The sequence below is a fragment of the Amycolatopsis sp. PSD-21 genome (genome assembly GCF_055561455.1).
This window is the reverse complement of the sequence record NZ_CM145712.1, coordinates 5,374,763-5,836,135: the sequence shown is the minus strand read 5'-3', so window position 1 is coordinate 5,836,135 and position 461,373 is coordinate 5,374,763. Positions and strand designations below refer to the sequence as shown.

At 69.5% G+C, this 461,373-nt stretch carries 376 protein-coding genes, 2 tRNA genes, 3 rRNA genes, 2 pseudogenes and 1 riboswitch (1 of these 384 running past the window's edge); of the genes and pseudogenes, 235 read left to right on the top strand and 148 right to left on the bottom strand.

Annotation, left to right across the window (positions count from 1 at the left end):
* On the top strand, positions 1–1,062 hold the 3' portion of the coding sequence (locus ACZ1DY_RS27205; RefSeq protein WP_465481298.1) for a DUF5005 domain-containing protein. Its footprint begins 18 nt before the window's first position; only the last 1,062 of its 1,080 coding nucleotides appear in the window; the start codon falls outside the window, past its left edge; its stop codon occupies positions 1,060–1,062.
* Entirely contained in the window at positions 1,059–1,601 is a 543-nt protein-coding gene (locus ACZ1DY_RS27200) for a hypothetical protein (protein ID WP_465481297.1), read from the top strand. The genes ACZ1DY_RS27205 and ACZ1DY_RS27200 overlap by 4 nt, the downstream gene beginning before the upstream one ends.
* Here ACZ1DY_RS27200 and ACZ1DY_RS27195 read toward each other — a convergent pair whose 3' ends face one another.
* From ACZ1DY_RS27195 to ACZ1DY_RS27155, 9 genes are all read right to left on the bottom strand, one after another.
* Positions 1,602–2,174, bottom strand: coding sequence for a hypothetical protein (locus ACZ1DY_RS27195; protein ID WP_465481296.1), 573 nt, complete (start codon positions 2,172–2,174; stop codon positions 1,602–1,604).
* A gap of 307 nt (positions 2,175–2,481) precedes the next feature.
* Complete coding sequence (locus ACZ1DY_RS27190; protein WP_465481295.1) at positions 2,482–3,894, bottom strand: beta-N-acetylhexosaminidase; 1,413 nt, start codon at positions 3,892–3,894, stop codon at positions 2,482–2,484.
* A gap of 1 nt (position 3,895) precedes the next feature.
* Complete coding sequence (locus tag ACZ1DY_RS27185) at positions 3,896–4,762, bottom strand: carbohydrate ABC transporter permease (RefSeq protein WP_126734061.1); 867 nt, start codon at positions 4,760–4,762, stop codon at positions 3,896–3,898.
* A complete protein-coding gene (locus ACZ1DY_RS27180; protein ID WP_034321570.1) occupies positions 4,753–5,712 on the bottom strand; it encodes a carbohydrate ABC transporter permease in 960 nt (319 codons plus the stop codon). Before ACZ1DY_RS27180 ends, ACZ1DY_RS27185 begins: the two co-directional genes overlap by 10 nt.
* Complete coding sequence (locus ACZ1DY_RS27175) at positions 5,713–6,996, bottom strand: extracellular solute-binding protein (RefSeq protein ID WP_465481294.1); 1,284 nt, start codon at positions 6,994–6,996, stop codon at positions 5,713–5,715. It abuts the gene before it with no gap.
* Between the two features lie 11 nt (positions 6,997–7,007).
* Entirely contained in the window at positions 7,008–8,138 is a 1,131-nt protein-coding gene (locus ACZ1DY_RS27170; protein WP_465481293.1) for a lactonase family protein, read from the bottom strand.
* A gap of 27 nt (positions 8,139–8,165) precedes the next feature.
* Positions 8,166–9,554, bottom strand: coding sequence for a GntP family permease (locus ACZ1DY_RS27165; protein ID WP_192741657.1), 1,389 nt, complete (start codon positions 9,552–9,554; stop codon positions 8,166–8,168).
* On the bottom strand, positions 9,551–11,146 hold the full coding sequence (locus ACZ1DY_RS27160) for an N-acyl-D-amino-acid deacylase family protein (RefSeq protein ID WP_465481292.1): 1,596 nt from the start codon (positions 11,144–11,146) through the stop codon (positions 9,551–9,553). Before ACZ1DY_RS27160 ends, ACZ1DY_RS27165 begins: the two co-directional genes overlap by 4 nt.
* Positions 11,147–11,179: 33 nt before the next feature.
* Positions 11,180–12,484 (bottom strand): amino acid deaminase, encoded by a 1,305-nt coding sequence (locus ACZ1DY_RS27155; protein WP_465481291.1) that lies wholly within the window; start codon positions 12,482–12,484, stop codon positions 11,180–11,182.
* Positions 12,485–12,634: 150 nt separating this feature from the next.
* Between ACZ1DY_RS27155 and ACZ1DY_RS27150 the strand changes: the two genes are divergently transcribed.
* Genes ACZ1DY_RS27150 through ACZ1DY_RS27140 form a run of 3 tightly spaced genes read left to right on the top strand, consistent with a single transcriptional unit; the run spans position 12,635 to position 14,717 of the window.
* Positions 12,635–13,576: a sugar kinase gene (locus tag ACZ1DY_RS27150; protein WP_257489946.1), complete on the top strand. Its 942-nt coding sequence runs from the start codon at positions 12,635–12,637 to the stop codon at positions 13,574–13,576.
* Positions 13,573–14,337 carry an IclR family transcriptional regulator gene (locus tag ACZ1DY_RS27145; RefSeq protein ID WP_192741661.1) on the top strand — a complete coding sequence of 255 codons (765 nt, stop codon included), beginning with the start codon at positions 13,573–13,575 and terminating at the stop codon, positions 14,335–14,337. Before ACZ1DY_RS27150 ends, ACZ1DY_RS27145 begins: the two co-directional genes overlap by 4 nt.
* Positions 14,334–14,717, top strand: coding sequence for a RidA family protein (locus ACZ1DY_RS27140; protein ID WP_034321592.1), 384 nt, complete (start codon positions 14,334–14,336; stop codon positions 14,715–14,717). Before ACZ1DY_RS27145 ends, ACZ1DY_RS27140 begins: the two co-directional genes overlap by 4 nt.
* 251 nt (positions 14,718–14,968) lie before the next feature.
* On the opposite strand, the gene ACZ1DY_RS27135 is transcribed toward ACZ1DY_RS27140, so the two are convergent.
* The 3 genes from ACZ1DY_RS27135 to ACZ1DY_RS27125 all read right to left on the bottom strand — a co-directional run bounded on the left by ACZ1DY_RS27135 (position 14,969) and on the right by ACZ1DY_RS27125 (position 17,062).
* Entirely contained in the window at positions 14,969–15,964 is a 996-nt protein-coding gene (locus ACZ1DY_RS27135; protein ID WP_465481290.1) for a 1-aminocyclopropane-1-carboxylate deaminase, read from the bottom strand.
* Complete coding sequence (locus ACZ1DY_RS27130) at positions 15,961–16,608, bottom strand: GntR family transcriptional regulator (RefSeq protein ID WP_465481289.1); 648 nt, start codon at positions 16,606–16,608, stop codon at positions 15,961–15,963. The genes ACZ1DY_RS27135 and ACZ1DY_RS27130 overlap by 4 nt, the downstream gene beginning before the upstream one ends.
* Before the next feature lie 94 nt (positions 16,609–16,702).
* Entirely contained in the window at positions 16,703–17,062 is a 360-nt protein-coding gene (locus tag ACZ1DY_RS27125; protein WP_005163289.1) for a DUF1844 domain-containing protein, read from the bottom strand.
* A gap of 268 nt (positions 17,063–17,330) precedes the next feature.
* On the opposite strand from ACZ1DY_RS27125, the gene infC reads away from it, so the two are divergent.
* From infC to ACZ1DY_RS27090, 7 genes are all read left to right on the top strand, one after another.
* Positions 17,331–17,906, top strand: a complete 576-nt coding sequence (infC, locus tag ACZ1DY_RS27120; RefSeq protein WP_063273553.1) for a translation initiation factor IF-3 — start codon at positions 17,331–17,333, stop codon at positions 17,904–17,906.
* Positions 17,907–17,976: 70 nt separating this feature from the next.
* Positions 17,977–18,171 carry a 50S ribosomal protein L35 gene (gene rpmI / locus ACZ1DY_RS27115; protein ID WP_007028043.1) on the top strand — a complete coding sequence of 65 codons (195 nt, stop codon included), beginning with the start codon at positions 17,977–17,979 and terminating at the stop codon, positions 18,169–18,171.
* A 63-nt stretch (positions 18,172–18,234) separates the two neighbouring features.
* Positions 18,235–18,612, top strand: coding sequence for a 50S ribosomal protein L20 (gene rplT, locus ACZ1DY_RS27110; RefSeq protein ID WP_005163284.1), 378 nt, complete (start codon positions 18,235–18,237; stop codon positions 18,610–18,612).
* Complete coding sequence (locus ACZ1DY_RS27105; protein WP_465485719.1) at positions 18,609–19,442, top strand: TrmH family RNA methyltransferase; 834 nt, start codon at positions 18,609–18,611, stop codon at positions 19,440–19,442. Before rplT ends, ACZ1DY_RS27105 begins: the two co-directional genes overlap by 4 nt.
* Positions 19,443–19,678: 236 nt before the next feature.
* Positions 19,679–20,743 (top strand): phenylalanine--tRNA ligase subunit alpha, encoded by a 1,065-nt coding sequence (pheS, locus tag ACZ1DY_RS27100; RefSeq protein WP_126734051.1) that lies wholly within the window; start codon positions 19,679–19,681, stop codon positions 20,741–20,743.
* Positions 20,744–23,311 (top strand): phenylalanine--tRNA ligase subunit beta, encoded by a 2,568-nt coding sequence (gene pheT, locus ACZ1DY_RS27095; RefSeq protein ID WP_465481288.1) that lies wholly within the window; start codon positions 20,744–20,746, stop codon positions 23,309–23,311.
* An 89-nt stretch (positions 23,312–23,400) separates the two neighbouring features.
* Complete coding sequence (locus ACZ1DY_RS27090) at positions 23,401–26,787, top strand: tetratricopeptide repeat protein (protein WP_465481287.1); 3,387 nt, start codon at positions 23,401–23,403, stop codon at positions 26,785–26,787.
* On the opposite strand, the gene ACZ1DY_RS27085 is transcribed toward ACZ1DY_RS27090, so the two are convergent.
* Complete coding sequence (locus tag ACZ1DY_RS27085) at positions 26,768–27,460, bottom strand: DNA alkylation repair protein (protein WP_257485861.1); 693 nt, start codon at positions 27,458–27,460, stop codon at positions 26,768–26,770. The two genes, ACZ1DY_RS27090 and ACZ1DY_RS27085, sit on opposite strands and share 20 nt — an antisense overlap.
* A 185-nt stretch (positions 27,461–27,645) precedes the next feature.
* Here ACZ1DY_RS27085 and ACZ1DY_RS27080 point away from each other — a divergent pair, with 185 nt between their 5' ends.
* The gene (locus ACZ1DY_RS27080) at positions 27,646–29,232 is read left to right on the top strand and encodes an alpha/beta hydrolase (RefSeq protein WP_465481286.1); all 1,587 of its coding nucleotides are present in this window, start codon (positions 27,646–27,648) and stop codon (positions 29,230–29,232) included.
* Positions 29,233–29,533: 301 nt separating this feature from the next.
* Here ACZ1DY_RS27080 and ACZ1DY_RS27075 read toward each other — a convergent pair whose 3' ends face one another.
* Positions 29,534–29,983, bottom strand: coding sequence for a DUF6294 family protein (locus tag ACZ1DY_RS27075; RefSeq protein WP_465481285.1), 450 nt, complete (start codon positions 29,981–29,983; stop codon positions 29,534–29,536).
* Between the two features lie 215 nt (positions 29,984–30,198).
* Here ACZ1DY_RS27075 and ACZ1DY_RS27070 point away from each other — a divergent pair, with 215 nt between their 5' ends.
* Complete coding sequence (locus ACZ1DY_RS27070) at positions 30,199–30,693, top strand: helix-turn-helix domain containing protein (RefSeq protein ID WP_126734045.1); 495 nt, start codon at positions 30,199–30,201, stop codon at positions 30,691–30,693.
* A gap of 42 nt (positions 30,694–30,735) precedes the next feature.
* On the opposite strand, the gene ACZ1DY_RS27065 is transcribed toward ACZ1DY_RS27070, so the two are convergent.
* The gene (locus ACZ1DY_RS27065) at positions 30,736–31,701 is read right to left on the bottom strand and encodes a helix-turn-helix transcriptional regulator (protein ID WP_465481284.1); all 966 of its coding nucleotides are present in this window, start codon (positions 31,699–31,701) and stop codon (positions 30,736–30,738) included.
* Positions 31,702–31,791: 90 nt separating this feature from the next.
* On the opposite strand from ACZ1DY_RS27065, the gene argC reads away from it, so the two are divergent.
* The 8 genes from argC to argH all read left to right on the top strand — a co-directional run bounded on the left by argC (position 31,792) and on the right by argH (position 39,408).
* On the top strand, positions 31,792–32,820 hold the full coding sequence (argC, locus tag ACZ1DY_RS27060) for an N-acetyl-gamma-glutamyl-phosphate reductase (RefSeq protein ID WP_465481283.1): 1,029 nt from the start codon (positions 31,792–31,794) through the stop codon (positions 32,818–32,820).
* Positions 32,817–33,977 (top strand): bifunctional glutamate N-acetyltransferase/amino-acid acetyltransferase ArgJ, encoded by a 1,161-nt coding sequence (gene argJ, locus ACZ1DY_RS27055; protein WP_126734042.1) that lies wholly within the window; start codon positions 32,817–32,819, stop codon positions 33,975–33,977. Before argC ends, argJ begins: the two co-directional genes overlap by 4 nt.
* Positions 33,974–34,894 carry an acetylglutamate kinase gene (gene argB, locus ACZ1DY_RS27050; protein ID WP_034321637.1) on the top strand — a complete coding sequence of 307 codons (921 nt, stop codon included), beginning with the start codon at positions 33,974–33,976 and terminating at the stop codon, positions 34,892–34,894. Before argJ ends, argB begins: the two co-directional genes overlap by 4 nt.
* Positions 34,891–36,084, top strand: coding sequence for an acetylornithine transaminase (locus ACZ1DY_RS27045; RefSeq protein WP_465481282.1), 1,194 nt, complete (start codon positions 34,891–34,893; stop codon positions 36,082–36,084). The genes argB and ACZ1DY_RS27045 overlap by 4 nt, the downstream gene beginning before the upstream one ends.
* 16 nt (positions 36,085–36,100) lie before the next feature.
* Positions 36,101–37,027, top strand: coding sequence for an ornithine carbamoyltransferase (gene argF / locus ACZ1DY_RS27040; protein WP_126734040.1), 927 nt, complete (start codon positions 36,101–36,103; stop codon positions 37,025–37,027).
* Positions 37,028–37,100: 73 nt separating this feature from the next.
* The gene (locus ACZ1DY_RS27035; protein ID WP_034321647.1) at positions 37,101–37,622 is read left to right on the top strand and encodes an arginine repressor; all 522 of its coding nucleotides are present in this window, start codon (positions 37,101–37,103) and stop codon (positions 37,620–37,622) included.
* Entirely contained in the window at positions 37,612–37,965 is a 354-nt protein-coding gene (locus tag ACZ1DY_RS27030; RefSeq protein WP_126734039.1) for an adenine nucleotide alpha hydrolase family protein, read from the top strand. Before ACZ1DY_RS27035 ends, ACZ1DY_RS27030 begins: the two co-directional genes overlap by 11 nt.
* Before the next feature lie 27 nt (positions 37,966–37,992).
* A complete protein-coding gene (gene argH, locus ACZ1DY_RS27025) occupies positions 37,993–39,408 on the top strand; it encodes an argininosuccinate lyase (RefSeq protein WP_465481281.1) in 1,416 nt (471 codons plus the stop codon).
* Between the two features lie 60 nt (positions 39,409–39,468).
* On the opposite strand, the gene ACZ1DY_RS27020 is transcribed toward argH, so the two are convergent.
* From ACZ1DY_RS27020 to ACZ1DY_RS27010, 3 genes are read right to left on the bottom strand one after another with little or no spacing between them, the layout of a single operon-like run.
* The gene (locus ACZ1DY_RS27020) at positions 39,469–40,107 is read right to left on the bottom strand and encodes a TetR/AcrR family transcriptional regulator (protein ID WP_465481280.1); all 639 of its coding nucleotides are present in this window, start codon (positions 40,105–40,107) and stop codon (positions 39,469–39,471) included.
* Positions 40,107–40,778 carry a DUF4166 domain-containing protein gene (locus ACZ1DY_RS27015; RefSeq protein ID WP_465481279.1) on the bottom strand — a complete coding sequence of 224 codons (672 nt, stop codon included), beginning with the start codon at positions 40,776–40,778 and terminating at the stop codon, positions 40,107–40,109. The genes ACZ1DY_RS27020 and ACZ1DY_RS27015 overlap by 1 nt, the downstream gene beginning before the upstream one ends.
* On the bottom strand, positions 40,775–41,350 hold the full coding sequence (locus ACZ1DY_RS27010; protein WP_257485870.1) for an SRPBCC family protein: 576 nt from the start codon (positions 41,348–41,350) through the stop codon (positions 40,775–40,777). The genes ACZ1DY_RS27015 and ACZ1DY_RS27010 overlap by 4 nt, the downstream gene beginning before the upstream one ends.
* Before the next feature lie 121 nt (positions 41,351–41,471).
* On the opposite strand from ACZ1DY_RS27010, the gene ACZ1DY_RS27005 reads away from it, so the two are divergent.
* From ACZ1DY_RS27005 to ACZ1DY_RS26945, 13 genes are all read left to right on the top strand, one after another.
* Positions 41,472–42,107, top strand: coding sequence for a DNA-3-methyladenine glycosylase (locus tag ACZ1DY_RS27005; RefSeq protein ID WP_465485718.1), 636 nt, complete (start codon positions 41,472–41,474; stop codon positions 42,105–42,107).
* Between the two features lie 32 nt (positions 42,108–42,139).
* Complete coding sequence (tyrS, locus tag ACZ1DY_RS27000) at positions 42,140–43,414, top strand: tyrosine--tRNA ligase (RefSeq protein WP_126734033.1); 1,275 nt, start codon at positions 42,140–42,142, stop codon at positions 43,412–43,414.
* Between the two features lie 363 nt (positions 43,415–43,777).
* Positions 43,778–45,296 (top strand): 16S ribosomal RNA (locus tag ACZ1DY_RS26995).
* 324 nt (positions 45,297–45,620) lie between these two features.
* Positions 45,621–48,756: ribosomal RNA gene (locus tag ACZ1DY_RS26990) — 23S ribosomal RNA — on the top strand.
* 80 nt (positions 48,757–48,836) lie between these two features.
* Positions 48,837–48,953: ribosomal RNA gene (rrf, locus tag ACZ1DY_RS26985) — 5S ribosomal RNA — on the top strand.
* The 16S, 23S and 5S rRNA genes sit together here, the layout of an rRNA operon.
* Before the next feature lie 163 nt (positions 48,954–49,116).
* A complete protein-coding gene (locus ACZ1DY_RS26980; protein ID WP_465481278.1) occupies positions 49,117–51,003 on the top strand; it encodes a tetratricopeptide repeat protein in 1,887 nt (628 codons plus the stop codon).
* Entirely contained in the window at positions 50,996–51,985 is a 990-nt protein-coding gene (locus tag ACZ1DY_RS26975) for an HAD-IIA family hydrolase (protein WP_465481277.1), read from the top strand. The genes ACZ1DY_RS26980 and ACZ1DY_RS26975 overlap by 8 nt, the downstream gene beginning before the upstream one ends.
* A 58-nt stretch (positions 51,986–52,043) precedes the next feature.
* Positions 52,044–52,250 (top strand): hypothetical protein, encoded by a 207-nt coding sequence (locus ACZ1DY_RS26970; protein ID WP_371878933.1) that lies wholly within the window; start codon positions 52,044–52,046, stop codon positions 52,248–52,250.
* Between the two features lie 4 nt (positions 52,251–52,254).
* A complete protein-coding gene (locus tag ACZ1DY_RS26965; RefSeq protein ID WP_465481276.1) occupies positions 52,255–53,070 on the top strand; it encodes a TlyA family RNA methyltransferase in 816 nt (271 codons plus the stop codon).
* Positions 53,067–53,978: an NAD kinase gene (locus ACZ1DY_RS26960; protein ID WP_072026471.1), complete on the top strand. Its 912-nt coding sequence runs from the start codon at positions 53,067–53,069 to the stop codon at positions 53,976–53,978. Before ACZ1DY_RS26965 ends, ACZ1DY_RS26960 begins: the two co-directional genes overlap by 4 nt.
* 104 nt (positions 53,979–54,082) lie before the next feature.
* On the top strand, positions 54,083–55,879 hold the full coding sequence (gene recN / locus ACZ1DY_RS26955) for a DNA repair protein RecN (RefSeq protein WP_257485874.1): 1,797 nt from the start codon (positions 54,083–54,085) through the stop codon (positions 55,877–55,879).
* Between the two features lie 261 nt (positions 55,880–56,140).
* Positions 56,141–57,325, top strand: a complete 1,185-nt coding sequence (gene steA, locus ACZ1DY_RS26950; protein WP_126736744.1) for a putative cytokinetic ring protein SteA — start codon at positions 56,141–56,143, stop codon at positions 57,323–57,325.
* Entirely contained in the window at positions 57,322–58,269 is a 948-nt protein-coding gene (locus tag ACZ1DY_RS26945) for a copper transporter (RefSeq protein WP_257485876.1), read from the top strand. Before steA ends, ACZ1DY_RS26945 begins: the two co-directional genes overlap by 4 nt.
* 48 nt (positions 58,270–58,317) lie before the next feature.
* Here the strand turns inward: ACZ1DY_RS26945 and ACZ1DY_RS26940 are convergent, their stop codons facing one another.
* Complete coding sequence (locus ACZ1DY_RS26940; RefSeq protein ID WP_400568006.1) at positions 58,318–59,028, bottom strand: aspartate/glutamate racemase family protein; 711 nt, start codon at positions 59,026–59,028, stop codon at positions 58,318–58,320.
* Positions 59,028–60,470, bottom strand: coding sequence for an NCS1 family nucleobase:cation symporter-1 (locus ACZ1DY_RS26935; RefSeq protein ID WP_465481275.1), 1,443 nt, complete (start codon positions 60,468–60,470; stop codon positions 59,028–59,030). Before ACZ1DY_RS26935 ends, ACZ1DY_RS26940 begins: the two co-directional genes overlap by 1 nt.
* Positions 60,471–60,619: 149 nt before the next feature.
* Here ACZ1DY_RS26935 and ACZ1DY_RS26930 point away from each other — a divergent pair, with 149 nt between their 5' ends.
* Together ACZ1DY_RS26930 and ACZ1DY_RS26925 are read left to right on the top strand one after the other, a co-directional pair.
* The gene (locus tag ACZ1DY_RS26930; protein ID WP_465481274.1) at positions 60,620–61,297 is read left to right on the top strand and encodes a GntR family transcriptional regulator; all 678 of its coding nucleotides are present in this window, start codon (positions 60,620–60,622) and stop codon (positions 61,295–61,297) included.
* A 24-nt stretch (positions 61,298–61,321) separates the two neighbouring features.
* Positions 61,322–62,257 carry an aminoglycoside phosphotransferase family protein gene (locus tag ACZ1DY_RS26925; RefSeq protein ID WP_465481273.1) on the top strand — a complete coding sequence of 312 codons (936 nt, stop codon included), beginning with the start codon at positions 61,322–61,324 and terminating at the stop codon, positions 62,255–62,257.
* On the opposite strand, the gene aroA is transcribed toward ACZ1DY_RS26925, so the two are convergent.
* The gene (gene aroA / locus ACZ1DY_RS26920; protein ID WP_465481272.1) at positions 62,254–63,540 is read right to left on the bottom strand and encodes a 3-phosphoshikimate 1-carboxyvinyltransferase; all 1,287 of its coding nucleotides are present in this window, start codon (positions 63,538–63,540) and stop codon (positions 62,254–62,256) included. The two genes, ACZ1DY_RS26925 and aroA, sit on opposite strands and share 4 nt — an antisense overlap.
* A gap of 88 nt (positions 63,541–63,628) precedes the next feature.
* Between aroA and ACZ1DY_RS26915 the strand changes: the two genes are divergently transcribed.
* A complete protein-coding gene (locus ACZ1DY_RS26915) occupies positions 63,629–65,329 on the top strand; it encodes a CTP synthase (RefSeq protein WP_257485881.1) in 1,701 nt (566 codons plus the stop codon).
* Positions 65,326–65,952: an NUDIX domain-containing protein gene (locus tag ACZ1DY_RS26910; protein ID WP_034322287.1), complete on the top strand. Its 627-nt coding sequence runs from the start codon at positions 65,326–65,328 to the stop codon at positions 65,950–65,952. Before ACZ1DY_RS26915 ends, ACZ1DY_RS26910 begins: the two co-directional genes overlap by 4 nt.
* 293 nt (positions 65,953–66,245) lie before the next feature.
* Here ACZ1DY_RS26910 and ACZ1DY_RS26905 read toward each other — a convergent pair whose 3' ends face one another.
* Positions 66,246–66,731 (bottom strand): DUF1707 domain-containing protein, encoded by a 486-nt coding sequence (locus ACZ1DY_RS26905; RefSeq protein WP_465481271.1) that lies wholly within the window; start codon positions 66,729–66,731, stop codon positions 66,246–66,248.
* A 117-nt stretch (positions 66,732–66,848) separates the two neighbouring features.
* On the opposite strand from ACZ1DY_RS26905, the gene xerD reads away from it, so the two are divergent.
* The 7 genes from xerD (at position 66,849) to ACZ1DY_RS26870 (ending at position 73,596) form a co-directional block, all read left to right on the top strand.
* Complete coding sequence (gene xerD, locus ACZ1DY_RS26900) at positions 66,849–67,751, top strand: site-specific tyrosine recombinase XerD (RefSeq protein ID WP_126736808.1); 903 nt, start codon at positions 66,849–66,851, stop codon at positions 67,749–67,751.
* A gap of 92 nt (positions 67,752–67,843) precedes the next feature.
* Positions 67,844–68,860 carry a ParA family protein gene (locus ACZ1DY_RS26895; RefSeq protein WP_126736754.1) on the top strand — a complete coding sequence of 339 codons (1,017 nt, stop codon included), beginning with the start codon at positions 67,844–67,846 and terminating at the stop codon, positions 68,858–68,860.
* The gene (locus ACZ1DY_RS26890) at positions 68,857–69,270 is read left to right on the top strand and encodes a cobyrinic acid a,c-diamide synthase (protein ID WP_465481270.1); all 414 of its coding nucleotides are present in this window, start codon (positions 68,857–68,859) and stop codon (positions 69,268–69,270) included. The genes ACZ1DY_RS26895 and ACZ1DY_RS26890 overlap by 4 nt, the downstream gene beginning before the upstream one ends.
* Complete coding sequence (locus ACZ1DY_RS26885) at positions 69,270–70,205, top strand: segregation and condensation protein A (protein ID WP_465481269.1); 936 nt, start codon at positions 69,270–69,272, stop codon at positions 70,203–70,205. Before ACZ1DY_RS26890 ends, ACZ1DY_RS26885 begins: the two co-directional genes overlap by 1 nt.
* Positions 70,202–70,888 (top strand): SMC-Scp complex subunit ScpB, encoded by a 687-nt coding sequence (gene scpB, locus ACZ1DY_RS26880; RefSeq protein WP_257485884.1) that lies wholly within the window; start codon positions 70,202–70,204, stop codon positions 70,886–70,888. Before ACZ1DY_RS26885 ends, scpB begins: the two co-directional genes overlap by 4 nt.
* The gene (locus ACZ1DY_RS26875; RefSeq protein ID WP_005153474.1) at positions 70,878–71,630 is read left to right on the top strand and encodes a pseudouridine synthase; all 753 of its coding nucleotides are present in this window, start codon (positions 70,878–70,880) and stop codon (positions 71,628–71,630) included. Before scpB ends, ACZ1DY_RS26875 begins: the two co-directional genes overlap by 11 nt.
* Before the next feature lie 97 nt (positions 71,631–71,727).
* Positions 71,728–73,596, top strand: coding sequence for a Xaa-Pro dipeptidyl-peptidase (locus ACZ1DY_RS26870; protein ID WP_465485717.1), 1,869 nt, complete (start codon positions 71,728–71,730; stop codon positions 73,594–73,596).
* Positions 73,597–73,661: 65 nt separating this feature from the next.
* Here ACZ1DY_RS26870 and ACZ1DY_RS26865 read toward each other — a convergent pair whose 3' ends face one another.
* Genes ACZ1DY_RS26865 through ACZ1DY_RS26855 form a run of 3 tightly spaced genes read right to left on the bottom strand, consistent with a single transcriptional unit; the run spans position 73,662 to position 75,755 of the window.
* On the bottom strand, positions 73,662–74,858 hold the full coding sequence (locus ACZ1DY_RS26865) for a cation:proton antiporter (protein ID WP_126736757.1): 1,197 nt from the start codon (positions 74,856–74,858) through the stop codon (positions 73,662–73,664).
* Between the two features lie 6 nt (positions 74,859–74,864).
* Positions 74,865–75,347, bottom strand: coding sequence for a cation:proton antiporter regulatory subunit (locus ACZ1DY_RS26860; protein ID WP_126736758.1), 483 nt, complete (start codon positions 75,345–75,347; stop codon positions 74,865–74,867).
* A gap of 15 nt (positions 75,348–75,362) precedes the next feature.
* Positions 75,363–75,755, bottom strand: a complete 393-nt coding sequence (locus ACZ1DY_RS26855; protein ID WP_465481268.1) for a DUF4267 domain-containing protein — start codon at positions 75,753–75,755, stop codon at positions 75,363–75,365.
* Between the two features lie 91 nt (positions 75,756–75,846).
* On the opposite strand from ACZ1DY_RS26855, the gene ACZ1DY_RS26850 reads away from it, so the two are divergent.
* The 7 genes from ACZ1DY_RS26850 to ACZ1DY_RS26820 all read left to right on the top strand — a co-directional run bounded on the left by ACZ1DY_RS26850 (position 75,847) and on the right by ACZ1DY_RS26820 (position 85,919).
* Positions 75,847–76,425 carry a TetR/AcrR family transcriptional regulator gene (locus ACZ1DY_RS26850; protein WP_257485886.1) on the top strand — a complete coding sequence of 193 codons (579 nt, stop codon included), beginning with the start codon at positions 75,847–75,849 and terminating at the stop codon, positions 76,423–76,425.
* A gap of 92 nt (positions 76,426–76,517) precedes the next feature.
* A complete protein-coding gene (gene cmk / locus ACZ1DY_RS26845) occupies positions 76,518–77,222 on the top strand; it encodes a (d)CMP kinase (protein WP_465485716.1) in 705 nt (234 codons plus the stop codon).
* On the top strand, positions 77,219–77,887 hold the full coding sequence (locus ACZ1DY_RS26840) for a lysophospholipid acyltransferase family protein (RefSeq protein WP_126736761.1): 669 nt from the start codon (positions 77,219–77,221) through the stop codon (positions 77,885–77,887). Before cmk ends, ACZ1DY_RS26840 begins: the two co-directional genes overlap by 4 nt.
* A gap of 4 nt (positions 77,888–77,891) precedes the next feature.
* The gene (gene der / locus ACZ1DY_RS26835) at positions 77,892–79,412 is read left to right on the top strand and encodes a ribosome biogenesis GTPase Der (RefSeq protein ID WP_091599524.1); all 1,521 of its coding nucleotides are present in this window, start codon (positions 77,892–77,894) and stop codon (positions 79,410–79,412) included.
* Positions 79,413–79,658: 246 nt separating this feature from the next.
* Complete coding sequence (locus tag ACZ1DY_RS26830; protein WP_465481267.1) at positions 79,659–83,561, top strand: Pls/PosA family non-ribosomal peptide synthetase; 3,903 nt, start codon at positions 79,659–79,661, stop codon at positions 83,559–83,561.
* A gap of 20 nt (positions 83,562–83,581) precedes the next feature.
* Positions 83,582–84,988, top strand: a complete 1,407-nt coding sequence (locus tag ACZ1DY_RS26825) for a M1 family metallopeptidase (protein ID WP_465481266.1) — start codon at positions 83,582–83,584, stop codon at positions 84,986–84,988.
* Positions 84,989–85,301: 313 nt separating this feature from the next.
* Positions 85,302–85,919, top strand: a complete 618-nt coding sequence (locus ACZ1DY_RS26820; protein WP_465481265.1) for a hypothetical protein — start codon at positions 85,302–85,304, stop codon at positions 85,917–85,919.
* A 184-nt stretch (positions 85,920–86,103) separates the two neighbouring features.
* Here ACZ1DY_RS26820 and ACZ1DY_RS26815 read toward each other — a convergent pair whose 3' ends face one another.
* Genes ACZ1DY_RS26815 through ACZ1DY_RS26775 form a run of 9 tightly spaced genes read right to left on the bottom strand, consistent with a single transcriptional unit; the run spans position 86,104 to position 95,038 of the window.
* Complete coding sequence (locus ACZ1DY_RS26815) at positions 86,104–87,291, bottom strand: acyltransferase domain-containing protein (protein ID WP_257485890.1); 1,188 nt, start codon at positions 87,289–87,291, stop codon at positions 86,104–86,106.
* Between the two features lie 19 nt (positions 87,292–87,310).
* Positions 87,311–88,927 (bottom strand): (2,3-dihydroxybenzoyl)adenylate synthase, encoded by a 1,617-nt coding sequence (locus ACZ1DY_RS26810; RefSeq protein WP_465481264.1) that lies wholly within the window; start codon positions 88,925–88,927, stop codon positions 87,311–87,313.
* Between the two features lie 7 nt (positions 88,928–88,934).
* Positions 88,935–89,192 (bottom strand): acyl carrier protein, encoded by a 258-nt coding sequence (locus tag ACZ1DY_RS26805; protein ID WP_257485892.1) that lies wholly within the window; start codon positions 89,190–89,192, stop codon positions 88,935–88,937.
* Between the two features lie 41 nt (positions 89,193–89,233).
* Positions 89,234–90,160 carry a beta-ketoacyl synthase N-terminal-like domain-containing protein gene (locus ACZ1DY_RS26800; protein WP_465481263.1) on the bottom strand — a complete coding sequence of 309 codons (927 nt, stop codon included), beginning with the start codon at positions 90,158–90,160 and terminating at the stop codon, positions 89,234–89,236.
* Positions 90,157–91,284, bottom strand: a complete 1,128-nt coding sequence (locus ACZ1DY_RS26795; RefSeq protein ID WP_257485894.1) for a beta-ketoacyl synthase N-terminal-like domain-containing protein — start codon at positions 91,282–91,284, stop codon at positions 90,157–90,159. The genes ACZ1DY_RS26800 and ACZ1DY_RS26795 overlap by 4 nt, the downstream gene beginning before the upstream one ends.
* Positions 91,285–91,309: 25 nt before the next feature.
* Positions 91,310–92,452, bottom strand: coding sequence for an N-methyl-L-tryptophan oxidase (gene solA, locus ACZ1DY_RS26790; RefSeq protein WP_257485895.1), 1,143 nt, complete (start codon positions 92,450–92,452; stop codon positions 91,310–91,312).
* Complete coding sequence (locus ACZ1DY_RS26785) at positions 92,445–93,506, bottom strand: LLM class flavin-dependent oxidoreductase (RefSeq protein WP_257485896.1); 1,062 nt, start codon at positions 93,504–93,506, stop codon at positions 92,445–92,447. The genes solA and ACZ1DY_RS26785 overlap by 8 nt, the downstream gene beginning before the upstream one ends.
* Before the next feature lie 31 nt (positions 93,507–93,537).
* Positions 93,538–93,735, bottom strand: a complete 198-nt coding sequence (locus tag ACZ1DY_RS26780; RefSeq protein ID WP_257485897.1) for a tautomerase family protein — start codon at positions 93,733–93,735, stop codon at positions 93,538–93,540.
* Between the two features lie 37 nt (positions 93,736–93,772).
* A complete protein-coding gene (locus tag ACZ1DY_RS26775; protein WP_465481262.1) occupies positions 93,773–95,038 on the bottom strand; it encodes a DegT/DnrJ/EryC1/StrS family aminotransferase in 1,266 nt (421 codons plus the stop codon).
* A gap of 277 nt (positions 95,039–95,315) precedes the next feature.
* On the opposite strand from ACZ1DY_RS26775, the gene ACZ1DY_RS26770 reads away from it, so the two are divergent.
* Complete coding sequence (locus ACZ1DY_RS26770; protein ID WP_465481261.1) at positions 95,316–96,311, top strand: ABC transporter substrate-binding protein; 996 nt, start codon at positions 95,316–95,318, stop codon at positions 96,309–96,311.
* Positions 96,312–96,319: 8 nt separating this feature from the next.
* On the opposite strand, the gene ACZ1DY_RS26765 is transcribed toward ACZ1DY_RS26770, so the two are convergent.
* From ACZ1DY_RS26765 to ACZ1DY_RS26755, 3 genes are read right to left on the bottom strand one after another with little or no spacing between them, the layout of a single operon-like run.
* Positions 96,320–97,981, bottom strand: coding sequence for an MFS transporter (locus tag ACZ1DY_RS26765; RefSeq protein ID WP_465481260.1), 1,662 nt, complete (start codon positions 97,979–97,981; stop codon positions 96,320–96,322).
* The gene (locus ACZ1DY_RS26760) at positions 97,978–98,184 is read right to left on the bottom strand and encodes a hypothetical protein (RefSeq protein ID WP_465481259.1); all 207 of its coding nucleotides are present in this window, start codon (positions 98,182–98,184) and stop codon (positions 97,978–97,980) included. Before ACZ1DY_RS26760 ends, ACZ1DY_RS26765 begins: the two co-directional genes overlap by 4 nt.
* Positions 98,181–99,515, bottom strand: coding sequence for an amidase (locus tag ACZ1DY_RS26755; protein ID WP_465485715.1), 1,335 nt, complete (start codon positions 99,513–99,515; stop codon positions 98,181–98,183). Before ACZ1DY_RS26755 ends, ACZ1DY_RS26760 begins: the two co-directional genes overlap by 4 nt.
* Before the next feature lie 408 nt (positions 99,516–99,923).
* Between ACZ1DY_RS26755 and ACZ1DY_RS26750 the strand changes: the two genes are divergently transcribed.
* The 5 genes from ACZ1DY_RS26750 to asnB all read left to right on the top strand — a co-directional run bounded on the left by ACZ1DY_RS26750 (position 99,924) and on the right by asnB (position 104,754).
* Positions 99,924–100,949: a pyridoxal-phosphate dependent enzyme gene (locus ACZ1DY_RS26750; protein WP_465481258.1), complete on the top strand. Its 1,026-nt coding sequence runs from the start codon at positions 99,924–99,926 to the stop codon at positions 100,947–100,949.
* A 1-nt stretch (position 100,950) separates the two neighbouring features.
* On the top strand, positions 100,951–101,544 hold the full coding sequence (gene epsC, locus ACZ1DY_RS26745) for a serine O-acetyltransferase EpsC (protein ID WP_457953272.1): 594 nt from the start codon (positions 100,951–100,953) through the stop codon (positions 101,542–101,544).
* Complete coding sequence (locus tag ACZ1DY_RS26740; protein WP_257485905.1) at positions 101,501–102,079, top strand: cupin domain-containing protein; 579 nt, start codon at positions 101,501–101,503, stop codon at positions 102,077–102,079. The genes epsC and ACZ1DY_RS26740 overlap by 44 nt, the downstream gene beginning before the upstream one ends.
* A 198-nt stretch (positions 102,080–102,277) precedes the next feature.
* Complete coding sequence (locus ACZ1DY_RS26735; protein WP_257485906.1) at positions 102,278–102,889, top strand: DsbA family protein; 612 nt, start codon at positions 102,278–102,280, stop codon at positions 102,887–102,889.
* A gap of 23 nt (positions 102,890–102,912) precedes the next feature.
* A complete protein-coding gene (asnB, locus tag ACZ1DY_RS26730) occupies positions 102,913–104,754 on the top strand; it encodes an asparagine synthase (glutamine-hydrolyzing) (protein ID WP_465481257.1) in 1,842 nt (613 codons plus the stop codon).
* A 14-nt stretch (positions 104,755–104,768) separates the two neighbouring features.
* On the opposite strand, the gene ACZ1DY_RS26725 is transcribed toward asnB, so the two are convergent.
* The 3 genes from ACZ1DY_RS26725 to ACZ1DY_RS26715 form a co-directional block, all read right to left on the bottom strand.
* The gene (locus ACZ1DY_RS26725; protein WP_465481256.1) at positions 104,769–105,500 is read right to left on the bottom strand and encodes a FadR/GntR family transcriptional regulator; all 732 of its coding nucleotides are present in this window, start codon (positions 105,498–105,500) and stop codon (positions 104,769–104,771) included.
* A 129-nt stretch (positions 105,501–105,629) separates the two neighbouring features.
* Positions 105,630–106,370, bottom strand: coding sequence for a metal-dependent transcriptional regulator (locus tag ACZ1DY_RS26720; protein WP_257485909.1), 741 nt, complete (start codon positions 106,368–106,370; stop codon positions 105,630–105,632).
* A 35-nt stretch (positions 106,371–106,405) separates the two neighbouring features.
* Entirely contained in the window at positions 106,406–106,795 is a 390-nt protein-coding gene (locus ACZ1DY_RS26715) for a MerR family transcriptional regulator (RefSeq protein WP_037348190.1), read from the bottom strand.
* A gap of 67 nt (positions 106,796–106,862) precedes the next feature.
* Here ACZ1DY_RS26715 and ACZ1DY_RS26710 point away from each other — a divergent pair, with 67 nt between their 5' ends.
* The 5 genes from ACZ1DY_RS26710 (at position 106,863) to ACZ1DY_RS26690 (ending at position 115,824) form a co-directional block, all read left to right on the top strand.
* Complete coding sequence (locus ACZ1DY_RS26710) at positions 106,863–109,424, top strand: PEP/pyruvate-binding domain-containing protein (protein WP_465481255.1); 2,562 nt, start codon at positions 106,863–106,865, stop codon at positions 109,422–109,424.
* Positions 109,421–110,092, top strand: a complete 672-nt coding sequence (locus ACZ1DY_RS26705; protein ID WP_257485911.1) for a tyrosine-protein phosphatase — start codon at positions 109,421–109,423, stop codon at positions 110,090–110,092. The genes ACZ1DY_RS26710 and ACZ1DY_RS26705 overlap by 4 nt, the downstream gene beginning before the upstream one ends.
* Before the next feature lie 135 nt (positions 110,093–110,227).
* A complete protein-coding gene (locus ACZ1DY_RS26700; protein WP_465481254.1) occupies positions 110,228–112,507 on the top strand; it encodes a glycosyl hydrolase family 95 catalytic domain-containing protein in 2,280 nt (759 codons plus the stop codon).
* A 2-nt stretch (positions 112,508–112,509) separates the two neighbouring features.
* Positions 112,510–114,801 (top strand): glycosyl hydrolase family 95 catalytic domain-containing protein, encoded by a 2,292-nt coding sequence (locus ACZ1DY_RS26695; protein ID WP_465481253.1) that lies wholly within the window; start codon positions 112,510–112,512, stop codon positions 114,799–114,801.
* Positions 114,802–114,861: 60 nt separating this feature from the next.
* Positions 114,862–115,824, top strand: a complete 963-nt coding sequence (locus tag ACZ1DY_RS26690; protein ID WP_465481252.1) for a peptidylprolyl isomerase — start codon at positions 114,862–114,864, stop codon at positions 115,822–115,824.
* 58 nt (positions 115,825–115,882) lie between these two features.
* Here the strand turns inward: ACZ1DY_RS26690 and ACZ1DY_RS26685 are convergent, their stop codons facing one another.
* Positions 115,883–116,257 (bottom strand): hypothetical protein, encoded by a 375-nt coding sequence (locus ACZ1DY_RS26685; RefSeq protein WP_465481251.1) that lies wholly within the window; start codon positions 116,255–116,257, stop codon positions 115,883–115,885.
* A gap of 92 nt (positions 116,258–116,349) precedes the next feature.
* On the opposite strand from ACZ1DY_RS26685, the gene ACZ1DY_RS26680 reads away from it, so the two are divergent.
* The gene (locus ACZ1DY_RS26680) at positions 116,350–117,237 is read left to right on the top strand and encodes an 8-oxoguanine DNA glycosylase OGG fold protein (RefSeq protein ID WP_465481250.1); all 888 of its coding nucleotides are present in this window, start codon (positions 116,350–116,352) and stop codon (positions 117,235–117,237) included.
* Positions 117,238–117,263: 26 nt separating this feature from the next.
* On the opposite strand, the gene ACZ1DY_RS26675 is transcribed toward ACZ1DY_RS26680, so the two are convergent.
* The 3 genes from ACZ1DY_RS26675 to ACZ1DY_RS26665 all read right to left on the bottom strand — a co-directional run bounded on the left by ACZ1DY_RS26675 (position 117,264) and on the right by ACZ1DY_RS26665 (position 119,940).
* Positions 117,264–118,715 carry an amidase gene (locus tag ACZ1DY_RS26675; RefSeq protein WP_465481249.1) on the bottom strand — a complete coding sequence of 484 codons (1,452 nt, stop codon included), beginning with the start codon at positions 118,713–118,715 and terminating at the stop codon, positions 117,264–117,266.
* A 203-nt stretch (positions 118,716–118,918) separates the two neighbouring features.
* Positions 118,919–119,470, bottom strand: coding sequence for an AAA family ATPase (locus ACZ1DY_RS26670; RefSeq protein WP_465481248.1), 552 nt, complete (start codon positions 119,468–119,470; stop codon positions 118,919–118,921).
* Between the two features lie 8 nt (positions 119,471–119,478).
* Positions 119,479–119,940: a hypothetical protein gene (locus tag ACZ1DY_RS26665; RefSeq protein ID WP_192741710.1), complete on the bottom strand. Its 462-nt coding sequence runs from the start codon at positions 119,938–119,940 to the stop codon at positions 119,479–119,481.
* A gap of 64 nt (positions 119,941–120,004) precedes the next feature.
* Between ACZ1DY_RS26665 and ACZ1DY_RS26660 the strand changes: the two genes are divergently transcribed.
* Positions 120,005–120,562: an HIT family protein gene (locus ACZ1DY_RS26660; protein ID WP_465481247.1), complete on the top strand. Its 558-nt coding sequence runs from the start codon at positions 120,005–120,007 to the stop codon at positions 120,560–120,562.
* 73 nt (positions 120,563–120,635) lie between these two features.
* On the opposite strand, the gene ACZ1DY_RS26655 is transcribed toward ACZ1DY_RS26660, so the two are convergent.
* Together ACZ1DY_RS26655 and ACZ1DY_RS26650 are read right to left on the bottom strand one after the other, a co-directional pair.
* Complete coding sequence (locus ACZ1DY_RS26655; protein ID WP_126736772.1) at positions 120,636–121,460, bottom strand: NAD-dependent epimerase/dehydratase family protein; 825 nt, start codon at positions 121,458–121,460, stop codon at positions 120,636–120,638.
* 35 nt (positions 121,461–121,495) lie between these two features.
* A complete protein-coding gene (locus ACZ1DY_RS26650; protein WP_126736773.1) occupies positions 121,496–122,308 on the bottom strand; it encodes an IclR family transcriptional regulator in 813 nt (270 codons plus the stop codon).
* 154 nt (positions 122,309–122,462) lie between these two features.
* Here ACZ1DY_RS26650 and ACZ1DY_RS26645 point away from each other — a divergent pair, with 154 nt between their 5' ends.
* The 8 genes from ACZ1DY_RS26645 (at position 122,463) to ACZ1DY_RS26610 (ending at position 133,601) form a co-directional block, all read left to right on the top strand.
* Entirely contained in the window at positions 122,463–123,974 is a 1,512-nt protein-coding gene (locus ACZ1DY_RS26645) for a sodium:solute symporter family protein (RefSeq protein ID WP_257485920.1), read from the top strand.
* 46 nt (positions 123,975–124,020) lie between these two features.
* Entirely contained in the window at positions 124,021–124,965 is a 945-nt protein-coding gene (locus ACZ1DY_RS26640) for a 5-dehydro-4-deoxyglucarate dehydratase (protein ID WP_465481246.1), read from the top strand.
* A 2-nt stretch (positions 124,966–124,967) separates the two neighbouring features.
* A complete protein-coding gene (locus ACZ1DY_RS26635; protein ID WP_257485922.1) occupies positions 124,968–126,224 on the top strand; it encodes a glucarate dehydratase family protein in 1,257 nt (418 codons plus the stop codon).
* Between the two features lie 4 nt (positions 126,225–126,228).
* Complete coding sequence (locus tag ACZ1DY_RS26630; RefSeq protein ID WP_465481245.1) at positions 126,229–127,374, top strand: hypothetical protein; 1,146 nt, start codon at positions 126,229–126,231, stop codon at positions 127,372–127,374.
* Between the two features lie 13 nt (positions 127,375–127,387).
* Positions 127,388–128,848: an aldehyde dehydrogenase (NADP(+)) gene (locus ACZ1DY_RS26625; RefSeq protein WP_465481244.1), complete on the top strand. Its 1,461-nt coding sequence runs from the start codon at positions 127,388–127,390 to the stop codon at positions 128,846–128,848.
* Positions 128,849–128,954: 106 nt separating this feature from the next.
* On the top strand, positions 128,955–131,297 hold the full coding sequence (locus ACZ1DY_RS26620) for a polysaccharide lyase 8 family protein (RefSeq protein ID WP_465481243.1): 2,343 nt from the start codon (positions 128,955–128,957) through the stop codon (positions 131,295–131,297).
* A 288-nt stretch (positions 131,298–131,585) separates the two neighbouring features.
* A complete protein-coding gene (locus tag ACZ1DY_RS26615; RefSeq protein WP_465481242.1) occupies positions 131,586–132,734 on the top strand; it encodes an epoxide hydrolase family protein in 1,149 nt (382 codons plus the stop codon).
* Positions 132,735–132,803: 69 nt separating this feature from the next.
* A complete protein-coding gene (locus tag ACZ1DY_RS26610; RefSeq protein ID WP_465481241.1) occupies positions 132,804–133,601 on the top strand; it encodes an alpha/beta fold hydrolase in 798 nt (265 codons plus the stop codon).
* Here the strand turns inward: ACZ1DY_RS26610 and ACZ1DY_RS26605 are convergent.
* Complete coding sequence (locus tag ACZ1DY_RS26605) at positions 133,594–136,299, bottom strand: AfsR/SARP family transcriptional regulator (RefSeq protein ID WP_465481240.1); 2,706 nt, start codon at positions 136,297–136,299, stop codon at positions 133,594–133,596. The genes ACZ1DY_RS26610 and ACZ1DY_RS26605 overlap by 8 nt on opposite strands.
* Before the next feature lie 124 nt (positions 136,300–136,423).
* Between ACZ1DY_RS26605 and ACZ1DY_RS26600 the strand changes: the two genes are divergently transcribed.
* The 4 genes from ACZ1DY_RS26600 (at position 136,424) to ACZ1DY_RS26585 (ending at position 143,032) form a co-directional block, all read left to right on the top strand.
* Positions 136,424–136,912: a hypothetical protein gene (locus ACZ1DY_RS26600; RefSeq protein ID WP_257485929.1), complete on the top strand. Its 489-nt coding sequence runs from the start codon at positions 136,424–136,426 to the stop codon at positions 136,910–136,912.
* Positions 136,913–137,374: 462 nt separating this feature from the next.
* Positions 137,375–139,489 (top strand): EAL domain-containing protein, encoded by a 2,115-nt coding sequence (locus ACZ1DY_RS26595; protein WP_465481239.1) that lies wholly within the window; start codon positions 137,375–137,377, stop codon positions 139,487–139,489.
* Positions 139,490–139,700: 211 nt separating this feature from the next.
* The gene (locus tag ACZ1DY_RS26590) at positions 139,701–141,278 is read left to right on the top strand and encodes a substrate-binding and VWA domain-containing protein (protein WP_465481238.1); all 1,578 of its coding nucleotides are present in this window, start codon (positions 139,701–139,703) and stop codon (positions 141,276–141,278) included.
* An 8-nt stretch (positions 141,279–141,286) separates the two neighbouring features.
* Positions 141,287–143,032 (top strand): hypothetical protein, encoded by a 1,746-nt coding sequence (locus ACZ1DY_RS26585; RefSeq protein WP_465481237.1) that lies wholly within the window; start codon positions 141,287–141,289, stop codon positions 143,030–143,032.
* Here the strand turns inward: ACZ1DY_RS26585 and ACZ1DY_RS26580 are convergent.
* Positions 143,026–143,730, bottom strand: a complete 705-nt coding sequence (locus tag ACZ1DY_RS26580; RefSeq protein WP_465481236.1) for a class I SAM-dependent methyltransferase — start codon at positions 143,728–143,730, stop codon at positions 143,026–143,028. The two genes, ACZ1DY_RS26585 and ACZ1DY_RS26580, sit on opposite strands and share 7 nt — an antisense overlap.
* Before the next feature lie 40 nt (positions 143,731–143,770).
* On the opposite strand from ACZ1DY_RS26580, the gene ACZ1DY_RS26575 reads away from it, so the two are divergent.
* Positions 143,771–147,700 carry an alpha-(1->3)-arabinofuranosyltransferase gene (locus tag ACZ1DY_RS26575; protein WP_465481235.1) on the top strand — a complete coding sequence of 1,310 codons (3,930 nt, stop codon included), beginning with the start codon at positions 143,771–143,773 and terminating at the stop codon, positions 147,698–147,700.
* 149 nt (positions 147,701–147,849) lie between these two features.
* The gene (locus ACZ1DY_RS26570; RefSeq protein WP_465481234.1) at positions 147,850–148,755 is read left to right on the top strand and encodes a hypothetical protein; all 906 of its coding nucleotides are present in this window, start codon (positions 147,850–147,852) and stop codon (positions 148,753–148,755) included.
* A gap of 5 nt (positions 148,756–148,760) precedes the next feature.
* On the opposite strand, the gene ACZ1DY_RS26565 is transcribed toward ACZ1DY_RS26570, so the two are convergent.
* Positions 148,761–149,960: a lipopolysaccharide biosynthesis protein gene (locus ACZ1DY_RS26565; protein ID WP_465481233.1), complete on the bottom strand. Its 1,200-nt coding sequence runs from the start codon at positions 149,958–149,960 to the stop codon at positions 148,761–148,763.
* Positions 149,961–150,029: 69 nt separating this feature from the next.
* Here ACZ1DY_RS26565 and ACZ1DY_RS26560 point away from each other — a divergent pair, with 69 nt between their 5' ends.
* Together ACZ1DY_RS26560 and ACZ1DY_RS26555 are read left to right on the top strand one after the other, a co-directional pair.
* Positions 150,030–151,721, top strand: coding sequence for an MmpA family trehalose lipid delivery protein (locus ACZ1DY_RS26560; protein ID WP_465481232.1), 1,692 nt, complete (start codon positions 150,030–150,032; stop codon positions 151,719–151,721).
* 3 nt (positions 151,722–151,724) lie between these two features.
* Positions 151,725–151,904: a DUF2613 domain-containing protein gene (locus ACZ1DY_RS26555; protein WP_126736791.1), complete on the top strand. Its 180-nt coding sequence runs from the start codon at positions 151,725–151,727 to the stop codon at positions 151,902–151,904.
* A gap of 925 nt (positions 151,905–152,829) precedes the next feature.
* Here ACZ1DY_RS26555 and ACZ1DY_RS26550 read toward each other — a convergent pair.
* On the bottom strand, positions 152,830–154,062 hold the full coding sequence (locus ACZ1DY_RS26550; RefSeq protein WP_465485714.1) for a glycosyltransferase family 4 protein: 1,233 nt from the start codon (positions 154,060–154,062) through the stop codon (positions 152,830–152,832).
* Between the two features lie 163 nt (positions 154,063–154,225).
* Between ACZ1DY_RS26550 and ACZ1DY_RS26545 the strand changes: the two genes are divergently transcribed.
* Positions 154,226–154,924 carry a class I SAM-dependent methyltransferase gene (locus ACZ1DY_RS26545; protein ID WP_257489950.1) on the top strand — a complete coding sequence of 233 codons (699 nt, stop codon included), beginning with the start codon at positions 154,226–154,228 and terminating at the stop codon, positions 154,922–154,924.
* On the opposite strand, the gene pgfA is transcribed toward ACZ1DY_RS26545, so the two are convergent.
* Positions 154,918–155,952 carry a cell envelope lipid trafficking protein PgfA gene (pgfA, locus tag ACZ1DY_RS26540; protein WP_465481231.1) on the bottom strand — a complete coding sequence of 345 codons (1,035 nt, stop codon included), beginning with the start codon at positions 155,950–155,952 and terminating at the stop codon, positions 154,918–154,920. The two genes, ACZ1DY_RS26545 and pgfA, sit on opposite strands and share 7 nt — an antisense overlap.
* A gap of 224 nt (positions 155,953–156,176) precedes the next feature.
* Here pgfA and ACZ1DY_RS26535 point away from each other — a divergent pair, with 224 nt between their 5' ends.
* Positions 156,177–156,560: a hypothetical protein gene (locus ACZ1DY_RS26535; protein WP_465481230.1), complete on the top strand. Its 384-nt coding sequence runs from the start codon at positions 156,177–156,179 to the stop codon at positions 156,558–156,560.
* Here ACZ1DY_RS26535 and ACZ1DY_RS26530 read toward each other — a convergent pair.
* Positions 156,557–157,729, bottom strand: coding sequence for a PucR family transcriptional regulator (locus ACZ1DY_RS26530; protein WP_257485939.1), 1,173 nt, complete (start codon positions 157,727–157,729; stop codon positions 156,557–156,559). The two genes, ACZ1DY_RS26535 and ACZ1DY_RS26530, sit on opposite strands and share 4 nt — an antisense overlap.
* 60 nt (positions 157,730–157,789) lie before the next feature.
* Positions 157,790–158,227 (bottom strand): MarR family winged helix-turn-helix transcriptional regulator, encoded by a 438-nt coding sequence (locus tag ACZ1DY_RS26525; protein ID WP_465481229.1) that lies wholly within the window; start codon positions 158,225–158,227, stop codon positions 157,790–157,792.
* A 37-nt stretch (positions 158,228–158,264) separates the two neighbouring features.
* Here ACZ1DY_RS26525 and ACZ1DY_RS26520 point away from each other — a divergent pair, with 37 nt between their 5' ends.
* On the top strand, positions 158,265–158,786 hold the full coding sequence (locus tag ACZ1DY_RS26520) for a hypothetical protein (protein WP_465481228.1): 522 nt from the start codon (positions 158,265–158,267) through the stop codon (positions 158,784–158,786).
* Here ACZ1DY_RS26520 and ACZ1DY_RS26515 read toward each other — a convergent pair.
* The 3 genes from ACZ1DY_RS26515 to ACZ1DY_RS26505 all read right to left on the bottom strand — a co-directional run bounded on the left by ACZ1DY_RS26515 (position 158,776) and on the right by ACZ1DY_RS26505 (position 160,980).
* Entirely contained in the window at positions 158,776–159,555 is a 780-nt protein-coding gene (locus tag ACZ1DY_RS26515) for an SH3 domain-containing protein (protein WP_126736796.1), read from the bottom strand. The genes ACZ1DY_RS26520 and ACZ1DY_RS26515 overlap by 11 nt on opposite strands.
* A gap of 95 nt (positions 159,556–159,650) precedes the next feature.
* Positions 159,651–160,340 carry a sigma-70 family RNA polymerase sigma factor gene (locus tag ACZ1DY_RS26510; RefSeq protein WP_257485942.1) on the bottom strand — a complete coding sequence of 230 codons (690 nt, stop codon included), beginning with the start codon at positions 160,338–160,340 and terminating at the stop codon, positions 159,651–159,653.
* Between the two features lie 136 nt (positions 160,341–160,476).
* Positions 160,477–160,980, bottom strand: a complete 504-nt coding sequence (locus tag ACZ1DY_RS26505) for a hypothetical protein (protein ID WP_257485943.1) — start codon at positions 160,978–160,980, stop codon at positions 160,477–160,479.
* Positions 160,981–161,155: 175 nt separating this feature from the next.
* On the opposite strand from ACZ1DY_RS26505, the gene ACZ1DY_RS26500 reads away from it, so the two are divergent.
* The 3 genes from ACZ1DY_RS26500 (at position 161,156) to ACZ1DY_RS26490 (ending at position 163,697) form a co-directional block, all read left to right on the top strand.
* Positions 161,156–162,187, top strand: a complete 1,032-nt coding sequence (locus ACZ1DY_RS26500; RefSeq protein WP_465481227.1) for a hypothetical protein — start codon at positions 161,156–161,158, stop codon at positions 162,185–162,187.
* Positions 162,188–162,339: 152 nt separating this feature from the next.
* Complete coding sequence (locus ACZ1DY_RS26495; protein WP_465485713.1) at positions 162,340–162,816, top strand: glycine-rich domain-containing protein; 477 nt, start codon at positions 162,340–162,342, stop codon at positions 162,814–162,816.
* A gap of 203 nt (positions 162,817–163,019) precedes the next feature.
* Complete coding sequence (locus tag ACZ1DY_RS26490; RefSeq protein ID WP_465481226.1) at positions 163,020–163,697, top strand: hypothetical protein; 678 nt, start codon at positions 163,020–163,022, stop codon at positions 163,695–163,697.
* Here ACZ1DY_RS26490 and ACZ1DY_RS26485 read toward each other — a convergent pair.
* On the bottom strand, positions 163,687–164,556 hold the full coding sequence (locus tag ACZ1DY_RS26485) for an alpha/beta fold hydrolase (protein ID WP_465481225.1): 870 nt from the start codon (positions 164,554–164,556) through the stop codon (positions 163,687–163,689). The genes ACZ1DY_RS26490 and ACZ1DY_RS26485 overlap by 11 nt on opposite strands.
* A 118-nt stretch (positions 164,557–164,674) precedes the next feature.
* On the opposite strand from ACZ1DY_RS26485, the gene ACZ1DY_RS26480 reads away from it, so the two are divergent.
* The gene (locus tag ACZ1DY_RS26480) at positions 164,675–167,758 is read left to right on the top strand and encodes a BTAD domain-containing putative transcriptional regulator (RefSeq protein ID WP_465481224.1); all 3,084 of its coding nucleotides are present in this window, start codon (positions 164,675–164,677) and stop codon (positions 167,756–167,758) included.
* A gap of 1 nt (position 167,759) precedes the next feature.
* On the opposite strand, the gene ACZ1DY_RS26475 is transcribed toward ACZ1DY_RS26480, so the two are convergent.
* From ACZ1DY_RS26475 to ACZ1DY_RS26465, 3 genes are read right to left on the bottom strand one after another with little or no spacing between them, the layout of a single operon-like run.
* Positions 167,760–168,050, bottom strand: coding sequence for a hypothetical protein (locus tag ACZ1DY_RS26475; protein WP_125684924.1), 291 nt, complete (start codon positions 168,048–168,050; stop codon positions 167,760–167,762).
* On the bottom strand, positions 168,047–171,442 hold the full coding sequence (locus ACZ1DY_RS26470) for a TM0106 family RecB-like putative nuclease (protein ID WP_465481223.1): 3,396 nt from the start codon (positions 171,440–171,442) through the stop codon (positions 168,047–168,049). The genes ACZ1DY_RS26475 and ACZ1DY_RS26470 overlap by 4 nt, the downstream gene beginning before the upstream one ends.
* A gap of 52 nt (positions 171,443–171,494) precedes the next feature.
* Positions 171,495–172,205 (bottom strand): GntR family transcriptional regulator, encoded by a 711-nt coding sequence (locus tag ACZ1DY_RS26465; RefSeq protein WP_465481222.1) that lies wholly within the window; start codon positions 172,203–172,205, stop codon positions 171,495–171,497.
* 122 nt (positions 172,206–172,327) lie between these two features.
* On the opposite strand from ACZ1DY_RS26465, the gene ACZ1DY_RS26460 reads away from it, so the two are divergent.
* Both ACZ1DY_RS26460 and ACZ1DY_RS26455 read left to right on the top strand, forming a co-directional pair.
* Positions 172,328–173,242 carry a glycoside hydrolase family 16 protein gene (locus ACZ1DY_RS26460; RefSeq protein WP_465481221.1) on the top strand — a complete coding sequence of 305 codons (915 nt, stop codon included), beginning with the start codon at positions 172,328–172,330 and terminating at the stop codon, positions 173,240–173,242.
* A 9-nt stretch (positions 173,243–173,251) separates the two neighbouring features.
* Positions 173,252–174,115, top strand: a complete 864-nt coding sequence (locus ACZ1DY_RS26455) for a sigma-70 family RNA polymerase sigma factor (protein WP_465481220.1) — start codon at positions 173,252–173,254, stop codon at positions 174,113–174,115.
* Positions 174,116–174,578: 463 nt separating this feature from the next.
* On the opposite strand, the gene ACZ1DY_RS26450 is transcribed toward ACZ1DY_RS26455, so the two are convergent.
* Both ACZ1DY_RS26450 and ACZ1DY_RS26445 read right to left on the bottom strand, forming a co-directional pair.
* Positions 174,579–175,823 carry an HNH endonuclease signature motif containing protein gene (locus ACZ1DY_RS26450; protein WP_465481219.1) on the bottom strand — a complete coding sequence of 415 codons (1,245 nt, stop codon included), beginning with the start codon at positions 175,821–175,823 and terminating at the stop codon, positions 174,579–174,581.
* Between the two features lie 138 nt (positions 175,824–175,961).
* Positions 175,962–176,492, bottom strand: a complete 531-nt coding sequence (locus ACZ1DY_RS26445; RefSeq protein ID WP_465481218.1) for a GNAT family N-acetyltransferase — start codon at positions 176,490–176,492, stop codon at positions 175,962–175,964.
* Positions 176,493–176,549: 57 nt separating this feature from the next.
* On the opposite strand from ACZ1DY_RS26445, the pseudogene ACZ1DY_RS26440 reads away from it, so the two are divergent.
* Positions 176,550–177,325 (top strand): annotated as a pseudogene (locus ACZ1DY_RS26440) (cyclase family protein).
* Complete coding sequence (locus ACZ1DY_RS26435) at positions 177,322–178,929, top strand: thiamine pyrophosphate-binding protein (RefSeq protein ID WP_465481217.1); 1,608 nt, start codon at positions 177,322–177,324, stop codon at positions 178,927–178,929. The pseudogene ACZ1DY_RS26440 and the gene ACZ1DY_RS26435 overlap by 4 nt, the downstream one beginning before the upstream one ends.
* 5 nt (positions 178,930–178,934) lie before the next feature.
* Here the strand turns inward: ACZ1DY_RS26435 and ACZ1DY_RS26430 are convergent, their stop codons facing one another.
* Genes ACZ1DY_RS26430 through ACZ1DY_RS26420 form a run of 3 tightly spaced genes read right to left on the bottom strand, consistent with a single transcriptional unit; the run spans position 178,935 to position 182,853 of the window.
* The gene (locus ACZ1DY_RS26430; protein WP_465481216.1) at positions 178,935–180,197 is read right to left on the bottom strand and encodes a class I SAM-dependent methyltransferase; all 1,263 of its coding nucleotides are present in this window, start codon (positions 180,195–180,197) and stop codon (positions 178,935–178,937) included.
* A gap of 26 nt (positions 180,198–180,223) precedes the next feature.
* The gene (locus ACZ1DY_RS26425) at positions 180,224–181,606 is read right to left on the bottom strand and encodes an FAD-binding oxidoreductase (protein ID WP_465481215.1); all 1,383 of its coding nucleotides are present in this window, start codon (positions 181,604–181,606) and stop codon (positions 180,224–180,226) included.
* Between the two features lie 38 nt (positions 181,607–181,644).
* Positions 181,645–182,853, bottom strand: coding sequence for an SGNH/GDSL hydrolase family protein (locus ACZ1DY_RS26420; RefSeq protein WP_465481214.1), 1,209 nt, complete (start codon positions 182,851–182,853; stop codon positions 181,645–181,647).
* Between the two features lie 113 nt (positions 182,854–182,966).
* Between ACZ1DY_RS26420 and ACZ1DY_RS26415 the strand changes: the two genes are divergently transcribed.
* The 4 genes from ACZ1DY_RS26415 to ACZ1DY_RS26400 all read left to right on the top strand — a co-directional run bounded on the left by ACZ1DY_RS26415 (position 182,967) and on the right by ACZ1DY_RS26400 (position 188,187).
* Entirely contained in the window at positions 182,967–183,338 is a 372-nt protein-coding gene (locus ACZ1DY_RS26415; RefSeq protein ID WP_192741754.1) for an MmcQ/YjbR family DNA-binding protein, read from the top strand.
* A 120-nt stretch (positions 183,339–183,458) separates the two neighbouring features.
* On the top strand, positions 183,459–184,625 hold the full coding sequence (locus ACZ1DY_RS26410; protein WP_465481213.1) for a sensor histidine kinase: 1,167 nt from the start codon (positions 183,459–183,461) through the stop codon (positions 184,623–184,625).
* Positions 184,622–185,284 (top strand): response regulator, encoded by a 663-nt coding sequence (locus ACZ1DY_RS26405; protein ID WP_257485956.1) that lies wholly within the window; start codon positions 184,622–184,624, stop codon positions 185,282–185,284. The genes ACZ1DY_RS26410 and ACZ1DY_RS26405 overlap by 4 nt, the downstream gene beginning before the upstream one ends.
* A complete protein-coding gene (locus ACZ1DY_RS26400) occupies positions 185,284–188,187 on the top strand; it encodes an AfsR/SARP family transcriptional regulator (protein WP_465481212.1) in 2,904 nt (967 codons plus the stop codon). Before ACZ1DY_RS26405 ends, ACZ1DY_RS26400 begins: the two co-directional genes overlap by 1 nt.
* Here the strand turns inward: ACZ1DY_RS26400 and ACZ1DY_RS26395 are convergent.
* On the bottom strand, positions 188,159–188,599 hold the full coding sequence (locus ACZ1DY_RS26395) for a hypothetical protein (protein WP_465481211.1): 441 nt from the start codon (positions 188,597–188,599) through the stop codon (positions 188,159–188,161). The genes ACZ1DY_RS26400 and ACZ1DY_RS26395 overlap by 29 nt on opposite strands.
* Positions 188,600–188,741: 142 nt before the next feature.
* Here ACZ1DY_RS26395 and ACZ1DY_RS26390 point away from each other — a divergent pair.
* The 4 genes and pseudogenes from ACZ1DY_RS26390 to ACZ1DY_RS26375 all read left to right on the top strand — a co-directional run.
* A pseudogene (locus tag ACZ1DY_RS26390) lies at positions 188,742–188,939 on the top strand (hypothetical protein); the annotation flags it as partial.
* Positions 188,940–189,016: 77 nt separating this feature from the next.
* Positions 189,017–189,850 carry a class I SAM-dependent methyltransferase gene (locus ACZ1DY_RS26385; protein ID WP_465481210.1) on the top strand — a complete coding sequence of 278 codons (834 nt, stop codon included), beginning with the start codon at positions 189,017–189,019 and terminating at the stop codon, positions 189,848–189,850.
* Positions 189,850–190,461 carry a TetR/AcrR family transcriptional regulator gene (locus tag ACZ1DY_RS26380; RefSeq protein WP_465481209.1) on the top strand — a complete coding sequence of 204 codons (612 nt, stop codon included), beginning with the start codon at positions 189,850–189,852 and terminating at the stop codon, positions 190,459–190,461. Before ACZ1DY_RS26385 ends, ACZ1DY_RS26380 begins: the two co-directional genes overlap by 1 nt.
* A gap of 90 nt (positions 190,462–190,551) precedes the next feature.
* Positions 190,552–191,013, top strand: a complete 462-nt coding sequence (locus ACZ1DY_RS26375; RefSeq protein WP_126737643.1) for an ATP-binding protein — start codon at positions 190,552–190,554, stop codon at positions 191,011–191,013.
* A gap of 6 nt (positions 191,014–191,019) precedes the next feature.
* Here the strand turns inward: ACZ1DY_RS26375 and ACZ1DY_RS26370 are convergent, their stop codons facing one another.
* The 3 genes from ACZ1DY_RS26370 to ACZ1DY_RS26360 all read right to left on the bottom strand — a co-directional run bounded on the left by ACZ1DY_RS26370 (position 191,020) and on the right by ACZ1DY_RS26360 (position 193,067).
* Positions 191,020–192,084 carry an MFS transporter gene (locus tag ACZ1DY_RS26370; protein WP_465485712.1) on the bottom strand — a complete coding sequence of 355 codons (1,065 nt, stop codon included), beginning with the start codon at positions 192,082–192,084 and terminating at the stop codon, positions 191,020–191,022.
* Positions 192,085–192,116: 32 nt separating this feature from the next.
* Positions 192,117–192,374, bottom strand: a complete 258-nt coding sequence (locus ACZ1DY_RS26365; protein WP_465485836.1) for a hypothetical protein — start codon at positions 192,372–192,374, stop codon at positions 192,117–192,119.
* 84 nt (positions 192,375–192,458) lie between these two features.
* Positions 192,459–193,067, bottom strand: a complete 609-nt coding sequence (locus ACZ1DY_RS26360) for a TetR/AcrR family transcriptional regulator (RefSeq protein ID WP_126737641.1) — start codon at positions 193,065–193,067, stop codon at positions 192,459–192,461.
* Between the two features lie 88 nt (positions 193,068–193,155).
* Between ACZ1DY_RS26360 and ACZ1DY_RS26355 the strand changes: the two genes are divergently transcribed.
* Positions 193,156–194,205: an NAD(P)-dependent alcohol dehydrogenase gene (locus ACZ1DY_RS26355; RefSeq protein ID WP_378341914.1), complete on the top strand. Its 1,050-nt coding sequence runs from the start codon at positions 193,156–193,158 to the stop codon at positions 194,203–194,205.
* A 225-nt stretch (positions 194,206–194,430) separates the two neighbouring features.
* On the opposite strand, the gene ACZ1DY_RS26350 is transcribed toward ACZ1DY_RS26355, so the two are convergent.
* Entirely contained in the window at positions 194,431–195,300 is an 870-nt protein-coding gene (locus tag ACZ1DY_RS26350) for a lysostaphin resistance A-like protein (protein ID WP_465481208.1), read from the bottom strand.
* Between the two features lie 52 nt (positions 195,301–195,352).
* Entirely contained in the window at positions 195,353–195,922 is a 570-nt protein-coding gene (locus ACZ1DY_RS26345; RefSeq protein ID WP_257485965.1) for a TetR/AcrR family transcriptional regulator, read from the bottom strand.
* Between the two features lie 74 nt (positions 195,923–195,996).
* On the opposite strand from ACZ1DY_RS26345, the gene ACZ1DY_RS26340 reads away from it, so the two are divergent.
* Positions 195,997–197,736 (top strand): ABC transporter ATP-binding protein, encoded by a 1,740-nt coding sequence (locus tag ACZ1DY_RS26340; RefSeq protein ID WP_465481207.1) that lies wholly within the window; start codon positions 195,997–195,999, stop codon positions 197,734–197,736.
* 4 nt (positions 197,737–197,740) lie between these two features.
* Here ACZ1DY_RS26340 and ACZ1DY_RS26335 read toward each other — a convergent pair whose 3' ends face one another.
* Positions 197,741–198,496, bottom strand: coding sequence for a zf-HC2 domain-containing protein (locus ACZ1DY_RS26335; protein WP_257485967.1), 756 nt, complete (start codon positions 198,494–198,496; stop codon positions 197,741–197,743).
* Positions 198,497–198,562: 66 nt separating this feature from the next.
* Here ACZ1DY_RS26335 and ACZ1DY_RS26330 point away from each other — a divergent pair, with 66 nt between their 5' ends.
* From ACZ1DY_RS26330 to ACZ1DY_RS26305, 6 genes are all read left to right on the top strand, one after another.
* Entirely contained in the window at positions 198,563–199,243 is a 681-nt protein-coding gene (locus tag ACZ1DY_RS26330) for a TetR/AcrR family transcriptional regulator (RefSeq protein ID WP_257485968.1), read from the top strand.
* Positions 199,244–199,298: 55 nt separating this feature from the next.
* On the top strand, positions 199,299–199,979 hold the full coding sequence (locus ACZ1DY_RS26325) for a GNAT family N-acetyltransferase (protein ID WP_257485969.1): 681 nt from the start codon (positions 199,299–199,301) through the stop codon (positions 199,977–199,979).
* A 70-nt stretch (positions 199,980–200,049) separates the two neighbouring features.
* A complete protein-coding gene (gene tdh, locus ACZ1DY_RS26320; RefSeq protein WP_126737634.1) occupies positions 200,050–201,081 on the top strand; it encodes an L-threonine 3-dehydrogenase in 1,032 nt (343 codons plus the stop codon).
* Positions 201,081–202,262: a glycine C-acetyltransferase gene (locus tag ACZ1DY_RS26315; RefSeq protein ID WP_465481206.1), complete on the top strand. Its 1,182-nt coding sequence runs from the start codon at positions 201,081–201,083 to the stop codon at positions 202,260–202,262. The genes tdh and ACZ1DY_RS26315 overlap by 1 nt, the downstream gene beginning before the upstream one ends.
* Positions 202,259–203,173 carry a LysR family transcriptional regulator gene (locus ACZ1DY_RS26310; protein WP_465481205.1) on the top strand — a complete coding sequence of 305 codons (915 nt, stop codon included), beginning with the start codon at positions 202,259–202,261 and terminating at the stop codon, positions 203,171–203,173. The genes ACZ1DY_RS26315 and ACZ1DY_RS26310 overlap by 4 nt, the downstream gene beginning before the upstream one ends.
* A 39-nt stretch (positions 203,174–203,212) precedes the next feature.
* Entirely contained in the window at positions 203,213–204,211 is a 999-nt protein-coding gene (locus ACZ1DY_RS26305; protein WP_465481204.1) for a TerC/Alx family metal homeostasis membrane protein, read from the top strand.
* Here ACZ1DY_RS26305 and ACZ1DY_RS26300 read toward each other — a convergent pair.
* Entirely contained in the window at positions 204,208–204,771 is a 564-nt protein-coding gene (locus tag ACZ1DY_RS26300) for a TetR/AcrR family transcriptional regulator (protein WP_465481203.1), read from the bottom strand. The two genes, ACZ1DY_RS26305 and ACZ1DY_RS26300, sit on opposite strands and share 4 nt — an antisense overlap.
* An 81-nt stretch (positions 204,772–204,852) precedes the next feature.
* Here ACZ1DY_RS26300 and ACZ1DY_RS26295 point away from each other — a divergent pair, with 81 nt between their 5' ends.
* Together ACZ1DY_RS26295 and ACZ1DY_RS26290 are read left to right on the top strand one after the other, a co-directional pair.
* The gene (locus ACZ1DY_RS26295) at positions 204,853–205,905 is read left to right on the top strand and encodes an FAD-dependent oxidoreductase (RefSeq protein WP_465481202.1); all 1,053 of its coding nucleotides are present in this window, start codon (positions 204,853–204,855) and stop codon (positions 205,903–205,905) included.
* A gap of 56 nt (positions 205,906–205,961) precedes the next feature.
* The gene (locus ACZ1DY_RS26290; RefSeq protein WP_465481201.1) at positions 205,962–207,194 is read left to right on the top strand and encodes an HNH endonuclease signature motif containing protein; all 1,233 of its coding nucleotides are present in this window, start codon (positions 205,962–205,964) and stop codon (positions 207,192–207,194) included.
* 1,108 nt (positions 207,195–208,302) lie between these two features.
* Here ACZ1DY_RS26290 and ACZ1DY_RS26285 read toward each other — a convergent pair.
* The 3 genes from ACZ1DY_RS26285 to ACZ1DY_RS26275 all read right to left on the bottom strand — a co-directional run bounded on the left by ACZ1DY_RS26285 (position 208,303) and on the right by ACZ1DY_RS26275 (position 211,431).
* Positions 208,303–209,646 carry an MFS transporter gene (locus ACZ1DY_RS26285; RefSeq protein WP_465481200.1) on the bottom strand — a complete coding sequence of 448 codons (1,344 nt, stop codon included), beginning with the start codon at positions 209,644–209,646 and terminating at the stop codon, positions 208,303–208,305.
* Positions 209,647–209,710: 64 nt separating this feature from the next.
* On the bottom strand, positions 209,711–210,487 hold the full coding sequence (locus ACZ1DY_RS26280; RefSeq protein ID WP_257485975.1) for an alpha/beta fold hydrolase: 777 nt from the start codon (positions 210,485–210,487) through the stop codon (positions 209,711–209,713).
* The gene (locus tag ACZ1DY_RS26275) at positions 210,484–211,431 is read right to left on the bottom strand and encodes a LysR family transcriptional regulator (protein WP_465481199.1); all 948 of its coding nucleotides are present in this window, start codon (positions 211,429–211,431) and stop codon (positions 210,484–210,486) included. Before ACZ1DY_RS26275 ends, ACZ1DY_RS26280 begins: the two co-directional genes overlap by 4 nt.
* A gap of 86 nt (positions 211,432–211,517) precedes the next feature.
* Here ACZ1DY_RS26275 and ACZ1DY_RS26270 point away from each other — a divergent pair, with 86 nt between their 5' ends.
* The 4 genes from ACZ1DY_RS26270 to ACZ1DY_RS26255 are packed head-to-tail and all read left to right on the top strand — an operon-like array spanning position 211,518 to position 215,408.
* Positions 211,518–212,666: an acyl-CoA dehydrogenase family protein gene (locus ACZ1DY_RS26270; RefSeq protein WP_465481198.1), complete on the top strand. Its 1,149-nt coding sequence runs from the start codon at positions 211,518–211,520 to the stop codon at positions 212,664–212,666.
* A 17-nt stretch (positions 212,667–212,683) separates the two neighbouring features.
* Positions 212,684–213,838, top strand: coding sequence for a CaiB/BaiF CoA transferase family protein (locus ACZ1DY_RS26265; protein ID WP_465481197.1), 1,155 nt, complete (start codon positions 212,684–212,686; stop codon positions 213,836–213,838).
* A complete protein-coding gene (locus ACZ1DY_RS26260) occupies positions 213,835–214,608 on the top strand; it encodes an HTD2 family dehydratase (RefSeq protein ID WP_465481196.1) in 774 nt (257 codons plus the stop codon). The genes ACZ1DY_RS26265 and ACZ1DY_RS26260 overlap by 4 nt, the downstream gene beginning before the upstream one ends.
* Positions 214,605–215,408 carry an HpcH/HpaI aldolase/citrate lyase family protein gene (locus ACZ1DY_RS26255; RefSeq protein WP_465481195.1) on the top strand — a complete coding sequence of 268 codons (804 nt, stop codon included), beginning with the start codon at positions 214,605–214,607 and terminating at the stop codon, positions 215,406–215,408. Before ACZ1DY_RS26260 ends, ACZ1DY_RS26255 begins: the two co-directional genes overlap by 4 nt.
* On the opposite strand, the gene ACZ1DY_RS26250 is transcribed toward ACZ1DY_RS26255, so the two are convergent.
* Positions 215,402–216,034, bottom strand: coding sequence for a TetR/AcrR family transcriptional regulator (locus tag ACZ1DY_RS26250; protein WP_465481194.1), 633 nt, complete (start codon positions 216,032–216,034; stop codon positions 215,402–215,404). The two genes, ACZ1DY_RS26255 and ACZ1DY_RS26250, sit on opposite strands and share 7 nt — an antisense overlap.
* 48 nt (positions 216,035–216,082) lie before the next feature.
* On the opposite strand from ACZ1DY_RS26250, the gene ACZ1DY_RS26245 reads away from it, so the two are divergent.
* Genes ACZ1DY_RS26245 through ACZ1DY_RS26235 form a run of 3 tightly spaced genes read left to right on the top strand, consistent with a single transcriptional unit; the run spans position 216,083 to position 219,341 of the window.
* On the top strand, positions 216,083–217,018 hold the full coding sequence (locus ACZ1DY_RS26245; RefSeq protein ID WP_465481193.1) for a patatin-like phospholipase family protein: 936 nt from the start codon (positions 216,083–216,085) through the stop codon (positions 217,016–217,018).
* Complete coding sequence (locus ACZ1DY_RS26240; RefSeq protein WP_465481192.1) at positions 217,015–217,863, top strand: SDR family oxidoreductase; 849 nt, start codon at positions 217,015–217,017, stop codon at positions 217,861–217,863. The genes ACZ1DY_RS26245 and ACZ1DY_RS26240 overlap by 4 nt, the downstream gene beginning before the upstream one ends.
* Positions 217,860–219,341 carry a flavin-containing monooxygenase gene (locus ACZ1DY_RS26235; RefSeq protein WP_465481191.1) on the top strand — a complete coding sequence of 494 codons (1,482 nt, stop codon included), beginning with the start codon at positions 217,860–217,862 and terminating at the stop codon, positions 219,339–219,341. Before ACZ1DY_RS26240 ends, ACZ1DY_RS26235 begins: the two co-directional genes overlap by 4 nt.
* Before the next feature lie 47 nt (positions 219,342–219,388).
* Here the strand turns inward: ACZ1DY_RS26235 and ACZ1DY_RS26230 are convergent, their stop codons facing one another.
* Together ACZ1DY_RS26230 and ACZ1DY_RS26225 are read right to left on the bottom strand one after the other, a co-directional pair.
* Entirely contained in the window at positions 219,389–220,141 is a 753-nt protein-coding gene (locus tag ACZ1DY_RS26230) for a hypothetical protein (RefSeq protein ID WP_465481190.1), read from the bottom strand.
* Between the two features lie 4 nt (positions 220,142–220,145).
* Positions 220,146–220,736 (bottom strand): papain-like cysteine protease family protein, encoded by a 591-nt coding sequence (locus ACZ1DY_RS26225; protein ID WP_126734369.1) that lies wholly within the window; start codon positions 220,734–220,736, stop codon positions 220,146–220,148.
* A gap of 386 nt (positions 220,737–221,122) precedes the next feature.
* Here ACZ1DY_RS26225 and ACZ1DY_RS26220 point away from each other — a divergent pair, with 386 nt between their 5' ends.
* The 5 genes from ACZ1DY_RS26220 (at position 221,123) to ACZ1DY_RS26200 (ending at position 228,792) form a co-directional block, all read left to right on the top strand.
* A complete protein-coding gene (locus ACZ1DY_RS26220) occupies positions 221,123–223,939 on the top strand; it encodes a LuxR C-terminal-related transcriptional regulator (protein WP_465481189.1) in 2,817 nt (938 codons plus the stop codon).
* A 159-nt stretch (positions 223,940–224,098) separates the two neighbouring features.
* Positions 224,099–225,556 carry a trypsin-like serine protease gene (locus ACZ1DY_RS26215; protein WP_465481188.1) on the top strand — a complete coding sequence of 486 codons (1,458 nt, stop codon included), beginning with the start codon at positions 224,099–224,101 and terminating at the stop codon, positions 225,554–225,556.
* 27 nt (positions 225,557–225,583) lie between these two features.
* Entirely contained in the window at positions 225,584–227,122 is a 1,539-nt protein-coding gene (locus ACZ1DY_RS26210; protein WP_465481187.1) for a S8 family serine peptidase, read from the top strand.
* A gap of 498 nt (positions 227,123–227,620) precedes the next feature.
* A complete protein-coding gene (locus ACZ1DY_RS26205; protein WP_465481186.1) occupies positions 227,621–227,929 on the top strand; it encodes a hypothetical protein in 309 nt (102 codons plus the stop codon).
* Positions 227,926–228,792, top strand: coding sequence for an alpha/beta fold hydrolase (locus tag ACZ1DY_RS26200; RefSeq protein WP_465481185.1), 867 nt, complete (start codon positions 227,926–227,928; stop codon positions 228,790–228,792). Before ACZ1DY_RS26205 ends, ACZ1DY_RS26200 begins: the two co-directional genes overlap by 4 nt.
* Here the strand turns inward: ACZ1DY_RS26200 and ACZ1DY_RS26195 are convergent.
* Positions 228,767–229,693, bottom strand: coding sequence for a hypothetical protein (locus ACZ1DY_RS26195; protein WP_465481184.1), 927 nt, complete (start codon positions 229,691–229,693; stop codon positions 228,767–228,769). The two genes, ACZ1DY_RS26200 and ACZ1DY_RS26195, sit on opposite strands and share 26 nt — an antisense overlap.
* Positions 229,694–229,931: 238 nt before the next feature.
* On the opposite strand from ACZ1DY_RS26195, the gene ACZ1DY_RS26190 reads away from it, so the two are divergent.
* Positions 229,932–236,309 (top strand): DUF7927 domain-containing protein, encoded by a 6,378-nt coding sequence (locus tag ACZ1DY_RS26190; protein WP_465481183.1) that lies wholly within the window; start codon positions 229,932–229,934, stop codon positions 236,307–236,309.
* 463 nt (positions 236,310–236,772) lie between these two features.
* On the opposite strand, the gene ACZ1DY_RS26185 is transcribed toward ACZ1DY_RS26190, so the two are convergent.
* Entirely contained in the window at positions 236,773–237,186 is a 414-nt protein-coding gene (locus tag ACZ1DY_RS26185; protein WP_257485992.1) for a RidA family protein, read from the bottom strand.
* Positions 237,187–237,292: 106 nt separating this feature from the next.
* Here ACZ1DY_RS26185 and ACZ1DY_RS26180 point away from each other — a divergent pair, with 106 nt between their 5' ends.
* Positions 237,293–237,943 (top strand): maleylpyruvate isomerase family mycothiol-dependent enzyme, encoded by a 651-nt coding sequence (locus ACZ1DY_RS26180; RefSeq protein ID WP_465481182.1) that lies wholly within the window; start codon positions 237,293–237,295, stop codon positions 237,941–237,943.
* Here the strand turns inward: ACZ1DY_RS26180 and ACZ1DY_RS26175 are convergent.
* Positions 237,934–238,263 (bottom strand): rhodanese-like domain-containing protein, encoded by a 330-nt coding sequence (locus tag ACZ1DY_RS26175; protein ID WP_125682618.1) that lies wholly within the window; start codon positions 238,261–238,263, stop codon positions 237,934–237,936. The two genes, ACZ1DY_RS26180 and ACZ1DY_RS26175, sit on opposite strands and share 10 nt — an antisense overlap.
* Before the next feature lie 81 nt (positions 238,264–238,344).
* Here ACZ1DY_RS26175 and ACZ1DY_RS26170 point away from each other — a divergent pair, with 81 nt between their 5' ends.
* From ACZ1DY_RS26170 to ACZ1DY_RS26155, 4 genes are all read left to right on the top strand, one after another.
* Positions 238,345–238,920 carry a TetR/AcrR family transcriptional regulator gene (locus ACZ1DY_RS26170; RefSeq protein WP_465485711.1) on the top strand — a complete coding sequence of 192 codons (576 nt, stop codon included), beginning with the start codon at positions 238,345–238,347 and terminating at the stop codon, positions 238,918–238,920.
* Between the two features lie 30 nt (positions 238,921–238,950).
* Positions 238,951–239,337 (top strand): hypothetical protein, encoded by a 387-nt coding sequence (locus tag ACZ1DY_RS26165; RefSeq protein WP_257485994.1) that lies wholly within the window; start codon positions 238,951–238,953, stop codon positions 239,335–239,337.
* 55 nt (positions 239,338–239,392) lie between these two features.
* Positions 239,393–241,663, top strand: coding sequence for a protein translocase subunit SecD (secD, locus tag ACZ1DY_RS26160; RefSeq protein ID WP_257485995.1), 2,271 nt, complete (start codon positions 239,393–239,395; stop codon positions 241,661–241,663).
* A 91-nt stretch (positions 241,664–241,754) separates the two neighbouring features.
* Positions 241,755–242,942 carry a cation:proton antiporter gene (locus ACZ1DY_RS26155; protein ID WP_465481181.1) on the top strand — a complete coding sequence of 396 codons (1,188 nt, stop codon included), beginning with the start codon at positions 241,755–241,757 and terminating at the stop codon, positions 242,940–242,942.
* A gap of 131 nt (positions 242,943–243,073) precedes the next feature.
* Here ACZ1DY_RS26155 and ACZ1DY_RS26150 read toward each other — a convergent pair whose 3' ends face one another.
* Both ACZ1DY_RS26150 and ACZ1DY_RS26145 read right to left on the bottom strand, forming a co-directional pair.
* The gene (locus tag ACZ1DY_RS26150) at positions 243,074–243,388 is read right to left on the bottom strand and encodes a hypothetical protein (RefSeq protein WP_257485997.1); all 315 of its coding nucleotides are present in this window, start codon (positions 243,386–243,388) and stop codon (positions 243,074–243,076) included.
* Positions 243,389–243,471: 83 nt separating this feature from the next.
* On the bottom strand, positions 243,472–244,782 hold the full coding sequence (locus ACZ1DY_RS26145) for a hypothetical protein (protein WP_465481180.1): 1,311 nt from the start codon (positions 244,780–244,782) through the stop codon (positions 243,472–243,474).
* Between the two features lie 161 nt (positions 244,783–244,943).
* Between ACZ1DY_RS26145 and ACZ1DY_RS26140 the strand changes: the two genes are divergently transcribed.
* A complete protein-coding gene (locus ACZ1DY_RS26140; RefSeq protein ID WP_034316722.1) occupies positions 244,944–245,927 on the top strand; it encodes a LysR family transcriptional regulator in 984 nt (327 codons plus the stop codon).
* A 134-nt stretch (positions 245,928–246,061) separates the two neighbouring features.
* On the top strand, positions 246,062–247,387 hold the full coding sequence (locus tag ACZ1DY_RS26135; protein ID WP_465481179.1) for an alpha-lytic protease prodomain-containing protein: 1,326 nt from the start codon (positions 246,062–246,064) through the stop codon (positions 247,385–247,387).
* 195 nt (positions 247,388–247,582) lie between these two features.
* Here the strand turns inward: ACZ1DY_RS26135 and ACZ1DY_RS26130 are convergent, their stop codons facing one another.
* Together ACZ1DY_RS26130 and ACZ1DY_RS26125 are read right to left on the bottom strand one after the other, a co-directional pair.
* Entirely contained in the window at positions 247,583–247,897 is a 315-nt protein-coding gene (locus ACZ1DY_RS26130) for a DMT family transporter (protein ID WP_063277207.1), read from the bottom strand.
* Positions 247,898–247,908: 11 nt separating this feature from the next.
* Positions 247,909–247,977: riboswitch (guanidine-III (ykkC-III) riboswitch) on the bottom strand.
* Positions 247,978–248,056: 79 nt separating this feature from the next.
* Complete coding sequence (locus ACZ1DY_RS26125; protein WP_465481178.1) at positions 248,057–249,268, bottom strand: MFS transporter; 1,212 nt, start codon at positions 249,266–249,268, stop codon at positions 248,057–248,059.
* Between the two features lie 81 nt (positions 249,269–249,349).
* On the opposite strand from ACZ1DY_RS26125, the gene ACZ1DY_RS26120 reads away from it, so the two are divergent.
* Positions 249,350–250,252: a LysR family transcriptional regulator gene (locus tag ACZ1DY_RS26120; RefSeq protein WP_465481177.1), complete on the top strand. Its 903-nt coding sequence runs from the start codon at positions 249,350–249,352 to the stop codon at positions 250,250–250,252.
* A gap of 2 nt (positions 250,253–250,254) precedes the next feature.
* Here ACZ1DY_RS26120 and ACZ1DY_RS26115 read toward each other — a convergent pair whose 3' ends face one another.
* Entirely contained in the window at positions 250,255–250,836 is a 582-nt protein-coding gene (locus ACZ1DY_RS26115) for a TetR/AcrR family transcriptional regulator (RefSeq protein ID WP_257486002.1), read from the bottom strand.
* A gap of 59 nt (positions 250,837–250,895) precedes the next feature.
* Between ACZ1DY_RS26115 and ACZ1DY_RS26110 the strand changes: the two genes are divergently transcribed.
* Entirely contained in the window at positions 250,896–251,441 is a 546-nt protein-coding gene (locus ACZ1DY_RS26110) for an SRPBCC family protein (RefSeq protein ID WP_465481176.1), read from the top strand.
* Here the strand turns inward: ACZ1DY_RS26110 and mptB are convergent.
* The gene (gene mptB, locus ACZ1DY_RS26105) at positions 251,345–252,784 is read right to left on the bottom strand and encodes a polyprenol phosphomannose-dependent alpha 1,6 mannosyltransferase MptB (RefSeq protein ID WP_465481175.1); all 1,440 of its coding nucleotides are present in this window, start codon (positions 252,782–252,784) and stop codon (positions 251,345–251,347) included. The two genes, ACZ1DY_RS26110 and mptB, sit on opposite strands and share 97 nt — an antisense overlap.
* A gap of 111 nt (positions 252,785–252,895) precedes the next feature.
* Between mptB and ACZ1DY_RS26100 the strand changes: the two genes are divergently transcribed.
* Together ACZ1DY_RS26100 and ACZ1DY_RS26095 are read left to right on the top strand one after the other, a co-directional pair.
* Entirely contained in the window at positions 252,896–253,531 is a 636-nt protein-coding gene (locus ACZ1DY_RS26100; RefSeq protein WP_465481174.1) for a DUF4230 domain-containing protein, read from the top strand.
* Positions 253,532–253,627: 96 nt separating this feature from the next.
* Positions 253,628–254,137 carry an SRPBCC family protein gene (locus ACZ1DY_RS26095; protein WP_465481173.1) on the top strand — a complete coding sequence of 170 codons (510 nt, stop codon included), beginning with the start codon at positions 253,628–253,630 and terminating at the stop codon, positions 254,135–254,137.
* A 225-nt stretch (positions 254,138–254,362) separates the two neighbouring features.
* Here the strand turns inward: ACZ1DY_RS26095 and ACZ1DY_RS26090 are convergent, their stop codons facing one another.
* Positions 254,363–255,610 (bottom strand): cation:proton antiporter, encoded by a 1,248-nt coding sequence (locus tag ACZ1DY_RS26090; RefSeq protein WP_465481172.1) that lies wholly within the window; start codon positions 255,608–255,610, stop codon positions 254,363–254,365.
* A 44-nt stretch (positions 255,611–255,654) separates the two neighbouring features.
* Complete coding sequence (locus tag ACZ1DY_RS26085; protein WP_257486007.1) at positions 255,655–256,857, bottom strand: sigma-54-dependent transcriptional regulator family protein; 1,203 nt, start codon at positions 256,855–256,857, stop codon at positions 255,655–255,657.
* Positions 256,858–257,015: 158 nt separating this feature from the next.
* Between ACZ1DY_RS26085 and ACZ1DY_RS26080 the strand changes: the two genes are divergently transcribed.
* On the top strand, positions 257,016–258,833 hold the full coding sequence (locus ACZ1DY_RS26080) for a flavin-containing monooxygenase (RefSeq protein ID WP_465481171.1): 1,818 nt from the start codon (positions 257,016–257,018) through the stop codon (positions 258,831–258,833).
* Between the two features lie 129 nt (positions 258,834–258,962).
* Here ACZ1DY_RS26080 and ACZ1DY_RS26075 read toward each other — a convergent pair whose 3' ends face one another.
* Positions 258,963–259,910: a helix-turn-helix transcriptional regulator gene (locus ACZ1DY_RS26075; protein WP_465481170.1), complete on the bottom strand. Its 948-nt coding sequence runs from the start codon at positions 259,908–259,910 to the stop codon at positions 258,963–258,965.
* 92 nt (positions 259,911–260,002) lie between these two features.
* Between ACZ1DY_RS26075 and ACZ1DY_RS26070 the strand changes: the two genes are divergently transcribed.
* From ACZ1DY_RS26070 to ACZ1DY_RS26055, 4 genes are all read left to right on the top strand, one after another.
* Positions 260,003–260,566, top strand: a complete 564-nt coding sequence (locus ACZ1DY_RS26070) for a DinB family protein (protein WP_465481169.1) — start codon at positions 260,003–260,005, stop codon at positions 260,564–260,566.
* A gap of 303 nt (positions 260,567–260,869) precedes the next feature.
* Positions 260,870–262,906: an acyltransferase family protein gene (locus ACZ1DY_RS26065; protein ID WP_465481168.1), complete on the top strand. Its 2,037-nt coding sequence runs from the start codon at positions 260,870–260,872 to the stop codon at positions 262,904–262,906.
* 118 nt (positions 262,907–263,024) lie between these two features.
* On the top strand, positions 263,025–263,780 hold the full coding sequence (locus tag ACZ1DY_RS26060) for a carbon-nitrogen hydrolase family protein (RefSeq protein ID WP_465481167.1): 756 nt from the start codon (positions 263,025–263,027) through the stop codon (positions 263,778–263,780).
* Positions 263,777–265,468 (top strand): flavin monoamine oxidase family protein, encoded by a 1,692-nt coding sequence (locus ACZ1DY_RS26055; protein WP_465481166.1) that lies wholly within the window; start codon positions 263,777–263,779, stop codon positions 265,466–265,468. Before ACZ1DY_RS26060 ends, ACZ1DY_RS26055 begins: the two co-directional genes overlap by 4 nt.
* On the opposite strand, the gene ACZ1DY_RS26050 is transcribed toward ACZ1DY_RS26055, so the two are convergent.
* The 4 genes from ACZ1DY_RS26050 to ACZ1DY_RS26035 form a co-directional block, all read right to left on the bottom strand.
* Positions 265,432–265,932 (bottom strand): VanZ family protein, encoded by a 501-nt coding sequence (locus ACZ1DY_RS26050; protein WP_465481165.1) that lies wholly within the window; start codon positions 265,930–265,932, stop codon positions 265,432–265,434. The two genes, ACZ1DY_RS26055 and ACZ1DY_RS26050, sit on opposite strands and share 37 nt — an antisense overlap.
* Positions 265,933–265,944: 12 nt before the next feature.
* Positions 265,945–266,493: a cysteine hydrolase family protein gene (locus tag ACZ1DY_RS26045; protein ID WP_257486014.1), complete on the bottom strand. Its 549-nt coding sequence runs from the start codon at positions 266,491–266,493 to the stop codon at positions 265,945–265,947.
* Positions 266,494–266,503: 10 nt separating this feature from the next.
* On the bottom strand, positions 266,504–267,493 hold the full coding sequence (locus ACZ1DY_RS26040; protein ID WP_465481164.1) for a TolB family protein: 990 nt from the start codon (positions 267,491–267,493) through the stop codon (positions 266,504–266,506).
* Positions 267,494–267,740: 247 nt separating this feature from the next.
* Positions 267,741–268,604 (bottom strand): alkaline phosphatase family protein, encoded by an 864-nt coding sequence (locus ACZ1DY_RS26035; RefSeq protein WP_126734340.1) that lies wholly within the window; start codon positions 268,602–268,604, stop codon positions 267,741–267,743.
* A 343-nt stretch (positions 268,605–268,947) separates the two neighbouring features.
* Between ACZ1DY_RS26035 and ACZ1DY_RS26030 the strand changes: the two genes are divergently transcribed.
* Positions 268,948–269,574 carry a helix-turn-helix domain-containing protein gene (locus tag ACZ1DY_RS26030; protein WP_465481163.1) on the top strand — a complete coding sequence of 209 codons (627 nt, stop codon included), beginning with the start codon at positions 268,948–268,950 and terminating at the stop codon, positions 269,572–269,574.
* A gap of 125 nt (positions 269,575–269,699) precedes the next feature.
* Here ACZ1DY_RS26030 and ACZ1DY_RS26025 read toward each other — a convergent pair whose 3' ends face one another.
* From ACZ1DY_RS26025 to ACZ1DY_RS26015, 3 genes are all read right to left on the bottom strand, one after another.
* Entirely contained in the window at positions 269,700–269,969 is a 270-nt protein-coding gene (locus tag ACZ1DY_RS26025; RefSeq protein WP_257486017.1) for a hypothetical protein, read from the bottom strand.
* A 159-nt stretch (positions 269,970–270,128) separates the two neighbouring features.
* A complete protein-coding gene (gene glpK / locus ACZ1DY_RS26020) occupies positions 270,129–272,081 on the bottom strand; it encodes a glycerol kinase GlpK (RefSeq protein WP_465481162.1) in 1,953 nt (650 codons plus the stop codon).
* A gap of 13 nt (positions 272,082–272,094) precedes the next feature.
* Positions 272,095–272,862, bottom strand: coding sequence for an IclR family transcriptional regulator (locus ACZ1DY_RS26015; RefSeq protein ID WP_465481161.1), 768 nt, complete (start codon positions 272,860–272,862; stop codon positions 272,095–272,097).
* Between the two features lie 151 nt (positions 272,863–273,013).
* Between ACZ1DY_RS26015 and ACZ1DY_RS26010 the strand changes: the two genes are divergently transcribed.
* The 3 genes from ACZ1DY_RS26010 to glpD all read left to right on the top strand — a co-directional run bounded on the left by ACZ1DY_RS26010 (position 273,014) and on the right by glpD (position 277,150).
* Positions 273,014–273,835 (top strand): MIP/aquaporin family protein, encoded by an 822-nt coding sequence (locus ACZ1DY_RS26010; protein ID WP_016335196.1) that lies wholly within the window; start codon positions 273,014–273,016, stop codon positions 273,833–273,835.
* A 79-nt stretch (positions 273,836–273,914) separates the two neighbouring features.
* Entirely contained in the window at positions 273,915–275,432 is a 1,518-nt protein-coding gene (gene glpK / locus ACZ1DY_RS26005; RefSeq protein WP_126734335.1) for a glycerol kinase GlpK, read from the top strand.
* A 5-nt stretch (positions 275,433–275,437) separates the two neighbouring features.
* Positions 275,438–277,150: a glycerol-3-phosphate dehydrogenase gene (gene glpD, locus ACZ1DY_RS26000; RefSeq protein WP_465481160.1), complete on the top strand. Its 1,713-nt coding sequence runs from the start codon at positions 275,438–275,440 to the stop codon at positions 277,148–277,150.
* A gap of 69 nt (positions 277,151–277,219) precedes the next feature.
* Here the strand turns inward: glpD and ACZ1DY_RS25995 are convergent, their stop codons facing one another.
* Entirely contained in the window at positions 277,220–277,951 is a 732-nt protein-coding gene (locus ACZ1DY_RS25995) for an SDR family oxidoreductase (RefSeq protein WP_465481159.1), read from the bottom strand.
* A gap of 114 nt (positions 277,952–278,065) precedes the next feature.
* Between ACZ1DY_RS25995 and ACZ1DY_RS25990 the strand changes: the two genes are divergently transcribed.
* Positions 278,066–278,542, top strand: a complete 477-nt coding sequence (locus ACZ1DY_RS25990) for an RrF2 family transcriptional regulator (RefSeq protein ID WP_257489955.1) — start codon at positions 278,066–278,068, stop codon at positions 278,540–278,542.
* A 128-nt stretch (positions 278,543–278,670) separates the two neighbouring features.
* Here ACZ1DY_RS25990 and ACZ1DY_RS25985 read toward each other — a convergent pair whose 3' ends face one another.
* The gene (locus tag ACZ1DY_RS25985; RefSeq protein WP_465481158.1) at positions 278,671–279,957 is read right to left on the bottom strand and encodes an MFS transporter; all 1,287 of its coding nucleotides are present in this window, start codon (positions 279,955–279,957) and stop codon (positions 278,671–278,673) included.
* A gap of 67 nt (positions 279,958–280,024) precedes the next feature.
* Here ACZ1DY_RS25985 and ACZ1DY_RS25980 point away from each other — a divergent pair, with 67 nt between their 5' ends.
* On the top strand, positions 280,025–280,975 hold the full coding sequence (locus tag ACZ1DY_RS25980) for an AsnC family transcriptional regulator (protein WP_465481157.1): 951 nt from the start codon (positions 280,025–280,027) through the stop codon (positions 280,973–280,975).
* Here the strand turns inward: ACZ1DY_RS25980 and ACZ1DY_RS25975 are convergent.
* Positions 280,965–281,771: an NmrA family NAD(P)-binding protein gene (locus tag ACZ1DY_RS25975; RefSeq protein WP_465481156.1), complete on the bottom strand. Its 807-nt coding sequence runs from the start codon at positions 281,769–281,771 to the stop codon at positions 280,965–280,967. The genes ACZ1DY_RS25980 and ACZ1DY_RS25975 overlap by 11 nt on opposite strands.
* A 141-nt stretch (positions 281,772–281,912) precedes the next feature.
* Here ACZ1DY_RS25975 and ACZ1DY_RS25970 point away from each other — a divergent pair, with 141 nt between their 5' ends.
* From ACZ1DY_RS25970 to ACZ1DY_RS25955, 4 genes are all read left to right on the top strand, one after another.
* Positions 281,913–282,128, top strand: a complete 216-nt coding sequence (locus ACZ1DY_RS25970; protein ID WP_465481155.1) for a hypothetical protein — start codon at positions 281,913–281,915, stop codon at positions 282,126–282,128.
* 167 nt (positions 282,129–282,295) lie between these two features.
* Positions 282,296–284,872, top strand: a complete 2,577-nt coding sequence (locus ACZ1DY_RS25965; RefSeq protein WP_465485710.1) for a glycoside hydrolase family 3 protein — start codon at positions 282,296–282,298, stop codon at positions 284,870–284,872.
* Positions 284,873–285,079: 207 nt separating this feature from the next.
* Positions 285,080–286,285: an MFS transporter gene (locus ACZ1DY_RS25960; RefSeq protein ID WP_465481154.1), complete on the top strand. Its 1,206-nt coding sequence runs from the start codon at positions 285,080–285,082 to the stop codon at positions 286,283–286,285.
* A 92-nt stretch (positions 286,286–286,377) separates the two neighbouring features.
* The gene (locus ACZ1DY_RS25955; RefSeq protein WP_465481153.1) at positions 286,378–286,842 is read left to right on the top strand and encodes a TetR/AcrR family transcriptional regulator; all 465 of its coding nucleotides are present in this window, start codon (positions 286,378–286,380) and stop codon (positions 286,840–286,842) included.
* 144 nt (positions 286,843–286,986) lie between these two features.
* On the opposite strand, the gene ACZ1DY_RS25950 is transcribed toward ACZ1DY_RS25955, so the two are convergent.
* Positions 286,987–287,952, bottom strand: coding sequence for an aldo/keto reductase (locus ACZ1DY_RS25950; protein ID WP_465481152.1), 966 nt, complete (start codon positions 287,950–287,952; stop codon positions 286,987–286,989).
* A 2-nt stretch (positions 287,953–287,954) separates the two neighbouring features.
* Complete coding sequence (locus ACZ1DY_RS25945) at positions 287,955–288,755, bottom strand: SDR family oxidoreductase (protein WP_465481151.1); 801 nt, start codon at positions 288,753–288,755, stop codon at positions 287,955–287,957.
* A 302-nt stretch (positions 288,756–289,057) separates the two neighbouring features.
* Here ACZ1DY_RS25945 and ACZ1DY_RS25940 point away from each other — a divergent pair, with 302 nt between their 5' ends.
* Genes ACZ1DY_RS25940 through ACZ1DY_RS25920 form a run of 5 tightly spaced genes read left to right on the top strand, consistent with a single transcriptional unit; the run spans position 289,058 to position 301,595 of the window.
* The gene (locus ACZ1DY_RS25940; protein ID WP_465481150.1) at positions 289,058–295,342 is read left to right on the top strand and encodes an SDR family NAD(P)-dependent oxidoreductase; all 6,285 of its coding nucleotides are present in this window, start codon (positions 289,058–289,060) and stop codon (positions 295,340–295,342) included.
* Positions 295,339–299,361: a beta-ketoacyl synthase N-terminal-like domain-containing protein gene (locus ACZ1DY_RS25935; protein WP_465485709.1), complete on the top strand. Its 4,023-nt coding sequence runs from the start codon at positions 295,339–295,341 to the stop codon at positions 299,359–299,361. Before ACZ1DY_RS25940 ends, ACZ1DY_RS25935 begins: the two co-directional genes overlap by 4 nt.
* A gap of 17 nt (positions 299,362–299,378) precedes the next feature.
* On the top strand, positions 299,379–299,678 hold the full coding sequence (locus tag ACZ1DY_RS25930) for a phosphopantetheine-binding protein (RefSeq protein ID WP_126734326.1): 300 nt from the start codon (positions 299,379–299,381) through the stop codon (positions 299,676–299,678).
* A 4-nt stretch (positions 299,679–299,682) separates the two neighbouring features.
* The gene (locus ACZ1DY_RS25925) at positions 299,683–300,468 is read left to right on the top strand and encodes an alpha/beta fold hydrolase (protein WP_465481149.1); all 786 of its coding nucleotides are present in this window, start codon (positions 299,683–299,685) and stop codon (positions 300,466–300,468) included.
* Positions 300,465–301,595, top strand: coding sequence for a glycosyltransferase (locus ACZ1DY_RS25920; RefSeq protein WP_465481148.1), 1,131 nt, complete (start codon positions 300,465–300,467; stop codon positions 301,593–301,595). Before ACZ1DY_RS25925 ends, ACZ1DY_RS25920 begins: the two co-directional genes overlap by 4 nt.
* A gap of 358 nt (positions 301,596–301,953) precedes the next feature.
* On the opposite strand, the gene ACZ1DY_RS25915 is transcribed toward ACZ1DY_RS25920, so the two are convergent.
* Together ACZ1DY_RS25915 and ACZ1DY_RS25910 are read right to left on the bottom strand one after the other, a co-directional pair.
* On the bottom strand, positions 301,954–302,805 hold the full coding sequence (locus tag ACZ1DY_RS25915; RefSeq protein ID WP_126734323.1) for an ABC transporter permease: 852 nt from the start codon (positions 302,803–302,805) through the stop codon (positions 301,954–301,956).
* Complete coding sequence (locus ACZ1DY_RS25910; RefSeq protein WP_465481147.1) at positions 302,802–303,746, bottom strand: ATP-binding cassette domain-containing protein; 945 nt, start codon at positions 303,744–303,746, stop codon at positions 302,802–302,804. The genes ACZ1DY_RS25915 and ACZ1DY_RS25910 overlap by 4 nt, the downstream gene beginning before the upstream one ends.
* Before the next feature lie 238 nt (positions 303,747–303,984).
* Between ACZ1DY_RS25910 and ACZ1DY_RS25905 the strand changes: the two genes are divergently transcribed.
* From ACZ1DY_RS25905 to ACZ1DY_RS25855, 11 genes are read left to right on the top strand one after another with little or no spacing between them, the layout of a single operon-like run.
* On the top strand, positions 303,985–304,764 hold the full coding sequence (locus tag ACZ1DY_RS25905) for a hypothetical protein (protein WP_465481146.1): 780 nt from the start codon (positions 303,985–303,987) through the stop codon (positions 304,762–304,764).
* A 2-nt stretch (positions 304,765–304,766) separates the two neighbouring features.
* Positions 304,767–305,570, top strand: coding sequence for an MlaE family ABC transporter permease (locus ACZ1DY_RS25900; RefSeq protein WP_125796979.1), 804 nt, complete (start codon positions 304,767–304,769; stop codon positions 305,568–305,570).
* A gap of 4 nt (positions 305,571–305,574) precedes the next feature.
* Positions 305,575–306,414, top strand: a complete 840-nt coding sequence (locus tag ACZ1DY_RS25895) for an MlaE family ABC transporter permease (protein WP_034315131.1) — start codon at positions 305,575–305,577, stop codon at positions 306,412–306,414.
* Positions 306,411–307,634, top strand: a complete 1,224-nt coding sequence (locus ACZ1DY_RS25890) for an MCE family protein (protein ID WP_126734320.1) — start codon at positions 306,411–306,413, stop codon at positions 307,632–307,634. Before ACZ1DY_RS25895 ends, ACZ1DY_RS25890 begins: the two co-directional genes overlap by 4 nt.
* Positions 307,631–308,644 carry an MCE family protein gene (locus tag ACZ1DY_RS25885; protein WP_126734319.1) on the top strand — a complete coding sequence of 338 codons (1,014 nt, stop codon included), beginning with the start codon at positions 307,631–307,633 and terminating at the stop codon, positions 308,642–308,644. Before ACZ1DY_RS25890 ends, ACZ1DY_RS25885 begins: the two co-directional genes overlap by 4 nt.
* Positions 308,641–309,651, top strand: a complete 1,011-nt coding sequence (locus ACZ1DY_RS25880; protein WP_257486031.1) for an MCE family protein — start codon at positions 308,641–308,643, stop codon at positions 309,649–309,651. The genes ACZ1DY_RS25885 and ACZ1DY_RS25880 overlap by 4 nt, the downstream gene beginning before the upstream one ends.
* Positions 309,651–310,655: an MCE family protein gene (locus ACZ1DY_RS25875; protein ID WP_257486032.1), complete on the top strand. Its 1,005-nt coding sequence runs from the start codon at positions 309,651–309,653 to the stop codon at positions 310,653–310,655. The genes ACZ1DY_RS25880 and ACZ1DY_RS25875 overlap by 1 nt, the downstream gene beginning before the upstream one ends.
* The gene (locus tag ACZ1DY_RS25870; RefSeq protein ID WP_465481145.1) at positions 310,652–311,629 is read left to right on the top strand and encodes an MCE family protein; all 978 of its coding nucleotides are present in this window, start codon (positions 310,652–310,654) and stop codon (positions 311,627–311,629) included. The genes ACZ1DY_RS25875 and ACZ1DY_RS25870 overlap by 4 nt, the downstream gene beginning before the upstream one ends.
* The gene (locus tag ACZ1DY_RS25865; protein WP_257486034.1) at positions 311,629–312,729 is read left to right on the top strand and encodes an MCE family protein; all 1,101 of its coding nucleotides are present in this window, start codon (positions 311,629–311,631) and stop codon (positions 312,727–312,729) included. Before ACZ1DY_RS25870 ends, ACZ1DY_RS25865 begins: the two co-directional genes overlap by 1 nt.
* Before the next feature lie 5 nt (positions 312,730–312,734).
* Entirely contained in the window at positions 312,735–313,238 is a 504-nt protein-coding gene (locus tag ACZ1DY_RS25860) for a hypothetical protein (RefSeq protein ID WP_126734315.1), read from the top strand.
* Positions 313,239–313,249: 11 nt separating this feature from the next.
* The gene (locus ACZ1DY_RS25855) at positions 313,250–313,891 is read left to right on the top strand and encodes a hypothetical protein (RefSeq protein WP_257486035.1); all 642 of its coding nucleotides are present in this window, start codon (positions 313,250–313,252) and stop codon (positions 313,889–313,891) included.
* Positions 313,892–314,339: 448 nt separating this feature from the next.
* Here the strand turns inward: ACZ1DY_RS25855 and ACZ1DY_RS25850 are convergent, their stop codons facing one another.
* From ACZ1DY_RS25850 to ACZ1DY_RS25835, 4 genes are all read right to left on the bottom strand, one after another.
* Positions 314,340–315,584, bottom strand: coding sequence for a PucR family transcriptional regulator (locus tag ACZ1DY_RS25850; RefSeq protein ID WP_126734313.1), 1,245 nt, complete (start codon positions 315,582–315,584; stop codon positions 314,340–314,342).
* 35 nt (positions 315,585–315,619) lie between these two features.
* On the bottom strand, positions 315,620–316,810 hold the full coding sequence (locus ACZ1DY_RS25845; protein ID WP_185927192.1) for a PucR-like N-terminal domain-containing protein: 1,191 nt from the start codon (positions 316,808–316,810) through the stop codon (positions 315,620–315,622).
* 338 nt (positions 316,811–317,148) lie between these two features.
* Positions 317,149–318,138 (bottom strand): alpha/beta fold hydrolase, encoded by a 990-nt coding sequence (locus ACZ1DY_RS25840; RefSeq protein WP_257486036.1) that lies wholly within the window; start codon positions 318,136–318,138, stop codon positions 317,149–317,151.
* Positions 318,139–318,476: 338 nt separating this feature from the next.
* A complete protein-coding gene (locus ACZ1DY_RS25835) occupies positions 318,477–319,697 on the bottom strand; it encodes a PucR-like N-terminal domain-containing protein (protein ID WP_465481144.1) in 1,221 nt (406 codons plus the stop codon).
* Positions 319,698–320,010: 313 nt separating this feature from the next.
* On the opposite strand from ACZ1DY_RS25835, the gene ACZ1DY_RS25830 reads away from it, so the two are divergent.
* Entirely contained in the window at positions 320,011–321,207 is a 1,197-nt protein-coding gene (locus ACZ1DY_RS25830; RefSeq protein ID WP_465481143.1) for a PucR-like N-terminal domain-containing protein, read from the top strand.
* Here the strand turns inward: ACZ1DY_RS25830 and ACZ1DY_RS25825 are convergent.
* The 3 genes from ACZ1DY_RS25825 to ACZ1DY_RS25815 form a co-directional block, all read right to left on the bottom strand.
* Complete coding sequence (locus tag ACZ1DY_RS25825) at positions 321,147–321,686, bottom strand: GtrA family protein (protein WP_465481142.1); 540 nt, start codon at positions 321,684–321,686, stop codon at positions 321,147–321,149. The genes ACZ1DY_RS25830 and ACZ1DY_RS25825 overlap by 61 nt on opposite strands.
* A gap of 7 nt (positions 321,687–321,693) precedes the next feature.
* Positions 321,694–322,908 carry a lipase family protein gene (locus ACZ1DY_RS25820; RefSeq protein ID WP_126734308.1) on the bottom strand — a complete coding sequence of 405 codons (1,215 nt, stop codon included), beginning with the start codon at positions 322,906–322,908 and terminating at the stop codon, positions 321,694–321,696.
* A 155-nt stretch (positions 322,909–323,063) separates the two neighbouring features.
* Positions 323,064–323,636 carry a hypothetical protein gene (locus ACZ1DY_RS25815; protein WP_126734307.1) on the bottom strand — a complete coding sequence of 191 codons (573 nt, stop codon included), beginning with the start codon at positions 323,634–323,636 and terminating at the stop codon, positions 323,064–323,066.
* Between ACZ1DY_RS25815 and ACZ1DY_RS25810 the strand changes: the two genes are divergently transcribed.
* The 8 genes from ACZ1DY_RS25810 (at position 323,626) to ACZ1DY_RS25775 (ending at position 333,035) form a co-directional block, all read left to right on the top strand.
* Positions 323,626–323,874, top strand: a complete 249-nt coding sequence (locus tag ACZ1DY_RS25810) for a hypothetical protein (protein WP_465481141.1) — start codon at positions 323,626–323,628, stop codon at positions 323,872–323,874. The genes ACZ1DY_RS25815 and ACZ1DY_RS25810 overlap by 11 nt on opposite strands.
* 249 nt (positions 323,875–324,123) lie before the next feature.
* Entirely contained in the window at positions 324,124–325,353 is a 1,230-nt protein-coding gene (locus tag ACZ1DY_RS25805) for a DUF6801 domain-containing protein (protein ID WP_192741856.1), read from the top strand.
* Between the two features lie 73 nt (positions 325,354–325,426).
* The gene (locus ACZ1DY_RS25800; protein ID WP_465481140.1) at positions 325,427–326,548 is read left to right on the top strand and encodes a DUF6801 domain-containing protein; all 1,122 of its coding nucleotides are present in this window, start codon (positions 325,427–325,429) and stop codon (positions 326,546–326,548) included.
* A 221-nt stretch (positions 326,549–326,769) separates the two neighbouring features.
* Positions 326,770–328,986: a heavy metal translocating P-type ATPase gene (locus ACZ1DY_RS25795; protein ID WP_257486042.1), complete on the top strand. Its 2,217-nt coding sequence runs from the start codon at positions 326,770–326,772 to the stop codon at positions 328,984–328,986.
* A gap of 49 nt (positions 328,987–329,035) precedes the next feature.
* Positions 329,036–330,919: a serine/threonine-protein kinase gene (locus ACZ1DY_RS25790; RefSeq protein ID WP_465481139.1), complete on the top strand. Its 1,884-nt coding sequence runs from the start codon at positions 329,036–329,038 to the stop codon at positions 330,917–330,919.
* 9 nt (positions 330,920–330,928) lie between these two features.
* On the top strand, positions 330,929–332,773 hold the full coding sequence (locus tag ACZ1DY_RS25785; RefSeq protein ID WP_465481138.1) for a serine/threonine-protein kinase: 1,845 nt from the start codon (positions 330,929–330,931) through the stop codon (positions 332,771–332,773).
* 80 nt (positions 332,774–332,853) lie between these two features.
* Positions 332,854–332,928, top strand: a tRNA-Val gene (locus ACZ1DY_RS25780).
* 35 nt (positions 332,929–332,963) lie between these two features.
* A tRNA-Val gene (locus ACZ1DY_RS25775) sits at positions 332,964–333,035 on the top strand.
* A 184-nt stretch (positions 333,036–333,219) separates the two neighbouring features.
* Here ACZ1DY_RS25775 and ACZ1DY_RS25770 read toward each other — a convergent pair.
* On the bottom strand, positions 333,220–333,825 hold the full coding sequence (locus tag ACZ1DY_RS25770; RefSeq protein WP_465481137.1) for a TetR/AcrR family transcriptional regulator: 606 nt from the start codon (positions 333,823–333,825) through the stop codon (positions 333,220–333,222).
* Between the two features lie 88 nt (positions 333,826–333,913).
* On the opposite strand from ACZ1DY_RS25770, the gene ACZ1DY_RS25765 reads away from it, so the two are divergent.
* On the top strand, positions 333,914–334,333 hold the full coding sequence (locus ACZ1DY_RS25765) for a VOC family protein (protein ID WP_465481136.1): 420 nt from the start codon (positions 333,914–333,916) through the stop codon (positions 334,331–334,333).
* Here ACZ1DY_RS25765 and ACZ1DY_RS25760 read toward each other — a convergent pair.
* Genes ACZ1DY_RS25760 through ACZ1DY_RS25745 form a run of 4 tightly spaced genes read right to left on the bottom strand, consistent with a single transcriptional unit; the run spans position 334,308 to position 342,401 of the window.
* Entirely contained in the window at positions 334,308–335,798 is a 1,491-nt protein-coding gene (locus ACZ1DY_RS25760) for an MFS transporter (RefSeq protein WP_465481135.1), read from the bottom strand. The genes ACZ1DY_RS25765 and ACZ1DY_RS25760 overlap by 26 nt on opposite strands.
* Positions 335,795–339,991 (bottom strand): beta-ketoacyl synthase N-terminal-like domain-containing protein, encoded by a 4,197-nt coding sequence (locus tag ACZ1DY_RS25755; RefSeq protein ID WP_465481134.1) that lies wholly within the window; start codon positions 339,989–339,991, stop codon positions 335,795–335,797. The genes ACZ1DY_RS25760 and ACZ1DY_RS25755 overlap by 4 nt, the downstream gene beginning before the upstream one ends.
* Positions 339,988–341,703, bottom strand: a complete 1,716-nt coding sequence (locus tag ACZ1DY_RS25750; protein WP_257486049.1) for a fatty acyl-AMP ligase — start codon at positions 341,701–341,703, stop codon at positions 339,988–339,990. The genes ACZ1DY_RS25755 and ACZ1DY_RS25750 overlap by 4 nt, the downstream gene beginning before the upstream one ends.
* Positions 341,704–341,741: 38 nt before the next feature.
* Positions 341,742–342,401: a hypothetical protein gene (locus ACZ1DY_RS25745; protein ID WP_465481133.1), complete on the bottom strand. Its 660-nt coding sequence runs from the start codon at positions 342,399–342,401 to the stop codon at positions 341,742–341,744.
* Between the two features lie 446 nt (positions 342,402–342,847).
* Between ACZ1DY_RS25745 and ACZ1DY_RS25740 the strand changes: the two genes are divergently transcribed.
* From ACZ1DY_RS25740 to ACZ1DY_RS25720, 5 genes are read left to right on the top strand one after another with little or no spacing between them, the layout of a single operon-like run.
* Entirely contained in the window at positions 342,848–343,894 is a 1,047-nt protein-coding gene (locus ACZ1DY_RS25740) for an alpha/beta hydrolase (RefSeq protein ID WP_465481132.1), read from the top strand.
* A complete protein-coding gene (locus ACZ1DY_RS25735; RefSeq protein WP_465481131.1) occupies positions 343,891–344,724 on the top strand; it encodes an SDR family NAD(P)-dependent oxidoreductase in 834 nt (277 codons plus the stop codon). The genes ACZ1DY_RS25740 and ACZ1DY_RS25735 overlap by 4 nt, the downstream gene beginning before the upstream one ends.
* Positions 344,721–345,947, top strand: coding sequence for a glycosyltransferase (locus ACZ1DY_RS25730; protein ID WP_465481130.1), 1,227 nt, complete (start codon positions 344,721–344,723; stop codon positions 345,945–345,947). The genes ACZ1DY_RS25735 and ACZ1DY_RS25730 overlap by 4 nt, the downstream gene beginning before the upstream one ends.
* Positions 345,948–345,975: 28 nt before the next feature.
* On the top strand, positions 345,976–346,350 hold the full coding sequence (locus ACZ1DY_RS25725) for a hypothetical protein (RefSeq protein WP_126734294.1): 375 nt from the start codon (positions 345,976–345,978) through the stop codon (positions 346,348–346,350).
* Positions 346,347–346,787 carry a MarR family winged helix-turn-helix transcriptional regulator gene (locus ACZ1DY_RS25720; RefSeq protein ID WP_257486055.1) on the top strand — a complete coding sequence of 147 codons (441 nt, stop codon included), beginning with the start codon at positions 346,347–346,349 and terminating at the stop codon, positions 346,785–346,787. The genes ACZ1DY_RS25725 and ACZ1DY_RS25720 overlap by 4 nt, the downstream gene beginning before the upstream one ends.
* Here ACZ1DY_RS25720 and ACZ1DY_RS25715 read toward each other — a convergent pair.
* Positions 346,744–347,196 carry an SRPBCC family protein gene (locus ACZ1DY_RS25715; protein ID WP_465481129.1) on the bottom strand — a complete coding sequence of 151 codons (453 nt, stop codon included), beginning with the start codon at positions 347,194–347,196 and terminating at the stop codon, positions 346,744–346,746. The genes ACZ1DY_RS25720 and ACZ1DY_RS25715 overlap by 44 nt on opposite strands.
* A gap of 252 nt (positions 347,197–347,448) precedes the next feature.
* Here ACZ1DY_RS25715 and ACZ1DY_RS25710 point away from each other — a divergent pair, with 252 nt between their 5' ends.
* The 5 genes from ACZ1DY_RS25710 to ACZ1DY_RS25690 all read left to right on the top strand — a co-directional run bounded on the left by ACZ1DY_RS25710 (position 347,449) and on the right by ACZ1DY_RS25690 (position 352,831).
* Entirely contained in the window at positions 347,449–348,252 is an 804-nt protein-coding gene (locus tag ACZ1DY_RS25710; protein WP_465481128.1) for an LLM class flavin-dependent oxidoreductase, read from the top strand.
* Positions 348,253–348,411: 159 nt separating this feature from the next.
* The gene (locus ACZ1DY_RS25705; protein WP_465481127.1) at positions 348,412–349,395 is read left to right on the top strand and encodes a TerC/Alx family metal homeostasis membrane protein; all 984 of its coding nucleotides are present in this window, start codon (positions 348,412–348,414) and stop codon (positions 349,393–349,395) included.
* A gap of 255 nt (positions 349,396–349,650) precedes the next feature.
* A complete protein-coding gene (locus ACZ1DY_RS25700) occupies positions 349,651–350,877 on the top strand; it encodes a PP2C family protein-serine/threonine phosphatase (protein WP_465481126.1) in 1,227 nt (408 codons plus the stop codon).
* Positions 350,874–352,397, top strand: coding sequence for a sensor histidine kinase (locus ACZ1DY_RS25695; protein ID WP_257486060.1), 1,524 nt, complete (start codon positions 350,874–350,876; stop codon positions 352,395–352,397). The genes ACZ1DY_RS25700 and ACZ1DY_RS25695 overlap by 4 nt, the downstream gene beginning before the upstream one ends.
* Positions 352,394–352,831 (top strand): response regulator, encoded by a 438-nt coding sequence (locus ACZ1DY_RS25690; protein WP_126734288.1) that lies wholly within the window; start codon positions 352,394–352,396, stop codon positions 352,829–352,831. The genes ACZ1DY_RS25695 and ACZ1DY_RS25690 overlap by 4 nt, the downstream gene beginning before the upstream one ends.
* Before the next feature lies 1 nt (position 352,832).
* Here ACZ1DY_RS25690 and ACZ1DY_RS25685 read toward each other — a convergent pair whose 3' ends face one another.
* A complete protein-coding gene (locus ACZ1DY_RS25685; RefSeq protein ID WP_257486061.1) occupies positions 352,833–353,474 on the bottom strand; it encodes a hypothetical protein in 642 nt (213 codons plus the stop codon).
* Between ACZ1DY_RS25685 and ACZ1DY_RS25680 the strand changes: the two genes are divergently transcribed.
* The 3 genes from ACZ1DY_RS25680 to ACZ1DY_RS25670 all read left to right on the top strand — a co-directional run bounded on the left by ACZ1DY_RS25680 (position 353,464) and on the right by ACZ1DY_RS25670 (position 356,245).
* Complete coding sequence (locus ACZ1DY_RS25680; RefSeq protein WP_257486062.1) at positions 353,464–353,631, top strand: hypothetical protein; 168 nt, start codon at positions 353,464–353,466, stop codon at positions 353,629–353,631. The two genes, ACZ1DY_RS25685 and ACZ1DY_RS25680, sit on opposite strands and share 11 nt — an antisense overlap.
* Positions 353,632–353,801: 170 nt before the next feature.
* Positions 353,802–354,581, top strand: coding sequence for a hypothetical protein (locus ACZ1DY_RS25675; protein WP_257486063.1), 780 nt, complete (start codon positions 353,802–353,804; stop codon positions 354,579–354,581).
* Positions 354,578–356,245, top strand: coding sequence for a serine/threonine-protein kinase (locus ACZ1DY_RS25670; protein ID WP_465481125.1), 1,668 nt, complete (start codon positions 354,578–354,580; stop codon positions 356,243–356,245). The genes ACZ1DY_RS25675 and ACZ1DY_RS25670 overlap by 4 nt, the downstream gene beginning before the upstream one ends.
* Positions 356,246–356,288: 43 nt before the next feature.
* Here ACZ1DY_RS25670 and ACZ1DY_RS25665 read toward each other — a convergent pair whose 3' ends face one another.
* Positions 356,289–357,098 (bottom strand): DUF2382 domain-containing protein, encoded by an 810-nt coding sequence (locus ACZ1DY_RS25665; protein WP_465481124.1) that lies wholly within the window; start codon positions 357,096–357,098, stop codon positions 356,289–356,291.
* 370 nt (positions 357,099–357,468) lie between these two features.
* Here ACZ1DY_RS25665 and ACZ1DY_RS25660 point away from each other — a divergent pair, with 370 nt between their 5' ends.
* Complete coding sequence (locus ACZ1DY_RS25660) at positions 357,469–359,070, top strand: ABC-F family ATP-binding cassette domain-containing protein (RefSeq protein WP_257486066.1); 1,602 nt, start codon at positions 357,469–357,471, stop codon at positions 359,068–359,070.
* Between the two features lie 4 nt (positions 359,071–359,074).
* Here the strand turns inward: ACZ1DY_RS25660 and ACZ1DY_RS25655 are convergent, their stop codons facing one another.
* The 3 genes from ACZ1DY_RS25655 to ACZ1DY_RS25645 form a co-directional block, all read right to left on the bottom strand.
* On the bottom strand, positions 359,075–359,896 hold the full coding sequence (locus tag ACZ1DY_RS25655; RefSeq protein WP_465481123.1) for a class I SAM-dependent methyltransferase: 822 nt from the start codon (positions 359,894–359,896) through the stop codon (positions 359,075–359,077).
* 365 nt (positions 359,897–360,261) lie between these two features.
* The gene (locus ACZ1DY_RS25650; RefSeq protein WP_465481122.1) at positions 360,262–361,275 is read right to left on the bottom strand and encodes a YdcF family protein; all 1,014 of its coding nucleotides are present in this window, start codon (positions 361,273–361,275) and stop codon (positions 360,262–360,264) included.
* A 123-nt stretch (positions 361,276–361,398) separates the two neighbouring features.
* Entirely contained in the window at positions 361,399–363,018 is a 1,620-nt protein-coding gene (locus ACZ1DY_RS25645; protein ID WP_465481121.1) for an ABC-F family ATP-binding cassette domain-containing protein, read from the bottom strand.
* Between the two features lie 63 nt (positions 363,019–363,081).
* Here ACZ1DY_RS25645 and ACZ1DY_RS25640 point away from each other — a divergent pair, with 63 nt between their 5' ends.
* Both ACZ1DY_RS25640 and yidC read left to right on the top strand, forming a co-directional pair.
* Positions 363,082–363,390 (top strand): DUF6412 domain-containing protein, encoded by a 309-nt coding sequence (locus tag ACZ1DY_RS25640; RefSeq protein ID WP_465481120.1) that lies wholly within the window; start codon positions 363,082–363,084, stop codon positions 363,388–363,390.
* A 67-nt stretch (positions 363,391–363,457) separates the two neighbouring features.
* Positions 363,458–364,240 carry a membrane protein insertase YidC gene (gene yidC / locus ACZ1DY_RS25635; RefSeq protein ID WP_465481119.1) on the top strand — a complete coding sequence of 261 codons (783 nt, stop codon included), beginning with the start codon at positions 363,458–363,460 and terminating at the stop codon, positions 364,238–364,240.
* Here the strand turns inward: yidC and ACZ1DY_RS25630 are convergent.
* Together ACZ1DY_RS25630 and ACZ1DY_RS25625 are read right to left on the bottom strand one after the other, a co-directional pair.
* On the bottom strand, positions 364,230–364,880 hold the full coding sequence (locus ACZ1DY_RS25630; RefSeq protein WP_465481118.1) for a GOLPH3/VPS74 family protein: 651 nt from the start codon (positions 364,878–364,880) through the stop codon (positions 364,230–364,232). The two genes, yidC and ACZ1DY_RS25630, sit on opposite strands and share 11 nt — an antisense overlap.
* A 115-nt stretch (positions 364,881–364,995) precedes the next feature.
* A complete protein-coding gene (locus tag ACZ1DY_RS25625; protein ID WP_465481117.1) occupies positions 364,996–367,344 on the bottom strand; it encodes an excinuclease ABC subunit UvrA in 2,349 nt (782 codons plus the stop codon).
* A 56-nt stretch (positions 367,345–367,400) separates the two neighbouring features.
* On the opposite strand from ACZ1DY_RS25625, the gene ACZ1DY_RS25620 reads away from it, so the two are divergent.
* Entirely contained in the window at positions 367,401–368,366 is a 966-nt protein-coding gene (locus ACZ1DY_RS25620; RefSeq protein WP_257486073.1) for a helix-turn-helix transcriptional regulator, read from the top strand.
* Between the two features lie 323 nt (positions 368,367–368,689).
* Here ACZ1DY_RS25620 and ACZ1DY_RS25615 read toward each other — a convergent pair whose 3' ends face one another.
* Positions 368,690–369,154, bottom strand: a complete 465-nt coding sequence (locus tag ACZ1DY_RS25615; protein ID WP_038512105.1) for an Lrp/AsnC family transcriptional regulator — start codon at positions 369,152–369,154, stop codon at positions 368,690–368,692.
* Positions 369,155–369,317: 163 nt separating this feature from the next.
* On the opposite strand from ACZ1DY_RS25615, the gene ACZ1DY_RS25610 reads away from it, so the two are divergent.
* Positions 369,318–372,767 (top strand): indolepyruvate ferredoxin oxidoreductase family protein, encoded by a 3,450-nt coding sequence (locus tag ACZ1DY_RS25610; protein ID WP_465481116.1) that lies wholly within the window; start codon positions 369,318–369,320, stop codon positions 372,765–372,767.
* Between the two features lie 13 nt (positions 372,768–372,780).
* Here ACZ1DY_RS25610 and ACZ1DY_RS25605 read toward each other — a convergent pair whose 3' ends face one another.
* Entirely contained in the window at positions 372,781–373,752 is a 972-nt protein-coding gene (locus ACZ1DY_RS25605) for a hypothetical protein (protein ID WP_465481115.1), read from the bottom strand.
* A gap of 104 nt (positions 373,753–373,856) precedes the next feature.
* Here ACZ1DY_RS25605 and ACZ1DY_RS25600 point away from each other — a divergent pair, with 104 nt between their 5' ends.
* The 3 genes from ACZ1DY_RS25600 (at position 373,857) to ACZ1DY_RS25590 (ending at position 381,294) form a co-directional block, all read left to right on the top strand.
* Positions 373,857–374,762: an aminoglycoside phosphotransferase family protein gene (locus ACZ1DY_RS25600; RefSeq protein ID WP_465481114.1), complete on the top strand. Its 906-nt coding sequence runs from the start codon at positions 373,857–373,859 to the stop codon at positions 374,760–374,762.
* Between the two features lie 611 nt (positions 374,763–375,373).
* Entirely contained in the window at positions 375,374–378,691 is a 3,318-nt protein-coding gene (locus tag ACZ1DY_RS25595) for a fibronectin type III domain-containing protein (protein ID WP_465481113.1), read from the top strand.
* A gap of 179 nt (positions 378,692–378,870) precedes the next feature.
* Positions 378,871–381,294, top strand: coding sequence for a glucan 1,4-alpha-glucosidase (locus ACZ1DY_RS25590; protein ID WP_465481112.1), 2,424 nt, complete (start codon positions 378,871–378,873; stop codon positions 381,292–381,294).
* A gap of 230 nt (positions 381,295–381,524) precedes the next feature.
* On the opposite strand, the gene ACZ1DY_RS25585 is transcribed toward ACZ1DY_RS25590, so the two are convergent.
* A complete protein-coding gene (locus tag ACZ1DY_RS25585) occupies positions 381,525–382,703 on the bottom strand; it encodes a phospholipase D-like domain-containing protein (protein WP_465481111.1) in 1,179 nt (392 codons plus the stop codon).
* 224 nt (positions 382,704–382,927) lie between these two features.
* Between ACZ1DY_RS25585 and ACZ1DY_RS25580 the strand changes: the two genes are divergently transcribed.
* The gene (locus ACZ1DY_RS25580) at positions 382,928–384,514 is read left to right on the top strand and encodes a helix-turn-helix domain-containing protein (protein WP_465481110.1); all 1,587 of its coding nucleotides are present in this window, start codon (positions 382,928–382,930) and stop codon (positions 384,512–384,514) included.
* A 4-nt stretch (positions 384,515–384,518) separates the two neighbouring features.
* Here ACZ1DY_RS25580 and ACZ1DY_RS25575 read toward each other — a convergent pair whose 3' ends face one another.
* Complete coding sequence (locus ACZ1DY_RS25575; RefSeq protein WP_465481109.1) at positions 384,519–385,154, bottom strand: DUF1345 domain-containing protein; 636 nt, start codon at positions 385,152–385,154, stop codon at positions 384,519–384,521.
* A gap of 182 nt (positions 385,155–385,336) precedes the next feature.
* Between ACZ1DY_RS25575 and ACZ1DY_RS25570 the strand changes: the two genes are divergently transcribed.
* Together ACZ1DY_RS25570 and ACZ1DY_RS25565 are read left to right on the top strand one after the other, a co-directional pair.
* A complete protein-coding gene (locus ACZ1DY_RS25570) occupies positions 385,337–386,554 on the top strand; it encodes a hypothetical protein (protein ID WP_465481108.1) in 1,218 nt (405 codons plus the stop codon).
* Positions 386,551–386,973, top strand: coding sequence for a hypothetical protein (locus tag ACZ1DY_RS25565; RefSeq protein ID WP_465481107.1), 423 nt, complete (start codon positions 386,551–386,553; stop codon positions 386,971–386,973). Before ACZ1DY_RS25570 ends, ACZ1DY_RS25565 begins: the two co-directional genes overlap by 4 nt.
* Here ACZ1DY_RS25565 and ACZ1DY_RS25560 read toward each other — a convergent pair.
* Positions 386,955–387,353 (bottom strand): winged helix-turn-helix transcriptional regulator, encoded by a 399-nt coding sequence (locus ACZ1DY_RS25560; RefSeq protein ID WP_465481106.1) that lies wholly within the window; start codon positions 387,351–387,353, stop codon positions 386,955–386,957. The two genes, ACZ1DY_RS25565 and ACZ1DY_RS25560, sit on opposite strands and share 19 nt — an antisense overlap.
* A 98-nt stretch (positions 387,354–387,451) precedes the next feature.
* On the opposite strand from ACZ1DY_RS25560, the gene ACZ1DY_RS25555 reads away from it, so the two are divergent.
* Both ACZ1DY_RS25555 and bluB read left to right on the top strand, forming a co-directional pair.
* Positions 387,452–388,285, top strand: a complete 834-nt coding sequence (locus tag ACZ1DY_RS25555; protein WP_465481105.1) for an alpha/beta fold hydrolase — start codon at positions 387,452–387,454, stop codon at positions 388,283–388,285.
* 21 nt (positions 388,286–388,306) lie between these two features.
* A complete protein-coding gene (gene bluB, locus ACZ1DY_RS25550; protein ID WP_257486085.1) occupies positions 388,307–388,954 on the top strand; it encodes a 5,6-dimethylbenzimidazole synthase in 648 nt (215 codons plus the stop codon).
* 413 nt (positions 388,955–389,367) lie between these two features.
* Here the strand turns inward: bluB and ACZ1DY_RS25545 are convergent, their stop codons facing one another.
* The 3 genes from ACZ1DY_RS25545 to ACZ1DY_RS25535 all read right to left on the bottom strand — a co-directional run bounded on the left by ACZ1DY_RS25545 (position 389,368) and on the right by ACZ1DY_RS25535 (position 391,680).
* Positions 389,368–390,369, bottom strand: coding sequence for a HEAT repeat domain-containing protein (locus ACZ1DY_RS25545; protein WP_465481104.1), 1,002 nt, complete (start codon positions 390,367–390,369; stop codon positions 389,368–389,370).
* Positions 390,363–391,025 carry a HEAT repeat domain-containing protein gene (locus ACZ1DY_RS25540; RefSeq protein WP_465481103.1) on the bottom strand — a complete coding sequence of 221 codons (663 nt, stop codon included), beginning with the start codon at positions 391,023–391,025 and terminating at the stop codon, positions 390,363–390,365. The genes ACZ1DY_RS25545 and ACZ1DY_RS25540 overlap by 7 nt, the downstream gene beginning before the upstream one ends.
* A 154-nt stretch (positions 391,026–391,179) precedes the next feature.
* Positions 391,180–391,680, bottom strand: coding sequence for a MarR family winged helix-turn-helix transcriptional regulator (locus ACZ1DY_RS25535; protein ID WP_126734265.1), 501 nt, complete (start codon positions 391,678–391,680; stop codon positions 391,180–391,182).
* A gap of 196 nt (positions 391,681–391,876) precedes the next feature.
* Between ACZ1DY_RS25535 and ACZ1DY_RS25530 the strand changes: the two genes are divergently transcribed.
* The 9 genes from ACZ1DY_RS25530 to ACZ1DY_RS25490 are packed head-to-tail and all read left to right on the top strand — an operon-like array spanning position 391,877 to position 402,245.
* Positions 391,877–392,923 (top strand): 2,5-dihydroxypyridine 5,6-dioxygenase NicX family protein, encoded by a 1,047-nt coding sequence (locus ACZ1DY_RS25530; RefSeq protein WP_016335108.1) that lies wholly within the window; start codon positions 391,877–391,879, stop codon positions 392,921–392,923.
* Positions 392,920–393,717, top strand: a complete 798-nt coding sequence (locus tag ACZ1DY_RS25525; RefSeq protein WP_465481102.1) for a maleate cis-trans isomerase family protein — start codon at positions 392,920–392,922, stop codon at positions 393,715–393,717. The genes ACZ1DY_RS25530 and ACZ1DY_RS25525 overlap by 4 nt, the downstream gene beginning before the upstream one ends.
* Positions 393,695–394,966: an FAD-dependent monooxygenase gene (locus ACZ1DY_RS25520; protein WP_465481101.1), complete on the top strand. Its 1,272-nt coding sequence runs from the start codon at positions 393,695–393,697 to the stop codon at positions 394,964–394,966. The genes ACZ1DY_RS25525 and ACZ1DY_RS25520 overlap by 23 nt, the downstream gene beginning before the upstream one ends.
* Before the next feature lie 34 nt (positions 394,967–395,000).
* Positions 395,001–396,389, top strand: coding sequence for an MFS transporter (locus ACZ1DY_RS25515; protein ID WP_257486090.1), 1,389 nt, complete (start codon positions 395,001–395,003; stop codon positions 396,387–396,389).
* The gene (locus ACZ1DY_RS25510) at positions 396,386–397,252 is read left to right on the top strand and encodes an FAD binding domain-containing protein (protein ID WP_126734261.1); all 867 of its coding nucleotides are present in this window, start codon (positions 396,386–396,388) and stop codon (positions 397,250–397,252) included. The genes ACZ1DY_RS25515 and ACZ1DY_RS25510 overlap by 4 nt, the downstream gene beginning before the upstream one ends.
* Positions 397,249–399,654, top strand: a complete 2,406-nt coding sequence (locus tag ACZ1DY_RS25505) for a xanthine dehydrogenase family protein molybdopterin-binding subunit (RefSeq protein ID WP_465481100.1) — start codon at positions 397,249–397,251, stop codon at positions 399,652–399,654. Before ACZ1DY_RS25510 ends, ACZ1DY_RS25505 begins: the two co-directional genes overlap by 4 nt.
* On the top strand, positions 399,651–400,151 hold the full coding sequence (locus ACZ1DY_RS25500) for a (2Fe-2S)-binding protein (RefSeq protein WP_192741901.1): 501 nt from the start codon (positions 399,651–399,653) through the stop codon (positions 400,149–400,151). The genes ACZ1DY_RS25505 and ACZ1DY_RS25500 overlap by 4 nt, the downstream gene beginning before the upstream one ends.
* The gene (locus tag ACZ1DY_RS25495; protein ID WP_257486092.1) at positions 400,148–400,789 is read left to right on the top strand and encodes an SRPBCC family protein; all 642 of its coding nucleotides are present in this window, start codon (positions 400,148–400,150) and stop codon (positions 400,787–400,789) included. Before ACZ1DY_RS25500 ends, ACZ1DY_RS25495 begins: the two co-directional genes overlap by 4 nt.
* The gene (locus ACZ1DY_RS25490) at positions 400,776–402,245 is read left to right on the top strand and encodes an isochorismatase family protein (RefSeq protein WP_465481099.1); all 1,470 of its coding nucleotides are present in this window, start codon (positions 400,776–400,778) and stop codon (positions 402,243–402,245) included. The genes ACZ1DY_RS25495 and ACZ1DY_RS25490 overlap by 14 nt, the downstream gene beginning before the upstream one ends.
* Before the next feature lie 507 nt (positions 402,246–402,752).
* Here the strand turns inward: ACZ1DY_RS25490 and ACZ1DY_RS25485 are convergent.
* Positions 402,753–403,529, bottom strand: a complete 777-nt coding sequence (locus ACZ1DY_RS25485; RefSeq protein ID WP_465481098.1) for a TSUP family transporter — start codon at positions 403,527–403,529, stop codon at positions 402,753–402,755.
* Positions 403,530–403,687: 158 nt separating this feature from the next.
* Here ACZ1DY_RS25485 and ald point away from each other — a divergent pair, with 158 nt between their 5' ends.
* The 5 genes from ald (at position 403,688) to ACZ1DY_RS25460 (ending at position 409,739) form a co-directional block, all read left to right on the top strand.
* Complete coding sequence (gene ald / locus ACZ1DY_RS25480) at positions 403,688–404,803, top strand: alanine dehydrogenase (RefSeq protein ID WP_465481097.1); 1,116 nt, start codon at positions 403,688–403,690, stop codon at positions 404,801–404,803.
* 65 nt (positions 404,804–404,868) lie between these two features.
* Entirely contained in the window at positions 404,869–406,332 is a 1,464-nt protein-coding gene (gene pdxR, locus ACZ1DY_RS25475) for a MocR-like pyridoxine biosynthesis transcription factor PdxR (protein ID WP_126734255.1), read from the top strand.
* Positions 406,333–406,432: 100 nt separating this feature from the next.
* Positions 406,433–408,091: an amidohydrolase gene (locus ACZ1DY_RS25470; protein ID WP_465481096.1), complete on the top strand. Its 1,659-nt coding sequence runs from the start codon at positions 406,433–406,435 to the stop codon at positions 408,089–408,091.
* Positions 408,088–408,300, top strand: coding sequence for a DUF3311 domain-containing protein (locus ACZ1DY_RS25465; RefSeq protein WP_257486098.1), 213 nt, complete (start codon positions 408,088–408,090; stop codon positions 408,298–408,300). Before ACZ1DY_RS25470 ends, ACZ1DY_RS25465 begins: the two co-directional genes overlap by 4 nt.
* The gene (locus ACZ1DY_RS25460; RefSeq protein ID WP_465481095.1) at positions 408,300–409,739 is read left to right on the top strand and encodes a sodium:solute symporter family protein; all 1,440 of its coding nucleotides are present in this window, start codon (positions 408,300–408,302) and stop codon (positions 409,737–409,739) included. The genes ACZ1DY_RS25465 and ACZ1DY_RS25460 overlap by 1 nt, the downstream gene beginning before the upstream one ends.
* 159 nt (positions 409,740–409,898) lie before the next feature.
* Here the strand turns inward: ACZ1DY_RS25460 and ACZ1DY_RS25455 are convergent, their stop codons facing one another.
* Both ACZ1DY_RS25455 and ACZ1DY_RS25450 read right to left on the bottom strand, forming a co-directional pair.
* Complete coding sequence (locus ACZ1DY_RS25455; protein ID WP_465481094.1) at positions 409,899–411,128, bottom strand: polysaccharide pyruvyl transferase family protein; 1,230 nt, start codon at positions 411,126–411,128, stop codon at positions 409,899–409,901.
* Positions 411,125–411,730, bottom strand: a complete 606-nt coding sequence (locus ACZ1DY_RS25450; RefSeq protein ID WP_257486101.1) for an OmpA family protein — start codon at positions 411,728–411,730, stop codon at positions 411,125–411,127. The genes ACZ1DY_RS25455 and ACZ1DY_RS25450 overlap by 4 nt, the downstream gene beginning before the upstream one ends.
* A gap of 330 nt (positions 411,731–412,060) precedes the next feature.
* Between ACZ1DY_RS25450 and ACZ1DY_RS25445 the strand changes: the two genes are divergently transcribed.
* Positions 412,061–412,438: an Rv0909 family putative TA system antitoxin gene (locus ACZ1DY_RS25445; protein ID WP_465481093.1), complete on the top strand. Its 378-nt coding sequence runs from the start codon at positions 412,061–412,063 to the stop codon at positions 412,436–412,438.
* Positions 412,439–412,473: 35 nt separating this feature from the next.
* On the opposite strand, the gene ACZ1DY_RS25440 is transcribed toward ACZ1DY_RS25445, so the two are convergent.
* Genes ACZ1DY_RS25440 through ACZ1DY_RS25430 form a run of 3 tightly spaced genes read right to left on the bottom strand, consistent with a single transcriptional unit; the run spans position 412,474 to position 415,901 of the window.
* Positions 412,474–414,162, bottom strand: coding sequence for a cobaltochelatase CobT-related protein (locus ACZ1DY_RS25440; RefSeq protein ID WP_465481092.1), 1,689 nt, complete (start codon positions 414,160–414,162; stop codon positions 412,474–412,476).
* Positions 414,159–415,091, bottom strand: coding sequence for an AAA family ATPase (locus ACZ1DY_RS25435; RefSeq protein WP_257486104.1), 933 nt, complete (start codon positions 415,089–415,091; stop codon positions 414,159–414,161). The genes ACZ1DY_RS25440 and ACZ1DY_RS25435 overlap by 4 nt, the downstream gene beginning before the upstream one ends.
* 9 nt (positions 415,092–415,100) lie before the next feature.
* Positions 415,101–415,901, bottom strand: a complete 801-nt coding sequence (locus ACZ1DY_RS25430; protein ID WP_126734248.1) for an IclR family transcriptional regulator — start codon at positions 415,899–415,901, stop codon at positions 415,101–415,103.
* A 143-nt stretch (positions 415,902–416,044) separates the two neighbouring features.
* Here ACZ1DY_RS25430 and xsc point away from each other — a divergent pair, with 143 nt between their 5' ends.
* From xsc to ACZ1DY_RS25415, 3 genes are all read left to right on the top strand, one after another.
* Positions 416,045–417,853, top strand: a complete 1,809-nt coding sequence (gene xsc, locus ACZ1DY_RS25425) for a sulfoacetaldehyde acetyltransferase (RefSeq protein ID WP_126734247.1) — start codon at positions 416,045–416,047, stop codon at positions 417,851–417,853.
* A 465-nt stretch (positions 417,854–418,318) separates the two neighbouring features.
* On the top strand, positions 418,319–419,683 hold the full coding sequence (locus ACZ1DY_RS25420) for an aspartate aminotransferase family protein (protein ID WP_126734246.1): 1,365 nt from the start codon (positions 418,319–418,321) through the stop codon (positions 419,681–419,683).
* Between the two features lie 67 nt (positions 419,684–419,750).
* The gene (locus ACZ1DY_RS25415) at positions 419,751–420,743 is read left to right on the top strand and encodes a phosphotransacetylase (RefSeq protein WP_465481091.1); all 993 of its coding nucleotides are present in this window, start codon (positions 419,751–419,753) and stop codon (positions 420,741–420,743) included.
* Here ACZ1DY_RS25415 and ACZ1DY_RS25410 read toward each other — a convergent pair.
* Positions 420,721–421,716 (bottom strand): YeiH family protein, encoded by a 996-nt coding sequence (locus tag ACZ1DY_RS25410; protein WP_257486107.1) that lies wholly within the window; start codon positions 421,714–421,716, stop codon positions 420,721–420,723. The genes ACZ1DY_RS25415 and ACZ1DY_RS25410 overlap by 23 nt on opposite strands.
* A gap of 72 nt (positions 421,717–421,788) precedes the next feature.
* Between ACZ1DY_RS25410 and ACZ1DY_RS25405 the strand changes: the two genes are divergently transcribed.
* Positions 421,789–422,676 carry a LysR family transcriptional regulator gene (locus ACZ1DY_RS25405; protein ID WP_465481090.1) on the top strand — a complete coding sequence of 296 codons (888 nt, stop codon included), beginning with the start codon at positions 421,789–421,791 and terminating at the stop codon, positions 422,674–422,676.
* A gap of 194 nt (positions 422,677–422,870) precedes the next feature.
* Entirely contained in the window at positions 422,871–424,253 is a 1,383-nt protein-coding gene (locus ACZ1DY_RS25400) for an amino acid permease (RefSeq protein ID WP_465485708.1), read from the top strand.
* A 65-nt stretch (positions 424,254–424,318) separates the two neighbouring features.
* Here ACZ1DY_RS25400 and ACZ1DY_RS25395 read toward each other — a convergent pair whose 3' ends face one another.
* Together ACZ1DY_RS25395 and ACZ1DY_RS25390 are read right to left on the bottom strand one after the other, a co-directional pair.
* Positions 424,319–425,227 carry an RNA polymerase sigma-70 factor gene (locus tag ACZ1DY_RS25395; protein ID WP_457953618.1) on the bottom strand — a complete coding sequence of 303 codons (909 nt, stop codon included), beginning with the start codon at positions 425,225–425,227 and terminating at the stop codon, positions 424,319–424,321.
* Between the two features lie 72 nt (positions 425,228–425,299).
* The gene (locus ACZ1DY_RS25390) at positions 425,300–426,184 is read right to left on the bottom strand and encodes an alpha/beta fold hydrolase (RefSeq protein WP_465481089.1); all 885 of its coding nucleotides are present in this window, start codon (positions 426,182–426,184) and stop codon (positions 425,300–425,302) included.
* 61 nt (positions 426,185–426,245) lie between these two features.
* On the opposite strand from ACZ1DY_RS25390, the gene ACZ1DY_RS25385 reads away from it, so the two are divergent.
* Both ACZ1DY_RS25385 and ACZ1DY_RS25380 read left to right on the top strand, forming a co-directional pair.
* A complete protein-coding gene (locus ACZ1DY_RS25385) occupies positions 426,246–426,878 on the top strand; it encodes a winged helix-turn-helix transcriptional regulator (protein WP_465481088.1) in 633 nt (210 codons plus the stop codon).
* 7 nt (positions 426,879–426,885) lie between these two features.
* A complete protein-coding gene (locus tag ACZ1DY_RS25380; protein WP_126734239.1) occupies positions 426,886–428,121 on the top strand; it encodes an acetyl-CoA hydrolase/transferase family protein in 1,236 nt (411 codons plus the stop codon).
* A 300-nt stretch (positions 428,122–428,421) separates the two neighbouring features.
* Here the strand turns inward: ACZ1DY_RS25380 and ACZ1DY_RS25375 are convergent, their stop codons facing one another.
* The 4 genes from ACZ1DY_RS25375 to ACZ1DY_RS25360 form a co-directional block, all read right to left on the bottom strand.
* A complete protein-coding gene (locus ACZ1DY_RS25375; protein ID WP_465481087.1) occupies positions 428,422–429,156 on the bottom strand; it encodes a MerR family transcriptional regulator in 735 nt (244 codons plus the stop codon).
* A 56-nt stretch (positions 429,157–429,212) separates the two neighbouring features.
* Entirely contained in the window at positions 429,213–429,998 is a 786-nt protein-coding gene (locus tag ACZ1DY_RS25370; protein WP_465481086.1) for an alpha/beta fold hydrolase, read from the bottom strand.
* A gap of 82 nt (positions 429,999–430,080) precedes the next feature.
* The gene (locus ACZ1DY_RS25365) at positions 430,081–431,241 is read right to left on the bottom strand and encodes a cytochrome P450 (RefSeq protein ID WP_465481085.1); all 1,161 of its coding nucleotides are present in this window, start codon (positions 431,239–431,241) and stop codon (positions 430,081–430,083) included.
* Complete coding sequence (locus ACZ1DY_RS25360; protein ID WP_257486115.1) at positions 431,238–431,768, bottom strand: MarR family transcriptional regulator; 531 nt, start codon at positions 431,766–431,768, stop codon at positions 431,238–431,240. Before ACZ1DY_RS25360 ends, ACZ1DY_RS25365 begins: the two co-directional genes overlap by 4 nt.
* Before the next feature lie 113 nt (positions 431,769–431,881).
* On the opposite strand from ACZ1DY_RS25360, the gene ACZ1DY_RS25355 reads away from it, so the two are divergent.
* Positions 431,882–432,682 carry an SAM-dependent methyltransferase gene (locus tag ACZ1DY_RS25355; protein WP_465481084.1) on the top strand — a complete coding sequence of 267 codons (801 nt, stop codon included), beginning with the start codon at positions 431,882–431,884 and terminating at the stop codon, positions 432,680–432,682.
* 84 nt (positions 432,683–432,766) lie between these two features.
* Here the strand turns inward: ACZ1DY_RS25355 and ACZ1DY_RS25350 are convergent, their stop codons facing one another.
* Positions 432,767–433,201 carry a hypothetical protein gene (locus ACZ1DY_RS25350; RefSeq protein WP_126734233.1) on the bottom strand — a complete coding sequence of 145 codons (435 nt, stop codon included), beginning with the start codon at positions 433,199–433,201 and terminating at the stop codon, positions 432,767–432,769.
* A 181-nt stretch (positions 433,202–433,382) separates the two neighbouring features.
* Between ACZ1DY_RS25350 and ACZ1DY_RS25345 the strand changes: the two genes are divergently transcribed.
* Complete coding sequence (locus ACZ1DY_RS25345) at positions 433,383–434,333, top strand: DMT family transporter (RefSeq protein WP_465481083.1); 951 nt, start codon at positions 433,383–433,385, stop codon at positions 434,331–434,333.
* Between the two features lie 13 nt (positions 434,334–434,346).
* On the opposite strand, the gene ACZ1DY_RS25340 is transcribed toward ACZ1DY_RS25345, so the two are convergent.
* On the bottom strand, positions 434,347–435,342 hold the full coding sequence (locus ACZ1DY_RS25340) for a LacI family DNA-binding transcriptional regulator (RefSeq protein ID WP_465481082.1): 996 nt from the start codon (positions 435,340–435,342) through the stop codon (positions 434,347–434,349).
* A gap of 94 nt (positions 435,343–435,436) precedes the next feature.
* On the opposite strand from ACZ1DY_RS25340, the gene ACZ1DY_RS25335 reads away from it, so the two are divergent.
* From ACZ1DY_RS25335 to ACZ1DY_RS25295, 9 genes are all read left to right on the top strand, one after another.
* Entirely contained in the window at positions 435,437–436,303 is an 867-nt protein-coding gene (locus ACZ1DY_RS25335) for a phytanoyl-CoA dioxygenase family protein (RefSeq protein WP_465481081.1), read from the top strand.
* Between the two features lie 486 nt (positions 436,304–436,789).
* A complete protein-coding gene (locus ACZ1DY_RS25330) occupies positions 436,790–440,215 on the top strand; it encodes a beta-ketoacyl synthase N-terminal-like domain-containing protein (RefSeq protein ID WP_465481080.1) in 3,426 nt (1,141 codons plus the stop codon).
* Positions 440,212–443,667 (top strand): acyl carrier protein, encoded by a 3,456-nt coding sequence (locus ACZ1DY_RS25325; RefSeq protein WP_465481079.1) that lies wholly within the window; start codon positions 440,212–440,214, stop codon positions 443,665–443,667. The genes ACZ1DY_RS25330 and ACZ1DY_RS25325 overlap by 4 nt, the downstream gene beginning before the upstream one ends.
* Before the next feature lie 13 nt (positions 443,668–443,680).
* Positions 443,681–449,008: a type I polyketide synthase gene (locus ACZ1DY_RS25320; RefSeq protein ID WP_465481078.1), complete on the top strand. Its 5,328-nt coding sequence runs from the start codon at positions 443,681–443,683 to the stop codon at positions 449,006–449,008.
* A gap of 109 nt (positions 449,009–449,117) precedes the next feature.
* Positions 449,118–452,153: a non-ribosomal peptide synthetase gene (locus tag ACZ1DY_RS25315; RefSeq protein ID WP_465481077.1), complete on the top strand. Its 3,036-nt coding sequence runs from the start codon at positions 449,118–449,120 to the stop codon at positions 452,151–452,153.
* Positions 452,150–457,576 (top strand): amino acid adenylation domain-containing protein, encoded by a 5,427-nt coding sequence (locus ACZ1DY_RS25310; protein ID WP_465481076.1) that lies wholly within the window; start codon positions 452,150–452,152, stop codon positions 457,574–457,576. The genes ACZ1DY_RS25315 and ACZ1DY_RS25310 overlap by 4 nt, the downstream gene beginning before the upstream one ends.
* Positions 457,573–458,844, top strand: a complete 1,272-nt coding sequence (locus tag ACZ1DY_RS25305) for an ATP-grasp domain-containing protein (protein WP_465481075.1) — start codon at positions 457,573–457,575, stop codon at positions 458,842–458,844. Before ACZ1DY_RS25310 ends, ACZ1DY_RS25305 begins: the two co-directional genes overlap by 4 nt.
* Positions 458,841–460,118: an ATP-grasp domain-containing protein gene (locus tag ACZ1DY_RS25300; RefSeq protein WP_465481074.1), complete on the top strand. Its 1,278-nt coding sequence runs from the start codon at positions 458,841–458,843 to the stop codon at positions 460,116–460,118. The genes ACZ1DY_RS25305 and ACZ1DY_RS25300 overlap by 4 nt, the downstream gene beginning before the upstream one ends.
* Entirely contained in the window at positions 460,115–461,050 is a 936-nt protein-coding gene (locus ACZ1DY_RS25295) for a TauD/TfdA family dioxygenase (RefSeq protein ID WP_465481073.1), read from the top strand. The genes ACZ1DY_RS25300 and ACZ1DY_RS25295 overlap by 4 nt, the downstream gene beginning before the upstream one ends.
* Positions 461,051–461,373: the final 323 nt, after the last annotated feature.

The window sequence follows — 461,373 nt, the reverse complement described above, 5'->3', positions numbered from 1 at the left end:
ATTCTCGTACCGGCCGCGCTGCTGTTCAGCGCCGTGGTGGCGAGCAGCGGGATCGCGTCCGCACCGCCACCGCCGGTGGCTCCCGTCGCCGGGCTGAATGAGCTCTGGAACGAGTACGGAGATCAGGGCGGACACTGGACCGGCGGGGATCGCACGGTGTCGGTGCCGCTGCCCGACGGCCGCACCGCGTGGCTGTTCTCGGACACGTTCCTCGGCACGGTGAATCCCGACCACAGCCGCCCCCGGGACAGCCCGATCACCCGCAACACCCTGGTCGTCCAGCGGCCCGACGGCACGCTGGGGGAGACGCTGCACGGCGGCACCGCGGACGAGCCGGAGGCGCTGATCGGGCTCGCGGGTTCCGGTGAGCACTACTGGGTCGGCGACGGCGTCGTCCAAGGCGACGTCCTGCGGGTGCTCTACAACCGATACCGGACGACGGGTCCGGGCAGCCTCGACTTCCGGGGCACCGGGACGTCTCTGGCCACCTTCCGGCTGCCCGCCCTGACGCCGTCCGAGCTGCTGGTGATCCCGGTGAGCGAGAAGGTCGCGTGGGGATCGGAGCTGCTCGAAGACGGCGGATACACCTACATCTACGGTGCCGAACAAGGCCATCTGAGGCTCGCCAGGGTGTCCGCCGGGGGCCTTCGCGGGCCTTGGCAGTTCTGGACCGGCGCCGGTTGGTCGTCCCGCGAGGAGGACTCGGTCCGGATGCTGCGCGGGGTCGGGACGGCGTTTTCGGTGAACCGTGTCGGCGGCGAATACGTGCTGATCACCATGGACACCAGTCCCGGCTTCAGTCCGGTGATGCTCGCCTACACCGCGAGTTCGCCGACCGGCCCGTTCCGTGATCCTGTCGTGCTCCACCGGGCACCCGAAGCCAGTGACCGGCGCATCGTCTACGACGCGACGGCGCATCCGCAGTTGAGCCGCCCCGGGAAGCTCACGGTGTCGTACAACGTGAACAGCCTGGATCACGCCGACAACATCGCGGACGCGCGGATCTATCGGCCCCGGTTCGTCGAGGTCACCTGGCCGCCTGCCCTACGCTTCATCGAGTGATCGAGATACTCGACGACCTCGACGTCCTCACCCGGCTGGATCTCGACCCGCGCGGCCTGAGCCTCGCCGGTGCCCGCCTCGGGTCGAAGGCCGCCAATACCGTCGTCGGGGACAGCGTCATCGAGGTCACGCTCTCGCCGATCGTCCACCGCGCGATCGCCGGAAGCGGCCGGGTCACGGAGTACTACGGCGCGGACGGTGAGCCCCTCTCTCGGGAAAACGTGGTCGAGAACGCCGTCGAAACCGAGGGAGTCGTTCACTTTTCCGGCAAGTTCAGCTACCGGATCGTCGGCGGGACGGTCGTCGGCTTCGCGATGTACGGCGGCGAACGCGGTCTTCTCGCCCATTTCGGGTACCTGCGTTCCCGTGACGAGTTCCTCGATGTGTTCGGCACACCCGATCTCGTCGAGGAGAGCTTCGATTGCGGCGAGCTGATGGGGTACCGGCATCACTACCGGGCTTCCGAGAAGAAGGTCTTCTGGGACAGCTGGAACGACCACGTGGGCTCGCTGAATCTCGGTGACTTCGGCGCTCGCTGATCACTCGAGCGCGCGGCCTCCCGGCGCTTCGATGCTCAGGGGGACCGGCGAGTCACCGGTGAGCTGGTTCAGCCGGCTCATGGTCCGGTCCAGCTGCTCCGCCAGCCGCGGGATCGTGCTCGACGGCAGGTACGCCTCCGCGCCGGCGTCGAGCAGGCGGCGCACCGGGCCCTCGTACTTGACGCCGAGCTCGGCGTCCTCGATCTCCGTGATCACGATCCTGGCCTTCGGATACAGCGCGCGGAAGTTGCCGATCAACTGCGGGCTGCCCGGCGGGACCAGCAGGACGTCGACGGTCGGGGGAGCCGAACGCAGGTCCAGCACGAGATAGCCGGGGCCGAGCCGCTCGGATAGCGCATCCCTGGCCGTCGATGACAGCTTCATGGCGGTGGCCACCACCGTGATGTCGTCGGAGTCCGCCGAACGCATCGGTTCTTCGCGGACGGCGGCGGAAATCGTCCCGATGGTTTCGCCGTTCCGGGTGATGAGCACGTTCTCGCCGGGACGAAGGGTGTCGATGAGCGCTACGAGTTCTTCAGGAAGCTGGGAGGCGTCGACCCACTGATCACTCATCACCCCATGATGGCCTGCTTCCCCGCGCGTGGTGCAAGGCAGGCCGCGGTTGATCTTCAGGCCCGCCCGTAAGGGCCTCCTCGAGGGACTCTGGATCTCTCAAGAAGATTGGTGATCCCCACGTGCGTCACACAAGCATCAGGAGTCACAACGGCTGCGCGTGAAGGACCCCTTCCTTCGGCTCAGCCGAGGAAACTCGACCTTCACATCTTCCCCGAATACATGAAGGCCCCCTTCACCGCGCTAGGCGCAATGAAGGGGGCCTTCACGTACTTCGGCGGGCAAGTACACCGGTCGTGAGCGGCGATCACCGCTGCCGCGGCCGCCCCGGAACTCCGGGCCGCGTCTGCCAGGGATGCGGCCCGTCGAGTGGCCGGTATTCGACGCCCAGTGCGTCCAACCGGGGCAGGTGGTGGTCCCGCAAACGCGGCAGGAACTCGGCGTAATCCCGCCCGTCCGGCTCGCTCCACGCCACCTCCGCGAAGGCGCACAGGCGCGGGAACGCGACGTAGTCCACCCGGCGCACGGTGTCGAGATGCTCCGACCACACCTGCGCCTGCGCCCCGAGAATCGACTTCCCCTCGGGGAAATCGGCGGGCACCGGCTCGTAGCCGTAGAAGCTCTCCAGCGTGCTCAGGTACCCGACCGGGATCGGTTCGTCCGGGTGATCGGACTGCCGATGGTCCAGGTACACGTGCTCCTCGGGACACATGACGACGTCGTGCCCGGCGGCCGCCGCGCGGGCGCCGGCCGCTTCGCTCTGCCACGAGCCGATGACCATCGGCGGCAGGTCGCCCGCTTCGAGCACTTCGTCCCAGCCGAGCGGACGACGCCCCCGATCGACCAGGTGCCGCGCGATCTCACGGACGAAGCGGCCGTGCTCCTCGGTCGCACCGGGGACCTCGTCACCGCCGAGCGCGATGACCTCGGACGGGAAGATCTCCAGTACGTGGTCGAAGACGCGTTTGAAGAAGTCCACAGTGGACTGCTCGGTGTTCAGCAAGGACGTGCTGATACCCCAGCTCGTCCACACCTCCCACGGCGCGTCGGTTTCCGGGCCGAGCTCGGGATACGCGGTGATCGCGGCCCGTGCGTGCCCGGGGATGTCGACCTCGGGGACCACCGTCACCGAACGTGCGGCGGCGTACGCGACGATCTCGCGGAGATCGTCGGCCGAGTAGAACCCGCCGTGCGGCCGCCCGTCCCGTTCCGGACCGTCGTGCCGTCCGACCATGGACGATTTCCGCCAGCCGCCGACCTCGGTCAGCCTGGGGAACTCGGGGATCTCGATCCGCCAGCCCTGGTCGTCGGTCAGGTGCAGGTTGAGCACGTTGAGCTTGTGCGCGGCGATCAGGTCGACGAACCGCAGCACCTCGGCCTTGGTCCGGAAGTGCCTCGCCACGTCCAGTAAGCAGCCTCGCCAGCCGAACCGCGGGTGGTCCGTGACGACGCCGCAGGGGATCGTCTGCTGTCCACTGTGGATCGGAGCGGCCCGGAACGCGTACGGCCCGATCAGCTGCCGGAGCGTCTGGCGACCGTAGAACTCGCCCGCCGCGTCGGCCGCGTGCAGGGTCACGCCGGATGGATCGATCTCCAGCCGGTAACCCTCGGCGGGCAGCAGCTCGTCGCGGCGCACGTCCACTTCGGACGGTACTGGGCATTGTCCCGGCAAGGGTTCCACCGAGACGGGACGGGGGAGCAACGTTTCGAAGCCAGGCATGTCAACCCTTCACCGCGCCGCCCATGACGGACACGAGTCGTCGTTGCACGAGAATGAAGAACACCAGCACCGGGATGGTCATCAGCGTCGAACCCGCCATCACCGCGCCCCAGTCGGTGTCCTCCGGTTTGAAGAACACCAGGATCGCGAGTGGGAGCGTCTGGTTCTCAGTGTTGGAGATGATGAACGTCTTCGCGAACAGGAAGTCGTTCCACGCGTGGATGAACGCCAGCACGCTGATCGCCACCAGCCCGGGCGCGACCAGCGGGAAGAGGATCTGCCAGGTGAACCGCATGCGGCTCGCCCCGTCGATCTTCGAGGCTTCTTCCAGCTCCTGCGGCACCGCGGCGACGAAACCGCGCAGCATCCAGATCGCGAAGGGCAGGCTGAACGCCAGGTGCACGAGGATCAGCGAGCCGAGGTGGTTGGTGCCGAACGCCGGCGCGACGTCGCCGACCGACCGCATCAGGAAGAACAGTGGGATGGTCAGCGCCTCGACCGGCACCATCTGCGCCACCAGCACCATCACCAGCAGCACGGTCCGGCCCTTGAAATTGAACCGTGTCAGCGCGACCGCCGAAAGGAACGAGAGCAGCAGCGACAACGCCACCACCACGACGGCGACGATCACGCTGTTCAGGAAGAACATCGCGAAGCCTTCGCCGCTCAGCACCCGTTCGAAGTGTTCGAGCGTCGGCGTGAGCGTCCAGGGCCGGGGGTTCTCCGCCTGGATCTGCCCGGTGGGTTTGAAGGCCGACAACACCATCCAGTACACCGGGAAGGCGACCATCCCCGCGATCACCACGCAGATGATCTCGGCGATCAGCCTCCCGGGTTTGTGGACCCGGCGGCCCGCGGTCACACCCATCCCGCGCTCCGGCGTTGCGACCGGACGTACAGCCCGGTGATGGACAGCAGCAGCAAGGTCATCACGACTCCGAGCGCCGCGCCGAGACCGTATTCCTGTCCGGCGAAGGCCTGTTGATAGGCGAAGACGTTGAGCACGAGGTTGCGCCCGGCCACGCCGCCGCCGTTGGTCATCACGTAGATCTGCGTGAAGATCTTGAAGTCCCAGATGATCGACTGGATGGTGGCGATGGTCAGCAGCGGCCGCACCATCGGCAGCGTGATCGACCACGTGGTGCGCCAGGTCGACGCTCCGTCGAGGTACGCGGCCTCGACGACCTCCTCCGGCACTCCCTTGAGCCCCGCGTACATCGTCACCATGACGAACGGGAACGAGCACCAGATGACCTCCGCGGCCACCAGCCCGAACGTGCTGTAGGTGTCGAAGGTCCAGGAGTGGTTCGCCATCCCGGTGAAGCCGATGCCCGAAAGCACCTCGTTGACCAGGCCGAAGTCCGCGTCGAACAGGAACAGCCAGACGTACGAGCCCGCCATCGCCGGCGTCGCCCACGCGGCGAGCGCCGCCAGGAACAGCGGGACGCGCGCCCACGCGCGGACCCGGGTCGCCAGCACGGCGAGCCCCGTCCCGAGCGCCAGGCTGCCGACGACGCAGACCGCGGTGAAGCCGAGGGTCTTGGCCAGCACCTCCCAGAACTGCAGGTTCTCCAGCAGTTCGACGTAGTTGCCGAAGCCGAGGAACACCAGCGGGGCGTTGCCGACCGCCTGCGGCTGGCCGTAGTCGTAGAACGAGATCAGGACGAGCTGGTAGATCGGATAGACCAGCATCGCCAGCAGCAGGATGCCGCCGGGGGCCAGGTAGAGCAGGGCGGCCCGCCCGTCCCGGCGACGGCGGGGCGACCGCCGTGCCGGGACGGCCGGAGCCGTGGTGCGGGGGATCTCCTTCGTGACCACTTAGCCGAACGCCTTGTTCATCTCGGCGGCCGCGGCGGTGAGCGCCGTCGCGGTATCCTTGCCGCCGGTCGCGATCTGCTGGATCGCGGTGGGCAGGACGTTCTGCGCGTCGATCTTCGACCACGCCGCGGTGGCGGGGACGAACTTCGTGCCCGCGGTGAGCGTGTCGACGAACGGCTTGACCGACGGGTCGCTCGCGGCGAGCTTCTGCTGGACGCTGCCGAGGGTGGGCAGGTTGCCCATGGCGACGTACATCTTCTCCTGGTACTTCGCGCCACCGAGGAGCTGGGTGAACTCGACCGCGAGGCTCTTGCGCTTGGTCGCGTTGAACACGCCGAGCAGGTTGCCGCCCGCGAACGCCGGGGCGATCTTGCCGGCCTCGGTGCCCGGGATCGGGATGATCGCGTACTTGCCCTTCACCTGGCCCGCCTCGACGGCCTTGCGGTTGAAGTCACCACCGATGGACATCCCGGCCTTGCCGCCGGCGAACGCCGTGATGCTCTGCGTGCCGGTGAGGTTGGCGCACTGCTCGGGCGGGCAGATGTCCGCCTTCAGCAGGTTCGCGTACACCGTGACGCCGGCCTTGGCCTGCTCGGAGTCCACAGTGGACTTCCACTTGTCGCCGTCCTGCTTGGCGATCTCGCCGCCGTGCGCCCACAGGAACGGCAGCATCGCGTAGGTGTACTTGCCGCCGACCGAGATGCCGTACAGCTCCGGCTTCTTGGCGCGGATCGTCTTCGCGGTCTCGGTCAGTTCCGCCAGCGTCGTGGGCGGCTTGAGGCCGAGCTCGGCGAAGAGGTCGGTGCGGTAGTACAACGCGCGGATACCGGTGAACCATGGAAGCCCGTAGGTCTTGCCGCCGGACTTCGCGGTCTCCAGTACCGCGGGCAGGATGTCGGCGCCTTCCTTCCACGACGAGAGATCGCCGGTCAGGTCGGCCAGCGCGCCGGTGGCGGCGTAGCTGGAGACGTCGGTGTTGCCGAACTCGGCGACGTCCGGCGCGCTCGCCGGATCGTTGAAGGCGCCGGAGAACTTGTCCGCACGGCCCTCCACCGGGATCCACTGGACGTCGACCTCGACCCCCGAGTGCGCCGCCTTGAACTCGGTGATCGCCTCCTTGACCGCCGCCTCCTTGGGCGCGCGGTTGGCCTCGTCGAACAGCCAGACCCGGATCGTGCCGGTCTTCTCGTCACCGCCGCTCGCGGCTGGGGTGTTCTGGGCCGGCGCGCAGCCCGCCACGAGGCCGACGGCCGCGAGGCCCGCGATGAGGACGCGAGTTCTCATGGGTTTTCTCCTTAGGCGAAAAAGACGGAATTGACCTGGGGGAGCGCCAGTTTCCCGGCGACGGCCCCCGGAAGGCCGGTACCGGGATCGCGCGGCAGCCAGCTGAGCGTGCCGGACTTGTCGCACGAGACGTAGAACCAGCGCTCGGTCGGGTCGAGGGTGAAGTGACGCGGGTAGACACCGCCGACGGGCGCGTTGTTCAGCAGCTTCAAGGACTTCCCGTCCTCGCTGACGCCGAATGACGCGATCGTGTCGGAGCCGCGCACGGAGGCATACACGAACTTCCCGTCCTTGGACGTGGTGATCTCGCCCGGGTACTGCGCGCCGGGCGTGCCCGCCGGAACGGCCGGGACGACCTGCCCGGCGGTCAGTTTCCCGGTGGCCGGGTTCCACGCCGCGACGGTGACCTCGGCCCGCAGCTCGCCGAGGATGTACGCGTACTTGCCGCTCGGGTGGAACGCCAGGTGCCGCGGCCCGGCGCCGGACGGGAGCTTCAGCTGCTGGTTCAGCTTGAGCTTCCCGGTGGCGACGTCGAGTTTGTAGACATAGACAGAATCCGCACCGAGGTCGACGGCGAGCACCCACTTTCCAGTGGGGTCGTTGACGACCTGGTGCGCGTGCGCCTGCCGCTCGGCGCCCTTGTGCTGGGCCAGATCGACGACGTCGCCGAGCTTCCCGCCCGCGAGGATCGGGAGGACGACGACGCTGCCGCTGCTGTAGTTCGCGGCCAGCACGTACTTCTGGCTCGAGTGGACGCTCAGATGGGTCGGGTGCTGGCCCTTGGCCGACTTCTTGTTGAGCAGCTTGGGTTTCGCCGGATCGGCCAGGCTGAACGAGGAGATCTGGCCGTTCTCGTCCTCGTTCGTCACGTAGAGCGTCTTGCGATCGGCGCTGATGTCGAACCAGGAAGCGTTGCTGACTCCCGGGATCGTCCGGTCGACGACGAGCGCGTTGCTCGCCGCGTCCCGGTGAGCGACATCGAGTCCGTGCCCGGAACTGGTGTAGCTGCTGACGTAGATGGCCCCGGTTCCCTTCGGTCCGCAGGATTGTTCGGAAGCGTTCGCGAGGTGGGAACCGAGAACGGTGGTCAGTCCAGCCGCTCCGACGGCGCCGAGGAAGGTGCGTCGATCCAGTCCGGTCATCGTGATCTCTCCCAGTCGTCAGGTGGTTTAAACCACTGCCATGAGCAATGCTGCCACGCCGAAACCGGAAACGGAAAGGACGGTTTCCAATACGGTCCAGGTTTTCAGGGTCTGCGGCACGGTCATGTTGAAATACCGCGAGATGATCCAGAAACCGCCGTCGTTCACGTGGGAGGCGATGATCGAACCCGCCGAGATCGCGACGACCAGCAGGGCGAGCTGCATCTGCGAATAGCCCAGCGTCGCCACCGTCGGCGCGACGATACCGCTCGTGGTCACGATCGCGACCGTCGCCGAACCCTGCGCGATGCGCATGCCGCAGCTGATCACGTACGCCGCCAGGATGACCGGGAGGCCGGCGTTGTCCAGCGAGCCCGCGACGGCCTTGCCGATCCCCGTCGCGGCCAGCACGGCGCCGAAGAACGCGCCCGCGCCGACCACCAGCAGGATCATCGCGACCGGGCGCAGCGACTTCGCCGAAAGCTCGCTCAGATCCTTGCCCGTCAGGCCCCGGCGCAGGCCCAGCAGCCACGACGCCAGCAGCACCGAGATCGTCAGCGCGACCGCCGGGGTGCCGATGAACGCGGCGACACCGGAGAGCGCGGATTCCTTGGGAAGCCAGATACTGCCGAACGTCCCGGCGAGGATCAGCACCAGCGGGACGGCGATGATCGCCAGCACCAGACCCAGCGACGGCGGGTTCGTCTCCTTTTCGCCTTCCTCCTCGGCGACCAGGAATTCCGCGGGAACCTCCACGTCGACGCGCTTGCCGATCCACGTCGAATAGAGCACACCGCCGACGAGGAACGCGGGGATACCGCACACCAGCCCCATCAGGATGATCCAGCCGAGTTCCACGTGCAGCAGACCGGCCGCGGCCACCGGGCCGGGATGCGGCGGGAGGAACGCGTGCGTGATCGAAAGCCCGGCGAGCAACGGCAGCGCGTACAGCACGAGCGATCGGCCGCCCTGTTTGGCGGCGACGTAGACCAGCGGCGCCAGCACGAAGATGCCGATGTCGAAGAAGACCGGGATGCCGAAGACGAAACCCGCGAGACCCATCGCCAGCGGGGCCCGCTTCTCACCGATGGCCCGCAGCAGCGCGCCGGTGAGCACCTTCGCCCCGCCCGAACGCTCCAAAATGGACCCGAGGATGGTGCCGAGTCCGATGATCGCGGCGATATGGCCGAGGATCCCGCCGAAACCCTTTTCCAGCAGGGAATCCGACGCCTTCTGCGCGGAGCCGACGATCTGGACCACCGGCAGGCCCGCGGCCAGCGCGGTCAGCAGGCCGACCACGATCAGCGCGATGAAGGGCTCGAGTTTGACTTTGATGATGAGGAACAACAACACCGCGATCGAGACGGCGGCGAGGGTCAGGAGACCTCCCGTCGTGTGTTGGAGCCAGTCGATCATCGGGCACTCCCGGGGTTCCGCAGTGAATGGCCGGCGAGGGCGCCGGTCGGTTGACCATCGTCGATGGCGGCGACACCGTTGACGAAGACATAGGGGATACCGGCGGCCTGCTGCCGCGGCTCGTCGAACGTGGCGGTGTCGGCGACGGTTTCCGGGTCGAACAGCACGAGGTCCGCCGCGTATCCGGCGCGGACGAGACCCCGGTCGGTCAGCCGCAGGCGCTGTGCCGCGCGGCCGGTGAGGTGGGCGACGCATTCGGCGAGGTCGAGGACGCCGAGTTCGCGGACGTAGCGCGCGAGGTAGCGCGGGAACGTGCCCCAGGCGCGGGGATGCGGCCGCGCCCCGACGAGCAGCCCGTCGCTGCCGCCGGTGTGCGTGCGGTGCCGCATGATCGCCTGGACGTTCTCCTCGTGCCCGACGTGCATCAGGCAGGACGTGCCGAGTTTTTCCGAGAGCAGGACGTCGAAGTACAGCTCCGCGGCCGGTTTCCCGGCACGCAGCGCCGAAGCGGCGACCGAATGCCCGACGAGGTGGGCGTTCTCGTCCCGGCGGACACCGTTGATCTCGATGGCGTCCCAGTCGATCGGCACGCCGTGCGCGCCGTCGGAGCCGGTCTCCTCGATCTCGGCGCGGATCCGCTCGCGGGTGTCCACATCGGACAACCGGGCGAGCGTGGCGTCGAGGCCGCCTTCCGTGGCCCAGCTCGGCAGCAGCGCGGAAAGGTAGGTGGCGCCGGGAAGATAGGGATAGGTGTCCAGCGTGATGTCGCAGCCGTCGTCGAGCGCCCGGTCGAGCAGCTCCAGCAGATCCGGCGCTTTGCCCTTGTTCACCGAGAAGTTCATGGTGGCGTGCGCGAGGTGCAGCGGGCAGCCCGAGCGGCGGGAGACGTCGACCATCTCGCCGAACGCCTCGAGCGCGCCCTTGCCGTAGCTGCGGTGGTGCGGGCTGTAGAAGCCACCGCGCTCGCCGACGACCCGGCAGAGCTCGACGAGTTCTTCGGTGGTCGCGTACATGCCCGGTGTGTAGGTGAGCCCGGACGACATACCCATCGCGCCCTCGGCCAGCCCGGTCGCGATGAGTTCCTTCATCGCGTTCATCTCGGCTTCGGTCGCGGGCCGGTCTTCCCAGCCGACGGTGAGCATGCGGACGGTGCCCTGCGGCACCAGATAGGCCGCGTTGACCGCGACCCCCGTGTCCAGCCGGTCGAGGTATTCGCCGACCGAGCGCCAGTTCCAGTCGAAACCGGCCGGATCGTCGTTCCACCCGGCGAGCTGCTGGCGCAGCGCCGCGAGGACCTCGTCGTTCACGGGCGCGTAGGAGAGCCCGTCCTGCCCGAGCACCTCGGTCGTGACGCCCTGGGAGAGCTTCGCGAGGTGATCCGGATTGGCGAGCAGCTGAAGATCGGAATGCGAATGCATGTCGATGAACCCGGGCGCGAGCACGAGTCCTTCGGCGTCGATGGTGCGGCGGCCCGCGAGCGAGCCGGGTTCGGCGACACTGGCGACGCGGCCGTCGGTGATGCCCACGTCGTGCCTGGTGAGCGGATCCCCGGTGCCGTCGGCGACCAGTGCGGAGCGGACAACGATGTCCATGGCGATTCTTCCTCTGCGGCGGTGGAGGACGGATCAGAAATGGGTGCGGACGAAATCGAGCACGGTCTCGCCGTCGGGGCCGACGACCGGGATCAGGGGCCATTTGTCGAAAACGGTGCACGGATGCGACAGGCCGAGGGCGACCCAGTCGCCGACCTCGACCGGCGACGAGGCGGGCAGCGTGAGAAAGGCGTGCTGGTCGTTCATCTTCTGGATGGAATGACCTTCGAGCGCGGACGGTGGTCCGTCGCCCTTGCGGATCAGGCGCGGCTCGGGCATGCCCTCGTCGAACGAAGCGTCCCGTTTGCCGATGGTGAGCAGCGCGAGTTCGTCCGTCGGCTTCGACGTCACCTGAGCCCAGGCGCGCAGCGCGGACCGGAACGAGGCGACGCCGCCGATGCGCGGGTGTTCGCCCAGCGGCGAGATCACCCGGTAGAAGCCGTCGTCGTGGGTCACGTAGGCGCCGCTGCGCAGGATCGGCAGGACGTCCAGGCCGCCCCAGTCCTTGGTGAGTTCGTCGGCGACGCGGTCGAAGTACGCGCTGCCGCCGCCGGTGACGATGATCTGGCCGGCGTCGTCGAGCAGGCCCTTGGCGTGGAAGGCGAAGACGAGTTCGCGCAGACCGTCCACATAGGAGCTGATCAGCTGGAGCGACTTCTCGTCGGTGTGGTGGGAAAGCGCGCCTTCGTAACCGCCGGATCCGCGCAGCCGCAGAGCGGGGCTCGCGTGCGCGGCCTCGGCGACGGCGAGCGCGGTCTCCGTGTCGCGGACACCGGTGCGGCCGCCCTCGGCGCCGAGTTCGACCAGCACGTCCACCTTGCGGCGGGCGCCACGCAGGGCTTCGGTCATCAGCTCGACGCCGCGGACCGAGTCGACCCAGCAGACGAACTCGAAGTCGTCGTCGGCGTCGAGCTCCGCGGCCAGCCACTTCAACCCGGACGGGTCGAGCAGCTGGTTCGCCAGCAGGATCCGGGAGACCCCGAACGCGCGGTAGATCCGCAGGTGGCCGGCGTTCGCGCAGGTGATGCCCCACGAGCCGTGCCGCAGCTGCCGCTCGAACAGCTGCGGCGCCATCGTCGTCTTACCGTGCGGGGCCAGCGCGACCCCGCGCTCGGCGCACCAGGCCGCCATCGTGCGGAGGTTGTGTTCGACGGCCTCTTCGTCGAGAACGACGAACGGGCCGAGGAAGCCGTCGTCGAACAGCTTCGCGCCGCGGGCGGCGGCCTCGCCGATCGTGAGACCGGACAGCGAGGGCGCGACCGAGCGGAAGCGCCAGTCGACGCGCTCCTCCCGGACGGCCGCGACCGCGGCGGAATCGATGGTGCCGGCTTCGAACATGAGGTTCACCTCGGTTGCGTATGTTGCAACGGACGTTGCGCATATTGCGTGGGATAGGTGTAGCATCCGGTCCGCTGGAGGTCAACGGCGTGACGACTAGGAGACGCGAAGGTGACAAGCGCGCCCCACGTTCTGTGCATCGGGGAGTCGATGGCCTTGTTCGTGCCGGCCGAATCCGGGCCGCCCGACGAGGTACGCAAGTGGGTGCGGAGCATCGGCGGGGCCGAATCGAACGTCGCCTGCCATCTCCCCGCGCTGGGTTTCACCAGCGCCTGGGTGAGCGCCGTCGGCGACGATCCGTTCGGCCGCGCGCTGGTGCGCGAGATCGGCGCGGCGGGGGTGGACGTCAGCGCGGTCGTGGTCGATCCGACGCGCCCGACCGGGCTCTACATCAAGGAGAGCGGAGCGGACGGCAGCCCCGTGCGCTACTACCGCAAGGGCTCCGCCGCGTCCGGAATGGACGCCGGGCTCCTGGGGAAACTCGACCTCGACGGGGTGCGCGTCATCCACCTGTCCGGGATCACGCCCGCGCTGTCGGACGGCTGCCTCGACCTGGTGCGGGCGCTGATGGAACGACCGCGGGGCGACACGCTGGTGTCGTTCGACGTGAACTTCCGGCCCGCGCTGTGGACCGGACGCGACCCGTCGGTGCTGGCCGGGCTGGCCGCCCGCGCCGACATCGTGCTGGCGGGCGAGGACGAGGCCGAGCGCGTGTGGGGGACCGGTGACCCGGCACGGCTGCGCGCCGCCGTGCCCGGACCGAAGACGCTGGTCGTCAAGCACGGGGCACGCGGAGTCACGCTGATCGAAGGCGACGAAGCACCGCTGTTCTCGCCCGCGCTCCAGGTCGACGTCGTGGAGCCGGTCGGCGCCGGTGACGCGTTCGCGGCCGGTTTCCTCGCCGCGACCCTGCGCGGCGACGACCCTGCTACGCGGCTGCGACGCGGTCATCTGCAGGCCGCGGCCACCCTGCTGACCCACGACGACGTGGGGCAGCCGCTGCCCGCGTCCGTCGTCGAAACACTCCTCGGGGCGGATGAGGCAGCATGGGCGGCGGCGAAGCTGACGGACAAGGGATTGGTGGGCGGATGAGCCAGAGCCTGGACAGGGCGCTCACGCTGCTGAGCGGGCTCGCCCGCGAGCCGAAGACGCTGGACCAGCTCGCCGAGGAGATCGGCGTGCACAAGTCGACCGTGCTGCGGCTGCTGCGCACCCTGGAGGCGCACCACTTCGTGCGCCGGGAGGGACAGCGGTACTACCGGCTGGGCAGCGCGCTCTTCGATCTCGCACAGCAGGCGCTCGAGGATCGCGACGTCCGCCGCACCGCGCAGTCCGCGCTCGCCGGGCTCAACGCGCGCACCGGGCACACCGTGCACCTCGCGTCCTATGAGGACGGAGAGGTGGTCTACATCGACAAGTTCGAGGGCAGGCATTCGGTGCGGATGTACTCCCGCATCGGTAAACGCGCGCCGCTGCACTGCACCGCCGTCGGCAAGGTGCTCGTCGCGGCCATGACGCCGGAGAAGCAGGCGGACGTGGTCTCACGGATCGACTTCTTCGTCCGCACCCCGAACACGATCACCACGCCCGAGGCCTACGAGAAGGAACTCGCGCTCGTCGCCGACCGCGGCTACGCGGTGGACAACGCCGAGCACGAGGACTTCATCCACTGCGTCGCCGCGCCCGTCCGCGGCCCGGGCGGCGTGGTGCTCGCCGCCGCGTCGGTGTCGGTGCCGAAGGTGCTGCTGGACTACGACGGCCTGATGGGGCTCGTGCCCGAGCTGCTGGCCGCCGCCGAGGAAGCTTCCGTCCACAGTGGATGGACGGGGAACCGAAAGGGGAAGTTGGAATGAGCAAGACCGCGATCAGCACGGAGAACGCGCCGAAGCCGGTGGCCGCGTTCTCGCAGGCGGTCCGCAAGGGCAACATCCTGCAGGTGGCCGGCCAGGTCGCCTTCGACCCGGCCACCGGCGCCATCGTCGGCGAGACCGTCGGTGAGCAGACCGAGCAGACCTTCAAGAACATCGAGGCGGTGCTGGAGGCCGCCGGTTCGAGCCTGGCCGACGCGATGATGGTGCGCGTGTACCTGACCGACGTCGACCACTTCGGCGCGTTCAACGAGGTCTACAACAAGCTGATCGGCGAGGCCCCGCACCCGGCCCGCACCACGGTGTACGTCGGCCTGCCCGCCGGGCTTCTGGTGGAGATCGACGTCCTGGCCGTCACGGACTGACCCGGCGCCTCGTGAGTGGTAAGGACGGTTCTAACCGTCCTTACCACTCACGAGACCAGACCCACTCGGCACCGGGGTGCTGCTGGGTGCTGGGCTTGGCCGGGGGTTGCGAAAGCCACTTTCGCAACCTTCAACGTTGCGAAAGTGGCTTTCGCAACGTCGGCCGTGGCCGGGCCCGGGATCATCAGCGACCGGAAGCCAGTAGGTACCCCAGACACCCTCGGCTGGAACGTCCTTACCACTCACGAGGGCTAGAGCACGCTCGTGTAGCCGTTCAGCGCGGGCTGCCCGCCCAGGTGCGCGAAGAGCACGTTCGAGTCCCGCGAGATCTCACCGCGCGCGACGAGGTCGATCAGTCCCGCCATGGACTTGCCCTCGTACACCGGGTCGGTGAGCACTCCCTCCAGCCGCGCCAGCGTCCGGATCGCGTCCAAAGTGGACTCGTCCGGGATGCCGTAGATCCCGGCGTGGTAGCGCTCGTCCAGTTCGACCTCGCCGATCTCGCCGGCGCCGATCAGTTCGGCGGTCGCCCGGGCGATGCGGGTGACCTGATCGCGGGTCTCGGCCGGTTTCGCCGAGCCGTCGATGCCGAGGATCCGGCGCGGCTTACCGGAAAGCGCGGCCCCGGCGACCATCCCGGCCTGCGTGCTGCCGGTCACCGAGCAGACGATCACGGTGTCGAAGAAGACGCCGAGTTCCGCCTCCTGCGCTTCGAGTTCGACCATCCAGTTCGCGAAACCGAGCCCGCCGAGACGGTGGTCCGAGCCGCCCGCCGGGATTGCGTACGGCTTCCCGCCGCCGGCTTCGATCTCCTTGACCGCGTTCTCCCAGCTCTCCTTGAAGCCGACGCCGAACCCGGCCTCGACCATCCGGATGTCCGCGCCGAGGATGCGCGAGAGCTGGATGTTGCCGACCTTGTCGTACATCGGGTCGTTCCAGTCGACCCAGCTCTCCTGCACCAGCACGGCCTTGAGCCCGGCCCGCGCGGCGGCCGCGGCGACCTGGCGGGTGTGGTTCGACTGCACGCCGCCGATCGAGATCAGCGTGTCCGCGCCCTGGGCCAGCGCGTCGGCGACCAGGTATTCGAGCTTGCGGGTCTTGTTGCCGCCGAACGCGATCCCGGAGTTGACGTCCTCGCGTTTCGCCCAGACCTTCGCGCCGCCGAGATGAGCGGTGAGCCGCTCCAGCGGATGGACGGGGGAGGGACCGAACAGCAGCGGGTAGCGGGGGAAATCGGCGAGGGTCATGGCGTCTCCAGGAGGTCTTCGAGCTCGGTCCAGATCGTGGCGGTGATCGCGCAGGCCGCGTCGACGTCGCCCGCTTCGATGGCGTCGGCCAGTTCCGTGTGGCGCTGGACCGACCGGTGGGCGGGCAGGGAGCCGAAGCGGGCGTATTCGAGACGTCGCAGCAGGGGCGTGTAGCGGGCCAGCGTCGCGGCGATCGCCCGGTTGCGCGCGGCGGCCACCGGGACGTCGTGGAGTTCGTCGTCGGCGGCGATCGCGGCCGCGATGTCCCCGGCGGCGATCGCGTCGGCGAACCGGGCGTTGGCCGCGCGCATCGCGGCGACCTCGGCCGGGCCCATCCGCGGGGCACCCGCCCGGACGGCGAACTCGTGCAGCGTGCGGACCAGCTGCAAGGCGTCGCGGACGTCGTCGGGAACGAACCCGGCCACGCGCGTGTAGCTCTGCGGCTTCGACTCGACGAGGCCGTCCTCGACGAGCCGCAGCAGCGCCTGGCGTACCGGCGCCCGGGAAAGCCCCAGCTGATCGGCGAGCTCGCCGTCGCGCAGGTTCGTCCCCGGCGGCAGTGTCCCGTCGATGATCGCCCGGCGGATGCTCTCGTAGGCCTCGTCCCTGAGGAGAGACCTCGATACTTTCGCTAACCCACTCACATCTGAAATGTTAGTTGACGTCGAAGCGGAAGTACATGAAGGCCCCCTTCCTGTACTCAGGCGCAAGGAAGGGGGCCTTCATGTACTTCGGGGGCTAGTAGACCGGTCCCGTGTACTTCTCGCCCGGTCCTTGACCGGGCGCGTCCGGTACGGCCGAAGCCTCGCGGAACGCCTTCTGCAGCGACTGGAGACCGTCGCGCAACGGGCCCGCGTGCAGGCCGAGGTACTCTGCCGAAGCGGTGACCAGCCCGGCGAGGGCGGTGATCAGGCGGCGGGCCTCGTCGAGGTCGCGGTGCGGTGAGCTGGCCGGGTCCTCGTCCGCGAGGCCGAGGCGTTCGGCGCCGGCGGAGAGCAGCATGACGGCCGCCCTGCTGATCACCTCGACGCTCGGGATGTCCTCCAGGTCGCGGACGTCCGGGGAATACGGGGGCTGCTGAACGGGTTCATCTGACACGTCTGGTACCCTTCCACGAGCGACCAGCCCCCGAGCGATCGGGGGCGGCAAGTGGAGCCCCGCTCCCACCCGTGTCACCGCCGTAACACCAGGTGTCCGGGTCCGGTCTCGCCAAGACGATTTCGGGCGTCGAGGCGGTGTGTTCGGTTCTGGAGATCGAACACGATCGGAAAGAGTGGGCCCCGCGTACCGCACGGTACCGGGGCCTTAGGTATGTGGGCACCAGGTCGAAACGGTAGAAGAATTTACCTCGAACCAGGGAGGCCCCATCAGCTCCGAGACACGCATCAACGACCGAATCCGGGTTCCGGAGGTCCGCCTCGTCGGGCCGGCCGGTGAACAGGTCGGCATCGTCCGGATCGAAGATGCGCTGCGGCTGGCACAGGAGAACGATCTCGATCTCGTCGAGGTCGCCCCGCAGGCACGCCCGCCCGTATGCAAGCTCATGGACTTCGGCAAGTTCAAGTACGAGAGCGCGCAGAAGGCCCGCGAGTCCCGCCGCAACCAGCAGCTCACCGTCATCAAAGAGCAGAAGCTGCGGCCGAAGATCGACCAGCACGACTACGAGACCAAGAAGGGTCACGTGTCGCGCTTCCTTGCGGCAGGCAACAAGGTCAAGGTCACGATCATGTTCCGCGGTCGCGAGCAGTCCCGGCCGGAACTCGGGTTCCGTCTGCTGCAGAAGCTCGCCGACGAGGTGACCGAGCTCGGCTTCGTCGAGTCGTCGCCGAAGCAGGACGGTCGCAACATGATCATGGTGTTGGCCCCGCACAAGAACGTGAAGCCGCAGAAGGCCGCGAAGGCAGCCAAGGACGAAACGTCCGAGCCGCCCGCCGACGCGTAGCGCCGACCAGCACATGTCAGCGGCACACCGGGCAAAACCGGTGTGCCGCCGCACGGAAGAGGACAACGTAATGCCGAAGATGAAGACGCACAGCGGGACGTCCAAGCGTGTCCGCGTCACGGGTTCGGGCAAGCTGCGCCGCCAGAAGGCCGGCCGCCGCCACCTGATGGAGAAGAAGTCCAACAGGCTCACCCGTCGCCTCGAAGGCACGACCGAGATCGCCAAGAACGACGTCGGCCGCGTCAAGCGCCTTCTCGGCCGCTGACACCCCGCACTTTGTAAACGCCGGGCGCGCCAGCGCGCCCCCAGATCGACAGGATGGACCCCAGTGGCACGCGTCAAGAGGGCTGTCAACGCCCAGAAGAAGCGTCGCGCGACTCTCGAGCTCGCCAGCGGCTACCGCGGCCAGCGTTCGCGGCTGTACCGCAAGGCGAAGGAGCAGACGCTTCACTCGCTGAACTACGCCTACCGGGACCGTCGTGCCCGCAAGGGTGACTTCCGCCAGCTGTGGATCACCCGCATCAACGCGGCGGCCCGCGCCAACGGCGTCACCTACAACCGGTTCATCCAGGGCCTCAAGGCCGCGGGTGTCGAGGTCGACCGCAAGATCCTCGCGGACCTCGCCGTCAACGACGCCGCCGCCTTCACCGCGCTGGCCGAGCTGGCCAAGGCGAACGTCAACACCGAAGAGAAGAAGTCGGCCTGACCGGCCACAGCGCTCTTCCACGACCCGGGGCGGCTCCGTTCACCGAACGGACGCCCCGGGTCGTTGCTGCGCGCAAGCTCACCCGCCGGGCCGAGCGCGAGAAGACCGGCCGGTTCCTGGCCGAAGGCGCGAACGCGGTGGAAGCCGCGCTCGAACACGGCGGCAAGGTCTACGAGCTGTTCGTGACCGAACGCGCCGCCGCGCAGCACGAGCGTCTGCTCGTCGCCGCGCGTGAGGCGGGCGTCCCCGTCTCGCCGATCACCGATCGCGCCGCCGACGGGCTGTCCGAGACCGTGACGCCGCAAGGCATCGTCGCGGTCTGCGCGCTCGTCGACCGTCCACAAGAGACCGTCCTGAAGCCGGGCGCGAAGCTCGTCGTCGTCCTCGTCGACGTCGCGGACCCCGGTAACGCGGGCACCGTGATCAGGGTCGCGGACGCCGCCGGCGCCGACGCGGTCGTCCTCGCCGGCGACAGCGTCGACCCGCACAACGGCAAATGCGTCCGCGCGGCCGCCGGCAGCCTGTTCCACCCCGCCATCACCCGGATCCGGGACGTCGACGCGGCCTTGAAGGCCTGCTCCGCCGCCGGACTCCGCACCTTCGGCGCGCACGGCTACGCCGACACCGAGCTCGATCAGGTGACCTTCGACGAGCCCACCGCGTGGGTCTTCGGCAACGAGGCGCACGGACTGCCACAGGGCGTCCTGGAGACGGTCGATCTCGCGGTCAAGATCCCGATGTACGGCCGGGCGGAAAGCCTGAACCTCGCGACGGCCGCCGCGATCTGCGTGTACACGAATGCGATGGCCTCGCGGGCCCTCACCACGTAGAGTCGTGGGCAGCACGCCGTCGCAGCACGACACCAAGGGAGCTCTCATGGAACGCAGTGTTCGTTCCAGCACCTTGTTTACGGCGTAGAGCGCGTTTTTCGCACTTCCGAGTGACGGTGTGCCCAGCCCGAGGGTGATCGGGGGCCGCCGTTCGCTGTCCCATAGAATTCAGCAGCTGCTAAACCCATGTGTGCGCTCGCGTGCACCGGACCAGTCCCAGCGGACGCCGAGGAGTTATGTCCGAAGCCAACGACAAGCAGGACCCCCAGGCGGGAACGCTCGCGCCGGAAACGTTGACGGCCGCCGTCAAACAGGCCGAGACCGATTTCGCCGCCGCGGCGGATCTCGACGCGCTGGCCGCGGTCAAACCCGCCCACCTCGGGGACCAGTCTCCGCTGCTGCTCGCCCGCCGCGAGATCGGCGCACTGCCGAAGCAGGAGAAGGCCGAGGCCGGCAAGCGGGTCAACGAAGCGCGCCAGGGCATCCAGGCCGCCTTCGACGCGCGCCGGGCCGTGCTCCAGGCCGAACGTGACGAGAAGGTGCTCCGCGAGGAGGCCGTCGACGTCACGCTCCCGTGGGATCGCGTGCCCCGTGGCGCCCGGCACCCGATCGCGACCCTGTCGGACCGGATCGCCGACGCGTTCGTCGCGATGGGCTACGAGGTCGCCGACGGACCGGAACTCGAAGCCGAGTGGTTCAACTTCGACGCGCTGAACTTCGGCAAGGACCACCCCGCGCGCCAGCTGCAGGACACGTTCTACCTCGGCGAGGAGGACTCCGGCCTGGTGCTGCGGACGCACACCTCGCCGGTGCAGGCCCGAACGCTGCTGCACCGCGACCTTCCCGTGTACGTCGTCTGCCCCGGCCGCACCTACCGGACCGACGAGCTGGACGCCACGCACACCCCGGTGTTCTCCCAGGTCGAAGGCCTCGCGGTGGACAAGGGCCTGACGATGGCGCACCTCAAGGGCACCCTCGACGCCTTCGCCCGCGCGATGTTCGGCGGTAACTCGAAGACCCGTCTGCGCCCGCACTTCTTCCCGTTCACCGAACCGTCGGCCGAGGTCGACGTCTGGTTCGAGGAGAAGAAGGGCGGCCCCGGCTGGGTCGAATGGGGTGGCTGCGGCATGGTCAACCCCAACGTCCTGCGTGCCTGCGGCGTCGACCCCGAGGTCTACTCGGGCTTCGCCTTCGGCATGGGTATCGAGCGCACCCTGCAGTTCCGCAACGGAATCCCGGACATGCGCGACATGGTGGAGGGCGACATCAGGTTCACCCTGCCCTTCGGAACGGAGGCCTGAGTGAAGGTCCCAGCCAGCTGGCTGACCGAACACCTCGACGTCGACGAGGAGGTCACGGCCCAGGATCTGGCCGACGCCTTCGTGCGCATCGGCATCGAGGTCGACGACGTCCGGAAGCTCGAACCGGTCACCGGCCCGCTCGTGGTCGGCCGGGTCGCCGAGATCGAGGAGCTCACCGAGTTCAAGAAGCCGGTCCGGTTCTGCCGGGTCGACGTCGGCGAATCGGACGACGACACCGACAAGCCCGACGAGAACCTCGACGAAGACGAGGACGACGACGAAGGTCCTTTCGAGGACGAGGGCCCCACGGGGATCAAGACCCGCGGGATCATCTGCGGTGCCTCGAACTTCGCCGAGGGCGACCTGGTCGTCGTCGCGCTGCCCGGCACCGTGCTGCCCGGCGGTTTCGAGATCGGGTCGCGCAAGACCTACGGCCGCCTCAGCGACGGCATGATCTGCTCCGCGAGCGAGCTCGGTATCGGCGACGAACACTCCGGCATCCTGGTGCTGCCGCCGAGCACGGCCAGCCCCGGCGAGGACGCGAACAAGCTGCTCGGCCTCGAAGACACCGTCCTCGAGGTGACGCCGACCCCGGACCGCGGGTACACCCTGTCGGTCCGCGGCCTGGCCCGCGAGCTGTCCAACGCGCTCGACGTCCCGTTCGGCGACCCGGCGTCCATCGAGGTCCCCGAGGCCGAGAGTGACGCCTGGCCGGTGCACCTCGAAGACACCGAGGGCTGCAAGCGGTTCGTGCTGCGCCGGGTCAAGAACCTCGACGCGACCGCGCCGACGCCGTGGTGGATGCGCCGCCGCCTGATGCTGGCGGGTATCCGCTCGATCTCGCTCGCGGTCGACGTGACCAACTACGTCATGCTCGAACTCGGGCATCCGCTGCACGCCTTCGCGACCGGTTCGGTCAAGGGCGATCTGGTGGTGCGCAAGGCGAAGCCGGGCGAGAAACTGACCACTTTGGACGATGTCGAGCGCACGCTCGACGCGGACGACGTGGTGATCGCCGACGACAGCGGCGTCATCTCGCTGGCGGGCACGATGGGTGGCGCGTCGACCGAGATCACGCCGGAGAGCACCGACGTGCTGCTCGAAGCGGCGCACTGGGACCCGTCGTCGATCAGCCGGACGGCCCGCCGTCACAAGCTGTTCTCCGAGGCGGCCAAACGGTTCGAGCGCTACACCGACCCGCAGCTGTGCGCGGTGGCCGTCGAGCTCGCCGCGCGCCTGTTGCGTCAGTACGGCGAGGGTTCGATCCTGCCCGGCCGCACCGACGAGGGCGGCGTCGAGCCGAACCCGCCGGTCACCATGCCGATCAGCCTCCCCGACCAGGTGGCAGGGGTGCGTTACGAGCGTGGTGTCACCGTCAAGCGGCTCTCGCAGATCGGCTGCAAGGTCAACGTGGGCACCTCCGAGGACGGCACCGCGCTGGTGACCGCCGTCCCGCCGAGCTGGCGCGGTGACCTGGTGCAGCCCGCCGACCTGGTCGAGGAGGTGCTCCGGCTGGAGGGCTACGACAGCATCCCGTCGGTGCTGCCCGAAGCCCCGGCCGGCCGCGGTCTCACCGACACGCAGCGTCGTCGCCGGTCGGTCGCGCGTGCGCTGGCGGAGAACGGCTACGTCGAGGTGCTGCCCTTCCCGTTCATCTCGGACTCGGTCTGGGACGCGTTCGGGTTGCCCGAGGACGACGTCCGCCGCAGCACCGTGAAGGTCCGCAACCCGCTGGAGTCGGACAAGGACCGGATGGCGAGCACCTTGCTGCCGGGGCTGCTGGAGATCCTGCAGCGCAACATTTCCCGTGGTTTCAAGGACGTCTCGCTATTCCACATCGGACAGGTCGTGCTGCCCGGGCCGAACCCGATCCCGATGCCTTCGCTCGGGGTGGACCGGCGCCCGACCGACGAGGAGCTCGCGGTGCTGGAGGCGGCGGTCCCGCCGCAGCCGCAGCACGTCGCCGTCGTGCTCGCGGGCCAGCGTGCCCGGGCAGGCTGGTGGGGTGCGGGCGAGCAGGCGAACTGGGCCGACGCGGTGCAGGCCGCGCGGCTGGTGGCGCAGGCCGCCGGTGTCGAGCTGACCACGGCCGCGGCGGATCAGCCGCCGTGGCACCCCGGCCGCTGCGCACAGCTGCGGGTGGGGCAGTGGCCCATCGGTTACGCCGGTGAGCTGCACCCGAAGGTCGTCGAGGCGCTCGGGCTGCCGCCGCGCACCGTCGCGATGGAACTCGACCTGGACGCGATCCCGATCCCGGACGGCCGTCCGGCTCCGCAGATCTCGGCGTACCCGCCGGTGCTGCTCGACGTCGCCCTCGTAGCCGAGGCGAGCGTCCCGTCGGCCGACCTGGCCGAGGCGTTGCGCGAAGGCGCGGGCGAACTGCTCGAAGACATCACGCTGTTCGACTCGTACCAGGGTGAGCAGCTGGGCGAGGGCAAGCGCTCGGTGGCGTACAAGCTGCGGTTCCGCGCAGCGGATCGCACGCTGACCGTCGACGAGGCCACCAAAGCCCGCGACGCCGCCGTCGCGGTCGCGGGTGAACGCTTCGGTGCGAGCCTGCGCGCCTGACCTGTAGTCCTGTGAAGGCCCCGTTTCCCTCGACTCAGCCGAGGGAAACGGGGCCTTCACGCGCTCCAGGTGTGGCAAAGTGAGGACCTGTGTCACGTCCAGACGGTCGGTCCAGTATCCAAGACATCGCGCGCGCCCGGTTGAGCGACGGTTTCGTCGGCAGGGTCGGGGAACGCGAGGACTTCCGGGTCAATCTGGGGCTGCCGGGGGACGACCGGCGCCGCCGGTACCTGTTCTCGGTGCACGGTCTCGCGGGGGTCGGCAAGTCCTTCCTTCTCGATCAGCTTCGCGGTATCGCCGAGGAAACCCGTGCCGCCGTCGGTTTCGCCGACGACCGGCAGCAGGATCTGCCCGCGACCTTGGTCAAACTGGCGAAGGACCTCGCTCGCGGCGGGTACGAGATGCGCCGCTTCGAGAAACGCTACGAGTCCTATCTCAAGGCGAGGGAACGGCTTCACCGCGATCCGCAGGCTCCGGCCGCCGGGCGCGAACTAGTGACGAAGACCGTGGTCAAGGCCGGGCTCGGGGTCGCGAAAACCCTTCCGGGCGGGAGTATCGCCGCCGACGCCATCGACGCGGACGCGACGGCGAAACAGCTGGAGCAGCTCCAGGTCTACCTCGCCGCGAAGTTCAAGCGGAAGGCCGATGTCCAGCTTCTCCTGGAACCGGCGGAGGAGCTGACCAAACCGTTCGTCGAGGATCTGTGGCGTATTCCGGAGAACCGGCAGATCGCGCTGTTCTTCGACACCTTCGAGCGCACCGCGCCGGTGCTGGAGACGTGGCTGCTCGACCTGTTCGGCGGGCTGTACGGCGATCTCCCGCAGAACCTGGTGTTCACCGTCGCGGGCCAGCTCCCGCTGGACGAGGCGAAATGGAATCGGCACGCGCCGCTGGTGCGCGAGATCGAACTCCGGCCGTTCACCGAGCCGGAGGCACGCCGCCTGCTCGCCGAACACGGGATCACCGAGGAGAAGGTCGTCGAGATCGTGCTCCGGCTGACGGACGGCCTGCCCGTGCTGGTCGCCATGCTGGCTCGCGGGAACCCCGCCGAGGCCGACGCCGTCGGCGACCCGAGCGACGACGCGGTCAAGCGGTTCCTGCACTGGGTTCCCGAAAAGGCCAGGAAGGACATCGCGGCCACGGCGTCCCTGCCACGATTCCTGGACGAAGACGTCATCGGCGTGCTGACCGGCAAGGAGAGCGCGGGCGAGATCTTCCGCTGGCTGCGGGAACTGCCGTTCGTCGGGCGCCGTGAGCTCCCGGTGCGCTATCACCCGGTCGTCCGCGGCCCGATGGTGCGCATGGAACGCGGCCGATCGCCCGCCGAGTTCGCCGAACGTCACCTCAAGCTCAGCGAGTACTACGAAAGCCGGTGCGCCGAACTCGGCCTGAGCCACCACCGCGACGCCTGGAGCGACGAGCGCTGGCAGAAGAGGAAGCTCGAACAGACCTATCACCGGCTTTGTGGTGCTCCGGCCGACGCCCTGCCGGACGCGCTGCTCGGCGCGGCCGAGATGATCACCAGCGGCACCGCGCCCGCACGAGCTTGGGCGCGCATGATGGAGCAGGCGGGTGCCGACGCGGACGCGCCCTCGGTGCTGGGCTGGGGCCAACGGCTGACCGCCGCGATCGGCGACGGCGACGGCCCGCGGGAGATCCCGGTGCTCGACCTGCTCGCCGGCGCCGGCGAACTCGACGCCGCGCGGCTATCGACGGTGATCCGGCGGCGCGCCTGGGCTCACGAAGCACAGGACGACATCGCCGCGGCGACACGGGATCTCGACCGGGCTCTCGATCTGAACCCCGCCGATCCTTACCCGTGGAGCGATCGGGGCAACCTGTTCCGCAACGAGGGTGACTGGGACCGGGCGCTGTCGGATCTGAACCGGGCGATCGAGCTCGACCCCGGCTACGCCTATTCATGGCGCGGACGTGGTTCCGCCCGCGCCGAACTCGGCGACCTCGACGGTGCGATGGCGGATCTCGACGAGGCCGTCCGGCTCCAGCCCGATCACAGGTGGGCCTACTCCATCCGGAGCGAGGTGCACTTCAAACGCGGCGACATCCGGAAGGCGATCGACGAGATCGACATCGCGATCCGGCTCGACCCCGACTACGCCTGGGCCGTCCACTACCGGGCCACGCTGTTCGCCGAGCTGGGAGACGACGCCGAAGCGCTCGCCGGTCACCGCGCGGCCGCCACCCTCCGCCCCAAAGACGTCTACTACCTGACCGAGCTGGCGTTGTTCCTGGAGCGGACGGAAGACGGGGACGCCGCGTCGGCGGCCTTCGACGCGATCGTCGCGGCGGATCCCGGCAGCGCCAGGGCACACGCGCTCCGGGCCGCGTTCCACCACCGCGGTGAGCGGTACCGGCTCGCCGTCGACGGTTTCACCGCCGCACTGCGGATCGACCCGGACTACGAGTGGGCGTACTACATGCGCGGCCAGGCGCACCACGGTCTGGACGAGCACCGCACGGCACTCGCCGACTTCGAACGGGCCATCGAGCTGGCCCCCGACGACGCCGAGAACCATCTTCAGCGTGGGGTGATGCTCAGCAGGCTCAAGGACAACAGCGCCGCGGTGAACTCCTTGAGCCGCGCCATCGAACTCGACCCCGGCAACGAATGGGCACACACCTGGCGTGCGCTGGCCCATCAGCGCTCCGGTGATTCCCCGGCGGCCCTCGCCGACATCGACGTCGCCGTCGCGGCGAATCCGGAGATGGCCTTCTTCCACACCACCCGCGGTGACATCCTCGGCGACCTCGACCGGCATGACGAAGCCCGGGCGGCACTGGACGAAGGAGTACGGCTGGGACAGGACGGCGGGTACGCCCTGTACCGGCGCGCCCGGCACCGCCTTCTTTTCGGTGATCAGGAAGGCGCGTTGGCCGATGCGGAAAGCGCGCTGGAAGCAGGGCATGACGAGAGCGCCCGTGCCCTTCGCGCGGAGATCCGCCGCCGGGCCGGTGAGTACGGGGAGGCCATCCGGGAGCTGCGCGAACTGGTCGCCTCGGACCCGGAGGACACCGAATACCGCGAAAACCTCGGGGAGGCCTTGCTGTTCGCGGGGGAGACCGACGAGGCGGAGGCGCTTCTGGCTCCGCTGGCACCGGAATTCGGCTGGGCGCACAACCTCCTCACGCTAGTCTGGCTGAAGACCGGGCGAACGGAGGAAGCCCGCCGCGCGCTGAACGAAGGCCTCGACAAGGCCAACGCCCGGATCGCGACCGGCGTCTTCGACTGGGACGTCCAGCTCCAGCCGCTGTTCTACCTCCTCGTGCTCGGGCGCGAGGACGAAATGACCCGTGATCTCAAGGCACTTCTCGAGAAGGGCGCGCCCCAGGAAACGCGCTTGGAGCTGCTTCACGATCTCAAGGAGCTCCGAGTGCTGATGCCCGAACTCGGCGGGGTGATCGAGGATCTCATCGCCCTCGTCCCCAGGCCGGTGCTCAACCTCCGAGATGCTTGAGCGCCTCCCTTCTGGACAAAGTGGACAGTGCCGGATGCGCGGTGACGAAGGCGCGCACCCAGTCCGGCTCGGTCTTCGCGTACTCGCGCAGGGCCCAGCCGATCCCTTTGCGCAGGAAGAAGTCCTTGTCGTCGATGTTGGCTTCGACGGCACGGGTGAGCAGGTCGGTGTCCGTTCCGCCCTTGGCGCCGATCTGGCAGATGACCGAAGTGCGGCGACGCCACCTGTCCTCGTCGTAGGCCCAGGTCAGCATCAGCGTGGTCACCGTCTCCGGCTCCGCCCGCAGGATCGGCCCGACCCGGCGGATCGCGACTTCGTCCACGTAGTCCCACCAGGCGCCCGTCACGATCATCTCCTCGTAGAGACCGAGCAGATCGCCGTCCTGCCAGCGGGCGTAGGCACGATGGCCGGACAGGGCGATCGCCGCGTAGCGCTCTTCACGGAATTCCGCTTCGCGCCACAAGGTGAGAACGGCCGTCGAAAAACTCACTCGATCGGGTAGCGGATGCTCGGCGTAAACCCGCTTCAGCAAGGCCGTCCGAGGCGGGGACGCCACCCCGAGGAACGGCATCTCCGACTTCATGTACGCCCGCATCGCCGGAGCCTTCTCCGGATCGGCCAGCCCGGCCAAACCGTTGCGAACCGCCGAAACCAGGCTTTTCACCTCGTCCACGCGTTCTCCTTTCCCCAGTGGGCGCCGCGAGCGTACGACAGGGGACCGACAAGACGGATATGCCCGGATCGAGGCGCGGATACCGACTAAAGAGGGATGGCGGTCAACGTGTCGGTCAGCGAGATTGAAGCCGGTTCTCGGTAGCTTCGGCCCGACCGGGTCGAACGCGGACGAAAAGGAACACAGTGAAGAAATTCGTTGCCGCCCTGGCGGTCGCGGGGATCGGCGCCGGCACGATGGCGCTCGCTCCCTCCGCCACGGCCGCCTCGGCGTCGGACTTCGATCCGAAGCCCATCTCCTGGGGAGCCTGCACGCGCCCGAGCCTGGTCAAGGCCGGCGCGGAATGCGGTTTCCTCGAGGTCCCGTTGGACTACGCGAAACCCGGCGGCGAGAAGATCTCGATCGCCGTCTCGCGTGTGAAGCACAAGGCCGCCAAGTCGCAAGGCGTCATGCTGGTCAACCCGGGCGGACCGGGCGGCTCCGGCCTCGGCCTCTCGACCCTCGGCAGGGCCGTCCCCAAGAAGGCGGGGGAGGAGTACGACTGGATCGGCTTCGACCCGCGCGGCGTGGGGGAGAGCAAGCCGTCGCTGACCTGCGACGGCAACTACGCCTCCTACAACCGCCCGCAATACGTGCCGACCACGCGCGCCATCGAGACGGCGTGGCGTGAGAAGGCGAAGGGCTACGCGAAGGCGTGCGCCAAGAACGGCGCGATCCTCGACCACATCAAGACCATCGATGTGGCGAAGGACGTCGACAGCCTGCGCAAGGCGCTGGGCGAGAAGCAGATCAACTACTACGGCTTCTCCTACGGCACCTACCTCGGGCAGGTCTACAGCACGCTGTTCCCGCAGAACGTGCGGCGGATGGTGTTCGACGGCACCGTCGACCCCCGCGACGTCTGGTACAAGGCGAACCTGAACCAGGACATCGCCTTCGACAAGAACATCAAGACCTACTTCGGCTGGATCGCGAAGTACGACGACGTCTACCACCTCGGCAAGACCGCGGCCGCGGTCGAGAAGCTGTGGTACGCCGAGCAGAAGAAGCTGTACGACAAGCCCGCGGGCGGTGTCATCGGCGGGTCCGAGTGGACGGACATCTTCCTTCAGGCCGGCTACTACGTGTTCGGCTGGGAAGACATCGCGAACGCGTTCGCCGGCTGGGTGCACAAGGGTGACTGGCAGACCCTGAAGGGCCTGTACGACAGCTCCAACCCGCCTGGCCAGGACAACGGCTACGCGGTGTACGTGGCCGTGCAGTGCACCGACGTGGCGTGGCCGCAGAGCTGGCCCCGCTGGAAGTTCGACAACTGGGTCACGCACTTCCGGGCGCCGTTCGAAACCTGGGGCAACGCCTGGTTCAACGCGCCGTGCCTCGACTGGCCCGCGAAGCCGGGCAAGCCGGTGGAGATCGACGGGAGCAAGGTCCCCGGCATCCTGCTGATCAGCGAGGAGAACGACGCCGCGACGCCGTACCCCGGCAGCATCGAGGTCCGCAAGCGCTACCCGAACTCCAGCCTGATCAGCGCTCCGGGCGGCACGACGCACTCGGGTTCGCTGTCCGGTGTGTCCTGTGTGGACGACAGGATCGCGGACTACCTGCTGACCGGGAAGCTGCCGGTGCGCAAGCCGGGCAACGGCTCGGACGTGCAGTGCTCGCCGGTCCCGGCGCCGGTTCCCGCCGGTGCGTCGGCGGCGGCCAAGTCCGACGTGCCTTCCGCGGTCACCGAAGTGAAGAAGGAGGCGCTGGCCCAGGCGCTGCCTCTCTGAGTTTCTCGCCAGAGAACGCCCCGGTCAGGATTTCCCGGACCGGGGCGTTTCTTTGCTCTGATGCTCCTCGGCGTGGTTGCGAAGGCCACTTTCGCAACCTTCAACGTTGCGAAAGTGGCTTTCGCAACGTGCGGCGGCGGTGGTCGTGGATGGTTCGCCTGACCTGCCGAGGGCGTGTCGCGAAAGCCACTTTCGGGACATCAGACGTCCCCAAAGTGGCTTTCGCGACATGGCCGTCGAGGACCTTGGTGAGGTTCCCAATGCGACATTGGGAACACTGAGCAGCCGCCCCGCGCACCCCTCAGCAGTGGCTCGTGATCCGCATGCTGTGGATGCGGTCGAAGAACCCGGCGTCGAACGACCCCTCGGCGAACCACCAGTGCCACACGTTCTTGACGGTGCCCTTGACGAACTTGGTGTCACCGCCGTGATGGATGGGTCCGAGGACGATTCCGTTGCTGTCCAGGGTGTTCACCCACATCAGCCACGCGTCGTTGCTGTCGCTGCTGACGATCGTCGCTTCGAACGAAGCGCTGCCGTTGCGTCTGAGCGTCCACTTCGCGTTGTCCATCGTGCAGTCACCCGCCTGGATACGACCCCAGCTGAACCAGCAGGAATCCGCTCCGGTGCAGGTGGCCTGCGCGGTGGTGGAACCCGTCGTCCCCGCCGAGGCGGGCGTGGCGAAGACGGTCCCGATCGTGAGCACGAGCATCGTCACGAAAAGCGACATCCGACGCGCTGTGGTTTTCATGTTTTCTCCCCGAAAATCGTCGATCCGTACCGGTCTGTGCGCAAAGCTAACTCGCGGCCGACCGCGGTCACGATCACTTAGGTGCGGCAACAGGGGTGGCCGATAGTGCGTGACCGGCACCCTCTCGCCCCCGAATGCGATGAAAGTTCCGCTCACGCATCGAATCCTCTCGCCGCGCCGGAAAACTGTCGGCGCCGCCCGTTAGCGTCCCCGGCATGACCATCGTCGAAGAGCACCGGACCGAGATCCGCGTGCAGGACACCGTTTATCGCATCGAGGTCGCCGCCCGCGAGGGTGGCGGCGCGGCCGGAGAAGACCGCTGGGTGACCGTCATGGTCGGCGGAGCCGGACCGCAGGAGGAGCCTGTCGCCGAAGGCAGGCTCGACATCGACGCCGAAGCCGTACCGGCCTTGGCGACCGTCCTTTCCGACACCCTTCTGGCGTTCGCCGGGCGGGGCAACGGAAGGAACGGCCGCCGAAGATCGGCGGACCGCCCCGCCCATCAGGGCTCGCCGTGGTCCGACGAGCTGGACGCGGAACTGGAAAGCCGTTGGCTTGCCGGGGAAAGCGTCGAGGAGATCGCACGGCGGTTCGAGCGGACACCGGGCGGGATCCGTGCCCGGCTGCCCAGGGTCGGCTGCGACCCGGAGCGCCGGGGCGCGTACCTCCCGATCCCGCCGAGCAGACGCGAGGTAGGTGAACTCGGTTGAACCGGGGCGGTCGCGAGGGCGGGTGCGTCCTCGCGACCGCCGTCAGTCCACTGTGGACCGCGTTCCGCGCTGAGCCCGGTCCGCCATCTCCCGGAGATGAGTGATCAGTTCCGGCGGTTCGTGCACGGTGAATTCACAGCCGAGCCCGAGGATCCGGAACGCGAGCCAGTCGAGCGTGTCCGTGCCCGCGTGGAGAACGCAGCTCTCGTCGTCGATCGGTTCCAGCTCGCCGGATCCCTCGCCGATCGCGGGGGAGACCTGGGCGATCGGCGCGTGCAGGGTCACGCGTGCGCTGTAGGTGGGAAGGAGGCTGTACATCTTGTCGGTGACGTAGGCCGCCACGTCCTTCGCGGGTGGCTGTCTCGGTGTCGCCCGGCCACCGGTCGCCCGCGGTTCCGAGATCCGGTCCGCGCGGAAGATCCGCCAGTCGTCCCGGTCGAGGTCGTAGCCGAGCAGGTACCACCGGCGCCCGGCGGAGACGAGCCGGTGCGGTTCCACGTGCCGCCGGGATTCGGTCCCGTCGCCGGTGCGATAGCCGAACCGGGTCCGTTCGGTGTTGGCGATCGCGCCCGCGAAGACCGTGAGGTGTTCCGGGTCCACCGCAGAACCGGTGCCCGGGATGGGCACGGTCGCGGCGCCCAGCGCGCCGACGCGGTACCGCAGCCGCGACGGCAGCACCTGCTCGAGTTTGGCCAGCGCCCGCACCGAAGACTCCTCGATTCCCGAGATCGCCTGGCCGGCGGCGCTCCGGAGACCGACCGCGATCGCGACGGCCTCCTCGTCGTCGAGCAGCAGCGGCGGCATCGCCGTGCCGGCGCCCAGCCGGTAGCCGCCTTCGGAACCTCGCGACGCCTCGACGGGGTAACCGAGCTCACGCAAGCGATCGATGTCGCGCCGGATGGTCCGCGGACTGACCTCCAGTCGCTCGGCGAGCTCGCTGCCAGGCCACTCGCGAGGGGTTTGCAGGAGTGACAGCAGGCTCAGCAGCCGGGCGGGCGTGTCGGTCATGCGATCAAGGATGCCGGTACCGAGTCCCGTATCGGGTGAGCCACACGACTTTGTTTGATTGAACTTGCATGGGAGTGCATAATCATGCGTATGACGGTGAAGATCGCGGTGGCCGGAGCCAGCGGGTACGCGGGCGGCGAACTCCTGCGCCTGCTGCTGACCCATCCCGAAGTCCAGATCGGCGCGCTCACCGCGGCCAGTTCCGCGGGGACCCCGCTCGTCCAGCATCAACCGCACCTCGCGCCACTGGCCGACCGTGTCCTGCTGGAGACGACCCCGGAGACCCTGGCCGGGCACGATGTCGTCTTCCTCGCCCTGCCGCACGGCCACTCCGGCGCGATCGCCGCGCAGCTGGGCCCGGACGTCCTGGTGATCGACCTCGGCGCGGACCACCGCCTCTCGGACGCGGCCGACTGGCAGCGCTGGTACGGCGGCGACCACGCGGGGCAATGGCCGTACGGGCTCCCCGAGCTCCCCGGCGCCCGCGAGCGCCTCGCCGGGACCAAACGCATCGCGGTCCCCGGCTGCTTCCCGACCGGCGGTTCGATCGCCCTCGCCCCGGCGCTCGCCGCGGGCCTGGTCGAGCCGGAGGTCAACGTCGTGGCCGTCACCGGGACCTCGGGCGCGGGCAAGAGCCTGAAGCCGAACCTCCTCGGTTCCGAGGTGATGGGTTCGGCCACCGCGTACGGCGTCGGCGGTGCCCACCGCCACACCCCCGAGTTCGCGCAGAACCTTTCCGCGGTGTCGGGTGAGCGGGTCAAGGTCTCGTTCACCCCCGTGCTCGCCCCGATGCCGCGCGGCATCCTCACCACCGCGAGCGCCCCGCTGAAGACCGACCTCGACGCCGACGGCGCCCGCGAGGTCTACGAAAAGGCGTACGCCACCGAGCCGTTCGTCCAGCTGTTGCCCGCGGGCCAGTGGCCGTCCTCGGCTTCGGTCGTCGGCTCGAACAACGTCCAGCTGCAGGTCACCGTCGACGCCGACACCCGGCGCCTGATCGTGATCGCGGCCATCGACAACCTGACCAAGGGCACCGCCGGAGGTGCCGTCCAGTCGATGAACATCGCACTGGGCCTCCCGGAAACCACCGGACTACCGACCGTAGGAGTCGCTCCGTGACCGTCACCCAGCCGAAGGGATTCCGTGCCGCGGGCGTCGCCGCCGGGATCAAGGCCGAGGGCAAGCTCGATCTCACGCTCGTCGTCAACGACGGGCCGCTCCAGGTCGCGGCCGGTGTGTTCACGCGCAACGTGATCAAGGCCGCGCCCGTGCTGTGGTCGCAGGAGGTGCTCAAGCAGCAGCGGCTCAAGGCCGTCGTCCTCAACTCCGGCGGCGCGAACGCCGCCACCGGCCCCGGCGGTTTCCAGGACACCCACAAGACCGCGGAGAAGGTCGCCGAACTCCTCGAAGCCGGTGCGATCGAGGTCGCGGTCTGCTCGACCGGCCTGATCGGCGAACGGCTGCCGATGGACGCGCTGCTTTCCGGCGTGGACACCGCCTTCGAAAGCCTCGGCACCGGTGCCGAGGCCGATCTCGCCGCGGCCACCGCGGTCATGACCACCGACACCAAGCCGAAGCAGGCGGTCGCGAAGCACGACAGCGGCTGGAGCGTCGGCGGGTTCGCCAAGGGCGCGGGCATGCTCGCCCCGAACCTCGCGACGATGCTGTCGGTCCTCACCACCGACGCGGTCGTCACGCCAGAAGTCCTGGACAAGGCCCTGCGCGCCGCCACCGGCGTGACCTTCGACAGGCTCGACGTCGACGGCGGGACCTCCACCAACGACACGGTGCTCGTCCTCGCGTCCGGCGCCAGCGGCGTCGAACCGACCGAGGCCGAACTGACCGAGCTCCTCACCGCCGTCAGTCTCGACCTCGTGCTGCAACTGCGCGCGGACTCCGAAGGCGCGACCAAGTACGTCGACGTCACGGTCACCGGCGCGGCGAGCGAGGCGGACGCCATCGCCGTCGGCCGGACGATCGCCGAGGACAACCTGGTCAAGACCGCGCTGTTCGGTTCGGACCCGAACTGGGGCCGGATCGCCATGGCGCTGGGCCGGGTGCCCGCGAAGATCGACCCGGAGAAGGTCGCCATCGCGATCAACGGCGTCACCCTGTTCGCCAAGGGCACCACCGCGGCGGACCGCTCCGAAGCGGACCTCTCGGGCCGGGACATCCAGATCGTCGTCGACCTCGGTCTCGGCGAAGGCGGGGCGACGATCTACACGACCGACCTCTCGCACGCGTACGTCGAAGAGAACAGCGCGTACTCCTCATGAGCCCTTCCGAATCCACCGTCCCCGCGGACGAACGGCTCGCGACCGCCGCCGAGAAGGCGTCGATCCTCATCGAGGCCCTGCCCTGGCTGCAGCGCTTCCACGGCGCCACCGTCGTGGTCAAGTACGGCGGCAACGCCATGATCGACGAGAGCCTCAAGCAGGCCTTCGCCGAGGACATGGTCTTCCTGCGCATGGCCGGGCTGCGGCCGGTGGTGGTGCACGGCGGTGGCCCGCAGATCACCGCGATGCTCAACCGGCTCGGCGTCGAAGGCGAGTTCAAGGGCGGCCTGCGCGTCACCACCCCCGAGACGATGGACATCGTCCGCATGGTGCTGACCGGTCAGGTCAGCCGTGAGCTGGTCGGCCTGATCAACGCGCACGGCCCGTACGCGGTCGGCATCTCCGGCGAGGACGCGCGGCTGTTCACCGCCGAGCGCAAACAGGCCACTGTGGACGGTGTACCGGTCGACATCGGGCTCGTCGGCGAGGTCTCCGAGGTCAACCCGGACGCGGTGCTCGACATCGTCAACGCGGGCCGGATCCCGGTGGTGTCCACCGTGGCCCCGGACGTCGACGGCGTCGTGCACAACATCAACGCCGACACCGCCGCCGGCGCGCTGGCCGCGGCGCTCGGCGCGGAGAAACTCGTCGTCCTCACCGACGTCGAGGGTCTTTACGCCAACTGGCCGGACCGCGGATCGCTGGTCGACCGGATCCGAGTGGACCGCCTCGAAACGCTGCTGCCCGGCCTCGCCAGCGGCATGATCCCGAAGATGGAGGCCTGCGTGCGCGCCATCCGCGGCGGCGTCCGCCGGGCGCACGTGATCGACGGCCGCATCGCCCATTCGGTTTTGCTGGAGGTCTTCACCTCCCGCGGTATCGGTACCATGGTCTTCCCCGAAACGGAGCTCCCGTGACCACGTACAAGTCCAATGTAGACGGCCAGGAGCACTGGAAGTCGTCCCTCATGGACAACTACGGCACCCCGGCGCTGACCTTGGTCCGCGGTGAAGGCGCGAAGGTCTGGGACGCCGACGGCAAACCGTACGTCGACCTGCTGGGCGGCATCGCGGTGAACGCGCTCGGCCACGCGCACCCCGCCGTGGTCGCCGCGGTCACCGAGCAGGTCGCGAAACTCGGGCACACCTCGAACCTCTACGTGAACCCGGTCGCCGTCGAACTGGCCGAAACCCTCCTGGACGTCGCCGGCCTGTCAGGCAACGCGAAGGTGCTGTTCGTCAACTCCGGCGCGGAGGCCAACGAAGCCGCGCTGAAGATCAGCAGGCTCACCGGCCGGACCAAGATCGTCGCCTGCGAGGGCGCCTTCCACGGGCGCACCATGGGCGCGCTCTCGCTGACCGGCCAGCCGTCGAAGCGGGACGCCTTCGCGCCGCTGGTCCCGGGAGTCACGCACGTTCCGTACGGTGACGTCGACGCGCTTCGCGCCGCTGTGGACGACGAAACCGCGGCGGTGTTCCTCGAGCCGATCCTCGGGGAGGCGGGCGTCGTCCCGGCGCCGGACGGCTATCTCCAGGCCGCGCGGGAGATCACCAAGGCGACCGGGACCCTGCTGGTCCTCGACGAGGTACAGACCGGCATCGGCCGCACCGGCGCGTGGTTCGCCTTCCAGCACACCGGCATCGTGCCGGACGTCATCACGCTGGCGAAGGGCCTCGGCGGCGGCCTCCCGATCGGCGCGGTCATCGGCGTCGGCAAGGCGGGGGAGCTGATGAAGCCGGGGCAGCACGGCACCACCTTCGGCGGTAACCCGGTCTGCTGCGCCGCTGGGCTCGCCGTGCTCAAGACCATCGCCAAGGACAATCTGAACGACCACGTTTCCGCGCTGGGCAAGGACATCGCCTCCCGGTTGGAGGAGCTCGGCCACCCGCTGGTGTCCGGGGTCCGCGGTGCGGGCCTGCTGCTCGGCATCACGTTGCGCGAACCGGTCTCGGCGACGGTCGCCAAGGCCGCGCAGGACGCGGGGTACCTGGTCAACCCCATCGCACCCGACACCATCCGGCTGGCACCGCCACTGATCCTGAGCGCCGAAGAGGCCACGGGATTCCTCGAAGCCCTTCCCGGGGCGCTCGATTCCACCACCACCTAGGACAGAGACGAAACGCATGCTCCGCAACTTCCTCCGTGACGACGATCTCAGCCCCGCCGAACAGGCCGAGATCCTCGACCTCGCCGACCAGCTGAAGGCCGAGCCGCTGAGCTCCCGCGCGCTGGAGGGCAAATCCGTCGCGGCGATCTTCGAGAAGAACTCCACCCGGACCCGGTTCTCGTTCGAGGTGGGCATCGCCCAGCTCGGCGGCAACCCGGTCATCGTCGACGGCCGCTCCATGCAGCTCGGCCGCGAAGAGACCATCGAGGACACCTCACGGGTGCTTTCGCGGTACCTGGACGCGATCGTCTGGCGGACCTTCGCCCAGAAGCGCATCGACGCGATGGCCTCGGCGGCGAGCATCCCGGTGATCAACGCGCTCACCGACGAGTTCCACCCGTGCCAGGTGCTCACCGACCTGATGACCATCCGCGAGCGCAAGGGCAAGCTCGCCGGGCTGACCCTGGTGTACCTCGGCGACGGCGCCAACAACATGGCGCATTCGCTGCTGCTGGGCGGGACCACGGCCGGGATGCACGTCCGCGTCGTCTCGCCGGAGGGCTTCCAGCCGGATCAGCAGGTCATGCTCGACGCGAAGCACCGGTCCACGGAGACCGGCGGCAGCACCACGGTCTTCACCGATCCGTACGCGGCCGTCGAAGGCGCGGACGTCGTCGTCACCGACACCTGGACCTCCATGGGACAGGAGAACGACGGTCTCGACCGGGTCGGCCCGTTCCGTGAGCTGCAGGTCAACGCGGCGTTGATGCGCCGCGCCGCGGACGAGGCGATCGTGCTGCACTGCCTGCCCGCGCACCGCGGCTGGGAGATCACCGACGAGGTCATCGACGGACCGGCCAGCGCGGTCTGGGACGAGGCCGAGAACCGGCTGCACGCGCAAAAGGCGCTGCTGGTGTGGCTGCTTGGCAAGGAGGCATCGTGAGCCACACTGGCGAAGCCTCGCTCGCGCATGCCGACCGGGTGTGGGTGTCCCGCACTGGCACAGAGAAGCGACGATGACCGGCAGCAGGGTCACCCGGCAGGCACGGATCACCGAACTCGTGTCCACGATGGCCATCCGCAGCCAGACGGAGCTCGCGAAGCTCCTGGCGGCGGAAGGTATCGACGTCACGCAGGCGACGCTTTCGCGGGACCTCGACGAACTGGGCGCGGTGAAGCTCCGGGGTGCCGATTCCGGCGCGCCGGTGTATGTCATCCCCGAGGACGGCAGCCCGGTACGCGGGGTGCAGGGTGGCACGTCCCGGCTTTCGCGGTTGCTCGCCGAACTGCTCGTTTCGGCGGACTCGTCGGGCAACCTGACGGTGCTGCGCACCCCGCCGGGCGCGGCGCAGTTCCTGGCCAGCGCCATCGACAGGGCGGCGCTGGAGGAGGTCGTCGGTTCCATCGCCGGCGACGACACGGTCGCGGTGATCGCGAGGGAACCGCTGTCCGGCAAAGACCTGGCCGAGCGCTTCATGGCGCTGGCCCGACGGTCGTCCACAGTGGACGGCGGTGAGGAGACCGAGGGTGACGCCTGACGGGTTCGCCTTCCCGGATGACCCGGAAAAGCTGGTCATCACCTTCGACGAAGGTGTGCCGGTGGCCATCGACGGGGAGACCGTGACGCTGCTGGAAGCCTTCCAGCAGCTGAACCTGCGTGTCGGCGCCTTCGGGCTCAAAGGACGCGAGATCTACGAGGGACCTGCCGCGAGCGCACTGGTCACCGCGCACGAGGAACTGCAGAAGGTCAGTACCGGGCGGGTGTCCGGCGAGGTGCGGCTGGTCCTGCACCGCGGCAACGCGGTCGTGAACTCCGCGCGCGACGAGCGCGCGCTGTACGACTTCACCACAGGCGCTACCTTCGACCGGTCGGTCGCCTGAAGAGAACCAAGGGATTCGAGGAGTGTTGTGAGCGGGAATGAGCAGCCGGTGCAGCTGTGGGGCGGCCGGTTCGCCAGCGGGCCGGCCGAGGCGATGGCGGCGCTGAGCGCGTCGACCCATTTCGACTGGCGGCTGGCGCCGTACGACATCGCCGGGTCGCGGGCCCACGCGCGAGTGCTCCGGAAGGCGGGGCTGCTCACCGAAGACGAGCTGACCGGCATGCTCGCCGCGCTGGACACCCTCGCGCGGGACGTCGAGTCGGGCGCGTTCACCCCGACCGTCGCCGACGAGGACGTCCACACCGCGCTCGAACGCGGTCTGCTGGAGCGGGCGGGCACCGAACTCGGCGGCAAGCTGCGGGCAGGCCGTTCGCGAAACGACCAGGTCGCGACGCTGTTCCGGATGTGGCTGCGGGACGCCGCCCGGCGGGTGGTCGCGGGCACCCTCGGTGTCGTGGACGCCTTGGTTTCGCAGGCGAAGCGGCACCCGGACGCGATCCTCCCCGGCCGCACCCACCTGCAGCACGCCCAGCCTGTCCTGCTCGCGCACCACCTGCTCGCGCACGGCCAGTCGCTGCTGCGCGACGTCACCCGGCTGCGTGACTGGGACGCTCGCACCGCCGAATCGCCCTATGGCTCCGGCGCGCTCGCGGGTTCGTCGCTCGGTCTCGATCCTGAGGCCGTCGCCGCGGAACTGGGCTTCGACACCAGCGTCGAGAACTCCATCGACGGCACCGCCTCGCGGGACTTCGTCGCCGAGTTCGCCTTCGATGTCGCGATGCTCGCGGTCAACCTGTCCAGGATCGCCGAAGAGGTGATCATCTGGAACACCGCCGAATTCGGCTACGTCACCCTCGAAGACGCCTGGGCGACCGGCAGTTCGATCATGCCGCAGAAGAAGAACCCCGACGTCGCCGAGCTGACCCGCGGCAAGGCCGGACGGCTCATCGGCAACCTGACCGGTCTGCTCGCGACGCTCAAGGCGCAGCCGCTCGCGTACAACCGTGACCTGCAGGAGGACAAAGAACCGGTTTTCGACTCCGTCGAGCAGCTGGAACTGCTGTTCCCGGCGATCGCGGGCATGCTCGAGACGCTGACCTTCCACACCGACCGGCTCGCCGAACTGGCGCCCGCCGGGTTCACCCTCGCCACGGACATCGCCGAATGGCTGGTGCGCCAGGGAGTTCCGTTCCGTGTCGCGCACGAAGCGGCGGGGGAGAGCGTCCGCGTCGCCGAAGCCCGCGGTGTCGGCCTGGACGAACTGACCGATGAAGAGTTCGAGAAGATCAACCCGGCCTTGACGTCCGCCGTGCGCGAGGTGCTGACCGTCGAGGGCTCGGTGAGTTCGCGCAACGCTCGCGGCGGTACCGCTCCGGAGCGGGTCGCCGAGCAGCGGGACCGGCTGGTCGCGCGGGTCGCCGAACACCGCGCCTGGCTGAGCTGATCTCTCGCGTGAAGGCCCCCTTCCCTCGGCTGAGCCGAGGGAAGGGGGCCTTCACGCGCTTCAAGATCGTTTAGCGGTCTTCCGGAGCTTCGCACGCACCGCGCGGCTGGCGACTGGGCCGAGCCCTTCGAAGACGTCGACCAGGACGGCAAGCTGCTCCAACGCCGCCAATGCCTGTTCGCTGCCCTCGGGATTCACCGATTCGAACAACGTCAGGCCGAGGAAACCGGCGGAGACCGCGTGGGCGAGCCCCTCGGTCTCCGCGAACTCCAGCACCGGCGAATCGGCCAGCACCCGGTCGAGGGTGACCCGGACTTCACGCACCCAGTTGTCCAGCGCCTGCCGCGTCGCCTCGGCCAGCCGTCCGCCGCCCTGCGCGCCGGCGAGCGCCTGGGCGAGGACCGTCATGTTCCCTTCGGCGCGTTCCTCCGCATGGATGACCCGGCCGAGGTCCAGAAGCTCGGCCAGCGTGGTCACGTCGGCGAACCGGTCACGGAAGTGGGCGACGCGGCTTTCGGTCGCCGTCACGCAGGCCTGCGCGATCAGCTCCTCGACACTGCCGAAATGGTAGAAGATCAGCGCCTGATTGGTGCCCGCCGCCGCGGCGACGGTCCTGGCCGAAACCGCGGTGATCCCGCTGGTGCGGATCGTCTCCAGCACTCCGTCGATCAACCGCTGTTTCGTGCTGGGCCCGTTCATCAGTCCAGGACCTTCTCACGCAGGGGCTTCACCGCGCCGCTCACCCCCGGCCGCAGATCGACGAACCGTGCCTCGAAAGCGCCCCGGTAGCCGAACAGCGGCCCGAACCGCCGGTTCGTCACCCGGATCTCGATGCGGAAGAGCCCGCTCTCGTCGTCGAACCACTCGTCGACCTCGGCCACACCGACGAGGGATCGCGGCACCACACACCGAAGCGGGCCTTCACGGATACGGAACTCCTCCGACCGGATATGGAAGCCGCCGTCGGGCCGCACCGTCAGGTCGAGATCGACGGCGAGGTGCTGATGTGTGCCCAGGTAGTCGACGATCTTCCCGCGATCGCGGCTGTAGATCATCTGCGCGTCGAACCGGCGTCGCCGTTCCGGCAGTTCGAAGGTGCGGACGAACGACACCGTCTCCCTGCCGAGCGAGTCGACGTACGGATAGTTCTCGATGGTGAAGGGGACGTTGCGGCCCCGTTCGGGGAACAGGATGTGCCTCGACGCGCCGAGCCGCAGGAACGGCGTCGTGAACGCGGCGCCGCGCCAGATCTCGTCCATCACGCCCACGCCGATCATCCCGACGCCGTTCTCGGAACTCAGCGACAGCCGTTCGCGCATCCGCGGATGCAAGGACGCGAAGCCGGCGCCCAGCGCTTCTCGGAAGATCATGCCTGCTCCAAGGTGTCGAGGATGCGGGGCGCGACGCCGTCCTTGCCGGGCCGCGGGCTCCGGCGGCAGCGTCTCGCCGAGGGGGAGAGCAGCGGGAGTTCTTCCGGTGGTGCACCGGTCTCGAGCCACAAGCGGAGCCTGTCGAACGACCAGGCCGTCATCCAGCCGAAGAGCGGCCGGAACAGCAGGTCGGCGAACCTGCCGAAGACACCCCATCGAGTGGTGTAGTCGAAGCCGGTGACGAACCGGACGCCGTCGTCGACCGGGGTGTAGCGCCAGTACCCCGATCCGGTCTTGATGAGCGACAGCGGATCCGCCGAGGCGAAGCGCAGCGCGGACGTCCGGCCGCCGTCCGGCCGCGTGCTTTCACCGGCGTGTGTTCCGGTCCCGCTGACGACGAGCCCCAGGAACTCGGTCGTGTACCGGAACCGTCCCGGTGAACCCACGACCGGCTCGATCTGCGAGAAGCGGAGATCCCACCGTGCGTGCAGACGCGGGTCCTGCGTGTACCGCCACAGCGTGTCGAGGTCGGTGCGGATCACCGTTTCGACGTAAAGCGCTCTTCGGCTCATGGCGCCCCTCCAGTTTTGAGCGTCCGCTCAAAAGCACTGTAGAGCATGTTTGAGCAATCGCTCAATACCTGGCCGGTTAAGGTCGGCCTGGGAGAACGCGAGGTAAAGGGGAGTGCGGAACGTGGAGACCGGCAGGCAGTTCACCCGGCGCGAGCTGGCGCTGGATCCGGTGGAGCTCTCCACGCTCCTGCTCGGCGCGGTGATCGAGGCGACCGGCCCCGACGGCACGGTCGCCGTCCGCCTGGTGGAGGTCGAGGCCTATCGGGGGCTCGACGACCCCGCGTCGCACTGCTACCGCGGCAAGACCCCGCGCAACGCGGTCATGTGGGGACCCGCGGGGCACCTGTACGTGTACTTCGTCTACGGCATGCACTTCTGCGCGAACGTCGTCGGCACCGATGACGGGCAGCCGGGCGCCGTGCTGCTGCGTGCCGGCGAGGTTGTGACCGGTGCGGACATCGCCAGGGCGCGCAGGCCGTCGGCACGCGGCAACGGCGAGCTCGCCAAAGGCCCGGCGATCCTCACCTCGGTGCTCGGCATCGACCGGGCCGAGAACGGCGTCGACCTGACCGACCCCGCGTCACCCGTCCGGTTGTTCACCGGCGAACGCGTTCCCGAAGCGGACATCCGCACCGGGCCGCGTGTCGGCGTCGCGATGGCGATGGACACGCCATGGCGGTTCTGGATCGACGGATCGCCCGCGGTCTCCACCTACCGGCGGGGCGGCAAGCGACGGGCGGCCGCCCCCGGCCGATAGTCGGTTGACCTGGTGCGGGAGGATCTACAGGCGTGAGCGAGCACATCCTTGACGAGTTGACCTGGCGCGGCCTGATCGCGCAATCCACCGACCTCGAAGCACTCCGGCGAGACCTCGACCAAGGACCTCTCACGCTCTATTGCGGATTCGACCCGACCGCGCCCAGCCTGCACGCCGGCAACCTGGTCCCGCTGCTGATGCTCTCCCGCTTCCAGCGCGCCGGTCACCGGCCGATCGTGCTGGCGGGTGTCGCGACCGGGATGATCGGCGACCCGCGCGACACCGGTGAGCGCACCCTCAACACGCTGGACACCGTCGCCGAATGGGCGGACCGGATCCGTGGGCAGCTGGAGCGCTTCGTCGACTTCGACGACTCGCCGACCGGCGCGATCATCGAGAACAACTTGAACTGGACCGGCAAGCAGACCGTGGTCGAGTTCCTGCGCGACGTCGGCAAGCACTTCCCGGTCAACATGATGCTGAACCGGGAGACGGTGAAGCGGCGTCTCGAGGCCGACGGAATGTCGTACACCGAGTTCAGCTACCTGCTGCTGCAGTCGCAGGACTACCTGCACCTGCACCGCGAGTACGGCTGCAAGCTGCAGATCGGCGGCTCCGACCAGTGGGGCAATCTCGTCGGCGGGGTCGACCTGATCCGCCGGACCGACGGCGGGCACACGCACGCGCTGACCGCGCCGCTGGTCACCGACACCGAGGGACGCAAGTTCGGGAAGTCCACCGGCGGCGGCAGCGTCTGGCTCGACCCGGAGATGACCTCCCCGTACGCGTGGTTCCAGTACTTCCTGAACGTCGCCGACTCCGACGTCATCCGCTACCTGCGGATGTTCTCCTTCCTCGGGCAGGAGGAGATCGCGGCGCTGGCCGAGGACACCGAACAGCGCCCCCACCTGCGGTCCGCGCAGCGGAAGCTGGCGGAGGACTTCACGACCCTGGTGCACGGCGAGGCGGCGACCCGGCAGGTCATCGCCGCGAGCCAGGCGCTGTTCGGCAGGGGAGAGCTGCGTGAGCTCGACTCGCCGACCCTCGACGCCGCCATGGCCGAGGTGCCCAACGGCAAGGTCGACCCGAACGGCGAGTCGACGATCGTCGACCTGCTGATCGCCGCCGGCCTCGTCGACAGCAAGGGCGCCGCGCGCCGCACCGTCAAGGAAGGCGGCGCGTACGTCAACAACACGAAGATCGCCGACGAGGAGTGGAAGCCGTCCGCGGACGACGCTCTGCACGGCCGCTGGCTCGTGGTCCGCAAGGGCAAGCGCAACGTCGCCGGCGTGCGCGTCGGGGGCTGATCGCGGCCCAGGCCCGAAACAGGGGCCCTGACCTGTGGAAACGCAGTTAAGGTACCCCCCTGTTTCGGGCCCTTCCGGGGCGTGTAAAGTTCTCCAAGTCGCCAGGGAAACCGGGCGGCCGACCGGGACACGAACCAAGCTCTCGCCTCGGAGTTGAAAGACTCAGTGCGATTGAGTGGGTGTCTCACCAAAAACTGCTAGGAATGACTGCTTCGGATAAGGCCGCGTGACTGTGGTGCGATCTGGGGTGTGTTGCTTGAGAACTCAACAGTGTGCTAGTGAACTAAGCCAGTAGAGCTTATGTATTTGAACCTCGTTTGAGGTTCCTTTGAGAGCATTAAATTGCCTCGATCAAATTTGACATTGTTGGAGAGTTTGATCCTGGCTCAGGACGAACGCTGGCGGCGTGCTTAACACATGCAAGTCGAACGATGAACCGGTTTCGGCCGGGGATTAGTGGCGAACGGGTGAGTAACACGTGGGCAATCTGCCCTGTACTTTGGGATAAGCCTGGGAAACTGGGTCTAATACCGGATACGACTTCTGCGGGCATCCGTGGAAGTGGAAAGCTCCGGCGGTACAGGATGAGCCCGCGGCCTATCAGCTTGTTGGTGGGGTAATGGCCTACCAAGGCGACGACGGGTAGCCGGCCTGAGAGGGTGACCGGCCACACTGGGACTGAGACACGGCCCAGACTCCTACGGGAGGCAGCAGTGGGGAATATTGCACAATGGGCGCAAGCCTGATGCAGCGACGCCGCGTGAGGGATGACGGCCTTCGGGTTGTAAACCTCTTTCGCCAGGGACGAAGCGCAAGTGACGGTACCTGGATAAGAAGCACCGGCTAACTACGTGCCAGCAGCCGCGGTAATACGTAGGGTGCGAGCGTTGTCCGGAATTATTGGGCGTAAAGAGCTCGTAGGCGGTTTGTCGCGTCGTTCGTGAAAACTCCACGCTTAACGTGGAGCGTGCGGGCGATACGGGCAGACTTGAGTTCGGTAGGGGAGACTGGAATTCCTGGTGTAGCGGTGAAATGCGCAGATATCAGGAGGAACACCGGTGGCGAAGGCGGGTCTCTGGGCCGATACTGACGCTGAGGAGCGAAAGCGTGGGGAGCGAACAGGATTAGATACCCTGGTAGTCCACGCTGTAAACGTTGGGCGCTAGGTGTGGGCGACATCCACGTTGTCCGTGCCGTAGCTAACGCATTAAGCGCCCCGCCTGGGGAGTACGGCCGCAAGGCTAAAACTCAAAGGAATTGACGGGGGCCCGCACAAGCGGCGGAGCATGTGGATTAATTCGATGCAACGCGAAGAACCTTACCTGGGCTTGACATGCGCCAGACATCCCTAGAGATAGGGCTTCCCTTGTGGTTGGTGTACAGGTGGTGCATGGCTGTCGTCAGCTCGTGTCGTGAGATGTTGGGTTAAGTCCCGCAACGAGCGCAACCCTTATCCTACGTTGCCAGCGCGTTATGGCGGGGACTCGTGGGAGACTGCCGGGGTCAACTCGGAGGAAGGTGGGGATGACGTCAAGTCATCATGCCCCTTATGTCCAGGGCTTCACACATGCTACAATGGCTGGTACAGAGGGCTGCGATACCGCGAGGTGGAGCGAATCCCTTAAAGCCGGTCTCAGTTCGGATCGCAGTCTGCAACTCGACTGCGTGAAGTCGGAGTCGCTAGTAATCGCAGATCAGCAACGCTGCGGTGAATACGTTCCCGGGCCTTGTACACACCGCCCGTCACGTCATGAAAGTCGGTAACACCCGAAGCCCATGGCCCAACTGCTTGCAGAGGGAGTGGTCGAAGGTGGGACTGGCGATTGGGACGAAGTCGTAACAAGGTAGCCGTACCGGAAGGTGCGGCTGGATCACCTCCTTTCTAAGGAGCAACACATCCACCCCGCCGGGATACCCGGACCAACGGTGGTGGAGTGGGCACGGCTCAACATCCGAATGTGGTGTTGCCGGGCTTGCTCAAGGAATTGTGGAACTACTGGTTAGGGTTCGAGATTGGGTTGCCGGCGGGGGCGAGTACTGCTCCGCAAGGAGCGTGGAAAGTGTTACGCCGGATTCAGTCGAGAATTGTTCACTATGCACGCTGTTGGGTCCTGAGGCAACACGCCGAGGGGCTTACACGAGCTCCAGGGTTGTTTGTTTCTGGTGTGGTGTTTGAGAACTGTAGAGTGGATGCGAGCATCTTTGTGGTCAAGTTGTTAAGGGCACATGGTGGATGTCTTGGCTTCAGGAGCCGATGAAGGACGTGGGAGGCTGCGATATGCCTCGGGGAGCTGTCAACCGAGCTGTGATCCGAGGATTTCCGAATGGGGAAACCCAGCACCAGTTATGTGGTGTTACCCGCATCTGAATATATAGGGTGTGTGGAGGGAACGCGGGGAAGTGAAACATCTCAGTACCCGTAGGAAGAGAAAACAACCGTGATTCCGTGAGTAGTGGCGAGCGAAAGCGGAAGAGGCTAAACCATGCACATGTCAAGCTGTCAGGCGTTGTGTGTGTGGTGTTGTGGGACCCGCCTTGGAGGATCTGACAGTCTTCCGGGTTTGCGCGTGTGTTAGTGGAACGCCTTGGGATGGGCGACCGGAGTGGGTGAGAGTCCCGTACGCGAAAACACATGTTTGTGGACCTTGGTGGTGTTCCCGAGTAGCAGCGAGCTCGTGGAATTTGCTGTGAATCTGCCGGGACCACCCGGTAAGCCTAAATACTTCCTGAAGACCGATAGCGGACTAGTACCGTGAGGGAAAGATGAAAAGTACCCCGGGAGGGGAGTGAAAGAGTACCTGAAACCGTGTGCCTACAAGCCGTCAGAGCCCGAGCACATCTTTGTGATGTTGAGGTGATGGCGTGCCTTTTGAAGAATGAGCCTGCGAGTTAGTGCTGCGTGGCGAGGTTAACCCGTGTGGGGTAGCCGTAGCGAAAGCGAGTCTGAATAGGGCGATTGAGTCGCGTGGTCTAGACCCGAAGCGGAGTGATCTACCCATGGCCAGGCTGAAGCGTCGGTAAGACGACGTGGAGGGCCGAACCCACTTAGGTTGAAAACTGAGGGGATGAGCTGTGGGTAGGGGTGAAAGGCCAATCAAACTCCGTGATAGCTGGTTCTCCCCGAAATGCATTTAGGTGCAGCGTCACATGTTTCTCCACGGGGGTAGAGCTACTGGATGGTCTAGGGGCCTTACCGGGTTACCGAAATCAACCAAACTCCGAATACCGTGGTGTGAGAGTGTGGCAGTGAGACGGCGGGGGATAAGCTTCGTCGTCGAGAGGGAAACAGCCCAGAACACCAGCTAAGGCCCCTAAGTGTGTGCTCAGTGGGAAAGGATGTGGGATTGCCCAGACAACCAGGAGGTTGGCTTAGAAGCAGCCACCCTTGAAAGAGTGCGTAATAGCTCACTGGTCAAGTGGTCCTGCGCCGACAATGTAGCGGGGCTTAAGCACACCGCCGAAGCTGTGTCATTGACACATATAGATCGGCGTTCTCCTTGCGGGGACGTCTAGTCGTGTTGATGGGTAGGGGAGCGTCCTGCATCCAGGGAAGCGGCGGCGGAAGCCAGTCGTGGAGGGTGTGGGAGTGAGAATGCAGGCATGAGTAGCGAATGCAGAGTGAGAAACTCTGCCGCCGGATGACCAAGGGTTCCTGGGCCAGGCTAATCCGCCCAGGGTAAGTCGGGACCTAAGGCGAGGCCGACAGGCGTAGTCGATGGATAACGGGTTGATATTCCCGTACCCGAGCACGTGCGCCCAGGATGAGGCGGTTGATACTAACCACCCGAAGCGCATCGCAAGACCCTTCGGGGTGGAGCGGTGTTGTGGAGCGTGGGATCTGATTCCGTAGTAGTCGAGTGATGGGGTGACGCAGGAAGGTAGCTCCGCCAGTGAGTGGTAGTACTGGTGTAAGCGTGTAGACCGAGTGGTAGGCAAATCCGCCGCTCATCAAGGTTGAGACGTGATGCGTAGCCGATTGAGGCGAAGTAGAGTGATCCTATGCTGCCGAGAAAAGCCTCTAGCGAGTGCGTGCACGGCCCGTACCCCAAACCAACACAGGTGGTCAGGTAGAGAATACTAAGGCGATCGGGTGAACTGTGGTTAAGGAACTCGGCAAAATGCCCCCGTAACTTCGGGAGAAGGGGGGCCAAACACTCTGAAGTCCCTTGCGGACTAGGGGTGGGTGGCCGCAGAGACCAGCGGAAAGCGACTGTTTACTAAAAACACAGGTCCATGCGAAGTCGCAAGACGATGTATATGGACTGACGCCTGCCCGGTGCTGGAACGTTAAGAGGACCGGTTAACCCTTCGGGGTGAAGCTGAGAATTTAAGCGCCAGTAAACGGCGGTGGTAACTATAACCATCCTAAGGTAGCGAAATTCCTTGTCGGGTAAGTTCCGACCTGCACGAATGGCGTAACGACTTTCCGGCTGTCTCAACCACAGGCCCGGCGAAATTGCACTACGAGTAAAGATGCTCGTTACGCGCGGCAGGACGGAAAGACCCCGGGACCTTTACTATAGTTTGGTATTGGTTTTCGGTTCGGCTTGTGTAGGATAGGTGGGAGACTGTGAAGCTGGCACGCTAGTGTTGGTGGAGTCGTTGTTGAAATACCACTCTGGTCGGATTGGGAATCTGAACCTCGGACCATGATCTGGTTCAGGGACAGTGCCTGATGGGTAGTTTAACTGGGGCGGTTGCCTCCTAAAGAGTAACGGAGGCGCCCAAAGGTTCCCTCAGCCTGGTTGGCAATCAGGTGTTGAGTGCAAGTGCACAAGGGAGCTTGACTGTGAGACAGACATGTCGAGCAGGGACGAAAGTCGGGACTAGTGATCCGGCACCACCTGGTGGAAGGGGTGTCGCTCAACGGATAAAAGGTACCCCGGGGATAACAGGCTGATCTTGCCCAAGAGTCCATATCGACGGCATGGTTTGGCACCTCGATGTCGGCTCGTCGCATCCTGGGGCCGGAGTAGGTCCCAAGGGTTGGGCTGTTCGCCCATTAAAGCGGCACGCGAGCTGGGTTTAGAACGTCGTGAGACAGTTCGGTCCCTATCCGCCGCGCGCGTAGGATACTTGAGGAAGGCTGTCCCTAGTACGAGAGGACCGGGACGGACGAACCTCTGGTATGCCAGTTGTCACGCCAGTGGCATGGCTGGTTGGCCACGTTCGGAAGGGATAACCGCTGAAGGCATCTAAGCGGGAAGCCTGTTCCAAGATGAGGTATCCCACCCCTTGTGGGTTAAGGCCCCCAACAGACCATTGGGTTGATAGGCCAGAAATGGAAGCACAGTAATGTGTTGTCGAGTTGACTGGTACTAATAGGCCGAGGACTTGCCCACAAAGATGTTACGCATCCACTCTACAGCTCTGAAACACCACACCGATCTGGAAACAGACTGTGTGTGTTGTTTCGTAGTGTTTCGGTGGTTATAGCGTCAGGGAAACGCCCGGTCCCATTCCGAACCCGGAAGCTAAGCCTGACAGCGCCGATGGTACTGCAACCGAAGGGTTGTGGGAGAGTAGGACACCGCCGGACTAACTTCAGGACAGGGTCCTGACCAGGGTCGAGAACCCCAACAGGTTCTCCCCGGTCAGGGCCCTGTCTCTTTTCATGTCCATGGACCGACTAGAATGGTCCGTTGGCCCACCTGACGGGTGGGCCCCAGTGTCGAAACTTTTCAATAGTGGCAGGAGGCCAGGTGTCCGAGTTCGGTCGACGTGACTCAGATGATGGCGCGTCCGGCCGGTCGGGTCGCCGGGACGACAGTCCCCGCGGAGGCCGGTCTGACGCGCAGCGAGGTGACCGGCGCGGTTCCGCCGGCGGTAGGCAGGACCGGGGCGGCCGGGATGGCGGCTACCAGGGCCGTCCGCGCAGGGACGACCGCGGTGCCCGCGGGTCCGGTGGTTACCCCGGCAAGCCCTCCCGCAGCGGCGACGGTCCTCGTGACCAGCGCCCCGGTGGCAGCCGGTTCGCAGGCCAGGGGCGTGACGACAACCGCCCGCGCTACAACAACGACGACCGGTCCGGCGGCCGCGACAACGACCGTCGTGGCGGCTTCCGCTCCGACGACCGGCGCGACAGCCGCGACTACAAGGGCGGCGACCGCGGCGGTTACCGCTCGGACAGCCGTGGCGGCGATCGCGGTGGATACCGCGGCGGCGACAACCGCGACAACCGTGGTGGAGACAGCCGGGGCGGTTACCGCTCGGACAACCGGGGCGGCGACAGCCGCGGTGGCTACCGGTCCGACAACCGCGACAGCCGTGGCGGCGATCGCGGCGGGTACCGCGGCGGCGACAACCGCGGCAGTGACAATCGTGGCGGCTACCGGTCCGAGAACCGTGGCGGCTACCGCTCGTCCGACAGCCGTCCCGAGCGTCGTTACGACAACCGCTCCGACAGCCGTTCGGACAACCGTTCCGAGGGCCGGTACGAAAAGCGCTCCGACAGCCGCCCGGCCCGTTCCGGCTATGGCTCGGACAACCGCGGCCGTTCCGACGACCGCCCGTCCGGCAACCGTTACGAGGGACGCCCCCAGGGCAAGTCCTCCGGTGACCGCGACAGCCGTGACAACCGGGGCGGCGACGACCGGCGTCCGTCCTATCGCGACGACCGCGGTGGCTCCCGTTCCGGTGGCGACCGTCGTCCCAGCGGCGGTGGCTACGAGCGCAAGAGCTTCGGCGACCGCGACAATCGTGGCGACGACAAGCGCGGTTCGTACCGGCCGTCCGGCGACCGTCCCGACCGTCGCTCGTCCGACCGGCCCGAGAAGCGCTACGACGACAAGCGCGGCGGGTTCGACCGCAAGCGCGACGACCGTCCCCAGCGCGACCGTTCCGAGGGCCGCAAGGACTTCCGTTCCTCGCCTCGCGTGGACGACAGGCCGGTCGACGACGAGACCTTGGCGCGTGAGCTGCTCGAGGCTCCGGAGCTGCCCGAAGGCATCGAGTTCTCCGATCTCGACGAGGAGGTCCGCCGGGAGCTCCGCACCCTGCCCAAGGCACTGGCGGAAACCGTCGGCAAGCACCTGGTCGCGGCCGGTGGCCTCGTCGACGAGGACCCCGAAGCCGCCATGGAGCACGCCAAGTACGCGAAGGCCAAGGCGTCGCGGGTCCCGATCGTCCGTGAGGCGCTCGGCCTGGTCGCCTACCACGCGGGCAACTGGTCCGAGGCGCTGTCCGAGCTGCGGGCCGTCCGCCGGATGACCCGGACGGACGACCACATCGCGATCATCGCCGACGCCGAGCGCGCCATCGGCCGCCCGGAGCGGGCACTCGACCTCGCGAAGGAGGTCGACAAGGAGCGTCTGTCCAAGGCGACCCAGGTCGAGCTCGCGATCGTCGCGGCCGGCGCCCGGCGTGACCTCGGCCAGCTGGACGCCGCCGTCGTCTCCCTCCAGGGTGACGACCTCAAGGCGGAGAAGCGCGATCCGTGGAGCGCCCGGCTGTTCTACGCCTACGCGGACAACCTCGCCGCCGCCGACCGCAAGGACGAGGCGATCCGCTGGTTCCTGAACGCGGCAGAGGCCGACGAGGAGGACGAGACCGACGCCGCCGAGCGCGCCGCGGAGCTCACCAATGGCTGACGCCCTGTCGGCCGGGTACGACGCGGTCCTGTTCGACCTCGACGGCACGGTCTACCACGGCACCGAAGTGGTCCCGGGCGCACCGGAAGCGCTTCGGGCGCTTCGGGACCACGGCACGGCCGTCCGGTGGGTGACCAACAACGCCTCCAAGGCGCCCGCGGAGGTCTCCGCGCACCTGGAGGCACTCGGACTGCCCGCCACCCCCGAAGAGGTCCACACGAGCTCTCAGGCCGCCGCCGCCCTGCTGGGTGAGCGGCTGCCTCAGGGCGCGGTGGTCCTCGTCGTGGGCACGGACTCGCTGGCCGCCGAGGTCGAGTCCGTCGGCCTGCGGACGGTCCGGGAAGCCGGTCCGGACGTGGCCGCGGTGGTGCAAGGGCACTCGCCGCAGAACACCTGGGCGGCCCTCGCGGAGGCGTGTCTCGCCATCCGCGCGGGCGCGCTCTGGGTGGCGACGAACGTCGACGCGACGCTGCCCAGCGAACGTGGTCTGCTGCCGGGCAACGGGTCGATGGTGGCCGCGTTGCGCCACGCCACCGGCGTCGAACCGTTGGTGGCTGGCAAGCCGGCGCCAGGGCTGTTCACGACGGCGGCGCGCGACGCGAGCGCGGAGCGGGCCCTCGTCGTCGGCGATCGGCTGGACACCGACATCGAGGGCGCGGTCGCGGCCGGCATCGACGCGCTCTGCGTCCTGACCGGCGTCGCCGACGCGGCGTCCCTGATCGCGGCGAGGCCCGAGGAGCGTCCGCGCTACCTCGCGCAGGACCTGTCCGGGCTGAGCAGCCGGGCGGAACTTCTCGAAATCGGGCCGAAGGACGGCTGGCGCGTCACCGCACAGGGTGACGTCCTCGAAGCCGATGGTGAAGGCGACTCCCTCGACCTGTTGCGCGCGTTGTGCGCGGCGGCCTGGGAGTCGGGGATCACCGAGGTCCGTGGTGTGGGCGACACCGCCCGCGCCGCGCTCGCCGAGCTGCGCCTCGGCTGACCAGCGCTGCTAACTTGGTGGGGTGCAAGACCACTTCCACCCCGTGCCGCGACCGCCGGTGCCGGGCCCGCCGCCGGTGCCCGGGCCTCCGGCGGTCCAGGCCGAACAGTTCGCGCAGCAGGACACGGATCCCCGGGCCGGGATCGACGAAGCGGTGGCGGGTCTCGACGACCTCACCGCGCTTCCGCTCTCGGAGCACGTCGACCGGTTCGAGGCCGTGCACACCGAGCTGACGGTGGCGCTGTCCACCATCGACAAGGTCTGACCGCGTGCCCAAACGCGCCCGCCTGGACGCGGAGCTCGTCCGGCGGGGACTCGCCCGTTCCCGGGAGCAGGCGTCGGCGCTGATCGCCGAAGGCAAGGTCACCGTGCGCGGCATGGTGGCCACCAAACCCGCGACCGGGGTCGAGTCCGGCGCGCCGATCGTGGTGCGCGACGGCGACGATCCCGGCTGGGCGTCCCGCGGCGCGCACAAGCTGCTCGGCGCGCTCGAAGCCTTCACTCCGCAAGGTCTTTCCACCGAGGGAAAACGCTGTCTCGACGCGGGCGCTTCGACCGGTGGCTTCACCGACGTCCTGCTGCGCAACGGCGCCGCCACGGTGATCGCCGCCGACGTCGGCCGCGGTCTGCTGGACTGGCGCCTGCGCACCGACGACCGCGTGGTCGTCCTGGACAAGACGAACGTCCGCAACCTGGCCCCGGAAGACCTCGGCGGTCAGGTCGACCTCGTGGTCGGGGACCTCTCGTTCATTTCGCTCAAACTCGTGCTGCCCGCGCTGGCCGCCTGCGCGCGGGACGGCGCCGATCTGGTGCCGATGGTGAAACCACAGTTCGAGGTCGGCAAGGACCGGCTCGGCAGCGGCGGCGTCGTCCGCGACCCCGAACTGCGCGCCGAATCGGTGCTCGGTGTGCTCGCCGAGGCCGAGAAGCTGGACCTGAGCCTGCGCGGCGTCGTGGCGAGCCCGCTTCCCGGGCCGTCGGGGAACGTCGAATACTTCGTATGGCTTACCCGCGGGGCGGGGGAGACCGACGGCACCGACGCCGAGCGGCTCGTCCGGACCGCAGTCCTGGAGGGACCCCAATGAGCGATCGCGAGGTGCTGCTCGTCGTGCACCCGGACCGGGACGCGACCCGGGACGCGGCACGCGAGGTTTCAGCCCGTTTCGCCAAGGCGGGTGTGCGGCTTCGGGTACTCGACGAGGACGTCCGGGAGATGCTGGAAGCCGACGGCGGGATCGGCGCCCCCTGCACGGTCATGGCGCCGGAGCAGGACCCGGCCGCCGGCACCGAGTTGGTGTTCGTGCTCGGCGGCGACGGCACGTTGCTGCGGGCCGCGGAACTGGCAAGGCCGAACGGCGTTCCGGTCCTCGGTGTGAACCTCGGCCGGGTCGGCTTCCTGGCGGAGGCCGATTCGGACAAGCTCGCCGACACCGTCCAGCGCGCCGTCGACGGCGACTACCAGGTCGAAGAGCGGATGACCGTCGACGTCGTCGTGACCGTCGACGGTGAGGAGACCGTCAACACGTGGGCGCTCAACGAGGCCAGCGTCGAGAAGAGCTCGCGTGAGCGCGTGCTGGACGCGCTCATCGAGGTCGACGGAAGGCCCGTGTCGTCCTTCGGCTGCGACGGCGTCCTGTGTGCCACTCCGACCGGTTCGACGGCGTACGCGTTCTCCGCGGGCGGGCCGATCATCTGGCCGGACGTCCAAGCCCTGCTGGTGGTCCCGAGCAACGCGCACGCGATGTTCTCCCGGCCGCTGGTCGTCTCGCGGGACTCGGAGATCACCGTCGCCATCGATCCGGACGGTTCGCCCGCCGTCCTGACCTGCGACGGATCGCGGACCTTCGATCTTCCCGCCGGCGCGGCCGTGCGGGTCACCTGCGGCCGGGTGCCGGTGCGCCTGGTCCGGTTGTGGGAAGGCCCGTTCACCGACCGGCTGGTGCACAAGTTCTCGTTGCCGATCAAGGGCTGGCGGGAGCGACACGCCCGCTGACGGATGTCGTGAAAGGGCCGTTGAGGACAACTTTCGTCGTCAAGGCCCCTTTCATGACGTGCCGGGTGCGGGAATGGTCGGGGTGGGCCGCTACGGTGGGCGTCGTGCTGGCCGAGATGCGCATCCAGGGCCTCGGAGTCATCGAGGACGCCCTGCTGGAACTGCACGCGGGCTTCACCGTCGTCACCGGTGAGACGGGTGCGGGCAAGACCATGGTCGTCAGCGGGTTGCACCTGCTCTCCGGCGGCCGAGCCGAAGTGTCCAAGGTGCGGACGGGAATGCTGAAGGCCTTCGTGGAAGGCCGCTTCGAGCTGGGCGGTGCCGAAGGCGCCACCCGGATCGTCACCGACGCCGGGGCGGAGGTCGACGAGGACGGCAGCGTCATCGCGCTGCGCGCGGTCTCGGTCGACGGCCGGTCCCGTGCCCACCTCGGCGGCCGTTCGGTGCCGGTCGGGGTGCTGGCCGATCTGTCCGAGCAGCTGATCGCCGTCCACGGGCAGAACGATCAGCTGCGCCTGTTGCGGCCCGCCGAGCAGCGCGCGGTGATCGACCGGTTCGCCGGCGAGGCCGTCACCGAACCGCTCGAGCGCTACCGCGCGGTCCGGGACGAGTGGCTCGCCGTCGTAGCCGAGCTGACCGAACGCTCCACCCGCTCCCGCGAGATGGCGCAGCAGGCAGACCTGTTGCGCCACGGCCTCGCCGAGATCGACGCCGTCGCGCCGGAACCCGGCGAGGACACCGAGCTCACCGAGCAGATCAAACGGCTCGCCGCGGTCGACGAACTGCGGGCGGCGGCCAGCGCGGCGCACGCCGCCGTCGCCGGTTCGGCGGACGGGGATCCGGACGCGCCCGGCGCGCTGGGGCTGATCGGCGAGGCGACGCGCCATCTGAACGGTTCCGAAGACGCCGTGCTGCGCGAACTCGGGCCCCGGCTGGACGAGGCATCGGTGCTGCTGTCCGAAGTGGGCACCGAGCTGGGCAGCTACCTCGAAACCCTCGACGCCGACCCGGCGTTGCTGGAGAAGGTGCTCGCGCGCCAGGCGGACCTGAAGCGGCTCACGCGCAAATACGCCGCGGACGTGGACGGTGTCCTCGCCTGGGCCGACGACGCCCGTCGCCGGATGTCCACGATGGACACCTCCGAGGAGGCGCTGGCCGAGCTGGCCAAGCGCCGCGACGAACTCGCCGTCACGCTGGCGGAACACGCGCTCACGCTGTCGGAAGCGCGGGTCGAGGCCGCCGCCGAGCTCGCCGAGGCGATCACCGCCGAGATGGCCGGGCTCGCCATGGGGCAGGCCGAGATCGAGATCACCGTCGAGCGGCGCGCAGTGGACGAGAGCGACGCGCACGCGGTGAAGGTCGGCGGCAGGCTCGTGCACGCCGGGCCCGACGGCGTCGACGAAGTGGAGTTGCTGCTGAAGGCGCACAACGGCGCGCCGCCGCTCCCGGTGCACAAGGCCGCTTCCGGCGGCGAGCTTTCCCGCGTGATGCTGGCGATCGAGGTCGTCCTCGCGCACGCGGACACCGTGCAGACACTGGTGTTCGACGAGGTCGACGCCGGGGTCGGCGGCCGGGCGGCGGTCGAGATCGGCAGGCGGCTCGCGCGGCTGGCGCGCAGTCACCAGGTCCTGGTGGTCACGCATCTGCCGCAGGTGGCCGCGTTCGCCGATCAGCATCTGGTGGTGGACAAGGGCACCAGCGGCGGAGTGACCCGCAGTGGGGTGCGCGTGCTCGAACAGTCGGAGCGGGTCGTCGAGCTCGCCCGCATGCTCGCCGGAATGGAAAGCACCGAGACCGGCCGGGCGCACGCGGAGGAATTGCTCGCCGTCGCCGAGGCCGACAAGAGCGCGCCGGACAAGCCCAAGGCCCGTCGCGGCGGAAAGCGAAAGAAGGCGAAGTAAGCTCCGCCTGCGTGAGTCCGTGAAGGCCTCCTTTCCTACCTTCAGGGTGGTGAAGGAGGCCTTCACCACTTCTGCCGCTCTGGCCGGGTCGAGGTACTCGGTAAGGTTGCGAAAGCCACTTTCGCAACGCTGAAGGTTGCGAAAGTGGCTTTCGCACCGTTCGTGGCGGGAGGCCGCGGCCGAACCGGTGTGGGTTAATCGGCGTGTTTCCATCGGCGTGGCGGACACGGAAGGCCGCGCGGATTTGTCAATATCGGTCGCATGAAGCTCACCGGCTTGCTCTCGCGTAACCAAGAGACCCTCCCCGGGATCACCGGCGTCGCCAGGGTCGACCGGCGTACGCGCGAGCTGCTCCGCCGGCTGAGCCCTGGCGACATCGTCGTCCTCGACCAGCTCGACCTCGACCGGTCGACCGCCGATGCCTTGGTGGAGGCCGAAGTCGCGGCGGTGGTGAACGCCTCGCCGTCGATCTCCGGCCGTTTCCCCAACCTGGGCCCGGAGATCCTGCTCGAAGCCGGGATCCCGCTGGTCGATTCGGTCGGCGGCGAACTGCTGCGCAAGGTGAAGGACGGCACGAAACTCCGCCTGCACGAAGGCGTCGTCTACATCGGAGAGCGGCAGCTCGGCTCGGGTGTCCAGCAGACGCGGGAAAGCGTCGCGGACCAGATGATCGAGGCCAAGGCCGGGATGTCCACCCAGCTCGAGGCGTTCTCCGCGAACACGATCGAATTCCTCCGCCGGGAACGCAGCCTCATCCTCGACGGGGTCGGTGTCCCGGAGATCCGCGTTCCGCTCAAGGACCGGCACGCCCTCGTGGTCGCCGGCGGCAACGGGCACGCCGAAGACCTCAAGAAGCTGAAGAAGTACATCGGCGAGCACCGGCCGGTGCTGATCGGTGTCGACGCCGGGGCGGACACCCTGCGCGCGCAGGGATATCAGCCGGACGTCATCGTCGGCGACCCGCACGGGATCGGCGCGGAGACGCTGCGCAGCGGCGGCGAGGTCGTGGTGCCGGCGCAGCCGGACGGGCACGCGCCGGGTGTCGAGCGCATCCAGGACCTCGGGATCGGCGCGGTCACCTTCCCCGCGACGGGCAACGCCGAGGATCTGGCGCTGCTGCTGGCCGACGCGCACGAGGCGAGCCTGGTGGTCACCGTCGGTTTCCAGGCGACCCTGCGGGAGTTCCTCGACCACGGCCGGTCGGGTTCGAACCCGTCGACGTTCCTCACCAGGCTCAAGCTCGGCACGAAACTGGTCGACGGCAAGGCGGTCGCGACCCTGCACCGCAGCCGGGTGTCCATCGGCGCGATCGTCCTGCTGGTCGTCGCGACCCTGGTGGCCGTCGGGGCCGCGCTGCTGGTGTCCGACGTGGGTTCGGTCTACCTCGACTGGATCCGCGACACCTGGAACTCGTTCATCGCCTGGGGCAAGGGACTCTTCACGTGATTTCACTGCGGTACCACATCGTTTCCATCGCCGCCTGCTTCCTGGCGCTCGCCATCGGGGTGGTGCTCGGGTCCACGGCGCTGAACGGTGCCCTGCTTTCCGGCCTCGCCGGCCAGAAGGAGGATCTGGGTACCCAGGTCGCGGATCTGGAAGCGCAGCGCAACACGCTCAACGCCAGGCTCGGTGACGCGGACGCGTTCGCCGGCGCGATGGGGCCGAAGGTCGTCGCCGGGCAGCTGGACAAGCGTTCGGTGGTGCTGGTGACCACAGAGGACGCGAAGCCGGCGGACCGGGACGCGCTCAAGCAGCTCGTCGGTCAGTCCGGTGCCGCCGTCACCGGGGAGATCCAGCTGACCGAGGCGTTCTCCGACCCGATGCGCTCCGATCAGCTGCGTGACGTGGTGTCGCGTCTGCAGCCCGCCGGTGTCCAGTTCCCGACCGCGGGCGACCCCGGCACCCTCGCGGGCGCGCTGATCGGCTCGGTCGCGTTGCTGAACAAGGACAACGCGCAGCCGCAGTCCACGCCGGTGGAGCTGGCGGCCGCGCTCGGCGGGCTCACCGACGGCGGTTTCCTCAAGACCGGCGGGGACGTGAAGCCCGCGCAGCTCGCGATCGTGCTCACCGGTTCGAAGTACACCGGTGACGGCGCAGGTGACCGTGCCTCGACCATCGCGCGGTTCGCCGCGCAGCTGGACCGCTCCGGCGCGGGCACCGTGCTGGCCGGGGGCGCGGGATCCGCCGACGGCACCGGCGCGATCGGCGTCGTCCGCGCCGACACCTCGTCGACCTCGATCCTGTCCACTGTGGACAACGCGGAGACCGCGGCGGGCCGGGTCACCACGATCTTGGCGCTGCGCGAGCAGCTCGAAGGTGGCGCGGGCCGCTACGGCATCGCGGGCAACGCCCAGGCACCTGCCCCTGGTATCGCCGCGGACGGCAACTAGCCCTTTGCGCATTTGGTACTTGCGTGTGCAAGGACCGCGTCCAGAGGACTAAATGCGGGGCCAGAGCCGGGTTTTCGGGAGCGGGCGGGCGTAGGAGCCGGCCCGGCTGGTCTTGAGGTCGAGGGCGACAAGGGATTCGGCGAGGCGGACGGCGGCGGCGACGCCGTCGATCACCGGGATGTCCAGCATCGCCGAGATCCGGCGATCGAGTCCCGTCATTCCCGCGCAGCCGAGGACGAGGACTTCCGCTCCCGCGTCGCGGGCACGCCGTCCGGCGGTCAGCAGCGCGGACTCCGTCCGGCGTTCGTCGGTCAGTTCGAGGACGCCGAGCCCGGCACCGAGGACGCCGACGCAGTTCTGCGCGACGCCCGCGGCGTGCAGGCTGTCTTCGATGAGCCCGCACGTCCGGTCCAATGTGGTCACGACGCCGTAGCGTCTTCCCAGCAGGCAGGCCAGATGCGCGGCGGCCTCGGTGATGTCGACGACCGGGACGTCGAGCAGTTCCCGCGCGCCTTCCCGTCCGTGCTCGCCGAAACCGGCCATCACGAGTGCGTCGAACGGCTCGTCCAGCCCGTTGAGAAGGTCGAGGACGGCCGCGGCGCTGAGGAAGCTGTCCAGCCAGCCTTCCGCGGATTCCGGGCCCCACAGCGGGGTTCTGGCCAGGATTTCGGTGCCGGGACTCGCCGCGGCGCGGGCGCCGGCCTCGATCTCCTTCGTCATCGCCTCGGTGGTGTTGCAGTTGGTGACCAGGATCCGCATCACGCGACCCGCTGCTTGCGCGTCACCACGAAATAGAGGGCCGCGGCGGACGCGGTGCCGATGAACCAGGAGTACGGCGCGGCGGGGGCGAAGAACGGCACCAGGGCGATGATCGCGGACAACGCCGCCGTGGGCAGGAAGGTGACCATCGCGCGCGGGTTGAACCCGCGTTTGTAGTGGTACGGCGAATCGGGCCCGGCGACGAACAGCTTGTCCACGTCGATCCGGCCGCGTTTCACCAGGTAGTAATCGACGATCATGATGCCGAACAGCGGGCCAAGAAAGGCACCGAGGCCGCCGAGGAAGTAGTTGACCACCGCGGGGGAGGAGTACAGCTTCCACGGCAGCACGCACAGTGCCGCGACCGCGCTGATCATGCCGCCGATGGTGAAGGTGATCCGTTTGGGCCAGATGTTGGCCAGGTCGTAGGCGGGGGAGACGAAGTTCGCGACGATGTTCACGCCCATGGTGGCGATCGCGAAGGTCAGCGCTCCGATGATCAGCACGGGAGTGTTGTCGATGCGGGCCAGCAGTTCGGCGGGGTCGGTGATGGCTTCGCCGAACACCTGGAGGCTGCCCGCGGTCACCAGCACCGACAGCAGCGCGAACGCCGTCGAGTTGATCGGCAGCCCCCAGAAGTTGCCGCGCCGCACCGTTTTCTGGTTGGGGGCGAACCGGGAGAAGTCGCAGAAGTTGAGCATCAGGGTGCCGTAGATGGACAGGATCAGGCCGACGGCGCCGAACCACTGCCGTACTTGCTCCCCTGTGGACAGTGCCTTCGGGTTGCTGGTCAAGGAGATGTTCCAGTCGGCGGCCGCGAGGATCCACACGGCGAGCGCGATCATCACGACCCAGATGCCGGGACCGCACCAGTCCTGGAACTTGCGCACGGCCTCCATGCCGCGGGTGAGCACGAGCGCCTGCGCGAGCCATAGCGCGATGAAACAGATCCAGCTGAGCGCGTGCAGGCCGAGGAAACCCACTTCCGTCAACGGTTTCAGGCCCGGATCGATCGCGAGCACGAGCAGCGTGATGGCGACGGAGGCGAGGTAGGTCTGGATGCCGTACCAGAAGATCGCGATGATCGCGCGGATCAGCGCGGGCAGGTTCGCGCCGAAGGTGCCGAAGCTGATGCGGGCGACGACGGGGAAGGGGACGCCGGTCTTCTGGCCGATCCGGCCCATCAGGTTCATGCCGAAGTAGATGAGCACGAAACCGGTCAGCAGCGCGGTGAACACCTGCCAGGCCGAGAGCCCGAGGACGAACAGGCCCGCCGCGAAGGTGTAGTTGCCGAGGTTGTGCACGTCCGACATCCACAGCGCGAAGATGTCGTAGACCTTCCAGCGGCGTTCCTTCGCCGGGGCGAGGTCTTCGTTCCAGAGCCGGGGATCGGCGTTCTCGGTGGTAGGCGCTTCGGACCGGGTTGCTGGGGCGGCGGTCATGCGGGGCCTCCGATCGACGGGGACGTCCGGTCGATTTGGTATCCCAAAATTTGGCATCCCAAATATCACCCCGCGGTGGGCCGTCGTCAAGGTTTCTGCCGATAAACTCGGTGTTACAAGCTGTTACAGCGGTGGTGAAGGGGGCTCAGGTGGCCGAGGAAGGACCGCGTCAGCCGCTGGCCGCGACCCGGCAGCGGGTCCGCGACGAGCTGCGTGAACGTATCCTCGCCGGACGGCTGAAGCCGGGGGACAGGCTCGTCGAACGCGAGCTCGCCGAAGACCTCGGCGTCTCCCGGGTCCCGGTGCGCGAGGCCATCCGGAGCTTGGAGGCCGAAGGTTTCCTCGCGGTCCAGTCGCCGCGTCGCATCGTCGTGCGCCAGCTGGCCAAGGCCGACGTCGAGGAGCTGTTCGACGTCCGCGAGGCGCTCGAAGGGCTCGCCGCCGGCCTGGCCGCCGAACGGGCGGGCAAGGCGGAACTCCGCGCGCTCGAACGGCTGCTCACCGACGCCGCCCGCGCGACCGAAAGCGGCGACCCGGCCCGGATCACCCTGCTCAACACCCGCTTCCACGACCAGATCGTCGCGCTCGCCGGCAACGGGCTGCTGCACGAGATCCTCCGCCCGCTCGAAGGCAGGCTGCGCTGGCTGACCAGCCAGAACGAACATTGGGGCGAGCTGCTCGACGAGCACCGCCGCCTCTACGACGCGATCGCTTCCGGCGACGCCGCCCGAGCGCGGGCCCACGCCGTCGAACACGTGCGGGTGAACCGGGAGGTCACGCTGAAGACGCTGTTCCCCGAGGACGACGGAGAACGCTCCGCCGGGTGAACCGGACATGTCAGACTCGCGGGCATGATCACCGACGAACAACGGGCCGCCCGCACCGCGCGGGCGGTGGCCGCCGCGGTCTCCGCGGGACGCGATCTCGGACTGTCCTTCGACGAGCCGGAAATCCTGTACGACGTCTTCTCGGTCATCGTGCGCTTGTCACCCCTGCCGGTGGTAGTGCGCGTGCCGACCGTGCTGCCGCGCACGACCACGCTCGAGACGCAGCTGATCGACCAGCGGCGTGAGCTGGCCGTCACCGGCTGGCTCGCGAGCCGCGGCCACCCGGTCGTCCCGCCGAGCCCGCTCGTACCCGCGGAACCGGTGCAGCGCGACGGTTTCTCGATGACGTTCTGGCAGTTCGTCGAGCACGACAAGAAAGCCGAGATCAGCCCCGAACGCGGGGCGGGGATCGTCGCCCGGTTGCACGCCGCCCTCCGCGAGTACGACGGCGACCTGGCCTTCATGGGCGGTCTGATCCCGTTCGTCCCCGACGGCCTCGACCAGCTGGCGGACCGCCCGGATCTGCTGGAACCGGCCGACCTGGACCGGGCCCGGCGCGAATGGGACGTCCTCCGGCCGTTGTTCGAGTCGGAAGCGGCGTTCACCCGGGCCTTCCCCGGCGCGACGGTCCAGCCGGTACACGGTGACGCCCCCGGGTACAACCTGATCGCCACGCCGGACGGCGAACTCTGCTCGGACTTCGAACTCGTCAACCGTGCCCCGATCGAACTGGATCTCCCGGCCATGGGAGCCGAGGGCGTCGCGGCCTACAACGCCGCCGCCGAGCAGCTCGGGCTGCGCGAGGCGGACGAACGAGTACTGAAGGCACTGGGCGCGCTGGCCATGCTTCAAGGGGTGGCCTGCTTGGCGATGGCGCCGGAGCTGCCGATGCTGCTGGAAGGTTTGAAGCCGATGATCGAACAGTGGCGGGAGACCCCGTTCACCGGCGGGCTCGCCTAGCCGAGCATCGAGGTCCAGGCCTCGGCGAATCCGGGGAAGGTCTTCCCGACCGTCCCCGGGTTCTCCACCTCGACCCCTTCGACCTTCAGGCCGAGTACCGCGGCCGCCATCACCAGACGGTGGTCGTCGTAGGTGCGGAACTTCCCGCCGTGCAGCGGCGCCGGCGTGATGCGCAGCCCGTCCTCGGTCTCTCGGACGTCGGCGCCGAGCGACGACAGTTCGGTGGCGAGCGCGGTCAGCCGGTCGGTCTCGTGGCCGCGAAGATGCGCCACCCCTGAGATCACCGACGGTCCCTCGGCGAAGCACAGCAGCGCCGCGATCACCGGCGTCAGCTCGCCGACGTCGTGCAGGTCCAGCTCGACGCCGGGGATCGTGCCGCTGCCGGTGACCGTCAGGCCCGCCGCGTCGAGTTCTGCGGTGGCCCCCAAGACGGGCGCCAGGCTGCGCAGCCAGTCCCCGGGCTGCGTCGTCCGCTGCGGCCAGCCCGCGACGCGCACCGTGCCGCCGGTCGCGATCGCGGCGGCGACGAACGGCGCCGCCGTCGAAAGATCCGGCTCGACGACGTACTCGGGGCAGGAAAGCCGTGTCGGCGCGACGTGGAACTCGGCGCCCTCGCGGTCCACAGTGGCCCCGAACCGGCGGAGCATCTCGACGGTCATCGCGATATGCGGCTCGCTCGGCACCTGGCCGCCCACGAGACGCACGGTGACACCCTGCTGGAACGACGGCCCGGCGAGCAGCAGCGCGGACAGGAACTGGCTCGACGCCGAGGCGTCCAGATCGACCCTGCCACCCCGCAAGCCGCCTTCACCGTGGACGGTGAACGGCGGCGCGTCGCGGCGGTCGTCGTCGATGCGGGCGCCGAGGTCGCGCAGCGCCTTCAGCAGCGGCCCGATCGGGCGGCGGCGGATGGCCTCGTCGCCGTCGAACAGCGCCGGGCCCGTGCCCAGCGCGGCGAGCGCGGGGGTGAACCGGGCGACCGTGCCCGCGTTGCCGAGTTCCACCCGGACGGTCTCGTCGGGATGGACGCGGCCGGGGCCGAGCGGGTGCACGAGGTAACCGCCGATGCTGCCCTGCGAGTGGGCGCCGAGGGCGTAGATGGCGCCGAGCATCAGGCGCGCGTCCCGGGAGTCGAGCGGGGTCCGCACCCGCGTCGGCGCGCTGGCGAGCGCGGCGAGGACGTAGGCCCGGTTGGTGATCGACTTCGAACCGGGGACACGGATGTCCGCGTCGAGCGGGCCTTCCGCGACTGGTGCGGTCCAGGTGTCGTGCGCGTCTGTCACGTCGCGAGGGTAGCGGTTTTCCACTCCATCGGACGCTTGCGGCGTGGCCGGTGAGCGCCCCGGCGGGCGTGCGATAAGGTGGAAGCCCGTGGGACTTCAGTCGCGGGCTACCAAGTATGTCTTTGTCACCGGAGGCGTTGCCTCCTCTCTGGGTAAGGGACTCACGGCTTCCAGCCTGGGTCAGCTCCTTACCGCACGTGGGCTCCGGGTCACGATGCAGAAGCTGGATCCGTACCTCAACGTCGATCCGGGCACGATGAACCCGTTCCAGCACGGTGAGGTGTTCGTCACCGACGACGGCGCCGAGACCGATCTGGACATCGGGCACTACGAGCGTTTTCTCGACCGGGCTCTCGACGGCAAGGCGAACGTCACCACCGGGCAGGTGTACTCCGAGGTCATCGCCAAGGAGCGCCGCGGTGAGTACCTAGGCGACACCGTGCAGGTCATCCCGCACATCACCGACGAGATCAAGGCGAGGATCACCGCCGCGGCGGGCGCCGACGAGGACGGGAACAGCCCGGACGTCGTGATCACCGAGGTCGGCGGCACCGTCGGCGACATCGAGTCGCTGCCGTTCCTGGAGGCCTGCCGTCAGGTCCGCCACGACGTCGGCCGCGACCAGTGCTTCTTCCTCCACGTCTCCCTGGTCCCGTACCTCGCCCCGTCGGGTGAGCTGAAGACCAAGCCGACCCAGCACTCGGTCGCCGCGCTGCGCAACATCGGTATCCAGCCCGACGCGCTCGTCTGCCGCGCCGACCGCGAGCTGCCGGAGGACCTCAAGCGCAAGATCGGCCTGATGTGCGACGTCGACACCGAAGCCGTCATCGCCTGCCCCGACGCGCCGTCGATCTACGACATCCCGAAGGTGCTGCACCGTGAGGCGCTCGACGCCTACGTGGTGCGCCGTCTCGGGCTGCCGTTCCGCGACGTCGACTGGACCGTGTGGGGCGACCTGCTCGACCGGGTGCACAACCCGTCGGAGACGGTGCGGGTCGCGCTCGTCGGCAAGTACATCGACCTGCCGGACGCGTACCTGTCGGTCACCGAGGCGCTGCGCGCGGGCGGGTTCGCCCACCGCGCCAAGGTCCAGATCTCCTGGGTCCCCTCGGATTCCTGCGAGACCCCGGCCGGTGCGGCCGCGGCGCTGTCCGATGTGGACGGTGTGCTGGTGCCGGGCGGTTTCGGCGTCCGCGGTATCGAGGGCAAGGTCGGCGCCATCGCCTACGCCCGCACCCACGGGCTGCCGCTGCTGGGCCTGTGCCTCGGCCTGCAGTGCATGGTGATCGACGCGGCGCGGAACCTGGCGGGGATCAAGGACGCGAACTCGGCCGAGTTCGAGGACGGCCCGAACCCGGTCATCTCCACGATGGCCGACCAGCGCGACGTCGTTGCCGGCGAGCGCGACATGGGCGGCACGATGCGGCTGGGCGCCTACGTCGCCAAGCTCAAGCCGGGCTCGCAGGTCGCGAAGGCGTACGGCAGCACCGAGGTCTCCGAGCGGCACCGTCACCGCTACGAGGTCAACAACGCTTACCGCAAGCGCCTTTCCGACGCCGGTCTGGTGTTCTCGGGCACCTCGCCCGACGACCACCTGGTCGAGTTCGTGGAGCTGCCCGCCGACAAGCACCCGTTCTTCGTCGGCACCCAGGCGCACCCTGAGCTCAAGAGCCGCCCGACCCGCCCGCACCCGCTGTTCAGCGCGTTCGTGAAGGCCGTCGTCGACCGCAAGGTCGCCGAGCGGCTGCCGGTCGAGCTGCCCGAAACCGCCCAGACGGCGGCCCGGTGAGCGAGCCTGGTAAGCACGAGTTCACCGTCGCGTCCACAAAGGACGTCCACATCGGACGTGTGGTGGGGCTGAGGGTCGACGAGGTCGTGATGCCCGGCGGCGGCACCGCTCGCCGCGAGGTCGTCGAGCACCTCGGCGCGGTCGCCGTCGTCGCGCTCGACTCGGACGGCATGGTGACGCTGATCCACCAGTACCGCCACCCGATCGGGCGGCGGCTGTGGGAACTGCCCGCCGGGTTGATCGACAAGGCGGGGGAGGACCCCGTCGAGGCGGCCAAACGCGAGCTGGTCGAGGAGGTCGGGCTCAGCGCCGAGCGGTGGGAGACCCTGGTCGACGTCGCGGCGTCGCCCGGCTTCACCGACGAGGTCGTCCGCGTCTACCTCGCCCGCGAGCTGTCCGAAGTGGACAGGGAGGTCCTCGGCGACGAGGAGGCGGACCTCGTCATGCGGAAGTTCCCGCTCGCCGAGGCGGTCCGGATGGCGCTGGCGGGTGAGCTGGTGAACGGGTCGACCGTCGGTGGCGTGCTCGCCGCGCACGCGGTGCTTTCGGGCGCTGCTTCGTCGCGGCCGGCCGACGCGCCTTGGGAGGACAGGCCGACGAAGTTCGCTTCGCGCGGTCTCTAGGCGCCCTTCGCGCGCTTGAGCGGTCCGTTGCTTGCAAAGTAACGGACCGCTCAGGGCATTTCGGGACGGGAGAGGCGAGGGTGTCGCGAAAGCCACTTTCGGGACATCAGACGTCGCGAAAGTGGCTTTCGCGACATGCTCGCCAGGGCGGTACCGTGCCTGGCCGTGGCCGACGTTGCGAAAGCCACTTTCGCAACGTTGAAGGTTGCGAAAGTGGCTTTCGCAACGTCCGGCAGCAAAGGACGACATGCGGAAACGCGACGGTTGGAACCGTCCTTACCACTCACGAGGCTCTAGTCGCGGAGGCGGCGGCCCTGTGCGTCGGTGCCGCCGTTCGCCAGCAGCACGATCCCGTCGACGATCGGCCAGACCGCCCCGATGCCGCAGGTGACCAGCACGACCGCCAGCTGGCCGATGGCGAGACCGACATGGCCGGTGTAAAAGCGCCCGATCCCGAACGGCAGCACGATCTGCAGCACCCCGGCGGCGATCTTCGACTTCGGTGAGTACGGCATCACCGCGGCGGGCTGCTGGTACACGGGCACGAACGGCGGCGGGTCGAACCGCGGTGCCAGCGACTTGGGGTGCGGCGCGGGCAGGTCCTGGAACAGCGGCCGGAGTTCGCCGAGCGTCACGGCCTCGTACGCGGCGAGGACGCGGCCCTCGTACTCGTCCGGCGTGATCCTTCCCTGGCTGTAGTGATCGGCGAGCAGCCGTGCCGCCTCCTCGCGCTCGGCGGTGCCGACGCGCATTTCGTCCGGGTCCGGTTGCTGGGACATGCTCCCAAGGTAGCCCGTTTCACACCCGCGGCGCGTACGCGCGGCGATCCCCCGAACGGGTCGCGATCGTCCTAGAGTGTCCGTGTGTCACGGGCCGGCGGTACCGGAGTCGCCCAGGTGGTCGCCGCATACCTCGACCATCTGGTGGTCGAGCGCGGAACCGCGAGGAACACCCTCGACAGCTACTCCCGCGACCTGCGCCGGTACACCGCGTACCTCTGTGACGCCGATGTCGAGTCCTTCGGCGACGTCACCTCGGCGCACATCACTTCGTTCGGCGCGGCGCTGCGCGAGGGCGACGAAGAGCATCGGCCGCTCGCCGCGTCGTCGGCGGCCCGCGCGCTGGTGGCGGTGCGGGGGCTGCACAAGTTCGCGCACGCCGACGGCATCACCGAGAACGACCCGGCCCGCGAGGTCCGCCCGCCCGCCGCGGCCAAACGGCTGCCCAAGGCGCTGCCGGTGGGCGACGTGCTGAAACTGCTGGAAACCCCACCGCCCGAGGGCGAACGCCCGCTGCGGGACCGGGCGCTGCTGGAACTGCTCTACTCCACCGGCGCGCGGATCTCCGAGGCCGTCGGGCTCGACGTCGACGACATCGACGACGCCGAACGCACCGTGCTGCTCGACGGCAAGGGCGGCAAACAGCGCATCGTGCCGATCGGCCGTCCCGCGCTGGAAGCGGTGCACGCGTACCTCGTCCGCGCGCGGCCGGCGCTCGCCACCCACGGCAGGGGGACGCCGGCGATGTTCCTGAACGCCCGCGGCTCCAGGCTTTCCCGGCAGAGCGCGTGGCAGGTTCTCAAGGACACCGCGGAATCCGCGGGGATCACGGCGGGCGTCTCCCCGCACACGCTGCGCCACTCCTTCGCCACGCACCTTCTCGAAGGCGGCGCCGACGTCCGCGTCGTGCAGGAACTCCTCGGGCACGCTTCGGTGACCACCACCCAGGTGTACACGCTGGTCACGGTCAACACGCTCCGCGAGGTTTACGCCACAGCACATCCCCGCGCGCTGGGCTAATCGACCCGGTCGGTCCCGGCGTGCCTCGTTGGCTCGACTCCCGGATCGCGCATAGGCTGCCGAGGATCCTGCCGAAGAGGAGCTTTCGCGTTATGTCGACACCGAACGAGCCGGCGAAGCCGTCCGCGTCCGCCGGTTCGGCTGCCGCGAGCCTCAGCCAGGTGACCATCGCAACCCCCGCCGAACACGACGGCGACGAACCGTCGGAGGACACGATCTCTTCCCGCGGCCGCAAGGCCAAGCGCGCCAAAGAAACCAAGCAGCAAGAACTCGAGAGGGACGGGATCGGCCCCACGGGCCGTCCGTACCGCGAGATCCCCGACCCGCCGCCGCTGGACCGGCACGGTCCCGCACTGGTGATGGCCATGTGCAACCAGAAGGGCGGGGTCGGCAAGACCACCTCGACCATCAACCTCGGCGCGGCGCTGGCCGAATGCGGCCGCCGGGTGCTGCTGGTCGACTTCGACCCACAGGGCGCGCTCTCGGTCGGCCTCGGCATTCAGCCGCACGAGCTGGACCAGACGGTCTACAACGTCATCATGGAGCGCTCGGTCGCCATCACCGACGTCATCCGGAAGACCCGGGTGGACGGCGTCGACCTGCTGCCGAGCAACATCGACCTGTCCGCGGCCGAGGTCCAGTTGGTCGCAGAGGTAGGGCGCGAACACACTTTGTTACGGGTCCTTCGTCCGGTCATGAACGACTACGACTATGTTCTTGTCGACTGCCAGCCCTCGCTAGGCCTGCTGACGGTGAACGCACTGACCGCCGCGGACGGTGTGATCATCCCGCTGGAGTGCGAGTTCTTCAGTCTGCGAGGCGTAGCGCTCCTGATCGACACCATCGAGAAGGTGCAGGAACGCCTCAACCCCAAACTGGACATCACCGGGATTCTCGCCACCATGTACGACCCGAGAACCCTGCACTCGAAGGAGGTCATGGCGAGAGTGGTGGAGGCATTCGGCGACACCGTGTTCGACACGGTGATCAACCGCACCGTGCGGTTCCCCGAGACGACGGTCGCGGGCGAGCCGATCACGACCTGGGCTCCCAAATCAGCCGGCGCGGCGGCCTATCGCGCGCTGGCACGCGAGGTGATCGCTCGGTGAGCAGGCGAGCTTCCCTGCCAGGAGCGTCCGAACTCTTCAGGATCACCTCCAGCCCCGCGCTCGATCTCCCGCCCGCACCCGAACAGCCCGCCCCCGCGAAGGGGAACGGCAACGGGGACGGTTCGGGGAACGAACACAAGGAACGGCTGACCCGTGCCGCGCGCAGCGGCTCCGGGCGGACCAAGCACGACGCGAAGATCACCGTCTACGTCTCCGGCGACGAACTGCTGGCGATGGAGCAGGCCAGGCTGAACCTCCGGGCGAAGCACGGGCTCGTCCTCGATCGCGGCAGGCTGGTCCGCGAGGCGGTGGCCGTGCTGCTGGCCGACTTCGACGCGGCGGGTGAGGACTCGGTCCTCGTCCAGCGTCTGCGGGCGGGCAGCGAGGACGGGAAAGAGACCGAGAGCTGATGGACGACCCGGCCGCGGCTGCTCCCAGCGGCTCAGAGCCGGTCGAGCGGACAGAGGCAGACGAGACCCCCGTCGTGCACGAGACCGTGCACGGCGGGATGGTCCCCGAAGGACTGGCCAGTGAAGAGCTGAGCACGTCCAAGTTCAAGGTGAACCTGTCGAACTTCCAGGGCCCCTTCGATCTGCTGCTCCAGCTGATCTCGCAGCACCAGCTCGACGTCACCGAAGTCGCGTTGCACCAGGTCACGGACGATTTCATCGCCTACACCCGTGCGCTCGGCTCGGAGTGGAACCTCGACGAGACGACCGAGTTCCTGGTCATCGCGGCGACCCTGCTCGACCTCAAGGCGGCGCGGCTGCTGCCCGCCGCCGAGGTGGAGAGCGAAGACGACCTCGCCCTGCTCGAAGCCAGGGACCTGCTGTTCGCGCGCGTGCTGCAGTACCGGGCGTACAAGCAGGTCGCGGCGCTGTTCGGTGAGCTGGAAGCGGGTGCGCTGCGGCGCTACCCGCGGTCGGTCGCGCTCGAAGAGCGGTTCATGGGACTGCTGCCCGAGGTGATGCTGGGCGTCGACCCGGCGAAGTTCGCCGAGATCGCCGTGGCGGTCTTCCGGCCGAAGCCGCCGCCGCAGGTGTCGATCGCGCATATCCACATGGGCCGGGTCTCGGTGCGCGAGCACGCCGCGCTGCTGCGGCTCAAGCTGGCGGAACGAGGCGAAGCGACCTTCGGCGAGCTGGTCGACGACTGCGAGCACACCGTCGAGATCGTGGCGCGGTTCCTCGCTCTGCTGGAGCTGTACCGGGAGGCCACGGTCCAGTTCGAGCAGCTGGAGGCGCTCGCCGAACTGCACGTGCGGTGGACCGGCGGGTCCGTGGAGGAGGCGTCGGTGGCGGCCGAACACGATCGCGCCGCCGCTGAGGACGAGGAGTACGGGTGAGCCCCGAAGAGACCGAGAAGACCGAAGAGACGCCCGAGACCGAAGCGACCGCCGAGGCCTCTGCCGTCGAGCCGGAGGCCGAGACGGAGCCGCCTGCCGACGAGGGGCTCGTCGCGGCGGGTGACGGCGACTATCCCGACGTCACCTCCGACGAGGCGCTCGAAGCGGCCCTGGAGGCGTTGCTCCTGGTCGTCGACTCGCCGATCAACGAGGAATCGCTCGCCGACACGGTCGGCCAGCCCGTGTCGCGGGTGACCGTGGCGCTGCGCACGATGGCGCAGAAGTTCACCGAACGGACCAGCGGAATCGACCTGCGCCGAGTCGGCGAAGGGTGGCGGTTCTACACTAGGGACGTCTATGCCCCGTTCGTGGAGAAGCTTCTGCTCGACGGCCAGCGTTCCAAGCTGACGCGAGCCGCACTGGAGAGCCTCGCCGTGATCGCCTATCGGCAGCCGGTGACCAGGGCCAGGGTCGCCGCCGTCCGAGGGGTGAACGTGGACGGGGTGATCAGGACGCTGCTGGCGCGCGGCCTGATCGAGGAGATGGGGACCGACCCCGAAACCACAGGCACGCTGTACGTGACGACCGAGCTGTTCCTGGAGCGACTGGGCCTCTCGTCCCTGGCCGACCTTCCGCCCATCGCTCCGTTGCTACCCGAAGTGGACACCATCGATGACATCTGACCCGCATCCCGACGGCATTCGGCTGCAGAAGGTCCTTTCGCAGGCGGGCGTCGCCTCGCGGCGCGCGGCCGAGGATCTGATCGTGCGCGGTCGCGTGAGCGTGGACGGCAAGGTGGTCACCGAACTCGGCCGCCGGGTCGATCCGGACAACTCCGTGATCCACGTCGACGGCACCCGCGTCCAGGTCCGCGAGGACCTCGTCTACCTCCTGCTGAACAAGCCCAAGGGCGTGCACAGCACGATGAGCGACGACCGCGGCCGTCCGTGCGTCGGCGACTACCTGCGCGGCCGGTACGAGGAGACGCCCGGCATCGTGCACGTGGGCAGGCTCGACGAGAACACCGAAGGCCTCCTGCTGCTCACCAACGACGGAGACCTCGGTCACCGGCTGATGCACCCGTCGTTCCGCGTGCTGAAGACCTACTTCGCCGAGGTCGAGGGCATCGTCCCGCGCGGGCTCGGCAAGGAGCTGCGGGCCGGTTTCGAGCTGCCGGACGGCATCGTCAAGGTCGACCAGTTCCGGGTCAAGGACATGCTGGCCGGGCGCACCCAGATCGAGCTGGTCATCCACGAGGGTCGCAAGCACATCGTGCGGCGGCTGATGGCGGCCACCGGGCACCCGGTGCGCAAACTGGTCCGGACCGCGCTCGGCGACGTCCAGCTCGGCGCCCAGCGCTCGGGCTCGATCCGGCGGCTGAACCGCGGCGAGGTCGGTTCGCTGTACCGCGCCGTCGATCTGTAACCAAGACTTTCCGCCCTACTGCACAGGTGATCACCGCGTTTAGCTCTTCCTGACGGGCTTTCAGCCGACGGGGAAGGGCTCAACCGTGAAAACAGTTGTGCTGGCAGGGATCTTGGCGGTCGCCGCGGCCGTGGTCGCGGCACCGCAGGCCGCGGCGAAACCGCGGGCGAGTGAACCGGTCTACGACTTCGCCAAGGCCGTCCGCGAGACGGCTTGGGTGGACATCGGGCTCGACGGTGACGGCGACGGCCGTTCGGACCGGGTCGCCGCGGACATCATCCGGCCGAAGGAACCGGCGGCGCAGGGCAAGAAGGTCCCGGTCATCATGGACGCGAGCCCGTACTACTCGTGCTGCGGGCGGGGCAACGAGAGCGAGCTCAAGACCTACGACTCGGCGGGCAGGCCGGTCGGGTTCCCGCTCTACTACGACAACTTCTTCGTCCCGCGCGGGTACGCCGTGGTCCTGGTGGATCTGGCCGGTACCAACAAGTCCCGCGGCTGCACCGACATCGGTGGCCCTTCGGACGTCAATTCGGCGCGCAAGGTCGTCGACTGGCTGAACGGCCGCGCGAACGGTTACACGACGGCGACCGGTCCGGCCAGGACGAACGCGACCTGGTCGACGGGCGCGGTCGGCATGATCGGGAAGTCCTACGACGGCACGGTGGCCAACGGCGTCGCCGCGGCCGGCGTCGACGGGCTCAAGACCATCGTGCCGATCGGCGCCATCAGCTCCTGGTACGACTACTACCGCTCCGACGGCGCGAACCTGCGTCAGGGGAGCCCGGCGGGGCTCGCGCAGACCGTTTCGCGGCGCAACGGCGGGCAGAACTGCGCCGCGGCGAATCAGAAGCTCACCGAGGGCGCGACCTCGAACGGCGACTACAACGCGTTCTGGCTCGACCGGGACCACGTGCAGAGCGCTTCGAAGGTGAAGGCCAGCGTGCTCGCTTCGCACGGCTTGGGTGACCTCAACGTCAAGACGATCAACTTCGGGCAGTGGTGGGAAGCGCTGAACGTCGAGCGCAAGATCTGGCTGACACAGGCAGGCCACGTCGATCCGTTCGACTACCGGCGGTCGGCGTGGGTCGACACCCTGCACAAGTGGTTCGACCACTACCTGCTCGGCGTGGACAACGGTATCGAGAAGACGCCGGGCGCGAGTGTGGAACGCGAGCCCGACGTCTGGGTGGACCAGCCGGCGTGGCCCGCGGGCAGCGCCGTCACCCTGCGCCCCGCGGCCGGGAGTACACCGGGTGTCGGCACGCTGGGCACGACCGCGGGAACGGGCACGGTCTCGTTCACGGACTCGTCGGGCCAGTCCTCGAACAGCTGGGCCGCGAGGCCGACGGAGACCGCGAGCGGGCGCGTGCTGTTCAGCACCGGCGCGCTCGCGAAGGACCTGCACGTCTCCGGGACGGCGAAGGTGACTGTGACCGCGACGCCGTCGACGCCCACCGCGCGGCTCTCGGCGGTCTTGGTCGACTACGGCCCGGCGACGATCCGGAACTACACCGGGCCGAAGGAAGGCATCAAGAACGAGCTGACCCAGTCGTGCTGGGGCGCGAGCTCGCCCGGTAACGACGCCTGCTACCTGAACACGAGCACCGACGCGGTGTCGGTGGGCCTGAACATCATCAGCCGCGGGTGGGCGGATCTGGCCAACCACCGTTCGCTGAGCCAGGAATCGCCGCTGACACCGGGGCAGCCGTACACGATGACGTTCCGGCTGGCGAGTACGGACCATGTCGTGCCGGCGGGACATCAGCTTGCCCTGATCATCGGCGGGACGGACGGCTCGTTCATCTCCGGCCCCTCGCAGTATCCGAAGATCACGGTGGATCTGGGCAGGACTTCGCTGGCTCTGCCCGTCTCGGGGGCTGGACCGTCGGCGGTTCCGGCTCCGCTTCCGGCGGCCCCGGCGCAGATCGCTCCGGCGACCGTATCGGGGCTCGAGCGCGGCTAGGCCAAGGCCCGGAACGGCCCTTTCCTTGCGAAACTCCTAGGGAAAGGGCCGTTCCTGGCGGAGGTTCAGCCGGTCTGGGAAGCGGCGGCCTTCGAGCCGAATGGCTTACGCTGCAGCGCGCGGGCAACCGGTTCGACGATCCGCGCGGCCGTCGGGCCGAGGATCGCCATCAGGAGCACGTACGCCGTCGCGAGTGCGGCGAGTTCGCCGGTCACGGCGCCCGCCGCCACCGCCAGCCCGGCGATGACGATCGAGAACTCGCCTCGCGCGACCAACGCGGCCCCGGCGCGAGCCCGGCCCATCTTCCCGATGCCCTGTCTCCGCGCGGCCCACCAGCCGGTGCCGACCTTCGTGAGCGTGGTCGCGACCGCCAGGACGACCGCCCAGCCGAGCACGGGCGGGATCGACGCGGGGTTCGTGTTGAGCCCGAACACGACGAAGAACACGGCGGCGAAGAGGTCCCGCAGCGGTTCGAGCATGTGCGTCGCGTTCTCCGCGGTCGAACCCGAGATCGCGATGCCGAGCAGGAACGCGCCGACCGCGGCCGAAACCTGCATCGCCGAAGCCAGGCCGGCGACCAGCAAGGCCGCGCCGAGGACCTTGAGGAGGAACACCTCGCGGTCCGGGCTGTCCACCGCCGCGGAGACGTACCGGCCGAACTTCAGCGCGATCACCAGGACGACGGTGATCACCATCAGCGAGATCCCGACCGCCTTGAGGCCGCCGAGGAAGCTGACCCCGCCGAGCACCGCGGTGAGGATCGGCAGGTACAGCGCCATCACCAGGTCCTCGAACACCAGGATCGACAGCACCACCGGGGTTTCCCGGTTACCGAGCCTTCCCAGGTCGCCGAGGACCTTCGCGATGATCCCGGACGACGAGATGTAGGTGACGCCCGCCATCACGATCGCGCCGATCGGCCCCCAGCCGAGGATGAGCGCGACGATCGCGCCGGGCGCGGCGTTGAGCACGATGTCCACGAGACCCGCCACCCACGAGCGTTTCAGCCCGGTGAACAGCTCGGCCGCCGAGTACTCCAGGCCCAGCAGGAGCAGCAGGAGGACGACGCCGATCTCGCTGGCGAGGTGCGTGAAGTCGCCGATGTCGCCGAGCGGGATGAGCCCGCCCTGCCCGAAGCACAGGCCACCGATCAGGTACAGCGGGATCGGGGACATCCCGATCTTCCCGGCGAGGCGGCCCAACGCGCCCAGCCCGAAGAAGACCGCCCCGAGTTCGATCAAGGACAGCGCGGTGTGATCCATCCGCGATCAGCCGTACTTCAAGATCTTGACGGCGGCCTCGAGACCTTCGGAGGTGCCGACCGCGACGAGGACGTCGCCCGCGGTGAGATTGAAGTCCGGCGTGGGGGAGGGGTGGACCTGCCCGGCCCGCATCACCGCGACGACCGAGACGCTCGTGCGCGACCGCATGGCGGTGTCACCGAGCGTCCGGCCGTCGAACGGCGACGACGCCTTGATCGGCAGCTGCTTGGTGTTGATGCCGGGCAGGTCCCGGTGCTCTTCGGTGAGCTGGGCGACCAGCTGGGGCGCGCCGAGCAGGTTGCCCAGCGCGCCCGCTTCGTCGGTGGTGAGCGGAAGTGAGGCCAGGCAGGCGTCGGGATCGTCCGTTTTGGACACGATCAGCTCGACGTGCCCATCGCGATGGGTCACCACGCCTACGCGGCGGCCGTTGCGGGTGGCGAAGTCCTTGCGGACGCCTATTCCGGGGAGCGGGGTCACTTCGACGTTCACGACGTCAACAGTAACTCACCGTTCGTCGCGCTTCGGGCGGATCAGGAACAGCGCCGAGATCCCGAGCATCAGGGCACACGTCGCGCCGTGGATGCCGAGTGCGGCGGCCACGGATCCGTTGTGGGTCAACACGATCAGCATGTCGCCGAACGGGATGAAGGCCATCGCGAGTATCGCCCAGCCCAGTGCGCGGGCGTTCCGGAACAGGAGCAGCGCGAGCACCACGAGCGCCGTGCCGATGTCGCGGACGCCTTTGACGGCGAGGATCGGGTCGCCTTCGGACGGCATCACCGGCAGTCCGAAGCCACCCGTCTGGGTCGCCGGGAAGAACACGTAACCGCTCCCGAAGTAGAGGACGAAGAGCACGAGGGCGGCGGACAGGACGTAAGCGATCTTGATTCTGGTCATGGTCTCCGACTCCAAAAGCTAGCAGCGCTAGGAACGAGACGGACACTAGCGCTAGCGCTGCTAGCTTGTCTAGCGGTGCTAGCATATTCGTATGGTCACCAACCCCCGGCGCGAGCGGGATCGCTCGCAACGCGAACAGCTGATCGTCACCACCGCCCGCGAGATCGCCGAAGAGGAGGGCTGGGACGCGGTCACCACACGCCGCCTGGCGGCGAAGATCGAGTACAGCCAGCCCGTGCTCTACAGCCACTTCTCCGGCAAGGGGGCGATCATGGCGGCCGCGGCACTCGAAGGCTGCACCGAAATGGCAGCCGACATGCGGAAAGGAGCCGGGGCGGCGGAGGGCTCGCGGGAGGCGCTGCTGCGGCTGGCCGAGAACTACTTCGACTTCGCCGACCGCAAACCCGCGCTCTACGACGCGATCTTCACTCTCGCCAGTGAACTGAGCTTCGCCAGCCCGGACAGTCCGGAGCCGCTCAAGGACGCGTTCGGCGCGCTGTTCGAAGTCGTCGGCCCGGTCGCCGGCGAATACGACCCGGCCCTCTACACCGAGACCTTCTGGGCGGCCTTGCACGGCCTGGTCACTCTCGAACGCAGCCGGCGGCTCCCGGCACCCGCGCGCGCGGAACGGATCGGCATGCTCGTCGACCGGTTCGCCGTGGGCGGCTGAGGCGTGTCGCGCGCCACCAGGCAGAATGGTCGTCGATCAGGTGAGCGACGAATGAGCTGAGGAGAGTTTCGGTGACGGGAGCCCTGCGTGGTGTGGTCGCGATGGACGGCCCGTCCGGAACCGGGAAATCCACGGTTTCGCGGAAGCTCGCGACGAAGCTCGGCGCCGGTTACCTCGACACGGGCGCGATGTACCGCATGGTCACCCTCGCCGTCCTGCGCGCAGGTAGCGACCTGACCGACGCGGACGCGATCGCCGACGTCGCCCGGAAGGCCGAAATCGGCATCGGGACCAGCCCTGACGAAACGACCGTGACCCTGGCGGGTGAAGACGTCGCCGCCGAGATCCGCGGCGCGGACGTCACCACCGCGGTGTCGCCGGTTTCGGCCGTCCCCGCCGTCCGGGAACTGCTGGTCGCCCGGCAGCGCGAGATCATCGCCGAGGTGCTCGACCGCGTCGGCGGCATCGTGGTCGAAGGCCGCGACATCGGCACCGTCGTCTCGCCGGACGCCCCGCTCAAGATCTTCCTCACCGCCTCGGCCGAGGTCCGCGCGGCGCGCCGCAGCGCGCAGGACTCCGCGGCCGGTCGCGAATCCAGCGTGGACGTCGCGAAAGCGGCCGTGGAGCGGCGCGACCACCTGGACTCCACGCGGGCGGCGTCGCCACTGCGCGCGGCCGAAGACGCCGTCGAGGTGGACACCTCCGCGCTCAACATCGACCAGGTGATCGTCGCGCTGTCCGAACTCGCCCTGCACCGCGGTCTTCTCGAGGGCTGCCCGGCCGAGGCGACGAGGTGAGCGCGAAAGGCCTTCCCGAGGGCGCGAGCGGCCCGATCCACACGTTCGGCCGGGGAATCGCGAAGTTCGTCGTCCGGCCCGCCTTCCGGGTGCGGGTGCACGGCGCCGAGCGGGTTCCGGCGTCGGGTCCGGTGGTGTTCATCGCCAACCACAGCTCGATGGTGGAACCGCAGCTGCTCTTCGGAATGTTGCCGAGGCGCACGGCGTTCCTGGTCAAGGAGGAACTCTTCCGGGGGTTCGTCGGCTGGTTCTTCCCGAAACTGGGCCAGATCCCGGTGAAACGGGGGGCGGTGGACCGCAAGCCGCTGATGGCGGCGGTCAAGGTGCTCGAGGACGGCGGTGCGGTCGGGATCTTCCCCGAAGGCACCCGCGGCCTCGGTGACGCCGAAAACTTCGAGCGCGGCGCGGCCTTCCTGGTCCGCGCCGGGAACGCGACCGTGGTTCCGGTCGCCACTCGGGGGACGTACAAACCCGCCGGCGCCAAGAGGCGTTGGCGGCCACGCGTCGACATCATGGTCGGCGAACCTTTCACTCCCGCGATCGGGAAGGGAAGGACAGGGCTGGAGGAGGGAACCGAGCGGCTTCGCATCGCGCTCGCGGACCTCGTGAAGGCACTGGACGAATGGCGCTTGGAGCACGGGCTCCGAGACACGCGACAGGATTGAGTACATGACTGGATTTGACTCCGCATCCGCGGGGGGAAGTACGTCGGCGGGGCTCGACGGCGTCGGCGAGATCGACGGCTCCTGGTCCGACGAGTCCGAATTCACCGCGCTCGACGCGCAGATCGCCGCTGGCGAGGCCGAGGAGGAGGCGCAGCTCGCGCAGCCGGTCCTCGCCGTCGTCGGCAGGCCGAACGTGGGCAAATCGACCCTGGTCAACCGCATCCTCGGCCGCCGCGAGGCGGTCGTGCAAGACGTCCCCGGCGTGACCAGGGACCGCGTCGCCTACGACGCCTTCTGGGCGGGCCGCCGGTTCACGCTGGTGGACACGGGCGGCTGGGAGCCGGACGCGACCGGGCTGCAGGCCTCCGTCGCCGCGCAGGCCGAGATGGCGATGGCCACCGCCGACGCGGTCCTGCTGGTGATCGACGCCAGCGTCGGCGCGACGGCCACCGACGAGGCCGTTTCCAAGGTGCTGCGCCGGTCGAAGAAGCCGGTGCTGCTCGCCGCCAACAAGGTCGACGACGACCGCCTGCTCGCCGACACCGCGTCGCTGTGGTCGCTCGGCCTCGGCGAGCCGTACCCGGTCAGCGCGCTGCACGGCCGCAGCTCGGGCGACCTGCTCGACGCCATCGTCAAGGCGCTGCCGGAGATGCCGCGCGACGGCGACCGCGCGACCACCGGCCCGCGCCGCGTCGCGCTGGTCGGCAAGCCGAACGTGGGCAAGTCCAGCCTGCTGAACAAGCTGTCCGGCGAGGAGCGGTCCGTCGTGGACTCGGTCGCCGGCACCACCGTCGACCCGGTCGACTCGCTGGTCGAGCTGGACGGCGAGACCTGGCGGTTCGTCGACACGGCGGGCCTGCGCAAGCGGGTCAACTCGGCCAACGGCGCGGAGTACTACGCGTCGCTGCGGACCAAGACCGCGATCGACGCGGCCGAGGTCGCGATCGTGCTGCTGGACGCGGCCGAACCGCTGTCCGAGCAGGACCTGCGGGTGCTGACCATGGTCGTCGAAGCGGGTCGCGCCTGCGTGCTCGCCTTCAACAAGTGGGACCTCGTCGACGAGGACCGCCGCCACGCCATGGTCCGTGAACTGGACCGCGGCCTGGTGCGGGTGCCTTGGGCGGACAAGGTCAACATCTCGGCGCTCACCGGCCGTTCGGTGCGCAAGCTCGCGCCCGCGCTGCGGACCGCGCTGAAGTCGTGGGACCAGCGAGTCCCTACCGGCCAGCTCAACGGCTGGCTCGCCGACCTCATCGCCGCGACCCCGCCGCCGGTGCGCGGTGGCAAGCAGCCGAAGGTGCTGTTCGCGACCCAGGCCGGTATCCGGCCGCCGACGCTGGTCCTGTTCACCACCGGCTTCCTCGAGGCGGGCTACCGGCGGTTCATCGAACGCAAGTTCCGTGAGCGGTTTGGTTTCGAAGGCACACCCGTCCGGGTGAATGTCCGGGTCCGCGAAAAGAAGCAAAGGCCCAAGGCGGGCGGAAAAGCGGCCGGAAAATCAGCGGGTAAACCGAAAGCGCGCTGACTTCTCACGATGTAGGTGAATATTTCACTGGGTGGACACGCCGATGACCTCGGGTTTCGGCGTGTCCGCCGGTGAGGTTCGACACTCTGCCGAGACCCTCCCGAGATATGTCGTTCACCTGCGGTAAAGTCATAGGTCTGCTAGCGGGCGCCTCATTCGGAGAGCGAGCCCGAATGACGCACTTCGCGAAAGGTGTGTGGTGGGCTTGCGCGCCCATGGTTATGCCCTGCCCGTGGTGATGAGCCGATGACACTGACCGCCGATTCCCGGCCGATCGCCTGTGTCGCCGACGTCACCGTCGCTCCCTCTTCCACCCCCGTCGCCGACCGCGCCCTGTTCTGGTCCGGTCTGGGCGCCGGTGAGCGCACCCTGCTCGACATCCTCGCCGAGACCGCCGCCCGCCACCCCAACGCGGGTGCGATCGACGACGGCGAGACCACGCTGTCCTACCGCAAGCTCGTCGAGGAGATCGACGCCTACGGCCGCAAGCTGACCGCCAACGGGGTCGGCGTCGGCGACCGGGTCGGCGTCCGGATCTCCTCGGGCACCGCGGAGCTCTACGTCGCGATCCTCGCCATCCTGTCCGTCGGCGCCGCCTACGTGCCGGTCGACGCGGACGACCCGGACGAGCGCGCCGAGCTGGTCTTCGGCGAGGCCGACGTCGCGGCCGTCGTCACCGATGGCGGTGCGATCACCGTCGTCGGCTCGCCGGGCGGTGTCGAAGGCTCGCCCGCGCCGACCGACGACGCGTGGATCATCTTCACCTCCGGTTCGACCGGGAAGCCGAAGGGCGTCGCGGTCTCGCACGCCTCGGCCGCCGCGTTCGTGGACGCCGAAGCACAGTTGTTCCTCACCGAGGAGCCGATCGGCCCGGGCGACCGCGTGCTCGCGGGCCTGTCCGTCGCGTTCGACGCGTCGTGCGAAGAGATGTGGCTCGCCTGGCGCCACGGCGCTTGCCTGGTCCCGGCGCCGCGTTCGCTCGTGCGCACCGGCGTCGACCTCGGCCCGTGGCTGGTCGCGCAGGGCATCACCGTGGTGTCGACCGTGCCGACGCTGGCCGCTTTGTGGCCCGCCGACGCGCTGGAAGACGTCCGCCTGCTGATCTTCGGCGGCGAAGCGTGCCCGCCGGAGCTGGCCGAACGCGTCGCCGTCGAAGGCCGCGAAGTCTGGAACACCTACGGCCCGACCGAGGCCACCGTCGTCGCCTGCGCCGCGCAGATGACCGGCGAAGGCCCGGTCCGCATCGGCCTGCCGCTGGTGGGCTGGCAGCTCGCCGTCGTCAACGAGGCTGGTGAGCCGGTCGCGATGGGGGAGACCGGCGAGCTGGTCATCGGCGGCGTCGGCCTGGCCCGCTACCTGGACCCGGAGAAGGACGCCGAGAAGTTCGCGCCGCTGCCCTCGCTGGGCTGGCGCCGCGCGTACCGCAGCGGTGACATGGTCCGCGCCGAAGCCGAGGGCCTGCTGTTCCTCGGCCGTCTCGACGAGCAGGTCAAGCTCGGCGGCCGCCGGATCGAACTCGGCGAGGTCGACGCCGCGCTCCAGGCGCTGCCCGGAGTTCAGGGCGCCGCTGCCGCGGTCCGCCGCACCAAGGCGGGAAACCAGGTGCTCGTCGGGTACGTCGTGCCCGCCGAGGGTGTCGAGTTCGACCACGACGAGGCCGCGACCCGGCTGCGCGAGCAGCTGCCCGCCGCGCTCGTCCCGCTGCTGGCGCTGATCGACGACCTGCCGACGCGCACCTCCGGCAAGGTCGACCGCAACGCGCTGCCCTGGCCGCTGTCCACTGTGGACGCCGCGAAATCCGGCCTGTCCCCGACGGAGAGCTGGCTCGCCGAAGGCTGGGCGGAGATCCTGGGCGTCTCGGTCGACAACCCGAAGGCCGACTTCTTCACCAACGGCGGCGGAAGCCTGACCGCCGCGCAGCTGATCGCGCGGATCCGCACCCGGCACCCGCAGGTGTCGGTGAGCGACATCTACGCCAACCCGAAGCTCGGCGCGCTCGCGTCGCTGCTGGACGCGCTGAGCGGCGAGAAGACCGAACGCCGCGACATCGCGCCCACCCCGCGCAAGGCCGGGATCATCCAGTCGCTGCTGATGGTCCCGCTGATGGGCCTGGTCGGCCTGCGCTGGACGACGATCGCGGCGACGCTGTCGAACGTGCTGTCGCTGGCCGGTTTCGCCTGGGCGCCGACGCTGCACTGGGCGTGGATCGCCGCCGCCTGGATCGCGCTGTTCAGCCCCGCCGGCCGGATCGCGATCTCCGCCACCGGCTCGCGGCTGCTGCTGCGAGGGGTCCGCCCCGGCAGTTACCCGCGTGGCGGGAGTGTCCACTTGCGACTGTGGACGGCGGAGAAGCTCGCCGAGTTCAGCGGCGCGGACAGCGTCGCGGGCGCGTCCTGGATGACGACGTACGCCAAGGCTCTCGGCGCGCGGATCGCGAAGGACGTCGATCTGCACTCCCCGCCGCCGGTCACCGGCATGCTGAAACTCGGCCGTGGAGCCGCCATCGAACCCGAGGTCGACCTGACCGGGCACTGGGTGGACGGCGATCTCGTGCACATCGGCAAGATCCGGATCGGCGCCGACGCGCGGATCGGCGCGCGCAGCACGCTGTTCCCCGGCGCGCGGATCGGCAAGGGCGCGGAGATCGCGGCGGGGTCGACCGTCCGCGGCAACGTGCCCGCCGGGCAGCGCTGGGCCGGTGCCCCCGCCGCCCGTGCCACGAAGGACTCGCTGAAGTGGCCGTCGAGCCGCCCGCCGCGCTCGCGGTTCTGGGCTTCGGTCTACGGCGCGACCTCGGTCGCCCTCGGTCTCTTGCCCGCTGTCGCCGCCCTGCCCGCCGTCGCGGTGCTGGGTTACGCGATCTCCGGTGCTTCGTCCTTGGGTGCCGCGCTCGGGCAGGCGCTGCTGTTCACGCCGCTCGCGACCGTCGCGTACTTCCTGTCCTACGCCCTGCTCGTGCTCGCCGGCGTCCGTTCGCTGAGCATCGGCATGGTCGAGGGCTACCACCCCGTGCACGGGCGGGTCGCGTGGCAGGTCTGGGCGACCGAACGGCTGATGGGTATGGCGCGTGAAGGGCTGTTCCCCTTGTACGCCAGCCTGTTCACCCCGGTGTGGCTCCGGATGCTCGGGGCGAAGGTCGGCCGCAACGTCGAGGCGTCCACCGTTCTCGCACTGCCGAAGATGACCCAGGTGGACAGTGGCGCGTTCCTCGCGGACGACACCATGGTCGCCACCTACGAACTCGGCCACGGCTGGCTGCACGTCGCGCCGGCGCGGATCGGCAAGCAGGCGTTCCTCGGCAACTCGGGGATGGCCGCGCCGGGGCGTTCGGTGCCGAAACGCGGTCTGGTCGGCGTGCTGTCGTCGGCCCCGCTCAAAGCGAAGAAGGGCTCGTCGTACCTCGGGATGCCGCCGCTGCCGGTCCGCCGGTCGGTCGGCGAGTCCGACACGAGCCGCACGTACACCCCGCCGCTGCGGCTGAAGGCGGCGCGTGCGCTCGTCGAACTGTGCCGCATCGTGCCGGTGATGTGCGGCGTCGCGCTGACCGTGCTGGTGGCCGCCGGGATCTTCGCGCTCGCGTCGTCCTTCGGGTTCGTGGTCGCGGTGCTGCTCGGCGGGCCGCTGCTGCTCGCCGCCGGTGCCGTCGCCGCGCTGACCGCCACCGCGATGAAGTGGCTGCTGGTCGGCCGGTTCCGCGCGGTCGACCATCCCTTGTGGAGTTCGTTCGTCTGGCGCAACGAACTCGCCGACACCTTCGTCGAGGCGCTCGCCGTCCCGTGGCTGATCGGTTCGCTCGGCGGCACGCCGTTGCTGCCCGCGTGGCTGCGGACCATGGGCGTCAAGATCGGCCGCGGCGTGTGGCTGGAGACGTACTGGCTGCCCGAGTCGGACCTGGTGCGTCTCGGCGACGGCGCGACGATCAACCGCGGCTGCGTGGTGCAGACGCACCTGTTCCATGACCGGATCATGACGATGTCGCCGGTGACCCTGGACGAGGGAGCGACGCTCGGGCCGCACGGTATCGTGCTGCCTGGCGCGAGCATCGGCGCGCGGACGACCGTCGGACCGGGCTCCCTGGTGACCCGGGGCGACGCGGTTCCCGCCGATTCGCGCTGGCTGGGGAATCCCATCTCGGCCTGGACGAAGTAGGGACTGGGGGTCTTTCGCGGGTGATTTCGAAGGCCTCCGCGCAGCCCTCGCCCGGCGCGGACACCTCCGGCGACTCCTATCTGCCCCGTCACGGTAACGGCGGTTACCGGGTCCGGCACTACGATCTGGAGCTGGACTACAAGATCGGTCCCAACCGGCTGTCGGCCTCCGCGGCCATCACCGCGGAGGCGACGCAGGCGCTGTCGCGGTTCACGCTCGACTTCGGCGAGTTCCGGATCAATCGGGTGCTGGTCAACGGGAAACCGGCCAAGTACCTGCGGCGCGCGCACAAGCTGCAGGTGAAGCCGGCGAAGTCGCTGGCGCTCGGCAGCGAGTTCGTGGTCGAGGTCCACTACGTCGGCAATCCGCGGCCCCTTCCCGGGCTGTGGGGCGACATCGGCTGGGACGAACTGACCGACGGTTCGCTCGTCGCGAGCCAGCCGGTCGGGGCGCCGTCGTGGTTCCCGTGCAACGACCACCCGTCGGACAAGGCGACCTACCGCGTCTCGCTGACGACGTCTTCGCCGTATCTCGTGGCCGTCACCGGGAACCTGGTGGCGCGGCACGAGCGCGCGAGCACGACGAAGTGGGTCTTCGAACGTCCCGAACCGACGCCGACGTATCTGATGAGTGTCCAAATAGGACGGTACGACGACGTCGAGCTCGTCTCCGGTCCCCAGCCCGGCTGGTTCTCGCAACCATCCGTCGAGGCTTTCCGGATCAACGTCGACGGCGGCTCCGTGGTCACCTCCGTCCCGCAACGGGCCGCCGTGCCGCCGCGCCTGCGCCGGGCGTTCGCGCGTGATTTCGGGCGGCAGGGCCGGATCATGGATTCGCTGCAACGGCTGTTCGGGCCGTACCCCTTCGGCGAGTACGTCGTCGTCGTCACCGACGACGACCTCGACGACCCGATCGAAGCGCAGGGCATGTCGATCTTCGGCGCCAACCACGTCGACGGGCGGCGCACTCACGAACGGCTCGTCGTGCACGAACTGGCACACCAGTGGTTCGGCAACAGCCTGACCGTCGCCGACTGGCGGCACATCTGGCTCAACGAAGGCTTCGCGACCTACGCGGAATGGCTCTGGTCCGAGGAATCCGGCGAGCAGAGCGCGGACGAGTGGGCGAAGATCTGGCACGCGCGGACGAAGGCGAAACCCGCGGATCTCCGTCTCTCCGACCCCGGCGTGGCGCGGATGTTCGACGAGCGGGTGTACAAACGCGGCGGCCTTCTGTTGCACGCCTTGCGTCGTACCGTCGGCGACGCGGTGTTCTTCCCGATGGTGAAGGCCTGGGCGGCGGAGAACCGGCACGGTCTGGTGACCACCGCGGCTTTCGTGGCGCTCGCGGAACGCTTCGCTGGGCGGTCGCTGGGGTCTTTCTTCGACGCTTGGCTGGACGCTCCGGCGCTGCCTCCGCTTCCCTGACGCCTGAAGGTTCCCAATGTCGCATTTGAGTCGCTCAGCGACTCAAATGCGACATTGGGAACACCTGGCGAGTTGTCCACAAGGGGCGCTGGTGGGGCGAGTTGTCCACAGGAGAGCGGATCGGGGCTGGCGCGGAGCGGCTTGGAGCTCCACGATCGCGTGTGTGGTGCGAACCGGGGAATGGCGAGGCGATCGCGAGGCTCTGTGGAAGCTGAGTCGCGGCGGAGTGATCAGTGTCGCGCGACTGGTGGAGTTCGGCGTTCCCAGGAAGACTTGTTACCGGCGCTGCCGGCCAGGGCAGCCGTGGCAGCGCTTGCTTCCGGGAGTCCTCCTGCTCGGCTCGGGTAAGCCGACGCGACGTCAGTTGGTCGACGGGGCCCTGCTCTACGGCGGGGCGCAGGCGCTCGTCACAGGCCTCGAAGCTTGCCGCCGCCAGGGCCTTCGAGGTTCGGGAGTCGCGGCGAACGGAATCCAGCTTCTGGTGCCCGCCTCCTGCAAGGTCAGCAGCACTGAGTACGTGATCGTGGAGCGGACCACGCGCATGCCCCGGCCGGTCGTCGTGGACGGGGTGGCGATGGCGCCACTCGTCCGGGCGGTCCTCGATCAATGCCGCCGGTACACCACGCACGATCCGGTCCGGGCGTTGCTGGCCGAAGCCGTCCAGCGAGCAAGGCTGAATCCCGAAGTTCTCACCAGGGAACTCGAAGCGGGCAGCGACCGGGGCAGCGCGTTGTCTCGTGAGGTCCTGCGCGACGTCGTGCGAGGAGCGCGGTCGGTGGCCGAGGTCGACGCGATGGCGATCTGGCGGCGTACAGGACTGCCGGAGCCGTTGTGGAACCACGAAGTACGGGACGCCGCTTGCCGTTTACATCGGAACCCCCGATGGCTACTTCAAGAAAGTCCGGCTCGTGTGGGAGATCGACTCATATGACTTCCATTTCGCGAAGGAGGACTATGCCAGGACCTTGGACAGGAACGCCCGGTACGCCGCAGCGGGAATCGCCGTGCTGCAGACCTTGCCCAGCCGTCTCCGGTCGGAGCCCGAGGAGGTCGCCAAAGAGCTTCGAGCGGCCTACTGGGCAGCCGAAGCTCGTCTGCGTCGCGCGGGATGAACGCTAGAACCGCACCGGAGCGCCCGCGCAGTGCAGAGCCCCGACCTGCGTCCGGAAACGCAGCAGCGCGTCACCTCCCCGGCGGATGCTGGACAGCACCGCCACCTTCCAGGCACCCGCGTTCTCCCGTAACGCGTGGGCCAGCAGCGGGTGGGGTGAGATCTCGACGAAGGCGCGGTGGCCGTCGTCGAGGGCAGCCCGCACCGCGGCACTGAAACGGACGGGACGGCGCAGGTTCGCGGTCCAGTAGGCGGCGTCGAAGGCGGCCGAGGATCTCGGGTCGGGGAGGACGGTCGAGTAGACGGGAACGCGTGCGGATCTGGGGCGCAAGGCGGACAGTTCGGTTCTCAGGTCGGCCAGGATCGGTTCGACCTGCGGTGAATGCGACGCGACCTCGACCGGGACCAGTTTGGCCATCAGGTCTCTCGCGGCCCAGCGGTCCACCAGCGTGCGCACCCGGTCCCGCCCGCCGGCGACGACCGTCGACGTCGGGCCCGAGTGCGCGGCGACGGTCACTTCGGGCACGTCGGCGAGCTCGGTTTCGACCGTGTCCCATGGCAGGGCGACCATCGCCATCGCGCCGGTACCGGAGACGCGGCGCAGCAGCCGGGAGCGGCGGCAGATCACGGCCACGCCGTCCTCTGTGGACAGTGCGCCCGCGACCACCGCCGCGGCCGTCTCCCCCATGGAGTGGCCGATCACGGCGGCCGGTCCGGCGCCGTGCGCCCGCCAGGCCGCCGCCAAGCCGAGCTGCATGGCGAACAGCGACGGCTGGACCTGTTCGATCCCTTCCGCTGTCCCGGAAAGCGCGTCGTATAGGGAAAATCCCGCTTCGGCGGAGATCAGCGGCGCCAGGTGATCGATCTCCTCGGCGAAGGCGGGTTCCCCGTCGAGCAGTGCCTTTCCCATTCCGGTCCATTGTGAACCGTGGCCGGAGAACACCCAGACCGCGTTCCCGGCCGAGACCGCCTCGCCGACGGCGGCGCCGGTGGCGGGTTCCCCGGCGGCGACCGCGCGGAGGCGGCCGGTCACCGAGTCCCGGTCCTCTCCCACGACGACGGCACGCCAAGGGCCGTGCCGTCGTCCGGCGAGTTCGGCGGCGAGGACGGGTAGCGGATCGGCCCGATCCGCGAGGGTGGCTGCATCGGCCGCCAGTCCATCGGGTGACTCGGCCGAGAACGGGAAGAACATCGTTTCCTCCAACCGAGATTCAGCCGAGGTACCGGCGGGCCAGTGCCTTCTTGTCGATTTTGCCGACCGCCGTCGACGGCAGTTCGTCGACGACCGCGACCCGGTCCGGGACCTTGTACGCGGCGACACCGCGGTCACGGAAGAAGGCCTGGAGTGTGCTCGTGGACGGCGGTTCGCCCGTGCACACCAAGAACGCCACCGATCGCTCGCCGAGCACGGTGTCCGCTTCGGGCAGCAAGGCCGCGGACAGCACGCCCGGGCAGGCCAGCAGATGGCCTTCGACCTCGGTCGCGTCGATCTTCTGCCCGCCGCGGTTGATCTGGTCCTTCGCCCGGCCGACGACGTTGAGATGCCCGGTCGGGAGCCGCTGGACCAGGTCGCCGGTGCGGTAGAAACCGTCCGCGGTGAAGGCCCGCGCGTTGTGCTCGGCGGCGCGGAAGTAGCCGCGCAGGGTGTACGGCCCGCGGGTGAGCAGTTCGCCGGTCTCGCCGGGGCAGACCTCGGCGTCGTCCGGGCCGACCACGCGGATCTCGTCGTCCGCGGAGATCGGCCTGCCCTGGGTGGTGTGCACGAGTTCGTCCGGATCGTCGAGCCTGGTCAGGCACAGCAGCCCCTCGGCCATGCCGAACACCTGTTGCAGACGGCAGTCGAAGGTCTTGGTGACCGCGGCCGCCAGGTCGTCGGCGAGCCGGGCGCTGCCGACCTGGAGGACACGGAGACTCGAAAGATCCGTGTCACCGTGTTCGAACTCCGCGAGCCAGTGCGGCACCAGTGGAGGGTTGATGGCCGCGATCGTGACGCCTTCGCGCGCGATCAGATCGAACGACGTCCGCGCGCCCGGCGACGGAGCGAGCACGACCCGCCCGCCGGCCTGAAGGACACCGAGCATCCCCGGGCAGCTCATCGTGTAGTTGAACGCGATGGGCAGCACGGCGAGGTACACCGAGTCCTCGGTCAGCTCGCAGAGTTCCGCGGCCCGCCGGGAGTTGTAGGCGAAGTCGTCGTGCGTCCGCGGCACCAGCTTCGGCATACCCGTGGTACCGCCGGAGAGCAGCAGCAGGGCGAGGTCGCCCGCGGCCGGCGGATCGACGGGATCGGGCCCCGGCTCGTTGTCGAGCAGCTCCGCCAGCGAGAGGAAACCGTCGTGTCCGCCGGGGTCGCCGGCGACGATCACGTGCCGGATGCCGGCGTCGGCGCGGACGCGCGCGGCGAGTTCGCGGTAGTCGAACCGGGCGTGCCGATCCGGGATGACGTACGCGACGGCCTCGGCCATCGCCGCCAGGTGCGCGATCTCGTTGCGGCGATGGGCGGGCATCGCGTGGATGGGGACGAGCCCGAGCCGCGTCAGCGCGAACCACAGCAGCACGAACTCGGCTCGGTTCGGCAGCTGCACGATCACCTTGTCGCCGCGGTTCAGCCCGAGCCCGGTGAGCCCGGTCGCCAGGCGCCGCACGGCGGTGTCCAGCGCCGCGTAGGTCCATCGGCGGTCGCCGTCCACCAGCGCGACCCGGTCGGCGTACCGGACCGCCCAGCCGGCGAGCTGTTCACCGAAGGTCTTGCCCTGCCAGTGGCCGACGGCACGGTATCGACGGGCGTCCTCTTCCGGCCACCCCGGCCAGTCCCCATTCTGTGCCATTCCCGGCTCAGCCCTTCTGCCCGGCGAGGACCAGCTGGTGGATCTCGTCGAGCGTCTCCACCTCGCTGATCGCCGCGTCACCCACCCGGATGCCGTAGCGCTGCAGGATCCGCGCCGCGACTTCGAGCAGCAGGAGCGAATCGACGCCGAGGTCTTCGACGAGGTTCGCCTCGTCGGTCACCTCCGCGGGCTCGACCTCCAGTACCCGGGCCACCAGCGTTCGCAGGTCTTCCAGTTCCGGCTCGATCAGCTTGTTCGCGGTCATGAAGGCCCCTTCTTTCGTCTCTGTTCCCCGATTTCGGTCGTTCACGGCTGTTCCGCGCCCGGTCCGGCGAACGTCATCGCGGCGGCCGCCGCACCCGGCAGGCCGCAGGACACGGCGAGCGCGCTGCCTCCGCCGCCGTCGATGCGCGCGCTCGCGGCGGCGCACTGCAGGACGCCGAGCGCCCCCGACTGACGTCCGGCCCAAGCCGAAAGGTCGAGCACCTCACCCGGCCGGATCCCCGGCTCGGCCAGTGTCGCGACGGCTTCGCCCGGGACGGCCGAGGCCGCCGCCCGCGCGGTCCCGGCCCGCCGGTACTCGCCCAGCAAGAGACGGACGCGGGCACGGCGACGGCGGGCCGCTCCGGCGGATTCGAGCACGACCGCGGCGGCCGCGTCGGGCCAGTTCGTCTCGCCGTTGTCGGCGAGAAGTTTTCGTACATAACGGTTGTCGGGTTCGACACCGGCGACGACGACCGCGTCCGCCCGGTCATGCCGGATCAGCCGCCGCGCCCACTGCAAGGCGTCGAGGCCGCTGGTCGGGCCGTTCGACAGCGTCAGGTTCGGCGCGCGCAGCCCGTGGTCGATGGCGACCCAGCCCGCGGACACGTTGCTGGAGGTGTTCGGCAGCCCGGTCGGCGGCAGTAGGCTCGCGGACTCTTCGGCGATCGTGTCCAGGAACGAGCAGATGCTGTCCAGGTTCCCGGTGTTCGTGCTGACCACGGTCGCCGTCCGGAGCGGTTCCCCGCGATACGAGCCGTCCTCGCCGAGCAGGCCCGCGTCGCCCAGCGCCGTGGTGGCCGCGCGGGAAGCCAGCCGTGAGGCCCGGTCGCGGTGCCGGAACCGCCTGCCGCTCAACCCGGTCTCCGGATCGAAGCCGTCCTCGTGGCGCCGGTACGGCTCCAGCAGGTCGGCCGGCCCGCGCAGACCGTCGACGGCGATCCCCGTCCCGGTCACGACCACGGCGGTCACGACGCCGCCTCCAGGATCGCCACGGCGTTGATCCCGCTGAGCCCGAAGGCGTCGACCTGCGCGATCCGGAACTCACCGTCGCGCGGTTCGTCGCGGACGAGGTCCAGGCCCTCGGCCTCGTCCATCGGCTCGGCCAGCCCGAGGATCGGTGGTGCCAGCCGTTTCCGCAGGGAGATCGCGGCGACGATCAGGCTCAGCAGCCCGGAGCCGCCCAGCGTGTGCCCGGTCGACGCCTTGATCGCGGTGAGCGCCGGTTTCGCGCCGGCGAACACGTCGTGCAGCATCCCGGTCTCGACCAGGTCGTTGCGGACGGTCCCGGTGCCGTGCAACACGATCAGGTCGATCTGGTCCGGACCGATCCCGGCGCGGTCGTGCGCCTGCCGCACCACCCTGGCGACGCTGCCCGGCTCCGGCACCGTCGGATGGTCGGCGTCGCAGTTGAGCGCGACCGACCGGAGCCGGGCCGCGACCGGCCCGCCGTGCCCCGGTCTGCGGAGCACCACCGCCGACGCGCCCTCACCCATCATCATCCCGTGCCGTTCCTTCGCGAAGGGTCGCACCTCGCCCGGTACGCCGCTCTGGACCCGGTCGAAGATGCCGAAGGTGGCTTCGGTCAGGCCGTCGGTCCCGGCCACGACGACGGTGTCGTATTCGCCGTCCGCGATCAGGTCGGCCGCCAGGCCGAGCACGGTCAGCGATGCCGCGCAGGCGTTCGCGAAGGTATGCGTTTCCACCGTGCCGAACCGTTCGCGGATCGCCGTGCCGAAATGCAGGTCGGCGAAATCCGCGGCCGCTTCGCCGCGCCACCACAGCTCCATCGTGCGCTGTTCCCGGTGTGTCGTGCCGACCAGTACCGGGCAGTCCTCCGGCAGCTCGGTCAGCCCGGCGCCTTCGAGCGCCTGCGTGATCGCGTCGATCAGCCAGTTCGTCGATCGGCCGGGTTCGTCCTCGCCGGGAGTGGCCCGGTCGTCGATCTCGTAGGCCGTCCGCGACCGGAACTTCGTCGTGTCGTAGACCCGCAGCGGCCCCAGTCCGCTTCTCCCGGCGCACAGCGCGTCGTGGATCGTTTCGGGGTCGCGGCCGATGCTCGAGACGGCGCCGATTCCGCAGATGTCGAGGTCCACGGCTTTCCTCCAGAAGATGCTCGCGTCAGCGGAATCGCTTGACGTCCATGAACGAGAAGTCGAGCCGCGGTTCGTGGCCGGTGGCCAGATCCGCGAGCAGTTCGCCGATCCCGGTGGCGTGTTTGAACCCGTGCGCGTTGTCGCCGCCGGCGACGATCACGTCCGGCGCTTCGGGCAGCGAGCCGAGCACGAACTGCCCGTCCGGGGTGAGCGTCAGCATGCACACCGCCACCCGCGAGGGTTCCGGACGCAGCCCGGGCAGATGACCGGCGAGCACGTCGCGCAACGCCGTCCAGTCGGCCGGGGTCACCGAACGGTCGGTGTCCAGCGGATCGAACGGGACCGCGGTGGCGCCGAACTGCTCCAGGCCGAGTTTGACGTCGTACGGCGGATCCGCGCCGCAGCCCCACAGCACCGTCCCGCCGTCGAGTTCCCGCATGAACACCGGGAACTCCGCCAGCCGGAAATGGTCGGCGCCGCCGTCGGGCCGGAACCAGGTGACCGGCATCCGCACCACCCGGAGCTCCGGCAAAGGGGTCATGAACGGGAGCCACGATCCGGTCGCCACCACCACGCGCCGCGCCCGCCAGGTCCGTGCGGCGCTGTGCACGAGCACGCGGTCGCCGGTCGGGTGGAACCCGGTGACCTCGGTCCCGGTGAAGACCTGTGCTCCCGCGGTTTCCGCCGCGTCGAGCGCGGCCCTGATCGACTCCTCCGGCCGGAGGAGTCCGGCGGACGGCTCCCAGACGCCGATGTCGTCCGCGGCCAGCGCGGTGTGCTGGGGGAAGCGGGCGGCGAGCTGCGCGCGGCCGAGCCGTTCGACCTCGATGCCGTGTTCCTTCGCGGCGGCCAGTGTCCCGCCTGCCACCGCCGAATCCGGCGCGCCGATCAGGAGCCCGCCGTACCGGTGCAGCAGCGGTCTCCCGGCCTGGCGCCCGAGCTTCTCCCACAGTTCGGCGGATCTGCGGGCCAGCGGCACCAGGCCGGGATGCTCCAGGCAGGTGATCCGGAACATCCGGCTGCCGCCGTGTGACGCGCCGAGCGAGTGGCCGCGGCCGTGCCGTTCGACGCCGACCGCCCGGACACCCCGGCTCGCGAGCTGCCACAGGGCCATCGAGCCCCAAGCGCCCAGCCCGACCACGACGACGTCGGTGTCCGGCTCAGGCATCGAAGCGGGGGACCACGCCGGTGGTGAACAGGTCGAGCGCGCGGACCGCGTGCTCGTGGTCGAGATAGCCGGGGTTCAGCTGCACACTGACCGAAAGGTCGCTGCCGAAGTTCTCCGCGATCCAGCCGATCTGACCGGCGACGTCGTCCGGCGTCCCGGCGAGAACCTTGTTCTGTGCCAAGGACTTCTCGAAGTCGTACGCGCGGACCTTCTCGATGAGCTTCTCGTAACCCTGGTACGCGCCCGACGTGGTCGACGCCCACGAGGCGATCGCGCCGCTCATCTGCTCGATGTAGTTGTTCTCGAATTTCTCGCCCCAGGCCAGCGCGGTCGCCCGGTCCTCGGCGAGATAGCAGGTGTACTTGATCTGGATCCGGCCGTCCTCGGGGCGTCGTCCCGATGCCGCCCACGCGGTGCGATAGCCCCCGATCATCTCGGTCAGTGTCTCCTGGCTGACGATCGACGGGACCACCTGGAGGTGATGGCCGGCGGCGCCCGCCGCGGCACACGACTCCGGATTCGAGGCGGAGGCTACGAAGAACGGCGGGTACGGCTGCTGCACCGGCCGGGGCAACAGTGTCACGGGGCCGAAGCCGTGGAACTCGCCTTCGATCTTGACGTCCACTTCGGACAGAAGACGGCGGCAGGCGTCGACGCCTTCGTCGAAGCGACGCCGGCTTTCGTCCATCGGGACGCCGAACCAGTCGAACTCGTCCGGCAGGAAGCCGCGGCCGAATCCGGCGTCCAGCCGCCCGCCGGAGAGGTTGTCCAGCATGGCGAGTTTGCCGGCCAGCTTGAGCGGATGGAGGAACGCGGGGATCACCGCGCCGGTCGTGATCCGGATCCGTTCGGTCCTCGCCGCGATCGCGGCGAGCAGCGTCACTGGGTCAGGACTGTAGCCACCGTAGGGGGATCCGTGGTGCTCGACGGTCTGGACGTGTTCGAGTCCCGCGCGATCGGCCCGTTCGGCCAGATCGATGACTTCGCGGTAGTAGTCACCCGCCGTTTTGCGGTCGGGGGAGAAGACGGGGAAGAAGTTCAAGCCGAATTTCACCAGTACTCCCAGCTGTTCGGAAGGGCGCCGGTCAGGAAGGCCGTGGCGCGGCGGGTTTTCCGCCGAGGCCCCAGCGGTGTGCGGGTACCGGGTCCAGTACCACCCACACGTGTTCACGGATGTCTTCGCCGTAGGTTCCGGTCACCGCGTCGGTGATCGCGGCGATCAGTTTCGGCTCGGTCTCTTCGGTGAGGCGGTTTTCCAGGATCTGGACATGGATGTAGGGCATGACGGAACTCGCTCCGATCTTTTCGGGCGGGATCAGGTCAGCTGTGGCTCAGCACGGCTCGCCTACCGAAGACCTCGTTGAGGCTGCTGCGGAGCGCGGAACACAGGAGTGCGACCTGGGTGTCGGTCAGATTGGGGTGACACGGGAGGTTCACGTGCTCGGAGAACCAGAGCCGTTCCGCTGTCGGGCATTCCCCGGGGCCGTGTCCGCGGGACTGCCATTCCGGCGTGAGGTGCAGAGGGAAGTACCGCAACTGGATCTCGACGCCGCGACGGTCGAGAGCGCGTACGAGCGCGTGGCGGGCATCATCGCCTTCGGTGACGAAGAAGGTGTAGAGATGGTACGAATGTTCGTCGCCCGGATCGACGAAAGGCAGCCGGATCTGCGGATAGCCACCGAGCACTTCGTCGAGTTTCGCCGCGATCACGCGCCGCCTTCGTACCAGCGACGGCAGTTTCCGCAGCTGCACGGTGCCGACGGCGCAGGCGACCTCGGAAAGCGTCGCGTTCGTTCCTGCGCCATGGAGCCCGGCGACCGATTCCCGGTACACCGCTTCGGAGAACTTCATCCAGGGCAGGGTTTCCGGCGGGGAACCGAGGATCCCGCTGACCGGGCCGGCGACCATGTCGACCTCGTTCGACCGTATCCGGTCCACCCGGACGGCCCAGTCGTCGCGGTCGAAGGTGATCATGCCGCCTTCGCCGAGGGTGGTGATGTTCTTGGAGGAATGGAAACTGAACGTGCCGATGTCGCCGAGGGAACCGGGCCGCCGTCCGCGATAGGCCGATCCGAGCGCGTGCGCGCAGTCTTCGAGCACCAGTACGTCGTGCCTCGCCGCGATCGCGCAGATCCTCGCCATGTCGGCCGGATTCCCGCCGTAGTGCACCAGGATGATCGCCCTGGTCCGCGGGGTGATCAACGCCTCCAGCTTGCGGGGATCGAGGTTGAGCGTCCCGGGATCGATGTCGCAGAACCGGACGATGGCGGGCGACGCCAGCAGCGGCTGGATCGACGCCTGGAACGTCTGGGTGGTCGCGATCACTTCGTCCCCGGGCTGGAGGTCGAGCAGCCGGATGGCGATCTCGAGTGCGACCGTGCCGCTGGTCACGGACAAGGCGTGACGAGACCCGGTGTACGCGGCGAACTGGGCTTCGAACCGGTCTCGCCACGGCCCCGCGGTCAACGCGAGATCGTTCTGCAGAACCGTTCTGAGCACTGCGAAATCTTCTTCGTCGACAACGGATCCCCGTCGTGCGGAAGGAATCTGATATCGGGGCTTGGTACTTTCGGCGGCCTCGTTCACTTGCACCCCCAAGTGCGTGGATGACGAACGTCGAAAACATGCAGCCGCCGAAGCCCGGAACCCGACCGTCGCTGCATCGGCTCGAACAGTGAGCCTTTCGCAAGGGAAGCACGCCCGATTGCGGGCAGGATTCAACCTAACAGCAGACGTATGACTAGCGCAACAACCGATGTTTTGGCAGCCTTACCTAAGTAGGTCGCGCTTGCCCGTCGCCTCGGTGCCGCGTCGGTGTGATCCGGGAAACCTCCGTTCGTGTCCGACTTCGTGGAGTGCGCAGATGCAGGTGAAGGACCTATCCGGCAGGCCGGGCCGCCGGGTCTTCCTGACGGGTGCGGCCGGTTTCGTACTCGCCGGATGTGCGCCCGGAAGGGCGGTCGGCCCCGCCCCATCGGGCGGGTTTTCGGTGACACTGGAAGGAAAGCTCGGTCCCACGGTGCTGGATCGCTTGCCGGCCAGGGTGATCGCTCTCGGCTTCGGGCAGGACGCCGACGCCGCCGTGGCGCTCGGTGTCGTCCCGGTGGCCATGCAGGAGGGAACGTCGACGCCGGACAGGATCCAGCCGTGGATCGCGCCGCGGCTCGGGGCCGCCCGCCCCGAGCTGGTGCGGGCGGGACCGGACCGCCCACTGGAACATTTCGCCGCCCTGCGGCCGGATCTCTTCCTCGCCGTCGGCGACTACTACCTCGAAACCGGTTACCAGCGGCTGGCCGAGATCGCGCCCGTACTGGGCTACGTCGCCGGGCCGAATCTCGATCCGTGGCAGGAGACCACCCGGCGGATCGGCCGGGCACTCGGCAAGGATTCCGCGGCCGAACAGCTGATCAGCGGCACGCTGGGCAAGATCGCCACGGCCAGGGACGCCGCGCGGCTCGCGGGGCGGACGTTCAGCTGCAGCTCGGTGAGCGGTGGGGGACAGGTGTACACCAAGAACACGCCGGAGGACGTGCTGGCGGTTTCGTTGGCGCAGTTCGGTTTGCGCCTCTCGGACAAGGTGACCCAGCTGCGCTCCACGACGACGAAGGGTGTCGCCGCGGTCGGTCCGGAGCGGCTCGACCTGCTCGACGCGGACATCATGCTGGTCAGTTACGAATCGGTCCAGCAGCGGCAGGCGTTCGAGGCCGAGCCGCTTTTCGCGCGGCTTCCCGCGGTCCGCCGAGGTTCCTATCTCCCGATCGACAAGGCGGAAGCGCAAGCACTGGCGTTTCCCTCGGCGCTCGCCCTCGCGTACACCGCCGAGCGGATCGTGCCGCGGCTCGCCGCGGCGGCACGATGACGCGCGGCTCACGAACCCGCCTGCCCGACGACGACGTCGTGCCGCACCGGCGTGTCGTCGGCCACGATCCGCCCGACCGACGGCTGATGGCTGGGCGCGGTGCAGATGACCAGATGCGGCCCCGGTGCCGTGGGCGCCGCGTGATACCAGCCGGTCTCGTCGGTGACGGTGCGGACGACGCGGCCGCCGTCCGGATTCACCAGCAGCACCACCGCGCCGGGCACCGGGTCGCCGTCGAGTCCCCGGACCCGGCCGGTGGCGGCGGCGAGCCGTTCCGCGGTCCGCGGCGGCAGGACGAGCATGCCGACGACGGCCGCGGTTGCCACGCAGCCCGCCGAGACGGCGAACGCGAAGGCGTACCCGTGCGCGAGTCCTTCCTGTTCCGAAGACCCGGCGGCGGCCGCGGCGATCGTGGTCAGCACGGCCAAACCGATCGCGCCGCTGGTCTGCCGCACGGTGTTGAGCACGGCGGCGGCCACCCCGCCCGAGGTGGCAGGCACGCCGCTGGTCGCCGCCACCGTCAACGGGGTGAACGCCGACGCGGTACCGAAACCGAACACCACGCTCGGCAGGACGATCATCGCCACGGGCGAACCGTCAGTGCCCAGCGAGGCGGCCACCCCGGCGAGACCGGCCGCCCCGAGGACGCAGCCCAGCGCCGCCGCGCGACGGGCACCGAGCCGGATGGTGAGCGGGCCGGCGGCCTTGGCACCGGCGAACATCGCCAGCCCGGCGGGCAGGAAACCGAGCCCGGCGGCGAGTGGGCCGACCCCGTGGACGTACTGCAGGGCGAACGAGATCAGCACGGGAGCACCGAAGAAACCCAGGCCCAGCAGGAACATCACCAGATTCGCGCCGCGGACCGCGCGGTGCGAGAACAGGCTCAGCGGCACCAGCGGAGCCGCCGCCCAGCGCGCCTGGTGTACCAGGAACAGCCCGCACAGCAGGATTCCCGCGACCAGCGGGCCGGACACTTCCGGCGCGTTCCAGCTCATCGTCTCGGACTCCATCACCGCGTACACGACGCCGGTCAGCCCGGCCGTCGCCAGGCCGGCGCCGACGACGTCCAGGCGATACGCCGGGCCGGGCCGGGACCCGCCGGACAGCAGGGCCAACGTGCCGGCGACCGCGACGAGCCCCAAGGGCACGTTGACGAAGAAGACCCAGCGCCAGCCCGCGAACTCGGTCAGGAGGCCACCGGTCAGCGGGCCGGACGCAGCACCGACGGCGCCGATCGCGCTCCATGTGCTCAGCGCGCGGGCGCGCCTCGGCCCCGCCGGAAAGGTGTCGGTCAGCAGGGACAACGTCGCGGGCATCAGCAGCGCGCCGCCGACGCCCTGCCCGGCGCGCGCGGCCAGCAGGAGCGCCGGGTCAGCGGCCAGCCCGGCGAGGAAGCTCGCCCCGGCGAACAGGCCCATCCCGGCCAGCAGCACCCGGCGCCGTCCGAAGACGTCCGCGCACCTGCCGCCGAGCAGAAGACAGCCCGCGAACGCGAGCGTGTACGCGTTGACCGCCCACGGCAGCGTCGCGGCGGAGAAACCGAGATCGGCGCGGATCCGGGGCAGGGCGACCGAAACGATCGTGGCGTCCAGCACCACCACGAACGATCCGAGGCAGGCCAGCGCGAGCACCAGGTGGTCACGGCGGCGGGCGGGAGAAGACGTGTTCATGAAACCTTTCCTGTTCCTGCCGCGGCTTCGTCGCCCGACCGGAAGCCGAGGACGGGCAGCGCGTGGCGAGCCGCGGGGAGGTCGTACAAAGCGTCGACCGCGGCCCGCTGCCAGGAATAGCGCGCGGCCAGCCCGGCGATCTCGGGCTCGGTGGCGGGCAGGGTCGCGGCCGCGAGCAGAACGCGGATCTCCGGCTCGCTCATGCCGGCTCCGGCGGAGTCCGCAGATGCCAGCCGGTGGCCGTCTGGAAGGCGTCGCCCGCCTCCAGCAGTTCCGTTTCGCCGTTCACCGGTCCGGCCAGTTGAAGCGACAGTGGCAGGCCGTCGGCGGTGAACCCCATGGGCAGCGCCAAGACGGGGTTGGCGAGCCCGTTCCAGTACGGCGTGTGGATGACGCCGAAGAGTTCTTCGTTCTCCGGTAGCCCGGCGGGGGAGAGCAGCGACTCGAACCGGGGCGCGCCGACGGACGCCGTCGGGCAGACGACGAGGTCCACTTCGGTGAAGAGTTCGTCGACCGCTCGCTGCGCGACCCGCCGCACGCGCTGGGCCTGGACGTAGTCGGCGCCGGTGACGAGCGCGCCGGTGGCCAGCAGGCCGCGGGTCCCGCGGCTGAAGTCGAGCCACCGATGGCACAGTTCCGCGCGGTGGTGGGCGAGCGCCTCGCTGGCGACGGTCACCAGGACGGCCGTCACCAGCTCGGCCGGATACGGCAGCGTGATCCCACTCAACCGCGCGCCGAGCCCGGCCAGCACCGCGAGCGCCTCGGCGAAGACGCCGTCCAACGCGGGATCGCGGCCGGGCGGGAAGTGGTGGTCGCGGACGACCCCGATCCGCAGCCCGGTGAGATCACCACGGAATCCGGGGCGCGGTACCGGCCGGGCCGCGGAGTCGGGATCGGCCGGATCCGGCCCGGCGAGCACCTCGAGCACCGCCGCGCAGTCCCGTACGGAACGGGCCAGCGGGCCGATCCGGTCGAGGCTGTAGCCCAGCGGTACGCAACCGGTCCTCGGCACCCGGCCGTACCCGGGCATGAGGCCGGTGACCCCGCAGAACGCGGCGGGCACCCGGATGCTGCCCGCGGTGTCCGAGCCGATCCCGGCGAGGAACATCCCGGTCGCGACCCCGATCCCGGCACCCGAACTCGAACCGCCCGCCCAGCGCCCGGTGCGCCACGGATTGCGGGGGATCGGGAAGGGATGCCGCTGTTCCGGCATCCCGCAGGCGAACTCCATGGTGGTCGTCTTGCCGGTGAGCACCGCGCCCGCCGCCTTGAGCCGGGTGGCGACCGTCGCGTCCGTTCCCGCCAGCCAGCCGCGGTCGTGCACGAGGCTCTGCGCCGTCGTCGCGGCTTCGGCGGTGGCGATGATGTCCTTGACGCCGATCGGGATCCCGTGCAGCGGCCCGCGGTCCAGCCCACCGGCTAGTTCGGCGTCCGCTCGTCTCGCCGCGGTGAAAGCGGTCTCGTCGAGGCGGGTGAGATAGGCGCCGTAAACCGCGTCGCCGCGGTCCGCGGCGGCCATCGCCGCCTCGGTCAGGCCGATGCTGGTGACCGTGCCGTCCCGCAGGGCCGCCGCGGTGGCGGTGAGGGTGCGCGGGAGCGGGAACGTGGTGCCGATGTCAGCCTCCGATCCATCAGGTGTGGTTAGCCTAACCTTGGACCCTCAACCCGGGTTGAGGTCAACTCGGGCGAACCGGATCACCTGTTCGTGTGCGCATCGGGCAAGCGGATGACTGAACGTCTGATGTTCGACAGAGCAGGTGTTTACTTGCTAGCCTGAACCAGGTCCCGCGCGCGGCCGTCAAGCTGGCGGCCCTGTCCCGCGGACCACCGGTACGAGCGTTTTCCGCCACCGGAGAATCCGGATCCGCCGAGGGATCCGCACCCGAACACCACGCCGCGCTGATCGTCGCGCTGCTCGAGTGGCGCCTGGGGAAGGACTCGCATGACCGATACCGCTCAGCCAGAGATCGCTCTCACTGTGGAAGAACCGCTCACCGAGGCGCCGGATCACTCGATCGCGCTGGGCAGGCATTCCGGCCTGCGGGAGTTCGCCGGACGGCTCGGCGACACCCCGCTGGTCGAGGTCCCCGGCCCGCCGGGCGGGGCGAAAGTGCTGGCGAAGTACGAATTCGCCAACCCGTTCGGCTCGGTGAAGGACCGCACCGCGTTCGCGCTGGTCTGCCGGGCGATCACCGCGCACACCGGGCCGGAGCCGCTGAAACTGCTGGACGCCTCCGCCGGGAACATGGCCCGTGCGCTCGCCGGTCTCGGCGAACTGGCGGGGATCCCGACCCGGCTCGTGGTCCCGTCGGTCATCCCACCGAGCCTGCTGGCCGCGATGGAGAAGACGGGTGCGGAGATCGAACTCGCCGACGCGGCGGGCGGCCTGCTCGGGATGATCAAGGTGTGCGAGAGGATCGCCGCCGAAGATCCCTCGCTCACGCCGCTCGTGCAACACCGGAACACGGCCAACGTCGCGGCCCACGAATTCGGTACCGGCAAAGAGATCCTGGACCAGCTCGGCGAGCATCGGCCCGCCGCCTGGGTCGGTGCGATCGGCACCGGCGGCACGCTGGCCGGAGTCCACCGCGCGCTGCGCACGCGGTGGCCGGACCTCGTGGTCGCCGGTGTCACGCCGTCGGAAATGCCGTACGGCACCGAGCGGGCACCACATTCCGAGCCTCGGTTCGCCGGGGCGGGCGGGTTCGGCAACGGGCTGCGTCAGCCCTTCGTCGACACCCAGCTCCCCGGTGCGGAACACCTGCACGTCACCTACGCCGAATCCCTGCGGGGAATGGTGGAGTACCGGAAACTCACCGGTACCTCGATCGGCGCCTCCGCCGCGGCCGCTTGGCTGAGCGCGAAAAAGGTCGCCGAACGGTTCGGCCCCGGCCAGGTCGTCGTGACCCTGTTCGCCGACGCCGGTCCCGAGGAGGATTGGGTCAAGGCCGAGCAGACGGCCGGATGACATGCGGCGGTCCCTCATCAGGTTGCGTGAGGATCTCGCGACCACAATGGACAAAGACCCATCGGTGACCTCGCGCCTGGAGGCGCTCTGCCATCCCGCGCTGCCCGCGGTCTGGAGTCACCGGCTCGCGCACCGGCTGCATCGCCGCGGCCACCGGATCCTCGCCCGGCTGCTGTCGAACGCGGCGAAAATCCTTACCGGGGTGGAAATCCATCCCGGCGCCCGGATCGGCAGGCGCTTCTTCATCGACCACGGGCACGGCGTCGTGATCGGCGAAACCGCCGTCATCGGCGACGACGTGACCCTCTATCAGCAGGTGACGCTGGGCGCCATCGGCTTCTGGCGCGACAACGCCAGGGCCGAGGGCGAGGCCCGGCATCCGCGTATCGGCGACCGGGTGGTCGTCGGCGCCAAGGCGACGGTGCTCGGCCCCGTGACCATCGGGGACGGCGTCGTGGTTCCCGCACACAGCCTCGTGCTCACCACCATCGAATCCGGAAGCAACGGGAAAACCCCAGTGATCGACCGACGTTCGAAGATCGGAGACGGGAATGTCCAGCGACCTCATGGCCAGTATCCGGTTCAGCGAGAATGACCTCCGCGCCCGGGTCGCCAGGTTCACCGACCTGGCCGGGACGGACGGTGGCGCCCCGGACACGGTGCTCGCGGGCTGCGCGCGGGTGATGTTCAACGTGATCGGTTTCCGGCCGCCGGAGCGGAACGGTGCCGACGACGAACAGGTGATCTCCCCGATCGGCGCGAAGAGTTCGGGGAACGCGCCGATCGACATCGCCGAGGGATTCAACCTCGCCTACATCAAAGCCACGCCGGGGAACGGCACGATCCTGCACAACCACGACACGAACGAGACGTTCATCCCCTTGAGCGGCACCTGGCGGTTCCGCTGCAACGACGAGGACGACCTGTACGTCGACCTCGGCCCGTTCGACGTCATCTCCCTGCCCGCCGGGCTCCAGCGCCGGTTCACCAATCTGGCGGCCGCTCCCGGTACGGAGGAGAGCCTGATGATCGTCATCGTGGCGGGGGACCGCCCGAAGTCGGTCATCTACCCGGAAGTGCTCGAGGCCGCCCGGACCGAAGGCGCCTACACCCCGGCTTCCTTCGCCTAGCGAGAGTGGCTTTCGCTGAACCCCGTGGCCGAGGTGCGCGTCGCGAAAGCCACTTTCGCGACGCTTGGTGTCCCGAAAGTGGCTTTCGCGACTCCGCCGCCCTCTCGGCCACGGCCGCGACCACCCGGGCCGGCACGCCCCGCCAGTCCGGTCTCCAAACCACGCGAACCCGCCTTGTCTCCAGAAACGAGGAGAGCGATGACCGAAACCTCCGTCCGGGCCGACCTGTGGTTCGACCCGATCTGCCCGTGGGCGTGGCAGACCTCGCGTTGGCTGCTCGAAGCGGCCGAAGTGCGCGAGATCGATCTGCGCTTCCACCTGATGAGCCTCGCCGTGCTGAACGAAGGCCACCAGTTGCCCGAAAAGTACGAAGTGATGATGCGCGAGGGCTGGTACCTCTCGCGGGTCATCGCGGCCGCCGCCCGTGACCACGGCGATAAGGTCGTCGAACCCCTCTACACCGAGATGGGCACCCGTATCCATCCCGGCGGGAACGAGGACTACCGCGAGGTCACCGGTCTGGCCCTCGAAGCGGCCGGGCTCCCCGCCGGACTGGCCGAGGCCGGAACGGACACGGCGCTCGACGCCACGATCCGCACAAGTCACGACGAGGCGATGACCGCGATCGGGCCCGACCTCGGCACGCCGGTCGTGCGGATCGACGGCAGCGCCTGCTTCGGCCCGGTGCTCGCCCAGGTCCCGCGCGGTGAGGCCGCCGGCCGGATCTTCGACGGCGTCCGGGCGCTCACTGGATTCGAGTATTTCTTCGAGCTGAAGCGGACGCGGACCGCGGAACCCGTTTTCGGCTGACACCACGGTTACTGGGAGGCGAAATGTGCGGAATCACCGGCTGGGTGTCGTTCGAGGACGACCTGCGGAGCCAGCGACCGATCCTCGACGCGATGACGGCGACGATGTCCTGCCGCGGTCCGGACGCCGGAGGTGTCTGGCTGGACCGCCACGCCGCGCTCGGGCACCGCAGGCTCGCGGTGATCGACCTGCCCGGCGGTGTGCAGCCGATGTCGGCCGGTACCCCGGCCGGTGAGGTGGCGCTGGTGTACAGCGGTGAGGTCTACAACTACACCGAGCTCCGGAAGGAACTGAGGGACAAGGGGCATCGGTTCCACACCGACAGCGACACCGAGGTGGTTCTGCGCGGTTACCTGGAATGGGAAGCGGGGGTCGCGGAGCGGCTGAACGGCATGTACGCCTTCGCCGTCTGGGACTCCCGCACCGCGAAGCTGGTGCTGATCCGGGATCGCATGGGCGTGAAGCCCCTTTACTACCAAGCGACCTCCGGCGGGGTGCTGTTCGGTTCGGAGCCGAAGGCGATCCTGGCGAACCCGCGGGCGCCGCGGGTCGTCGACGCGGACGGCCTGCGCGAACTGGTCGCGTTCACCAAGAAACCCGGCTGGTCGCTGTGGAAGGACATGCACGAGGTCGAACCGGGATCGATCGTCACCGTCGACGATCGCGGGATCCGTTCGCACGCCTACTGGCGGCTGCGGACCGCTTCGCACACCGACGATCAGGACGCGACGGTGGCGCGGGTCGGCGAGCTGATGACCGATATCGTGCACCGCCAGCTGGTCTCCGACGTGCCGAGGTGTGTTCTGCTCTCGGGCGGGCTGGATTCGAGCGCGGTCACCGGGATCGCGGCGTCGCGGCTCGCGGAGTCGGGTGAGCCACTGCGCACGTTCTCGGTCGACTACGCCGGGCAGGAGGAGAACTTCCGCCCGGACGAGATGCGTGACGCCCCCGATTCGCCGTTCATCCGCGACGTCGTCGATCTCGTCGGTTCGGTGCACGAGAACGTCGTGCTGGACCCCGCCGAGCTCACCGATCCCGACGTGCGCCGGGCCTGCGTCGCGGCGCGGGACATGCCGTCCGGGCTCGGCGACGTCGACCTCTCGCTCTATCTGTTGTTCAAGGCGATCCGGCGGCAGTCCACTGTGGCCTTGTCCGGCGAGGCGGCGGACGAGGTGTTCGGCGGCTACCGGTGGTTCTTCGAAGAGGAATCCCGCACCACCGACATGTTCCCGTGGCTGGTGTTCCGCAACGCGGTCACCAGTGATCGGGAGAACCTGCTCCGCCGTGACGTCCGCGAAGCGCTCGACGTGCCCGCCTATGCCGCCGACGAGTACGCCGCCGCGGTCGCGGAGGTCGAGCAACTCCCGGGGGACGACGCCCTTGAACAACGGATGCGGGTGATCTGTCACCAGAACCTGACCAGGTGGGTCCGGGTGCTGCTCGACCGCAAGGACCGGATGTCGATGGCGGTGGGGCTGGAGGTCCGGGTCCCGTTCTGCGATCACCGGCTCGTCGAGTACGTCTACAACACTCCGTGGGCGTTCAAGAACTTCGATGGAAGGGAGAAGAGCCTGTTGCGGCAGGCGACGAAGCATCTTCTGCCGACCTCGGTCACCGAGCGGCTGAAGAGCCCGTACCCGTCCACTCAGGACATCGGATACGCGGTCGCGCTTCAGTCACAGGCGAAACAGGTGCTGGCGGACCTCGACTCGCCGGTTTTCCAGCTGGTGAACCGGGACTGGGTGTACGACGCCGTCCAGGCCGACGCGGCGACGTTGACCGGCCAGACGCGACACGGCCTGGACCGGGTTCTTGATCTCCATCATTGGTTCGATCTGTACCGGCCGGCCATCCGTCTCGGCTGACCGGCCAGGTGCGCTCAACGGCGCTTCGGCGGGCTCTTCCTCTTGCGGGAAGCGGTTTTGTTCTGTGCCTTGGTCAGCACCGCGACGGCGGCGTCGATGATCACCGCGACGGCCCGTTCGGCGCGGTCGGCGTCGCCGTCGGTGATGGCCTCGGCGAGGGTGTCGTGATCCGGGAAGTCGATGTGCTCGCGGCGCAGCTCGGCCATCACCGTCGCCACTCCGCTGCTGAGCGCGTAGCTGAGGCCCTCCCACAATTCGATCAGGACCGCGTTGTGCGTGGCGGCGATGATCGCCGCGTGGAATTCGTTGTCCGCGGCGAGGAAAGCATCTTCGTCCCCGGCGTCGCGTGCTTCGTGCTGGGCGGCGAGGGCCTCGGTGATCCGGGCGATGTCTTCGGCGTTCCGGCGTTCCGCCGCGGTCCTGGCGGCCTGGCGCTCGATGCTGTTGCGGACTTCGAGTACTTCGAGCACGTTCGCGGCGCGGGTTCGCCGCAGCAGGGCCGCGGACAGCCCGTGCCGTGCTCTCACGTAGGTGCCGTCGCCGCGGCGCGGCTCCAGCAACCCGGCGTGCTCAAGGGCGCGGACGGCTTCGCGGACCGTGCTGCGTCCGACACCGAGCTGTTCGACCAGCTCCTGTTCCGGCGGGATACGGGAGCCGACCGGCCATTCGCCGGTCTCGATCAGTTCCTCGAACTGGTCGACCACAGTGGACGAGAGTCTCGCTGTACTGGCCGCTCGAAGTGGCATGGCGGTCTCCCTCCTTCGGCCCCCGGAGCTGGACATCAGATCGGCAGATCATATGACATCTTACTGCCTGGCTCGGCTGGAACGCGCACGCCTGTTCGAAAAACGATATGCAATGCGCGAAAGAACGGCTCAGCGACCGGCGACGCAGCGGGTGCGCGCCGGGACCGGGGAAATCGGTGCGGGGGGATCGCAGACGATCATCTTCGACGCCTGGTTTCGCTCGAGGAGCACGGTCGCCGTGGCCGTACGCGCTTCGAGCCGTCGTCCGTCGGCCGGGGTGAGCGTCATCCGCGCACCAGGGGTGAGGCCCGCGGCCAGAAGCGTTCCGAGGAACGCGGAATCGTCCTGGATCCGTTCGCTGATCCGGTGCAGCCGGACCTCGTGCCCTCCTGCATGGGTGGCGGGCCGCATCCCCGGCGGCGCCGGCACCGGGGCGAGCCCGGACAGGCCGAGAACGGTCAATCCGGGAATCGGCCCGCCGTACGGGCTGAACCGCGGCCTGCCGCAGAGTTCGAAGATCCGGCGCGCGGCGGCGTCGGACATCACGTGTTCCCAGCGGCAGGCCTCGTCGTGCAGCCGGACCCAGTCCAGCCCGATCACCCGATAGAGCAGGGTTTCCGCGAGTCGGTGCTTGCACATCACCCGCACCGCGATCCGTCGTCCCTCCGGCGAAAGCTCCAGCCGCCGGTCCTCCGCGATCAGGAGGAGACCGTCACGCTGGAGGCGGGCCACGGTCTGGCTGACCGTTGGCGGGCTCTGCTCGAGCCGGTCCGCGATCCGGGCGCGCAACGGGACGACACCGTCCTCTTCCAGCTCGTAGGCTGCTTTGAGGTACATCTCGGTGGTGTCGATCAGGCCACGGGCGGTCATACTCCGGTAGCCTGCCTCCTCAACCCGGCTTGAGGTCAAGCGCCTGGAAGCTCCACTGTGGACCGGAACTCCGGGCAGCGTTCCAGCGTGTTTTCGGGGCAGCGGAGCAGATGGCGCAGATAGGTCCGCGCGGTAGCGAGCTTTTCGAGCTGGGACTCCAGGGCTTCGATACGGGCCGAAACCGTGTCCCGCCAGTCGTGCGTGGCGGTGCGCCCGGCGAGCACGGTCGCGATCTCGTCGAGGCTGAGCTGGCCGGTGTCCCGCCACAGCCGGATCAGGGCGATCCGGTAGAGCTGGTCAGTGTCGTAGTAACGCCAGCCGGATCGCCGGTGCGGCTTGATCAGTCCGCGGCGTTCCCAGTAGTGCAGGGTCGAAACCGGAAGGTCGAACCGGTCGGCGACCTCTCTGATCGATGCGGATTCCATGTCATCATTTGAACTCAACCCAGGTTGAGGATGCAAGCTTAGGCTAAGCAAACACCCCCTGGAGGTAATGAAAGTGATTCTCGAGCTCGCCGAAGCGGGAGGAATCCCGCGCGACCTCGTCGGCGGCAAGGCGGCGAACCTCGCGGAAATGACTTCGGCGGGTTTTCCCGTGCCGGAGGGTTTCTGCGTCACGACCGCCGCGTACCGGCAGGTGCTCTCCGACGGCGAGGGCCCGCGGTTGCTCGGCGAGCTGACCAGTGTGCCGTCCGACGACGAGGGCCGCCTGGCCGAACTGGCGGGCCGGTTGCGGACCCACGTCCTGACCGTGCCGATCCCGGCCCGGCTCGAAACCGGGATCGTCGAGGCGTACGAACGGCTTTCGCGAGCTGAGCCGGCGGCGGTCGCGGTGCGGTCCTCGTCGACGGCCGAGGATCTGCCGGACGCCAGTTTCGCCGGGCAGTACGACACCTTCCTCGACGTCCGGGGCTCCGGCGAGGTGCTCGCGGCGGTACGCCGATGCTGGGCTTCGCTCTGGTCGGAGCGGGCGACCAGGTACCGGGCGGCACACGGCACCGATCGCGATCCCGCCATCGCGGTGATCGTGCAGCGGCTGGTCGACGCCGAATGCGCCGGTGTGCTGTACACGGCGAATCCGGTGTCGGGCAAGCGTTCCGAGAACATCGTCGACGCCGCTCCCGGTCTGGGCGAAGCGGTGGTCTCCGGTGCGGTGACCCCGGATCACTACCGGCTGACCGTCGACGGCGAATCCCTCGAAGGCCCGGACGACGGCTGCCTGACGCCGGCACGGCTGGGTGAACTCGCGGCCGTCGGCAGGCATCTGGAGAAGCACTTCGGCGCGCCGCAGGACGTCGAGTGGGCGTTCAACGGTGACGGCGAACTGTGGCTGACCCAGTCGAGGCATATCACCACACTGTTCCCGGTCCCGGAGAGCGAGGAACCGCGCGCGTACTGGTCGGTCAACGTCTATCAGGGGATCAACCGTCCCTTCACACCGATGGGTGCGTGCATGATCCGCGAACGCCAGCGCGGGATGGCGGCGTACATGACCGCGCTCGGCTTCTCCACCGAGATCACCGACGTGGACGGGTGGCTGTACTGGGACATCACCGACGGCGTGCGGAGCCCGGCGAAGCGGCCGAAGATGTCCGCGTTCGTGGACAGTCTCGCCGCGCCTTCCGGACGGCTCGTCGAGCAGCTCGGCCGTGATCGCCGGTTCCCCTCGGTGGCGCCCGGTTCCGAGGAGGACGTCCCGCCGAAGAAACGGCGTCGCCGCTGGGAACGGATGATCCCGGCTTGGCTGTGGCCGGATCGGGCTCGCGCCGAGGTCGTCCGCGACGCCGAGCGGCGGATCGCCGCCTTCGCCGGACCCGCCGAGGCGACGGCGGAGGAACGTCTGTCCTTTGTGGAATCGGTCCGGAGTGACGTCTGCCGGATCGAAGCGAACCTCCCGCGCGACGCCAACACCGCGGGCGGGACAGGCGGGCAGCTGGCCGGGCAGTTGCTGCGCGGGTACGTGAGCCATGCCGAGGTGGCCACCGTCTTCCGGGGGATCCCGCACAATCCGACCACCGAGATGGACCTGGCGTTGTGGCGGGCGGCGGCCGCGATCCGGCGCGACGAGGAGGCCTTCCGGCTGTTGCTGGAAACAGCGCCCGACGAACTGGCCGCCAAGCACCTCGCCGGGACCCTGCCGGAGGTGATCCAGCACGGCGTCGCCGAGTTTCTGGCCGAGTACGGCTGCCGCGCGACCTCGGAGATCGACTTCGGGGTGCCTCGCTGGTCCGACGACCCCGAGCCGGTCTTCGCGATGCTGTCGAACCTGCTTCGCGCGGAAGGCGAGGAGCAGGACGCGGAGACGCGCTTCGAGCAGGCGGCCGCGGCGGCCGAAGCGCGGATCGTCGAGCTCACCCAGCGGCTTCCGGTGACCAAGCTGCACCGGGCGTTGCTCGCGCGGTTCCTGCTTCGGAGGTCCAGGCGGTTGCGTGGGCTGCGTGAGTTCCCCAAGTTCTGCCTCATGCGCGGTTTCACCGCCCTCCGGACGCAACTGCTCCTCATCGGCGAGGAGATCGTGCGGGCGGAGCGGCTGGAACGGGCCGGCGACGTGATGTTCCTCGATCTCGCCGAGGTTCGCGAAGCTTTGGACAGCAGGGACTTCCGCGCGACTGTGGCACGTCGGCGAGAGGTCTGGGAGCGGGAATCCCGGCGGCCCCGGGTGCCGTCGGTCGTGCTGTCCGACGGCACCGCGCCCGCCCTCGAATCCGCTTCGGACGGTAGCGACCTCACCGGGCTGGCGGCAGCCGCCGGGGTGGCGACCGGCCGGGCGCGGGTGATCCACGATCCGGACGGCGCGCGGATCGAGCCGGGCGAGATCCTGGTCGCCGCGACGACGGACCCCGGCTGGACGCCGCTGTTCCTGACGGCCGCCGCGCTGGTGACCGAAACGGGCGGGATGATCTCCCACGGCACCACCGTGGCCAGGGAACACGGGATCCCGGCCGTGGTCGGCGTTCCCGGCGCCACGACTCAGATCGTCACCGGCCAGGTGATCACCGTCGACGGTTCGGCGGGGACCATCACGTTCGGCGAGACGGTGGGGGATTCCCGGTGACCGCGGTGGCTTCCGCGCTCACCGGCGCGTTCAACTTCCGCGACACCGGCGGCGGGCCGATCCGGCCGGGGCGGCTGTTCCGCAGCGACACCTTGCAGGCGCTGACCGTAACCGACAAGGAGCTCATGCTCGGCCGGTTCGGTATCGAGAGTGTGCTCGATCTCCGCTCCAGCGCCGAGACGGTCGGCGAGGGCCGGGCGGAACTACCCGGCGTCCGCTATGTGAACGTGCCGTTGCGGACCGTCCAAAGCGGACGGTCGAGCGCGCTGGAAGAGATCTACGTCGATCATCTCCGGCACGACGAGAACCTCCCGATCGCCATCGAGATCCTGGCCGTCCTGCTGGCCCGTCCCGTCGTGGTGCACTGCGCGTCGGGCAAGGACAGGACAGGTGTCGTCACGGCGCTCGCGCTCGGGCTCGCCGGTGCGCCGCGCGAGCTGATCGTCCATGACTACCTGCGCAGCGCGTACAGCCTTCCCCGGGTGATCGAGCGGTTCCGGCCGCTCGGCTTGCCGGAGGAACTGTTCCGGTGCACGGAGAGCACGATCACCGCCTTGCTGGACAGCGTCGAGGACGACTTCGGTGGCTTCGCGGGCTGGGCCCGGCAGCGTGGCGTGTCCGACGCGGCCGTCCGGACGCTGAAGGCGCGCTTGCTCAACAAGCAGTGAATTGTCCAGTAAGACATCCGATGTATGTACGGCTGCGCGAGTGAAGGGGGTGGCCAAAGCTCGACTATTTCTGGAAACATGCCGGTCGCCAGGACTTGATCTGCGGTAAACGTAGTATGAATCTGGAGGCGACCCATGGCCGAGCTGTCCAGGCGATCGATGCTGAGGGTCGCGGCGGGGGCGGCCGCGCTCGGTGGGCTGTGGGCTCAGGGGGCTCCGCCGGCGCTCGCCGGACAGGACGTCCACCGCCGGATCGTCGACGACGCGCGCATGGTCTGGAAGCGGATGCCGAGGAACTGGCAGGAGGGCCCGTTCCTCGCCAACGGCTTCCTCGGCGTGCAGTTCTACGCGGACGCGCGGCCGAACGTCCTCAAGGTGATGCTCGGCCATTCCCAGGTCCAGGACCAGCGCGGGCAGTGGGAAGCGGCCATCGGGTACTCGCGGCTCCCGATCGGCTACCTCACCCTCACCTTCGAGGGCGCGATCACCGCGGTGGACTGGCACCTGGACCTGCACAACGCCGAACTCGGCGGCACGATCACCACCACCCGGGGTTCGGTGCGGTTCTCCGCGCTGGTCCACAACGACCAGGACCTCCTCCTCGTCTCGCTCACCGGGGAGGCGTCCGCGGAATGGGGGTTCACGCCGCTCGTATCTGCGACGACCAGGACGATCCGCAAACCGCCCGAGTACACGGCGAATCCCGATCCGACGCTCGCCAGTGCGGGCGAGGTCCGGTACTGCGAGCAGCCGCTGCACGCGGGTGGCGGGTACACGATGGCGTGGCGTGAGCGGAAGATCGGCACGCGACGACTCCTGGCGGCGACGGTCGCGTACGCGTTCCCCGAGGCGGCCCACACCGCCGAGGCGATCAGGAGGGTCCACCGAGCGTCGGCGATGCACCCGGACGGGCTCGTCGCCGGCCATCGGCGCTGGTGGAACGCCTTCTACCGCCGCAGTTTCGTATCCGTTCCGGACAAACGGATCCAGCGGTTCTACTGGATCCAGCTGTACAAGACCGCCTGCGCCACCCGTGCGAACGGACCGGTCGTCGCCGAATGGGGGCCGTGGTTCCCGGAAGTCGGCAACAGCTGGACGGCGGTGTGGTGGAACCTCAACGTCCAGGTCACGTACCCGATCGTCAACAGCAGCAACCATCCCGAACTCGACGCCGTCACCGCGACGTTCCGCCGCGACCACGCCAACCTCGAACTCTCGGTCCCTCCCGCTTACCGGGATGGTGACACGTACGCCCTCTCGCATCCAGGGGACTGGCGGCTGCGGCCGGGCGGCACCCGCGCGGTCGGGGTCCCTGGCCCCGCGACCAAGAACGACCAGACCGGCAACCTGATCTGGGGCCTGCACAACGTCTGGCTCGCGTACCGGCACAGCATGGACGTCCGCGTCCTGCGCGACGTGCTGTATCCGACGCTCGCCAAGGCGCTCAACTACTACCGCCACTTCCTCGCCACCGGCCCGGACGGCGCCTTGCATCTGCCGATGACGAGGTCACCCGAGTACGCCGACGCGGCCGACTGCACCTATGACCTCTCGTTGATCCGCTGGGCCGCGCGCACCCTCGTCGAATCGGCGGCCAAGTTGCGGATCGACGACCCGCGGGTACCGGCGTGGCGGCAGATCGGTGAGAAACTGGTGCCCTACCACCAGGATCCGGCGCAGGGCGTGCTGATCGGCGACGGTGTCCCGCTGGCCGACTCGCATCGGCACTTCTCTCATCTTCTCTGGCTTTATCCGCTGCGGGAGAAAGTCTGGGACCGTCCCGGCGACCGGGACAGCATGCGCCGCACCTTCGCGCACTGGTCCGCCGCGCAGGAGAAATGGCACGGCTACAGTTTCGCGGCGGCGTCGTCGATGAGCTCCGTGATGGACGCGCCGGAGGAGGCCCTGCGGTATCTGAAGATCTTCCTCGACGGGACCATCGTGGCCAACACGCAGCTGACACCGAACACGATGTACCGCGAGGGTGCGAACCTCGCGATCGAAAGTCCCATCACCGCCGCTCAGTCCATAGTGGACATGCTGCTGCAGGGCGATCACGGAGTGCTCAAGGTCTTTCCGTCGGTCTCGTCGACGTGGCCCGACGCGTCCTTCGAGAGCTTGCGTGCGGAGGGCGCCTTTCTTGTGGACGCATCTCGCGCGAACGGCGCGACCGAATGGGTCCGCGTCCACAGCGAGGCGGGGGAGCCGCTCACGCTGCGGCACGGGATCCCCGGTGACATCGAGGTCCGTGACGGGCGCGGACGGCGGCTTCCTTGGCGGCACGCGGGCCCCGGCACGATCTCGATCCCGCTCGGCCGCGGCGGGACGGCCGTCGTCACGCGACGCGGCACACGTCCGGTGCTGGAGCCGCGGGACGTTCCCGGTGATCGTGGAACTCCGGCATGGGGGATCTGAGGATGGACATCACTCGTAGGACGATGCTCGGCGGGGCCTTGGCGGGCGTGGCGGCGGCCGGGTTCGCGCCGTCGGCTTCGGCGGTGGAGAACGACTTCGCGCTCGGCGGTATCGACTGGCCCGGGTTCCTCGGCGCGGCCGACCTGATCTGGCGCCGCATGCCGAAGACCTGGTACGAAGGCCCCTTCCTGGGCAACGGTTTCCTCGGCTCGGGCATCTACGCCGAACCGGGCCGGAACGCCGTCCGGTTCAACGTCCAGCACAGCGAGGTGCAGGATCACCGGCCGGAGTTCGGGTCGCTGTTCGGGCTCGCGCGGCTGCCGATCGGCTACTTCACCCTCGAACCGGTCGGCGCCATCACCGGGATCGACTGGCGGATGGACCTCTGGAACGCCGAACTGAGGGGCACGGTCACCACGGCCGCGGGCAGTCTCTCACTGCGCGCGATCGTCCACACCGGACAGTCGCTGCTGGCCGTCGAGATCGAGCCGACCGAGGGGGAGCGCGGCTTCGAATGGATCTTCCATCCGGCCGAGGCGGTGAGCCCGAGAACCGATCCGAAGTTCGGGAAGCCGCCGCCAGCCGGGTACGTGGCCAACCCGCCCGCGACTCTGGAAAGCAGCGGCGACGCCAGGCTTTCCGTGCAGACCCTGCTGTCCGGCGGGGAGCACGTCACGGCGTGGCGCGAGGTCACCCGTGGATCGAAGCGGACGCTGTACACATCCGTGGCGTGGTCGTTCCCGAAGCGGACGGCCGCGCGAGAGGCGTTGAAGACGGTCCGCCGGGCAGAGCCGTTCTCCGCACTGACGGCCGGGCATCGTCGCTGGTGGCACGACTACTATCGGCACGGCTTCCTGTCCATTCCGGACACCCGGCTCCAGAGCTTCTACTGGATCCAGCTGTACAAGATCGCCTCCGCCGCGCGCCGGGAAGCGCCGGTGATGGCGACCTGCGGACCGTGGCTGGAGCCGACTCCGTGGCCCGCGACCTGGTGGAACCTGAACGTCCAGCTGGAGTACTGGCTCATCCACGGGTCCAATCATCTCGAACTGGACGCGGTGAGCCACGCGCTCGACAGGTTCCGGGCCAACCTGACGAGCCAGGTCGCCGAGCCCTACCAGCACGATTCGGCGGGTATCCCGCGCACCACCGACATGACCCTGCTCAACGGCGCCGTCGGGACGAACGCGGGCTTCCCGGTGGGCATCCCCGGCAAGGAGACGCCGACTCCGGAGGTCGGCAATCTGACCTGGGCGCTGCACAACGTCTGGCTGTCCTATCGGCACACGATGGACCGGCGCCTCCTGCGGGACACCCTGTTCCCGCTGCTGCGCAAGGCGATCAACTACTACCTCCACTTCCTGGCGCCCGGGCCGGACGGCAAACTGCATCTCCCGGCCACGTTCTCGCCGGAGTACGGCGTGAACGCGCCGGACTGCAACTACGATCTCGCGCTGATCCGCTGGGGCTGCAAGACCCTGCTGGAGTCGGCGGCGGAACTGCGCGTCGACGACCCGCTCGCCGGGCGGTGGCGGGAGGTGCTGGCCACCCTGGTCCCGTATCCGGCCGACACCAACGGTTACATGATCGGCGCGGGGGTGCCGTTCGCGAAATCGCATCGGCACTACTCGCATCTGCTGCAGATCTACCCGCTGTACGAGATCACCTGGGAGCGGCCGGAGCATCGGCGGATCATCGAGACCTCGCTCGACCACTGGGTGGGCTTCGAAGGCGCGTTGCAGGGCTACACGTTCACCGGCGCCGCGTCGATGTCGGCGCAGATGCTGCGCGGCGAGAAGGCGGCGTTCTACCTCGGCGAACTGCAGCGGCGCTACATCCAGCCGAACACGATGTACAAGGAATCCGGCCCGGTGATCGAGACGCCGCTTTCGGCCGCGCAGTCGCTGCACGACATGCTCGTGCAGAGCTGGGGCGGGGTGATCCGGCTGTTCCCGGCCGTGCCCGCCGCCTGGGCCGACGCCGCGTTGCGCGACTTCCGGACGGAGGGCGCGTTCCTGCTCACCGCTTCCCGGCAGGCGGGGAAGACCCGCTGGGTCAAGATCACCAGCGAGGCGGGGGCGCCGTGCGTGCTTCGGACGGACATGGACGGCGAGCTGACCGTCCGCGACCGGTGGGGGCGGCCGAAACGCTGGCGGCGGTCGCCGAACGGCGACGTCCACGTCGACCTGCGGCGTGGGGAGGAGGCCGTCGTGCACCGCGCGGGCGACCGGCCGGACCTCGAGATCCGGCCCGTCCCGTCGAACGGGACCAGCGCACCATGGGGGATGCCGTGACGTCGTGAGCGGCGATACGCGAGAGTGTTCCTGTACTTCTTCCGGACGACAGGAGCACAGATGTCCCAGCCGCCGCAGCCGGGCGAGCCCGAAGGCCAGGCGCCCGACCCCGGGGCTCCGCAGTACCAGCAGCCCTATCCGCAGCAGCCGTACCAGCAGCAAGGCTGGTACGGCGCGCCGCAACAGCCGCCGCCGTCGTCGAACAAGACGGTGCTGTGGGTGGGCCTGGGTGCGCTGGGACTCGTCGTGATCGTCGCCGTCGTGGCGATCACCGGCTTCGTGGCGCCGGGGTTCTTCCTGCCGGACTCGAAGGACACGAGCGCGGCCGTGTCGTCGTCGTCCTCGCCGGCTCCGACGTCCAGCTCCGAGGAGACGACGACGCAGAGCCCGGTGCAGATCCCGGCCGGGCGTGCCGAGCTGCCGAAACGCACAGCGCCGCTGGCGGATCCGACGGACTGCGCCTACCCGGCGGATTCCACCGGTTCGGTGCCGAAGAAGGCGAACCCGCCCGCGGCGGGCCCGACCCCGGCGTCCGGGACGTCGGAGGTCACGGTCAAGACGACCGCCGGTGACATCGGGTTGACGCTGGACCGCGGGCTCGCGCCGTGCACCGTGGCGAGCTTCCTTTCGCTGGCGCAGCAGGGATATTTCGACGGAACCTCGTGCCACCGGCTCGGCACCTCGGGACTGCAGATGCTCCAGTGCGGTGACCCTGAAGGTTCCGGAATGGGTGGTCCGGGATACACCATCCCGGACGAGGTCTTCCCCCAGATCAAGTACGGCCGGGGCATTCTCGCCATGGCTAAGAGGCAGGCGCCGAACTCGGGCGGCAGTCAGTTCTTCATGGTCTTCGGTGAAGCGGAACTGCCGCCGGAGTACACGGTGTTCGGGAGCATCTCGGACGCCGGCCTCCAGACGCTGGACAAGGTCGCGCGCGGTGGCGTGGACGACTCGAAGGGGCCGGGCGACGGGACCGGGCCGCCGCGGATCCCGGTGACGTTCCAGTCGATCGCGGTGGGCTGAACCTGGTTGCCGGGAAAGCCATTTCCCGGCAACCAGGCGTGTTTTCGCGGGAGCGCCGCTAGGCAGGCTCGTCGAGACACTTGAGGATGGTGGTGAGCGCACCCTCTTCGTGAATCGCTACAAGCGCTCGAACGATGTTGTCGATGCCCGGCGTGCGGACGATGAGCCCGTCTCGACACCAGAAGTAACCGCCGCCCGAGTACTCACCGGTATCGGCCCAGCGCGCCATCAATCGTTCCACTTCAGCTGCAGTGAAGATCGTCGCACTCCAGCGGGAGCCGTCGGGTAGCCGCAGTTCCGCGTCGACGTTGTCCACTCGATCGAGGTCTTCGTCAGGGCCGACCAGAAATGCCACCTCGAATGATGAGGTCCGGACGCGGTAGTACGGCACGTCCCAGCTCTGGGAGAGCACGGTGACTTCTGAACGTGCCACGACACCCAGGCTACGTGCTCGACATCGCCTGATCGGCATTCCTATGCTGCGGGGAACCAAGACCACAGGGAACTACGGCCAAAGAGGAACGTGTGGCAGCCATTTCGCGTGAGAGGCCGGTTCCGCCGGCATTGACCGACGCCTTTCGGAGATGGCGGGACCACGGTGAACCGTCACAACCGGCTTCTCGCTGGTCCCGCGGCTCCTGGCTCAAACGGTTTCCCGCCCATCATGCTTTTCTCAACGCCCTGCCGGAACACATCGATCGGGCCGAAGCCACCCAGCGCGCCGTGCACGCAGGGACGCCGGAGGGGGCTGTTTCGGCGTTCCTGGTTGCGATGATCTGGGGATATGGCCCGGCCGGGTATGGCGCATGGCGCACCGCGCGCGTACTGGCCGAGAATCCGCACGCGGCCGACCGGCTGGCCGAGGTGGCGCTCGTTGCCCGAGATCGCGGCGGCCTTGCCGCGTTCAACGACCTCGCCGACCGGCCGCTGCGCTACCTGGGCGTGGCTTTCGGTACCAAGTACCTCCGATTCGTCACGGCCGCGCAATCCACCGGCGACGCCACCGCCCCGATCCTGGACGCGGTCGTGCGCCGCTGGCTCGCGACTCACGCCGATCTGCGCCTGAACATCGACGAATGGAGACCTGCCGTCTATGGCCGGTACGTCGCCTTGCTGACCTCATGGGCTGAGTCACTCGACCTGACCGCGGACACCGTGGAGCAACTGATCTTCCGGTCGGCCATCAGCCAGGAAGGGTCGGCGGCGTGGGGAGAGCGGTGGGCGGGCGCCGACGAGCCGTCGGCGCCCGCGCGGATGGCGCAAGCTGCGCTCGCCGAGCTCGAGCGACTGTTCGATACCGCCGATGCCCCACTCGCACAGGAAGCCAGGCACCACCTGGACGAACTGGCACGGATCATCCAGGAGGACTGGAGCGATTCGGCGCAGCGCAGTGCGGACAGAGACGATTCGTAGTGGAACCGCGCCAGAATCCATCCCGTTCAGCGGCCAGCGCCCTGCCTCGGTGCCTGGAAGCCGCCGATCTCCCGTTCGAGTAGTTCGGCCAGCCGCAACGGGGTGCGGTCTTCGAACATCGGACCGATCAGCTGCACGCCGACCGGCAGGCCCTCGGGAGATCGGCCCGCCGGTATGGCGGTGGCAGGCAGGCCCGGCATGGTGGCCAGGCCCGCCCAGACGAGCTGATCGAAGTACGGGTACTCGACGCCGTCGATGTCGATGTGCCGTTCCATCGGATTGGGGTGGTGGTCGTGCGGGAAGGCGGGCGTCGGCGTGATCGGGCACACCACGGCGTCGAACTCGCCGAACAGCCGCCGCCAGCCGTGGCGGTGGACCTCCCGGCGCTTGTCCGCCTCCATCCAGTCGCTGTGGCTGAACAGCATGGCGTCCAGCCGAACGGCGTCAAGGCTCTTGTCGTCCGCGTCGGCCCGCAGCTTCTCGAGTGATTCGATGGGGAAACGCGCGACGGAGCCCGAAATCAGCAACTCCATGTAGAGCTTCGCGGCCTCGGCCAGATCGGGCAGCAGAGGACTACGCCACGCGACGCGGGCGCCGCCGCCGACGAGCGCGTCGGCCACCCGGTGCACGCCTGCCCGCACGGCGGCCCCGGTCGGAATGAGCGGATGGTCGTCGACGACCAGGACCCGGAAATCGCGGAGCCGCTCATGGCGGGCGGGCGGCAGGGCCGATTGATGCGCCACGCCGTACGTCAGCGGGTCCGGTCCGGCCATGACGTCGAGCAGGAGCGCGAGGTCGCGCGCGGTTCGCGCCATCGGACCGACGACAGCGAGGTCGGGGTCGGCCGGGAAGGCAGGCTCGGACGGCGGGACCATGCCGCGGACGGCCGCCAGTCCGAGCGTCGGCTTGTGGGCATAGACGCCGCAGAAATGCGCGGGCGTGCGCAGGGAGCCGGCGAGGTCGGAGCCGATGGACAGAGCGCCGAACCCGGACGCCAGTGCCGCCGCCGAGCCGCCGGAGGACCCGCCCGGTGTACGACCATGATCCCACGGGTTCACGGTGGTGCCGTAGATCTCGTTGAAACTCTGGATGTCCTGCAGTCCCAACGGGACATTGGTCTTGCCGAGCACCACCGCGCCCGCGGTCTTGAGCCGCGACACCTGAACCGCGTCCTCGGCGGGCATATGGTCGCGGTGCGGCGGCATGCCCCACGTCGTGGGCAGCCCGGCCATGTCGTACGACTCCTTGACCGTCACGGGGACGCCGAGCAGCGGCCGGTCCTCACCACGCGCGCGTGCCTGGTCGGCACGGTGCGCGGCGGCCCGCGCGCGGTCGAAGTCCGGCACGCAGATCGCGTTGATCACCTTGTCGTCGCGCTCGATCCTGGTGATCGCCTCGTCGGTCAATTCCGCCGATGTCACCGCGCCGGCGCGCAACGCGGCAATGATTTCTTCGGCCGGCTGAAAGCTCCATTCCATGGATTCGAAGCTATCGGCGTGCTCATGGGGCACGAAATTCTGTGCCATGCAACAAAAAACAGCGCTTCTTGGACGCGTTCTGTGACTGTAGGGGATCGGTGCAGGTCAACGTGCTGAAAGTGGGCGACTCCGCCTGTGTGAGCCACGGAATGCCGGTTTGTGCAACGGGATGGACGTCTCAATTCCCTCAAGCGCTCAGCCTCCTATGTCGAGTCGAGTGCTTTCAGGAGTCGCGCGTATGACTCGTTTTCCCCGATGCCGGTCGTGTCGAGCCGGATCGCGTGCGGGCGTTTGGCCAGATACTTGTCGAGGTGACCGCGGATCCTGTCGATCAGGTCGGAATCGGGATCTTCCAGAACCGCTTGGAGCCGCGCCTCGACAGCGTTGATCGGACGCTTGTCGCGCACGCGGCGTAGATGCTCGCGGTCGTCGACGAGGAGGGCCACTTCGAGGTAAGAGGCCCCGGCCGCGCGGGCCGCCGCCTCGAAGGCCGGATCCGGATCGCGGTCATGAACGGTCACCAGTTGCGGGAGGATCACGTCGTGACCCTGGCGCAGGTGCCGCATGGCCAACTCCCGCCCGTGGCCGCGGGCCGACTCCAAGGCCGCGAAGAAGTTCTCCTGCCATCCGCCGATCAACCCCGCGAGTACGTCAAGATCCAGCGCGAGAGTTCCGGGGTGCTCGTTGGCGTAGCGGCGGGCGAGAGTCGACTTTCCCACGCGCGAGAGGCCGTTGAGGTGGATCAGGCGCGCCATGCCGCGCTCTAGCTCGGCGGCTGCTGAGTCGGCGGGTTGGACTGCGGGTAGCCGGGCTGTGGCGGCTGGAACCCCGGCTGTGGCGTCATCGGGTAGTTGACCGGTCCTGGGTTGGGCGCGAAGCCAGGCTGCTGCCGAGACGGATTCCCGCTCTTGGCGACCGCGATGGCGACCAGGAGCCAGGAGAGCAGCGCGACGGCGTCGAGCGGGATGCCGACACCCATGAAGATCCACTGGATCTCGTCGACGGAGAGGCCGCCGGACGAGGCCCAGGACGGCACGTTCACCGACACGAACCGCCAGATGATGCCCGCGGCCGTCGCGACGAGCATGAGCACGAAGGCACCCACCATCAGGCCGGAGACTCCGCGGGACCGGGCTTTGATCGAAAGGATCAAGCCGAGCAGACCCACGACGAGCTGCAATACCCGCGGGATGACGTCGATGCTCGCGAACGTAAAGGTTGACATACCTGCCTTCCACAGCTTCCCCGCCGGAGGTCGTGACGTCCGGACCGCGCCGAGGTGATCCTAGGTGGTGGCGACGCTTCACGTGGCGGGTTCAGGGAAGGACGAAGGTCGGGTACACCTGGGCGGCATGACCGATCGTGTTCCGTGGCAGGCCGACGCCTACCTCGACCTCGCCCGCCGAGCCTGCTTCGTCTGCGAACTTCTTGCAGGCAACGCCGATTATCCGCATCACGTCGCTTACCGGGACGCCGACGCCGTGGTCTTCGCCAGCCGTTTCCCCGTCATCTTCGGGCACTTCCTCGTGGCCCCGGTCGAGCATCGCGAGCACGTTGTCGGCGACTTCACCGTCGATGAGTACTTGACCATCCAGCGGGTCGTACACCGCGCGGGCAGCGCCTTGAGCGCCCTGCTCTCGATCGAACGGCTCTACGTGCTGTCCTTGGGCAGCCAACAAGCCAACAGGCACGTCCACTGGCACCTCGCGCCTCTGCCGCCCGGCGTCCCTTACGACCGGCAGCAGACCGCGATATTCGACCCGGCGCGCGGCTACTTGGACATCCCCGAAGACGACTTGGCCGACCTCGCGCGCCGTCTCGGCGAACGTATGACCGGCCAGCCGTGAGGCGGGTGTGTGGAAATAGGGACATTCAACGTCCCTATTTCCACACACCCGTCACCCAACGTGAACCGAGACCTCAGAGCGGGTTGTGCGCCCCCAGCGGCGCGGTGCAGAACGGCCCGCCGACGTACTCCGCCGCGATCCCGGTCGGCGCGGGCATGTCCGCCAGCTGGTCGGCGTAGGTCTCCGCGTTGTCGAGCGACTTGTAGCCCAGCGCCTCGGCTTCGGCGAGCGAGTAGACCCGGCGCGTGTTGTCCGAGACGCCCCAGATCAGCCGGTAGCCGGGGGAGGGGTAGCTCAGGCACGCCTCGAACAGGCGCGCGCCGTCGTCGGGGGAGAGCCAGGTCGTCAGGCCGCGCGGGCCGAGGACGAGCGGGCTTTCGAAGCAGGAGCCGATCCGGATGACGATCACGTCCATGCCGAACCGCGAGTGGTACAGGCTGCCGAGTGCTTCGATGGCCGCCTTGCTGACGCCGTAGTAGGTGTCGGGCCGGGGCGTGGAGTCGGCGGGGAGGCCGTCCTCGCCCGCTTCGTCGTTGCGGCGGAAGCCGACGGAATGGTTGCTGGAAGCCAGGATCACGCGCGGCACGCCGGCGGCCCGCGCGGCTTCGAGGACGGTGTGGGTGCCGTTGATGTTGACATCGAGGGTGGCTTCCCACGAGTTCTCGCGGCTGTGCCCGCCGAGGTGGATCAGCGCGTCGACACCGGCGCAGGCCTCCGCCATCGCCTCCGGGTCGGTCACCGAAGCGGTGATCAGCTCGACGTCCTCGCCGCCCGCGGCTTCGGGCTGCGCGGCCAGGTCGAGCAGCCGCAGCACCCGGCCGGAACGGCGTAGCCGCGGCCGCATCAGGGTGCCGACGATACCCGCCGAGCCGGTGATCAGGACGCGCTGCTCTGCCATGTGAACCCCTTGTCAGTGAAGGAAGTACGGGATGATCAGCGGATACCGGCGCGGCGCAGTTGCTGGCCGAGTTCCGCGGTGATTTCGGCGAGGAGTTCGCCGACGCGCCGGGCGTCGGCGTCGGTGACTTCGGTGACCGGCATGGAGCAGCTGATCGCGTCGGTGCCGGGGATGCGGTACGGGATCACGGCCGCGACGCAGCGCACGCCGAGGCTGCCTTCCTCGACTTCCGAGGCATAGCCGCGTTCGCGGGTCTTCGCGCATTCGGCGTGCAGCGCTTCGACACTGGTGATGGTGTTCGGGGTGAGCGCCGACAGCTCTCCGGTCAAGAGCCCGTCGATCTCGTCGTGCGTCAGTTCGGCCAGTAACGCCTTCCCCAGCGCGGTCGCGTGGGTGGGCAGCGTGCGGCCGACGCGGGACACGAGATGCGTCGAGTGCCGGGACTCGCGCGTCTCCAGGTAGACGACGTCGGTGCCTTCGCGGCGCGCGAAATGCGCGGTGTAGCCGGTCTTCTCCCGGATCCGCTCCAGCGCCTCGGTCGCGTACGGGACGACCGGGTCGCGGTCCAGATACGCCGTGCCGCAGATCAGCGCGCGGACGCCGAGGCGGTAGCGGGCGGTGTTCGGGTCCACCTCCAGCCAGCCTGCTTCGAGCAGGGTGCGGAGCAGCCCGTGCAGGCTCGACCGGGGGAAACCGGTGCGCGCGTGGAGATCCGACAGGGAAAGCCACACGTCGTTCGCGGCGAAGGTCTCGATGAGGTCGATCGCCCGCCTGGCCGATTTGACCCCGGCGGGTTCGGCGGCGGGCGCGCCGTTCGCCACGGTGACAGCGGCTTCCTGCTGTGGCATCCGCGCTCCTCCATCCGGCCGTTGACTTGTGACTCCGGCCATATTAGCGTCCCGAACAGCGTTCTTATGGATGAACATAATCACTATAACAGACTCCGTTCATGGATGTGAACAGGTCGGGCTGGGCCTTCGTGAACGCGGAGAGGAGTCAACGGTGCACGTACTCGACTGGGCGATGGTCTGCGCGTATTTCGCGTTGATGGTCGTGATCGGCTGGTGGTCGCACAAGCGGATCCACGACGTGAAGGACTTCTTCACCGCCGGGGGGCGAATGCCCTGGTGGCTGACCGGGATCTCGCACCATATGTCCGGCTACAGCGCGGTGCTGTTCGTCGCCTACGCGGGCGTGGCCTACACGAGCGGGATCACCGTCTACTTCTGGGGCATGGCCAGCATCGGCATCGGCGTCGGGATCGGCAGCTGGCTGTTCGCCGCCCGGTGGAACAGGCTCCGGTCGAAGCTGGGGGTGGCGTCCCCGCTCGAGTACCTCGCGCGGCGGTTCAACGTCCCGACGCAGCAGGCGCTCGCGTGGAGCGGCAGCCTGCTGAAGATCTTCGACATCGCGGCGAAGTGGTTCGCGATCGCCACGATCCTCAACGTCTTCGCCGGGGTGGACTACACCTGGGGAATCATCATCACCGGTTCGGTCACGCTGGTCTACTGCACCGTCGGCGGTCTCTGGGCCGACGCGCTCACCGACTTCGGCCAGTTCGTGATCCAGGCCATCGCGGCCATCGCCATGCTCTGGGTGGTGCTGGGCAAACTCGGCGGCGTCTCGGGTCTGTGGACGATGTGGGGCGACCTCCCGCCGAGCCACCTCAACCCGACCACGTCGAAGTTCACCACCGTGGTGTTGCTCGTCTACGTGCTGGTGAAAACCCTGGAGTACAACGGCGGTATGTGGAACCTGGCGCAGCGCTACATGGCCGCGCCGGACACGCACGCGGCACGCCGGGGCGCGCGGCTCTCCTCGATCCTGTACCTGGTGTGGCCCCTGTTCATGATGTTCCCGATGTTCGCGGCGCCGCTGCTGATCCCGGACATCCAGAACCCGGACAACGCCTACGCGATCATGACGACGACGTTCCTGCCGCCGGGCCTGATCGGGCTGGTGCTGGCCGGCATCTTCTCCCACACGATGGCGATGGTGTCGTCGGACGCGAACGCGATCTCCGCGGTCATCACCCGCGACATGCTGCCGGTGCTGATCAAGAAGACCCGGCGGTGGACCGAGGCGCAGGGGCTGCTGGCCGCCCGCATCACGACCGCGATCTTCATCGTGCTGACCATGGCGGTCGCCACGCAGGCCCCCAAACTCGGCGGTGTGCTCGGCATCGTGGTGCTCTGGGTCGCGGCCCTGATGGGCCCGATCTCGGTGCCGCTGCTGCTCGGCATGCTCCCGTGGTTCCGCCGTTCCGGATCCCGCGCGGCGCTGGTCTCGTGGGCGGGCGGTCTCATCGCCTACGCGATCGCCTACTACGGCTTCAAGGCCACCCTCGCGGTCACCGTGTCCACCCCGATCCTGGTCTCGCTGGGGCTGTTCATCGGGCTCGGCTACCTCATGCCCGAGCGCACGGCCGCCACCGACGAGATCATCGACACGATCGACCGCGACGACGACGTCACACCCACCAAGTCGCAGGACGGCACCACCGTGCCCGCCTGACCGGGCCCGTACCCGGGACCATCCACAAAGAACGAAAGAGAAATCCATGGCAGAGCGCAAGATCGAACTCGACGGCCTACTGGCGTTCCCCTTGACCCCCTTCACCGAGGGGCTGGAACTGAACCTCGACGCGTTCGCGGAAACCGTCGAGAGCCATGTGGCCGCCGGGGCCGGCGCGCTGTTCGTCGCCTGCGGTACGGGCGAATTCAGCTCGCTGTCCCCGGACGAGCACGCAGCGATCCTGCGCAAGGCTCGTGAGGTCGTCGCCGGGCGGGTGCCCGTGTGGGTCGGCGCGGGCGGAGGTGCGGCGTCGGCCCGCGCCGGGATCGCGGCGGCGGAGGCGGGCGGCGCGGACGGCGTCCTCCTCCTGCCGCCGTACCTGGTCACCGGTCCGCCGTCGGGCCTGGTCGAGCACGTCCGGTACGCCGTCGGGGACTCCTCGATCCCGGTGATCGTCTACCACCGGTCCACCGGCGTGTTCACCCCGGACTCGGCCGTGGACCTGCTCGGCATCCCGTCGGTGGTCGGCATCAAGGACGGCTTCGGCGACGTCGAGCTGATGAGCCGGATCATCACCACGATCCGCTCCGCCGGGACCGACCGGGCCAAGGATTTCCTGTTCTTCAACGGTCTCCCGACGGCGGAGGTCTCCGCGCGCGCCTACTCCGCGGTCGGCGTGGCGCGGTACTCCTCGGCCGTGCACTGCTTCGCCCCGGAGATCGCGGCCCGCTTCCACCGCGCGCTCGCGGCGAACGACGACGCCGTCATGGAGGCGTTGCTCGCCGGGTTCTACCTTCCGCTGGTGGCGTTGCGGGACGAGGGACGGGGCTTCGCCGTGTCGCTGGTCAAGGCCGCCGCGCGCCTGCGGGGTGACAAGGTCGGCTCGGTCCGGCCGCCGCTGGTCGAGCCCACCGCGGACCAGATCGCCCGCCTGGAGAAGATCATCGACGACGGGTTCGCCGTCCTCAAGGCCGTCGAGGCCGGTGCCTGAAGATGAAGGTTCTCGACGTCGTCCTGACCCCGGTCGCCTTCGCCGACCCTCCGCTGCTCAACGCGATGGGCGTGCACGAGCCCTTCGCGCTGCGCGGTGTCGTCCAGCTGATCTGCGAGGACGGTGTGGTCGGCCTCGGCGAGTCCTACGGTGACCTCGCGTTCCTCGACCAGGTCCGGAAGGTGCTCCCGGAACTCAAGGGGCACGACGTGTTCGACCTGCCCGGCCTCCGCCGGAAGGTCGCCACCACGCTCGGCGAGGTCGTCTTCGCCGACGCGCACGGCCTCACCGGCGGCTTCTCCGTCAGCAAGACCGTCGCCAGCGTGTACTCCCTGTTCGAGGTGGCCGCGCTCGACGCGCAGGGCCACTACCTCGGCAGGCCGGTGGTGGACCTGCTCGGCGGCAAGGCGCGCGACGCCGTCGACTTCTCCGCCTATCTGTTCTACAAGTTCGGCGCCCACATCGGCGCCGAAGCGGACTCGTGGGGCGAGGTGACCACGCCGGAGGCGCTCGTCGGCGAGGCACGCCGCATGGTGGAGGAGTACGGCTTCGGCTCCATCAAGCTGAAGGGCGGTGCGTTCGACCCCGATCAGGAGATGGACGGGATCCGCGCGCTCGCGGACGCGTTCCCGGACCACCCGCTCCGCATCGACCCGAACGCGGCGTGGACCGTCGAGACCGGGATCCGGGTCGCCGAAGAACTCGACGGCGTTCTGGAGTACCTCGAAGACCCGACGCCGGGTATCGAGGGCATGGCGCGGGTCGCGGAGAAGGCGAACATGCCGCTGGCCACGAACATGTGCGTCGTGCGCTTCGCGGACATCGAGCCGGCGTTCCGGCAGCGGGCGGTCGGCGTCATACTTTCGGACCATCATTACTGGGGTGGCCTGCGGGACACCCAAGCCCTCTCGACCACGGCGGAATGCTTCGACGTGGGGCTGTCCATGCATTCGAACAGTCATCTCGGGATCAGTCTGGCCGCTATGGTGCACGTGGCCGCGGCGACGCCGCATCTGACCTACGCCTGCGACACCCACTGGCCGTGGAAGACGGCCGACGTCATCGCCCCGGGTGCGCTGGAGTTCGTCGACGGTGCGGTCGCGGTGCCCGACAAGCCGGGGCTGGGGGTCGAACTCGACCCCGACGCGCTGGCACGGGCCCATGAAGACTATGTCCGAAGTGGACAGACCAAACGGGATGACGTGACCTATATGCGGAAGTTCGTGGGAAGCTTCGAACCGAATACGGCGCGGTGGTGACGAGGTGAAGGTCACCGGATACGCCTACCCCTGGGACGTCGTCGACGATCCCGGCTTCGTCGAGCGCGTGCGAGAACTCGGCGTCGACGAGGTCGCCGTCGCCGTGTCGTACCACAGCGCCAGGGCGGCGACGCCCTGGTCGCCCGAGCGCACTTCGGTCGTCGCGCGCCACGCGGCGCTGTACCGGCCGGTGCGTGAGGAGGCGTGGGGTGAGCTGAAGCCCGCCGAGCCGGACTGGGTCGAAAGCCGCGACAGCGCGGGCGACGCCGTCCGGATGCTGAACGAAGCGGGGATCCCGGCCGCGGCGTGGCTCGTGCTGACCCACAATTCGCAGCTGGGCACGGAGTTCCCGGACTACACCGTGCGCAACTGTTTCGGCGAGCGGTACCCGTGGGCGCTGTGCCCGGGCCAGCCCGCCGTCCGCGAATACGCGGCGAACGTGACGGCGGAGAGCCTCGCCGGGCTCGACTTCGCCACGGTCATCCTCGAGGCCTGCGGTCCGCTCGGCGCCGTGCACCAGCACCAGCACGAGAAGACCGACGGCGTCTGGTCGCCCGCGGTGGCCCGGCTGCTCTCGATCTGCTGCTGCGACGAGTGTCTCGACGCCTGGGCCGCGGCGGGGCAGGACCCGGCGAAGGCGCTGGGCAAGCTGCGGGCCGAGGTCCGGCGGCTGATCGACAGCGGCGACCTCCGGGCGACCGAGGACAAGATCCTCCCCACCCTGCGGCAGGTGCTGCTCGACACGCGGCAGAACGCGACCGACGCTCTCCGGCGCGCGGTGCTCGCGAAGATCCCGTCCGGGCCCCGGATCGTGCTACACGGCGCGATGGACCCGTGGGTTACCGGCGCACTGCCGGGGCTGACGCCGTCGGCCCCGGACGACGTCGACGCGGTGGTGCTGCAGAACTGGGCACCCGGCCGTCCCAGCGTCGGCGCCGTCGCGGCGGCACGGGCGAAGCTGCCGGAGAAGGTCGCCGTCGGCAGCTACATCACCGCGGTGGCGGCGAGCCCGGTCCCCGACATCGAGGCCTACACCATCGAACTCGGCAAGGCGGGCGCCGCCGAGCTGCACCTGTACCACCTCGGCCTCGCCGGCCCGGGGCGCTGGGCGGATCTCATCGCCGCCGTCAGCGCCGCGCAAGAACTCTAGGAGACACCAGAAAATGAGCCAGGCAACGGATCCCGCCACGCTCGACCAGATCCTCGCGGCCGCCGCCGATGCGGCAGGCACGACGGCGGCCGCGACCCCAGCCCAGCGCGCCGGATGGCTGAACGCGGCGGCGGACGCCCTCGACGCGGCCGCCGACGAGCTGATCGCGCTGGCCAACCGGGAGACGCATCTCCCGGCCTCCCCACGGCTGCAGGGCGAGCTGAAGCGCACGACGTTCCAGCTGCGCCTGTTCGGCGAGGTGCTGGCCGACGGCGCGTTCCTCGGCGCCACGGTCGACCACGCGGACGCCGCGTGGCCGATGGGCCCGCGGCCGGACATCCGGCGGCTGCTCACCCCGATCGGGCCGGTGCTGGTGTTCGCCGCCAGCAATTTCCCGTTCGCGTTCAGTGTCGCGGGCGGGGACACCGCTTCGGCGCTGGCCGCCGGCTGCCCGGTCGTGCTCAAGGCGCACTCGGGACATCCGGAGCTGTCCGCCCGCACCGGCGAGGTCCTGCGTGAAGCGCTGGTCGGCGCCGGTGCGCCGGAAGGGATCTTCGCGGTCATATACGGCCAGCAGAACGGCGTCACGGCGCTGAAGGACCCGAGGATCCAGGCGGCGTCGTTCACCGGCTCGGTGCCGGGCGGGCGCGCGCTGTTCGACATCGCGACCTCGCGGCCGTCGCCGATCCCGTTCTACGGCGAACTCGGCAGTGTCAACCCGGTCGTCGTCACTCGGGCCGCGATCGACGCGCGCGGTGAAGCGATCGCCAAGGGCTACGCGGGCTCGTTCACCCTCGGTGCCGGGCAGTTCTGTACCAAACCGGGGCTGCTGTTCCTGCCCGAGGGCCACGGCCTCGAAGACACGCTGCGCGAGGCCGTCGCGGCGATCCCGGCGCAGCCGATGCTCAACGAGCGGATCGCGGCCGGATTCGCCGACGGGCTGGCGAAACTGAGCGAGGTCGACGGCGTCGAGGTGCTGTCGGAATCCGGTGGCACGGAAGGGATCTCGCACGGCGCGACTTTGCTCGCCACCACCGCCAAGGCCTTCCTGGCCGACGCCGACACCGTCCGTGAGGAATGCTTCGGCCCGGCTTCGCTGATCGTCACCTACGCCGATCAGGACGAACTGATCAGCCTGCTCGGCGTGATGGAACCCGGTCTCACCGCGACCATCCAGGGTGAAGAGTCCGATGTGGACTGGATCCGCCCGGTACTTCCGTCGCTGACCAGGGTCGCCGGCCGTCTGCTGTGGAACGACTGGCCGACCGGCGTCACGGTCACCTGGGCACAGGAACACGGTGGTCCCTACCCGGCGACCACCGCGCCGACCAGCACCTCGGTCGGCACCGCCGCGATCGAGCGGTTCCTGCGACCGATCGCCTGGCAGGGCTTCCCCGACGCGCTGCTGCCGGAACCGTTGCAGGAGAACAACCCGTGGGACCTGCCCCGCAGGACCGACGGGAAGCACCAGTAACACCTCGTGAGTGGTAAGGACGGTTCTAACCGTCCTTACCACTCACGAGCCCCAGCACCCGCCGCCGCCCTTGAACCCGTCTCTGACCCCCTTGGGAGGCACCGTCATGTCCGGATTCGGTCACTTCGACAGGAGAACGGCTTTGCGGGGAGGCGCGGCCGCGGCCGCTTCGGTGGCGCTGACGACCGCGCTCGCGAGCCCTTCGTCAGCGCAGTCCGCGGCCCCGGGCGCGTCGTCCATCGTGTCCGGCTATCGCGAGCTGCAGACCGGGATCGACCGGCCGTCGGCGGAACGCACCGCCGCGCTCGCGAACCTGGACAGGGTCGCGAAGGCCTATCACGACAGCATGACCGTCGGCGGCGGTCCACTGTGGAAGGACCTCCCGCTCGGCCCGGGCAGCGAGTTCACGACGTCGATGTACGCCCGGCTCCGCGCGGTCGCGGTCAACTGGGGCACCCCCGGCGGCGCGCTCGCCGGCGACCCGGCGGTGCTCGCCCGGATCAAGGGCGCGCTGGAACTGCTGTACATCAGCGATCAGTACAGCGAGAAGACCGCCGAGATCGGCAACTGGTACACCTACGAGATCGGTATCCCGCTCTACCTGCTGCACATTTTGTCCACAGTGGCCGGTGAGCTGACCCAGGACGAGCTCGCCAAGTACCTCAAGCCGGTGCTGAAGTTCTCCGGCGACCCGAATCGCCGCACCAACAACCCCAGTGTCGTCGAGACCGGCGCCAACCGCGCGGACAAGTCGATGATCTCGATCGTCTCCGGTGCGATGCTCGGCGACGTCGACCGGATCCACCGCGGTGTCGGCGCGTTCACCGACGTCGAAGGCGGGGGAGCGGCGAGCGTCATCGCCAAGCTCCATCGCGCGGCGGGCGACGGTTTCCACACCGACGGATCGTTCCTGCAGCACGACTCGGTGCCCTATCCCGGGCATTACGGGATCATCCTGCTCACCGCGGTCGCGTCCGCCATCCATGTCACCCAGGGCACGGAGTTCGCGCTGCCCGCCGACGTGCGCGACGCCGCGTACGCGCTGGTCGCCGACACGTTCGCGCCGTTCGTCCACGCCGGCGCGATGATGGAGTCGGTCCGCGGCCGGTTCCTTTCGCGGCAAGGGGAATCCGCGCACGACATCGGACATCAGCTCACCGGCGCGGTGGTCCTGCTGGCGCGGTCGGCGAGTGGCCGGCGCAAGGAGGAGCTGGGCGGCCTCGCCGCGAAGTGGATCACCGAAGACACGTTCGCGCCGTACCTGGAGATCCCCGATCCCGAACGGTTCGCGCCAGGGCCGGATCTCGTCAGCATCCCCGGTATCGAGTTCGCGCAGGAGTTGCTGGCGACCGGGATCCGGCCGGCGCGGACGGTCGCGACGCATCGCGTGTTCGGCCAGCAGGACCGGATGGTGCACGTCACCGAAGGCTGGTCCGCCTCGCTCGGCGTCGCCTCGACCCGGATCTCGCGGTACGAGTCGATCAACTCGATGAACCTGCACGGCTGGTACGTCGGCGACGGGTCGCTGTATCTGTTCCTGCCCAAGGCGAAGGGGCACTTCACCGACGCCTACTGGCCGACCGTCGACCCGTTGCTGCTGCCCGGCACGACCACCAAGACCGGTCCGGCCCCGAAACTGGAGTCGGTCCCGCTGACGAGCAAGGATCACTGCGGCGGTGTCCGCTGGGACGCGCGACACGGCGCGCACGCCCTCGACTTCGTTTCCCAGGACGGCACGCTGACCGCGAAGAAGTCGTGGTTCTTCACTCCCTCGGGCGTGCTGTGCCTCGGTGCCGGGATCACCGACTCCTCCGGGGAGCGGATCCGCACCACGATCGAGAACCGCAACCTCGGCGAGAACGGCTCCGGTGTCCTGCTGGCCGACGGCCATCTCGTCGGCGGCTCGGAGTCCTTGCGGCGCAAGCGATGGCTACACCTGGAGAAGGTCGGCGGGTACGTCCTGCTCGACGACGCCGAGGTCACCGCGCTGCGCGAGGACCGGACGGGCACCTGGCGCGACATCGACAAGGGCGCCAACACCAAGGGCACGACGGTGCCCTACACCCGGCGCTATCAAAAGCTGGTCATCGAACACGGGGCCAAGCCCTCGAACGCGAGTTACGCGTACGCCGTCCTGCCCACCGCGTCGGTGCTGGAGACGATCGCCTCGGCCTGGTCGTGGCGCGTGCGGTCCAACACCGCGACCGTCCAGGCCGTCCGGCTGTGGGACGCGACGCTGCTGTCGAACTTCTTCGCCGCCGGCTCGGTCGACGAGGTGTCGGTGTCCGGTCCAGCGTCGGTGGCGCTGGGCCGGACCCGCGACGGCTGGAAGCTGGCCGTTTCGGACCCGACACAGCGGCAGGAAGTCCTGCGCGTGACCGTGCGGCGCAAGACCGTCGAGGTGCCGGTGAAGGACACCTTCGGCGCCACGCAGATCGTCCGCGTTTAGTTGACTGAATGCGGGGCTTGGGTTGGGGTGAAGGGGACTTTCGTCGCATCCGATGCGGAGAAGGCTCCCTTCGCCTCTCCATGCTTGCCAGGGGGCCGTGTCGCGAAAGCCACTTTCGGGACGTCAGGCGTCGCGAAAGTGGCTTTCGCGACACGCTCGGCCATGAGCACGCAATGAACGGCGGTGCCCTCACCGTGAAGGGTCACGGACGACCGCGCCGCGTTTAGTCGACTAACTGCGGGGTCATTTAGGTCAGGATCTGGCCTGAATGGCCCCTACGGTCGCCACATGACCGACATCGAGCAGTTCCGCATCGACATCCCACAGTCCGATCTGGACGATCTGACCGACCGGCTGGCCCGCACCCGCTGGCCGTCGGCGCTGCCCGGTGCCGAGTGGAGCAGAGGCGTTCCCGTCGCGTACCTCAAGGACCTGGCCGAATACTGGCGAGACGGCTACGACTGGCGCGCATACGAGAAGCGGCTCAACGACTTTCCGCAGTACACCACGATCATCGACGGGCAGCTGATCCACTTCCTTCACGTCCGGTCGCCGGAACCCGACGCGATCCCGCTGATCATGACGCACAGCTGGCCGAACTCGATCGCCGAGTTCCTGAACGTCCTGGGGCCGCTCACCGACCCGCGAGCACACGGCCTCGACCCGTCGCGCGCCTTCCATGTCGTCGCGCCGTCCTTGCCAGGTTTCGGCTTCTCGCCGTTCCCCGAGTTTGCTGACGAGCGCCCGTGGGACATCGCGCGGGTGGCGCAGACCTGGGCGGAGCTGATGAGCCGTCTCGGCTACGAACGCTATGGCGCGCACGGGAACGACGCCGGAGCGCTGGTGACGCCGTGTCTCGCGGTGCACGCGCCCGAGCATGTCATCGGCTCGCACATCACGTCCGGGCTCGGCGTGCCGACCGGCGATCCGGCCGAGTTCGAGGGACTCACCGAACGGGATCAGGCGGAGCTCGCGGGGCTGCTGGAGCGTTTCGCGGGCGGCAGCGGATACGCGCCGTACCTGACGAACCGGCCGCAGACGCTCAGTTTCGGCTTCCTCGATTCGCCGGTCGCGCAGCTGGCGTACCTGGTCGAGCGGTTCAAGGAGTTCGACGGCTGGCCCGAAGGCGCGGCGCCCGCCGAGCCGATCGAGCGCGACCTCCTGCTCACCAACGCGACCCTGTACTGGCTGACCGGGACCGGCGGCACCTCGCTGTGGCCGTACTACGAGGGCGCGGCCGCGATGCCGATCGACCAGACCGCGGTGCCGACCGGCGTGTCCCACGGCGGGCCGTCCGCGCTGCGCACGATCGCCACCCGCAAGAACGACATCGTGCGCTGGGCGGATCGCGAAAGCCCCAGCCATATGGTCGCGATGGCCGTTCCGGGCGACGTGGTGACCGAGCTCCGGGAATTCTTCGGAAATCTCCGGAAGTGATGTCGAGCGGTGGTCACCGGCTCCGACCCAGGGACGAAGCTAAAGTGCGAAAGACCCTTGGAGGACCTGATGACCACCTCGTTCGAGACCGTCACCTCGGCCGACGGCACCTCGATCGCCTTCGATCGCACCGGGCAGGGCGCGCCGGTGGTCCTGGTCGGCGGCGCGTTCAACGACCGGACGACCGTCGCCGGCCTGGCCGCGACGCTGGCCCCGCACTACACCGTGATCGCCTACGACCGGCGCGGACGCGGCGACAGCGGCGCGGGCGCGGTCTACTCGGTGGAGCGTGAGGTCGAGGATCTCGCCGCGCTGGTCGAGCACGTGGGTGGTTCGGCGGCGGTGTTCGGGCACTCGTCGGGAGCGGTGCTGGGGCTGGAGGCCGCCGCGAGAGGCGTCGCCATGACCAGCCTCGCCGTGTACGAGCCGCCGTATGTCGTCGACGACAGCCGTACGCGGCCCGCGGCCGACCTTTTCGACCGCGTCCGGGCGTTGATCGCCGACGGCGACCGCGACGGCGCGGCCGAGCTCTTCCTGGTCGAGGGGACGGCCACCCCGGCCGAGGTCGTGAAGGGGATGCGGGACGACGCGTTCTGGGCGTGGTTCACCGGCCTCGCCCACACGCTGCCCTACGACCTCGCGCTCTGTGGTCCCGGCAACGTGCTGCCCGCGGACAGGCTGGCCAAGATCCAGGTCCCCACGCTCGTCATCGACGGCGGCGAGAGCGACGCCTGGATGCGGGCGGGCGCCCGCGCGGTCGCCGACACGGTCCCCGGCGCCCGCTATGCCACGGTCGAAGGGCAGGACCACGGCGTCCTCCACCAGCCGGAAACTTTGCGCGACCTGCTCACCGGGTTCCTCAGGTGACGACCTGCAGCGGTTCGGGGGACAGGCCCATCGCCGCGTAGTGGTCGCGTGCGGCGCGGGTCTGCCCCAACCCGGCCAGCGCCCGGGCCTCCTGCAGCCGGTAACCGATCCGCCTCGCCGTTTCCAGCGCGAGCCGGTGCCGGTCGAGGCCCGCCGTCGTCTCGCCGAGGGCGAGGCAGGCGGTGCCCAGGCTGTTCGCCGCCATGGACAGCAGCAGCGGATGGTTGAGCCGGGTGAGGATCGCGCACGCGCGTTCGGCCTGCTCGCGCGCGTCGCCCGGCCGATGGGCGAGCAACAGGGCGTCGGCGAGGTCGATCCGGCTCCACGCCTCCCCGAACAGGTAACCGAAGTCGCGCGAGGCGGCGATCGAACGCTCGATGGTCTCGAAGGCTTCCTCGAAGTGGCCGAGCCGGGCCAGGACGAGACCGAGCTGGGCCGAGCTCAGGATCATGCCGCGGTCGTCTTCGCGGAGCGCCACCGACCGCCTGGCCGACCCAAGCGCGTCGTCGAGGTCACCGAGGACCTCCTGCGTGTTGCTGAGGTTGGTCCACAGCGTCGCGGCGGCGTCGGTGCCGCCGTCCGCGACGGCCAGCCCGTCCCGATAGAACCGGATCGCTTCGGCGTAACGGCCGAGCATGCCGTGCAGGGCGCCCGCCCGGGACAGTGCGATCGCTTCGGCCGCCCGATCACCGGACCTCCGGACGACGTCGAGCCGCTCCATGGCGCAGTCCATCCCCTCGGTGAGCCGCCCGTTCTCCCAGAACGCCAGGGTGAGACCCGCCAGGCTCAGCTGGATCGCGTGCGGATCCCCGATCCGGCGGGCGGCGGCGACCCCGGTCCGCGCCACGGCGAGCAGCTCGTCGAGATAGCCGTTCTCCCGGAGGTGTTCGGTGGTGTCCTCGGCGATCCGCCAGGCGTACTCGTCGAGACCGGCTTCGAACGCGTGGCGCGTCACCGCGACCAGGTTCGCCCGTTCCCCGCGGTACCAGCCGGGGCCCCCGCCGTCGCGGTAGTGATCGAGCAGCCTGGTCATCGCCGGACCCGATTCCTCGTCGCGCGCGACGCTGCGGGCGTGCTCGGCGATCAGGTCGTGGAACGCGTAACGGCCCAGCGCGGGCTGCCTGAGCAGATGAGCGTCGAGCAGGTCCTCCAGCAGCCGTTCGGCCTCGGGTTCACCGACACCGGCCAGCGCGGCCGCCGCGGGGACCCCGATGTCGGTGCCGGGATTCCGCCCCAGCAAACGGAACATGCGCTGTTGTGCGGAGTCCAGATCCCGATAGGACAGCGCGAAGGCCGCGGCCACGTCGCGTCCGGCGACCTTCAGCTCGGCCAGCCTGTCGTGTTCGGAACCCAGCCGTTCGGCCAGGGTCGACACGGTCCACTGTGGACGATTCTGGAGCCGCGCCGCGGCGATCCGGATCGCCAGCGGCAGATTCCCGCACAACGCGGCCACACCCGCATCGGGTCGTCCGGACGCGGCCGCGAACAGGGCGCCCGCCTGTTCGTCGGGCAGGACTTCGAGACTGATCGACGCGGCACCGTCCACGGCGGCGAGGCGCCGCCTGCTGGTGACCACGAGCGCGACCGTGGCGGAACCCGGCAGCAACGGTTGGAGTTGTTCCGCGCTCGCGGCGTTGTCGAGCACCACGAGCAGTGACCGCCCCGCCGTTCTGGCGCGCCAGAGCTCGGCCCGGCGGTCCACGTCGCGGGGGAGCCTGCTCGCCGGAACGTCCAGCTGGCCGAGCAGGGCTTCGAGCGCGGCCTCGGGCGAGAGCGGTTCACGGGCGGGGGAATGCCCGTGCAGATCCACGAACAGCTGCCCGTCGGGGAAGTCGGCGGCGAGCCGGTGCGCGACGTGGACGGCGAGCGCGGTCTTGCCGACGCCGGCCATCCCGTCGACGGCCACCGGGCGGCCGAGGCGGAGGGCGTCGAGCAGGCGGCCGATCTCGGCTTCCCTGCCGGTGAAATCCGGGACGTCGTAAGGGAGGAAGCACCGGGTCTTGCCGTATTCCGGCTCGTCGCGGAGGATCCGCTCGTAGAGTTCGCGGAGCTTCGGCCCGGGTTCGATCCCGAGTTCCTCCACCAGCCGTGTCCGTGCCTGCCGGTAGACGTTCAGCGCGTCGGCCTGCCTGCCCTGTTGATGCAGTGCGCGCATGAGCAACCCGGCGAACGGTTCCCGGAGCGGATGTTCGGCAACCAGTGCCGTCAGTTCCGCGACGGTGTCCTCCCCGGCGGAGATCTCCTCGTCGAGGCAACGCTCCACAATGGACAGGTGGCGCTCGTCGAGCTCTTCGGCCTCGCCACGCAGCGCCATACTGTCCACACCGGACAGAGCAGGGCCGCGCCAGCACGCGAGTGCTTCGCGGAACTCGCCTCGCGAGACGTGCTCCTCGAACGTGCGCAGATCGAAGACCCGTGGACGCAGGACGAAACCCGGCCCCTCGGCGGTCAGGACGTCACCGGCGGCGCCCTCGGCGACGAGTGCGCGTTTCAGCGCGGTGGTGAGATTGCGGATCTGGCGGGTGGCGGTGGCGGGCGGGTCCTCGTCCCAGACGACGTCCACCAGCCGCGAGACCGAGACGACGCGATCGGCGCCGAGCAGCAGCGCGGCCAGGATCCGCTCCTGCCGTGAGCCCGCCAGCTTCAGCGCCCGCGAGCCGCTGCGGCACTGCACCGGACCCAGAATCCGAAACTCCATCGCACCCCCCTCCCGCGAGGTTAACCGGCGGTCCGCCCGCGCCGGTGCGGAAGTGATGCAGCTGTGATGCGCCGTCCGGAGAACCTGCCGAGGACGGAATACAGGACGTGATGAGGAGAATCCCATGCGCAAGCGGTATTACGCGGCGTTGGCCGGGGCGGTCGTGGCGGCGGCGGGAATCGCCGTACCCGCCGCCGCGGCGGCCAGTGACCAGCGGGCGGAGACGGAGCGGCAGGCCTGCCAGCGCGCGTTCGACCGCGCGGTCTGGGAGGACATGGACAGCTTCAACAAACGCGACGCGGCCCGCTACCGGGCGATCATCCACCAGAACATGGTGACCATCGGCCGCAAGGGCCAGACGATCATCGGCTACGACGCCAACGTGGATCCGGTGATCGACGTGCAGTTCAAGCTGCCGTACGAGTGGAGCATGCCGTGGACGGTGACGCACACCGTCGTCGAGGACTGCAAGATGGGCTTCGCGATCCTCGACGCGTACTACAAGGCTCCGTCGCAGAACATCGACCGGCACTACACGATCAGCCTGACGCTGGTGCGTGAGCACGGCAAGTGGCTGGTCATCAAGGACACGGTGACCGACGTGCTGCCCTGACGGGGCCGGGAGTGGTGATGGCGGTACCACGGGGGTGAGGCGAGGCTCGAGTCCTCGGGATCGGGCCTGGCTTCGAGGGGGGCCGCTTCACCTCGCCGTCATCACCATTCACGGGGCCGGGGGCAGCGGGCTGACGGTGAACGTTCGATCACCACGTGTAGAGTTCATGGTCCTTCCGAGCGCCCCGATTCCGGAGAGGTTCTGTGATAATGCCGCTCGATACGCGGACTGTTCCACGCGACGGAAAACACCGAGGCGCGGCTTTTCCGCTTATGTTCTGTCCGGTGCCGGACATTCGCCGGCCTTACCACGCAACGCGTATGGCCGAAGGACAAGACGGGAGTCGCGGTACCGTAGGGTGACCACCCGATTGGATGATCGGTGAACCGTGAGTACGGTTAGAGAATCGTGGAAGATGTTTCTCCACCACGGAATACGAAAGCGACCCCAGGACCGGCGGACGTGACTGCCCCACTTCCGGACGGCGATGAGCTCCCCGTATCGCCGGACGCCCCGAAGAGAACTTCATCCTCCGCATCCCCGAAGCGGAAGAACACCGCGCCGAGCCGCGCCACACTGGCCCGCAAGTGGGCCTACCTGGTCACCGGTACGGCGTATCTTCCGTATACCCACGCCCAGATCGAAGAGCATTTCGCCGCTCTCCTGGACCAGGTCTTCGCCGCGGTGCAAAGTGAAGACGCCGAGCCGGCGCAGGCCACCGAAGCCGGCGCGCGGCTCGTCGCGCTCAGATGCGTCGGCCCGGACAGCCTCCGCCGCACGATGGAGGTGCTCGGCAAGGGGCTCTTGCACGAGCCGGAGTTGCAGAGCGTGAAATCGCTCCCAGAACGGGTCCTGCAGGTGCTCGGCGCGCTCGCGGCGGGCTACGGCGAGGCGCTGCGGGAGAGCATCCAGACCCAGCAAGAGGACTTGAGCCGCACCATGGTCACGCTCGAACGGGAGACCCGGCGTGAGCTGGTGCTGACCCAGGCGCGCTTCGAGCAGCTCTTCACCGGTTCGGCCACCGGCGTGGCCGTCACCAGGGTCGACGGCCGCGTCCAGCGGGTGAACCCCGCGTTCGCCGAAATGGTGAACCGGCCCGTCGCCGACCTGACCGGGGTCAACCTCTACGACCTCGTGCACCCGGACGACGCCGACGGGTTGCGCGAGGGCTACCGGAAGCTGCTCGACGGCGAGAGTCAGCGGCTCGAGCTGTCGCGAAGACTCGTGGCCGAGGACGAGGAACCGACGTGGGCCGGTTTCACCGGCGCCGTCATCCGCGACCCGGCGGGCGAAGCCCAGCAGTTGATCACCCTGGTCGCCGGCGACACGGACGTCTCCCTGCTGCAGCGGCAGCTGAGCCGTCAGGCCCTGCACGACCCGCTGACCGGCCTGCCGAACCGGCAGTGCTTCGGCACCCGGCTGGAACGGGCGCTCCGGCACGCCGACCCGTCCTTCGGCGTCACGGTCTACCACCTCGACCTGGACGGTTTCTCCCTGATCGCGGGCGGGCTCGGCCAGAAACAGAGCGACGACCTGTTGAAGAGCGTCGCCGCGAAACTGCGGGCCGTCGTCGGCGGCGAGGACGCGCTCGTCGCCAGGATCGGCGGCGACGAATTCGGCATCCTCATCCAGAACACCGCGGCCAGCCCGGACGTCGCCACCGTAATCGGCATGATCAACCACGAGCTCGCCGAACCGGTCTACCTCGAAAGCGGCAGCGGGGTGGCGGTTTCGGCCTGTATCGGGGTCGTGCACCGGCCACCGAGGGACATCGCGCCGAACGAGCTGTTGCGCGTCTCCGGGATGACGCTGCGCCGGGCGCAGGCCAACGGCTACCGCCAGTGGGCGCTGTCCGACTCCACCCTCGACACCAGGGAACGGCACGAGTTCGGCCTGGCCGTCTCCATGGCGGGCGCCTGGGAGACCGGTCAGCTCGAGGTCGGCTTCCGGCCGTTGACGTGGCTGGCGGACAGCAGGCCGGCGGGGATCGAGGCGAGACTCGCGTGGAACCACCCGCGCCACGGCCGGATCGGTCACGACACCTGCGTCCGCTTCGCCGACGAGACCGGTCTCATCGTGCCGCTGGGCGAATGGCTCATCCGCACCGCCTGCGAGGAGTCGGACGACCGGCTCCCGATGGTCGTGGGACTGACCCCGCACCAGGCCGCGGACCCCGATCTCGTCGGATCGGTGCGGACCATCCTGACCACGACCGGGCTCGGGCCCTCACGGCTGCGGCTGGGCTTCCCGGCCGGCGCCGTGCTCGCCGACCTAGGCGAGACGGTCGACAACCTGCATCTCCTCGCCGAGATCGGCGTGGACGCGGAACTGCAGGACTTCGGCGCGGCCGGTGACGTCGTCTGCCTCGTCGACGTGCCCGTGCGGACGGTCCGGATCGCGCCCCGGCTGGCGGAACGGCGGACGGAACCGCTGGCGGAACGTTCGCTGCGGAACCTCATCGACACCGCGACCATGGCGGGCGCGACGGTGATCGCGGACGGGATCGACTCGACCGGTGACGCCGGATGGTGGCAGAACGCCGGCGCCCACATCGGTGCCGGACGCTATTTCGGTTAGGCGTAACTCGCGTGATCAGAGCCGTAACTCGCGTGATTGAAGGCGTAACTCACGAGTTACGCCTCTGATCACGCGAGTTACGCCTTCAATCACGCGAGTCGCGAGTTCGGTTAGGCCGTTTGCCGCAGTGGAACGCGCTAAGTTACCCGAGGGTTGACGTTCGCGGGCGGATTGGGCAACATCCCAGGTCCTCACCCCGCACCTCGGAGGCATGCACATGCAGGTAGGCCCGAGGCGTGGCGGGCGTTTCAACGCGCCCGTCGTCGTCTTGAGCCTGTTGCTGGTGGTCGCGCTCGGCGCCTGGTGGGGCGTGGACTATCTGCGGGCACGGTTGGCGGGCAACGGTTGTGACGCGCTGACGCCGGTCGAGATCACCGCGGCACCCGACGTGGCACCGGTGCTCACGCGGCTCGCGAAGACCGTGCCGCAGGAAGAATGCTTCAGCGTCAACGTGACCGCGAAGGAGTCGGCCGAGGTCGCCGATCTGCTCGGGACCACCGCCTCCGGTGGGCCCGACGTCTGGGTTCCCGAGTCGAGCACGATGTTGTCGCAGGCCAGGGACGCCGGCGCGTGGAACCTGCCGGAATCCGGTCAGTCGGTGGCGAATTCCCCGGTGGTACTGGGACTTTCCGACGAAACGGCGCGGCGGTTCGGCTGGCCGGAGAAAGCGCCCTCCTGGCAGGAGATCCTCGACGGCTCCCCGGTCGGGATCCCGGATCCGGCGCGTGATCCGCTCGGCGTCGCCACGCTGCTCGCCCTGCGGAAGCTGACCGAGAAGGAGCCCGATCCGGCCGCGGCCTTCACCGCCGCCATGCGAAAACTGAACCCCGCGCCGGGACAGACCCCGGCGACCGAGCAGTCGGTACTCGCACGGAATCTGGTGGCCGCGTATCCCGGTGTCCCGGTGCAGGGGTTCGACTACCCGTATGTCGTGCTGCCGAAGGCGTCCGAAGCGTCGAGGACCGCGGCGGAACGTTTTCTGCGGCTGCTGCTCGATCCGCTCGCCGGCAGCATCTTCGCCGACGAGGGATTCCGGGCGCCCACCGGTCAGTTCGCCGTGCCGCGGGCGCGGGACAGCCGGACCGACCCGGCGCCACATCCGCCAGGGCCGCCGCCGGTGACGGACCTGTACGCCGTACTGCAGGCCTGGGCGGGGACGAACCTGAGCGCCCGGGTCCAGGTGCTGCTCGACGTCTCCGGATCGATGTCCGCCGCCGTGCCGGGGTCGGGGAAGAGCCGGATGGAGCTCACCCTGCAGGCCGCGACGCAGGGGCTCGGACTCTTCAAACCCTCCACCGAACTGGGCCTGTGGCTGTTCTCGACCAAATTGGACGGTGACAAGGACCATCGGGTCCTGTTGCCGATGAAGACGATCGCCGAGCAGAAGTCGTCGGGCGGCGTCGAGCGGCTGCAAGCCGTGCGGCCGAAGGCCGGCGGCGCGACCGGGCTCTACGATTCGATCCTCGCCGCGTACCAGAACGCCAGGCAGAACTGGAAACCCGGCCGGATCAACCTGGTCGTCGTCCTCACCGACGGACGCAACGAGGACGGCGAGACGATCGGGCTGCCGAGGTTGCTGGAGGAACTGGGTAAGCTCCAGGACCCGAGGAAACCGTTGCCCGTCATCGGGATCGGCATCGGGCCGGATATCGACGCGTCCGAACTGCGGCAGGTTTCCACCGCCACCGGCGGGGATTCGTTCACCACCCCCGATCCGAGGAAGATCTCGGACGTCTTCTACCAGGCGCTGAGCAAGATCATGTGCCAGCCGCCGACCTGCAAGAATTGAGGCGATCCGTGCTCCTCCGGGGGAAAAGACCTTCGCCGGTCACGCTCGCCGCGTTGGCCGCCGGCGCGATCCCGTTCATCCTGCACGTGTGGGCCGCGCTGCGCGGCAGCCTCGCGCAGGATGATTTCGTCATCACGTATCACGCCGCGAAGTCGGGCCCGTTGGACTTCGGCTACTTCTTCCAGGACTACCACGGCCATCTCGCGCCCGGCGGATTCCTGCTCGCCGACGTGCTGACCGCGTGGGCACCGCTGAACTTCGCCGTGCTGATGGCTCCGGTTTTGGTGATGCAGGCGGTGTCCTCCGTGCTGCTGTGGGCGGTGCTGGTGCGCTGTTTCGGCCGCCGGTGGGGGATTCTCGTCCCGTTCACCATGTTCACGACGTCGACCTTGCTGCTCGTCCCGACGTTGTGGTGGGCGTACGCCATCCAGATCGCGCCCGTGCTGCTGGCCGCCACCGCCGCCCTCCACGCCCATGTGCGCTATCTCGCCGACGGCGGGCGCTGGGCGATCGCCACCGTGGCCTGGACGGTGTTCGGGCTGGCCTTCTACGAGAAGGCCGTGTTCATCCCGGTGCTGATCGCCGGGATCACCGTGCTGCTCGGGATTTCCTTGCGCCGGCACCTCGTGCTCATGGGTGTCCTCGCCGCCGTCCTCGCGGGCTACGCCGTCGTCTTCCTGGCGTTGACCACGAGCCAGGTCGGGCAAGGCGGTGGCGCGGTCACCGTCGGCACGGTCGCGGACATGACGGGACGGATGCTCGGTGACACCTTGATCCCCGGACTCGTGGGCGGACCTTGGTCGGGCCCCGGTCCCGGCGCGACGTTCGCCGCTTCCCCCGTGGCGGTGCGGATTCCGCTGCTGCTCCTGGCCGTCGCGGTGCTGGTCGCCGGGATCCGCGTGGGCGGGCTCCGGGCGAGGAAGGCGTGGCTGTTGCTGGGTCTGGTGTTCGTGGCGGACATCGGGCTGTCGGCGGCCACCCGGCTCACCGAGGTCGGCCCGGAACTGGGCAGCGATCCCCGCTACGTCGCCGACCTGACGCTCGTCGCCGCGCTGTGTCTGGCTTTCGCCTTCCTGGAACCGAAACCGCTCGACCGGCCTTCGGATGCCGTGCCGTCCACGGCGAAACGCCCGATCGCCCTGGCGTTGTGTCTTGCCCTGATCGCGAGTTCCGCCGTGGGGTTCTCCCGGCTGGCGCCCGGACTGCGGTTCGACCACTCCCGGGAGTTCCTCGCCAATGCGCGTGCCTCGATCGAACGGGATCCCGATCTCGTGCTGTTCGACACGGCGGTGCCGAACGACGTCCTGCACGGGTGGTTCGGGGAAAACGCCCGCACGTCCAGGGTGGTCGGCCTGATCCCGGGTTTCCAGTTCGACCAGCCGACGAGCCGGATGTCCCTTTTGGACGATTCGGGCACCGCGCGGACGATCACCGGGGTGGAGCCGGTTTCCCGCGGCGTGCCCGGCCCGGTGGCGGGCTGCGGGTACACCGTCGGTGAACAACTGGTCCGCGTTCCGTTGGACACGCCCGTTCTCGGCCGTTACCTGCTGCGGATCGACTACTTCACCTCGGACGGCGGCGAAGGGTTCGTGGACCGCGACGGCACCCGCGTGCCCGTGTGGTTCCAGCCCGGCCTTCACACGATGTACCTGCCGATCGAGGGACTCTTCGACAAGATCGGCTTTCAGCTGTCCGCGAAGGGTGCTCCCGTCTGTCTCGCGAAGGTCGACGTCGGCAAGCCGCTCACTCAGTAGGGGTCGTACGGACTGTCGTGGCCGAAGATCCTCGCGACGGGCGCCAGCCGGAGCCGCAGCAGGATCTTGATCCCGACGTTGCGCAGGAACCACGGCAGCTGGGCGAGGACGCGCAGTCTGTCCTTGAACGACGGTGGGGAGAGCCGGAACCGCGCCAGCGACGTCGCGCGGTCGAGATAGGTGTAGCGCCGTCCGAAGAGGACTTTCGCGATCGTGCCGAGGGTGACGCCGATCGACGAAAAACAGTCGTGGACCAGGATTTCCCGGCCGTCGGCCAGGTTGGCCGACCAGCGCAGGTCGTCGGTGTAGGTCCAGTAGTCGTGTTTGCCGTCGATGTAGAGCAGCTGGATCGGACGATCCCAGCCCGGGCGGAGCTTCGTGCTGTACTCCGCCACGAGTTCCACGACGTCCTCGACGCCCGCCTTCCGCAAGTTCGCCTCGAACCGTTGGCGTGTCGGCGATCCGCCGAACAGACGGCCGTCGACGAACGGGTCGACGGCGACCACCCGCGCGCCGACCGTGCGGGCGGCACTGGCGAGCACGATCGTCGAACGGCCCTGGTGACTGCCGATTTCGACGATGAGGTCGCCCTTGTCCAACCGGCGGGCCGCGTTCCACAAGGACAGGCCCTGCTCCCGCGTCATCCAGCCCTTGACGGGTTCGGCGAGCGACCACGCATCTTCGAAACCGTCTGTCATAGGGCGCATAGTAGCCACGTTTCCGCCTAGTATCTACCGGATGGTAACCCCCGGGGCGCTTGTGAAACGGCCGAGCACGTGGATCGTGCTGGCGCTCACCGTGCTGTCCTTTGTGCAGCGTCCCGGCAGGACGACGTTCGACACGAAACTCGATCTGGCCGTGGATCCGCTCGCCTTCCTCGGCCGGGCGCTGCACCTGTGGAATCCCCAGGCGACGGCGGGGGAGCTGCAGAACCAGGCGTACGGCTACCTGTTCCCGATGGGGCCGTTCTTCGCGCTGTGCCAGGCGGCCGGGATCCCGGTGTGGATCGCGCAGCGGTTGTGGTGCGCGATCCTGCTCTCGGTCGCCTTCGGTGGGGCCCTCCTGGTGGCCCGCGCGCTGAAAATAGGGAACGAACGTACTCGGCTGATCGGAGCAGTCGGTTACGCCCTCGCGCCGAGGATGGTCACCGAAATCGGTTCCCTGTCCTCGGAAATGCTGCCCGCCGTCCTGTTGCCGTGGGTGCTGCTGCCGCTGATCCTCGCCGATCGCATCGGCTCGCCGCGCCGTGCCGCCGGGTTGTCCGCGCTCGCCGTGCTGTGCATGGGCGGGATCAACGGCGCGATGGTCGTGATGGCGCTGGTGCTCCCGGGGTTGTGGCTGCTGACCCGGAAATGGCGGAGCACGCACGTCGCGCTGGTCATCTGGTGGTTCGTCTTCGTCGTCGGCGTGGTGCTGTGGTGGTTCCTGCCGCTGGTGCTGCTCGGCCAGTACAGCCTGCCGTTCCTCGACTACATCGAATCCGCGACCAACACCACGGCGCCGATGTCGTTGTTCGAGGTGCTGCGCGGCACGAACCAGTGGGTCGCCTACGTCGTGCAGGGCACGCCGTGGTGGCCGTCGGGCTGGGCGCTGATCGACAATCCCGTGCTCATGACGGCCACCGGGCTGGTGGCCGCGGTGGGGCTGCTCGGCCTCGCGCGGCGCGGCCTGCCGGAACGGCGTTTCCTGGTGCTCGGCGTCCTGACCGGGCTGACGCTGCTGACCGTCGGCTATGTCGGGACGCTCGACAGCCCGCTGGCGGAACCGGTGCGGCATCTGCTCGACGGACCGCTCGCGCCGCTGCGGAACGTCCACAAATTCGAACCGGTGCTGCGGCTGCCGTTGATGCTGGCGTTCGTGCACGGCATCACGAGCGCCGCGCCCGCGCTGCGGCGAAACCTGCGTCCCGCGCTGGGCGCCTTACTGGTGGTGGCGATGGCCGCGCCGGTGTGGCTGCTGACGTTGCGGCCCGGACCGGGCTGGGACGAAGTGCCGGGGTATTGGTACGACGCGATGGGGCACGTCGCCAAGGCCGACGCGGCGGCGCGCACACTGCTGCTGCCGGCGACCGGGTTCGGTGAGTACGACTGGGGCCGCACAGTGGACGAACCGGCGCAGGCCATCGCGGACAGTCCGTGGGCGGTGCGCAACCAGGTCCCGCTGGGTTCGGAGGGCAACACCCGCCTGATGGACTCGATCGACGCGGCCTTGGCCGACGGCCGAGGGGATCCCGGGCTCGCGGCGCTGCTCGCGCGATCGGGTTACCGGTTCCTGCTGCTGCGCGGCGACATCGACCGCGCCAAGGTCGGCGCGCCCGATTTCACGACGTTGCGCGCCGGGCTGGCCGGTTCGCCGGGGATCGAGAAGTCGGCGCAGTTCGGGCCACTGGAGGTCTTCGAGGTGAAACGGCCGGTGCCGCTGGTCACCGCGACGTCCGCGAAGGACGTCCCGACGGTGAGTGGCGGGCCGGAGAACCTGCTGCCGCTGATGAACTCCGGGCAGCTCGACCCCGGCACGCCGACGGTGCTGACCGGGGACGGCGGTTCGCCTGCCGGGCCAAGGCTGGTCACCGACGGGCTGCGTCGCGCCGAACGCAATGTCGGCGGGGTGCGGGACAACCTGAGCCAGACGCTGACCGCCGGGGAATCCGCACGGCAGCAACGAGCCGCGCTGGACGTATTGCCGTTTCCCGGCGAGCAGCACCAGACCGTGGCCGCCTACCGGGGAATCCGTTCGGTCGACGCGTCGACGGCGGCTTCGTTCGCGGACGCGTTCGGCGGTTCGGATCCGAGCCATCAGCCGTTCGCCGCGCTGGACGGGGATCCGCGTACCGCCTGGCATTCGTCGAGTTTCACCGGGCCGATCGGCGAGTGGCTGGAAGTCGAACTGGATACGCCGAGGCTGGTGAACTCGGTCGATCTCGCGATGGTCGACGACATCCGCGTCGGCTGGCCGCCGACCCGGATCCGGATCACCACGGACAACGGTTCCGTCGATCACCAGGTCGTCCGGGGCGCGGGGGCGCACACCTACCCGGCGCCCGCGGGGGTGACGCGCAAGGTGCGGATCACGTTGCTGTCGCTCGTGGTCGGCAGGCAGGACGGCAACGTCGGGATCTCGGAACTGAAGATCCCCGGCGTCGACCCGCAACGCGCGCTCGAAGTCCCCGCCGACCTCGGCCCTGGCACGGCGCCGGGCTTCGCGTTCACCCGGGGCCCGCAACCGCGTTACGCGTGCGTGCCCGATGGAGGGCGCGTCCGCTGCGATGCCAACGCGGGCCGCGACGGTGAAGAGCCGGACGGCATCCGGCGGCTGTTCTCGACGACGTCGCCGAGCGCCTACGAGTTCGGCGGTACCGTGCTGCCCGCCGGCGGCGGCCGGTTCCCGGTGACCTTGCCCGGCGTGCAGGTGTCGGCGACTTCGCAACTGGGCGGAGATCCGTCGGCGAGCGGATTCGCCGCGGTCGACAGGAATCCCGCCACCACCTGGCTGCCCGACGTCACCGATCTCCGGCCGACGCTGACCCTGGACTGGGCGAAACCCCAGACGATCTCGGGGATCCGCGTCGCCGCCGACACGGGCGCGCCCGCACGGCTGGAACTGACCACCCCGACGTCGAGCCGCTCCGTCGAACTCGACTCGTCCGGCGCGGCGACGTTCCCGCCGTTGGAGACCTCGCAGCTGAAGATCGCGTTCGCTGGTCTCGACGACGACCAGCGGACACGGCATTCGCTGGGCATCGGGAACCTTTCCCTGACCGGGGCGGAACTTCCCGCCCCGGCCGCGGAATTCACGCTGCCCTGCGGATCGGGTCCGAACGTCCGCCTGGACGGCTTCGACTACGACACTTCCGTGCGCGGCACCCTCGCCGACTTCGTCGCGCACCGGCCGCTGACGCTCTCCGCGTGCCCCGATTCGGCGGGCGGCGTCGACCTGGCGGCGGGCGGGCACGAACTGCGAACGGAGCGATCCGAGTCCTTTGTGGTCCAGGACCTGTGGCTGAAGCCTGTCGGGCAGGCTTCTGGGGTCGCCGGACACCGTGCCGTCACCGTGGACTCCTGGGACGCGACTTCCCGCTCGGTCACCGTGGCGGGCGGCGACGAGTCCATTTTGGCCGTTCCGGAGAACGCGAACGCGGGCTGGACCGCTTCGCTGAACGGGACTCCGCTGGTGAAGACGCGCGTCGACGGCTGGCAGCAGGCGTGGATCCTGCCTGCCGGCTCCGGTGGCGTCGTGCAGCTGGAGTTCACCCCGGACTGGAAGTACCGGTCGGGTCTGCTGATCGGGGCGGTCGCGATCCTGCTGGTGCTGATCGGCGCTCTGTGGCCGGTCCGGCGGCGACGTGTTCCGGTCGAGGCGGGCTCCGGACGGGTGGTTCCGGTGGTGCTCATCGGACTGCTGGCCGTCCTGGGCGGGATGCTGCCGATCGTGCTGCTGATCGCCGTCCTGCTGGCCCGCCAGTTCAGCGAACGCGCGCCGCGGTACCTCGCTTTCGGCGGCATGGTCGTGGGGACGCTCGTCGCGGTGGTGGGGCGGCTGCTGGGGCACGGGCAGGAGTGGGCCTATGGTCCGGTGACGCAGGCTTCGCTGCTGCTGGCGGCGGCGGCGATGGTGGCGACGTGTGTGCCTTGGTTCGCTGGACGCGGGCAAGAGGGTGACAGAGCGTGAGAGGTGTGTGGAAATAGAGACATTGAACGTCCCTATTTCCACACACCCCCGCTTCAGCGGACCGGTCACGATGTGAGCCCGTGGTTTCTGTCGGTGGCCTGGCTCAAGCTGATCAAGTGCGAAGAGGGGAGTGGGCTCAGCACCCACTGATGACGAGCGGCCCGGCTGTGGTCGGGGTCAAGCGACTCGAAGAGCTCGGCGTGCCCAGGAGAACGATCTGGCGCCGATGTGAGCCCGGTGGTGTCTGGCGGATGCTGCTGCCCGGAGTCGTGCTGCTCGGAAACGGCGAGCCGACCGACGAACAGCGGATCGAGGCGAGCCTGGTTTTCGCTCGTGAAGGTGCGGTGCTCACCGGAGTCCCCGCCCTCAAGCGCTACGGCATGCGAAGACTTCCAGACACCAAGGAAGTGCACGTACTGGTACCCGCCGAACGAGCGATCTCGAGTACCGGGTTCGTCCAGGTCGAACGAACACGGCGCCTGCCCACGCCACTGAGCAGAGCCGGTGTTCCCACCGCTTCCGTGCCGCGAGCGGTGATCGACGCGGCACGCCGAACACCCGATTCGGACTCGATCGTGGCGATGATGGCCGAAGCGGTGCAAGAACGGCATTGCCTGCCGCGGGCACTCGCCGTCGAAATCGACGAGCGGTCGCGGTTCGACGGGAGACTGCTACGGGCGCTGGTGCCGATCCTGGGTGGTGCGCATTCGGTCGCCGAGGCCGACGCGTGGCACCTGTGGAGACGTTCGGGCTTGCCGGAGTTCCGATGGAACGTGAAGGTCTTCGACGCGGCGGGCCGGTTCGTCGCGAAGCCGGACGGTTGGTGCGACGAGATCGGACTCGCTTGGGAGGTCGATTCCCGTGGCCATCACGCCAAGGGCGACGACTTCCGTGCGACCCTCGCGCGAAACGCGCGCTATGCCGCCGCCGGGATCGTCGTTCTCCAAACCTTGCCGTCTCGTATCCGTAGCGAACCAGATGTGGTCGTGGGCGAACTCAGAGCGGCGTTTCGCAGCGCCCAGCGGCGGCCGCGACCCGACGTCCACATCGGGTGAGCCGGTCAAGCGCGACGCGACCGCCACTCCAAGACGGCGCCGGACAGAGCCAAACCCCCGGCACAGCAAGCGGCGACGGTCACCACCTGAACAGCCGAAGAGTGCAGCCAAGTGGTCACCAGCACCGTCTCCACGACGACGGTCGTCCACATCAGCAAGGTCACCCGCCGGTCACCGGCGGCGAGGCGCGAGAACAGCAGGATCTGCACCAGCGCCAGCATCGAGCCGGCGAGGGCGAACGGCCAGACCGGCATGGTGCTGGCGGCGTAACCGGAGCCGCCGATGAACGAGAGCAAGCTCGACCCGAAAACGAGAGACACGAAAAGGACGAAGGCGTCGAGAGCGGCGCAGACGGCCAAGGCGACCGGCAGGATACGGCGCCGGTCGTCGCCGTTCGCGAAACGCGGGAGCACCAGGACACCGACGGCCTGGGGGAGCCAGTAGGCGATCTTCGTGACGATCGCGCCGAGCGCGTATTCGCCGGCCTCGGTCGCGGGGAGGGTGTGGCGCGCCAGCACCAGGTCGAGGTTCACCAGCAGGACCAGCGCCAGCATCGCCTGTGCCGCGTGCAGGACTTCGCCCGCGCGCCAGCCCGCCTTCCGTGGGCGTTGCCGTCCACAGAGGAGCCAGCCGCAGAAGATCACCAGGTACGAGCCGATCGCGGTCCCGGCCAGCGCGCCGGTGGCGTCGCCGCCGATCAGCAGGCCGATCAGCGAGCCGCCGACCTTGCCCGCGCCTTCGAGCGCCATTAGCCCGGCCAGCCGGGTGAAGCGGCCGCTGCCCTGGAGGAGGCCGTGGAAGAGGCCGAGCAGCGTCAGCGGGCCGAGCGTGACGGCGAGCAGGAGTGCGGGCACCACGGAATCCAGGTGCAGCACGAAGACGAGCACCGGCGCCAGGAGCAGTCCGATGGTCGCGACGACGGCGCTCGTGGTGAGGCCGAGCGCGAGGAGGGCCCCGCTGTCCTGCGGTTTGCGGGCCACCCGCAGCGCGACCACGGTTTGCAGCCCCATCGCGGGGACGACGCCGATCACCAGCACCGCCAGCAGCGAGCTCAGCTCACCGAACGCGCTCGGCGCGAGCAGCCGGGCGGCGACGATGCTCAGCACGTAGGCGCCGGCGTTGTTGGCCGCCAGCACGAGGGAAACGAGGATCGCCGCGACACGCTTGTCGGTCCTGGTCGCTTCGACCTCGACGTCTACGCTCAACAGAGCTCCCATTACCGGCGAGTAATCTCCGCGACCATAACCGTGATCGCGGCGGAAAGGGAAGAGCAGTTGGACGCACGGCGTGAACGTCTCGTACTGGCCGCGGTGTCGGCCGCGCTGGCGACGCTGGTGTTCCTGCCCGTGCTCGGACGCGGCTTCGTCCTGAGTTACGACATGGTGTTCGCCCAGCGTCAGTCGCTGATCCCGGAGGCGCTCGGGCTCGGTTCCGCCCTCCCGCGATCGGTTCCCGCCGACGCCGTGATCGCGCTCGCGACAGCCGTGGTTCCCGGTGACATCGTCCAGAAAATCGTCCTGCTGCTCTCGCTGTTCCTTGCGGCATACGGCGCAGGGCGGCTGGTGCCGACGGAGCAACTCGGTACGCGGATCGTCGCGGCCACCGGGTACGCGTGGACGGCCTATTTCGCGGAGCGGTTGTTCATCGGGCATTGGCCGCTCCTGCTCACCTACGCCTGCCTCCCGTGGATCGTGCGCGCCGCGCTTTCCCTGCGCCGGAAAGAACCGAGGGCGCTCGCGGGGCTGGTGCTCGCCTGTGCCCCCGCGGTGCTCACGCCACCCGGTGGTGTCCTGGCCGCGCTCACCGCGATCGCACTGGCCGGACCGCGGAAACTCGGCCACACGCTCGGTCTCGCCGTCGTGCTCAACCTGCCGTGGCTCGTCCCGACGTTCCTGCACGAAGGCGGCACGCTGTCCGATCCCGCCGGGGTGGCCGCCTTCAGCGCCCGCGCGGAAAGCTGGGGCCCGGCGATCCTGAGCGTGCTCGGGCTCGGCGGGATCTGGAACGGCGAGGTCGTTCCCGGCAGCCGGGGCGCGCCGATGGCCCCGGTGCTGATCCTCGTCACGGTCGCCGTGGCGCTGGCCGGGCTCCGTCCCCTCGCGCGAAAGTGGGGGACACCGTCGGCGAGAGCGTTGCTGCTGCTGGGAGTTCTCAGTGTCGTGCTCGCCGCGCTGGCGACACTGCCGTTCGGCGAGCCCGTGCTTTCCTGGGCGATGGGACACGTTCCCGGCGCGGGTCTGCTGCGGGACGCGCAGAAATGGGTGGCCTGGTGGGCGCTCCCGGTGGCGCTCGGGTTCGCGCTGGCGGTCGAAGCCGCCGCCGCGCGCCTGCGGGCCGGTGCGTCGCGCAGGGCGCTCGTCGCGGCCGCCGCGCTCTTTCCCTTGCTCGCCATGCCCGATCTCGCCTGGGGCGGCTGGGGAAGGCTCGAAGCGGTGCGCTACCCGGCGGACTGGAGCGAAGTGCACCGCGTGCTGGCGGAAGACGACCGGCCCGGTGACGTCGTCGCGCTGCCGCTGTCCACCTTCCGGAGTTTCGCCTGGAACGACCACCGGACACAGCTGGACCCGGCGCCGCGAGCGCTGCCGGAGACCGTCCTCACCGACGACACATTGCGCGTCGGCGGTGAGGAGATCGAGGGCGAGGATTCCAGAATGGACCGTGTCCGCGCCGCGAAGTCGCCGGAAGACCTGGCGGCGGCGGGAATCGGCTGGATCCTGGTCGAACACGGGACCCCGGGACGAGTCGACCCGCGGTTGCTGACCGGCGCGCAACCGGTGTGGTCCGGTGACTGGCTCACGCTTTACCGCACTCCCGGTGAGCCAGCGGTGACCGGGACGCGATCACCGATCCCCGTGGTGCTGGCAAACGGAGTAGCGCTGGTGTCGATCGCGGTCGCCCTGTTGTGCCTCAAGTTACCGGTGCGTACATTGAGCCGACGCAGGAATTCCCTGTCTCGGAAGGAGTAGGTCTTGGGCACCCTCATCGGCGCGGCAGCCGCCGTCATCATCGGGCTCGCGACGGCCGCGGGCGGGAGTTACGCGCTGACGACCACCGCGGATCCGGACGCCGCACCCCAGGTGCAGGCGAAGATCAAGGAGCAGTTCAACCCGAACTCGAGCCCCGAGCACGTCATTTACGGCAACCGCTGAGCCGGTGTCCGAGCTCGCTTCCGACCACGCCGGCCGGGTCGTCGGGCTCTACGGCGACCCCACCGTTTCCTGGAGCATCCTCCTGGAAGCGAGACTGTCTTCGTTGCTGACGCCGGAAAAGACGCGGATGCGGCTGGCGGTCGCGGTCGAGGAACGGCCGTGGCTCGGCGCCGCTCCCGAGGTCTTGGCCGTGCCCGGCGAAGAACTTCCGGCGATCCGCGATCGTTTCGCCGAGACCTCGTACGAGCGTGGCGCGCCGTTGCTCCGGGTCGCGGTCGGCGCCGACGAGCCCGTCGTGCTGATCGCCGCGCATCACGGCGCCCTCGACGGCCTCGGCCTGCTCGCCGTCCTCGGGCTGGCCCTCGACGTCCCGATCTCGTCCGCCGCCAAGGGAATCGGCGCCCGCACGGCCGATCGGTCGTTTCTCGTGTCCGCCTTCCAGCGCCTCGCTGAAGCGCTTTTCGCGCCTCCGGCGAGGATCACCCCGGAGCGGGCCGAAAGTGGCCCAGGAGACGTGTTCAGCGAGAGGATCCTCCCTCGCTCGCGGTTCGGTTCCTCGGCCTTCGCGGCGGCAGCCGCCAACCTGACCGAGACGTGGAACGCCCGGCACGGCGAGGAAGCCGTTAGAGTGGTCGCCGCGGTCGGCGCGTCATGGCGCAGCGGAGCCGCGCCGGAACCCTTGCACGACAGCGCGTTCTTCCGGTTGCGGCTCGGTGGGAAACCCACGGTCGCCGAGGTGGGCGCGCTGCTGGCCGGCCAGCCGCCGGAACCCGATTTCCCCGCCCGCAGCAGCAGAATCGCCCGGCTGGGCACCCGGCTGCTGGCGAGCAGGCTCGGTTCGACCTACCTTGTTTCCAACCTCGGCGTCGTCTCGGCGGCGGACGCGGTCACCTCGATCGCGTTCTATCCCGCCGCCAGCGGCCGCTCAGGCGTGGCGTTCGGCGCGGTGACCGTCGGCGAGACGAGCACCGTCACCGTGCGCGCACGCCGCAAGGACTTCGACGACGCCGCCACGGCCGACCTGGCCGACGGACTCGTGGAAGCCTTGAGGAGTCAGGACCCGGGGATGGGGGATGGCCACCCCGGCCACGTCGCGCACGAGTGATTCGAAGCGGTTCACGCTGTGTTCCCAGTCGAACAGACCCGCCCAGGTGATGCCTGCCTTGCCCATCTCGTCCCGCCGTGCGCGGTCGGCGAGCAGCCCCTCGACCTGCGCGGTGAAATCGGCGAAGTCGTCGGCCAGCAGCCCGGTCTTGCCCTCCACAATGGACTCGGCCACCCCGCCCGCCGCCCGGTAGGCGACCGAGGGCACGCCGTGCGCGGCGGCCTCCATGATGACGATTCCCCAGCCTTCCTTGACCGACGGGCACAGGTGCAGCCAGGACCGTTCCAGGATCTCGTGCTTCTCGTGCTCGTCGACCCAGCCGTGCAGCCGGACGCGGTCTTCTACACCCCGGTCACGGGCGTGCTTGCGCAGGACCTCTTCCCACGGACCTTGGCCCACGATTTCGAGCCGAAGCGTCGGCCAGCGCCGGCTCAGCTCCGCGACGACGTCGATCGCGTGCTCGATCCGCTTGTGTGGCACCAGCCTGCTGACCGCGACCAGCGTCGGCTCGGGTTCGCGGACGGACTTGCCGCGCGGGGGAGTGTCCAGGCCGTTGGGTACCACGGTGATCCGCGAGCCTTCGACGCCGAGCCCGGCCAGTTCGCCCTTGGTGATCTCGGAAACCGTGGCGTAGCGGCAGTGCCGGAACAGCCACGGCGCCAGCCTCGACTCGATCCACCAGCCGATCCGGCCCAGTGTCTCGCCGAGCGCGCTGATCCATTGTTCCTTGTGGACGTGGTGCACCAGTACGAGAACCGGGCAGCCCGCGACGAGCCTGGCGAAGAACGGCATCCCGTTCTGGACGTCGACGACGAGGTCGGCGTGCGCCTTCCGGATCGCCCGGAGCGCGTGGAGGTACACGCCGAACTTGTTGCCACGGCGGCGATAGTGGACACCGTCGCGCCATTCTCCCGCGTTCGCGCCCGGGTACGCCGCGCACTGGATCTCGACCCGGTATCCGGCCTTGGCGAGCCCTTCGGCCATCCGCTCGACGTACCGCTCGGAGCCGCCGCCCTCCGGATGCCCGGTGTCGCGCCAGTTGACGAGCAGCACACGTGGCCTTTCCATCGTGGTTCTCCCAACCTGTTAGCGACAATGCTAGGTTACCGGTGCGTACACGGTAGATGAATCATTCTCGGAAAGCGATGGTTCGATGGTCGGTAATCGGTCGGTGACTCCAGCAACGATGCCTCATCGCGCCACTTTGCGCAGATCGGTGACGTTGTTCCGGGCTTTTCTCACCGAACAGACGGATCCGGACGGTTTCTACTCGGTGCTCGCCGGCGACTCGGTCCGCCAATTGGCGCAGCACACTCCGTTGAACGGACGGACCATCGTCGACGTCGGTGGCGGGCCGGGCTATTTCTCCGACGCGTTCCGCGCCGCCGGCGCCACGTATCTTGGCATAGATCCCGACGTCGGAGAGCTGACGGCGCGCGGAGAGGCCGGGGAGAACATGGTCCGCGGCAGCGGGACGAAACTGCCGGTGCGCACCGCTTCGGTGGACGTCTGCTATTCGTCGAACGTCCTCGAACACGTTTCCGAACCCGAGGTCATGCTGGCCGAGATGTGCCGGGTGACCAAACCCGGCGGCACGATTTTCGCCTCGTTCACACCCTGGTATTCGCCGTGGGGCGGCCACGAGACGGCGCCGTGGCATTTTCTCGGCGGTCACTACGCCCGGCGGCGTTATCTCGAAAAGAACGGCAAGGAGCCGAAGAACAAATTCGGGGAAAGTCTTTTCGCCTTTTCGGCCGGCGCGGCCATCCGGTGGGGGAAGGCCGCGCCGTACGCCGATCTGCGGGAGGTCTACCCGCGCTACCACCCCTCCTGGGCCCAGTGGATCGCATCTGTCCCCGGTATCCGGGAAGTCGCGTCGTGGAACCTCGTGATGGTGTTGCGCAAGCGTCAGTGACGGGAGGGGGTGGGGCGCCGCTTCACCAGAAGGAAGACGCCGAGTGCGAGGAAGGCGGCGCCGCCGACCCCGAGCACGATCGGCCCGGTGCTGCCGATGAAGTCCAGCTTGCCCTTGTTCTCGTCCACCTGCTTGACCATCGCTTCGACGGTCGCGTCGGTGAAGGCGAGCTTGCCGTCGAAGACCACCGTGGGCGTGGGATTCGCGGCCGACCGCAGTTCCTGGTGCGACTGCTGTTCCTGCTTGACCTGGATGCCCGTCACCGGCTCGATCCAGCTCGTGATGGTGCCCTGGTAGAACTGGCCTGCCTCGACGGAGTCGCCGGTGGCGCCGATGAGCGAGCCGGGCACCTTCTTCGTCGAGATCTTCGTGGCGGGGATCTCCTGGACGAACTTGTAGACCTCGACGCCCTTGATCTCCTCGACACCCTTGAACCGGGCCTGGACGGCGCGGCCGGTGTTGTCGTCGTAGACCTGGTAGTCCTTCTGTTCGGTGCCGAAGGGGAACTTGAAGTTCAGGCCGGGTTGCGGCTTGTACTCCTGGACCTCCTCGGGCTTCTCGCCCTCTTTCGCGGGCTTCTCCTTGAGTTTGGTGACGAAGCTGCTGTTGGCCGAGCACTTCGCCTCCTGGTCGCCGCCCGGCGGGACGTAGCCTTCGGCGGTGCGGCGGTCGAAGCAGACCTGGCGTTTGCTCGCGCTGACCACGGTCTGGTCGCTGGTGTCGACGACCGAGACGGCCATCAGCCAGACGGCGACGTCCGTACCCTCCCGCATCTCCGGTGGCGAGAAGTTAGCCACCACGCGGGCGGTCGCCTTCAGCTTGGCGTCGTCGCGGATCTCCGTGACGGTCTTGCCGTCCACGGTCTTCACCGCGAGCACCTTGGACGCGGTGCCTTCGAGGATCGACGTCGATTCCTGGTTCAGCGGCACCTTGGCGAGTTCGGGTTTGACGTAGGTCGGCAGCAGCACCGCGCCGGCGATGGCGAACACCCCTAGTGCCAAGAAGATCAGGCTCAACGCTCGACGCAACGGTCCTCCTGGTGAGACACATTACCCATCGGTAATCAGTCGCCAGATACTGGCCCGCCCGCCGGTCAGCGTCAAAGGTGTGACCGAGGGTCACAGGCACGCCGTGCGACCGGAAGGCGGTACGCGCGCCGCCATTCGGCGCAGGCAGCCAAACATGTTTGTTCCCGGGAACAACGTGAGCGGGACCACCATCGGACGACTTCCGGTGCGTGGAAAGGAACTCTGTGCCGCAGGACCCGAACGATCCCCGCGCGCTGGACATCGGCGCCTACTCGGATTCGATCACCGACGTCGAGCTCCGCGACGCCGTCGCCGACGTCGCGGCGCTGCTTTCGTTGCACGGCAACGTGATCCGTGATCTCGACGCCAGGAGATCACGGTGGCGGGCCGGGCGGCGGTCCCCGCATCCCGACATCGTCCTGTCCGCGGCCGGAAGACGTCCACAGTGGACGAGGTCGGCGAATCCCGAGGTGACCCTGCCGGTCGCCACGACCGCGCGCGGCCGGACCCTCGCGGTGCGGCTCACCGCGCGGCCCGGTCTCGGGCACACGCTGCTGGACCTCGCGAGGATCATCGACGCCGACATGGCGCCGGACAGAAGAGCCTAAGCGTCCGCCAGCCGGACCGCCTCCAGCGCGACATAGAGCTCGCCGACGTCGACCGGGTCTGACAGGTCGCGTCTGGTCAGTTCCTGCACGCGGCGCAGCCGGTACCGCACCGTGTTCGGGTGGACGATCAGCCGGTCCGCGGCCTCCTTGGCCGAGCCGTGCCCGGCGAACCACGCGACCAGCGTGTCGAGCAGGACCTGCCGCTCCGCCTTGGGCAGCACCAGGACCCCGGTGAGCACCGAGCGCAGGACGTCCCGCGACATCTCCGGCGCGCTCGCGACCAGGGTGGTGACCGGGGAGTCGCCGAAGACGGCGACACCGGCGGCGCCGGTGGTCAGCGAGCGGCGGGCGATCCGGGCCCGGTGGACCGCGTCCGGTACCTCGAGGAATCCGTTGAACGGCCTGCTCATCCCCACCGCCAGCGGCAGGGTGCCCAGTACGTCGCGCAGCCGCCGGACGTCCTCGACGCGGTCGATCACGACCAGGCCGACCTCGGCGCCGGGCCGCCAGGCCGACTTCCAGCGGCGTGCTCGCAGCAGGGCCTCGACGCCGGGGCGTTCGTCCGGGTCGACGGACTCGGTCACGACGGCGACGAACGTGCCCGCCGCCGGGAGGTCGAGTTCCTTGGCGGCGTTCTCGAGTTCGCTCTGGGTGTCGAACCGGCCGTGCAGCAGGCCGTCCAGCAGGGCGAGCTTCTCCTGGGAGAGTTCGGCGGCGACCTCGCTGTACGCGGTGGTCAGCGCGTCGGAGTAGAGGTCGATGGTCTTCCACACGTTGGAGTTGATCTCCACCGTGCGGGCGGGGTTGATGAAGCCGGGGCCCGCCAGTTCCAGCAGGCGCTCGTAGACGAAGATCCCGCCGATCCGGAACGCGCGGAGCACGGACGGCAGCGGGATACCCTGCCTGGCCTGCGCCAGCCCCGTCTTGCGGGCCGCGTCGAGCGGAAGCCCGCGGCCCTCGACGAGCGCGGTCAGCGCCCGTTCGAGATTGGCCCGGCAGACCTTGCGCAACTCGTCCGGCGCGGTGCTGTCGACCTGGTGATAGAACTCGTCCTCGTCACTGAGGAGCTGGGCGAGGCGGTCACTGAACTCGGGCAGCCGGGTGAGCATCGCCTGCATGAGCACACGCTGCTCCCGGGGTGCGGGAGTAGCGAGAGCCTCGGTGCCCATCCGTCAACTCTAACCCGCATCCGTGGTCGCTTTTTATCACGATGCGACGAAAGGGCGGTTTCACGAGCTGAGCGCGGCTGACAACCTGCGCAGGGTGTCACGGGCTTGCCGCAGCTCATCGGGGGTCACGCCGCTGTCGGCGAGCAGGTCGCGCCGCCGGGATCCGCTCGCGTCCCACAGCCGCTCCAGCAGCCGTGTGCCCTCGGGCGTGATGGCGTACAGGGGCGAGCGGCGATGGGCCGGATTCGGTTCCGCGCGAAGCTGGCCGGCCTCGGTGAGGTCGTCCGCGACGCGTTGCACGGCCTGGCGGACCTGGCCGAGCCGTCGCGCGATGGCGGGGACGGCGAGCGGTTCTTCGGACACCGTGCTGAGCACGTGCCAGCGGGCGACCGTCGTGCCCTGCCCGGCGGCCTCCCGCTCGCTGATCCGGCGGCTCAGTCCCGCCAGTTCGTAGACGTCGGCGATCAGCAGCCGGTAGTCGTGGACGATATCGGTCATATTTGACAGCATACTGTCAAATTGACACTCTGGCCGGATGGACGTCATGGAACGGATCGCCGCCGTCTTCACCGCCCCGGGGCCGCGTCCCGAACTCGCCGGACGGCTGGCCGTGTTCGAGCCGCTGATCGGCGGCTGGGACCTCGTGGTGCACAACTACGCCGAGGACGGGACCGTGCGGACCGTCGACGGGGAATGGCATTTCGGCTGGGCGCTCGACGGCCGCGCGCTGGCCGACGTGTGGATCAGCCCCGCCAGGGCGAGCCGGCGTGACGGGGCGGACGGGGAGTGGGGGATGAGCCTGCGCTTCTACGACGAAAGGGTCGACGCCTTCCGCTCGACCTGGCTCGGCCCCGGCAACGGCTGGGTGATCCCGTTCCTCGGCAAGCCGACCGAGGACGGCTTCGAGATCGAAGCCGATACCGACGGCGTCCGGCGCCGGTGGATCTTCCCCGAGCTGACCGGCGAGAGCTTCTCGTGGCGGGCGGAGGAAACGCTGCCGGACGAGGACCCCTTCGTCCGGCAGCGTTTCGAGGCCACTCGCGCGATCAGTGGTTGATCTTGAACCACGGCTGCGACCAGCCGAGATAGGTGTAACCCCACGCGTTCTTGATCTCCGCGATGGTGGTCTCGGTGAAGCTGCCGGGGCCGTGGATGTCGTTCGACAGGAACTTGCCGCCGCCGATGGAGAACATCGCGTGCCCGGTGCCGCCGTTGCTGAAGAAGGCGAGCCCGCCCGCGGGGACCTGGGTGTCACCGGGGTGCTTGAACGAACCGGGGATCTGGGTCCAGTGGACGTAGGCCGTTTCCGAGCCGCTCGCGTTCCAGCCGTAGGCCCACGCGTTGATCCGGTCGCACCAGCGGTAGTAGTCGGGGTCGTTGTGGGTGTGCACGTGCGCCTTCGCCCACGCGATGGCTTCGGCGCAGGTCCGCGGGTTGCCGGTGCCGGCGGTGGAGCAGGAGAGGGTGCTGCCGGCGCAGTCCGGGGCGACCCGGCCGTCCGAACCGGTGTAGACGTAGGCGTCGCTGATGTAGCCGCCCTTCGACGGCACGTAGTCCCAGATGTCGGTGGTGCCGTACTTCCCGGTCACGGTCGAGCCGTTCGTCTGGCAGTCGATCGTGACGGCGGTGCCGCTCGCGACGGTGCCGACCGAACTCGCGCTGGTGCTCGGGCTCGACCGCACGGTCACCGCCGCCCCGGAGTCGGTGTTCACCGTGCCCGTCGCCGCGAGCGCCTCACCCGCGCCGCCGAGCATGATCGCCCCGGCGAGGGCGATCGTGCCCATCGCGCCCGTCATGCCTCTGGCGATCCTCGATCGGATCTTCATCGCTGTCCTCCAGTGGTTTCCCCGAATAGGGGGACAGGATGGTGGATCCCCGTACAAGGCGCGTACAAGAAGTCGATCGTCCGAAGTGGACGGTTCTATACCGGGACGAGCTCCGGTTCGGCGGCTGGTCCGATGATCGGGACATCGGCCGCGTACCGGGCGTTCCGCTCGGTGAGCAGGACACGAAGCCGCGCGAGCGCGCGGAACTGGGCCGCGCGGACCGCTCCCGCGCTCGGCAGGCCGAGCCGTTCGGCGGTCTCCTCGGCCGAAAGCCCGAACACGAACCGGAGCGCGAGCACCTGCCGGTGCGGCATCGGCACCTTCGCGAGCAGGACGCCGGCCTGCAGCCGGTGTTCCAGGCGTTCGATCTCGTCCGGGTCGCGGCGGGCCCAGAACGGCAGCCCGTCCCCGATCTCCGGGACGGAGGCGACCGGTTCGCGGGAGCGGCGGCGGTGCAGATCGGCCACCTTGTGCCCGGCGATCCCGAGGACGAACGCGAGGAACCGGTCCGGGCGGTACCGGTAGCGGGGCAAGGCGATCAGGACCGCCTGCAATACCTCCTGCGCGCAGTCCTGTGCGTCGCAAGCGCCCGTTCCGCCGCTTCCGAGCCTGCTCGCGCAGTAGCGGAACACGTGCGGGCAAAGGAAACGGCTCAACTCGCGGATCGCGTCCGGGTCACCGGCCACGGCCGCCCGGACCACCCGGCTGTCCGGATTGGGCAGCCGTCCCGCCGTTGCCGCGGCACGCGAATCCGCGGGGACCGTCGATGGCGCTACCTCGTCCAAGTCTGCACTCCTGGTTCAGGGGAACTGCCGCCAAGGTGCGCCCGTCATCGGGGGCCGGGACTTCGTGCGCGGTTGTCCAGCTTGCCGTTCCCCGCGAGGGATGTCCACACGACGGGCCGGAAGTCATCCGAACCGCTCAATGTCTACTGTGGACACCGGCGGGCGCGACCTTGAAACAGGACAGCACCGGGGGATAGGCAGTGGTGTCGGTGCTGAGGAGATCCGAGGTCCAGACCAGGCAGTGCGCGAGAACCCGGATCCTCTGGTCGAGATCGGCGTTCTCGCAGGCCTCGCCGATCTGGTCGGCGCAGGTGTCCCGGTCGTCGCGGACGCTCGCGGCGATCGCACGGACGATCGCGGCCACGCCCGGGTCGAGCCGGTCCGGCCGCACCGTCATACCCGCGTGATCCCGCAGGCGCAGGGTGAACGGTTCACCGATCCGCAACGACCGGCGGCGATCCTTGGCCGCCAACGAGAACGTGTCGACCAGCCGTCCGACGACGTCACCGAGCGCCGGTGCGCGCCGGGTGGAGGAAGCGATGGAGACCAGCGCGGTGGCGAGCTGGTCGGCTTCACCCGATCTGGTGAGTGATAGGAGATCGCGGGCGACAGTGTGCGCGCGTTTGGCAGTGGGTGTCATGTCGGGCCCCTCGTTCGTCGTGCCGACTCCCGATACCCGTCGTAACGAGCGTTAAACCCGGATTGGCGCGGGCAGTGGGCCGGATTGCGCCGTTCGGCTCACGTCGGGGGTTCTGTAACGGCGAGCGACCGGAAGACGACGCCTGGTGCGACCGGTCGTCGGCGGGCGGAGGGCCATGCTGTCGAGTCTTCTCCCCGGGCTGCGGGAGCTCCGGGCACCGCTTGCCGCGGGATACGTCTGGCTCCTCGGCCTCTGGCTCGCCCTGCGGCCTGGCCTGCCTCCACCGGGTCAGGCGTCCGGCGTCTACCGGGACCTGCTGGACCTGGGCACCTGGGCGGGAAAGGCCGCGGTCTTCGCGGCCGCCACCTTCGCCGCCTACCTGCTCGGCACCATGTCGCTCGCCGTCACGCACTGGCTGGACACCGTCGTGACCCCGCTGTTCCGCGCGTCGAGACTCCGGAGCGTCGCCTGGCTGGAGCCCAAGTACCGCGGCAGACGCCGGATCCTGCGCGCCCTGCGCGATGCCGTGGTCAACAAGCTGTCCGACCGGTTCCTCACGGACGAGGACTTCCGTGACAAGGTGCTGACCCACATCCGGGGTCTTCAGGAGTTCGCCCGCCGGGTGGGGCAAGAACCGCCGGAGATCATCGCTGGTGCCCGGAGTGACGAACACCGGCGCCGGGCCATGGACGACTACCTTCATCGGTGGCATCTCCTCGGAACGGTCGTACGGCTCGACGTCTACATCGAATCGGCCAAGGAAGATCTGGACTACGTCGGACCCAGGTTGCTGGGGAAAGAAGACCAGCTCTACGGCGAATACGACCGGCAGAACGCCGAAGGCTCACTGCGCATCGGACTCTTCTTGCCGCTGGTCTTCCTCATCGCCGTCCTGGCGTGGCGAGTCGGCCCTTGGTGCCTGGCCGCGTTGGCCGTGCCGGTGAAGCTGCTCTACCTCGGCTCGTCGTCCTGGGCGGCGGCCGAGCAGAACCTCGCCGTGGCGCTTGCCGCGGAACGCGTCGATAGCCCGACGCTGGAGCGGCTCAAGTCGGCCGACGTGGAGTTCGTCCCCTTCGAAGAGCTGATGGTGGGTCGGGTCGTGCCTGGCTACTACGCCGGTTACCCGAACGCTCGGGCACCGATGGAGACGCAAGGGCGGATCGCCACGGTGGCGCCGAGCAAGTCCATGCCGAAGCCCAAGTTCTAACCGGTCGTCCGACCTCGCCTGATAACGACATGGCCACCTGGCGGGGCCACCCAGGTGGAGTTGCCGGTCGGGCGGCCGGCCGGGCCCACGATGTGCGGCAGCCTGATCTCGACCGGTCTCGGCAATGACCACAGAACCGAAGAGGAGTGGGCATGACAATCGTCGTTGAGGATCTTGCGGGCCGTAGCCTCGTCCCCGGCGAGCTGTTCGGGCGGCTCGTGAACCGCATCGCCAAGGAGCACGACCTGCCGCATGAGTTCGCAGCGCGCATCATGGACCAAACGCTGTCGTTTCTGCGTGCTTGCGGCGAAGATCGCCGCGCGCTGCTCGCCCCGTCGGAGCCGGTGGACATCGGGTGGCACACCTTCCTCCTCTACACCCGTGAGTACGCGTCCTTTTGCGAACGGGTGGCGGGCCGGTTCATCCACCACGTCCCCAACGACGACGGCGAAGGTCCGGCCGATCCGGAAGATCTGATCGCCCGGACCACCGAGGCTGTTCGCGCTCTCGGTTTCGCGGTCGACGCCGACCTTTGGTTGACTTCCAAGGTCAAGTGCAGCGACGGCGACGACGGTTGCCGGGCGTCGGGCAAGGACGGCAACGAGAACACCGACACCAACGGCAAGTAGCGCCAGGACGGAACGATCGAGTGAAGCGGTACGGCTGGGGCGAGCTCCCGGAACCCGTCAGGCGAGCCATTCTGGAGCATGTCGGTGTCGTCGACAGGGTCGGAGAGATCGAGGTCGGTCAGAGCAGTAATTTCGCCGCGGTCGTGCATCGCGACGAAGGGACGCCTCTGTTCGTCAAGGGGGTGGAGGGGGTATCGCCTGCGATGCGTTGGCTTCGGAACGAGGCCGAACTCGGCACACTCGCGGCCGGGATCGCTCCAGCCGTGCACTTCGCCGCCGACATCGACGACTGGCTGGTCGTCGGATTCGAATACGTGCCCGGCCGGCGAGCCTCGCTCAGGCAGGGCTCGCCGGACCTCAGACGAGTCGCGGACACGCTCGACAGTATCGGCGAGATCGCGGCGCCCGGCCTCAAACCGCTGGAACAGCGCTGGAAGTCGGCGTGGTGGCCCAGGCTCGCCCGGGAACGGCCGGAGATCGTCGGTGCTTGGGACATCGACGAGTTGACGGCGTGGGAGCAGAAGGCCCCGGCGCTCACTGCCGGGGACTCCCTGCTCCATACCGATCTTCACGCCGACCAGTTCCTCATCTCCGGGACCGGTGACGTCCGCGTCGTCGATTGGGGATGGCCCGCCCAAGGCGCGGCCTGGGTCGATCCCGCCTTCATGGTGCTTCGCCTGATCGGAGCGGGCCATCCGGTAGCGGACGCCGAGGCCTGGGCGTCGGCGAACACACGCTGGCGAGAGGCCGCGGAAGAGGACGTCACCGCGTTCGCCGTGTACGTCGCAGGGCTCTGGAACTACAAGGCCGCCACGACCACCAGGCTGGCACGGATCGCACGTGACTACGTCGGATGGCGGTTGCGGCTGCCTAGCGCGTGAGCAGGTCCCGCAGTGCCTTCACCACCTCCGCCGGTGATTCCTCGGCCATGAAGTGCCCCGCCGTCACCGTCCGGTGGTCCAGATCCGCCGCCCACGCCCGCCAGAGCGCGACGGCGTCGTAGCCCAGTGCGGCACCCCAGTCCTGCTGGAGCACGGTGAGCGGCATCGTGAGCCGGTTGCCCGCCGCGCGATCCGCCTGGTCGTGCTCGACGTCGATGCCCGCCGACGCGCGGTAGTCGGCGACGATCGAGGGCACCGCGTTCCGTGACGCCTCCAGGTACGCGGCCCGGACGTCGGCGGGGATCGCGTCGCCGTGCTGGGTCCACGCGTCGAGGAAGTGGCCGAAGAACGCGTCGGGCGCGGCGCCGATCAGCTGCTCGGGCAGTCCGGGCGGCTGGGCCATCAGGTAGAGGTGGAAGCCCACCGCGGCCGAGGTGCCGTGCAGGACGTCCCACATGTCCAGCGTCGGCAGCACGTCGAGGATCGCGAGATGGCTCACCTTGTCCGGGTGGTCGAGCCCGGCGCGCAGCGCCACCAGCGCGCCCCGGTCGTGCCCGGCGAGAGCGAACCGGTCGTGACCGAAGGCCTTCGCGACGGCGACGACGTCGGCCGCCATCGAGCGCTTCGAGTAGGTCTCGCCGGTGTCGGCGGGCTTGTCGCTTTCGCCGTATCCTCGCAGGTCAGGGCAGAGGACGGTGTGGTCGGCCGCCAGATCCGCCGCGACGTGCCGCCACATGAGGTGGGTCTCGGGGAAACCGTGCAAGAGCACGATCGGGCTGCCCGTCCCGGCGACGGCGACGTTGACCGCCACGCCGTCCGCGACGGGCACCCGCTGGTAGTCGAATCCGGTGATGCGCATGGGTACCTTCCTGGTCGTTCAGTGACGACCGTCAGCGTCCCCGGCCCGGATCAGCACCCGGTCAGCGGCGACCGAGCGGCCGGGGCACGATGATCACCGTCGAGGCGAGGAGGTGACGATGCGGTTCGGGGTGCTCGGCCCCCTCGTGGCCGAGGACGACGGCGGCGAGGTCGGGCTCAAGGGGCCTCGGCACCGCGCGGTGCTGGCCAGGCTGCTGATCGCCCGCGGCCGGGTCGTGCCAGTGGAACGCCTGGTCGACGACCTCTGGGAACGCCCGCCCGAGGGCGCGGTCGGCGCCGTGCAGACGTTCGTCGGTGCCCTGCGCCGGGCGCTGGAGCCGGATCGCGCGCCCCGTGAGCCCGCGCGGCTGCTCGTCACGATCGCCCGCGGCTATGCCCTGCGCGCCGATTCCGTCGACGCCTGGGACTTCGAGGACGCGGTCGCAGCGGCCCGTGAACTGCTCGACGCCCGGCGGCCGGACGCGGCACTGTCGCGAGTGGACAGTGCGCTCGCGCTCTGGCGTGGTCCCGCGTACGCCGAGTTCGCCGAGGAAGGCTGGGCCGTCGGCGAAGTCTCCCGCTTGACCGAACTCCGTTCGCTGGCGGGAGAACTCCGTGCCGAGGCACTCCTCGCGCTCGGACGCGCCGCCGAGGCTGTCCCGGGACTGGAACCGCTGGTCCGTGAACATCCGTTGCGGGAGAACGGTTCCCGGCTGCTGGCGCTCGCGCTGTACCGCTCCGGGAGGCAGGGTGACGCGCTGGCGGTGTTACGCACGACGCGCGAACACCTCGCCGACGAACTCGGCATCGATCCCGGCGCCGGCCTGCGGGACCTGGAGGCGGACATCCTGGCGCAGGCGCCCCGGCTGGAGCCGTCCGTGCCCGAGATCGCCGAGCGGCCGCTGGTCGGACGCGACGCGGAGCTGGCCGAGCTCGAAGAAGCCGTGACGCGGTCGCGGCTGGTGCTCGTCTCCGGCGACGCCGGGGTGGGGAAGACCGCGCTCGCCGAAGCGTTCTCCGCCCGTCTCGCCGCCCGGGGCTGGACCACGGCCTGGGGGAGCGATCCCGACGACGAGGGCGCGCCACCGGCCTACGCCTGGACCCGGATCCTGGCCACACTCGCCGAAGCCGGGTACGGCCCGGCGCCGACGGCGGAGCCGGGGACCGAAGACCCACTGGCCGCTCGCTGGCGGTGGCATCGCGCCGTCGCGTCTCATCTGTCCGGCGCGGCGCCGCTCCTGCTCGTCCTCGACGACCTGCACTGGGCGGGCGAAGAGACCTTGGCGCTGCTGACCTCCGTGCTGGCCGAGCCGGTGTCGATCATCGCGACCTATCGCGGCATCGACCCGCCCGCCCGGCTGACGGACTTCCTCGCCAAGGCCGCCCGCCACGAGCCGGCGCGGATCTACCTCGGCGGCCTGCCCGAGAGCGAAGTCGCGGGCCTGGTCCGCGCCACGACGGGGGAAGAGATCGACCCGGAAACCGCCGCGGTGCTCCATCGGCGCACCGGCGGAAACGCGTTCTTCGTCCGTGAACTCGCCCGCCTGCTGGCCACCGAGGGTTCGGCCGCCTTGGACGCGGTGCCGCCGGGCGTGCGCGATGTCGTCCGGCACCGGGTGGACGCGCTGCCGGGTGACGTCGGCGGCGTGGTGCGGCGGGCGGCGGTGATCGGGACGGACGTCGACCTGGACGTTCTCGAAGCCCTGGTGGGGAAGACCGCGCTCGACGCGGCCGAGATCGCGGTCCGGCGCGGATTCCTGACCGAGCGGGCGCCGCGCCGGTTCCGGTTCGCGCACGCGCTGGTGCGGGACACGCTCTACCACGATCTCTCCCGTTCGCGGCGGGCCCGCGAACACGGCGAGATCGCCGAGGCGCTGGAAGAGCTCCGCCCCGACGACGTCGACACCCTGGCGCACCATTTCCTCCTGTCGGAGGAGCACGACGACCGTGCGGCGCGGTACGCGCAAGCCGCCGCCGAACGCGCCGAAAGTCGTTTCGCGCCAGTGGAGGCGGCGCGACTCTGGGACGCCGCACTCACCGCGTACGACCGCTCCGGCGCCTCGGACACGGCGAAGCGGCTGGAGCTGATCATGGGCAAGGCCCGCGCTTCGGCCGTCGCCGGCGGGCTCGGCCAGTCGCGGCGGCATCGGGCCGAAGCGTTGGAACTGGCGGAAAAGCTGGACCATCCGCTGCTGACAGCGCGGGTGATCGGTGCTTTCGACGTCCCCGCCAGCTGGACCGAGAGCGACGACCGGGAGCTCGCTTCGCGGATCGCGGAAACCGTCGAGCGCACCCTCGCCGCCTTGCCCGCCGAACGCCTGGCCGAGCGGTGCCGCCTACTGGCCACACTCGCTGTCGAACTGCGGAACGCGGGCGGACAGCGAGCACGTGATGCGGCCCGGGAAGCCGAAGCGATCGCGCGGACACTGGAAGATCCGGCTCTGCTGGCGTTCGCGCTCAACGCCCGGTTCCTGCAGTCCTTCGACCGCGCCGGTCTCGCCCCGGAGCGGGCCGCGATCGGGGCCGAACTGGTCGACCTCACCGCGCGGCACGGGCTCGTGACGTTCGAGGTGCTCGGGCATCTCGTGCTCCTGCAGGCGAAGAGCGCGCTCGCGGATTTCGCCGCCGCGGACCGGCATGCCGCGGCGGCGGACGAACTCGGGGAGCGCTACGGCCTTCCGCTCGTCGGCGTGTTCACCCGGTGGTATCACGCGATGCGGATCGCGATGACCGGCCCCGGTGGGGAAGCCGCCTATCGCGCCGCGGCGGCGGGTCTCGCGGGAACCGCCATGTCCGGTGTGGACAACGGGATCCTCGCGCTCGCCCTGTACTGCGACCGGCTCCAGCGTGGTTTGCCGCCCGAAGCGCTGGAGGACGACTACGGCGCTTACGAAAGCTGGTGCCGCCCGGTGCTCCCGATCCCGGATTCGCCACGGGATCTGCTGTTCGAGGCCCGCACCTGTCTGCACGCCGTCGTCGCAATCGAACTCGGTGACCGGACGGCGATGGAACGCCTCTACGCCGAGCTCCTACCCGCCGAAGGAGAGATCGCCGGTGCCGGGAGCGGGATGCTCACCCTCCGCCCGGTCGCGTACTACCTCGGCGAGCTGGCCACCGCCCTCGACCTGCGAGAAGCGGCCGCCGAGCATCACCGGAAGGCGCGGGCCATCGCGGTGAAGGCCGGTTCACCGCATTGGGGTTAGCTCACTGCTCCCGCATCGCGCGGCGGATCTCGGCCAGCTTGTCCTTGGCGGCCTTGTCTCGGTCGGCGATCTTCTTGTCGAGCGAAGCGACGTCTTCCTTGCCGCCGAGACCGGCGAGCTCGGTCGAGCCCAGCGACGTCGTGTAGCGCTGCTCGATGCGGTCCCGCACGTGGTCGAACGAGGGCACGCCGCCCTCGCTGTAATCCGGCTCCGGGACTTCGACGGGCGCGGTCGGGGTCTCTTCGACGATCTCGGCGTCGAGGATTTCCTTGTCCGGTTTGTTCTCGGTCATCGTCCACTCCGTCCTGCGTGCCACGGCACGGCTTCGGTCATCAACCCGAGCATGCCCGAAACCAGCCGCATCTGGTCGACGGTGCGGATGTCGGCTTCGACCAGGCGCGGCGAGCAGACCACGATCGCGAGCGCCTGAGCCCGCGAGAGTGCCACGTTGAGCCGGTTGCGGGAGAGCAGGAAGTCCAGGCCACGTGGCAGATCGACCGCCGAGGACGAGGTCATCGTGGTGATCACCACCGGCGCCTCCTGCCCCTGGAACCGGTCGACGGTGCCCACCCGGACGCCGGGGTGCCCGGCCTCGTCCAGCGCGCGGGCCACGACCCTGGCCTGCAGGTTGTACGGCGCCACGACCAGGATGTCCTCGTCGCCGAGTGGCCGGGGCTCGCCGTGATCGGTCCAGGCGCGGCCGTGGAGTTCGGCGACCAGGGCGGTGACCGCCTCGGCCTCCTCGACCGACCTGGTCGTGTTGCCGTGGTGGTCGACCTCGGCGAGGTACAGGCCCGCCTCGACCCCATCGATCGCCCGCTCGGCGGCCGAGGGATGGGAGTGCAGGCGGCCCGCGTAGGACAGCCGCGACACCGGCGCGCAGACGGCCGGATGCATGCGGCGGGTCTCGTCGAGGAAGTACCCGAGCTCGGCCGGGATGATGTCCGCCTCGCCGATCAGGTGCCCGAGCGCGGAAGCTTCGGCGCCCGCGGGATGCGTCCCCTGCACGACCTGCGGCAACTGCTGCGGATCGCCCAGCAGCAGGAGATTCTTGGCGCACATCGACACCGCGAGCGCGTCGGCGAGGGCGAACTGGCCCGCCTCGTCGATGATCAGCAGGTCGAAGGGCTCTTCCCGGATCGCGGCGTTCGCGAACGTCCAGGCCGTCCCGCCGACCAGATGGCCGGTGTCGTGCTCTTCGCGCCATTTCACCAGCGCGGGATTGGTCTTCGGCTGCTCCCACGGCGCCGCCGGATCCGGGGTCCGCTTGGCGCGTTTGGCGCACGGCAGGTCCGGCGCGTTCTTGAGCGCGGCGGACAGCACGTTCTCCACGGCCTTGTGGCTGGTCGAGGTGACGGCGATGGTCTTGCCCGCGCGCACGAGTTTCGCGATGAGCCTGCCCGCGAGGTACGTCTTGCCCGCGCCGGGCGGACCCTGGACGGCGAGCGTGGAACCGTCGAGCGCCTCGACGGCCTCGATCACCGTGCTCACCAGGTCCGTCCCGGGTTCGGGCAGGTCCCGGTCGTCGCGCAGCCGCGGTGACGCACGCCGGAGCAGATCGACGCCGGGATGGGCGGGCAGGGTCGGCAACCCGTCGACGACGAGGCGGGCGAGATCCGCGACCGCGTCATCCTTGGGGGAGGGCCGGACCGGGCTCCCGGGCAGCACCGCGACCGGCCGGTCGGCGGTGGTCTCGTCGGGCGGGCAGCTCTCTTCCAGGGTCAGCTCGACGGCGGTGGCCGAGACGACCTTCGCGTCCCGCGCGGCCGCTCCGTATCGCAGGCGGACGTCGTCGCCGGGGGCGAAGGGATGTGGCCGGTCCGGGTCGCAGCGGAGCACGAGCGAGCGCTTCGCCTTCCGGACCCGGCCCGACGGCGGCACCCATTCCCCGGCTTCCAGCGAGACCGGGACGGTGCAGGCGTTGTCGGTCTCCAGATCGCCCAGCGGGGCGGCCAGCTGGCGGAAGTACTCCCACCACGCGGGGTTCGTCTCGCGGCGGTGGTAGCCGACGGACGCGGCCAGCAGCGCGCGGGCACGATCCTCACCGGTGAATTCGGCCGGATCGTCGGGAAGCCCGTCCAGCAGCGGATCGACCAGCGCGGCCAGCTGCGCGGCGCGCTCGGCGCGTTTCTGAGCGGCGACGTCCTCTTCGGTCTGGCGGAGCAGAGCGTCCACATCGGACTCTTCGGGTGGCTCGGCGAGCGCGATCCCTTCCTCCACGCGGACCTTGTGGAGGAATTCGAAAAGCCGCAGCGTGGAGACGCAGTCGTATTCGTTGTAGTCGCTGATCCCGCGGAGAACTTCGTCCGCGTGTTCGGTCTCGCCGGAGGCAGTGAGCGTCAGGTACTCCTCATAGGCCTCGATGCTCGAAACCGCCGTCTTGACGTCGCCGTCGCGGGCTTCGGGCATGTAGAGCGGTTCGAGATACTTGATCGAGTACGACCGCTGCGAGACCCGGAGTGCCTTACGCACTACCGAATACAGGTCCACCAGGCCGCCGCTGCGCAGCAGATGGTCGACGGCGTCCTCGCGGGTTCCGTGCACGGCGGCGAGCCGCTTGATCGCGGTGACCTCGTACGGGGCGTAGTGGTAGACGTGCGAGCCGGGATGCTCGGCGAGCCTCGCGGTGGCGAAGTCGACGAACTCTTCGAAGGCCCGTTTCTCCTGCGACCGGTTGTGCGCCCAGAACGGCGTGAACTTCGTGCCCTCTTCGGCGGTCACGGCGCCGAAGAGGTATTCGAGCCCTTCGCCCGCCAAGGCGTACGGGTCGCCTTCCATGTCGAAGAAGACGTCTCCGGGCGCGGGCGGCGGGAGCTCGGCCAGCGCGTCCGGATCGATGACCTCGTAGGCGATCTGCCCGGTGGCGTCCTGCCGGACCTGGATCGCGGCCTGGGCGCGCAGCGTGGTGAACGACGTCGCCGAGATGTCGCGCGGCCGGTCTTCCGGTGTGGCGGCCGCGAGCGCGTCGATGGTGCCGAGGCCCGCGGCGACGAGTTTGCGCCGCTGGTCGCCGCGCATTCCCGCGACCAGTGAAAGATCGCGATCGGCCTCGCGTGCGCTCGCGCAGTGCGCGGCATAGGAGCAGCCGCCGCACGCCGGCCGCTCGTCGGCCCACAGCGGGACCGGCAACGTCGGCGGCCGGTTCCGCAATCGGGCGCGGAGCCGGTCCACCAGCGGGAGGAAGTCGTCGACGCGGAACAAACGCGTGCTGTGATCGCCCAGCAGCAGATGCATCCGCGGGCCGGCGGGCCAGCCCGCCCGGCGCAGCGCGTCGGCGTACGCGGTCAGCTGGACGACCGCGGCGGGCTTCGCGTGCCTGGCCAGCTTCGTGTCGTAGACCTCGTAGCGGCCTTCGTCGTCCCGCATCAGAAAGTCGGCGCGGCCGGAGAATTCGCCGTCGTGGAAGACCGCCTGGTAGATCACCGGCGCACCCGCCCGTAGCGCCTCTTCGGTGGCCTTCGCGGCGACGACCGGGTCACGTTCGTCGATCTCGACGACGGCGCTCCGCTCGCCGCGCAGCTTGTCCAGCGTCGCGGCCTCGTGCGCGCGCCCGTGCGTGACCGCCAGCTGATCCGGCCCGGAGCCCGGCCGCGGCGCTCCCGGGAGGCCGGCGGCCAGCGCCTGGTTCAGGAGGCTGCGGTGCTCGCATTCGAGCAGGTCGGCGAGATCGGACGGGGTGTACATCGCCCGGGAGTCTCGCACGGACTCCCGGATGGACGGTCCCGGCGCGCCGGAGTCAGCCGGAGGTGTGGTCGAACTTCAGATGCGAGGTGATCCGGTAGCGGTCGCCCCGGTAGATGGAGCGGGTGTACTCGATCACGCGGCCCCCCGCGTCGCGCGTGGTGCGCTCGAACAGCAGCGCGGGGGAGTGCAGCGGGACGCCGAGCAGCCCGGATTCGTCGTCGTCGGTGACCGTCGGCTCGATGATCTGCACGGCCGTCGCGGGAACGACCTCGTACCGTGAGCGGAGCAGCTCGTAGAACGAACCGGACTCGAAGCCCGCGGCCGTGATGTCCGGCACGATGTCCCGGGGGACCAGGATCCGTTCGATAGCCATCGGCGCCTCTTCGACGACGCGGATGCGGGTGACGGCGACCAGCGTGTGGCCGGGGGAGACCTCGAGCCGTTTGCCGAGCCGGGCGCCCGCCGGTGTGGTGGCGAACTCGATCACCCTGCTGGTCCAGTGGCCCTCGGCGGGCGGGGCGAACTGCTCGCCGCCGGTGGCGGGAACGAGGTCCTGGGAGATCTTGCGCGGCGCGGTGAAGGTGCCGCGGCCGTGCTCGCGCACCACGAGGCCGTCGCGCTCCAGCTCGTCGATCGCGGCCCGCAGGGTGGGACGCGAGACGCCGATTTCACTGCTCAGCGCGCGCTCCGACGGCAGGACCTCGCCCGGCTGACGCCGCTCGATGAGCTGGCGTAGCCGGTCCTTGACCTCTGTTCGCCGCATGACCACAGCCTACCCAGTGGTCAGCGCGAATTGGCTGGTGGACAAGTTGTCTAGACCTATTGACTTTACCACTTCACCGGGTGACGGTGGAAAGAAACTGACCAGTGGTTAAGGAGACGATGATGTCGAACACAGGGAAGTTTCGCGTTGCCGCCGTCGCCGTGTTGTCGGTCGCCGCACTGGCGGTGGCGCCGGGTGCCGCGGCCGGGGCGGCCGCTTGCGGGGCATTGTTCGACGATTTCCACTACGGCTCCCACACTGACGGGCTCCTCGCCCAGCACGGCTGGCAGGTGCGCTCCGGCGCCGGCGGCCCCGGCGTCGGCGGGGCGCGCTGGGCTCCGGAGGGCATCACCTTCCCGGCGTCCGACGGGGACAAGGTGCTGCAACTCGCCTCCACCACCGACGGCACGCCCGCGGGCACGACACAGACCGAGATCATGCAACCCGACCGGCGGTTCTTCGAGGGGACATACGCGGCCCGGATCCGCTTTTCCGACGCGCCGGTGTCGGGCCCGGACGGCGACCGGATCAACCAGACGTTCTTCACCATCAGCCCGCTTCGCTACGACAACGACCCGATCTACAGCGAGCTGGACTTCTCGGAGTACCTGCCCAACGGCGGCTGGGGCGAGGCGGGCCCGGTGAACTTCCAGACCAGCTGGCACACCTACACGCCGGATCCGTGGTACGCCGAGAACAAGAGCGACAGCCAGCGCCGCAGCATCGACGGCTGGCATTCCGTCGTCGCGACCGTGTCCGACGGCCATGTGCGGTACTACATCGACGGCACGCTGGTGGCCGACCACGACCGCAGCGGGCCGTTCGACGTGTACCCGCGGCAGAACATGTCCTTGAATTTCAACCAGTGGTTCATCGACCTCACGCAGCACAGCGGCGGCACGAGCACGTACCTCGAACAGGTCGACTGGGTCTACTACGCGAAGAACGAGGTGCTGACGCCGCAGGCCGCCGCCGAACGGGCCGCGTCGTACCGGTCCTCGGGTGTGCGGTTCGCCGACGACCTCGGTGGTTGTTAGATATGAGCCGTGGATCGGCTGACTGAACGTTTCGAGGAACACCGGACCAGGCTGCGGGCGGTGGCGTACCGGATGCTGGGTTCGGTCAGCGAGGCCGAAGACGCCGTCCAGGAGACGTGGCTGCGGCTCGACCGCACCGACGCGGCGGAGATCGAGAACCTCGGCGGCTGGCTGACCACGGTGGTGGCGCGGGTGTGCCTGAACGTGCTGCGCTCGCGCGATCACCGGCGGGAAGAACCGCTCGACGACCGGCTCGCCGAACCGATCGACGCCGCGGCCGATCCCGCCGCCGACGCGGTGCTCGCCGACTCGGTCGGGCTGGCGATGCTGGTCGTCCTGGACACACTCGCGCCGGCCGAACGGCTCGCGTTCGTCCTGCACGACATGTTCGCGGTGCCGTTCGACGAGATCGCCCCGCTGATCGACCGCACCCCGGCCGCCGCCCGGCAACTCGCGAGCCGCGCCCGGCGCCGCGTCCAGGGCCGTTCCGTCGCTACGGAACCGGACGTCGCGCGACGGCGCCAAGTCGTCGACGCCTACCTGACCGCGGCCCGCGGCGGCGACTTCGCGGCGCTCCTCGAACTCCTGCACCCCGACGTCGTACTCCGCGCCGACAAGGCGGCAGGCCCTTCGCGCGAGCCGATCTTCCTGCGGGGCGCCAAGGTCGTGGCTCGTGGCGCGGCCGCGGCTTCGGTGCGGGCGGCGGTCACTCAGCTCGCGCTGGTGAACGGCGGCATCGGTCTCGTGATGGCCGACGAAGGACGGCCTTCGGTGGTGCTCGCGTTCGCCTTCGTGGACGGGAAGATCAGCGAGATCGACGTCATCGCGGATCGGGAACGGTTGGTGGGGCTGGATTTGGTGATGGTGGACTGAGCCGGGTCGCGGTGCGTGATGACTTCAAGCGGACGCGGCGGTGGGCTGAGAACCGCGAATGGTGCGATGACTTCCGGTGCCAAGCACGGACACCGTCGCTGACGGAGTACCCAAGGATTCGACGAGGTCCGCGTCAGGGATGAGCGGACACGATCATCGATGAGTTCTCCGTGCTCGACAGGTCGCTGCCGGCGATACAGCAGGAACGTCAAAAGAGGCTTGATGTGCTCGGGCCGTCACCGACTACATCTGTCTGCTGACCGAGGCGCAGGCCGTCGACCTCGGGAAGCGGATGGAGAGTTCGATGTTCGGTACGTGGTTCAACTGAGCGAGGCACGCGGAGTGTGCGGGGCGTTTCCCTGGAAGTGAGCCGGACAGTGATCAGCTGATGCCTCGCGTGGTTGGTGTCGTTCTCCGGGCATGTCGAAGGGCCCGTCGCCGGTGTGCGGCGGGCTCTTCGGTTTCAGCGGTGGTTGTGGCGGGGTGTTTGTAGTGGGTCGAGGTATTGGGGTGGGATGAATTCGGGTCGTCCGTTGGTGATCTGTGCTTTCCAGCCGGATTGTCCGTGGATGACCATGTGGTGGTAGCGGCAGAGTAGGCAGAGGTTGTTCAGGTCGGTGTCGCCGAGTTGGCCCCACGGCAAAATATGGTGGGCTTCGCAGTGTTTGGGTTTGCGGTGGCAGCCGGGGAAGGCGCAGCCGTGGTCGCGGAGATTCAGGGCCCGGCATTGTGCGGGACTGACGGACCGGGTGGCGCGGCCGATGTCGAGAGGCTCGCTCTCGGAACCGAGGGCCGCGGGAATGATTCTCGCGTCGCAGGCCAGCATCCGCGCGTGCCGTGCGGTGATCTGCGAAACGCCGTCCACGCAGGCGGACCCGAGTCCGGAGGTCAGGGTCTCCAGCGGGATGGTGACCACAACCGTCGTCCGGTCCCCGGACAACGTAGGCGCCTTCTCGTTGGTCATGGCGTAGTGGATGGCGTCGAACAACGCGTCGCCGTGCCGTTCGCCGGGAGTGCGGGGGTCGCGGTTGCCGTCCTGGTCGATGGGTCTTCGTTGTCCCCAGGTGTCGAACAACGCGTTGACCCGGGCCCCGAATTCGGGGTCCAGCAGGCCGTTGAGCCGCCACCAGCCATCCTCACGTTTGCGCAGATACACCTCACGTGACGGTGGTTTGAAGTCCTCGTCCTTCGGCTCGTTCCCGTCGGGATCCATGTGCGCCAGGAGGTCGGCGCCGACGTTGGTGATCTCCTGGGGCCCGGCGTGGCGGGCCAGGTTGACCAGGATCTGTTCCGCGCCGGACCGGTCCTCGGCCGACACCTCGGCGGGGATTTTCTTCAGCACGGCGAGGATCGGGTCGAGTTGCTGGTGCCCGAGGTCGCCCTCCGCGGCGGCGGCCCCGGCGATGGGTGCGAAGGCCGGAGCGGGGGAGCCGTCGAGGTTTCGGCTCTCGTTCAGCGCCAGCGCTCGCGTCACGGTGTCGCCGGCTTCTTTGGGGCTGATGCGGGCGGTTTCGGCGAACCAGCCCGCCGTCGATCCGTGTCCGAACAGTTCCATCGGGCCGCGCGATTCGATCTCGACCAGGAACTGCCCGACCTCCGCCAACGCCTGCCGTGCCACCGACAACCGCTCGACCACACCGTGCGCGAGCTCGCGCGCACCGGCGCGCCACAGCTCCTGTGGCGGTTCGAGGATGCGTTGACTGGACACCCCGCAAGAATACCAGTAATCGAACAGGTGTACGAATATAAAGTGCTCCAGAAACGGCTTCGGATTTTGGCGATGGCCAAGGTGGGACAACTAGATCTTGTTGAGAAGAAACGGAAACGCAAGACTGGCAGCGCCATGTCATGAGCCGGACAGTGACCCAAGGCGCAGCACGGTTTCTTCGATCTCGGCACCCCTCGCAGACGCGTAGGCCGTCTCGGTGCCGATGACACTGAAGCCCGCCTTCTGCAGGACCCGAAGCGACCCGAGATTGTCGCTGGCGGCGCGCGCGTACAAAGGCCGAACCTCGACCATGTCCAAAAAGAGTGCGAGTGCTCGGCTGGCGATTCCCCGACCCCAAACCGAACGGTCGATCCAGTAGGTGATTTCGGCGTCGCCGTCCACGAAGAACCTGCCGATGGTGCCGAGGAATCGTCCGTCACCCGTCACCGCGCGCAGGATGAGATCCGGTGAATTCCTCAACCTCGTCATGTGCAGGTCGAAGGCTTCGCGATCGTCGGGGTCCCTGGCGATGAAAGCGGCCATCCGGACCGACTCTGGGTCACGCATCAGCTCGAACAACGTGTCGAGGTCACGATCCTCGACCGGCCGCAGTGCCACCTGGACCATCGATCTCCTCCTCAGCGTATCGGCGACGTCCTCGGCAGCCATCAAACCCTAAATCCGCTTAAAGTGACCGAAGACGCCGCAGTCATCCGGGAGGCACGCATGTCGTTGTTGGCCCAGCTGAACACCGCGATCACCACGGGCACGATCGAGGTCGTCGACCTCACCGCCCCGCTGAGCGCGAGCACCCCGATCCTCCAATTGCCGGAGCCGTTCGCGAACACGATCCCGTTCGGCCTGGAGGAGATCAGCCGCTACGACGAACGCGGGCCGCGCTGGTACTGGAACAACATCCACACCGGCGAGCACACCGGCACCCACCTCGACGTTCCCGTGCACTGGGTGTCGGGAAAGGACGGCCACGACGTCTCCGAGGTGCCGTTGCGCACGCTGGTCGCCCCGGCCGTGGTGCTCGACGCGACGGCCCGCGCGGCCGAAGACCCGGACTTCCTGCTCTCCATAGAAGACATCCGTGAATGGGAGCGCGTGAACGGCCGCTGCCCGACGGTGGCTGGCTGCTCTACCGCACGGGCTGGGACGCCCGTTCGCATGATCAGGAGGCCTTCCTCAACAACGACGAGAACGGTCCGCATTCGCCGGGCGTCTCGGCGGAGTGTGCCCGCTGGCTCGCGGAGGAGGCGCCGATCACCGGGTTCGGGGTGGAGACCGTGGGCACCGACGCGGGGCAGGCGCTGGCTCTGGAACCTGCCTTCCCTTGCCACGAACTCCTTCTGGGCGCGGGAAAGCACGGCCTGACCCAGTTGAGGAACCTCACGAGCCTGCCGCCCACTGGATCGCTACTGGTCGTCAGCCCACTCCCGATCGTCGGCGGTTCCGGCAGCCCCGCCAGGGTGTACGCGCTGGTCGAACGGGCATGAACGTCGCGGAGCTGGTCGGCCGCACGCTGGCGGAACTCGGGGTGGGCGCGGCGTTCGGGGTGGTGGGCAGCGGCAATTTCGAGGCCACCAACGGATTGCGCTCCGGCGGGGTGCGGTTCGTCGCGGCGCGGCACGAGGGCGGCGCGGCGAGTATGGCCGACGCGTACGCGCGGATGAGCGGCCGTGTGTCGGTGCTGAGTGTCCATCAGGGCTGCGGTCTGACCAACGCGCTCACCGGGATCACCGAGGCCGCCAAGAGCCGGACACCGATGATCGTCCTGGCCGGCGATACCGCGGCGTCGTCGGTGTTGTCGAACTTCCGGGTGGACCAGGACGCGCTCGCGGCAGCCATCGGCGCCGTTCCGGAACGCGTGCATGGCGCGCGTACCGCGGTCGCCGACACCGTCCGCGCCTACCGGACGGCGGTGCAGCAGCGCCGTACGGTCCTGCTCAACCTGCCGCTCGACGTCCAAGTCCAGGAAGCGCCCGAGGCGGTCCGAATCCCGAAGGTCCCCGGTCCGGCGCCGGTCCGGCCCGACGCCGAGGCGGTGGCGAAGCTGGCCGACTTCCTTGTCGAAGCGCGGCGGCCGGTGTTCATCGCCGGTCGCGGTGCACGGGCGAGTGCCACGCCCCTCAAGGCGCTCGCGGAAGTGTCCGGCGCGCAGCTGGCGACTTCGGCGGTGGCGCACGGCCTCTTCCACGACGATCCGTTCTCGATCGGGATCGCGGGCGGCTTTTCGTCGCCATCGGCAGCGGACCTCATCAAAGACGCCGACCTCGTGATCGGCTGGGGCTGCGCGCTGAACATGTGGACCACCCGGCACGGCACGCTCCTCGGCCCGGACGCGAGGCTGGTCCAGGTCGACGTCGACCAGGCCGCCCTCGGCGCGCACCGGCCGATCGACCTGGGCGTCGTCGGCGACGTCACCAGCACGGCCGTCGACGTTCGCGCCGAACTCGACAGACGTGGCCACCACGCCCAGAGGCAACGAACCGGCACAAGATGGAACGACGTGCCGTATAACGACCTATCCGGCGGCGGGAGAATCGATCCGCGCACGCTCAGCCGCCGTCTCGACGAGATCCTGCCGACCGAACGGGTGGTCTCGATCGACTCCGGCAACTTCATGGGCTATCCGAGCGCGTACCTGTCCGTTCCCGACGAGAACGGTTTCTGCTTCACCCAGGCGTTCCAAAGTATCGGGCTCGGTCTCGGCACGGCGATCGGCGCGGCGCTGGCGCGGCCGGACAGGCTACCGGTGCTCGGCGTCGGCGACGGCGGGTTCCACATGGCGGTCTCGGAGCTGGAAACCGCCGTACGGCTCCAAATCCCGCTCGTCGTCATCGTCTACAACGACGCGGCGTACGGCGCCGAGATCCACCATTTCGGCGACGCGGACACGACCACGGTCAGGTTCCCCGACACCGATATCGCGGCGATCGGCCGCGGTTTCGGCTGCGCCGGGGTCACCGTACGGTCGGTCGAGGATCTCGCCGCCGTCAAGGAATGGCTCGACGGACCAAGGGACGCGCCGCTCGTCGTCGACGCCAAGATCGCCGACGACGGCGGCTCGTGGTGGCTCGCCGAAGCCTTCCGGCATTGAGTCCGCTAAACGCCCCAGTCCGGCCTCAGCGGCATGCCCGAGTCGCCGTCCGGACCGACCTTCACCCCGAGCACCTGGTGCAGTTCGATCTCCCGGCGCTCGAAGGCGAGGCGGCACGCGGCCATGTACAACGCCCAGACTCGGCTCCGCCTGGCGCCCGCTTCGGCGACGGCCGCGTCCCAGTTCGCGTCGAGGTTGGCGCACCACGCGCCGAGGGTGGTGGCGTAGTGCTCGCGGAGGTTCTCCGAATGCCGCACCTCGAGCCCGCTGTCGTGCATCGCGGTGGCGATCTCGCCGACCGCCTCCAGCTCCCCGTCGGGGAACACGTACCGGTCGATGAACCCGCGCGACCGGTGCGCCACGGAGGTGTCCGGGTTGGTGATGCAGTGGTTCAGCAACCGCCCGTGCGGCTTCAGTTTCCCGGCGAGGAAACGGAAGTACGACGGCAGATTGCGGGCGCCGATATGCTCGGTGAGGCCGATCGACGACACCGCGTCGAAACCCGTTTCGGTGACGTCGCGGTAGTCGAGATGCCGTACCTCGGCCTTGTCCGCGAGCCCCTTGGTCACGATGTCCTTCTGAGCCCATTGTGCCTGTTCGCGCGAAAGGGTGACGCCCAGCGCCTCGACGCCGTAGTTCGCGACGGCGTGCTCGACCATCCCGCCCCAGCCGCAGCCGACGTCCAGCAGCCGCATCCCCGGCCGGAGGCCGAGTTTCCGGCACACCAGGTCGAATTTGTGCGCCTGTGCCTCTTCCAGCGAGGCGTCGGCGGACGGATACGCGGCGCAGGTGTAGGCCATCGACGGCCCGAGCACCAGTTCGTAGAACCGGTTCGAGACGTCGTAATGGTTCGAGATCGCGTTGCTGTCGCGTGCTTTCGAGTGGCGTAGGCCGTCGAAGACGCGCTTGGCCCGGCTCGGCAGCTCCTCGGCGGGCGGGGCGACGCGGCGCAGATGTGTGGGGCCGAGTTTGCGCAGCAGCCACAACCGGTCGGCGGCGCTGAGCTGATCGACCTGGGAAACGAGCGCGCGCAACGCCGTGTAGAGGTCGCCGTCGACGTCGAGCGCGCCGGCGACGTAGGCCCGCGCGAGCCCGAGGTCTCCCGGGGACGACATCAGATACGTCAACGCCAGCGGCGACCGCACTTCGATCGTCACGGGCGCGTCGGCGGGCCCGCTCGTGCTGCCGTCGTAGGCGGTGATGGACACTCCGGTGCTCGGGCCGAGCAACCGCTCGAAGATCTCGCCGACGGTCGTCGTCTCAGCCATGGTCGTCTCTCTTCTTCCGGCCCGGGTCACCGCCGCCGCACGCATTTCGCGTACAGGTCGAGCAGTCGGCCGTCGGGGTCGTAGGCCGTCTTCAGTTTCCGGTAGGCGTCGCCGTTGTACAGCCGCCAGAACTCGTCCTCGGTATAGAAACTGTCGGAATACAGCGACTTCCGCCCGCCGAGCCGGGTCACTTCGGCCTCGATCAGCCGATTGTGCGTATCCGGTGCCTCGCCGGGGTCCAGCGGGACCGCGGACCAGAACCCGAAGTTGACGTACAGCGTTTCGGGGTCCAGTTCGTACAGCGGCGAGTTCACGCCGCCCGGCCGCTGCTTCAGCGGGCAGATCCACACCGGGCTGATCGGGATCTCGCGGCGGAAGAAGTCCAGGAACTCCGCGGCCCGCGACAGCGGCACTTCGATGTCCTGGACGATGGTCTCTTCCGGGGGAAGCCGGCGCAGCTTGAGCAGTTTCGCGGCGATCCCGAACCGGCGGTCGAGCGCCACGACCTTCCAGTAGACCGAAGACCGCAGCAGCCGCCTGCCCAGCAGCAGCCGGGGGAGCCGGTGCTGCACACCGAACGCCCGCGAGCACCAGAACCAGTCCGTGTCCCAGCGCCACAGATAGTCCCGGACGCTCAGATGGTCGGTCTCGCGGGAGCGGATCGACTTGTAGTAGATGTCGAGCCACGTGTAATCGCTGGTCGCGGGCGCCGAGGTGGTGAACGTACCCAGGGTCAGGTACTGCTCGCCCGGCCCGAAGACCGTGCCGTCCACGAAGTCGGCCGAACCGTCACGGCAGGCTTCGCCGAGCGCCGTGAAGTACTCCTCGGTGTTCTCGTACCGGACGTGGTGGAGCCGCACGTACGGTTTGACCGGCTCCAGTTCGATCTTCAGCCGCAGCGCGTAGCCGAGCGTCCCGTACGAGTTCGGGAAGCCGTGGAACAGGTCGCTGTGCTCGTTGTCGGGCCGCGCGACGACGATCCTGCCGTCGCCGGTGAGCAGCTCCATCTCCAGCACCGACTCGTGCACGAGTCCGTTGCGGAACGAGGACGACTCGATGCCGAGGCCGGTGACCGCGCCGCCGAGCGTGATCGTCTTGAGCTGCGGCACGACCAGCGGCATCAGTCCGTGGGGCAGGGTCGCGTCCACCAGCTGCTCGTAGGTGACCATCCCTTCGACGTCGGCCGTGCGCGCCAGGGGATCGACGTCGAGCACATGCGTGAATCCCGAGACGTCCAGCCCCGGGGTGGTGGTCGCCGTCCGTGCCCGGAACAGGTTCGACGTCCGCTTCGCCAGCCGGATCGTCCCGTGGAGATCCGCGAGCTGTGCGCGGAGCGTTTCGGCGCGCGCTTCGTGTTCGGCGAACCGGACCAGCCGCGCCGTCTCCCGGATACCGCTGTCGCTCGCCATCAGTTCATCGTGCCCCACGGAACCGCCTGGCGCAGCCCTTATTCGTGCCGGAGGCGGTGCAGCGGGACGGCGTCCGCCATGGCGGTGAAGCCCTTGTCACCGGGATGGAGGTGATCGCCGGAGTCGTACTCGGGTTTCATCCGCTGCGGGTCGGCGGGATCGCGGATCACCGCGTCGAAGTCGATGTAGCCGTCGAAGAGCCTGCTGGTCCGGATGAACCGGTTCACCGCCTGCCGGGTCTCTTCGAGCTGCGGCGTGTACGAACCCCAGCCCTTCCACGGGGTGATCGTCGCGCCCAGCACCCGCAGACCGCGGTCGTGCGCCCTCGTCGCGATCTGCTTCAGCGCCGAGATGATCTTGTCCGGATCGGCCTGGTGCGGGGTCTGCTGGATGTCGTTGATGCCCTCGAACACGATCGCCGTCCGCACGCCGGACTGGTTCAGGACGTCCCGATCGAGCCTCGCCAGCGCGTTGACCCCGTAGTTGCCGCCGTCGAGCAGCAGCCGGTTCCCGCTGATCCCGGCGTTGAGCACGCCGAGGCGCGCGCTGATCTTGTCGGCGAGCTGATCGGGCCAGCGCAGGTTCGCGCCCCAGGTCGAATACGCCCCGTCGGTGATCGAATCGCCGATCGCCACGACACTGCCCCGCAACCCGGCGCCGCGGACGTCCACTCCGGACACGTAGTGCCAGACAGCGGTCTTCTCCGGGAACGCGGCCGCCGACTCGTCGGCCGCCCTGTCGCCGTTCCGGGTGAAGTACGAGTTCTGCATCGCCAGCGGGTGGTACGTGACCGGGCCCGACGGCTCCGGGGTGTACGTGGTCACCAGGAGGTCGCCGTCCCTCGGCACGGTCAGCGGCGCGCCGTCACTGACGACGTCGGCGCCCGGCGGCACGGTGACCTCGCGATCCCCGCCGAAGGTCAGCGTGCGCATCGTGCCGGGCACGGCCTGCGGGGTGTCCGGGCCCGCGGCGACCGCGACGGTCACCCGCCCGAACAGCACCGGCGTCCGGCCGAAGGCGTTGGACAGCCGCACGCGGACCTCGTGCCCGCCGGCACTGGTGTGCACGATGTTGCGGATCGAGAAGTTCGGATACCCGTTGTCGGTCCCGGCCACCCCGGCCGCGGGCGCCGCCGCCCAGGTGCCCACCCAGCCGCTGGTGGCCGTGCCCTCCACTTGGGCCGTCGCGGCGCCCGGCACCAGGCCCAGCGCCAGGATTCCCGCGATGGCGAAATACTTCACGCGCATGTCGGTTCGCCTCCACCCAGTCGGCTCCACTCATCGTCAATGAATCACCGACAGCCGGTCAACGGCCCGGACAGGACAGGTTTCTGTCGGTGGGCGCGGTTAGCCTGAACGCCATGAAACCTGCCGCGCTCGCGAAGCTCTGCCTAGGCCTCCCCGGCGCCCGGGAGGAGTTCCCGTTCGGTGAGGACATCAACGTGTTCAAGGTCGCGGGCAAGGTCTTCGCGCTCGGCCCGCTCAAGGCGAAGCCGCTGCGGATCAGTCTCAAATGCGAGCCCGATCTGGCGGTCCGGCTGCGCGCGGAGCATCCGGCGATCATCCCGGGGTACCACCTGAACAAACGACATTGGAACACCGTCGAGCTGGACGGCTCGCTGACCGACGACTTCGTGCGGGAGATGATCGAGGACTCCTACGACCTCGTCGTCGCGGGCCTGCCGAAACGAGAACAGGAGAAACTGAACTGGGTGGCGCTCAGCCAGGAATGACCGGCCCGGGTTTCATCCGGATTTCATCCCGCCGTGCTCGCCCGGCCTCCTACCGTGGGCGGAGACGGGTGCCGCCCGCCGCACGATGACTCGCTCACCGGGACTTCCTAGGCTGATGCCGTGCTGGAGATCTTGCGGGACCGGTTCCGGGCACGGGTGCAGGCGAGCCTCACCCGGGCCGGGCTGACCCTGCCGTGGTGGGGGGCGTTGTGCGCGAGCGCGGTGAGCTTCGTGTTCACGGCGGTCGCGCTGGTGCAACGAGACGCCCTGCTGCCGCCCGAGCCGATCGCGCTGGCCGGCCTGATCGTGATCGCGCCGTCGCTGATCTGGGTGGCCACCGACTGGATCATGCCGTGGGTGCGGATGACGGCGCTGATCATCGCGGCCTCGGTGCTGCTCGTCGAGCCGGTGCTGCCGGATTTCGCGCCGTTGCTGCTGCTGGTCGCGGCCACCGAGGCGGGCAGTGTCCTGCGGACGACGTGGGGGATCGCCCTCGTCACGGTCGCGGGCGAGGCGGTCCTGGTCGTGGCGGGGATCTGGGGCGGGCTGATCGGCGGGCCGGTGTACATGGTCGCGATCCTGCTCGGCCTCAGCGGCGGGCTCATGGTCCGCTGGTACACCAGGGTGCTGGACGCCGAACGCGGCAACCGGGACGCCTCCCGCGACAAGGCGCTGCTCGCCGAACGGCAGCGCATCGCGCGTGAGGTGCACGACGTCGTCGGCCATTCGCTCAGCATCACGCTGCTGCACCTGACCGGCGCCCGGCACGCGCTGCAGCAGGACCGCGACGTCGACGAGGCGATCGAAGCGCTCACCGAAGCCGAGCAGGTGGGACGGGCCGCGATGGCCGACATCCGCCGCACGGTCGGCCTGCTCGCCGACTCCCCGTCGGGCAGCGCCCCGCTCCCGGGGGTGGAGGACATCGCCACGCTGGTGGAACGCACTCGCAGCGCCGGGCTGGCGGTGCGCTATACACAGGAAGGCGACCTCGGCCGGGTAGGCGCCTCGGAAGGATTGGGCCTCTACCGGATCGTGCAGGAATCACTGGTCAACGTCGTCAAACACGCCCCCGGCGCGACCGCGGAGGTCCGGCTGAACGCCGGCCGTTCGGGGTTGAAGCTCACCGTCAGCAACACCCTTCCCGCGACCGTCCGGCGCGCGGCGGAGGACGGTTCGGGACTGGCGGGGATGGCCGTCCGCGCCGCCCAGCTCGGTGCCGATCTCAGCGCCGGGCCCAGTGGCAGGCAGTGGATCGTGCAGGTCACCGTGCCGGGGGGCAAACCGTGACCGCCGCCGAGATCCAGGTGCTGCTGGTCGACGACCAGGAGCTGGTCCGGTCCGGGCTGCGGCGCATCCTGCGCCGTCGCGACGGGTTCGTCATCGCGGGGGAATGCGGCGACGGCTCGGAGGTGCCGTCGGCGCTGGCCGCGCACGAGGTCGACGTCATCGTGATGGACCTGCGGATGAAGAACGTCGGCGGGGTCGAGGCGACCAGGCGGCTGCGGCGGTCCGGCGGGCATCCGCCGGTGCTCGCGCTGACCACCTTCGACGACGACAACCTCCTGGCCGACGCGCTGCGCGCGGGCGCGGCCGGGTACGTACTCAAGGATTCACCGGCCGAGGACCTGATCCGGGCCGTGCGGGCGGTCGCCGCGGGCGACGCCTGGCTCGACCCCGGCGTCACCGGGCGGGTGCTCGCCGCGTACCGGCAGGCCGCCGGGAACGGCAGCGGCGGGCGTTCACCGGAACTGCTGACACCGAGGGAGCAGGACGTGCTCAGGGCGATCGGCCGCGGGCTGACCAACGCGGAGATCGCCGCGGCCCTCGTCATCTCGGAGGTGACCGTGAAAAGCCATATCGGCCGGATCTTCACCAAACTCCAGTTGCGGGACCGGGCGGCGGCGATCGTGTACGCGTTCGACCACGGGATCGTGGTGCCGGGCTGATGCGCAACGATGGGGGGATCATGCCGGACTCGCGACTTCGCTTCGAACTGCTCGGCCCGTTGCGGGCTTGGCACGGGGAGACCCGGCTGGATCTGGGGCCGGTCCGGCAGCAGGCCGTGCTGGCCGCGCTGCTGCTGCGCCCGGACGTGACGGTCAGCCACTACGAACTCACCGACGGGCTCTGGGAAAAGCCGCCGGAGTCGAACGTGCTGCCGGTGTACGTCCGGCGGCTGCGGCAATGCCTGGACACCTCGGGCCAGAAGCCGAGGGACTCGGTGATCGTGTCCGATCGCGGCGGCTACCGGTTCGCCAGCGGCGGGGTCCGGCTGGACGTGGTCCGGCTGGAGGAGGTCGCCGCCGTCGCGGCCGCCGCCGAGGAGTCGGGTGACCTCGTCTCCGCGGTCGAGACCTTCGCCGACGCGCTCCGGCTGTTCCACGGCGAGCCGCTGACGGGGCTGCCCGGCGCGTTCGTCCAGGGGGAGCGGCGACGGCTGGAGGAACGCCGGCTTCTGTTGCTGCGCCGGAAACTGCGGGCCCAGCTGAAGCTCGGGCGGTTCGACGAGGTGATCGGCGAGCTGTCGGCGCTGGTGTCCGCCGATCCGCCGAGCGAGCCGCTGGCCGCGTTGCTGATGCGGGCGCTCTACGGCGGCGGGCGGCAGGCGGAGGCGCTGGAGGTGTTCACCGACGTCCGCGAGCGGCTGATCGAGCAGCTCGGTGTCGAGCCGGGCGAGGAGCTGCGGCAAGTGCAGGAGGCGGTGCTGCGCGGGGACGAGGCGCTCCTCGGCGTCGCGCCGCGCCGGGAGCCGTCCCGCCGGATCCGCAACGAACTGCCCGCCGTCAACGGCGAACTCGTCGGCAGGGACCGGGAACTCGCGCTGCTCGTCGAAGACGGCGATCCGGAGTCCGTCTCGGTCGACGCCGTCGACGGTGTCCCCGGCGCCGGGAAGACCACGCTCGCGGTGCGCGCGGCACACAAGCTCCGTGAGTCCTATCCGGACGGTGCGTTGTTCGTGGATCTCCACGGCTACACCGAAGGCCGCGAGCCGGTGACGCCGGAGCGCGCGCTGCGGCGGTTGCTGCGCGCGGTCGGGGTCGAGGACGGGGCGATGCCGGACGATCTCGACGAGCTGGCCGCGTCGTGGCGGGCGGCGACCGCGCAGCTGCGGTTGCTGCTGGTGCTCGACAACGCCGAGTCGGCCGGTCAGGTGCGGCCGCTGCTGCCGTCCGGGCCGGGCAGCCGCGTGCTGGTGACCAGCCGCCGCCGTCTGTCCGGGTTGGACGCCGACCGCCGGGTTTCCCTCGGCGCGCTGGGCCTCGAAGCGGCCGAACGGCTGCTCGGGCGCATCGTGGGGGCACCGAGGGCGGAGGGGGAGCGGTTCGCCGTGCGCGCCCTCGCCGGGCTGTGCGGGCGGCTGCCGCTCGCACTGCGGATCGCGGGCGCCCGGTTACAGAACCGTCCGATGTGGACGTTCAAGGACCTGGTCGACCGGATGTCGGACGACGAGCGCAGGCTCGGCGAACTGACGGCCGAGGATCGCAGTGTCGAGGTGGCACTGCGCCTGTCGTACGAACAGCTGAGGCCCGCCGAGCAGACCGCGTTCAGCGTGCTCGGCCTGTCGCCGACGACGGAGTTCGACCGGCTGACGGTCGCCGCCCTGCTGGACAGCTCGCCCGCCGAAGCCGAGCGGCAGCTGGAAAGCCTGGTCGACGCCAGCCTCGTGCAGGAGCCCGCGAGCGGCCGCTACCGGCTGCACGATCTGGTGGCGGTCTACGCCCGGCGGCTCGCCGGGGAAATGCCCGAGGAGGACGCCGAAGCGGCCCGGAAACGGGTGTACGGGCTGTACCTCAGCGCCGCTCGCCGGGCGAGCGAATGGGGTGTGGCGCGATTCCCGGTGGAGACCGGGGGACCGTTCACCGGGCAGCGTGACGCTTCCGCCTGGCTCGACGCGGCCGGCGACCTGCCGGAGGTGGTGTCGCAAGCGGCCGAAGCCGGGCTGGACGACCTCGCGTGCTCGGTCGCCGAAGGCCTGGTCGACTATCTCGCGCGTCAGCAGCGGTACCACGAATGCCGGACGGCGTTGCAGGTCGCGCTGCCGCTCGCCGAAGAGGCCGAAGACGAACGCCTGGTCTCGTCGCTGCGTTTCTGCCTTGGCTACGCCTATGCCATGCAAGGGCAACTCGACCGGGCGCGCGGCTGGTTCGACGACGCGCTGCGGGCGGGGCAGGCCTCGGGCGACCGCGGAGTGGAGGCGCGGGCGCTCGGCGGGCTCACCATGGCGGATCTGATCGCCGGACGGCACGATCTCGCCATCCCCGGGATGCGGCGGGTGATGGTCCTCGCCGAGGAGGTGGGGGACCAATGGCTCGCCGAACGGTCGCTGTCCGCCCTGGGGTATCTCGCGTACCTGCAAGGCGAGCACGAGGAAGCGCTAGGCCACCTCGGCCGCGCTCGCGAGCTGAGCGAGGAGATCGGCAGCCCTGGGATGCTGGCCAGGGTGCTGTGCCACTGCGGCACCGTCCGGCTGGAGACCGGCAGCTTCGCCGAAGCCGCACTGGATTTCCGGCGCTCCGTCGAACTCGCCGAGGAGACCACGGACGGCCTGCTGACCGCCACCAGTCTCGCCAGGCTGGGCGCCGCGGAACTGGAGCTGGGGAATCTCGACGCCGCCTTCGAGCTCCAGCGGCGGGCGCTGACGGCGGTCACCGAGGAGACGATCGCCGGGATGGAGTCCGAAATCCGCAACCGGCTCGGCCGTACCCATCTCGCCGCGGGTGATCCGGTGGCCGCCAGGGAACACTTCGAGTGGGTGCTCACCACCATCGGCCCCGACGGTGATCCCCTGCAGCGCACTCTCGCACTGGAAGGTCTGGACCTCACCAGACAGTCGGCACGCCGGCGTTGATGATCGTGAAGCGGTGCCCCGCCATGCTCGTCTTCCAACGCGCGAAGTAGGCGTCGGCGGCGTCGGCCAGGTGCACCCCGGCGCGGACCTCGTGGACGACGCAAGCCCACTCCGCGCCGTCGCACAACACCAGTTCCCGCGGTGCGCCGCGCTTGCGGAGCACGGACGCACACAGGGCTCCGCGCCTGCCGATGCTGCCGTCGTCAAGGCGGCGACGGAGGTCTTCGACGGCGTGGCCGGCGGTCTCGAACAACGTCCAGCGGTACTTCGGCGACGGGCGGCCGTCGGCCCACGGCGTGGCGAACGCGGCCCAGCTCCAGCCCGGCCCGACGAGCCCGTCCCGTTCCCCGGGACTCGGCGTGTCGTCCCTGGGCACCACCATGTTGTACGGGGTCCGGCTCGCCGGGCTCATGCACGTCTCCTCGTGGACCTCCGGCCCGCGGCCGCGGATCGGTGCCGGAACCGTAAAGCGGAGCCATGAAATCCCGATGAAACGAGCTCCCGGTCGACTCGTCCCCTGGCGGTCACCAAGGTCGTGAAGGCCTCCTTCCTTAGTTCAACGGCTGGCGGACCGGGTTTCGGCGGTCTTCGTGCCGATCGTGATCGCGCTCGCCGTCGGCACGCTGATGTTCTGGCTCGGTACCGGCGGTTCGGTGGCGGCGGCGTTCACCGCCCGGAAGCCGCGATGGCCTTCAGCTCGGTCTTCGTGGTGTTCAACAGCCTGCGCCTGCGCGGATTCCGGAGCGTCACCGCTTGACGGGCGGACCAGACCTCCTCCAGTATGAACAAGCGTTCATGAACGCACGTTCATAACGAAGGAGGTTCTGGTATGTCCGACATCGTCAACACCGCGCAGTCGGAGGCGTGGAACGGCTACGAGGGACGGCATTGGGCCGAGCACGACGAGCGCTACGACGCGGTGAACAGCGGGTTCAACGAGTTCCTGTTCGAAGCCGCCGGAATCGGCGAGCGGGACCGGGTGCTCGACATCGGCTGCGGCAACGGGCAGGTCACCCGGCTCGCCGCCGTCCGTGCTCCGCTCGGGGCAGCGACCGGGATCGACCTGTCCGCGCCGATGCTCGCGACGGCGCGGGCGCGCGCGGAGGCCGAAGGTGTCGCGAACGTGGCGTTCGAGCAGGGCGACGTCCAGGTCTTCCCGTTCGGGGACGGGGTTTTCGACGTCGCGCTCAGCCGGTTCGCGGTGACGTTCTTCGCCGATCCGGTCGCCGCTTTCGCCAACGTGCGCCGCGCGATGCGACCCGGTGGGAAGCTCGCCTTTCTGTGCATGACCGCGCTCGCCGGAACCGATCTCGGTGCCGTTTTCGGCGCTCTGGCACCGTTTCTGCCGACCCCGACCGGCGAGGACGGTACGGGGCCGACGGCGTTCGCCGACCCGGCGCGGATCCGCTCGGTGCTGACCGGCGCCGGATTCCTCGATGTCGCCTGCGACCGGGTCGAAGCGGACCAGGTCTGGGGGAGCGATGTTCCCGACGCGGCCGGGTTCATCGCGGACTGGGGGCCGGTGAAGTACCACCTCGGCCAGGTGAGCGCCGAAGCGGCGGACAGTGCGCGAGAAGCGCTTTCGGCCGCCCTGCGGCCATTCGAGGGGGCCGGCGGTGTCCGGTTGCGCGGCGCCGCGTGGCTGGTCAGGGCGAAATCCTGATGTCACCGAGAAAAGCGGCGGCCCTGCGGCACACGGAGGACGGCCGGAGCCTGCGCGAGCACTTGATCGATACCGCCGCGGACCTGATCTCCGCGCACGGCACCGCGGAACTCACGGTACGGGCGATCGCGCGCGCGGCGGGAGTCGCCGATGGCGTGCTGTACAACCATTTCGCCGACAAGGAGGAGTTGCTGGCCGACGCCTTGGCGGAGCACGTACGGAGAGTGGAAGCCGGGCTCGGCGAGCTTCCCGAGCCCGGTTCGGCTACGGTCGAGGCCAATCTTCGCGCCCAGCTGGCGTACGGGTTGGCTCTGCACAAGGAGATCCTGCCCGCGTTCGCCGGCCTGCTGGCCCGCCCCGTCGTGCTCGCGCGGTTCGGCGAACGGGCGGGCGACGGCGAGACCTGGCGCGATCGTCTCACCGGATACCTGCGAGCGGAAAAGGAACTCGGCAGGCTCGACGGCGATGTCGGGGCGGCGACGGCCATGCTGGTCGGCGTCTGCCATGAGACGGTGCTCTCCGGTCTGCTTCCGCACGGCCCGGCCATGACCACTTCGCCGGAGGTGGAAGCCGTGGTCAGGACGGTGCTGGAGGGTATCGCGGTCCGATGACCTCCGGCACGGGTTGATCGGCGGACGTTCTGGGTAACCCGGATGTGCGACTTCAGCAGGGAGGCCGCGCGCGACGGGAAGGGTGGCTCCATGATCAGTATCGCGGAGCATCCGGTGCCGGGAACCTGGGTGCTTGACCTGCGAGCCACGACGCCGCGGGCGTTGCCGGACATGCGTGCCTGGGTGGTCAGATGCCTTCCCGATCTCGGCGAGGGGCACCGCGACGACGTCCTGCTCGCCGCGACGGAACTCGTCGCCAACGCCTACGTGCACGGGGGTGGCGCACGCCACATCCAGTTGTGGCGTGGCGTGACACCCTGCGCGGTGCGCATCGAGGTCGCGGACGTCAGTGTCGAGCAGCCCCGGGCGCGGTATTCGCAGATCGAGGATCCCCGCGGGCGCGGACTGCTCGTCGTCGACGGAGTGGCCGTGCAATGGGGCGTCCGGCGTGAGTCCGTGCGAGGCGGGAAGATCGTCTGGGCCCACATCCGGTGCGACGGCCGGTGTCCGGAAGCGCTCCCGCGCGTGCGCACGAGGCGCTCCCGGAACTGACCGGACTCAGACCGCGCGGCGCGCGGTGAGCAGGCCGAGCGCGGAGACCGCCGCGAAACCGAACAACAGCCACCTCGCCGACGCGACCACCGAAGTGCCGCCGAAGTTGACCAGCAACCCGGCGACGGCCGCGCCGAACGCGGTCGACATCGTCAGGATCGTCGCGATCGCGGCCGCCGCCTGCCCGCCCTCGCCGTCCGGGGCGGAGGTCATCGCCGCGACGGACAGATGAGGCATCGCGATGCCGATTCCGGTGCCACCGAGGAAGAGCACCGGCAGCCAGGCGAGCACGACAGGTAGCGACGGCTGCTCGGTCTGCATCAGCCCCAGCAGCGCGAATCCCGCCGCGAGGCAGACGGGCCCGGCCAGGACCAGCCGTCGTGTCTTACGCGCGGAAGCGCTGACGAGCTGGCTCACCGACCAGCCCAGGGACAGCGCGGCGGCGAAGAATCCCGCCGCCGCGGGCGGAAGGCCGCCCAGCCGCTGGCCGAACAGCGGCAAGAACGTCTCCACCGCGACGCCGGACGCCAGCACCATGATGGTCAGGTAGATCCACCGCGGCCGTGAACCCCGCCGGTAGACCGAAGCGGGCAGAACACTCGCCACTGCACGGTTTTCCGTCACCAGGAACGCGCCGACGAGCACGAGACCCAGTGCGATGAAGGCCGCCATCGCGAGGACGTCGGACAGGATCCCGGCCACGCTCACCGCCCCGGCGGCGCAGACGATCAGTGACAGCGAAACGACCGGGACCGGCGGCGACTGCGCCGGGCGTTCGACGGCGGGAAGCGCGCGGGGCACGAAGATCGCCAGCACACCCGCGGCCACCGCGAGGATCGCGAACGCCGCCCGCCACGAACCGAACTGAGCCGCGAAACCGCCGAGCGCTGGACCCGCGAAGTTGCCCACTCCGAACATCGCGGAGATCAGGGCGCTGCCCCGACTCCACAGCCGAGGCGGCAACGCCGAATGGATCAGGGCGAAGCCGAGCCCGGTCAGCAGGCCGGCGCCGAGCCCCTGTGTCCCGCGCCCGATCAGGAGGATCGGCATCGACGGGCTCGCCGCGCACAGGACCGAGCCGGCGGCGAAGACACCGAAACCGATCAGATAGGAAGCCTTGCCGCCGAAGCGGAAAGGGCCTGGCCCACCTGAATGGTCGCGACGACCTGGGCGACCAGGAACGCCGTCATGGTCCAGGCGTACAGCGGCCGCCCGCCGATGTCCTGGACGGCGGTCGGCAGGAGACTCGCCGCCACGTAGATGGTGATCGCGCCGACGAGCACGCCGCCCGCCAGCACCGCCGACGTGCTCGTATGGCGGCCCAATTCCCGCCACGACCCGACTTCTTGCCCGATGCTCACGCGGTTCTCCTTGTCGTCGAAAGGATTGCGCTTCGCATCCTGTCGGCGCGGGGAGCCCCGGTAATCGGACAAATCGGACGTGAATCACGTCACATTCTTCGTGCGGCCTTCGATGGCGGCGCGGGCGGCCTCGATCGACTTCCGGACGACGACTTCCGTGGAGTAGCCCTGTTTCTTGAAGACGCCGTCGAGGTAGAACGTGCCGTAACCATGCGCCTGGGTGAACAGCTGCTCCATCAGTTCGAGCCCGTCCTGCGGCCGGTCCGCGACGGTCAGGCAGAGCATGACGAACTGGTCGGTCAGGCGGCGGGTCTGCTCGTGCAGTGCGGCGTGCTCGGGGCCCTGCAAGCCGTCCGAGTAGATGATGTTCATCCCGGCGCGGCGTTCGATGAGGTACTCCGTGTACGCGCCGGCGGCCGCGGCGAGCGCGGCGACGGGTTCGCTCTCGGCCTCGATGGCTTTCTGCACCCTGTCGGCCAGTTGGCAGGCGACGGTGGCCGCGAGCGCGGCCAGCAGGCTCTCCTTGTCCGGGAAGTGCCGATAGGGCGCGCCCGGGCTGACCTTCGCGCGCCTGGCGACCTCGGCGACCGAGAACGCGCCGAGTCCCTGTTCGGCGATCAGGTCCAGCGAGACCCGCACGAGTTCGGCGCGAAGATCGCCGTGATGGTACTTGCCGCCCATGTCGTGGATCACACCGTCCCGGTCGCGGAATATGTAAGAGCCCTCTTACGCTAGTTGTAAGTGACCTCTTACATGGTCTCACTGTTTCTCGGAGGGTTTCATGACGACGACCACGCACGCCATCGCCGCGCCGTCCCCGGGCGCCGCACTGTCGCCGACGACGATCGAGCGTCGCGACCTGCGTCCGGACGACGTGCTGATCGACATCGCGTACGCGGGGATCTGCCACAGCGACATCCACCAGGTGAAGGAGGACTGGGGCAGCGCGATCTTCCCGATGGTGCCCGGTCACGAGATCGCCGGCGTCGTCGCCGCGGTCGGCTCCGACGTGACGAAGTACCAGGTCGGTGACCGCGTCGGGGTCGGCTGCATGGTCGATTCCTGTGGTGAGTGCGAATACTGCCTGGCGGGCACGGAGCAGTTCTGCGTCAAGGGCAACATCCAGACCTACAACGGCGTCGGCTTCGACGGCGAGAACACCTACGGCGGCTACAGCCGCCAGATCGTCGTGAAGGACGCTTTCGTCTGCCGCATCCCGGAAGGCATCGGCCTCGACGTCGCCGCCCCGCTGCTGTGCGCGGGCATCACCACCTACTCGCCGCTGAACCGCTGGGGCGCCGGGCCGGGCAAGAAGGTCGCCGTCGTCGGCCTCGGCGGACTCGGCCACATGGCGGTCAAGATCGCGGTCGCCATGGGCGCCGAGGTCACCGTGCTCAGCCAGAGCCTGAAGAAGCAGGAGGACGGCCTGAAGCTGGGTGCGAAGGACTACTTCGCGACCGGCGACGCGTCGACGTTCAAGCAGCTGCGCGGCCGCTTCGACCTGATCCTCAACACCGTTTCCGCGACGCTGCCCGTCGACTCCTACCTCGGCATGCTGCGCGTCGGCGGGGCGATGGTGAACGTCGGCGCGCCCGGCGAACCGTTGTCGTACAACGCCTTCTCGCTGCTCGGCGGGAACAGGGTGCTCGCCGGCTCGATGATCGGCGGGATCGCCGAGACGCAGGAGATGCTCGACTTCTGCGCCGAGCACGGGATCGGCGCGGAGATCGAGACGATCTCGGCCGACCAGGTGAACGTGGCCTACGACCGGGTCGAGAACAGCGACGTCCGGTACCGGTTCGTCATCGACGCGGCGACCATCGGCGCGTGACCTTCCTGCCGTCTCGTGAGTGGTAAGGACGGTTCTAACCGTCCTTACCACTCACGAGACCCGGCCAGGGGCTGGGCTTGGCCGGCGGGTTGCGAAAGCCACTTTCGCAACCCCGGCCCGCCGCGCGCCCGACACTGCCCTGGCGACCATGTTGCGAAAGCCACTTTCGCGACGTCTGGTGTCCCGAAAGTGGCTTTCGCGACACCGCCTCCCCGACCCCGGCGCTCACATCAGCAGCAGGGGCACGGTGTTCATCGCGGTGTGCGCGGCGATCGGCGCCCAAAGGTTGCGGTAGCGCGACCACAGGTAGCCGGTGAACAGGCCGAAGAACCCTTGGAACGCCACGATCGCGCCCAGCGTGAGCGGAAGCGACCCCTGTCCGTGCGTCGGCAGATGCAGCCACGCGAACAGCAGCGCCGCCAGGAGGATTCCCGGCCACCGCCCGAAAAGCGCCTCCAGCCGGGTCTGCAGCATGCCGCGGAAGAAGACCTCTTCGAGGACGTTCGCGGTGAAGAACGTCAGGGTGGCGCCGACCGCCAGGTATACGGGGTCGGGGTAATCCTCCGAGGTGGGGAGCGGCGGCGCGAGCGGGCTGAGGACATAGAGCCAGCCGAACACGAGCACCGCCGGGATCGGCGCGAGCCATCGCCATGGCTCCCGCGGCCACCACGTGAGCCGGAACGGATCGGGTTCCCCGCGCGTGCGCAGGAGAATCAACGGCAGCACGAGGAACACGAGCGGCTTGGCGAGCGCCCAGATGTCGCGGACCAGCGTCTGGTGTCCCGCCGCCGAAACCAGGAACAACGCCAGCGGCCACAGGAAGGCGATGAGAGCCAGGGCCATCGCCTGCTTTCGGAGCCTGCGCCGGTCGGGCACGCCGGGGAGCAGGTTCGGCGCGTGGAGCGGGATCCCGTGGACCAGCAGGATCCCGGCCAGCGCCGGAATCAGCGCTCCGGCAAGGGAAAGCGCCTTGTCCGAATCCGCGGACGGCTTGATCGTGTCGTGCCCGGTCGCCAGCAGCAGCGCCGGTGCGGCCACGAACACCGCGAGCCCGCCGAAGAGAATTCCCCAGGCGGGTACCGGTTTTTCTGTCATCGGGACAGGATCTTCGAAGACGGGCGAGTCCGCGTCATCACTTCGGAGGACTTCAGCCGACCGCGATGACCTTTTCCAGGCTGCGCAGGCACAACGTGAGTGCCTCGTGCTTCGGTGTCTTGTCGCGCACCAGTTCCCACGCCGTGTAGAGCATGCTCCAGAGCAGCTGCAGCAACCACTCCTTCGTCATCGCCGGATCGATCGAGCCCTCGGCGTGCCCGCGTTCGATGAGCCGGAGCAGGCGGCGGTCGTCGTCGCTCTCTTCCGTCCATTCTGGTCGGGTCACCAGATCCGGCATGGTGAACAGCAGCTGGAAGATGTCGGCGTGCTCGAAGTACTCCTGGCACAGCCGCGCCAGCACGGCGGGGACCGGGCCGTCGTCGAGCCTGGCCCGCTGAGTGCTCAGGGAGATCTTGTCGAGGGCGTCGTGACTGATCGCGTCGATCAGGTCCGAACGCTCCGCGAAGTACCGGTGCACCGTGGTGCGCCCGACGTTCGCCGCCGCCGCGATGTCGGCCAGCGAGGCGCCCGGTTGCTTGGTCAACGTCTCGATGGCCGCGTCCAGGATCGCGCGCCGGGTCCTCGCCCGGACACCCGTCTCGGTGACCACACCCTCACTCATGGCCGGTACCGTACCTCGCTTCCGATATGGAACTCGTTTGACGATTTTAGAACACTCGTGTTCCATTGAGAACCATGAACACTCCACGATTGAAGGTGCTGTGGTCGTTCGCGAGACCACACAAGGGGGCACTCGCGATCGGCTTGCTGCTAGCCCTGCTCGGTTCGGCGGCCGGCCTCGCCACACCCATGGTCACGAAGTGGGTGCTCGACTCGCTCGGTTCGTCGGCGTCGCTGGCGGGTCCCGTGCTGGCGCTGGCGGGCCTGATGGTGGTCGGCGCGGTGATCTGGCTGGGGCAGTGGATCCTGCTCGGCACGGTCGGCGAGCGGGTGGTGCTGAAGGCGCGGGAGTCGATGGTGCGGCGGTTCTTCCGCGCGACGATCCCCGCGATCACCAAGCGGCCGACGGGGGAGCTGGTCACCCGCGTCACCTCGGACACGGTGCTGTTGCGCGAGGCGGCGTCCTCCAGCGTGATCGGCCTGATCAACGGCGTGGTGATGCTCGTCGGCACCCTGGTGCTGATGAGCGTGCTCGACCCGGTGCTGCTGGGGACGACGGTGGCGGCCGTGGTCGTGGTCATCGCGCTGTTCACGTGGCTGATGCCGGCCATCGCGAAGGAACAGGAGAAGGCGCAGGACCGCGTCGGCCGTCTCGGCGGCGTCCTCGAGGGCGCGCTGCGGGCGATCCGCACGGTGAAGGCCAGCCGCGCCGAAGCCCGGCAGTCCGAGCGGATCCTGGTCGACGCGGAAGCCGCCGCCACGCACGGCGTCCGCGCGGTGCGGCGCGAGGCCGTCGCCTGGGTGGTGGCCTGGACGGGCATCCAGGCCGCGACCCTGGTGATCCTCGGGCTCGGCGCCTGGCGGGTCGACGCGGGCCTGCTCGAGGTGTCGAGCCTCATCGCGTTCCTGCTGTACGCGTTCGCGCTGATGGAGCCGATCACCGAACTGAGCCAGAACATGACCGCGTTGCAGGCGGGGATCGCCGCGGCGGGCCGGATCCGGGAGATGGACGCGCTCGAGGTGGAGGAGGACCAGGCGTCCGCCCGGACGGAGCCGTCAGGGAAACAGGACGGTCCCGTGCTGGAACTGCGTGGGGTGACCGCGGGCTACGGCGGCGATCCGGCACTGCGGGACGTCTCGCTGAAGATCCCGCGACGCGGGCACACCGCGATCGTCGGGCCGTCCGGCGCTGGCAAGACCACGATGCTGTCGCTGATCATGCGGTTCGTGCGGCCGGAGTCGGGCGCGCTGCTGCTTGACGGACGCGAGTACGCGGACCTGCCGTACGCGGACGTGCGGAGCCGGCTGGCCTACGTCGAGCAGGAGACGCCGATCGTGCCGGGGACGATACGGGAGAACCTGCTCTTCACCCATCCGGACGCGACCGAGGAAGAGGTGCGGCGGGCTCTCGGCGAAGTCCGGCTGAGCGACAAGATCGCCGCGCTCGACGACGGACTGGACACGCCGCTTTCGTCGACGTCGGTGTCCGGCGGGGAACGGCAGCGGATCGCGCTGGCCAGGGCGATCCTGCGCACGCCGGACGTGGTGCTGCTGGACGAGGCGACCGCGCAGGTCGACGGCCGGACCGAGAGCGCGATCCACGACTGCATCCGGCGGCTGGCCCGCGAGGGCGCCGTGGTCACCGTGGCGCACCGGCTGTCCACGGTGATCGACGCGGACACCATCGTGGTGATGGAGGAAGGCCGCGTCCGCGCGAGCGGCAGCCACGAACATCTGCTCGCCACCGACACGCTGTACCGGGAACTGGTGGAGGCGCTGCGGATCGCGGGGGAGGGCGCCCCGGTGCCCGGTTGATCTCCTATGCCGAGACGGCGCGGACACCCGGCGGCATCTCGCGGTTGACCTCGTCGAGCCGGGTGGCGACGGTGCGGCAGGGCTCGCAGTCCGCCAGATGCGCGGTGATCAGGTCCGCCCGGCGGCCCGGCACGCCGCCGCGGAGCCACGCGCCCATCCGGCGCCGGGCTTCCTGGCAGCACGGCGTTCTCGTTTCGGGGACCTGCGCCTGCAGGAACGCCTGGCGGAGTCCTTCGCGGGCTCGAAGGGCCAGAACGGAGGCGCCGTTGGGGGAGACTCCCAACAGCGGGGCGACGACCTTCGGCGAGTCACCTTCGGCTTCGGTCCGCCAAAGCACCGTCCGCCAGCGGCCGGGGAGCGCGCAATAGGCGGTCCAGGCCAGCCGGGCGTTCGAGCGGAGGATGAGGAGTTCGTCGGCGCCCATCGTCCCGGCGGGCTCTTCGACCGCCGGGGTCGTGCCGTACAACTCGACCCGTTTGTGGTGGTGGCTCCATTTGGCCGCGAGATTCCGGATGGTGACCGCGAGATAAGGACGGAGGTTCTCCCGCGGGCCGCCGCCGTCGCGGATGACGCTCAGGACTCGCACGAAGGCCTCGGCGACGAGGTCGTCCCGCTCGGCGGGCTCGGCGACCCAGCCGGCGGCGATCCGGCGGAGCGGCTCGGCGTGCCGCCGGAACAGGGTCTCGCCGGCGGCGATGTCACCGGCGCGGAAGGCGTCGAGCAGCGTGGCGTCCGCCGTGGTGTCGACGTCTTCCCTCATCGCGGTCTCCCGAAGTAACGGGTACGGCAGTGTACCTGCTAACCGGCCGCCGATAAACTCCGGGCGATGACGCCTGAAGCCGACGTGCCTCGGCCGGACGGCCGCGCGGCGCGCTGGGCGGGACAGCGTGAGCGCCGCCGCCGGGAGTTCGTCGACGCGGCGCTGCGCGCGATCGCCGCGCACGGTCCGGAGGTCTCCACCGAACAGATCGCCGACGAGGCGGGGGTGGCGAGAACACGGGTGTACAAGCATTTCGACGACGCCGCCGACCTGCAGCGCGCGATCGCCGACCGCGCCGTCCGGCTCATCACCGCCGAGCTGGCCCCGCTGTGGGACCCGAGCGGGACGCCGATGCAGCTGATCACCATGGCGGTCGGCGCCCATACCGGCTGGCTCGCCGAATACGGGAACCTCTACCGCTATCTCGCCCGGCATTCCCAGGCCGGGCGGCGCGGCGACGCCATCACCGACGTCAAAACGGCGATCGCCCGGCAGCTCACCATCCTGTTCGAGCACTACCTCGACACCTTCGATCTGGACGGCCGGATCGCCGAACCGCTCGCCTTCGGGCTGGTCGGCCTCGTCGACGCGAGTGCCGCGCGCTGGCTGGAGAATCCAGGCGGCCTCGAACTCCCGGAGCTCGCGGGCCAGCTGGTGCGGTGGATCTGGCGGGTCATCGACGACACGCTCCGCGAACGGGGGATCGAACTCGACCCGCATTCACCGCTGCTCGTTCCGGGTGGCTGAGCGTTCAGGATGTGGGAGCGGGAATGAAAGCCGGCCCGTCGGTGTCGGAGCGATCATGGCCACCCCCTTCGACGATCCCGCTTGGGCTTCGCTGACCGGCCCCCACGCCCACTTCGCGGAGCGCTCCGGCCAGGTCCTGCGCTACCAGGTCGACGTCGCGCCGTTCTTCGCCCTGCCGCCGGAACCGGACGACGGCGTGTGGGCCGACGTCGCCGCGCTGGCGGGTCCCGGCCAGACCGTGACCGTCCACAATTCCCTGCCCGTCCCGGCGGACTGGGAGGTCCTCGGCAGGATCGCCGGGGTCCGGCTGGTCGACGTCGCGCTCGAAGCCGCCGAAGATCCCGAAGCGGTCGTGCTGGGGCCGGACGACGTCCCGGAGATGCTGGCGCTGGTCGAACGGACCAAGCCCGGCCCGTTCCGGAAACGGACCATCGAATTGGGGACCTATCTGGGCATCCGGCGCGACGGCGAACTGGTCGCGATGGCGGGGGAACGGATGCACCCACCCGGCTGGACGGAGATCAGCGCCGTCTGCACCGACCCGGCGTATCGCGGCCAAGGGCTGGCGACGCGGCTCATCCGCGCGGTGGCGGCGGGGATCCGGGCACGCGGCGAACGCCCGATGATGCACGCGGCCGCGACCAACACTTCGGCCATCCGCCTGTACCGGTCGATCGGTTTCGAGGTGGAGCCGCGGCCGGACTTCGTGTCGGTCCGCGTTCCGGGCTCCTTGTGAAGTTGCTCTAACGAGGGATTTCAGAAACTCGCGATGGACTGAACAACACGGGCGGGCCAGACTTCGCGCCATGAAGGCATTGGTCAAAGCCGACCGAGCACCCGGGCTGGAACTCACCGACGTGCCGGACCCCGTCGTCGGCCCCGGCGACGTCGCCGTCCGCGTGCTGCGCGCCGGGATCTGCGGCACCGATCTGCACATCGACTCCTGGGACGACTGGGCGGCGCGCACCATCGCCGCGCCGCTGGTCATCGGGCACGAGTTCGTCGGCGAGGTGGTCGAGATCGGCCGGTCGGTGACGACAGTCAAGGTCGGTGACCTGGTGAGCGGCGAGGGGCACCTCGTCTGCGGGAGCTGCCGCAACTGCAAGGCCGGGCGGCGTCACCTGTGCGCCAGGACCAAGGGCCTCGGCGTGCACACCGACGGCGCCTTCGCGCAGTACGCCGTCCTGCCCGAGATGAACGCCTGGGTGCACCGCACCAAGGTCGACCTCGACATCGCCGCGATCTTCGACCCGCTCGGCAACGCCGTGCACACCGCGCTGTCCTTCCCCGTCATCGGCGAGGACGTGCTGGTCACCGGCGCCGGCCCGATCGGCATCATGGCCGCCGCCATCGCGCGGCACGCGGGCGCGCGCAACGTCGTCGTCACCGACGTCAGCGAGCACCGGCTGGAACTGGCCCGCAAGGTCGGCGTCGACCTCGCGCTGGACGTCTCCTCCTCGACCATCGCCGACGCGCAGGAGCGGCTCGGCATGGCCGAAGGCTTCGACGTCGGCATGGAGATGAGCGGACGGCCCGAGGCGCTGCGCGACATGATCGCGAACATGTCGCACGGCGGCCGTGTGGCGCTCCTGGGCCTCCCCGCTTCCGAGGTGTCGGTCGACATCGCGTCCGTGGTGCTGAAGATGATCCAGATCAAGGGGATCTACGGACGCGAGATGTTCGAGACGTGGTACTCGATGTCCGTGCTGCTGCAGGCCGGGCTGGACATCTCGCCGGTGGTCACCCACCGGTTCGGCTACACCGAATACGAGAAGGCGTTCGCGACGGCCAGGGAAGGCCGCTGCGGCAAGGTCATTCTGGACTGGACGGAGAACTGATGTACGGCGCGATGCGCGACGACCTCAAGGCCGGGCTCGCCGAGATCCGGGAAGCCGGGCTGTACAAGGGCGAGCGGGTGATCCAGGGGCCGCAACGGGCTTCGGTCAGTGTCGGCGACGGCGACGTCCTCAACTTCTGCGCGAACAACTACCTCGGCCTCGCCGACCACCCCAGGCTGATCAAGGCCGCCCAGGATGCGCTGGACCGCTGGGGCTTCGGCATGGCGTCGGTGCGGTTCATCTGCGGGACCCAGCAGCCGCACAAGGAGCTCGAGGCGAAGCTGTCGGAATTCCTCGGCACCGAGGACACGATCCTCTACAGCTCCTGTTTCGACGCCAACGCGGGGCTTTTCGAGACGCTGCTGACGGATCAGGACGTCATCATCTCCGACGAGCTCAACCACGCGTCGATCATCGACGGCGTCCGGCTGTGCAAGGCGAAGCGGATGCGCTACCGCAACCGGGACGTCGCGGATCTGGAAGCCCGCCTGAAGGAGGCGTCCGGCGCGCGCTACCGGATGATCGCCACCGACGGCGTGTTCTCGATGGACGGTTACCTCGCGCCGCTCGACGAGATCTGCGAGCTGGCCGAGCGCTACGACGCGCTGGTGATGGTCGACGACTCGCACGCCGTCGGCTTCACCGGTCCGACTGGCCGCGGTACGCCCGAGCTGTTCGGCGTCCAGGACAAGGTCGACGTGCTGACCGGCACCCTCGGCAAGGCGCTGGGCGGCGCGAGCGGCGGTTACACCTCAGGCCGCGCGGAGATCGTCGAGATGCTGCGGCAGCGTTCGCGGCCGTACCTGTTCTCGAACTCGCTGGCGCCGTCGATCACCGCGGCCGCGCTCGCCACGCTGGAACTACTGGAGTCCTCGGGCGAGCTGCTGGACAAGCTGCGCGCCAACACCGAGCTGTTCCGGCGCCGGATGACCGAGGCCGGCTTCGACCTGCTGCCGGGCGAGCACCCCATCATCCCGGTGATGATCGGCGACGCCGCCAAGGCCGGCAAGATGGCGGATCTGCTGCTCGACCAGGGCATCTACGTGATCGGTTTCTCCTACCCGGTGGTGCCGCACGGTAAGGCGCGGATCCGGACGCAGATGTCGGCCGCGCACTCGACCGACGACGTCAACCGGGCCGTCGACGCGTTCGTAACGGCAAGGTCCATGATGGACGAATGATCGATCCGCGACGGCTGCGCGTGCTGCGTGCCCTCGCCGACCACGGAACCGTGACGGCGGCGGGCCAGGCGCTGCACCTCACGCCGTCCGCGGTCTCCCAGCAGCTGGCCGCCCTCGAAGCAGAGTGCGGCCAGCAGCTGCTTCGCCGCCGGGGCAGGCGGGTTTCGCTGACCCCCGCGGGTGAACTGATGGTGGTGCACGCCAACGCCGTCGCGGCCGAACTGGAACGGGCGCAGGCCACGCTGGCCGCGCTCGATTCCGGTGTCCAGGGCATGGTGCGCCTGGCGAGTTTCGCCTCCGCGATCACGATGGTCGTCGCGCCGGCGATCGCCTCCTTGCGCGCCGGCTCGCCTGGCGTGTCGATACAGGTCCAGGACGTCGAGGGGCACGCGAGCATCCCGTTGCTGCTCGACGGCGAGGTCGACCTGGCGATCACCGAGGAGTACCGGCTTTCGCCACGGACGGATGAAAGCAGGCTCACCCGGTTCCCCCTGTACGTGGAGCCGTTCGACGTCGTGCTGCCCACCGCGCACCGGCTCGCGGAAGCGTCCGAAGTGGACATCGAAGCTCTCGCCGACGACGAGTGGATCGCGCCGAAGCCCGGGAATCCGTGCCGCGACGTGCTGATGATCGTCTGCGCCAACCCGGCGATCCGGCACGTCTCCGACGATTTCCACGCGATCACCACCCTGGTCGCCGCGGGCGAGGGTGTGGCGCTGGTGCCGCGTAACGCTTTCGCCGCCGTCCACGGAGCTGTCGCCGTCCCGTTGCGTGGCGAGCCGCCGCTGCGCCGCGTGTTCGCCGCCGTCCGGCGGGGGAGCGCGGACCACCCGCTGCTCAAGACCGTGCTCGCCGCGCTGCTGGACGCGGCGCCGGGCCATGCGAATGCGGACCGCGGGAGTCGCACATAAGATCTTGGCACCAGCCGTCGAAGGAAAGACAGGGTGCGGATGCTCCAGATCGATGCCCTCACCTGGATCGTCACGATCGGGCTGGTGCTCGGGCTCCTGGCACTCGATCTCATCCTCGCGGCGGTGCGGCCGCACAAGGTCGGCTTCGCCGAGGCGGTGGCCTGGTCGGTCGGCTACATCCTGGTCGCGGTGGCGTTCGGCGTCTGGCTGACGCTCGCGCACGGTGGCGACTTCGGGCAGCAGTACTTCGCGGGTTACATCGTCGAGAAGAGCCTGTCCGTCGACAACCTCTTCGTCTTCGTGATCATCATGAGCACCTTCGCGGTACCCGAGGAACATCAGCACAAGGTGCTCACGTTCGGCATCGTCGTCGCCCTGATCATGCGCGCGATCTTCATCGCGCTCGGCGCCACGCTGCTTTCCTTGTTCTCCTTCATGTTCCTGCTGTTCGGGCTGTTGCTGATCTACACCGGCGTCCAGCTGTTCCGGCATCGCGACGAGGATCCGGACGTCGAGAACAACGTGGTGGTGCGGTCCGCGCGGAGGCTGCTGCCGCTGTCCACCGAATACGACGGCGGCAAGCTCGTGACCCGTGTTGACGGGAAGAAGGTGGGTACGCCGCTGGTCGTGGTGCTGCTCGCGATCGGCGGGATCGACCTGCTGTTCGCGCTGGACTCGATCCCCGCGGTCTTCGGCGTCACCGACGAGCCGTACCTGGTCTTCGCGGCCAACGCGTTCGCCCTGCTGGGCTTGCGAGCGCTGTATTTCCTGGTGAAGGGCCTGCTCGACCGTCTGGTGTACCTGTCGGCCGGGCTCGCGGTGATCCTCGGGTTCATCGGGATCAAGCTGATCCTGCACTGGGCACACGTGGACATCGACGAGCGTGTTCCGGAGATCTCGACGCCGGTCAGCCTGTCGGTGATCATCGGCATCCTCGTCGTGGTGACGGTGGCGAGCCTGGTCAAGACCCGCAAGGATCCGTCCGTCAAGGCGCATCCGGGCTCGCTGCGCGGATCCCGCCCTCACGAAGAGGACTAGCGCCAGCCGCGTTCGAGAAGATCGAAGATCCTCTCGACGTCCTCTCGCGGATCCGGGCGGCCCCTGGTGAGCGCCGGGATGTCCAGCACGAAACGCGCGAGCGCGTGGCAGGCGATGTCGTCGGAGTCCGCGCCGGTGTCTTCTGCGATCGCGGCGCCGAGGGTCGCGGCGTGCCGGGTCCACATGCGCTCGCCGTACTCCTGCAGTGCCGGGGTGCCGGTCACCAGCGCGGTGAACTCGGCGTATTGGGGGTGTGTCGTGAGCGGAAGCCACGTCGCGAGCACGTACTCGCGCAACGCCTCGACGATGCTCTGCCCCTTTTTGCGCTCCCGGACCGCGGCGACCAAGCGCTCTTCGCGGTCCTGGGACTCGTCGAAGACCAACGCCTCCTTGCCGGGGAAGTGCTTGAACAGCGTCGTCGTCGAGACGTCGGCCGCCTCGGCGATGTCCCGGATGCTCACCTGGTCGTAGCCCCGCGCCAGGAACAACTTCAGCGCGGCGTCCGCCAGCGCTTGGCGGGTGGCCGCCTTCTTGCGCTCACGCCGTCCCGGTGTCTCCATGAGCGCACCCTACCGCATGGGTTGTCGCGGTCACTAAGTTGACTCGTTGCACTTTTTAACTCGTTCTGCTTTTCTGGGGTCATGACGATCAGCATCATCGGAGCGGGTCCCGGCGGCCTGACCTGTGCCCGCATCCTGCAGAAACACGGCGTCCCCGTGACGGTCTACGAGCGCGACCCGCATCCCCGGGCGCGGAACCAGGGCGGCACCCTCGACCTCCACGCGGACGACGGGCAGCTGGCCCTGCGCGAAGCCGGCCTGCTCGACGAGTTCTTCGCACTCGCCCGCCCGGAAGGGCAGGAGATGCGCAAACTGGATCCTCTTGGGCGTCTCTTGGAGCACCATGTCCCCGCCGCAGGGGAGTTGTTCAAGCCGGAGATCGATCGCGGTCAGCTCCGCGAGCTTCTGCTCGACTCGCTGGAGCCGGGCACTGTCCACTGGGGACGGACCCTGGATCGGGTCGAAGCTCCCGGGCGCTTGCTGTTCACGGACGGAGCGACGGTCGAGACGGATCTGGTCATCGGCGCCGACGGCGCGTGGTCACGGGTCCGCCCGGCGGTTTCCGCGGCCGTGCCCGAATACGCGGGGATCACCTTCCTGGAGGCGTGGTTCGACGACGTCGAGAACGCGCACCCCGAACTCGCCGAACTCGTCGGCCAGGGCAGCGCGATGGCGGCCGACGGCGAGCGGTGCCTTTTCGCCCAGCGCAACAGTGGAGACCACATCCGGGTCTACATCATCCAGCGGCTGCCCGCGGACTGGATCGGGTCGACGCCCGATGTCCGAAGTCGGCTGCTGGACGCGTTTTCCGGCTGGTCGCCGTCGATGTTGCGGATGATCACCGAGAACGACGGGCCGTACGTCGACCGTCCGTTGTACGTCCTGCCCGTTCCGCACAGGTGGGAGCAGAAGCCTTGGGTGACCTTACTCGGCGATGCGGCTCACCTGATGCCGCCGCTCGGTGTCGGTGTCAATCTGTCCATGGTCGACGCTTGTGAACTCGCTCTCGCGCTGGCCGGCTCTGCTTCGGTCGGTGATGCTGTCGCGCTTTACGAGAAGACCATGTTGCCGCGGTCGGAGGAGATCGCGCGGCGGCTGGAGAATGGTGCCGAAGGGTTGCTCGATGTCGATTAGTGTTGCTGTGTAAGGGAATTGGTCTTTTTGTCGGTGGTCGGTTGTAGCTTCGGTGTGTGGATACACGCAACGCCATTGTGGCGGTACTCAAGGAAATCACGTCGGCTGATGTTTTGAAGGAGGTCAATGCGGCGCTGGATACATTGGAGGACGACGATGCTGTCGCTGCTGCGGTGGCTGCGTCGGAGGGGATCGCGCGGTTGGAGGCGGTCCGGTTCCGGGCGTTGGCGCAGCTGAGTCGTCACCGTGACGGCGCTGGCGGTGTGGTGCAGGAGGTCGCGCTGGGGTTGTCTGTTGTGGACGGTCATGCGGCTGGGCTGGTGTCGACGGCGGAGGCGTTGACCACGCGGCTTCCGTGCACGCTGGGGTTGCTGGATCGGGGCAAGGTGGGTGGTTACGGGGCGATGAAGGTCGCTGCCGCGACTGCGTGGTTGTCTGATGACGATGCGCGTGCGGTGGACGCGGTCTTGGAGGATCGGTTGCCGGGGCGGAATTCCGAGCAGGTTCGGAAGGCGGCGAATCATGCGGCGATGATGGCCGACCGCGAGGGCGCGGCCCGGCGTGCGGAGCGGCATCGTGCCGGGCGCCGGTTGTCGATCCGCCACGGCGAGACCGGGGTGGCGTCGATCGAGGTCGAGGACGGCCCGGTGGAGAAGGTCGCCGCCGCCTACACCCGGATCGACCGTGAAGCCCGCGCCCTCAAGACCGGCGGCGAGACTCGCACTCTGGATCAGCTCCGCGCGGACGTGGCCCTTGATCTGTTGCTGGGTGGGCAGGATGGGAGTGAACGGTCCGAGGTGTTCCTGTACATGGATTTGAACACCTATCTCGGGCTGAACGATGACCCCGCCGAACTCGCCGGGCACGGCCATATTCCGGCTGCCCTGGCCCGGCATATCGCGTCGGGGGCGGACACGGTGTTGCGGCGGATCGTCACCGACCCCCTCTCGGGGCAGGTGCTGGATCTGGGTCGTGACCGGTATCGGCCCACCGCGGGGTTGGGGGAGTTTGTGCGGGTGCGGGACCGGGAATGCCGAAGACCCGGCTGCCACCGGGTCGCCCAGGCCTGCGATCTCGACCATGCGGTGCCGTGGCAGCACGGCGGCCACACCAGCCATACCGAGCTGATCGATCTGTGCCGCCGGGACCACCGGTTGAAGGATGAACCTGGCTGGGTCTACCGGCTCGACGCCGACGGCACCCTCAGCATCACCACGCCGACTGGGCAGAGTTACGACAGCACACCGCCGCCACTGCACGAACCTCGCGCCGAGGAACCACCGTTCTGAACCATCACCGGAAAACGGCCACGGTTGCCCGGGGCTGGTGTCGTTGCCGGAATCCGGCCACGAAGCCAGGGACGGTGTGCCGGGCGCTAGCGCCTCGCGACTGCGATCCGGCTAACGTTCGCCACCACGAGTTGTGCAATCGACGCCGGTCTCGGGCCGTCGCCGAAAAACGGCCACGGTGCCGAGGTTTGGTTTCGTTACCGGAATTCGGCCACGAAGCCAGGGGCGGTGTGCCGGGCGCTGGCGTCTCGTGGCTGCGATCCGGCTGACGTTCGCCGCCCCGGGTTGTGCAATCGACGCCGGTCTCGGGCCGTCGCCGAAAACGGCCACGGTGGCGAGGTTTGGTGTCGTTGCCGGAATTCGGCCACGGAACCAGGCGCGGTGCACCCTGTGATGGCTTCTCGCGGCTTGTGGCTGCGCTCGTCATGCGACTCCCTAACCGAGCCTGTCGCCGGAAAACGGCCACGGCGCCCGGGGCCGAGTTGGTTGCCGAATCCGTTCACGGAACCAGAGACCGCGCACCACGTGATGGTGCCTCATGGCTTCGATCCGGCTAGCGTCCATCGCCCCGGGTTGGGCAATCGAGGCCGGTAGGCCCGGTGCCAAAATCCGACCACGGCGCCGAGGCCTGCGACCATTGCCAGAATCCGGCCACGAAGCCAGGGGACTATGTGCCGGGCGCTGGCGCCTCGTGGCTACGATCCGCCTAGCGTCCGCCACCTCAAGTTGCGCAATCGACGCAGGCCTCGGCCCGTCGCCGAAACCGACCACGCTGCTCAGGCTTGGGTTCGTTGCCAAAATTCGGCTACGGAGTCAGGAGCGGTGCGCCATGCGGCGGTGTCTCGCTTTTCGTGGCTACGCCCCGACGCCGGCCCCCACCGTCGCCGGAAAACGGCCACGGAGACCGTGCACCACTCGAGTCCCGCCACCACACCGCCCATTACCGAAATCCGATGACAGCTGATCCCACGGACAGACCTCCGTACGGATAACTGCGACGACATTCCTCGCCATGGCACCCGCGACCGTCGCCAAGATTCGGCAACGCCCACACCGCCGAGCCCGGATCCCACCGCAACCATCCGCCGACCCAGCCGAGAAAGCACCCCTACCGCACAACAGAATCCCGCACAGACACCTCGCCGATCTCCAGCGCAGAGTCACGCGAAGGCTCCCGCACCACCAAAGTCGCCACGAAGGTCAGCGCGATACAACCGGTGACCCACCAGAAGAACACGCTCTCGTGCCCCGCCTGCTTCAAGGCCAGCGCGATCGGCTCAGAGAGCCCGCCGAAAACCGCGGTCGCCAGGGCGTGCGGCAAGCCGACGCCGAGAGCGCGGACGTTGGTGGGGAACATCTCCGCCTTGATGATGGCCGACAAGGCGGTGTAGCCGCTGAGGAAGATCATGGCGGTGATCATGAGCAGGAACGCCACCCACGGGTTCCCCGTCCTGCCCACGAGCGTCATGATCGGCACAGTCAGCAGCATGCCGCCGACGGAGAAGCCGAACATGACCGGGCGCCGCCCCCAGCGGTCGGAAAGGGCGCCGGCGACGGGCTGCATGAAGATGAACAGGAACAGGGCGGCGAAACCGATGAGCGAAGCGGTCGGCTTCGGGATCCCCGCCGTGTTCACCATGTACTTCTGCAGGTAGCTGGTGAAGGTGTAGAACGCCACCGTGCCGCCGATGGCGAGCCCGAGAACGGCGAGAACCTGGCGACGGTGCTCGCGCAGCAGGACCCGCAGGCCGCCGCGAGAAGGCGAGCCGGAAGAGCGCTGGAAGTGCTCCGATTCCACCATGCTGCGGCGGAGGTACATCACCACGAGGCCGGCGACGGCGCCGAGCACGAACGGGACCCGCCAGCCCCACGCGTACATCTGCGCTTCGGTGAGCAGCGACTGCATCACGATCATCACCAGCAGGGCCGAAAGCTGCCCGACGGTGATCGAGACGTACTGAAAGCTCGAGTAGAAGCCACGCCGCCGGGGGGTGGCAATCTCGGACAGGTAGGTCGCGCTCGAACCGAACTCACCGCCCACCGAGAGACCTTGCGCGAGCCTGGCGACCACGAGGATCACGGGTGCGAGCAGGCCGATCGACGCGTAACCCGGGGTGAGGGCGATGGCCAGCGAGCCGAAGCTCATCAGCGTCACGGACAGGGTCAGCGCGGACCGGCGGCCGAACCTGTCGGCGTAGAGGCCCAGCAGCCAGCCACCGAGCGGGCGCATCAGGAAGCCGACGGCGAACACGACGGCGGTCGAAAGCAATTGCGCCGTCAGGTTTCCCTCGGGGAAGAAGCTGGCCGCGAAATAGATGCTGAACGAGGCGTAGACGAACCAGTCGTACCACTCGACCAGGTTGCCGAGGCAGCCGCGGACCACGTTCGCGACGACGCCGGGTGTCTTGTGCGGCAAGGGAAGCTCCTTCGCTCCGGGAACGCCGACCATCATGAGCTGTGATCCCTGCGGTTGAGAAATAGAAATCCGCGATGGGCACATACCCGGTCGGCATGGTCTACCCGAGGAAGTCGTTCACCAGCTCGCTCGATTCGGGACGGCACTCGTCGAAGTAGGCATGGCGCGCCCCGGCGAAGAGATGCATTCGTGCGTCGGGAATCCGCTCCGTCAGCAGCGGCGCGTTCGCCACGGGTGCGAGAAGATCGTCGTCACCGTGCAAGACCAGCGTGGGCGCGGTGATCTCCGGAAGCACGTCCCACGCGTCGTGGGTGTTGCTCGCGACGAGGTGTCCGCGCACCGCGTGCGGCGGCATGCCGTGCGCGCCCAGCACCCGGTACGGACCGGGATTGGCCGCTCGCCAGGCGGGCGTGTACATCAGGTCCTCCAGCGTCTCCCGTGCTTCCGCGGACGACCGCCGCGCCAGGGCCAGCCGCACGTCGTTCGACCGCTCGACACCGTGCGTGCCACCCGGCGAGGTACAGCCGAGCACGAGCCGCCGCACCCGATCGGGATACCGCGCGGCGACCCACTGCGCGACGCGGCCACCCATCGAGGTGCCGTAGACATCGGCCTCGCCGACCCCGAGTTCGTCGAGGACCGCGATCACGTCGTCCGCGAAACCCGGTGTGGAGTAAGCGGAATCGGGCGCGTCACTCGCACCCGTACCGCGGTAGTCCATGGTGATCGTGCTCGGGAAGTCCCCGCGCGTGCGATCCCACCAGGTGTGGTCGTTCGCCTGCCCGGCCAGCAGTACGAGCGGCCTGCCCGTGCCGTGCCACTGGTAGGCCAGCCGGGCACCGTCGGCGGCGACGGCGTTGCCGGTGAGCGTGCTCATTCTTCTCCTGTTCGGTCTTCCCAGAGCCGTGCCGAGGGCCATTCGCCCTCCCGCACGGTCCGGTGGATCTGCCGGACCAGTGCCCGCGCGACGGCGTCGACGGCGGGCGTGACGCGTCCCGTCCTGGGCGTGCCGAGGACGACGGTGCGCCAGACCTCCGGTTCGCACACCGGAGCCGCGCTCAGCGTGCCGTCCGCGACGTCCGCGGCGATGCCGATGCCGGGAAGGATCGTCCAGCCGTGCCCGCCGAGCACGAGGCGTTTCTGCAGGGTCATGGCGTTGGTCTGCACGGCGACCTCCGCCTCGGAGCCCGCTTCCCGGGCCGCGCCGTCGATGAGGGTGCGCAGCGCGTGCCCCTCGGAGGGCATGACCAGCGGATGCGCGGCCACCTCGGCGAACGGGACGGGTCGCGCGGGATCGAGCCCGGCCGACGGGGGAGCGACCGCCCACAGTCGTTCACGGACCAGCGGACGGACGTTGAGCGACGGGGTGCTGGTCAGGTTGTAGAGCAGGCTCAGGTCGACGTCGCCGTCGTCGATCCACCGCTGGAGATGTCCGGAGTACGCGGTGAGCAGCCGCAGTTCGATCCCTGGATGCTCGCGGAGCACTTCCGTGGTCAGCGGCGCGGCGAGCCGTTCGGCGGCGCTCTCCAGCAGGCCGACCGTGACGATGCCGGTGACCACACCGGGTTTCGGGGCCAGCTCGGCGCGGGCGCGGTCGAGTTCGGTGAGCGCCCGCCGGGCACGCTCGACGAGCGTCGCGCCCGCCTCGGTCGGGCGCATCCCGTGGCGGGTCCGCTCGAACAACGGCACCCCGAGCTCCTGCTCCAGGGTGCGGATCTGCCGGGTGACGGCGGGCTGGACCAGGTGCAGCAGCTCGGCCGCGCGGGTCACGCTGCCGACCTCGGCGACCGTCACCAACGCCTTGAGCTGCTTGAAGTCCACCGTCGCCCCTGCTCATCGCGGTCCGGTATGCGGGCATCATGATTCGGTATTTCACATACCGTCTCATCATCGCTCATGATAACCACATGACCGAGGAAGAGACCGAGATCGTCGCGCTCGTGGCCGCGTTCGTGGATCGTGAGGTCCGGCCCGTCGCGCGGGAGCTCGACCACACGGACACCTATCCCGAGAAGCTCGTCGACCAGATGAAGGCGATGGGTGTCTTCGGGCTGGCCGTGCCCGAGCCTTGGGGCGAGACCCAGGTCTCCGCGGAGTGCTACGCGTTGGTGACGGAGGAGCTCGCACGCGGCTGGATGAGCCTCGCCGGCGCGATGGGCGGCCATACCGTCGTAGCGAAACTCCTTGCCACATATGGCACTCAGGAGCAGAAGGACACCTACCTGCCGAAGCTGGCCACAGGCGAGATCCGCGCGACGATGGCGCTCACCGAACCCGGTGGCGGCTCGGATCTGCAGGCACTCCGCACTACGGCGCGACGCGAGGGCGACGAGTACGTGGTCGACGGCAGCAAGACGTGGATCACCAACGCGCGCCGGTCCCAGCTGGTCGCGTTGCTGTGCAAGACCGACCCCACCGCCGAACCCGCGCACAAGGGCATCTCCATCCTGCTGGTGGAGAAGGGGCCGGGTTTCGAGGTCTCACGGGATCTGCCCAAGCTCGGTTACAAGGGGGTCGAGAGCTGCGAGCTCTCCTTCGACGGCTTCCGCGCGCCGGTCACGGCACTGCTCGGCGGAGTGGAGGGCCGCGGATTCGCCCAGATGATGCGGGGCCTGGAGATCGGCCGGATCCAGGTCGCTTGCCGGGCACTCGGCGTCGGGCGGGCGGCGCTGGAGGATTCCCTGCGCTACGCCCAGGAACGCGAGAGCTTCGGCAAGCCGATCTGGCAGCACCAGTCGATCGGCAACCATCTCGCGGACATGGCGACCAAACTCGAGGCCGCCCGCCAGCTGGTGCACCACGCGGCGCGACGGTACGACTCGGGCGAACGCGCGGACATGGAGGCGGGGATGGCGAAACTGTTCGCCTCCGAGGCCGCGATGGAGATCGCGCTCGACGCGGTCCGCATCCACGGCGGCTACGGCTACTCGACCGAGTTCGACGTCGAGCGGTACTTCCGTGACGCGCCACTGATGATCGTCGGCGAGGGCACCAACGAGATCCAGCGCGGCGTGATCGCGCGTCAGCTGATCGAACGGCACCGCATCCCGTCCTGAACACCGAGGAAGGCAGCATGCGCCCACCACTCGAGGGAATCACCGTCGTCGCGCTGGAACAGGCCGTCGCCGCTCCGTTCGCCTCGCGTCAGCTCGCCGATCTCGGTGCCCGCGTCATCAAGATCGAACGCCGCGGAGCGGGCGACTTCGCCCGCGACTACGACCGCACGGTGCACGGGCAGTCGAGCTACTTCGTCTGGCTCAACCGGGGCAAGGAAAGCGTCGAACTCGACATCAAGGATCCGGCGGACCGGGCGCTGCTCGGCGCGATGATCGGCAAGGCCGACGTGTTCCTGCAGAACCTCGCGCCCGGCGCGGTGGAGCGGCTCGGTCTCGACACCGGGACGCTGCGCGCGGAACGTCCGGACCTGATCCACTGTTCGATCTCCGGCTACGGTCCGGAAGGTCCATATCGGACGAAGAAGGCCTACGATCTGCTGGTGCAGTGCGAAACCGGGCTCGTGATGTCCACCGGCACCCCGGAGACACCGGCCAAGGCGGGGATCTCGATCGCCGACATCGCCACCGGGATGTACGCCTACAGCGGCGTCCTCACCGCGCTGTACGACCGTGAGCGCACCGGCGAGGGAGCGAGCCTGCACGTCGCGATGATCGACTCGCTCGGCGAATGGATGAGCCAGCCCGCCTATTTCTCCCGTTACGGCAAGGAACCGCCGCGGCGCAGGGCGGCGGCACATCCGTCGATCTCGCCCTACGGCCCGTACCGCACCGGGGACGACCGGGTCTTCCTGAGTGTCCAAAGTGAACGGGAGTGGATCGTGCTGTGCCGGGACGTGCTGGGACAGGAGACATTGATCGAAGATCCGCGCTTCGGGACCAACGACGACCGTGTCGCCAACGACGGCGAGCTCACCGCGATCCTGGAGGAGGCCTTCAGCGGCTTGACCGCGGACGAGGTCGGGGACCTGCTGGAGCGCGCCGGGATCGCCAACGCCCGGCTGCGGACGCCGGAGCAGTTCACCCGCCATCCGCAGCTGGCCGCGAGGAATCGGTGGCGCGAGGTGGAAACCCCCGCCGGGCCGCTGGAGGCGTTGCTCCCGCCGGTCGAGGTCGCCGGCCGGGAGCCGATCATGGGGCCGGTACCCGCGCTGGGGGCGCACAACGAGTCGATCCGGGCCGAGTTCGGTGCCCTTCAGGAGGTGCGAACGTGAAGGAAATCCTGCAGCCTGGTCCCGCGGAGGCGCTGGCTTCGCTGCTCGACGTCGAGCCGCCGGATCTGGACCGCGACGGCCTGCCCCTGCTCTGGCACTGGTTCTACCTGCTGGACCGGCCCGCGCAGGCCGATCTAGGGCCGGACGGACACCCGGTCCGTGGCATGGAGCCGGGACGCCGCCGGATGTGGGCGGGCGGACGGGTACGGTCACTCGGCCCGCTGCGGTGCGGGCTGCCCGCCGAGCGGCATACGGAAGTGCTTTCCACAGAGGAGAAACAGGGCCGCACCGGACGGCTGACCTTCGTCGTGACCGGGCACAGGATCGTCCAGGGCGGCGAGGTCGTGGTCGAGGAGGAGCAGGACATCGTCTACCGCGACGCCGCCGCCGGGCGGGCGGACGCCCCCGTCGAGGAGCTGGAGGTGCCGGCGGCCGAGGACGAATGGGAGATCGACGTCTCGCCGACGCTGTTGTTCCGCTTCTCGGCACTGACCTACAACGCCCACCGCATCCATTACGACCGCGACTACGCCCGCGACGTCGAGGGCTATCCGGGGCTGCTCACCCACGGCCCGTTGCAGGCGCTCGCGATGGCCGAGGCCGCGCGGCGGCGGGGGAGCAGCGGGAGGCTGGCCTTCGACTACCGGCTCATCGCGCCCTTGTTCGACCATCAGGGCATGATCGTGCGAGCGGACGGGACTGGCACCGCCGTGCGTGATCGCCACGGACGGCGGACGGCGACCGGAACGATGCGGAGCCTCGGCCGGTGAACGAACTCCTGACCGCCGCGAAGACCTTCCTGTTCGTGCCCGGACACCGGCCGGATCGCTTCGCCAAGGCCGCGGCCAGTGGGGCCGACGTCGTGATCCTCGACCTGGAGGACGCCGTCGCGCCCGATCGGAAGGAGGCCGCCCGCGAGCACGTCCGGGCGTGGCTGGCGGAAGGCCAGCAGGCGGTCGTCCGGATCAACGCCGCCGGAACCGCTTGGTACGACGACGATGTCGCGAGTGCCGGGCGCGCGCTCGCGGTGATGCTGCCCAAGGCCGAGAACCGTGCGGAGATCGATTCCCTCGCCGGGCGGCTGCCGGGTGTTCCGATCCTCCCGCTGGTGGAGACTGCGGCCGGGATCGCGGGCGCGGTGGAGGTCTGCGGTGCGGACGCGGTGGTGCGGCCCGCTTTCGGCAGCGTCGACCTGGCCGTACAGCTCGGGGTCGACCACCGGTCACACGAGGCGTTGCGGTACGCGCGGTCCGCGATCGTCGTCGCCGCGGCGGCCACGGGAAGGGCGGCCCCGATCGACGGTGTCACCACGGCACTCGACGACGACGCCGCGCTCGCCGCGGATGTGGAGCACGCCAAGACCCTCGGGTTCACCGGGAAACTTTGCGTGCATCCGCGCCAGGTCGCCGCCGCGAGCCGTGGGCTTTCCCCGTCGGACGGTGAGATCGAGTGGGCGCGGGACGTGATCGCGCGCGCCGGGGACGGCTCGGTGATCGTCGCCGGCGGCCAGATGGTCGACAAGCCGGTCGAAGCGCGGGCCAGGGCGATCCTGAAGCGCGCCGGTCACTGACGGGCCGCGATCCCGTCGTACATGACCCGCCGGACCGCCCGGCTCATCGCGGCCTGCCTCTCCGGTGACGGGTCGCGCAGTTCGGACAGGATCGACGCGAGGATCATCCCGTTGATCGCGCGGGCGGTGGAGTCGACGTCCAGATCCTCGTGCAGGTAACCGAGGCGGACGCCGTGATGCAGGTAGCCTGCGGTCAGTTCGGCGGCGGTCTCGTGGAAGTCCAGCACCCGTTCCCGCATCTCGGCGTCGATGCCCGCCGCTTCGAGCAGGAGGAACCGGGCCATCCGCGGGTCGCTGCCGAAGATCCGGGCGAGCGCGTCGCCGATCCGCGCGCTCTGCCTGCGGTACTCGGCGAGGCTGCTGACCGCGTCCGGCGCGTTGTCCGCGGCCAGCGCGCCGACCACCTTCTCGACCAGGTCCGTGATGACGTGGTCGACGATGTCCCGTTTGTTCTGGAAGTACCGGTAGAAGGTGCCGTGCCCGATGCCCAGCCGGGCGGCGATGTCGGCGATCCCCGTCGCGTGGTAGCCGCGTTCGGCGAAGCAGTCGAACGCGGTCTCCACGATCTCGCGCCGTAGTTCCTGCTTCTTCCGTGCGGCCCTGCTGACCGGGGTCTCCGTCGTCATCCCGCCAGCTTATTGCCCGGCGCGTTCAAATGACATACCGTTCCGGAAATGACACGTCATTCCGCGAGGGCGCTGGTGCTCGGCTGCGGCGGGACCCTGGGGTTCGCCTGGACCGCCGCGGTCCTCGACGCGCTCGGCTGGGATCCCCGCGAGGCGGACGTCCTGGTCGGGACCTCGGCGGGGGCCGAGGCGGTGGCCATGCTCGGTGCGGGCATCCCGGCGAAGGCGATCCTCGACGCGGTGGCGGGCGCGCCCGGCGGTGACGCCGTCGTCGCCGCGCACGTCCGGCGGATGCCGGGCAGGCTCCCGCCGGTGCCGTTTCCGCGCTGGCCCGCGGCCGGATTGGTCCGGGCCGCGCTGCGCCGGGAGGTCGACCCGCTCGCCGGTCTCGCGGGCCTTCTGCCCCAGGGCAGGGGAGACGCGAGCTGGCTGCGCGAGCTCGGTGACGCGCTGGCGCCCGACGGCTGGGTCCCGCATCCAGCGACCTGGCTGATGGCCGCGGATCCGACGGGGAAGCGGATCGCGCTCGGCTCCCCGGGAGCGCCGCCCGCGCGCCTCGGCGAGGCGATCGCCGCGTCCTGGGCCATCCCTGGCTGGTTCCCTCCGTCCGTTGTGGACGGACGTCCGCTGGTCGATGGCGGCACGGTCTCCCCGACGTCGGCGGATTTCCTGCTCGGCCACGACATCGGCGAGGTCGTGCTCATCGCGCCGATGAGCAGTGAGGGCGGAGCACCGGCCCGCGGCGCGGCCCGGCTGGAACGCCTGCTGCGGGCGTCGATGACCAGGCGTGTCGACGACGAGGTGCGGCGGCTGCGCGCGGCAGGCGTCCGGGTGGTCCGGATCGAACCGGCGCCGGCGGATCTCGCCGCCATGGGCGCCAACTTCATGGACGGACGGCGGCGCGAGCACGTGCTCGCCACGGCGTTGAGGACGGCGCCGGGCCTGGTCGCCGACGCCTTCGCACGAGAGGGAGTGCGTGCATGAGCAAGTACCCGGATCTCGACCTCGACGGCGCGCACGTGGCGATCACCGGTGCGGGGCAGGGGATCGGCCGCGCGACCGCGGAACGCATGGCCGCGCTCGGTGCGCGCGTGTCCATCGGCGATCTCGACCTCGAAGCCGCGAAACGGACCGTCGCCGACGTCGGTGGCACCGCGCATCCCCTGGACGTCGCCGATCCGGCGTCGTTCGCCGCCTTCCTCGGTGACGCCGAACAGGCGAACGGGCCGCTCGCGGTACTCGTCAACAACGCCGGGATCATGCCGAACGGCGGCTTCCTCGACCTCTCCGACGAGCTGAACCGGGCGACCATGGAGGTCAACGTCTTCGGCGTCGTCCACGGTATGCGGCTGGCCCTGCCCGGCATGCTGGAGCGGGGTCGCGGCCATATCGTCAACGTCGCGTCGCTGGCCGGGAAGTTCCCGGTGAAGGGGCTGGCGATCTACAACGCCAGCAAGTTCGCCGTCGTCGGGCTGACCGCGGCGACCAGGCTGGAGTACGCGCCCCACGGCGTGAGCGTCTCCGCCGTGCTGCCGTCGGCGGTCGACACCGCGCTGGCCTCGGGGCTCGACATGCGGCCGATCCCGAAGGTGAAACCGGGCCGGATCGCCGACGCCGTCGTGGCTTCCGTCCGCACGCGTGCGGCCGAGATCGCCGTGCCCGGCTATGTCGGCGCGCTCGCCACCCTCGCCACGGTGACACCCGAACCGGCGCTCGCCGCGTTCCGGCGGCTGGTCCGCGACGACCGCGCGCTGCGGCCCGATCCACCGGAGCGGGCCGGCTATCGCGCCCGCCTCCACCAGGACACCCACCGGGAGGAAAACGCATGAACGCGCAGTACGACGCCGTCGTCGTCGGGGCCGGTTTCGGCGGGATGGGCGCGGCGATCCAGCTCAACCGGCTCGGCTACGACAACCTGCTCATCCTCGAACGTGAGTCCGACCTCGGCGGCACCTGGCATGTGAACCGCTATCCCGGGCTGGCCGTCGACATCCCGTCGGCCACCTACTCGTACTCGTTCGAGCCGAATCCGCATTGGTCGCGGCTCTTCGCGCCGGGCGCGGAGCTCAAGCGGTACGCAGAACACGTCGCGGACAAGTACCGGCTGAGGCGCTACATGCGGTTCGGCTCGGTGGTCACCGGCGCGGTGTGGGACGAGGCGAACGCGCACTGGACGGTCTCGCTCGCCGAGGGCGGGCCGGTCACCGCCAAGTACCTCCTCACCGCGACGGGTTTCCTTTCCCAGCCGAAGAAGCCCGACATCGCCGGGATCGACACGTTCGGCGGCAAGGTCATCCACACCACCGCCTGGGACGACGAGTACGACCTCGCGGGCAAGCGGGTCGCGGTGATCGGTACCGGCGCGACCGCGGTCCAGCTGATCCCCGAGATCGCGAAGGTCGCGCGAGAGCTCACCGTGTACCAGCGGACGCCGATCTGGGTGAGCCCCAAACTGGACTTCCCGGTGCCCAAGGCGGTCCGGCGCGCGTTCGCAGCGGTCCCGCTCACCCAGCGGGCCGCCCGGCTGACCGGGACCGCGCTGCTCGAACTGATGATGGTCTCCGGTGTCCTGCACTACAAGCAGCTGCCGATGGCGAACCGGCTCGGCAAGCTGTGGTGCCAGGCGCATCTGCGCCGTCAGGTGCGGGATCCGCGGCTGCGCGCGGAACTGACGCCGCGCTATTCGTTCGGCTGCAAGCGCCCGACGTTCTCCAACGAGTACTACCCCGCCTTCACCAAGGACCACGTGCACCTGGAGACGACCTCGATCGCGAAGATCGACGAAACCGGGATCGAGACCGCCGACGGCCGTCGGCGGGAGATCGACGTCCTGGTGCTGGCGACCGGATTCGACCTGTGGGAGGCGAATTTCCCGGCGATCGAGATCATCGGCCGCGACGGCCGGAACCTCGGGAAGTGGTGGCGGGAGAACCGTTTCCAGGCCTACGAGGGGGTCGCGATCCCGAAGTTCCCCAACTTCATCTCGCTCAACAGCCCGTATTCCTACTCGGGACTGTCCTATTTCACCACCATCGAGACGCAGATGCGGCATATGGACCGGCTTTTCGGCGCCATGCGGCGGCGCGGCGCGACCGAGTTCGAAGTCACGCAGGAGGCGAACGACGCGTTCCTCGACCGGATGACCGAACGCCTCGGCGACTCCATCTTCACCCTCGGGAACTGTGCCCCGGCGAACAGCTACTACTTCAACCCGCACGGGGAGGCGACGTTGCTCCGGCCGTCTTCCACGTTGAACGCCATCAAGGAGGCACAGAGCTTCCCCATCGAGGACTACACGTTCGCCTAGCGGGCGAGGGTGCCGGAACCCCGCGCGGTCCCGGCACCCCTTGACGCTTACTGCTTGCGAAGCCGCATCGTGACGGCAGCGCCCGCGGCGGCGAGGAAGACCGCGCCGAGCGCGTACGGCCACCACGGAACCTCGGTGTCGCCCACCGGGGCGGAACCGTAACCACCGGCGGCGCCGGTGCGGTCGTAGGTCGAGCCGGGCAGCTTGTCGCCGTAGCGGCTCTGCAGGGCTTCGCGGTACGCGGCGAGCGTCATCGTCTCGCCGGTCTTCGCCACCGACGAGCCGTCGAGGACGGTCACGGTGTCCCCGTCGACGGCGTACCAGGCGCCCGCCTGAGGTTCGCTCAGGAGGTAGCCCTTGCCGACCCGCGCCGCGAGGCGCTTTTCGACGTCACCCGAGGCGACGTTGTAGACCGACCAGCCCGAGCCTTCGCGCTGCGACCACACGGTGGCGGCGTCGCCGTTGCCCAGGGTGGCGGGCGTGGCGACGTAGGCGAGCTCGGCCGGAACCGAGGAAGTGCCGGCGATGAAGGCGGCGGTCGGCTGGTACACCGCCACCGGTGACCGCGGATCGGCCTTGGCGGTCCTGGCCGCGATCGCCGTGTCCGCCTTGGCGGCGCCCGGGAACTGCGCTTTGGCGAGCCGCTGGGTGGTCGCGTCACTGGTGACCACTGTGGACACCGCGGCGAGGTCGGCGGCGGTGGGCGCGCCGCTGGGGCCGTCGGCGGCGGAGGCCTGGCCGCCGAGTGCCAGTGACAGTCCGAGAGCGAGGATCGTGGCGCCGAGGAAGGTTCGCTTCATGGTTTCAGTCCTTGATCCCGTAGACGGTGTGGGTCCAGGTGAACGAGTTGTTGGACCGGTAGGCGTTGTAGCTCATCTGGTTGTAGCGGGGGCTCGAGCCCCACGGGTCGCCGTAGTACACCGTCGTCGCGCCGTTCGTGTTGTCGTAGCCGTAGAGCACGTGCATGTGGCCGCCACCGTTACGCCAGCCGATCCGGGTGCCGATCGGCTGCCGCGCGTCGACCTGGCCCTTGATGGAGGCGAAGCTCAGCGTCTGGCCGGACGAGCTGTAGGTGCCGACGTTGCTGAACCCCAGCCAGCGGAACACCCGCTGCTGATCGCTCAGGTAGCCCTGGTTGTTCGCGCAGTCCGTTCCGGACTCGTTGTGCGCGATCTGGCAGAACTTCGTCTGGGTGAGGGAATGCCCCCACCACGCGGCGATCGTGTTGCCACTGGCGTCCCAGCACCAGTTGCTCTTCTCCTGTGCCTGCATCCTGATCGGGATCGTGGTGGCCGCCGTGATGGCGGGTGCCGCGGTGGCGGGCGCCTGCAGGGCGACCAGCGCGGCGACACCGGCGCAGGCCGTGGCCAGCCCGCGCCTGAACGAGGTTTTCACCGTCGGAACACTCCTAACTGGATGATCGAACGCGAAGCACGCGCGGGCGGCTACCCGTAAGGGATCAGGTGGGGACTCCGGCTACCCGAACGGGTGGCCGACCGGCGCGAGCAGGGGGTCTGCGCTGTGACGAAGTGACAGAGGGGCACTGCGAACAGTCTGAGATTCACCCTCCGGTGGTCTCGTGGCAAGGTTCGCGGCAATACCTAAGGGTCCGTATTGCCGATGCGAGGGTCGGTGTCACCGCAGGTCGGCGTCGACCGTTCGAGTTAACGGCGCGGTGAGGTCGTGACTCCGCTGGTGTGGACCAGCGGAAAGCGCGCGGCTCTTGGTCACTGTTCGTGTTCCCGCCTTTCGGCGGGTGTCCTCTCGGTATGGTCCCGGGCATGCCGACGATCGGTACGGCACCGGTGTTCGTGGCCCGCGACGCCGAATTGGCCGAACTGGTGCGCGTCGCCACGCGCCCGCCGTCGGTCGCCGTCGTCGAGGGCGAGCCGGGGGTGGGCCGGAGCCGGCTGCTCGAAGAACTGGCCGCCCATCCCGGGATCGCGTCGCGCGTGGTCTGGTCCGCCCGGTGCGGTTCGTTCGCGCGGCCGTGCCGGCTGGCGCCGTTGGTCGACGCGCTGCTCGCCAGGAGCGCGATGGCCGCCGCCCACGCGGCGGGCTTCTCACCGGTGACCGGGGTCCTCCGGCGGCTGATCCCCGAATGGTCCCCGTGGCTGCCGCCGTTCCCGGAGAACGCGGACGCCGAGACCGTCCGGCAGCAGGAGTTCCGAGCCGTGCGCGAAGTGCTGACCGGCTGCGGCCCGGCGGTACTGGTGCTCGACGACGTCCATTGCGCGGACGACGACACGAGGGAGTTCGTGCGCGGGCTCGCGGCGTCCCCGGCCGCGGGGCTGAGCGTGGTGGTGAGCACGGCGGCGTGCGGGCCGCGGCGATTCCCGGCGCTGCGCGAGACCGCCGCGCAACTCTCGCTCCCGGCGTTCACCGCCGCCCAGGTGCGGACGCTGCTGGACGCGTCCTTCGGCCGCTGCGCACCGGATGTCGCCGAAGCGGCGCACCGGCGGACGTCCGGGATCGCCGTCGACCTGACGGCGTTGGTCCAGAGCGTCGGTGACACGGCCGAATCCCTTTCGGCGGACAAGCTGGCCTCGGCGACGGTGCCGCCTACCGTGCGGAGCCGGGTTTCCGAGCTGATGGCGGCGATCGGCCCGGCCGCACAGGACGTCATCCGCGCGGCGGCGGTACTGGTATCGCCCGCTGGGGAACAGGATCTGGGCGCGGTCGCCGGCGCGTCAGCGGAGGTCGCCGGTGCGGTCACCGAAGCGGTGGACGCGGGGCTGCTGCGGGATCTCGGCCGCGGCCGCTACGTCTCGGGGAGTCCGCTGATCGCCGAAGCGGTCTACGCGTTGTTGGCCGGACCTCAGCGGTGCGCGATGCACGGACGAGCCGCCGCCCGCCTCGCCGCGAGCGCGGAACCTTTCGCGTCCCTCATCGCCCGTCACGCACGGCTGGCAGGCGACATCGCCGCGTGGACACAGTGGACCGGCGTCGCGGTCGACAACGCCATCGAAGACGGCCGCACCGAGGAAGCGAGCCGCCTGCTCGAAGCGGCCTTACGGGACTCGGATCTCCCGCGGACCGCGCGCGAATCGTTCGCCGTCCGGCTCGGCAGGGAACTGCCGCGCAGTATCGCGCACGCCGGCACGGTCCGGCTGCTGCGCGAGATCCTGCGCGAATGGCCGCTGAGCAAGGCCGCGCGGGGCGAGATCCGCGTCCACCTCGGGCAGGTGCTGATCAACCAGGTCGGCAAGGTCGAGGCGGGCAGGCTCGAGATCGAACTGGGCGCGGCCGATCTCGGCAGGCGGCAGGCGCTGCTCGCCAGAGGGCTGGTCACCCTGGCGCTGCCGCATATCGGCACCGTCCCGGTGGAGGAGAACCTCCGCTGGCTCGCCGAGGCCGAACAGGTCAGCAAGGGGGAGCACGACGCCGGATTGCTCGCCGCGATCACCGCGAACCGGCTTTCGGCGCGTATGCAGATCGCCGATCCGGCCGCCTGGCAGGAGATCGCGGATCTGCCGAGGGCACCGGAGTCGGCGGAGGTCTGCCGCCAGGTGGCCCGCACCTACATCAACCTGGCCGACGCGGTGGCGTGGAACGGGCACTACCCGGTGGCGCGGGCTTACCTCACGACGGCGCGGCGGCTGATCCGCGACGACCATCAGCCTTATCTCGACGCGCTCGCCGACGGCACGGAACTGCGCCTGGATCTCGCGATGGGGGAGTGGGCGAGTGTCGCGGAGAAGGCGCGCGCGATGCTGACGCGGGTCGACAAGGACGGTTCGCTGGCGGCCGAGCCGTTGCTCGTGCTCGGCTGGTACGAGTACGGGCAGCACCGGCCGACGGCGGCCCTGCGCAGTTTCGACGCGGCGTTCGCGCTTTCCGCGGGCAGTGTCCCGGTGCAGGCTTCGGCGTACGCGGGCCGCGTCGCGGTCCACCAGGCGGGCAAGGATCTGCAAGCGGCCCGGCGTCTGGCCGAGTTCGGCCTGGAGACCGTGCGCCGCAAGAACAACTGGGTCTGGGCGGCCGAGCTGATGCCGTTCGCCGTGCGCACGATGCTCGGGCTCGGGCAGCACGTCGAGGCGCGGGAGCTGCTCGCCGAGTACCGGCAGGGCATCGACGGCAAGGACGCCCCGGTCGCGAACGCGTCGGCGCTGCTGTGCCGGGGCATGCTCACCCAGGCGCGCGGCGAAACGCTTCCCGCCGCGGAGCTGCTGCTCGGAGCCGCGCAGGCCTACAGCGCGCTACCGCTCCCGTATTTCGCCGCCTACGCCGACGAACTCGCGGCCGGTTGCTTCTCCGAAGCCGGAGCGCAGGAGCGCGCCGTGGCTTCCTTCACCACCGCGGAGGCGACGTATGCGGGTCTCGGCGCCGCTGTGGACGCGCTTCGCTGCCGCCGGTCGCTGCGGCGATGCGATCCGGAGATGCCCCGACGTGGCCGCAAGGGCTACGGCGAAGCGTTGTCGCCGAGAGAGCTCGAAGTCGCCAGGCTCGCGGCCCAGAACCTCACGAACCGGGAGATCGGCGAGCGGCTGTTCCTGTCGCCGAGGACGGTCGAAATCCACGTCGGACGGGCGCTCCGGAAATTGGGGCTGCCTTCACGCACCGTCCTGACCGCCGACCTGCTCGGCGACATTACCTAAGGGCACGTATTCGTCGGTTCGCTGGGTAAGGCTTAAGAAACCGCTGGTCAGGAGTGGTTTCTTTAAATAGTGGGGCGATCGCCGTATTCCACTATTGTTCCGTTTCCGCCGCCGATCGACAGTTGTCGGGCAGTCGCGTTTTCCTCGAAAGGAATCACCGTGAGCAGAAAACGGATCTTGGGCGTGGTCGCCCTGACCTTGGCCGCGCTGGCGCCGGCGGCGGGTCTCGCCGGTGCGGCGCCGGCGGACCCTCTTCGCGCCATCACCCCGACCGACGCCGCGCCCTTGCCGACCGGTGGCGTCCACGGCCAGAGCATCGGCGGTTCGCCCGCGTCGGTGAAGGACTACCCGTACGCCATCGCCGCCCTGCGGGAAGGCGGCTCCCGGCCGAAGGGGCAGAGCTGCTCCGGCTCCGTCATCGCGCCCCGGAAGGTGCTGGTCGCCGCCCACTGCAAGGAACTGGCAGGCGAGAAGAGTGTCCTTTATGGACTGGACGACCTGAAGAGCGCGGGCGGAACCCAGCTGAAGGCCGTCGACTACAAGATCCATCCCAAGTTCACCCAGCCCTGGTACGGCTACGACGTCGCGGTGATCACCGTCGACGGCGACATCCCGGTCCCGCCCGGCGGCTACGCGAAGGTCGCCACCTCCGCGGACACCGGTCTGGAGACGCCTGGCAAGGACGGGTTCAGCCTCGGCTACGGCAAGAAGGACATCAACGACTCCACTCAGGACGTCACGCTGCACAAGCTGACCCTGCCGATCGTGAACGCGAGCCAGTGCACCGGCGTGGAGAACGGCGTCGACCCGAAGACGATGATCTGCGCCGGCTACTCCGACGGCCGCAAGACCATCCTCCCCGGTGACAGCGGCGGCCCGTTCGTCGTCGACGGGAAGGTCGTCGGCGTCGCTTCGTGGAGCCGCAGCGACTTCCGCTGGTACAGCGTCTACAGCAGGCTCAACAACGAGATGGGGGACTGGGTCGCCCAGCAGATCGGCGGCGAACAGCCGGGCGACGTCTTCACGCTCGCGGCTTCGCCTTCGTCCGTGAAGGTACTGCCGGGCAAGTACGTGTCGGCGAGTGTCACGAGCAAGCCGGGCAAGAACGGCGCCGAAAACATCACGCTGTCGGCGTCGGGCCTGCCCGAGGGGGCCAAAGCCACGTTCCAGCCCGCCACGATCAAGGCGGGCGAGGTGGCGAAACTGACCATCGAGACCGCATCCGGCACTCCGGAAAAGGCTTACCAGGTCACGATTTCCGGAAAGGGAACCATCGAAACGGCCACCGCGGGCCTGTCGCTCACCGTCGGCGCCGGCGAACCTCCCGCCGGCGATCTGAAAGTGACCGTGAACCCGTCTTCGGGATCCGGACGCGCGGGTTCACTGGTGAGCGCGACCGTCACCGCGACCGGCGGAACCGGCTCGATCACGTTGTCCGCCAGCGGATCCGGGTTACCGATCAACCCGTTCTTCTCGCCGCAGAGCGTGTCGAGCGGCGGCAGTTCGACCATGCAGGTCTTCGCGCCGTTCCAGCCGGGCACGTATCCGGTCACGGTGACCGCCAAGGACGGCGGAGGCAAGACCGCGACCACCACGTACACCCTCACCGTCCAGTGATCTTCGTCGAAACAGAGGGGACTTCCCATGCGTGACAAGACGAAAACCCTGCTGGCGCTCGGTCTGCTGAGCCCGCTGCTCGCGCTCGGCGCCGGAACCGCGGTCGCCGCCGAGGCCGAAGGCGTCGTGATCCCGGCCAAGGAGCACTACGGCGACCAGTACATCGTCGTTCTCCATGACGTCGCCGCCGCGGGGCAGTCGGCGTCGGCCGAGCTGGCGAAGCGGTACGGCGGCGAGGTGCGTTCGGTCTGGACGTCGGCCGTCCGCGGCTTCTCGGCCAAGAGCATGACACCCAAGGAAGCACGGAAGCTGGCCGCCGACCCGTCGGTCAAGGCGGTGTACGAGGACGGCACCGCGCGCGGCACCGGCACCCAGCCGAACCCGACGTGGGGCCTGGACCGGGTCGACCAGAAGAACCTTCCGCTCGACAAGTCCTACACCTACCCCAACGAGGGCGCGGGTGTCACCGCGTACGACCTCGACAGTGGCATCAACCCGTCCAACCCGGAGTACGAAGGCCGCGCCAGCCTTGGCAAGGATTTCATGGGCGGTGACGGGAAAGACTGCCACGGGCACGGCAGTCACACGGCGGGCACGATCGGCAGCAAGACCTACGGCGTCGCGAAGAAGGTCAAGATCGTCGGGCTGAAGGTGCTGGGCTGCAACAACTCCGGGCCGGACTCGGGCATCATCGACGCCGTCGACTGGGTGACGGCCAACGCGCGGAAGCCCGCCGTGGCGAACATGAGCCTGACCATGGACGCCCCCGGGGTCGGGGACGACGCGGTGAAGCGGTCGATCGCGTCGGGTGTCGTCTACGGGGTGGCGGCGGGCAACGCCTCCACGGACGCCTGCAACACCAGCCCGGCCCGGGTGCCCGAGGCGATCACGGTCAACGCCTCGGATTCCTCGGACAACCGGTCCTCGTTCTCCAACTACGGGAGCTGCACCGACATCTTCGCGCCCGGCACGAACATCACGTCGCTGAGCCCGAGCAACGGCGGTACCGCGGGGATGAGCGGGACGTCCATGGCGACACCGCACGTCGTCGGCGCGGCCGCGCTGTACCTGTCGGCCAACCCGGGCGCCACGCCGCAGCAGGTGCGGGACGCGCTGGTGAACGGAGCGACCGCGGGCGTCATCAAGAACGCGGGCAGCGGCTCGCCGAACAAGCTGCTGAACGTCTCCTCGATCGGAAGCGGTGGCCCCGGCCCGCAGTGCGGGGTCAAGTCGAACACCACGCCGGTGTCCATTCCGGACGCCGGGGCGGCGGTGACCAGCTCGGTGACCCAGGAGGGCTGCGACGGCAGGGCTTCCGCGTCGCTGCCGGTGAAGGTGGACGTCTCGCACACCTACACCGCGGACCTCGTGCTCGACCTGATCGGGCCGAGCGGCAAGGCCTACCGGCTCAAGGAGCCGGGCGGCGTCGGCTCGGCCGACGGTGTGCACCAGACCTTCACGGTCGACGCCTCCGGTGAGGCGGCCAACGGCACCTGGAAGCTGAGCGCGCAGGACGTCTACCGGTTCGACACCGGCTCGATCGACGGGTTCGCCATCACGTTCTGAACCCACTGAGGCTCGCCGGCAGGGCGGGAGGGAAGCACCGGCGGGGCCGCTTCGGCGGTCCCGCCGGTGTTCGTTCGCCTGCGGCGTGTCGCGAAAGCCACTTTCGGGACATCAGAGGTCGCGAAAGTGGCTTTCGCGACACCTCGCGCAGGCGACGTTCGCCGTGGGGTGGCTGCCCACCCGGAGACGTTGCGAAAGCCACTTTCGCAACCTTCAACGTTGCGAAAGTGGCTTTCGCGACACACCCCGGCCCTGGTCCGGCAACCCCTTGGCAGCTTCCGGCCACCGGCCGAACCGTGCCTTGACGCTAACTAAGCCTACCCTTAGTTTCCCCCTATAACTTTCCAAAGGGGGCGAGATGCCGAAGATCGGTGGCCGTCCGGCGACGATCGCGCGGGACGACATCCTGCGTGCCGGTCGTGAGCTGGGGATGCGCCGGCTCAGTGTCAAGGCGGTCGCGGTCCGGCTGGGGGTGACCGCGACGGTGACCGGCAGCGGGTGTCCATCGCTCGCGCGTTGCTCAAACCGGCGCCCGTGCTGCTGGTCGACGAGGCCACCAGCGCGCTGGACGCCGAGAACGAGGACGCCGTGGTCCGCTCGCTCAGCGCCGACCCCGTGCCGAGGACGCGGGTGATCGTCACCCACCGGATCGCCGGGATCCAGCACGCGGACCGGGTGCTCTTCCTGGAGGACGGGCGGATCGCCGAGGACGGCACCGTCGAAGAACTCCTGGCGGCGCAAGGACGTTTCGCCGACTTCTGGCGGCGGCGGATCGACGCCACCGGCTGGAGGATCACCGCGAGATGACCCACACCCAGGGCGAGCCGGAATGGGTCGTGACCCGCGACGGAAGACGGCTCCACGCGATGGTGCACCCGGGACCGGAGGGCTTCACTGGGCCGACGGTCGTTTTCGAAGCAGGAGCCGCCGCCACCCGCTCGTCCTGGGCGGCGGTCCAGCCGGAGGTCGCCCGGCACGCCCGCGCGATCGTGTACGACCGGTCCGGGCTCGGCCGCAGCGCCCCCGACCCCGGAGGACGCACCCTGCGCCGGATGGCCGACGACCTCAACGACGTCCTCGACCATTTCGGCCAGGGGCCGTACGTCCTCGCCGGGCACAGCGCCGGCGGGCCGATCGTGCGGCAGGCCGCCGCCCGCCGCCCGGAGCGGATCGCCGGGCTGGTGCTGGTCGACCCGACCGACGAAGCCGCGGACGTCCTCTTCGGCCGCGTCTTCCGCACCGGTGAACGGGTCACGCTCCGGCTCGGCGCCGTGCTGGCGCGGCTGGGACTGCTCAAGTTCCTTTTCCGCGGCCTGCTGAAGGGGATCCCGGACGACGTCCGCCGCGACCTCGAACGGGAGGCGTTCACCGTCGGGACGGTGCGGACCCAGCGGGAACAGGCCCGCACCTTCCTCGACGAACTGGCCCTCTGGCGGCAGGATCCGCCGGTGCTCGGCGACATCCCGGTCACCGTGGTTTCGGGCGGCCTCGGCGGGAGCGGATTCTCCGCCGGGATGAGGGCCCAGGCGAACGCCTCACACGCCCGTCGGGTGGCCCTCTCTCCCGGCGGCAGGCACGTCATCGCGGAGCGATCCGGCCACTACGTCCCCTTGACCGAACCCGAGGTGATCGTCCGTGAAATCGTCAGGTTGACGCGAGCGCCCGCCTGAGCTCTTCGTAGGTCGGGGCGAGCGTCCGAAGGGTCGCGGCGGCGCGTGCGTCGTCCTCGACGACGAGGTCGTACTGCAACGAGCCGATCAGCCGGGCCTGCGTGGTGAGCACGGCGGCGGCTTCGTCGCGGCCGATCCGGCGCAGGCACGCCGCCGCGTCGGCCGTCCGCCGGGCACCGAGGCGGACCACGAAATGGACGAGCAGCCCGCGCAGTTCAGGGTCGCAGCCGTCGCCGATCCGCGCGGCGAGCGCGAGCGCCGCGTCGCCGTTGCCGAGCGTGCCGGGCGGGAGGCCGGTGTCCTCCTGCCCGCTGAGCCGCCTGATCGCCCTGGGAAGTGATGCCACGATCGCGGCCTCGTCCTCGACGACGGTGTGCCGCACGAACTTCGTCCGCATCGTGTGCGGTTTGCCGTACGCGACCGTTTCGGCGCGCCAGGCGGCGGCGAAATCCGCTCGGGGGATTCGCGCGTACGGGTACCCCTGCGGGTCGTGGGCGGTGACGGACTCGTCGTCCACGGCGAGCGCGACCAGGAAATGGTCGGCCCCGATCGGGCCGGTCATCCCCGGCTGGTGGCGCAAATGCCCCATTTCGACCGGACCGAGCAGCACCGGACCGTCGGCGAGGCTTTCGACGAGTCCGGCGAAGGCGGCGTCCGGATCCGGCTCGCTCGTCGTTTCGGCGCGCCAGCCGAGGGTGTCGAGGGCCTCGCCGATACCGAGATCGGGATCCCAGCCGAAGGCGTCGAAGAACGGCAGCGAACCGCCGATCAGCTGCATGCCGAAGGGGCTGCCGGTCACGGTTTCGAGCACGTCGGCTCCCGGCGCATCGGAGCCGAGCATCATCGCGAGGGAATGGGCGTAGCAATAGGGGCCGGAGCCGCGATAAGGAATATCGATCACGTGTTCGACGATGGCATTTTCCGGCGGAAAACGCCACTCCCGGTCGCGTCCGTTGTGGACAGTGCTTTCATCACCCGTCCGGGGGTTTCGGGGCCACTCAACGGGTTTTATCCAGGCGACACCGCCGGTCCCGGTTGTGCTCGACGATCAAGCCGACCCAGGATGACCACGACTTGGGCTCGCTGTCCCCGCTGTCCTGACCTGGGCCGACGGGAGCGAGGGGTGAGGCGGAGGCGGCATGGCGGAACGTCGGGGGCGTAATCGGTGGCGCCGGGGCATCGCGGTGCTCACGGTGGCGCTCGTTGCTTTGCTGATGGGTGCGCCGCTGCCCGCGAACGCCCAGATCCAGCCGCGCGGAGCGGGTACCGAACGGCCGATCGGGCCGGAACCGGTGTACTCCGGGCTGGCGCACGGCGGTATCACGATGGCGGCCAACTCCGTCGTGCAGTGCGGCGTCGGCGTGGTCTGCAACGAGTCCACGAGCAACGCGAGCCCGGTGTCGTGGATCAAGACCGACCCGGCCGCGCCCGGCAACACCGCCTCCGCGGCGGACCTGAACGTCCCGGCCGGTGCGAAGGTGCTGAACGCCCGCCTGTACTGGCAGTTCAACCCGGTCGCCAGCAGCGGGACCTCCGGCGACGGGAGCCGCGGCAACCAGGTCTCCGTGAAGGCCCCGGGTTCCGGTACGTACCAGCGGATCACCGCCGAGACCTACGACTGGTTCCCCGCGACCACCACGGGCGGGTTCCCGACCCTGTACGCCTACGGTGGCGCCGCCGACGTCACGTCTCTCGTGGAGGGCGCCGGCGCCGGGCAGTACACGGTGGCCGACATCCAGGCCTGTCAGGGCCAGTCGATCAGCGGGACGAACCTCGGCTGCTGGGGCGGCTGGTCTCTGGTGGTCGCGTACGAGCTGCCCAGCGAGCCGCTGCGCTACCTGCAGGTGTGGGACGGATTGCAGCGGGTCGCCGGCGGTACCACGCCCAGCTCGGCGACCATCGCGCTGAGCGGCATCAAGGCGCCGACCTCGCGTCAGCCCAACGTCGAACTCGGCATCGTCGCGGGTGACGGCGACGCGCCCATCACCGGCGACTACCTCCAGGTCGGCCCGGACGCGTCCAGTCTCCAGACCATCGCCATGCCCGCGCCGGGCGGCGTGGCGACCAACAACGCGTTCAGCAGCCGGATCGACCGGGTCACGGCCACCGGCTCGGGCACCAACGTCAGTTCGCGCGTGCCCAACCCGGTCAACAACGTCGGCTACGACTCCCGCAGCGTCGACATCACCGGCAAGGTCCCCGCGGGGACCACCGCGCTCCAGGTGAAGATCGGCACCGTCGGCGACGCGCTGTACCCGCAGACGATCTGGCTCGTCACCGACGCGCTCGAACCCGACCTCCAGATCACCAAGGCCAACGACCCGGTCGGCAATACCGACGACAACCCGCCTGGCTACGTCACCAAGGGCGGGGAGGTCACCTACAGCTTCGACGTCGCCAACCGGCACGCCGACGGCAGTGTCACCGACCTCGACACCGCGACGAACGTGGTGCTCACCGACACCCTGCCCGACGGCGTCACGTTCGTGGCCGGATCCAACCCGAACTGTTCGGCCGTCGGCCAGCTGGTCACCTGCAACCTGCGGAACCTGAGGCCGGGGCAAGCGCAGAAGGTCGACTTCAAGGTCAAGGTCGGTGCCTCCGTGCCGGACGGCACCAAACTCGACAACACCGCCAAGCTGACCTTCCGCGGCGAGGACACCGGACGGCCGCAGGAACGCACGTCGAACACGGTGCGGAACACGGTCACCTCGCCCGGATACCAGCTGACGAAGACCGTCGACCTCGCCGAGGCGATCCCGGGCGACACCCTGACCTACCAGGTGACCCTGCGGAACACCGGGGTGATCCCCGTACCCCCGCTGACGGTGCGCGACACCTTGCCGCCGGGGACGACCTACGTGTCCTCCACGCCGTCGAAGGGCACCGCGTCCGGTACCGGGCCGATCGACTGGGCAGTGAACGGCCTCGCCGTCGGGGAGACGGCCACGTTGACGGTGCGCGTGAAGGTCGAAGAGGCCGCCATCGGCAAGGAGCTGGTGAACCGCGCCAACGTCCCGGTCGGGCCGCCGCCGGTCGTCCCACCGGACAACCGCTGCCCGGACGATCCCGCCGCCGCGTGCGCGAAGACCAAGGTGCCGCCGCCGTCGTACACGGTGACGAAGACCGCGGACAAGGAATCCGCGAACCCCGGCGACGTCGTGCGCTACAAGGTCATCGTCGCCAACACCGGAAAGGTGACCGCGGCGGGCCTCAAGGTCGTCGACGATCTGACCGGCGTGCTGGACGACGCGGTCTACCAGAACGACGCCACCGCGTCGCCCGGTTCGGTGACCTACGCGGAGCCGAAGCTGACCTGGACGGGCACGCTCGCCGCGGGGCAGAGCGCGGAGTTCACTTACACGGTCAAGGTCAAGAGCCCGAACACTGGTGACAACCGGCTGAAGAACGTGGTCACGTCGGAGACGCCGGGTGGGAATTGCCCGCCGGGTTCGACGGATCCGAAGTGCGGCACGACGACGCCGGTTTCCGGGCTGCTGATCGAGAAGACCGTGGACAAGCAGTCGGCTAATCCCGGTGATGTCGTGAAGTACACGGTCACGGTGCGGAACACGGGTCAGACGAAGATCTCCGGTGCGACGTTCACCGATGATCTGACGCAGGTTCTCGATGACGCCGACTATCAGAATGATGGTGCGGCGACGATCGGTGGCGTCATCTATGCGGCGCCGAAGTTGACGTGGACCGGTGACCTGGAAGTCGGTGCCACCTCCACGGTCACGTACTCGGTGAAGGTCAAGAATCCGAACACCGGCGATAACGTGCTCAGGAACGTGGTGTCGTCGGAGACTCCGGGCGGTAACTGTCCGCCGGGTTCGACGGATCCGAAGTGTGGGACCACGACGCCGGTTTCCGGGCTGCTGATCGAAAAGGCCGTGGACAAGCAGTCGGCGAACCCTGGTGATGTCGTGAAGTACACGGTGACCGTGCGGAACACGGGTCAGACGAAGATCTCCGGTGCGACGTTCACCGATGATCTGACCCAAGTCCTCGATGACGCCGATTACCAGAACGATGGTGCGGCGACGATCGGCGGGGTCACCTATGCGGCGCCGAAACTGACTTGGACCGGAGACCTCGAAGTCGGTGCCACGTCGACCGTCACGTATTCGGTGAAAGTCAAGAACCCCGACCCCGGTGACAAGAAGCTGTCCAATGTGGTCACTTCGGAGACGCCAGGTGGTAACTGCCCGCCGGGTTCGACGGATCCGAAGTGTGGCACGACGACGCCGGTGTCGGGTCTGACGATCGAGAAGTCGGTCGACAAGCAGTCGGCTAATCCCGGTGACGTCGTGAAGTACACGGTGACCGTGCGGAACACGGGTCAGACGAAGCTGACCGGTGCGACGTTCACCGATGATCTGACGCAGGTTCTCGATGACGCCGACTATCAGAATGATGGTGCGGCGACGATCGGTGGCGTCATCTATGCGGCGCCGAAGTTGACGTGGACCGGTGACCTGGAAGTCGGTGCCACCTCCACGGTCACGTACTCGGTGAAGGTCAAGAACCCCAACAATGGCGATAACGTGCTCAGGAACGTCGTGTCGTCGGAGACTCCGGGCGGTAACTGTCCGCCGGGTTCGACGGATCCGAAATGCGGCACGACGACGCCGGTTTCCGGTTTGCTGATTGAGAAGAGCGTTGACAAGCAGTCGGCGAACCCCGGTGACGTCGTGAAGTACACGGTCACGGTGAAGAACACCGGTCAGACGAAGCTGACGGGAGCGACGTTCACCGATGATCTGACCCAGGTGCTCGACGACGCTGACTACCAGAACGATGGTGCGGCGACGATCGGTGGCGTCACGTATGCGGCACCGAAGCTGACCTGGACCGGAGACCTCGAAATCGGTGCCACGTCGGTGGTGACCTACACGGTGAAGGTCAAGAATCCGGCCCCCGGCGACAAGAAACTCATCAACACCGTCACGTCGGAGACGCCGGGTGGCAACTGTCCGCCGGGTTCGACGGATCCGAAGTGCGGCACGACCACGCCGGTGTCGGGTCTGCTGATCGAGAAGACGGTCGACAAGCAGTCCGCGAACCCCGGTGACGTCGTGAAGTACACGGTCACGGTCAAGAACACGGGTCAGACGAAGCTGACCGGTGCGACGTTCACCGACGATCTCACGCAGGTTCTCGATGACGCGGACTACCAGAACGACGGCGCCGCGACGGTCGGCGGGGTCACCTATGCGGCACCGAAGCTGACCTGGACCGGCGATCTGGAAGTCGATGCCACGTCGACGGTCACGTACTCGGTGAAGGTCAAGAACCCGAACACCGGTGACAACCGGCTCAAGAACGTGGTCACGTCGGAGACGCCGGGTGGCAACTGCCCGCCGGGCTCCACGGATCCGGACTGCGGCACGGAAACCCCGATTTCCGGCCTGGAGATCAAGAAGACGGTCGACAAGCAGTCCGCGAACCCCGGTGACGTCGTGAAGTACACGATCACCGTCAAGAACACCGGTCAGACGAAGCTGACCGGCGCCACCTTCACCGACGACCTGACCCAGGTGCTCGACGACGCCGTTTACCGGAACGACGGTGCGGCGACGATCGGCGGCGTCACCTACGCGGCACCGAAGCTGACGTGGACCGGCGATCTCGAAATCGGCGCCACCTCCACGGTGACCTACTCGGTCCAGGTGAAGAACCCGGGAGACGGCGACAAGAAGCTGTCCAATGTGGTCACTTCGGAGACCCCGGGTGGGAACTGCCCGCCGGGTTCGACCGATCCGGACTGTGGCACGACCACCCCGGTCTCCGGGCTGCTCATCAAGAAGACCGCCGACAAGAAGTCGGTCGACCCCGGCGACACGGTGAAGTACACGATCACCGTCACCAACACCGGGCAGACGAAGCAGGACAACGCCACCTTCACCGACGACATGACCGAAGTCCTGGACGACGCCGACTACCAGAACGACGGCGCGGCGACGATCGGCGGGGTCACGTACGCGGCGCCGAAGCTGACGTGGACCGGCACGCTGGAGATCGGGCAGACCTCGACCGTCACCTACACGGTCAAGATCAAGAACCCGAACCCCGGCGACAAGAAGCTGTCCAATGTGGTCACTTCGGACACCCCGGGCAACAACTGCCCGCCGGATTCGACCGACCCGAACTGCGTCGCGGATGTGCCGTCCCGCGAGCTGACGGTCAAGAAGACGTCGGACAAGCAGACCGCGAACCCCGGTGACGTCGTCACCTACACCGTCACGGTCACCAACACCGGCAAGGTCGATCTGGTCGGCGAGGACGCCGCCCGGGTCACGGACGATCTGTCCGAGGTGCTCGACGACGCCGACTACTCCGACGACGCCGTGGCGGCCCCGGTCGCCGGGAAGTTCGCCTTCACCGCGCCGAACCTGGTGTGGGCCGGCGATCTCCCGGTGGGTGCGTCGACCACGCTGAAGTATTCGGTGAAGGTGAAGAACCCGGTGACGGGCGATCACGAACTGCGGAACACCGTCAGCACCAACACCCCGGGCACCTGCCCGCCGCAGTCCGACGACCCGGCGTGCTCGACCGTCACCCCGGTGCCCGGCATCTCACTGGAGAAGAAGGCCGACAAGGCCACGGCGAACCCGGGCGACGTCGTGAAGTACACGGTGACCGTGCGCAACACCGGCAAGACGAAGCTGACCGGTGCGACGTTCACCGACGACCTCACCGAGGTGCTCGACGACGCGGTGTTCCAGAAGGACGGTGCGGCGACGATCGGTTCGGTGACCTACGCGGAACCGAAGCTGACCTGGACCGGCGACCTGGAGATCGGGCAGACGGCGACGGTCACCTACAGCGTCAAGGTGACCAAGACCGGCGGCGACGGCAAGCTGACCAACGTCGTCACCTCCGAGACCCCGGGCGGCAACTGCCCGCCGGGCAGCAAGGACCCGAAGTGCGGGACGACGACGCCGCTGTCCAGCCTGAAGATCAAGAAGACCGTCGACAAAGCGGAGGCGAAACCGGGCGAAGTCGTCACGTACACCGTCACGGTGGAGAACACCGGGCAGACCGCCGTCGACGCGACGTTCACCGACGACCTCACGCAGGTGCTGGACGACGCCACCTTCGACGGTACGGCGAAGGCCAGTACGGGGTCGGTGACCTACTCCGCGCCGAAGCTCACGTGGAAGGGCGAGCTCAAGCCGGGGGAGAAGGCCACCGTCACCTACGCCGTCACCGTGCGGAAACCGGCGACCGGTGACCACCGCCTCCGCAACGTCGTCACGTCGGACACCCCCGGCGGCAACTGCCCGCCGGGTTCGGGCAACCCGGACTGCGGGACCGACACCCGGGTGCCGCCCGAGCCTCCGGCGCCGCAGCCGCCGGAGAAGCCGAACCCGCAGCCGCCGACCACCCCGCGCCCGCCCGGGCTGGCCGTGACCGGCTCACCGGTGAAGACGATGACGGTGCTGGCGCTGGGCATGCTGGCCATCGGCGCGTTGCTGCTCCTCGCCGGACGGAGGCGCCGGGAGTCCTAGGACAGCGAGCGATTTCGCGTGATCGGAGGGACGACACCTGTGATCAGGTGGACGACACGTGTGTCTGGATGGACGACACGTGGTGGGAGCGCGACCGCGGGCGTGTCGTCCGTCTGATCACGTGTGTCGTCCGCTCAGTCACGCGAAAGTACCGGCTCGGCCCGGGTGGGTCGTGAGTGGCGATGCGGGTTATCGGGCGGCAAGGCAACATGTCGTGTCGCGAGCCGGAGATCGACCTGTGGGGCTGTTCCTGGTCTGAACAGTCCACAAGGGACGCTGGAGCTCGTCCAATGCCCGATTTGAGCGCTTTGCGCGGGGGTCGTGAGTGGCAATGATCGTTCTAACCCTCTTTACCACTCACGACCTCAGGTGAAATCGGACACTGTTACCTCAATCGGGCGTTCAGTCTGTGCGAAACAGCAGCGCCGCCGACTCGTTCCCAATGTCACATCGGTAGCGACCGTCAAGCGGTCTTCGGTACCGCGATCAGCGCTTCGACCTCGACGACCAGTTCGGGCTTCGCCAGCGCCGCCACCACGATGAGGGACTGGGCGGGCCAGTCCGCGTCCGGGTACCAGCGGGTGAAGGTCTCGCGCATCGCCGTGCGGAACCCGGCGAGGTGCTCGGTGCCGGAAAGCATGCTGAACACCTTGACCAGGTGTTCCGGGCCGGCGCCCGCCGCTTCGAGGAGCCGCTCGAGGTTGGCGAGCAACGCCCGGGTCTGGGATTCGGCGTCGGGTCCGGCGAGCGCGCCGTCGGGTCCGACGCCGATCTGACCGGACACGACGACCAGTTCGTGATCGGCGGGAACGCGGACCAGATGGCTGTACGGGCCGATCGGCGCCGCCACGGTCTCCGGATTCCAGCGCTGGATCATCGGTGCCCTTCTCTCGTCCGCTGAGGAAAATCGTCTCCAAGGTACCGATGATTCCGCCCCGCGCCGGGAGTCTCACCTTCGACGACGACTACTGGAAGGACTCCGGATGCCGGATTCAGGAACGAAGGCCGAGGTCTGGCCGCTGATCCACGCCGAGCGGGCGGCACTGGCGGACGACCTGGCGGGGCTCACCGAGGAGCGGTGGGGGACACCGTCGCTCTGCGAGGGGCTGACGGTACGCGAGGTGCTCGCGCATCTGACCTCGGCCGCGAGTCTCACCCCGCTGCGGTGGATGGCGGGCGTGATCCGCTGCCGGTGGGATTTCGACAAGCAGGTCGCCATGCGCCTGGCCGAGCAGCTGGGGGACGACGGCGCCGAGACGCTGGAGCGGTTCCGCGGCGTCGTCACCAGCACGACGAAACCGCCCCTGCCGAAGATGGCGATGCTCGGCGAGACGATCGTGCACGGCGAGGACATCCGCCGCCCGCTCGGGATCCGCCGCGATCACCCGATCGACGTCCTCACCGCGCTGGCCGGGTACTACCGGGGCTCGGACATGGTGGTGGTGGCGAAGGGACGCATCGGCGGGCTCCGGCTGCAAGCCACCGATGGCCCCTTCGGCACCGGGGCCGGGCCGCTCGTCTCGGGCACGACCTTGGCGCTGATCATGGCCATGACCGGACGGGCGGCCTACCTCGACGAACTCGACGGCGACGGGGTCCCGGCCCTGCGGAAACGCGTCCTTTCTCAGGACTGAGACTCGAGGGGCAGTCCCGCGCCTGCCCAGTCCTCGATGCCCTCCCGGTACTTGCGGACGTCGGTGTAGCCGAGGGCGGTGAGCCGGTCGGCGACCTGGCCGCTGTTCGGGCAGGCGGGGTTCGAGCAGTAGGTGACGATGGCGGCGCCACGATCGGGCAGCACGGTCGCGGCGTGCGCGTCGACATCGGCGAGAACCAGGGGAACGGCGCCGGGCAGATGCTGCTTGGCGTAGTACTCGCCACCCAGTGCGTCGACCACCGTCACGGTCTTGGCGTCGATCGCGGCCTTCAGTTCGTCACGGGTGATGAGTGCGGTCATGTCGCTACCTCCAGTTAATCGGACTATAGTCCGGATGTGCCTCACGACCATAACGGACCGCAGTCCGCTTCTGCAACCTCGCTGGAACTTCTGCGCACGCCGCCGCCCAAGGAGCGCGCCGACGCGGCGCGCAACCGGGCCGCGATCCTGGACGCGGCGGCGGCGTTGTTCACCGAGCACGGCGTCGAAGCGGTGTCGATGGATCAGGTGGCGGCCGCCGCGGGAGTGGGCAAGGGCACGCTTTTCCGCCGCTTCGGTGACAAGGCAGGATTGGCCGTCGCCTTGCTGGACGCGCGGGAACGCCTGCTCCAGGAAGGGATCCTGCACGGCCCGCCCCCGCTGGGGCCCGGCGCTCCGCCGGTCGAACGGCTCGTGGCCTTCGCCGAGGCGTACGTCGACTACGTGCTCGAACACCTTCCGCTGGTACGGATGTCGGAGACCGCCGCGCTGGGGGCGCGTTATCGCATCGGGGCCTACCGGTTCTGGCACCGGCACGTCGCGATCCTGCTCGACGGCACGCCCGACCCCGAGCACGCCGCGCACGCGCTGCTGGCCCCGCTCGCCGCCGAGCATCTGACCGCGTTGCTGCCGGAGCTGGGGGAGGACCGCGTCCGCGCCGGGATCGCGCGCCTGTGGCGGCTGGCCGGATCCCAGTAGGGTGGCGGCGAGGACCTCGGGAGTGTGTCGATGATGGTGGAGAGCCGGAGGACGGCAGGGCAGGCCGTGCCGGTACTGCTCGCCGCCGTGCTGACCGCGCTCGGCCTGCTCTTCGCGCTCCACTCGGGTGGTTCCGCTTCGGCGGGCGAACCGCGCGGGGCGAACGCGACGATCGACTCCTCGGTCTCCAAGGCCGTCGCGCCGGTGCGCGCCGCGGGCAGGCTCGCCGCCGAACCCGCCCTCCTGGGTGTGCACGGTCACGGTGACCTTCCTCTCTTCGGCACCGTCCCGCACGGTCCGGCGTCCACGACGCTGCTCCGCCTCAGCGAACTCCACGAAGACGTCACCCCTCCCTCGCGCACTGCGAACCGCCTCGCGCTGGGGGATCGCGCTCCTCCTTTCCCGGCAGCCGTCTGACGCTGACGGGCGCGTATTCGCGTGCCCGGACCGGGAAACCACCAAGGAGAACTTCGTGCCGCGCGAAACCGCGCGGCGAGGCATGACCGGGCGAGCCGTCGTCTCGCTGGTCGTCCTCGCCGCGACCGTGTACCTGTTGCTGACCACCGCCCCGAGACTGGGGCTCGATCTGCGTGGTGGCACGCAGATCGTGCTGGAGACCAAGGATTCGCCCACCGTCACCGCCGACGCCGAGACCACCGACCGGACACTCGAAGTGCTGCGACGGCGGGTCGACGCGCTGGGCGTCGCCGAGCCGATGCTGGCCCGTTCCGGCGACAACCGGATCATCGTCGAACTGCCCGGCGTGCGGGATCCGCGCGAGGCCGTCGAGGTGATCGGCCGCACCGCGCAACTGTCCTTCCATCCCGTACTCGCCGCCGCGTCCGGCGACTCCCGCGTCCTCAACGACGAGAGCGGGCAGCCGATCACCCTGGGGCCCGCCGCGCTGACCGGCGAAGGCGTCGACGAGGCGCTCTCGTCGGTCGACTCACAAGGCGGCGGCTGGCTGGTCTCCGTCGACTTCAAAGGCGACGCCGGCCGTGCCTGGGAGCGGCTGACCGGGCAGGCGGCCTGCTCACCGCCGGGTGATCCGACCCGCCGGGTGGCGATCGCGCTCGACGACAAGGTGATCTCGTCGCCGCAGGTGAGCCCGCAGGTCGCCTGCGGGGTCGGGATCGTCGGCGGGAGCACGCAGATCACCGGGCAGTTCTCGCCGGCCGAAGCCAAGGATCTGGCGCTGCTGATCAACGCGGGCGCGCTGCCGACGCCGGTCGAGATCATCGAGCAGCGCACCGTCGGGCCCACGCTCGGTGCCGCCGCCATCGACGCCAGCGCCCGCGCCGCAGTGATCGGCCTGGCGCTGACCGCGCTGTTCCTGCTCGCGGTGTATCGCCTGGCCGGGTTGATCGCCGTGGGCGCGCTGGTGGCGTACGCCGCCGTCTCCTACGCCGCGTTGCTCGCCGTCGGCGCGACGCTGACCTTGCCGGGGCTCGCCGGGTTCGTCCTGGCGATCGGCATGGCCGTCGACGCGACCGTGCTCGTCTTCGAACGGGCGAGAGAGGAACACTCCGTCAAACGGGGAGGTTCACTGCCGCGGTCGGTGGGCCGCGGGTTCAGCGGGGCGTTGTCGGCGATCGTCGATTCGAACGTGACCACTCTGCTCGCGGCGGGCCTGCTGTTCTGGCTCGCGTCCGGCCCGGTGCGCGGATTCGGGGTGACGCTGTCCATCGGCGTCGTCGTGGCGTTGTTCATCTCGCTCGTGCTCACACGTCTGTTGCTGCACCTCACGATGCGGGGTCCGGTCGCGCGCAGACCGCGGTGGTCCGGGCTCACCCACGAAGGCCGCGTCCGGCGATGGGTGAACCGCCGCGACCCCGGGTTCCTCGGGAAACCGAAACGCTGGCTGATGGTCGCCGGCGCGGTCGTCATCGCCGCGATCGCGGGACTGTTCGTGGCGGGGCCGAACCTCGGCGTCGAATTCACCGGTGGCCGGGTCGTCGAATACAGCACCTCGGCGCCCGCCGACGTCGAACGGGTCCGGGACGCGGTCTCCGACGCCGGATTCCCCCGCGCCGTCGTGCAGACGTCCGGGGAGAAGGACATCTCCGTCCGCACTGAACCGATCGACGAGGACGCCACCGAACGGATCCGGACCGCCGTCGCCGGGGTCGCGGGCGACGCCACCGAGATCCGCGACGAGCAGATCGGCCCGAGCCTCGGTGCCGAGCTGCGCACCAAGGCGATGATCGCACTCGGCCTCGCGGTGCTGGCGCAGCTGATCTACCTGGCGGTGCGGTTCGACTGGCGGCTCGGCGTGGCCACCGTGGCCGCGCTCGCGCAGGACGTCCTGATCATCCTCGGGATCTTCGCCTGGCTGGGCAAGTCCATGGACGGTGTCTTCCTCGCCGCGCTGCTGACGGTGATCGGCTATTCGGTCAACGACTCGGTGGTGGTCTTCGACCGGGTGCGGGAGGTGCGGGGGCAACGCCGCAAGGAGCCGTTCTCGCGGGTCGTCGGCACGGCGGTCCTGCAGACGCTGCCGCGGACGATCAACACCGGCATCGGGGTGCTGTTCGTCCTCGGGGCGCTGCTGTTCCTCGGGGACGGATCGCTGGCCGACTTCGCGCTCGCGCTCCTGCTCGGTCTCGTCGCGGGCACAGTGTCCACAGTGGCCACTGCCGGTCCCGTCGCGATCCTGCTCGACAAGCGGTGGCCCGGGGCCGGACGTCCGGCCAGGAAGGCGTCGCCCGCGCGACAGCGTGACGACAACGGCGCGGTGGTGTGATCGACGTTCCTTTGTGGACCGTCGCACCCGGCCCGGCCTCTAAACTCGTTCCCGGTGGCAGGGGAGTCCACCGGGAACGAGGGGCGGGAAGATGATCCAGAGCGTGCTCGTCGGCGCGGTCGTCGTGCTGGCCTGGACGATGACGGCGGCCAGGCTGGAGCGGTGGCAGATCACCGCGCCGATGGCGATGGTCGCGGCCGGGCTGGCGATCGGGTTCACCACCCGCAACGATCTCGGAAACGGGCTCAACACCGAGATCGCGCTCAACGCGGCGGAACTGATCCTCGCGTTGCTGCTGTTCGTGGACGCCACCGCGGTCAAGGGCGGCTATCTCGGGCACGACGCCAAGACCGCGGTGCGGCTGCTGCTGATCGCGCTGCCGCTGACGATCCTGATCGTCATGGGGGCCGGCCTCCTGGCGCTGCCGGGCCTCGGCTGGGCGGCGGTCCTGCTGATCGCCTGCATCATCGCCCCGACGGATTTCGCGCCGGCGACTTCGGTGGTGCACGACGTCCGGGTGCCCGAACGCGTGCGGCACCTGCTGAACGTCGAGAGCGGCTACAACGACGGCGTCGTCGCCCCGGTGTTCATCTTCGCGCTCACGCTCGCGGGGAGTCACCACCAGGCGGACACGCCGGGGGAGGCGCTCCAGACCGCGATCCCGGCGGCGTTGCTGGCCGTGCTGGCGGGCTCCGTCATCGGCGCGCTGGCCGCGGTGGCGATGAACGTGACCGCCAGGCACGCCTGGTCGACCAGGCACTCCGCGCGGGTCGCGGCCGTCGCCTTGCCGCTGCTGACCTACACCGCGGCCGTCGCGATCGGCGGCAACGGCTTCGTCGCCGCGTTCATCTGCGGGATCGCCTACAAGACCGCCCGGCATCCGAGCGAAGACGAACTCGGGCTCGCCGACGACGTCAGTTCCTTGTGCGGACTGTTGATGTGGTTCGTCTTCGGCAGTACCGCGGTGCTGGTGCTGTCCTTCGGCCTCACGTGGGGCATCGTGCTCGTCAGCGTCGTCGCGCTGACCGTCGCGCGGCTGATTCCGGTTCTGCTCACCTTGCTGCGGACGGATTTCCGGTGGAAGGACCGGATGACCATCGGCCTGCTGGCCCCCCGCGGCGCGGCGTCGATCGTGTTCGGCCTGCTCGCCTTCAACTCGCTCGAAGGGGACGCGGCGGACGTCGCGTTGAGCGTGATGGCGGTGACCGTGCTGCTGAGTGTCGCCGCGCACGGTGTCGGGGCCTCGGCGTTCCTGAACCGCAAGTCGAAGAGGCACTGACCCGCTGTTCAGCCGCTCATCGCCTTGTCATCCGGCCACGGGTGTCGCGAAAGCCACTTTCGGGACATCTGACGTCGCGAAAGTGGCTTTCGCGACGCGCCTCGGCGCATGATGGCGCCGGGTGACCCCGGTCAGCCGCTCATCGCCTTCCTGATCGCCGCCTCCAGCTCCTTCACGTGCTTGGAATCCATGCCGCCGTAGGTGAAGGTGTTCATGTCGACCTTGTCGGCGTACAGCGGAACGTCCTCGACGACGGCCTTGGAAGCGCCTTTCACGTCGAAGACGAGTCGTCCCGGCTTGAACGCCGTCGGCGGGATGTTCGTGATCCCGCTGATCTTCTCGACGGTGAACGTGTGTTTCTTGGTGTTGAGCCCTTTGACGGCGGCCTTGATGGTGACCGTCCGCCCGCTGAAGCTGATGGAACGGCGTCTGGCGTGGATGTACACGAACCCTCCCCTGGGCGCGGAAGAAGGCACTCTACGAGAGTGGAATCGGCCGGGGCGGGCGCCGTTCCCGAACCGTTACCGGCTCAGTTGCCCGCGGTCTCCACGTCGTCCACGGTCAGCTCGTGCGGTGCCGCGCTGTTCCACAACGCCTCCGCCTCGCCGGCGAAGGTCCGGTACGCCGCGCCGTCCGCGGGCTGCAGCACGAACTTCGGCTCACCCGCGGCCTGATAGGTGTAGTACTCGGCGAACAGTGCCGAACCGGTGGCGACGACCCCGGTGGCGATGGGATGCGCGACGAGCCGGACCGAGAGGTCGCCGCCGGTCGAGCGTTTCAGTTCGGCCAGCACCCGCAGCGTGTGGAGGACACGCTCCCGCGCGCTTTCCGGGGATCGCACGGCGTAGTAGCGGGAGGCGGCCGTGTCGATCGCGGGAGAATGCGGGTCGATCAGCACGAACCGCATCTTGGCGCCGGCGCGCAACCGCTCTTCGAGCCTGCCGTAACCGTTGTTCACCAGGGTGTTGCGGGCCATCCCGGTGACCAGGAGTTCGTTCGTGCCGTCGATCGCCTCGGCGAGCGCGGGGCCGAAGTCCTCGCTGAACGCGGGACGGCGCGCCCGGGCGATCCGGTCCGCGGGGGACAGCGGCCAAGGCGTGCCGTCCTCCCACAGCCGTTCCGACTCGTCGGCGAAGTGCCGGTACCAGGGCGCGTCCTTCGGTTCCACCGTGAACACCGGCGCGGCTTCACCGGTCGGCCGGTATTCGTAGTGCTGGACGCAGATCAGCCCGCGTTTGCCCGATACGTCGAGACAGTTGAAGCCCGCGGACGAGATCCGCGACGACACCCGGATCTCCAGTCTGCCGCCGGTCCTGCTCTTCAAGGAGGTCAACTCGTCCAGCGTCGCCAGGATCCGCTGCCGGAGCCGCCCTTGGCCGAGACTCTGGGAGATCCGGCGATCGGCGATGGCGACGAGCTCTTCGTCGGTCGGATCCAGCACCAGCACCCGGATCCGTCCGCCCGATTCGAGGATCGACCGGATGTCACCGCGCATACCCTGCACGGTCCTGGTCATCGAATGGCCGATGAGCAGGATGTCGAACGCCGCCGCACGCCGGGAGATGAGATCCGCGGGGAATTCCGGTTCGAAGAACGACGCCGGGCCGCCCCGGTTGGCGTCCCGGACCTGTTCGGTCAGCCGTCGTGAACGGATCTGGGAGAAGGCGAGCAGGGCGAGCAGCGCCGTCACCACGGACGAAAGCGTTTTGACGTCCGAGATCCCGGTCGCGCCGAGGACGGTGAACGCCAGTGCGACGGTGCCCAGTACGTACAGATCCAGGTTGTCGTCGGTGATCACGCGCGCCAGCGCCCGCCTGATCCGTCCACGCTCGCCCGCCACTGAACTCCCCTCGCCGCCGGTTCCGTGGTGACAGTATCGGCCGGAGCACTGGCGTGTCCGGGATTCCTGACATCGATGGCATCGCCGAACCAAGCGATACGAAGCCATTTGGCTCAATCGTTTGTCTGGTCCAGTCCAGTTATGTCTACTAACGTAGAGGGATGGAGCTGGAACTGCGCCACCTGCGCATCATGTGCGCGATCGCCGAACTCGGGAGTATCACCAAGGCGGCGAACACGCTCGGAATGGCGCAGCCTGCACTGACAGCACAACTGAAGCGCATCGAGCGGACCCTCGGCGGGAAGCTGTTCCTGCGCGACCACACGGGCACCCGGCCGACCGCGCTCGGCCTCCTCGTCCTCGACAGGGCGAAGATGGTGCTCCCCGCCGTGTCGTCGCTGCACGACGAGGCGGCACGGCTCGCCCAGCACGCCGGTACCGGCGAGCCGGTGACCCTGCGGCTCGGTTCGGCGACGGGGCCGATGCTCGGGGCGCTCCTGCAGCGTCTCGGCACCACCCATCCCGACATCCATGTCGCCACGCATACGTCGTGGTCGGCCAACAAACTCGCGGACATGACCGCCGAGGGCGCGCTGGACTTCGCCTTCGTCGGCGTCTGCGGTGACGCCGCGCCACCACCGGAGCCCGGCCTCCGCTGGCGGACGCTCGCGCATCATCCGGTGTTCGTGCTGATGTCGGCGCGGGACGAGCGCGCGCAGCGGCCCGAGGTCGAACTCGGCGCGCTCGCGAACGAACGGTGGTGCGCGACGCCGGGTGACGGCTGTTTCGGCGACTGTTTCGCCTCCGCGTGCGCTAGATCGGGGTTCACGCCGCGTTCGTTGTACGAAACCGACGTGCTGACCTGCATCGAGATGGTCGAATCGGGACACGCGGTGGTGCTGTGCCAGCCGTTGTTCCATGAGATCCCCGGTATCGTCGCGGTCCCGATCGCGGGGAATCCGCTGAGCTGGCGGAATCTCGTCGGCTGGTCGGAGCGGGGGGAGATGGGCCCCTTCGCCGCGGAGATGATCGCCCTGTCCCGCGCGGTGTACGGCGAGCTGATCGACCGGCGGCCGACCTACTCGAAGTACCTGGAGTTGAACCCGGGGTACGGCGTGGACTACACGGACGCGGGGATGCGCTGACCTGCGCGGAAGCGGTCGAAAGGTCCAGTCCACTGGGGTGGATATGACCTAAATGGTATGTACCATTCATGGCGGGTGCCTCGTACGGTCTGGAACGAGATCTTCTTCCGGAACGCGGTGAGGAAACGCCTGAAATGAACCGAAAGATCGTAGCGGCCGCCGCGGCGGCCCTGACCGGCGCGGGCCTGGTCACGGCCATCGCGCTGACGCCGAGCGCCAGCGCGGGCCAGCACGTGCCTGCCGCCGACCAGGTCCAGTCGGAGATCGTCGCCGCACTGGCGCGCGACCTGAAGATCAGCCCGGATCAGGCAAGGACCCGCCTCGCCACCGAGCAGAAAGCCGCTCGCGCCGACAGCGACCTCAAGTCGCGGCTCGGCTCGTCCTACGCCGGATCCTGGCTCGACGCGGCCGGGAGCACGTTGACCGTCGCGGTCACCGACGCGGCGCTGGAGGGTGTCGTCCGTGCGGCCGGCGCGACCCCGAAGACGGTCGCGCGGAGCGCCGCGCAACTCGACGCGGCGAAGTTGTCGTTGGACACCAAGGGAACCAGCGCGCCGAAGACCGTGCCCGGCTGGTACGTCGACGCCACCACGAACTCCGTCGTGGTGCTGGCCAACGCCGGTGGCGAGGCGGCCGCGAAGTCGTGGGCGACCGCGGCGGGCGTGGGCGCCGACGCCGTGCGGGTCGAGACCAGCACCGAAAGCCCGGTCCCGCTGATCGACGTCATCGGCGGCAACGCCTACACCTTCGGTTCGGGCCGGTGCTCGATCGGCTTCTCGGTCGAGGGCGGCTTCGTGACCGCAGGACACTGCGGGACCACGGGGACGCGGACGTCGAATCCGAGCGGGAGCGTCGCGGGCTCCAGCTTCCCCGGAAACGACTACGGGTGGGTCCGCGTGGACGCGGGCAACACCCCGCGTCCGCTGGTGAACCGTTACCCGGGCACCGTGCCCGTGGCGGGTTCTCAGGAGGCCGCGGTCGGCGCTTCGGTCTGCCGTTCCGGTTCCACGACGGGCTGGCACTGCGGCACCATCCAGCAGAAGAACGCCTCGGTGAACTACCCGCAGGGCACCGTTTCCGGTCTCACCCGGACCAACGCCTGCGCCGAACCGGGCGACTCCGGCGGTTCGTGGCTCGCGGGCGACCAGGCGCAGGGCGTCACCTCCGGTGGCTCCGGCAACTGCAGCTCGGGCGGCACGTTCTACTTCCAGCCGATCTCGGAGATCCTGAGCGTCTACAACCTGCGCCTGGTGACCTCGGGTTCGAACCCGCCCTCCAGCACGACGCCGACCACCACGACGTCGAACAACCCGCCCGGCGGAACCTGGGCGGCGGGCACCACCTACGCCGTCGGCGCGACGGTCACCTACGGCGGTGCCACTTACCGGGCCCTGCAGGGCCACACAGCACAGGCAGGTTGGGAGCCGCCGAACGTCCCAGCGCTTTGGGCGCGCGCCTGACCGCCTAGCCGTCCGGGCCACACGCAGGGGTGCGCCCGGACCGACCGCCCCCGACGTCGTCCGTGCGTCGGGGGCGGTCCCCCTTCACGGCGTAACTCGCGTGCTTGAAGGCGTAACTCGCGTGATCAGACACGCAACACCCGAGTTACGCCTTCAAACACGCGAGTTACGTGTCCGATCACGTGAGTTACGGGGTCAGTGCAGGACTTTCAGGCCCACCACGCAGGCCACGATCCCCACGATCAGCAGGATCCGGGCGACCGAAACGGTTTCCGCGCCGGACCACATGCCGTACGCGACGGTGAGCGAAGCCCCGATCCCGACCCAGACGGCGTAGGCGGTGCCGACGGGGAGATCCTTCATCGCGTACGCCAGACCCACCATGCTGGCGACCAGCGTCACGCCGAAGATCACCGACGGTACGGGCCGGGACAGGCCTTCGGATTTGCCGAGGGCGGTGGCCCACACGGCTTCCAGTACACCCGAAACGATCAGGACAAGCCACGACATGACGCGCTCCCAGAGCGCCGTCTTGTCGCTGGCCGGGTACGGCACCCACTCGTCCGGGGACCTCGATCACGAGGTTCCACGACCAGGATGGCACATCACCCGCGCGGACCGCTCGCCGGTTTGACGAGGGTCACCACGCGGGCGCGCCATTGTGGACGGTCAGCCCAGCACCTTGGGTGCCGACCAGGTGAGCAAACCCAGTTCCAGCACCGAGAATCCGATCAGCGCCCATGCGCTCGGCAGCCAGATCAGCGCGATCCCGACGAGCAGGACGGGCAGGACCAGCCCGGCGTAGGCGGCCAGGAACAGGGCGGCGAGGACCTCACCGCGCACCGGCGGTTCGGCGAGGGCGGCGACGGTGGACACCGAGGCGCGGAAGCCCAGCCCGACGCCGGCACCCGCCACGATCCCACCCGCGACGAAGAGCCACAGCTGGGACGTCGTCACCGCGATCGGCAGCGCCACCAGCCCGCTCACCATCAGCCCGAGGCCGAGCTGTAGCTGGGTTTTCCTGGCCAGACCGGCGAAAAGCACCTGCGCCCCGGCCGCCGCGAGGAACACGGAGAACGACGCGAGACCGGCCAGCATCCGCGAGCTCTCGTGCATGCCTTGCGCCAGCAGTGTCGGCGTCAGCGCCATGAACAGGCCCGTGATCGCGAACGCCGCGAAGGCGCCGATCGCCGCACCGAAGAAGGCGGGCCGTGCGCTCGACGGCAGTGAGACGCGCTGCGGCCGATAGGCGGGCCGTTCTTCGGCGCGCTCCACGGTTTCCGGCACGAGCGCGACGGCGATGGCCGCGGCGAGCAGCAGGACCAGGAAGAACACGAACGGAGTGGTGAGCGGCTCGGCCGAATAGCTCGCGAACACGCCACCGAACAGCGGTCCGAGCGCCAGCCCGCCCATGTTGACGACGGTCGCGATCAGTCCCGCGCGGCCATGGTCCTCCCGGGGCCGGGCGACGGCGCGGAGTTCGGACAGGTGCGCGGTGGCGGTCGCGGTCAGCGCGCCGATGCCCGCGCCGCCGACGAGCCTGGCCAGGATCAGGCCGGGAACATCCGGCCACGCCAGGAAAAGCGTCGCGGAAAGCGCCTGGGTCAAGGTCGCGGCGAGGATCACCCGCCGTCGGCCCAGCCAGTCGCTGACGTGGCCGGCGAGATACAGGCTGCCCATCACGCCGACGGCGTAGGCCGCGAAGACGATGGTCACGACGTAGGTCGGGAAGCCATCGCGCTGCTGGTAGAGGACGTAGAGCGGGGTGGGGACGGTGGAAAAGGCGAGTGAGGCGGCGTAGGCCGCCGCGATGACCCAGAAACCGCGACCGTGGCTGATCCGCCGGAACGCGGGACGGGGAAGGGCGACGCTGTTCAGCATGTCTCCACTGTGAATCTTCGGATCATCCAAGTCCAACGAACAATCCTGGTCACAGTTATCGGTGAATGCGATAATGATGGTGTGGAGACCCGCCAGCTCGAATGCTTCGTCGCCGTCGCCGAGGAGCTCAGCTTCACTCGCGCCGCTCAGCGGTTGTACGCGGTGCAGTCCACCGTCTCGGCGACGATCCAGGCCCTCGAAAGCGAACTGGGGGTCAAGCTGTTCGATCGGTCCACGCGAAGGGTCGAGCTCTCCCCGGCGGGCAAGGTGTTCCTGCCCGAGGCGAAGGCCGCGCTGGAGGCCTTCGACAGGGCACGCGAGGTGGTCACCGATGCCTCCGCCGGCCTGCGGGGCAGCCTTCGCATCGGCACCCTGACCAGCGTCGGTGATCTCGACCTGCCCGATCTGCTCGGCGTGTTCCACCGCCGCTATCCGCTGGTCGACCTCCGTGTTTCGGTGTCGATCACCGGATCGACCGGGCTGGCCGAGGACCTGCGTCAGGGCAGGCTCGACGTCGCCCTCCTCGGCTTGCCCGAATCCGATCTCGCGGGGCTCGAAGCCAAACTGCTCGGTTCGGCGCCGTTCGTCGCCGTGCTGCCCGACGGCCACCGGCTGAGCGGACGGCGTTCGCTGACGTTGGCCGATCTCGCGGGCGAGTCGTTCGTGGACAATCCCCGCGGCTTCGGCAACCGGGTGGCCCTGGACCGCGCTTTCGAGTCGCTCGGGGCGCCGCGGCGGGTCATCGTCGAGGTCGCCGACCTGCGCGCCGTGCCGTCCTATGTCGCGGCGGGGCTCGGCGTCGCGGTCGTGCCCGATCTCAAGCTGCTCGCGGAGGTCCGGACGATCCCGCTCGACGAGCCCGGCCTCACCTGGCCGTTGACCATCGCCACCAGGGGAGAGCGGCCGCCGAGCCGCGCCGCCCGGCTGCTGCTCGATCTGGTCGACGGCGGAGAGTTCTCCCTCGTGATCCCCAGCCGGGCCTGAGCTCAGCCCGCCAACAGCGTGCGCGTGGTCCTGGCCACCAGGTCGACGGTGCGCGGCGGTGGCGCCTCGCCGCGGTCGAGATGCCGCCGCACCGCCGCGTAGGGAAGGTCGACCAGCGCCAGCATCAGCTCGTCCGTGCTCCGGCCGGTCAGCGGGCGCAGCCGTCGCAGGACCTTGGCGATCGCCGCGTCGAGGCGGCGGTTGGCCTCGTCGACGCGTGCGCGGTCTTCTGCGCTCCAGTCGTCGACGCCGAGCGCCCGGTCACCGCCATAGAGCAGCTTCCCCTCGGCGGGATGGGCGCGGCACCAGCGGACGACCTGCGCGGCCGCCTCGACGGCGGCTTCGGTGACGGGTTCCTGTTCGAGTGCTTCGAGGTACCCCTGCTGGAAGCGGGTCACCGTGCGGAGCCAGACGGCGGCGAGCAGCGCCGGGCGTCCGGGGAAGCGGTGGTAGATCGACCCGCTCGGCGCACCGACCTCGCGGGCGACGGCCGACATGGTCACCCCGGCGGCCCCTTCGGTGGCGAAGATCCGCACGGCGGCGTCGAGGAAGTCGTCGGCGGTGTGCCGCGGTGGCCGTCCCATTTTCAGAGACTATCCTCTACTATGGTTTTAGGGGAAGGTCTCTAGAACTGGGAGGCGCGATGCGCGTGTGGAACAGGCATCACCGGATCGTCGACGTGGCACCGGAACGTGCCGGCGCGCTGATCGACACTCTGTCCACGGACGGGGACAGGCTCTGGCCCGTCGAGGAGTGGCCGCCGTTGCGGTTCGACCGGCCACTCGGGGTCGGCGCCGACGGCGGGCACGGACCGGTGCGGTACCACGTGGAGTCCTACGAGCCGGGAAGGTCCGTGCGGTTCAGGTTCACCGCGCCCCGCGGCTTCGACGGGTTCCACGAATTCACCCTGCGGTCGACGGAAACCGGGGGGACCGAACTCGCGCACCTCATGGTGCTGCGGCTTCGGCACCCGGCCTGGCTCACCTACCCGCTGTTGTGGCGGCCGATGCACGACGCGCTGCTGGAAGACTGCCTCGACCGTGCCGAGCGTGAGCTCACCGGCACGGTCGGGAAGCCCGCGCGATGGAGCCTCTACGTCCGGCTCTTGCGGAGCCTGATCTCCGGCAAGAGGCCCTTTCGCTTGAGCAGGAACAAAGTGCCGCCGATGAGCACGACGGCGATCAGGTAGCCCAGCGCCAACGACACGGCGCCGCCGTTCGCGGGCGGGAGCAGCACCCCGAAGACCGCGCTGACGACGGCGAGGATCCAGCGCCCGCGGTCGGTCGTCAGGCTCACGGCCAGGAGGGCGACCGTCCACAAGAGATACCAGGGCTGGACGACGGGCCCGAGGACCAGCATCGCGGCGAAGGTCAAGCCCGCGCCGTAGAGGGGGTGCAGCTTCTCGCGGTAGGTGAGCCACAACAGCCTGGCGCCCACGGCGAGACCGAGGATCGCGCCGATCAGCGAGAACACCTCGATCGCGCTGTCGGTCAGGTCTGCCCCGAAGATCTTGCCGATCCCGCCGACGAGGAAACCGAGTTCGTTGGTGGGGGCCATCCAGCTGTGCACCTGGCCGGAAACGCCGGACAGCACGCGCACCCAGCCGAAGCCGAGCCCGCTGCCGAGCGAGATCGCCGCGGTGACGGCGGCGAAACCGGCGGGCAGCCCGAGCGCGACCGCCACCCGGCCGGCGGGCGTCGCGCGGCGGAACAGGCCGACGCCGACGAACAGCAGACCGGCGACGGCCACGATCTTGATGTTCGCGGCCGCGCTCACCGCGATCACGCCGGCCGCGATCAGTGCGGGCCGGGCCGCTCCGGTCTTCGCCGCGCCCATGAGGACGAGTTCCAGCCCGGCGACCATCAGCCCGACCATGAGGCCGTCGTTGTGCACGCCCGCCACGACGTGCCACAGCACGAGCGGGTTGAGCAGGGCCAGCCACAGCGCGATCGACGGCGAGACCCCGACGCGGCGGGCGAGCCGGGGGAGCGCCCACGCCATGAGCACGATCCCGATCAGCCCGAGCAACCGGTGCAGCAGCACCGTCGGCACGAAGGCGTCTCCCGCGACCTGGGCGATCGTGCGGGCCAGCGCGACGAACGCGGGACCGTACGGCGCGGGCGTGTCCCGCCAGTAGTGGCTGACCGCCATCGTCACCGGCGAATCGGCGCCGAGCGCCTCGGCGGGCCCCACCAGATAGGTGTCGAATCCCTTGGCCGCGATCAGGCCCTGTGCCAGATAACTGTTGACGTCGCCGCTGAACAGCGGGCGCGCGACCAGCAGCGGCGCGCACCACGACACCGCGATCCAGTACAGCCGCCGCTCCGGCAGCCCGGCGGCGAGCCGCCCGATACCGAGCCAGGAGAGCACGAGGGTGGCCATCCCGGCGACACCCAGCGCCACCACCAGCACCGAAGGGAGGCCGATCCCGGACGTGACCAGCACCAGTACGGCGATTCCGAGGAAACCCGCCCAGTGCAACGCCGAGATGTTCAGCCCGGTCTTCTCCGGCGCGGGCAAGACGTTCTGCATGCGGCCAAACTACTCCAAGTGCGAAATCCGGTTCGGCCGATCGCACGGTAAACCGGCCCGGACGCTTCGGGGCCGCGTCCGCCGGGTACTCCACGCCGTGGAGAGGCGGTGGTGGGCGTGAAGAAGCGCTGGGTGCGGCTCGGGGCGTTCGCACTGGCCGGGCTCCTCGTCGTCGCCGCGGCACTGCAGATCACCGGGCTGCTGCCGAAGCTCGACCCGTTCGGAACGTCCACTGTGGACCGTTCGCAGCCCGCGGTGCTCCAGGCGGTCCGGGATCTTAGCCAGTACCACGCGGCGGTCGGTGACTACCAGGTCGTCGTCGACATCGAGAAGGACGTCCAGTGGGTACCCGCGAGCATCGCCGGGGAACGCACCCTGTTCGTCGCGGCGGGCTCTGTCGACGCGTACGTCGATTTCGGCCCGCTGGTGGAGAATTCGCTGACCGTGTCCGAGGACCGGCGATCGGTCGAGGTGCGGCTGCCCGAGCCGAAGCTCGCGAAACCCAACTTGGACAACGAACGCAGCTACGTCTTCGGTCAGGAGCGCGGCCTGATCGACCGGCTCGGCGCCCTGGTCTCCGCGCAGGACCAGCGGCCGTTCTACCTCGCCGCGGAGAAACGCATCGGTGAGGCCGCGCAACACTCCGGCCTGCTCGAACGCGCCAAGGCCAACACCAAGGCGATGCTCACCCAGCTGCTGCGGGGGCTGGGCTTCCAGGTCACCTTCCCGGGGGAACCGGCCACCTGACCGCGCCCGGATTCCGCGTCCGTGCGGTGCTCACCCCGCCGGTCTTGACCAGGCGGGCTCGTGCTGGTGGGCTGGCGAAGTCGACTGGGAGGCGCGATGGTGACGAAGCCGAGGGACAGCCTGACCTACACCGAACCGATCGCCACCGGGGAGGTCTTGATCGGCGCCACCCCGGAGCAGGTGTACCGGCTCGTCAGCGATCCGGTCTCGATGGCCGAGTGCGCCGAAGAACTCCGCAAGGCACGCTGGATCCGCGGCGCGACCGAGGCGCGCGTCGGGAACTGGTTCGCCGGCAGCAACCGCAATGGATGGCGGCGCTGGGTGACCCACGCCGAGATCGTCGAGGCCGAACCCGTACGCCGGTTCGCCTACCGGGTACGCACGCCGTTCTTCGTGCCGATCTCCCGGTGGGAGTACGAAATCACCCCCGAAGGCGACGGCGCCCGGCTCGCCGTGGCGAACTGGCTGCTGGTGCCGCCGTGGTTCGTCCCGATCGCGATCCTCATCACCGGCGAGCCGGATCGAGCCGGGACCAACCGGGCCAACATCGCCGCCACGTTGGAGCGGGTGAAGGCCCGGCTCGAAGGCCGGGTGTGGCGCCGCTAGCGGCTCTCCCCGGCTGTGGTCGTGGCAGTGTCGTCCGTCCAGTCACGCGTGTCGTCCGCCGGATCACGCGTGCCGTCCACTCGGTCACGAGACCCGGCCAGCTCGGTATCGGTGCCCCTCGCTCGGCCGCAGGTTGCGAAAGCCACTTTCGCAACGTTGAGGGTTGCGAAAGTGGCTTTCGCAACGTCGGCGCGGCCGGGCGCCAGTCGGTACCGGTGGGGCAGCTCACTCGAAGTTCTGCATCCCCCTGTTCTCCAGTTTGCGCATCACCGGGCCGGAGAGCAGGCCGTGCACGAGCACCGAGACCGCGATCGTCAGCGCCGTGATCCGCCACAGCGAGTCGGCCATGGGGAAATCGCCGTGCCCCAGCGCGTAAGCGAGGTAGTAGAGACTGCCGATCCCGCGGATACCGAAGAACGCGATCGCCGTCGCCGCCGGGCGGGTGGTGGTGCCGCCGAGCAGGGCCAGGCCGCCGAACAACGGCCGGACGATGCCCACGGCGGCGACCGCCACCAGGACTTCGGCGAGCTTCAGCCCGTCCAGTAACCCGTCACCCATCGCGACGCCGAGACCGAGCAAGGCCAGCGCGACGAAGAGCCGTTCCAGCTGATCGCCGAATTCGTGCAGCACCCCGTGGTACTCGTGCGATCGCTCGCTGGCGCGGATGGTCGCGGCCGCGGTGAACACCGCGACGAAGCCGATGCCGCCCAGCCATTCGCAGAGCGCGAAGGGCAGGAACGCGATGGCCAGCACCACCAGCCCGTCGGAGTATTCGCCGAGGCGCAGTCTTTCGTGCCGCACCCGGAACATCAGCCACGACAGCAACCGGCCACAGACGAGGCCGACCAGTACGGCGACCGCGAGCGGGACGACGACCTCCGTCAGCAACCAGGGGACCGGCGACGTGCTCGCGGTCCCGGCCCAGACGAGGGCCAGCAGCACGAACGGCATCGCCAGGCCGTCGTTGAGCCCGGCTTCCGAGGTCAGCGTGAACCGGATCTCGTTGTCCGAGCCCCGGCCGTCGTCGGTATGCGGCGCGGGCACCTGGACGTCGCTCGCGAGCACCGGGTCGGTCGGCGACAGCACGGCCCCCAGCAGCAGCGCGGCGGCGGGGGACAGAGCGAGCGCCCACCAGCCGAGGAGGGCGACCGCGCAGACCGACAGCGGCAGGGTGATCGCCAGCAGCCGCCAGGTCGAGTTCCACGACCGCCAGCCGAACAACCGGTCGGATTTCAGTCCCGCGCCGACCAGCGACACCAGCACGCCGAGTTCGGTGATCACTTCGACGGCGCCCACATGCGACCGCGGGTCGAGTACACCCTGGCCATAGGGGTGTCCGAACGGGAGCAGCCCGAAGACGAGCCCACCCACCAGGAGGACCAACGGCATCGAAAGCGCGCGTTCGTGCAGCAGGTTCGGCAGCACGGCGGCACACAACGCCAGAACGCCTGCCCCGGCGAGCAAGATCTCCATTCGCCCGGAGTACCCGGGCCGCTCCTCCGGCAACCGGGCGGGACTCAGCCGCCCACTTCAAGTCCTTTGTGGACCGTCAGGGCGACACCCGCGGCCAGCCGGTACGGCCGCGTGTCCACAATGGCCCCGAGCAGCCGTCGCAGCCGGGAGACCTCGGCGCGGACGGTGACGAGGTGTTCGGCGTCGCCGTAGAGCGCCCGGCTGAGCGCCTCGGCCGAAAGCCCGGACGAGCCGGCCGTGTTGAGGTGCACCAGGATCTCCGCGTGCCGCGGGGTCACCGTGCGGACCCAGCCGACGTCACCCGACGCCATCCGCAGCATCGGCGCGTGGCCGAGTTCGAGATCCAGCCGGACGCGGCGCGCGGTGTCGGCGGGGCGGACGAGCCAGCCTTCGGTCAGCCGTTCGGGCAGGCAGGCGCCGAGTCCCGGCACGGCGAGGATCTGGCCTTCCGCGGGCGCCGCGATCCGCGCGCCGGAGGCGACGCCGGCGGAGTGGGCCACCCAGCCGTCGTCGTCCACCAGCAGTACCGGCCCGCCCACGCCGGTGACCACCGGTTCCGCGGTGCGGCGCAGCCGATCGAGACCCTGCTGATGGTGCCGCCAGAGTTCGGATTCGACCAGGCGCCGCCCGGTCTCCACCAGCGCGCCGATCGCCGGGTGCAGGGTCAGCGCGGGACCGCTGACGTCGATCACGCCGAGCAGTTCACCGGTGCGTGGATCGTGCACCGGCGAGGCGGTGCAGTACCAGGGATGCTGGCCCTGTTCGAAATGTTCGCCCGCGAGCAGTTCCACGGGCGCGGCCTCGGCGAGCGCGGTGCCGATCGCGTTGGTGCCGACCCTGGTCTCGGTCCAGACGGCGCCTTCGGTGAAACCCAAGGTGTCGGCCCGGCGCCGCACGGCGGACGAGCCCACCCGCCAGAGGATGATCCCCTCCGCGTCGGTCACCACCAGCAGCATGTTCGCGGTGTCGGCCGTCGCGCCGACCACCTGTCCGAGGTCCTCGACCACCAGCCGCAGCGGGGAGGCGCGGCGACGGCGGGCGACCTCGTCGAACGGCACCGAATCCCGCGTGTTCACCCCGTCGGCGGCGAGCCCGAGGCTCAGCATCCGTGACCACGACCGCGACACCAGCGGCCGCGGCCGGACCCGGGGACGGCCGCCGCCGATCACGGCTTCGTGCATGCGGATCAGGTCCCGGGCGTGCATCGGCAGGTCGACGCCGGGCGGGACCGAGCTGTGCACGCTCACAGGCCACCTCCGCACCATCGCGTCGACTGACCAGCATAGGACCGCCCGCCGAGGCGCGCCAAGGAGCCGGAGGTGCAACAAGCTGCAACCTTTGCCCCCGTACCCGCCCGGGGCGTGTGATCGGGGTAACAGCCGAACGTCGAAGTTCAGGAGTGGCCATGACACAGACGGTGGACCGGATCGAGGCGACGGGCTCGCCGCAGGCCCGGGTGGACGCCTGGTTGAGCCGGTTCGAATCGGCCCTCGCCGCCCGCGATGCCGACGCCGCCGCGGCGCTTTTCGCCGTCGACAGTTACTGGCGTGACCTGGTCGCCTTCACCTGGACGATCAAGACGGTCGAAGGTCGCGACGAGGTGGCCGGCATGCTCGGCGCGTGCCTCGACCGGATCGACCCGTCCGGGTTCCGTACGACCGAGACGCCGACCGAGGCCGACGGCGTGACCGAGGCGTGGCTCGAGTTCGAAACCGCGACCGGGCGCGCGAAGGGGCACTTGAGGCTGAAGGACGAAGGCGCCTGGACGCTGCTGACGAGCCTGCGCGAGCTCAAAGGTTTCGAGGAACGTCGCAACGAGCAGCGGCCGAAGGGGGTCGAGCACGGCGTCGTGCGCGGCCGGAAGTCGTGGGCCGAGAAGCGCGAGGAGGAACAGACCCGGCTCGGCTACGAGCAGCAGCCGTACGTCGTCGTCATCGGCGGCGGGCAGGGCGGGATCGCGCTCGGCGCCAGGCTGCGGCAGCTCGACGTGCCCACGCTGGTCCTGGAACGCAACGAGCGGCCGGGTGATTCGTGGCGCAAGCGGTACAAGAACCTCTGCCTGCACGACCCGGTCTGGTACGACCATCTGCCCTATCTGCCGTTCCCGGAGAACTGGCCGGTGTTCGCGCCCAAGGACAAGATCGCCGACTGGCTCGAGATGTACACGCGGCTCATGGAAGTGCCGTACTGGACCAGCACCGAGGTCACCTCGGCCTCCTGGGACGAAGAACAGAAGCAGTGGCTGGTGACCGTGGTCCGAGAGGGCGAGGAGCTGGTGCTCACGCCACGGCACGTCGTGTTCGCGACCGGGATGTCGGGCAAGCCGAACCTCCCGTCGTTCCCCGGAATGGACGTGTTCGAGGGCGATCAGCACCATTCGTCCCAGCACCCCGGCCCGGACGCCTACGCGGGCAAGAAGGCCGTCGTGGTCGGCTCCAACAACTCCGCGCACGACATCTGCGCGGCGCTGTGGGAACACGGCGCGGACGTCACCATGGTGCAGCGGTCCTCCACCCACGTGGTGAAGTCGGATTCGCTGATGGAGCTGGGGCTCGGCGATCTGTACTCGGAACGCGCGGTGCGGTCGGGGATCACCACCGACAAGGCGGACATGATCTTCGCGTCGATCCCGTACCGGATCATGCCGCAGTTCCAGATCCCGGTGTACGACGCGATCCGCGAGCGGGACAAGGACTTCTACGCACGGCTGGAAGCGGCCGGGTTCCAGCACGACTGGGGCGACGACGGATCCGGCCTGTTCCTGAAGTATCTGCGCCGCGGCTCCGGCTACTACATCGACGTCGGCGCTTCGGAACTGGTCGCCGACGGGAAGATCAAGCTGGCCCATGGCCAGGTCGATCATCTGACGCGGGACGCCGTGGTGCTGTCCGACGGTACGGAACTGAAGGCGGACCTCGTCGTCTACGCGACCGGCTACGGCTCGATGAACGGCTGGGTCGCCGACCTGGTCGGGCAGGAGACGGCGGACCTCGTCGGCAAATGCTGGGGCCTCGGCTCCGGGACGACGAAGGACCCGGGCCCGTGGGAGGGGGAGCAGCGCAACATGTGGAAGCCCACGCGGCAGGAAGGTCTTTGGTTCCACGGCGGGAACCTGCACCAGTCGCGGCACTACTCGCTTTACCTGGCACTGCAACTGAAAGCGCGTTACGAGGGCATCCCGACGCCGGTGTACGGCCTCCAGGAGGTGCACCACAAGGCGTGATGACCTAAGGCTTCGGTGCAGGACCCCGGGCGGGCCGGCACCGGAGGGCGCCGCCCCCGGACCACGGGCGGTCGACGGCGTCGGGCACCGCCTCCAGACCCTGGGCGGTTCCCGGCGTCGTACCCATGTTCAGCGGGCGGCTTTCGCGTAACGGCGGGCCAGCAACGCGAAGGCCTCCTTGAGTTCGGGCGGCCCGACGACCTCGATGTCGGCGTCGAACCGGCCGATACTCGCCGCGAGCCCGGCCCATGACCACGAGCCCAGCACCAGACGGCACCGATCGGGTCCGAGCTCTTCCACGACGCCGTCGCGGACGTAGTGGGACACCGTCGCCGCGGGGAGATCGAGGACGACTTCCCCGCGGCAGGGCCACTCGCCGGTCTCGGACGAACCACGGAAGCGGCTCGCGACGAAGGTGGCGACGTCGGGAGCCGGCAGTTCCCGTGGGCTGAACCGTGGGCCGGTCGGTGTGCGCGGCGAGATCCGGTCGGCCCGGAAGGTGCGCCAGTCCGCGCGCTCGAGATCCCAGGCGACGAGGTACCAGCGGCCGTGCCAGGTGACCAGGTGATGTGGTTCGGCCCGGCGCGGCGCGTCCGCGTAGTCGAACCGCAGGATCTCGCGGGCGTGCACGGCCGCGCCGAGCGCGAGCAGGACATCGCCGTCGACACGGGGTTCCGACCGGCTCGCGGGCGATTCGACGGCGGTGACCCGCAGGGTGTCGATCCGGCGCCGCAGCCGCGAAGGCATCACCTGCCGGACGGTGTGCAGCGCCCGCATCGCCGCTTCCTCGATCCCCGCGCCGCTGGTGGTGGCGATCTGGAGCGCGACGGCCAGCGCGACCGCCTGATCGTCGTCGAACAGCAGCGGCGGCAGTTCGGACCCGGCGTCGAGCCGGTATCCGCCGTCGGGGCCCTTGATGGTCGCGATCGGGTAGCCGAGTTCGCGCAGCCTGTCGACGTCGCGCCGGACGGTGCGCGGGCTGATGTCCAGCCGCTCGGCCAGCAGCGCCCCCGGCCAGTCGCGGCGGGCCTGCAGCAACGAGAGCATCGACAGCAGGCGCGCGGAGGTCTTCGGCATGTTTTCCATGATGCCTCCAGTAGAGGCCACAACCTGTCCTCTACCCCTGAGAGAGTCGTCTTGTGCCAGAAAACGACAATCCGGAGGGCCCGATGACCGCCACCATCCTCGACGCCGAGCGCGCCGACCTGCTCGAAGCCCTCGACACCGTCCGCGCCGCGCTGACCACCACCGTCCAGGGGCTCACCGACGAGCAACTCGACGAGCATCCGACGGTCAGCGAGCTGAGCCTCGGCGGCCTGGTCAAACACGTCGCCTCGATCGAGGAGATGTGGCTGCGGTTCGCGGTCGAGGGCCCGTCCGCGATGACCTACGACCTGCCGGAGGGCGTCACCTGGGCCGACCTCGGCGCCGGGACCGCCCGCGAGTTCCCGCAGTGGGCGATCGACCACCAGAACAACTTCAGGATGCTGCCCGGCGACACGCTCGCGGGGATCCTCGCGCGCTACGACGAGGTGGCCGCGCGGACGAAGGAGATCGTCTCGTCGATCCCGGACCTCTCCGCGACGCACCCGCTGCCGGACGCGCCCTGGAACCCGCCGGGCGCGGTGCGCAGCGTGCGCCGGGTGCTGACGCACGTCATCGCCGAGACCGCCCAGCACGCCGGCCACGCCGACATCCTGCGGGAGAGCATCGACGGCCAGAAGTCGACCTGACCGTTCGTGCGATCGTGTCGCGAAAGCCACTTTCGGGACGTGGGATGTCCCGAAAGTGGCTTTCGCGACACCCCGCGCCTTCGCTGCAGCCCGGAGGCAGGGCGCTTGCGCTACCCGCCCGCCGACGTTGCGAAAGCCACTTTCGCAACGTTGAGGGTTGTGAAAGCCACTTTCGCAACCCGCCGCCTTCGCCGCCCAACCCCAAGGTGACCGCACGCCACCCACGAGGGGGCATAGCCCGCTCACAGCTTCCTGCCGTAGGGTCCCCGCCCGTCGGTGGCGGGTGATCTTGGTGGTGGTCGTGTGCGGGAGACGGAGCGGCGGTTCCGCCCGGAAATCCAGGGACTGCGGGCCCTCGCTTGCGTTCTCGTGGTCGTCTACCACGTCTGGCTCGGCCGGATCTCCGGCGGCGTCGACGCGTTCTTCCTGATCTCCGGCTTCCTCGTCACCGGCCAGCTCTACCGCGCGGTGGCGCGCGGGAGGATCGAGTACCGGCCGATGTGGGGCCGGATGATCAAGCGGCTGTTCCCGGCCGCGCTCACCGTGCTGCTGCTCGTCGTCGCGGTGAGCATGGTGCTGTTGCCGCAGAACCGCTGGTTCCAGACGATCAAGGAGGTCGTCGCCTCCGCGCTCTACGTGGAGAACTGGCGGCTGGCGGCGGATTCCGCCGACTACTTCGCGCAGCACGACTCGGCGAGCGTCGTCCAGCACTTCTGGTCGTTGTCGATCCAGGGACAGTTCTACGTGGTCTGGCCGCTACTGGTCGGCCTGGTGCTGCTGGTCGCCACGCGGACACGCCGCAACGTCCGGCCGATGCTCCTCGGTGTACTCGGCACCGTGTTCGCGGCTTCGCTGGCGTATTCGGTGTGGCTGACCGCGGTCGACCAGCCGTTGGCGTATTTCGATTCGCTGACGCGGGTTTGGGAATTCGCGCTCGGGGGTCTGCTCGCGCTGGTGCTCGACCGGGTTCCGCTGCCCCGCCCGGCGCGCGTCGTGTTCGGCTGGGCCGGGGTCGCCGGGCTCGTCTCCTGCGGTCTGGTGCTCCAGGTCGGCACGGTCTTCCCCGGCTACCTCGCGCTCTGGCCGACGCTTTCCGCCGCGCTGGTGATCCTCGCGGGCGACACCGCCTGCAAGGGCGGCGCGGATCGTTTCCTCAGCAGCCGCCCGCTGAAGTATCTGGGCGACCTGAGCTACGCGCTCTACCTCTGGCACTGGCCGGTCCTGGTGTTCTACCTCGTCGCCCGTGACCGCGAGGAAGTGGGCCTGCGTGGCGGCGCGGTGATCATCGCGCTGTCGTTCGTCCTCGCCGTCCTCACCCATCACCTGGTCGAGAAACCGGTCCGCGGTTCCGCGATCGGAACGCGGAACCGTTGGGGCGCTTACCGTTTCGGCGTCGCGACGCTCGCGGCCGTGCTCGCCGCGACGGGCGCCTGGCAGTGGGTGAGTGTGAGCCAGGCGGAGGGTTATGCGATCGCCGTGGACGATCCCGACCACCCCGGCGCGCTCGCGCACACCGAAGGATTCACCTACTGGGGTGCCGCCGACGCCGCGCTCGTCCCGTCGTTCGTCGCGGTGTCCGAAGACTGGGCAGGGATCGACCCCGGGCGCTGTGGTCCCTCCCCGCGCAACGCCGACCTCGAGGTCTGCACGTCGCAGACCTCCGGGCATCCCGCCCGCCGGATCGTGGTCGCCGGTGACTCCCACGCCGGGCAGTTCCTCGGCGCCCTGCTCCCGATCGCAGAGAAGAAGAACTGGGAGGTCACGGCGATCCTCCGCGGCGGCTGCCCGTTCTCCACCGACTCCGACACCGTGCCGGGCGACCAGGCCTGCATCGACTGGAACAGCGCCGTCGTGGACGAGATCGTCACGACGCGGCCCGACGCGGTGATGACGATCGGCACCAGGGATGTGAAGGTCGGCGTCGAGGAACGGGTTCCCGCCGGCTACATCGCCCAGTGGCGCAAGGTCGACGAAGCGGGCATCCCCGTGCTCGCGGTGCGGGACAACCCGCGCTTCGGCCAGTCGCCGTCGGCGTGTGTCGAGAGCCGTGGCGCGGAGGCGCCCGAGTGCGCGACCCCGCGCTACGACCTTTATGCGGCGGAGCCGCCGTACGAGGCATTGCCGGATCTGCCGCCGAACGTGCGCTTCCTCGACTTCAGCGACTACTTCTGCACGGCCGAGGTCTGCCCGCCGGTGATCGGCAACGTGCTCGTCTACCTCGACGACAACCACGTCAGCGGGACCTACATGTCGACGATGTCGGCGATCGCGGAGCAGGCGATCACCGAGGCCCTCGGCTGGGCGGACGATCACGCGGAGGAACCACCGCCGGGAGGGTGATCCAGACAACAGATCGCCGCTGAATTGCGGAATACTGCACTGATTCGATGGTCTGCCAATATCCAACGCAATGATCAGCCCTTATCGGCGCATCGGAACGGCGGATATCGTCGTCACCATGAAGGTCGCCGTCCATCAGGGCTCGTACGCCGAGCTGCCGTCCGCCGTCGCGGCGTCGGGCGCCGATCTCGTGATCGCCGCCGAGATGATCACCACCGGTTACCACATCGGCGCCCGTTCCCACGAGCTCGCCGAACCGGCCGACGGTCCGACAGCGGCGCGGATGTCCGCGCTGGCAAGGGAAACCGGCGTCGCGCTGGCCTATGGGTATCCCGAGTCGGACGACGGCCGCGTGTACAACAGCGTCCAGCTGATCGGCCCCGCCGGGCAGCGGCTGGCGAACTACCGCAAGACGCATCTGTTCGGCGACATCGACCGTGACTGGTTCGAGCCGGGCACCGAGGCGGTCGTGCAGGCCGAGCTCGGCGGTCTCCGCGTCGGGCTGCTGATCTGCTACGACGTCGAGTTCCCCGAGCTGGTGCGCGCGCACGCGCTGGCGGGGACCGAACTGCTCGTGGTCCCGACCGCGCTGATGAGCCCGTACGAACTGGTCGCCGACACGCTGGTGCCCGCCCGCGCCTACGAGAGCCAGCTGTTCGTCGCGTACGCGAACCGGTGCGACACCGAACAGGAGCTGACCTACTGCGGCCGCTCCTGCGTCGTCGCCCCGACCGGCGAAGTGCTCGCCCGCGCGGACGACGGCCCGGAGCTGATCAGCGCCGAAGTCACCCTTGACGCGCTCGTCGCGTCGCGTCTGGAGAACACCCACCTCGCCGACCGACGGCCCGAGCTGTACCGAGGACTTTCCGCATGACCTCCGCCCTCCCGACCGCGATCCACCACGACGAACCGGCGGGCCGCCCGATCACCATGTTCGGCCCCGATTTCCCGTTCGCCTACGACGATTTCCTCGCCCACCCTGCCGGTCTCGGTTCGCTCCCCGCCGAACGCCACGGCACCGAGGTGGCGGTGATCGGCGGTGGCCTCTCCGGCATCGTCACCGCGTACGAGCTGATGAAACTCGGCCTGCACCCGGTCGTGTACGAGATCGCCGAGATCGGCGGCCGCCTGCGCACGGTGAACTTCCCCGGCTGCCCGGACGACGTCGTCGCGGAGATGGGCGCGATGCGCTTCCCGCCTTCGTCGACCGCGCTCTTCCACTACATCGACAAGGTCGGCCTGGAGACCACGCCGTTCCCGAATCCGCTGGCCGAAGGGACGCCGAGCACCGTCGTCGACCTCAAGGGGGAGAGCCACTACGCGCGCACCGCCGACGAACTCCCCTCCGTCTTCGGCAAGGTCGCGGCCGCCTGGGACAGCACGCTGTCCGAGCAGGCCGCGTTCCCCGAGATGCAGAAGGCGATCCGCGACCGCGACGTGAAGACGATCAAGCGGCTGTGGAACGAACTCGTGCCGAAGCTGGACAACCAGACCTTCTACGGTTTCCTCTGCGACTCGCCCGCGTTCGCCTCGTTCCGCGACCGCGAGATCTTCGGGCAGGTCGGCTTCGGCACCGGCGGCTGGGACACCGACTTCCCGAACTCGATCCTGGAGATCCTGCGGGTGGTCTACACCGGCGCCGACGACGAGCACCGCAGCATCGTCGGCGGGAGCAGGCAGCTTCCGTTGCGGCTGTGGGAACACGCCCCCGAGGACATCGCGTTCTGGCCCGCGGGAACGAGTTTGAGCTCGCTCCACGGCGGAAGCCCGAACCCGGGTGTCGCGAGGCTGCACCGCACCGCGCCGAACAACATCACCGTGACCGACACCGAAGGCCGCATCCGCACCTATCCGGCGGCGGTGTTCACCGCGCAGAGCTGGATGCTGCTGTCGAAGATCGCCTGCGACGAGGCGCTGTTCCCGATCGACCACTGGACGGCGATCGAGCGCACGCACTACATGGAGTCCTCGAAGGTCTTCGTCCCGGTCGACCGGCCCTTCTGGCTGGACAAGGACCCGGCGACCGGCCGCGACACGATGAGCATGACGCTCACCGACCGCATGCCGCGCGGCACGTACCTGCTCGGCGACGATCCGGACGCGCCCGCGGTGATCTGCCTGTCCTACACGTGGGCAGACGATTCGCTGAAGTGGCTGCCGCTCTCGGTCTCCGAGCGGGTCGAGGTGATGCTGCAGTCACTGAAGGAGATCTATCCGGGCGTCGACGTCCGGCGGCACATCATCGGCGACCCGGTGACCGTGTCGTGGGAGGCCGAACCGCATTTCATGGGCGCGTTCAAGGCCAACCTGCCCGGCCACTACCGCTACCAGCACCGGCTGTTCACCCACTTCAAACAGGACCGGCTGGAGGAACGCCACCGCGGTCTGTTCCTGGCGGGCGACGACGTCTCGTGGACGGCGGGCTGGGCCGAGGGCGCCGTCCAGACGGCGCTCAACGCGGTGTGGGGCGTCCTGCATCACTTCGGCGGCGAGACGGACCCGGCGAACCCGGGACCGGGTGACGTCTACGACGAGATCGCGCCCGTCGAACTGCCCGACTGAGCGCGGCGGCCCGCCAGCCACGCCATGCCTGTCGCGAGGAGGGCGCCGACGGTGTTCATCAGCCAGTCGCCGGTGTCGCAGGCGCGGCCGATGGCGGGGACGAACGCCTGCAACGCCTCGATCGCGGCGGACAGGGCCGAACCCGCCGCGAGCATCGTCAACGGCCGCCGGGACGCCAGCGCGGCGAAGTACACCGGGGGCAGGAACAGCGCGATGTTGGCCAGGAGTTCGACCGAGCCGAGCGTGGGCAGGAAGAACTGTGCCGTGCAGACGACCTCGTCGATCGTGTGCGCGGTCGGCACCAGGGTCAGCGCGAAGACCGGCACCAGGGACGCGCCGGTGAGGGTCCACAGGATCCGGCGCCTGCCCGCGAACAGATAGCCCAGGGCAGCGCAGACGAGAGCGAGCAGGAGGATCGCCGCCGGCACGAGGGCGGAGTGGTCGAGCAGGAAGTTCGTGATCATGGCGGGCCGATCCTACGAGCCGGTGAACCCGACCTTCGCCGACGGCACCACGCGCACCCGTCCGCCGGGGTGGATCGCCGTGCTCAGGAGCAGGTTGTGCCGGGCGATGACCTGTTCGGCCGTCAGGCCCGTGGTGGGGTCGCCGTCGGCGGACGGCGCGTGGCCGTCGGCGACCAGCACGACGTCCAGCCCGTGGCTCTGCGCGGACCGGGCGGTCGCGTCGACGCAGTAGTCGGTGGCCAGCCCGGTCAGCACGACGGTGTCGACGCCCCGGTCGGCCAGCAGACCGGCCAGGCCGGTGCGGTAGAAGGAGTCCGTCGCCGTTTTGTCGACCACGACGTCGACCGGTTCGAGACCGAGCAGCGCGCTGACCCGGGTGCCCGGCGACGCGGGATCGAAGTCGGTGCCGGGAGCGCCGATCTGCCGCAGCGCGATCACCGGGACGCCGTTCTCACGGGCCCGCCGGGCGAGACCGGCGATCCGGGCCGCCAGCTCCTCACCGCGCCAGACCAGGGGAACGAGCATTTCCTGCATGTCGACGATCAGCAGCGCGGCCCTCATACGCGGCAGCCTAGGGCAGCGCGGCGGGCGACTCCGCCTCCGGGATGAGCAGCCGGGGCGAGCCGGTCCCGTCGGCGGGGACGGCCCAGACATCGGAGTGTCCTTGCGTGCGGGGGAGGGCGTAGGCGACGGTGCGGCCGTCGAGCCAGGCCGGCTGGTCGTCGACGCTCCGGGTCTCGGCCAGCGGGGTCACCGTGCCGCTGGAGAGGTCGAGCACCGAGACCCGCCAGCCCTTCGCGGGGTCGCCGTCGATGGCGGACTTGTAGGCGACGCGGGTCTCGTCGGGGGAGAGGGACGGGCATTCGACGTTGTCCCGCACCGTCCGCACGGTGCGGGCCTTCGAGTCGCCTTCGACGAGATACCGGTGCGAGCCGGTCGACATGGTGGCGTAGAACCGGTTCGGCTGCCGGGTGAAGGTGACGCCCCAGAAGTTGACGTCGGCCGCCTGGTACGGCTTGCCGTCCACGGTCACGGCGAAGTCCTCCAGCGTGCCCTCGACCTCACCGGTGGTGAGGTCGAGGGTGCCGGCGCGGGTGGAGAACCGGCCGCCGTTGTAGGAGTCGCCGGTGACGAACACCGTCCACGCCAGCCGCTGCCCGTCGGCCGAGACCCGCGCCCGGTTGGGCACCCCGACCAGCGGGATCTCCTGGGTCACCGCGAGACGGCGGTCGAGCACGGCCAGCTGGTAGGTGGTCAGCCCGGTTTCCGGCCGCAGGCAGATCGCGGTGCCGCCCGCGGCGTGGACCCGGCTGCAGGTCACGGTCGACACCGCGCGTGGCCCGCCGGGGTCGGTCGCGCTGACACTGGACACGTGCCCGCGGTCGGCGTCGGCGGTGCTGCGGAACAGCAATCGAGGGCCTTCGAGGATGACGGCGTCGCTGGTACCCGCCGAGGCGGCGCCTTGGTTGCGCGCGCCCGCCGCCCCGACGTAGAGCACGGCGGCCGCGGCCAGCGCGAGGGTTCCGGTGACGGCGATCAGGACGCGGGTGCGGGTGTTCACGGTCGTGCCTTCCTGCGGAGGAGCCCGAAGAACTGTTGTGGGGTGAGGCGAGTCCGGGTGCGACGCTGACGAGTTCGTGACGTGCCCCCTGGTCGAGACGTGTCGCGAAAGCCACTTTCGGGACATCAGACGTCCCGAAAGTGGCTTTCGCGACACCGTCGCCGGGACCTCGGGGCGGGGAGCTTTCCGCGCCCGACAAGGCCCCGCGGGCGCGTCCACAGTGGACACGCCCGCGGGGTTCACCCGGTCACCGCCAGACGTTCGTGATCGGCGGCTTGTTCGCCGCGTTGCCGATGCCCGGCAGGCCGAACGCCGCCTCGATCGTGCGGAGGATCGAGTAGTGGTTGATCGATTCGCTGTAGCTGCCCGGTTTCACGTTGGCACCGACGAACGTGGTGAAGATCTGGTTCACCGACGTCCCGCTGTCCTCGTCGAAATTGACGATCAGCAGGCTGTTGTGCGTCTTGGCCCACTGGGCGTAGGCGTCGAGGTTCTTCTTCAGCCATTTGTCACCGGTGTCGACCGGGCAGTCGTGCATGTCGCTGCACAGGTCCGGGGTCACGAAAGCGACGTCCGGCAGCTTGGTGAAGTCGCTCGGGAACGCCGAGAACCGTTTGTTCGCCGACGACGGCACATTGCTGAAGCTGACCCAGCTGTTGTGCTTGCGCGCGTATTTTCCCTTCGTGCAGCCGGTGTAGCCGTCGGATGGCATGCTTTCGGCATAGCCGACGAACTTCTTGCCGATTCCCGCCAGCTGGGAAGCGAGGTTCTCCTTGTTCCCGAGATCCTGGCATTTGTTGCTGTCGACCCCGTGCGTCGAGCCCGCGAACTGGGCGATGTAGTTCGGCTGGCTCGGGTGTGTCGTCCCGTAGGCCTTGGTGAACTTGGCTCCCTGTGCGGCGAGCTGGTTGAAGTAGGGCGCCTTCGAGCTGCCGCTGATCTCCTTGTAGTCCTTGTTTTCGAACATCACGAGGACGATGTGGTCGAACTTGGGCACCGCCGCCGCGGCGGGCTCCACCGCGGCGGCGGGAGTGTCCTGATGGGACACCACCAGCGCCGTGGCCAGCCCGGTCGCGGCAACGGCCGCGACCGCGATCCGTTTCCAGAACATTGAAACCTCCTGAAACAAGTTGAAACTTTGACGACCGGCCGTCGGGTTCAGCGGCGCTCCGCAGGCGTCGACAGAGTCGAGACATCAGATGTCTCAGGTGCATTTAAACGGCAGGGAAGTCGGCGGCCCATCAAGATCGCCTGACTGGAGCAGCCGATGGGCGCGGAATGCCCCAAAACCGGCATTACTTGGCACGAAACCATGTAAACCAGGCGTTCGCCTTGTGCCCGGGCGCGCGAACCGATCAACTTATGGCAACTCGCTGATTCAGCCGGTTGACAGTGGCGGCGCCATTGCCGCGGCTTCATGGTGCACTCATCCGACCATTGTTAAGCTGATCGGCGTGAAGCCCTTTTTGCCGAGACCGGCCGGATACACGATCGAAGAACTCTCCACGATCGTCGGCATGTCGGCGCGCAATATCCGGGCCCATCAGACGAGGGGCCTGCTCGCCCCACCGGTGCGGCACGGCAGGACCGCCTACTACGGGCCGACCCACCTGCGGCGCCTCCGGCGGATCACGATGCTGCAGAAACAGGGCTTCAACCTGGTGTCCATCGCCGCGATGCTCGGAACGACCACAGTGGACCGCGCCGACGGGCTGGACACGGCGATGGCCGACATCGCCCGTGACCAGCCCGCCCTCGTCCGCTGCCTGGAGCGGCACGGCGTGCTCGGGCGGGACGACGCGGGGACGCCGGCCGTCGTGCGCCCGTCGGTCTCGCGCGCGGTGGCGGAGCTCGCCGGAGCCGGGGTCCCGCCCGCCGCGGCCCTGCGGTTCCTCGGACAGTTCATGGACCGGGTCGCGCCGCTGGCGGGCGAGCAGCTGGCCGCGCTCAAAGCCCAGACCGGCGGTGTGTCGGCGGCTTCCGGGGCCTGTTTCGCCGAGCTTCTTGTAAGCGCTTTCAGAGTGATCGTGGAGAACACGGCCGAGGTCACTTTCGCAGACGGGGAGCCAGGTCGGCGGTGACACCGTGCCGCGACTTCGGCATACGGGGCTTGACGCCGGTCTCGCGTGATTGGAGGCGTAACTCGTGAGATACGCCTTCGATCACGCGAGTTACGCCTCTGATCACGCGAGTTACGAGTTTCGGGTCAGACCAGTTCCGAGGAGACGACCGACGACAGCTCCCGCAGCCTCTCCAGCAGCGGCTCGACCTCATCGGCGTCGATCAGGACGGCGCAGGTCATGGTGCTTTCACGGACGCCGTCGCGGACGTCGACGGACAGGTCGTGGACCAGGCAGCCGAGCGCCTCGACCAGGCCGGGGATCTGCTCGACGCCACCGACGAAGTAGGTCGCGATCCGGCGGCGGACCAGCATGGACGAGCGGGGTGCGGGGATCTGGAACGAGACAGCGGACATCGTGGACTCCAAGGGCGGGAAAAGTACAGGCCATGGAGGGCCAGGTCCCGGGAGATGCCCCGTATCGAGGGGTCGCCGGATTGCGCGCCGGCGACCTGGTTCAGCCGGCGCGCTTGACTACGAGTCGGGTGAAGCGGCGCACGGCGACAGGCTAGCACGTCACGAAAGCCGTAGCCGGGAACCCTGCTTGCGGACGTGCGCGGCGGAGCCGCAGTCGAGGTCCAGCTGCCGCTGCCGTTCGGCCACGAACGCCCGGCCGAGGCCCGTTCGGTCCGAAGTGGACAGCGTGCGCCGCAGTTCGTTCAGCAACCCGCGTTCCTCGGCGCGGATATGCGCGTCCACCGAGTTCTCCAGTACCGCCAACGCTTTCTCGGGATCGGTGGCTTCCAGTACGGCCAGCAGCTCGTCCGCGAGCCCGCGGTCGCTCGCATCGGGACGGATGATCCGTTCGGTCGCGGTGGCGTGGGCGACCAGCGCCGCCGAGAGCTCGGCGATCAGTGTCGGGCGATCGGCCTCGTCGTTGCGGAGGTCCCGGAACAGCTGTTCGATCCGGCGGTGGTCGGCCAGGACGACCTCGACCAGGTCGGAGCCCGGGGGAGCGGCGGTCGGGCCCGGGCGCATCCAGCCGAACGTCAGTTCCACGGCCTGGCGCCAGTGCGAATACTCGCTGTCGCGGCGGGCCGGGTCCATCGTCGGCAGCCATTGTCCGGCGCGGTGCCAGTTCCGCCGCAGGCCCTCCAGGTCCGGCCAGTACCCGACCGACAACCCGGCCGCGTACGCCGCGCCCAGCGAGACCGTCTCGGCGACCATCGGGCGCACCACCGGCACGTCGAGGACGTCGGCGACGAACTGCATCAGCAGGTTGTCGGCGGTCATCCCGCCGTCCACCTTGAGCGTCGAGAGCGCGAGCCCCGAATCGGCGTTCATCGCGTCGACGACCTCGCGGGTCTGCCAGCCCGTCGCCTCCAGGACGGCCCTGGCGAGATGCCCCTTGGTGATGTACGACGTCAGCCCGGCGATCACGCCGCGTGCCTCGCTGTGCCAGTGCGGCGCGAACAGGCCGGAGAAGGCGGGCACGATGTAGCAGCCGCCGTTGTCCTCGACCGTCCGCGCCAGTGTCTCGATCTCGGGCGCGCTGCCGATCAGTTCGAGCCCGTCGCGGAACCATTGCACCAGCGACCCGGTGACGGCGATCGACCCTTCGAGGGCGTAGACGGCGGGCTCGTCGCCGATCTTGAACCCGACGGTGGTCAGCATGCCGTGGGTCGAAAGCACAGGCGTCGGGCCGGTGTTGAGCAGCAGGAAGCTGCCGGTTCCGTACGTGCACTTCGCCTCGCCGGGCGCGAAGCAGGTCTGGCCGAACAGCGCCGCCTGCTGATCGCCGAGCGCGGCCGCGATCCGGATCCCCGGCACCACGCGCGAGGTCGTCCCGTACACCTCGGTCGACGGGCGGATCTCCGGCAGCATCGCGCGCGGGACGTCGAAGAACTCCAGCAGCTCGTCGTCCCAGGACAGCGTCCGCAGGTTCATCAGCATGGTGCGCGAGGCGTTGGTGACGTCGGTGACGTGGACGCCGCCGTCGGGCCCGCCGGTCAGGTTCCAGATCAGCCAGCTCTCGACCGTCCCGAACAGCACGTCGCCGCGCTCGGCGCGTTCCCGCAGGCCAGGAGTCCTTTCCAGCATCCAGCGGATCCGGGGAGCGGAGAAGTACGTCGCCAGCGGCAGCCCGCACAGCCGCCGGACGCGGTCGGCGCCCGGCTCCCGGGCGAGCTGTTCGAGTATCGCGTCGGTGCGGGTGTCCTGCCAGACGATCGCGCGCCCGACCGGGTTGCCGGTGTGCCGGTCCCACAGCACCGTCGTCTCGCGCTGGTTCGCGATGCCGAGGCCGACCACCTGCGCCGGTTCGACGCCGGCGTCGGCCAGCGCCTGCGGCACGATCCGGCCGACGTTGCGCCAGATCTCCGTCGCGTCGTGCTCGACCCACCCCGGCCGGGGGAAGTGCTGCTGGTGTTCGCGCTGCGCGACCGACACCAGCCTGCCGCGCGCGTCGAACAGGATGCACCGCGTCGAGGTGGTGCCCTGGTCGATCGACATCACGTAGCGCTGGACCACGCGAGCACCTCCATCACCATCGGGACGCGCCGAGATCGCGGGAGACCGCCCGTGCCGCGTCGCGTACCTGGCCGAGCAGCCGGGGGATCGGGCTGCCGTCGGCTTCACAGATCCGTTCCGTCGCGCCGGACACCCCGATCGCGCCGACCACGATGCCGCCGTGGCCGCGGATCGGCGCCGCTATCCCGGCCTCGCCGGTGATCATCTCGCCGTTCTCGCACGCCCAGCCCGCCTCGCGCACCTTGCCGCAGGCGCGTTTGATGGCGGTCTGGGTGACCAGGGTCCGGCGCGTGTAGGCCTCCGGCTCGCCGGTGCGCAACGATGCCACGAGACCGGTGTCGTAGGCCAGAAGCACTTTCCCGAGCGCGGTCGCGTGCAACGGCAGAAGCGTCCCGACGTCGAGGGTCTGCAGGCTGTCGTCGGGGCGGAAAACGTGGTGCACCACCAGGACCCGGCCTTCCAGTGGCGCGCCGATCCGGACGGCCTCACCGCTGCGCGCGGCCAGCGCGTCGGCCCAGTTGATCGCGCGCGACCGGAGCTCGTTGACGTCGAGATAGCTCGTGCCGAGGTGCAGCAGTGCCGCGCCCAGTTGGTATTTCCCGGTGTCGCGGTCTTGTTCGACAAAGCCGACCCCTTGCAGGGTGCGCAGGATCCCGTGCGCCGTTCCCTTGGCGAGTTCGAGGGAATCGGCGATCTCGCCGACCCCCAGACGCCCCGAACCGCGCGCCAGCAACCGCAGGATCGCGGCGGCGCGCTCGATGGACTGGATCGGACCGGGCACGGCTCAACCGTAGCCCGACCGGCCCTGATTCGACAATGTCGAACATCGTCTTCGGCCGTTCGACAATGCCGACCGGCGTCCGTTGACCCCGTGTTTCCGCGAACTTAACTTCGGCCTCAACAGGGCAACGGTGTCCTTTGTGGAGGAAGCAATGGTGCGAAACCTCAAGGCTCGCGGACTGGCGGGCGAACTGGCGGCGGAGTTCGTCGGGACGATGATCCTCATCCTGTTCGGCTGCGGGGTGGTGGCTCAAGTCGTCGCCGCGGGCATCGGGGACCACGACAGCATCGCGTGGGCCTGGGGCATCGGTGTCACGCTCGGTATCTACGTGGCTTCACGGATCAGCGGCGCCCACCTGAACCCCGCCATCACGGTGGCGCTCGCGGTGTTCAAGGGCTTCTCGTGGCGCAAGGTCGCCCCGTACGCCCTGGCGCAGACCGCCGGCGCGTTCCTGGGCGCGCTGCTGGTGCGCTGGAACTACACCGAGGTGCTCAACGCCGCCGACCCCGGCCTGACGATCAAGACCCAGGGTGTCTTCTCCACCCTTCCGGGTAACGGAACCCTGCCGGTGGGTGACTGGGGCGCGTTCCGCGACCAGATCATCGGGACCGCGATCCTCGCGCTGGTGATCTTCGCCATCACCGACCTCCGCAACACCGCGCCCGCCGCGAACCTCGCCCCGGTCGTCGTCGGCTTCCTGGTGGTCGCGATCGGCATGGCCTGGGGCACCAACGCCGGCTACGCGATCAACCCCGCCCGCGACTTCGGCCCGCGGCTGATGTCCTGGCTCACCGGTTACGACACCGCGTTCACCGACCAATACGGCTATCCGTACTGGTGGATCCCGATCGTGGCGCCGGTCATCGGCGCGGTCATCGGCGGTGCGATCTACAAGTTCTTCATCGAGCGTTACCTGCCCGCCGAACCGGCGCCGGAAGCCTTGCCCGCCAAGGACATCGAGCGCGTTTCCTAAGGAGACTCCGTCCTTCGGGGTGCAACCCCGAACCCGCCCGGAGGGCTCCGCCCCCGGACCCCCGGAAGAGAGGGAAATCATGCCTGACTACATCGGCGCCGTCGACCAGGGCACCACCAGCACGCGCTTCATGATCTTCGACCACGGCGGCAACGAGATCGCCCGCCATCAGCTCGAGCACGAGCAGATCCTCCCCAAGCCGGGCTGGGTCGAGCACGACGCCACCGAGATCTGGGAGCGGACCCGTTCGGTCATCGCCACCGCGCTCAACAAGGCGAAGCTGACCGCCGCCGACCTCGCGTCGCTCGGTATCACCAACCAGCGTGAGACCACCGTCGTGTGGAACCGCCGCACCGGGCGCCCGTACTGCAACGCCATCGTGTGGCAGGACACCCGCACCGACCGGATCGCGTCGGCGCTCGAACGCGAGGGCAAGGGCGACGTCATCCGGCGGAAGGCCGGTCTGCCGCCCGCCACCTACTTCTCCGGCGGCAAGCTCCAGTGGATCCTGGAGAACGTCGAGGGCGTCCGCGAGGACGCCGAAAAGGGTGACGCGCTCTTCGGCACCACCGACACCTGGCTCATCTGGAACCTCACCGGCGGGCCCGACGGCGGCGTTCACGTGACGGACCCGACGAACGCGTCGCGCACCATGCTCATGGATCTGGAAACGCTGGAGTGGGACGACGAACTGCTGTCGTTCTTCGGCGTCCCCAAGCAGATGCTGCCGTCGATCGCGCCGTCTTCGAACAACGGCCGTTTCGGCGTCACCCGCGCGGACGGCCCGCTCGGCGGCGAGGTCGCCATCACCGGCGTGCTCGGCGACCAGCAGGCGGCCACCGTCGGCCAGGTGTGCTTCCGCCCCGGCGAGGCCAAGAACACCTACGGCACCGGCAACTTCCTGCTGCTCAACACCGGGCACGAGGTCGTGCGCTCGAAGCACGGCCTGCTCACGACGCTGGCCTACCAGTTCGGCGACGAGAAGCCGGTGTACGCGCTGGAAGGTTCGATCGCCGTCACGGGCTCCGCCGTCCAGTGGCTGCGCGATCAGCTGGGCATCATCAGCGGCGCGTCCCAGAGCGAGAGCCTCGCGCGCCAGGTCGAGGACAACGGCGGCGTCTACTTCGTCCCCGCGTTCTCCGGGCTTTTCGCGCCGTACTGGCGATCCGACGCGCGCGGGGCGATCGTCGGCCTCACGCGCGCCACCACCAACGCGCATCTGGCGCGGGCGACCCTCGAAGCGATCTGCTACCAGACCCGCGACGTCGTCGAGGCCATGCAGAACGACTCGGGCGTCACGCTCGACGTGTTGCGTGTGGACGGTGGCGTGACGGCGAACGAACTCTGCATGCAGCTCCAGGCGGACATCCTCGGTGTGCCGGTGTCGAAGCCGGTCGTCGCGGAGACCACCGCGCTCGGTGCCGCCTACGCGGCCGGGCTCGCCGTCGGGTTCTGGAAGAACACCGACGAGCTGGAACAGAACTGGAACGAGGACAAGCGCTGGGAGCCGTCGTGGACGGACGAACAGCGCGCCGAGGGCTACGCGGGCTGGCAGAAGGCCGTCGGCCGCACGCTCGACTGGGTCGAGGTCGAGTGAGCCCGATGAACAGGAGGAACAGAGTGACACCCGTACCGCTTTCCCCGGTCTACCGTGCCGAGACGCTGCGCAAGCTCGCTCGCGAGGAGATCGACGTCCTCGTCGTCGGCGGGGGAGTGACCGGTGCCGGCGTCGCGCTCGACGCGGCGTCGCGCGGGCTCTCCGTCGCGCTCGTCGAGGCCCGTGACTTCGCCGCGGGCACGTCCAGCCGATCGTCCAAACTGATCCACGGCGGGCTGCGTTACCTGGAGAACCTGGACTTCAAGCTGGTCCGTGAGGCGCTGAAGGAGCGGAGCCTGCTGCTGCAGACGCTGGCGCCGCATCTGGTCCGGCCGGTGAAGTTCCTCGTGCCGCTCAAGCACCGCGTCTGGGAACGCGGCTACATCGGCGCGGGGGTCACGCTCTACGACACCCTCGGTGGAGCGCGGGCCCTGCCGCGGCACCGGCATCTGTCCAAGCGCGGCGCGGGCAAGGTCGCTCCCGGCCTCGCGGACGACGCCCTGATCGGCGCCATCCAGTACTACGACGCGCAGGTCGACGACGCGCGCCACACGATGACCATCGCGCGGACCGCGGCCGAGCAGGGCGCCTCCGTCCTCACCCGCGCCCGGGTCACGTCGCTGATCCGCGACGGCGAACGCGTCGTCGGCGCCAAGGTCGTCGACCGCGAGAGCGGCGCGGAGATCGAGGTCCGGGCGAAGACGGTCGTCGCGGCCACCGGCGTCTGGAGCGACGACATGGCCGAAGCGGCGGGCATCCCCGCGCCGTTCACCGTGCGCGCGTCGAAGGGCATCCACCTCGTGGTGCCGCGCGAGAAGATCGACCTGGACACCGGGCTGATCCTGCGCACCGAGAAGAGCGTCCTGTTCGTCATCCCGTGGGGACGGCACTGGATCGTCGGCACCACCGACACCGAATGGGACCTCGACCGCGAACACCCGGCGGCCAGCCAGGCGGACGTCGACTACGTGCTCGATCACCTCAACGCGGTCCTGCGCACGCCGATCACCGCGGACGACATCGAAGGTGTCTACGCGGGGCTTCGGCCACTGCTGGCCGCGAAGGCGACGTCGACGACGAAGCTGTCGCGGGAGCACGCCGTGGCGCATCCGGTGCCGGGTCTGGTGATCGTGGCCGGCGGCAAGTACACGACGTACCGCGTGATGGCGGCCGACGCGGTCGACGTGGCGGTGGAGGACCTCGGCCGTCCCGCGCCGTCGTCGTGGACCGAGCGGCTGCCGATCGTCGGCGCGACGGGTTACCACGAGCTGTGGGGCTCGCGGCACTCGCTGGTGCAGCGCACGGGGCTGCCCATCGCCCGTATCGAGCACCTGCTCCAGCGCTACGGCACCGCGATCGAGGACATCCTGGAGTCGATCTCGGAACGTCCCGAACTGGGCGAAGCGATCCCTGGAACCGCGGAATACCTGAAGGCGGAGGTCGTCTACGCGGTCTCGCACGAAGGCGCGCTGCACCTGGAGGACGTCCTGACGCGGCGCACCCGGATCTCCATCGAGGAGCGGGACCGCGGTGTGACGGCGGCGCCGGTGGTGGCGGAACTGATGGCGCCGCTGCTGGGCTGGGACTCGCACAAGCAGGAGCGCGAGGTCGCCAATTACCTCGCGCGGGTCGAGGCGGAGCGTTCCGCGCAGGCCCAACCGGACGACGAAGCGGCCAACGCCAGCCGTCTCGCTGCTCCGGCGCTGCTGCCGAGCTGATCCCGAAGCGCGTGAAGGCCCCCTTCCCTCGACTGAGCCGAGGGAAGGGGGCCTTCACGCGCTGTGCCGTTACTTCAGCCAGTCGAGGTAGCGGGTCCCGGCGATGCGGGCGCCGTCCTTCGTGGTGAGGACGTCGCCCTTGACGGCGGCGAACATGCCCGCCGTCTCGTCGACGGTCACCGGACGCGTGTCTCCCTTGGCGGACAACGTGATCCGGCCCAGCTCGTCCAGCGGGTAGACGTCCGGGCCGCCGACGTCGAGGGTTCCGTTCAGCGGCTTCCCGGCCGACACCTCGGAAACGGCGGCGGCGACGTCCGCCGCGGCGATCGGCTGGATCGGGGTGGTGGGCAGGCGGACCGCGGTCTCGTCGGAGGTCCAGGACAGGACCGCGCCGACGAACTCCATGAACTGGGTGGCGCGGACGATCGAGTAGGGGACGCCGCTCTCCTTGAGGATGTCCTCCTGCAGCGTCTTCGCCCGGTAGTAGTCGAGGTCGGGCACCTGGTCGACGCCGACGATCGACAGGATCACGAAGTGCCCGGTGCCCGCCTTCTTCGCGGCCGCGACGAGATTGTCCATCGACGTCCGGAAGAACGAGGGGGAGGCGTCGTCGAAGGTCGGCGAGTTCGTGAGGTTGACGACCACGTCGGCGCCGTCGAGCGCGCTGTCCAGCCCCTGGCCGGTGAGCAGGTCGACCCCGGTGGACGGCGAATGCGGCACGGCCTCGTGCCCCGCCTCGTTCAGCTTGCGCACGACCTGCGAACCGATCAGCCCGGTCCCGCCGATGATCGCGAATTTCATGACCCAGTGCCCTTCGCCGGTGCCGTCCGGTTAACCCGGACAACTCATGTCCGAGATAATACTCGGATACATTGTGTCCGAGTCAAGAGGCGGGTTAGAGTCATCCGGGTGAAGATGTCCGGTGGGGTCGAGTGGGCACTGCACTGCTGTGTCGTGCTGACCTCGGTCGACGAACCCGCGCCCGCCGCGCGCCTGGCCCAGCTGCACGACGTCTCGCCGAGCTACCTCGCGAAGCAGCTCCAGGCGCTTTCCCGGGCCGGCCTCATCCGGTCGGTGCAGGGGAAGGCCGGGGGATACGTCCTCACCCGGCCGCCTTCGGAGATCACCGTGCTCGACGTCGTCGAGGCCATCGACGGCCCTGGCCCGGCCTTCGTCTGCACCGAGATCCGGCAGCGCGGCCCGATGGCGACGCCGCCCGAGGCGTGCGCGACGCCGTGCGCCATCAGCCGCGCGATGGCGAACGCCGAAGTCCAGTGGCGGGCGGCGTTGCGCGGGGTCTCCATCGCGGATCTGGCCGACGACGTCCGGGGCGACTACGGCCCGGGCGCGCTCGCCGGGATCGGCGCGTGGTTCAAGTCCGCCGAGGGGTAGCGAGGGAGAACTCGGACGGGGTCTGACGCCGCCAGCGGCCGTGTCGCGAAAGCCACTTTCGGGACACCAGACGTCGCGAAAGTGGCTTTCGCGACACGTGACAGCGACGCCGCACCGGCTCCGGCGTCTCAGGGAGTCCGGGGCATCAGCGCGGTCGCGACCATGGTCGCCACCACCAGTGCCGCCGCGAGCGAGAACGCCCGCACCATGGAATGACCGTGCAGGAAGACGGTGCCGAGCACCGCGATGCCCAGCGTCGCGCCCACCTGCTGCACCGCGTTCAGCAGCCCCGCCGCCGATCCGGTCTCATGTGGACGGACGACGGACAGCGCCGCGGTGAAGAACGGCACCGTGAACAGTCCCAGGCCCAGTCCGCCGATCCCGAGCGCGAGCGGCAGCGGACCGGTCATGGCCAGCAGAATTCCCGCGAGCAACAGTGCCAGACCGGAAAAGGCGACACGCGATCCGTACCGGGGCACGAGCCATTTGCCCGCCACCCAAGAAGAAACCGCCAGCCCGCCCGACCATGGCAGTAGCGTCAGCCCGGACGCGAGCACGCCGAGACCCTCATCGAGCTGCTGGTGCAGGACCACCACGAGCATCACCCCGTTCATCACGGCGAAGAACAGCGTCGACGCCGCCAGCGCCGCGGGGAAACCGCGGTGTGCGAATAGGCTCGGCTCTACCAGGGGATGACGCCGGTTCCGCTGGTGGAATCCGAACAGCACCAGCACGGCGGCGCCGGTGGCGAAGAGACTCCAGCTCCACCGGTCGATCAGCGGGTACACCAGAAGTCCGATGCCGAGCGAGGCGAGCAAGGTGCCGGGCACGTCCAGCCGGACCGGATGCCCGGCGCGGTCTTCCGGCAGCAGCCTTCCGGCCACGAGCACCACGATCGAGATCGGCACGTTCACCAGGAACGCCGCCCGCCACGAGACCAGATCCGTCAGCAGGGCGCCCAGCAGCGGCCCGCTCACGGCGGACAGGCCGACCACCGGCCCGTTCCAGCCCAGCGCCGCCGCCAGCGCCGGACCGGAGAACAAGGCCTTGATCAAGCCGAAGGTCTGCGGGATCACCAGCGCCGCCGCCATGCCCTGCACGGCTCGCGCGCCGATCAGCACGCCGGTGCCCGGCGCGAGCGCGCAGCACAACGAGGCCAGGGCGAACACGGCGACGCCGCACAGGAACACGCGTCGGCGGCCCAGCAGGTCACCGAGCCTTCCGCCGGTGATCAGGAGTACCGCGAAAGGGAGCGTGTACGCGGCGCCGAACCATTGGATGGCGGAGGTGGGGCCGCCGAGATCCGCGTGGATCGCCGGACCGGCGACCTGGGTGATCGTCGCGTCCAGCACGTTCATCGCCTCCGCCGCGAGCAGCGTGGCGAGCGGAATCGATCGGGTCTTGGTCAGTTGCATGATCGAGAGCGTGCGGTGAAGATGACGTCTGTTCCATGAATCCCGGACCGGATGGACGAAATTTTCCATGCTCGACGACATCGACCGCGCTTTGATCCACGCCCTGCAGATCGACGCGCGTGCGCCGTTCAGCCGGATCGGGGCGGTGCTCGGTGTCTCGACCCAGACCGTCGCCCGGCGCTACCAGCGGCTCCGCGCCGAATCCGGATTGCGTGTCGTCGGCCTGCCCGATCCCGACCGGACGGGCCTGACGCAGTGGCTGGTGCGGCTCAGCGCGCAGCCGGCCACCGCGCGGACGCTCGCCCGTTCGCTGGCGAAGCGGCCGGACACATCCTGGGTCAAGCTCACCTCGGGCGGCACGGAGATCGTGACGATCGCGCACACACCGCGACACGAGCAGAGCGCCATGCTGCTACACGACATCCCGCGCACCGCGAGCGTTACGGCGGTGTCCGCGCATTTCATCCTGCACACCTACCTCGGCGGCCCGACGGCGTGGCGCGGGCGGGTCGCCGCGCTGACGGAGGATCAACAGGAGGCGTTGCGGCCGGCGGAATCCGCCGCCGGCGACAGCCCTCTGGCGGCGGCGGACCACGCACTGATCGCCGCCCTCCGGCACGACGGGCGGGCGAGCATCGCGGATCTCGCCGCGGCGGCGGGGCTGGCCCCGGCGACCGCGGCCCGCCGCCTGGCGGATCTGCGCGCCCGGGGCGCGCTCTTCTTCGACGTCGAGATCAGCGCGGCCCTGTACGGCGTGACCACGCAGGCGTTCCTGTGGATGGCCGTCGCGCCGGCCGATCTCGACGAGGTGGCGACGACGCTGGCCACTCACGAGGAGCTCGCCGTCGTCGTCGCCACCACCGGGCCCACCAACCTGGCCGCGCAGGCGCTGTGCCCCTATCCCGCCGCGCTACACCACTACCTCACGCACCGGCTCGGCGCGCTGCGCGCGATCCACACGGTGCACACCGCGCCGGTGCTGGAGATCGTGAAGGCGGTCGGACCGCTCACGCCTTGAACCGGTCGGCGTGCTCGGCGACCCACTGCGCGAAGGTGCGGGCAGGGCGTCCGGTCACCTTCTCGATCGTGTCGACGACGGTGCGCGCCTCCACCGGCGGATCGCTGTGCCAGCCGACGACGTACTCGGCGTCCGCGACCGAGACGCCCTCGGCCAGCAGCCGGTCGATCGCCTGCTGCCGCGTGATCCGCTCCAGCGCGATGTCGCGGCCGACGCCGGAGCCGAGGATCGCGATCCGTTCGCTCGTGGTCAGCGCTTCCGGGCCGGTGAGGTTGTAGACCTTGCCCGAATGCCCGTCCTCCACGAGCGCGGTGGCGGCCACGGCGCCGATGTCGCCCTCGTGCACGACCGCGCTCGGGAGATCGAACGGCTCACGGACCACGCCGTCGGCGCGGACGGAGTCGACCCAGGTCAGGGCGTTGGACATGAACTCCTGTGGCTCCAGCCGCGTCCACTCGACGCCGGACTCGGCCATGGCCTGTTCCGTCGGCCCGACGTAGCCGCCCCAGACGACGGTCATGCGCCGGACACCCGCGTCCACGGCACGTTTGACCAGATCGGCGCCGACGTCGGCGAGTCCCGCCGTCACGGTGATGTGCAGCCGGGTGACGCCGTCGAGGGCGTCGTTCAGCGTTTCCGGTGCGGTGTGCGTGCCTTCCACGAGTTCGACGCCTGCCGGAAGCCGCGCCGCGGCGGGGTTCCTGCTGAGTGCCCGGACGCGTTCCCCGCGGCGGACGAGTTCGGCGACGACGTGGCGGCCGGTGTTCCCGGTGGCGCCGGTTACCAAGACGGTCATGAGTGATTCCCTTCGTTTCCCGTGACGCTAAAAGCTCAAGTAATGTGGAGGTCAAGCGGACCGGTCAGGAATCGAGAAGCGTCGAGGTCCACGGGATCCCTAGCGTCTTCGCCACGGGCAAAACGACTCCAGGAGGTTCCCGTGAGCAAGCGGATCCGGACGTTCCACCGGTGGACGTCGCTCGTCTTCGTCGCCACCGTCGTCGTGTGTTTCGTGGTCGTCGCGTTGGGCGACCCGGCCGAGTGGGTGCTCTACACCCCACTGCCGCCGCTCTTCCTGCTGATGTTCAGCGGTCTCTACCTGTTCGCGCTGCCGTATACCGCCAAGCGGCGGAACCGGCGGCGCGTGGCCGGGTGACTCGCCGAGTCTTAGTTCATGGCAAAAATTAACACTCGCCGTACCGGCCGGAAACTCTTGACGCGGCCGCCGGGTCCGGTGAGGATCGGCCGGTCCCCGCCTTCCGCAGAATGGACCAGACCATGGCAAGACGTGCCCGTGCGCGCCGAAGTCCGCTGATCGCCTTGATGAGTCTCACGCTGCTCGGCGGGGCCGTGGTCGCCACGCCCGCCGCCGTCGCCGCCGAACGACCGGTGATCGGGAAGCCCGCGTTCGACCGGGACGGCTGTGCCCGGATCGAGAAGAGCCTGCCGACGCTCGCCGACTGGCCGAAGGTCGAAAGCCGGTTCAAGGGCAAGGGCGGGGACGAGCGGCGGATCGCCAGGATCCTCGCGGGGATGACCCTGGAGGAGAAGGTCGGGCAGATGACGCAGCCCGAGATCGCCGCGATCACCCCCGACGAGGTCCGGCAGTACTCGATCGGCTCGGTCCTCAACGGCGGCGGTTCGTGGCCGAACAAGGACAAGCACGCCTCCCAGCAGGACTGGCTCAAGCTCGCGGACGCCTACTGGGACGCCGCGAAGGGCAGCCGGACGAAGATCCCGGTGATCTGGGGTATCGACGCCGTGCACGGCAACAACAACGTGTACGGCGCCACGGTCTTCCCGCACAACATCGGTCTCGGCGCGGCGCACGATCCGTGCCTGGTGCGCGACATCTCCGCGGCGACGGCCCGGCAGATCCGCGCCACCGGCCAGGACTGGGCCTTCGCGCCGACGCTGGCCGTCGTGAAGGACGACCGCTGGGGCCGCACCTACGAAGGGTTCTCCGAGGACCCGCGGATCACCCGGGCCTACGGCTACGAGGCGATCAACGGTCTCCAGGACGGCTCGACCAAACGCATCGGCTACAACGGCGTGATCGGTACCGCCAAGCACTTCATCGGGGACGGCGGCACCCTCAAGGGCCAGGACCAGGGCGTCAATCCGTCGTCCGAAGCCGAGATGATCAACGTCCACGGCCAGGGCTACTACGGCGCGCTCGCGGCGGGCTCCCAGACCGTGATGGTGTCGTTCAACAGCTGGACCAACACCGAACTCGGCATCGACGAAGGCAAGCTGCACGGCAGCGACAAGGCGCTGAACCAGATCCTCAAGGGCAAGATGGGCTTCGACGGCCTCGTCGTGTCCGACTGGAACGGTATCGGCCAGGTTCCCGGCTGCACCAACGCTTCCTGCCCGCAGGCGATCAACGCCGGCATCGACATCGTGATGGTGCCGAACGACTGGAAGGCGTTCATCGCCAACACCGTCGCCCAGGTCGAGGACGGCCGGATCCCGCTTTCGCGGATCGACGACGCGGTGACCCGGATCCTGCGCGTCAAGCTGCGTTCGGGGCTGTACGAGTCGCAGAAGCCGTCGGACCGGTCCTACGCCAACTCCGACGAGGCGCTGAAGGAGACCTGGCTGGCGCGCGACGCCGTCCGTTCGTCGCAGACGTTGCTGAAGAACAACGGCAACGTGCTGCCGCTGAAGCCGAAGTCGAAGGTCCTCGTGGTCGGCAAGAGCGCGGACAGCATCCAGAACCAGACCGGTGGCTGGACGCTGAGCTGGCAGGGGACCGGCAACACCAACGCCGATTTCCCCAATGCGACGTCGATCCTCGCCGGGCTCAAGCAACAGCTCGGTGACGTCAACGTCACCTTCGACGAGAAGGGCGACACGGACCCGAAGGGCTACGACGCCGTCATCGCCGTCATCGGTGAGACGCCGTACGCGGAAGGCGTCGGCGACCTGACCCGCAAGACGCTGGAGGCCTCGAAGCTCTACCCCGAGGATCTGGCCGTGCTGGACAAGGTCCGTGGCAAGGGCGCTCCCGTCGTCACCGTCTACGTCGGCGGCCGCCCGCTGTACATGAACAAGGAGCTCAACCGCTCCGACGCGTTCGTCGCGGCCTGGCTGCCCGGCACCGAAGGCGGCGGTGTCGCCGACGTCCTGCTCAAGGGTGGCTTCAAGGGCACGCTGCCGTACTCGTGGCCGAAGAGCGCGTGTCAGACGCCGCTGAACGCGGGTTCGGCCGACTACGACCCGCTGTTCAAACTCGGTTATGGCCTCAAGACCGGGCAGCGCGTCACCATCGGCCAGCTGGACGAGACGGCCGGGCCGGTGACCTGCGGCTCGACCGGTGGCGGCGGCACGGCGACCGAGGATCTCGAAGTGTTCAACCGCACCGATGTCGCGCCGTACAAGGGTTTCATCGGCTCGGCGGAGAACTGGGGCGGTACCGAGATCGGTCCCGACGGCGCCGCTTCGCACGCCGAGATCAACGTCGTCCAGTCGGACGTGAACGTGCAGCAGGACGGGCTCAAGTCGACCTGGACCGGCACCGGGCCGGCGCAGCTCTACTTCCAGAACCCGTCCGGTACCAACGATCTGCGGGGCTACCTCAACGCCGACGCGGCGCTGGAGTTCGACACGATCGTGCACGAGGCGCCCGCCGGCCGGACGGTGATCAGCATGCACTGCGTCTACCCGTGCTTCTCCGAGGTGAACGCGACCAAGCTGTTCACCGATCTGGCGGGAGCGCCGAAGTCGACGGTGAAGATCCCGGTGTCGTGCTTCGCCAACGGGCTGGATCTGGAGAACGTCAACACGCCGTTCCTGGTTTACACGGACGCCAAGTTCTCCGCTTCGTTCGCGAACGTGCGGTGGGTGCCCAAGGGAGCGCAGGACCCTGATGCGAGGCCCTGCTCGAGTCTGAGCTGACCTCGACGCCGGGTTCCGGCCCCAGCGTGACGCGAAAGCCACTTTCGCAACCTTCGAGGTTGCGAAAGTGGCTTTCGCGTCTTCGGGGAGCGGTCGGCCGGGTGATAAGACGGCGGGTGAGCACTCGTTGCGGGGCTGGGCCGGCCGCGTGTATAAAGTGAAACGACCGTTCAAAATGTAACGATCGTTCAATTTGTGGGGTGTGCCGTGCCAGGCCAGTATCGAGAGCTGTTCGCCGCGAAGGGTTCTCTCGCTTTCTCCGCCGCCGGTCTGGTCGCCAGAATCCCCGTCCCGATGATGGGGATCGGGATCATCACGATGCTGGCGCAGACACGGGGCGACTACGGGCTCGCCGGTCTGGTGTCGGCGGCGTTCACGCTGTCCATGGCGCTGCTCGGGCCGCAGGTGTCGAGGCTGGTGGACCGCCGGGGACAGAGCCGGATCCTGTTGTCTGTCACGGGGATCAGCGTGATGGCGCTCGGCGCGCTCCTGCTCTGCGCACGCTTCGGGGCACCGGTCTGGACGCTGTACGTGTCCGCGATCCTCGCCGGGTTCATGCCCAGTATGGCGGCGATGGTCCGCGCCCGGTGGTCGGGGCTGTACCGCGGCTCGCCCCGGCTGCACACCGCTTTCGCGCTGGAATCGGTGGTCGACGAGCTGACCTTCGTCATCGGGCCCGCGCTGTCGGTAGCGCTGTGCACCACTGTCTTCCCCGAGGCCGGGCCGCTGGTCGCCGTGGTCTTCCTCGCCGTCGGAGTGCTGCTGTTCGTCGCGCAACGCGAGACGGAACCGCCCGTGCTGCCGCCGAGCGGATCGGCCGGGAGTTCGGCGATCCGGCTGGGCGCGGTGCGGGTGCTGGTGCTGACGCTGATGGCGGGCGGCGTCATCGTCGGCACGGTCGACGTGGTCAGCGTGGCGTTCGCCCGGCACGTCGGGTCGCCGTCGGCGGCGGGCGTCGTCGTTTCGGTCTACGCCGTGGGCTCCGCGGTCTCGGGACTGGTCTTCGGGACGCTCAAACCGGCCATGACACCGCCTCGGCTGCTGCTGATCGGCACCGCGGGCACCGCCGCGAGCGTGCTGCCGTTGCTGGTCGTCGACGGCGTCGTGAGCCTGTGCGCGGTGGTGTTCGTTGCCGGATTGTTCTTTTCTCCCACGATGATCGTCGTGATGGAGATGATCGAGAAGGTCGTCCCGGCGGAGAAACTCACCGAGGGGATGACGTGGGCGATCACCGGCCTCAGCATCGGTGTCGCGCTCGGCGCCGCGGTGTCGGGTGAGGTCGTCGACAGGTTCGGGCCGGACGGCGGGTTCGCCGTGGCGGTCGCCGCCGGCGGCTTGACCATCGTCATCGCCCTGCTCTCGTATCCTCTGCTGAGCAGGAAGACCGCGATCAGCGAGGAGGCGGCACGCTGAACGAGCCGAGCACCGACGGCCGTCTCGCCAAAGGTGAACAACGCAAACGGGAACTGATCCAGGCCACGCTGCGCATCGTCGCGAGGGACGGGGTGTCGGGGGTCAGTCACCGCACGGTCGCCCGTGAGGCGGGTTTGCCCGCGACAGCGGCCGCGTACCACTTCCGGGGGATCGGAGACCTGCTGACCGCCGCGCTCACCCAGTGCATGGACGAGGACTCCGAACGGATGCGGGCACTCGCCGCCGAGGCCGACGGTGGCGAGGACGCGCTGCGTGGATTCGCCGCCTTGATGGCCGAAGTCGTCGCCAAGCCCGCCCATCTGCTGGCGGAGTACGAGTTGTATCTCTTGGCGGCGAGGGAGCCGAAGCTGCGCGAGTCGACCGATCGCTGGTTGGCGGCGCTGGCCGACTTCGCCCGCCGCTACACCGCCGATCCGGTGCGGGTCGAGATGGTGGTGGGGCTGGTGGACGGAGTGCTGCTGCAGGGATTGCTGCGCGACGAACCGCCGACGGCGGAACGCTTCGAGGCCATCCTGCGGACCGCCTTGCCCTCGTGAGGGGGTAGGGAGGCGCGTTGCGAAAGCCACTTTCGCAACCTTCAACGTTGCGAAAGCCACTTTCGCAACATCGGCGGAGGCATGGAGTGTCCGTGAAGGCCTCCTTCCCTACCCTGAAGGTAGTGAAGGAGGCCTTCACGGACTTCAGGTGGTCGCGGGTGGTGACCAGGTCAGCCGCGGATCCGTCTGCACGAAACTGCCCAGCAGGTGATCGATCCGCGTCAGCGCGTCGAGGTCCAGCACCACGCCTGCCGCCTTGGCGTTCTCGGTCACCTGGGCGGCGGTGCTCGCGCCGGTCACCACGGAGGCGACGGTGTTGTGCTGCAACGTCCACGCGAGCGCCAGCTGTGCCATGGTCAGCCCGGCCTCGTCGGCGACGCCGCGCAGCATGCCGACGCGTTCGAGGAGGTCCGGCAGGAGCAGCGGCCTCGCCTCGGCCGACGTGGCGCCCCGTGAGCCCGGCGGGATCTCGCCCGGCCGGTACTTGCCGGTCAGCACGCCTTGAGCGAGGGGGACCGACGCGAACTGCCCGATCCCCGAGCGTTCGCACACCGGCATCACCTGGGCTTCGGCGACCCGCCACAGCATCGAGTAGTGCGGCTGGTTCGCGATGAGCGGGACGCCGTGCCGCTCGGCGATCGGCCGCGCCTCCAGCAGTTGTTCCGCCGTCCATTCCGCGGTGCCCGCGTAGAGGATCTTCCCCTGCCGCACCAGATCCGACAGCGCGAGGAACGTCTCCTCCAGCGGCGTCCGGTAGTCGAACCGCAGCAACTGGTAGACGTCGATGTAGTCGGTGCGCAGCCGCCGGAGCGAGCCGTGCAGCGACGTGACCAGGTGTTTGCGGCTGAGGCCGGCATCGTTGACGCCCGGGCCTTCCGGCCAGAAGACGCCGGTGCACAGGACGAGATCGTCGCGGCGGGCGTGGCTCAGCGCCGCGGCGAGGTTCTCCTCGGCGGCGCCGCCGTCCCAGGCCGCGGCGGTGTGGAAGGTGGTGATACCCGCGTCGAGCGCGGCCTGCACGCATTCCGCGCCGTCCTGGTGGGTGAGCCAGTTGCCGTAGGAGATCTCACTGACGGACAAGCCGCTCGCGCCGAGCCTGCGGTACTCCATGGTCACCTCTTCCGCGCGCCGGTTTCGAGGATGGTGCGGTCGATCCATTCGTCGAGACCGGCGGCTTTGCGGGCGTAGGTCTCCCGTACCGATTCGTGCGGCAGGATCAGGAACTCCTCCGACGCCAGCCCGTGCACGACGGACTCCGCGACGTCCTCCGGTTCCAGCAGGGGCGCGGCGGCGGCGATCGCGAGCGCGGCGGGGTGCCCGGCCGCGATGCCGGGTTCCAGCAGCGCGGTCCGCACGCCGAGCGGGCACAGCGCGCTGACCCGCACCCCGCGCGGACGGTAGGTGATGGCCAGCCATTCGGCGAGCCCGACGGCCGCGTGCTTGGTCACCGAATACGGCGCGTCGCCGGGGGTGCCCAGCAGACCCGCGCCCGACGCCGTGATCAGCAGGTAGCCGTGGCCGCGGCTCAGCATCGCGGGGAGCGCGACCTGCGCGGCGTGCACGTGCTGCATGACGTTGATCGCCCACGACCGCGTCCACTGTTCGTCCGCGGCGTGCACACCGGTCCCGAACGCGGCGCCGGCGTTGGAGCAGAAGAGGTCCACCGCGCCGAACGCCGAGCGGGCGTCGATCACCAGCTTCTTCAAGTCCTCTTTGGACGACGCGTCGGCGTGGCGCGCGATCGCGGCGCCGCCCGCGGCGGTGATCTCGGCGACCACCTTCTCCGCGCCCTCGAGATCGAGATCGGAGACGACCACCCCGGCGGCGCCCTCGGCGGCGAACCGCCTGGCCATGGCCGCGCCGATACCGTGTGCCGCGCCGGTCAGCACGACGACTCGTCCTGTTACTTCCACATGCGCTCCATGGTTATCGTGTCTGCTTTCGGTGACAATTCTTCTGTTTTGTTACGCCGGTGAGCAACGCCTTGTCAAAATATGCGACGCGGATGATAAAAGTGCAGGTCAGAGCCCTGTTTCACGGGTGTCGACATATTTGTTTCCGGCGCCGGACTTTAGCACGCGTTCCCTTGTTTTCCGAGTTTTCGCGCGAGACTATTGCGCTCTCTGCGGCAAGTAGGTTATTTCTTGGGAATCCCGCTGAAAGATCGCCGAACCCGGCGAGGTTCGACCAGCCCAGCCGAACAGGAGGTCCGCCGGTGAGTCATGCGACGGCGCGCACGCGGGTACTCGGCGTCAATCCGCTCGGACGTCCCGATCCGGGGCTGGCGGCCGCCGTCGCCAGGGGTGGCGGTCTCGGGATCGTGCCGATCGGGTCCATAGTGGACGGAGGGTGCCCGTTCGGCGTGCGGATCCCCTCGGGCCGCCACGTGCGGGAGGAAGAGGTGCGGGAAAGCGGCGCGGGGCTCGTGCTGCTGGCCGAGGGGGCGGTCTGGCGGGGCAGGGCCGGCCTCCCCGTGCTGGCCGAGGTGACCGGTGTCGAGCAGGCCGTCCGGATGCTCGACGCCGGCGCCTCCGGTCTGGTGGCGAAGGGAGCCGAAGCGGGCGGTTCGGATCTCACCACGTTCGTCCTGTTGCAGCGGTTGCTGGAGCGGTTCGGTGAGGGCGTCCCGGTGTGGGCGTACGGGGGCATCGGACCGAGGACGGCGGCCGCCGCGATCGCCGGCGGCGCGGCGGGCGTGGTGCTCGACGGGCTCGGCCTGTTCCCCGAGGCCGACGTGCCCGAGGCGGACCGCGTCGAGCTGGCCAGGGCCGACGACGGGCTCAGCGCGATGCTCGCGAATCGCTTCGAGGACGCGGAAAGCGCTGTCCGCTCGGTCGTGCGGTCGCTCGCGATGCCGGCGGCGATCCCCGCGGACCAAGGCGAACGGCTGTGCCGCACGTTGGGGACCCGGCTGCCGGTCGTGCAGGGCCCGATGACGAGGGTGAGCGACCAGCCCGGATTCGCCGCCGCCGTGGCCGCGAACGACGGCTTCCCGTTCGTCGCGGTCGCCACCGCGAACGGCGCGAAGACCGCCGAACTGCTCGGCCGCACCGCCGAAGCGCTCGGCGAACGACCTTGGGGAGCGGGCATCCTCGGCTTCGTCCCGGAGGCCCTGCGCGCCGAACAGCTCGCGGCGATCCGCGCGGCGCGCCCACGCTGCGTGCTGATCGCGGGCGGGAAACCGGCGCAGGCCAAGTCACTGGAGGCCGACTGCATCGCGACCTTCCTCCACGTGCCGTCACCGATCCTCCTGCGGCAGTTCCTCGACGCCGGGGTCCGCCGGTTCGTCTTCGAGGGCGCCGAATGCGGGGGGCATATCGGCCCCCGGTCGAGCTTCGTGCTGTGGGAACAGCAGCTGGACGTCCTGCGCGAACACGGCGCCGATGACGTCGAGGTCCTGTTCGCGGGCGGCATCCACGACGCCCGGTCCGCCGCGATGGTGTCGGCGTTGGCTGCGCCGCTCACGGGCGTCGGCGTCCTGATGGGCACCGCGTACCTGTTCACCGAAGAGGCCGTGACCCACGGCGCCATCACCGGGACCTTCCAGGACCGCGTGCTCGACGCCGGGTCCACGGTCACCCTGGAGACCGCGCCCGGGCACCTGACCCGATGCCTGCCCAGCCCGTACACCGACGAGTTCGCCGCGCTGAAGGCCGGGCTCCGCGCGGACGGCGTCCCGCCGCAAGAGGCCTGGCAGCGGCTGGAGGAGCTCAACACCGGGCGGCTGCGGATCGCGAGCAAGGGCATCCGGCGGGATGGCGACGCGCTCGTCGAGGTCGACCCACTCGGCCAGCTCGCGGAGGGAATGTACATGGCGGGCCAGGTGACCGTCTTGCGCGAGGACCGCACCGACATCGCCGCCCTGCACCGGGAAGTCACCCAAGGCGCAGAGGAACTGCTCGCCGCCCGCGCTCCCGCCGAAGAGTCCGTTGTGGACGGTGACATCGCGATCATCGGGATGGCCTGTGTGTTCCCCGGGGCGCCCGACCTCCCGGCCTTCTGGTCCAACGTCCTGCGCGGTGCGGACGCCGTCACCGAGGTGCCGGACCAGCGCTGGGACACCGACGTCTACGCGGACCAGTCGACGTCGAAATGGGGCGGATTCCTTCCCCCGGTGGACTTCGACCCGCTCGCCTACGGCATCCCGCCCAAATCGATGGGCAGCATCGATCCGGCACAGCTGGTCTCCCTGCAGACCGCGCGCCGCGCTCTCGAAGACGCCGGTTACGGCGAAGGCGGCTTCGACCGCGAGCGCACCAGCGTCATCTTCGGTGCCGAAGCCGGGGGAGACCTGGCGAACGCCGGAGTTCTGCGCGCGCTGCTCCCTAGCTACCTCGAAGACGTCCCGGAGGAACTTCTCGCCCAGCTGCCGGAACTGACCGAGGACTCGTTCCCCGGCACGCTCGCCAACGTGATCTCCGGCCGGATCGCCAACCGTCTCGACCTCGGGGGCGCCAACTACACCGTCGACGCCGCGTGCGGTTCCTCGCTGGCCGCGCTGGATCTCGCGGTGAAGGAACTGCGGGCGGGGACGAGTTCGATGGTCCTGTGCGGAGCGGTCGATCTGCACAACGGCGTCAACGACTACCTCATGTTCACCTCGGCGGGCGCCCTGTCGCCGACCGGCCGATGCCGACCTTTCGACGCGTCGGCGGACGGGATCGCGCTCGGCGAGGGCGTCGCGTGTCTCGTACTCAAGCGGCGGTCCGACGCCGAACGCGACGGCGACCGCGTGTACGCCGTGGTCAAGGGTGTCGGCGCCGCCAGCGACGGCAAGGCGCTCGGCCTCACCGCGCCGCGTCCCGAGGGGCAGCGGCGAGCCCTCGCCCGCGCGTACAGCGACGCCGGCGTGTCCCCGGCGGACGTCTCGCTGGTCGAGGCGCACGGCACGGGCACGGTCGTCGGCGACGCCACCGAACTGACCACGCTCACCGAGTTCTTCCTCGCCGCGGGCGCCGAACCGGGCACGTGCGCGCTGGGCTCGGTGAAGAGCCAGATCGGGCACACGAAATGCGCCGCGGGGCTGGCGGGCCTGATGAAGGCGGCGCTGGCGCTGTGGCACGAGGTCGTGCCGCCCACGCTGCACCTGAGCAGGCCGAACCCCGCTTGGGACGCCGAGCGCAGTCCCTTCACTTTCTCCACCGGCGCCCGGCCGACGCCGGTTCCGCGCGGACGCGAGTTCGCCGGCGTGAGCGCGTTCGGGTTCGGTGGGACCAATTTCCACGCCGTGCTCGCCGCGCCGGGAGTCCCACCGGGACGGCGGCACGGCCCACGTGACTGGGATGCCGAGCTGGTCCTGCTCCGCGGCACCGACGTGGACGCCGCCCGCGCGTCCCTGCGGGATCTGCTGGCGGCCAACGAAGGACGTCCGCTGCGGGAAATCGCGGCTCTCGCCGCCGAACGGGGATCCGAGCCGGTCCGGCTCGCGGTCGTCGCGAGTGACGTCGCGGAACTGCATGAGGCCGCCGAGGGCGGCGGAATCGTCGCGGACGGCACCGAAGCCGGTGCGATCGCGTTCCTGTTCCCCGGCCAGGGCAGCCAGCGGACGGGAATGCTGGCGGACCTGTTCGTGCACTTCCCCGAACTGGCCGACGTCCTGCGGCTCGCCCCCGACGTCGCCGCGGCGGCGTTCCCGCCGCGCGCGTTCACCGAAGACGCCCGTGTCGCACAGGAGGAAGCGCTCAAGGACACGCGCGTCGCGCAGCCCGCGCTCGGGCTCGTCGAGTCGGCCGTCTGCCGGTTGCTCGCCGACCTCGGCGTCCGGCCGGATCTGCTGGCCGGGCACAGTTACGGCGAACTGACCGCGCTGTCGGTCGCGGGCGCGTTCGACACGCCGACCCTGGTGGCGCTCAGCCGGGCCAGGGCCCGTTCGATCGCCGAAGTCGCGGGCGCGGATCCCGGCGCGATGGCCGCGGTGAAGGCTTCGCGTGACGAACTGGCCGCCGCCCTCGATCACCCGGACGTCGTACTGGCCAACCACAACGCGCCGGGGCAGACCGTCCTTTCCGGACCGACGGCCGCCATCGAGGAGGCGGTCCGCGAACTGCGGGGCCAGGGGATCGGCGCGAAGCGGATCCCGGTCGCCTGCGCCTTCCACAGTCCGCTGGTGGCCGGGGCGAGCGACGTCTTCGCCGTCGATCTCGACAACGCCGAGATCGGCGAGCCAGGCCCGCCGGTGTGGTCGAACCGCACTGCCCGGCCGTACGAGGCAGGTGCGGTCCGAGCCGAACTCGCGGCACAGATCGGCTCGCCGGTGCGCTTCGTCGAACTGATCGAGGACATGTACGCGGCGGGGGCGCGCACGTTTGTCGAGGCGGGCCCCGGTCAGGTGCTGTCCCGGCTGGTCAAGGACATCCTCGGTGACCGGCCGCACACCGTGATCGCGTGCGATCCCGGCGGGCCGGGGCTGCGCGGGTTCCTCACCGCGCTCGCGCGCCTGGCTGTCACCGGTGTCGACGTGCGCACCGAACGACTCTTCCGCGGCCGGGTCCGTGTCGGCCCGCTCCCTAAGCCCGCCTGGACCGTGGACGGCCAGACCGTCCGCGCACCCGGCGGCGAGGTCCCCGCCCATGGGCTCGTGCCCGCCCGACGAATCCCGAGGACGACCATGAACCAGCCCGCGCCCGGACGTGACCAGGCCGTCGTCGAATTCCTCCGTACCAGCCGTGAAATGCTGGCGGCGCAACGGGACGTGATGCTGGGGTACCTCGGCACCGCGCCACTCGCCCCCGCTCCGGTGCAGGCGCCGGTCGTTCCCGCGCTGCTGCCGCCGGTCGAGGCTCCGGTCGTCGTGCCCGAGCCGGAACCGGCCAAGGAAGCCGCGGTCACGGACGTCCTGGCCACCGTGATCGGCGCGATCAGCGAACGCACCGGCTATCCGGCCGAGATGATCGACGCCGATCTCGATCTGGAAGCGGATCTCTCCATCGACTCGATCAAACGCACCGAGATCGCGGGCTCGCTGCTCGCGAAGCTCGGCCTCACCGGCCGGGTGCACGACGACGCCCAGGACCAGCTCAGCCGGGACCGGACGGCGAGCGCGCTGGCCGCACGGCTGCGGAAGTGGCTCGAACCGGCCGCCGTGACACCGGCTCCCGCCGGGACACCTGCCGGATCCGCCCCCGGCCGGTATCTGCTGGACCGCGTGTCCGCGCCCCTCGGCACCCCCGATCTCGGCAAGGTGGTGGGCAAGACGGTCTCGGTGACCTTCGAGCCCGGCCAGGAGGGGCTGGCCGAGTCGGTCCGCGCGGTGTTCACGGAAGCGGGCGCCCTGCCGGGGGAACGGGACGAGGCCGACGTCGTCGTCGTGCTGAATCCGTTGTCGGACGCCGAGGAACCCGTCGCGGCGCAGGTGTTCGGCCTGCTCAAGAGCGCCAAGGGCGCGGTGGTCGTGATGGCGAGGCCGGGCGCCGCCCACACCGCCGGACTGCGCGGCCTCGTTCGCGCGGCGGCGCGGGAGCGGACCGAGCCCACCAGGCTGGTCGAGCTGGAGTCCACCGTGGATCTCGCACGGATCGTGCTGGAAGAGGTGATCGCCGACGGTCCGGTGGCCGTTCGCTACGACACGGCGGGGCGTGCGGCGTTCGAGCCTGCCGCGGGCTCGCTCGGTTCGATCGCGTACGCGGGGGCCGGTCCCGGCGGGGGAGAGGTCAAGGCGCTCGGCCTCGACGCGGATTCGGTGCTGTTGCTGATCGGCGGCGCCCGCGGGATCACCGCGCGGGCGGCGGTCGCGCTGGCGGCGAGCGGCTGCCGGATCGAACTGGCAGGCCGCACGCCGTGGCCGGCCGAACCCGGCGACGAGGACCTTCCGGGTGACGCGCCGGGTATGCGCTCGGCCTTGGCCGCTCGCGGGGGTTCGGTGGCGGATATCGAACGCCGGGTGCGCACCGTGCTGGCCCAGCGCGAGATCGCGCGGACGCTCGACCAGATCCGCGCGGCGGGCGGTGTCGCCGCGTACCGGTCGCTCGACGTGCGCGACGCCGCCGCCGTCCGGCAGGTGGTCAAGGATCTGCACACCCGCTACGGCCGGATCGACGGCGTCGTCCACGCGGCCGGGGTGATCGACGACAAGCTGATGGCCGACAAGGACGAACACTCGTTCCGCACGGTCTACGGGACCAAAGTGGACGGTGCGCGGGCGTTGCTCGACGCGCTGGAGCATTTCGGTGTGCGGCCCGGGTTCGTCACCTTCTTCGGCAGCATCGCCGCGGTGCTGGGAAACCGGGGCCAGACCGACTACGCGGCGGCGAACGACGCGCTCGAAAGCCTTGGCGAGCAGTGGGCGGAACGCACCGGCTGCCGGGCACTGACCGTCCACTGGGGACCGTGGGCGCCCTCGGACGACCACGCGGGCATGGTCTCGCCCGAGCTGGCGCGCGAGTACGAACGCCGCGAGGTGGCCCTGATCGACCCGGACGAAGGCACCGCCGCGCTCCTGCGCGAGCTGGCCTACGGTCCGGCCGACGTCCGCTCGGTGCTGTACACGGCGTCGCTGTGGTGAACAATCAGGAGCCGGTCGCGATCGTCGGGATGGGCGTCCTCCTTCCCGGCTCGTCCACTGTGGACGAATACTGGCAGAACATCGTCTCCGGTACCGACGCGATCACCGAGATCCCGCCGCACCGCTGGGACCCGAGTTTCCACGACGGCGACGGCCGCACCCCGGACCGCACCTACGGCAGGCGCGGCGGGTTCGTCGCCGACAGCCTGGACTTCGACGCGACCGCACTGGGTATCGCGCCCAGCACCGTCGCCGGGATGGAGCCGGACCAGCTGGTCGCGCTGGCCGTGGCGGCCTCCGCGGTCGACGACGCCGGTGGCCTGCGACGGCTCGGGGACCTCGAACGCGTGGGCGTGATCCTCGGCAGGGGCGGCTATCTCTCGCCCGGCCTCCAGCGGTTCGATCAGCGGGTCCGGTCGGTCCGCCAGATCACCGGCGCCGTCCGGGAGCTCCTGCCGTCGGCGCGTCCGGAGATGCTCGACAGGCTCCGCGAAGCGCTGTTGGAGCCGCTCGGCGAGTTCCGGCCCGACACGGCGATCGGGCTGGTGCCGAACCTCGCCGCGTCACGGGTCGCCAACCGCCTGGACTTCGGCGGCCCCGCGTACACGGTGGACGCGGCCTGCGCGTCGTCGCTGCTCGCCGTGGACCAGGCGATCGGTGAACTCGCCCGCCGCCGCTGCGACGTCGTGCTGGCCGGCGGCGTGCACCACTGCCACGACGACACGCTCTGGTCGATGTTCACCCAGCTCGGCGCGCTCTCGCCGAGCCAGCGGATCAGCCCGTTCTCGCGGGACGCGGACGGGCTGCTGATCGGCGAAGGCACCGCGATCGTCGTGCTGAAGCGGTTCTACGACGCGCGCCGCGACGGCGACCGGGTCTACGCGGTGCTGCGCGGTTCGGGGACGTCGAGCGACGGAAAGGGCGCGAGCCTGCTCAGCCCGGCCGTCGCCGGTCAGACGCTGGCGCTGCGCCGCGCCTGGGCGTCGGCGGGTCTTGATCCCGCCGCGCCCGGCTCGCTCGGCCTGCTGGAAGCGCACGGCACCGCGACGCCCGCCGGGGACGCGGCCGAACTGGCCACCCTCGCCGAGGTGTTCGGCCCACCGGACGGCCCCCGCGCCGCGATCGGCGCGGTGAAGGCGATGATCGGCCACACCATGCCGACCGCCGGGGCCGCCGGGCTGGTCAAGGCGGCGCTCGCCCTGCACCACGCGATCCTGCCGCCGACCATGAACTGCGCCGATCCGAGCCCCCTGCTGGACAAGACGCGATTCCGTACCCTGACCACCGCCGAGCACTGGCGTTCGGGAGACGTCCCGCGCCGGGCGGCGGTCAACGCCTTCGGTTTCGGCGGCGTCAACGCGCACGTGGTGCTGGAGGAGGCCGATCCGGCGCCCGCGCGGCCACGCCGGGCCACGGTGACCGCGGAACCCGAGCGTGTCCTGCTGCTCGCGGCGCCCTCTCCCGGGGAGCTGCGCGTCCTGCTCGACCGGCCGGACCTGGAGTCCGGTGGGGACGGCCCGTGCCGGATCGGGATCGTGCGGCCCGACGGGAAACGACTCGAAGTCGCGCGGAGGGTGCTCGCCAAGGTCGCGGCCGAGGGCGGGTCCTGGCGCGGACCCAACGACATCTGGTGCACGACAGCGCCCTTGCTGGAGCAGCCCGGGGCGAAGACCGCGTTCGTCTACCCGGGGCTGGAGGCGGACGCGGAACCGCGGTGTGCCGACGTCGCCAGACACTTCGGCCTGGACCGGCCGGAGTGGTCGACGACGAGCGTGCTTTCGCGCGCTTCGAGCGTGTCCCAGGTCGGGTTGCTGCTCGACGCCGCGCTGAGGCGGCTGGCCATCAAACCGGATCTGCTCGCGGGGCACAGCGTCGGCGAATGGACCGCGATGCAGGCGGCCGGAATGTACCCAGGAATGTCCACAGAGGACATGCTGGAGCGGTACTGGCCGCAGGGATTCACGCTCCCGGACGCCGAATTCCTCGTACTCGGCTGCTCCGCGGAACGCGCCGAGTCGCTGCTCGCGGCCGAACCGGAGCTGATGATCTCGCACGAGAACGCGCCGCGGCAGACGATCGTCTGCGGGGATCCGGCCGCCGCGGCCCGGCTCGCCAAACTGTGCACGCAGCACGGCGTCGTCGCCAGGACACTGCCGTTCCGGTCCGGTTTCCACACTCCGCTGATGCGGTCCCGGCTCGGTCCGTTCACCCGGCTCGCGGCTGAACTGGAGCTGAAACCGCCGCGGGTGCCCGTCTGGTCGGCGACCACGGCGCGGCCGTATCCCGCGGATCCGGTCGAGGTCCGCGAGCTGTACCTGGCGCACCTGGTGCGCAAGGTCCGGTTCCGGGAACTCGTCGACGCGCTCTACGCCGACGGCGCGCGGGTCTTCGTGCAGGCGGGCGCCGGACAGCTCGGCTCGTTCGTGTCGGACACGCTGGGCTCGAAGCCGCATCTGGTCATCCCGGCGTCGTCCGGTACGAGGCCCGGCCTCGCGCAGCTGCGCAGGGTCGCCACCGCCTTGTGGGTGGAAGGCGGGCGGCCCGCGTTCGAGGCACTGGAGCCGCGCCGCACCCGCATCGACACCGCGGGCACGCTGCTCTCGGTCGAGGGCGACGTCAAGGGCATGTTCGACGGCGCGGTTCCCGAGCTGGCCGACGGGATCCCAGACGCGATCGTCGCGGAGTTCACCGCGCTGCTCGCGGAGACCAGGGAGGCCGCCGCGAGTGTCGCCAACGCGGCCGCGCGGCGCACCTTCGAGTCCACTGTGGACGTGTCGCTGGCGACGATGCCGTATCTGGTGGATCACCGGTTCTTCCGCCAGCGCGAGGGCTGGCCGGACGAAGCCGACTTCCGTCCCACCGTCCCGGCGACGACGCTGGTCGACCTGGCCTGCCGGGAAGCGGAGCGCGCCTGGCCGGGCACGGTCGCGACCGGGGTGAGCAACGCGGCGTTCTCCCGGTGGCTGATCGCCGCCCCCGCCGTGCGCGTGCCGGTTTCGATGACCCGAGAGGGCGACCGGATCAGTGTCCAAATAGGACCGCACGCCAGTATGGACGTCCATCTGGCGCAGCGGTATCCGACGGCTCCCCGGCCGTCCCCGCCACCGGGGCCGGAAACCGCCCCGCCGCTGACCGCCGCCGAGATCTACACCCGCCGCGAGATGTTCCACGGCCCCGCGTACCAAGGGCTCGACAAGCTCATCGGGCTCGGCGAACGGCATATCCGCGGCGACCTCGTCGTGCCGTCGGCACCCGGCGCGCTGCTGGACAACGTCGGCCAGCTGCTGGGCTGCTGGCTGATGGCCACGAAGGCGGACGCGCTGCTGGCGTTCCCGACGTCGATGGGCCGGATCACCTGGTACGCGCCGGAACCGCCGCCGGGCACCCGGCTGCGGTGCGTGGCGCGGGTCCGGCTGCCGCGGCCGGACGTGCTGGAGATGGACGCGGAACTCGTGCTGGACGGCGCCGTGCTGGCCAGGATCGAGCAGTGGCGGGACATCCGGTTCCCGTGCGACCGGCCCGCCCACCGCGTGTACGCCTTCCCGGACCGGAACCGGCTTTCCGAGGACCACCACGGCGGCTGGACGCTGGTCACCGACCGGTGGTCGAGCCCGGCCGCGCGGGACATCTACGCCGGCATCCACCTCGGCGCGGAGGAACGTGCCGAGTTCGCGGCCTGCGCGCCCCGTCGGCAGCGCGGCTGGCTGCTGGAACGGATCGCGATCAAGGACGCGGTCCGCGCGAAACTCGGCCTGGACGGCGTGTACCCGGCGGAACTCCGGGTGAGCGCCGACGGGACCAGGGTGACCGGGCTCCACGGCCGGACGGTGCCGCCGCTGGACGTGGCCGTCGCGTCCACGGGAGAGGTCGCGGTCGCCCTCGTGCGTGAACCGGGCGCGACGCCGCCCAGGATCGCCATCCGGGCGGAAGGCGAGCTCGCCGGGCTCGCCGAGGAGATCGGTATCGGGGCGGAATTCGCCGGGATCCCGGGTCACGTGGTGGCCTGGAACCGCGGGTGAGAGCAAGGAGTAAGAGGATGACGGTCGAACAGCAGAGCCCGGCGTCGGTCTTCGGCACCGTGGCGGAGTTGCTGCGAGAACTGGTCGGGGACGTCGACGTCCTCGGCATCGAGATCACCCCGCGGACCACCTTCCACGAGGATCTCGGGCTGGAGAGCATCGATCTGGTGACCTTCGCGAGCATCCTGGCCGAGTTCTTCGGCGAGGACGTCAACCTCGCGGAGTTCCTGGCGGAGAAGGACCTCGACGACGTGATCGGGCTCCGCGTCGGCGACATCGCCGACTACGTGGCCGCCCGCCTCGGTGAACGGGGGTGAGGCGATGCCGACGATGACCGTCAACGGGCTGCGCACCAACGTGCAGCTCGTCCCCGGCGGGGGCACGGAGACCGTGGTGTTCCTGCACGGCATGGGTACCGACAGCCTAGCGAGTTTCTACCTCACGCTCGCTCCGCCGGTCGCCGCCGCCGGGGTGGACGTGATCAGCTACGACCTGCGCGGGCACGGCAAGACCGAACGCCCCGAGCGCGGGTACACCATCGGGGACTTCGTCGCCGACCTCGACGACCTGCTCGACCAGCTCGATCTCGACCGGCCCGTTCACCTGGTGGGCAACAGTTTCGGCGGCACCCTCGCCTACAGCTACGCCGTGGCGAAACCGGAGCGGGTGCGCAGCATCGTGTGCATCGAATCGGAGCCCGCCACCGAACTGTGGGCGGGCAAGATGGCGCAGATCCTCGAACACACCGTGCGCTTCTTGAAGGTCGAGGAGAGTTTCGACTGGATCGAGGCCAACTACAGCGCGCATCACCGGCGGCTGGCGCGGATGGCGGCCGAGCGGATCATGTCCACGTCGATGGCCGAAGAAGTCCCGCTCGGTCCCTTGCTGACCCTCGACCAGGTGGCCGGGATCGACTGCCCCGTACTGTCCATTTTGGGCAGTCACGGCTATCAGGCCGACGATCTCACCGCGTTGACCTCGGTGCTGCCCCGCGGCGAACTGCACGTGTTCGAGGGGCAGGGCCATTCGGTGCTGGTCGAGCAGCACCGGGAGGTCCGGGAGCTGCTGCTGAACTGGATCTCGCGGCACGGGAGGCCACGCGGATGAGGTTCCTGCTGGTCGTCCCGCCGCTCACCGGGCACGTGGCGCCGCTGCGCGCGGTGGCCACCGAGCTGGTGGGGCGCGGCCACGACGTCGCCTGGTGTGGCCCGGAACCCACGACGTCCGAGCTCACCCGGGCTGGCCGGGTCTACGCGGCCGGGGACGCGCTGGAGTTCGCCGTCGAACGTCGTCCCGAGGGGCTGCGCGGGTTCGCGGCGCTGAAATACCTGTGGGAGCGGTATCTGGTTCCGCTCGCGGACGCGATGGTGCCAGGCGTCGAGAAGGCGGTGGCAGAGTTCCGGCCGGACGTCGTCCTCGCCGACCAGCAGGCGTTCGCCGGCGCCCTCGTGGCGAGCCGTCGCGGACTGCCGTGGGTGACGTCGGCGTCGACGTCCACCGAACTCGGGAATCCGCTGGGCGCCATGCCGAAGATCGCCGCCTGGGTCGACGGACTGCAGGAAGACCTGCGCGCGCGGCACAAGGTGTCCTGCGGGGACCTGCGGTTCTCGCCGGAGCTCATCCTGGCCTTCACCACCGTGTCCCTGACCGGCCCGATCGCCGACGTGGGCACGGTCCGGTTCGTCGGCCCGGCGCTGGCCCCCGCGCCCCCGGTGGGTTTCTCGTGGGACCGGCTCGACGGCCGACCGCTCGTCCTCGCCACCCTCGGCACCGCCAACGCCGCTCTCGGCCGCCGTTTCCTGTCCGAATGCGTCGACGCCCTCGCCGGGATGCCGGAGGTCCAGGGCCTCGTCGTCGACCCGACCGGCGAGCTGCTCAGCGACGAAGTGCTGGTGGTCAAGCGGATCCCGCAGGCGGAAGTGGTGCGGAAGGCGGCGGCGGTGATCTGCCACGGCGGGCACAACACCGTCAGCGAGACCCTCGCTTCGGGGCTGCCGCTGGTGATCGCGCCGATCCGGGACGACCAGTCGATGCTGGCCCAGCAGGTCGAGGCCGCCGGTGCCGGGTTGCGGCTGCGCTTCGACCGGGTGAAGGCACCCGACATCCGCGACACGGTCACCCAGGTGCTGACCGACCCCGCCTACGCCACCGCGGCCGCGCGGGTGCGGGCTTCGTTCGCGGCGGCCGGGGGAGTCGTGGCGGCCGCGGACCACCTGGAGTCCCTGGCGCGCTGAGGTTTCGCCGTAAGTACATGAAGGACCCCTTCCTTGCGTCTAGCGCAAGGAAGGGGTCCTTCATGTACTACCGACTGTCCGTGAAGGCCTCCTTCACTACCTTCAGGGTAGGCAAGGAGGCCTTCACGGCCACCCCGGTCCGGTCGCCCCGGCCGTCCGCTCGTGTGATGTCTCGAAAGCCACTTTCGAGACATCACACGTCGCGAAAGTGGCTTTCGCGACATGCGCCTTGACCCGGGACTCGACCAAGGGCCACATCGCCCGCCGCTGGAGGTTGCGAAAGTGGCTTTCGCAACCTTCAACGTCGCGAAAGTGGCTTTCGCAACGCTGGGCACCGTTGCCAGCCGGGCCCACCACGTCACATCGGGGCGACATCCCGTGGTGTCCGGAAAGTCCGGGCCGCGATCCACCCGCCTGCCGCGGCCGCCACGGCGGCGATCGCGAGCGAAATGGGGACCGACCAGCCCGAAGGACGTCCGAGCGCGAGCGCGCGGGTCGCGTCGATCGCGTAGGTGAGCGGGTTGAGCGCCGAGACCACTCGCAGCCAGGTCGGCATCGTTTCGAGCGGCATGTAGGCGCTGGATGAGAACATCAGCGGGAACATGACCACGAAGGACGCCATCTGCAGCGTTTCGGCCTTGCGCAGCCAGGTCGTGATGGCGACGAAGATCCAGCTCAGGCACCAGCCGACGACGAGCGTGAGCAGAAGAGCCGCGGTGACGCCGAAAACACCGCCGGTCGGCCGGAAACCCAGCAGTACCACGCTGGCGAGCGCGGTCACCAGCAGTTGCACGGCGAGCCGGGCGGAATCCGAGATGGTGCGCGCGACCAGGACGGCCGAAAGGCTGATGGGCATGCAGCGGAGACGTCCGGTGAATCCACTGTAGATCTCCGCGAGCAGGCCGGCCCCCGAACTCATCGCCGTCGTCATCGCGATGTTCACCAGCGTCGCCGGGACGAGGAAGTTCACGTAACCCTGGTAGGCCGCGACACCGGGCAGCGTGCTGACGCCGTTGAACACCTGGCTGAACAGCAGGAGCAGCACGATCGGTTGCAGCAGCCCGAAGAACACGAGCCGCCGGTCGCCGAACGCCGTCTTCAGCGACCGGGCGGCGAGCACTCGGACCTGGGTGGCGAACGTGCTCGGCGGCCAGGTCGACGGGTCGCCCAGTACCGGCGGTGACGGCGCGCGATGCCGTGCCTCGGTCATGACGCGACCGCCGGATTCCGGTGCAGCGAAAGGTAGACGTCGTCGAGCGTCGGCTCCGCGACGGTGAGGTCCTTCATCGGCGCGCCCGCCGCGTCGAGCGCGCGCACCAGCACCGTGATGTCGGCGGGCCCGGACAGCGCGACACCGACCACCAGCCCGGAGGCCGACGTCGTGCAGCTCATGCCGAGCCGGTGGATCGCGGCCAGCGCCCGGCGGGCGGCGAGGTCGGTGCCGAAGGTCAGGGTCGCGGTCCGTTCCCCGAGCCGGGCCTTCAGCTCCGACGGCCGCCCGGAGACGGTGACGTGCCCCAGCCCCAGCACGATGACGTGATCCGCCAGTCTGTCCGCCTCCTCGAGGTACTGCGTGGTGAGCACGACGGTGGTGCCGCGTGCGGCGAGCCGTTCGACGCCGTCCCAGAGCCCCGCGCGGCTGAGCGGGTCGAGGCCGGTCGTCGGTTCGTCGAGGAAGAGGACGTCGGGGGAGCCGACGAGCCCGGCGGCCAGGTCGAGCCGCCGCCGCATGCCGCCGGAGTACGTCCGCGCGGGACGGTCGGCCGCGTCGTCGAGGCCGAACATGGCGAGCAGTTCGGCCCCGCGGGCCCTGGCCTGACGCCGGTTCGCGCCCAGCAGCCTGGCGACGAGTTCGAGGTTGCCGCGGCCGGAGAGCGCGTCGTCGACCGCCGCGAACTGGCCGGTGACCCCGATCCGCCGCCGGACGTGGTGCCCGGCGCGCACGACGTCGAATCCGCAGACCTTGGCGCTGCCGCCGTCCGGTTTGACGCGCGTGCTCAGGATGTCGACCAGCGTCGTCTTGCCCGCGCCGTTGTGGCCGAGCACCGCGAGCACGGTGCCGCGGCCGACCCGGAGATCGACGCCGGCGAGGGCGGTCACCTCACCGTAGTGCTTGGCGAGGCCGGACACCTCGATGGCAGCCTGCTCCATTCGCCGAACGTAGCGGGGCGTTCGGTGCGGCCGCAATGCCCAGAGCCTCGTGAGTGGCAAGGACGGTTAGAACCGTCATTACCACTCACGAGACCCGAGGCAAAACAGTTACGCCCATTACAATCTTTTCCCCTCGCGGAGCCGCCATTCCCGGATTACTTGTCCCTCCGGCATTCCGTCAGTAGCGTGCTGCTCCAGTTGGCCGTTCGGCCGGATAAGTCGAAATGAGGAAGCCCGTATGTCAGTGCTGACCGGGCGCGTTCTGCGCGCCTTCCTGCTCCCGGCGGTGCTGGGGCTGGGGGCGCTTTCCTTGGCTTCCGCGTCCGCCGACCCCGCGCGGACACAGCAGACACGAGAAGCCTTCGCGCAGGAGCCCGCCATCGCCCAGGCCGGGCTGAAGTTCGGATTCTACGTCGGCGACGAACAACAGCCCACGACCAGCCGGGTCGCGAAACTGGGTTCGGACATCACCTTCCCGCAGGGCCGGTTCGACGGCAAGATCCTCGGTTTCAGCGACAATTCGCCGATCACCGGCAAACTGGCCATCCCGCCGACGTCGAGCTACTTCGTCTCCTTCCGGTTCATGCCCGCCACCGGCGATGTCGAACTCATCCCGGACGGCGACGCGACCGGCGTGGTCGACGTGGACACCGGTGCCACAGGCGACTGCAAGGAGGTCGGCACCAACATCTGCGCGCACACCGACGTCACGAACAAGGTGTTCATCAAACTCACGAACGTCAAAGTGGACGGCAAGGTCCTCGACGTCGGCCCGAACTGCCGGACCGCGCAATCGGTCGCGGTGAACATCAAAGCGCTGGTGCCGCTCGCGTTCCCCGCCCCGCCGGTGAAGGTCACGAGCACCTTCACGACACCGGAATTCGCCGGCTGCGGGGTCCGTGAGGATCTGAGCCCGTTGCTGACCGGGCTGGTGTCCGGCCCCGGCAACACCCTGGTCACCAACCTCCGGCTGCGATGCGTCGGCGATGGCCCGCCCCCCAACGGATGTGGAGCCTGACGATGGCCAATCCAGTCGCCCTGCTCGCCCGCGCGCCGGAGAAGGCCGCCGCGGGCCTGCGCGAATTCGGCCGCATGTGCGCCATGGGGATCGACGTCGTCCTCGCGATGTTCCGCCGCCCGGTGCAGGTCCGCGAGTTCATCCAGCAGTTCTGGTTCATCGCGAGCGTGTCGATCACGCCCGCGATCCTCGTGTCGATCCCGTTCGGCGCGGTCATCTCGCTGCAACTGGGCTCGCTCACGAGTCAGATCGGCGCACAGCAGTTCAACGGCGCCGCCAGCGTCCTCGCCGTCGTGCAGCAGGCAAGCCCGATCGTGACCACGCTGATCATCGCGGGCGCGGGCGGTTCGGCGATCTGCGCGGATCTGGGCGCGCGCTCCATCCGCGAGGAGATCGACGCGATGGAGGTGCTCGGTGTCTCGCCGATCCACCGGCTGATCGTGCCCCGTGTGCAGGCGGCCATCGGCGTTTCGGTGCTGCTGAACGGTTTGGTCAGCGTCGTCGGCGTGCTCGGCGGCTATTTCTTCAACGTCATCGTGCAGGGCGGGACGCCGGGCGCGTACCTCGCGAGTTTCAACGCGCTCGCCCAGCTGCCCGACCTCGTGGTCAGCTCGATCAAGGCGTTCATCTTCGGATTCCTCGCCGGCGTCGTCGCGGCCTACCGCGGCCTGAATCCCAAGGGCGGCCCCAAAGGCGTCGGCGACGTCGTCAACCAGTCGGTGGTGATCACGTTCCTGCTCCTGTTCTTCGTCAACACGATCCTGACCGCGCTGTATCTGCAGCTCGTCCCCGCGAAGGGAACCTGATCCCGTGACCAGCGTCCCCGAACGGGCCCGCGAGGCGTTCAAACGCCCCGGCAACAGTCTTTTCGAGCTGGGCGACCAGTTGCTGTTCTACATCCGCGCGCTCGCGGCGATCCCGATGGCGGTCACCCGCTACTTCCGGGAAGTGGTGCGCCTGCTCGCGGAAGTGACCTTCGGCAGCGGGGCACTGGCGGTGATCGGCGGCACCGTCGGTGTGATGGTCGGGCTGTGCGTGTTCACCGGGATCACGGTGGGGCTGCAGGGTTTCAGCGCGCTGAACCAGATCAACATCTCCGCGATGACCGGTTTCCTCACCGCGTACTTCAACACCCGCGAGATCGCGCCGCTTTCGGCGGGGCTGGCGTTGTCCGCGACGGTCGGCGCCGGGTTCACCGCGCAACTGGGCGCCATGCGGATCTCCGAAGAGATCGACGCGCTCGAAGTGATGGCCGTGCGCAGCATGCCGTACCTCGTCACCACCCGGATCGTGGCCGGGTTCATCGCGATCATCCCGCTCTACGTGATCGGCCTGCTGATCTCCTACCTCGGCTCGCGGGTGACGACGGTGGTCTTCTTCGGACAGTCCGGCGGGACCTACGACCACTACTTCTCCTTGTTCCTACCCCCTGAAGACGTGCTGTGGTCTTTCGCCAAGGTCCTCGTGTTCAGCGTCGGGGTCATCCTCACGCACTGTTTCTACGGCTATCGCGCCGCGGGCGGCCCGGCGGGCGTCGGGGTCGCGGTCGGCCGCGCCGTGCGGACGTCGATCGTGCTGATCAGCGTGCTGGACCTCTTCCTCAGCCTGGCGATCTGGGGCGCCACCACGACCGTGAAGGTGTCCGGATGAGCACGCGCGCACGGACCCAGGCGGCGGGGGTGGTCTTCCTCGTCATCCTGGTGCTGCTCGGCTGGCTCGCCGTCGCCATCTTCAACAAGGACTTCGAACGCGCGGAGCTGGTCACGCTCAAGACCGATCGCGTCGGAAACCAGCTCGCCCCGCCCGCCGAGGTCAAGGTCCGCGGTGTGCCGTTCGGCGAGGTCAGGGCGGTGCGGGGCACCGCGGAGGGCGCGGAGATCGACCTCGCCATCGACCCGGCGAAGATCGATCAGCTGCCGCGCAACGTCTCGGCGCGGTTGCTGCCGAAGACGGTGTTCGGCGAGCGTTATGTCAACCTCGTGCTCCCGGAGCGGCCCGCGGGAGGCTCGCTGCGCGACGGCGACGTCATCGGACAGGACCGGTCTTCCAACGCGATCGAGCTGGAGCGCGTCCTCGGTGATCTGCTGCCGCTGCTGCGTGCGGTGCAGCCGCAGAAGCTGAACAGTTCACTTGGCGCGATCTCGCTCGCGCTCGACAACCGCGGGAAGTCCTTGGGGGACAGCATCGTCCAGCTCAACGATCTGCTCAACCAGGTGAATCCGCTGATGCCGCAGTTCAAGGCCGACGTCACCGGTCTCGCCGACGTGGCGGACCTCTACACCGGCGCGGCACCGGACATCCTCAAGGCGCTCTCGGATCTCTCCACCACCGCGAAGACCATTGTGGACACCCGGGCGGATCTCGACAAGCTGTACACCAGCGTCACCACCGCGAGCGGCGACCTGAACAAGTTCCTGGTACAGAACAAGGACAACATCATCGGCGTCAGCGTGAAGAGCAGGCCGACGCTCGAACTGCTGTCCCGCTATTCGCCAGAGTTCCCGTGCCTGTTCGACGCGGTGAACCGGCTCAAGCCGGTGATGGAGAAGGCCTTGGGCAAGGGAACCGGGGAACCGGGGCTGCACGTGACGTTGTCCGTCCACGACCCGCGCGACAAATACGTGCCGGGCCGGGACGATCCGAGGTTCGACCAGAAGGGCGGGCCGCGCTGCTACGGCGGCGGCGGGACTTCGGCGGCGGTGGCGTTCGCCGCCGATGGGGACCTCGGCCCGGCCAATTCGAAGGGGGAGCGGGGGCTGGTCGCCGAGCTGCTGGCGCCGTCGCTCGGGATGAAGCCGGCCGAGGTCCCGGACTGGAGCAGCGTGCTCGTGGGCCCGGCCTTGCGTGGTACGGAGGTGACCGTCCGATGAGGGGTATCGCGGGGCCGGCGTTCAAGGGCCTGGTCTTCTTCGTGGTCACCGTGGTGGCGACCGGGATCCTGGCCATCACCATCGCCAACTCCGGGGTCGGCACGACGGTCGGTTACACCGCCAGGTTCACCGACGCCACGTCGGTCAACCCCGGCGACGAGGTCCGGATGTCCGGTGTCCGCATCGGCCAGGTGGATTCGGTCGGTGTGGTCGAACGACGGCTGGCGGACGTGCGGTTCTCGATCGAGAACAAGCGCCGCCTCACCGCCGGGGCCACCGTCACCATCAGGTACCGCAACCTCGTCGGCCAGCGGTATCTCTCGATCGACCCCGGCCCGGACGGGCCGGCGGTGCTCGACGAGGGCGCGTTGATCCCACCGGAGCGGACGCAGCCGGCACTGGATCTGACCGCGTTGTTCAACGGGTTCAAACCGTTGTTCCAGGCGCTTTCGCCGAGCGACGTCAACCAGCTGTCGTTCGAGATCGTCCAGGTGCTGCAGGGCGAGGGGAGCACCATCGACAGCCTGCTCGAACACACCGCGTCCCTCACGAACACGCTGGCGGGCAAGGACGAGGTGATCGGCCAGGTGGTCGGGAACCTCAACACGGTGCTCGACACGCTCAATTCCCAGGGCGATCAGTTCGACAAACTCGTCGACGTCACCGCGCAGCTGGTCTCCGGGCTCGCCGGTGACGCGAAACCGATCGGGCAGGCGATCGGCGGGCTCGGCGAGCTCACCACCGCCACCGCGGATCTGCTCCAGGACGGCCGTGCGCCGTTGAAGGACAGCATCAACACCCTCGGTGACCTGTCGAAGAACCTCGCCGACAACACGCCGGTGTTCGAGCAGTTCCTGGCGAACCTGCCGAAGAAGCTGGACCGCATCGGCTCGATGGTCTCGTACGGCTCGTGGTTCAACTTCTACCTGTGCTCGGTGAAGTCCGACGCGCCACCCGCCCCGGGCGGCCCGCCGGTCGGGATCCCGCTGACCCAAGGACGGTGCCGGTGAAAGCGCCGAGGATCAAACCGTTCCGCAGCCGCAACCCGATCGTCGTCGGCGCCGTCACGGCGCTGCTGATGGCGGTGGCGGGCTCGGCGACCTTCTTCTCCGACGACCTCCCGCTGGTCGGCGGCGGGACCACGTACGCGGCCGAGTTCACCGAGGCCGCCGGCCTCAAACGCAACGACGAGGTCCGCGTGGCCGGGGTCAAGGTCGGCGAGGTCTCCGACGTCCTGCTGGACGGTGGCCGGGTCAAGGTCCTGTTCCGGGTCAAGGACACCTGGATCGGCAACCGCACCACCGCCGCGATCAAGATCAAGACGCTGCTGGGGCAGAAGAACCTGGTCCTCGACCCGGTCGGGAACGCGGAACTCGATCCGGACGAGCCGATCCCGGTGCAGCGCACGAGCTCGCCGTACGACGTCACCACGGTGTTCAACGACCTCGCGAACACGGTGGGCGCGATCGACACCGACCAGCTGGCGAAGGCGTTTGGGACCCTGTCGGAAACGCTCGGCGCCTCCACGCCGCAGGACGTGCGGACCGCGTTCGACGGCATCACCGCGCTGTCCAAGACGCTCGCCTCCCGCGACCAGGAGCTGGTGAAGCTGTTCGAGAACACGAACAAGGTGTCGAAGACGCTCGGGGATCGCTCGCAGCAGATCGAGGCGTTGATCCGCGACGGCAACACCCTGCTGACGGAGCTGAACGCGCGCAAGGACGCCATCGCGAAGCTGTTCAGCGGCGTGAAGAACCTGTCGATCCAGCTCAAGGGACTGGTGGCGGACAACCAGAAGACGCTCGGCCCGGCGCTCGACCAGCTCGATCGCGTCGCCACCGTGCTGTTGCGCAACCAGGACAAGCTCGACGAGAGCCTGCGGCTGGCCGGGCCCTTCTACCGCCTGCTCGGTAACGCGGTCGGCAACGGCCGCTGGATCGACACCTACATCTGCGGGCTCGTCCCGACCGGCGGCACGCCGGGCAGCTGCATGCCTTCGAGGAAGGGGGGACGCTGATGGGGCGCCACTTCACGTTGTCGGATCTCGGGGCGCAGGCCCGGCGGCGGGCCTGGGTGCGGAGGCTCGCGCTCGCCGTCGTCGCCGGGCTGCTCGTGACGGCGGCCTGGCCGCTGCTGACCAGGCAGGCCGACCGCGTCCTGACCGGGTTCTTCACCGCGACCGTCGGGGTGTACCCGAACACAGAGGTGCGGGTGCTCGGCGTCCCGATCGGTTCGGTGACCAAGGTCGAACCGCGCGGCACGACCGTCGAGGTGACCATGACGGTCCGGCCGGACGTCAAACTGCCCGCGGACGTCGGCGCCGTGGTGATCACGCCGAGCCTGGTCGCCGACCGGTACGTGCAGCTCACCCCGGTGTACGTCGGCGGGCCGGAGCTGGGCGACGACGGGCGGATCCCGCCCGAGCGCACCGTCACCCCGGTGGAGGTCGACGAACTCCTGGGCAGCCTCAACCAGCTGATGACCGCGCTGGGGCCGAAGGGCGCCAACCGGGACGGCGCGGTCAGCGACGTCCTGACCAAGGCCGCGGCCTACCTCGACGGCAACGGCGGCAAACTCGGCGAGGCGATCAAGAACCTCGGCGAGTTCGCCAGGACCGCGAGCGATTCCAAGGACGACCTGTTCAACTCGGTCGACAACATCAGCAAGTTCACCGCGATGCTCGCGTCGAACGACGACAAGGTGAAACAGGCGATCCAGCAGATGTCCTCGCTCAGCAAGATCCTGGCCGATCAACGGGACCAGTTCTCCGGCGCGATGACCGAACTCACCGAGGCGCTCAGTGTGGTGCAGGGGTTCATCAAGGACAACCGCGGCAAGGTCAAGTCCGATGTGGACAAACTCGCCGAGATCACCAAGCTGCTCAGCCGGCAGAAGGAGTCGCTGAGCGAGGCACTCGACGCCGCGCCGAACGCGCTGGCGAACGTGCTCGGCGCGTACAACCAGGGCGCGGGCACGCTGGACGGCCGGGGGAACCTCACCGAATTCTCGGGGGCGAAATGAAAACCCGGCTCGCTGCCGTCCTGGTGCTCGTCCTGGCCGCCACCGGTTGCAGCGGCGGCGTCGACGTCTACGACATCCCGCTGCCGGGCGGGGCCGCGCTGGGTGAGCGACCGATCCACGTCACGGCGAGTTTCACGAACGTGCTGGATCTCGTGCCCCAGTCCGGGGTGAAGGTCAACGACGTCCCGGTCGGCCAGGTGCGGACCGTCGAGCTGGCGCCGGACGGTCGCAGCGCGGTGGTCGGCCTGCTCATCAACGGGGACGTGAACCTGCCTGCCAATTCGGTCGCACGGCTGCGGCAGGCGAGCATCCTCGGCGAGAAGTTCGTCGAGCTCGCGCCGCCACCCGAGGGGACGCCGAGCGGGCGGCTGGTCGACGGCGCGGTGATCCCGCTGGCCAGTTCTTCGCTGACGCCGGAGATCGAGGAGGTGTTCGGCGCGCTTTCCCTGCTGCTCAACGGTGGCGGCGTCGCGCAGGTGCAGAACATCACCCGTGAACTCAACGACGCGCTCCGCGGCAAGGAGAGCGCGGCGCGCAGCATGCTGTCCAATTTGGACAAATTCGTGCGCGGTCTTGACGAGCACAAGGCCGAGATCACCCGCGCCATCGAGAGCGTCAACAAGCTCGCGGCGACGCTGAACGCGAACACCGAGGAGATCAAGGCGACGCTGAACGGGCTCACCCCCGGGATCGAGGTGCTGAACCAGCAGCGTCAGGCGCTGGTCGGGATGCTCAAGTCGCTGGACGGGCTCACCTCGGTCGCGGTGGACACGGTTAACCGCAGCAAGGACGACCTCGTCGCCGATCTCAAGGCGCTCGAACCCCTCCTGCGGAAGCTGGCCGATTCCGGGGACAAACTGCCGAAGGCGATGGAGATGATCTTCACCTTCCCATTCCCCGACGCCGCGCTGGAGGCCATCCGCGGCGACTACCTGAACACGTTCCTGACCTTCAAGAACAGTGGTGGCCGCTGATGCTGACCAGATTCGTCCGCGTGCAGCTGGTGGTCTTCGTGACCATCGCGGTCCTCGGCGTGGCGTACGTCGGCGCGACGTACGCGGGGCTGGACAAACTGGTGCTCGATCGCGGGTACACCGTCAAAGTGCGGCTCGCCACCGGTGGCGGCATCTTCAGCAACGCCGAAGTCACCTATCGGGGCGTGCCGATCGGCCGGGTCGGCGAGCTGCGGCTGACGGCCTCCGGGATGGAGGTCGACCTCGAAATCGAGCCGGGCGGCCCGGAGGTGCCCGCGGACACCGAAGCGGTCGTCGCCAATCGATCCGCCGTCGGCGAGCAGTACGTCGACCTGCGGCCTCGCCGCGACAACGGGGCCATGCTCCGGGACGGTTCGGTGATCGCCGAGGCGGACACGAAGATCCCGCTGCCGGTGGACGTCGTCCTGTCCAGTGTGGACTCTTTCGCCAACTCGGTGCCGAAGCCCGCGCTGCGGACCGTGGTCGACGAGCTGTACAAGGCGACGTCCGACGCCGGCCCCGCGCTGGATCAGCTCGTCGGGCGGGGGATCGAGTTCGTGCAAGAGGCGAGCGCGCACGTCGGCCCGCTGACCAGGTTCGTGACCGACGCGCAGACCGTACTCGACACCCAGGTTTCGCAGGCGGACGCGATCCGCTCGTTCGGTGCCAACGCGAAACTGCTCGCCGCGACGTTGAAGAGCTCCGACGGCGATCTGCGACGGCTGATCCCGGCCGTCCCGGCGGCCGCGAACGAGGTGAGCACGCTTCTCCGGGAGTCCGGCCCGAGTCTCGGCATCCTGCTGGCCAATCTGCTGACCACCGCGGACGTGCTGGAAACGCGCCAGGACGGCATCGAGCAGCTGCTGGTCACCGCGCCGAAAGCGGTCGCTGCGGGACACGCGATCATGGGGCCGGACGGCGCGCGCGTCGGTCTCTCGCTGACGTTCTTCGATCCGCCGCCGTGTGTCACCGGTTACGGGACCGCTTACCGCGACGGACTCGACACGTCCCCGCGGCCGTTGAACACCGCGGCGCGCTGTGCCCTGCCCAAGGGCAACCCCACGAACGTGCGCGGCTCGCAGAACGTGCCGGGAAGGTGAAGGCCATGACTCGAATCGCCGCGTTCCTCGCCGCTGCCGCTACGGCTTTGGCGGCTTGGTTCGGCTACTCATGGTGGGATGCGAGCCACGACGAAGGCGTCGCGCGGGCGACGGTCCGCGAGGAGGCGTTGCAGGTGGGCAGACAGGCCGTCGCCGCTCTGACCACTTTGGACTATCGGCAGGCGGAGCAGGGCTACCAGAACTGGCTGAACCTGTCCGGCGGCGCGTTGCACGACGAACTGGCGCGCGACCGCGAAGGCGGACTCGGCCGGATCGGCCAGGCGAAGACCGTCACCACCGGCCGGGTCGTCGACGCCGCGGTGACCGAAGTGGACAGTGGCGGCGGAACGGCCGAGGTGATCGCTTCGGTCGAACTCGAGGTGCGGCCCGAAGGCGGGGAGGCGGTGACCAAGCACAACCGGTTCCGCGCCGGCCTGAACCGGACACCGGACGGGTGGCGCGTCACGTCGCTCGGCCAGGTGCCGGTGACCGACACCGGAAAGCCCTGACGGAGGACGGGATGACCACGAAACGAGCCGTCAAACCGCCGCGGCGCGCGGTGAAGGTCGCCGGGAAGATGGGCGGGAGCACAAAGGTTCTCGAAGCGCCCGCCGAGGACGTTCCCGAGGACGTCCTTGAGGAGCCGCCGGCCGTTGTCGCTCCGGTGCGCCGGCGGGGAGCGATGGTGTTCGGCGCGGTCGCGCTGGTGATGGCGGGCCTCGCGGGGTGGTTCGCCATCGAGGCGCGGGACGTCAAGGCGGTGCTGGCGCACAACACGGCGCTGACCGACGTCGCCACCACCGCGGAGGTGAGCGATCAGATCGGCAAGGCGCTCGGCACGGTCTTCTCCTACCGGTACGACGACCCCGCCAAGAGCGAGCAAGCCGCGAAAGAGGTCCTCACCGGGCCGGCGCTGGGGCAGTACGACCAGCTGTTCGCGCAGGTCCGCGGGCTCGCGGCGGACCAGAAGCTGGTCGTGACCTCGACGGCGGTGGTCTCGGGGGTGAAGGTCCTCGACGGGGACCGGGCGTCGCTGCTGGTGTTCCTGGACCAGACCGGCGTGCGCGGGGACGGGCAGCGCAGTACCGGTGCGGCTCAGCTGAGCGTCAATGCGGAACGGGCCGAGGGGAAGTGGCGGGTGACCGCACTGGCCGCCGCCTGACGTCGGGGAGCTGAGGTACATGAAGGGGGCCTTCATGCACTCGGGAAAGGGAGCCATGGCACCCGCTGGTAATTGAGGGGTGCGTGCAGACCGTCTGACGGGCATGGCGACGACTGTGTGGATTTTGGTGCGTTAGGTGACCCGAAATCCACACGGTCCGGCATGAGCCTGCTGTCAGCGGTCGCCTTGGTGAGGGGTGTGTGGAAATAGGGACATTCAGCGTCCCTATTTCCACACACCCCTCACTCAACGCAACCAAGGTCCCTCGACCGCTCCCGTGAGTGACTTTCCCGTACCTCCAGCACACGGCCGGGTGTCGTGCCTGGCTGGAGGGGTTGCGAAAGTGGCTTTCGCAACACCACCCGCGCGCTCCATGAGGTCGCGCCAGCGCGTGAAGGCCCCCTTCCCTCGGCTCAGCCGAGGGAAGGGGGCCTTCACGCGCTAAACCTCACGAAGGGGCGGCCCGCAGCGCCAGGATCATCTCGAACCGCCGCTCAGGATCCCGCAGCCCGTCCGCGAAAAGCGCCTCCAGTTCCTGGGCACGCGACCGCACCGTCTGCGGATGCACGGCCAGCCGTTCCGCCACCTCGCGCACGTTCCCGCAGGTCTCCAGCCACGCCAGCAGCGTCCCCGCCAGCCGCGAATGCTGCTTGCCGGTCAACCCGGCCAGCGGTCCGAGCCGTTCCCGGACGAGTTCGGTGGCCAGAAACGGTTCCTTGAGTAGCCACAGACGCGAAAGATGGTCGACGCACCACGTCACGGGCTCGTCGGCGAGCGCCCCCGAATCGACGAGCCGCAGGGCTTCGCGTGCGGCCCGTAGCGAGCGTGCCGCGAAAACGGGTGGCACGGCGGGGCCGATCGCGGCCCGCCAGCCTGCCAGCTCTCCCGCGAAGCGGTCCCGTTCGTCCGGTTCCGGCGCGGGCATGAGGAGGCAGGGGGTGGCGCTCTCGAAGTCGGCCAGCGCACTCGGCGCGGCCGCCGGTGCTTCGTCCGAGGGCCGGTCGAGGGCGACGGCGACGAGCCGGTCCGGTAGTTGCCAGCGGGCGAGGTCGGCGGCGTGTTTGACGACCTCGGGCGGTGACGGCGGCTCGGCGAGCAGGAGCTCCATCAGACGGTGCCGCCGGCGCTCCAGTGCGCCGGCGGCCTTTTCCCGTGCTTCCGCGTGACCCTCGACCGACAGCGCCGACAGTTCGTCGATATAGGCGAAGATGGCCTCCGCGAGCAGGCACAGCGTCGCCGATGGAACTCCCGCGCGACGGCCCGCTTCGGCCACCCGGCGCCAGGTCACCCTGGCGCCGACGCGGTACGCCGCCTGGAGGACGTCGACGTTGCGGCCCTGATGGAACTCCTGGACACCCAGGCTCAGGAACACGCTCCGGCGGTCCTCCGACGGCGCGTCCGGGTTCCCGATCCGCTCCACGAACTGCAGGAACGCCATCTGGACACCGGTCTTGAGCGCCTTCCCGAACGCGCCGTCCAGTGGCCGCGCGTAGTCGGGGATGGTCCGCTGGATCTCGCGGACCACCTCCCCGGCCACGTCGGCCAGCACAGGTCTGAACACCGTCGCCAGCTCTCTCGGCAGCAGCGCCCAGAGCTGCACCGGGCGCCCGCCCGGCCCACCCGGCCGGGCAGGCGTGAGCAGCGGTCCGTACGTCGCCTCGACCCCGCTGCGGGCGTCCTGCGGTCGGGTCACCTCGTCACCTCGTTGTGAGTGGGAACGCTGGTCGGTCAGTCCTCGGCGAGCAGGGCCTCCGCGCGCAGGGCGATCTCCATGTCGAGCCGGTCGTCGGCGTTGTTCAACCGGTCACCGAAGAGATCGATGAGCTGGTGCATGCGGTACCGGACGGTCTGCGGGTGGACCTTGAGTTTCTTCGCGATCTCCGGAGCGCTGCCCCGGGATTGCAGCCAGATCAGCAACGTCTCGCCGAGCCGCGCCCGCTGTTTGGGGGTGAGGTCGTCGAACGGGGCGAGGCTGCGCGTGCACAGTTCACGGACCAGGAACTCGTCCGCGAGCAGCCACAGGGTGGACAGGTGATCGCTGTACCGCGTGACCGGATTGTCCGGAAGCACCCCGCGCTGGACCAGCCGCAGCGTGCGGCGTGCCCACATCAGGGAGCGCGGCGCTTCGGTGAGCCGCACGGCCGGGCCGATCACCGCGCGCCAGCCGGGGAGCCGTTCGGCGAGATCCTTCAGGTGCTTGTCCGGGTCGCCGGTGACCAGGCAGGGTTTGGGACCCTCGAAGTCGACGAGGACGTCGGCGTCCAGGTCGGCGCTGTCGGGGTCCAGCGGGCCGAGCCGTCGCTCCAGCGCGACGACCGTGATCTCGGCAGGCAGCGCCCACTGCGCGTTGGCGGCGTGGGACGCGATCGACTGCGGTGACGCCGGGGGATCGGAGAGCATCAGTTCGAGCAGCCGGCGCCTGCGTCTGGCCCTGGTGCCCGCGGCCCGCTCCTGCGCGGCCGTGTAGCCCTCGATGGACAGTGCGGAAATCTCGTCCACGTAAGCGAAAATCGCTTCGGCCGCGGTGCACAGGAGATCGGCGTCCGCTCCGATCGCCTGCCCGAATTCCGAAACGTGCCGCCACGCGACGCGGCCGCCGACCCGGTAGGCCGTCTGCAGACAGTCGAGGCTGCGTCCCTCGTTGAATTCGACCTTCCCGAGGTTGCGGAACACCGCCGACCATTTGTCGAGCGGCGCCGTCCCCTGACCGACGGTATCGAGGCAGTGCAGGATCGCCTGCCGGATACCCTGCGTGATGATCTGTCCGAACGCGCCTTCCAACGGCTGCGCGTATTCGGGAACGGCTCGTTGCACCTCCTGCAGGATGGCTCGTGCCAAGGGGTCGGCCCGCGGCCGGAACCGCTCGCCCAGGTCTCTGGGCAGTGACGCCCACAGTCCATTCGCACCGGTGCTGCGCACAGGTCGGTTCTCCACTGGGGTTCTCGGTGCCGGCGTGAAGGCGCGCGGTCGCTGGACCGGACCCGGTGGCTGGCGGAGCGGGGTGGCGGGGTGGCGCACGCCGGGTTCGGGTCGTGCGGTCCGCAGATCGTGCCGCGAGTATCCGGTATCCAAGTCGGTCATGTTTTTATCCTTGCTGGCAACAAAATCAGCCTCTTCAACGGTGAAGCCGATCCAGATTTTGTGGCTCACGCAACATAAAATCGCCCGGGGGCACTGTCAACGGCTGGCGGGAGCTTGATCGGCCACCTGGATGGACTACACCCGAACGGGTGGTCCGATCCGATGACGAGTGACATTTAGGCGGGCTTGAGATGGCGTCCGGATGACAATTTTTCCGACGCGTTTCCGGGTGCTTCCGCCGCCTCGCTGGCGCGGATGAGCACCTCGACGACCTCGTCCAGCGTCAACCGGGCCGGCGCGGTCCCGGTGAGGAAGCGTCCGAGCTCCTCGCCGAACCGGGCCGGGTCGGCCACATGTGGAAAGTGTTTCGCATTTTCGAACACCGTCAATCGGCTGTCCGGCAGCACTTCGGCGGTCGCGCGGCCGTGGGCGACCGGGATGAGCGGGTCGCGCGCGCCCCAGACGACGAGGGTGGGCACCTCCCGGGCGAGATAGAGCTTGTCGAGCGCGCTCGCGCGCTGACCCCTGAGGTCGATCAGGCCGCGCGCGATGGACAGGAACGCCCGCCGCCTGCCCGGGTCGGCCAGTGACGCGAAGTGACGGATCAGCTCCCGGGTCTCGGGAGAGAGCTTTCCGCCGAACGAGCGGCAGGCGGCGGCGATCCCGCGGGCGATCGCGACGGTGGCCGGGTTGACCGCGAGGGTGAGTGTCGCGCTGGCCCCGGGCAGCGCCGTCGCGCGCAGTACCGGGGACACCTGCGGGCCGAGCCCGCCGCTGTCCACGAGCACCAGCCGGGCGCACATCTCGGGGAACTGGTAGGCGAACTGCATCGCGATCCCGCCGCCGAGGGAGTGTCCGACGATGGTCGCGTGCCGGTTCCGGGTGAGCGCGAGGACGTCGCGGACCACGCTGGCCATCGCGCCGAGGCCGTAGTCGGCCCGAGGGGCGGCCGAATCACCGTGGCCGGGCAGATCGGGGGCGAGGACGTGGCGTCCGAACCCGGTCCGCTCGAAATGGCCGAGCAGCGGGACCCAGGTCTCGCTGCTGCCCGAGATCCCGTGCAGCAGCACGAGCGGTTCGCCCACAGCGTCCTTTGTGGACGGAACGTATTCCCGTAGCCGGATTTCCCGCCCGTGCAGGGTCAGTGTGCGCGCTTCGAGGGCCATGTCCCGCCTTTCCGTTGTCAGGCGTCAAAATAACGTGTAGAACGCCGGGTGTGTCAGCGTGTCGCCGGACACGTCCGGCAATTGCGACACAGGTGACAAGAATGCCGCGGCCGACCCCGAGCCGGATGCCAAAACCGCGCGGCCCCGCCAATTACGCATCGACTTTTCCCTGCCGTCCCGGTATTCAGGAAAGCGTCGGTAAACACCCGTAACGACGGAGAACGCGATGGCCTGCCGGGCGGACTTCCACCTCGATCAGCCGAGGGCGAAACGCGCCCGCCGCGGCCTCCGCTGGGTGCTCCCCACCGTGCGACCGCCGGAACGCCGGGTCCGGCGGGTCAGTTCCCTGGCGGCCCTTCGTCGCGGCGGTGGGCGCGCATGAGCCGTTGCGCGCGGAGCGCGAGCTGCATGTTCAGCCGGTCGTCGGCGTCCTTGAGGCGGTCGCCGAACAGTTCCTCCAACTGACGGAGGCGGTTCCGCACGGTCTGCGGATGCACGCCGAGCCGCTGTGCGATCTCCGGCGCGCCACCGCGCGTCTCCAGCCACGCCAGCAGGGTTTCGCTGAGCCGCTCCCGCTGTTTCCCGCTCAGCGAGGTGAACGGGTCGAGGCTCTGCTTGGCGAGTTCGGCGCCGAGGAAGTCCTCGGCGAGCAGCCACAGCGTGGCGAGGTGGTCCCGGCACCAGATGACCGGGCCGGGCGCGTCGTCGCTGTTCAGCAGTAGCGCGCGGCGGGCGGTGCGGAGGGCGGCCGGGGCATCGGCGAGCGGCACGACGGGGGAGACCGCCACGCGCCAGCCGTCCAGCGCGTCCTTCAGCGGGGCGAGATCGGTGTCCGGATCCGCGGTGAGCAGGTACGGCTCGGCCGTGTCGAGGTCGGCCAGCACGGTGGTGTCCAGGAGGTGGACCGGGAAGTCCGCCGCGCCGGGAGCGCGCTGCAGCGCGACCATGGCCGCGGCTCCCGGAACCCGCCAGCCGGCGCCGTCGGCGAGGCTGGCGATGCTGCACGCGGACCCTTCCGGCGCCTGGGCGATCAGTTCGAGCAGGCGACGGCGCCGGAGCGGGATCGCGCCCGCCGCCCTGGCTTCCGCCTCCTGATACCCCTCGATCGTCGTGGCGCACAGTTCGTCGACGTAGACGAAGACGGACTCGGCCGCGAGCGCGATGACGTCGGAGCCGACGCCGAGTCCGCGCACGATGGGCCGCATCGCCCGCCATGCCGCCCGTGCGCCGACGGTCACGCTGTCGTGCAACGGTTCCAGGCTGCGGCCCTCGGTGAATTCGATCCGCCCGCGCATGCGGTAGAAGTCGATCCAGCGGTCGTGGGGCACGTCCGGATCGCCGATGCACTCGACGTAGTGCCGCACCGCCCGTTCGCAGGAGACGACCAGGACGCGGCCGAAGAGACCGCGCAACGGCTGCGAATACGCGGTGACCGAACGCTGCACCTGCTTGACCATGGCGGCCGCGGCGTGCCCGGTATACGGACGCAGTTCTTCGCCGAGCGAACGCGGCAACGCCGCCAGCATGCCGAAACCGCGGTACTCCACCACCAGGACCACCCTTTGATTTTCTTCGAACGCCGGAAGGAAACATGAATCCGTTTGCATAACCGCGTCGGATCGACGGGAACGGTGCGGGCCGTTTGTACTGGATCGGCGGACGGCGTGTACCCCGAATGTGACGTTGAATTTGCAACGGAAAGTCGCGACGCTCAGCCACGTGACAACGAGCGGGCGTTTCGGTGTGACGTCTTTTGACACGGATGTGTCGGCGGTTCTACGCTCCGTGCATTCGAGTGCGCCGGTGGCGCGCGGACGAAAGGGAATGGGTGCCCGTAATCGTCGGCCTACTTCACAGCGGGGGATCGCACACGTGAGCTGGCAGCCCGTCGGCGTGTTGTGGGAACGCCTCCCGAGGGAACTCGGTGACGCCGTCCGCCCGCGGATCCCGGCGATCGCCCGGCACTGCGTCGACGCCGTGGTGTCCGAGATCAGCGAATGCGCCGAAGTGTTCAGCGACGGCGAGGCCCGTGCCGCGGCCGTCGAGCTGACCAGGCGCAGTATCGAACGCGCCATCGACCGGGTCGGCGTCCCCGAACTCCTGCAGAACGATCTCCTGGTGGATTTCCGCGCGCAGGGCCGGATCGCGTTCCAGCAAGGGCTCAGCCGGGAGGCCGCACAGGCGGCGTTCCGGGTCTCGAGCCGGGTGCTGTGGCGCTCGATCGCCGCGATCGGCCGACAGCTCCAGTTGCCGGGCGACGTCCTCTACGGCGCCGCGGAGTGCCTGTTCGGTGACGTCGTTGAGGTGACGATGGCGCTGACGGACGGATACAACGCCGCCCAAGCCGAGGCGACGGGGCCCGCGGAGCAGCGGGCGAGGCTGTTCCGGCTGTTGACCGGTGGCTCCGGGTACAGCCAGGCCGACGCCGGCGCTCTCGCCGTCGCGATCGGTTGGCGGATCCCCGAACGGATCACCGCGGTCGTCTTCACCGCGACGCCCGGCGCGCCCTCGTTCCCGCCCGGCCTGCTGCCCCCCGCGGTTCCGGTGGACCTCGTCTCCGACGTGCCCGGCGCGCTGGTCGCCTGTCCGGAGGCCGACCTCGGCGGCCTGCGGGAACTGCCGTCCGGCTGGTCGGCGACGGTCGGGGTGTCCGTCCCGGTCGCGCAGGCGGCCGAGTCGTTCCGGATCGCCAGGCGTGCGTCCGAACTCACCCGGCGGGGGATGATCACGACGGTCGGACCGGTGCTGTGGTGCGAGGAGCACATCACCACATTGCTGTTGCTCGCCGACGAATTCCTGCTCGACCGGCTGGCAGGGGAGGCGCTCGAACCGTTGTCGGGGCTGGCGCCGCGCCAGCACGACGAACTGGCGGCGACCCTGCTCACGCAGGTGCAGACGCGGGGGAGCGCGCCCGAGATCGCCCGGCGGCTCGCCGTGCATCCGCAGACGGTGCGGGCGCGGCTGCGGCGGCTCACGGAGCTGTTCGGCGAACGGCTGGACGATCCGGATCAGCGGCTGCGGATCGAGCTGGCGCTGCGCGCGGAACGGCTGCGCCCCGCCGACGCCTGACGCGCCCCCGCCACCGGGAACACCCAGCGGCGGTAGCCCCACCAGCGGAACGCCGAACCCGCCGCCGTGCCCAGCAGCATCCCGCTGACGAAGTCGGCGATCTCCTGGACGAGGAAGCTGACTTCGGGCACCTCGAGCCGCAGGACGTAGCGCGAGATCAGCGGCGGGCACAGGTTGATCGTCACGGCGATCACGTTCACGGTGAAGAACAGCACCGCTTCCGGGAAGCCGCGTCTGCCGCCGCGGGTGTGGAAAGCCCAGCGCCGGGACAGCAGATACGCGAAGACGGTCGCCACGACGGTCGCGATCGCGAGCGCCGTGACCGGTTTCTCGGGCAGTACGGTGAGTTTCAGCCCGTAGTTGGCCCCGAGCGTGAGCCCGAAAGCGGCGAGACCGACGGTGGCGAACCGGAGCAGCTCACGCCGCCCGCCGGTCCGCGCACCGTCGTCCACAAAGGATTCCGGGGCGGTTCCGAGCACCGCCCGCTCAGCAGTTCGACGTCGCCGGGGCGCCCGCGACCCGGTCCTTGAGGAAGGCGAGCACGTCGGCGTTGCCGGTGTAGACCGCCGTGATGTGGTCGGTGTCGAAGGTCTTCCAGGTCGTCTTGACCCCCGCGGCGCAGTAGGCCTTGTGCAGCGCGTCGGCCTGGGCGAACTGGACGAGCTGGTCCTGGGTGGCGTGGTAGAGGAGCACCGGGACCTTGGGCGGAGTGCCGCCGAGCTTGTTCTCGTTGAGCCGCTTCACCCATTCCGGCCGCACGTAACCGGCGCTGGTCGTGTAGTCGGCGATCTTCTGGTTCGCGTACGTGGTGAGCAGCTCGAACGTGCAAGCGCTCTTCTGCATTTCCGCCAGCTTCACGCGGCCGTTGTCGCTGAGGAACGAGTCCAGTTTCAGTTCGGGGTAGGCGTGGTCGAGGCCGATCAGGGCGTAGGCGAAGACGCCGAAACCGAACTTCCCGTCGAGTTGCAGGGTGACCTGGACGAGGTCGGCGGGAACGCCGCCGGCGGCGACACCCACGAGATTCAGCTCCGGCGCGTACGCGGGTTGCAGTTCGCCTGCCCAGGCCGCCGCCCCGCCGCCCTGCGAGTACCCGCGGAAGAGCACCTTGGCGTCGGTGGACAGCTTCGCCTCCGGCAGGCGCTGCGCTGCGCGGACCGCGTCGATCATCGCCGGCCCTTCCGAACGCCCGACCACGTACGTCGTCTTCGGATCTTGGCGATAGCCCTCGTAGTCGGTGAGCGCGACGGCGAATCCGGCGTCGAGCGCGTCGTCGAGGCCGGACTGCTCGTAGAACGCGCCGATGTCGATCATCTTCGACGGCGTGCAGTGGAAGGCGGGGCCGTGCGTACCGGCGCCGAACGAGACGATCGGTGCCTTCGCCGGGTCCACGTTCTTCGGTACCAGCACGGTCCCGGTCACCGCGTCCGGCCGTCCGAGGGCGTCCGTCGACAGGTACATCACCTGCCAGGCGTTGACGGAATCCTTACGCGGACCGGCTTTCGAGACACGCGAGCGGATGATGTCACCCGGTTTGCCCGCCGGGAGCGGGGACGGCGGGGTGTAGAACGCGTCGTCGGACGCCGCCGGGGCGGCGGAACTCGCCGGGTTCCCGCTCAGCACGGTCAGGAGACCGGCGGACAGGACGATCGCCAGCGCGACGGCGAGTGTCCGGCGGGACGGGCGGGGGAACGTGGTCGGCACGGCCGGGCCTCCAGGGCGGATGGACTCGATGTCGGATTCGGGTAGTGCACGCGCGGGCCCGCCCCGGGCATCGGCGCGTTGCGAAAGCCACTTTCGCAACCTTGACGGTTGTGAAAGTGGCTTTCGCGACACCGCTTCCGCGCCGGGCACGGTACTCAGGCGTTGCCGCCGTAGACCTGGCGGCAGGTCGTGGACTCGGTGAACGCGAGATCCAGTTCGGGGTTGGCGCGCAGATGCTTGATCGGGCCCTCCGGCTCGCTCAGCCCGCTCATCGTGCTGTCGGCGTCGGCGACCACCTTCTGCAGGCTCGCCTGGTCGGTGACCTTCGCCTCCTGCATCCGCGTCAGGGTGGCGGACACCTTCGACTTGGTCTCGCCGAGCGTGGTGGTGGCCTTGTCCACAGCGGACTGTCCATCCGGGACCGGCGGCACACCGGCGTTCCGGATCCCGCCCGCCATGTCGTCGAGGGCGGCGGTGAGCGAGTTCAGGAAACCCACCATCGCGGTCTTGGTCCCCTGCGGGTCGGCGGGGTCGAACGCGGGCGGCTTCGACAGTTTCGCCGATCCCGTCGCGACGCCCGAGCACACCTTGTCCACCCAGGCGAGCGCGGCCGGGTCGGCGTGCTTGCCGGCGTCGGCGGGTTCGTCGGACCCGCAGGCGCTCAGCAGGACCGCCGCGGCGGTCACGGAGACGGCGGCGAACGCGGTTCGCGCTGCCGTGCGGCGCATTCTTTTCATGATTTCCCCGTCGAATTCGGCGAAAGAGGCCTGTCCCGCCCGCGACGAGCGCGATTCCGCGATGGTCGGCGGTGACCGGCTTGCTGAACCGCGAGGTTACTCACGAAAGATTACGGCAGGCAAGGCGGCGGCGGCCCGGAAAAGGGTGATTGGCACGCGCGAGATAATTTTCAGTGACACGATTGTCACCCGCGTCAGCGGTTCCGCCGGCGCGTCCACCTGGCTCTGAACTGGGGAAACCCATGTGCCGCTACTAGGAACCACCCGGTTCTACCGTGCCCGCGTGACAATTTACCGGCGGCGGGTCGATTTTTCCGGTGAAGCACTTGATAGCGGTGCGGACGCGTCGTTAGTTTACTGTTCGGTTGCGATCCGTCAGACATCGTCGCTACCCGGAGAATTCTCCCGGGCCGATATTCATTGCTCTGGGGAATTGTACGCCGTTTCGTATCATCGTTGATACCACGGAAGGACGATCGTGAGTCACCGAAGAGGAACCAAGAAGGCGGTCGCCGCCGCCGCTGCCGGTGCCGTTGGCCTCGCCGCCGCGGTACTCGTGGTCGGGGCGCAGTCCAGTGTCGCCGATCCCATCTCGCTCCCGCTCAACTACCACTGCGACCTGCCGCTCGTGGGGTCGCAGTCGCTGAAGGTGGTGATCAACACCGATCTCCCGCTGTCGGTCAAGACCGGTCAGCCGACCGGCACGTTCGACATCAAGGCCGTCTCCACGATCAACGCGGACACGGTCAGCGGGCTCAACCTGATCGGTGCGACCACGCTGGAAGGCCAGGCCATCGCGGCGGCGACCGTGGCGGCACCGGGGCTCAACCTCCCGGTCAGCGTCCCGAACGACATCGCCAAGCAGAACATCCCCACCTCGGGCGAGATGACGGTCAACGCGTCGGGCAAGACGCCTTCGCTGACCTTCAACCAGCCCGGCGAGGCGAAGATCACCGTGGGCGACCTGCGGCTGAAGGTCACCCCGCGCAAGGCCGACGGTTCGGTCACCGGCATCACGCCGGACGGCACGATCGACGCGCCGTGCAAGCAGGATCCCGGCCAGAACAACACCCTGGCCACGATCAAGATCGGTGACGGCGGTGGCGGCACGACCACGCCCACCACCCCGACCACGCCCACCACCACCCCCACGACGCCGACCACGACGCCGACCACGCCCACTACCACCACCCCCGGTGGCGGCGGGATCAAGTACGCGTTCGGCATCAAGGGACAGACCGCGCTGAAGTCGCTCGGCAGCACCGCGGCGATCAACGGTGGTTTCGACGCGGACGTGGACCTCGCGTCGAAGACGTTCACCGGTGACCTGAAGCTCGACCCGTCGTCCACCCAGTTCAAGCTGTTCGGGTTCGTCGACGGCCGCTCGGAGATCAAGGTCGAGCAGGTCGGCAAGCAGACCGGTGAACTCGTCGGCACCGGGTTCAAGGCGCACATCAAGTTCAACGTGTTCCTGCCGAGCGTGCAGATCTTCGGGATCCCCATCAGCAACGACCCGAAGTGCGGCACGGTCAGCCCGTCCACCAGCGAGATGACCACCGGTCCGGACTTCGACCTGCTCAAGGGCGGGAAGCTCACCGGCACCTACTCGCTGTCGGCTCTGCAGAACTGTGGTTCGTTCAACGACATGATCAGCATGTTCGCCAAGAGCGACGGCAACACGCTCGATCTGAACCTCACCAAGAAGTAAGTCAGGCAGCCGGTCCCCGTCGCGTTCCGTGACGGGGACCGGTGCCGTTTCCGAGCCGTCCAGGAAGGCGACCATGCCCCTTCGCATCAACGTCCGGATGCTGCTCGCGGCGGGCCTCGTCGTGCTGATCACCGCCGGCTGCCTGCTGTTCGTCGCCGTCCGCAGCGCGGCCGCCGGTACACCCGTCGACAAGAAACTGTCGTTCACCTGCCCGTTCCCGCTGATCGGGCTGCAGAAGCTCGACGTCGACATCAAGGCCGACTTCGAGGTGCCGACGGCGCCCGGCGGCACGCTCACCACCTCCGGGCTGACCATCACCGTGACCGTTCCGGACAAGGCGGCGCGCGGGCTCAACCTCGTCGGTGCCACCACCATCGAGGGCACCGCGGCGGCCGGCGTGACACTGGTCAACGGCGACGCGAACCCGCTTCCCGTGCGCATCCCGCTGAACGTCGCCAAGACCGACATCCCGCCGTCAGGCACGTTCAGCCCCGTGGCGACCGGCTCCGTGCCCACCATCACGCTGGCGAAACCGGGCAAGACGACGCTGACCGTCGGCGACTTCACCACGCGCCTCACCCCGAAGAAGCCCGATGGCTCCTTCACCGGGCTCGGCTCCTTCACCTCGGACTGCACGCTCGACCCCGGCCAGGATCCGGTCCTGCTGTCCTTCGAACTCGGCGACAAGCTGTCGGGGCATCGGTTCGCGATCGCCGGGAAGACGGGCGTCAAGGCACTCGGTGCCGACGCGCCGCTGACCGGCACCTTCGAACTGAGCCCGACCGCGGCGACGGTGTTCAGCGGCGGTCCGGTGTTCGACAAGGCGCATACCGACTTCCGGCTGTTCGGCTTCCTGCCGGGTTCGGCCGATCTGGAGTTCGTCGCCGACGGGCCGCAGGGCGGCGACCTCGCCGGGACCGGTTTCGTCGCGCGATCGCGGTTCACCACCGTCCTCCCGCTGGTGACGCTCGTCGGCATGCCGGTCAGCACCGGGCCGGGCTGCCGGACGTCGGCCCCGTCGACGGCGGAACTGCGCACCGGCGATGGTTTCACCATGGCGAAGGGCGGCGCGCTGCGTGGTACCTACTCGCTGGCGCCGCTGACCGGCTGCGGCGCGTTCACCTCCTACGTGAGCTCCCTGGTCCAGGGGGATGGCAACACCTTCGACCTCACGCTGACCCCGCGGCAGGCCTAGTGGTCCAGCTGGTCGTGAGTGGCGATTCGTGTTCTAACCCGAAACGCCACTCACGACCACCTGGACCGAAGCCTGACTCGAGACACCTGCTTCCACCACCACCGCAGTAGTCGGGCCGGGGGCGGCCCCGGTTCCCGGCGGCGGTAATCTGCCTCGCGACACGACCCGGACACCTGTTCCGCCACCGAGGAACCACTGGTGAATCCTGGGAGTGCCACGAAATGACGATTTCCGCGCCGGAGGCCGCCGTCCGCACGGTGGAACTGACCGTGTCGGGGATGACCTGCGCCGCCTGTTCGGCGCGGGTGGAACGCACGCTGAACAAGCTGGACGGCGTCCGCGCGTCGGTGAACTACGCGACCGAGCGCGCCACCGTGCAGGTGCCTCAAGCGCTGGACGACGACGTCCTCATCGAGCGGGTCCGCAAATCCGGCTACACGGCGGAAATCCGCGGTGAGGAGGATCCGGACATCGGCTTCGCCCGGGTCCGGGATCTCCGGCGACGGCTGGTCGTCGCCGCGTTGCTGGCGATCCCGCTGGGGAACCTCTCGATCACTCTCGCGCTGGTGCCGCGGCTGCGGTTCCCCGGCTGGGAACTGCTGTGCCTCGCCTTGGCCGTTCCCGTTGTCTTCTGGTCCGCGCTGCCGTTCCACCGCGCCACGCTGCGGAATCTCCGTCATCGGTCGTCCAGTATGGACACTTTGGTGTCACTGGGCGTGCTCTCGTCGTTCGCGTGGTCGGCGTGGTCCGCCTTCGCGGGCGGCACGGAGCCGGGGTACTGGATCGGCTTCGGCCCGACGGCGGCCGGCGCCGACGCGATCTACCTCGACGTCGCCGCCGGGGTTACCACCTTCCTGCTGGCCGGCCGGTATTTCGAGAGCCGGTCCAGGCGCAGCGCCGCCGGGCTCCTGGCCGCGCTGGACGCCTTGGCCGCCAAGGACGTCCGGGTGCTGCGGGACGGCGTCGAGCGGATGGTCCCGGTCGGCGAACTGGCCGTCGGGGACCTGTTCGTGGTCAAGCCGGGCGAGTCGATCGCCGCCGACGGCGTCGTCCACAACGGACTGTCCACTGTGGATGTGAGTGCGGTGACCGGCGAGCCGGTGCCAGCGGAGGTCGCCACCGGCGACCGGGTCGTCGGCGCTTCGGTGAACCGGGACGGCAGGCTCGTCGTCCGCGCGACCGCGGTCGGCACGCATACGCAACTGGCCCAGATGACCGCGCTGGCCGAACGCGCGCAGGCCCGCAAGGCCGCGGTGCAACGGCTGGTCGACCGGATCTGCGCGGTGTTCGTCCCCGCCGTGCTCGGCGTGGCCGCGCTGACGCTCGCGGCCTGGCTGCTCGGCGGGGCACCCGCCCGCGAAGGGTTCGCGGCGGCCGTCGCCGTCCTCATCATCGCCTGCCCGTGCGCGCTCGGGCTGGCGACGCCGACCGCGCTGATGGCAGGGGTCGGCCGGGGAGCTCAGCTCGGCATCCTCATCAAGGGACCGGACGCGCTCGAGGCGAGCCGCACGGTGGACACCGTGGTGCTGGACAAGACCGGCACCGTCACCACCGGGAAGATGACCGTCACCGCGTGCCGTCCCGCCGACGGGTTCACCCGCGGCGAGCTGCTGCGGTTCGCCGGGGCCGTGGAGGCCGGTTCGGAGCACGCGATCGCGGCGGCCGTGGTGACCGCGGCGCGGGCGGAACTGCCGGACCTTCCCCCGGTTGAAGGATTCGGCGCGCTGCCCGGGCTCGGTGCGAAGGGCGAGGTCGAGGGGCAGGAGGTCCTGGTCGGCAACGCGCGCCTGTTCGCCGAACGCGGTATCGCCGTGCCCGGCGACTTCATGGCGGAGGACGGCACCACGGCGATCCTCGTCGCGGTCGACGGCGGGCTCGCCGGGCAGCTGGCGATCAGGGACGTCGTGAAGCCGTCGGCGCGGGCGGCCGTCGAGGCCCTCCACGCGCTCGGCCTGCGGACCGTGCTGCTGACCGGCGACAACGAAGCCGCCGCCCGCGTGGTCGCGGACGAGATCGGCGTCGCCGACGTGCGTGCCGGAGTGCTGCCCGCGGAGAAGGCCGCGGTCATCGAGGAACTGCGGGCCGGGGGAGCGCGGGTCGCGATGGTCGGGGACGGGATCAACGACGGTCCGGCGCTGGCCACCGCGGATCTCGGCATGGCGATGGCACAGGGCAGCGACATCGCGGTGCGCTCGGCCGACCTGGTGCTGGTCCGCGAAGACCTGCGCGTGGTTCCCGACGCCATCCTGCTCGCCAGCCGTACGCTGCGGATCATCCGGGGGAACCTGGCCTGGGCGTTCGGCTACAACGTCGCCGCGATCCCGCTGGCCGCGCTCGGCCTGCTGAACCCGCTGATCGCCGGGGCGGCGATGTCGCTGTCGTCGGTACTCGTGGTGTCCAACAGCCTCCGGCTCAAGGACTTCCGACGCGCCGCGTGACACTTGCGGGTGGTTTTGTACCATCGCCCCTCGGGACAAGGGGGCCTTCGTGAAGCCGTTGAACACCGGTGAACCCACCGCGGTGGGGCGCTACCGGGTGTTCGCCGCGCTCGGCGAGGGCGGAATGGGCAGGGTGCTGCTCGGGATCTCCGCCGACGGGCGCCTGGTCGCGATCAAGCAGGTCCACCCCGGTTTCGCGCACGATCCCGGCTTCCGCGAGCGGTTCCGCCGGGAGGTCGAAACCTCCCGCCTGGTGTCCGGCGCGTACACCGCACCGGTCATGGACGCCGACCCGAACGCGCCGACACCGTGGCTGGCGTCGGTGTTCGTGCCCGGGCCGTCGCTGTCCGAGGCGGTCTCCGCCGCCGGACCGCTGCCGCCGATGGCCGTCCGCCATCTCGCCGCCGGGCTCGCGCTGGCGCTGGGCGACATCCACCGTGCCGGGCTGATCCACCGCGATCTGAAGCCCAGCAACGTCATCCTCACCGGTGACGGACCCCGCGTAATCGACTTCGGGATCGCGCGCGCCGTCGAAGGCGACTCCGAGCTCACGCACACCGGTGCCGTCATCGGTTCGCCCGGATTCATGTCCCCGGAACAGGCCGAGGGGAAGCCGCTGACCCCGGCGAGCGACATGTTCTCGTTCGGCGCGCTGCTCGTGATGGCCGCGACCGGACGCGGACCCTTCACCGGGACGTCGACTCCGCACACGTTGTACAACGTCGTGCACCTCCAGCCCGACCTGCGGCAACTGGCGCCGGAGCTGCGCCAGATCGTCGAGCCGTGCCTGGCGAAGAACCCGTCCGACCGGCCGTCACCCGCCTGGGTGCTGGAGCGGCTCGGCCCGGTCCCGCCGACGACCAGCCCGTGGCCGCCGGTGGTGTCCCATCTCATCGAGGCACAGCAGGCCGAGGTCCGGCGGCTGCTGAACCCACCGCCGCCGAAGCGGTCCCGGCGCGGCCTGTACGCGGGGCTGGCCGCGGCCGCCGTGGTGCTGCTGGCCGGCGGCACCGTCGCGGCGGTCTCGCTCTCCGGGGACGACCCGCCGCCGGCCGCCATCGCGCCGAGTTCGCCGCCGCAGCCGGACGAACCGGTCGCCACCCCGGTCAACCAGGACCCGCTCGGCCCGGACAACCTGCGCCGCGTCGACCTGTGCAAGGTGCTCGCGGGCCGGGACGTGCCCGGGTTCGGCAAGCTGACCACGGAGATCGACATCCAGTTCGACTCGTGCACCTACGCCTCGCCCGCGGGCAAATGGCTGGAGCTGAGCGTCGGTGGCGACCTGATCGAAGGTGAAGCCGGTGGCGAGCTGGAAGGGCTTCCGCTGCGTATCAAGGGCTCCGACGACGCGTGTGCGGTCGCCGTCCCGGTCAGCGGCCTGCCGAACACCAAGCTGAGCGTGGACGTGAACAGGCTGTCCACAAAGGACCAGGCGTGCTCGGTGGTGAAGGCGGCGCTCGCCGACGCGGTCAAGCGGATCCGCGCCGGAGGCCACGAGCGCGAACTCCCGGCGGGCACGCTGGCTCCGCTGGACCCGTGCGCGCTGCTCGGCCCCGCGACCACGGACCGGTTGATCGGGCCGGTCGTCGAAACGATACGCGAGCATCTGCACCAATGCCGGTACGACGCCGCGGGCAACGTCCGCCTGAGCTTCGTGCGCGCGTACCCGCCCGCGCAATCGAAGGACTCGTACTACACGGAGGTCGCCACCCTGGATCTCGGCGGTGCCAAGGTGTACCTGGCCAAGGTGGACGACGGCATCGCGCGGTCCACCTGCTCGCTGACCTGGCAGCATCGGTCCGTCAGTGAACGCGACGGGGAGAACGTCGAGCTGACGGTCGGGACCAGCGGGACCAAGATGACCGCCGACGAAGCCTGCGAAAAGGCGAAGGGCTTCGCCGGGGCGCTGCTGCCGAAACTTCCGAAACCCTAGGGCTGACCAGTGAAACCGTTGAACCCCGGGGAACCCCGGCAGATCGGCCCGTACCGGATCGTCGCCGAGCTCGGCGAAGGCGGGATGGGCCGCGTCGTGCTCGGCCTCGCCCCGGACGGCAGGCTCGTCGCCGTCAAACAGCTGCACGCCCAGTTCGCGCACGATCCACGCTTCCGTGAACGGTTCCGGCGCGAGGTGGCCACGTCGCGGCTGGTCTCCGGCGCCTACACGGCCGCCGTCATGGACGCCGACGCGGAAGCGGAAACCCCTTGGCTCGCCTCCGTCTTCGTCACCGGACCGTCCTTGAAGGAGGCCGTGGACGGTGCCGGGCCGCTGCCCGTCGAGTCGGTGCGGTTGCTGGCGTCCGGGCTCGCCGCGGCGCTGACCGAGATCCACCGTGCCGGGCTGATCCACCGGGATCTCAAGCCCAGCAACATCATCCTGACGAGTGACGGACCCAGGGTGATCGACTTCGGCATCGCGCGAGTGGCGGAGGACGCGCAGGATCTCACCGGAACGGGCGCGATCATCGGGTCGCCCGCGTTCATGTCCCCGGAACAGGCGGGCAGCGGGCGGATCACCGGCGCGAGCGACGTGTTCTCCCTTGGCGCGATCCTGGTCATGGCCGCGACCGGACGCGGCCCCTTCACCGGGCCGACCGCGCCGCAGACGCTGTATAACGTCGTGCACGCCGCGGCGGATTTCAGCGACGTCCCGGACGAGATCCGGCGGATCGCCGAGCCCTGTCTGGCCAAGGATCCCGCGCGACGGCCGACTCCGGAACAGATCCTGGACTTCCTCGGCCCGGTGCCGCCGGGCGCGGCGCCCTGGCCACCCGCCGTGCACGCCCGGATCCAGCGGCAGGACGCCGAAGTACGCTCGGTGCTGGCCCTGCCCCTGCCGATCTGGCGTCCGCCGCCCAAGAAGATGGCGCCGCGGACGAAGAAGATCCTGTTCGGCTCGCTCGCCGCGGTCGTCCTGCTCGTCGTTTCGGGGATGGTCGCGCTCGGCCTCACCATCGCCGAGCACGCCAAACCCGAGAACCCCGGGACGACCTCGCTGTCGGCGAACGAGGCACTCGGCGCGGAACGTCTGCGCCTGGTGGATCCGTGCAAGGTGCTCGCGGGCCGGTTCGTGCAGGAGTTCGGCACCCTGAAACCGGATACCGACCTGATCTACCCGGCCCGCTGCAAGTACACCGGTCTCAAGGGCGTCACCTTCGAACTCCGGCTCGGCGAAGGGGTGAGCACCAGCAGCCTCGAACGGACGGACCGCACGGCCGAAGGGCTTCCGTTGCTGCGCAGCACGATCAGCGGCGGATGCGACTCGGTCGCCCAGCTGCCGACGGACCGGCGGCTCGGCGTCGTCGTCTCCCATCCGGGCCGGCAAGGTGACCCCTGCAAGGCCGCCGACGACATGCTGACGGCCGCGCTCACCCGGCTGCGCACGCACGAGGTCGACCGCGCGGGTGATCCGGCGAGCCTGCTCCCGCTCGATCCGTGCACGATCGCCGATCCGGCGGTGCTCGCCAAGACCATGCCCAACGCGCAGCCTGCCCCGCGAACGCTGCGGATCTGCGAGTGGCTGGGCGGCGGGGAGACGATGACCATCGAATTGCAGCGAGGTTCCTACGCGCCGGAGGGTTCGCCGGTCGACCTCGGCGGCGGTGTCACCGGCGACATGCGGGAGTTCGGGGGTTCGAACTGCGCCGTCACCTGGCGGCATCGTGCGCTGCCGGACCGCGAAGCCGAACACGTCGCCGTCCGGCTGCTGGGGCGCGAGGGGAGTGGAAGCCCTTGCGACCGGGCGAAGGAGATCGCGGGCTCGGTCGCTTCGAGGTTGCCGAAACCCTGAGCTTTCGCGGAGGGGAACCCCTGTGACGGCCCGGAAACGGGGTCCGCTAAGCTATCGCCAGTACGAACGACACACACCACGCGCGTTTAGCTCAGCGGGAGAGCGCTTCCCTGACACGGAAGAGGTCACTGGTTCAATCCCAGTATCGCGCACCAGGTCCGCTTCCCCGGCGGACCGGAGTTCGTACCGCGGGCGATTAGCTCAGGGGGAGAGCGCTTCGTTCACACCGAAGAGGTCACTGGTTCGATCCCAGTATCGCCCACCGCAGTGAAGGCCCTACCCGGCAAGGGTGGGGCCTTTTCGCGTCTCTTGGTGACGAGTGTGCGAGGGTGTCGCGAAAGCCACTTTCGGGACATCAGGCGTCCCGAAAGTGGCTTTCGCGACAGGATCCGCCGGGCGGCCGCGGCCCCGGCCGACGTTGCGAAAGTGGCTTTCGCAACCCTTCCTCAAGCGGGCAACGAGCTCGGAAGCCTCAAGGCCTCGATCATCGGGATGAGCGTGTCCATGGTCGCGGCGAGGTCGGCCTTCGGGTCGGGGGAGTGGGCGAGCCAGACGGCTGCCTCGTTCATCGCGCCGGAAAGCAGGCGTACCAACGGTTCGACGGGTCGCTTCGCCAGGACGCCGTCGGTCATCAGGCCGGTCAGCGCTTCGGCGAGGTGCCGGGCGGACGACTCCGCGTCCAGTTCACGCCAGTCCTGCCAGCCGACCACCGAAGGGCCGTCCAGCAGCATGATCTGCTGGGTCTCCGGATCGGTCGCCGCGGCGAGGAACGCGCGGCAGCCGGCGAGCAGCCCGGTCCACGAGTCCGGCGCGGCGTCCGCGGCCCGCGCGATCTCCTCGCCGACGTCGTGCTGTACAACGCCGAGCACGTGCCGGAACAGGTCCGCCTTGCTGCTGAAGTGGTGGTAGAGCGCGCCTTTGCTCACACCCGCGGTCTGCGCGATGGTCTCCAGCCCGACCTTGCCGTACCCGTGTTCGGCGAACAGTCGCCGGGCGGTGGCGGTCAACGCCTCCATCGTCTCTTCGCGTTGCTGCTGTTTCGTCCGGGCCATGGCCCGAATCTTGACATACCGACCGTCGGTTGGCTAACTTCAAAGAAACAAACCGACGGTCGGTATTGTTCGCGAGCAAGGTGGCCTTATGCGTCTGACCAGCTTCTATCCCGTCCTCATGACCGAGAAGATCGCCGAGACACGGGACTTCTACTGCCGCCACTTCGGCTTCGAGCCCACTTTCGAAGCCGACTGGTACGTCAGCCTCAAACGCGGCGCATGGGAGCTGGCGATCCTCGCGCCCGGGCACGAGACCATTCCCGCCGGGGCGGGCAAGCCCGTGCAGGGGCTGCTGCTGAACTTCGAGGTCGAAGACGTCGACGCCGAGCACCGGCGGCTGATCGTGGAGGCGGGCCTGCCCGAGGCGCTTTCCCTGCGCAGCGAGGACTTCGGGCAGCGGCACTTCATCGTCGTCGATCCCAACGGCGTGCTGATCGACGTGATCCAGGAGATCCCGCCGATCGGGGAGTTCGCCGAGCAGTTCACCGACGAGGCCCGCCCGAGCTGACGAGCACGGCCACCACGAACAGCCCACAAGCGACGGCCGCCGACACCTGCAACCCCGTGGTGCAGGCGGCCTTCGCGGCGGCCAGCAATTCGTCGGCCAAATGCGAGGAGAGACCCGACGCGGCCGCTTCCGCCTGGGCCGGGCCTGACAGGGCGAGCAGCCGCGCCGGTTCCGGTACGCCGGAAGGGACGGCCAAGTGCCCCGCGTACACCGCGGCGGCCAGGGAACCGAACACCGTCGTCCCGAAGCCGGCGCCCAGTTCGTACCCCGTCTTCTCCACCGCCGCGGCGCCGCCCGCCTGGTCGGCCGAGGTCGCCGAAAGCAAGGTGTCGGTGCTCGACGTGAGCGCGAGCGCCATCCCGAGTCCCAGCCCGGTCAGCCCCACGCCCAGCAGGACCGGTGACGTGAGCGTGGCCGATCCCGCCGCGGGGACCAGCAATGACACCGCCGCGACGGCGAACCCGGCCGTGCGGACCCGCGCGTTGCCGAAGCGGCCCAGCAATGAAGGGGTCACGACACTGCCGACGGCCGAAGCACCCAGCACCAGCAGCAGCCGGCTCGCCGCCGCGGTGGGCGAAAGCCCGAGCACCACCTGCAGGTACTGGGCGAACAGCAGGCCCAGCCCGACGAGCGTGCTCATCACCAGCAGCACCCCGCCCACCGCGGCCCGTACTCCCGGCCGGCGGAACAGGGTGAGGTCCAGCAGCGGCGGATCGGTCCGCCGCTGACGGCGCAGGAACAGTCCGATGAGGACACACCCGGCCGCCCCCGAGGCGACGGCCGTGGTCCAGGAGCCCGGGTGCCCGACGGCGAAAGCGATCCCGAGGACACCGCCCGCGGCGAGGGCGGCGCTGAGCGCGTCCCACGGACCACGGCCCGGCGGATTCCGGGGGAGCCACAGCAGCGCCAGCACGACCGCAGCCAGGATCACCGGCGGATTCAGCAGGAACGTCGCCCGCCAGCCCCACGCCTCGACGAGCACCCCGCCGAGGAACGGCCCGAACACCGACCCGGTACCCGCGATCCCGCTGCACACCGCGATCGCCGTGCGGCGATGCCGCTGCTCCGGGAACAGTTCGCGCAGCAGCGACATCGTCACCGGCATGATCATCGCGCCGCCACAGCCGAGCAACGCGCGGAACGCCAGCAGCGCCGGGACGTTCGGCGCGAAAGCGCAGCCGAGCGACGCGATCCCGAACACGACGTACCCGGCGACCAGCACGCGCCGCCGTCCGTACCGGTCGCCGAGCGTGCCGAACGGCAGCAGCAGCGGCGCGGCGGTCAGGGGGTAGATCGCCACGATCCACACCTGAGCCGACGCGCCGGGCCGCAGCTGCCGGACGAGGTCGGGCAACGCGACGTGCAGCACGGTCGCGTCGACCGCCACGAGGAAGAGCCCGGCGCCGAGTACCGCCAGCAGCGGCCAGGCGCGGTCGACCGCTCGCTCGGCCCGGGCCGTGGTCACAGGAGTCCCGTCAGATGCCTCGCCACGACATCGACGCAGGGCGGGTCGACGACCGACAGGTGATGCGCCTCGACCGGCACGATCTCCAGCCCCGGGCACAGCTCCGCCCAGCCCGCCGCGAGGTCGGTGCGCGAATACCGGGGTTCCATCGCCAGCCCGGCCGCGTACTGCTCGGTCGCCCGGTAGAGCACGACCCGTCCGTCGTAACGGCGCGGCGTACCGCGTTCGGCCGCTAGTGTGTCCAAAAAGGACTGTCGCTGGTGTCGGAGCACACCGGGGCTGAGCAGGCCTGCTTCGGCGACACGCCGCATGGTCAGCTCGATCTGTTCCTCTTCGGGGAGCGGAGCCAGCTCCTCGTGGCCGAGCCGGACTTCGCGGCCGTAGGTCCCCTCGACGTAGCCGGTGAACCGCAGGAACCGCCGGGCGGACGACGCCCTCGGGTCGAGGTCCGGTTCCGGAAGCGGGAGCATGGTGTCGATCAGCGCGACGAACTCGACCTCTTCACCTTCTTCGGCGAGCCGCGCGGCGACGCCGTAGGCCAGCGCCCCGCCGAACGACCAGCCCGCCAGCCGGTACGGCCGGTCGCGACTCTGCGCCCGCACCAACGGCAGCAACTGCTCGACCCGGTCCTCGATGCTGACCCCGGGGACGCGTTCGAATCCGACGCACGGCACACCGGAAGGCAGCCGCTCCAGCAGCGGCCGGTACACGGTGCAGGTGCTGCCGCCCGGGTGGAACAGCAGCAGCGGCGCGACGCCCGCTTCGCCGGGAACGAGGATGTGCACCGGCCCCCGCTCTTCCCTCGTGTCGAGGATGGCGCGGGCGACGTCGGCGATGGCCGCGAGCGAGTCGTGCCGCCGGAGTTCGGCGGCGGTGACCGGGCTGTCGAGTTCGGTGCTGAGGCCCTGGGCGAGTAGTTCGGCCAGCCGGTCGGGTGTGCCTGTCTCGGTCAGCCGGACGTGCGTGCCAGTCGCTTCGATCCCGGTGTGCTCCTGCCACAGACGCAGGACGAGGCGATCCGCCGCGTCCCAGGCGCGACCTCGGGACGGCAGTGGTTCCTCGTTTTCCCGGGGTGCGAGATCACGGCTGAGGTCGGCGAGGGTGGCGCCGCGGAGCACGCTGACCGCGTCGGGTTCCGTACCGAACTCGCGGCGAACGGCTTCGGAGATCCGGTTCGCCATCAGGGAATCCAGTCCGAGCTCCACCAGCGGGACGTCGGCGTCGAGCCGATCGGGACGCAACCCCATGACGGCGGCGACGATCTCGGTCAGCCGGTCGCCGCCGGCGGTCCGCTCCGGTTCGGGTTCCGGCGTGCGCGCCGCGAACGACGGCGGTGCTTCGGCGGTGGTGTACCAGTGGCGTTCGTGCCGCCACGGCATCGGCGGGACGTCGACCAGCCGGGAACCGTCGTCCGGATCGGCGGTGGTGATCCGGGTGCCCGCGCAGTACAACTCGGCCGCGGCGGCGCCCAGTGTGCGGACTTCGTCCTGCCCCCGGCGCAGCGTTCCCGTGACGACGGCGTCGTCGATCCCCTCGGCTTCGAGGGTCCTCACCACCGAGCCCCGCAGGATCGGATGCGGCGACACCTCCAGGAAGACCCGGTGCCCGTCCGCGGCGGCGGACGCCACCGCTTGCCGGAACCGCACGGGACGGCGCAGATGCGCGGCCCAGTACCCGGCGTCGAAGTCCGGCAGCTCCCGCGGATCGGCGAGAACCGTGTCGTACCAGGGCACGGTCGGACGGCGGCCGCCCAGTTCGGCGAGCGCCTCCCGGAGTGCGGGAAGCACCGGATCGACGCGGGCGGAGTGCCCGGCGACCTCGACCGGCAGTCGCCGCGCGGTCAGTCCGGCGGCTTCCAGTTCCGCGACGAGGAGATCGAGCACGGTCGCGTCCCCGGCCACGGTCAGCTGCCCCGGCGCGGATTCGACGGCGAGTTCGATGTCGGGGTACAGATCCAGTTCCTCCGGCGCCAGTTCGACCGCCGCCATCGCGCCGCCCGGGCCGAGGGTGCCCAGCAGCCGGGCACGGGTCGCGACCAGGTGGACGGCCTCGTCGGGGGTGAGCACGCCGCTGACCACAGCGGCGGCCGCGGAGCCGAGCGAGTGCCCGACCACGGCCGATGGCCGGACTCCGAGAGCCTCCCACTGCGCGGCCAGCGCCACCTGCGTCCCGAAGATGGCCGTCTGGGTTTCGGGCAGGGACAGCGGTTCCGTGCTGGTGAGCAGTGCGCGGAGCGAGCGGCCGGTGTGCTCGGTGAACAGGTCGTGCAGCTTGTCGACCTGCGCGGCGAACGCGGGTTCGGCGCGCAAGAGCCCTTGCCCCATCCCCGGCCACTGCGAGCCGTGCCCGGAGAACACGAAGACCGGGCCGTCGCCGCTCACGGCGGTACCGGTGACGGCGCCCGCGGGAAGCGGATCGGCGCCGTCACCGACGGCGCGCAGCAGTTCCGCCAGTTCGCCGGTGTCGCCCGCGACGACGGCGGCGCGGTGTGGTCCGCCGTTGTCGCGCCGGGACAACGTATGGGTGATTCCGGCGAGGGACGGCGACGGCGTGGATTCCAGCCAGTCCGCCAGCTGAGCCGCGCGTTCGGTGAGCCGGTCGCGGGTGCGGGCGGACAGCAGCCCGATCCGGACGCCGGCGCGATCCGGCACCGGTTCCAGGGGCGGCGCCTGTTCGAGGACGACGTGCGCGTTGGTTCCGCCGAAGCCGAACGCGGACACGCCGGCCGTGGCCCGGCCGGACCGGCGCGGCCACGGCGTCGGCTCGGTCACCACCTTCAGGCGCAGGTCGTCGAACGGGATATGCGGATTGGGCGCGGAGAAGTGCAGCTGGGGCGGCAGTTCGTCCCTGGTCATCGCGAGGACGACCTTGATCAGCCCGGCGATCCCCGCGGCCGCCTCCGCGTGCGCGATGTTCGTCTTCACCGAACCGATCAGCAGCGGAGCGTCGGCGGGGCGGTCCTTGCCGAGCACGGCGCCGAGCGAGCGCGCCTCGATCGGGTCGCCGAGCAAGGTGCCGGTGCCGTGCGCCTCGACGTAGTCCACAGTGGACGGATCGAGCCGGGCGCCGTGGTACGCCGTGCGCAGCATGTCCTGCTGGGCGACGGGGTTCGGCGCCGCCATACCCTGTGACCGGCCGTCGGAGTTGACCGCGGTGGAGCGGATGACCGCCAGCACCCGGTCACCGTCGTACTCGGCGTCCGTCAGCCGTTTGAGCACGACGACGCCGCAGCCCTCGGCTCGCGCGATGCCGTCGGCCTCCGCGGCGAAGGTCTTGCACCGCCCGTCCCCGGCGAGCAGGCCGGCGGCGGCGAACGCGGCGGTCGGCCCGGGCAGCAGCATGAGGTTCACCCCGCCCGCCAAGGCCAGATCCGCCTCGCCGTCACGCAGCGCGCGCACCGCGTGGTGCACCGCGACCAGCGACGACGAGCAGGCGGTGTCCACCGCCATGCTCGGCCCGCGCAGGTCGTAGACGTAGGAGAGCCGGTTGGCCGCGATACTCCCGGCGGCACCCGTCGCGGTCCAGAGGTCGACGTCGCCGCCCGCCATCGTGAGATGCCCGTAGTCGTGGGTCGAGATACCGGTGAACACGCCGGTCCGGCTGCCGCGCAGCGAGGCAGGGGCGATCCCGGCGTGTTCGAGCGCGGCCCAGGCGACCTCCAGCAGCATCCGCTGTTGAGGGTCCATTGTGGACGCTTCGCGCGGGGTGATGCCGAAGTGGTCGGCGTCGAAACCGGCCACATCGTCGAGGAATCCGCCCACGATCGGGGCCGCCTCGGCGTCCCACCGGCCAGGCGGCGCGGTCCGGACGGCGTCCCGTCCGCTGCGGAGCAGATCCCAGAACTCGTCGATGCCGTCCGCGCCCGGCCAGCGGCAGCCGAGGCCGACGACGGCGATCGGGTCGGTCCGGCGACGGTCCGTGCCCGTCTGCTCCGGTTCGGGCTCCGTGCCTCCGGTCAGCGAGCGGGCCAGGTGGTCGATGGTCGGGCTTTCCCACAGCAGGGTGGCCGGGAGCGGAGTGCCGAGCAGATCCTCGAGGTCGGCGGCGATACCGACGGCCTGACGGGAGGACAGGCCGTAGTCGCTGAGCGGGCGGTCGGCTTCGAGCCGGGCCGCGTCGACGCCGGTGTGCCCGGCGACGGTGTCGAGCAGCCAGCGGCGCAGCGCCGGGGCGTCGAACGTCGGGTTTCTCATCGCACCAAGGCCTTTCCGTAATCGCCGGCGAGGTAGCGGTCGCGGCAGGCGCTTCGCGCGATCTTCCCGCTGGAGGTCCGCGGGACCAGGCCCGCCGGGACGAGCACGACGTCACGCAGCGCGAGGCCGTGCGCGTCGGAAACGAGCCGCCGGATCGACGCTTCGAGCGCCCGTTCGTCCTCCGTGGTCAGCGTGCCGTGCCCGCGGTGCTCGGCGACGACGACCGCGGATTCGGTGTCGGTGCCTTCGACCGCGAACGCGGCGACACTGCCGGGGCGGATGTCGCGATCGGCCGAGGCCGCGGTCGCTTCGACGTCCTGCGGGTAGTGGTTGCGGCCGTCGACGATGAGCAGATCCTTGATCCGGCCCGCGATGTAGACCTCGCCGTCGTACCGGACGCCGAGGTCACCGGTGCGCAGCCAGGGACCCGTCGGCAGGTCCCCGTGGTCACCGGTCAGCCGGGCGCCGAAGGTTTCGGTGCTCTCCAAGGGTTTCTGCCAGTAGCCGGTGCCGACGTTGGGGCCGTGGACCCAGATCTCGCCGACCGCGCCGTCTTCGAGCGCGACACCGGTTTCCGGGTCGACCAGCGCGACGTGCTGCCCCACCGGGACACCGCAGGCGACCAGCCGGAGACCGGTTTCCGCCTGCCGTGCCGTTCCCGCCCCCAGCGCGGCGCGGTCGAACGTGGTCACCCGCGGAGGGACGCCGGGGCCGGTGGTGACGAAGACGGTCGCCTCGGCCAGCCCGTACGCGGGCCGTGTCTTGTCCGGGGTGTACCCGACCTCGGCGAAAGTGTCGTGGAACCGGTCGAGCACTCCGGGGTTGATCGGCTCGGCGCCGTTGACGATCGCGGCGACGCGGTCGAGACGGAGCTTGGCGCGGTCCTGCTCACGCACCCGGCTCGCGGCGTAATGGAACGCGAAGTTCGGGGCGGCGCTCCAGCTCGCGTTGTGGTCGCCGAGCAGTTCCAGCCAGCGCACGGGGCGCTCGATGAAGGCCAGCGGGTCCATCAGCACCGACCGCATGCCCATGGCCAGCGGCGTGATCAGGCCGAGGACGAGACCCATGTCGTGGAACAGCGGCAGCCACGAGACGGTGGTCCCCGACGGGTCGATGCCGAGGCCCCGCACCGCCTGGCCGACGTTGGCGAGCACGTTCGCGTGGGTCAGCACCACTCCAGCCGGGCTGCGGGTCGAACCGGACGTGTACTGCAGGTACGCCACGTCGTCCGGTGCCGGAGCCGGGGCGGGCCAGGCACGGACGGGCCCCGCCTTGTCGGCCGCGACGACAGTGACGTGCTCGCCGCCGGGCAGGCCCGCCAGGAACTCGCGGACCGCGTCCTCGGCCGCGGCGGTGGTGATCACCGCGGTGGGGGAGCAGTCGGTCAGCACCGCGGCGAGCCGTCCGGCGTGCCCGGGCAGCCCCGGATCGAACAGCGGTACGGCGATCGCGCCCGCGGCGATCGCGCCGAGGAAAGCGACGACGTAGTCGGCGCTCTGCGGGCAGAGGATCGCGACCCGGTCACCAGGCGCGACAGGGAGAGCCGCCGCGACGGCGTCGACACGCTCCTGGAGTTGCTTCCAGCTCAGTGTCTTCCGCCGTCCGGCGCGATCGGACGAGAAGTCGGCGAAGGTCAGCGCGGGCCGGTCGCCGTCGGCGTCCGCCCAATGCCGGAGGCAGGCGGGGAGGGTGTTTCCGGGGGCCAGGGACATGACGTCTCCTCGGGGGTCGGCGGGGTTGGTGCGGGGGATCAGCGGCCGAGCGGCCCTGCGGCGTGCCGCCAGGCGGCGACGGCGAGGGCGTCGAGATCGAGACCGGTCGTTCCGGCGTCACGAAGCACGACCAGCACGTCGTCGGCGGCGATGGCGACGGTGCGCAGACGCAGCCCAGGCAGCTCGGGGGGCTGGCCGGGAAGCGTCAGGAGTTGTTCGTAGGAAAGGGTTTTCGCGCCCTGGACGGCGGGAGCGGGGTGGACGGTGACGGTCGACACCGCGGTAGCGGCCGCGTCGTCGACCGTCACCTTCGAGCACCGCCCGGCCTGCGCGGCCCACGCCGCCAGATCGGGCGGGTTCGTCGTGCGCGCGACGAGTTCGGAGACCTGGCCGCCGGGCACCGCGGACTGGAAGCCCTGGCCGGTGGCGCCGTCGCCGACCAGCCTGCCGTGGACGACGTCCTCGCATCCGCCGACGTCGACCCTGCCGCGTTTGCCGTCCGAAGTGGACAGAGCCGCCGCCACGTCGAAGCCGTCGCGCCCGGACGCGTCCGGGACGGTTTCCGGAGGCAGCAGGGCGGCGGGCGGAACAGCGGGCCCAGGTGGCGCGGGGGCCGCCTGAATCGATTCTCCGGAGGCGCCGGAAATGGTCGCCACCGCGGCGGCGGATACGACGAGAGCGCGAATTCGGGCAGCCATGAATAGCCCTTTCGGAAGGGTCCTGATGGGGTCTGGTCCCTTCGGTGGGACGCGGGGCGCCGGGTCGCGTCAGCGGACGCCGAACCCGGGCGGCACGACGAAGGCTACGACGGGAAATCGAATACCGGAAGGTGTCAAGAGAACGTAAATGTCCTTCGTGTACTTGGTGTGACCTGCGGCTTCCGAGGTTTTCGCTGGTGCGCGAGCAGGTCTGGTACCACCGTGCCACAGTCGCTCACTGTCCGTGAGTGATGGGTCACCCTAGTGGGGGATGCGGGCGCATTTCTTGTTTCCCTGGCATTCACATTGTCCTCCCGGATTGTGGGCAGGACAATTGCCGGGAAGGGGTCCGTCCGCTTAACGTGTCGCCACCTCCGATTTTCTTTCCCGGGTAAGCGCCGTCACATTTTCGAATTCGATCGAACGATCGGGACAAAGGATTACGTATGCGCACTACTTCGAGGCGGCTGCGGGCCGTCGCGTCGCTGGCGGTCGCGGCGTGCTTGCTGCCGAGCGTCGTCGCGGCACCGGCGCTGGCCGAGAGCGGCGTCCCGGACGCCCGTGCCGACGACGGTTCGCACGTCGTCGCCCAGACCACTGTGGACGGTGACCCCCGGATGCTGGATCTCACCGTGCGCTCGGTCGGCGTCGGGAGTTATGCGATGGTCCGGCTGATCCTGCCGTCGCGGTGGGCCGCGGAACCGGACCGGAAGTGGCCGGCGGTGTACCTGCTCGCCGGGGAGACCCGCCTGCAGGACTACCGCGGCTGGACCGCCAACACCGACATCCGGAGACTCGCCGACGATTCCGGCGCGCTGGTGGTGATGCCGGGTTCGGGTTCCGCCGGATTCTTTTCCGACTGGTGGAATTACGGCAAGGACGTCGTGCTCAACCAGTGGGAGATGTTCACCGCGGTCGAGATCCCGCAGCTGATCGAACGCGGCTATCGAGGGGACGGGCGGCGGGTCGCGGCGGGGCTCTCGCTCGGCGGGTACGGCGCGGTGGAACTCGCCGCCCGGCGGCCCGGGGTGTTCCGCTTCGCCGGGTCGTTCAGCGGCAATCTCAACCCCACCGGCCCGTACGGCGAGCTGCTGACCAGTGCGATCGTCGCCTCGGCCCGGCAGGATCCCGAAGCCCTCTGGGGTGACCGGCGGCGGGAGTCGTCCCGCTGGGACGCGCACGATCCGCTGGTGAACGCCGACCGCCTGCGTGGCACCGAGCTGTATCTGTCGACGGGCAACGGCCTGCCGGGGCCGTTCGACGGGAAGCTCCCGATCGACGTGCTGCCCGGCGCGATGCTGCTCGAATTCCTGTGCTCCGGCCAGACCACCGCGATGGCGGACCGGCTGAACCGGCTCGGCGTCCCGGTCATGACGGACTTCTACGGGCCGGGCACGCACCACTGGGCGTACTGGCAGGACCAGTTGCACAAGACCTGGCCGAAGATGCTGCGGGCGCTTTCCGCGCCGGTGAAAGCGGGGGAGGCGTCGTGACCCGTCCGTCCTTTGTGGTCACCGGGGCTTCGAGCGGGATCGGCCGGGCGTGCGTGGCGGGACTCGTCCGGCGGGGCGCCCACGTCTGGGCCGGCGTACGCACCGACACGGATGAAACGGACCTCGTGCGCACTTTCGGCGATGCGGTCACCGTGCTGCGCATGGACCTCCGCGACGCGGCGTCGATCGCGGCGTGCGGTGAGAAGGTCGCGGCGGCGGGCCCGCTGCGCGGTCTGGTGAACAACGCGGGGATGGCCCGGCCGGGACCGCTGGAACACGTCCCGCTCGAGGACTTCCGGCAGCAGCTGGAGGTCAACGTGACCGGTCAGCTGGCCGTCACGCAGGCGATGCTGCCCGCGCTCCGAGCCGCGTCCGCCGCCAGGGTGGTGACGATCGGGTCGATGGGCGGGCGGATCGCCGGGCCGATGGTCGGGCCGTATCACACGTCGAAGTTCGCCCTGGTCGGGTTGACCGACAGTCTGCGCGCCGAACTGGCGCCGTCCGGGATCGGCGTCGTCCTCGTCGAGCCCGGTGCCGTCGCCACGTCGATCTGGCCGCGCGCCCGCGCCGCCGCCGAAGAGGTGCGCGCCGCCCTGCCGGAAGCCGCGCGGGAAAGGTATGCGGCGCAACTGGACGAGGCCGAACGCAGTGCGGAGCGGTCCGCGCGGAACGGTGTGCCGCCCGAGCGGGCGGCGCGAGTCGTCGTCCACGCGCTGACCGCCCGGCGGGTCGCGCCGCGGTATCTGGTCGGCAGGGACGCGCATGTCGCGGCGGTACTGGCGAAGCTGCCGTTCCGCCTCCGCTACCGGTTGACGGCGGCGAAGCGATGACCCGGCTCGTCGTGATCGTCGCTCCGGGTTCCCGCGGCGACGTCCAGCCGTGTATCGCTCTGGGCCGTGGTCTCGACGGTGATCGGGTCCGCGTGCTGGCGGCCGAGCGGTTCCGGACGCTGGTGACCTCGCACGGCCTGGATTTCGCGCCGCTTTCCGCCGACCCGAGCGAGATCCTCGGCTCGGACGGTGGCCGGGAATGGACCGAGGGACGCACGCCCGCGGGCTTCCTGCGCGGGCTGCGCGGCGCGCTCGCCCCGGTGATGGAGCGTCTGCTCGCCGATGTCCGGCGAGGAGCGGCCGGTGCCGACCTCGTTCTCGCTCCGACGCTCGGCTTCCTCGGCGCGCACCTGGGTGCCTCGCTCGGTGTGCCCGACGTCGAACTGCACTACCAGCCCAGCGTGCCGACGCGGGCGTTCGCGCATCCGCTGGCGCCGTGGGCCGCCAGGACCGGGCCGTGCGGCAGATGGCTGAGTTTCCACGCCGTCGACACCGTCGCGTGGCAGGTGCTGAGGCCGGAGGTGGACCGGTGGCGGGAGCGGTCACTGGGCCTGCCCGCGGCCGGGCTGCGTGGGCCGCGGCGTTCGGAAACCCCCGTGCTGTGCGGTTTTTCCGACGCCGTCGTGCCGCGGCCGAAGGATTGGCCGTCGAGGGTGCACGTCACCGGGTACTGGTTTCTCGAGGCGCCCGCCGCGTGGCGGCCGGACCCGCGACTGCGGGATTTCCTCGCGTCCGGGCCACCTCCGGTGTACGTCGGCTTCGGCAGCATGCGGCCGTCTGAGGCGGAGCGGACGTTCGCCGCCGTCCGCACTGCGCTGCGGAGGGCGGGGTTGCGCGGCCTGCTCGGCACCGATGCCGGGTCCGAGGACGACGACCTGCTGACGATCGGAGACGTCCCGCACGCGTGGCTGTTCCCGCGCACGGCGGCGGTGGTGCACCACGGCGGCGCGGGCACGACCGCGGCCGCGTTGCGCGCGGGCGTCCCTTCGCTGATCTGCCCGGTGTTTTCGGATCAGCCGTACTGGGGTGACCGCGTCTTCCGGCTCGGCGCGGGACCGCGGCCGTTGCCGCTGCGGGATCTCACGGCGGACTCGTTGACCGCGCGGCTGCTGGAGCTGTCGGGGAACCTGCTGTTCCGGCGCGGCGCCCAGTACGTCGCCGGGCGGCTGCGGGAGGAGGACGGGGTGGCGCGGGCACGGCAGGTGTTGCGATCGGTGGGCTAATTCTATGCGATTTGCATATAGTTGAGTCATGGAACTCGAGGCGGCGATCAACGAATGGCACGAGAGCGTCAACGAAGGTGACCTGAGGCGATCGGCGGACGCCGTCGGGGATCCTGTCGTGGTCCTCGGGCCGAAGGGTGCCGGGCCGATCACGTCCGCGCAGTTCGCCGACTGGGTGGATCGCTCGGGGATCAAGCTGAAGCCGCGCTCGTGGCATCCGGTCAGCGATCGCCTGATGGTGGTGGAAGAGGACGCGACCTGGCCCGAAAGCGCGGGACCGACCCGGGTGGCGACCGTGTTCCGGGTGGGCGGCGGCAAGGTCACCGCGGCGCTCCGGCTGCCCGATCTGAAGTCCGCGCTCGAACTGGCCTACATCTGCCGTGAGATGGCGGCCACCGAATGAGCGCCCAAGGTCCGGGTCAGGCTCTGTTCGCCTTCGTGCGGCACTGGTCGCGCCGGACGGCGGCCGTCGCGGATCAGGGCCGTCTCGTCCTCGTCGGCGAGGCGGTCCACTCCCTCGCCGAGCGCGGGACCGAGACGACGGTGAACGCGATCGCCGTCGAGATCGGCCTCGACCAGAGCGGCGCATCGCGGCTGGTCAAGGCGGCGATCGAGGCGGGCTATCTGTCCGTGGAGGCCTCGCGGAACGATGGGCGCCGGCGCGAGGTGTCACTGACCACGGCGGGCCGGTCGATGCTCGACCAGGCCCACCGTTGGCAGGAACAGGTTTTCGATCAGCTGACCGCCGGATGGAGCGAGAAGCGGCGAAGCGAGTTTCAGGCGGCCATGGGCGATCTCATCGACCGCTCGCATCGGCTGCATGCTCCGCGAGGTGGGTGACGAGGCGGCTGAGGCAGGACTGCCAGCCTTCGGCGTGGCTGTCGCGGTCCGCCACGGTCTCGAAGATCGCCTGGTGGAACGTCATTTCGGTCTTGCCGTCGAGGTCGGAGAGGGTGACCGTGACGAGCGTGTCGTGCCCCCGGAAGCCTGCCGGCTCCTCCCAGGCGAAGCTGAAGACGAGCCGCTCCGGCGGGACGATCTCGTGGTAGACGCCCGACGCCCACAGGTCGGTCTCGCCGTCGCTCATGCAGATGCGCCACTTTCCGCCCTCGGCGAGATTCACGGTGCAGGAAGTGGCGGTGAATCCCGTCGGGCCCCACCAGTGCGCGAGGTGGTCCGGGTCGGTCCAGACGCGGAAGACGAGGTCGCGGGGCGCGTCGAGGAGACGGGTGATCGTCAGGTCGGCCATGGATTCTCTTCCGCAGGGTATTCAACGCGTCAGTTAATCAACGTACTGGTTGAATTTTAGGGGTCATGTCAAGCGGTGAGGCGCGACTCGCGTGATCAGAGGCGTAACTCGCGTGCTTGGAGGCGTAACTCGCGTGGTGCCGTGTGTTGCGCCTCCAATCACGCGAGTTACGGCTGGAAGCACGCGAGTTACGGCTTGGCGCACGTCCGGAACTTGTCGAGACTGTCGGTGCCGGTCCGTACGGTCGCGGTCATGACCCTCCGCTCAGCACTCTGGCTGCCGATCTTCGACGAACTGGCCGATCCCGTGATCATCGCGCGTCTCGCCGCCGAAGCCGAGGAAGCGGGCTGGCACGGGCTGTTCGTCTGGGATCACGTCCGCTGGCGTGAGCCGGTGCGGGCGATCGCCGATCCGTGGATCACCCTCGCCGCCATCGCGTCCGCCACCGAGAATCTCGCCATCGGACCGATGGTGACGCCGTTGGCCCGCCGCCGTCCGGTCAAACTCGCCCGGGAGACCGCCACCCTCGACCAGTTGAGCGGTGGGAGGCTGATCCTCGGCGCGGGGCTCGGCAGCGACCGCTTCGGCGGCGAGTTCTCGAAGACCGGCGACGAACTGGACGATCGCAAACGCGCCGAGATGCTCGACGAGTCGCTCGAAATCCTCACCGCCGCGTGGTCCGGTGAGCCCGTGCGGCATCACGGCACGCATTACACAGTCGACGACATCACCTTCCTGCCCCGGCCGGCGCGCCCGATCCCGGTGTGGCTGGCGGGTTTCCCCGGGAAGGCGAAGCCGATGCGCCGGGCCGCGCGCTACGACGGTTTCTTCCCGGTGCACCTGCCGCACGCGGACGAGTTCGCGGAGGTGGTCGAGACGATCACCGCGTTGCGCGAAGACGTCGAGAAGCCGTACGACTTCGCCATCGGAGTGCCCGCGGGTACGGATCTGGCGCCCTACGAACGGGCGGGTGCGACCTGGTGGATGGCCGAATTCCCCTGGGACGACCTGTCCGTCGACGCGGTGCGCGGCGTGCTGCGGGATGGCCCGGCTTGACCCAACCTTTAATAACTCTTTACCAAGTGCGATACTGGACCGGCGAGGGGAGTACTTCCCAAGGGTCTGCCCGGTCAATACGGACGCTCCGCTGGTGTCCCCGGGAGACCGCCCCGCAGGGGTGAAGGAGACCTCGAACTTCGAGTTCGAGGAGGCTCCATGCCCGAGTCCGTGGCAACCGTGGGATCGCCGGGGTTGTGGGCGATCAGCATCGCCGTCCTGCTCGCGCTGCTCGTCGCCGATTTCGCCGTGACCCGTCGCCCGCACGAGGTGTCGATGCGGGAGGCCGCCGGCTGGTCGGTCTTCTACCTCGCGCTCCCGGTCGTGTTCGGGCTCTGGCTGTGGCTCGAGTACGGGGGCGGCCAGGCGCTGGAGTTCATGACGGGTTTCGTCGTCGAGAAGTCCCTGTCGGTCGACAACCTGTTCGTCTTCATGCTGCTGCTCGCCGCCTTCGCGGTCCCCGCGGAAGTGCAGCAGCGGGTGCTGCTCTACGGCATCGTGGGCGCGCTGGTGCTTCGCGGTGTGTTCATCGCGGCCGGTGCCGCGATGCTGTCGGCGGGCACCTGGGCGTTCCTCGTCTTCGGCGTGGTCCTGCTCGTCTCGGCGGTCAAGATCCTGCGCGAGGCCATGTCCGGCGGCAAGGACGAGTTGGATCTTTCGAAGCTGCGGTCGGTCCGGTTCCTGCGGCGGCTGATGCCGGTCACCGACGACTATCGCGGCACCCGGCTCACCGTGCGTGAACACGGGCGCCGCGCGCTCACCCCGCTGGCGGTCGTCGTCGTCGCGGTGTTCGCCACCGACGTGGTGTTCGCGGTCGATTCGGTACCCGCGGTCTACGGCATCACCGAAGACCCGTACCTCGTGTTCGCCACCAACGCCTTCGCGCTGATGGGCTTGCGCGCGTTGTACTTCGTGCTCCACACGGCGCTCGCGAAGCTGGTCCACCTGAACCACGGCCTCGCCATCATCCTCGCGTTCATCGGGGTGAAGCTGGTCCTGCACTGGGCACACGGGATCTGGCCGTCGGTGCCGCAGGTCCCCACCCCGGCCTCGCTGGGCGTGATCGTCGCCGTCCTGGTCACGGTCTCGTTCACCAGCCTGTACGCGCGCCGCCGTGAAGCCGCCCGGACGGCCAAGGAGTGAGCGATGATCACCGCACTCGTCGTCGGCTTCCTGATCGATCTGGCGGTCGCCGCCCTCTTCCTGGCCGCGGTGTTCCTGGTGTTCGGGGCGATGCGGCCACCGCGGCCGCCACGCGACCCCTGATCTTGGGAGGGGGGACAAGCCGGTGTCCGGACCGGCGGCATGTCCGGTACAGCCGGTAGGCTCCGGGAGGTTGAGAAGACAGCCGTCTTCTGTTCGTGCGCCGGACAAACCGGTGAGGAAAGGTGGCTGTCCGTGTCCAACGCCGTGCGTTACGGCGAGCAGTCTCCGCCTCGTAGGTCTTCGTTCCAGCCGACCCGGTTGCATGTCCTGCTGATCGAGGACGACGACGGCGACGCGCTCCTGGTCGAAGAGATGCTCGCCGACGCCGCCGGCAGCCTGGAACAGGTCGTGCTCGACAGGGTGACGACGCTCCAACGGGCACTCGAGCGCCGGATCACGGCCGATTGCGTACTGCTGGATCTCCAGCTTCCGGACGCCACCGGCCTGACCGGTCTGACCAGGCTGCGGCAGCACGCCCCGTCGACCGCGGTGATCGTCCTGACCGGGCAGGAGGACGAAGCCACCGGGGTGGCGGCGCTGGGTGCCGGCGCCCAGGACTACCTGGTCAAACAGCATGTCGACGGCAGTCTCCTGGCACGGACCCTCCGGTATTCCTGGGAGCGCAGCCGCGCCGAACGCGTCGAGCAGCAACTGCTCCAGCATCAGTTGCTGGCCAGGGAGAACGCGCGTCTCGAACGCGGCCTGTTGCCGACCCCGCTGGTGACCGATCCTCGTCTCAGCCTCGCGGTGCGGTACCGGCCGGGGCGGAACGGGGCCTTGCTGGGCGGTGACTTCTACGACGCCGTCGAACTCCCCGACGGCACGCTCCAGCTGGTCATCGGGGACGTGTGCGGACACGGTCCGGACGAAGCGGCGCTCGGTGTCGCGCTGCGGATCGCGTGGCGTTCGGTCGTGCTCGCCGGGCTGCCGATGGCGGAAACCCTGGCGATGGTGGAGAAGATGCTGGAACACGAGGCACTGGGCCCGCTGTTCGCCACCGTCTGCATGATCACGGTCGCCCCGGACCGCCGGTCGCTGAAGATGGCGCTGGCCGGTCATCCGCAGCCGCTCCTGATCGACGAGTCGGGCGGCAGGCTGCTGTCCAGGGAGAAACTCGGCCCGCCGCTGGGCGTCGTGCCGGGTATCGGCTGGCAGGAGCTCACGGTGCCGATCGGGCCGCGATGGTCACTGTTGCTGTACACCGACGGACTTTTCGAAGGACGTGTCGAAGGCAGCGGGGAACGGGTCGGGCTCGAACGGATGGCCGCCGCCGCACTGAACAGCCTGAAGGCCGAAGGCGGCTCCGACTCGGCGCTCGACCACCTGATCAGCGAGATGGACGTCCTGCACGGCGGGCCGTTGGACGACGACGTCGCGCTGGCGCTGCTCACGTTCGACTCCGGGGAGCAGGCCCGATGAAGTCCGTTTGGTCGATCAGCCGCTGGGCCGCGCTGTCCGGGGTGATCGCCGTCCTGCTGCTCGGCGGCGCGATCGTGGCCGGGTCGCTGGCCTTGACGAACCTCACCGACTCGCGCGCCAGGCTGCTGGACGTCACCGGTCCGCAGGTGCTGCGGTCCAACTCTCTCGCGACCGCGATGCTGAACCAGGAAACCGGTGTCCGCGGCTACATCCTGGCCGGGCGGAGCGAATTCCTGGAGCCGTACCGGGAGGGATTGCGAGCACAGGACGCGTCCGTGGCCGAGTTGCGCCGGCTCGGCGCCGTTCCGGGGACGGCGGCGGGCGACGATCTGGACCGGGTGCTGAACGCCGCCACGGCCTGGCGCAGGACGATCATCGAGCCCTTGCTCGCCGGCGCTCCGGCCACCGGCGAGCTGGTGGACGCGAGCAAACCGCTGTTCGACGAGGTCCGCGCTTCACTGAGCGTCCTGCAGAACCGGCTGGAGGCCGAACGGCTGGACGCCCGCGACGACCTGTCCGCCTCGGCCGACGTCCTGCGCGTGATGCTCATCGTGATCGCGGTCCTGCTCATCGGCGCACTGGCACTGGTCTTCCTGGTCCTGCACCGGAAACTGATCCGGCCGATCCGGCAACTGGCCGTCGAGGTCCGCGACGTCGCGCAGACCGACATCCACCGCGCGGTCCGTGGTTCCGGTCCGAAGGAGATGCGTGAACTCGCGTCCGATGTGGAGTCGCTGCGTTCGCGGATCCTCGACGAGGTCGCGGAGCTGGAGCGGGCGCAGGAACTGATCGTGACCCGGACGCGTGAGCTGGAGCGGTCGAATTCGGATCTGGAGCAGTTCGCCTACGTGGCCTCGCACGACCTGCAGGAGCCGCTGCGCAAGGTGGCCAGCTTCTGCCAGCTGCTCCAGAAGCGGTATCAGGGGAAACTGGACGAACGCGGAGACCAGTACATCGGTTTCGCCGTCGACGGCGCGAAACGGATGCAAGCGCTCATCAACGACCTGCTCGCCTTTTCGCGCGTCGGCCGCCGTCCTGGGGAGAACGTCCTCCTGGAAACCGGCGACCTGCTGGAGACCGCGCTGGGCAACCTCGAAGACGCGATCGGCGAGTCCGGTGCCCGGGTCACCCATGGTGAACTTCCCGTGGTGCGAGGCGAGAAGACCCTCCTCACGGCGGTTTTCCAGAACCTCGTCGGCAACGCGATCAAGTTCCGCGGCGAGGAGCCGCCGGAGGTCGAGATCGTCGCGGAACGTGACGGCGAGGACTGGCGGTTCTCCGTCACCGACAACGGAATCGGCATCAACGACGAGTACGCCGAGCGGATCTTCGTGATCTTCCAGCGCTTGCACGGCCGCGGGGAGTATCCGGGGACGGGGATCGGACTCGCCTTGTGCCGCAAGATCCTCGAACACCACGGCGGGACGATCTGGCTGGACACCACCGTCCAGGCCGGGACCCGCTTCTGCTTCACCCTGCCCGCAGCGCAGCACGCCGACGAAGGAAACGAGCGACCATGACCGAGTCACTGGAACCGATCCACATCCTGCTGGTCGAGGACGACCCCGGTGACGTCCTCATGACGCAGGAGGCGTTCGAGCACCACAAGATCCGCAACACCCTTTCGGTCGTTTCCGACGGCGAGCAGGCACTGCAGTTCCTGCGCCGTGAAGCACCGTACGAGGACGCGCAACGGCCGGGGCTGATCCTGCTCGACCTCAACCTGCCCCGCAAGGACGGCCGCGAAGTGCTCAGCGAGGTCAAGGCGTCGCCGGAACTTCGCACCATCCCGGTCGTCGTGCTGACCACGTCCGAGGCCGAAGAGGACATCCTCCGCAGCTACGACCTGCACGCCAACGCCTACGTCACGAAACCGGTGGACTTCGACCGGTTCATCGACGTGGTGCGCCAGATCGACAACTTCTTCGTCACCGTGGTGAAACTGCCGCGCTGACTCAGGGGAACCGGATCACGGTGATCCCGGCGAGCACGAAGAAGACGAGCACCACCAGGGTGCCGCTCTGCCCGCCCGATGAACTGGTCACCACCTGTTCGACGGCGCCGGTCAGCCGCACGCCGCAGTCGGCGACGACGGTGTGCCTGCCCGCCTCGATCCGGGTGAACTCGACGGCCGCGGTGAAGGCGCCGGTGCCGTCGGCGTAGGCGCCGCCGACGCGCTCGCCGTCCGACGTCAGCGTGACCCGCTCGCCGGGCGTGCATCCCTTGCCGGTCGCGGACAGCGCGTCGCCGGGGCGCACGCTCGGCCGGTCGAGGATCAGGTCGTCCGGGCCCGGCGGCGTGCTGCTCGACGACGGGACGTCCGTCGACGGCGGGGGAGTGTCCGTTGTGGACGGTGGCGTCGTGGGCGGCGTCGTCGTGGTGACCGGGGTGGTCGGAGTGGTGGTCGTCCCGGGTCTGGTCGGAGTGGTCACCGGGGCGGTCGGCTTCGTGGTCGGGGGCACCTTCGTCGTCGGCGGCGCCGTGGTCACGGTCCCGGTCACCTGGAAGGTCGCGCTGCCGGTCAACGGATGACCGGTCCGCGCGTTCGTGCACGTGCCCGTGACCGGGTGGCCGCCGGGAGTCGCGTTGCCGGGCACCGTCGCCCCGATCTGTCCGCTGGGCGCGCTGACCGACGTAATGGCCGTTCCTTCCCAGGTGAAAGAAATCGGGCCTTTGCACGGAGAGAAATTCCAGGAAATGGTGAACGAACTCCCCACGGGGCCGCTCGAAGGTTTCAAACCAACCGTGGACTGATAAGGAGACTGCTGCGCGTTTCCCGCCCCCACCTGGGAAATCAGGAACAACAACCCGGTCACGATGCCGAATATCAGGCGAACCACGATACGCATTGGGACGTCCCTCTCCGGTCGGTACTCGCTGTAGTATTCCGGCCCGTCGGATAACGCGAACAGGGGATGCGCAAAATGGGACGTGTCATCGCGGCAGGGGTTGCGTTGGGTCTGTGCGCGGTCCTCCTGAGCTCGTCACCGGCGGTCGCGGACGGTGGCGGACTCGACCTGGCGGTCACCTTCGACGACCGGCCGATCACCAACGCCACGGTCGTGATCGATCCGGCGAAACCACTCGAACTCACCGTCACGGCGACCAACAGCGGCGGGACCGCGGTCAAGGTCCGTAGTGTGCGGGTGTCCGGCGTGGCGCTCGCCTTGACCTTCTTCGCCTACGACACGACCGCGCCGTTCGAAGTCCCCGCGCACAGCCGCGTCACCAGGACCTTCGTACTGGACATGGCCGACCTCTCCGGTCAGGCGATCGGGTTGCTCCCGTCGACGGTCGAACTCCTGGACGCCCAGCGCGGAACCCTCGGCGAGGCCACCACGGTCGCCGATATCCGCGGGTCCTTCTGGTCGGTCTACGGCGCTTTCGGGCTCGCGATGCTCGTGCTCACCGTGCTGGCGTGGCTGACGGCCCTGCTCGCGCTCGCCCGCCATCGGCTTCCCGCCAACCGGTGGCGCCGCGGTCTGCGTTTCCTGCCCGCCGGATTCGGCACCGGGCTCGTCGCCGTCGTCTCGCTGTCGGTGCTGCGGCTCGTCCCGCCGGAGCCCGCGATCGAGATCCCCGTGGTGCTCGGCGCCGCCGTCATCGCGTTCCTGCTCGGCTACCTGACCCCGCATCCCGCGCCGGGCCCCGCCGGTGACGAGACGGTCCGCTTTCCCGACTCCACCAAGGAATTCAACCGATGAGCGCACCCGCCGAGGTCGTCGCCGCGCTGCCGCAATACGAGATCGGGCCCGCGATCGGCCAGGGCGGAATGGGGGTCGTCTTCGCCGGCGTCCACCGCTCGCTGCGCCGTGACGTCGCCATCAAACAACTGCCGTGGGACGTGCTGAACCACGCCGTCAGCAGCGAGCTCTTCGACCGCGAAGCGCGGGTACTGGCCAGCCTCGACCACCCGCATATCGTGCCCGTGTACGACTACGTGCGCACCGGCCGCGAGCACCTGATGGTGATGGAACGCCTCGACGGTGGCACGGTGCACAGCCGCTTCCGCAGCGGGGAGATCGGCGGGGAGCAGGCCTGCGCGATCGGGCTGGCGATGCTCGCCGGGCTCCACGCGGCGCACGAAGCGGGCGTGCTGCACCTCGACGTCAAGCCGAAGAACCTGCTCTTCACCACCCAAGGTGTGATGAAGGTGGCCGACTTCGGCATCGCGAAGGTGATCAGCGAGGGCGCCACCCTCGTCACGCACGGCGGCGAGGTCCTCGGCACCCCCGCCTACATCGCGCCGGAGCAGGCCATGGGCAACGCGCTGAGCCCGGCGGCCGACGTCTACTCGGCGGGCACGGTGCTCTACGAACTGCTGTCCGGGAAGCTGCCGTTCGACAACACCCGCGGCGCGATCAGCATGATGCGCCAGCACATGTTCACCGATCCGCGCCCGATCGACGGCGTGCCGTCGCCGATCGCCGGGGTCGTCATGCGCAGCCTTTCGCGCGAGCTCGACTCCCGGTACCGCGACGCGGAGACCTTCGCCGCCGACCTCGCCTCGGCCGCCACCGCTGTGTACGGACCGGGCTGGCTGGAGCGGTCCCGCGTGCCGGTGCGGCACCTGACCCCTCGGGTGATCGCCGCGTTCGGCACGCCCACACCGACAGAGGACGGCCCGACTCGGCCAGTCCACCGCCCCGCGCCGGATCCGACGCTGTCGGCGACTCGCGCGAGCTTCGAGCCCGTGTCCCGGACCCGCTCGGTGCTCTGGTTCCGGCTGGCCGCGGCGGTCGCCGCGATCGCGCTGGTGGTGCTCACCCTGCTCACCCCGGAACGCCTGCCGCACGAGGCCACGACGCTGAAGATCGACGGCGTCGGCGCCTCGTCCGCGCCCCTGGACCTCAGCAAGACGTTCGCCGTGACCGGGGAGGGACGCCCGGAACAGGTGACCCTCGACCTTTCGGCCGCCGGGATCCCGCTCGGTTCCGCGTCGGCGGTGCCGAAACCCGACGGCGAGGGATTCCGCGCGGATCTCGCTTTTCCCGGGCTCACCCGCTGGATCGCCGGCGGAGCCGTCACCGCGACCTTGACGGCCGACGGCGTCCCGAGGACGTTCACCGTCGTCACCCGGCAGCATCCGCTCGCGAGCGCGCTCGGCGCGGGCAGCCTGATCCTCGCCCTCTTCGCCTTGGCGTATCTGGAATCCGGGCTGCGGACCATCCGGAACGGTCACCGCTGGCGGGGTGCGCTCGTCGGCGGCCCGGTGCTCGGCCTGCTGTTCGGCGCGGCGGCGTGGCTGTGCGTCTCGGTCCTGCGAGTGCACGAACCAGCGGTGCTTTTCGGCGTCGGCTGTTCGATCGCGGGTGCCGTGGCGGCCGGTTTCGTGGTCGCGGCCGCCCGCGCCCGGCGTACGCGCTGAATCTCCGGGGGGGCAGCCGCCCTGGGCCGCCCCCGCTACGGGATCACGACTTGCGGTGCTTGCCGTCGTCGTCGGTGACCTCGAACTGTTCCTTGCGCACCTTGCCGGAGATCGTCTGGTCCTCGGTGACGGTCTCGGTCTTGAGCCTCGCCCGCTCCACCGCCACGGTTTCCTTGTTCACCACCGGTTTCTCGGCGTGGAGCACGACTTCCTGCTCGTCCTCGCCGATCTCGGCGCGCTCGCCGCCCGGTTTCGTGATGGGCTCCCGTTCGATCCGCACCTCCTCGTGGCTGACCGGCACGGTGACCTGCTGTTCCTCGGTGACGACGTACTTGCGCAGCCGGACGTGTCCGGTCTCGACCTGCTCGGTGCCGACGTTCAGCCGTTCCTCGGACCGCGTCATGGTGGGATCGGCGTCCCGGCGCTTCTTGCCGGTGTCCGTTCCCGTGTCCATACCTGCCCTGGTCCGGCCGGCCTCGTCCTGGTCGCGGCCCCGGCCCCGCGCCCGGTCGTCCATCCGGCCGTCCGGCGAGGTCCGCGGCATCGGCAGCCCGTAGTGCTTGTAGAGCTGCGCGCTCTCCTCGGCCGACAAGTGGCCGTCGGCCTCGATGCGAGGTGCGTCGGTGACCGCGTCCTTGTCGACGCGGACGTGCACACCGTCCTTGTCCGCGTGCGCCCCGGAGAGCGGCACGAAACTCTCCTTGGTGCCGAACAGGCCCGTCTTGACGGTGATCCATTCCGGCTGGCGAGTCGCGTCGGCGAGGTAGACGTTGCCCACCTTGCCGAGCTTGTTGCCGGTCGGGTCGACCACGGCACTGTCGATGAGTTCCTGCGGCTGCATGGTCTTCGCCATCGGTCCCGCTCCTCTCGGAAGATCCTTGCTGTGAAGCCCACCGTCGAACGGGCCGGTGATCACGGCAACCGTCGTGATGCACCTGTGGGTGACCCCGGAAAGTGGTGGTTTGAAGCCGCGATCACGGGCTAGGGGAGCGGTGTCGTCGCAGGTGAAAGGGGGTCTCCGGGAGGTGACCGCCGGTCGCGGGGGATGGCGCGAACGTGTGATCACGAAAATCGGATGCGGGGCTCCGGAGACGTGACCTACCCTCGTGATCGTGATGCAGCAACTGCTGTTCCTCTGAGGAACGACGCCTCCACCGGTACCGCGAGCCGCGATACCGGATTTCGTTCTTCCTGCTCATCACTTCACCGGAGGCAGTTCCTTCATGTCATCCCCTCTTTCGCCCGCGCCTGTGCGCGCGGCGCACGTCCGCCTGTCCGGCGTCCACCTCTCCTACGGGGGACGGCCCGTCCTCGCCGGGGTGGACCTCGTCGCCGGTGCCGGCGAACGGGTCGCCATCGTCGGGGAGAACGGTCGCGGCAAGACCACCCTTCTCCGGGTACTCGCCGGTGACCTGGCCGCCGACCGCGGCGAGGTGCACCGTTCCGGGTCGGCCGGAGTCGCCGACCAGCAGATCCCGCTCGGGCCGGACGACACCGTCGGCGCGTTGATCGACCTCGAACTGGCAGCCGTCCGCAGCGCGCTGGCCCGGCTCGAGTCCGCCACCGAGGCCCTCAGCGACGGACGTCCCGGAGCCGAAGACGCCTTCGCCGCCGCACTCGAAGAAGCCGAGGCCCTCGACGCGTGGGACGCCGACAGGCGGGTCGAAGTGTCACTGGCCGCCTTGAACGCCGTCGACGACCGCGACCGTCCACTCGGGACACTTTCGGTCGGGCAACGGCACCGGGTCCGGCTGGCCTGCCTGCTCGGCGCCGGGCATCCGGTCCTGCTGCTCGACGAGCCGACCAACCACCTCGACGCGGCGGGGCTCGACCATCTCACCGAGCGGTTGCGCGCCCATCCGGGCGTGGTCGTCCTGGTCAGCCACGACCGGGCCCTGCTCGCCGACGTCGCGACCACGGTGGTCGACCTCGATCCGTCGAGCGACGGACGGCCGCGCGTTTATGGCGGCGGGTACGCGGCCTATGTGGAGGCCCGCCGGGCCGAACGCGCCCGGTGGGAGTCGGCGCACGCCGACCAGATCGCCGAGCGGCAACGACTGGCCGACGACCTGTCCGCGGCGCGGAACCGGTTGCGCGACAACTGGCGGCCGCCCAAGGGCACCGGCAGGCACGTCCGCGCCACACGCGCGCCCGGGCTGGTCCGCGCGGTCCACCGGCGGCAGGAAGAGCTGGCCGAGCACGTGGTCGCCGTTCCGCCGCCGCCCGCCCGGTTCGCCATGCCGGAGCTGCCGGCGCACGGAGGCGCGACGCTCCTCCGCGCCGCCGGGGTGACCGTGGCCGGGCGGCTCACGCGTCCGGTCGACCTGGCGCTGGAGAGCGGCGACCGGCTGGTCGTCACCGGCCGCAACGGCGCGGGTAAATCGACGCTCCTGGCCGTGCTGGCCGGGGAGCTGGAGCCCGGGACCGGCACGGTCACACGTTCGCGGTCCGCGCGGATCGGCAGGCTGGGCCAGGAATCCGACCTGCCGGGCAGGCGGACGGCGATGGAGCTGTACGACGAACAGCTCGCCAGGACCGGGATCCCCGGGCCGGGGCTGGGCGAACTGGGACTGCTCGCAGGCTACGACCGGCACCGGCCGGTGGCCGAGCTGTCGGTCGGTGCCCGGCGGCGGCTGGACCTGGCACTGGTGCTGGCCCGGCGTCCGCACGTCGTGCTGCTGGACGAGCCGACCAACCACCTCTCCGCCGCACTCGTCGACGAGCTGACCGCCGCGCTCGAAACGACCCCGGCGGCGGTGGTGATCGCCACGCACGACCGGCAGTTGTCACGGGACACGGAGTCCTGGCCGAGGCTCGCGTTGTGAGCCGTCAACCGCGGTGGGCGAGGGTGTAGCGCACGGTCTGCGCGAGCACCACGCTCCCGTCGTGCTCGCGGAGCGGTTCGAGCTCCGCGAGCACGGCCCGGCGGACGGCGTCGAGGCGGTCTTCCGGGACCAGCTCCCAGAACATCCGCTGGCCGTGCGACCAGGACCAGGTGATCCAGTGCCCGGGGTCGGCGAACTTCACCGGATAGACGCGTTCCACGGACGTGACACCGGTGAAGCCCGCCGACTCCACGGCCTGACCGAATCCTTCGATGGTGGCGAACAGGCCCGACCTGACGGCCAGTGTCCAGGCCAGCTCCGGCGGAACGAACGGTTTGAACACCTCGCGCACGACCGCCCACCGGGGATCGTCGGCGCCGAACGTGGTGACGCCCAGCCGGCCGCCGGGCGCGAGGAGGCGATGCCAAGACCGCAGGCCGGCGACCGGATCGGGCAGGAAGAACACCACGAACGACGCGAGGACGGCATCGAAGGCGGCGTCGTCCAGCGTCGGTTCTTGGGCGTCCATAAGGGAAACCGAGGCGTTGACTCCGCGCGACTCGATGTCCTTCGCGGTGCGCTCGATCATCTCAGCGGAAAGGTCGATCCCCAGCACCGATCCTTCCGGGCCGACCCGCTCGGCCGCCGGGAACAGCACCGCGCCCCGCCCGCAGCCGACGTCCAGCACGCGCTCGCCGGGGACGAGCCCGGCCCGGTCGAGCAGTTCCGTGGCGAACGCGCCGAAGAAGTCGACGCCGAGCGCGTCGTAGGTCTCCGCCGTCCGGTCGAACAGCCGCGCCATCGCCTGCCGGGTGTAAGCGCTCATGCACAGGACGATGACCCCGCGAAAACGGTGTTGTCAAACGGTTGCGGGGGATTTGTCATGTCGCTCCGAGCGTTGGTGCGCGGAGTTCGTCCCGGCGTGCCGGTTTCTTCCGCCGGCCGGGTGGCCCCTGCGCCGCCCCTGGCGATCATGTCGCGAAAGCCACTTTCGAGACGTCTGTTGTCCCGAAAGTGGCTTTCGCGACACGCGCGCTCACCGGATCGACTCGGTGCCGGTGTTGTTGCTCGCCCTGAGTACATGAAGGTCGAGTTTCCTCGGCTGAGCCGAGGGAAGGGGGCCTTCACGGACCGGGCCTGAGATCAACCGCAGCCGGAATCCATGGGTACCTGAGGCCCGACGCGCACCACTCAATAGAAGGCGCGCGAGACCTGCGAAAGCACGATGAGCCCGCAGACGACCAGGTTCTTGTACTTGTGGTCCACCAGGATGGCCACGAATTCGCGGAGGGTGGCGCTCGGCCAGAAGTACCAGGCCGTCGGCGACCCGATGACCTGGCCGTTCACCTTGGCGCGGCGGGCGATGAGGGCGGCGCGCAGCACGTGGAAGTTGTTCGTGACCACCGTGCACCGGTAGTCGGCTTTCCGCTGCTCCATGATCTCGGCGCTGAAGGTGAGGTTCTCGAACGTCGTCCGCGAGCGGTCTTCGAGGAGGATCCGCTCCTTCGGCAGCCCGTTCTCGACCAGATAGGCCGCCATGGCGTGGGACTCCGGCAGGTCCTCGTCGGGTCCTTGTCCGCCTGAGGTGACCACCATCGGCTCCCGGCCGCGTCGGGCTTCGGCTTCGATGACGCGTTTGGCCCGGTTCAGGCGGCCCGCCAGCAGCGGCGGCACCCGGTGCCCGTCCAGCAGACCCGAACCCAGCACCACGACGAAGTCGATGCCCTTTTCGGTGCGGATGCGGCCGTAGACGATCGAGTACAGGAGGAAACAGACGAAAAGGAACGAGAAGTAGACGACGAGTCCGTTCAGGATGCCCCGGACGATGTCGAGCGGCTCCCAGGCGAGTTGGGTGACCGTCGCGTTGAAGACGATCAGCGCGCAGATGCCGAGCCCCGTCAGCAGCGAAAGGACGTTGGCCAGCCGCCGCCCCTCGCGGCGCAGCATGGTGATCCCGTTGCAGATCAGGAAGACCGTCAGCGCGAGCACCGTCGGGACGATCATCAGGATCACCCCGACCGCGACGAAACCCGCCGCCTCGGGGGAGACCGAGGCGAGCAGCGCGATGAACGTCACGCCGAGGAACAGCAACGCGAAGAAGAGATAGAAGCCGTTCCTCAACCGGCGCCGGTCGCGAAGGAAGCTCACGAGGAACGCCGCACAGCACAAGGCCGCGATGGCGAAGGGGATGGCAGCGGCCTTCACGAGAACTCCAGCCTGGGGACGATGCGGGCACTCGGGTGTCGGCACGCGGCGGCATTCAAGCACACGACGGAGCCGCCGAAGGCGACCTCTCGTTGGTGTGTCGCTTTTCCCGACCCGAGTGGGTCACCGGGCGCGCTGCACCGGCCGCTCGTCCCATACCGGTTCCGCGGTTTCGCGCACGTGCCCGTCCGACCCGAACACGAGATACCGGTCGAAGGAGCGCGCGAACCACCGGTCGTGCGTCACCGCGATCGTGGTCCCCTCGTAGGCTTCCAGCGCCTGCTGCAGCGCTTCCGCCGAGGCGAGGTCGAGGTTGTCGGTCGGCTCGTCCAGGAGCAGGATCGTCGCGCCGCCGATCTCCAGCAGCAGGATCTGGAACCGCGCCTGCTGGCCGCCGGACAGCTTCTCGAACCGCTGGTCGCCCTGGCCGTCGAGTTCGTAGCGGCGCAGGATGTTCATCGCGGGCCCGCGGCTTCGCGCGTAGCCGGTCCAGAGGATGTCGACGAGCGTGTGCCCGAGCAGTTCCGGGTGGGCGTGCGTCTGCGCGAAATGGCCGGGGACGACGCGGGCGCCGAGTTTCCACAGTCCGTCGTGGGCGACGTCCTCCCCGGCCAGCAGCCGCAGGAAATGCGATTTGCCGGAGCCGTTCGAGCCGAGCACCGCGACCCGTTCGCCGTAGAAGACCTCCAGATCGAAGGGCTTCATCAGGCCGCGGAGTTCGAGGCCTTCGCAGGTGACGGCGCGGACACCGGTCCGTCCGCCGCGCAGGCGCATGGTGATCTTCTGTTCGCGCGGGGGAGCGGCGGGCGCGCCGGCCTCCTCGAACTTCCGCAACCGCGTCTGCGCGGCGTGATAGCGCGAAGCCATCTCGTCGCTGCGCGCGGCGTACTGCCGCATGTCGGCCACGAGTTTCTTGAGCTGGGCGTGCTTTTCGTCCCAGCGACGGCGGAGTTCCTCGAAGCGCTCGAAGCGTTCCGCGCGGGCCTGGTGGTAGCTGTCGAAGCCGCCGCCGTGCACCCACACGTCGCCGCCGGCGGGCCCGGGTTCGACGCTGATGATCTTGTTGGCGGCCCGCGCGAGGAGCTCCCGGTCGTGGGAAACGAACAGCACGGTCTTCTGGGTCTCACGCAGCCGCTCTTCCAGCCACTGTTTGCCGGGGACGTCCAGATAGTTGTCCGGCTCGTCGAGCAGGAGCACGCCGGACCCGCCGAGGAGCAGCGCCTCCAGCACCAGCCGCTTCTGTTCCCCGCCGGACAGCGTGCGCACCTCACGCCAGCGCGCCTTGTCGTACGGCAGGTTGAGGGCCGCCGTCGTGCATTTGTCCCACACGACTTCGGCTTCGTAGCCGCGAGCGTCGCCCCAATCGCCGAGCGCCTGCGCGTACGCCATCTGGTTCGCTTCGTCGTCGCGTTCCATCAAGGCGAGTTCGGTCTCGTCGACCGCGCGGGCGGCGGCGCGGAGTGCTTCCGGCGACACCGAGACGAGCAGATCCCGCACCGTCCGTTCGTCGCGCACCGAGCCGACGAACTGGGGCATCACCCCGAGCCCGCCGCTGATGGTCACCGATCCACTGGTGGGGGAGAGCTCCCCCGAGATCAGCCGCAGCAACGTCGTCTTGCCTGCCCCGTTGGCGCCGACGAGTGCGCAGACGCTGCCCTCACCGACGCGGAACGAGACGTCGTCGAGGAGCAGCCGTCCGTCGGGCAGGTGGTACTCGACGTGTGCGACCTCGACGTGACCCATCTCGACAGCCTGCCCGCGCGATCGGGAGTCACGCAACGCAATATCTCCGGTAGTGTCGGTGACGTGGAGCGAACCTACTTCGGCGTGCGGCTCAAGCTGATGCTTGCGCTGTTCCTGCCCGGGTTGTTCGTCCTGCTCCCGGTCGTCGGCGGGATCAACCCGCTCGGCCTGGCCGCAGCCCTGACCGCGTCCCTCGCCGCCGTCCTGCTCGCGCTCGCGGCGCATTTCCGCCTGGAACCCGCCGCCGCCGCGATGCGGGTGCGCGCCATCAGCCTGCGCGAACGCGCACAGCTGTTCTTGAGCCTGCGCGACCCCGACGCGCGTGGCCGCGTGCGGCCCCGGGCTCCGTCACCGGGCATCGCGACTGCCTGACCCTTCCGTTCGAAGGTGAGGCAGTCACTCCTGCCCACCCACCTTCGACCGACGGAGTGACCTGGTCATGTTCGATGTCTTCCTGTACCCCGTTTCCGCCGTTCTCTGGTTCTGGCACAAGGTTTTCGGCGCCGTTTGGAGTCCCGACTCCGGCGTGGCCTGGGTGCTGTCCATCGTGTTCCTCGTCTTCACCCTGCGCCTGCTGCTGGTCAAACCCGCCCTCGGCGCCTTGCGCGCGGGCCGTCGCATGCAGGCGCTCGCGCCGCGGCTGCGGGAGATCAAGGAGAAGTACGGCAAGGATCGCCAACGGATGACGAAGGAGATCCAGAAACTGCACGCCGAAACCGGGGCGAACCCGCTGGGCGGTTGTCTCCCGGCGCTGATCCAGCTGCCGGTCTTCCTTTCCCTGTACTGGGTTCTGCGCGATTTCACCCCAGGAGCGCAGTCGAATCACGTGTTCGACGCCGCCGGCGTGCGGTCGTTCTTGAACGCCGACCTCTTCGGCGCGAAGCTCGGCAACTGGCTTTCGCAACCGGCGGCCGAGCTGGCCGCGTTCGGCACGGATCACGTCCACATGATCGCCGTCGGGGTGCCGCTGATGCTGCTCGCGAGCCTGGCGACGTTCTTCTCGATGCGCTCGGGACTCGCCCGGCAGACCGCGACCGCCCCCGAGACGGCGGGGATCACCAAGCTGATGATGTACCTGGCACCGGTCGGCATGCTGGTCTCGGGATCGTTCTTCCCGGTGCCGATCGGGGTGCTGCTGTACTTCCTGGCCACCAACGTATGGACGCTGGGACAGCAGCATTTCCTCACCAAGGTCGTCGACAGGGCGGAGGCTAGCCGCTGACAGCCGAGCGGCGGGCGGCCACCGAGTACTGAACCGCCTTCCGCAGTCCGGGCAGGGCGGTGTCGACATGCGCCGCAAGCGCCTTGACGGCTTTCCGGTTCGCGCGATTCTCTTTCGACGTGAAGACCGTGCGGACGTCGCCCTCGTACGACAGCATGGCGAGGACCGCGTCCTCGATCGCGAAGGTGCCGGGGTCTTCGCCGCTCAGCACCACGTTCCGGATCGGCTCGCGCAGCGCCCGCGTCCGCTGAGGTTCGGCCAGGGTGATGTCGCGAACCGGGAAGATGCCCATCGCCCGGCGCTTGTCGACCCTGATCGTCCCGGAAGCGGCGAGCTGGTCGCGGACGATGTTCTCGGCCTTGTGCCAGTCGTGGTCGATGAGGGCGAACCAGCGGCGGGGCTTCTCTTCGCGAGCGTCTTCCAGCACTTTCGCGAGGAACGGGTCTCCCGGAGTGAGGCCCGCCGCTGCCGCGCGGGCGGCCTTCCCGTCGCGATCGGCGAGAAGACCCGCGACGACCAGCTCGGTCACCGCGGCCGCCCGCAGGAGCGTGCCTCGCACCGGGGCGCTGGTGGGGTCGAGCCGGTTCTTCTCGGTGTCGTAGCCGAGCAGGTACATCCGCTGGGGCAGTGACTCGGTCATTTCGTCCTCCCGCCGCACAGCATTCCGTTCCGCGGGACGAAGTGCCAGGCGGCGGCGGAACATCAGGGCGAAGAACTGTTCGGTACCGGCGTGTCGGGCAAAGCCCGATGGGGAATCATCGCGCTCGCCCGGGAACTGTTCCCGGGCGGGTGGGTGTTCCCGGCGCCGTCCGGCGCCGGGAACGCGTTCGCAGGTGGCGCCCCGTGATCGACGCGGCGTCCTCGGCCAGTGCCGACGGCTCGCCCTCGAACACCACCGTCCCGCCGTCGGCTCCCGCCCCCGGCCCGATGTCGATGACGTGGTCGGCGTGCGCGATCACCCGTTGGTCGTGTTCGATCAGGACGAGCGTCGCGCCGCCGTCGACGAGTTCGTCGCAGAGGGCCAGCAACCGGTCGACGTCGCTGCCGTGCAGCCCGGCGGTCGGTTCGTCGAGGACCAGGCGCAGTTCGTCCGCGGGGCCGGCGTCGGCGAGATGGCGGGCGAGCAGCAGCCGTTGCCGTTCGCCGCCGGACAAGGTGTCGAGGCTCTGCCCGATGGTCAGGTAACCGAGCCCGACCCGGTCCAGCCAGCGCAACCGCTGAGCGATCGCGGGGTGTTCGCCGAAGAGCGCGGCGGCGTCCGCCGGGTTCATCGCCAGGACGTCGGCGATGGTCCGCCCGTTCAAGCGCGCGGCGAGCGCCTCCGGGTTGAACCGGGTGCCGCCGCAGGCGTCGCAGCCGGTCTGGACGTCGTCGAGGAACGCCAGGTCGGTGATGATGACGCCCTTTCCCTTGCAGACCGGGCACGCGCCGCGGCCGTTGGCGCCGAACCACGACGGATGTTTCCCCGTGGCCTTCCCGAACGCTTCGCGGATGGGCTCGGCGACGCCCAGCACCGTGGCGGGGGTGGACCGGATGCCTCCGCGCAGCGGAGCCTGGTCGACGACGACGAAATCGGGATGCTGCCGGGGGAGTTCGCCCGTGATCAGGGTGCTCTTGCCGGAACCGGCGACACCCGAGACGACGGTCAGAACGCCGAGCGGCACGTCGACGGTGACGTCACGCAGGTTGTGACTGCGGGCGCCGGAGACCGTCACGGCTCCTCGCGCGGCGCGGGTCCGCTCCCGGAACCGAAGCGGGGTACCGAGAATCCGCCCCGTCTCGGTGCCGGCCGCGATGAGTTCGTCAGGGCGGCCCTCGAACTGGACCTGCCCACCGCCGTCACCGCCGCCGGGCCCGAGATCGATGACGTGATCCGCGGCCGCGATGACCGCGGGATGGTGCTCGACCACGAGGATCGTGTTGTGCGCGTCGCGGAGCTTGGCCAGCAGTTCGAGGAGGCGGTGCACGTCGTGCGGGTGCAGGCCGGTGCTGGGCTCGTCGAACACGTAGCAGACGTCGCTGAGCGCACTGCCGAGATGGCGGACGATCTTGACGCGCTGGGCTTCGCCGCCGGACAGCGTCCTCGACTCCCTGGACAGGCTGAGGTAGCCGAGCCCGACCGATTCCAGCGCGTCGAGGCGTTCGCGGATCGCCTGCAGCAGCGGCGCCACCGACGGATCGGACACTTTCGCGGCGACGTCTCGCAATTCGCCGACCGGTAGCGCGGACCAGTCCGCGATGGAGCGTCCGTCGATCAGGCTGCCGCGTGCCGCCTCGGACAGGCGGGTTCCCGCGCACTCCGGGCAGACGCCGCGGGTGACGACTCCGGCGAGTCCCTCCCGCTCCTCGGCCGTGAGCCGTGAGGGCGTCTTGCGCAGGTACGTGTCTCGCAGCCGCGGGACGATCCCGTCGAAGAGGCCGTGCTTGGGGTAGTCGTCACCCGGATCGTCGAGGGGGAGCCCTTCGGCGTGCAGCAAGGTCTCGACCTTCGCCGGCGGCAACCGGTCCAGCGGGACATCGGGGTCGACGAGTCCGGAGTGGACGAGCCGTTTCCACCGGTAGGTCCCCGGCGCGAACGTCGGGAAGCGCACGGCGCCGTCGCGCAGGCTCCGCGAGCGGTCGAGCAGCCGGTCGAGATCGATCTCGTCGACCACGCCGAGCCCTTCGCAGCGCGGGCACATCCCGGCCGGATCGTTGAACGAGTAGGCGGGCGAGAATCCGGCGTTCGGCTCGCCGATGCGGGAGAACAGCAGCCGCAGCAACGGCGCGATGTCGCTCGCCGTGCCCACGGTGGACCGGGCGTTGCCGGTGAACCGCCGCTGATCGACGATCGTCGTGAAGACCAGCCCGTCGATCCGGTCGACGTCGGCGGGCGGATGCTGGGGCAGCCGGTTCCGCACGAAGGCGGGGTAGCTCCCGGTGACCAGGCGTTCGGCCTCGGCCGCGATCGTGTCGAAGGCCAGCGACGACTTCCCGGATCCGGACACGCCGGTGAACACGGTCAGCCGGTGTTTCGGCACCCGCACCGAAACGTCGCGGAGGTTGTGCGTCCGGGCGCCTTCCACGGTGATCCACCGGCCACGGTCTGCTTGAACTTTCGCCATGACTCGAGGCTACGATGAGATGTGGCCGGTTTTCGGCCACAATTACGGGAGGCGTCGTGACGGCACCACGGGAACGGATGCTGCGGCTGTTGTCGCTCCTGCAGTCCGGCCGGGCGTGGCCCGCGGCCGAACTCGCGACGGCCATGGAAGTCCCGCCGCGCACGCTTCGCCGGGACATCGACCACCTTCGCGGGCTGGGATATCCCGTGGAGAGCAGCCGCGGCCCGGGCGGCAACTACCGGCTCGTCGCGGGAACCGCGCTGCCGCCGCTCATGCTGGAACACGACGAGGCGATCGCCACCGTGCTCGGGCTGCGGCTCGCCGCGGCGGGCGGCACCGGCGTCGACCTGACCGCCGAATCGGCCGACCGCGCCGCTGCGAAGCTCCGGCGCGTCCTGCCGGCGGCACTGCGCAGGCGAACCGACGAAATGCTCGCCGCGGTCGAGTTCGGGAGCGGCGAACAGCCGCGGGTCACCCAAGACGTCCTGAACGTCCTCGCCGCGGCGATCGCGGCTCGCCGGTGCCTCGAGTTCGCGTACACGGCGAAGGACGGCCCGTCGTCACGGACGGTCGAGCCGATGCGCCTGGTCCAGCTCGGCAGGCGGTGGTACCTGTACGCGTGGGACCTCGGCAGGCGGGACTGGCGGAGTTTCCGTCTCGACCGGATCGCCGGGCCGAAGACAACGGACGTGGCGTTCGAGCCGCGGGAACTCCCGGTCGACGACGTCGCGGCTCATCTCCAGGAACGCTTTCACAGCCCGAAATCGCTCCGGATCACGCTGACCCTGGACGTCGGCGCGGACGAGGCCGCGGCCCGGCTGCATCGGATCGACGGGAGTTTCGAAGCCCTGGGCGACGACAGGTGCCGGTACGTCGCCCATGTCGACTCGTTCGAGTGGCTGGCCGTCGTTCTCTTGCTCACCGACATCGGGTTCACGGTGGAGGAACCGGCGGAATTCGGCGAGTACCTCGCGCGGACGGGGGAGCGGCTGCTGCGGGGCGCCACCCGCCCCACGGGTTAGGGCCACGACCTCTTGCAGGTGCACGGATGGCGCTTTCGCGTGTTTGGATGGACGACACGCGTGATCCTGCGGACGACTCGTGGCGTGATCCCGGCCGCGGTCGTGTCGTCCGATCAGTCACGCGTGTCGTCCACCGGATCACGCGTGTCGTCCGATCAGTCACGTGGCATCGCCGCACTCTCGGGCCGTGCCGGGCTCACCCGCGCGATCATGTCGCGAAAGCCACTTTCGAGACGTCTGGTGTCCCGAAAGTGGCTTTCGCGACACCGCCTCCGGAAGCCATCAGGTGCCTGAGACACCTTGGCTGGAACCGTCCTTACCACTCACGAGGGGTGAGGCCACTGCTGGCCGCGCGTCCACGAGTCCAGCACCATCAACGTCTTCGTGCCGGTGACCTGGTGATGCCGCCGGATCTCGTCGATGGTGCGCTGCAGGTGGCCCATGTCCCGCACCCGCAGCCAGACGAGTGCGTCGGGGTCGCCGGCGATGGTGAACACCGCCTGGGCCTCCGGCATCCGCGTGGTGGTGCGGACGATCTCGCCGACCTTGGTGGTCCCGGTGAACCGCAGTTCGGTGAACGCCTCGATGCCCCAGCCGAGTTTGGCGTGGTCGATCTGGACGGTGTAGCCGACGATGACGCCGTTCTCCTGCATACGGTCGATCCGGCGTTTGACGGCCGCGGTCGACAGCGTGACGCGGGCCCCGATGTCGCCCAGCGTGCGCCGGGCGTCCTCCCGCAGGAGTTCGAGGATCTCGCGATCGGTCTCGTCGATGAGCTGGTCCGCCATGGGCCAGGATGGTACGCAGACGCAACGGATATCGGCCAGTGGAGAAGACGGGCCGGATTTTTTGCGTCCCGGGGGCCAATAGACTGCCGCCTGTTGCGGCGGCCCGCGGGGGTCGGGTCTCCTGTCGTGACGTCGCGCGGGGGTGCCTAAGGAGGCAGGTCTGGTGGAGCAGTTCACGTTGGAGGACCGGTATCTGCGGGAGGACGGCACCGTGTACCTCAGCGGCGTCCAGGCCCTGGTCCGGATGCTGTTCGACCGGGTGCGGCACGACCGCGCCGCCGGGGCGTCGCCCGCCGTGTTCGTCTCCGGCTACGAGGGATCCCCGCTCGCCGGATACGACCTCGAACTCGGCCGCCGTTCCGTCCTGCTCGAGAAACACGACGTCGTGCACCGTCCCGGTCTGAACGAGGAGCTCGCCGCGACGGCGGTCATGGGCAGTCAGCTCACCTCGTCGGTCGGCTCGTCCCGCGGGGGAGTCACCGGATTCTGGTACGGCAAGGCACCCGGCCTGGACCGCGCGACGGACGCCCTGCGGCACGCCAACCTCGCGGGGACCGACCCGGCGGGCGGTGCGGTGGCGCTGGTCGGCGACGACCCGAACGCCAAGTCCTCCTCGGTGCCGTGCGCCTCCGAGCTCGCACTGGCCGACCTCGCGATGCCGGTGTTCTTCCCGTCCGATTCCCAGGACGTGCTGGACTTCGGCCTGCACGCGGTCGAGCTGTCCAGGGCGAGCGGGCTGTGGTCGTCGATGAAACTCGTGGCGAACGTGGCCGACGCCGCGAGCACCGCCCACGTCCACCCGCGATGGACCGCGCCCGAACTCGCCCTGCCCGCGTACCGGCACAAGCCCACCTCCCGGCTGCTCGGCACCACGTTGATGGCGCTCGAACGCAGCCTGTACACCGAACGTCTGCCGCTGGCCGTGGAGTACGTGCGCGCGAGCGGGGTCAACCGGATCGTCCAGGAAGGGCCCGCGGACCGCGTCGGCATCGTCACCGCCGGAAAGTCCTATTTGGACCTCATGCAGGCGTTGCGGCTGCTCGGCCTGGACGCCGAAGCGTTGTCCCGGCACGGCATCCGGATCCTCAAACTCGGCGTGATCCACCCGCTCGAACCGTCGATCGTCCGCCGGTTCGCCGACGGACTGAGCGAGATCGTCGTGGTGGAGGAAAAGCGTTCCTTCGTCGAATCGGCGATCAAGGAGGTGCTGTACGGCACCGCCGGCGCGCCCGCCGTGCACGGCAAGACCGGCCCGGACGGCCGCACCCTGTGCACCGAACTCGGCGAACTCGACCCGGACGCCATCGCCAGGGTGCTGGCCACCCGCTTGAGCGACCACCACGAGATCCCGTCGGTGACCGCGTGGCGGCAACGGCGGCGCCGTGAGCGCATCTCGGTGCCGTTGCTGACCAGGACGCCGTATTTCTGCTCCGGCTGCCCGCACAACTCGTCGACCAAGGTGCCCGAGGGAACCGTGGTGGGCGGCGGGATCGGCTGCCACGCCATGGCGTTGTTCATGGAACCGGAACAGGTCGGGGACGTGGTCGGGCTGACCCAGATGGGCGGCGAGGGCGCGCAGTGGCTCGGGATGGAGCCGTTCGTCGACGCCTCGCATTTCGTGCAGAACATCGGCGACGGCACGTTCACCCATTCCGGCAGCCTCGCCGTCCGGGCGGCGGTGGCCGCCGGGGTGAACATCACCTACAAGATCCTCTACAACGCGACGGTCGCGATGACCGGCGGTCAGGACGCCGTCGGCGGGCTTTCGGTGGACCGGCTGGCGTCGCTGCTGCTTGTCGAAGGCGTCGCGAAGGTGGTCATCACCAGTGACGAGCCGAAGCGGCTCCGCGGCGTCCGCCTGCCCGACGGCGTCGAGGTCCGGCACCGCGACGAATTGCTGACCACACAAGAAGAACTGGCCCGCGTTCCCGGCGTCACCGTGCTCATCCACGACCAGGAATGCGCCGCCGAGAAACGCCGCAAACGCCGTCGCGGCAAACTGGACACTCCCGCCGCCAAGGTCGTGATCAACGAGCGGGTGTGCGAGGGCTGCGGCGACTGCGGCGAGAAGTCGAACTGCCTCTCGGTGCAGCCGGTGAGCACCGAGTTCGGCCGCAAGACCGCGATCCACCAGTCGTCGTGCAACGTGGACTACTCGTGCCTGGCCGGGGACTGCCCGTCGTTCATGACGGTGGTGCCCACCGGGCGCAAACACCGGGCGCGGCTCGCGGACATCACGGCGGCCGAACTGCCGGAGCCCGAGACCGCCGGTACCGACTTCACCGTGCGGATCACCGGCGTCGGCGGGACCGGCGTGGTCACCGTCGCGCAGATCCTCGCCACGGCCGCCGTGATCGAGGGGAAACAGGTCCGGACACTGGACCAGACCGGGCTCGCGCAGAAGGGCGGCGCCGTCGTCTCGGACCTGAAGATCACCGCCGAGCCGACGCCGCAGGCCCCGAAACTCGCGGCCGGGGAATGCGATCTCTACCTGGCCTGCGACGTCCTCGTCGGCGCGGACCCCGCGCATCTGACGGTGACGGACCCCGGCCGGACCACGGCCGTGGTCTCCACGACCGAGGTGCCGACCGGCCGGATGGTCGTCGACACCACCGTTTCGTTCCCCGACGCGGCCGCGGTGCGGGGCGCGATCTCCGGCAGCGCGGCGCGGACCGTGGCGCTCGACGCACGGGCGCTGGCGGAAACCCTGTTCGACGACGACCAGTTCGCCAACATCCTCCAGCTCGGCGCCGCCCTCCAGACCGGCGCCATCCCGCTGGACGCGGCCAGCGTGGAGCGCGCGATCGAACTCAACGGGGTCGCGGTCGCGGGCAATCTCCAGGCTTTCCGGCGCGGCAGGCAGCTCGTCGCCGATCCCGAGGGGCTGCACGCCGCGGTCGCACCGCCCACCGTCTCCGCGACCCCCGCCCCGTCGGCCGCCACGCTGCGCGCCCGCGCGCTGGTCCACGCCGAGCCGGGGTCGGAACTCGCGCGGCTGCTGGACATCCGCGTGCCGGAGCTCGTCCGGTACCAGAACGTGCGGTATGCGCGGGAGTACGCCGAATTCGTCGAGCGGGTCCGTGTCCTGGAAGGGGATTCGACCGCGGTCACCGAGGCGGTGGCGCGAAACCTGCACAAACTGATGGCCTACAAGGACGAGTACGAGGTCGCGCGGCTTTCGCTCGATCCCGCCGTGCTCGCCGGGATCGAAGCGGAGTTCGGCGTCGGCAGCCGCTATGCCTACCGGTTGCACCCGCCCGTGCTCCGCGCCCTGGGAATGAAGCGGAAGATCGCGCTGGGCCCGAAGTTCCGCCCGGTGTTCGTCGCACTGCGTGCGGCGCGGAAACTGCGCGGCACCCGCTGGGACCCGTTCGGCAAGGCGCATGTCCGGAAGGTGGAGCGGGAACTCGTCGGGCAGTACCGGGAAACGATCCTCGCCGCTTTCGGCGCCGAGGGCGCGGACCGGGGCAGGCTCCTGGCGCTGGCCGAACTGCCCGATCTGGTCCGCGGCTACGAGGACGTCAAACTGGCGAACGTCGAGGCTTACCGGCGGGAACAGTCCGCGCTCCTCGCAGAACTCACGCAGGGGGAACGGCTCGGCGCGAGCACCTGACGGCCGGAATCGGTCAGCCGAGGTGGACGATCGTGGTCCGTTCGCCGTCGGTCACCGCGAAGCGTCGCCGGATTTCGTCGACGGCCACGCGCGCCGGTCCTGAAAAGGCCTTGCTCCACACGATCGGGCCATCCGCGTGCCCGGTCGGGAGGTCGGGCCATTCCCCGAGCAGGTCTCCGGTCGCTCCGTCGTAGAGACGCGGGTGGTCGTACAAGGCCAGGAAATCGCCGGCGAACGGAACGACGTCGCCGGCGGGCAGCTCCAGCCGACGGCGCCAGACGAACGTCCGGGAGGTGGCCGACCACCTGGCCAGCATGCTGGGGGCGAGGTCGTCGGGTCCGTCCGGGTCGTTCTCCTCGGTGGACGTGCTGATCACGACGTCTTCGCCGACGAAACAAGCACCCGCGACCTCAGCCTGCACGAGACCGATCTGTGTGTACACGTCGCCGACCGAATCGAGCGTGGTGGGTTCGGTCAGCGCCTTCTCCAGGTCGTAGACCGCCGCGGAGCACCAGGGATGCCAGACCCAGCCGGCACTGAGCAGGTACCTGCCGCTCGGCGAGACGGCCAGGCGCGAATGGAAGAAGTCGCTCGGCTCACGAGCCGGGCCGTCGGTGAGTCGCTCGCCGGTCTCTGCGACCTCGACCTCGAGCCGGTTGTACTCGTCGGGGCAGTGGATCAAACCCGTCCGGCCGTCGGGAAGGGTGCACAACACCAGCGGGTAGCGGTAGGCCTCGGCCTGGTAGCCGCTGCGGGTGAGTTCGCGGATCGGACGGCCGTCAGCCGACAGCAGCAGCCCCGTCGTACCGGTATCGGCCATCAGCGCGACCAGCTCACCGCGGGGAGAGACCGCCACGGCGTCGAAGACTTCGCTGTACTCGCCGAACAACGTCGAATCCGGGGATACGTGGTGAAGCGTTTCCCCGATCCAGGCCAGCGCCTTCGCGCCCACGACGGCGGTGACCTCGCGCCGGATTTCTCGCACGGGATCCACTCTGCCCGACTCGGGGCCGGGAGTCCTCCGAATTATCCACTGGACGGCACGACCAGACTCGGTGTGGGACACCACATCGACCGAAGGAAGTCGTCTTGGGCAGTACGCCGGATCTCGGCCCGCCGCCGCGGCGGATCACCGTCGACGTGGCACAGGTGCGCCGCCTGGTCGCCGGGCAGTTCCCGGACTGGGCCGGTCTTCCGGTCCGGCCGGTGGCCGAGTCCGGTTGGGACAACAGGACTTTCCGTGTTGGCGACGCAATGGTGGCGCGGCTGCCGAGCGCCGCCGAATACGCCTTGGCGGTGGACAAGGAGCAACGGTGGCTGCCGGTGCTCGCTTCGCGGCTGCCGCTGCCCGTCCCGATCCCGCTGGCGAAGGGGAATCCCGGCGACGGCTACCCGTTCTCCTGGTCGATCAATCGGTGGCTCGACGGCGAACCCGCGAGCGCGGACGGGATCTCCGACCCGGTGGGCTTCGCACTCGAACTGGCGGAATTCCTGGTGGAGTTGAGGAACATCGATGCCGCGGACGGTCCTCAGCCGGGTAAGCACAATTGGTTCCGTGGCGGCACCCTGCGTACCTTCGACGCCTTGACCGAGCGCGCGCTCACGGAACTCGACGGCGAAATCGACGTCGGCCCGTACCGCGCTCTCTGGAAGTCGGCGCTGGACGTTCCCCGGGACGGCGTCGATCGGTGGTTCCACGGCGACGTCGCGCCGGGGAATCTTCTGCTCGGTGGCGGGCGGCTGGCGGCCGTGATCGACTTCGGTACCTGCGGAGTCGGCGATCCGTCCTGCGACCTGGCCATCGCCTGGACCTTGCTGACGGCCGACGGCAGGCGGGCGTTCCGAGAGCGGCTTTCGATCGACGGCCCGGAATGGGAACGTGGGCGTGGCTGGGCGCTGTGGAAGACCTTGGTCACCTGTGCCAGGACGCGGGGCCGCGCCGACGGGGAAGCGGTGAACGCGCGTCGCGTGCTGGCCGGGATCCTGGGCGATTGACCGTTGCCCGTGGCCGATTCGTGGTTGGCTCGGGCCTGGGTGAACGTGTACGGCACCGTCCGGGCCTACTCCCGGCTCATGCAGGCGCTCCCGGCCGATATCCAGTCCAGGCTCCACGCGGACTTCCTGATCGAGGTCCGCAAGGACGTCGGCGATCCGGGTACCGCGGTCGGCGAACCTCTCCGACCGCCTGAGCCTGACCGATCCCGACGTCGGCACGGTCTGCAAACGCCTCGGCTGGGTCCCGCCCTGGCGCGCCGAGTCGGCCGACCCGATCGCGGCCTTGTTGGCCAGTAACCACCATCGCCGAGGTGTGGTCGAGCGTTTTGGGGGTGCGGCTGACAGATTCGCGAACGGCGAATCGACCGCGTATGACAAAGACGGAGAATGGTCGCGCGGGCTCTGTGATTTTCCTTGCCTGGCGAGCCTTGCGGGTGTGTTAATTCCCTGTGGCATACCCGTAAATGTGCACACGCGCCCGCCGGGAAGAGCCCGCGAAAGCGGGCATTAATCATTTGTCCAGTGGTTTCGGCGGGCGTGGTCTATGTGTTGGAGAGGTACCTGTGAAACACAGAAGACGTAGTCGAAGACTGGCCACTGGGGGCATCGCCGTGGTGAGCACGGCGGCCTTGGTGGCACTGGGTCTCGCGATAGGCTCGGGCACCAGTGCCGCGGCTCCGGGTGAGCTCACGCAGAATTACTCGTGTCCGTTCCCGTTGATCGGAAATCAGAACGTCTCGGTCACCATCAAGACCACGCAGCCTTCGACGATCGAGACCGGGAAACTGACTCCCGCCATCGAGATCACCGCCGTGTCCAACGCGGGCAAGACGGCGACGGAAGGTCTTCGGCTCGTCGGTGCCGAGTCCATCAAGGGCACCGCGAAGGCGACTTCGACCGTCACGATGCCCGGCAGCCAGGGCACGATGACGGTGAAGGTCGACTCCGACGTGCCGAACCAGCCCATCCCGCCCGCGGGCAACGACCTCGTCGTCAACGCCACGGGCAGCGCGCCCGCGCTGAGGTTCGACCAGCCGGGTACCGCGTCGCTCGCGGTGACCGGGCTCCAGCTGGTGATGACCCCGCTGAAGGCCGATGGCACGCCGACCGGTCTCGGCACCTTTACTTCGGACTGCACGCTGGCGGCGGGGGCCGAGACCGTCCTGCAGACCTACACGGTGACCGGCTCTCCGGTCACCCCGGAAGCCGTCGTCGGCACTGGGAACCACCCGCCGCTGCGGCAGGTCTACAGCTGTCCGTTCCCGTTGATCGGGAACCAGGACGTCACGGTCGACATCAACGCCACGCTGCCCGACACGATCCCGGTCGGCCAGTTCACGCCCAAGATCGACATCACGGCCGTCTCCAACGCGGGCAAGACCGCGACCGAAGGGCTCCGGCTCGTCGGCGCCGAGCAGATCAAGGGATCGGCGCTGGCCACCTCGCTGGTCTCCAGCCCGCAGGGACATCTCGCGGTCGGCGTGCCGACACCCGTCCCGCTGCAGCCGATCCCGCCGACGGGCAACGACCTGATCGTCAACGCGAGCGGCGCGGCGCCGTCGTTGCGCTTCGACAAGCCCGGGACGGCGACGCTTTCGGTGCACGATCTGGTGCTCACGATGACGCCGTTGACGGCTTCCGGCGCGGAGACCGGCCTCGGCACGTTCGTCGCGGACTGCACGCCCGCGAACGGCCAGGCCAACGTGCTGCACACCTTCACCGTCACCGCGGCCGCGGACACGACCCCGCCCTCGGCTCCCGGTGCGGTGACCGTCGGCGAGGTCACCCAGAACAGCGTCGCGTTGTCGTGGGGCGCCGCCACCGACGAGGTCGGCGTGACCGGCTACGACGTCTACAACGGCGCCACGCTGGTGAAGACGGTGACCGGAACGTCGGCAACGGTCGACGGTCTGGCCCCCGACACGGAGTACTCGTTCACGGTCAAGGCGAAGGACGCGGCGGGCAACGTCTCGCCCGCCACCGCGCCCGCCACCGCCCGGACCGCGAAGGCCCCGGACACGCAGGCGCCGACGACTCCCGCGAACGTGCACTCGACCGGAACCACCCAGACCAGCGTGACGCTGGCCTGGGACGCGTCGAGCGACAACGTCGGTGTCACCGGCTACGACGTCTTGCGGGGCACCGAGGTCGTCAAGTCCGTCACGGAACCGCAGGCCACGATCGACGGTCTGACGGCCGACACCGAGTACACCTTCACGGTGGTCGCGAAGGACGCGGCGGGCAACGCTTCGGCGGCCAGCGCCGCGGTCACGGCCCGGACGCAGGCCGCGCCCGACACGCAGGCTCCCGGTGTGCCGGGCAACCTGCACTCGACCGGTACCTCGGCCACCAGCGTCGGCCTGGCGTGGGACGCGTCGAGTGACAACGTCGGTGTCACCGGCTACGACGTCTACAACGGAACCACCCTGGTGAAGTCGGTGACGGAAACCAACTCCACCGTCGACGGCCTCGCCGCCGACACCGAGTACACCTTCACCGTCGTCGCCAAGGACGCGGCGGGCAACAGGTCGGAGCCCAGCGCGGCGGTGACCGCCCGGACCGCCACGGTCCCCGACACCGAAGCGCCCAGCGTTCCGGCCGGTCTGGCCACGACCGACGTCACCCAGTCCAGCATCGCGCTGTCCTGGAACGCGTCGAGCGACAACGTGGGTGTCACCGGTTACGACGTCTACAACGGCTCCACGCTGGTGAAGACCGTGACGGGGACTTCGGCCATTGTGGACGGTCTCGCGCCGGACACCGAGTACTCGTTCACCGTGGTCGCGAAGGACGCCGCGGGCAACGCTTCGGCGCCCAGCGCCGCCGCGACGGCACGGACGCAGACCGCGCCCGACACCCAGGCGCCCGTCGCACCGGGCAACCCGCGCTCGACCGGGACCACGCAGACGAGCGTGAGCCTCGAATGGAACGCGGCGACGGACAACGTCGGTGTCACCGGCTATGACGTCTACAACGGCTCCACGCTGGTGAAGTCGGTGACGGGGACTTCGGCCATTGTGGACGGTCTCGCGCCGGACACCGAGTATTCGTTCACGGTGGTCGCGAAGGACGCGGCGGGCAACCTCTCGACTCCGAGCGCCGCCATCACCGTCCGGACGCAGGCCTCGCCGGACGTGGTGGCTCCCAGCGTGCCGGGCAACCCGCGCTCCACGGGGACCACGCAGACGAGCGTGAGCCTCGAGTGGGATGCCGCGACGGACAACGTCGGCGTCTCCGGGTACGACGTCTACAACGGCTCCACGCTGGTGAAGTCGGTGACAGGGACTTCGGCCATTGTGGACGGTCTCACGGCCGGCACGGAGTACACCTTCACCGTGGTCGCCAAGGACGCCGCGGGGAACAAGTCGGCGGCAAGCGCGCCGGTCACGGCGAAGACGCAGCCGAACACCTCCCCGGTCGTCAAGTACAGCTACGACCTGACCGGAAAGACGCAGCTGAAGAAGCTCGCGGGCCCGATCGACCTGCGCGGTGGCATCAACGCCGCGATCAGCCTGGCGAACGGGACCTTCGACGCCGACCTGACGCTGAACCCGACGAGCGCGAACCTCACGCTCTGGGGTTTCGTCCCGGTCAAGGCGAAGATCGAGTTCGCTTCGGCGGGCAAGACCACGGGAACCCTGGCCAACGGGGTGCTCAAGTCGACGTCGGCGGTGACGGTCAAGCTGCCGCGGGTCAGCGTCTTCGGCTTCCCGGTCTCGGCGAGCCCGACCTGCCAGACGAAGACACCGGCCCAGATCCCGCTGCAGTCGAAGGCGGGCTTCGACCCGCTGGCCGGTGGCAAGCTCACCGGCTCCTACACCCTGCCGCCGCTGCAGGGTTGCGGGTTCCTCAACGACATCGTCAGCGGTGTCGCCTCCGGCCCCGGCAACACGGTGGAGGTGAACCTGAAGCCGCGTCCGGTCGGCTGATCCCACGGAATCCCTGATCCGGCCCCGTCGCGTCCCGCGACGGGGCCGGATCCATGACCGGACCACCGGCGCCGGTGGTCCGGGTTACTCCGATCGGCCCTGCCGGTGGAGACGGCCAGCGAATAAGTTGCCGCTAACAACAAATCCTGCCGTCGATGAAGCCTGTGGGAAGGATCGACATGAAATCTCCGAAGCGGCGTCGCGCGACAGTCGCGCTGTTGACCGCTGGCGCGCTCCTGGCGTCCACGCCGGTGAGCGCCGCACCGCTGGCGGACGCGCCCGGTGCGCCGGGTACCGGCGCGGCCTGGACGACCGGGGGTAAGGAGGGTTTCGGCACCGCCACGAACGCGGCGTCGAAGGTCTGGTTCACCCTCGGCCAGGGCATCAACCACGAGATCTACTACCCGACAGTCGACGTCGCCAACGTCCAGGACCTGCAGTACGTGGTGTCCGACGGTGCCGGCTTCACGCAGCTGGAACGCGACCACACCACCAAGCAGCTGGTGCTTACCGATCCGCGTTCCCTGAGCTACCGGCAGATCAACACCGCCACCAACGGGCGGTACCGGATCACCAAGACCCACACCGCCGACCCGGCGCGGTCCACTGTGCTGATCCAGACCAGGTTCGAGGTGCTCAGCGGCGGTCCCCTGCAGCTGTACGCGCTGTACAACCCGTCCCTGAACAACAGCGGGATGGGGGACACCGGAGCCACTTCCGGCGGGCAGCTGGTCGCTTCGGACGGGCCGGTGTCCAGCGCCATGGCCGCCTCCACCGGTTTCGTCAAGGCGACCAGCGGCTACAGCGGGACCGCGAGCGACGGCTACGTCGACCTGAGCGGCGACCACGTTCTCGGCACGCAGTACGACTCGGCGTCGACGCCCGGGAACCTGGTGCAGCTGGGGCAGATCCCCGTGGGGACCGACACCACCTTCACCCTCGCGATCGGGTTCGGCGGTGATCGCGGCGCCGCGTCGGCGAACGCGTCGGCCTCGCTCGCCGGTGGTTTCGAGGCGGCGGACACCGCGTACCGGTCCGGCTGGAGCGGCTATCTCTCCTCGCTGGCCGCGGTGCCCCGGTCGATCACCGGCGCCGGCTTGACCACGCAGTACAACGTGGCGCTGATGACCCTCAAGGCCCACGAAGACAAGACCTACTCGGGTGCGAACGTCGCCTCGCTCACCAATCCCTGGGGCGAGGCGAAGGACGCGAACGGCACGGGGGACTGCGGGTATCACGCGGTCTGGTCCCGTGACCTCTACCAGGTCTCGACCGCGCAGATCGCGGCGGGCGACTCGGCGGCGGCCAACCGTTCGGTCGACTACCTGTTCACCGTTCAGCAGCGACCGGACGGTTCGTTCCCGCAGAACACCCGGCTCGACGGCACCAACTGCTGGACCAGCCTGCAGATGGACGAGGTCGCCTTCCCCATCGTGCTCGCGTGGCAGCTGGGCCGGTCCGACGCGGGGATGTGGGCGAAGGTGAAGAAGTCCGCGGACTTCCTCGTCGCGAACGGCCCCTCGACCCCGCAGGAACGCTGGGAGGAGAACGGCGGCTACTCGCCGTCCACCATCGCCGCGGAGATCGCCGGGCTGATCTGCGCCGCCGACATCGCCGAACGCAACGGCGACACGACGGCGGCCGCCCGGTACCGCGAAACCGCGGACCGGTGGCAGGCACAGGTCAGCGCCTGGACGTTCACCACGTCCGGTCCGCTCGGCGACGGCCGGTACTTCCACCGCATCGACGGCAACGGCAACCCCAACGACGGCCAGAACGTCTTCCTGCAGAACGGCGGCGGGAACCACGACGAACGCGCCATCATCGACGCGGGCTTCCTGGACCTCGTCCGCCTCGGGGTGAAACCGCCTGCCGACCCGGACGTCGCCGCTTCACTGTCCGAAGTGGACTCCACGCTGAAGGTGAACACCCCCAACGGCCCGATGTGGTACCGGTACAACCACGACGGCTACGGGGAAACCGCTTCCGGCGGCCCGTACACCGGTGCCGGAGTCGGACGGCTGTGGCCGCTGCTCACCGGTGAGCGCGGGGAGTACGAGCTCGCCAACGGACGCCCGGCGACGACGCATCTGGCGGCCATGGCCGCGTCGGCGAATCCCGGTTTCCTGATCCCGGAACAGGTCTGGGACCGGCAAAGCGCCGGTGGCTTCACCTTCGGCGAAGGCACCGGCTCGGCGACGCCGCTGGCCTGGTCGATGGCGCAGTTCGTCCGGCTGGCGCATTCGATCGACGCGGGTGCCCCGGTCGAGACGCCGTCGGTGGTCAAGCAGCGCTACAGCGCGGCGTGCTCCGCGGTTTCGGCGAAGTTCACGGTGAACGCCACGACTTCGTGGGGCCAGAACATCTTCGTCGTCGGCGACCGTCCCGAACTCGGAGCGTGGAACCCGGCGAACGCGGTTCCGATGTCGTCGGCAGGTTATCCCTTGTGGACGGCGAACGTCACGCTGCCGAAGGGAGCCGCCTTCCAGTACAAGTACATCCGCAAGGAGGGCGGCGCCGTCACGTGGGAATCGGGCGCCAACCGGGCGGGTACCGCTTCGAGCGGCTGCACGATGGCGTTGAACGACTCCTGGCGTCCCTGACCCTTACCGGTGTCGGTTGCTCGCCTGAGTACATGAAGGCCCCCTTCCTTGCGCCAGGCGCAAGGAAGGGGGCCTTCATGTACCTCCGTTGACCCGCAGGCGGTGCCGTGCCAGCCCCAGTCCTTCCGGAAACCGCGGCCCGTCGCGTGAAGGCCCCCTTCCCTCGGCTCAGCCGAGGGAAGGGGGCCTTCACGCGCAGCTGTTGTGATTGCTGATGCCCGTAGGCCGGATCAGTCCTCCGGCACCATCTTCCAGCAGTCCCCAGGCGACTTGATCTCCTGGTCGGTGGCCTGGGCCACCTGCTCGAAGTTCCGCACGAAGCTCCGGTAGATTCCATCGTCGTCCAGGACCCGGATGACGTTTTCGTCGTTCTCGTGCAGGGACGGGTTGTTGAAGTTCTGGCTGCCGGTGAAGACGACCTTGGTACCCGGCTTCAGGTAGTCGCCCTCGATCATCATGTTCTTCTCGTGGATGCCCGCCTCGTTGCCCTTCTTGAAACCACGAAGCCGCACACGGTCCGGCTGACCCTTCATCAGCGCTTCGCACGAACCCGCGGTCATCCGCAAGGCCACGATGTCCACGGAGCAGCCCCGGGCGGCCAGGACCCGCAGCCGTTCGATGATCTTCATCCGGGTGAGTGACCACACCCCGATGCGGATCTTGGACTTCTCCGCCGAACACCCGACCTCCTTCAGGGTGTTTTCGACGGTGTCGTTCCCCGCGTCCTTCAGCCTCGGGTAGAAGTAACTCTTGGTGTTCCCGGTGATCACGGGCGGGTTGGCTTCGTAGTAGCCGGGGTTCGCCGTGCCCCCGTCCGCGACCCTGCGGAGGTCGCCGAAGTAGTCGTTGTACCTGGCGAACAGGGCGGCGTTCCCGACGTCGGTGTAGTAGCTGTTCCAGCCGCCCTTGCCACCCGTGGTGTTCTCGCTGAAGTTCGCCGATCCGGTCGCGACCACCGTCGACGCGTCGAGCGTCCGGTCGAACAGGAAGAACTTGTTGTGCATGACGTTTCCGCCGTTGCACCCTCGGTCGGCCTTGCAGTTCTTCGCCCACGAGTTCTTGTCGCCGGTCTTCTCGAGCCGCTTCTTCAGGTCCTGGTAGTTCGGATGGTCCGTCGTCCCTCCGTCGACCAGGACCTGGACGTGCACCCCGCGCTCCGCGGCGTCCGCGAGCGCCTCCGTGATCGGCTTGTCCCGCAAGAGGAACTGCGCGGTCTTGATGGTCGAGTTCTCGGGTGCGCCACGGATCAGTTTTTCGAGGTATTCGACGATCTGTCCGCCGCCCGGTGTGTTGAAGTCCGCGCGCGTGGTCAGCCGCGGCGTCGCGGCGGCGGCCGGGACGCTGGTCGCCACTACCAGTAGCGCGGTTGCCAGTGCTCCTCGAAGCAAGGTCTTCCTGTGCGATTTCATTCCGATTCCTCCCCATGGCCGGATCTGTCGGCGGGTCCACGCTCTCCAGCGCGGGACGGCGTGGCAAGCGCAACGGCGCGGAATGGGACGCTGGGACGAAATCTCGCCCCTGACCTGCGGCGACGCCGGGCCGGGAGACGTGATCTCGCGAATTCGCGCGGCGAAAGGCCTGCGATGGGACACTGATAGCCGTCCGGGACATGGCGCGGAGGGGGCGCAGCGGGATGGCGAGTGAGGCGGCTGCCACGCTGGCGGCACTTCTCACCGAGTACAAGGAGCGGAGCGGCCTGAGCTACGAACAGCTCGGGCGCAAGGTGCATTCGAGCCGGTCGACCGTGCACCGCTACTGCACCGGACGGAACGTTCCCGCCACCTTCGCGCCGATCGAGGCGATCGCGACGGTGTGCGGCGCGAGCCGCGAGGATCTCGCGAAACTGTACCGGGTGTGGGAGCGCGCGGACCTGGGCGAAACCCCCGTCCCCGAACCGCTGGTCATCCCTGACACCGACGCGGTGGAGCCCCCTCGCAGGCGGCCGCTGACGCATATCGCGCTCGTCGTCGTCCTCGCGGCGGTCCTGCTCGCCGGAGGTGCCGTGGCGACCCCGCCGGACCGGCAGGCGCAGGTCACCGCCCCCGCGGTCCAGGCGGCGATGTGGACGAACGCGCCACGCACGCTCGATCCGGAGTTCGTCGGGGTGACGACGAACTCCAACACCGGGCTGATGCCGACGTTCCGCGTCGGCTCCGTCCGGTTGTGGAACACACGCACCCGGTGGCAGAACCTGGAGCCCGCCCGCGGTCAGTACGACTGGAAAACACTCGAACGGCTGGTGACCGGTGCCCGTGGTGCCGGTTTCCCGGTGGCCTTGACCTTCGGCGGCACCCCGTCGTGGGCGAGCCCGAACAGCCCGAAGTCCGTCTACACCGACGATTCCCGCACCGGTCCGCCCGACGACCTCGCCGACTGGGAACGGTTCGTGCGGGCCGTCGTCGAGCAGTATCGAGGCCGGATCGACGCCTACGAACTGTGGGACATGGCCAATCATCAGGACTTCTTCTCCGGATCGATGGCCGGTTTGGTGGAGATGACGCGCAGGGCGAGCCAGGTGATCAAATCCGCCGACTCAGCCGCCACCGTGGTCTGCCCGTCCATGGGCGAGCTCTGGGATCCCGCGGCGTTCGAGGGGTTCCGGCGGTTCGCGAAGCTCGGCGGCTACGACCATTGCGACGCCGCCGCGATGAAACTGGCTCCCCGCAACGATTCCGACCCACCGGAGACGATGCTGCCGCTGGCGCAGGAGATCGAAAAGGTGCTGCAGGAAGCCGGCGCCGGCATCAGGTTGTGGAGCACCGGCTCGGCCTACGACGTGAACAGGCAGCGGCCCGTCGACGAGGATCGGGGTGCGCAGCACGCTGTCCGGTTCTTCCTGTCCGGTCTCTACGCGCAATACCGCCGCATGTACTTCTACAACTGGGGCAGCGCCAAGATCCCCATCGTGCTGCAGCCCGCGGGCGGTCCGCACACGAAGGCGGCGCGACACGTGGAACGCCTGCACACCTGGCTGTCCGGCAGCCGGATCCATTCCTGCGGGCAAGGGCGCGCGGCCGGATTGCCCGATCACCTGTGGCAATGCCGCTTCGATCAGGGCGGCAAGGACTTCCTGATCTGGTGGACCATCGACCGGTCCGAGCGGATCCCGGCGGCTCGGGGCGCCACGTCGGCCGAAGACCTCGACGGGAGGAGCACGCCGGTGGAACCCGGTGCGGATGTCACCGTCACCGGCAGCCCGATCCTGCTGAAACTGGGCTGAGGCGTCAGCCGCCGTTCAAAGTGGACACGACCGCCGCCACGGTCACCGTGTTGAACACGAACGCGATGACCGCGTGCGTGGTCACGGTCCTGCGCATCTCCCGGGAGACGACGTCCACGTCGGTCGTCCCGAAGGTCGTCATCACGGACACCGCGAAGTAGATGTAGTCGGACCACTCGGCGGATCCGTCGCCGGGGAACCGCAGGGCCTCGCCTTGCTCGACCACGTCGTCCGCGTGGTAGGCGATCGCGAACGAGACCAGGACACAGATCCACGCGACGACGACCAGCGCCACCGCGACGCCGACGCGCGCGCCCGCCGGCAGGCTCTCACCACCGAGGCCCGGCATCCACACCACCGCCACCGCCAGCGCGGCCGCCGCGATGGTGATCGACACTCCCGGCCCCGGCGCGGTCCCGAAGACATATCGCTGGGCGAACGTGCCGCGGCTTTCCCGGCTCGCCCAGTCGTGGATCTGCTCCGAGGTCGCCACGCCGAACGCGGCCACCGTCACGACGAGGTAGCCGACGAGATACGCGAGAAGGACCAGAACACCCGCGTCGACCAACGAGATCGACAGCACGTCCTCGCGGAACACGATCGTCAACGCGGCGACGACCAGCGCGAACGCGGCGCTCAAGCCGCTCCTGCGGCGCTCGGACAGCCAGATCCGAGCCGTTTGGCGAGACAGCGTGATCTCCTTTCACCGACGATCGGGCCAGTTTCGCACGCGGTACTCCGTTCCAGTGATGTGACATTTCGTGGCAACCTGTCAGACTTCGGGAGCGTCGAAGGAACACTTCCGGAGTACGAGGGGGACGAATGGGGCAGGGGTTCTCGGTCGAGCCGGCCGCGGTGCGCGCGCTGGGAGACCTGGTCCTGCGGGCGAGCGCGGGCGCGGACTCCTATCGGCTTTGGTTCGAACGGCTGGTCGGGGCCGGGTTCGACACCGAACGCGGTGAAGGTTTCCTGGCCGCCGCCTGGCCGAAACTGGACGAGTGGCAGCGCGCGGCGCTGACCCAGTCGGGGTTCGCGGCCAATCTCGCCGCGGGCGGCGGGCACGAACTGCGGTGCGTCGCGCACTGGTACGGCGTGGTGGACGCACGCGCGGCCGAGTTGCTGGACCGGCTCAACCCGGAGCCGGACGCCGCGCGGATCCCGGCGGACGAAGTGCGCGACCCGGCGGGGGCCGCGGCGTTCCGCGACGCCGTCCTGGTCGGATACGGCGGACCCGACCCGGCGGCCGTCACCGATCCGTCCTGGTGGCCGGTGAAGGCCGAGCAGGAACGCGAGAAGCTGCTCGATCTCGGCGGGTCGCTGGGCGACGTCGCCGAGGTGATCAAGATGCTCACCGGGTCCGACAAGGACTTCATCACCATGCTCGCCGACCTGCTCGTCGGCGACTGGACCGTGCTGCAGGAGCAGGCGGTGCTCTACCACGACGCCGCGATCGGGCTGGAGAACATCGCGGCCAACATCAACCAGGGCCGGTTCGGGATCCAGGGGGTGTGGGCGGGCGAGGCCGCCGACCGCGCGAAGAACTGGCTGGCCGACTACCGCGCCTGCGTGCTGCAGCTGGCTCAGTACTTCCACGGCGCGTGCCGGGCGATCCAGGCGCTGGCGAAGCTCGCGTACCACATGATGCAGGAGATCAGGCACGGTTACAGCTCGGCGATCGACATCGCGCTGCTGATCCTCACCAAGGGCAAGAAACTCGGGCTGGAGCGCGGGGTCCGGGTGGCGGAGATCATCAGCGAAGCACTGTCCGAGCTGGGACGCCGCGGCAAGCTCGTCAACATCTTCCAGGATCCCGAGCTGCGCGACATCATCCACCTGGTGCTGTCGTTCAACGAGATCGTCGGGATCATCCAGACCTGGATCAGCGCCGCACTCGGGCTGGCACACGCTTTCGCGGGGGAGAAGACGCTCGACGAACTGCTGGAAGCCACCATCGCGATGGGCGAACCGCCGCAGTGGCCGCAGGACTACGAACACCGGGACGCCGAGTGCCCGGCCAAGAGCAGGCGGGTGAAGCTGTGACGGGACACGAGCTCTTCGGCTCCGAGCAGGGTGAGCGGGCACGGCAGACGGCCATGCGGCTGCTGGCGGCGACCGGCGGCGCCGCCGGGGACTTCGCGGGGGAGGTGCTCGCCGGGCGACGGCGGCCGCACGAACTGCTGGCCCACGGCCCGGTACTGGACGAATTCGTCCAGGAGGCGCGCGGCTGGTGGCGGATCATCGACGCGTTGCCCGCCGAGGAACGTCAGCGGCTCACCGGCGAAGCCTGGTCGTCCCTGGAACGGCAGGTCGGCGAACTGGCCACTTTGGACGTCGACGACGCCGTCGCGGAGCTGGAAAAGCTGTCCGCGCCGGCGCCGGAACCACCCGTGCGGAAACCCCGTCCCCGGGACGACGAAGACGACGACTGGTCCGAGCGGTCCTATCTGGAGCCGCTCTGAGCCGGGGTGTCGTCCGCCTTCGCGTTGGCCTCGTCGATCCGGGCCATGTGCTCTTCCGCCCAGTTCCGGAGAGCCGCCAGCGGCACGTCGAGCGACCGGCCGAGGTCGGTCAGCCGGTAGTGCACGCGGGGCGGCACGGTGGGCTCCACCCGGCGATCGACGAGCCCGTCGCGGACCAGGCTGTGCAAGGTCACCGAGAGCATTTTCTGGGATACGCCGGGGATCCTGCGCCGTAACTCGGCGAACCGGACCTCGTCCGGAGCCGCCTCCGCGAGGACCTTGACCGCCATCGACGTCCATTTCGTGCCGATGCGATCCAGCAGACGGCGAGTGGGGCATTCGGGGTCGAACAGATCGCCACGCTTCTGCCGGGAGGTCACCTGGAGCTCACCACCTGTGGGGAAAGTGCCGTCTTGGCGGCATGCCGGAAGTTACCTACGGTTTTCTGGTAACCAATGGTAACCACAGTGGAGGCGACGTGCCCGAGGTACGACGGATCGGCATCAACGGCATCGAGGTCGACGTGGCCGTCGCGGGCAGCGGGCCCGCGGTCCTGCTGCTCCACGGCTTCCCGCACACCTGGCGGCTCTGGAGCGAGGTCATCGGCCCGCTGGCCGGGAACCACCGGGTCATCGCCCCGGATCTGCGCGGGCTCGGCGGCAGCACCCGCGCCGCGGACGGCTACGACGCGGGCACGCTGGTCGCCGACGCCGAAGGCATCCTCGACACCCTCGGCGAATCCACCGCGGACGTCGTCGCCATCGACGCCGGCACACCGGTCGCCCTCCTGCTCGCCTTGCGGCGGCCGGATCTGGTGCGGCGGCTCGTCGTGATGGAGTCGCTGGCGGGTTCGCTGCCCGGCGCCGAGGACTTCCTGGCGGGCGGCCCGCCGTGGTGGTTCGGCTTCCACGCCGTCCCCGGCCTCGCCGAAAAGGTCCTGATCGGGCACGAGGCGGAGTACATCGACTGGTTCCTCGCGGCGGGCACGCTCGGGCGCGGCGTGCCGCCCGAGATCCGCGACGCCTTCGTCGACGCCTACACCGGGCAGGACGCCCTGCGCTGCGCCTTCTCCTACTATCGCGCCATGCCGGACACCGCGCGCCAGATCGGCGAAGCAGTGGGGGACGGCAGGCTGGCGATGCCCACGATGACGATCGGTGCCCATCCGGTCGGCCGTGCGCTGGAACGGCAATTGCGCCCCGTCGCCGACGACCTCACCGGTCACCTCATCGAGGACTGCGGCCACATCATCCCGCTGGACCGGCCCGCGGAACTGCTCCGTCTGCTGACCCCGTTCCTCGCCGTCCCTTGAGTCCCAGGCACGATCAAGCGCATGACGCGTGAGACAGAGGACGGTTCGCTGTACGGCACGATCTTCCGGCGACGGGACACCAGGGCCGAGTTCACCGGGGAGCCGATTCCGGAAGAGGTGCTGCGCCGGGTGCTGAGCGCGGCCCACGCCGCGCCGAGTGTGGGCCTGTCGCAGCCCTGGGATTTCGTCGTGGTGTCCGATGTGGACCTTCGAAAGCGGTTTCGCGAGCACGTGCTGGCCGAACGGGAGGTTTTCGAGGATCGGCTGGACGCCGAACGGGCCGGTGTCTTCGCGAACATCAAGATCGAGGGGATCGTCGAGTCCTCCGCCGGGATCGTGGTCGGCTACGACCCGGCACGCGGTGCGCCCGACGTGCTGGGAAGGCACGCTATCGCCGACGCCGGCCTGTACTCGGTGTGCCTGGCCATTCAGAACCTTTGGCTGGCGGCGACCGCCGAAGGGCTCGGCGTCGGCTGGGTCAGCTTCTATCGTGAGGAGTTCCTGCGCGAATTGGTCGGTTTCCCCGGAAACGTCCGTCCGGTGGCGTGGTTGTGCGTCGGTCCGGTGCGGGACCTGCCCACCGTCCCCGATCTGGAGCGGCACGGCTGGCGGGAACGTCTTCCGCTCGACGCCGTGCTGCATCACGAACGGTACGAGCCGCGTGGATGAGCAGGCGCCCGACTTAAGCGATTGGCGCGGGTAAGGCAAAGGTGAGGTGTCGCGAAAGCCACTTTCGCAACCATCAACGTTGCGAAAGTGGCTTTCGCAACGTCAACGGTCTGCCGAGGCCGCGCTGGCGGACATGGTCGCCTTCAACGGCGCGCCGATCCGCTGCTTCGCCTGACACGCTCCTGCTGCCACTGTTGCCGTTTCGCCGCTCGGGTGTTCCCAATGTCGCATTCGGGACGCTGACTGTCTCTAATGCGACATTGGGAACACCCGAACCCAGCGTGCCGCCGCAAGCGCCGCGTGAGCCGAGTTGTCCACAGGCAGGCCGGGTTGGTGGTTGGCTGCGCGACAAGAACGCCGACGGGCCCACGAACGCACCGCCCTGAAGTGTCCCTTGTGGACGAAAAGGTCGCTTATCCTTCAACAGTCCGGTCCCGGCCGGACAGGGCGGACGCGATCAGCGCGACAGCCGGATCGGCGTCCCCGGCGAGCCGCTCCAGCAGGCCGCCCGCCTTGGCCCCCGGAATCTCCGCCAGGGCCTGGACCACGCGGATCCGGACCGCGGAATCGTCGGTGAGCGCGTCGGTCAAAGCGGCCACGATCCGTTCCTCCGACCGGGGGTTCTCCGCCAGCGCGCCCAGGACCTCCGCGGCTTCGACGTCGTTCGTGCCGTCGACGATCATGCGGACCAGGACGGGGATGGCCGCGGTCGTGCCTCTCCCGCCCAGGGCGAGTGCGGCGGGCCCGCGCACCCTCGCGTCGGTGTCCCCAAGCGCCTCCGTGAGCGCCTTGTCCGCTTCGTCGCCGGTGATCTCGGCCAGCGCCAGCACCGCGCGCTGCCGGACGTCGGCGTCGTCCGCGCGCAGCCCCGCCGCCACCTCGGCCACCCCCTCGCCGCCCGCCCGCGCGAGAGCCCAGCGCAGGGCTCCGGCGACGTTCGGGTCGGCCTCGGTCAGGATCGCGCCGGCGATCCGGTCGGCGGGAACCGGCAGGTCTTCGGCCGGATTCAGGACGGCCTGCTGGCGACGTGCCGCGTGAGGCGAAGTGAGCCCTCGCAGGAGTTCCACGATGCGGAGGGCGTCCTGCCAGTCCGATGGCGCGGACGCGTCGACCGTGCGCAGCCGCGCGAGCAGCTCCTGTTCCCGGTTCAGCCGGTCTTCCGCCTGGCGGATGAGGTCGCCGACCAGCGTCGACGGCGTGAAGGTCGGGTCCTCCAGCGCGCGCGAGATCTGGCGCAGCGACAATCCCAGCGAGCGCAGGCTCTCCACGTGGAAGATCCGGCGGATGTCCTCGTCCTGGTACTCCCGGTAGCCGCCGACGGTGCGTCCCGTCGGCCGCACCAGCCCGAGGGAGTCGTAGTGGCGCAGCATCCGGGAGCTCACTCCCGAACGCCGCGCCACCTCGCCGATCAGCACGCCGATCCTCCGGCCTGCGGGCCGAGCGCCACGATCCGTTTCGCCTCGTCCGCGGTCACGTCGAAACCCGCTTCCGGGTCGCGGCGGAGCCGCTCCGTGGCGAAGGCGTGCGCGCGCACCGCGTCGTCGCGGCTCTCCGAGGCCTTCCGCAGGGCAGGCTCGCAGGCATCCCCGAGCGCGACGAGCGCCCGGCTGAGGCTCAGCCGCCTGTTCCGGTCACCTCGGCCGAGCTCGATGGCCAGTTCCGCGGCCAGCCCGGCCCGTGCGCCGTCCGGCACGAGGATGACGGCCGCACGCCAGGCGCTCCGCGCGACCTCGTCGTCGGCGTCGTGCAACAAGGACTCGGTGATCGCGGGCCAGGCGGTGCGGTCCCCGATCTTCGACAGGGTGTGCAGCGCCTGGCTCCGCGCCTGTGCCCGCTCGGACCGGAGCTCCACCAGGAGCTTGGGCACCGTGCTCGCCGGCGGGAGCCGGGTCAGCGCCCAGGTGAGCATGTCGCGGACGAAGAAGTCGGGCTCGACCGCGCAGCGCGCGACGAGGGCGTCGGTGAAGCGGGGGTCGGGCCGGGTGCCTGCGGCCATGGCGGCCTTGAGCCGCGTCGACGAGTCCTCGGCGCCGAGCGCGTCGAGCAGCGGTGTGTCCGTGGTCGGGTTCATGGGAACCACCTCCTGCGCTTCAGTGAAGACCTTGTCACGATGTCAAGGTCAACCCCGGAGCGCCGGAACCCGGCGTGTCGGCCTCGGTGCCTGTTGGCGAACCCGCGTCCGCGATCGACGTCGCGAGGCACGTCGCAGCTCCGCCGACAGGCTCTCAGCGCAGCTTGTCGACCTCGGCGATCCGCTCCCAGCGGGCACCGAGCGCGTTGAGCAACGCCGCCATGTCGACGTCGTCGTCGCCGTCGAGGAGCGCCTTGTCCAGGCGGCGGGCGCGGCGGTTCACCTGGCTCAGGACCGACTTGCCTTCGTCGGTGAGCGAAAGCAGTTTGCGGCGCGCGTCGTGCGGGGATTCGACGCGCTGGATGAGACCCCGCCGTTCGAGCCTGCGGCACAGGTCGGCCATCGTCGAGGTGTCGAGCGCGACGGCGCCCGCGAGGGAACTCTGGTCGCTGCCGGGATAGGCGCGGACCGCCGACAGGACCGCGAACTGTGGGCCGGTCAGCACCGGATCCACATGGCGGTTCCACGCGGCGAGGTACGCCTGGTACAGCCTGCGCGCGCCGTAGCCGGGAGCCGCCAGCAGGTCCGACGGCGTCGCGGGAGCGACGGCCGGCGTGTCGTCCCTGCGCCGGCCCGTGCGCGCCGATTCACCCATCGTTGCTCCTTGTCGGCTCCAACCCGCTGCCCGGGCCCCCGCGGTGATCCTACGTGTCCGGACGGTCGCTCACCGGCAGGCCGCCGAGATCTGTCCGCGGTCACCTCTTGCGTATCCGGATAGTACGTGTTCGTATGAAGACCGGTCTTCCGTACCCGGATAGTACGTGCTCGGATCAATATGGAGGTGGTCGGCGATGGACCGGAACCTGTTCAACGACATCTGTTTGCGCCAGTTGACGTTCTCGGGGGTGCACGAGGGCGAGACCGTGGTGGTGCTGACCCGCGGCGGTGAACGGGCGGAGTACGCCGACGCCTTCCTGTGGGCCGCCCAGCAGCTGGGTGCCTCGGCGTACCACATGCGGCTGCCGTCGCCGGTCAGCGCCGCGGGCGCGTGGGCGGTCGGCGACTCGGGACTCGGGAACATCCCGCTGGCGGTCGAGGCGCTGAAGAGCGTGGACATGGTGGTCGACTGCACGTTCCTGTTGTTCAGCAAGGAACAGTTCGCCATCCAGGACGCGGGCACCCGGATCCTCACCGCCGTCGAACCGCCCGAGCTGCTGGCCAGGCTCATGCCGACGAAGGAACTGCGCGAGCGGGTGGAGATCGGCGCGGAACTCCTCGCCAAGGCGGGCACGATGCGGATCACCAGCCCGGCGGGCACCGACGTCACCTATCAGCTCGGCGTGTACCCGACGCTGTCCGAATACGGCTACACCGACACCCCCGGCCGCTGGGACCACTGGCCGGCGGCGTTCGTGTTCACCGGCGGGGCCGACGACGGCGTCGACGGGAAGATCGTGCTGTCGCCGGGGGATGTACTGCTGCCGTTCAACACCTACGTACAGACGCCGGTGGAGATCACCATCGAGCAGGGGTTCATCCGGGACATCCGCGGTGGCGCCGGATCGTCCGGACTGGACGCGGATCTGCTGCGCTCGTACATCGAGAGTTTCGACGATCCGCGCGGCTACGGGATGAGTCACGTGGGCTGGGGGCTCGACGAACGCGCCCACTGGCACGGCCTGACCCAGTTCCCCGGCGGGATGGGCATGGAACTGCGGAGTTTCTACGGCAACGTCATGTTCTCCATCGGCCCCAACAACGAGCTCGGCGGCCCGAACGACACGCCTTGCCACTTCGACATCCCGATGCGCGGCAATTCCCTGTACCTGGACGACGAACTGATCGTCGACAACGGCGAGCTGACCGTCGCCGAGATGCGTCCGGCGGCCCGCCGATGAGCGACCACCACATCGGGATGATCGTCCCCAGCTCGAACCTCACCATGGAGACCGAGCTGCCACGCATGCTGCGCGCCAGGGAGGAGGCCGAGCCGGGGGACCGGTTCGTCTTCCACTCCGCGCGGGCCAGGATGCGGCACGTCGAACCCGAACAGCTGCGGGCGATGAACGCCCAGGCCGGGCGCGCGGCGGCCGAACTCGCCGACGCCAAGCCCGACGTGGTCGCCACCGCGTGCCTGGTGGCGATCATGGCCCAGGGCCCCGGTTATCACTGCACCGCCGAGGACGACATCACGCGCGTGCTGCGCGAAGAGGGCTGCGAGTCGCCGGTCGTTTCCAGCGCCGGTGCGCTGTTGTCCGGGCTCAGCGCGCTCGGTGCCCGCAAGGTCGCGATCATCACGCCGTACATGAAGCCGTTGACCAAGGCGGTGGCGGACTACATCGAGGACGCCGGGTTCGAGGTCGCGGACGCGCTTTCCCTCGAGGTCTCCGACAATCTCGCCGTCGCCCGGCTCGACCCGGCGGGGCTGCGGGAGCATCACCGGAAACTGAATCTGTCCGATGTGGACGCACTCGTACTCTCCGCCTGTGTCCAGATGCCTTCGCTGCCCGCGATCCAGCCGGTGGAGGACGAGATCGGGATCCCCGTCCTGTCCGCGGCGACGGCCACGACGTTCCGGATCCTGTCGGAACTCGGCGTGGAGCCGTGGGTGCCCGGCGCGGGGAGCTTGCTCAAGGGCGCGAAAGCCATGACGAAGACGGGAGGCGGCCATGGCCGCGAGTCAGTCGTTTGAGGTCGTTGTCGTCGGCGGCGGGCTCGGTGGGCTCTGTGCCGCGTTGTCCCTGCGGCAACGAGGTCTGCGCGTCACCGTGGTCGAGGCCGCCCCTGCGCTGGGCGAGATCGGCGCGGGGATCCAGACCGCGCCGAACGCCAGCCGGATCCTCATCGGGCTCGGCCTGCGCGCCCGGCTCGAGCGGGTGCGGACCGAGCCGCAGGACCAGGTGCGCCGTCGCTGGGCCGACGGGAGCATCATCGCCCAGCTGGAGCTCGGCAGGCGCGTGACCGACCAGTACGGCGCGCCCTATTGGCACTATCACCGCGCCGACCTGCACGGAGTCCTGCTGGACGCCTGCCTCGATCCGGACGTCCCCGGTCCGGTGGTGCGGGTGGCGACCGGCGCGCGGGTGGTCGACCTCGACCGGTCGGCGCCGGACCGGCCGACCGTGATCACCGCCGACGGACGCCGGTTCACCGGTGACATCGTGGTCGGAGCGGACGGCATCCGGTCTTCGGTGCGCGACCTCGCCGGGTTCGACGACACCCTCGCGTTCTCCGGCGAGATGGCTTACCGCGCCCTGATCTCCGGCGATCTCATCGCGCAGGACCCCGCCACCCGGTTCCTCGTCGACCGGTACCACTCCACGATCTGGTACGGCCCCAACAAACACCTGGTGCACTACATGATCCGCGGCGGGGAGTACCTCAACGTGGTCGCGATCGTGCCGTGCACCGAAGCGGTCGCCAAGGACTGGAGCGGCCCGGCCACCGCCGCCGAACTCGCCGCCGAGTACCACGACTGGGACGATCGGGTTCCGACGATGCTGGCGAAGGCGAAGGACGAGGACGTCTCGGTGTGGGCGATGTACCGCCGCCGCCGTGACCCGGTCTGGGTCGACGGCCGGGTCGCCCTGCTCGGCGACGCGTGCCACGCGATGCTGCCGTACCAGGCGCAAGGCGCGTCCCAGGCGATGGAAGACGCCGCGGTGCTGGCCGAGGAGCTGGGGCGGGTCACCCGCGACGGGATCGACGGAGCCTTGGTCCGCTACGTGGACCGGCGTGCCAAGCACGCGGGCATGGTCCAGGACGCTTCGCTGCAGAACATGGACTTCTACCATCTGCCCGACGGTCCCGAGCAGCGCGAACGGGACGAGAAGCTGCGGCGCTTCGACGGCGAATCCGACGTGTCCTACGACTGGCTGTGGAACGGCAGCCCGCTCACCGACCCCGACACCGAGTCCATCCACTACCAGTTCGCCCGCTGAGGCGCGCTGGCCGGCAATCGCATCGGAGTGGTTCATGCGTACTGGTGATCAGATCGTCCAGGACCTGCCCTGGCGTTGGAGCGTGCAGGGAAAGATCTTCCTCATCGGCGGGCTGGGCTACATGTTCGATGCCTGGGACGTCGCGCTGAACGGATTCCTCACCCCGCTGGTCGGGACGGAATTCGGGTTGTCCGCCGGCGGGAAGGGCCTGGTGGCCACCGCGAACCTGATCGGCATGGCCGTCGGCGCGGTCGTCTGGGGCACGATCGCAGACCGGATCGGCCGGAAGCGGGCGTTCAGTGTCACGCTGCTGCTGTTCGCGCTGTTCTCCGTGCTCGGGGCGTTCGCGCCGAACGTCGAGACGTTCCTGGCCCTGCGTTTCCTGGCGGGGATCGGACTCGGCGGCTGTATCCCGGTCGATTACGCGATCGTCAGCGAGTTCTCCCCGCGTAAACATCGAGGCCGGGTCCTGTCCGCGATGGACGGCTGGTGGCCGATCGGGACCACGCTGGCCGCCGTCACCGCGACCCTGCTGCTCCCGGTCGAGGGGAACTGGCGCTGGATGCTGGTGCTGATGATCCTGCCGGCGCTGCTGCTGTTCTGGGTGCGGCGTGGGGTCCCGGAATCGCCGCTGTACCTGGTGCGCAAGGGCCGTGAGGCGGAGGCGCGGGCCGTGATCGACGACCTCGTGCGCCGCACGGGCGCGACACCGGAGCCGTACACGGTCCCGCCCGCGGTGGTCGAGGACACCCGCGGTGGCGCGGTCGCGGCCGCGTTCGACCAGTTGCGCCGGGTGTGGGCGTTCAACCCGCGCATCACGGCGGTCGCGTGGTCGCTGTTCATCAGCGTCATGCTGGTCTACTACGCCGCGCTCAGCTGGATGCCGTCGATCCTGCGGGCTCAGGGATTCGGTGAGATCGCCGCCTTCGCGTCGACCGCGCTCATGAACGCGACCGGCATCGTCGGTGTCGCGGTGGCCGTGCTCCTGGTCGACAAGGTCGGCCGCAAGCGGATCATCATGGTCGCCGGTCCGCTCACCGCGCTGTCGCTGGTGGTGTTCTCCCTGCTGCTCGACACGCCTGCCGCGGCGGTCGTGGCGATCGGCGCGTTCGGCCTGTTCGCGCTGGTGGTCATCCCGGTGATGTACGCCTACGTGTCCGAGCTGTACCCGACGGAACTCCGGGCCTCGGGGTTCGGCTGGGCGTCGTCGTCGAGCCGGGCGATCACCGGTTTCGCGCCCCTGCTGTTCGGCAGTGTGCTGTGGCCGGTGCTCGGGTTGCCCCTCACCTTCGCCGTGCTGGGTGTGCTCGTGGTGGCCGCGGTCCTGTTCATGAAGGTGGGCGCGCCGGAGACCCGCGGCCGCGAACTCGACCGGATCGTCGACCCGGCCGGGCCATCCGCCGAAACCAGGTCGGCTCTGTGAAGCCCGCCGCGTTCCGGTACCACCGGGCCCACGACGTCACCGACGCCGTCGGCCTGCTCGGCGAGCTCGCCGCGGCGGGCGAGGACCCGAAGCTCATCGCGGGCGGGCAGAGCCTGATGCCGATGATGAACTTCCGGCTCGCCCGGCCGACGGCGCTGGTGGATCTGGGCCCCCTGCGGCGGGAACCGGCGCTGAACTCGTTCCGGCGTAACGGTTCCAGCCTCACGATCGGCGCGCTGGTCACCCATCGGGCGGTCGAGGTGGCCGAGTTCGGGCCGGATTTCGACGTGCTGTCCCGCGCGATGCGGTGGGTGGGGCATCTGCCGATCCGGTCCCGCGGAACGGTGGCGGGCAGTGTCGTCCACGGTGACGCGACCGCGGAATGGTGCCTGCTCGCCCTGTTGCTCGACGCGGTGATCGTCGCCGAAGGTCCGCGCGGGCCCAGGGAGATCCCGGCCGAGGAGATGTTCCACGGCTTCTACACCACGGCCGTGGAACCCGACGAGGTCGTGACCGCGGTGCGCTTCACCCGTCCGTCGCCCCGGGCCGCGCTGACCGAGTTCGCCCGCCGTCACGGTGATTTCGCGATCGTCGACGCCGCGGTGAGCATCGACGCGGAGCACGGGGGCAGGGTCGTGCTCGGCGGTGTGGCCCCAGCGCCCGTCCGGGTGCCCGAGGCCGAGGCGCTGCTCGACGGCGGCGTCCCGGGACCGGAGCTGTTCGCCGAGTGCGGGGAGGCCGCCGCGGCGGCCATCGATCCGCCCGACGACGCGGCGGGTAGCGCCGCCTACCGACGGCGGCTGGCGCGCACCCTCGTCACCCGGGCGCTGCACGAGGCCTGGGAGAAAGGAGAAACGCGATGACTCCGCGGTTCGACGGGCGTGACGGCCGCTGGGTCGGCGCGTCCGTGCCCCGGCGCGAAGACCCCCGGTTCCTCACCGGCCGGGGCCGCTTCGTCGACGACATCCAACTGCCAGGAATGCTGCACGCGGCCTTCGTGCGATCGACGGTCGCGCACGGCACGATCACCGGGATCGATCTGTCGGCCACCTTGGCGGTCGACGGCGTTGTCGCCGCTTACACGGCATCCGACCTCGATCTCGGTGACATCGTCGCCCTCCTCGACCGTCCGCCCGAGGAGTTCTCGCCGACCGCGATGCCGATCCTCGCCAGGGAGAAGGTGCGGTTCACCGGCGAACCGGTGGCGCTGGTCGTCGCGCGCGATCCGTACAGCGCCGAGGACGGCGTCGAAGCCGCGGTGGTGGACTACGAGCCGCTCGGCGCGATCGTGTCGGAGGAGTCGGCGTTCGCCGCGGACGCGCCGCTCGTCCACGACGAGGCGCCGGGCAACGTGCTGGTCGACGTGTCGATGTTCGACACACCCGGTGTCGACGCGGCGTTCGAGGCCGCCCGCGCGGGCGGCGGCCGCGTCGTCGAGGTCGTCACGAAGAGCGGACGGCAGAACGCGCTCCCACTCGAAACGCGGGGAGTGGTCGCCTCCTGGGACGACCATGACGACCAGTTGCTCGTCCAGATGTGCACGCAGGTGCCGCATCAGGTGCGCACGGCGATGGCCCGTTCGCTGCGGGTCCCCGAACGCACCGTGCGCGTCACCGTCCCGGACATGGGCGGGGGTTTCGGGCAGAAATGCGTCGTCGGCCGTGAGGAGATCGCGGTCGCGGCGGCGGCCCGGCGGCTGAACCGGCCGGTGAAGTGGATCGAAGACCGCCGTGAGGCGCTCACGGCCGGATTCCTTGCCAGGGAACAGCGTTACCGCACGCTGGCGGCGTTCGACGAGGACGGGCGGATCACCGCGCTGGACGTCGACGTGGTCTGCGACATGGGCGCGTACTCCTGTTACCCGTTCACGGCGGGGATCGAGCCGCTGATGGCGTCGGCCGAGATGCCGAGCGTGTACCAGGTGCCCGAGTACCGCGTCCGTGCCCGCGCCATCGCGAGCAACAAGGCACCGACGGCGCCCTACCGCGGGGTCAGCCGTCCGCAGTACGTGATGGCGATCGAACGGGTGATGGAACGCGCGGCCAGGGAACTCGGCCTTGACCCGGTCGAGATCCGGCGGCGCAACGTGATCACGCAATTCCCGTACACCGGCGTCAACGCCATCACCTACGACCCCGGCACCTACCGCGAATCGCTCGAACTCGCCGAAGCGGCGATCCGGGACGAGGGCTGGTACGAGTTCCGGGACCGTGCCGCCGCCGAGGGCAGGCATATCGGCATCGGCTACTGCTGCTTCTCCGAGCGGACCGGATACGGCTCGGGCGCCTTCGCCAAGCGGAAGATGGCGGTGGTCCCCGGTTTCGACATCTCCGAGATCCGGATGGACACCACCGGCTCCGTCGTGGTCACCAGCGGCACCATGAACCACGGCCAGTCCCACGAGACGACGCTGGCGCAGATCGTGGCCGACCGGCTGGGGCTGCACCTCGACCAGGTCAAGCTCCGCCAGGGCGACACCGAGCGTATCGCCTACGGGTGGGGGACTTTCGCGTCCCGCTCGGTGACGATCGGCGGCTCGGCGGTGTCACTCGCGGCAGACAAGCTCGGCGAACTGTTGTGCAGGATCGCCGCGCACCTGCTGGAAACGAGTCCCGACAACGTCCGCCTTGACGGCGACGGAGGTGTCGTCCAGATCGACGATCCGGAGCGGCGCGCGTCGTTCGAGGAGATCGCCGACGTGGCCTACCTGCGCAGTCACCTGCTGCCCAAGGACGTCGAACCGACGTTGACGGCCACGGCGAGTTTCGACGTGCCCGGCGACGGCACCTTCTCCAACGCCACGCACGCCGTGGTCGTCGAGGCCGATCCGGGCACCGGCCAGATCAAGATCCTGCGCTATGCGTGCGTGGAGGACTGCGGCGTGGTGATCCATCCGCAGGTCGTCGACGGCCAGTGCCGTGGCGGGATCGCGCAGGGCATCGCCGGCGCGCTGTTCGAGGAGGTCACCTACGCGGGCAACGGGGAACCGTCGGCCGCGAGCTTCATCGACTACCTCGTCCCGACCGCGACGGAGATCCCCGACATCACCGTCACCCACCTCGAAACCCCTTGCGCCTTCACGGAAAACGGTGCGAAGGGCGCGGGGGAGGGCGGCACCATCGGCGCGCCGGCCGCGGTGCTGAACGCGATCAACGACGCGCTGCGCCGCACCGGGGTCGAACTCGACACGACCCCGGTCCATCCGCAGACCGTGCTCGCCGCGCTCGACGCGGAGATCCACCAGGAAGTGAGCGTCCCATCATGAGCGACCGGCACCTGATCGTCCTGAACGTCAACGGCGAGGCGCACGAGGCCCTCGTCGAACCGCGCAAGACCCTGCTCGACGTCCTGCGCCACGACCTCGGGCTCACCGGCACCCACGTCGGCTGCGAGCACGGCGTGTGCGGCGCGTGCACCGTTCTCGTCGACGAGGAACCGGTGCGGGCGTGCCTGATGTTCGCCGTCCAGGCGGAGTCGGCCGAGATCCGCACGGTCGAATCGCTGGGACGCGACGGTGAACTTTCCGATCTGCAGCGGTCTTTCAGCGAGCACCACGGCCTGCAGTGCGGGTTCTGCACGCCCGGGTTCCTCATGCTGGCCGAGGGATTCCTCGCCCAGCGGCCGGACGCGGGGCGCGAGGAGATCCGGGAGGCCGTCTCGGCGAACCTGTGCCGCTGCACCGGTTACCAGACCATCGTGGACGCGATCGAGGCGACCGCGACCCGCCGATGCCACGCCCAGCAGAAGGAGGCGACAGCGTGATCCTGGAAAACCAGCTGTCCGTACCGGCCGGACCCGACGAGGTCTTCGCGTTGATCAACGACGTCGAGCGGGTGGCCGGTTGCCTGCCGGGCGCGACCCTCGACGGGCGGCAGGACGACGCCTACCTCGGCCGCGTCAAGGTCAAGGTCGGCCCGATCACCGCCGCCTACTCGGGCACCGTGCGGTTCACCGACGTCACCGCCGCCGACCGCAGCCTGCGGCTGGTGGCCAGGGGAGCGGACGCCCATGGCAACGGCGACGCCGAGGCCGACGTGACGCTGACCGTGCGCGAGGCACCCGGCGGCGCCACCATCGAGCTGCGCACCGATCTCTCGATCCGCGGCAAGCTCGCCCAGTTCGGCAAGGGCGCGATCGGCGCCGTCTCCACCCGGCTGCTCGACCAGTTCGCCCGCAATCTCGCGGACCAGCTGGAAGGAGGTCCCGCGCCGGTGGCGAAACCCGCTCCGGCCGACGGCGGCGAAGCCCTCGACGGTCTCGCGATGCTGGTGCCCGACAACGTCAAACGCTACGGCGTGATCGCGGCCGCCGCGGCCCTCGGGTTGTTCCAGGGCTGGTTGCTGGGCCGGATCCGTACTCAGGACAAACTGATCAAGGAGTTGCAGCGTGCCCGTCGATGAAGGCCTCGACAGCGTGTACGACCGAGCCGGTTTCGGCGCGAGCGTGCCGCGCGGATCGCGCCCGGCCCTGGTCGTGGTCGACCTGACCCGCGGGTTCACCGAGCCCGGTTTCCCGTCTGGGGCAGACCTCACCGCCGAAGTGACCGCGACCGCCGCTCTCGTCGCCGAGGCGCGTCGGCAGGACATCCCGGTGATCTACACCGCGATCAGCTACACACCCGCCGAAGCCGACGGTGACGGCGTCGCGTGGCTTCGGAAAGCGCCAGGGATGCGGGCGCTGCGGGAAGGAAGCGAGGCGATCGCCCTCGACCCACGGCTCGAACGGCGTGAAGGCGACCATTTGATCCTGAAGAAGGGCGCGTCGGCGTTCAACGGGACCTCGCTGGCCGCGCTCCTGACGAGTCTGGGCACGGACACCGTCGTCGTCTGCGGCGCGACGACTTCGGGATGCGTCCGCGCGACCGCGGTCGATGCCGTCCAGTCGGGCTTCAACACGCTGGTCGTCCGGGAAGCCTGCGGTGACCGCGCTCAGGGACCGCACGACGCCGCTTTGTTCGACCTGCAGGCGAAATACGCGGACGTCGTCGACCTTGACGATGCGTTGGCGTACCTCGCGGAACAGGATCACCGCACGCTCGGTCAACCCGCGTTGGCGGATCTCGGCGACGTTCCGGCGACCAGCCGGTGGGTACGCTCGGGGCCGGTCCGGCTGCACGTGCTCGACTACGGGCCGTCCGACGGAGTCCCGGTACTCGTGCTGCCGGGGATCACCAGCCCGGCGGTCACGATGGACTTCGTCGCGCGGGAGCTCACGGACCTCGTGCGCCCGCTCGTGCTCGACGTCCGCGGGCGCGGGCTGTCCGATGACGCGCCGGACTACGACCTGGCGAGCTACGCCGCGGACGTCGAGGCGGTCGTGGACGGACTCGGGCTGCGCGATCCGATCCTGTTCGGACACTCCATGGGCGCGCGGATCGCCGCACGGGCCGCCACCGGCCGGCCGTACCGGGGCACGGTGCTGGCCGACCCGCCGCTGAGCGGCCCCGGACGGGCGCCGTACCCCACCACCCTCGACGCCTTCCTCGGGCAACTCGCCCAGGCCCGCCGGGGCACCGACGCCGACGAGGTCGCCCGGTCCTGGCCGCGATGGCCGCGCCGGGAACAGGAACTGCGTGCTCGCTGGCTTTCTTCGTGCTCCCGTTCCGCGATCGCCGCGACCCACGCCGGTTTCGAATCGGAGGACTTCTTCGACGACTGGCCGAAGGTGCCCGCGCCGACCTACTTCCTGTACGGCGGCGCGAGTCCTGTCGTCACCGCCGACGGGGCGGCCGAGGCCGCCGAGCGCAATCCGTCGGCGGAACTCGTCGAGATCCCGGGGGCCGGGCACATGATCTTCTGGGATGAGCCCGAGGCCGCCCTCGGCGCTTTGCGGGACGCTTTGCGAAAACTGTTGTGAGGGGGTTGCGAAAGCCACTTTCGCAACGGGACGGTGCGCGGTCCCGTTGGTCGTGAGTGGCGGTTCGGGTTCTAGCCGAGGGTGTCTTAGGTACCTACTGGCTTCCGGCCGCCGTTGCCCCCGGGCCCGGTCTGTGGGGGCCTGGGGGCTGGAGCCGGTGTCGCGAAAGCCACTTTCGGGACACCAGACGTCTCGAAAGTGGCTTTCGCAACCCCCGGTCAAGCCCAGTACCCGGCGGTACCGAGTGGGTCTGGTCTCGTGAGTGGCGATTCGGGTTCTAAGCCGAATCGCCACTCACGACCAACGGGACCGGCAGTTTCTCCGACCGACGGTGTCCGTGAAGGCCTCCTTGCCTACCCTGACACCGTGAAGGGGCCCTTCACGGATGTCAGCGTTGGTCGTGAGTGGCTCCCCGGCCGAGACGTGTCGCGAAAGCCACTTTCGCGACGTCTGATGTCTCGAAAGTGGCTTTCGCGACATGGTCGCCACGCGGTCGCGAGCCAAGCCTCACGCCGCATGGGCCAGCGTCAGCGCACCACCCGCCGCCGAAAGCACCAGAACGGACCAGCGGACGGAGCGTTCGCCGACCCGGCGGCTCAGCGCCCGTCCCAGCAGATCACCGGCGAGCGCCGCACCCGCCACCGCGACGAGGACGCTCGCGGGCACCTCCACCCAGCCGAGGCTGGGCAGTGCCACCAGGCCGAGCAGGAAGAAGTAGATCGACAGCGTCCCGCGAGTCTCGTCCGCGCCCCAGCCCGCACTCGCCCCGTACACCGCCACGGCCGGACCGGACAGCCCGGCGACGGAGTTCATCGCCGCGCTCAGCACGCCCGCACCGACGGCGCCCGTCTTACCCGCGAGCCGTCTGCTGGTGATGCCGCTCGCCAGGATGCCGACCGCGACGACACAGCAGCCGCCCGCGGCGAGCAGCAGCGGCCGCGCGGGAACGCCGCGCACCACGAACGCGACGACCGGGGTGAAGACCACCGCGGGCACCGTCAGCCACGCGACCTGCTTCCACCTGATCGCCCGCCAATGGGTGATCGCGACCGCCAGGTAGACCGGGAAGCCGAGCAGCAGGGTGAGCCGGACGGCGTCGAGCGGGCCCAGTGCCAGCGCGAGAAACGGTACGCACAGCAGGGAAAGCCCCATACCTGACAAACGCTGGGCGACGACCCCGGCCGCCGCCGCGAGCGAGGTCATGGCCAGGGTTCCCACCGGTCCATTGTGGAGCCGGTGCCCGAACACCGGTAGCCGGTATCCGGCGAGGACGTCATAGCTCATCGCTATGACAGGACGTCACTTTCCTTTGGTGAGTAAACCCGCCAAGGAGGCCTTCCCGCGAACTGGACCTGTCGATCGCGCGGGTTCTGGCACTTCTGGCCGTTCCAGCCGTGCCGCACGCTCAGCGTCATTGCCTTTGGAACAGACGGGAGCGTGAGATGAAGATCGGTGTCCCTCGTGAAGTCAAGAACCACGAGTACCGGGTCGCGGTAACGCCCGCGGGCGTGCACGAATTCACTTCGGCCGGGCACGAGGTGTTCGTCGAGCGCGGAGCAGGCGAAGGGTCCTCCGTGCGCGACGAGGACTACGCCGCGGCCGGCGCGAAGGTGCTCGACAGCGCCGACGACGTCTGGGCGACCGGAGACCTCGTGCTCAAGGTCAAGGAGCCGATCGCGGAGGAGTACCACCGCCTGCGCCGCGACCAGCTGCTGTTCACGTACCTGCACCTCGCCGCGAGCGAGCCCTGCACGCGGGCGCTGCTGGACGCGGGCACGACGTCGGTGGCCTACGAGACCGTGCAACTGCCGAACGGTTCGCTGCCCCTGCTGTTCCCGATGAGCGAGGTCGCCGGACGGCTGGCCCCGCAGGTCGGCGCGCAGACGCTGATGCGTGCCAACGGCGGGCGGGGTGTGCTCATCGGCGGCGTCTCCGGCGTCGCCCCGGCGCGGGTGGTAGTCCTCGGCGCCGGCGTCGCGGGCATGAACGCGGTCGCCGGCGCGGCCGGGACCTGGGCCGACGTCGTCCTGTTCGACAAGAACGTCGACAAGCTCCGTGCCGCCGACCGGATGTACCAGGGCCGGATCCGCACGGCCGCGGCCAACGCGTACTCGATCGAGGAGGCCGTACTCGAAGCCGACCTCGTGATCGGCGCGGTGCTCGTGCCGGGAGCCAAGGCGCCGAGCCTGGTGTCGAACGAGCTCGTCTCCCGGATGAAGCCGGGCAGCGTGCTCGTCGACATCTCCGTCGACCAGGGCGGCTGCTTCGAGGACACGCGGCCGACGACGCACGCGGAACCGACGTTCACCGTGCACAACTCGGTGTTCTACTGCGTCGCCAACATGCCCGGCGCCGTGCCACACACCTCGACGTACGCGCTGACGAACGTCACGCTGCCGTACGCGCTGGAGCTGGCGAACAACGGTCTCTCCGGCGCCCTCGCGCGATGCCCGGAGCTGCGCGGCGGGGTCAGCACGGTGGACGGGCGGCTGACGTCCGCGCCGGTCGGTGAGGCGCTCGGGATCGACTCGGTCGCGCTGGACGACGTGCTCGGTTAGGTGGTGCGGGCCGGGATCTGGAGCTAGGTTCAGATCCCGGTCCCGTCGCCGAGAGGGAGGTGCCGTTGCCGCGAACGTTGATCGAAATCGACCGGACGTCCGCCGAGCCGCTCTACCGGCAGGTGCGGCGCGCCATCGAGCACGGCATCGCGATCGGCACCTTCGACCCGGCGCACCGGCTGCCGAGCTCGCGTGAACTGGCCGCCGAACTGAGCGTTTCCCGCAACACCATCAACCTCGCCTACCAGGAGCTGGTCGCCGAAGGGTTCGTGGAGAGCCGGGAGCGCAGCGGGCTGTTCATCAACGCGGAGATGCGGCCGCATTGCGCCGTGCAGGAGCGCGGCACCACCCCGGCCATCGACTGGAGCGCGCGGGTGCGCCGGTACCCGGACGCCGGGGTGCCGCATATCGAGAAACGCCCGGACTGGCACACCTATCCGTATCCGTTCCTCGCCGGCCAGGTCGACGTCACCGCGTTCCCGGCGCGGTCGTGGACCCGCTGCCTGCGCGACGCGCTGTACCGGCCGCACGTGTTCCCGAGCCTGCAGGACAGCGTCGGCTCGGACGACCCGATGCTGGTCGACCTGATCTGCCGTCAGCTGCTCACCGCGCGGGGGATCGAGGCCGACCCGTCCGAGGTGCTGATCACCGTCGGTTCGCAGCAGGGCCTCGACCTGCTCGGCCGCGCGCTGCTCGGCCCGGACAGCGTCGTGGCGATGGAGAACCCGGGATACCTCGACGCCCGGCACATCTTCCTGCGCACCGGCGCCGGGCTGCGCGGCGTCGACGTCGACCAGAGCGGCCTGCGCCCGCCGGAGACGCTCGACGGCGTCGACCTGCTCTATCTCACCCCGAGCCACCACCATCCGACGAACGCGACGTTGAGCATCGGCCGCCGCCGTCGCCTGCTCAGCCTCGCCGCGAGTGCGGGCACGGTCCTGGTCGAGGACGACTACGACAGCGAATTCCGGTACCACGGCAGCCCCACGCCCGCGCTCAAGGCGCTCGACGGCACCGGTGACGCGATCTACCTCGGCACCTTCTCCAAATTCCTCTCACCCGGCCTGCGGCTGGGGTACCTGGTCGGGCCGCGGGAGCTGGTGCGGGAACTGCGGGAGATCCGGCGGTACGTGCTGCGGCATCCGCCCGGTCACCTCCAGCGGGCGCTGGCGCTGCTCATCGACAGCGGCGAGTACCACCGGTCCCTGCGCCGCTACCGCACGAAACTGATGCGGAAATGGGAGGCGACCTGCGCGGCGGTCACCGAACACCTGCCGTGGACGCAGACGGCGTACCCGCCGGGCGGGGTCAGCCTCTGGATGACCGGGCCGTCCGAACTGGACTGCCGGGCGCTGATCGAACGCGCCGAGCGCGACGGCGTCCTGATCGAGCCCGGAGACATCTTCTTCGTCGGGGAAGAGCCGCCGCGCAACCACTTCCGGATCGGCTTCGCGGCCGTCCCGTTGCGCGACATCGACCCAGGTATCCGCCTGCTCGGCGAGGCCTGCCGCGACCTGCTCGGCGGCTGATCGGCCAACTGGTACCACCGCGCCGGAGCGTTCTGGACCTGTTCAGGCGGCCAGACGTGCCGCACTGTCTGGGGATCCCTCGTGAGCCCGGGAGGCCTGTGTGGAATTCCTTCGAGAAGATCCCCAGCGTGCAGCCGATTTCGTCGCGCTCGGCGGCACCGTCCTCACCCTCGACGCGGCGGGGAGACGGGTCCGCGCGCTGGCCGCGACCGGCGGGCGGATCACCGCGCTCGGTTCCGAACGGGAGATCTCACGGCTGATCGGCCCGGAGACCACCGTGCTCGACCTGGCGGAGCGCACGGTGATCCCCGGTTTCGTCGAGTCCCACAACCATCCGGCGTTCTTCGGGATGACGCTGGCCGCGCCGGTCGACGCCGGCAGCCCGCCCAACGACACCATCGCCGACATCGCCGGCCGGGTCGCGCAGGCGGCCAAGGATCTCGGTCCTGGGGAGTGGATCCGCGGTTTCCGGTACGACGACACGCTGCTCGCGGACGGCCGTCATCCGACACGCTCGGACCTCGATCCCGTCTCCGGTCGCAATCCCGTGGTCCTGACCCATGTTTCCGGGCACTTCTGCACCGCGAACTCGCTCGCCCTGCGCGAAGTCGGGATCACCGCCGAGACCCCGGACCCGCCCGGCGGCCTCATCGTGCGCGATGCCCGGGGCGAGCCGACCGGGGTACTCGTCGAGACGGCGGCCTTCCTCGTCACGTCCCGGCTTCCCGGGCAGAGCGCGGGCGAACTGGCCGAAGCCCTGCTGCTGGCGGATGAGGAATACCTCGCCAACGGCGTGACTTCCGTGCACGACACCGGGATCGGTCTCATCGGCGGCGCGGCGGAGCTGGAGGCGTACGCGCTGGTGAGGCGAGCCGGGAAACTCCGTGTCCGGGTGCGTGGCTACCTGTTCGACGGCCTGCTTCCCGGCCTCGCCGAGGGCGAACCGGAAGCCCCGCAAGACGGTGCGGACGACAAGTTCGCGATGACCGGCGTCAAGATCGTCGCGGACGGGTCGATCCAGGGCAAGACCGGTTGCCTCGCGGAGGGTTACACCTGCGACCCGGAGGAGCACGGCATGATGCTGCTCGAACCCGCCGACCTCGGCCGCCGGATCGCCGCGCTCGACGCGGCGGGCTGGCAGGTCGCCGTGCACGGCAACGGGGACGCGGCGATCGACGCGATCATCGACGGCTATTCGCGGCTGGGCTCGCCGCGCGGCACCGGCAGGCGGCATCGGATCGAGCATTGCCAGACGGTGCGCGAAGACCAGCTGGACCGGATGGCGGCCCACGACGTCCTCGCGTCGTTCTTCGTCAAGCACGTCTACTACTGGGGAGACCGGCATCGTGACGTCTTCCTCGGCCCCGAGCGGGCCCGCCGGATCAGCCCGCTGGTCTCGGCCCGCTCGCGCGGAATCCACTTCGGACTGCATTCGGACACCCCGGTGACCCCGGTGCCGCCGCTGGAGGGGATCTGGTGCGCGGTACGCCGGATCACCAGGCAGGGCAAGGTGCTCGGCCCGGAACAGGCCGTGGACGTCGACGCCGCGCTGCGTGGCTACACGATCGACGCCGCGTACCTGGCGGGCGAGGAGGACGTCAAGGGCAGCCTGGAGGTCGGGAAGCTCGCCGATCTCGCGGTGCTCTCCGATGACCCCACCACGGTCGATCCGGACCGGATCCGCGAGCTGACCGTGGACGCCACCGTCAGTGGCGGCGAGGTCGTCTGGCGGCGCGAGACGACGGGAGCACGGCGATGATCCGCAGCTGGCCGAGTGTCCTCATAGGACTGTTCGTTCCCGCTATCGCCCTCCTGGCGGGGATTCTGCTGCTCTCCGGATCGACGGCATCGGTGCTGGGCATCCCGGTGCTGTTCTTCTGGGTGTTCTGCTGCTGCCCGCTGACCACCCTGTGCCTGTGGATCAGCTGGCGTTTCTTCGACCGCGCCCACTACCCGGAGGACGACTGATGCTGATCGCGATCGTGGCGGTGGTGATGGCGGGTTCGATCGGGCTCGCGGTATGGGCGGGACGGTCGACACGCGGCGGCGGGATCTCGGAGTTCCTCGTCGGCGGCCGGTCGTTCCCGGCTTGGCTGGTGTACTTCCTCGCGGTCGGCGAGGTGTACAGCATCGGGACGATGATCGGGTTCCCGAGCGGCATCTACGCGCACGGCGCGAGCTACGGGATCTGGTTCCTCGGCTACATCCTGCTCGCGTACTCGCTGGGCTATTTCCTGGCGCCGCTGGTGTGGCGTGCGGCGAAACGGTACGACGCGATGACCGTGCCCGACGTGTTCGGGCGGCATTTCGGCAGCAGGCGGCTGGAGCTGATCACCTGTGTCACGATGCTGATCGCGCTGGTCCCGTGGGGGCAGTACCAGTTCATCGGTCTCCAGGTGGTGCTGAGCAATCTGGGGCTGCGGCTGGATCCCGTGCAGTGCCTGGTGCTGGCGGGCATCGTGGCGTTCGTCTACATCGCCGTCTCCGGCGTGCGGTCGCCCGCGTTCGTGTCGATCCTCAAGGATTTCTTCATGCTGCTCGGCGTCGTGCTCGTCGGGGTGGCCGTCGTGATCGCCGCCGGCGGTACCGCGAAGGTCAGCGGACCCGAGGTGCTGAGCGCGGCGCAGACCACCATGGGCGGATCGGAACTCACCTTCGCGATGACGACGGTCCTCTTCCAGAGCATCGTGTTCTACCTCGGTTTCGGTGGCGCCTACGTGTTCCCGGCCCGTTCCGAACGCGCGGTGAAGAGCTCGACGGTGTGGATGCCGATGTACATGCTGATCTACCCGTTCCTCGTGCTGGCCGCCTACTACGGCGTGCGCGCGCATCCGGACCTGGAGAACCCGAACACGGTGTTCATGGTGACGGCCAAGGGTTTGCTGCCCGACTGGCTGCTGGGCCTCGTCGCCGCCGGCGCCGCGCTGTCGGGTGTGCTGGTGCTCGCCGCGACCGCGCTCACCATCGGCGGGATGGTCTGCCGCAACCTCGCGCCGAACGTCCCGGCCGCGGCGCAGCGGCGGTGGACGGTCGTCGCGGTGGCGAGTTTCCTGGTGCTGGCGGCGGTACTGACCCTCGTCGCTTCGACGTTGATGCTCACCATCCTGAACCTGACCTACAACCTGCTCGCCCAGGTCGTCCCCGGCTGGCTCGCGATCCTGTTCGTGCGGCGGGTGCGGACCGCCGCGGTGGCCGCCGGGATGGTCACCGGGGTGCTCACGGCGATCGCCCTGTACGTCACCGGTGCGACGTTCGGTGGTTTCAACGCGGGGCTGGTGTCGCTCGGGGTGAATCTGGCCGTGGTGGTGATCTGGAGCCTGGCGGCGCCGGACAAGGCGCGGACCCCGGTGGCACGGTCGGCCGACAGTGCTCCGGACCCGGAAGCGGTGCCGTCGCTCAGCCGATGAGACGAGCGATCACGCGTGATTGAAGGCGTAACTCGCGTGATCAGAGGCGTAACTCGCGTGATTGAAGGCGTAACTCTCGGCCCGCGTGTCATCCGCCCGGAATCACGCGAGTTACGGCTCCAATCACGCGAGTTACGGCTTCAGACACGCATCATCCGGCTAGCTCGACCGGGTCCGCCACGACCGCAGGGCGAGACGCCGCGCGGGCGGAGGTGCCGTGGCCTCCTCGGGCACGTGCTCTCCGTACACCGCCTTCGCGACCGAGAGTTTCAGCTCGCGGCACCGCCGGACGACGTGGGGCGGGAAGCCGGTACCGGTCGGCCGGTCCGGCGTCCCGCCCGTCTCGGCGTCGAACGGCGTCCAGCCCGAGCCGAGCTCGATCAGGCTGCGGTGTTTGGTCGTGTAGTACCCGCGCGTCACGCTCATCGCGAGGCCGGTCGCGCCCGCGGCCGCGGCCACGAGGTGCAGGTGGTACCGGCTGGAGATCCAGGTCTGCCCCGGCGCCATCGGCGGGCCGTGGCGCCAGATGTCACGGAACGGATGGAATTCCGCGCCGGCGAGTTCGTGCTCCAGCAGCGCCGGAACGGCACGGTCGACCCGGGGGATCCCTTCGACGACGGCGAGCTGCTCGGGGTGGATCTCCCACGCCCGCACCAGACCCAGTACCTGGGCGGCCAGTTCGGACGGCTCGAAGGCGCCGATGTCGGACTGTACGCACAGGACGAATTCGCGCGCCTGCGCGGCGGCTCTGGGCTCGGGCGGCTCCAGGAAGACGTCGTCGCAAGTCCGGGCGACCCCGGGAAGCAGTTCCGCCGACGGATCGTCGCGGACGTCGACGACGTCGAACCGGTCGGTGAGCGACCGGAGCAGGTCGGTGGCGCCGGGCGGGAACGGCGTCAGGCCCTGCCCGGTCATGGCCGTGCGGGCACCCGATCGCCGGGCGGCGGCCGCGGCGCCCGCGATCAGCCCGATATGCCTTGGCCACAACGCGTTGAGGTAGCCACCGCCGATCAGGTGCACCACGTCGGTCCGGCCGAGGAGGTCGATACCGGCGTCCCACCGCGGCGCGAGCCCGGGGTCGTCCACCGCCGACTGCACCCAGCGCGCCACTTCCCACGGATCGTCCGACGGCGCCTCACCGCACAGGCGCCACAGGGTGTCCGTGCAGCGGAGGCGTGGATGCAGCCCGTCCAAGAGCACTCGCGCGGGTCCCGGCGAGTGGGTGTCGAGCCAGACGTCGGCCTCCGGATCGATCCGTGCCAGGTGGCGCAGCCACGTCGCCGCGATCAGTTCGTCGCCGTAGTTGGGAAAACCACTCGGGCCGATCAGATAGTGACAAGCGCGGGTGGGCGGATCGCTCCGCCCACCCGCGCTTCCGTCGAAGGTCACTGCGCGACGGTGATCTGCGTGTCCAACGCCTGATCGCCCTGCGCCTTCTCGTTGCCGGTCGCTTCGGTCTTGACACGATCCTTGGCCACGCCCGCGGCTTCCAGCGCGGCGGTGATCGCTTCGGCGCGCTTTTCCGACAGCGCCTTGGACTTTTCCGCGTCGGGGTAACCCGCATGGGTGGCGACGGTGATCTTGACGTCGTTGCCCTGCATGGCCTTGGCGATCTCGCCGAGTGCCGTCTTGCTCTTTTCGGTCAGTTCGGCGCTTTCCGTGGTGAAGGTGATCGGCGACTGCTGGAGCGCCTGCTGGATCGCCGCGGTCACCTTTTGCGCCGCCTCACCGCCGGCCTGACCCGCGTCTCCGGTGCCCGCTCCCGAAGAAGCCGGGGCGCCGGCGCCGGAGGACGACGCGGCGGCCGCGCTTGAAGCGGTTCCATTCGCGCCGGATGTCCCAGCCGCACCGTTTTCGCCCTCGGATCCGCACGCGGCGACCAGGCCGGCCACGATCGCGACGCCCGTTACCGTCCGGGCAATTTTCCTGCGCATGAAGTTCGAACTCCCTTTGGCCGTGTCCGCTTTGGCTGACCCCAGGGATACGAACACGAACGGGGTAAATGCGCCAACCGTGATCGTGTGTGACCGACCTCGGCCGTGTCGTGGGCATCGTGTGGAGAAATCGCGTCGACCAGGAAACCTTTAGGCGTGACCGGCTCACGGGTCGCACTCGTATGGCCGCGAACGGTCGGCAAGTCCACCCGAGTGAGCGACCACCCCTGCCGTCTCCACGTCTTGCTCACGGAGGTTTTCCCTTACTGGAAAGGAGAACTCTCCGACTCACCCATCCGTCGCGTTCGAGTTGCCGCGCCCGGCGAATGGACTTTGATGGAGGTATGCGCCGGTCTTCGGCGTATTCGAACCAGGTGAGGAGTTCTCGTGGGTATCGACTTCGAAGGCATGAAGGACAAGGTGAGCGGGGAGCACGTCGACAAGGCCGCCGATTTCGCGAAGTCCCGCTTCGGTGAACACTCCGACAAGATCGACTCGGCCGCCGACAAGGCCAAGGGTTTCCTCGGCGAGTCCGGTGGCGAACAGCAGAACGAAGGGCAACAGCAGGGCGGCGGTTTCGGTAACGACGCATCCGGCGGTCAGGGCGGCAACGACTTCGGCGGTGGCCAGGGCAACGAGTACGGCGGTGACCAAGGGCAGCGCGCCGAGTTCGGCGGCGGCCAGGGCAACGAATACGGCGGTGACCAAGGGCAGCGCGCCGACTTCGGCGGGAACAGCGGTGAAGAGGGTGGCTACGGCCGCTGAGCCATCCGCGGCTCAGGGAAGGGAACCGGCGGCGTTCAGCCCCGGGAGAGCAGTTCGAGGACGTCCCGGAACGGCGCGTACCCGGACGTGACCGAGGTGTCGAGAACCCGGGAGCGGCGGTAGAAGGGACTGAGGTCGAGCCCCACGCCGATCCCGCGGATCTCGACGCCGTTCTCCTCTCGCAGCACCGTTTCCCGCAGATGCTCGTCCAGGTAGTGCGGATCGTTCGCGAGGCTCGTCGCGCCGTCCATGGGGCTGCCGTCGGAGAGGACGAGCAGGATCCGGCGTGCCTCCGTTCGCGCGCGCATCCGGCCGCAGGCCCAGGCCACCGCCTCGCCGTCGATCCCTTCCCGGAACAGATCGGCCTTCAGCAGCGCCGCGAGGTCCGGGCGTGCCCGGCGCCACGGTGTCTCGGCGTCCTTGAACACGAGGTGCAGGCGTTCGTTGAGCCTGCCGGGATGGCGCGGCCGTCCCGCTCGTCTCCACTCCCGCCCGGGTCCGCCGCCGTTCCAGGCGCCGGTCGTGAAGCCGAGTACCTCGCAGGTGGCGCCGGCGAGTTCGATCGACCGCGCGAAGAGGTCGGCCAGCGCGGCGACGGGTTCCGCGTGCGCGGTCATCGAACCCGAACAGTCGATCAGGAACGTCACGAGGGTGTCCGCCACCGGCTCGATCCGTTCGGTGCGGAAGATGCGGCGTTCGGTGGGGGAGCTGATCAGCTGTGCCAGCGTCCGGCCGTCGAGCTGGCCTTCCTCCTGGCCGCCGTCCCAGCCGTCGCGCGCGGGCTCGGCCAGCACCGCCTTGAGGTCGCGTGCCAGCCGTCCCGGCCCGACGCCCTGCCTGCCGACACGCCGGTCGAGCCGTTCGCGGAGTTCGGCCAGCAGCCCGGGGCGCACCAGGTCCGACGCCCGCCGTTCGCGGTCGTACGCGGTGGTGAAAACCCGGTACGCCGCACCGGATTCGCCCAAGGTCCGGCTGGTGCCGGCGGTCGCGGTGGGAATCTGTTCGCCGTGGCTCGCGTCGAAGTCGATCACGAGACTGAACCGCGGGTCGGTGGGATCGCTCTCGTCTTCGGCGGCCTGCTCGGTCCCGGCGAGCAGGCCGCCGGTCGTCCGGGCGATCGCCAGCGCGTGTTCGGCGAACGCCTTCTGGTCCGTCCGGTGCCGCCGAAGCCCGGCGAGGTCGTGGCCGAGGGAAGGCGCCAGCGCGAACCTGGTCGCCTCGATGAGGTCCTCGGTCTCCTCGACCACCGGTTCGCCGGTGATCCTCGACCGGCAGATCTGCGCGACCGTGTACAGCAGCAACCCGCGTGCGGTCTCGGTCAGGCCGGAGCGGTGGAACTCCAGTGACCAGCGCAGATGACGCAGGCGCAGGTTCCGCCGCATTCCCGGAAGGTCCGCGGGCGGGAGCGATTCGACGCGGAACTGTTCCAGCAGCTCGAAAATCCCGCGTTCGGCCGGGTCTCGCGGGCACAGGCTCCGGTGCAAGGCGGCGTCGGAGGACGTCAGGCGCAGCGCCATCCCGTCCGCGATCCCGCGGGACGACAGCAGATCGTCGTCGGCCGAGTGGCGGAGATGCGGTGCGTGCAGGGGGAGCGGGTCGCGCCCGCGGTGCAGGCGCCGTGCCCGGAAGTGGAGCGCCGGATCTCCGGTGAGCGCGCGGACCGCGGCCGCGCACAGCTCCTCGACCTGGTTGCGGCGCCGGGTTTCGGCCTGCCCCGCGGTCATGCCGAGAGCAGGTGGAGCTCGTCGTCGAAGCAGCGCTGGAAGTACTCCGCCACCAGGTCGCGCTCGGCTTCGTCGCATTTGTTCACGAAGGACAGCCGGAACGCCGTCGCCGGATCACCGAAGATCTCGATGTTCTCCGCCCAGGTGATCACGGTGCGCGGGGACATCAGGGTGGACAGGTCGCCGGCCTGGAAACCCTTGCGGGTCAAGGCGGCCACCGCGACCAGCGACGCCGCCAGCGACTCGGAAACGCTGGGGACCCTCGCCCGCACTATCGCGATCTCCTCGGCGGCGGGCAGGTAGTTCAGCGACGCCACGATGTTCCAGCGGTCGATCTGCGCGTGGTTCAGCCGCTGCGCGCCGTGGTAGAGCCCGTTGAGGTTGCCGAGCCCGACCGTGTTGGCGGTGGCGAACAGCCGGAACGACGGATGCGGACGCAGGACGCGGTTCTGATCGGTGAGGGTGAACTTGCCGTCGCGTTCGAGGACCCGCTGGAGCACGAACATGACGTCCGGGCGGCCGGCGTCGTACTCGTCGAGCACCAGCGCGACCGGCCGCTGCAGCGCCCACGGGAGGATGCCCTCCTGAAACTCGGTGACCTGCTTGCCCTCACGCAGGACGACGGCGTCGCGGCCGACGAGGTCGAGGCGGTTGAGGTGGCCGTCCAGGTTGACGCGCACGCACGGCCAGTTGAGTCGCGCGGCGACCTGCTCGATATGGGTCGATTTCCCGGTGCCGTGCAGGCCCTGCACCAGTACCCGGCGGTCGCGGGTGAAGCCGGCGAGCAGGGCCAGCGTCACGTCCGGGTTGAAGCGGTACGCCTCGTCGATCTCGGGGACGTGCTCGCCCCGCTCGCGGAACGCGCCGACGACGAGGTCCGAATCGATGCCGAAGACTTCGCGTACCGGGAGCCGTAGCTCGGGGACCATGAGAACTCCTTACGACGGAACACTTTCCGGTTCGGACGCGCCCTCGGCGTCGACGCGGCTGATCGCTTCGGCCGCGCGCTGCAACGCGGGGAGTGTCTGCAGCGCCTTGTCCGGCGTCAGCCGCATGACGGGTGCCTGCACGGCGACGCAGAGGTTGGCGCGCCCCGGCACGAGGACCGCGACGCACACCAAGCCGGGCAGGAACTCTTCGTCGTCGAGCGCGAACCCGTCGCGGCGGATGCGGGTGAACTCGGCTTCGAGCGCGTCGAGGTCGGTGAGGGTCTTGTTCGTGTACTGCTTGAGCGGCGCGTGCGCGAGCAGCTTCCGCCGCTGTGACGGGCTCATCTGCGCGAGGATCATCTTGCCGCTGGCCGAACAGTGGATCGGCACGCGCGAGCCGGGCCGGAGGTAGAACCGCAGCGGTTCCGGTGTCTCCACGCGGTCGAGGTACACGATCTCGTTGCCCGACAACGTGGTCACGTTGCAGCTCTCGCCGAGTTCGTCGACGAGGTGGCGCAGGACGGCGTGCCGGGCGCCGTGGTGGGTCGCGTTGAGGAGCAGATTCTCCGCGAGCCGTCGCAGCCGGTGGCCGGTGCCGTAGTGGCGGCCGTCGGCCTGACGGACCAGCAGGCCGGCCCCTTCGAGCTGCTGCAGCATGCGGTGCAGCGTCGGTTTCGGCAGGCCGGTCTCCTCGACGAGCCCCTGCAGGGAGACCAGCTGGTCCTTGGCGGCGATCAGCTCGAGCAGGGAGAACAGCCGCATGGTCGGCGTGTCCCCGTTGATCGGATCGGGTTCGCGAAGCAGCTCCATGTTCCGAAAAGTAGCACACAGCGTCTCGATTTCCAGAATCCGACGTTGACGCTCGCCGATCCGCGTCCTATCGTCGGTCGCATCCTGATTTCAGGAACGCCACGTATCGTTTTTTGTAAATCTGCCTGTCGAAGGAGCGGAACATGACGGAACGGAAGACGGGTGACGGCCGCGTGGTCGTCAGCGGCCGGAAGAAGATGACCCCGTCCGAGGCCTTCGTCGAGACGCTCGTGGCGAACGGCGTCACCGACATCTTCGGCATCATGGGGTCGGCGTTCATGGACGCGATGGACATCTTCGCGCCGGCCGGCATCCGGCTGGTACCGGTCGTGCACGAACAGGGCGCGGGGCACATGGCCGACGGCTACGCCCGGGTGAGCGGCAGGCACGGCGTCGTCATCGGGCAGAACGGTCCCGGGATCAGCAACTGCGTCACCGCGATCGCCGCCGCCTACTGGGCGCACAGCCCGGTCGTCATCGTGACGCCGGAAGCGGGCACGATGGGCACCGGCCTCGGCGGATTCCAGGAGGCCAACCAGCTGCCGATGTTCCAGGAGTTCACCAAGTACCAGGGGCACGTCAACAACCCGAAGCGGATGGCCGAGTACACCGGCCGGTGCTTCGACCGGGCCCACTCGGAGCTCGGCCCGACGCAGCTCAACATCCCGCGCGACTTCTTCTACGGCGAGATCGAGGCCGAGATCCCGGAGCCCGCCAGGCTCGATCGCGGTCCCGGCGGCGAGCGGAGCCTCGACGAGGCCGCGGCGCTCCTGGCCACGGCGGAGTTCCCGGTGATCATCTCCGGTGGCGGCGTCGTGATGGCCGACGGCGTCGAGGAGTGCAAGGCGCTCGCGGAACGTCTCGGCGCGCCGGTGGTGAACAGCTACCTGCACAACGACTCGTTCCCGGCGAGTCACCCGCAGTGGTGCGGGCCGCTGGGGTACCAGGGCTCCAAGGCCGCGATGAAGCTGATCTCGCAGGCGGACGTCGTGATCGCGCTCGGCTCGCGGCTCGGCCCGTTCGGCACCCTGCCGCAGCACGGCATGGACTACTGGCCCAAGGACGCGAAGATCATCCAGATCGACGCGGACCACAAGATGCTCGGCCTGGTCAAGAAGATCACCGTCGGCATCTGCGGCGACGCCAAGGACGCGGCGGTCGCGCTGACCAAGCGCCTCGCGGACAGGACGTTGGCCTGTGACTCCACAAAGGACGCCCGCGCCGCCAAGATCAAGGCGGAGAAGGACGCGTGGGAGGCCGAACTCGACGCCTGGACCCACGAGACCGACCCGTTCAGCCTCGACATGATCGCGGAACAGGAGAGCGAGGAGGGCAACTGGCTCCACCCGCGGGAAGTGCTGCGGGAGCTGGAGAAGGCGATGCCGCCGCGCGTGATGGTGTCGACCGACATCGGCAACATCAACTCGGTCGCGAACAGCTACCTGCGCTTCGAGGAGCCGCGCAGCTTCTTCGCCCCGATGAGCTTCGGCAACTGCGGGTACGCGCTGCCGACCATCATCGGCGCCAAGGCCGCGGCGCCCGACCGGCCCGCGATCTCCTACGCCGGCGACGGCGCGTGGGGGATGAGCATGGGCGAGATCATGACCGCGGTCCGCCACGACATCCCGGTCACGGCGGTGGTTTTCCACAACCGGCAGTGGGGCGCGGAGAAGAAGAACCAGGTCGACTTCTACAACCGGCGGTTCGTCGCGGGTGAGCTGGAGAGCGAGAGCTTCGCGGGGATCGCGAAGGCGATGGGCGCGGAAGGCATCGTCGTCGAGAAGCTCGACGAGGTCGGCCCCGCGCTGCAGCGCGCCGTCGACGCGCAGATGAACGAGGGCAAGACGACCGTCATCGAGATCATGTGCACCCGCGAGCTGGGCGACCCGTTCCGGCGGGACGCGCTGTCCAAGCCGGTGCGGTTCCTGGAGAAGTACAAGGACTACGTGTAGTCCGCGGTTTCGCGCGTGAAGGCCCCCTTCCCTCGGCTCAGCCGAGGGAAGGGGGCCTTCACGCGCATTGGGGTGTTGATGAAGGAATTGGGACCCTCGACGTCCAGATTCCTTCATCAACACCCCACTGCTGGCGTCGGGTTGGTCGCTGGGGCAGGGGTGGTTGCGAAAGCCACTTTCGCAACCTTCAACGTTGCGAAAGTGGCTTTCGCAACGTCGGGCCCGGAGGCGGCCGCGAGAAGCGGCGCAGGTGGGGCAGGGGCATGTCGCGAAAGCCACTTTCGGGACATCAGGCGTCGCGAAAGTGGCTTTCGCGACGCCCCCGGGGAGGCGCGGCGCCGGTGCCACCAAGGTGCCGGCCCCCGGCCAACTGGACCCATCGAACGCCGCCGCTCTGGTGCTGGGCCGGTGCCAGCCGGGTTGCGAAAGTCAAGGCACAGACTCGTGTCTCGAAGGAGGTCTCCGGTGGACGTCACCCAGCTGCGAGCGCAGGCCCGCAGGCATCTCGGCCCGCACTTCACCCGCAAGGACACCTGGGCCTCGGATTTCCCGGTGTTCGTACGCGGCGAGGGAAGCTACCTGATCGACACCGAAGGACGCCGCCATCTCGACGGTCTCGCCGGGCTCTTCTGCGTCAACATGGGCCACGGGCGCGCCGACATCGCCAAGGCCGCCGCCGACCAGGTCGGCACCCTGGCCTACGCGAGCAACTGGGGTTCGGCGCACACCCCGGCGATCGAGGCGGCCACGTTGCTGGCCGAGCTCGCGCCCGGCGACCTCGGGACGACGTTCTTCGTCAACTCGGGCTCGGAGGCGGTGGAAACCGCGCTGAAGTTCGCCCGGCAGTATCACCGCAGCCAGGGGCAGCCCGAGCGGACGAAGATCATCAGCCGCGACATGGCCTACCACGGCACGACCATCGGCGCCCTCTCGGTGACCGGGCTGGCGAAGATCAAGGAACCCTTCGGCCCGCTCATGCCGGGCGTCCGGCACGTGCCGAACACGTTGGGACTGCTGGGAGACTGCGGTCCGGCGTCCGAATTGGACTGTGTCACGGCGATCGAGCGGGTCATCCTGGAGGAAGGGCCGGAGACGATCGCGGCGCTGTTCGCCGAGCCGGTGCAGAACGGCCGCGGCGCGCTGGTGCCGCCGAAGGGATACTGGCCCGCTTTGCGCGCCCTGTGCGACAAGTACGGCATCCTGCTCGTGTCCGACGAGGTCATCTGCTCGTTCGGCAGGCTGGGCCACTGGTTCGGGCACGGCGTCACCGGGGTGGTGCCCGACCTGATCACCTTCGCCAAGGGATCGACGTCGGGGTACGCGCCGCTCGGCGGGGTGATCGTGCGCGAGAAGCTGGTCACCGAGCTGTACGACTCGCCCAAGGGCGGCGTCTTCACCCACGGCGCCACGTGGGGCGGGCATCCGGTCGCCACCGCCGTCGCCGTCGCGAACCTCACCGCGATGCGGGACGAGCGCGTGCTCGACAACGTGCGCACCGAGGGCCCGGAGCTGTTCGCCGCGCTGAACTCGCTCAAGTCCGCGCACCGCTGCGTCAAGGACGTCCGCGGCACCGGGTTCTTCTACGCCATCGAGCTGATGGCCGACCGCGACAGCGGCCGTGAGCTGACCGAGGCCGAGTCGTTGAAGGTGCTTCGCGAGGTGCTCCCGGAGGCGTTCCGGCGCACGGGCGTCATCCTCCGCGGCGACGATCGCGGCGCGACCATGCTGATGATCTCGCCGCCGCTCGTCGCCGATCGCGAGGTGCTCACCGAGCTTCTGCACGGCGTCGACGCGATGCTCAACGACGTCGAGAAGGCCGTCCAGCCCTGATCCTCTGTTCACCACGTGGGGGTCGCCGTCTTCCGGCGACCCCCACTTCGTCCGTGGAGGTACTTCGATGAGCCTGACCACCGAGGTCACGCCGGACGCCACGCTCGACGGCTGGCGGGAGGCGTTGCGCGGCGGGGATCTCCGCGTCGCCTTGCCGGACGGCGACGACGAGCGCGCCGTCCGCGCCGCGATGAAACTCCGGGACGAGGGGATCGTGCGGCCGCTGCTTTTCGGTGACGGGGCATGCCTTCGCGCGGCAGGGGCCACGGAGGACCTGATCGTGGACGTCGCGGACGCCCTGGCCGACGACCGGATCGAGTCCGCCCTGGCAGCGGGATTCGAGCGTCGTCCGGAAAAACTCGACGCCGCCCGGCGCGATCCGGTGTTCGTGGCGGCCGCGGCCTTGCGAGCGGGCGTCGTGGACGCTTGTGTCGCCGGCGCGACCCGGCCGACCGCCGACGTCCTGCGCGCGGGGCTGCGGGTCGTGGGCCTGGCCCCGGGAGTGTCCACTTTGAGCAGTTGCTTCCTGCTGCTGCTCCCGGACGGGCGGCGGCTGACCTTTTCGGACTGTGCCGTGGTCCCCGAACCGGGCGCGGAGCAGCTGGCGGACATCGCCCTCGCCGCCGCGGCGACCCACCGCGGCCTGACGGGCGAAGACCCCGTGGTCGCGATGCTGTCGTTCAGCACGCAGGGGAGTGCGGCCCATCAGCGCGTCGACGTCGTCCGCGAGGCGACTTCGTTGGTGCGGCAGCGAGAACCCGGTCTTCCCGTGGACGGCGAGTTGCAGTTCGACGCCGCGCTGGTGGCGTCGATCGCGGCGGCCAAGGCGCCCGGATCCGCGGTCGCCGGTCGCGCGAACGTCCTCGTCTTCCCGAATCTGGACGCCGGCAACATCGGCTACAAGATCGCCGAGCGGCTCGGCGGGGCCGTCGCGCTCGGCCCGATCCTCCAGGGCCTCGCCGCGCCGCTCAACGATCTCTCCCGCGGTTGCTCGTCCTCCGACATCGAAACGCTCGCGCTGCTGAGCGCGGTCCAAGCTAGCCGAGCAGGGCGAGGGTGACGTAGGCGATGGTGCCGACGAGCAGCGTGGAGAGCAGGCCGAGCAGCAGCGCCCGGCCGCCGGTGCGGACCAGGGTGCCGATCCGGACCGCGCAACCGAGCCCGAAGAGCGCTCCCGCCAGCAACAGCGTGCAGATCACCTTGGCGACGTCGAGCGCGACGCCCGGCAGGATCCCGGTGCTGCGCACCACCACCATCGCCAGGAAACCGAGGACGAACAGCGGGACCAGTGGCGCGCGCTTCCCGCCCGCGGACGGGCGGCGACGGCGTTCGTGCACGCTGACCGCCGCGACCATCGGCGCCAGCAGGACGACCCGGCTCAGCTTCACCACCACGGCGACCGCGACGGCGGCGGTCCCCGCCGGGGTGGCGGCCGCGACGACCTGCGCGACCTCGTGCACGCCCAACCCGGCCCAGCCGCCGATCCGCAGCGCGTCCATGCCCAGCCAGCCGCCGAGCAGCGGGACCGCCGCGATCGCCAGGCCTCCGTAGAAGGTGACCAGGGCGACCGCGGTCGCGACGTCGGAGTCTTCACGCTCGACGACGCCTTCCATCGCCGCGATCGCCGAGGCGCCACAGATGGAGAACCCGGTCGCGACCAGCATCGCGAGACCGCGCGGAACGCCGATCAGCCTCCCGAGCCCGATCGTGCCGAGGAACGTGAGACCGACCGTCAGCACGACCGCGAGCAACGTGCCAGGGCCGAGGGAAAGCACCGAAGGGAGCGCGAGTTGCAAGCCGAGAAGGACGACACCGGCGCGCAGGAGCTTCTTCGTCACCTTCGCGATGGCTTGCCGGGTGCCGTCCGAGAGCACCGGCAGCGAGCCGGCGAGCACCCCGAGCACGACCGCGAGCGTGAGAGCGCTGAGCACGGGAACGGCGGTGCTCAGCAGATACGCGACGGCCACACCGAGCGCGGTGACGGCGAGACCGGTCAGATGCGGCTTCGTCCGCCGCGCATACGTGGTGCTCATGGTGACGAGCGTCGTCCGGAGAGGACAGTGCCGGTAGCCGCGAATGCGGCGGGTAGGTCATGCAGTTTGGCTATGACAGCGCCGGAGTTGGACTCCCTGCGCTTGCTCGTCCTCGTCGGCGAACTGGGCAGCATCGGGCAGGCCGCGGCCACCCTCGGGATCGCGCAGGCGTCGGCGAGCAAGCGGCTGTCCTTTGTGGAGCGGCGGCTCGGCCTGGTGCTACTGGACCGGACCCGTCGCGGTTCCGTGCTCACCCCGGACGGCCGTGTGATCGCCGGCTGGGCGCGCCGCGTGCTCACCGAGCTCGACGGGCTGCTCGACGGCGCCGAGGCCCTGCGGACCCGGCACGAGGCCGGACTCCGCGTCGCGGCGAGCATGACACTGGCCGAGCATCTGGTCCCCGGCTGGATCGGCGAGCTCAAACGCGCGAACCCGGGCCTCTACCTCGGCCTCGAGGTCACGAATTCGGATCAGGTCGCCGTACTGGCCCGCGAGGGCAAGGTCGACCTCGGTTTCGTCGAATCGCCCGGCGCGCTGCCCGGTCTCACCTCGCGGAAGGTCGCGGGGGACCACCTCGTGGTGGTCGTCTCCGGCGCCCATCCCTGGGCGCGCGAACGTCGTCCGCTGACCCCGGCGGAGCTGGCGAGCACGCCGCTCGTGGTGCGCGAACACGGTTCCGGAACCAGGGAGACCGTCGACGCCGCCTTGCGCCGGGCCGGGGTGGGGGCGGTGAAACCGTTGCTGGAGCTGGGTTCCGCCTCCGCCGTCCGCAACGCCGTGATCGCGGGCGCCGGCCCCGCGGTGATCAGCGCACTGGACGTCACCGGCCACGATCTCGTGCCCGTCGCGGTGGAGGGTGTCGACTTCGGACGTGTCCTGCGCGCGGTGTGGCCCGCCGGGCGGCTCCTCGACGGCCCGGCGGCGGAACTGCTGGCCTTGGCGACGCGCAAGCCGTCCTGAGTGGTATCTGGACCCCTTTCCCACATCGTAACTGGCCCTCGCTCAGGGCCCGACTTGTTCCTACGGTGACCGGAACCACAATGGAGCTCCCAGCGCCACCGCCCCGGCGGTGCGTGCGAGAAGGAGGAGACGTGACTTCAGCGTCCGACCCGGCACAGAGCAGCGGCCTGAAACCAGGGCTCAAGCAGCGACATATGAACCTGATCGCCCTCGGCGGCGTCATCGGGGCCGGGCTGTTCGTCGGCAGCGGCGTGGTCATCCAGTCGGCCGGTCCGGCCGCGGTGGTCTCGTTCCTCATCGCGGGCCTGATCACCGTGCTCATCATGCGGATGCTCGCGGAGATGACGATCGCCAAACCCGCGCTCGGCTCGTTCTACGTCTACGCGAGGGAAGCGCTCGGCAATCGCGCGGGCTTCGCCGTCGGCTGGATGTACTGGTACTTCTTCGTCATCGTCGTGGCGGTCGAAGCCGTCGCGGGCGGCCGGATCCTGCAGCTGTGGGTACCGGACGTGCCACTGTGGGTGCTCAGTCTCGGCCTGCTCCTGATCCTCACCGGCACCAACATGGTCTCGGCCCGGTCCTACGGCGAGTTCGAGTACTGGTTCTCCTCGATCAAGGTCGTCGCGATCGTCGTCTTCCTGGTCGTCGGCGCCCTCTACCTGTTCGGTTTCTGGCCGGGTGCCCAAGGTGGACTGACGAATCTGGTCTCCCACGGTGGATTCGCGCCACTCGGGATCGGGGCGGTACTCGCGGCGGTGGTCCCGTGCATCGGCTTCTACACCGGCGCGGAGATCGTCACCATCGCCGCCGCCGAGTCCGCGGAACCGAAGAAGGCGATCGCGAAGGCCATGCGGTCGATCATCTTCCGGGTGGTGCTGTTCTACGTCGGTTCGGTGTTCCTCGTCGTCGCGATCAAGTCCTGGGACGATCCGGCGACCGCGGTGAGCCCGTACGCGGCGGTGCTGGAGGTGCTCGGCATCCCGGCCGTGGCCACGATCATGAACGCGATCGTCCTGACCGCGGTGCTCTCCTGCCTGAACTCGGCGCTGTACACCTCGTCTCGGATGCTGTTCGCGCTCACCAGCAACGGTGACGCGCCGAAGGCCTTCACCAGGCTTTCCCGCAGCGGTGTGCCGCGGCGCGCGATCCTGGCCGGGACCGCGATCGGGTACGTGTCCGTCATCGCCGCCTACACCTCGCCGGACCTGATCTTCCAGTTCCTGGTCAACTCCTACGGCGCCGTGGCGCTGTTCGTGTACCTCTCGATCGCGCTCGCGCAGGTGCGGCTCCGCCGCAGGCTGGAGCGAGAGGACCCGGACAAGCTCACGCTCAAGATGTGGCTGTTCCCGTGGCTGAGCTACGCGACCATCGCGCTGATGGCCGCGGTGATCCTGGCGATGGCGCTACTGCCGTCGACTCGCTCGCAGTTCTGGCTCAGCGCGGTGACGCTCGCGTTGATCCTCCTCGGATTCGAGATCCGGCGGCGGCGGGGGAAGCCGGTGGCGAAGGCGCCGTCCGGGCCCGTCGATCCCGTCCCGGACAAACCCGAGCGTGCCCCGGCGGCCGTCCGGGAGTGAGCTGGACGGGTTGAAGCGTCCTTCACCGCATCCGACTCGGTGAAGGACGCTTTCAACCCGGCGGATCACCGGCTCACCGTGAACTCCCTTGTCACGCTGGCGAGTTTCTCGGGATTGCGGACGTGATAGGCACCGGTGACGAAGCCGTTTTCGACCCGGACCGCGAGCACGCCGTCGATCTCCCCGCCGACGCGGATCAGCAGACCGGGGCCGCCGTTGACCTGCACTGGTTCGACGGACCTTTCCGCCTCGCGTTTCCACCAGCCGACGGCCAGCAGCCTGGCCACCTTGTCCGCGCCCACGATCGGCCGCAGCAGGGCGTGTTTCACCCCGCCGCCGTCGCTGAGCGCGACGACGTCCGGCGCGAGGATGTCGAGCAGGCCTTGCAGATCGCCTGTTTCCACCGCCGACTGGAACGCCTGGAGCGCGGCCCGGTGCTCGGCCGGTGATCCGGTGCCACGCGGTCTGCGCGCGGCGACGTGGGCCCGTGCCCGGTGGGCGATCTGGCGTACGGCGGCGGGAGTCTTGTCGACGGCCTGGGCGATTTCGTCGTACCCGACGGCGAAAACCTCCCGCAGCACGAAGACGGCCCGCTCGGTCGGCGCGAGTGTCTCCAGCACCAGCAGCATCGCCATCGACACGCTGGCGGCGAGTTCGACGTCCTCGGCCACGTCGGGGGTGGTCAGCAGCGGTTCGGGTAGCCACGGGCCGACATAGGACTCCTTGCGCCTGCCGAGCGTCCGCAGCCGTTTGAGCGCCTGCCGGGTGGTGATCCGGACCAGGAACGCACGCGGATCCAGCACCGTGTCGAGCGCGACGCCCGCCCAGCGCAACCAGGTCTCCTGCAGGACGTCCTCGGCGTCGGTGGCCGAACCGAGCATCTCGTAGGCCACGGTGAAAAGCAGGTTGCGGTGGGTCACGAACGCTTCGGTCGCCGGGTCCATGGCGCCCTGCGCCTCGGGTCGTTCACTCATCGCCGGTCCTCGCTCGGGTCGTCTCGGTCGTGCTTCGCCCATACGACCCCGGCCGGCACCGTTTTGTGACAGTCAGCCCGTTCCCAGCCAGTCGCGGATCGCGGCGACGAATTCCTCGGGCGCGTCGGACTCGACGTAGGTGCCGGCGCCCTCGACGATCACGGTGCGGTGGTCGGGGAAGGTCGCTTCGAGGCGTTCGCGTTCCTGGGGGCGGAAGGCGATGTCGGCGTCGCCCCACACGATCAGCGTCGGCAGGTGGGCGACGTCGGCGAGGCCCGCCTCGACCTCGGTGAAGAAGGCTCGGCTGGCGAGCGTCCTGCCGGGGAACACGGCGGAAGACTGCCGCCGCGCGGGGGTGTCCAGCGCCCGGCGGTACTGGGTCATCTCGGCCGCGGTCGGTTTCCGCCGCCGGTGGCCCGTGGGGATGAACGTGTTGACGAGAAGGTTGAATCGCCGGACGAGGAAACGGCCGACGGGCCCGCCGATGATGCGGGAGAAGGCCTCGAAATGGAGAATCCCGTTGACCGGCCAGGCCCAGGTGTTCGCGAGCACGAGCCGATCGAAGGCGTCTGGCCGTCGCTGAGCGGCGGCCAGGCCGATCAAGCCACCCCAGTCCTGCCCGACGAGGGTCGCTTTCTCGATGCCGAGCGCGTCGATGAACCCGGTGACCACGTCCGCGTGCTCCTCGGGCCAGTAGCGGTAGCCGGGTTTCGGCGTCGATAGCCCGAAGCCCGGATAGTCGAGGGCGACGCACCGGAAGTCTCCGCGCAGCGCGCGGATCACGTCGCGCCAGAGGAACGACCAGGTCGGATTGCCGTGCAGGAACATCAGGGTGGGCCCCGAGCCCTCGTCGATGTAGTGCACGGTGTTCCCGTCGATGTCGACGAAGCGGCTCTCGAAGGGGAACAGGTCGTCGTCGACCCAGGAGGGCCGGACGCTCTCGGTGATGTCGGCCATCGCGGCCTCCTCCGGCGTCGGGATGCTTGAGTTTTTCACGCGCACTTGAGAAGGTCAAGCGATGCGGAGTTACGGTCAGTACTGTGGGCTTGCCCGGGCGCTCGACGTCGTCGGCGACCGGTGGAACCTGCTCATCGTCCGCCAGCTCCTGATCGCCCCCGCCCGCTACCGGGAGCTGCTCGACGGGCTTCCCGGCGTGGCCACCAATCTGCTCGCCGATCGCCTTCGCGACCTCGAGGCCGCCGGCGTGGTCGAACGGAACCTGGCCGAGGGGACCAACGCCGTCGTCTACGCGCTCACGGAGTGGGGCGCCGGGCTGCGAGAGCCGATCGAGGGCCTCGTCCGCTGGTCCACCCCGCTCATGATGCGAGGGCCGGACGGCGATCGCTTCGACGCCGCATGGCTCGTCGTCGCCCTTCGAGCGTTGCTGCCCGGCGGGCACCGGTCGCCGGCGATCGGTATCGAGGTGGACGGCAGCCTGTTCCGGTTGCGAGCGGCGCCCGGTGGAACGGAGGTCGAGAAGCACGACGGAGGTGAACTCGACGCCGTCCTCCGGGCGGACGCGGCGATCGTTCTCGGGCTGGCGGCGGGTGCGCTCGAGCTCGACGACGTCGCCGGGCTCGTCGACATCGAGGGGGACGAAGGCGCGGTGCGGGACCTCCTCCAGACCCGGCACGCGGTCCCTCGGGCATGATCGGCTCATGCGCGTCTTGTCGGAGAGTCAGCTCGGTTCCATCCTGGCGGGCGTTCCCGCGTCATGCCCCCGGGTGGTGGTGAGCGGGAACTTCGCCACCCCGATGCGGGCGCTGAAAGTGCTGGACACGGCGCTCGCGGAGTACCGGCTGTTCGCGTTGAACGCGCAGGCCGGAATGCCGGACCGCGAAGGTGTGCTGCTGGAGACGCCGTTCGTGGGTGCCGGGATGCGCGGCCGCGCCGGGCTGCGGTACTTCCCGTCGCGGTTGTCGCTGGTGCCGCAACTGCTCAAGACGGCGTTGCCGCCGGACGTGGTCCTGCTGCACACCTCGGTCCCGGTGGACGGCATGGTGTCGCTGGGTACGGAGGTGAACATCCTGCCCGCGGCCGTCGAGGCGGTGCGGGCGCGCGGTGGCCTGGTCGTCGCGCAACTCAACCCGGAGATGCCGTTCGTCCACGGCGACGGAGTCCTGCCGGTCAGCGAGATCGACTACGCCCTCGACGTGGCCGAGCCGCTCCTGTCACCCGTCCCGCGGCCGGTGGGGGACACGGCGCGGACCATCGGTGAGCGGGTGGCGGGGCTGGTCGAGGACGGCGCGACCCTGCAACTGGGCATCGGCGGGATCCCGGACGCGACACTGGCCGCGGTGACCGGACGGCGCGGGCTCGCGATCTGGTCGGAGATGTTCAGCGACGGTGTGCTCGCGCTCGACCGCGCCGGTGCCCTCGATCCGGCGGTGCCGGTGACGGCCTCGTTCGTGTTCGGCACCGCGGAGCTGTACCGCTGGCTCGACCGCAATCCGCGGGTTCGCTTGCTGCGCACGGAAAAGACGAACGATCCCGCCGTGATCGCCCGGCAGCGCGGCCTGGTGTCGGTGAACAGTGCTCTCGAAGTGGATCTGTTCGCGCAGGCCAACGCGAGCCGGGTGCGAGGCGCGATCTATTCGGGATTCGGCGGGCAGACCGACTTCGTGGTCGGGGCGTTGCACTCACCCGGCGGGCGGGCGATCATCGCGCTGCCGTCGTGGCATCCGAAGGCCGACGTCTCGACGGTCGTGCCGCGGCTGGCCGGGCCGGTGACGTCGTTCCAGCACAGTTTCCTGGTGAGTGAACACGGCGTCGCGACCATCTGGGGCAACGATTCGAGCGAACAGGCGCAGCAGATCGTCGACCACGTCGCGCATCCGTCGGCCCGGGAAGAACTCGTGACGCGAGGCCGGGAACTGGGATTCACGCTTTCGTAGTGCCGGTTTTCCTTGAGGGGCGGGGTATGTTGCGAAAGCCACTTTCGCAACGTTGAAGGTTGCGAAAGCCACTTTCGCAACGCCGGGGATGTCCCGAAAGCCACCTCCGCGACGTGGCACTGGACATCGGCGCCCACCGGTGGGGACACGCGAGCGGGGAAGCGGCCAGCCCGCGAGTCGTCAGTTCTGGGCACCTTCCTTATCCGGGTCGAGGTCCGCCTCGCGCCTTCCGGCTCGCTCGTTGAGCGCCGCCGAAAGGGAAGCCGAGTACTCGCCCGCGCCATTGAAGTGCCCTCGACCTCACGGCAACGGTGGTGCAGGCGTCACGCGTTCGAGTTTCGTCCAGCCGGTCCAGCCTCGCGTTCTCAGCAGCTCGATCAGCCGGCGGGCCGGCGGGGCGGTGTCGAAGGCGAGTGCGTCCATCAGTTCGGCGAAAGGCGGTGCGACGTCGGTGTCGCCGACATAGGCCTCGTTCCGCTCGTCCGCCATCCGCGTGATGTGGACGGCCAGCTTGTCGGCGAGCTCGATCAGCTCGGCATCGTCGTCGCTCCGGTCGAGCGCCTGCCCCAGGGTGCGATAGAAATCGATGAGCGGCGGATCGGCGAGCTGCTCCTTCTTGCGCTCCGCCCACTCCGGGATCCGTTCGGGTGAGTGCGCGGCCAGCAGGATCCAGCCGTCCCGCTCGACCTGGACGATCCTCTCGTCGACGCCGTGCGCCCGCAGCACGTCGAGAATCTCGACCACCTCCGGCGGCAGCACCAGGGCGTCCCCGGACGCGAGCCGGGCGATCCGCTCGCGATGCCGCTGCCGTTGGCGGATTTCGGCGCGCAGCCGCTCGTCGATGTCGGCGACCGCCGCGGCGAACTCGCGTTCGTCGGCCTGGAGCAGTTCCCGCACTCGCGACAGCGGGACCCCGGCTTCGGCGAGGGTCCTGATCCTGACCAGCTCGATCACCGCCCCGGCGTCGTAGCGCCGGTAACCGGAATGGTCGCGCTCGGGCTCCGGCAGCAGGCCCTTGGCGTGATAGTGCCGCACCGCGCGCACCGTCACCCCCGCGCACGACGCCAGCTCACCGATGGGTCAACATGCGCTCAGTGTGCGGCAACGCGGATCAGGCGGGCGATCTGCCGCGCGTGGGTGACGACGAGCCGGTGGTCGGCGTCGAGCCACGACGTGGAGACGTGCGGCCGCTCGCGGGTGAGCCGTTCGACCCCGGCGCGCCAGTTCTCGTTGCGCCACCGCGCACGCTCGTCATCGCCGCCCCCGGCCATCGAGGCCGCCATGATCAGGTGGATCGGACAGTCGATCCTCCGATACTGGTCGAGGATGCCGGAGCGCACTGCTTCGATCTCGATGTTGAGATCGAGGAAGTCTTGTGGGGACAGCAGAACCTGACGCGCGGTGCCCGCGACCCGCTCGAACTCGTGCCGCAGTCCCTCCGCCATCGCCCGGAACTCCGGCAGGTCGGCTTCGGTGAGGAACGGTTCGGGCACCGGGTTCGCGCCGTCGACGAGGACGAGCCCGGACACGGCGTCCGGATGGCCGGCGGCGTAGTGCACGGCCAGGTCCGCGCCCAGCGAATGCCCCACGAGAACGGCCCGCGGGCCGACGTAGCCCGACTCCGCCATGACAGCGCCGAAATCGCCGAGGAACGCCTCGAAGGTGTACCGGTCGCCGGGCGAGGAGAGGCCGTGGCCTCTCAAGTCGAACGTCACCACGTCGTGGTCGAGGCGCAGCAACCCGATCAGCTCGTGCAGATCCGCCTGTGGCGTGAGCAGCCCGGGACACAGCACAAGCGGCCGTCCCCGGCCGCCGCGCGAGACCCGGATCGCGACGCCGTCGTGGTGGACCGTGAAATGGCTGTCTCGCGTGTTCATGGCAGCCATGCTGAGGGGTTGCCCCTGCGTCAGGGTCAACTTCAGTGCGGGTACGAGCGGATGATCCCCGACGGGAAAAGTGTCACCAGGTGATCGGGACGTCGACGGGACCGCGAAGGGTGAGGAACATCCGCCGCCAGGCGAGTTCTTCGAACGGCACGGCCAGCCGCAGCCGTGGTGCGGCGGCGAGTAAGGCGGTGAGCCCGGCCTGGAGTTCCGTGCGGGCCAGGGCCGCCCCGAGACAATGGTGTGGCCCGTGCCCGAAAGTGAGATGGCCGGGCGTACGAGCGGGATCGACCAGCTCCGGTTCCGGAAAGCGCCGACGATCGTGGTTGCCCGCCCGCAAGGGCGCGAGGACGAATTCGCCGGCACGGATCGGGACTCCGCCTATCTCGGCGTCCTCGACGGCGACCCGTCCCTGGTCCGTGGCCGAACTCTGGTCCTGGCGCAGGAGTTCCTCGACCAGTGCGGGGATCCCGGCGGGGTCGCGGGGGAGTGCCGGTTCGACGGCCAGCCGGAGTACGGCCTGAGCCAGCGCGTTCGACGGCGGGACGTATCCGGCGATCACGATCGCGAAGGCGAGCTGCGTGATCTCGTCCGGGCGCAACGAGTCGCCGGAGTCGTCGCGGGCCTCGATCAGGCCGGTCAGCAGATCGTCACCGGGAGCGTTTCGCTTGGTCTCCACCAATTCCGCGAGATAGCCGCCCAGCTTTTGGGCCGCTTCGGCCATTTCTTCATAGCTCGGCGCGGTGAACACCGCGACGATGCTGTCGGTCCAGGACCGCAGCTCGTCGCGAACCGACTGCGGGACACCGAGAAGCTCGCTGAGCGACGCGAGGGCGAAAGGAATCGCGAACCCGTTCAGCACGTCGGCGGGTTGACCTTGCGAGATCAGCTTCGCGGCCGACTCCGCCGCGAGGGTTTCCAGGCGCGGGCGCAACAGTTCGATCCGGCGCGGGGTGAGCGCCTTGGCCGCGATGCGCCGCAGCCGCGCGTGCGCGGGGCCCGACATGGTGAAGAGCAGTCCTCCGCCGTCGGCCGAGCCGGTCCCCGGTACCCAGGGGCGGAACCGCGGATCGCCGAGCAAGCCCCGGATGTCCGCGTAACGCGTGACGAGCCAGGCGTCCTCGCCGGAGGCCAGGCGCACCCGGCCGACGGGTTCCTCGTCCTGACGGCGGATGAATTCCGCGGGACACCGCAACGGTTCCGTGTCCGTGAACGGGTATTCGGCTGCCCCAGTCATGTTCCCTCTCCGTTCTTCGGTCTTCCGGTGGTCTTCTCGGCCAGCGAGTGCAACGGCGTAAGGGCGGAATCCTCGTCCACCCCGAGCGCGCGAGCGGTCAGCAGCCGGTACAGCTCGTCCGCCGCGCGGGTGAGGCGCGCGGCCCGGTCCGCGACCGAGTCCTCGTCCGGATCGAGCTCGGCGAGCGCCGCGGCGAGGATCTCTTCGGCGGCACGCTGCTGACGCCGGGCGACGGCCTCGACCAACGCGTCGACCGGGACGACCAGGGTGCGGCGCCGATCCGCCGGATCAGGACGTGTCACGAGCGCGCCCGCCGCCCGCATTCTGGCGACGGCACCCGAGACGTGGCTCTGCGCGAAACCGGTACGGGCGGTCAATTCGCCGATCGACAAGCCGGGCTCCTCGACAAGCACCGAGATCAGCACGTCGTGGATCTCCGGGGTCTCCGGATCCGAATCGTCACGCATGCCCCGGGCGGCGAGCTCCATCAGGTGCTTGCCGAGAAGATACAACTCACTGGCCTTCACATCGATAACGATACATCTAAAACGATGCTAATGCGGGTTTCGAGAGAGGTGTCGCGGTCGGTACCGTACCGGCGACAGGGTGTACCGAGAACCGATGCGTTGCGAGGTGTGGGGTGTCCGTGGCGGGCGAACGGGTTCCAGAAGGTGTCGACATCCGAGTGCCCAGTGCGGCACGGGTCTACGACTGGTTGCTCGGCGGCAGTCACAATTTCGACGCCGACCGCGCTGTCGGGGAGAAGGTCATGGCGGTGCTGCCGACGGGCCGCCAGGTCGCCGCGTCGAACCGGGCGTTCCTTCGCCGCGCCGTGCAGTACATGGTCGGGCAGGGCATCACCCGGTTCCTCGATCTGGGCTCAGGGATCCCGGCCGTCGGCAACGTGCACGAAATCGCCCAGGACATGGACCCCGGATGCCGGGTGGTCTACGTCGACTACGACAAGGTCGCCGTCGCCCACAGCAGGCTCATCCTGGACGGCAACCCGAACGCCAGTGTCGTCGAGGAAGATCTCTGCAGTCCGGAAGCGGTCCTGAACTCGGAGGCGGCGCGGGCGTTGCTGGCCGACGGCGAGCCGATCGGGCTGCTCATGGTGGCCGTGTTCCACTTCATCCCGGACAGCCAGCACCCCGCCGAGATCGTCACCCGCTACCGCGAGGCACTGCCGGCGGGCAGCCTGGTCGCGCTGTCGCATCTGACCGCGGACCACGCGCCCCTGGAAATGGCGGCGGTCACCGAGGCGATGAAGAACAGCAGGGATCCCATGTATTTCCGCCCATACGCCGAAGTCGCCGCTCTCTTCGAAGGACTGGAGCTGGTCGACCCCGGTGTGGTGAGCGCGCCGCTGTGGCGGCCGGAGCCCGGCCTCCGCGATATCGAACCGGACGACGTCTACGCCGGCGTCGGACGCAAGGTCTGAGTCCGGTCACGTCGCGAAAGCCACTTTCGAGACATCAGGTGTCCCCAAAGTGGCTTTCGCGACGTGGCCCGGATCTGTGGACGGTCACCACCACCGGACGCCGCGGTCGATGCAGGTGTCCCACAGCGGGTCGGATTGGCAGATCGTGACGATGTCCTTCTTCTTCGAGATCGTCTTGTCGTAATGGGTGCACTTCGGACCTGAAGTCGTGTCCCGGTAGTAGGGCTTCGCCGGAGGCGAACTCACCGTTTCCTGGAACGAAGCGTACGCCCAGTAGCCGTTCGCCTTCTTGTCGCATACGGTGAAATCGCGGTCCTTCAGGTCGACGACGACCCTGGCGAGGAGCGGCCCGCCGACCTCCTGGAGGTCGAAGTTCCGGTAACGTTCGCTGTCCTGGGCCACGGAGTCCTCGTTCTGGCCCTCCAGCCCGCCGTCCGCGGCTGTGGCAGCCGAGGCCGACCCGGCGCCCAGCGCCAACAATACGGCGGTCGTGACGCCGACGAATCGCAATTCACGCACGATTTACCCCTCTCTGAGCTTTGTGGAATTCGCCCGGCTGTTTCCGTTGGCGTGGGAATCACCCTCACCGATAGGCGCGGTCCGCGTACACACCTTTTCGCCGGAACGAAAACCGGTAAGTCGGTGGCGAGTTCCGGATCCGGCGTCGACCGGGTCCGAGACCGTTTGTCATGCTGCCGGTGTGGCAACCACGGAAACACAGCCCGTCCAGGCGTCCATCGGCCGGGGGAGAGCACTGGTCCTGGTGTGTCTGGCCGGCGTGCTCTGGGGCACGATCGGCCCGGTAATCCCGGTCGTCCACGACGCTTCTGGCCTCTCGCCGCTGGCCATCGGCGGGTATCGCGCCCTGGTCGCGGTCGTCGTCCTGGTGATCGCCGCCGCCGTGCTGCGGCGGTCGCGTGACTGCGTGCGGCTCGGGCGGCGGCATTGGCGGCGAGTGACCGTGGTCGGGGTTTCGACGGCGATCTTCCAGCTGCTCTTCTTCGTGGCCGTCCTGTGGGCGGGGGTGAGCATCACCACCGTGGTGTGTCTCGGATTCGCGCCGGTGCTGTTGCTGATCACCGGCAGCGTCAGGCGTCGCCGCAGGCCCTCCGCCGGCCAGTTCCTCACGGTCGCAGTCGCACTCGCGGGGCTCCTCCTCGTCAGCGTTGCCGGCAGCCCTGACGGCGAAGCGCCGTATCCGGTTCTAGGTGTGCTCGCCGCACTCGCGTCCGGCGCCGCCTACGCCCTCTCCGCCGACGCGGCCGGGCCACTATCGCTGCGGCTCGACACGCTGACCATGACCACGACGACGACCTGTGTCGCCGCGATGGTCCTCGTTCCCGCCGGGCTGATCGTGCCGCTGGCGACCGGTGGTGGGATGTGGACCGGCGACCTCCGGTCGTGGGCGCTGATCGGCTACCTCGGGGCCGTGACCATGGCGCTCGCCTACGCACTGCTGTTCACCGGCCTCCGATCCACACCCAGCGGCGCGGCGGTGGTGGCGACCCTGCTCGAACCGGTCACCGCCGTCCTGATCGCCGTCGTCTGGCTGGATGAACGGCTGACGGTCGCGGGTGTCGTTGGGGTCGTGCTGATCATGGCCGCGATCGGCGGCCTGGGACGGTACTCGAAGGAACCCGCGCCGCAGTGATCACGGCCCGGGCTCAGCTCGTTTCCCGGACGACCAGCCGGTGCGGGGCGACGATCGAGCGCGGTGATCGCGGGCTCGACATCTGCTCGGCCAGCCGGTCGAGGGCGAGTTCGGCGATGCGATCCTTGTCCGGGGAGACGGTGGTGAGCGCCGGGACACTGAACCTGCCGTCTTCGATGTCGTCGAAACCGATCAGTGCCAAGGAATCCGGCACCGCGACGCCGCGGTCGGCGGCGGCTCGCAACGCGCCCAGCGCGAGTTCGTCGGTGAAGCAGAACACCGCGTCGGGCGGACGGGGAGAGTCCAGCAGCCGCAGCATCGCCTGATGGCCGTCGGCGCGATGCAGACTCGGCACGGTCACTTCAAGCTCGGGCTCGGCCGGCAGCCCGGCGTCGGCGAGCGCCTCCCGATATCCGGCCAGCCGCTGGCGGGCGGTCGCGTTGAGCGAATGCGGCTGGCTCCCGACCGCGGCGATCCGCCGACGGCCGCGCGCCAGCAGGTGCGCGGTGGCCTCGCGTGCGGCCGCGACGTTGTCGATCGCGACGTGGTCGACCCCGGCGGTACCGTCGTGCTCCCCGAGGAGCACGAGGGGAGCGGTGTCGGTCCGGGAGGCCAGTTCCGCGGGGGCCACCGCCCACGGACTGAACAGCACGCCGTCGACCAATTGGCTGCGCCGTCCGTGCAGCAGTTGCGTCTCCCGTTCGGCGTCGCCGTCGGTCTGGTCGATGAGGACCGTCAGTCCCCGGGCTTCGGCGATACGCACCGTCCGCGCGGCGAGCTCGGAGAAGTAGGGCGAGTCGATTTCCGGGATCACCAGCGCGACCAGCCCGGTCCGGCCCTGCCGGAGTGTCCGGGCGGCCATGTTGGGCCGGTAGCCGAGGGCGTCGATACTCGCCTGCACCCGCTCCCTGGTCGCCGGGGCGACGTAGCGGAAGCCGTTGACCACGTTCGACACCGTCCGCACGGACACCCCGGCGTGCTCGGCCACATCCCGCAGCTTCGGGTTCATCCTCGTCCTCTCGCTCGCGGCGAGGATACCTCTTGCAACGTGGCATGCCACGTTGCAAACTGGAGTGACAGTGCCGTGTCGCCCGGAGGTCGAGATGCCCGTCAATCACACCGCCCCCACCCCCGCCCCCGCCCCGCTGCCCGCCGACGAACTCGAATCCCTGACCGCCCGCCTGCATCGGGAGGGCATCATCGGTCTCCCGCAGGCGTTCACTCGTGAGTGGGTCGGACGGCTGGGCGAAGACATCGAGACGGCGTTCGCCGAGGCGCGCGGCCGCGAGAACGGCGCGGTCGGTCGCGGACCCAACCGGTTCTACGTCGAAATCCATCCCGAACAGTTGCGCGGCTTCGCGGAATTGGCATCCCATCCGTGGATCACCGCCGTCGCCGAGGCCGTGCTGGGTCCGGAGTACCGGATCGTCGAGGTCGGCTTCGACGTCCCGCTGGCGGGCGCGATGGACCAGCCATGGCACCGCGACTTCCCGATGCCCGAGGAGACCGCCCGCCACGGCAGGCTGAACTCGTTGGCCGTCAACGTGACCGCCGTCGACACCGAACCGGACATGGGGCCCTTCGAGATCGCGCCCGGCACGCACTGGGAGGACGGCGGCACGTTCGAGCACGGCATGTTCCCGCCCCGGGAGGCGTACCCGCGCTACCGCGAGCTGGCCGTCCGCAAATTCCCGCGTATGGGCGACATTTCGATCCGGTCGGCGCTGACCGTCCACAGAGGAACCGCGAACCACTCGGCCAAGAGCCGTCCCGTTCTCGTCCTCGGTCTCGACGGGCCGGGAGCGGGCAACGACGCCCGCCACGACACCGCCGTGACGAGGGAATACTGGGCGACCCTGCCGGACTCGGTGCGCGCCCACCTCGATTGCCCGATCGTCGACACCCTGCGGCCCATCACGCAGAAGCACACCATCGAAGGTCTCGTGATGGGCGAATCCGGCAAAGACTGAACGCTGATTATTCGCCGTCGCGGAATTTGATTCTCGCTGAAATGCGTTTCGGCTTCATTTGGTCGCCGGAGATGGCCGTGCCCGGGAAGCCGCCCAGGTCGGCGGTCGCCCGCGCGACCGTATTTCTGAATCGATCGCGGAAATCGGCCCATCTGCTGTCGGTGAAGGTATTTTCCGACAAGGTGTCGGTTAATATCCGACGTGTCACCGAAAGTGATCGATCGAGTGTCGTTTGTGTCCGAAGGACCGTCGCGAAGTGCTGGCCAGGGCGCCGATTCGGGGGTAAGGCGCGGAAAACTGCGACGTATGGTCCAATATGGATGGAGCGTTCGGACTAAATCCGCGAAATTCGTATTCCACGGCGCGGCCGGTCGTCTTAACCTTGCGTGATTCTTCACCTGAATCTGCACTGGGGAGCAAGATGAAGTCCACGCCGTTGTTGTTGTCGCGCGCCCGAAAAACCTCGGAGCGACTGCTCGACGCCCGATGACACGACCCGGCTGCGTCAGCCGATTCGACGTAAACGCCCGGCAAACGCCCGACCGGATCGCGGTCTTCGAGCACGGCGGCGGGATCACCTACGCCCGGCTCGCCGGCCTCGCGGGCGGCCGCGCGCTGCGGTTGCACGACGCCGGTGTGCGGCCGGGGGAGCGGGTCGGGCTCGTCACCGGGCACGGCAGCGCCGCGATCGCGGCGATCCTCGGCACCCTCGCCGTGGGCTGCACCTACGTCCCGCTGGACCCGTCCTTCCCCCGGGAGCGGCTCGAGTACCAGCTCGCGGCCGCGCGGGTGACCGCCGTGCTCGCGGACCCGGAGTATGTCGAGCTCGCGGAGTTCTTGTGCCGCACGGGATCCGCGCGGCTGGTGCGTTCGGGTGCGGAGACCGCGCCGCTCCCGGTGCCCGAATCCGACCCGGACGGCTTGGCGTACGTGCTGTTCACGTCCGGCTCCACCGGCAGGCCGAAGGCCGTCGCGCAGACCCACCGCAACCTTCTGCACGTCGTCGACAACCAGATCGACGCGCTCGGCATCACCCCGGCCGACCGGCTCAGCCTGCTCGCGTCGTTCGGCTTCGACGCGGCGATCCCGGACCTCTATCCGGCCCTGCTCACCGGCGCCGCGCTCGTACCGGTCGACCTGCGTGCGCACGGCGTCGCCCACGCCGCGCGCGAGCTGGCCCGGCACGAGGTGACCGTCTACCACTCGACGCCCACGGTCTACCGGCATCTGCTCGACGTCCTCGGCGAGACCGGCCTCCCGTCCGTTCGGACCGTGCTGCTCGGCGGCGAACAGGCGACCCACGCCGACGTCCGCCGCGGCCGGTTCGCGCCGGAATGCGTGTTCGTCAACGGTTACGGCGCCACCGAGGTGACCTTCGCCGCGCATTACCGGACGACCGCCGCCGAGCTGGACCCGGATGCCGAGGGACCGCTGCCGATCGGGCGCGCGCTGCCCGGGTTCACACTCACCGTGCTGGACAGCGGCGAACTCGAAGTGCGCGGACGGCACCTCGTCGACGGTTACCTCGACCAGCCGAGCCCGGCGTTCGGGGTGACCGCCGACGGCGGCCGCCGCTACCGGACCGGCGACCTCGGCAGGCTCCTGCCGGACGGGAACCTCGTCTGCCTCGGCAGGCTTGACCGGCAGGTCAAGGTCCGCGGATTCCGGGTGGAGCTGACCGAGATCGAAGCCAAGCTCGCCGAACAGCCTGGCGTCGCCGAAGCCCGCGCGATCGTGCGAGACGGCGATTTGCTCGCCTACGTGACCGCGGCAGGCCCGCGTCCGGACGGCCGGGTGCTCCGGGCCGCGCTGGTGGACGCCCTGCCCGGTTACTCGGTGCCCGCGGCCGTCGCGGTACTGGACAGTTTTCCGCTGACAGTCACCGGAAAGCTCGACGAACGGGCGCTGCCGGATCCGCGCTCGGCCGCGACCGTCCCGGCCGAGCGGCTGAACCCGGCCGAGGAACGTGTGCACCGGATCTGGTGCGAGGTGCTGGGCCGTGACCGGATCGGCAGCACCGAGGCGTTCTTCGACGCCGGTGGCGACTCGCTGCGGCTCGGGCGGGTGCAGGTGCGGCTGGCCGACGAGTTCGGCGTGAACGTCCCGCTGCTCGCCCTGTTCGAGCGCACGACGATCGCCGGGCAGGCCGCCTGGCTCACGAAGTCCACTTCGGACACTCGGACGCCCGCCACCGCGGAGGAGCAGGCCGGGGATCTCATCGCCGTCGTGGGGCTGGCCTGCCGGTTCCCCGGCGCGCCGGACACCGCTTCCTTCTGGTGGAACCTCTGCGCGGGCGTCGACTCGATCCACGACTACACCGACGACGAGCTGACGGCGCTGGGCATCGGGCCGGGCCTGCGGGCCGACCCGGCGTACGTGCGGGCGGGCGGCCGGATCGAGGGGATCGAGGAGTTCGACGCCGGGTTCTTCGGCTTCACCGCCGACGAGGCCGCCAGGACCGACCCGCAGCACCGGCTCTTCCTCGAAACGGCGTGGCAGGCACTCGAAGACGCGGGCCGCGACCCCGCCGCCGAGACCGGGCCGGTCGGGGTGTTCACGGCGACCTCGGTGAACCGCTACTTCCTCTTCCACCTGTTCGGCAACCCGGCGGTCACCGGCGACGTCGACCCGGACGACTGGGAGGGGCGGCTGACCGGCCGCCAGCTCACCGACCACCTGCCCGGCCAGGTCGCCTACCGGCTCGGGCTGACCGGGCCGGCGGTGGCCGTGCAGAGCGCGTGCTCCAGCTCGCTCGCGGCGGTGGCGATGGCCGCGCAGAGCCTCGCGGACTACCGGTGCGACGTCGCGCTGGCAGGCGGGGCGAGCGTGACGTGGCCGCGGTACCGCAGTGGCGGGCTCGTCTCACCGGACGGCCGGTGCCGCGCGTTCGACGTCGCCGCGGCGGGCGCCGGGTTCAGCTCGGGCGCCGGAGCGGTCGTGCTGCGGCGGCTGGCGGACGCGATCGCCGACCGCGACCACGTCTACGCCGTGCTGCCCGGCTGGGCGATCACGAACGACGGCCCGGACCGCGCGGGCTACGCCGTGCCGGGACCGGCCGGGCAGGCGGCCGCGGTGGCCGAAGCGCTGGCCGTCGCGGAGGTCGCCCCGGACGAGGTCGCGCTGCTCGAAGCCCACGGCAGCGGCACCCCGCTGGGTGACGCGATCGAGGTGGCCGCGCTGAACCGCGTCTACCGCGACGCGCCGCCGGAATCGTGTGCGCTGGGCTCGGTGAAGACGAACATCGGGCACCTCGACGCGGCGGCCGGTATCGCCGGGCTGATCAAGGCCGTGTTGTCGGTACGGCACGGCGTCATCCCGCCGAACCCCCATTTCACGGCCCCGCATCCGGAGGTCGACCTGGCAGGCGGTCCCTGGTACGTCCCGGCGAAGGCCGCCGACTGGCCCGCCCGCGAGCGGCGGGTGGCCGGGGTCAGCTCGTTCGGCATGGGTGGCACGAACGTGCACATGATCGTCGAGGAGGCGCCTGTCGCCCCGCCGCGGCCCGCGGCGAGCGGTTCCTTCGTCCTGCCGGTGTCCGCGCGTGACCCGAAGGCGTTGCGCGAGGCGGTGTCCAGGCTGCGCGACCGGCTCGCCACGGACACGCCGGACCTCAGGGACGTGGCGTACACGCTGTCGGGCCGGAGGGCGTTCGCCTGCCGGGCCGCCGTGGTGGCGGACTCGGTCGCGTCGGCGGTCGACGCGCTCGACGCCCTGCTGGCGAACGGAACCGACGTCGAGGGCCCGGCCGGGGCGGAGCGAGACCTGGCCGCCCGCTGGACAGGAGGCGCCGACGTCGAGTGGAGCGCGGACGGCGATCCCGGCCGCGTCCCCTTGCCGGGCTATCCGTTCCAGCGAGAGCGGTACTGGATCGAACCACCGCACCACACAGCCGACCAGGAGACCCCTCGGTGACCGACACCTTGCCCGTCACGGGCGGCCATGGCCCGCCACTGTCCTATCCGGACACCACGCTCACGGAGCTGATCCTCACTCAGGCGGCGCGTACGCCGGACGCCGTCGCCGTCCGGCAAGGTGACGCCCGGCTCACGTACCGGGACCTGATCGCTTCGGCGACCGGCGTCGCGCGGCTGCTTCGCACCCGGGGTGCCGGACCCGGCGTCCGCGTCGGTGTCTGCGCGGACCGGCGGCCGGAGCTGATCTCGACCGTCGTGGGGGTGCTGCTGTCCGGGGCCGCCTACGTGCCGCTCGAACCCGGCGGCCCGAAGGCCCGGCTGGCCGAAATCGCCGCGGACGCCGGGATCTCGCTGGTCGTCGGTGACCGCGCGAAGGCCGAATTCGGGGCCACGGAAGGCATCGAGGCGTTCGACGTGCCCGCGCCCGTGGACGGGCCCGTCGAGTGCCCCGCCGGGCCGGACGACCTCGTCCACCTTCTCTACACCTCCGGCTCCACCGGACGGCCCAAAGGCGTGCTGACCAGCCACCGCAACGTGGTCGCGTTCGTCACCGGGTTCCCCGCCGCCCTCGGGATCCGGCCGGGCACCCGGACGCTCGGCATCTCGTCGCCCGCCTTCGACGCCTTCACCATGGACGTGTTCGTCCCGCTGGCGCACGGCGGATCGGTCCAGCTCACCAGCGCCGCCGACCGGTCCGACCCCGAACGGCTGCGGCGGTTCCTCGTCGAGCACGACGTCGAGTGGGGCTTCGTCACGCCGACGCTGCTGTCCATGGTGGACCCCGCGGCCGTCCCCGGCTGGCGCGTCATCGCCTGCGGTGGCGAGCCGGTGCCCGCGGAGCTCGCCGCGCGCTGGATGCCGGGGCGGCGGTTCTTCAACGCCTACGGCCCGACCGAGACCACCGTCGTGGTCGTCACCGACGAGGTCACCGGCATCCCGGCCGACCCGCTGCCGCTCGGCCGCCCGACGCCGAACCACCGGGCCTTCGTCGTGGACGCCGAGCTGCGGCCGGTCGCGCCCGGTGAGATCGGTGAGCTGCTCATCGGCGGTCCGGGCGTCGCGCTCGGCTATCTCGGCAGCCCCGAGCTGACCGCCGCGAAGTTCGTCGACGATCCGACCACGCCGGGGGAGCGGCTCTACCGCACCGGCGACCTCGTCCGCGAGCTGCCCGACGGCCGTCTCGAATTCGCCGGCCGCGCCGACCGGCAGGTGAAGGTCCGCGGCCAGCGGATCGAGCTGGGCGAGGTGGAGGCCGCGCTCACGAGCCATCCGGACGTCGACGCCGCCGCGGTGGCGGCCGTCCCTGGGCCGGCGGGCACCCGGCTGGTGGCCTTCCTCGCACCGGCGTCCGCACCGTCCGATGTGGACGAACTCGGCCGGGACCGGCTCACCGCGGCGATGCGCCCGGCCGCGGTCCGGGTGCTCGACCGGCTGCCGGTCAACCCGGTCACCGGCAAGATCGACCGGCCCGCGCTGCGCGACCTCGCCGAAGCGGCACTGGCGGGACAACAAGAGGATCTCGGCCCGCTCGGCACCCCGGCGGAACGCGCGGTCGCGGCCATCTGGCGCCGCGTGCTCGGCTCCGGCGCAGGGCCGGATTTCCTGGCCTCGGGCGGGAATTCGATCGCCGCGATGCGGCTGGTCGCGGCGCTACGGACGGAGCTGGCCGCGGACGTCGCCACGGAGGACGTGTTGGCAGGCGGCACGCTCGAAGGGCTCACCCGGCGGGTCGCCTCCGCGCCACCGCTGACCGGGCCGGGACTGACCACCGGGCACGCGCCCGCGCTGTCCCCGCAGCAGCGGCGGCTGTGGTTCCTCGACCAGCTCGCCCCGGACGCCGCGCCGTACAACATCGCGATGGCGTTCCGGCTGACCGGCGCGCTGGACGTCGACGCGCTGCGCCACGCCCTGCGCGCGGTCGCCGAGCGGCACGACGTGCTCCGCTGGCGGATCCGGGCCGTCGACGGAGCGCCGGTGGCGGATCGCCTTCCGTCGTCGGACGTTCCGCTGCCGGTGGCACCGGTGACCGAGGACGGTCTGCGGGCCCGGCTGGCCGCCGACGCCGCGACGCCGGTGCGTCTCGACCGCGAGGCTCCCTGGCGCGTGCGGCTCTACCGGCTCGGCGCGACGGAGCACGTGCTCGGCTTCACGCTGCATCACGCGGTGTTCGACGGATGGTCGCAGGAGCTGCTGTGCGCCGACCTGTCGGCGGCCTACCGGGGTGAGCCGCTGCCGCCGCCGGTGGCGTCCTATGCGGACTACGCGGTGTGGCGAGCCGGACGCGACGAACGCCGTGAGACGGTGGATGTCGCGTGGTGGACAGAACATCTCGCCGGTGCACCGGCCACAGTGGACCTACCGCGCGACCGGCCCCGCCCGATCGTGCAGACCTACCGTGGTGCGAGCCTGCGCCAGTCCTTTTCGGACAGTGTGGCTGAGTCGGTCCTGGCGCTGGCCGCCCGCACCGGCACGACGCGTGCCGGGGTCCTGCTCGCCGCGTTCGGCCAGCTGCTGCGGCGGCTCACCGGCGCGACCGACCATCTGGTCGCCACGGTCGTCGCGGACCGGCAGCTCGCCGAATGCCAAGAAGTCGCCGGGTTCTTCGTGGACATCGTGCCGGTGCGGCTGCGGGCCGACGACGCCGTGGACTTCGCCACGCACGTCCGCGACGGCGGCGCGGAACTCCTCGCCGCGACCGCGCATCCGGCCGCGCCGGTCGAGCGGCTCGTCGAGGCGCTCGGCGTGCCCCGCGACCCCGCGCACGCCCCGCTCGTGCAGGTGATGTTCAACGTCCTGAACTTCACCGAGCCGCGGCTGGACCTGCCCGGCGTGGCCTCGGCGTGGCTGCCGGTCGACAAGCCGGGGTCGCCGTTCGACCTCACGGTGTACGTCCACGACGACGGCGTCGAACTGCTGTACAACCCGGACCTGTTCGACCACGCCCGGATGGCCGGGCTCGCCGAGGACTACGTCGCGCTGCTCGGCGCGCTGGCCGCGGCGCCGGACGCGCCTGTCGGGACCAGTGTGCCGGAGCTGCCGCGGGCGGACGTCCGCACCGCCGCGCCTGCCGCGGCGATCCGCGTCCGGGCACGGCCGCCATCGGTGGCCGCGGATCCGGCGGCGCTGGCCGCGACCGAGGCCGTGATCGCGCGTGCCTGGTGCGACGTCCTCGGTGTCGCCGAAGTCGGGCACACCGACAATTTCTTCGACGTCGGTGGGAATTCGCTCGCCCTGGCCCGGGTCCACGCCCAGCTCACCGATCGGCTCGCCCGCCGGATCCCGATGGTCGACCTGTTCAGCCACCCCACCGTCCGCGCCCTAGCCGCGCACCTGCACTCCGGTGCCGCCGCCAGCCCCGAACTGGCCCGTGCCGCCGAACGCGTCGCCGCCCGCCGCGGCCGCACCCAGTCCAGAAGACCCCGTCGCACCGCCGGCCCCACCGGCCCTTGATAGGAGCACCACCGTGACCCACCACCCCGAAACCGGCACCGGCGATCCCGGAGCCGAACCGATCGCGATCGTCGGGCTCGACGTGCGCGTGCCCGGCGCGCGAGACGCGCACCAGTTCTGGCGCAATCTCGTCGACGGCGTCGAATCGATCGTGCCCGCCACCCGCGAGGAGATGATCGCCCGCGGTGCTTCACCGGACACAGTGGACGATCCGAGCTGGGTGAACGCCACCGCCGTGGTCGACGGCTTCGACGAGTTCGACGCCGAACTGTTCGGGATGACCAGCCGTGAGGCCGAGATCACCGATCCGCAGCATCGGCTGTTCCTCCAGTCGTGCCACGCGGCGCTGACCGACGCGGGCTACGACCCGGCCCGGTTCAGCGGCGCGATCGGCGTCTACGGCGGATCCGGGGGCACCGGATACCTGACCGAGAACCTGATGCGCAACGAACGGCTCCTCGCCTCGCAGCACGGCGGTATCGGCATCTCGACCGGTAACCAGCCGAGCTACCTGACGACCTCGGTGTCGTACAAGCTCAACCTCCGCGGCCCGAGCCTCGCGGTGTTCACCGCCTGCTCGACGTCACTGGTCGCGGTGCACCTGGCCTGCGAGGCGCTGCGCAACGGCGAGTGCGACATGGCGCTGGCCGGCGGGGTCAACGTGGAGATGCCACACGGCGTCGGCTACATGGGCGTCGACGGTTTCACCTCGCCGGACGGCCACGTGCGCGCGTTCGACGCCGGAGCCAACGGCACGGTCTGGAGCAGCGGCGTGGGGGTCGTGCTGGTGAAACGGCTCTCGCAGGCGATCGAGGACGGCGACCACATCCGCGGAGTCGTGCTCGGCAACGCGATCAACAACGACGGCGCCACCAAGGTCGGCTTCTCCGCGCCCAGCATGTCCGGGCAGACCGAGGCGGTCGCGCAGGCCGTCGGCATGGCCGGTGTCGACCCGCGCACCATCGGCTACGTCGAGGCGCACGGCACCGGCACCGCGCTGGGCGACCCGATCGAGATCACCGCACTGTCCACTGTGTACGGGAACGGGACCGAGGACACCGGCTGGTGCGCGATCGGCTCGGTGAAGTCCAACATCGGCCACCTGTCGCAGGCGGCGGGCGTGGTCTCGTTGATCAAGGCCGTGCTCGTGATGGAGCACGGGCTGATCCCGCCGACCATCAACTACCACGAACCCAACCCCGGTATCGACTTCCCGGCGAGCCCGTTCTTCCCGGCGCGTGTGGTGACGAAGTGGGAGGCGGGCCAGGCGCCGCGGCGCGCGGGCGTCAGCTCGTTCGGTGTCGGTGGCACCAACGCGCATGTCGTCCTGGAGGAGGCGCCGGTCCCCGAGCGGTCCCGGACGCCGCACCCGGCGCACCTGCTGCGGGTGTCGGCCAACACCGAGGAGGCGCTCTCGGCCGCGGTCGACCGGCTGGCCGACCGACTGGCCGGGGACGTCGACCTCGATCTCGCCGACGTGGCCCACACCCTGGCCGCCGGGCGCACCGAGTACCCGCATCGCGCGGTCGTCGTCGCCCGTGATCTGGAGGACGCGGTCGACGGCCTGCGCGACTCCCGGCGCCTCGTTTCCGGGCAGGCCGGGGAGACGAACGTGGCGTTCCTCTTCCCCGGGCAGGGTTCCCAGTACGCCGGGATGGGCGCCGAGCTGTATGACGCCGAGCCGGTGTTCGCCGCGGCCGTCGACGAGTGCCTGCGGCTGCTCGAATCCGGGCTGCCGGAGCTGCGCGAGCTGATCTTCGGGCGCGGCGGCGAGCAGGCGCTGCGGGAAACCCGCGTGACCCAGCCGGCGCTGTTCGTCGTCGAGTACGCGCTGGCGATGCTGTGGCAGAGCTGGGGCGTGCGGCCCGCGGCGATGATCGGTCACTCGGTCGGTGAGTACGTCGCCGCCACGGTCGCCGGGGTCTTCACCCTGCCGGACGCGCTGAACCTGGTCGCCACGCGGGGCCGCCTGATGCAGTCGATGCCGGCCGGGGCGATGCTGGCCGTCCAGCTCGACGAGGAGGGCGTCGCCACGCGGCTGCCGGAAAACCTCGCGATCGCCGGGGTGAACGGGCCCGGCACCTGCGTCGTGGCCGGGCCGTCGGACGCGGTCGCGGAGTTCGCGGCGACACTCAAGGCCAGCGGCGTGCAGTGCCGCGAGCTGGTGACCTCGCACGCGTTCCACTCACCGATGATGGACCCGATCCTCGCCGAGTTCACCGAGGCCGTCGCCGCCGTCGCCCGCACCACGCCGGCGCTGCCGTTCCTGTCGAACGTCACCGGCGAGTGGATCACCGACGCCCAGGCCACCGACCCCGCCTATTGGGCCTCCCATCTGCGTCAGGCCGTCCGGTTCGGCGACTGCGTCAAGAACCTGTTCGTGCGCGGCGGCCGCTGGGCGCTCGTCGAATGCGGTCCTGGTCATCAGCTGTCCGGGCTGTCCCGCGGCCAGGTTCCGAAGGGGATGCCCGCGCCGCAGCCGAGCCTGCCTGGTCGCAACGAGCGCATCGGCGACGTCGAAACACTGTACGGCGCGGCCGGTCTCTTGTGGACGAACGGGGTTTCCCTCGAACCGCGGACGTTCGGCGCGCCCGGCCAGCGGGTGCCGCTGCCCGGCTACCCGTACGCGCGCAAGCGGTACTGGGTCGACCCGGATCCGGTCACGGCGACCCAGCCCGTGCGGTCGAGCGGTCCGCTGCCGCTGTCCGAATGGTTCGCGGTCCCGGCGTGGCGGCAAGCGGAACCGGACCTGAGACGCGAGCCGTTCGCGAACGCGCTCGTCTTCGCCGCCGCCGACGTCCTGCCCGGCCTCCTGCGCGACGCGGGTGTGACGGTCACCGAAGTGCGCCCCGGCGACGGATTCGCCGCGACGGAGACCGGATTCACCGTCCGGCCCGGGGTGCGCGAGGACTACGACGCGCTCGTGGCCGCGCTGCCCGCCCGGCCCGAGCGGGTCGTGCACGCCTGGACGCTGGCCGGGGAAGAGCGCGGCATGGCCGCACAGGACCTCGGGTTCTTCAGCGTGCTCAATCTTGTTCAGGCCTGGGGCGAACCGGTGCGGATCGACGTGCTGAGCACCGGTACCGCCGACGTCACCGGCGCCGACCTGACCCGGCCCGAGCACGCGACCCTCGCCGGTATCGCGCGGGTGGTGCCACTGGAGATCGCGGGCACGGTGGTGCGCCGGATCGACGTTGATGGTTTGCAGGACGTCGTCGCCGAGCTGTTCCGCCCGGCCGACGCGGCGGCCGAGGTCGCGCTGCGGGCCGGTCGTCGCTGGGTGCTGGACTACACCCAGCTCGAGCTGCCCGCGGCCGCCGAGCCGGTGCTGCGCGACGGCGGCCGGTACTTGATCACGGGCGGGACCGGCGGTATCGGCATCACGCTCGCCGAGGACCTCGCCCGCCGGGTGCGGGCGAAGCTCGTGCTGGTCACCCGCGCCGGGCTGCCACCGCGGGCGGAGTGGGACGCACACCTCGCCGCGCACGGCGGCACCGACCGCGCCGGGCGCGCGATGCTCGCCGTCCGGCGGATGGAGGCCGCGGGCGCGGAGGTGCACGTCGCCGCCGCCGACGTCACCGACGCGGCGCGCTTGCGTGAGGTGCGTGAGCTGGCCGAGCGCGAGTTCGGCGGCCTCGACGGGATCGTGCACGCCGCCGGGCTGCCCGGCGGCGGCGTCGCCGAGGTGAAGGAGCGGGCCGCGGCTGAGGCCGTGCTGGCCCCGAAGATCGCCGGGACGCTGGCGCTGGCCGAAGCGTTCGCCGACCTGCCGATGGACTTCGTCGCGCTGTGCTCGTCGATCACCGCGGTGGCAGGCGGCATCGGCCAGGTCGATTACTGCGCCGCCAACAACTTCCTCGACGCCTACGCGCGAGGTGACCACGGCTGGCGAGCTCGGCTCGTCTCGCACGCCTGGGGTGGCTGGGACGAGGTCGGCATGGCCGCGGAGGTGGCCGCGCCGACCACGATCCGCACCGCCCGGTCGCGGACGCTCGGTCCCGTCGAGCACCCCGTGCTCACCACGCGGTCCGAGGACGGCGCGCACGGCCTCGTCTCGGCGGCCACGCACTGGCTGCTCGACGAGCACCGGATCGCCGGGGTGCCGGTGGTTCCGGGGACGGGACACCTGGAGACGGTCCGTGCGGCGGTGGCCGCGGCGTTGCCGAAGCCCGGCGACGGACACGTCGTCGAGCTGCGGGACGTCGCGTTCCTGGAACCGTTCGGCGTTCCGGACGGCTCGACCGCCGAGTACCGCGTGGAGTTCGACGGCGACGACTTCACCGTGACCAGCCACGTCGCCGGCGCGAGCCGGACCCACGTCCGCGGATCCGCCGGCTGGGTCACGGCCGGGGCGACGTCCACTGTGGACATCGAAGCGGTGACCGCGCGGACCGAGCCGATCGACGACGGGCACGGCTTCGGCACCGGCCGCACCAGCATGGTCACCTTCGGCCCGCGCTGGGCGGCGCTGCGCGAACACCGCATCGGCGCACAGGAGGAACTGGCCACGATCACGGCTCCCGACGCGGCGGCGGGCGACATCGGCGCGTGGGGGCTGCATCCGGCACTGCTGGACGTCGCGACCGCGTTCGGCCGGGGCCGGGGGAGCGGCACCTACCTGCCGATGAGCTACGGCCGGATCGTCGTGCACGACGCGCTCCCGGCGAGTTTCCGCAGCCACCTGCGCTACCGCGACTCCGGTGGCGACCAGGTGGTGGCGGCCGACCTCTCACTGTGCGACGAGGCCGGCCGCGTGCTCGTCACGATCGAGGATTTCGTGCTGCGCCAGGTCGATCAGGAGGCGGTCGGTGGTGGGCTGAATGCCGCGTCCGATATGTCCACTGTGTCCACTGTGGACAAGACGTCGACCGGGATCCGGCCGGTGGACGGCGCCGAGGCGTTCGTCCGGGCGCTGGCCCCCGGTCTCGGCGGGCAGGTGGTGATCAGCACGCTCCCGGTGCGGGAGCTGATCGAGCACCGGGCCACCGCCGAGGAGCTGGACGAACCGGGCGAAGCGCCGGTGAAGGTGTCGGAGGACGACTATGTCGCCCCGCGCACCGACCTGGAGGCCGAGATCGCCCGGCAGTGGACCGAGCTGCTCGGCGTGGAGAAGATCGGCGTGCACGACGACTTCTTCGCCCTCGGCGGGAACTCGCTCGTCGCCATCCAGCTCATCGCCCAGGTGCGCAAGGCGACCGGTACGCGGCTGGCGATGAAGACGCTGTTCGAAGCGTCCACAGTGGCCACTCTGGCCGAGCGGATCGAGGAACTGCGCGCCGGCAAGACCGAGGCGCCCGCCGAAGAACCCGCCCGGACCACCATCCCGAAGCTCGAGCGCTGAACCGTGCGGCGGGTCGTGAGTGGCGTTTCGGGTTAGAACCCGAAACGCCACTCACGACCACCTGGACCGACACGGCACTCTCGCGTGACCTCTCACTGAACAGGAAATCATGAGCGACACGAAGGAATGGACGTTCCCGGCCTCGTTCGGCCAGGAGCGGATCTGGCTGTCCGGCCAGCTCGACCCGGCGTCCCCGGTGTACAACCTGCACTGCCAGGCCCGGCTGGACCGCCCGCTGACCGCGGAGCAGTGGCGTGCCGCGCTCGGCGTCATCGTCGGGCGGCACGAGGCGCTGCGCACGTCGTTCCGCATGGACGGCGGCGCGCTCATGCAGGTGGTGCACGCCGAGGTGCCGATCGAGCCCGAGGTCCACGACCTGCGGGATCTGCCCGCCGGCGCCCGTGAAGACCGGCTCGCCGAACTCGTCGGCGCCGTCACACGCGAGGCCGTCCCGCTCGACTCGCCGCCGCCGTGGCGGGCGCAGGTGTGCCGGATGGCCGACGACGAGTGGGTTCTCACGTTCGTCGTGCACCACACCGTGTTCGACGCAGGGTCGGTCCTGGTGCTGGGGGCCGAGCTGGGCGAGGCGTGCGACGCCGTGTTCGAGGGCCGCGAGCCGAAGCTGCCCGAGCTGGCCATCCAGTACCCGGACTTCTCGGCCTGGCAGCGCGGGCAGCTCGAAGCGTCGAGTGAGCAGCTGGACTACTGGCGCAAACAGCTCGCCGGGCTGCCGCCGGTACACGGCCTGCCCACCGACCGGCCGCGGCCGTCGGAGCTGACGTTCGCCGGTGACCAGGTGCACTTCGCCCTCCCGGACGGCCTGATCGACCGGGTCGGTGAGCTGAGCCGGGAGCTGTCGGCGTCGCCGTTCATGGTGCTGCTGGCCGGCTACGCGGCGCTCCTGTCGCGACTGTCCAGAGTGGACGACATCGTCGTCGGCGTCCCGGTCGCCGGCCGCGACCTGCCCGAGCTGGCCGACCTGATCGGCATGTTCGTCAACCAGATGGCCGTGCGCGTCGACTGCTCGGGCGCGCCCGCGTTCACCGAGCTGGTCGGCCGGGTCCGGACAACGTTGCTGGAGGCGATCGACCACAGTCAGGTGCCGTTCCAGGCGGTCGCCGAAGCGGTGGGGGCCGAACGCGACCCCGGCGTGCAGGCGCTGTACCAGCTGGGCTTCAACTTCCTGCCCGACTCGGGGCTGGAACCGATCCGCTCGGCCACCGCGAAGGACGACATCGCGATCGACCTGACCGCCGTGGACGGCAGGCTCGTCTACCGCACCGACCTGTTCGACCGCGAGACCGCCGAAGCCGTGGCCGAGCGGTACGTGCGACTGCTTACCGCGGCACTGGCCGATCCCGCTCGATCGATCGCGGATCTGCCGCTGCTGTCGGATACCGAACGTGAACTGGTCCTGACCGGCTGGAACCCTGAAGTGTCCACTTCGGACGCTAAGACCGTGCACGCCCGATTCGAGGACCAGGCGCGGCGAACCACGGACGCACCCGCCGTCGACTTCGGCGGGGTTCGCCTGACGTATGCCGAGCTGAATGCGCGAGCCAACCGCGTCGCCCACCGGCTGCGTGAGCTGGGCGCCGGTCCCGGCTCCGTCGTCGGCGTATGCGTGCCGAACTCGGCGGACCTGCTGACCGGCGTGCTCGGGGTGCTGAAGAGCGGCGCGGCCTACGTCCCGCTGGACCCGGCCAACCCGGCTCCCCGGCAGGCGCTCATCCTCGCCGACGCGGGTGTGCCGTTCGTGCTGGTCACCGGTGAGTCCTCTTTGGACACCAAGACGCTCGCACTGGACGACCCGGCGGAGTGGTCCGCCGCGGCCACCGAAAACCCGGAACCGGCGGCCGGACCGGGCGACGTCGCCTATGTGATCTACACGTCGGGTTCGACCGGGCGGCCCAAGGGCGTCGAGGTCGAGCACCGGGCCGTCGACACGTACCTGGCCTGGGCGCGTGAGGCGTACCCCGGACTGGCCGGGCGGGCGTTGCTGCACACGTCGGCGTCGTTCGACCTCACCGTGACGACACTGCTCGGCACGCTCACCGCCGGGGGCGCGGTGGTCGACGGCGGCCGCCCGACGTTCGTCAAGGCCACGCCGACACACCTCGCCGTTCTCGCCGAGGACCTCTTTCCCACAGGCGAGCTGGTGCTCGGGGGCGAAGCGCTGACCGCCGAGACCGTCCAGCCGTGGCGGGACCGCCACCCCGGCACGCTCGTCGTCAACGAATACGGCCCGACCGAGGCCACCGTCGGCTGCGTCGTGCACCGGATCGAACCCGGGGACACGCTGCCTTCCGGACCCGTCTCGATCGGCCGTCCGGTGCCCGGCACCCGCGTGCACGTCCTCGACGAGCGGCGGCAGCCGGTGCCGCCGGGCGTCCCGGGCGAGCTGTACGTCGCCGGGCCGCAGCTGGCCCGCGGCTACCTCGGCCTGCCGGAGCTGACCGCGGAGAAGTTCACCGACGGTCCGTCCGGCCGGATGTACGCGACCGGCGACCTCATCCGCTGGCGCCGCGACGGCACACTCGACTACCTCGGCCGCATCGACGAGCAGGTGAAACTGCGTGGCTATCGCATCGAGCCCGGCGAGGTCGAAGCGGCGCTGCGTGAGCTGCCGGATGTGCGGGACGCGGCCGTGGCGGTCCGCGGTGACACGCTCGTCGGCTATGTCGTCGGCAGCACCGAGGGCGCGGCCGAGGCCCTGCGGAAGACATTGCCGGAGTACCTGGTGCCGACCAGGTTCGTGACGCTCGACGCGCTGCCGATGGCGGCCAGCGGCAAGCTCGACCGGGCCGCGCTGCCGGATCCCGAACCCGGCGAGGCGCCGGCGTACGTCGCACCCCGGACCGCTGCCGAAGAACTCGTCGCCGAAGTGCTCGGCGAGTTGCTCGGCATCGACGATCTCGGCGCGCACGACGACTTCTTCGCCCGTGGCGGCAACTCACTGCTGGCGATCCGCGCGATGGCCCGGATCCGCAAGCAGGTCGAGGTCGACATCCCGGTGCGGGGGCTGTTCACCCTCACCACGGTCGCCGGGCTCGCCGCCGAGATCGAGCGGCGGCTCTCCGAAGACCTCGACCAGCTCAGCGACGAAGAGGTCCAGCGCCAGCTGGCCGAAGGCGAGAACTCATGACCGCGATCGACGAGACCAGCGCGGCCGCGCGCCGCGCGCTGCTCGAACGACGGCTGCGACGGCGCACGGAGACGGCCGCGACCATCACACCGCGCCCCGCCGACGCCGCTGTCCCGCTGTCGTATCAGCAGGAACGCGTCTGGTTCATGGAGCAGTTCGCGCCGGGCACCGGGTCGTACCACATCCCGGTGCCGATCCGGCTGACCGGCAGGCTCGACGTCGCCGCGCTTCAGTCCGCTTTGGACTCCCTGCCGGCGCGGCACGAGGCCCTGCGGATGCGGTTCCCGGAAGGAGAGGACGGGCAGCCGACCGTCCACATCGAACCTTCGATCTCGGTCGCTCTGTCCATAGTGGATGCAGGTGGTGAGGAAGCCGCCCGCGCCGCGGTCGACGCCGCCGCGGCCGAGACGTTCGACCTGGCCACGGGTCCACTGCTGCGGGCGACCCTCGCCCGGGTGTCCGACGAGGAACACCTGCTGGTCCTGTGCACGCATCACATCGTGGGCGATGGCTGGTCGGTCGACCTGCTGCTCCGCGACCTCGCCGCGCAGTACCACGCCCTGAGCACCGGCGGCACCGCCGAGCTGCCAGCGCTGAGCATCGGGTACGGCGACTTCGCGCACTGGCAGCGCCGCACGCTCACCGGCGGCGAACTCGACCGGCAGCTCGAGCACTGGAAGGCGCAGCTCGCCGGAGTCGAGCCGCTGGAGCTGCCCACGGACCGGCCCCGGCCCGCCAAGCAGAGTTTCGACGGCGAGATCCACGAGTTCTTCGTCGAACGCGATCTCGCCCGTGCCCTCGGTGAACTGAGCCGCGAGCACGGGGTCACGCTCTTCATGACCCTGCTGGCCGCCTACCAGGTGCTGCTTTCGCGGTACTCGGGCCAGGAGGACTTCGCGATCGGCTCGTCGTCGGCCGGGCGCGGCCTGCCCGAGCTGGAGGGCGTGGCGGGCATGTTCATCAACATGCTGCCCCTGCGTGCCCAGCTTGAGGGCGACCCGACGTTCGCCGAGCTGCTCGAACGCACCCGGCGGCACGTGCTGGACGCGTTCGAGCACGCCGACGTCCCGTTCGAGCGGCTGGTGAACGCGCTCGGCGTGCCCCGCGACGTCAGCCGGTCGCCGGTGTTCCAGGCGATGTTCGTGCTGCAGAACTACGAGATGGGCCGGATGGGCGCGGCCGGGGAGTCCGAAGTGGACTTCCGCTGGTTGCCGATGGACCTGCCCGCCACCCGGTTCGACTTCGAGTTCCACGCGATCGAGCTCGAACGCGGGCTGATCGGCAAGCTCGTGTACAACACCGCGCTGTTCACCGCGGACACGGTCGCCGGGATGGCCGGGCGGCTGGTCACGCTGCTGCGCTCGATCGTCGCCGCTCCGGACCGGCGGCTGTCCGAAGTGGACATCCTCGACGCGGTGCAGCGCGAACTCGTCCTGGAGCGCTGGAACGCCACGACGGCCGAATTCCCGCAGACCACGCTGCACGCGCTCGTCGAGGAGCAGGCCGCCCGGACGCCGGACGCGCCCGCGGTGACCTTCCGCGGCGCGTCGCTGACCTACCGCGAGCTGGACGAGCGGGCCAACCGGCTCGCGCACCGGTTGCGTGGCCTCGGCGTCGGGCCGGGCGTGCTCACCGGCGTGTTCGCGGAACGGTCGTTCGAACTGGTCGTCGCGCTCCTCGGCGTGCTGAAAGCCGGTGGCGCGTATGTCCCGCTCGATCCGGAGTATCCGGCCGACCGGCTGGCGTTCATGCTGCGCGACGCGGCCGCGCCCGTCGTGGTGACGCAGGCGGCGTTGCGCGAAACGCTGCCGCCGGGCGACGCGACCGTCGTTGTCGTAGATGACGCTGCCGATCTCGCCGAGGCGACAGAGCCGCCCGAGCCGCTCGCCGGCCCGGAGGACCCGGCGTACGTCATCTACACCTCGGGTTCCACGGGCCAGCCGAAGGGCGTGCCCAACGGTCACCGCGGCATCGTCAACCGGCTCGACTGGATGCAGCGCGCGTACCGCCTCGACGGCACCGATTCGGTGCTGCAGAAGACCCCGGCCGGTTTCGACGTGTCGGTCTGGGAGTTCTTCTGGCCGCTGATCACCGGCGCGCGGCTCGTGCTCGCCGAACCCGGTGGCCACAAGGACGCCGCGTACCTGCGTGAGCTGCTCGCGTCCGAAGGCATCACCACCGCGCACTTCGTGCCGTCGATGCTCACGCTCTTCCTTGCCGAACAAGGCGTCGAGACGTGCACAGCGCTGCGACGGGTCGTGTGCAGTGGTGAGGAGCTGCCGCTCGACGCGGCCCGCGAGTTCGTCCGGCGGCTGCCGGACTGCGAGTTGCACAATCTCTACGGCCCGACCGAAGCCGCCATCGACGTCACCTCCTGGCACTGCACGTCCGCCGCGCTCGCCGAGGTCGCGTCGGTGCCGATCGGCGCGCCGATCCAGAACATCCGGATCTACGTCCTCGACCGTGCCGGTCGGCCTTGCCCGGTAGGCGTGCCCGGCGAGCTGCACATCGCCGGTGTCGGCCTCGCGCTGGGCTACCACAACCGCCCGGAGCTGACGGCCGAGCGGTTCGTGCCCGATCCGTTCCACAGTGGACGGATGTACCGCACCGGTGACCTCGCGCACTGGCGCCCGGACGGGACGATCGCGTTCCTCGGCCGGATCGACCACCAGGTCAAGTTGCGCGGACTCCGTATCGAGCTGGGGGAGATCGAGACGACGTTACGCGCCCAGCTGGGCGTGCGCGACGCCGCCGTGATCGTCCGCGAGGACACGCCGGGGGACAAGCGGCTGGTCGGGTACGTCGTCGGCGACGCCGAGCCTGGCGCGTTGCGGACGGCGCTCAAGCAGAGTCTCCCCGACTACATGGTCCCGCCGTCGTTCGTCGCGCTCGACGAGCTGCCGCTCACCCCGAACGGCAAACTCGACCGCAAGGCGCTCCCCGCTCCGGTCGCGTTGCGGGACGCGACCAAGGAACTGGTCGCGCCGTCGACCCCGGTCGAGACCCTGCTGGCCGAGATCTGGCGCGACGTGCTCAAGGTGGGCGAGCTGGGCGTCGACGACGACTTCTTCGACCTCGGTGGCCATTCGATGCTGGCCACTCAGGTGGTGGCGCGGATCGGCAAGGCGGGCGCGGGCCAGGTCGGCGTCATGGACCTCTTCCAGCACCGCACGATCCGCGAGCTGGCGTCCTTCATGGACGGTGACGACACCGACCGGCCGCGGCATCTGCTGTACGAGCTGACCAAGCCGGCGAAGCAGCGGACATTGACCTATGTCTGCTTCCCCTATGGCGGTGGTAGCGCGATCGTCTACCAGCCATTGGCCGACGCCCTCCCGGAGGGTTACTCGCTCTACTCGGTCGCCATCCCCGGCCACGACGTCGGCTTGTCCGAGGAGGCGCTGCCCTTCGACGACCTGGTCGAGCGGCTTGCCGACGAGATCCTGGACCGAATCGACGGCCCGCTGGCCATCTACGGCCACTGCGGTGTCGGCAACGCGCTCGCCGTCGCCGTCGCCCGGATGCTCGAAGAGCGCGGCCGCGAGCTGGAGGTCGTCTACATCGGCGCGATCTTCCCGTTCGCCCGCATGAAGGGCGCGGTGGGCACGCTGCGCACGCGGCTGGAGAAGCTGCGCAGCAACCGGTACTACTCGAACTGGCTCAAGGGCATGGGCGTCGACACCGACGACCTCGACCCGGCGCAGGCCGACCGGATCATCACGAACATGCGCGCCGACAGCCGCGCTGCCGAGGAGTATTTCAGCGGCCTGCTCGACGCCCGCGTGGCCAAGCTGCGCGCGCCGATCGTGTCGGTGGTCGGCTCCGAGGACCCTGTCACCGACTTCTACGCCGAGCGGTACCGGGAATGGGAGTTCCTCACCGACACCACCGGGCTCGTGGTGCTCGACCAGGCTGGGCACTTCTTCCTGCGGTACCGGGCCGAAGAACTCGCGGAGATCGTCACGCGCGTGCACCCGGCGCTGGACGACCCCGGCGAGCTCGACGTCCGGGTCCGCGGCGAGGACGCCGGCTGGGCGGTGCACGAGACCCACCGGGCAGAAGCGGACGACAAACCCGCGGTGCGGCCGAGCATGGGCCGGTTCGTCACGATCACGATCGGGCAGCTGGTGTCCTCGACCGGTTCGGCGCTGACGTCGTTTGCGGTGCCGATCTGGCTCTACACCCGCACGGGCTCGGTCGCCGACCTCGGCCTGCTGTGGGCGCTCGCGCTGCTGTTCGGCGTACTCGTCCTGCCGGTGGCGGGCGCTCTGGTCGACCGCGGCGACCGGCGGCGGATCATGATCGCGGCCAGCAGCATCGCGGGCGGGATCCAGCTGATACTGGCGTTGCTGCTGATCACCGGGCACGTCCAGCTGTGGTTGTTCTACGTGCTGATCCCACTCGGGTCGGTCGCCGCTTCGTTCCAGCGCATCGCCTATCAGTCCTCGGTGGCGCAGCTGGTGCCGAAGCAGTACCTCGGTCACGCGATGGGTCTCGCGCAGCTGTCCACCGGTTTCGCCCAGCTGCTGATGCCGGTGATCGCGGCCGGGCTGCTGGCGACGATCCAGCTGTCCGGAATCCTGATCCTGGACATGGCGAGCTACGCGTTCGCGATCGTGGGCCTGCTGCTGGTGCGCTTCCCGGACATGCTGGGCTGGCGCCCGCGCGAACCGCTGCTGACGGCGATCGCGGGCGGGCTGCGGTACTCGTGGAACCACCGCGGCTTCCGCACGATGCTGCTGTACTTCGCGCTGGCGAACGTCTTCCTCGCTCCCGCGCTGGTGCTGCTTTCGCCGCTCGTGCTGTCGTTCGGTTCGGTCACCGACGTCGCGCAGGTGGCGCTCGCCGAGGCCGTCGGCGCGGTCGCGGGCGGCATCGGGATGGCGCTGTGGGGCGGACCGCGGCACCGGCGGATGGTCGGCGTGCTCGTCGGCAACGTCGGGATCGCGCTCGGCAGCCTGGTGATGGGCCTTCGGCCGTCGCTGATCGTCGTCGCGGCCGGGGTGTTCCTCCTCGCCGCCGCGATGTCCGTGTCGCAGGGCATCTACGCGACGCTGGTGCAGGTCAAGGTGCCACAGCGGTTCCACGGCCGGGTGTTCGCGATCAACCAGACGATCACGTGGTCGACGCTGCCGATCGGGTTCGCCGTGCTGGCGCCGCTGGCCGTCGGCTGGTTCTCGCCGCTGCTGGCGCCGGGCGGCGCGCTGACCGGGTCGGTCGGCGCCGTGCTCGGCACCGGCGAGACCAGGGGCATCGGGCTCGCCTACGTCGTCTTCGCGCTGATCCTGCTGCTGATCAACGTGGGCGGGTTCTCGCTGCGGCTGCTGCGCCGGTTCGACACCGAAGTGCCCGATTCGCTGCCCGACGACCTGGTGGGGGCGCAGGAACGGGAGCGCAAGCTCGCGGGGAAGGAAGCCGCATGAGTACGGCAGTGCTGGTCAGGGAGGCCCGGGGGCACTGGGTCGGCGAGGTCGCGCCCGCCATCCGGGCGGCCGGGCACCGCGTCGTGCTGCTCGCCCCGCCGATGGACGCGGCCGAGCGGGCGGCGCTGGACGGTGTGGTGGACGACGTCGTCGCGCTGGACGACGTCCACGACCCGGAGGCGGTCGCGGCGAAGGTCCGGGAGATCGACGGCGGTGCGCTGGCCGGGATCTTCACCGGCTCGGACGGCGCTATCGCGAGCACTGCCCGAGCCGCGGAGCTGCTCGGGGTGGCGCGCTGCCCGGCGTCGGTGTTCACCCTGTGCGCGAACAAGTTCGCGGTCCGGGAGGCGCTCGCCGCGGCCGGGCTGCCCGGGCCCGCGCACGCCCTGATCTCCTCGGCCGCCGAGGCGGCGTCGGTCGCTTCGGAGGTCGGGCTCCCGGCGATCGTCAAACCGGTCAACGGCGCGGGCAGCAACCTCGTCCGGACCGTGTCCACTGTGGACGAACTGGCGGCCGCGTACGAGCATCTGGCCGCTCGGCTGCCCGAGTCCGCGGATCCGCGTTACCACCGTCCACTGGGGACATTGGACCCTTCGGTGACGTTCCTCGTCGAAGGATTGCTGTCGGGCCCGGAGTACGCGGTGGACGTGCTGGTCCGTGACGGGGTGGCCGAACCGGTCGAGATCCTCGACAAGCCGTTGATCGACGAGCGGAAGTTCGAGCTGGCGTTGTCGTGCCCGCCCGCCGGGCTCAGTGCCGGCCGGGCCGAGCTGGTCACCGCGGCGGCGGTCGCGGCCGTCCGCGCGCTGGGGCTCGACAACACCTGCGCCCACGTCGAGCTGATCGACGACGCCGACCGCGGTCCGACGATCGTCGAGGTCAACGCCGGCAGGCCCGCCGGATCGATCATGCCGCTGCTGGCGAAGCTGCGGACCGGCATCGACGTGTTCGCCGAGCTGGCGGCGCTCGCGGTGGGCGCTCCGCCACCGGTGCGGGAACCGGCGAAACTGCCGATCCCGCTGGGCATGCTGATCCTCTACGCGGCCGGTTCGGGCCGGTTGACCGGCATCGGCGGGCTCGACGAGATCGCCGAGCTGCCCGAGGTGATCGACGTCGTCACCACCGTCTCGCCGGGGCAGGTGCTCACCGACGAACAGGAGATCTACGCGGTCAACCTCGTCGTGGCCGGGTTCGCCGATCACGACGACCTCGCCGCCCTGCACGCCGAGGCGAGCAAGCTCGTCCGGCTGGAACTGGAGGACGTGTGAAGACCGCGTTCGTGGTCTGCGAGACCGCAGGGCAGTGGATCGCCGACGTCGTGGCCGCGGTGCGCGCGACCGGGCTGGGGGCGGAGCTGGTCACCCAGCCCCTCGAACCGGCCGAGCGGGCACGGATGGCGGAGCTGGTGGACGGCGTCGTCGTGGTCGACGACGTCCGTGACGCCGAAGCCGTGGCCGCGGCGATCCGGGAGCGGACCACGAGTCCGGCCGGGGTCATGACCGCCGCCGAAGGGATCATCGCGAGCGTCGCCCGTGCGGCCGAGCTGCTCGGCGTCGCGCGCTGCCCGGCGTCGGTGTTCACCGTGACGCACAACAAGTTCGCGGTCCGGCAAGCGCTGGCCGCGGCGGGGTTGCCCGGCCCGCGCTGCGCGCTGATCTCGTCGGCCGCCGAGGCGGCTTCGGTCGCTTCCGCGGTCGGGCTCCCGGCGATCGTCAAGCCGGTGAACGGCGCGGCGAGCAATCTCGTCCGCACGGTGTCCACCGTGGACGAACTTGCGGCGGCTTACCGGTTGCTGGCCGAGCGGTTGCCGCTGTCGGAGGACGCCCGGTACCACCGGCTCGTCGGCGGCGGACCGGATCCGATCGACCCGCTGAAGGTGTTCCTCGTGGAAGGCCTGCTGCGCGGCCCGGAGTACGCGGTCGACGTCCTGGTGCGCGGCGGTGTCGCGAAACCGGTGGCCGTGGTGGAGAAGCCGCTGATCGACGAGCGCAAATTCGAACTGGGCATGGTCTGCCCGCCGCTCGAACTGTCCGAAAAGGACACCGAACGGCTGATGGCGGCCGCGACGGCCGCCGCGCTCGCGCTGGGCCTGGACAACACCTGCGCGCACCTCGAGCTGATCGACGACGCCGAGCTGGGCGCGACGATCGTCGAGGTGAACGCGGGCCGCCCGGCCGGCGGCGCCCAGCCGGTGCTGCTGAAACTCGCGACCGGCATCGACGTCATCGCCGAAGCCGTGTCGCTGGCACTGGGCACGCCGCCGCCCGCGCGAGGTGCGGGCCTGCCGGTTCCGGTGGGTTACCTGATCTTCTACGCCGAGGGCACCGGTCGGCTGGTCCGCGTCGACGGCACCGACGAGGTCGCCGACCTGCCCGAGGTCCTGGAGGTCGTCACGATCGTGCGCCCCGGCCAGCTGCTCACCGACGACCAGGAGATCTACGCGGTGAACGTGCTCGCCGCGGGGTTCGCCGACACCGAAGACCTCGCCGCGCTGCACGCCGAGGCCGCCAAGCTGATCCGATTCGAACTGGAGGAGTCATGACCGCCGAACTCGCGGCGAACCTCGGCCACATCGAGGGAAACGAACACACGAAGCTCACCGTGTACGCGGCCACGGGCCTGGACTGGGTGCGCGCGCACCGCGAAGTGCTGCAGGACCGGCTGCGCGAGCACGGCGCGATCCTGCTGCGCGGGATGCCGGCCGACCTGACGGTGTTCAACCAGATCACCGAGGAGATCGGCGGCTCGCTGCTGACGTACACGGAACGGTCGACGCCGCGGTCGGCGGTCTCGGGCAACATCTACACCTCGACGGAGTACCCGCCCGCCGAGTCGATCCCGATGCACAACGAGAACTCCTACTCGGCGCACTGGCCGGACCGCCTGTTCTTCCTGTGCGACACGGCGGCCGAAATCGGCGGCGCGACGCCGATCGCCGACAGCCGCGTGATGTACCGCCTCCTGCCGGAGGACCTGCGCGAGCGCTTCGCGGGCGGCGTCACCTACACCCGGGCGTTCCGCGAAGGCCTCGGGCTGACCTGGCAGGAGGCGTTCCAGACCGACGACCGCCAGGTGGTGGAGGACTACTGCGCCGCCAACGGGCAGACGTTCGAGTGGACCGATGAGGGTCTGAGGACGCGGCACGTGCGGCCCTCCTTCGCCGAGGAACCGCACACCGGCGCGATGGTGTGGTTCAACCAGGCCAATCTGTTCCACGTGTCGAGCCTGGGGGAGGAGGTCAGTGAGGCGCTGCTGGAGCTGTATCCCGTGGAAGACCTGCCCCGCAACGCTTTCTTCGCCGACGGCTCACCGATCCCGCAGGCGGACCTGGACGCGATCAAGGCGGCGTATGACGAGGTCAGCTACGCGTTTCCGTGGCAGCCGGGCGACATCATGGTGATCAACAACATGCTGATGGCGCATGGGCGGGAGCCGTTCACGGGCAAGCGGCGGACGTTGGTCGCGATGACGTGACCTTCGTTTTTCGGGGCGGGGTCGGTGGCCCCGATCGGATGCGCGGCTGCTGTGGTGTCGCGAAAGCCACTTTCGGGACGTGTGATGTCCCGAAAGTGGCTTTCGCGACACGCGCCGAGGCCGCTCACGTTGCGAAAGCCGCTTTCCCCACCTTCAGCGTCCGGGGGTCGGTGAAGTTGAGATGGCGCAGCCCAAGAGTGTCCACAAGGGACACTTCCTGACGGCTGGATGTCCGATTGCTGTACCTATGTGCCGTTCTGCGCAGGGGTCGTGAGTGGTAAAGGAGGTTAGAACGACCCAAGACACTCACGACCCCCTCCCCG

Excerpts from the sequence above, each read along its gene's own strand:
- ACZ1DY_RS27195 (WP_465481296.1), bottom strand. The coding sequence starts at position 2,174 with ATGAGTGATCAGTGGGTCGACGCCTCCCAGCTTCCTGAAGAACTCGTA.
- ACZ1DY_RS27190 (WP_465481295.1), bottom strand. The coding sequence starts at position 3,894 with ATGCCTGGCTTCGAAACGTTGCTCCCCCGTCCCGTCTCGGTGGAACCC.
- ACZ1DY_RS27185 (WP_126734061.1), bottom strand. The coding sequence starts at position 4,762 with ATGGGTGTGACCGCGGGCCGCCGGGTCCACAAACCCGGGAGGCTGATC.
- ACZ1DY_RS27175 (WP_465481294.1), bottom strand. The coding sequence starts at position 6,996 with ATGAGAACTCGCGTCCTCATCGCGGGCCTCGCGGCCGTCGGCCTCGTG.
- ACZ1DY_RS27170 (WP_465481293.1), bottom strand. The coding sequence starts at position 8,138 with ATGACCGGACTGGATCGACGCACCTTCCTCGGCGCCGTCGGAGCGGCT.
- ACZ1DY_RS27165 (WP_192741657.1), bottom strand. The coding sequence starts at position 9,554 with ATGATCGACTGGCTCCAACACACGACGGGAGGTCTCCTGACCCTCGCC.
- ACZ1DY_RS27160 (WP_465481292.1), bottom strand. The coding sequence starts at position 11,146 with ATGGACATCGTTGTCCGCTCCGCACTGGTCGCCGACGGCACCGGGGAT.
- ACZ1DY_RS27155 (WP_465481291.1), bottom strand. The coding sequence starts at position 12,484 with ATGTTCGAAGCCGGCACCATCGATTCCGCCGCGGTCGCGGCCGTCCGG.
- ACZ1DY_RS27150 (WP_257489946.1), top strand. The coding sequence starts at position 12,635 with ATGGCCTTGTTCGTGCCGGCCGAATCCGGGCCGCCCGACGAGGTACGC.
- ACZ1DY_RS27145 (WP_192741661.1), top strand. The coding sequence starts at position 13,573 with ATGAGCCAGAGCCTGGACAGGGCGCTCACGCTGCTGAGCGGGCTCGCC.
- ACZ1DY_RS27140 (WP_034321592.1), top strand. The coding sequence starts at position 14,334 with ATGAGCAAGACCGCGATCAGCACGGAGAACGCGCCGAAGCCGGTGGCC.
- ACZ1DY_RS27135 (WP_465481290.1), bottom strand. The coding sequence starts at position 15,964 with ATGACCCTCGCCGATTTCCCCCGCTACCCGCTGCTGTTCGGTCCCTCC.
- rpmI (WP_007028043.1), top strand. The coding sequence starts at position 17,977 with ATGCCGAAGATGAAGACGCACAGCGGGACGTCCAAGCGTGTCCGCGTC.
- pheS (WP_126734051.1), top strand. The coding sequence starts at position 19,679 with ATGTCCGAAGCCAACGACAAGCAGGACCCCCAGGCGGGAACGCTCGCG.
- ACZ1DY_RS27075 (WP_465481285.1), bottom strand. The coding sequence starts at position 29,983 with ATGAAAACCACAGCGCGTCGGATGTCGCTTTTCGTGACGATGCTCGTG.
- ACZ1DY_RS27070 (WP_126734045.1), top strand. The coding sequence starts at position 30,199 with ATGACCATCGTCGAAGAGCACCGGACCGAGATCCGCGTGCAGGACACC.
- ACZ1DY_RS27065 (WP_465481284.1), bottom strand. The coding sequence starts at position 31,701 with ATGACCGACACGCCCGCCCGGCTGCTGAGCCTGCTGTCACTCCTGCAA.
- argC (WP_465481283.1), top strand. The coding sequence starts at position 31,792 with ATGACGGTGAAGATCGCGGTGGCCGGAGCCAGCGGGTACGCGGGCGGC.
- argB (WP_034321637.1), top strand. The coding sequence starts at position 33,974 with ATGAGCCCTTCCGAATCCACCGTCCCCGCGGACGAACGGCTCGCGACC.
- argF (WP_126734040.1), top strand. The coding sequence starts at position 36,101 with ATGCTCCGCAACTTCCTCCGTGACGACGATCTCAGCCCCGCCGAACAG.
- ACZ1DY_RS27035 (WP_034321647.1), top strand. The coding sequence starts at position 37,101 with ATGACCGGCAGCAGGGTCACCCGGCAGGCACGGATCACCGAACTCGTG.
- ACZ1DY_RS27020 (WP_465481280.1), bottom strand. The coding sequence starts at position 40,107 with ATGAACGGGCCCAGCACGAAACAGCGGTTGATCGACGGAGTGCTGGAG.
- ACZ1DY_RS27015 (WP_465481279.1), bottom strand. The coding sequence starts at position 40,778 with ATGATCTTCCGAGAAGCGCTGGGCGCCGGCTTCGCGTCCTTGCATCCG.
- ACZ1DY_RS27010 (WP_257485870.1), bottom strand. The coding sequence starts at position 41,350 with ATGAGCCGAAGAGCGCTTTACGTCGAAACGGTGATCCGCACCGACCTC.
- ACZ1DY_RS26975 (WP_465481277.1), top strand. The coding sequence starts at position 50,996 with ATGGCTGACGCCCTGTCGGCCGGGTACGACGCGGTCCTGTTCGACCTC.
- ACZ1DY_RS26960 (WP_072026471.1), top strand. The coding sequence starts at position 53,067 with ATGAGCGATCGCGAGGTGCTGCTCGTCGTGCACCCGGACCGGGACGCG.
- steA (WP_126736744.1), top strand. The coding sequence starts at position 56,141 with ATGAAGCTCACCGGCTTGCTCTCGCGTAACCAAGAGACCCTCCCCGGG.
- ACZ1DY_RS26940 (WP_400568006.1), bottom strand. The coding sequence starts at position 59,028 with ATGCGGATCCTGGTCACCAACTGCAACACCACCGAGGCGATGACGAAG.
- ACZ1DY_RS26935 (WP_465481275.1), bottom strand. The coding sequence starts at position 60,470 with ATGACCGCCGCCCCAGCAACCCGGTCCGAAGCGCCTACCACCGAGAAC.
- ACZ1DY_RS26925 (WP_465481273.1), top strand. The coding sequence starts at position 61,322 with ATGATCACCGACGAACAACGGGCCGCCCGCACCGCGCGGGCGGTGGCC.
- ACZ1DY_RS26905 (WP_465481271.1), bottom strand. The coding sequence starts at position 66,731 with ATGTCCCAGCAACCGGACCCGGACGAAATGCGCGTCGGCACCGCCGAG.
- ACZ1DY_RS26895 (WP_126736754.1), top strand. The coding sequence starts at position 67,844 with ATGTCGACACCGAACGAGCCGGCGAAGCCGTCCGCGTCCGCCGGTTCG.
- ACZ1DY_RS26885 (WP_465481269.1), top strand. The coding sequence starts at position 69,270 with ATGGACGACCCGGCCGCGGCTGCTCCCAGCGGCTCAGAGCCGGTCGAG.
- ACZ1DY_RS26875 (WP_005153474.1), top strand. The coding sequence starts at position 70,878 with ATGACATCTGACCCGCATCCCGACGGCATTCGGCTGCAGAAGGTCCTT.
- ACZ1DY_RS26865 (WP_126736757.1), bottom strand. The coding sequence starts at position 74,858 with ATGGATCACACCGCGCTGTCCTTGATCGAACTCGGGGCGGTCTTCTTC.
- ACZ1DY_RS26855 (WP_465481268.1), bottom strand. The coding sequence starts at position 75,755 with ATGACCAGAATCAAGATCGCTTACGTCCTGTCCGCCGCCCTCGTGCTC.
- ACZ1DY_RS26850 (WP_257485886.1), top strand. The coding sequence starts at position 75,847 with ATGGTCACCAACCCCCGGCGCGAGCGGGATCGCTCGCAACGCGAACAG.
- der (WP_091599524.1), top strand. The coding sequence starts at position 77,892 with ATGACTGGATTTGACTCCGCATCCGCGGGGGGAAGTACGTCGGCGGGG.
- ACZ1DY_RS26830 (WP_465481267.1), top strand. The coding sequence starts at position 79,659 with ATGACACTGACCGCCGATTCCCGGCCGATCGCCTGTGTCGCCGACGTC.
- ACZ1DY_RS26815 (WP_257485890.1), bottom strand. The coding sequence starts at position 87,291 with ATGTTCTTCCCGTTCTCGGCCGAGTCACCCGATGGACTGGCGGCCGAT.
- ACZ1DY_RS26810 (WP_465481264.1), bottom strand. The coding sequence starts at position 88,927 with ATGGCACAGAATGGGGACTGGCCGGGGTGGCCGGAAGAGGACGCCCGT.
- ACZ1DY_RS26805 (WP_257485892.1), bottom strand. The coding sequence starts at position 89,192 with ATGACCGCGAACAAGCTGATCGAGCCGGAACTGGAAGACCTGCGAACG.
- solA (WP_257485895.1), bottom strand. The coding sequence starts at position 92,452 with ATGCCTGAGCCGGACACCGACGTCGTCGTGGTCGGGCTGGGCGCTTGG.
- ACZ1DY_RS26780 (WP_257485897.1), bottom strand. The coding sequence starts at position 93,735 with ATGCCCTACATCCATGTCCAGATCCTGGAAAACCGCCTCACCGAAGAG.
- ACZ1DY_RS26770 (WP_465481261.1), top strand. The coding sequence starts at position 95,316 with ATGCAGGTGAAGGACCTATCCGGCAGGCCGGGCCGCCGGGTCTTCCTG.
- ACZ1DY_RS26765 (WP_465481260.1), bottom strand. The coding sequence starts at position 97,981 with ATGAACACGTCTTCTCCCGCCCGCCGCCGTGACCACCTGGTGCTCGCG.
- ACZ1DY_RS26760 (WP_465481259.1), bottom strand. The coding sequence starts at position 98,184 with ATGAGCGAGCCGGAGATCCGCGTTCTGCTCGCGGCCGCGACCCTGCCC.
- ACZ1DY_RS26750 (WP_465481258.1), top strand. The coding sequence starts at position 99,924 with ATGACCGATACCGCTCAGCCAGAGATCGCTCTCACTGTGGAAGAACCG.
- epsC (WP_457953272.1), top strand. The coding sequence starts at position 100,951 with ATGCGGCGGTCCCTCATCAGGTTGCGTGAGGATCTCGCGACCACAATG.
- ACZ1DY_RS26740 (WP_257485905.1), top strand. The coding sequence starts at position 101,501 with ATGTCCAGCGACCTCATGGCCAGTATCCGGTTCAGCGAGAATGACCTC.
- ACZ1DY_RS26735 (WP_257485906.1), top strand. The coding sequence starts at position 102,278 with ATGACCGAAACCTCCGTCCGGGCCGACCTGTGGTTCGACCCGATCTGC.
- asnB (WP_465481257.1), top strand. The coding sequence starts at position 102,913 with ATGTGCGGAATCACCGGCTGGGTGTCGTTCGAGGACGACCTGCGGAGC.
- ACZ1DY_RS26725 (WP_465481256.1), bottom strand. The coding sequence starts at position 105,500 with ATGCCACTTCGAGCGGCCAGTACAGCGAGACTCTCGTCCACTGTGGTC.
- ACZ1DY_RS26720 (WP_257485909.1), bottom strand. The coding sequence starts at position 106,370 with ATGACCGCCCGTGGCCTGATCGACACCACCGAGATGTACCTCAAAGCA.
- ACZ1DY_RS26715 (WP_037348190.1), bottom strand. The coding sequence starts at position 106,795 with ATGGAATCCGCATCGATCAGAGAGGTCGCCGACCGGTTCGACCTTCCG.
- ACZ1DY_RS26710 (WP_465481255.1), top strand. The coding sequence starts at position 106,863 with ATGAAAGTGATTCTCGAGCTCGCCGAAGCGGGAGGAATCCCGCGCGAC.
- ACZ1DY_RS26700 (WP_465481254.1), top strand. The coding sequence starts at position 110,228 with ATGGCCGAGCTGTCCAGGCGATCGATGCTGAGGGTCGCGGCGGGGGCG.
- ACZ1DY_RS26695 (WP_465481253.1), top strand. The coding sequence starts at position 112,510 with ATGGACATCACTCGTAGGACGATGCTCGGCGGGGCCTTGGCGGGCGTG.
- ACZ1DY_RS26690 (WP_465481252.1), top strand. The coding sequence starts at position 114,862 with ATGTCCCAGCCGCCGCAGCCGGGCGAGCCCGAAGGCCAGGCGCCCGAC.
- ACZ1DY_RS26675 (WP_465481249.1), bottom strand. The coding sequence starts at position 118,715 with ATGGAATGGAGCTTTCAGCCGGCCGAAGAAATCATTGCCGCGTTGCGC.
- ACZ1DY_RS26670 (WP_465481248.1), bottom strand. The coding sequence starts at position 119,470 with ATGGCGCGCCTGATCCACCTCAACGGCCTCTCGCGCGTGGGAAAGTCG.
- ACZ1DY_RS26665 (WP_192741710.1), bottom strand. The coding sequence starts at position 119,940 with ATGTCAACCTTTACGTTCGCGAGCATCGACGTCATCCCGCGGGTATTG.
- ACZ1DY_RS26655 (WP_126736772.1), bottom strand. The coding sequence starts at position 121,460 with ATGGCAGAGCAGCGCGTCCTGATCACCGGCTCGGCGGGTATCGTCGGC.
- ACZ1DY_RS26650 (WP_126736773.1), bottom strand. The coding sequence starts at position 122,308 with ATGCCACAGCAGGAAGCCGCTGTCACCGTGGCGAACGGCGCGCCCGCC.
- ACZ1DY_RS26640 (WP_465481246.1), top strand. The coding sequence starts at position 124,021 with ATGGCAGAGCGCAAGATCGAACTCGACGGCCTACTGGCGTTCCCCTTG.
- ACZ1DY_RS26635 (WP_257485922.1), top strand. The coding sequence starts at position 124,968 with ATGAAGGTTCTCGACGTCGTCCTGACCCCGGTCGCCTTCGCCGACCCT.
- ACZ1DY_RS26625 (WP_465481244.1), top strand. The coding sequence starts at position 127,388 with ATGAGCCAGGCAACGGATCCCGCCACGCTCGACCAGATCCTCGCGGCC.
- ACZ1DY_RS26620 (WP_465481243.1), top strand. The coding sequence starts at position 128,955 with ATGTCCGGATTCGGTCACTTCGACAGGAGAACGGCTTTGCGGGGAGGC.
- ACZ1DY_RS26615 (WP_465481242.1), top strand. The coding sequence starts at position 131,586 with ATGACCGACATCGAGCAGTTCCGCATCGACATCCCACAGTCCGATCTG.
- ACZ1DY_RS26610 (WP_465481241.1), top strand. The coding sequence starts at position 132,804 with ATGACCACCTCGTTCGAGACCGTCACCTCGGCCGACGGCACCTCGATC.
- ACZ1DY_RS26605 (WP_465481240.1), bottom strand. The coding sequence starts at position 136,299 with ATGGAGTTTCGGATTCTGGGTCCGGTGCAGTGCCGCAGCGGCTCGCGG.
- ACZ1DY_RS26600 (WP_257485929.1), top strand. The coding sequence starts at position 136,424 with ATGCGCAAGCGGTATTACGCGGCGTTGGCCGGGGCGGTCGTGGCGGCG.
- ACZ1DY_RS26590 (WP_465481238.1), top strand. The coding sequence starts at position 139,701 with ATGCACATGCAGGTAGGCCCGAGGCGTGGCGGGCGTTTCAACGCGCCC.
- ACZ1DY_RS26580 (WP_465481236.1), bottom strand. The coding sequence starts at position 143,730 with ATGACAGACGGTTTCGAAGATGCGTGGTCGCTCGCCGAACCCGTCAAG.
- ACZ1DY_RS26575 (WP_465481235.1), top strand. The coding sequence starts at position 143,771 with ATGGTAACCCCCGGGGCGCTTGTGAAACGGCCGAGCACGTGGATCGTG.
- ACZ1DY_RS26570 (WP_465481234.1), top strand. The coding sequence starts at position 147,850 with ATGACGAGCGGCCCGGCTGTGGTCGGGGTCAAGCGACTCGAAGAGCTC.
- ACZ1DY_RS26530 (WP_257485939.1), bottom strand. The coding sequence starts at position 157,729 with ATGGGCACCGAGGCTCTCGCTACTCCCGCACCCCGGGAGCAGCGTGTG.
- ACZ1DY_RS26525 (WP_465481229.1), bottom strand. The coding sequence starts at position 158,227 with ATGACCGATATCGTCCACGACTACCGGCTGCTGATCGCCGACGTCTAC.
- ACZ1DY_RS26520 (WP_465481228.1), top strand. The coding sequence starts at position 158,265 with ATGGACGTCATGGAACGGATCGCCGCCGTCTTCACCGCCCCGGGGCCG.
- ACZ1DY_RS26515 (WP_126736796.1), bottom strand. The coding sequence starts at position 159,555 with ATGAAGATCCGATCGAGGATCGCCAGAGGCATGACGGGCGCGATGGGC.
- ACZ1DY_RS26505 (WP_257485943.1), bottom strand. The coding sequence starts at position 160,980 with ATGACACCCACTGCCAAACGCGCGCACACTGTCGCCCGCGATCTCCTA.
- ACZ1DY_RS26500 (WP_465481227.1), top strand. The coding sequence starts at position 161,156 with ATGCTGTCGAGTCTTCTCCCCGGGCTGCGGGAGCTCCGGGCACCGCTT.
- ACZ1DY_RS26495 (WP_465485713.1), top strand. The coding sequence starts at position 162,340 with ATGACAATCGTCGTTGAGGATCTTGCGGGCCGTAGCCTCGTCCCCGGC.
- ACZ1DY_RS26490 (WP_465481226.1), top strand. The coding sequence starts at position 163,020 with ATGCGTTGGCTTCGGAACGAGGCCGAACTCGGCACACTCGCGGCCGGG.
- ACZ1DY_RS26485 (WP_465481225.1), bottom strand. The coding sequence starts at position 164,556 with ATGCGCATCACCGGATTCGACTACCAGCGGGTGCCCGTCGCGGACGGC.
- ACZ1DY_RS26480 (WP_465481224.1), top strand. The coding sequence starts at position 164,675 with ATGCGGTTCGGGGTGCTCGGCCCCCTCGTGGCCGAGGACGACGGCGGC.
- ACZ1DY_RS26475 (WP_125684924.1), bottom strand. The coding sequence starts at position 168,050 with ATGACCGAGAACAAACCGGACAAGGAAATCCTCGACGCCGAGATCGTC.
- ACZ1DY_RS26470 (WP_465481223.1), bottom strand. The coding sequence starts at position 171,442 with ATGTACACCCCGTCCGATCTCGCCGACCTGCTCGAATGCGAGCACCGC.
- ACZ1DY_RS26465 (WP_465481222.1), bottom strand. The coding sequence starts at position 172,205 with ATGCGGCGAACAGAGGTCAAGGACCGGCTACGCCAGCTCATCGAGCGG.
- ACZ1DY_RS26460 (WP_465481221.1), top strand. The coding sequence starts at position 172,328 with ATGTCGAACACAGGGAAGTTTCGCGTTGCCGCCGTCGCCGTGTTGTCG.
- ACZ1DY_RS26445 (WP_465481218.1), bottom strand. The coding sequence starts at position 176,492 with ATGGCTGCCGAGGACGTCGCCGATACGCTGAGGAGGAGATCGATGGTC.
- ACZ1DY_RS26435 (WP_465481217.1), top strand. The coding sequence starts at position 177,322 with ATGAACGTCGCGGAGCTGGTCGGCCGCACGCTGGCGGAACTCGGGGTG.
- ACZ1DY_RS26430 (WP_465481216.1), bottom strand. The coding sequence starts at position 180,197 with ATGGCTGAGACGACGACCGTCGGCGAGATCTTCGAGCGGTTGCTCGGC.
- ACZ1DY_RS26425 (WP_465481215.1), bottom strand. The coding sequence starts at position 181,606 with ATGGCGAGCGACAGCGGTATCCGGGAGACGGCGCGGCTGGTCCGGTTC.
- ACZ1DY_RS26420 (WP_465481214.1), bottom strand. The coding sequence starts at position 182,853 with ATGCGCGTGAAGTATTTCGCCATCGCGGGAATCCTGGCGCTGGGCCTG.
- ACZ1DY_RS26415 (WP_192741754.1), top strand. The coding sequence starts at position 182,967 with ATGAAACCTGCCGCGCTCGCGAAGCTCTGCCTAGGCCTCCCCGGCGCC.
- ACZ1DY_RS26400 (WP_465481212.1), top strand. The coding sequence starts at position 185,284 with ATGCGCAACGATGGGGGGATCATGCCGGACTCGCGACTTCGCTTCGAA.
- ACZ1DY_RS26395 (WP_465481211.1), bottom strand. The coding sequence starts at position 188,599 with ATGAGCCCGGCGAGCCGGACCCCGTACAACATGGTGGTGCCCAGGGAC.
- ACZ1DY_RS26385 (WP_465481210.1), top strand. The coding sequence starts at position 189,017 with ATGTCCGACATCGTCAACACCGCGCAGTCGGAGGCGTGGAACGGCTAC.
- ACZ1DY_RS26380 (WP_465481209.1), top strand. The coding sequence starts at position 189,850 with ATGTCACCGAGAAAAGCGGCGGCCCTGCGGCACACGGAGGACGGCCGG.
- ACZ1DY_RS26375 (WP_126737643.1), top strand. The coding sequence starts at position 190,552 with ATGATCAGTATCGCGGAGCATCCGGTGCCGGGAACCTGGGTGCTTGAC.
- ACZ1DY_RS26355 (WP_378341914.1), top strand. The coding sequence starts at position 193,156 with ATGACGACGACCACGCACGCCATCGCCGCGCCGTCCCCGGGCGCCGCA.
- ACZ1DY_RS26350 (WP_465481208.1), bottom strand. The coding sequence starts at position 195,300 with ATGACAGAAAAACCGGTACCCGCCTGGGGAATTCTCTTCGGCGGGCTC.
- ACZ1DY_RS26345 (WP_257485965.1), bottom strand. The coding sequence starts at position 195,922 with ATGAGTGAGGGTGTGGTCACCGAGACGGGTGTCCGGGCGAGGACCCGG.
- ACZ1DY_RS26340 (WP_465481207.1), top strand. The coding sequence starts at position 195,997 with ATGAACACTCCACGATTGAAGGTGCTGTGGTCGTTCGCGAGACCACAC.
- ACZ1DY_RS26335 (WP_257485967.1), bottom strand. The coding sequence starts at position 198,496 with ATGAGGGAAGACGTCGACACCACGGCGGACGCCACGCTGCTCGACGCC.
- ACZ1DY_RS26330 (WP_257485968.1), top strand. The coding sequence starts at position 198,563 with ATGACGCCTGAAGCCGACGTGCCTCGGCCGGACGGCCGCGCGGCGCGC.
- ACZ1DY_RS26325 (WP_257485969.1), top strand. The coding sequence starts at position 199,299 with ATGGCCACCCCCTTCGACGATCCCGCTTGGGCTTCGCTGACCGGCCCC.
- tdh (WP_126737634.1), top strand. The coding sequence starts at position 200,050 with ATGAAGGCATTGGTCAAAGCCGACCGAGCACCCGGGCTGGAACTCACC.
- ACZ1DY_RS26315 (WP_465481206.1), top strand. The coding sequence starts at position 201,081 with ATGTACGGCGCGATGCGCGACGACCTCAAGGCCGGGCTCGCCGAGATC.
- ACZ1DY_RS26310 (WP_465481205.1), top strand. The coding sequence starts at position 202,259 with ATGATCGATCCGCGACGGCTGCGCGTGCTGCGTGCCCTCGCCGACCAC.
- ACZ1DY_RS26305 (WP_465481204.1), top strand. The coding sequence starts at position 203,213 with ATGCTCCAGATCGATGCCCTCACCTGGATCGTCACGATCGGGCTGGTG.
- ACZ1DY_RS26300 (WP_465481203.1), bottom strand. The coding sequence starts at position 204,771 with ATGGAGACACCGGGACGGCGTGAGCGCAAGAAGGCGGCCACCCGCCAA.
- ACZ1DY_RS26295 (WP_465481202.1), top strand. The coding sequence starts at position 204,853 with ATGACGATCAGCATCATCGGAGCGGGTCCCGGCGGCCTGACCTGTGCC.
- ACZ1DY_RS26285 (WP_465481200.1), bottom strand. The coding sequence starts at position 209,646 with ATGATGGTCGGCGTTCCCGGAGCGAAGGAGCTTCCCTTGCCGCACAAG.
- ACZ1DY_RS26280 (WP_257485975.1), bottom strand. The coding sequence starts at position 210,487 with ATGAGCACGCTCACCGGCAACGCCGTCGCCGCCGACGGTGCCCGGCTG.
- ACZ1DY_RS26270 (WP_465481198.1), top strand. The coding sequence starts at position 211,518 with ATGACCGAGGAAGAGACCGAGATCGTCGCGCTCGTGGCCGCGTTCGTG.
- ACZ1DY_RS26265 (WP_465481197.1), top strand. The coding sequence starts at position 212,684 with ATGCGCCCACCACTCGAGGGAATCACCGTCGTCGCGCTGGAACAGGCC.
- ACZ1DY_RS26250 (WP_465481194.1), bottom strand. The coding sequence starts at position 216,034 with ATGACGACGGAGACCCCGGTCAGCAGGGCCGCACGGAAGAAGCAGGAA.
- ACZ1DY_RS26245 (WP_465481193.1), top strand. The coding sequence starts at position 216,083 with ATGACACGTCATTCCGCGAGGGCGCTGGTGCTCGGCTGCGGCGGGACC.
- ACZ1DY_RS26240 (WP_465481192.1), top strand. The coding sequence starts at position 217,015 with ATGAGCAAGTACCCGGATCTCGACCTCGACGGCGCGCACGTGGCGATC.
- ACZ1DY_RS26235 (WP_465481191.1), top strand. The coding sequence starts at position 217,860 with ATGAACGCGCAGTACGACGCCGTCGTCGTCGGGGCCGGTTTCGGCGGG.
- ACZ1DY_RS26230 (WP_465481190.1), bottom strand. The coding sequence starts at position 220,141 with ATGAAGCGAACCTTCCTCGGCGCCACGATCCTCGCTCTCGGACTGTCA.
- ACZ1DY_RS26220 (WP_465481189.1), top strand. The coding sequence starts at position 221,123 with ATGCCGACGATCGGTACGGCACCGGTGTTCGTGGCCCGCGACGCCGAA.
- ACZ1DY_RS26210 (WP_465481187.1), top strand. The coding sequence starts at position 225,584 with ATGCGTGACAAGACGAAAACCCTGCTGGCGCTCGGTCTGCTGAGCCCG.
- ACZ1DY_RS26200 (WP_465481185.1), top strand. The coding sequence starts at position 227,926 with ATGACCCACACCCAGGGCGAGCCGGAATGGGTCGTGACCCGCGACGGA.
- ACZ1DY_RS26190 (WP_465481183.1), top strand. The coding sequence starts at position 229,932 with ATGGCGGAACGTCGGGGGCGTAATCGGTGGCGCCGGGGCATCGCGGTG.
- ACZ1DY_RS26185 (WP_257485992.1), bottom strand. The coding sequence starts at position 237,186 with ATGATCCAGCGCTGGAATCCGGAGACCGTGGCGGCGCCGATCGGCCCG.
- ACZ1DY_RS26180 (WP_465481182.1), top strand. The coding sequence starts at position 237,293 with ATGCCGGATTCAGGAACGAAGGCCGAGGTCTGGCCGCTGATCCACGCC.
- ACZ1DY_RS26175 (WP_125682618.1), bottom strand. The coding sequence starts at position 238,263 with ATGACCGCACTCATCACCCGTGACGAACTGAAGGCCGCGATCGACGCC.
- ACZ1DY_RS26165 (WP_257485994.1), top strand. The coding sequence starts at position 238,951 with ATGATGGTGGAGAGCCGGAGGACGGCAGGGCAGGCCGTGCCGGTACTG.
- ACZ1DY_RS26155 (WP_465481181.1), top strand. The coding sequence starts at position 241,755 with ATGATCCAGAGCGTGCTCGTCGGCGCGGTCGTCGTGCTGGCCTGGACG.
- ACZ1DY_RS26140 (WP_034316722.1), top strand. The coding sequence starts at position 244,944 with ATGGAGCTGGAACTGCGCCACCTGCGCATCATGTGCGCGATCGCCGAA.
- ACZ1DY_RS26135 (WP_465481179.1), top strand. The coding sequence starts at position 246,062 with ATGAACCGAAAGATCGTAGCGGCCGCCGCGGCGGCCCTGACCGGCGCG.
- ACZ1DY_RS26130 (WP_063277207.1), bottom strand. The coding sequence starts at position 247,897 with ATGTCGTGGCTTGTCCTGATCGTTTCGGGTGTACTGGAAGCCGTGTGG.
- ACZ1DY_RS26125 (WP_465481178.1), bottom strand. The coding sequence starts at position 249,268 with ATGCTGAACAGCGTCGCCCTTCCCCGTCCCGCGTTCCGGCGGATCAGC.
- ACZ1DY_RS26115 (WP_257486002.1), bottom strand. The coding sequence starts at position 250,836 with ATGGGACGGCCACCGCGGCACACCGCCGACGACTTCCTCGACGCCGCC.
- ACZ1DY_RS26110 (WP_465481176.1), top strand. The coding sequence starts at position 250,896 with ATGCGCGTGTGGAACAGGCATCACCGGATCGTCGACGTGGCACCGGAA.
- mptB (WP_465481175.1), bottom strand. The coding sequence starts at position 252,784 with ATGCAGAACGTCTTGCCCGCGCCGGAGAAGACCGGGCTGAACATCTCG.
- ACZ1DY_RS26095 (WP_465481173.1), top strand. The coding sequence starts at position 253,628 with ATGGTGACGAAGCCGAGGGACAGCCTGACCTACACCGAACCGATCGCC.
- ACZ1DY_RS26090 (WP_465481172.1), bottom strand. The coding sequence starts at position 255,610 with ATGGAGATCTTGCTCGCCGGGGCAGGCGTTCTGGCGTTGTGTGCCGCC.
- ACZ1DY_RS26080 (WP_465481171.1), top strand. The coding sequence starts at position 257,016 with ATGACACAGACGGTGGACCGGATCGAGGCGACGGGCTCGCCGCAGGCC.
- ACZ1DY_RS26075 (WP_465481170.1), bottom strand. The coding sequence starts at position 259,910 with ATGCCGAAGACCTCCGCGCGCCTGCTGTCGATGCTCTCGTTGCTGCAG.
- ACZ1DY_RS26070 (WP_465481169.1), top strand. The coding sequence starts at position 260,003 with ATGACCGCCACCATCCTCGACGCCGAGCGCGCCGACCTGCTCGAAGCC.
- ACZ1DY_RS26060 (WP_465481167.1), top strand. The coding sequence starts at position 263,025 with ATGAAGGTCGCCGTCCATCAGGGCTCGTACGCCGAGCTGCCGTCCGCC.
- ACZ1DY_RS26055 (WP_465481166.1), top strand. The coding sequence starts at position 263,777 with ATGACCTCCGCCCTCCCGACCGCGATCCACCACGACGAACCGGCGGGC.
- ACZ1DY_RS26050 (WP_465481165.1), bottom strand. The coding sequence starts at position 265,932 with ATGATCACGAACTTCCTGCTCGACCACTCCGCCCTCGTGCCGGCGGCG.
- ACZ1DY_RS26045 (WP_257486014.1), bottom strand. The coding sequence starts at position 266,493 with ATGAGGGCCGCGCTGCTGATCGTCGACATGCAGGAAATGCTCGTTCCC.
- ACZ1DY_RS26035 (WP_126734340.1), bottom strand. The coding sequence starts at position 268,604 with ATGTTCTGGAAACGGATCGCGGTCGCGGCCGTTGCCGCGACCGGGCTG.
- ACZ1DY_RS26025 (WP_257486017.1), bottom strand. The coding sequence starts at position 269,969 with ATGTCCGCTGTCTCGTTCCAGATCCCCGCACCCCGCTCGTCCATGCTG.
- ACZ1DY_RS26010 (WP_016335196.1), top strand. The coding sequence starts at position 273,014 with ATGGTGCGAAACCTCAAGGCTCGCGGACTGGCGGGCGAACTGGCGGCG.
- glpK (WP_126734335.1), top strand. The coding sequence starts at position 273,915 with ATGCCTGACTACATCGGCGCCGTCGACCAGGGCACCACCAGCACGCGC.
- glpD (WP_465481160.1), top strand. The coding sequence starts at position 275,438 with ATGAACAGGAGGAACAGAGTGACACCCGTACCGCTTTCCCCGGTCTAC.
- ACZ1DY_RS25995 (WP_465481159.1), bottom strand. The coding sequence starts at position 277,951 with ATGAAATTCGCGATCATCGGCGGGACCGGGCTGATCGGTTCGCAGGTC.
- ACZ1DY_RS25990 (WP_257489955.1), top strand. The coding sequence starts at position 278,066 with ATGTCCGGTGGGGTCGAGTGGGCACTGCACTGCTGTGTCGTGCTGACC.
- ACZ1DY_RS25985 (WP_465481158.1), bottom strand. The coding sequence starts at position 279,957 with ATGCAACTGACCAAGACCCGATCGATTCCGCTCGCCACGCTGCTCGCG.
- ACZ1DY_RS25980 (WP_465481157.1), top strand. The coding sequence starts at position 280,025 with ATGCTCGACGACATCGACCGCGCTTTGATCCACGCCCTGCAGATCGAC.
- ACZ1DY_RS25975 (WP_465481156.1), bottom strand. The coding sequence starts at position 281,771 with ATGACCGTCTTGGTAACCGGCGCCACCGGGAACACCGGCCGCCACGTC.
- ACZ1DY_RS25965 (WP_465485710.1), top strand. The coding sequence starts at position 282,296 with ATGAGTCTCACGCTGCTCGGCGGGGCCGTGGTCGCCACGCCCGCCGCC.
- ACZ1DY_RS25950 (WP_465481152.1), bottom strand. The coding sequence starts at position 287,952 with ATGGAGTACCGCAGGCTCGGCGCGAGCGGCTTGTCCGTCAGTGAGATC.
- ACZ1DY_RS25930 (WP_126734326.1), top strand. The coding sequence starts at position 299,379 with ATGACGGTCGAACAGCAGAGCCCGGCGTCGGTCTTCGGCACCGTGGCG.
- ACZ1DY_RS25925 (WP_465481149.1), top strand. The coding sequence starts at position 299,683 with ATGCCGACGATGACCGTCAACGGGCTGCGCACCAACGTGCAGCTCGTC.
- ACZ1DY_RS25920 (WP_465481148.1), top strand. The coding sequence starts at position 300,465 with ATGAGGTTCCTGCTGGTCGTCCCGCCGCTCACCGGGCACGTGGCGCCG.
- ACZ1DY_RS25915 (WP_126734323.1), bottom strand. The coding sequence starts at position 302,805 with ATGACCGAGGCACGGCATCGCGCGCCGTCACCGCCGGTACTGGGCGAC.
- ACZ1DY_RS25910 (WP_465481147.1), bottom strand. The coding sequence starts at position 303,746 with ATGGAGCAGGCTGCCATCGAGGTGTCCGGCCTCGCCAAGCACTACGGT.
- ACZ1DY_RS25905 (WP_465481146.1), top strand. The coding sequence starts at position 303,985 with ATGTCAGTGCTGACCGGGCGCGTTCTGCGCGCCTTCCTGCTCCCGGCG.
- ACZ1DY_RS25900 (WP_125796979.1), top strand. The coding sequence starts at position 304,767 with ATGGCCAATCCAGTCGCCCTGCTCGCCCGCGCGCCGGAGAAGGCCGCC.
- ACZ1DY_RS25890 (WP_126734320.1), top strand. The coding sequence starts at position 306,411 with ATGAGCACGCGCGCACGGACCCAGGCGGCGGGGGTGGTCTTCCTCGTC.
- ACZ1DY_RS25885 (WP_126734319.1), top strand. The coding sequence starts at position 307,631 with ATGAGGGGTATCGCGGGGCCGGCGTTCAAGGGCCTGGTCTTCTTCGTG.
- ACZ1DY_RS25875 (WP_257486032.1), top strand. The coding sequence starts at position 309,651 with ATGGGGCGCCACTTCACGTTGTCGGATCTCGGGGCGCAGGCCCGGCGG.
- ACZ1DY_RS25870 (WP_465481145.1), top strand. The coding sequence starts at position 310,652 with ATGAAAACCCGGCTCGCTGCCGTCCTGGTGCTCGTCCTGGCCGCCACC.
- ACZ1DY_RS25865 (WP_257486034.1), top strand. The coding sequence starts at position 311,629 with ATGCTGACCAGATTCGTCCGCGTGCAGCTGGTGGTCTTCGTGACCATC.
- ACZ1DY_RS25860 (WP_126734315.1), top strand. The coding sequence starts at position 312,735 with ATGACTCGAATCGCCGCGTTCCTCGCCGCTGCCGCTACGGCTTTGGCG.
- ACZ1DY_RS25855 (WP_257486035.1), top strand. The coding sequence starts at position 313,250 with ATGACCACGAAACGAGCCGTCAAACCGCCGCGGCGCGCGGTGAAGGTC.
- ACZ1DY_RS25840 (WP_257486036.1), bottom strand. The coding sequence starts at position 318,138 with ATGGCCCTCGAAGCGCGCACACTGACCCTGCACGGGCGGGAAATCCGG.
- ACZ1DY_RS25815 (WP_126734307.1), bottom strand. The coding sequence starts at position 323,636 with ATGCGCCGCACGGCAGCGCGAACCGCGTTCGCCGCCGTCTCCGTGACC.
- ACZ1DY_RS25800 (WP_465481140.1), top strand. The coding sequence starts at position 325,427 with ATGCCCCTTCGCATCAACGTCCGGATGCTGCTCGCGGCGGGCCTCGTC.
- ACZ1DY_RS25795 (WP_257486042.1), top strand. The coding sequence starts at position 326,770 with ATGACGATTTCCGCGCCGGAGGCCGCCGTCCGCACGGTGGAACTGACC.
- ACZ1DY_RS25770 (WP_465481137.1), bottom strand. The coding sequence starts at position 333,825 with ATGGCCCGGACGAAACAGCAGCAACGCGAAGAGACGATGGAGGCGTTG.
- ACZ1DY_RS25765 (WP_465481136.1), top strand. The coding sequence starts at position 333,914 with ATGCGTCTGACCAGCTTCTATCCCGTCCTCATGACCGAGAAGATCGCC.
- ACZ1DY_RS25755 (WP_465481134.1), bottom strand. The coding sequence starts at position 339,991 with ATGAGAAACCCGACGTTCGACGCCCCGGCGCTGCGCCGCTGGCTGCTC.
- ACZ1DY_RS25750 (WP_257486049.1), bottom strand. The coding sequence starts at position 341,703 with ATGTCCCTGGCCCCCGGAAACACCCTCCCCGCCTGCCTCCGGCATTGG.
- ACZ1DY_RS25745 (WP_465481133.1), bottom strand. The coding sequence starts at position 342,401 with ATGGCTGCCCGAATTCGCGCTCTCGTCGTATCCGCCGCCGCGGTGGCG.
- ACZ1DY_RS25740 (WP_465481132.1), top strand. The coding sequence starts at position 342,848 with ATGCGCACTACTTCGAGGCGGCTGCGGGCCGTCGCGTCGCTGGCGGTC.
- ACZ1DY_RS25730 (WP_465481130.1), top strand. The coding sequence starts at position 344,721 with ATGACCCGGCTCGTCGTGATCGTCGCTCCGGGTTCCCGCGGCGACGTC.
- ACZ1DY_RS25725 (WP_126734294.1), top strand. The coding sequence starts at position 345,976 with ATGGAACTCGAGGCGGCGATCAACGAATGGCACGAGAGCGTCAACGAA.
- ACZ1DY_RS25720 (WP_257486055.1), top strand. The coding sequence starts at position 346,347 with ATGAGCGCCCAAGGTCCGGGTCAGGCTCTGTTCGCCTTCGTGCGGCAC.
- ACZ1DY_RS25715 (WP_465481129.1), bottom strand. The coding sequence starts at position 347,196 with ATGGCCGACCTGACGATCACCCGTCTCCTCGACGCGCCCCGCGACCTC.
- ACZ1DY_RS25710 (WP_465481128.1), top strand. The coding sequence starts at position 347,449 with ATGACCCTCCGCTCAGCACTCTGGCTGCCGATCTTCGACGAACTGGCC.
- ACZ1DY_RS25705 (WP_465481127.1), top strand. The coding sequence starts at position 348,412 with ATGCCCGAGTCCGTGGCAACCGTGGGATCGCCGGGGTTGTGGGCGATC.
- ACZ1DY_RS25695 (WP_257486060.1), top strand. The coding sequence starts at position 350,874 with ATGAAGTCCGTTTGGTCGATCAGCCGCTGGGCCGCGCTGTCCGGGGTG.
- ACZ1DY_RS25690 (WP_126734288.1), top strand. The coding sequence starts at position 352,394 with ATGACCGAGTCACTGGAACCGATCCACATCCTGCTGGTCGAGGACGAC.
- ACZ1DY_RS25675 (WP_257486063.1), top strand. The coding sequence starts at position 353,802 with ATGGGACGTGTCATCGCGGCAGGGGTTGCGTTGGGTCTGTGCGCGGTC.
- ACZ1DY_RS25670 (WP_465481125.1), top strand. The coding sequence starts at position 354,578 with ATGAGCGCACCCGCCGAGGTCGTCGCCGCGCTGCCGCAATACGAGATC.
- ACZ1DY_RS25665 (WP_465481124.1), bottom strand. The coding sequence starts at position 357,098 with ATGGCGAAGACCATGCAGCCGCAGGAACTCATCGACAGTGCCGTGGTC.
- ACZ1DY_RS25660 (WP_257486066.1), top strand. The coding sequence starts at position 357,469 with ATGTCATCCCCTCTTTCGCCCGCGCCTGTGCGCGCGGCGCACGTCCGC.
- ACZ1DY_RS25655 (WP_465481123.1), bottom strand. The coding sequence starts at position 359,896 with ATGAGCGCTTACACCCGGCAGGCGATGGCGCGGCTGTTCGACCGGACG.
- ACZ1DY_RS25645 (WP_465481121.1), bottom strand. The coding sequence starts at position 363,018 with ATGGGTCACGTCGAGGTCGCACACGTCGAGTACCACCTGCCCGACGGA.
- yidC (WP_465481119.1), top strand. The coding sequence starts at position 363,458 with ATGTTCGATGTCTTCCTGTACCCCGTTTCCGCCGTTCTCTGGTTCTGG.
- ACZ1DY_RS25630 (WP_465481118.1), bottom strand. The coding sequence starts at position 364,880 with ATGACCGAGTCACTGCCCCAGCGGATGTACCTGCTCGGCTACGACACC.
- ACZ1DY_RS25625 (WP_465481117.1), bottom strand. The coding sequence starts at position 367,344 with ATGGCGAAAGTTCAAGCAGACCGTGGCCGGTGGATCACCGTGGAAGGC.
- ACZ1DY_RS25615 (WP_038512105.1), bottom strand. The coding sequence starts at position 369,154 with ATGGCGGACCAGCTCATCGACGAGACCGATCGCGAGATCCTCGAACTC.
- ACZ1DY_RS25590 (WP_465481112.1), top strand. The coding sequence starts at position 378,871 with ATGAAATCTCCGAAGCGGCGTCGCGCGACAGTCGCGCTGTTGACCGCT.
- ACZ1DY_RS25585 (WP_465481111.1), bottom strand. The coding sequence starts at position 382,703 with ATGAAATCGCACAGGAAGACCTTGCTTCGAGGAGCACTGGCAACCGCG.
- ACZ1DY_RS25580 (WP_465481110.1), top strand. The coding sequence starts at position 382,928 with ATGGCGAGTGAGGCGGCTGCCACGCTGGCGGCACTTCTCACCGAGTAC.
- ACZ1DY_RS25570 (WP_465481108.1), top strand. The coding sequence starts at position 385,337 with ATGGGGCAGGGGTTCTCGGTCGAGCCGGCCGCGGTGCGCGCGCTGGGA.
- bluB (WP_257486085.1), top strand. The coding sequence starts at position 388,307 with ATGACGCGTGAGACAGAGGACGGTTCGCTGTACGGCACGATCTTCCGG.
- ACZ1DY_RS25540 (WP_465481103.1), bottom strand. The coding sequence starts at position 391,025 with ATGAACCCGACCACGGACACACCGCTGCTCGACGCGCTCGGCGCCGAG.
- ACZ1DY_RS25535 (WP_126734265.1), bottom strand. The coding sequence starts at position 391,680 with ATGGGTGAATCGGCGCGCACGGGCCGGCGCAGGGACGACACGCCGGCC.
- ACZ1DY_RS25530 (WP_016335108.1), top strand. The coding sequence starts at position 391,877 with ATGGACCGGAACCTGTTCAACGACATCTGTTTGCGCCAGTTGACGTTC.
- ACZ1DY_RS25525 (WP_465481102.1), top strand. The coding sequence starts at position 392,920 with ATGAGCGACCACCACATCGGGATGATCGTCCCCAGCTCGAACCTCACC.
- ACZ1DY_RS25520 (WP_465481101.1), top strand. The coding sequence starts at position 393,695 with ATGGCCGCGAGTCAGTCGTTTGAGGTCGTTGTCGTCGGCGGCGGGCTC.
- ACZ1DY_RS25515 (WP_257486090.1), top strand. The coding sequence starts at position 395,001 with ATGCGTACTGGTGATCAGATCGTCCAGGACCTGCCCTGGCGTTGGAGC.
- ACZ1DY_RS25505 (WP_465481100.1), top strand. The coding sequence starts at position 397,249 with ATGACTCCGCGGTTCGACGGGCGTGACGGCCGCTGGGTCGGCGCGTCC.
- ACZ1DY_RS25500 (WP_192741901.1), top strand. The coding sequence starts at position 399,651 with ATGAGCGACCGGCACCTGATCGTCCTGAACGTCAACGGCGAGGCGCAC.
- ACZ1DY_RS25485 (WP_465481098.1), bottom strand. The coding sequence starts at position 403,529 with ATGAGCTATGACGTCCTCGCCGGATACCGGCTACCGGTGTTCGGGCAC.
- ald (WP_465481097.1), top strand. The coding sequence starts at position 403,688 with ATGAAGATCGGTGTCCCTCGTGAAGTCAAGAACCACGAGTACCGGGTC.
- ACZ1DY_RS25465 (WP_257486098.1), top strand. The coding sequence starts at position 408,088 with ATGATCCGCAGCTGGCCGAGTGTCCTCATAGGACTGTTCGTTCCCGCT.
- ACZ1DY_RS25460 (WP_465481095.1), top strand. The coding sequence starts at position 408,300 with ATGCTGATCGCGATCGTGGCGGTGGTGATGGCGGGTTCGATCGGGCTC.
- ACZ1DY_RS25440 (WP_465481092.1), bottom strand. The coding sequence starts at position 414,162 with ATGACCGCGGGGCAGGCCGAAACCCGGCGCCGCAACCAGGTCGAGGAG.
- ACZ1DY_RS25435 (WP_257486104.1), bottom strand. The coding sequence starts at position 415,091 with ATGGTCCCCGAGCTACGGCTCCCGGTACGCGAAGTCTTCGGCATCGAT.
- ACZ1DY_RS25430 (WP_126734248.1), bottom strand. The coding sequence starts at position 415,901 with ATGGAGCTGCTTCGCGAACCCGATCCGATCAACGGGGACACGCCGACC.
- xsc (WP_126734247.1), top strand. The coding sequence starts at position 416,045 with ATGACGGAACGGAAGACGGGTGACGGCCGCGTGGTCGTCAGCGGCCGG.
- ACZ1DY_RS25415 (WP_465481091.1), top strand. The coding sequence starts at position 419,751 with ATGAGCCTGACCACCGAGGTCACGCCGGACGCCACGCTCGACGGCTGG.
- ACZ1DY_RS25410 (WP_257486107.1), bottom strand. The coding sequence starts at position 421,716 with ATGAGCACCACGTATGCGCGGCGGACGAAGCCGCATCTGACCGGTCTC.
- ACZ1DY_RS25405 (WP_465481090.1), top strand. The coding sequence starts at position 421,789 with ATGACAGCGCCGGAGTTGGACTCCCTGCGCTTGCTCGTCCTCGTCGGC.
- ACZ1DY_RS25400 (WP_465485708.1), top strand. The coding sequence starts at position 422,871 with ATGAACCTGATCGCCCTCGGCGGCGTCATCGGGGCCGGGCTGTTCGTC.
- ACZ1DY_RS25395 (WP_457953618.1), bottom strand. The coding sequence starts at position 425,227 with ATGAGTGAACGACCCGAGGCGCAGGGCGCCATGGACCCGGCGACCGAA.
- ACZ1DY_RS25390 (WP_465481089.1), bottom strand. The coding sequence starts at position 426,184 with ATGGCCGACATCACCGAGAGCGTCCGGCCCTCCTGGGTCGACGACGAC.
- ACZ1DY_RS25385 (WP_465481088.1), top strand. The coding sequence starts at position 426,246 with ATGCGGAGTTACGGTCAGTACTGTGGGCTTGCCCGGGCGCTCGACGTC.
- ACZ1DY_RS25380 (WP_126734239.1), top strand. The coding sequence starts at position 426,886 with ATGCGCGTCTTGTCGGAGAGTCAGCTCGGTTCCATCCTGGCGGGCGTT.
- ACZ1DY_RS25370 (WP_465481086.1), bottom strand. The coding sequence starts at position 429,998 with ATGAACACGCGAGACAGCCATTTCACGGTCCACCACGACGGCGTCGCG.
- ACZ1DY_RS25365 (WP_465481085.1), bottom strand. The coding sequence starts at position 431,241 with ATGACTGGGGCAGCCGAATACCCGTTCACGGACACGGAACCGTTGCGG.
- ACZ1DY_RS25340 (WP_465481082.1), bottom strand. The coding sequence starts at position 435,342 with ATGAACCCGAAGCTGCGGGATGTGGCCGAGCACGCCGGGGTGTCCGTG.
- ACZ1DY_RS25335 (WP_465481081.1), top strand. The coding sequence starts at position 435,437 with ATGCCCGTCAATCACACCGCCCCCACCCCCGCCCCCGCCCCGCTGCCC.
- ACZ1DY_RS25330 (WP_465481080.1), top strand. The coding sequence starts at position 436,790 with ATGACACGACCCGGCTGCGTCAGCCGATTCGACGTAAACGCCCGGCAA.
- ACZ1DY_RS25315 (WP_465481077.1), top strand. The coding sequence starts at position 449,118 with ATGAGCGACACGAAGGAATGGACGTTCCCGGCCTCGTTCGGCCAGGAG.
- ACZ1DY_RS25310 (WP_465481076.1), top strand. The coding sequence starts at position 452,150 with ATGACCGCGATCGACGAGACCAGCGCGGCCGCGCGCCGCGCGCTGCTC.
- ACZ1DY_RS25305 (WP_465481075.1), top strand. The coding sequence starts at position 457,573 with ATGAGTACGGCAGTGCTGGTCAGGGAGGCCCGGGGGCACTGGGTCGGC.
- ACZ1DY_RS25295 (WP_465481073.1), top strand. The coding sequence starts at position 460,115 with ATGACCGCCGAACTCGCGGCGAACCTCGGCCACATCGAGGGAAACGAA.